This window comes from Halomonas sp. DP8Y7-3 (assembly GCF_019801675.1).
GTDB lineage: Bacteria > Pseudomonadota > Gammaproteobacteria > Pseudomonadales > Halomonadaceae > Halomonas > Halomonas litopenaei_A.
On record NZ_JAHVIO010000019.1, the window covers coordinates 1 to 453,061 of the forward strand.

The following is a 453,061-nucleotide window of genomic DNA, read 5'->3' on the forward strand; positions in this document are numbered from 1 at the left end:
CAGGCAGGGCTGTTCGTGGCCGACGCCCAGGACTTCCTCAAGGATGACGCCCTGCAGGCGGAAGTGTTTGGCTCCACCTCCCTGGTGGTGCAGTGTGCCGACCTCGATGAGGTCAAGGCTCTGGCCGAAGGCCTGGAAGGCCAGCTGACCGCCACCCTGCAGATGGACGATGGCGACGTCGACGCCGCCCGTGGTCTGCTGCCGATCCTCGAGCGCCGCGCTGGCCGAGTGATGGCCAACGGCTGGCCGACCGGTGTCGAGGTATGTCACGCCATGGTTCACGGTGGCCCTTACCCGGCGACCTCGGACTCGCGTACCACCTCCGTGGGCAGCGCTGCCATTCATCGCTTCCTGCGTCCGGTGTGCTACCAGAACCTGCCCGACAGCCTGCTGCCTGATGCGCTGAAAGACGGCAATCCGCTCAAGCTCAGTCGTCTGGTGGATGGCCAGCGCGAGGCCTGAGACTTGCCGCCATTCATCTAGCAGCAAGGTAGATGATTCGGCAATACGTCGTACTGCAAGGACCGGCATATCACGCCGGTCCTTGTTTCTCCCTTATCCCAGGTTGTGCTTTCCCTTTGGCAGGCTCGCCGGCCCCTTTTAGCGAACGCTATCGTCTGAATGACGAACATCAGGCGGCGACATCCGCTATCGATCAAGCTGAAGCTTCCCCCTTACATCCGCCATGTCAGCGGTGCCTTTTCCTGCCCTTTATACCGAATTTCCGCGAAGCATTGACGTTGGAATGATGCGCTCAGGTCATCCTGTCAGCCTTGGTGTCTCTTTGCCTATTGTGCTGAAATTGCGCACTGACATCGTCCGATGCCCCGGCTCCCAAGACTTGAACAAGCGGGCGGCTGTATTGCGTCTGCGTCCGGTCTATCCGGTCAGCTCTTGCACCAGCTCCTTCAACACTTGTGGCCAAGGCTCATTCTTGCGGGTGAGGATGCCGTAGTAACCAAGCGGCTCACCGATGGTCAGCGGCAGCACCGCAAAGCGACCCTGGGAAAAGGCGGTCTTGACCACCGAACTCGGCAACACCGACAGGGTGTCCGATGACGCCACCAGCTGCAGCGACGCCTGGGTTGAGGTGGTTTCGATGACGTTGCGCGGTGACGCGACACCCGCCTCGGCCAGTGCCGCTTCAAACAGGCCGCGCATGGGACTGGCCATGGGATGCAATACCCAGGGCCAACGCACCACCTCGGCAAGCTCTGGCACCCCTTGGCACAGCGGATGCTCCGGACGCGCCACCACCGATACCGGTTCTTCCTTCAGCGGCAGAAAATCGAACAGGTGGCGCTGGGAGGGGTCGGTATATCGGCCAATGACCGCATCCAGCAACTTGTACTCCAGGTCCACCAACAGCCTGTCGCTTGAGTTTTCCATCAACGAGATCGCCAGACGCGGTCGCTGGCGTTTCAAGGCGGCCATGGCGTGGGGCAGCATCACTGGTGCTGCACCGGGTACTGAGCCCAGCGCCAACCGGCCATGCCCGCCCTCGCGCAAGGAAGACAGCTCTTCTACCAGCCGATCGGTATCGTTCAATAGCCTTCTGGCATAGCGCAGCACTGTCTCACCGGCGGCAGTCGGCTCCATCCGCCCTGGTTCACGCTCGAACAGCGGCAGACCGAGAAAGCCCTCGATGTCCTTGAGCATCTTGCTGGCGGCCGGCTGACTGATATTTAGCTGTCTGGCAGCGGCATGCATGTTACGACTTTCGTCCAAAGCAACCAGCAACATCATATGTTTTACCCGCAGCCACGTCTTGACGTGAACGCCGCTATCATGGGCCATTGCGTGCCTCCGGAGGGGTCGGTATTCACGCATGATAACCTGTGGTTATCGGCACGACAAAAACTTCCATTGGCCGGTCTTTTTTCTGTCTGATTAGACTCTCCCTACGCCACTACATATCACGACAGATTTTTCTGACAGGTCTCTCTCTTCATCGTTTTCACAGCGCTTAATGGATGCGATATCGAGCCCTGCCTTTCAACAACATCAATGACAAGGCCGCCAGCATGACCACCATCACCCGCGTGGACGCCCGCGACATTCGTTTCCCCACATCCCGCCAGCTCGATGGCTCCGATGCCATGAACGAGGCCCCGGACTACTCCGCCACCTATGTCATCCTGCACACCGACCAGGAGACCGAAGGCCATGGCCTGAGCTTTACCATCGGCCGCGGTAACGACCTCTGCGTCGCTGCGGTAAAGGCGCTGGCGCCGACCCTGGTCGGGCGTCGGCTGGAAGACATCACCGCGAACATGGGCGCCTTCTGGCGAGAACTGACCAGCGGCGATAGCCAGCTGCGCTGGCTGGGTCCGGAAAAGGGGGTGATGCACCTGGCCAGCGCCGCCCTGGTCAATGCGCTGTGGGACCTGTGGGCCAAGCACGAAGGCAAGCCGATCTGGAAGCTACTGGTCGACATGCAGCCGGAAGAGCTGGTGCGCTGCCTCGACTTCCGCTTCGTCACGGATGCCATCACCCCGGAAGAAGCGATTGCCCTGCTCCGCCGCAATGCCGCCACCAAGGCGGATCGCGAAGCCGAGATGCGCGCCGACGGTTATCCCGGCTACACCACATCCGCTGGCTGGCTGGGCTACTCAGAAGAAAAGATGCGCAGGCTCTGCCGCGAGGCCCTGGCCGAGGGCTGGGAGCACTTCAAGCAGAAGGTCGGTGGGGACATCGAGGAAGATCGTCGCCGGGCCGCCATTCTGCGCGAAGAGATTGGCGAAGAGCGCACGCTGATGATGGACGCCAATCAGATGTGGGATGTGGACGAAACCATCGTCAACATGCGCCGTCTGGCCGAATTCAATCCGCACTGGATCGAAGAGCCGACCAGTCCTGACGATATCCTCGGCCACGCCGAGATCCGTCGACGTCTCGGTGGCGGCGTGTTCGGTCCCTCCCAGGGCAAGCAGCCGGGCGCCATCGGCGTTGCCACCGGCGAACACTGCCACAACCGGGTGATGTTCAAGCAGCTGCTCCAGGCAGGTGCCATCGATTACTGCCAGCTGGACGCCGCACGTCTCGGCGGCCTCAACGAAGTGATCATCGTGGTGCTGCTGGCGGCCAAGTACGGCGTGCCGATCTGCCCCCACGGCGGCGGTGTCGGCCTGTGCGAATACACCCAGCATATTTCGCTGTTCGACTACATTGCGGTCTCTGGCTCCCTCGAAGGTCGCCTGCTCGAATACGTCGACCACCTGCACGAACACTTCATCGATCCGGTGCGCATTCGCCACGGCCGCTACCTGGTACCCGAGGCGCCCGGCTACAGCATCACCATGAAGGCGGAATCCCTCGACGCCCACCAATTCCCCGAAGGCGCGGCCTGGCAAGACGCCTGAATCGCGCCCACCCCGGCCCATCCCACCCTGTCGGATGGGCCAGCATGCCACTCACCACCGCCTCTGAAAGGAGAGCACCATGACAACAACCACAATGCCCCAAGGCCCCTTCGCTCTTAGCCGACTCAAGCTGGCGATCTCAACCCTGACCGTCGCGTCGCTGGCCGCGGGCTTCGCCGCCACCAGCCAGGCGGCGACGGAAATGCCGCCGATTCCCGAGGTCTCCGGTAGCACTGTCGAGGGCGACGGCGACGACTACACCCTCAAGTTCAGCATCGGCACCACCCAGTCCGGTGCGCAGTATCGCGGACTCGAGTACTTCGAAGACATCGTCGAGGCCCGCAGTGACGGCCACATCCAGGTCGAGCTGTTCCACAGCGCCCAGCTGGGTGACGACCTGCAGGCCGTCAGCGCCCTGCAGTCAGGCACGCTGGAAATGACCGCCCCGTCGACCTCTCCCCTGGTCAACATGTTCCCTCAGTTCGCGGTGTTCGACCTGCCGTTCCTGTTCCCGACCCCGGAAGTGGCGGATGAGGTGCTCGACGGCGAGATCGGCGACAGCATGCTCGAGGTGGCCAGCACCAACGGCCTGAAGGCCATCGGCTGGGCCGAGAACGGCTATCGCCAGCTGACCAACAGCCAGACGGCGGTGGACTCGCCTGACGATCTGGACGGCCTCAAGGTCCGCACCATGCAGAATCCGATCCACCTGGATATCTGGAAGACTCTGGGCGCGAACCCCACACCGATGTCCTTCGCCGAGCTGTTTACCGCACTGGAGCAGGGCGTGGTCGACGGCCAGGAGAACCCCTGGATCACGATCCAGTCGTCCAAGTTCAACGAAGTGCAGGGCTACGCGACCGAGTCCAACCACGTCTATACGCCGTTCATCACGTTGGTGTCGGAGCGCTTCTGGAACAAGCTTCCGGAGAGCTACCAGCAGCTGCTGGTCGAAGCCGCTGGCGAGATGGGTGACTACCAGCGCCATGTCAGCCGCACCCTGAACGGGCAGATCAAGCAGGAATTGATCGATGAGGGCATGACCATCACCGAGTTGACGCCGGAACAGGTGGCCACCTTCCAGGACACCCTGGCCCCGGTCTATGACGACTGGCGCGACAAGATTGGCGGCGAGCTGATCGACGATATCCGCGCCGTGTCCCAGTAAGTCGGCACGACACTGGATGCGGACCCACGAACGTCCATGACAGGGCTTGGCGCCACAGCACCGTGCTGTGGCGCCAAGCCCTGCCGCCGCCCGCGGCGGCGGTGCTGTTGTCACCACGGAGGTGACCCATGACCACCCTATCTTCCACGACCACCCCGGGCATTCTGGGATGGCTCATCACGACGCTGCGTGTGGCCGTTGGCCTGCTGGTCCTCGGCGTCGTGTTCTGTGTGACCGCCAACGTGTTCGGTCGCTTCGTGCTCAACACCTCCTACGCCTGGGCGGAGGAGATGTCGCGCGTCATGTTCATCTGGCTGGTGCTGCTCGGTGCCGGTCTCGGCAGCCTCGAGAAAGAGCACGTGGCCGTCACCTACTTCAAGGACCTCGCCCCGGCGGGACTGCGTCGCCTGCTCGGATTTGCCGCAGTCGCGGTGATCTACCTGGTCTGTGCCTGCATCCTGATTGGCTTCAAGGAGCTGATTTCGGGCTACACCAGTTCGACCCCGATGCTCGGCATTCCCAAGACCTGGCTGTACAGCGCCATGCCGGTCATGGCTGGCCTGACCCTGATCGCCAATACCCTCGCCCTGGTGGCCCTGTGCAGGAGATCTGAACCATGATCCTCTGGAGCATCCTGATCGGTCTCGCGATCTGCATCGTCATCGGCATGCCGATTTCGTTTGGTCTTGGGGCCATCAGCCTGTTTATCTTCTTCTATTCGGACTACTCGCTGTCCCCCATCGTCGACCAGGCGGTCAATGGTCTCGACTCGTTCCCGCTGCTCGCCATTCCGCTGTTCATCCTGGTGGGCGAGGTCATGAGTGAAGGCGGCATTGCCACGCGCCTGGTACGTCTGGCCAGCGCCCTGGTGGGCTTCGTGGCAGGCGGGCTTGGGCAGGTCGCGGTCATGACCTCGATGTTCTTCGGCGGCATCAGTGGTTCTGCCGTGGCGGATGCCTCGGCCGTAGGCAGCATGATGATCGAGCCGATGAAGCAGCACCGCTACACCGCTTCCATGGCGACCGCCATCGTAGTGGCGGCGTCGGTGGTCGGTATCATCATTCCTCCATCGATTCCGATGATCCTGTTCGGGGTCGTGACCAATACCTCGATCTCGCAGCTGTTCCTGGCGGGTATCGTGCCAGGCATCTTGATCACCCTGGCACTGGCAGGAACCACCTACGTGCAGTCGCGCAAGAACGGCAAAGGTCAGGCGTTTTCCTTTCCTGAGCTTGCCAGCGCGCTCAAGGACGCGATGTTGGCACTGCTGCTGCCGGTCATCATCGTCGGCGGGATCCTGACCGGCGTCTTCACACCGACCGAGAGCGCGGCTATTGCGCTGGTCTACGCCTTCGCGGTGTCATTCTTTGTCTATCGCAGCCTGACCCTCAAGCGCTTCTTCGAGCTGTGCATTGCCACCGGCCGCCTCACCGGCGTGGTCATGCTGCTGCTGGCCTTTGCCAGCGTGCTGGCGTGGCTGCTGACCGCCAACATGATCCCGCAGCAACTGGTGGTCAGCCTGTCCGCCATCACCGAGAACAAGCTGCTGCTGCTGTTGATCCTCTCCGGTTTCCTGCTGATCGTCGGCTTCTTCATGGATCTGACTCCCGCCATGGTGATCCTGGCCCCCTTGATGACCCCCGTGGTCGTGAAGCTGGGTATCGATCCGGTGTACTTCGGCGTGCTGATGTCCTTCATCCTGGGCATCGGGTTGATCACGCCGCCGGTGGGAACCGTGCTCTACGTCGGCTGTGGCGTTGGCAAGGTGGGCATGGAAAGCCTGGTCAAGAGCCTGCTGCCCTTCTACTTCACCCTGGTGGCGCTGCTGGTGCTCTTCCTGCTCTTCCCTGGACTGGTGCTGTGGTTCAAGTGAGCCAGCGTGAACAACCCAGGGCGCCCGGAAAACCGGCGCCCTGGCCCCCTTTAGCGATGCGACCGAGCGCCTGTCTCGTCAAGACACTGGAGGGCGACGATCCATCGCCCACGAAGCGGAGTTGGCCCATATGAGCCCCCACGATCCTCTTTTGCAATTCCTCGTACAGACCCTCGGCAACAAGGGGGTACTGACCGAGACGAGCGACATGGAGCGCTACCTGGTCGACTGGGCCGGAGCACGCGGTGGCCTGCCATTGGCCGTCGCCCGGCCCGACACACCCCAGCAGGTGGCGGACGTGCTTGGCTACTGCCATCGTCACGATATTCCGGTGGTGCCTCAGGGCGGTGGCAGCGGCCTGGTGGAAGGTGCGCTGCCGGACAGCCATGTGCCTGAGCTGGTGATCAGCCTCGAGCGCCTCAATCGCGTGCGCTCGATCGACCCCCTCAACTTCACTATGAGCGTCGATGCAGGCTGCATTCTGCAGACCGTGAAGGAAGCCGCTGAGGTACAGGATTTGACCTTCCCGCTATCACTGGGCGCCCAGGGCAGCTGCCAGATCGGTGGCAATATCGCGACCAACGCCGGCGGTCTCAACGTATTGCGCTATGGCATGATGCGCCAGCTGGTACTCGGCATCGAGGTGGCACTGCCCGACGGTCGCCTGCTCACCGACATGAAGGCCTTGCACAAGAACAACACCGGCTACGATCTGAAGCAGCTGTTCATCGGCGCCGAAGGGACCCTTGGCATTGTCACCGGAGCGGTGCTCAAGCTCTATCCTCGTCCCCAGGTCACCCGCACGGCCCTGATCGGCTGTCCCAGCGTCGAGGCCGTGCTCGGGCTCTACGCCCAGGCACGCCGCCACTGCTGCGATCTGTTGACGGCGTTCGAACTGATTCCCCGCGCCTGCCTGGAGCTGGCCTTCGAAGCCGATGCAACGTTACCCGACCCGTTGGACGGTGCCCATCCGGTGTATGTGCTGATGGAGGTGGCCGCCAGTGGGCCAGCAGATCTGGATGCGATGATCGAAGCGCTGTTCGAGCGTGGTATGGAAGACGGCCTGCTCGACGATGGCGTGCTGGCCTCCAGCGAGACCCAGGCCGCCCAGCTGTGGCAGCTGCGCGAGGCCATGCTCGAGGGCCAGCAGCGCCGTGGTGAACACCTGCGCACGGATGTTTCCCTGCCCATTTCCCAGCTGCCAGCGTTTCATGCTCAGGCGGAGGCAGCGGTGCTCGAGTCGTCACCGGAGTCCCAGGTCATTGCCTATGGCCACGTCGGCGACGGCAACCTGCACTTCAACATCCTGCCTCCCGGCCACCTGGACGATGACGCCAAGCGCAGCCTGCTGCACGAGCTGGAGGAACAGATCTTCTCCATTGTCGGCGAGTACAACGGCAGCATCAGCGCCGAGCATGGGATCGGCCGCGTCAAGCAGCCTCCCTTCCTCGAGAGCCTGTCCGCCCCGGAACACGACATCATGCGCGGCCTCAAGCGACTTCTCGATCCACGTGGCCTGATGTGCCCTGGACGCATCCTGCCGCGTACCCAGGGTTGAGCCAGGGCTAAGCGATAGGTAAGCGATAGGTAAGCGGTAGGTGAGAAATAGTTCAGACATAGTTAAGAGCTAGTTAAGAGCTAGTTAAGCCAAAAGTGGTCAGGGCCGAGACACGCCCTGCCCCATGTGACGCTCGAGCGGCTGACGCGACATATAGCAACGCGAACTGACAAACGAACCAAAGGATGCCCCTATGAATAGCCTGCCTTCTGCCCACGACGTGCTGCCGCAAGACGCCGAGCGCGCCCTGCTGGTCGGCCGAGTCTGGCGTGATGATCAGCGCGGCCCTGTCGTCGTGACGGTGCGCAATGGTGAGGTGATCGACCTGTCCGCCACTGTCAACGTGATGGCTGACCTGCTGGAGCGAGATGACGCTGCACATATCGTAGCCAACGCCGAGGGCGAGTCCCTGGGGGCTCTGGACCGCCTACTCGACAACGCTGGCTCCTCCAGCGCCCCTTACCTGCTCGCCCCCTGCGACGTCCAGGCCATCAAGGCCTGCGGCGTGACCTTCGCGGTCAGCCTGCTTGAGCGAGTGATCGAAGAGCAGGCCGGCGGCGACGCCGCCCGTGCCGGTGAGCTTCGAGAAGAACTCAAGCGCGTCATCGGCGGCGACCTGTCAAAGATCCGTCCTGGCTCGGACGAGGCCATGGCGCTCAAGGCAGAGCTGCAGTCCCGAGGCGCCTGGTCGCAATACATGGAGGTCGGCATCGGCCCCGATGCCGAGGTCTTTACCAAGGCTCAACCGCTGTCCGCCGTTGGCCACGGTGCTGCCGTCGGCCTGCACCCGTCGTCACACTGGAACAACCCGGAACCGGAAATCGTGCTCGCAGTCGACGCCCGCGGCAACGCCCGCGGCGCTACCCTGGGCAACGACGTCAATCTGCGCGACATCGAGGGACGCAGCGCGCTGTTGCTGGGCAAGGCCAAGGACAACAACGCGTCTTGCGCCATCGGCCCCTTCATCCGCCTGTTTGACGAACACTTCTCCATGGATGACGTGCGCTCGGCGATGGTCAGTCTGCGTATCGAGGGGGACGATGATTTCCTGCTGGAAGACGCCAGCGACATGCGTGAGATCAGTCGCGATCCGCTGGACCTGGTAAGCCAGACCATTGGCGACCACCACCAGTACCCGGATGGCTTCATGCTGTTCCTTGGCACCATGTTCTCGCCCATCCAGGATCGCGATGGTCCCGGCCAGGGCTTTACCCATCATCTGGGTGATCGTGTCACCATCTCGACGCCACGCCTCGGCGCCCTGACCAACGAGGTCCAGCGCTCCGATCGGTTGCCCCCCTGGACCTATGGCATCCGCGCCTGGCTGAAGCATCAGCGCCGCGGCTAGCCCTTGATATGGCGCTTCGGTTGGCTCTTCGGGTCCACAGACAGCGCCTCCCACTCCCTTTTGCCTCGTCTCGCGACGGGGCTTTTTTCGTTATAGCGGTGCCTACACCGCGTCTCCCCAACGGCCGCTAACTCTGAGCTGAACCGCGCGGATACTACAGAAATCTCGCATGCAGTATGCGAGTTCCAGCACCACCCGTAGCTGCCTTTTCGAGCTTGACGTATACCTTCCACGACACCGGGCGCCCGCGGCCGCACTCGCTGCTCCCATGGCGACATGGCGACATGGCGACATGGCGACATAGCGACATAGCGACATAGCGACATAGCGACATAGCCAAGCAGCGCAAGCCGCCTACGCACGCGCTCCTAAAAGAGCAACCGGAAACGCCTGACCAGAAACGACAAACCGGAAACGACCGACCGAAAGTCACTGGCTGGCAATCACTGGCCGGCAATTACTGACCGGCAATTAATGACCGGCAATTACTGACCGGCAATCACTGACAAAGGAACCGGACCGAATCCAAAAGGCCAGCCAAGAGCCTTATGACCGACCGACTACCGTGCACAGCCCACAAGCGAGGCGACATCAGGCCTACAAGGCCGTCCCCTGCGCAAGGGCGATCAAGGAGGAACTACCATGCTCAACCTGCTGCGCTACTCAGCCGCCATGGCTGCAGGCCTGATGGCTACCAGCGCCCTGGCCGACACCTACTTCGAGATCAAGGACGGGGAGTTGACCCGGCCTACCGGCTTCCGCGAGTGGGTGTTCGTGGGGACCCCGCTGACCCCCAATGACATGAACAATGGCAAGGCCCCTTTCCCGGAATTCCATGCCGTCTATCTTGATCCGGAAAGCTGGGAGCATTGGAAGGAGACTGGCGAGTTTCGCGATGGCGCGATCATGGTCAAGGAGCTGATCAGCGTCGGCAGCAAGCAGGCCGCCAGTGGCAACGGCTACTTCATGGGTGAGTACATCGGCCTCGAGGCCACCATCAAGAGCAGCGAGCACTTCCCGGACGAGCCAGGCAACTGGGCCTACTACAGTTTCTCGACGCCGGATCACTCAAGCCTCAAGGAGACTGCGGCCCCCTTTCCCACCGCCGCCTGTAACGCCTGCCATGCGGCAGCGGCGGCAGACGACTTCGTCTTCACCCAGTACTACCCCGTGCTGACAGCGGGCAAGGGTGCTGGTGTAGACGCAGGCGGCGGCACGCAGTCCCAACTGGGCACCACCCCATAGCCTGACTGACAAATTCCACCTTAGCGCCTGACGCTTACCGGTTCCCTGCCCTTCTGGCGGCCACCTACGGCCGCCTCTTTTTTTACGACAACGACCTTTCTTTACTGACGCCTGCTGTTTATTTCTGACGGCGCCGGTCGCCGCGCTTTGCTGCGGCCATGGCCACTGCGCCGAAGAGATCCTTATTCACCCGCCCTCTCACCCCAGTTCTTTGCCCAGCCCTTTCAAGCTCAGCTCTTTCAAACCCAGCCCTTTCACCCTCGACTCAGTCCACCTAAGCCCCTTGAAGTGAAGCCTCGCATGGGTGGTTGCCGCCGTATCGCGATGATCAGGCTCGACCAAAGTCGACCCGTTCAGGCAATTGCAATCTCTCGTCGCTACGCCATACTGCACCTACCATCATGCTAGCATCCTGTCATACCACCAAGACTAACGTCGAACAAAAGGGCTCGCCCTGGCAAATCCCAGCGTCACGGCCACCATAAGCAAGTCGCGATGCCCTGTTAGGTGCTGCATGACGACACCGCCGAGCCATAACTGAGGCATAACTGAGGCATAGCCGAGCCGTGACTGAGGAATGGCCGAGCCGTGACTGAGGAATGGCCGAGCAATGACCGAGCTGCGAGACAGCAGAAGAGCACTGTCACGGGCCGGCGGGAGAAGTGAAGAAAAGGACTGAGGTTGCCTCTGAACTCTCGCCGCGGTTGCGGCGGGTCAGCAGGTCGCTGTCGCCGAGCAACGAGGTCCACAACGATTCACAACAACGATGACCCGGATTACAGGAGTTGCCATGCGCCTGTCAGGAAAGACCGCCTTAATCACCGCCGCAGGTCAGGGCATTGGACGCGCCACCGTCGAACGTTTCTTGGCAGAGGGCGCCGAGGTCCACGCCACCGATATCGACGTGAGCAAGCTGGAGGATCTCGCCGGCACGCCCCGTCTTCACTGCCATCACCTGGACGTGACCCAGCCAAGTGCCATTGACGCCCTCAAGCACTCACTGCCAGGCCTGGATATTCTGTTCAACTGCGCGGGCTACGTGCACAGCGGTAGTCTGCTCGAATGCTCGGAAGACGCCTTCGAGCGCTCCATGGCGATCAACGTTACTGCCATGTACCACACCCTTCGCGCCTTTCTTCCCGGTATGCTGGACGCGGGCGGCGGCAGCATCATCAACATGGCGTCGGTTGCCAGCAGCCTCAAGGGGGTGCCGGGACGCTTCGCCTATGGCACCAGCAAGGCTGCCGTGATCGGCCTGACACGCTCGGTGGCGGCGGACTACGTCACCCATGGTATTCGCTGCAACGCCATTTGCCCGGGGACCGTCGAATCACCTTCCCTGAGCGAACGTATTCGCGCTCAAGCCGACGCGCTGGGCCAGGACGAAGCTCAGGTACGCCAAGCCTTTCTCGATCGTCAGCCCATGGGCAGACTGGGCAAGACGGACGAAATCGCGGCACTGGCCGTCTACCTGGGCTCAGACGAATCGGCTTATACCACCGGCACCTGTCAGATCATCGATGGAGGCTGGCTAGCCTGACGTCAATCGACCATGAGGTCTCGGCGCCTCACTTCGCCGCCCTAACATCGACGCCCTGTCATTGACACCACAACGCACAAGGACCACCCATGAAACTATTGAGATTCGGCAACCCAGGACAAGAAGCGCCAGGCATCCTTGATCAAGCCGGCCGCATTCGCGATCTGTCAGGCGTCCTCGACGATCTTTCCGGCGCAGCACTGGGTCGTGAAAGCCTGGAGAAAATCGCCCGCCTGGATCTTGAGCAACTTCCCCTGGTGCCTGCCGATACTCGTATCGGCCCCTGCGTCGGCAACGTCGGCAAGTTTATCTGTATCGGCCTGAATTACGCCGATCACGCCGCAGAGAGTGGTGCTGAGGTACCGCCGGAACCGGTCATCTTCAACAAGTGGACCAGCGCTATTTGCGGCCCCGATGACGATGTCATGATTCCCCGCGACTCCAGCAAGACGGACTGGGAAGTGGAGCTCGGTGTTGTCATCGGCAAGGCCGGTCGCTATATCGACGAAGCGGAGGCACTCGAGCATGTTGCCGGCTACTGCGTCGTCAATGACGTGTCGGAGCGTGAGTTTCAGCTCGAGCGCAGCGGCACCTGGGACAAGGGCAAGGGCTGCGACACCTTCGGCCCCCTGGGCCCCTGGCTGGTCACCAAGGATGAAGTCGCTGACCCCCAGGATCTCAACCTCTGGCTTGAAGTAGACGGCAAGCGCTATCAGGACGGCAGCACCAAGACCATGGTGTATCAGGTCGCTTTCCTGGTCAGCTATCTGAGTCGTTTCATGAGCCTGCAGCCGGGCGATGTCATCTCCACCGGCACTCCCCCAGGCGTTGGCCTTGGCCAGAACCCACCGGTCTTCCTGCGCCCGGGCCAGACCATGCGCCTCGGTATCGAAGGGCTGGGCGAGCAGACCCAGAAGGTCATCGCGGATCCGCTGGCATGACCACCCCCGCCGCCCACATGGATGTCGCCGTCTGTGTCGAGCCCGGTCACCTGCGACTGGAACAGCGCCCCCTTCCCCGGCCTGACGCCGGGGAAGCGCTGGTGCGCATTCAGCGTATCGGCGTCTGCGGGACCGATATCCATGCCTTCTCCGGTCGTCAGCCCTATTTTTCCTACCCAAGGGTTCTGGGACATGAGCTCGCCGGCACCGTTGAAGCCCTGGCCGATGACGTGCCGGGGGCCTTGCGGGCGCAGTTGCTGGGGCAGCAGGTCTACGTGATTCCCTATCTTCACTGTGGCCAGTGCCGCGCATGCCAGCGCGGCACCACCAACTGCTGCCAGCAGATGCAGGTCGTCGGGGTACATCAGGACGGTGGTATGGCCGAGTGGCTCACGGTCCCCATCGGCCATCTTGTTGCTTGCCAGACACTGACGCTGGATGAGCTGGCGCTGGTGGAATGCCAGGCCATCGGCGCCCACGCGGTGCGCCGCGCCGCCGTCACCGAGCGCGACCTGGTTGCCGTTGTCGGCACCGGACCCATCGGTATCGGCGTGGCCCAGGTCGCTCGTGCCCAGGGCGCGCGGGTGGTGGTACTGGATAGCAATGCCGAGCGACTGGCCTTCTGCCGCGAGGCGCTTGGCTTCCATGACACCCTACTGGTGGGACAGGACGACCCGGCGCAACAGCTTGTACAGCTTAACCAAGGTGCCCTGGCCGACGTCGTGTTCGATGCCACCGGTAATCCCGCTGCCATGGAGGCGGGGTTCGAGCTGGTGGGCCACGGCGGACGCTACGTGCTGGTCAGCCTGGTCAAGGCCGACATCCGTTTTCATGACCCCGACTTCCACGCCAAGGAAGTGACCCTGCTGGCCAGCCGCAATGCCACCGGTGAAGACTTCGCCAGGGTGATTGACCTGCTGGCCACTGGCCAGCTCAAGGTCTCCCCGATGATTACCCACCGCGCCGAGCTATGCGAGCTGCCGGACACCATGGCGCAGTGGTGCGACAGCAGCAACGGGGTGATCAAGGCGATGATCAGCGTGCCCGACAGCACAGCGGATCAGTCCTAGGACACAACACGACAAGACAGGCCAGGCCAGGCCAGGCCAGGACACCTATGAGCCAGCTCAAGGCAGACGCGCTATCGCTCCTCTTTCTGGCGCCTGGCCATACCCAGCTTCTCAACACATAACGACAGTATTGACCGTGACGATGAGGACATCCCTATCATGACCACGCAAGCCAGCCACCGCGCCTCGACCGCGACCATCGCCACCGACCTGCCGCAGGAAAGCCTGCGCGTGCACCCCGACGACAACGTCCGCGTGGCCTTGCGTGATCTTGCTGTGGGGCAGCAAATCGAAGATGAAGCGGGTTCGCTGACCCTGGTGGAGGCGATCCGCCGCAAGCACAAGTTTGCCCTGGTGGACCTCGCCGAGGGCGACATCGTCACCATGTACGGTGTGACCGTGGGAAAAGCCACCCGAGCCATCGCCAAGGGTAGTGCGATTCGTACCGACAACCTTGAACACTTTACCCATTCGGACACGCCCGTCAGCCGTCGTCAGAGCTGGCAGGGACCGGATGTCTCGCGTTTCGACGGCACCACCTTTGATGGCTACCATCGCCCGGATGGCAACGTCGGCACGGCCAATCTGTGGCTTGTCGTGCCCCTGGTATTCTGCGAAAACCGCAACATTGAGGTGCTGCGCCAATGCGTTGCCGACGCCCTTGGTGACGATCCTTTCCGCGACTACAAGCAGCTGGCGCGCACCATGCTGCACGGCGACACGTCCGCCAGTCTCTCGGCTCCGCTGACGTCTCCCTTCCCCAACGTCGACGGGGTGCGCTTCCTCACCCATACCCTGGGCTGTGGCGGCACTGACGACGACGCCCAGGCATTGTGCAATCTGCTCGCCGGGTACATCACCCATCCCAATGTGGCAGGCGCTACCGTGTTGAGCCTGGGCTGCCAGAAGGCTCAGATCGCCATGCTCAGGCAGGCGGTCGCCACCAAGGATCCCAACGGCCTGCGGCCGGTACACTATCTTGAGCAGCAGGCCAGTGACAGCGAAGATGCGCTGATCGAGCGCGCGCTGGGCACTATCTTCGACGGCCTCAAAGAGGCCAACCAGGTGACCCGTCAGCCGGCTCCCCTTTCCAAGCTGCGCATTGGCGTCGAATGCGGCGGGTCCGATGGTTTCTCCGGTCTGTCTGCCAACCCGGTGGTCGGGGGCACCATCGATCGCCTGGTCACCCTCGGGGGTAGCGGGATTCTCAGCGAATTTCCCGAACTGTGTGGCGTGGAGCATGAGCTGCTGGCCCGCTGTGTCGATGATGCCACCGCCGAACGCTTCTCTAGCCTGATGCAGGCCTATCAGCGACACGCCGAAGCCGTCGGCGCGAGCTTTTCCATGAACCCCTCACCGGGCAATATCCGCGATGGCTTGATCACCGATGCGATGAAGTCTGCAGGGGCCGCCAAGAAGGGCGGGGACAGCCCGGTGGTGGAAGTGCTCGACTACACCGAGACGGCCACTCGGACGGGGCTTGCCCTGCTCTGCTCCCCTGGCAATGATGTCGAGTCCACGACCGCCCTGGCGGGCTCCCACGCCAACCTGATCATCTTTACCACCGGACTGGGCACGCCGACCGGCAACCCGGTCGCCCCTACCTTGAAGGTCGCCAGCAACTCGGAGCTGGCACAGCGCATGTCCGATATCATCGATTTCGACACTGGCGCTGTCATCCGCGGGGAGACGTCCATCGACGAGCTGGCCGATGCGCTGCTGGCACTGTGCATCGAGACCGCCTCCGGGCGCTACACCACCCGTGCGGTAGGCCTCGCCCAACATGACTTCATCCCCTGGAAGCGGGGAGTCTCACTGTGACGTTGGCGCCGACAGAGACACCGGCGACATTGCCTCCGGCGACGCTGATGCAGTTCGGCGTGGGACGTTTCCTGCTCGCCCACGTCGACCTGTTCGCCAGTCAGGCCCGCTCAGCCGGTGGTGACGTCGAGATCATCGCCGTACAGACCTCCGATCGCCCTGCCGGTCGCGGCAAGGCCCGCGCCCTCGCCCAGGCAACAAGCTATCCGGTTCAGCTGCGCGGACGACGCCACGGCGAGCTGATCGACACACGGCTCGCTGTCGACAGCATCACCCGCTCGCTGGTGGCCACGGAGGACTGGGCGGAGGTACACCGGACCTTCTGCAACGACGTCACCCATGTGGTTTCCAACACCAGCGAATCGGGTTATCTCGTCGCCACCGGAGACAGCCCGCTGGCGCCATGCCCGGTCAGCTTTCCTGCCAAGCTGACCCAGTTGCTCAAGGCACGCTTCGACGCTGATCGCCCCGGGGTCGCGCTGCTCCCCTGTGAACTGCTGACCGACAATGCCGGCGTGCTCAGAGACGTGGTGCTGGGCCTGGCCCGGGACAGCTATCAGGATGCCGCCTTCGAGCAATGGCTCACCGCTGAGTGCGTCTGGGTGCCTACCTTGGTGGATCGTATCGTGTCCGCCGAGCTTGAGCCGGTGGGCGCCGTGGCTGAGCCTTATGGCCTGTGGGCGATTCAGCAGGTGGACGGGCTGACACTTCCCTTTCGGCATGACGATGTGCTGCTGGTGGAGGACCTGGGCCCCTATGAACGTCGCAAGCTTCATCTGCTGAACCTGGCCCATACGTGGCTGGTGGCGCGAGCGCGGCAGCTGGGGGTGATGGAGCAGCTGCCGCTAGTGCGCCAGGCCATGGAGGATCCGCGACTCGGCGGTGAACTCATTGCGATGCTGAGAGAGGAAGTCGTGCCGGTGCTCGATCATGAGTACCCGGGGATGGCGCTCGACGAGTACGTCGACAGCATCATCGAGCGCTTCTGCAACCCCTGGCTGGACCACCAGCTGGTCGATATTGCCCAGAATCATGAACAGAAGCTGGAGCGAAGACTGGCGCCTGTGCTTGCCATAGCAAGACGCCAAGGCAGAGCGCTGCCTCGCCTCGCTGCAGCCCTTGCGCCACACACGAGAGACACGAGAGCGACCCCGCCATCAGCGCAATAGGCTGACAGCAGATACGATGCAGGCCCAGAGGCTTATGCCCCTGGGCCTGCACGTCTGGCGACCAGCGCTCACCATACCGACCACCAATGCGAGTCAGTCTGCGTCCTGTCGAGAACCCAGCCGTTGCTTCATCTGCATGTAGGTTCCGTAATGGCGGTCTAGATGACGTCGCATCGCTGACTCGGCAGCTTCGGGGTCACGGGCAGCAATCGCCTCCACAATCTCCGTATGCGCCTCCAGTGCCGCCAGATCCTCTCCGGGTTGTTGCAGCGCCTGGGCCCGACGATCGTCCAGCCATTCAGACAGGGCCTGATGGATGGCATCGTAGATGGGGTTGTGACCGATCCGCGCCAGCACCCCATGAAAGTCGTTGTCGGCGCGTTTGACCGCGGCCTCGTCACCAATGACGGAGCGCTGCGTCTCCAGCGCATCCCTCAGGGCCTGAACCTCTTCATCGGTGGCATGCTGAGCCGCCTGGCGAGCCAGCGCCACTTCGAACAAGGCCCGCGCCTCCTGGAAGTACTGCTGCCCCTCGGGCTTGGCCAATAGCTGTCGAGTGACCCCCGACAGGCGCGCCATCACCGCCTCGGCGGTAGGTCGAATCACCCTGGCTCGGGTGCCACTATTAATGGCGATCAGCCCAAGCTGCTGCAGGTAGAACAAGGCCTCCCTCACCGCAGGGCGGCCAACACCGAACTGCTCCATCAACTCACGCTCCGAGGGCAGCTGATCATTCTCCCCCAACCTGCCTTCCAGAATCTCGGCCTCAAGTTGTTCGGCCACCTGCTCGGACAGCGTCTTGCGCTCCACCCGAAATCTGCTCATCGACGCGTCTCTCCCTCAATCACGCCCCCGAGACATGCGGGGCATGGCGCACATGGTACTGCAACAGGGTGGCCCTGTGGGACTTCCCGCGTCAGCCAGGGCCGCGATTCCCTTGTGCTTCGCCGCTTGTCTGCGGCCCATTGACATCGTTGGGCGCGACGAGTGACTTGCTCTTCAGCCCTCGGTGAGGGGCTCAACGCGGTGTTGCTCGGCGATACGGCGATAGGCATCCCGCTGGGCATGATCCAATGGAATCCCCTCGGCACGTCGCTCGCGACGGGTCTGCCACTCTCGGTCTCCTGGCGCCAATACCTTCGCTTCTGCGCTTGACGCCATACCGCGCAAATCCCTGAGGTAGTCACCCATACGCTGCGCAAACTCGCCTTGGCCTGCAAAGGCGTCTGGATGCATCACCAGAAAGAAGTGGCCGACACCTCTCGGTGTGTGCATGTCGGGACCGCCCATGGGCAATAGATGGAAGCCATGGACCATATTGGACAGCGTCGAGCTAAGCACCTCGACCATGCCCGCCAGCCCCGCCCCCTTGAAGCCGAAGCTGCCTCCACCTAATGGCAGCAGCGCTTCCACCCGCTTGGCATCAGTGGTAGTGGTGCCGTCGCCATCCGCGGCAATGTCGGGCGGCAGCGGCCGATCGATGGCGGCATACTGCTGCACCCTGTTCCAGGGCACCGCGCTGGTGGCCATGTCCAACAGATAGGGGTCGTCGTTCTCCACCGGTGCGGCAAAGGCGATGGGGTTGGTGCCGTGGAAGGGGGCCTGACTACCATGCAGCAGAACAAACGGATCGGAATTGCAGAACGCCATGCCGATCAGCCCCTGTTCCGCCGCAGCCAGGGCATAGCATCCCGCCGCACCGAAGTGAGAAGAATGACCGACGGCTACCGCACCCATTCCGGCCTGCCTTGCCATGGCAGCAGCGTGCTCTATCGCCCGGTAACCGGCCAGGTGGCCCAGGCCATTGTCTGCGTCCAGCACTCCTGTGGCGGCGAGGCGCTGTTCAAAGCGCATCTCCGGACTGCCATTGATGCGCCCTCCCTGCAACGCCTGCAGGTAGTGTGGCAGCAGCCGCAGACCGTGACTGTCGGTGCCCATCAGTGACGCCGTGACGAGGGCTCGGCTCACCGCCTGCTGCGACGCGGTATCGGCCCCCGCCGCCGCCAGCGCCTGCTGGATAAAGCGACTCAGGTCCTCGTGGCCCACCCTGCAGGCCAAGTATTGGCTGTGACTCATGTCGAGATCCTTGCGTGTCCTTGCGTGTGGTGAAATCCGTCCGGGATGGCGGGGAGCCCTTCACTCACCCGCCACACCCCGACGCGACGGCGTAACTCAGCGATAGACCAGCGTCGGCAACCATAGAGAGATCGCCGGAATGAAGGTGACAAGCGCCAAAGCCACGACCAGCGGCACCAGGAACGGCAGGGTCCCCCGCATGCATTTCTCGAAGGAGATATTCGATACCCGGGACAGCACGTACAGCACCATCCCCACCGGCGGCGTCAGCAGCCCGATCATCAGGTTAAGCACCATGATGACGCCGAAGTGCACCGGATCGACGCCCGAGGCCACCGCCACCGGCAGCAGTACCGGCACCAGGATGGTGATGGCGGCGATGGTTTCCATGAAACATCCCACAACAATCAGCACCAGGTTGATGATCAGCAAGACCGCGATCGGATTGTCCTGGAACGGGCCGAGCAGCCCCATCACGTGCTGGGTGACCTGGTTGCTGGTCAGTATCCAGGCAAAGATCGAGGCGCCGGCGACGATGAACAGGATCACCGCCGTGGTCTCGATGGTCTCGAAGCTGACCTTCAGCAGCCGTCGCCAGGTCAGGGTCCGGTAGACCAGTCCGCCAAGAATCAAGGCATACACCACCGCGGCGATGGCCGCCTCCGTGGGCGTGAACGCCCCGGTGACAATGCCGCCCACGATGATGACCGGAGTCAGCAGCGACAGCAGCGCCCTGGAAAAGGTCTGGCCCAGCACCGACACCGAAAAGCGCGCGTCACGCTGATAGCCACGACGACGGGACAACCAGGTAATCATCAGCATCAAGGTCAGCCCCATCAGCAGGCCCGGCACCAACCCTGCCGCGAACAGCTGGCCCACGGATACCGACGCCATCACACCATAGATGACCATCGGCAGGCTGGGCGGAATAATCGGGCCGATGGTGGATGACGCAGCGGTGATACCGACCGCGAACTCCTGGTCGTATCCCGCGTCACGCATGGCCTTGATCTCGATGGTACCCAGCCCCCCGGCATCTGCCACGGCGGCGCCGGACATGCCAGAGAACACGATGCTTGCGCCCACGTTGACGTGCCCCAGGCCACCGCGCATCCAGCCCATCAAGGCCTTGGCGAAATCGAAGATGCGTGTGGTGATGCCGCCGTTGTTCATCAGGTTGCCGGCCAGGATAAAGAAGGGAATCGCCAGCAACGGAAAGCTGTCGATACCATTGATCATCCGGTGCACCACGACCACATCGGGCACCCGCCCGGTGAGCAGGACGTACATGAGGCACGAGCCAGCCAGACTGATCGCGATAGGCACGCCACAGACCAGCAGGGTGAACAGCGACGCAAACAAGAACGACAGATGGTAGTCAAACAGCGCCAGCCCAACGCACCCAACAACCGCCATCGCCGCCACGATGGGCGGGATGACGGAGCCGCGTCGAGCGCTGATCATAGCTTCAGTCATGTTGTTATTCCTTGTCAGTCGTCTTCACGGCACATCAGTTCGCTCTCGCCCGTCTTCCAGTGGCGAATCGCCAGCTGAATGGAGCGCACCAGCATCAGCACCACGCCGACGAAGACCACGTAGTAAAGCAGGCTCTTGGGCAGGTCTATCGACACCATCATCGAATTGGTGCGTCCCGCCAGCTGCCAGGTAATCCAGGCCAGCATGCCGAGAAAGGCAATCCGCACCAGGTCGACCAGGGTCCACATGGTGCGGGCGACCGGCTCCGACAGATAGCGATAGAAGAACTCCACTGCGATATGCGAGCCCTTGCGCGCCGCCATGGCGCTGCCAAGAAACCCGACGGCGACCAGCAGGTAGCGAGCGATCTCTTCCGTCCAGGCCAGCGAGTTGCCGAGGACATAGCGGCTGAAGAACTGCACAAAGACATCCAGCGCCAGTAACCAGAACACCACCAAGGTCAGGTAGTCCTCGAGGCCAACGTCACCCTTGCGAATGGCGTCGTCGTCCTCGGGAACGTCAAATGCGACGGTTGTTTGCTGGCTCGGGCCTTGCCCCGAAGATGGGCCGGCATCGGGTGACGGGCGCGCCGCCCCATCAGGTGCATGATGGATGTCAGCACCTTCATCAGAATGTGTCATCGATAGTCTCCTTCGGGGAGGGCGACCGGCGCCCTCCCCGGCCGTCAATTACTGGCCGATGGCCTGGAGACGGTCGTAGGTTTCCTGATCCCAGGTCGCCACGTCACCGTTATGGGCAGGCAATACCGCCTCACGGAAAGGTTCGGTATCGACCTCGTTGACCGTGACGCCCTGCTCTTCGAACCAGGCGATCAAGTCCTGCTCCTGTTGCAGGATATCTGCGGTGATCTTCTCGCCGGCTTGCTGGTAGACATCGCGGAAGATCGCCCGATCCTCCTCGGACAGCCGATTCCACAGCGGGCCGCCAGCGATAGTGATCAGCGAGTCGGTAATGTGGCCGGTCAGGTTGATGTAGTCCTGCACTTCATAGAATGCCTTGGCCTTGATCGTGGGCAGCGGGTTTTCCTGCGCATCCACCACGCCCTGCTGCAGGGCCAGATAGACTTCGGCGAAGGCAATCGGGGTCGGGTTGGCACCGACCGCCTCGGGGAACATCATGTACATCGGTGCGTTGGGCACCCGAATCTTGAGATCCTCCATGTCCGCCGGAGTATTGATGGCCACATTAGAGGTAGTGTGGCGCTTGCCATAGTAGTTCATGGCCAGCGGGACGTTGCCCGTGGCCTCTTCATAGCCCTGGGCGATCTCGGCGAAGAGGTCACTGTCCACATAGGCCTGCCAGTGGTCGACGTCGCGGAACATGTAGGGAGCCCCGGCAATGCCAATCGGACCGTAGGAACGGCCAGCGAATTGATTGCCGGTAAAGATCAGATCGACGGTACCAAGACTTAGCCCCTCATTGATGTCCGCTTCCTTACCCAGAGAAGATGCAGGGTGCACTTCAACGGAATAGCGACCATCGGTTCGCTTCTCGATTTCTTCTCCTGCCCACACCGCCCACTCGTGATAGGGCTCGGACGTTTCGTAGACGTGGGCAAAGGTCAGGGTCTCTGCCTGAGCCGCAGCGGACATACTCAGGCCGACGGCGACCGCCAGGAGGGATCGACGTGCGAGACGGTGTGACGACTGGCGTTGGTTGGAGCGCATCTTGTTATTCTCCCGTGCTCTTGGACGGATGGATGAGGGACCGGTAAACCGCGAGTCAAGCTGCCGCCCTGACAGGACGACTGTATACGTGTCATACCAGTCAGGCTGAATCTAGATGTGCATCACATCCTGTGCAAGCGTGTCAGGGATCAACTTTGGTCGACCAGGCACCGCTAGAGTGCCATCGCTACCGTGCTACCGATACCCGACATGCGCAGCAAGGCAGGCGTCTCACAGGTGCCTCACCCCGATGATTCCCACGACAACCTCACCCACGATTGATCTCGGTCAACCATCTGAGTCAGTTCGGAGAATAGTACGTCGCCGAAGATCCCCCTCAATCACCAATAAAGTGTGCACTCTCACCTTTAACGGGGCATCGAGCATGCCTATTTTCACCCTTATCGTCATCACGACTGATACACTACAGCGGCAAAGTTGATAGAGGTAAGCCAGTTCGACCAATATGTTGCGAGCTCTGTATCACTTGTGACCAAGCGCCCGCATATAAGTAAAACGCAAAGCATTAACCGCTTAACAAAGAACGGGCACACTATCAATATTGCTATGCCGGAAACGTCGCTACCCCCTGGCAACCCAATTCCCCTTAGGAACAAACTGTGACAACCTACCGCAAAGCATCATGAGAAGGACTCTGACGGAGCATTGGCTCTACTCGGTCAACCCCATGGTCCCAGACATCACCTTTTCCAGGAGTATCGGCATTGATCAGAGTTCTCGTCGCTGACGATCATCACCTGGTTCGCACCAGTATCGTTCATCTGCTGAACGCAGAAAAAGACATCAATGTGGTGGGCGAGGCTGCCGATGGTGAAGAAGCCATTGCGCAGACCCGGCGCCTCAACCCGGATGTGGTGGTCATGGACATACGCATGCCAGGCATCGGGGGCTTGGAGGCGACGCGCAAGATCCGGCGCCTGACCTCGGATATCCGCATTCTGGTGCTGACCGCCTTTATCGAAGAGGCCTTTGCCCAGCGCCTGCTGGAAGCCGGTGCCCATGGGTTTATCAGCAAGGGCTCCCAGCATGACGAAATGGTGAAGGCTATCCGCGCGGTATTTGCCGGCCAGCGCTTTGTCAGCCCGGAGATCGCCCAGCGGCTGGTGCTGTCACGCATCGATCACGAAGAAAACCCCTTTGATCAGCTGTCCCAGCGCGAGCTACAAGTGGCCATGATGATTGTCAACGCCCAGCGTGTTGCCGACATTGCGGATCGCATGTTCTTAAGCCCCAAGACGGTCAACACCTACCGCTATCGCATTTTCGAAAAGCTCGGGGTCAACTCCGATGTGGCGTTGACTCACCTGGGCCTGCGACACGGGCTGGTCGAGGGCTTCAAGGAAGACTGACGCCATGGCGGCGCGCCGACCCCTCTCATCTGCCATCAGATGTCGGCGCGCGTACCCTGTGACGGTCTGTCGAACGTCCCTTCTCTTTTTCTTTTCTGTTTCAGCCCCAGCCCCAACCAATGCAGCATGTCGTCCCCACGTTCCCTAGGCCGTCCTTCTTGCTGATAGCGCCCTCCGCTTCCTCAAGACGTTTGCCTGGATTCTTGCCCTCCTGCACCGACAACCTGGTGCGCAGCAATTGACGCAGCGTGCTCATTGCTCTGGTAGCATGGCTCGACGATGCTACGCCAACGGAACACGCCACGCTCGCCTATGACCTTCGACGCTCGACGCTTTCTTGAGACGGTCAGTGAATCGCCCGGTATCTACCGGATGTACGATGACCAGTCCAACACCCTGTACATTGGCAAGGCTCGTCGTCTCAAGCCTCGTCTCGCCAGCTATTTCCGCGGCGCCTTGAATGCCAAGACACAGGCGCTGGTGAGCCGCATCCACGATATACAGGTCACGGTCACCAACAGCGAGACGGAAGCTCTGCTGCTCGAGCAGACCCTGATCAAGCAGCTGCGCCCGCCGTACAACATCCTGCTGCGTGACGACAAGTCGTATCCTTTTGTGTTTGTCAGCGATCGACACCCCTATCCCGCGCTGGAGTACAAGCGCGCCCGTACACGGCACCAGGACGGGCGGTATTTCGGCCCCTATCCGAGCAGCAACGCGGTACGAGACACCTTGTCCTTGATGCAGAAGGTGTTTCGCATCCGCAATTGCGAGGACAGTGTCTTCGCCCACCGCACTCGTCCCTGTCTGCAGTACCAGATCCAGCGCTGCAGTGCTCCCTGTGTCGACTACATCAGCGAAGAGGACTATCGCCGCGATATCGAGCATGCCATTCAGTGCCTGGAGGGACGCAGCGAGGCGGTCAGCAAGGAGCTGACCGAGGAAATGGAAGCCGCCAGTGAGGCACTGAATTTCGAGGAGGCCGCGCGCCTGAGAGACCAGCTTCAAGACCTTCGCCGCCTGCAGCAGCGCCAGGTCGTGGATACTGGCAGCGGCGACGCTGATGCCTTTGCGCTGGCCTCACAGCCCGGCGCGCTGTGCATCTCGGTGCTGTCTATTCGACAGGGACGCCTGCTGGGCGCGCGCCACTACAGTCCCACCAACAACCTGGACCTGGGGGAAGCGCAGCTGCTGGGCGACTTCGTCAGCCAGTACTATCTCGGACAGGCCAGGGAAATCCCTTCTGACGTGCTGACCAGTCACCCGGTACCGGATGCGGAGCTGATCGCCAGCGCGCTCAGCGAAAATGCTGGGCGACGCATTCGCCTGACCGACAAGGTGCGTGGTCATCGCGCCCAGTGGCGGGAGCTGGCCAGGACCAACGCCGAGCAGCAGCTGGCGGGACAGCTGGCGAATCAGACCCAGCTGGCCAAGCGCTTTGAAGACTTGCGCCAGGCACTCGACCTTGAACACACCCCCCAGCGGCTTGAGTGCTTTGACATCAGCCACAGCCACGGCGAAGCGACGGTGGCCTCCTGCGTTGTCTTCGACCAGGACGGACCGCGCAAGAGCGACTATCGCCGATTCAACATCAAGAACATCGCGCCAGGGGATGACTATGCGGCGATGCAGCAGGCGTTGACCCGGCGCTTCAAGCGCCTGGCGGAAGGCGAAGGGGTGCTCCCCGATATTCTGGTAGTGGACGGCGGCAAGGGTCAGCTCAACATGGCACGGGACGTGCTCGCTGACCTCGGCGTTACCCAGGTCCAGCTACTCGGCGTCGCCAAGGGCACTACCCGCAAGGCCGGGCTTGAAACGCTGTACGTCGATACTGTCGATCGCAGCTTAGCGCTGCCCCCCACCTCGCCCGGTCTTCATCTGATCCAGCATATACGCGATGAATCTCATCGCTTCGCCATCGCCGGTCACCGGGCAAAACGCGACAAGGCCAGGCGCACCTCAACCCTGCAGGATATCCCCGGCGTCGGGCCCAAACGCCGCCGCGAGCTCCTGCGCTTCTTCGGTGGACTGCAAGGCATCAAGCAGGCCACCAAGGATGAGCTGGCTCGCGTCCCTGGCATCAGCGCGACCATGGCCGACACAATTCACCGCGCTCTGCATGGATGAGTTGAGGTATCGCGGATAGAATGGACCACCCTGACGGGGCACCGCGCATCCCCGACCCCTATTACAGCACCCTCCAGCAAGGACAGCGGTATCCATGAACATTCCCAACATTCTGACCCTGGCACGCATCGTCTTCATTCCTCTGCTGGTGGTACTTTTCTACCTCCCTTTCGAATCCAGCATGCTGGTCGCTGCGGCGCTCTTCGGACTGGCCTCGGTGACCGACTGGCTGGACGGTTATCTGGCACGCAAGTGGGATCAATCCACGCCCTTCGGCGCCTTCCTCGACCCCGTGGCCGACAAGCTGATGGTGGCGGTGGCGCTGGCCCTGCTGATCGAGCGCTATGACGCAGCCTGGCTGACACTTCCCGCCCTGGTGATCATCGGGCGAGAGATCGTCATCTCGGCCCTGCGTGAATGGATGGCGGAGATGGGCAAGCGAGGCTCAGTTGCCGTTTCATGGATCGGCAAGGTCAAGACCACGCTGCAGATGGTGGCGCTGCTGTTGCTGCTGGCCTTCCCGCCTGGACACCTGATCGCAGAGGCGGGCGTCGCAACCCTCTACGCTGCCGCCATTCTGACCCTGTGGTCGATGATCCAGTACCTGCGGGCCGCTTGGCCCCATCTGGCTCGCTCGCTCTGATAAAAACATCGACTCGAGGAAAAGCGTTTGACAGTCACCGACTTATCCGTATAATACGTCCTCGAGTCAGGCGGGAATAGCTCAGTGGTAGAGCACAACCTTGCCAAGGTTGGGGTCGCGAGTTCGAATCTCGTTTCCCGCTCCATCAACATACGATGGTTGACTCTTGAGGCTGGATGGCAGAGTGGTTATGCAGCGGACTGCAACTCCGTGTACGCCGGTTCGATTCCGACTCCAGCCTCCATCTTTTCTTTTCAGACCCCCCATACTCTGGAAAGTCTGATGGTTGCCCTGCCGCATCAGGTACAACGGCACCCCTCCTCTATTGCCACATGGCTGGCGATCTTGTTGCCCGGATGGCGAAATTGGTAGACGCAAGGGACTTAAAATCCCTCGGTGGCAACACCGTGCCGGTTCGAGCCCGGCTCCGGGCACCAATAGTTTCAATGCCTTACGCTACCTCCTGACGCTACTCAGCTCTCGACGCCCTCCTCTCTGGTCGCAATTTGATCGCGCGAATCCGGCTAATGCCCCGCCCGCAGCATGTGTTAAGCGTCAGAATGAAACGCTACATCACGCTTTATGCGACCTTGCTCAATAAGTGGCCTAGACTACACTTCAGAAGTGCAGGTAGCAGTGCAAGTCGCAGTCGTCCGAGAAGTACGCAGCGCCTCATACCATGAGGCAGCCAAGCAGTGACTTTTATTGGAGAGGCCGTATGAAGCTGAAGCTACTGAGCGCCATGGCGCTATCATCTCTCATGATGGCGGGTGCCGCATTCGCCATGGACTCCGAGATGCTCAACGAAAAGATGGCTGAGATCGAGGAGCGTACCGCGCAAGCAAGTGAGGAGGATCGTGTCGCAGCCCTTGAGCAGCAAGTGGAGGACCTCAAGGAACTTATCCATATGATGGCCGAGGAAGACCATAGCTCTTAAGAGTAGCTCTTGAGGATTGCTCCTAAGGATAGCTCTTGAGGACTGCACGGACATCCATCACGCTACTTAGTTAAAGATCAGGGCCACTACGGGGTAGTGGCCCTAGCCTTATCCGCGCCACTTGTATCCGCCCGATCTGTATCCGCCACATGTCATCAACCCTCGTCTTACTCACCACGCTCACATCTCAGGACGCGAGCTGGCTGCACCCAGCGCCTCACCTTCAGCGTGGGCCCTTCACCTGGGCCCTGCCCTTTAGCCAGGCCTCGACATACACCTGGATCCGGTACTGAATAGCCCCTGAGGCCAGGACGACGTCGCCGTGACGTGTTAGCATCTGCGCCTCTTTACGCCACTTCATAACGGCCGCCGAACCTTGAGCAACCGCTTGCTTCCGCCCGCCCTCCTCCAGACACCAATGACGCTTCCTGCCGTGACCGCACCCCACTGCGCGGAACCAGCCTTGCGCACATTGCCGCTTTCACCCACGCAGGCCAGGAGCTGACCCATGTTACTCGGACGCCTGCGCGACCCCTTTATCAACCACCGACATCGGCGCCTGTTCCATGTACTGCGCGTCACGCTGGCCCTGATGGTGACCTTCACCATTGTCGAGCTGTTGCCGCTGCAACATAGCGGCTGGGCCCTGGTCAGCACCGTTATGGTCATGGGCAATCTGCCCCATGTTGGCGGCGTCATCGACAAGGGCCGTCAGCGCCTGGCAGGTACGCTGATTGGTGCCGCCCTGGGCCTGTTGCTGATCAGCCTGCCCATCCCACCCTGGGCGGTGCAGCTGGGCTCTCTGGCCGGTATCGCTGTCGCCACCTGGTGGGTATTCGGTGCCCGCCAGGCCTACGGCGGCCTGATGTTTGCCATCAGCCTGCTGCTCGTTATCGGCGATGGTACCCAGCAGCTGGATGTCGCCCTGTGGCGAGGCCTCGACGTGCTGGTCGGCACCCTGGTGGGCATCGCCGCCACGCTGGTCTTTCTGCCCCACAAGGCCACGGACCTGCAGCGCTTTCTGCTGGCCGACTGCCTTGATCAGATGGCCCGGCTGTATCACGCCCACACGTCATCCACCGCGGCACCGGGAATCGACACCCGAGAGCTGTTCAAGGCGGCCAGCCAGCTACTGATCAAGCAGCGCGGACTGACAGACGCGGTGCACCGTGAGGGCAGGCTGTCTCGCACGGACGTCGACGGTCTTATTTCCTACCAACGACGCATGCTGTCGACGCTGGAGCTGCTGCTGGAGACTCACTGGAGCACCCGCCAGGGACACGAGCAGATCGATACCATGGAGGGGCTGCGGGCCCAACAGCATGTGCTCGCCAGGGATATCGGCACCCTGGCGTTCGAGATACGCACGGGTCGGCCCATCAAGGCCAACATCACGCCTTTTTCGCTGGAAGCCTTTGCCGCAGAGGCCTCCACCGCGCGCAGTGATGATGGCAGAATGCTGTTTGGTCCCAGCGGCTACCTGTGGCTGAACCGCGAGCTGGCCCGCCTCTCCGGGTCCATCGCTGAGCAGCTTGGCAAACTCGAACGCCTCCCCAGCAAGCGACTGCGACGACGAGCCCCGCGTCACGGCCTGCACCAGGCACCCTCTCTCGACAGCAAGGAAGGAAGATCCCATGACCCACGCCAGTCATGACGTCCTGATCATCGGTGGCGGCGTCGCCGGTCTTGCCATGGCCCTGGAGCTGGCCGATCACCGCAGGGTGACGCTGCTGCGGCCCGGCAACGACGATAGAGGGGCCAGCCGCTGGGCGCAGGGCGGGATCGCGGCGGTATTATCCCCCCAGGATAATGTCGAGGCTCACGTACAGGACACTCTGGTCGCCGGTGACGGACTATGCGACGAGCAAGCCGTGCGCTTCACCGTGGAACAAGGTCCTGACGCCATCGACTGGCTGCTTCAACTCGGGGTGCCCTTCACCCCCGAACCAGATCCTAGCCTGGGGTATCCCTATCACCTCACTCGGGAAGGCGGGCACAATGCCAGACGGATCATTCACGCAGAAGATGCCACCGGTCGCGCGGTCATTGATACCCTGAGGGAGCGCGCCCTCCAGCATCCGTCCATTACCTTGCGTGACGACCTGGTCGCCTATGAGCTGATCAGCAACGATCAGGGTCAGTGCTGCGGAGCCCGCTGCCTCGATCCCCAGCATCAGGTCCGGGAACTCATTGCCCAGGACACGGTACTGGCGACCGGAGGCGCCAGCGGACTCTATCTGCACACCACCAGCCCCTCTCCCGCCAGTGGCGAGGGCATGGCCATGGCCTACGATGCCGGTGCGCAGCTGAGCAACCTGGAATTCCAGCAGTTCCATCCCACCTGCCTGTATGACCCGGAGGGTCCTCCTTTCCTGATCAGCGAGGCGGTACGCGGAGAAGGCGGCCTGCTGCTGAATGCGGATGGCAAACGCTTCATGCCAGACATCGACCCACGGGCCGAGCTGGCCCCACGCGATGTGGTGGCAAGGGCCATTGACGCCGAAATGCAACGCACCAACAGCCCCTGTGTGATGCTGGATATCCGCCATCTGGGGGCGGCGACCATTCGGCACCACTTCCCGACGATCCATGCCCACTGCCTGGGGCGTGGCCTGGATATCACCCAGCAGCCGATCCCCGTCGTCCCTGCCGCCCACTATAGCTGTGGCGGGATCAGCGTTGATCAACACGGCGCGACCAGCGTGACAGGGCTGTATGCGATTGGAGAGGTGACCTGCACCGGTTTGCATGGTGCCAATCGCATGGCCAGCAATTCGCTACTGGAGTGCCTCGTGTACGCCCGCTCGGCGGCTCGTCATCTCGCCACGCTAAGGGAGCCACCACGTCAGCATCCGCCGAGCTCGATCATCGCTGGCACCCGCCAGGCTAAGCCGTCCGACATCGTTGAACTACACCAGGAACTGCGCCGAGTGATGAGCGCCAGGGTGGCCATCGTGCGCTTCGACGAGGGCCTCAAGGAGGCGGCCGCCCGTATCGAGACCCTGGCCTCCCGCTATGCGGAGCTGGCCGACGACGCCTGCCCGACACCCGCCCTGCTGGCCCTCCGTCACGCCCTGACACTGGCACGACTGACCGTCGCCAGCGCCCTGGCACGCCGCGAATCAAGAGGCCTGCACTACAATCCCCAATGCCCGCGCCACGCAGACCCCGCGCCCCAGCCTTCACGCTACGCGAGACACTGACACGGAACGCCAACCGCCCATGGCCGTTGCCGCCGCTGACCGTTGCCGCAGATAGGCGCCCGCATTGACGGTTGGCCCAGCCGCCAGCACAGCAAACCAAAGCCCCTCGACATCCGGGGGGCTCACTTCCGGTCATCATCGAGATAGCGTCGATCGTTGAACGTCGCCACCCAGTGCGGGTGATAGAACATCAGAATGCTGAGCAGCATGCCGCTAATAAAGGCTTCCGACGGCATCAGCAGCGGCAGAAAGCGTAGGTATTCACGGACCTGAAACAGCACCTCGGCATTCACCGCGGCAAACCACGCAACGCCCATGGCCGCGAGCCCCGAGGCCAGCGAAGAAAGCGCGGCACAGCCAAAACCGCCGACAAACAGAAACACCATGGGGTGGGCAGGGAGGCGCCTGTCGACCAAACGCCATATGGCGATGGTCACCAGCATGGGCACCACCCCTGTCACGACAAGATTGAGGCCGATAAGCGGCCAGGCCACCCTGCCGGTCACGCACAGCGACAGGTTGACCAGCAGACAGCTCAACAGCGCCAGCGGTGCCCGAAAAACCAGCGTCAGCAGGGTGGTGAAGAGCAAGTGCAAGCTCAGCCAGTCCACCGCCTGGGCACGCAACTGCCACAGCAAGGCCATCATCACGGTGGCGGCCAGCCATCGGTGCTGCAGCCCGGCACTGGCCACCAGCGCCTGCCAGGGCCGCTGGCGCACTACCAGCAGCAAACACCCTGCTGACAGCGCCCCACCCAGCCACAGCATCCAGCCCGCCACCACTACCTCGGCGAACGACATGACCGCCCCCTCCTCTCGGCGAGCTCGACACGTCGCAGCAGGGGCTCAGGCCTGACGTAGCGCTCAGGCGAAGACGACGGTCTTGTTATCGTGGATCAGTACCCGATCTTCCAGATGCCAGCGTAGCCCCCTCGCCAGCACCGTCTTTTCCACATCTCGGCCGAAGCGAACCAGGTCGGTAGGCGTGTGGCAATGACTGACACGGTGGATGTCCTGCTCGATGATCGGCCCGGCATCCAGCTCCTCTGTCACATAGTGGCAGGTCGCACCAATCAGCTTCACCCCTCGCTGGTAGGCCTGATGGTAAGGCTTGGCGCCGGCAAACGATGGCAGGAAGCTATGGTGGATATTGATCACGCGACCGCTGTAGCGCTGGCACAGGTCCGGCGGAAGAATCTGCATGTAGCGCGCCAGCACGATGCTGTCCGCAGCCGACGCCTCTACCAGACGCTCCACCTCAGCGAATGCCGCCTGCTTGTCACCAGCGACGACCGGCACATGGTGGTAGGGAATGCCATGCCACTCCACCATGCTGCGCATATCGTCGTGATTGCTGATCACCGCCGCAATGTCGCAATCCAGCTCCCCCGCCGTCCAGCGATACAGCAGATCGACCAGGCAGTGGGATTCCTTGGACACCATGAGCACCACTCGGCGCTTCTGACGAGTGTCACGCAGCGCCCAATCCATTTCAAACTCCCTGGCTACCGGGGCAAAGGCGTCACACAGCGCCTCCCTAGACATGCCAATCGAATCCGCCAGAATCTCGTAGCGCATGAAGAAGCGTCCCGACGCCAGGTCGGAATGCTGATTGGCCTCGGTAATGGAACCACCATGCCCAGCAATAAAGTTGGAGACACGGGCGACGATCCCCAGTCGATCAGGACAGGACACCACCAGACGATAGAAATGCGACATAACACTTGTCTCTTGAAGCCAACCCTTGGCGTGCCCTTGGCACCACCTCTCGACGCGCTCGATAGCGCGCCACGAAAACCGGCCATTGTAGCGAAAAGTGAGGTAGCGAACGACTCCTGCTGCGCTGCCAGGGGCGTCCTGCGTTGAGTGAGCCGACCTCCATCCCTTATAGTGGCGTTACCTGTCTTCACTATGCCGAGCCCGATGTCGATCCCTCGAATTCAGATTCGTCCACGCCGCCGCTCCCCCCTGCATTTCCTGCCCCTGGGCGGTTGCGGCGAAATCGGGATGAACCTGAGCCTCTATGGCCACCAGGGACGCTGGGTGGCGGTCGATTGCGGCATGATGATTCGCCAGGACCTGCCGGGCGATCCCATTCAAGTCCCGGACACCACCGTCCTGGAGACCCTCGGCATTCAGCCCAGCGCGCTGCTCATCACCCATGGCCACGAGGACCATATTGGTGCCGTTGCCTGGCTGTGGCCCCGCTGGGGCTGCCCGATCATTGCCACGCCCCTGGCGGCGGCCATGCTGAGGATCAAGTTCGCCGAACGCGGCCTGTCCAGCGATGCCATCGAGGTCATCACCCCGGGAGAGGCCAGGGACATCGCAGGTTTTTCCTGTCGCTTCCTCGCCCTGACACACTCGATTCCAGAAAGCTGCGCGGTGTTCATTCAAGCGGGCAATACGCGCCTGCTGCACACCGGTGACTGGAAGCTCGACCCGCAGCCGGTGCTCGGCGAACCTGTTGATGAAGACGCCTTTCGCGCCCTGGCTCCCCTCGACCTGGTCGTCGCCGACTCCACCAACGCGAACGTGCCGGGGCATTCACGCAGCGAGGGAGACGTCGCCAAGGCCATGGCGGACACCATTGCCGGCTGCAGTGGGCGGGTCGTTGTTTCCTGCTTCGCCAGCAACCTCGCTCGTGTGCTCGCAATAGGCCGCGCAGCACGTCGCTGCGGCAGGCGTGTCAGCCTGCTGGGACGCTCGATGGAGAGGATGGTCGGGCATGCGCGCCAGCTCGGGTATTTTGACGATTTCCCGACGCTGGTCCCGGTCAGCGACCTCGGGTATCTGCCCCCTGAAGAGGTACTGGTGATCGCCACAGGAAGCCAGGGAGAACCCCGCGCCGCCTTGTCGCGACTGGCCCAGGGACGACATCCGCATTTCGAGCTGACAGCGGGCGACAGCGTGATATTTTCGGCCAAGGCCATCCCCGGCAACGAGCACCTGATCGAACGCCTGAAACGAGGCCTTGCCCGCTTCGATGTTCATCTCCTCGACGACGCCAGCCACCCACAGCTACATGCCTCTGGTCATCCCGCCCAGGAAGAACTTGAGCGCCTCTATCAGTGGATACAGCCGGCCAGACTGCTACCGGTGCACGGCGAGGCTCCCCATCAGGCCGCCCACCAGGCATTGGCGGAACGGCTCGGCATTGATGCCCCGCTGGCACCCCAAAATGGTGACCTGATCCGTCTCGATCAGGACGGTTTGACGGTAGAGCAGCGCTTTGCGGTATCCCAATGCATCATCGAGCGAGGCGGCATCGATCGGCGCACCTCGCGCTCTTCCGCGCGTCAGCGCCAGGAAGAGCTGTATCTGGCCATCAGCCTGGTGGCAACTGAACGAGGCTGGGCAAGAATTGGGCGCCTGATGCTGGACACCAGCCATTCACTGGGCGTCGACGAAGATAGCTTCAGCGACTGGCTTGACGATCAGCTCGATGAGCTGACAGCCGACACCCTATCCGCCCTGCGTCATGGCCTTTATCCACGCATTCTCGCGTGGCTTCATGACCATCTCCAGCGTCGACCGAAGTTGGAATTACAGCTGATGGCTACCGATATGGAAGGCATTGCAGGGGATCTCTAGGCCCCAAACGAAAGCGGCCCCGGAAGTATCCGGGGCCGCTTGCACGGAGGGGCATCATCGCTAACACGACACCCTCGGTGCCACACCTCAAGGCAGGGCCAGCAACGCTAGCGGTGAAATACCTGCCTTGGGTGGTGTAGCTTACTTGGCATTCTTGGGCGGACGGCCACGCTTGCGCTTGGGCTGCTCGGACACCAGGTCGTCCAGCGACAATCCCGCCTCAGTGATCTGCTCGCGGATTTCCGCCAGTTTCTGCGCTTTCTGCATCTCTTCTTGCTGGCGCTGGCGCTCTTCATCACGCTTTTGATCGATCACTTCCTCGACCACTTCCGCCAGCTTTTGCAGTTGCTCCATGCTGAGCTGTCGGGCCGCTGCGCGTGCCACATTCTTGTTTCGTGCAATGCGTTCCAATGTTTCGCTGGACATAGCTCACTCCATAGCCTTGGCATAAAACGGCGCGCGCCGTGATTCACTTGAAGAAAAGTATATGCAACCTCTGGCTCTTGGCAAGAAATGCAGCAAATATTTCCTGGTCAATTATCAAAAACCGACGTGCCAATACCCATCATACATCGCCTTCCATTCCCCAGCATACCTGGCCATTCCCTTACATGGCGGAGCCTTCAAAAGCGGGTTACCGTGAGTGAAGAAGCAGCACAACGCAACGCGGGCGCCCATGGCGCCCGCGAAAACTTATTCGGCAAATGGCAGGTAAAGCCCCAAGCCATTAGCCACCTGTCATGTTCATGAAGCGCACGACCTGGACATCCCCGTCAGTCGTGAAATGATGCCTTTCCGGCTTCATGGGCATGGCCTCGACGATAGCTCGCTTGAGCCGCTCGATGTCGCCGGGATAACGTCTCAACACCGCCCTCAGGTCAACCGAGTGCTCGTTGCCTAGACACAGCAACAGGCGTCCCTCGACGGTGACGCGAACCCGATTGCAACTTGCGCAGAAGTTGTGGCTATGGGGAGAAATAAAGCCGATGCGGGTATCACTGTCCTCCATCCGGAAATAGCGTGAAGGACCCGCCGTGGCTTCCGCCGTGGACAACAGCGGATGGCGCTGCTCAATCAGCGCCCTGACCTCATCGCTTGAACAGTATGTCTCTGCGCGTGAGTGATCCGAGACGTCGCCGAGGGGCATTTCCTCGATGAAGCTGATATCCAGCTGCTGGTTCCTGGCAAAGGTCACCAGATCCAGCACCTCATCCTCATTGCGCCCCTTCAGCACGACCGCATTGAGCTTGATCCGCTCGAACCCCGCCTCTCGCGCAGCCTCGATACCATCGAGCACTCGACTCAGGTCACCGGTACGGGTCAGGCGGCGGAAGCGCTGAGGATCCAGCGAATCCAGGCTGACATTCAGGCGTTTCAGACCCGCCTGACGAAGCTCGACAGCATGACGCCGAAGTCCGGCACCATTGGTGGTCATTGCGAAATCCCTGAGCCCTGACAAGGCACCGATACGCGCCACTAGTTCACCGATATTACGCCGCACCAGGGGTTCTCCACCGGTCAGACGTATCTTTTCGACGCCAAGCTCGGTGAAGGCTCGCGCCACCTGGGCGATTTCTTCCAGAGTCAGCACCTGTGCCCGCGGGAGGAACGTCATTTCCTCGCTCATGCAGTAAACACAGCGGAAGTCACAGCGGTCCGTCACCGATAGCCTGACGTAATTCACGCGCCGGCCGAAGCTGTCGACCAAGCCGTCGCTCATGCTGTCCGTCATTGCACACCACCTTCCCATCGACGAGCGTCCGCATGGTCCTGACAGCGCTCGGATACCCAATAATCGCCGCTGGCCGTGTGCTCCTTCTTCCAGAAGGGTGCCCGCGTCTTCAACTGGTCCATCAGGAATTCGCAGGCCTCGTAGGCGGCGCGGCGATGAGCACTGGCTACCACCACCAGAACGATGGGATCACCTGGCGCAAGCCGCCCTACCCGATGGATGATAGACACGTCCTCGAGCGTCCAGCGCCGGCGCGCCTCATCCTCGATCTCGGCCAGCGAGGCCTCGGTCATGCCGGGATAATGCTCCAACGTCAACGCTGTGACGTCGGGGCGTTCATTGAAATCTCTGACCAACCCGGTGAAGCTGACGACAGCCCCCACATCGGAGCGACCTTGCAGCATCGCCTGCTGTACGTCACCTGCGTCAAAGCGCTCTTGCTGCACCCGAATCATCATCAACCTCCAGTGACCGGCGGGAAAAAGGCCACCTCGTCATCGCACGTCAGGCGTGTGCTGTCGCTGGCCATCACCTGATTCACCGCACACAGCACCCGACCTTCTTCCAAACCGGAAAAACGCTGGTCCAGCGTCTTCAAGGCCTTCTTGAGGCCTGCCACATCGGCACTGGGTAAACGGTCCAAGGGGACCGAGGTTTCCCCGATACCCAGGCGTTCTCGCAACTCGGCCAGGCATTTCACCCTGACGCTTTGCTGCTCTGCAGAGGCAAGCCCCAAGGTCAATGCAGGACTGTTCTCCGGACTCGTCACGATGGGAGCGACGGTTTCCTGCGCTATCTCTCGGCGACGATAATCTCCGGATTTGCCACCCTGCTTGGCATCCACATGGATCTGGCCAATCTCCATCTCCTTATCGACCGCCTTGCACATGTCATACAGCGTCAGACAAGCCACGGACACCGCGGTGAGCGCTTCCATCTCGACGCCTGTCTTGCCACTCAGCCGACACGTTGCGGACACCCTGACCATGCTCGCCTCGCGATCGATATCGAAGTCGATACTGACCTTGGACAGGGCCAGTTGATGACACAGCGGAATCAACTCGTGGGTGCGCTTGGCCGCCTGGATACCGGCAATTCTGGCGGTGGCCAGCACATCTCCCTTGGGCAGCTGCCCATCGCTGAGCAAGGCCAAGGTCTCAGGCGCCATACTGATAGCCCCTGTAGCCGTTGCTTCACGTCGGGTAGATGCCTTGTCACCGACGTCCACCATATTGGCTTCGCCGCGGGCATTGAGATGGGAAAGCGTCATGTTCAAGCCTCAGGGGAAACGAAAGAGAGGGAATACGGTCACCATATCATTGATGGCAACCGCTGCCTTGTCGGCAGGAATTTCCACCAGACACTCGGCAGCCACCATGGAGGACAGGATACCGGAACCCTGGCTACCTGTATTGACCACCCGCAAGGTCCCGTCATCGCTCCGTTTGAGCACGCCACGACTGTAATCGGTGCGACCTTCACGACTGCGGAAGTCGCTGTCGGCCACCGCCTGCCACGCAGGCGAGCGCAGCTCACGTCCCTGCAGCTTGCGTACAAGGGGAATAACGAAGACCAGACAGGTCACCATGCAGGCCACCGGATTGCCGGGCAGGCCCATAAATGGCGTCGCGCCGTCCCCCATCACGCCGCATGCCATCGGCCTGCCAGGACGCATGGCGATTCGCCACAGGGTCAGTCGCCCCAGCCGCTCCAGGGCAGCTCGAGTATGGTCGGCCTGCCCCACCGACACGCCCCCGCTGGACACCACAAGATCAGCCAGCTGCCCCGCTTGTGCCAGGGCACCCTCCAGCGCCTGCGGGTCATCAGGTACGATGCCCAGATCCAGCACCTCGGCGCCATGCTCCTGCAACATGCCCATCAAGGTGAAGCGGTTGGCATCATAAATCGCGGCATCAGCGCGAGGCTGTCCAGGGGCGGTCACCTCGTCCCCGGTGGAAAACACCGCCACACGGGGCTGGCGTCGCACCTCAACGAACGCGCAGCCCAACGACGCCAGCAACCCCAACGCCGCTGCCTCCAGCCGCCTGCCGGATTCCAGCGCCACCTCACCCCGACGTAGATCCTCGCCCGCCTGGCGGACGTTCTGCCCTCGCTTGACGCGGTCAGCCTGGAGGATGTCGACCACATCCCCGTGCTGCTGAAGTTGCTCGACCATGATCACCGTGTCGGTGCCAGCCGGCAGCGGCGCTCCGGTGGTGATACTGACGCACTCGCCACTGCCCACCCGCCCGGCAAAAGGCCGGCCGGCCAGGGCGGAACCGACGCGCCGCAGGGAGCCTGCGACGCCTTCCTCGGGCCAGCTCAGAGCGATGCCATCCATCGCCGAATTGGTGTGGCCTGGAACATTGAAGGGCGCCGTCACCGGCTTGGCCAGCACGCGCCCATGAGCCTGGGCCAGCGCCACGGACTCCGTCGCCAGCTGGCCATCCACCAGGGTAAGCAGCGCCTGACGTGCCTCATCGACGCTCAGCATGTGCTCACCCAGGTCAAAGCAAGACAAAGAGGACATCATCAGCGTCCCTCCTGCGTCGCCAGCCAGCCGCTCCAATCAGCAGCCCACCGCAACATCCACTCGACCAGCTGGTCGTGGGCATTCAGATCCAGCGTCTCGACCGCGGTGCTCAGGGGAGTATCACAGGCTACCGCCTGCACCCAGGGATCCTCGGTCGCCAGCAGCGGCTTGCCTAACGCGGCACGGTGCAGTTCCAGCTTGGGCATTGGCCAGTCCTTGAACCCCTCCACCAGCGTCAGGTCCGCCTTCAGTGGCGCCACCATGGCCAGCAGCGTCTGCAGGTCCGCTTCCTCAGCTTCGGGAGTCTCCAGCATCATCGCCACCCTTGCCCGGGAGGCGATCAGCACCGGCTCCGCCCCGGCCATTCGCAAGCGGTGACTGTCCTTGCCAGGCTGATCGACATCGAAACGGTGATGCGCATGCTTGATGACCGATACCCGCAGCCCTTTCGCCTTCAGCATCGGTACGATGCGCTCCAGCAAGGTGGTCTTGCCGGTCCCGCTCCAGGCGGCGATGCCCAATACCGGCTGTTGCGGTTGCCATTGCAGCCGGGACCTCATGAGCCCTCCCCTGGACAAGTGGGCTCAAGACGCTGACGCTCTTCTTCAGTGTTGAGGTTGGCAAAAGCGTCCGCACAGTCGCTCAGATCGACCGTGGCCCAGGCATGTCGCGCGTACCAGCGATCGATCTTGCGCTCTCCCTGCGCCAACGCCTGTGCCAGATCTTCACGCAGATGACCTGCCAGCAGCGCTACCACCGGGTGCAGGCGCTCTCCGTCATGGGCCACCAGGATGTCCATTCCCTCACGCCAGCCCGCCAACATGCGTGGGACCAGGTCATGGGGCAGTAGCGGACTGTCGCAGGGCACGACCATGACCCAGGGGCTGTCCGCAGCCTCAAGCGCACTGTAGATGCCCATCAGCGGCCCCTGAAAGCCCTCGGCAGCGTCCTTGAAGACACCATCGGCAAGCGCCGCATAGTCCTCATGATGACGATTGGCATTGATCAGTACAGAACCCACGTGGGGTCGCAGACAGGCGACCGCATGGGCGGCCAGGGGCTGACCCGCAAAGGACACCAGGCCCTTGTCGATGCCTCCCATGCGACGTCCCTGACCACCCGCCAGGACAACACCACATACCTCGCTTGCCTGAGGTTTCACCACAAGAAGCTCCTATTGCTATGTTCGTCATGCATCACTACATGATGCCTCAGGCCGTAGGTAGTCGCCATGCACGCATAGAGGTAGTCCGAGAGCGCGAGGGTGACCCACCCAGGCCATAGCAGGTATCATGTGTCCATCATTTTGCACGACAGCGACTCACGAATGGCGGACACCAGGATGGACGACGGTTTCGATGTCGGCGCTAGGTTGCGCCAACTACGTCAGGAAAAACAGTTATCTCAGCGCGAACTAGCGAAAAGAGCGGGCGTCACCAACAGTACTATCTCGCTTATCGAGCTGAATAATGTCAGCCCTTCGGTCAGCTCCCTTAAGAAGATACTTGACGCCTTACCGGTCTCCATCAGCGCCTTCTTCGCCGCCGACGAGCCCAATCATCCGAGCCCCTTCTATCGCGCTGCGGAGTTGACCGAGATCGGTGATCGCCACCTTTCATGGCGACTTGTCGCCGCCAGACGCCCCGACCGGCGCATGTCGGTATTGCACGAGCGCTATCCACCTGGTGCCGATACCGGCGAGGAAATGCTGGAGCATGATGGCGAAGAAGGCGGTGTCGTCATCGCCGGGGAGATCGAGATCACCGTCAACGGAGAGACGGGGCTGCTTGGCCCAGGAGATGCCTACTACTTTGACTCCCGCCTGCCCCACCGGTTTCGCAATCTGGGGCAGGAAGAATGCGTGATCGTCAGCGCCAATACCCCGCCCACCTTTTCAGATGGTGGCGAACAGATCCATCACTGAGAGCTTGGCTGTTCAGCCCTTGTCCGATCAGGACCGCAGGGACAATCTCACCGCTCACCGAGTGAGCGTCAAAGCAGTGGACGACGCCGCCAGGCTGCGGCGTCGTCCCGGCACTTCGGCTAGGCTTTGTCCGAAAAGTCGACGAGCGAAGGTTAGACAAGGCAAAAATCGGTGAGAAAGCGCAGTTTACGAGGTGTAAATGAGCATTTTGACCGGACTGGCGTACCAGCCGATTTTTAACGCCGTATCACCAAGCGCAGGCACTTTTCGTACAAGCCCTAGTCCTCTTCCCGAGCGCGCGGCAGTACCAAGTTCAGCGCGATGCCCACCAGGGCGGCAAGGCTGACGCCCTGCAGGGCAAACTGGCCTCCACCAAACTGCATGCCACCGATACCGAAGACCAGAATCAACGACACGACCACCAGGTTGCGCGGCGCCGTCAGCGGCTTGCCCGCGCGCACCAGGGTATTCATCCCGACTACCGCAATGGAACCGAACAGCAGCGTCATGATGCCCCCCATGACCGGCGCAGGTATGGTCTGGAGCACGGCTCCCAGCTTGGCCACGAAGGCCAGCAGGATGGCCACCAACGCCGCCGACACCATGAACATCGGATTGAACGCCCGGGTCAGGGTGACCGCCCCGGTTACCTCGGAGTAGGTGGTATTGGGCGGCCCACCAAACATGGCCGCAGAGATGGTGGCGAGGCCATCGCCCAGCAAGGTGCGATGAAGACCGGGCTTTTCCAGGTAGTTGCGGCGCGTGACCGAACCGATGGCAATCATGTCACCAATGTGCTCGACCGCAGGCGCAATGGCCACAGGGATCATGAACGCGATGGCCAACCAGTTGAAGCTAGGAGCGGTAAAGGATGGCAGCGCCAGCCAAGAGGCTTCGCGCACCGGAGTAAAGTCAACGACTCCCATCAACAGGGCCAGCAGGTAGCCCGTCACGATGCCACCCATGATCGGCACCAGGCGCAGCAGACCACGTCCGAACACTGCCAGAATCAAGGTAACCAGCAAGCTCGACATGGACAGAACCATGGCCTGAGCGTAGCCGATCCCTTCGCTGTTCTCACCGGTCGCCATATTGACCGCTACGGGCGCCAGAGCAAGGCCGATCACCATGATGACGGGCCCTACCACCACCGGCGGCAGCAACCGATGAAGCCAGCCGGTCCCCTTCAGACGCACCGCCTGCGAGATCACCACGTACACCAGGCCCGCCGCGATCAACCCGCCCAGAGTGGCTGACACCCCAAAGTGCGCAATCGAGCCCTGAATTGGCGCGATGAAGGCAAAGGAGGATGCCAGGAACACCGGCACCGTCATCCGCGTGGTGAAGTGAAACACCAGCGTACCGATACCGGCGGTGAACATAGCGACATTGGGATCAAGCCCGGTCAGCAGAGGCACCAGCACCAGGGCACCGAAGGCCACGAACAGCATCTGCGCGCCGACCAGCGCGAGTCTGGGCAATGAATCCGACGCCGTCGCTGAGGGTTCGGGTGGCTGAGTTGACGAAGAATGGGGGTCAGACATGAGGGGGCTCCGTGGTGAACAGGAAGTCTGTTGTGGGGCGAGAAGAGACTCATCGCGCCGACAGCCGATTCCAAACGCGGGCCATGTTACCAATCCCGGCGCCCCTTCAGGGCACAATTTTGCGCCAACCCCAGGTCGCCAACGCAGCAATCACGCAACCCTCCCCCTTTTTGCCAAGCGCTAGTCCCCCCTTTGGCTCCCCCTGATGGCTCCCCTTGATGGCTCACTCAGTGCTGCTGAAACTGCTCTGCAAGACAAAGCCCCCCATCCTGAGGATTGGGGGGCCGGCACACACCGCTATACCGGGATTACTCTCGGGTACCCGCGGACATCCAGTCTTCCATCATCTGGTCATAGGGCACCGTGGTGCCCTGGGGCATTTCATTGTCCAGCTTGGCCTTGGGCGAGCCAGGCTGGCTCAGCCACTGCTCGGGATCCTTGGGCTCATTGAGAATCGGCTCGTAGGTGGCAAACACCTTGGCCCGAGCCAGTCGCGCCATGATGTTATCTAGATCTGCCGCCAGATTATCGAGCGCCTCCTGGGCGGAAATATCGCCATTCACCGCCGGTGCCAAGTTCTGCCACCACAATGGCGCCATGCGCGGATAGTCCGGCACATTGGTTCCCGTTGGCGTCCACTTGGCTTCGTTGGGGCTGCGGTAGAACTCCACCAGCCCACCCAGCTTGGGCGCCATCTCGGTCATCTGCTCGGAGAAGATGTCCGACCGCCGAATCGGCGTCAGCCCCGCCATCAGCTTTTCCAGAGACACCGTCTTTGACACGCTGAATTGAGCGAACAACCAGGCAGCACTGCGACGGTCTTCAGGCGTCGAGTCGAAGAAGGTCCAGGCGCCAACATCCTGATAGCCCACCTTCATTCCTTCTTCCCAGTACGGACCCGTCGGTGATGGGGCCATCCGCCATTTGGGATTGCCCTGGTCATCGGTCACCGCCACGTCCGGGCTGACCATGTCGGCGGTAAAGGCGGTGTACCAGAACATCTGCTGCGCCACATTACCCTGGGCCGGCACGGGGCCCGCCTCACCAAAGGTCATGCCCTGTGCCTCGGGAGGAGCAAAGTCTCTGAGCCACTCGACCATCTTGGTGACGGCAAACACCGAAGCCGGGGAATTGGTGGCCCCGCCTCGGCTGACGCTGGCTCCCACCGGATGACTGTCCTCGTCTACGCGAATACCCCAGTCATCCACCGGGTTGCCGAACGGCACCCCAGGGCTGCCCATTCCGGCCATGGATAGCCAGGAGTCATGGAAACGCCAACCCAGCGAGGGATCTCGACGTCCATAATCCATATGGCCATAGACCTTTTGCCCGTCGATCTCGCCGATGTGCTCGCTGAAGAACTCAGCGATATCCTGGTACGCCGTCCAGTTGGTCGGCACGCCTAGCTCATAGCCGTAGAGATCACGGAACTGCTGTTGAAAGTCCTCTCTCTGGAACCAGTCGTAGCGGAACCAGTAAAGGTTCGCGAACTGCTGGTCCGGTAGCTGGTAAAGGCTGCCATCTGGCCCCGTGGTGTACTGAATCCCGATAAAGTCCTCCAGATCCAGGCTTGGCAGCGTCAGCTCCTTCCACTCGTTGGCCATGGCATCACTGAGATTGATGGTCGATCCGTAGCGAATGTGGGTGCCAATGGAATCGGAGTCATTGATATAGGCATCGTAGATATTGCGACCCGACTGCATCTGGGTCTGCATGTTCTGAACCACATCCCCCTCGCCGATGATGTTGTGGGTCACCTCTATCCCGGTCAGCTCGAGAAAGGCCGGCGTCAGCACGTCCCGCTCCCAGGTATGGGTGGTCAACCCTTCCGCCACCGTGTTGATTGCCATGCCACGAAAGGGCTCCGCGGCCTCGGCAAACCACTCCAGTTCGGCGATCCGCTGCTCCCGCGTCAAGGTGGAGTTTGCGAACACTTCATCGGCCAGCCGCTCGATCACTGCGGCACGATCTTCCTGGGCAATGGCGTCGCCTGCCAATAGCAGCAATCCGGCTACACCTACCCTGCTGAGCTTGCGTCTCACGTTCATGGTCACCTCATTGTTATCATTGATGAAGGCCAGCCTCGCTATCGTCGCCAGCCAATGGGTGCAGGCATCCTGTCGGTTACCCCCAGCGCAACAGCAGCACCATCCACACCACCGATAACGCCAATGCCAGCCACAGACCAAGGCTGGTAAAGCCGATAACGGCGAGGTGGATATACGCCGCCGACAGCATGCCGATAAAGAACCGGTCTCCCCGCGTTGTGCTGATCGGAAGAAAACCGCGGCGCTCGCGGCTGGGCGAGATCAGCTCCCAGGTGGTCATCAGCACCAGCAGCAGTGCGATCACGGAGAAGAACATCGCCGTAGGTAGGGTCCACACCATCCAGTCCATGTCGCGGCTCCTTAGGTGCGCCCCAGAGCAAAGCCCTTGGCGATATGATGACGGACGAAAAACACCACCACGATGCCCGGCACGATGGTCAGCACTCCCGCTGCCGCCAGGGTTCCCCAATCGATACCAGAGGCGGTGGAGGTTCTCGTCATGACAGACACGATGGGCTGGGCCTCCGTGGAGGTGAGGGTACGGGCCAGCAGCAGCTCGACCCAGGAAAACATGAACAGAAAGAACAGGGTCACGCCGATGCCTGAGCGAATCATCGGAATGAAGACCTGGACAAAGAACCGCGGAAAGCTATAGCCATCGATAAAGGCGGTCTCGTCAATTTCCTTGGGCACGCTGGACATGAAGCCCTCGAGAATCCAGACCGCCAACGGTATGTTGAACAGGCAATGGGCCAAGGCCACGGCGATGTGCGTATCGAACAGGCCGACCGTGTAGTAGAGCTGAAAGTAAGGCAGCAGGAAGACGGCAGGCGGCGCCATCATGTTGGTCAAAAGCCAGAAGAACAGGTGCTTGTCACCGATGAACCGATAGCGACTGAAGGCATAGGCGGCGGGCAAGGCCACCGCCATGCTGATGACCATGTTCATCACCACATAGGTCATGGAGTTGACGTAGCCCATGTACCAGCTGGGGTCGGTGAAGATCCGGGTGTAGTTGTCGAAGGTCAGCGCCTGAGGCCACAGGGTCAGCTCTCCCAGGATCTCGTTGTTGGTCTGCAGTGACATGTTGACCAACCAGTAGATGGGTAGCAGTACGAACACCAGATAGGCCAGCATCAACCCACCGCGTCGTATCCTGCGTCCGGCCGAGCGCTGGCGACGCCGACGCCTGGCCGCCTGCCGTGCGGCGTGCTCGTTCACCTGGTCAGGGCTGGATGGCAATGGCCTAGTCATGGCGCGGCCCTCCTTGGCGATCCTTCTGCAGATTCATGATGGCGGTATAGAACACCCAGCACACCAGCAGAATGATCAGGAAGTAGATCAACGAGAACGCCGCCGACGGCCCCACATCGAACTGGGCGGTGGCCATGATGGCGAGGGACTGACTGAGAAAGGTGGTGGCACTGCCCGGCCCACCGCCGGTCAGCACGAAGGGTTCCGCATAGATCATGAAGGAGTGCATGAACCGGAGCAGCACGCCGATCACCAGCACATTGGTCAACTTGGGCAATTGGATGTAGCGGAACACCGCCCAGCGTGACGCCCGGTCAATCCTGGCAGCCTGGTAGTAGGCCTCGGGAATCGCCTGCAGACCGCTGTAACACAGCAAGGCGATCAGCGATGTCCAATGCCACACATCCATCAGCACAATGGTGACCCAGGCATCCATCGGATTCGAGGTGATGTTATAGGGATACCCCAGCTGGCGCAGGCTGAAACCCATCAGACCGATATCCCCGCGGGTGAATATCTGCCAGATGCTGCCGACCACATTCCAGGGAATCAGCAGTGGCAATGTCACCAGCACCAGCACCAGCGACGCCCGCCAGCCCCGCTTGGGCATCAGCAACGCGATACCGACCCCCAGGGGCACTTGAATCACCAGAATGGTCAGCGAGAAGGCAAACTGTCGCCCCAGAGCCGCCTGCAAGGCGGGGTCATTGAGCATTTGCACGAACCATTCGGTTCCGGTGAAAAACCGCGTATTGGCGTCGAACACATCCTGTACGGAGTAATTGACCACGGTCATCAACGGCACAATGGCGGAGAATGCCACCAGCAACAGCATGGGCAGCACCAGCCACCAGGCCCGGTTATTCGGCACCTTGTTCATGACGCCACCTCCACCCGCCGTTCATCCACGTAGAGCCCCAACCAACGCTCGGGAAAGTGCAGGTGAATGCACGACGTCGCTGGGTCGAGGGCATCGTCGACCCGTACCTTGCAGGTCAGACTGCCCAGCACGGCAGTGACAATGCGGTAGGTACCAAGATCCTGAAGGTGAGAGACCGTGGCTGGCATGCCGCCGTCGTCCGCGGACACCACCTCGATGAATTCAGGCCGAATGCCGAGGGTCACGTTGTCGCTGCGGGACATGGCATCGCGCAGGGCGTTCATAAAGCCGGGCGACAGCGGCAGCGGCTGCCCACCCACGAGTGCCCCATCGGCGTCGAGCTGTGGCGTGAAGAAGTTCATGCCGGGACTACCGATAAAGTAGCCGACAAAGGTATGTGCGGGGGCTTCGAAGAGTTCCCGCGGCGTCCCGAATTGCACGATGCTGCCTTGGTACATCACCGCGATCTTGTCGGCAAAGGTGGAGGCCTCCAGCTGATCATGGGTCACGTAGATCATCGTGACCGCAAAGCGCTGATGAATCTCCTTGAGCTTGCGACGCAGCTTCCATTTCAGCTGGGGATCGATCACCGTCAATGGCTCATCAAACAGAATCGCCGCAACATCGTCGCGCACCAGGCCCCGCCCCATCGACACTTTCTGCTTTTCATCGGCCGTCAGATTGCGTGCCTTGCGCGGCAGTTGCGCGGTCAGGTCGAGAATGTCCGCCACCTCCTCGACCCGCTCTCTGACACGCTCCTCGGAAGTGCCGACGTTACGCAGAGGAAAGGCCAGGTTGTCGAACACGGTCATGGTGTCGTAGACCACCGGAAACTGGAACACCTGGGCAATGTTGCGCTCTTCCGGCGGCAGCTCATTGACCTGAACACCATCGAACAGCACCTCGCCCTGGGACGGCACCAGTAGACCGGAGATAATATTCAGCAGCGTCGACTTGCCGCAGCCAGACGGCCCAAGCAGCGCGTAGGCGCCTCCCTGTTCCCAGGTATGCGTCATGCGCTCGATCGCAAAGTCAGCCGGACCGGACGGCTGCTGCAGATAGCTGTGCGCCAGTTGCTCAAGACGTATCTCTGCCATCTAGCGCTCCTCCCGATGGATTGCACTCGCGGGGGCGTGTTCGGCTCTGCGTGACATACTGGCCCCCACCTCAGCAGGCACGGCCACCGTCCTGCCCTGCATGTCGAACACGTACAGTCGATGCACCGGCACATATAGCCGCAGCGGAGCGTCTACCTGAAAGCCGTGCACACCCTCCAGATGGGCCACCAGCGACATGCGAGCGTTGCCCACATGGAGAAACGTCTCGGAGCCGCTGATCTCGGCCAGCTCGACGCAGACATCCAAGGCCAGATCATCGTCGGATTGCGGCGCAATCGCCAGGTGGGCAGGACGTACCCCAAAGTGGTAGCGCCCCTCTTCGAGCCGCGACATGCCGGCGTCAACGGCGAAAGCGGGCTCGCCATCAAAACTGACGTGGCCGTCCCGGATCTCGCCTTCGAGCACATTCATGGGGGGTTCGGAGAACATGTCCGCAGCGGTCAGCGACACCGGCTCACGGTACACCGTCGCGGCAGGCCCATGCTGGACCAGGCGACCTTCATGCAGAATGGCGGTGTCGCCACCCAGCGCGAGTGCCTCTGCGGGCTCCGTGGTGGCATAGACAGCGATGCAGTCCCGTCGGGCGAACAGCTCACGCAGCTCTTCCCGAAACTCTTCCCGCAGCTTGTAGTCCAGATTGACCAGAGGCTCATCGAACAACACCAGCTCAGCGTCCTTGACCAGCGCCCGTGCCATCGCGGTGCGCTGCTGCTGCCCGCCAGACAGCTCCAGCGGCTGACGATCCAGCAGTCCCTCGATATGCAGCAGCTCAGCCACCTCCTGCACCCGGCGCCGAAGTTCTGCCTTGGGAACCCGTGCCAGCTTGAGCGGAGATGCAATGTTGTCGAAGACACTCTGGTGGGGGTAGTTGATGAACTGCTGATAGACCATGGCCACATTGCGTTGGCGCACGCCCTTTCCTGTCACGTCTTCACCGTTGATCAGGATACGTCCTCGGCTGGGTTGATCCAGCCCAGCCATCAAGCGCATCAGGCTCGTCTTTCCCGCCAGGGTTCGCCCCAGCAGAACATTGAACGAGCCTGGCGCCAGCGTCAGACTAACGTCGTCAATGTGGGTCTCGTTTGCCACCCTGCGGGTGACACCGTCGAGGATCAGGGTCATGGGCCGTCTCATTCCACCGAACATCGCCCTCCTTCGAAGGCGTCATCTGTACGGTAGTAGAGATTGTCGAAGGCACCCCGGTGTTTTTAAACGAAACCCCTCAATCACCCCGACACATCACCAACAATCCATCACAACACATTGAAATAAAACGTCTTTCACCAATTCATCAACTTTTGTCTAATGCAGAACACTTCTGCGCAGCATCCTCTCGTGCGCAGGCAATGTTGTTTTAGTGAAAAAAAACGCGCCCAATGTTCGTAAAAGAACATTGGGCGCATGTCTCGACAGCCAGTCTGATCAACTCGCCGGGGCGACGGCCGTGACCGACCGCATCATGACCCCGCAGGCGTGGCTGGTCTCAACGAGTACCAAAGATCTTGTCGCCGGCATCGCCGAGACCGGGAACGATATAGCCGTTCTCGTCCAGGCGCTCATCCACGGATGCGGTATAAATCTCGATATCCGGATACGCCTCCTGCACGCGGCGAATGCCCTCCGGCGCCGCGACCAGCACGATCACACGCATCAGCTGACAGCCGCGTTCACGCAGCATGTCGAGCGTGGCGACCATGGAGCCACCGGTAGCCAGCATCGGGTCGATGACTACCGCCATGCGCTCATCGAGGTCGTTGGTAAACTTCGAGAAATAGGGAACAGGCTCCAGCGTTTCCTCATCACGGTACAGGCCAACGACGCTGACCCGCGCACTGGGAATCAGGTCGGTCACGCCCTCCAGCATGCCCAGACCGGCACGCAGGATCGGGACGATCGTCACCTTCTTGCCCTTGAGCTGCTTGACGGTAATGGTGTTGCCACTCCAGCCGTCGATGGCGTGATCTTCCAGCTCCAGATCCTGAGTCGCCTCGTAGGTGAGCAGTTTGGCCACCTCGCCAGCCAGCTCACGGAAGCTCTTGGTGCTGATACCGGCTTCACGCATCAAACCGAGTTTGTGCTGGACCAGGGGGTGATCGATGGCATGGACGCTCATGACGAGTCCTCTTAGATGACGGAGAGGGTGGGACTAGGACGACCTTCGTCGCATGGACGCGGGCGACAAATTGCGCGCCATTCTACCCGTATCCTGCTCTCAGGTTAACCCGCTGCGAACAATCGCCGCTGAGCCTTGCCACCGACGCCTGCACGGCCCGGTGGCGAGGCAGCCCGCTAGGGGCTAGACGGCAACTGCCAGTCGATCGGCCCACGCCCCTGCTCTTGGAGAAACGCATTCGCCCGCGAGAAGTGGTGGTTACCGAAGAAGCCTCGATGGGCGGACAGCGGCGAGGGGTGCGGCGACTCCAGCACCAGGTGACGCTGGCGATCCACCAGCGCTTTCTTCTGGCGCGCGTGGGAGCCCCACAACAGGAACACGCAGGGCCCTGCTTCGGCGCTCACGGTCTGGATAGCGCGATCGGTAAACGTCTCCCAGCCCTTGCCGCGGTGGGAGCCGGCATTGCCCTCTTCCACCGTCAATGAGGTGTTCAACAGCAGTACGCCCTGCCTCGCCCAGGCCTCGAGATGCCCGTGGGACACAGGCTCCACACCCAGGTCCTGGGCCAGTTCCTTGTAGACATTGACCAGGGAAGGCGGCGGCTTGATGCCGGCACGTACCGAAAAGCACAGGCCGTGGGCCTGACCAGGACCGTGGTAGGGGTCCTGGCCGAGAATGACGACCCTGACGTCTTCGAGCGGGGTCAGTTCAAAGGCGCGAAACCAATCCGACGAATGCGGATAGATCACCTTGCGCGCAGCCTTCTCGTCAGCCAGGAAGGCCTTCAACTGCTGCATGTAAGGCGCGTCGAACTCTGCTCCCAGGTGACGCTGCCACGCTCCCGACAACACCTGCCCCATGGCCATCACCGACGCTGGTCGGCCAGGGGCTCCACATAGGCCACACCCATGTCCCAGGGGAACTGGATCCAGCAGTCCTGAGCCACCTCCGTCAGGTACTGATCCACCAGGGGGCGCCCTTCAGGCTTGGCATAGATCGTCACAAAATGCGCCTTGGGCAGCATCTCGCGGACGGCCTTGGCGGTCTTGCCGGTATCGACCAGGTCGTCGACAAGCAGCCAACCTTCGCCGTCGTGATCGACGCCCTTGAGCACCTCGAGGCCCTCTTGCTCCATGTGGTCGTAGCTCTTGATACAGACCGTATCGATCAAGCGCACATTGAGTTCACGGGCGATCAAGGCGGCCGGAATCAGTCCGCCCCGAGTGATAGCGATGATGCCCTTGGTGTCGCGCTCGATCAGCCGATGACACAGCTCGCGCACATCGCGATGCAGCTGGTCCCAGGAGACGACAAAATGACGGTGATAACGATGGCTACTCATGGATCATTCGTCCTCAGTGAACGAGCAAACGGCAAATACGCTGTGACCTGCATCACGAATCTTCTGCGAACCACCCAGGTCGGGCAGGTCCACGATAGCAGAGGTCTCCACCACCTGGCCGCCACTGCGACTGATCAATTCAGCTGCCGCCAGCATGGTGCCTCCGGTAGCGATCAGATCATCGACGACCAGGATACGATCACCATTGCGGAAGGCATCGGAGTGCAGCTCAACCTCAGCCGTGCCGTACTCGAGCGTATAGGTCTGGCTGATGGTGCGAAACGGCAGTTTGCCCTTCTTGCGCACCGGCACAAAGCTGCAGCCCAGCTCGTAAGCGACGGGCGCGCCGACGATAAAACCGCGAGCGTCGATCGCCGCAATCGCGTCCAGATCCATCTCCTGATAGCGGTGCACAAAGCTATCGATGAGCTTGCGGAAGGCGGCACTATTCTGCAAAAGCGGGGTGATGTCACGAAAATTGACGCCCGGCTGTGGCCAGTCGGGAACGGTGCGAATGACAGACTTGATGTAGTCGCCGTAAATGCTCATGGCGGTTCTCGCTAGAAATCGGGTACGAAGGAAATGACAACATCGGGTAGCCCTGCTGACAAGGCTACCCGTCAGATTGACCGCTGAACGGTCCGTCACGCCACCCGCCGCCATTTGCGTCAAAGCCGGCGGCGGAGAGAGGCGGAGGAGCGCCGGTCAATCGAGGAAAATCATCTTGATGGCAAACAGTACGCCCAGGATGACCACGGCAACATTCAGGTCCTTGAAGCGACCTGACAGGGCCTTGATGGCGACATAGCTGACAAAGCCAAAGGCAATACCCTCGGCAATCGAGAAGGTCAACGGCATGGCCAGAGCGGCGATCAGTACCGGGGCCGCCTCGGTGGCATCATCCCAGTCGGCGTGAGCCAGACTGCCCGCCATCAGGGAGGCCACGTACAGCAGCGCCCCCGCCGTGGCGTAGGCAGGTATGGAGCCCGCCAGCGGCGCAAAGAACAGGCTGAGCAGGAACAGTACGGCCACTACCACGGCCGTCAGGCCAGTCCGCCCGCCGGCAGCGATACCTGCCGTGCTTTCGACGTAGCTGGTAGTGGTCGAGGTGCCCAGCGCCGCACCTGCCATGGAGGCAGTAGAGTCGGCCATCAGCGCGCGCCCCAGACGAGGCAGCTTGCCATCCTTGTCCAGCAGTCCACCGCGATGAGCCACACCGACCAGCGTGCCGGAGGTATCGAACAAGTCAACAAACAGGAAGGCAAAGACCACGCTGATCATCGCCACGTTGAACGCGCCAGCGAGGTCCATCGACATCAAGGTCGGTGCAATGGAAGGCGGCATCGACACCACACCGCTGAATTCATTGTGTCCAAGCAGCATGGCAACCAGCGTCACGCCGAGAATGCCGATCATCACCGCCCCGGTGACCCGCAGGTGAGCAAGCGCGGTGATAACGAAGAAACCGGCAAGGGCGTAAAGCGGCGCAGGTTCGGAAAGGTCACCGACTGACACCAGAGTGGCCGGGTTATCCACGATGATGCCAGCATTTTTCATGGCCACCATGGCAAGAAACAGGCCGATGCCGGCAGCAATCCCGAGCCTCAATGTGATCGGAATGGAATTGATGATCCATTCGCGAATGCGGAAGATACTGAGCAGAAAGAAGGTAACGCCCGACAGGAACACCGCACCCAGTGCCGCCTCCCAGGTATAGCCCATCCCGAGCACGACGCCGTAGGTGAAGAAGGCATTGAGGCCCATACCCGGCGCCAGGGCGATGGGGTAATTGGCCCACAGCCCCATGATCAGACAGCCCACCGCCGCGGCCACACAGGTAGCCACGAAGACCGCCCCGTAGTCCATGCCCGCTTCGGACAGGATGCTTGGGTTGACGAAGATGATGTACGCCATGGTCAGGAAGGTCGTGATCCCGGCGATGACCTCTGTCTTCACGGTAGTACGGTGTTCGCTGAGCTTGAAGAAGCGATCGAGGGGACTCTTGCCCTGGTTCGATTCAGGCTGGGGATTGGACATGCGCTAGGTCCTGCACGTGGAGTCAATGAGGGGGTGTCCAGGACGAGAGTCACCGACCGTGCCCCGCCACCCGGTGGCTAGAGACACCATATAGCAGGCCGCCGGGGGACGCACGACGATACTGCACAATGAAGCCAACGCTTGACCGCGTCTGCCACCGAACAGATCGGTGCCAAAACGCACATCGGGCGCGATGCAACAGCACCTGCGCCCGACGGTGGCGACTCTCGAAAGCGCGCTACTCTACCAGAATCGGGTAGGCTTCGGTATAGATCCAGTCCTTGTCCTTTGCCGGGACATGGCAGCCCAGGCAGTCGGTCTGGTAGTCCGCCGACACATTGGTCGCCGGGTCGTCAGTCATGAACAAGGCCCAGCCCCAGCCGTCCCCCCAACTGCCATTGCTGTCGGCAAAGCGGTTGGTTGCGTCCTTGACCATCACAAACCACTGCTTGATGGTGTCGTTCTCGTAGCTCACACCGGCGCCAGTGGTGTAGTCACCGGTGCTATGGGCGCGCAGCTCCTTCACCAGCACGGCACCGTCGGGGAACACGCCGTTTTCCCGATAGGCAGCAATGCTCTCGGGCTCGGTATAGACGTTGTGGAAGCCGCTCGCATCCCCCTCTGGCACAAACCAGGAGCCCAGGTGGGCCATCTCGGTGCGGAAATTATCGGGCAGGTGAATGGTGCCGTCGTCGTCTACCCAGGGCGATAGATCACTTTCGGCGGTCGCCATCGTGGCAAACCCGCACGCTAGGATGCACGCCCCTGCCGCCAATGCCTTGGCTGTCATTTTCATGGTCGTCCTCACTGATCACGGTCGGTGCAAAATCGGAATGTGGCATCCGATTAAGTTAGCACCGCCTCAAGCGAGGAAGGCCCTCGTCTCCTCTGCTACGGGCGCTACGGCACAGCGAGCAAGACGATCTCCGACGTCCACAGCGAACAAGGCCACCACCCCTGATTCAGGCGCCGCCTTTCGCCGCCAACACTCGCTCAACGGTCTCGACAATCGCCTGGGTCTGGGGGTCCACCTCGATATTGACCCTGTCTCCGGGTCGACGATCCGCCAGCGTCGTGCGGGCCAGCGTTTCCGGAATCAGGTCGACGCAGAACGCACCGCCACGGGTTTCCTGACGCAGTGCACCGATGGTCAGACTGATGCCATCGACACCGATATAGCCCTTGGTGAAGACAAACCTGTCCAGCCCCTCCGGCAACAGAAACCAAAGGCGCCGATTATTGGGCGCCTCGTCCAGCTCCACCAGCTCCGCCTGCGCCATGACATGCCCTGACATGGCGTGCCCGCCGATCTCATCGCCAAAACGCGCCGCACGCTCGATGTTGACGCGGTCGCCAATGGATACCGCGCCTAGATTGGTCACCCTGAGGGTCTCGCGCATCAGGTCGAAACTGACCCGATCGCCGTCCACCGCAGTCACCGTCAGACACACCCCGTTGTGGGCCACCGACGCGCCCAGTGCCAGACCTTCCAGCAAGTGCTCCGGCAGGCGCACGACATGGGTGCGAAACGCCTCAGCTTCGATCATGTCGACCACTTCAGCGGTGCCTTGCACAATCCCGGTAAACATCCTCATCTCCTCGCCAGCGAAAAGGCCTCAGCCTTCGATCGGGCCAGTCTATGGATCTCCGCCCTAAAGTTCCATGCAAGCGACGGCCCCGCCCCACGAAAGGCGATGATCAAGCGCCACCCTTGTGGCCTTCCTGGGTCTTCTGCCGGTATTCCCCGTGGGTGGATAAGTGGGCGGGTGAGTCGGCGGTAGACGAACCTCCATCTTGACGCCCCCATCCACGTCGACAAGTGATTGACAGGACTCAGCAAGCCCCCTATTCTTGCCGGCTACATTTTTAGGCGCCGATTTGTACCCGGATTGCGGGCGCCCGTGCCATGACACTCACAAGGTGTCAGCGCATGAAGTGCAGCTAAAAGGGTGTGTCCAGCGTTGATGGCCACCCGCCAGGGTGGCCTTTTTTTTGGACACCCCTTGCTCTTGCCTGCCCTCTGCCTGACCTGCCCATGGTCCTGCCCGCCCCCGGTCACTCGGTGCCCACCCGGTGGCTGACATGATACGACTGACCAACCTCTCAAAGACCTTCGGCACCGGACCACGCGCGGTCCAGGCGCTGAAAAACGTCAACCTGCATGTGCCTCGCGGACAGATTCACGGCGTCATCGGCCTGTCGGGCGCTGGCAAGTCCACCCTGATTCGTTGCGTCAACCTGCTGGAGCGCCCTACCACGGGCACCGTGGAAGTCGACGGCCAGGAACTGACCGGGCTCGCGGGGCCGGCCCTCAATCAGGCCCGCCATCGCATCGGCATGATCTTCCAGCATTTCAACCTGCTGACGTCGCGCACCGTGTTCGACAACGTGGCGCTGCCGCTTGAGCTGATGGGCGTCAAGGGAGCGGAGATCAAGGAACGTGTCACGCCTCTGCTCGAGCTGGTTGGCCTGGCGGACAAGGCCAAGCAGTATCCCGCCCAGCTGTCCGGCGGCCAGAAGCAGCGCGTCGCGATTGCCCGGGCCCTGGCCAGCCGGCCACAAGTGCTGCTGTGCGATGAAGCCACCTCAGCGCTGGATCCGCAGACCACCGCCTCCATTCTGGAACTGCTTCAGGACATCAACCAGAAGCTCGGACTGACCATCCTGCTGATTACCCATGAGATGGAGGTGGTCAAGACCATCTGCCACCGAGTCGGCCTGATTTCCGGCGGCGAGCTGGTCGAGGAGGCCGATGTGGGTGACTTCTTCACCTCGCCACGCACGGCCCTTGGCCGCCACTTCCTCAATGACTTTCTCGAGCTGGAGCCGCCACGGGAGCTGATCGACCGACTCGAACCCCAGGCGGGCGAGCACACTCACCCGGTGGTACGCCTGGCCTTCTCCGGCGATGCAGTATCAACGCCATTGATCTCGCGCCTGGCCCGGGAGTGTGGAGTCGACGTCAGCATTCTGCAGGCCAAGGTCGAGTCCATCCAGGAACGCACCCTCGGCCTGATGATCGCCGAACTGATGGGAGGCGCCGACGACACTCGCCGCGCCCTCGACTATCTGCAAGCCCATGACCTGACAGTGGAGGTGCTCGGCCATGTCCAGCGCGATGTTTAATCTGATTCTCGAAGCCACTCTGGACACGCTGTACATGGTGGCGGTCTCGGGCATTCTCTCCGCCCTGGTCGGCATCCCGCTGGGCGTCCTGCTGTACGTGACTCGGCCTGGCCAGATCCTGGCACAGCCGGTCCTTCAGTCGGTGCTCGGCATCGTGACCAATATCGGGCGCTCGATCCCCTTTATCATCCTGATGGTGGCCATCATTCCGTTCACTCGCATGCTGGTCGGCTCCTCCATTGGCACCAATGCCGCGGCCGTCCCCCTGACCATCGCGGCTATTCCCTTTATTGCACGTCTGGTGGAGGGAGCACTGAACGAAATCTCTCCCGGCCTGGTGGAAGCCGCGCAGTCCATGGGCGCCACGCCCTGGCAAATCATTTCAAAAGTGCTTCTACCAGAAGCACGTGGCGGCATCTTTACCGCATTGACGGTCACCGCCGTCACCCTGGTCAGTTACTCCGCCATGGCCGGAGCCGTTGGCGGCGGCGGATTAGGCGACCTGGGCATCCGCTATGGCTACAATCGCTTCAATCCAACGATCATGCTGATCACCGTCGCTATTCTGGTCGTCATGGTGCAAGTCTTTCAGAGCCTGGGCGACTATCTGGTGCGCAAGAGCAACCATAAATGACCCTCAGCAACATATAGCGAAAACGAATTAGCAAAACCTTTGTTATTCCATTATCATCGCGGCACACGTCATCACCGCCTATGGGAGACACCGATCATGCGCAAGACATTGCTGGGCGCCCTTGCCCTTTCTACCCTGTCACTGGCCATCAGCCAGGCCAACGCTGACGAGCACAGCATCAAGGTAGGCACCGTAGCGGGCCCGGAGACCGACGTCATGCAGGTCGCCGCCGAGCTGGCAGAAGAGCGTTATGGCCTGGACGTGGAGATCATTGAGTTCACCGACTACGTGACACCCAATGCCGCACTCGCCGACGGCAGCCTGGACGCGAACGCCTACCAGCATGAGCCGTACATGAACGCCATGGTCAATGATCGGGGCTATGACTTCGCCATTGCCGGACGCACCTTCGTGTACCCCATCGGCGCCTATTCCGAGAAGTACACCAGCATCGACGAACTGCCGGAGGGCGCCACCATCGCCCTGCCCAACGACCCGTCGAACGAAGGCCGCTCGCTGATCCTGCTGCACAACGAGGGCCTGATCACCCTCGATGATCCGGAGAACCTTGAGGCCACACCGCTGAACATCGTGGAAAATCCCCACGACTTCGACTTCCGCGAAATCGAAGCGGCCCAGCTCCCCCGCGTACTGCCGGATGTGGACATGGCCTTCATCAATAACACCTTCGCTCAGCCCGCCGGCCTGACCCTGGAGGACGCGCTGGTCAAGGAAGGTCCCGAGTCACCCTACGTCAACATCATTGCCGTGCGTAGCGGCGACGAAGACAGCGAAGCCATTCAGCAGCTGGTCGACGCCTACCAGAGCGACGAAGTCGCTGCCAAGGCCGAGGAACTGTTCAAGGGCTCCGCGGTGCCTGGCTGGAAGTAACCCATACTGGCTCTTCGAGGCCGGCCAATGCTGATCAGCATGGTCGGCCTTTTTCACTTCTGCAGGACGGAATCAAGACCTTCATGTCATCCTATGACCTTCTGGTGCGTCAGCTCAGCGCCCTTCTCGACAGCGATGATTGGCTGACCAACGCCGCTCAGACCAGCGCCTTTATCATGCAGGAAGTCGAAGCGCTGAACTGGGCAGGCTTCTATCTTCACAAGACGCCACAGGTGCTGTCGCTTGGCCCTTTCCAGGGCAAGCCAGCCTGCCACCCCATTCCGTTCAACAAGGGGGTATGCGGTGCGGCGGCCCGAAGCCTTGAGACCCAGCGCGTCGACGACGTGCATGCGGTGGCGGACCACATCGCCTGCGACAGCGCATCCCGCTCCGAGCTGGTCGTCCCGATTCTCGATGCCGCAGGCCAGCTGTGGGGAGTCCTCGACCTGGACAGCCCACAGCAAGGGCGCTTCAGCGCCGACGACCAGGCAGGCATCGAGCGCCTGGTAGAGGTCTTTCGGCAGGCCAGTGGACTGAGTTCTGAGTTCTGAGTTCTAAGTTCGGAGGCCTAAGTCTCACCACATCGCTGCCACCTCAAGGGCAGTGACGCCTCCAGGGCGTTACTGCCCTACTCTGCCGGCCGCTACCCCTTCCGCGTGCTCTCTCGTCACCTACCCCTCGCCAGCCTGCCCCTCGTCACCACGCCTCTCGTCAGCGAGGGCATCCTGGGGCTTTACGAGGGGCCACTGACAGGCAGCGGCGCGCTGAAGACACAATGATCCACCAACGAAAAAGGCCCCGAGCAAATAGTGCTCGGGGCCTTTTTCTGGAATCTGGTAGGACCAGGCGGATTTGAACCGCCGACCTCCACGATGTCAACGTGGCGCTCTAACCAACTGAGCTATGGTCCTGCTGTATAACGCTAACTGCGGCTACTGACTGGTAGGACCAGGCGGATTTGAACCGCCGACCTCCACGATGTCAACGTGGCGCTCTAACCAACTGAGCTATGGTCCTGCAAAGATCAGCCTTGCTATTACTGCATGTGCCACTACTACCTGTACCACTACAACAGGCACCGGCACGAAATGTGGCAGAACTGCATAATGGTAGGACCAGGCGGATTTGAACCGCCGACCTCCACGATGTCAACGTGGCGCTCTAACCAACTGAGCTATGGTCCTACACTGTCCAGAGGAACGAATTACCCTTGAGCAACCTTCCTTTACTGGACCGGTCTGGGCGACACCTTGAAGGGCCTCATCCCCGACAACGGATGCGAATTCTACGGGATCGTCAGAATAATGCAAGCCCTTGAGTTCACCGAATGATTTTTTCTGATGGAGCGTGCTCGGCCATGCGCTTTGCCCTCCCCCAACATGAACCACGAGCACCGGGTGAAGACCATCGCCAACCGCTGTCGAGTTCGTTTACGATCACCAGATATCGCTTAGGGAACGCCTGAGATGAATCAGCAACAGCGTCAGGATGCCATCATCGACCTGGTCAGCCGCCAGGGGTACGCCAGCATCGAGCAGTTGACCGACCACTTTGGCGTGACACCGCAGACGATCCGGCGCGATCTCAATGCACTGGCTGAAACGGGACGCATCAGGCGTGTTCATGGTGGCGCCGGCCTGGAATCCAGCACCGTCAACACCGCCTACGCCACCCGCAAGACGCTTAACCTGGATGCCAAGCGACGGATCGCCGCCAGCGTCGCCCGCCAGGTACCTCATCACGCCTCGCTGTTCATCAACATCGGAACCAGCAACGAACTGATCGCTGAAGCGCTGCTGGAGCATCAGGGACTGGAAGTCATCACCAACAACCTGAACGTGGCGTCCATCCTCCACCACAAGGAAGATTTCAAGGTAATCGTGGCTGGCGGCCAGGTTCGCCCGCGGGATGGGGGAATCATCGGCGAAGCCACCATCGACTTCATCCATCAGTTCAAGGTCGACATCGGCCTCATCGGTATCAGCGGGATAGACGAGGATGGCTCACTGCTGGAGTTCGACTATCAGGAAGTGCGCGTCGCCCAGGCCATTATCCAGAATTCACGTCAGGTATTTCTTGCCGCTGACCACTCGAAATTCCGCCGCAACCCCGTGGTGCGGCAAGGCAACGTCGCACAACTCGATGCGTTGTTCACCGACCGTCAGCCACCAGAGCCCATTGCCCGCCTTCTCAGGACACATGACGTGGCCCTGCACATCGCGTGACTCGCCTGTCTCCGCGGCCTGAGGCGAGCCTCCATGGTCGTTTTGCGCGCATGCATTTGTTCGTTAGCCAACATCTGTCTATGCTTATTTTCGAATCCGAAACCCTCTGAACCGTTACCGCCTCTGGCCAAGCGTACGTTCATCCACCACGCTGAAGTCGTCATTCGCGTTTCAGGAAACCTTGCCCATGCAACGCCCTTACATTCTTGCCTTCGACCAAGGGACCACCAGCTGTCGCGCGATCCTGTTCGACCAGGCGACCCGTATCGTTGGCATCGCCCAGAAAGAGTTCACCCAACACTACCCACAGGCGGGCCGTGTTGAGCACGACGCGATGGAAATCTGGGGCTGCCAGATGGGGGTGGCCCGGGAGGTGCTGGAAACCCAAGGGGTCAAACCCAGTGAGGTCGCGGCTATCGGCATCACCAACCAGCGTGAGACTACCCTGGTCTGGGACCGACACACCGGCAAGCCGATCCATAACGCCATTGTGTGGCAGGACCGGCGCACCGCTCCCTTGTGCGATGCGCTCAAGGACAAGGGGCTTGAACAACATATTCGTGACACCACCGGGCTGGTGGTGGACGCCTACTTCTCCGGCACCAAGATCCGCTGGATACTCGATCAGGTCGACGGTGCCCAGCAGCGAGCAGAAGCCGGCGACCTCCTGTTCGGCACCATGGACAGCTGGCTTTTGTGGAATCTCACCCGTGGCGAACAGCATGTCACCGATGTCTCCAACGCATCACGCACCATGCTGTTCAATATTCACTCCCTGGAATGGGATGCTCGCCTGCTGGAGGCTCTCGATATTCCGCTGGCCATGCTGCCGCAGGTCAGATCATCCAGCGAGGTCTATGGCACCACCGCCAAGGAAATGTTCGGCGGGGCGCAGATCCCCATCGCCGGTATTGCCGGGGATCAGCAAGCGGCGCTGTTCGGTCAGGCCTGCTTCGAAAAAGGCATGGTCAAGAACACCTACGGCACCGGCTGCTTTTTGCTGATGAATACCGGCGATACCCCCGTACCGTCGCCGTCAGGCCTGCTGACCACTGTGGCCTGGAGCCTGGACGGTAAGGTCACCTATGCCCTGGAGGGCTCGATTTTCATCGCCGGCGCCGCCATTCAGTGGCTGCGGGACGAACTCAAGATGATCGACGCGGCAGAAGACTCCGAATACTACGCCAGCAAGGTCGAGGATGCCGACGGCGTCTATGTGGTACCGGCCTTCGCGGGTCTCGGCGCCCCCTACTGGGACATGTACGCCCGAGGCGCCATCTTCGGCCTGACCAGAGGCTCGAGCAAGGAACATATCACTCGCGCCACCCTCGATGCGCTGGCCTACCAGACCCGCGACATCATCGATGCCATGCAGGCCGACTCGGGCATCACCCTGAAGGCACTCAGGGTCGACGGAGGCGCGGTGGCCAATAACGTCATGATGCAGTTCCAGGCGGACATGCTCGCGGTCAACGTGGAGCGTCCCCAGGTCATCGAGAGCACGGCGCTCGGCGCCGCTTATCTGGCCGGCATTGCGGTCGGGCACTGGAGCCTGGAGCAGCTGGCCCACAGTGGCGATATCGAACGCACCTTCTGCCCGGCGATGGCCGAAGAGGAACGCGAGCGGCGCTACAAGGGTTGGAAGAAGGCCGTGCGGCGGACCATGAACTGGGAGCGCGACGACACCTGACACCTCCAGGGAGGCGGACTCATGCAGCTGCGTGATACCCATGTGCAACGACTCAAGACCGAGCACTTCGATGTAGTGATCGTCGGGGGCGGCATCAATGGTGCCGCCAGCGCGGCCGCCCTGGCAGGCAAGGGCGTCAAGGTCGCCCTTATCGACCGGGGCGACTTCTCCGGCGAAACCAGCCAGCATTCCTCCAATCTGGTCTGGGGCGGCATCAAGTACATGGAAAGCTATGACTTTGCCCTGGTCAGAAAACTCTGCAAGAGCCGCAACCATCTGATTCGCAGCTTTCCCTCGACAGTGCAGGAGATTCGCTTTCTGACCACCGTCGACAAGGGCTTCCGGCATCACCCACGCACACTATGGCTCGGCACCTGGCTGTACTGGCTGATGGGCAATGCCTTCACCCGGCTACCGCGCTATCTCAACCCCAAAGGCATCAAGGCCAGGGAGCCGATCGTCGATACCGGCAATGCCGTGGGTGGATTCGAGTACTCTGACGCCTATCTACACGACAATGACGCCCGCTTTGTCTTCAACTTCGTGCGCACCGCCCTGGACTATGGTGCTGCCGCTGCCAATTATGTCGAGTCCAGGGGTGCCAGCCGCCAGGGCGGCCACTGGGTGGTCGATGGCTGGGACCATCAGGCGCAGACCTCACTGCGCATCAATGCCAGCGTGTTGATCAACGCCTCGGGCCCCTGGGTGGATGACCACAACCAACGCAGTGGCCAGGTCACCGAGCACCACCACGCCTACTCAAAGGGCATCCACCTGATCGTGCCGCGGCTGACTGATCACCATCGAGTGCTGGCCTTCTTCGCCGACGATGGCCGGCTATTCTTCGCTATTCCCATGGGCCCCCGTACCTGCATTGGTACCACCGATACTCGAGAGCAACGCCCGGAAGTCGCCGTCACTGACCAGGACGTCAGCTTCGTTCTCGACAACATCAACAAGCGTCTGACGCTGGAGCGTCCACTGACGCGCAGCGACGTCATTGCCAGCCGTTGTGGCGTGCGCCCGCTGGCGGTGAAGGCCAGTGCCGACGGCCAACGGGATTTTCTGCAAATGTCACGCAAGCACGCCATCGACACCTCAGGAGAGGATCGTCATATCAGTATCTTTGGCGGAAAACTCACCGACTGTGTGAACGTCGGCGAAGAAATCGTCGCGGAAGTCGCCGCCCTGGGCGTCACCATCCCTGACCCGGATGCACGCTGGTATGGAGAACCCCACGCGGATGATCGACGGGAGTTCATGCACCAGGCACGCCTGCTCGAACTGGACACGATGACGCCGGCCTCATCCAGCGAGGCACTGAGCACGCGACTGTGGCGCCGCTACGGCCTGAGCGCCTTTGGCATGCTTGATCAGATCCGCAGAGATCGCCGACAAGGGGAACTGCTGATAGCGGGCACCGAGTACCTTCGCTGCGAGCTGGAACATGCCGCCAGCAAGGAGATGATCACCCGGATGGACGATTTCCTGCGCCGTCGCTCGAAGATTGCGCTAGTGGTGGACCACGAAAGCCTGCGCGACGCCCCCGGCCTTGAAGAGGCCGCGCGCATTCTTTTCGGCGACGACGCCGAGCAGCAGCTACAGGAATACTTCCACACCCACCGCCCTGCCCCCCGCAAGCTCGCCTGAGCCCACGATGGCGTCAACTCGCGGTGAGGGCTCAGCCCGAAAGCTGGTGGTCCCGGCCACTGACCCTGCCGCTATCCACGCTGCGCTGTCGAAGCCCTGTCGAAGCCCTAGCGAAAAGACGGCTCTCGTGGCCCTATCGTCCAGCGCTACATCTCGTTAGTCTGATCAACGATCTCCCGTTTACCACCACGTCGAAGGACCGCCGAATGGTTGAGTTGATCGCTGATGTCATACTGGTGTCTGTCGTGACGGTGCTCGCAGCTGCGACCCTGATCGCCAGAATCCCCACCCACTGGTGGTGGCTTAGAGCCTGCGAATTTCCGCGCCTACAGCTAGGACTCGCCGCTCTGCTGTGCGCCCTGGCAAGCCCCCTGGCCAGCCCGCTATTGACGCCTTGGTTGATGATCGTCGCCTTGGTGGTGGCGATCATACAGGCGGGATACGTGCTGCCCTGGACACCGCTCTGGCCGGTACAAGTGAAATCGGCGGAAGACGATGTCGCTGACCGCTGCCTGACGCTGATGGTCGCCAACGTGCTGACACCCAATCGCAACAGTGATGGGCTGCTCAAGCTGGTCAGGGACCACGAGCCGGATATGCTGCTGACGCTAGAATCGGATGACTGGTGGGGCAGCCAACTGGATGAGGGGCTCGCTGACAGCTACCCCCACGCTGTTCGCGTCCCCCTGGACAACCTCTACGGCATGCACCTGTACTCTCGCCGCCCGTTGCACGACACCAAGGTCAAATGGCTGATACAGGATGACATCCCCTCCATCCACTGTGGCGTCGAGCTGCCCAGTGGCGAGCAGATACGCTTCCACGCGCTGCATCCGCGCCCCCCGGCCCCCAGCGAGAGCGAAGAGTCGCTATGGAGAGACGCCGAACTGATGCTGGTGGCCAAGCTGATCCATCAGGACCCCGTTCCGACACTGGTCGCCGGTGACCTTAACGATGTTGCCTGGTCCCGCAGCACGCGACTGTTTTGCCGCGTCAGTGGGATGCTGGACCCCCGCCGCGGGCGCGGGCTGTTCGCCAGTTTCCATGCCAACATACCGCTGCTGCGCTGGCCGCTGGACCATGTCTTCGTCAGCGAGCATTTCACCCTGGCGCATATGGAGCGACTTCCCGCCTTCGGCTCGGACCATTTTCCGATTCTTGCTCGGCTCTGCTACCGACCGGCCAGGGCAGACGAACACGACACCCCCGAAGCGGCACCGGCGGAGTTTCGTGATGCCCGGGATACCGTGGAAGAAGCCAAGGAGCGGGACGAGCCTAGCTGACGTCAGCGACCAACGCGGCGAAGCCCTGACCGTGCAGGGCTTCGCCAAAGGCATCAACGGGTCTCGTCGCCGCCACTCGACAACGCTATTCGGGAATGCCCCCTTGGGTAAGGGCGACCGGATCAAGCAGGCGCTGCAGCTCCTCACGTCCCAGCTCGGTTTCTTCCTCGGCGACGTCAATGATCGGGCGCCCGGCCTGGTACGCCTTCTTGGCAATCGCCGCCGCGGCGTTATAGCCGATCACCGAATTCAATGCCGTCACCAGGATGGGATTGCGCGCCAGCGGCTCGCTCAGGTTGTCTTCGCGCACCTTGAAGCTGGCAATCGCCTTGTCTGCCAGCAGTACCGAGGTTTGGGTCATCAGAGTAATGGCCGTCAGCAGGTTGTTGGCGACCAGCGGAAGCATCACGTTCAACTGGAAGTTTCCGCTCTGCCCGGCCACGGTCACCGCCGCATCAAGCCCAATCACCTGGGCTGCCGCCTGGGCCGCCGACTCGGGAATCACTGGATTGACCTTGCCCGGCATGATCGAACTGCCCGGCTGCAAGGCTTCAAGCTCTATCTCGCCAAGCCCAGCAAGCGGGCCGGAGTTCATCCAGCGCAGATCATTGGCGATCTTCATCACCACACAGGCCAGCCCCTTGAGCTGTCCTGACAGTTCGACGGCAGCATCCTGTGACCCCAGACTGGCAAAGAAGCTGTCGTTGGGACTCAGCGTCAGTCCGGTCAGGCGTGACAACTCTTCCGCCATGCGCTGTGCAAATTCGGGGTGGGCATTGATGCCCGTGCCCACGGCGGTCCCCCCCTGGGCAAGGCGACATAGCCGAATCAGGGCACTGTCGAGGCGTTCGATGGCCTGGCCTACCTGACTGGACCAGCCCCCCAGCTCCTGACTCAGGCGCAGCGGCATGGCGTCCATCAAGTGGGTGCGCCCGGTCTTGACCACACCGTCGAGCTCGTTGGCACGCCGATCAATCGTGTCACGCAAGTGCACCAGTGCCGGGCGCAAGCGGCCCGTGACCTCAAGGGCAGCCGATAGATGCAGCGCCGTCGGGATGACATCGTTGCTCGACTGGCCCATGTTGACGTGATCGTTGGGCCCCACTTGAAGGTCATCACGACTGGCCAGGTGGGCGATGACCTCATTGACGTTCATATTGCTGGAGGTGCCAGAGCCGGTCTGAAACACATCGATCGGAAACTGGTCGTCGTGGCGTCCCTCGATGATCTCATCGGCCGCCTCGATAATGGCCTGCCCTCGCGCATCATCCAGCAGGCCGAGGGCCACATTGACCACGGCGGCGGATCGCTTGATCCGCGCAATGGCATGAATGAAGGCGACGGGCATGGCCTGCCCAGATACGGGAAAGTTATTGACCGCACGCTGGGTCTGGGCGCCGTAGAGAGCACCGGCGGGAACCTCCAGTTCCCCCATGCTGTCGCGTTCGATACGTGTCTGCGTCATGGATCACTCCTGATCGATAGTGGCAAGGGTCACGGTCTTCTCCCCCATCCTTCACCATGGTGGCGCCAAGGCCTGCTTGCAAGCGTCATCTCGCTGTCACTGTGCCCTGTCATCGTTGTGCCCATGCGCTGGCGGCGAAATGCCCGGTCCGATCGGCTTAAAACGCATGCACTGTGCCACTTCACGTTTTCCCGCACCTATCGCCAGACTCAGCCCACACACATGTTGCGATGCACAAAACGCTCTGCTATTGTGCACTGCAACAGAAGACACCCAGGCAGCGACCTACAGGGCAACTCCCACGGTCCGGCCTAGCGTGAGTTCGATAACCCAGGAGGTTCTGATGATGCGCACTTTTGACGCCAAAGCACTGTTCAACAACGAGCAAGTCGAGACTCTGTTCTTCGGTCCGGCTCGCGCCTACGCCAACCTGACTGTCGACTTCGCCGAGAAGCTCGCCAGCGCTCAGCTGGACGCTGCCAAGGCTTACGCCGAGACCGGTCTGGCCCAGGCACGCGCCTTCACTTCCGTCAAGGATGCAGAAGGCCTGCGTTCCTACATGGAAGGCCAGCAGAAGGTCGCCAAGGACCTGACCGAGCGCATGAAAGGCGACGCCGAGAAGGTCGTGGCCCTGCAGCAGGACTTCGTCTCCAAGAGCCAGAAGCTGGCCGAAGACAACGTCAAGGCAGCCACTGACACTGCTACCAAGGCGACCGCCAACGCCAAGTAATTCGGCAACGGCACTCGCCTGAACGACGCCAGTCGTTCATCAGCGGCCCCCGATCTCCATCGGGGGCCGTCTTGTATCTGCTGGATCTGCAGGAAGCGTCAAGGCGCTGTCTACCGACACTGCTACCAAGGCGACCGCCAACGCCAAGTAATTCGGCAACGGCACTCGCCTGAACGACGCCAGTCGTTCGTCAGCGGCCCCCGATCTCCATCGGGGGCCGTCTTGTATCTGCAGGATCTGCAGGAAGCGTCAAGGCGCTGTCTACCGACACTGCTACCAAGGCGACCGCCAACGCCAAGTAATTCGGCAACGGCACTCGCCTGAACGACGCCAGTCGTTCATCAGCGGCCCCCGATCTCCATCGGGGGCCGCTTTGCGTTAAGCTGATGGGGCACAGGGCCTAATGACATGAAAAGGAGACCTCGCCATGAAGGCATTCCCCCTGCTGTCACGCGCAACCCCACTGTGGGCCGTCATGCTGCTGGCCGCCCTGCTGACCGGGTGCCAGGGCATCAGTACGACGGGCACGACTCGCGCCCCAGACGTGATCGAGATCGGCGAGCCGGATGTGACAGTGGAGCAGCCAGGCCCGAGGGATGACCAGCCCACCGCCGACCAGGCTCGGGTCCCGCGTGAGATTCCTTTCCCTGCGGACGTCTACGCCAAGCTTCCCAAGAGCGGCAGTGCGGTGCTGTCGGGTCGCCTCACGCTCAACACCGACGCCGGACCGGTGATCGGTGCCAACGAGACCGTCTCGCTCGCTCCCATCACCAAGTATTCCGCCGAAGCGGCGGCCCAGGCGCTGGCAGGCCGTGCGGTGGAACGCGCAGATCCGCGGGCGCGGGAGTACACCCACACCACGCGCACTGACGGCAATGGCTACTTTCAGCTGCGAGACCTTCCCACTGGCGACTTCTACGCCTCCGGGACGGTGGTGGACCCCGCCACCGGCATGCGCCAGATCGTGATCAAGGAAGTCTCGCTAAGCAACGGCGGGCACAGTGAAGTGCAGTTGAGTCGGTAAGTCGACGGCGGCAACCCGGTTGCCGCCTCTACCAATCCAGAGCGCGCTTGACGAAAGGGATCGTCAGCTTGCGTTGCGCCGATAAAGAGGCGCTATCCAGCACGTCAAGACAGCGAAACAACTCGCCAAGCTCGCGGGGACCACGGTGCAGAATATAGCGCGCGACTTCGCCGGGCATTTCCATGCCCCTCACCCGGGCTCGCAATGTCAGCGCGCTCATGCGGTCCTCGTCGGACAAGGGTCGCAGGTGAAAGGTCATGCCCCAGGTCAGCCGTGACGCAAGATCCGGCAGCTGGACATCAAGCTGCCGGGGGGGCCTGTCCGCCGCAATCACCAGCCGCTTGCCGCTGTCACGCAGGCGATTGAAGGCATGAAATAACGCCTCTTCCCAGCGCTTGCGCCCGACCACTCTGTCCAGATCGTCGATGGCCAGCAGGTCGAGCCGCTCGATATCCTCCAGCATCAATGGAGGAAAGTGCCCGAGTTCTTCCAGGGGCAGATACAGCGTCCTGAAATCCCGGCCCGAAGCCTCATGGCACGCCGCCTGGAGCAAGTGGCTGCGCCCGACCCCCTCGCCGCCCCACAGATACAGAAACGACTCCCCATCGTCCTCGAACTGCTGACGCAGGCATTCGACCACGGGGCTGTTACCGCCCGCGTGATAGTTCTCGAAGGTAGCATCATCACGCAGCCCAAGCCCCAGGGGCAGCTGTGCAGGAGACCGGCTCATCGCACATCCTCGTCGGCATTGGCTGCGCGCTGGCGAGCGCCGTCACGTCCCTGCTGATGGGCATCGTACAACGACGAGTTCTTGTAGGTTTCATGCAGGTAGCGCAGCACGACCATCACCATGGCGGCCACCGGCAAGGCCAGCAGCACCCCGGTGAAGCCAAACAGCTGGCCACCGGCAAGCACCGCGAAGATGACCGCCACAGGATGTAGACCGATCTTGTCGCCCAACAGTTTTGGCTGCAGCAGCGTACTCTCTACCAGCTGCCCGAAACCGAACACCAGCGCCACCCCCAACAGAATCAACCAGTCGCCGAACTGGAAAAATGCCACCACGCCAGCCACCGTGATGCCGACGATGACGCCCAGGTACGGAACGATACTGGCCAGCCCCGACAGCAGGCCGATCAACAGGCCAAAACGCACACCCAGAAGGGTCAGGCCTACCGCGTAGATCACCCCCAGGCACAGCATGACGATCAACTGCCCGCGCAGAAACGCCGCCAGCACCTCGTCACACTCCTTGGCCAAGCGCACGGCGGTGGGCTCCCACTGTCGCGGAAGCAGGCGCCGCACCTTGCCTACCAGCACGTCCCAGTCCAACAGCAGGTAGAAGGTCACCACCGGTATCAAGGCCAGGTTGGCCAGCCACCCGGCCAACACCAAGCCGGAGCGAGACACCTGTGCCAGCACACTGGCGGCCAGGGTGCCGGTTTCTTTCCAATTGGCCAGCAGCGCCTGGCGCAGCTGATCGAAGTCGGTGCTCAGGTCGAGACCGGTCCAGGATTGGAGCTGAGGCAGTACCGTGCTCTGAACCCAGTTCAGGATCGCCGGCAGAGCCTCGGCCAACTGACCAATCTGCCGCCCGAGCAGCGGCACTACCAGCAGCAGGGTCAATCCCACCAGCAGGGTCAGCAGCACAAACACGACCGCCACCGACCACTGCCGCGACAACCCGCGATCTTCCAGGCGATCGGCAATCGGGTCCCCCAGATAGGCCAGCACCATGCTGACAAAGAACGGCGCCAGCACCGGTTCGATACTCACAAAAAACCACAGTACGGCAGCTGCGACGGCGACGACGATCCACCACTGCTTGTTCATTCGCTGTTCCCCAAGAGACCACGTTTCCATGTGATGACGGGCCGGCCATGCATCATGGCTGCGACGGACGGTGCACAGTGCTACAATCCTCGCCCCCAACGTGCCCATTGTCTCACGTTCGCCCGGTGGTGCGCACCACGCCCGCGGGTCGACCGACTCCACAGGATCTGTCATGACCGACTCCTCCTCTTCCAAGAAAGCCTCGCTCAGCTACAAGGATGCCGGCGTAGATATCGACGCTGGCAACGCTCTGGTTGACCGCATCAAGGGTGTGGCCAAACGCACCACTCGCCCCGAGGTGATGGGCGGTCTCGGTGGCTTCGGCGCGCTGTGCCAGCTGCCCACCGGCTACCGCGAGCCTGTTCTTGTGTCCGGCACCGACGGCGTCGGCACCAAGCTGAGACTGGCCATGGACCTCGGTCGCCACGACACCATCGGCATTGACCTGGTCGCCATGTGTGTCAACGACCTGGTGGTGGCGGGAGCAGAACCCCTGCTGTTTCTCGACTATTACGCCACCGGCAAGCTTGACGTCGACATTGCTGCCGACGTGGTGACGGGCATCGGCGCCGGCTGCGAGCAGGCGGGCTGTGCCCTGGTGGGTGGTGAAACCGCAGAGATGCCAGGCATGTATGAAGGCAGCGACTACGACCTGGCCGGCTTCTGCGTGGGCGTCGTGGAGAAGGACGAGATCATCGACGGCTCCAAGGTCGGCGCGGGTGATGTCCTGCTTGGCTTGACCTCCTCTGGCCCGCACTCCAACGGTTACTCACTGATCCGCAAGATTCTGGAAGTCTCTGGAGCCAAGCTCGACACCGACATCGACGGTCAGCCGCTGGGTGATGCCCTGATGGCCCCCACCCGGATCTACGTCAAGCCGCTGCTGGAGCTGCTGCGTCATGACGACTATCAGGTCCATGCGCTGTCGCATATTACCGGCGGTGGCCTGCTCGAGAACTTGCCCCGCGTGCTGCCGGAGCACCTGACGGCCCATGTCGACACCAGCCGCTGGCAGCGCCCCGCCGTGTTTGACTGGCTGCAGCAGCAGGGCAACGTCGACGAACATGAAATGCACCGCGTGTTGAACTGCGGCATTGGCATGGTTCTGGTGGTGCCTGAGGCACAGGCCGACCAGATCAGAGCCCATCTGCAGGCCCAGGGTGAAGGCGTGCACCGTATCGGTGTCATCGCCGAGCGCCAGGGTGATGAGGAGCAGGTACAGCTGGAGCAGTCCGGGTCATGAGTGACGGCGTCAACGATGGAGAGCTGAACGGTTTCACTCCCGAGCAGGCCTCCCTGCCCAGAGTCGTCGTGCTGATTTCCGGCGGCGGCAGCAATCTTCAGGCACTGATCGATGCACAGACCCACGATGAGCTGGGCGGCGAGATCGTCGCAGTCGTCTCCAATGTTGCCGATGCCCATGGTCTCAAGCGGGCTCGGGACGCAGGCATCGACGCCGTCGCGCTGCCCCATCGCGAGTACGAAAGCCGCGATGCCTTTGATGGTGCGCTGATCAAGGTGATCGAGCGGCATGAGCCTGACCTGGTGGTACTGGCAGGCTTCATGCGGATCCTGACGCCGCGCTTTGTGCAGCGCTTCCTGGGCCGGATGCTCAATATCCATCCCTCCCTGCTGCCTGCCTATCAGGGACTGCACACCCATGCCCGCGCGCTGGCCGACGGCGTTGCCGAGCACGGCTGCAGCGTGCACTTCGTGACCGAAGAGCTGGACGGTGGACCGGTGGCTATCCAGGCGGCGGTCAAGGTGCAGGCCGATGATGATGAAGCCAGGCTGAAAGAGCGTGTGCTCAGCCGTGAACACCTGATCTTCCCAATCGCGGTACGCTGGTTCCTGGAGGGACGGCTACGCCTCGAGGGCGACATTGCCACCATCGACGGCCAGCCTCTGCCGCCAGGGGGCATGCGCCTGTCTCATGAGGATGCCGCCGAAGAGCTGGACGAGGATGAGTAACAGCGCCACGCCATAAGCTTGCCGGACGCCAACTCCGTCAGCGCCCACGCTGTCTGGCGCCACGAGCTGCAGTCGAAAAAGCCCGCTGACATGGTCAGCGGGCTTTTTTCGCTACCCAGCGCTGATACCCCCTACCGAGGGCTAGCGCTCTTCAGCCATCAGGTACGCGGCAGGGTGACGCCGCGCTGTCCCATGTACTTGCCGCCACGATCCGCGTAGGAGGTGGCACACACCTCGTCGGACTCGAGGAACAGCATCTGCGCCACGCCTTCGTTGGCGTAGATCTTGGCCGGCAGGTTGGTGGTGTTGGAAAATTCCAGGGTCACGTGGCCTTCCCACTCGGGCTCCAGCGGGGTCACGTTGACGATAATGCCACAGCGGGCGTAGGTCGACTTGCCCAGGCAGATGGTCAACACGCTGCGCGGGATGCGGAAGTACTCAACGGTGCGCGCCAGCGCGAAGGAGTTCGGCGGAATCACGCAGACGTTACCCTTGACGTCGACAAAGCTCTTTTCGTCAAAGGCCTTGGGATCGACCACCGCCGAGTGAATATTGGTAAACACCTTGAATTCATCGGCGCAGCGAACGTCATAGCCGTAGCTCGAGGTCCCATAGGAGATGACCCGCCGTTCGTTGACGTAGCGAACCTGGTCGGCCTCGAAGGGCTCGATCATGCCCTCGTTTTCGGCCATGCGGCGGATCCATTTGTCGGACTTGATGCTCATGGGACTTCCTGCTGGGTGCTCAAAGAGTGGACGCGTTCGGTGGGGCCACATGATAGCGGCCCCCCGATGCCACGTCACGATGCAATAGTCACGCCTGCCCTGTGGGTGCTTGACCCGGGTCAGCGCCACCAGGCTACGTTCGTGTCGCTGGGACTGATGCTCTAGTCGCTGAAGCTGATACTCGGGCCATCATCACCGCCCTGGGCACCAACCTGCTCTGCCACCTGGCGAGCCATCTCACGGAAGGACGTCGCGACCTCGCCTTCAGGCTCTGCCACCACGCTCGGCCGCCCACTGTCCACCTGCTCGCGAATCGTCAGGGAAAGTGGCAGCCGGCCCAGCACTCGGGTGTCGTACTCTGCGGCGATCCGTTCGCCACCGCCTTCACCAAAGACCGGCTCGCTATGGCCACACTGACTGCAGGTATGCAGGCTCATGTTCTCGACAACGCCTAGCACCGGCACCTTGACCTTGCGGAACATCTCGATGCCCTTGCGCGCGTCGAGCAGGGCAATGTCCTGGGGCGTGGTAACGATCACGGCGCCATCGACGGGCACCTTCTGCGCCAGTGTCAGCTGGATGTCGCCGGTGCCCGGGGGCATGTCGATGAACAGGTAATCCAGTTCGTTCCAGCGGGTCTGGTTGAGCATCTGCTGGAAGGCGCCAGCCACCATGGGTCCGCGCCAGACCATCGGCTCGCGCACATCCACCATAAAGGCCATGGACATCGCCTGGAGCCCGTGAGCTTCGAGGGGCAGGAACTGGTTTTCCCCACTCGCCTGTGGCCGCACACCCTCACCGACACCCAGCATCTGGGCCTGGCTCGGTCCATAGATGTCGGCATCGAGAACGCCGACACGATAGCCCTCGGCGGCCATGGCCAGCGCCAGATTGACGGTCACTGTCGACTTGCCTACGCCACCCTTGCCGGATGCCACGGCGACGATATGCTTGACCCCTTCGATCACGTCTCGCTCCTGTTACCAGATGGGTGCGGATAGCCCGCCGGGCCAGTATAGAGGCAGCGACGGGCGAGGTTAAGCCGGATCACGCATGAATGGCGTCCACTACGCAACGAGCGAGCCCGTAGGCTCGCTCGTTGCGGGTACTGCGCTCCATCGTTGTTACTGACGGCTATCCTCGGCGGCGTCATCTCCTGTTACCGCGGAAGCGGCGTCACGCACCTTCTCGGCGGCCTGGCGGGCGACATCCTTGACGGTTTCCACTGCACCGGCAGCGCCTGCGGCGACTTCATCCGTCCACCCGTTGGTGGACGCTTCATCCGTTTCGGAGGTCTGCTCGCTCGCGGCGGTGCTGTCTTCTGCACCCGAGGCCGTGCTCTCTTCAGCGCCCGATGCCGTGCTCTCCTCAGCACCCGAGGCCGTGCCTTCTTCACCAGCACCGGCACCAGCGCTCTGCTGCGAGGACTGCTCCTCGTCGCTGGAGGGCTTGCCCGTGGCTTCAGCCGACGCCACATCCTCGTCGTCCGCCGCGCTTTCATTAGAGCCTTGCTCGCTGGCGGCTGCCGCGCTCTCACCGGACGACTCGGTGTCGCTCTGGCTGGCCGGATCGGCAGCCGAACCGGTGGGTGAGGCGCTGTCGTCGCCATTGACCGAGGCCCCATCAGCGACGGAAGTCGGGCGCTGGCCATCCCCCTGGCCGCTGCGGATGACCTCGACCGACCCAGTGCTACCTCCGTTCTGCGCGGAGGAGCTGGAGTGACCGGCCGCCTCAGCGGTAGCACGATCCAGGTTTTCCAGCTCGATGCGCCAGGTATCCAGCTGTCCATTAAGGCGCGCCAAGCGCTGGCGGCGCTCTTCGGCTCGCGCTTCGAGCTCCTTGACCTTGGCAAACAGTTCGTCGCGACGGGCCACCGCCTCTTCGGCGCGGGCCTCGGCCTGACGTACGCGGGCCTCGGACTGCTCGCGCGCTTCGGCGTTCTCGGCAAGAATCTGTTCGAGGCGGGACTGAGCCTGCTCGGCTTGCTGCTGAGCCTCCTGCTGCTCGGTCTCCAGCCGTGCCACCTGCTGTTCGAGATCGCCCACAGACGTCTGTTTTTCCTCGATGCTGCTGCTCAGGTCGGCAAGCCGCTTTTCGGCGTCATCGATGTCACTGGTCAGCGACTCTGACTCGGCCTTGAGGGTATCTCGCTGTTCGATCAGTGACTGCTGCTCGCTCTGGGCTTCTTCCAGCCGGTTGCGAGCGGCCACCAGATCGGATTCCAATGCGGCTTGGGTGGCTTCCAATTCCTTGAGGTCCGCTTCCACCTGGGCGGCCTGTTCCTCGGCGCTGGCGCGAGCAGAGCGGGCGGCCTGCTCCTGTTCCTTCAGCGTCGCCAGCTGTCCGCGCAACTCCTCAAGCGAGGTCTCCGCTTCCTGCCACTGCGCCACCTGGCTTTCCAGCTCGTCACGCTGAGCGGACAGAGTCTCTTGGCTCTCTTCCAAGCCTGCTACCTGCTCGCGCAGGGTCTGAACGCGAGACTCGCTCGCTTCTAGCTCCTTGGAGAGCGCGGTGCGAGCCTCATTATTGGAGCTGGCACTCAACTGGGCACCGATGGCCCAGATCAAGCTCACACCCGCTACCGCTGCAATGCCCTTCACCCGATGATCCGAGAACAAGCCAGAGCCACCTGAAGAGGCGGGTGCAGGCTGAGTCTCGCTACCACGGCCATGTTGCTCGGTATTATTGTCCTTGTCGGGGTTGATCTCTTCCATTCGGGGTCTCCCTGGGGGTGCAATGATTCGCGTCCGTTATCTCTTATCGCGCCGCGCCACACGCCTGCGCCGTGGCAGCGATCCATTCTTGTGCCGTTACTCTTGCGTCGCACTGTCCTTCGCAATGCCCTTCGCCATATTCTTCAACTGGCCCTTCGCGATGCCCGCCGGAACGCTGGTCCAGCTAGTCACAGCATACTGCCAGTGGGCCACAACGTCAGGGGCAGCCATTGGCGAAAGTAGGCCTTAGCAAGCATTATCAAACACTACTCCTGGGCCTGACTCCTGCGGGCTGTGACCGCCACCGCCTGTCTCGGCTTTGACTGCTGGCCGGCCCTGCGGTTCCCCCTGTTGCGTCCTCTAGCGATGGCTCGCCCAAGCATGGCGACTAGCTATCCGGTCTGGCACGCAGGGCCTTGACCTTGCCGCGTTGCTTCTTGCCCTCGAGCCGACGTCGTTTGGCCGCCTTGCTCGGCTTGGTCGGCCGCCTCGCCTTGGGCACTACCAGACCTTGCTGCAACAGCGACTGCAGGCGTGCCAGTGCCGCCGCTCGATTGGCTTCCTGGGTGCGTTCGGACTGCGCCTTGATGATGACCACGCCGTCCTGGGTGATGCGGTGGTCGTTAAGCGCCAGCAGTCGCTCCTTGACGTCGTCAGGTAGCGTCGAACTGGCGATGTCGAATCTCAGATGGATCGCTGACGCTACCTTGTTGACGTTCTGACCACCGGCGCCCTGGGCACGTATCGCGGTCATCACGATATCGCTGTAGGGGATCGACAGGCGTCGACTCAATTGCATGCTCTGCACCTCCTTCGTCCATGCCGGTGCCGTCGTGGCGGTGGGTTCACCGCGCGTTTGACGCTAATGGTGCGTCCGAGCGTATCATGCCTTATCCCTCAAGGACGATTTGGGCCCATGACCGCACCACGCTGGTATCAACACGCCATGTTCACCCTGCTGCCCCGACTGGCTTTGTTCATGTGGCGGGTCTTGAGCCAATTCCTGCATAACCGGGGGATGCTGCTGGCTGGCGGTGTTGGCTTCAATATCCTGCTGTCGACCATTCCACTGTTTGCCCTGATGGTGGTCGCCATGGCCCAGGTGGTGGACGAAGATCAGCTGATCAATGTCATCACCCTGCAGGCGCGCCACATTGCCCCGACCCACGCCGAGGTCATGCTGGAGTCCGTGCGTGCGCTGCTCGACTCGCGGGATGCGATCGGGATCTACGGTATCCCGGTGCTGCTGCTGTTCAGTTCCTTTGCCTTTCGCATGCTGGAAGACGCGTTGGCACTGATCTTCCGCAAACCCGACGTCAAGGACAGCCGCAGCCTGTGGGTCTCCTTTCTGCTGCCCTATGCGTTCATGCTGGTACTCAGCGCTGCGCTGCTGGCGTTGGCCATGGCAGTCAGCCTGGCCAACACCTTGAACGGTCTCTGGATGGCGATCAATGGCAAGGAACTGCCGCTGGCATCTCTGTCGGACACCGCCCTCAACCTGACCAGCTTTCTCGGGGTCTTCCTGCTCTTCAGCGCCATCTACAAGGTTCTGCCGGTGGTGCGAATATCGCTCAGGCGGGCGCTGGCGGGCGGGTTTGCCGCTGCCTTGATGTGGGAAGGCGTCAGGATCGCGCTGGTCTACTATTTCGCTAACCTGTCGCTGGTCAGTGCCGTTTATGGCCCGCTGGCCACGCTGATCGTGGTCCTCTTGAGCCTGGAGATAGGCGCCGTCATTCTCCTTTTAGGCGCTCAGGTCATCGCCGAACTCGAACACAACTGCCGGCTAGGACTGGCATGGCACCAGGATCCACGCCGGCGTCTGGCCACCGCGTCAGCGGTCAATGCCGATGGGTCTCCTTGCCCTTCAGGCGACGAATCAGCCCCATCAGACCCCGGCCGCTGACCATGCCCAGCAGATAGATCACCACGACCAGCAAGGCCATCGGCATCGCGATCGTCCAGCCAAGCAGATTCACCTGCACCATGTCGATGTTCTGCACCACCACAATGGCCACCAGGGCCAGAATCACCACCTTCACCACCAGCCAAACCTTGTCCATTGCTTGAGCACTCCTTGTGCCAATTTTCACTCAATGACATCGTCGCCACGCCGGCCGGACGCGGCAGACAGCCTCCAGGGGGAACGCGGCCCAAGGCACAGGCGACATACCGGGCCAACCGTGCAAAACATGGGCACGCTGGTCGAAACTGTCAAGTTGCGGCGCCAACACGCCTCATCCCGCCCACGTTAGCCCGCCAAGCTCCCTGCTCCGCGCCGCTCAGAAGGTCGACAGGCCGGTGGCTTCCATCACACGATAGCGCCACGCTGCCAGCCGACCACTGGCGTCCCGCTCGCTCCAGGCGCGGCTTGCCCGGTGATGGGGAGGCGACTCCCAGCGCAGGTCGAACCATTGCCCCAGGGCATCGATCACCGGCAGCTCCCGACCTGTTACCTCGACACTGCTTTCGAGATTAAGGTTATCCAGGTTGCGCCGGGTCAGATTGGCGGAGCCAAGGATGACCGCATCGCGTGCAGACGGATCAGCCGTCGCCTCCTTGCGTAGCAGCACGACCTTGCTGTGACATTGTTCTCCCGACGTCAGACACCAACGCACCTGAACCCCCGAGGCCAGCAGTTCCTCGGCAACGGGCTGGTTGGGCAACCCACCCTTGCTGAAACCGAATGCCTCGCGGTTGGGGTCCAGCAGCACCCTCACCGTGGCGCCCCGTGACGCGGCGCGTTTCAGTCCCGCGATCACCTCACGATGGGCCAGGTAGAAGGCGGCAAGATCGAGCCTGTCGCCTGGGGAAGCCTCTTCGATACGCGCCAGCACGGCGTCACGGATGGCTCCCTCAGTCAGCAGTCTTGCCTCGGCGCCTGACGACTGGCGACGGTCAGCGTTGCCTGGTCCTGTCTCTCGACTATCGGGCAAGACCACCTCAACGCCGGACCATGACGCCACCTCAGCCTCCGAGGCGATCACATCCCCGGCCAATGCACCATCGATACGTAGCGCTACATTGGAATGCAGGCTACTGGCGTCATGGGGATTTGCCGTGGAAATCAGCGTCGACCAGCCTCGGGGCGTATCGACCGTCAGTGTCTTGCGATGGTTGGCACGGAAGTTGAGCAGCGCCAGATAGCTTCGTAGCGTCACCGGCTCGCCGCCAAACGCATTGGGCAACCAGCCTCCTTCACTATCGTTGCCGAGACGATGCAGGCCGAGATGCCAGAGTCCGGACCACAGCGGGTTGGAGGCGCGCAGTCTATCGAGCCGAGTCATGACCAGCTCTACCCCGGCGTCTTCCAGGCGCTGGTAGAGCGCCACCTGCTGCCCCCCGTAAAGGGTATTGAGAGGATCGGTGATCACCACGATACGCGGCGCGGGATCACGCTGTCGTGCCGCTATCAACGCGTCCGTCAGACGTTCGGCGATAGGCCTGAAACGTGCGCTTCTCGCCCCCGCCTGGCCCTCCAGGCGATTGAACAGGAACATGTCCATCACGATCAGGCGGCGGGCCTCGCCGATCATCGACACCGCCTCGTCGAAGATCTGCTGATCCAGCTGCTGTTGTCCCCGCCGGTCGTACCAGGTGCGATCGGCAAGCAACGACACCCGCTCGACCGAGCGCATCGGCCACGCCTTGCCCACGTCGCTGGGCAGCGGCTTGACGCTTTGCCAGATGGCCATGCCTAGCCATGCCAGCAACACCACCAGCAGGCTTCCTTTCAGTGCTTTACCCAGCCATCCCATGGCGCTTCCTTTTCGTTGGTCGAGTGGCGCCGATGATAGCGTAAAACCCCGCGCAACAACGGAAGCGCCCGGCACGAAGCCGGGCGCGGTCCCTGAGTCACACCAGCGGGCGTACCCCGCGGCGGCCTCAACTCATGGCCAGGATCCCACCGCACAGGGCAATGACGGCACCCAGCGCGCGCAGCAGGCGCTGTTCGCGCGCGGCCAGCCAGCCACCCAGCGAGCGTGCCAGCAAGGTAATCGCCAACGTCGAGATCGAGAATCCAATGACATAGCCCACCACAGACGCGGCGGCCGGCATCTCGGCGCCGTGGGCGATGCCGTGCAGCGCCATCACCGCCACCACCAGCACACCGCCTAACGCTGTCGGTAAACGCAGCAGCGCCGCTGTCATCACACCAGCCACCAGCACCGACATGGCGATGCCGCTCTCGACACCCGGAAGCAGCGACGGAGAGACCCAGCCCGCCAGGGCGATACCAGCACCCACCAGCATACCCACCAGCGCCAGCAGCGGCGTCAGTCGACGCATGCTGGCGCCCTGCCCAAGACTCCACAGGCCGATGGCTGCCATGGCCAGCAAGTGGTCAAGCCCAAGCCAGGGATGCATCAAACCGCTGGCAAGACCACCGTGCTCTACCCCATGACCGGGATGTGCAAACACCACCGGCGCGGCCAGGCTCAAACCCAGGGCGGCCACCGCCGGAACAACATGAGACGCAGTGATGCGCTGTGTCATGACAAACTCCTTGCAGACAAAAGACGCCACGCCAGGCGCGGCCTTATTCCCTTGCGGAACGCTCAGGCTTGGACCGCCTCGGTACGACGATCGGGCAGCATGCCCCGCTCGAGTATAAAACTGATAATGGTCTCTAGACCGACCCCGTCGTACAGGTTGGCAAAGACAAATGGTCGATCTCCTCGCATCTTGCGAGAATCACGCTCCATAACGTCCAGAGAAGCATGCACCTGCTCAGCGATGTCGATCTTGTTGATGATCAAGAGATCGGACTTGGTAATCCCGGGACCACCCTTGCGCGGAATCTTGTCCCCCGCCGACACATCGATGACGTACAGCGTGAGGTCAGACAGCTCCGGGCTGAAGGTCGCCGACAGGTTATCGCCTCCGGACTCCACCAGTACCAGCTCGAGCCCCGGATGACGCTGATGGAGATCATCGATGGCCGCCAGATTCATGGAGGCATCCTCACGTATCGCGGTATGCGGACAGCCACCGGTCTCGACCCCGAGAATGCGATCGGGCGACAGCGCCTCATTACGGGTCAGGAAGTCCGCATCTTCCTTGGTGTAGATATCATTGGTCACCACGGCGATATCGTAATGATCTCGTAGCGCTCGGCAGAGCTGCCTGAGCAATGCGGTCTTGCCGGACCCCACTGGACCGCCGACACCGACGCGTAGACATTGGGAGGGAGTCGTAGTGCTGATCATGGCCTTCTCCTGGCGGTCGTGTCTGGCCCACGCTCGGGGCCAGGATGATGGTAAGGGCGACGTTCGGTCATGACGTCGATACCTTGTCTTTCATGTCGTCAAGCCATAGCGCTGGGCAAGGGCTTGCTTAGCTGCGAAACAGGCGCGAGTACTGGGTCTCGTGCAGGCTGCTGGCAAGCGCGACGCCAGGCAATGCCGGACCGAGCTCGTCATCTCGCAGCGCCTCGGCGCGCTCCACCGCGTGGACCAGAGCTGGACGCAGCCGTTCTACTATTCGCTGTGCCGCGGTATGCCCCAGGGGCAGTGCCTTGCAGGCCGCTGCCAGCTGGTTCTCAAGCCAGGCCCAGGCAAACCCCAGCATGGCGCTGTGCGGCAGCACCTGGCGCTGCACCGACAGCGCCGCAAAGGCGGTCACATAGCCTGGCGCAGCAGGCAACGCTGTCTCGGGCAGCAGGCCAAGATTGCCCATCAGGCGTGTCAAGGAAGCCCCCAGCTGGCGATCTTCCTCCAACAGCTCACGGGTCTCGCGGACTGCGGCGAGCCAGCGGTCCCACTCTGCAACGAGGGACGCATCGCCTGCCTGCCAGGCCGTCATCTGGCGCATCAGAACCGGCAGTTCACACATCGCCAGGCCATCCTCCAGCACCCCCTCCAACCAGTCACCCAGGCTGGACTCGTCGGTGACCCAACCCAGCTCAAACGCGCTTTCCAGCCCCTGGGACCAGGCGAAGGCCCCAATCGGCAAGGCTGGGCTGACGAGCTGCAACAGGCCCAGCAGCGCCAAGTCGCCTAGCGCAAGGTCCGGTGAGGAAGCCGTCGCCATTGCGGACATCAGACCGGCTCCCTGGACGGGTCCTGAGACTGGCCGGAAGGCGCCTGCGAGTTCGCATGGGAGTGATCGTGCGAGTGCCCGTGCGAATGCCCATGGGAATGCTGGTGCGAGTGCCCGTGCGAGTGCCCATGGGAATGTCCGCCCATGGTGTAGGCGCCCGGCTCCGGATCGAAGGGGGCCTGGTGTCGCTCGAGGATGGCGCCCAGCCGCTCGGCGAGCTCTTCCAGCACATGATCGGGGGCAATCCGCACGTAGCGGCACTCCTGCCCCTGGAAAACGCCGCACCCGATGCCCAGCGTCACATGCCGGTTTCCCAGGTGATAGCACAGTCGCGCCAGGGCCAGGTCCGATTGCGGTCCAGGCAGAATCCAGGCACTCACTACCGGTTCTGGGGCCGCCACTACCCTCACGCACACGCCATCGTCGCTGGACAGTCCGTCACCATGGCGCAGCACCGGTCCGCGCTCCAGGAACAGCCCAGCTCCGCGCCCGCTATCCAAGGTGACCCTCAGGCGTCCCTTGATACGATCGTCATAGGCCAGGGTCAGCGTGTCTTCGGCTTGGTCCTCCGCCAGCGGGCCAAGACGCTGTGTCAATGACAGCAACGTGCTCATCGATATCTCCTAAAATGTAGTGCGGCCGCGACTTGCGGTTCTCCCTATTTCCACCACCTCACCCCACGGGCAGCCCTAGGGTTTGTGCGAAAAGTCGACGAGCGCAGGCACTTTTCTGACACGCCCTAGAACAGGTGGTAGCGCTGTGCAAGGGGCAGTACGTCCAGCGGCTCGCAGGTCAAAAGCTCGCCATCACAGGTCACCTCATAGGTCTGGGCGTCAACCTTGAGGTCGGGGCAGCGATCATTCAGTTTCATGTCGCGCTTGCGGATGCCGCGCACGTTGCGACATGCCACCAGCCGGCTGGCCAAACCCAGTGACTCCTTGAGTCCTGAGTCCAGCGCTGCCTGGGACACAAAGCTCACCCGCGTCGCCGCAGCCGCTTGCCCCAGCGCACCGAACATCGGCCGATAGTGCACCGGCTGTGGCGTCGGAATCGAAGCGTTGGGGTCCCCCATGGGCGCCATGGCGATCATTCCGCCCTTGAGAACCAGAGCAGGCTTGACCCCGAAGAACGCCGGATCCCAGAGCACCAGATCCGCCAGCTTGCCCACCTCGACCGACCCGATTTCTTCGGCCATACCATGGGTGATCGCCGGATTGATGGTGTATTTGGCGATGTAGCGCCGAGCGCGAAGATTGTCCGCACCGCACGCCTCATCCTCGGGCAGCAACCCGCGCTGGACCTTCATCTTGTGGGCGGTCTGCCAGGTACGGCACACCACCTCGCCCACACGCCCCATGGCCTGGGAGTCAGAGGCGATCATCGAGATCACCCCCATGTCCTGCAGGATGTCTTCGGCGGCGATGGTCTCCCGACGAATACGCGAATCAGCAAAGGCCACGTCTTCGGGAATATTCGGGTCTAGATGGTGGCACACCATCAACATGTCCAGGTGCTCATCGACGGTATTCACCGTGTAGGGCCTGGTGGGATTGGTCGAGGATGGCAGCACGTACTCTTTCGAGCAGGCGGTGATGATATCCGGCGCGTGCCCGCCACCCGCTCCCTCGGTGTGATAGGTGTGGATGCCCCGTTCCTTGAAGGCGGCCAGCGTATCCTCGACAAACCCCGACTCGTTGAGGGTGTCGGTGTGGATCGCGATCTGCACGTCATAGCGCTCGGCAACGCTTAGACAGGTGTCGATGGACGCAGGCGTGGTCCCCCAGTCTTCGTGCAGCTTGAGCCCCATGGCGCCTGCCTCGATCTGAGCTTCAAGCGCCTCGGGCAGGCTGGCGTTGCCCTTGCCCAGTAGGCCGATGTTCATCGGCAGGCTGTCGCAGGCCTTGAGCATGTGATGAATGTGCCAGGCGCCAGGCGTGCAGGTGGTGGCATTGGAGCCGGTTGCAGGCCCGGTGCCGCCTCCCAGCATGGTGGTGATGCCGCTGGCCAGGGCCTCATCCACCAATTGAGGACAAATGAAATGCACGTGGGCATCGATGGCACCCGCCGTAAGGATCTTGCCTTCCCCTGCGATGACCTCTGTCCCCGGCCCGATGACGATGGTGACATCCGGTTGGGTATCCGGATTACCGGCCTTGCCGATGGCAGCGATTCTGCCCGCCTGCAGCCCGACGTCGGCCTTGACGATGCCCCACCAGTCGAGAATCAGCGCGTTGGTGATCACCGTATCCATCACCGCGTCATCGACACGCTGGCTTTGCCCCATGCCATCACGGATCACCTTGCCACCGCCGAACTTGACCTCATCACCGTAGTGGGTCGCATCCTGCTCGACCTCGATCCACAGCTCGGTATCCCCCAGGCGCACCCGGTCGCCCACGGTGGGCCCGTAGATGTCGGCGTAGGCTTGACGACTGATCTTCATGACGGGTCTCCCTGAACATCCGATGCAGTACCCAAAGGCCCCATGACCTCGCCACGAAAGCCATAGATGTGACGAGTGCCAGCAAAGCTGACCAGGGTGACCTCACGGGTCTGGCCCGGCTCGAAACGCACGGCGCTGCCGGCAGCAACATCCAGCCTGAAGCCACGCGCCTTGACGCGGTCAAACAAGAGCGCGGGATTGGTCTCGGCGAAATGGTAGTGCGAGCCGACCTGGATCGGCCGGTCGCCACGGTTGGCCACCTCGATGGTCACCCGCTCGCGCCCTTCACACAGTGCGATCTCGCCGTCCTTGAGTTGGTATTCTCCGGGTATCATGCCTCGCCCTCTGATGGTCCGTTGGCAACGGTCTACTCCCATGTCGCTGCTGCAAGCCGCTGCGGCAGACGACACTGAGCAGGCATCCGTTCAGGTAATCGGATGATGGACGGTCACCAGCTTCGTGCCGTCAGGAAAGGTGGCTTCGACCTGAACTTCGTCGACCATGTCGGCAACGCCCTCCATGACATCGTCACGGCCCAGGATCTGTTTGCCGTAGCTCATCATCTCGGCGACGCTGCGACCCTCACGGGCCCCCTCCATGATCTCGCAGCTGATCAACGCGACCGCCTCGGGATAGTTGAGCTTCAGGCCCTTGGCCCTTCGCCGTTCTGCTACTAACCCCGCGGTAAACAGCAGCAGCTTGTCCTTGTCTCTCGGTGTCAGCTCCATCGTTACTTCCTCAAGGTCAGACGACACGACGCTCGCTAGACGACGGTCGGCGTGGAGTCAGGTGAACCAGATGCGCGGCGGACAGGCCGTGCGCTCCAGCAACATCGGTCTTAGCAGTTTCCAGGCAGCCTCACACAGCGTCCAAGCTTCATGCCGCGAGTGCCCGAGATAGCGCAGCAGCAATACACCGTCACGCAGAGTGACCGCCCATGGCTGTTGCATCATCGAGGGTGAAGACAGATCGACGACATCGTCGGTGCGTCCCCGTCGGCCCGCCAGCTGTTCACGCAGCACCTCCACCGCTGCCGCGCCATCGTCCAAGCCTACGGCCCAAAGGGTGGCCTGAACGCTGCAGCCACGCTGGCCCCAGGCGCCGCTGAAGCGGCGGTGAAGCGGATCAAGCGGCTGACGCTCGATCCACAGCGGCTGGCCATCTCGGGCTAACCTGAAGCTCTGTTCCAGGTAGCCGCTGGCAAACGGCAGGTCACTGGCAGGCCGGCCCAGGGCGAGCACCTCCCAACCCAGGCAGCGCGCGTCCCCGTGCAACTCGATCTCGGTAGATTGGCGCCCACGAGAGCCATCGAAGGCAATGGTTTCCTGAGGCAACCACTCGAGGCTGGCGCCGGGCTCGACCACCAGCCGGGTGCGCTGGGACCAGCTCACCTCGTTGCTGTCCGCCCGATACAGCTTGTTAGCGGCAGGGGTCGTGAGTAGTGCGCTGGCACCCCTTGCCACCCGTGCTTGAATGTCCAGCGCATCACCGCTGACCAGCCCGCCCGGTGGATGCAACAGGTAGACGTGGCAGGTGCCGTCGCGTCCTTCGGGGTAAAAGGGCCGCTGCACCCTCAAGGGGCCACGGTGGTCCACTCGGTGCAATCGAGTCGCTGCACCATCATGGCGAAAGCCCAGTGACAGCCTCGCCTCCCAGCGCCGTCCCGCGTCAAAGCGATGGCCGTGCCGATCGGTCACATCCTGTATTGTCTGCGCGCTCATGGCTCTCCCGGACGATGGTTCGTGGTGACGCCGTCTGGCCACGCCACACAATACTGCCCGATGACGGTGCAATGGTCGTACCACCTCACCTTTAAATCCTGTTTTTTACTTTATTATCAACGATATATAGTGCACCGAAAGTGCGCCACGAAGCCCCCTTAGCTATCTAAGGCACCAACTCGGTGCACCGCCAATCGCATCCAGCATCATTTTGGTGCGCATGTCGCTATTGCTGTGGACCTCGTCGCCAGGACTGTGCAGCGTGGTCACTTGTCTGCCTGAGACCTCCCCCGCCCTTCCTGCCGCCCTTCTTCTATCTCCCCTTCACCGTCCTTCCATCGCCTTCCTGTCACGCCGCTTGCTACTGCCGTTAACCCTGCCTTAACCCCCCGCTTGGCTATGCTGCGCGCCTTTGAGAACCCAGGAGACCCATTCTCATGGTTCGGGCCCCTTTCCCTGGCTTACTGGCGGGCGTCCTGCTGTTGACGCTGGCTGGCTGCTCCATGATCGACGAGCCAACCTCCTACCCTGACAAGACCAACGCCTTGATCGCCCAGGTACCGGACTGGTCGGCAGCTGTCGGCGGTAGCGATGTCGGCTCACTCAACGACCTGATCGCGTCCGATGCGCTCGATCAGCTCGTTGAAAAGGCGCTGCAGGCCAACCCCGGCCTGCAACAGACCCTGTTGACGCTGCGTATCCGCCAGACACAGCTGCGCCAGACCGGTGCTGACCGCCTGCCCGAGGTCGAAGCCGGCTTCAGCGCCAGTGACAGCGAAGACAGTGCCAGCACCTACAGCGGCTCAGTCACGGTCAGTTGGGAAGCCGATCTGTGGCAGAAGATTGCCGATCGCACCGCCGCCGCCGATCAGGACGTCGCACAACAGGCGGCCCTGTATCAGGCCGCCCGGGACACCTTGGCGGCCGACGTGATGACCAGCTGGCTTGCGCTGATCGCGCAGCGTCATGCCATCACCATCCAGCAGCAGCGCCTGTCCACCCTTGAAAGCAACGAGTCCCTGATCCTTGAGCGCTATCGCAGCGGGCTCGGCAACCTCGAGGACCTGGACAGCGCGCGAAGCTCCACGGCCAGTGCCCGTGCCAGCCTGGTGGAGTATCAAGAGAGCCTGGCGCAGCAGCAGCGTGCACTGCAGACCCTGCTGGGCGAGATTCCCGATAGCGGCGAGGCGGTGGCCGACGACTATCCCGCGGTACTGACACCGCTGGCAGAGCTGCCAAGTCAGTCGCTGCGTCGCCGACCTGACCTGATCGCGGCCTACCACGCCGTTCAGGCGGCCGACTATCGCACCCACGCCGCCTACAAGGACCTGCTGCCAAGCATCAGCCTGCAGGCCGCCATCGAGGACGTGGCCGACTCGCCATCCCAGGCGCTGCTGACCGATCCGGTGTGGTCGCTGCTGGGTCAACTGACGGCTCCGCTGTTCCAGGGAGGCGAGCTTCGCGCAGCCGCCGACGAAGCCGAACTGGAGACCGCGCAGGCCTACCAGGCGTACCGCGAGACCCTGCTCGAGGCGGTTGGCGAGGTGGAAGATGCCCTCGGGCTCGAGCGCTCGCTCGCCCTGCAACAGCAGCACATCGCCAATGCCCTGGATCGCCAGCAATCTACCCTGGCCCAGTACCAGTCGAGCTACCGCTCGGGGCTGGTCGACATCCTCGACCTGCTCTCGGTGCAACAGCAGACCTACGACCTCGAGGCGCAACTCGATGACCTCAACTATCAGCGCCTGGCCAATCGTATCGATCTAGGCCTGGCACTCGGACTGGGAGTAAACCCATGACACGTCGCTGGAGAAAAGCGCTGCCCCTGAGTCTGGCCCTCGCGGTACTGGCGGCGGTGGTGGTTCATGTCGTCACGCCAGGTCAGGCACGAGGCCAGCACTCGCCACCCAGGCCTGGTGGCCAGCCGGAAGTCGATTCAGGCCAGGTGCAGGCAGGTCAGCAAGACCACCAGCAGGCCCCCCAGCGCACCGAGGTGACGGTGGTCACTGCAGAGACCGCGGCCCACGCTGCCCACATCAACGCCTACGGAGAAGCCAGTGCGCATTTCGAGCTGACTCTGAGCGCCGAGGTGTCCGGGCGCGTCGACGGCATTGCCGACAACTTCGAGGGAGGTCTTCGTATCGGAAAAGGCGAATTGCTGGCCACCCTGGAGGACAGTGGTTACCAGGAGGCCCTGGCCGTCGCCCAATCGACGCTGGCCACTGCCGAGGTGAGCCTGCTGGAGGAACAACGCCAGGGAGAACAGTCCAGAATCGAGTGGCGCTCGTCGGGGCTCACGGGCGAGCCTGACTCGCCGCTGGTACTTCGCGCCCCCCAGCTCGCCGCCGCGCAGGCGGCGGTCGATGAGGCCAAGGCGTCGCTGGCCGCCGCTCGCCAGGACCTCGACCAGACCCGCATCACCGCCCCCTTCGATGCCCTGATCACCGATCGCCACATCGCCCCGGGCAGTTTCGTGCAGTCTGGCACCGAGATCGCCACCCTGGTCAGCACCGACCGCATCGAGATCACCGTGAGTCTGTCCGCCGCGGAATGGGCGCAACTACCGGACTCGGCCACGCTTGCCGCGGGTGACTGGCCCGTCACGCTGACCGATATCGAGAGCGGAGAGCAATGGACCGGCCAGGTCATCCGGGCGCATCACCACCTGGACGCCACCAGCCGCCAGCGCTCTCTGGTGATCGCGGTTCAGGCCCCGTTCGACCAGACCCCCGCCCTGCTGCCCGGCACTTTCCTCGAGGCGAGCCTCAGCGGACGTACGCTCGATGGGTTGTGGCATCTCCCCGCCACCGCCCTCGGCCAGTCCGGACAGCTCTGGTACGTCACCGACGATGACGCTCTGGCCAGCGTCTCGACCGAGGCCGTCTTCAGCGACGGTGCCACGATATACGTAAGACCGCCCGAGGCGATCGCTGATCAGCCGACCCGGGTGGTCGTGCAACCCCTGAGCAGCTACGTCCAGGGCATGCTGGTGACCACCGTGGAGGCCCGTCAGGATGTCTGACACGAGCCATCGCCAAGGCGTGATCGCCTGGTTTGCCCGCAACCCGGTCGCTGCCAATCTCTTGATGTTGCTGGTGATCGCGCTGGGCGTCAGCGCCCTTGGCACCCTCCAGAAGGAGGCCTTCCCGAGCACAGAACCCGACAGCCTAAGCATCTCGGTCAGCTACGACAGTGGCTCGGCAAGGCAGTCAGAAGAAGGACTCGCGATCAAGATCGAGGATGCGCTGGAAGGGGTCATCGGTATCGATTCGATCGTCAGCACCTCCACCACCAGTGGCACCACCGTGACCGTGGAGAAGACCTCCGACTACGACCTGGATACCCTGCTCAGAGACGTCAAGACCCAGGTGGACGCCATCTCCAACTTTCCGGCCGACGCTGACAATCCGGTCATCAGCAAGGCTGAGCGCGAGGAGCACTCGCTGTGGATTCAGCTCTATGGCGACGCTGACCGCGCCACCCTGCAGCAGTTGGCCGACGACCTCAAGGCAGACCTGCTGGCCCATCAGGACGTCAGTCGTGTCTCGATCAGTGGCTGGCTCGATCCAATGATGGCCATCGAGATCGACGAGGGTCGCCTGGAAGCCTACGGCCTTTCGCTCACCGACGTGGAGGAAGCGGTCAATGCGAGCTCGACCAGCACCTCCAGCGCCGTATTGCACAACGCCGATCTCTACCTGCAGCTCAAGGCGTCGCGCCAGGCCTACCTCAAGGATGAGTTCGCCGCCATTCCACTGATCACCACCACCCAGGGCGATCAGATCCGTCTCGGTGACGTGGCCAGGATCCGCGACACCTTCGACGACACCACCTCCAGCCTGTCGCGCTTTGATGGCGAGGACAGCATCGCGTTACAGATCGTCACCACCGGCACCGATGACATTTCAGACTCGGTCATTGGCGCCCGCGACGTGATTCAGCAGTGGCGTGACGATGGGCTTCTGCCCCAAAACGTGCAGCTGGCCACCTGGTACGATCGCAGCACCTCGATCAACGAACGCCTGGCTCTGCTGATCGACAATGCGCTGTACGGCATTCTGCTGGTGTTTACCCTGCTGGCGCTGTTTCTCAACCTGAGGGTCGCGCTGTGGGTGGCCATGGGCCTCCCCTTTGTGTTCTGCGGTACGCTCTACTTCATGGGCGAGCCCTTGCTTGGGCTTACCCTCAACGAATTCACCACCTTTGGCTTCATCATGGCGCTGGGCATCGTGGTCGATGATGCCGTGGTCGTGGGCGAAAGCGTCTACGCCGAGCGCCGCGCCCATGGTGACACCCTGGACAACACCATTCGTGGCACCCTGCGCGTCGCGGTGCCCACCCTGTTTGGCGTGTTTACCACGGTGGTGGCCTTCTTTGCGCTCTCGCAGATAGAGGGCAGGCTAGGCAAGCTCTACGCCCAATTCGCCGCCGTGGTCGGCCTGTGTCTGGTGCTGTCGATCATCGAGTCGAAGCTGATTCTGCCGGCCCACCTGGCGCACCTGAATACCCGCTCCTCGACTTCCCGTCATCGTCTTGGCCGGCTGTGGGGGCGGCTACAGGACGCCGCCTCTGGCGCGATGGAACGCTTCACCCAGGCCGTCTATCGTCCGCTGGTCAAGCTCGCTCTGGTGCATCGAACCAGCGTCACAGTGCTGTTCACGGCGCTGTTGATCCTGGTCCTGGCCATGCCGTTCAACGGCAGCATTCGCATGAGTTTCTTCCCCGATATTGCAGGCGATACGGCGCGCGCCAACATCACGCTGGAAAACGATGCGAGCTACGGCTTGACCCACCGGGCGCTGGACCGCCTGCAGGACAGTGCCATCGAGGCCGACGCCACGCTGCGCCAGGGCAAAGGCGTCAGCGCCATCGAGCACCTGCAGATCACCTCGAGTGATGACCAGTCAGGGACCGTCACGGTCAAGCTTGCCGATGATTCGCCCTACGACCTTGACCAGTTCGCACGCCAGTGGACGGCCCTTGCCGGGCTCCCGGAAGGCACCCGCACGCTGAGTATTCAGAGCCGGCGCAGTGACTTCTCTGCGCTGCGCGTCGAGCTTCGCGCCAGCGACGATAACCTGCTGAGCGCGGCCGGCGACGAGTTCCTCGCGCGTCTTGAAGCCATTGATGCCGTCAGCGGCCTGGAAGACAACCTCCGCCCGGGCCAACCTCAGCTTCAGCTCGACCTCACCGCCCAGGGGCGCGCGCTTGGCATGACCACCGACGAGCTGGCCGAACAGGTCATGCAGGGCTTCAATGGTCAGGTGGTGCAGCGCTATCAGCGCGGCAACGACGAGATAGAGGTGAAGGTGCGCTTTCCCGAGAGCGAGCGCCAGTCGCTGGTCGACGTGCTGTCGTCGCGGGTACGTGCACCGGATGGTACCGTGCTGCCGCTATCCAGCGTCGCTACAGCGAGTCTCGGCTACACCCGCGACACCATCACCCGGATCGATAACCAGCGGGCCATCTATATTTCCGGCGACGTGGACAAGGAGCTGATCTCGGCCACCGAACTGGTGACCCTGCTCGAGCAGGAGGTCGTCCCGGATATCCGCAGCGCCTACCCCGGCGTCGACATCCACTTCGCTGGCGAGGCCGAGCAGCAGCAGGAAACCCAGTCCTCGATGGTCACGGTCTTTGCCTTCGCCATACTGCTGATCTACATGCTGCTGGCGGTCCCCCTGAAGTCCTACGTTCAGCCTCTGCTGATCATGACCGCGATCCCCTTCGGCGTGGTCGGGGCGCTGCTCGGTCACTGGCTCAATGACCTGTCCCTCGGCATCCTGTCCCTCAATGGCATCATTGCCCTATCCGGCGTGGTGGTAAACGACAGCCTTTTGCTGGTGTCCCGTTTCAACGAGCTGCGAGACGAAGGCCTGGCCATCCCGGACGCCATCGTCGCCTCCGCCACCAGTCGCATGCGTGCCGTCGTGCTGACCTCGGCCACCACCTTTGCCGGGCTCTATCCCCTCCTGGGAGAAACGTCCCATCAGGCCCAGTTTCTGATTCCGGCCGCAGTGTCGCTGGCATACGGTATCCTGTTCGCCACCCTGATCACGCTAATCCTGATACCGGTGCTGCTGAGCCTGCAGACCAGCCTCGAGCAATGGCTCACACGCTGGAGGCGACGCACGCCCGGTGAAGACGAGGCCGAAACCCCATGCTGAACGTGCTGCTGGTGGAAGATGACCTGGATCTGGCCATGACCATCGTGCAATACCTGGAGATCCAGCAGATCCGGTGCGATCACGCCAGCAATGGCCAGCGCGGGCTCACGCTCATCCGCGACAATCGCTATGACGTCATCCTGCTGGATCTCAATCTGCCGCGACTGGATGGCCTGAGCGTCTGCCGCGAGGTTCGCCACGCGGGCGATGACACCAGCATCCTGATGTTGACCGCCCGCGACCGCCTCGACGACAAGGTCGATGGCTTCGAGGCGGGCGCCGATGACTACCTGGTCAAGCCGTTCGAACTGAAGGAGTTGGCGCTGCGCATTCGCGCCCTGGGCCAGCGACGCAGCGGGCAGATCAAGCGGCTGCACTACGCTGGCCTGGTGATGGATCTGGTCTCCCTGACGGTGCTTAGAGACGGTCAGCCGCTGCACCTGTCACCTACCGGCTGGCGACTGCTGGAACCCCTGCTGCGCGCATCGCCCGCGGTCGTCAGCCGCCGCGCTCTGGAGGAGGCGGTGTGGGGCGAGGAACCCCCCGACAGCAATAGCCTCAAGGTACATATGCACCATCTGCGCAAGGCCGTGGATCGAGACTTCGATCCGCCGCTGATACACACGATCCCCGGACGCGGGTTCGCCCTGAGGGAGGCACGGGATGATCCGTCAGATACGCCTTAAGCGACAGCTCGCGGCGATCCTGCTCACCTTGGGTGCGCTGCTGGTGGGAGGCTACTCGCTGCTGGCGGCCCACTACTTCAAGCTGGGGATGGACAGCACCATGGTGGGGGCCATGGAACAGGCGGTGCATCAGCACATTCGCCAGCGGGCCGGAGGCACGGCAGAACCCGACCTGGGCGCCTTCACCGTCACCTCGACCTGGCAGCAACAGCCCAGGCAGATCCGCAGCTTGTTGCCACAGCCGCCGCAGCAGGAGACGCGCCTGGTGACGTCGCGTGAGACGAAGCCGAATGGTCGCCGCGGCAGGCTGGTCTTCGCCATGCGCTTTCCCACCGCCGAGGGGACGCTGTTTGTCAGCCACACTCTGACACGCCAGCAGATGTCGAGCCTGGTTCACCGCACAATCCGTGACAACCTCACGAGCCTTCTGCTTATCAGCCTCAGTACCGCCGTCGCCCTGGCACTGGCGATCTGGCTACTGCTGCGTCAGCTAAGCAAGCCGGTGACGCGCCTGGGCCGGTGGGCGCGTGATCTGGAAAGCGCCAACCTGCAGGACCCTCTGCCGGACTTCCGCTACCCCGAGCTGAACGAACTGGCCTCGCTGGTACGCGACAGCCTGTCCTCCCAGCAAGACAGTCTCGAACGGGAACATCGCTTCCTGCGACACTCAAGCCATGAATTGCGCACGCCGATCAGTGTGATGCGAAGCGGCATCGAACTGATCCGCTCGCTACCGCCGGAGCAGGCGCCTGCGGCCCGATCCGTGCTGGCGTCGATCATCGATCGCCTGGATCGCGCCAGCCTGAACATGAAGCATCTGACGGAAACCCTCCTGTGGCTAAGCCGCGACGAGCCCATCGATCTGCCCACCCGTCCCATCGCACTGGACCGGCTGGTACAGGACATCGTCGAAGAACACCGCTACCTGCTACGCGACAAGGACGTCGCCCTCAGCGTGACCACAAGCCCGGCCACCCTGGAACAGTCCGAGGTGGCGCTACGCATGGTCCTTGGCAATCTCATCCGCAACGCCTTCCAGCACACCTGGGCGGGTGACGTCACCCTGCGTCAGCAGGGTAAGACGATCTTTATCGACAACCTGCAGCGCGCCAACGGGCAGGAAGACGGTAGCGGTGATAGCCAAGATGCCGACAACGATGCCCCCGCAGGCTACCCAGATACTGTCGACGACCTGGGCTTCGGCCTTGGCCTGGAGCTGACAGCTCAGCTCACCGAGCGGCTCGGCTGGCACTATCACAACCGGCCGGTGCCAGGAGGACACTACGTCCAGCTCACCCTGGTCGATGCCGCCGAGCCACACGGCTAAAGGCTCCCGCTTCACTCGAGCCCGAGCAAGGCTGGTGGTGCGAGCTGTCGAGCGCCACTTTCGCCCTAGACGGTCAGGTAGCGCTTCACCACGTCATCACTCAATGCTGCTATGTCGCCCTCCGCTACGCGCCGGCCACGATCAAGGATGGCAAAACGATCTGCAAAACGGCGAGCAAAGGGGAGCTTCTGCTCCACCAGCAGTACGGTCAGCCCATCATCGGCGATCAGACGGCGAATGACCTCGCCAATCTGGGCGACGATGTTCGGCTGGATGCCCTCCCCCGGCTCATCGAGGATCAGTAGTTTAGGCTCGAGTACCAACGCACGCCCGATGGCCAGCTGCTGCTGCTGGCCGCCCGAAAGATCCCCGCCACGACGCTGGCGCATTTCCTTGAGCACGGGAAACAGCTCGTAGATGCGCTCGGGTACCTGGCGCAGGCCGTCCCCGCGCGCTGCCAGACCGGTACGCAGGTTCTCTTCCACCGTCAGCAGTGGAAAAATCTGGCGTCCCTGAGGCACGTAACCGATGCCAAGGCGGGAGCGATCTTCCAGCCGACGGCGCTCCAGAGCCACGCCATCCGCGTATTCCAGCGCGCCTCCACGGATCGGCACTTCGCCCATGATGGCTTTCATCAACGTCGTCTTGCCGACACCATTGCGCCCCAGCACGCAGGTGCAGGCCGCTTTGGGCACCTGCAGATCCAGGTCCCACAGCGTATGGCTTTCGCCATAGAACTGGTTGAGCCCACGAATGTTCAGCATTGGCGGGCCCTCCGCTGTGCCAGCGCAGCGAGCCAGCGCGGATATCGCCGTCTTTTCATGCGGGCTCCCCTGACGCGATCCCATGCGACGACATAGGCACTTCGTACACCGGGATCCAGTGGAAAGCGTTCCAGTCCCATCATGCAGCCTCCTCATCGCCACCCAGATAGACCTCGACCACCCTGGGGTCGCTGGCCACCTTGTCCATGCTGCCTTCCGCCAGCACGGAGCCTTGATGCAGCACCGTGACGGTGCGTGCGATGGACCTGACAAAGCCCATATCGTGCTCAACCACCACCACGGAATGCTTGCCGGCCAGTCCCTTCAAGAGCTCGGCAGTACGCTCCATTTCCTGTTCGGTCATACCGGCAACGGGTTCGTCCACCAGCAGCAACCGCGGGCGCTGCATCAACAACATGCCGATCTCGAGCCACTGCTTCTGACCGTGGGACAGGATGCCTGCCTGGCGACGGCTCAAGGCTGACAGGCCGACGGTTTCCATGACCTCTTCGATACGATTGCGCAGGTCAGCATTCCGTCGAGCGACCAGGGTGGGCCACAGACTCTTGTCGGTGGCCATGGCAAGCTCCAGGTTCTCGAACACACTGAGCGCCTCGAACACCGTGGGTTTCTGGAATTTCCTTCCAATACCCAGGCGTGCGATCTCCGGCTCGTTCTTGGTCAGCAGGTTATGACGACTGCCAAACCAGACGCTGCCCGTATCAGGGCGGGTCTTGCCGGTGATGATGTCCATCATGGTGGTCTTGCCGGCACCGTTGGGGCCGATGATGCAGCGTAGTTCGCCGTCGTCGATGGTCAGGTTGAGATCATTGATGGCCTTGAAGCCATCAAAACTGACGGAGACATCCTCCAGATAGAGGATGGGGCCATGGCGGACATCGACCGGGGACGCCTGCGGCACCAGAAAGTCGAAGACACGATCGCGATCGGCCAGACCATGCAGAAAACTCATGGGGTCGCCTCCTGTTTTACCGCCATGTTGTTAGGTGCATCATCGTGCTGACGGCGACGAGACAATAGCCCGGCGATACCCTGAGGCAGCAGCACGGTGACCAGCACGAACAGCGCCCCCAGGGCAAACAGCCAGGCCTCGGGCATGATCCCGGTGAACACGCTCTTGGCATAGTTCACCGCCAGCGCGCCTATGACCGCGCCATACAGGGTCGCCCGCCCCCCTAGGGCCACCCACACCACGACCTCGATGGAAAACAGCGGGGAGAATTCGCTGGGATTGATGATCCCTACCTGGGGCACATACAGGGCGCCAGCGACCCCGGCCAGCATCGCCGAGACGACGAACACGAACAGCTGGTAGCGCTCTACCCGGTAGCCGAGAAAGCGAGTGCGCGACTCAGCGTCACGTACTGCCACGCAGACGCGGCCAAGCTTGCTCACGACAATGGCTCGGCACAACAGAAACCCTATTGCCAGGGCTACGCCTGAGGCGATAAACAAGCCCAGGCGCGTGCTGTCGGCGGACAAGTCGAAGCCCAGCAGCTCCTTGAAGTCGGTCAGGCCGTTATTGCCGCCAAAGCCCATCTCGTTGCGGAAGAACGCCAGCATCAGCGCAAAGGTCAGCGCCTGGGTGATGATCGACAGGTAAACTCCGGTGACCCGTGAACGAAACGCCAGGAAGCCGAACACCAGCGCCAGCAGGCCCGGCGCCAGCAACACCATCAGAAAGGCAAAACCGGCCATGTCGAAGCCATGCCAGTACCAGGGCAGGCTGTCCCAGTCGAGAAACACCATGAAATCCGGCAGCAACGGATCGCCGTAGACGCCACGGTCGCCGATCTGGCGCATCAGGTACATGCCCATGGCGTAACCGCCCAGGGCGAAGAAAGCACCGTGGCCAAGGCTGAGAATGCCTAGATACCCCCAGACCAGGTCCACAGCGACCGCCAGCAAGGCATAACAGAGATACTTGCCGAGCAAGGTAACGGTATAAGTAGAGACGTGTAACGGATGCTCCGGGGCCAGCAGCAGGTTCGCTGCCACCACCAGCGCCATGGTGGCACCGAGCACCGCCAGGAAGATCAGCGTCGACCGCTCGCCAAAGGGACGAGCCAGCCACAGTCGGGATGATGGCATCGCTCAGCCCTCCGCCGCGCGGCCCTTCTGGGGAAAGAGTCCCCTTGGGCGCTTTTGAATGAACAGAATGATGAACACCAGCACCAGGATCTTGGCCAGCACCGCCCCGGCCCAGGGTTCCAGCACCTGATTGATGACGCCAAGCGAGAGCCCCGCCACCAGGGTGCCCCACAGATTGCCGACGCCGCCGAACACCACCACCATGAAGGAATCGATGATGTAGTTCTGACCCAGGTTGGGACCCACGTTGGTCAGCTGGGACAGCGCCACGCCAGCAAGGCCTGCCACGCCGGAGCCCAACGCAAACGTCAAGATATCGACACGGGTCGCCCGAATCCCCATGGAACGCGCCATGGCACGATTCTGGGTGACAGCTCTCACCTCCAGGCCCAATCGCGTCCTGCGCATGACCAGCATCAGCGCGGCAAAGACCAGCACCGCAAACCCGAGCACGTACAGCCGGTTGAGGGTCAGCGACAGCGCATCGTTGATGACCAGCGAGCCGCTCATCCACTCCGGTGTCACCACGGTACGATTCAGGGGAGAAATCAGCGTACGTACCAGCTGCTGCAAGATCAGGCTGACACCAAAGGTGGCCAGCAGGGTTTCCAGCGGCCGCCCCTTCAGAAACTGGATGACGCCCCGCTCGATGGCCACGCCCACCAGCGCCGCCACCAGGAAGCCCGCCGGAATCGCCAGCAGCAGCGCCAGCCCCGGCTGCCCCGGCAACAGCTGCTGCATCGCCCAGGTGGTATAGGCTCCCAGCATGATCAGTTCGCCGTGAGCCATGTTTATCACACCCATCACGCCGAAGGTGATGGCCAGACCGATCGCCGCCAGCACCAGCACCGAGCCCAGCGACAGGCCGAAGTACAGCGTCTCTGCGGCGCGATTGAGCTTCAGCGACTGCTCAATGTCAGCCAGCGCTGCGGACGCCGCGTCGGCCACCATGGCGTCTTCGCTGCGGCTGGCCTGCATCAATGCCGCCCTGACCTGTCCATTCAGGCTGCCGGCGAGGTCCGCGACAGCGGCGCTGTCGCCCTGCTCCAGTCGGTGGATGGCAATCGCCTGGGTCAGGGCCGCCGCCACCTCCGGGTCACTCTCGTTCTGGGCAAGTTCCGACAGGGACTCCACCACCTCGGTATCGACGTCCCCCAGCAGCGCTTTCGCTGCAATCAGCCGCTGTGCGGGATCATCGACGCGCAGATCCAGCAGGGCCAGGGTGCTGTCCAGGTGGCCACGCAGACGATTGTTGATGGCGACCCGGTCAAGCTCGCGCCGCGACACCTCCCCCGCCTCTTCCATGGTGAGGGCGTCTGCCACCGGCCATTGCCGGCCTCGGTTGGCCAGAATCACGACAATGTCGCCGCTGTCCTTGACCTGGGCCAGCTTGCCCTCGGCGAAACTCTCGAGCCATCCGCGTGCGCGCGTGTCACCACTCGCGGCAATGGCATCGATAGCTGCCTCCTTTTCGCGAAAGTTGGCCTCAGCGAGTGCCTGCAGCAGCTCGCGACCAGCGTCTTCCTCTAGAGTTGCACTGGTGTCCTGCGCTGCGGCGTTGTCCTGTCCAAGAGCACATGGCCCAAGAGCGACCAGGCTGACCAGCAGCAGCGCCTTCAACCAGTATCGCCATGCTGTTGTGTTCATAGCGGAATTCCGTGAGCGCCCTTGTCAGATCGTCAAGGGCATCATGATGGGCGTGGTCCTGGCCGGGACGTCATGGCGCCCCGGCCGTGTTTTTGGTAGCGAATGTCACTCCGTGGCAGCAACGTCGGCGCCGCCGCCGCAGCTACCCTGCACCACGTTGTAGTTGCCGCACTCGAGCGGTGCACGCCAGTCGCTGATCAGATCGCGGGAGCCTTCCAGGTAGTCTGACCAGGCATCCCCAGCGACGGTGGAGGGCGTTTCCCACACGACCGAGAATTGGCCGTTGTCCTGGATTTCACCGATCAGCACGGGCTTGGTGATGTGGTGGTTGGGCATCATGGTGGCGTAACCACCGGTGAGGTTGGGCACCGACACCCCAATAATGGCTTCCTTGACGGCGTCCACCTCGGTGGTACCGGCCTTGCGCACCGCTTCTGTCCACATGTTGAAGCCAATGTAGTGAGCTTCCATGGGGTCGTTGGTCACGGCGTTGTCGTCCCCTGTGTAGTCGTACCAGGCGTCGATAAAGTCGTAGTTGGCGTCTTCGTCGACGCTCATGAAGTAGTTCCAGGCTGCCAGGTGGCCTACCAAGGGAGCCGTATCCAGGCCGGACAGCTCCTGCTCACCTACGGAGAAGGCGACGACTGGAATATCAGCGGCATCAACGCCCTGATTGGCCAGCTCACGATAGAAGGGAACATTGGCGTCGCCGTTGATCGTGGAGACCACGGCGGTTTTCTTGCCCGCTCCGCCAAACTGCTTGATCTCGGAGACGATGTTCTGCCAATCCGAGTGACCGAAAGGGGTGTAGTTGACCATGATGTCCTCGTCGGCCACCCCCTGGGACTTCAGGTAGGCCTCGAGGATCTTGTTGGTGGTGCGCGGATAGACGTAGTCGGTACCCGCCAGCACCCAGCGCTCCACGCCGACATCGTTCATCAGGTAGTCGACGGCCGGAATGGCCTGCTGATTCGGTGCAGCGCCGGTGTAGAAGACGTTCTCGGAGGACTCTTCCCCCTCATACTGAACCGGGTAGAACAGCAGCCCATTAAGCTCTTCCACCACCGGCAACACGGACTTGCGAGAGACCGAGGTCCAGTTGCCGAAGATCACGTCGACCTCATCCTGGGCCAACAGCTCACGCGCTTTCTCGGCAAACAGCGGCCAGTTGGATGCCGGGTCAACCACCACCGGCTCCAGCTCGCGACCCAGCAATCCCCCCGCTTCATTCTGCTGCTCGATCAGCATCAGCATGGTGTCCTTAAGCGTCGACTCGCTGATCGCCATGGTGCCGGACAGGGAATGCAGGATGCCGACCTTGATCGGGTCCTCGTCGGCAACGGCGGGAGCCGCCATCGCCACAGACAGTGCTGACAGCGCAAAGGCAGAAAGCGCCAAGGAACGGCGGGCAGGATTGAGCACAGCAGAGGCCGAAGCTAAGGACATGGGAAATTCTCCAGGGTGACGTTGTCGTTATCGGAGTCGTGGCGACAGGTCGCGGTGCGCGATCGTCGCCTCACTCTGACAAAGCAAGTTCCATGCCACTTATGTTTTCACGGGCCCCGGTGTTATCTCCCGGTTCTCTTCGGACTGGCAAAGGCACCCTCTTGGTGCAGCCACCCTAGCCGACTTGCACCAAAAGCAGACGTTGACGTCTGCCATCCCAAAGCCTTAGTAACGTTCTTCAAGACGTTCCGCGCCATCCCGCTAAGAGCCGCCTTACGACTCACCCCCGAGCAGGCACAGGGTGATGACCTTCCCCGCTTCAATATGGAAGGCCACAGGCCACTCGATATGCTCGTGACAAGGCGCCCTCCCGTGGGCTGGTCCAGCAGATTGCCATGCGCACGACGGACGAAAGACAAGAAGGCCAGGCAGCGCACGATGCAGACAGACCTCCGCAAAGTCCACGTAGCGCTTTAGATCAGGAAAGATGGCCTTGTAGATCGCCTCCTTTGCACTGAAAAGAAGCGTCACCGCCATAGACCTCGATAGCCACCCTGGAAGGTGCAGGAGTTCAGCACCACTCGCGACCACCTCTGCCACGCTATCGGCCTCATCAGCGTCCAGACACTGCTCCACGTCAATGCCCACCCCTGCATATAAATCAGAGGGTGCCACGGCGGATAACGCCAGATCGCTGCAGTGAGAGATGCTGCCAAGCACGCCAGGGGGCCACCGCGGAAGACGGTCAGCCCCCCTGCCCGGCACCCCGCTGTCGATGCCCAACAGACCAAGCGCATAGACCGCGCAGAGTCGCCCGGCCCGGTACTCATCGCGCCGTTTCGCTACAGCGCCCTCCAATTCGGACGGCAACGGCACCCTGGCCAGCGCCTGTCGCACAGGCTCCTTGCTGCGCGCCCACGACATTTGCACCGCCCCACTGCTAGCGAGCCAGAAGCCAGCGATAGCGAGCCCAGGCCGGTGCAGTGCCCTCAGCTGGAAGGGCTGGCCGTAGGCCTGTCGATCGCCCGTGAGCGGAGTGCCAGCCCCGCCGATCGAGATGAAGCTCATTCCCCTTCTCGACCGACGGGGGCTGAACGGCTCAGGCAGTCACATTTGACATACTGCATCACCTTCGCCGATACGCTTACGTCTTCAAGGGGTCGGTCAGGTCGTTGACCAGCACCTCGGCGATCCAGTCAACGGCATCCAGCATCCCCATATGGGTCACTCCCGGGCATGGAATGAGGGCGGGTACCGTACGTGAGAACTCGGCAACGTTATTGTCAAAGACCGAGCTCAGCACCAGATCATCGGGGACACCACCAGGCCGGCCCTCGACGGGCGCCACCTCTTCCAGCGCCTTGAACAGCACGACCTGAGTACTCTTCAGCGGTCGCTCAAGGGCGGAGCGCAGCATGTCACGGTTGACCTCGTACAGCTCCTCCCAGCGGTTCAACAGAAACTCATCCGGCGGGATACCCTTGTTGACCAACTCCTGCTCGAAATCATCGCGCACGTCCTTGGCGTTACCAAGAAAGTCCGCGTCCCCCATGTTGAAGTAGGTGTCCAGCAGGTACAGACGAACCTTGGTGAAGCCTCGCTGCTCCAGCTGCCAGGCCATCTCGGTGGCGATATTGCCGCCCAGTGACCAACCCAGCAGGCGCACCTCCTGATCCACCGCCAGATGCTCCTCCATGACCTTGAGGTAGAGCGCTGCAATATTGATCAAAGAGGCTTCCGGTTGGACCACGGTGTGGTTGTAGTTGTCGATGCCGTAACAGGCGTAGTGTTCGCCCATGGCGTCGACCAACGTCCTGTACACATCACTGTTGCCGTAGCCTGCATGAACCATGAACAGCTTACTACCGCTCTCCCTGCCGCCGCCGAGGAAGCGCATCAGCATGCTGAGCTCCTCGCCTTCCCCGCTGGCGATGAACTCGGCCAGCTGGGACACCGTGGTGTAGCGATAGAACGCCGATACGGACACCGTGTGCCCTGCCTGGGCCCGCATCAGGGAGGTCAACTTGATCAGCTTGATCGAGTCTCCTCCCAACAGGAAGAAGTCATCCTCGACGCCGACCCGCTCATGGCCCAGCACCTCTTGCCACTGCTGGCACAGCTGAGCCTCGAGTGACGTCCTGGGCGCCACGTAGGCTTGGGCGGAGCCCTCCAGGGTCGGTGCAGGAAGCGCCTTGCGGTTGAGCTTGCCGTTGATGGTCAACGGAATCGCGTCAATGAACTGGCAGCTGGCTGGCACCATATAGGACGGCAGCCGCTCCGACAGGCGCTGCTTCAAGGTGGCGACCTCGATCTGCTGTTCCTCCGCGGACACCACATAGGCGGCAAGACTTTGCTGACCGGCGTCGCCATAAGCCACCACTACCGCCTGGCGCACCTCCGGCTGAGCCGTCAATGCCGCTTCGATCTCACCCAGTTCAATACGATTGCCCCTGATTTTCACCTGAGCATCATTACGCCCCAGGTAGAGCAGGCCGCCATCCGGTAGCCAGCGGACCAGGTCACCCGTGCGGTAGAGACGATGGCTACCGGGACAATGTGCATCCGGCTCCGGCGCCAGCGGGTTCTCGAGGAAGCGCTCCTGAGTCAGGCTGTCACGGTTCAGATAGCCCCGTCCTACACCGGCTCCACCAATGTAGAGTTCTCCTGTGGCGCCCACCGGGACAGGCAGCATGCCTTGATCAAGAACATATACCTGGGTATTCAACAGCGGCGTACCGATCTGCTGGGCGGCGTCTCCGGGGTGATAGCGATGGGCCGTCGCACAGACCGCGGCTTCGGTGGGACCATAGGCATTGTAGAGACGCAGATCGTCCCGATAGAAGCGGTCAAGCAGCTCGGTGACAGGCGCCTCACCACCCACTACCAGCGTCTTGAGCGAGCGCCAGTGACTCGGGTCGAGCTGCCCCAGCATGACCGGGGGCAGGATGGCCAGTTCGATTTTCTGCTCTTTGGCCACTCGATCAAGCTCGAGCACATCTCGCCTGACCTCGTGAGAACACACGACACAGCGAAGACCACAGGCAAGGCTGACAAACAGCTCAAACACGCTGGCGTCAAAGATGACGTCGGCGAACAGCAGGCTGGTGGCACACTCTTCCACCCCAAACCGCTGTCGCTGGGCCGCCACCAGATTGACCGCATGACGGTGCTCGATCATCGCCCCTTTCGGCACCCCCGTGGTGCCTGAGGTGTAGATGACATACGCCAGACTGTCCGGCGTTGCGACCGCTGTCGCGTCGTCTTCCGAGCCCAGCCAAGCGGCGTCATCGGTCAGCGTCACCAGCCCGGGCATCTGCGCCATGTCGGACCACCATCCCTGTAGCCTTGAACGGTACTGCTCATGACACAGCACCAAGCCGAGGCCAGCATCCTCCACGATAAAACGGGAACGCTCGTTCGGATGCTCCGGCGACATCGGTACGTAGGCGGCCCCCGCCTTGAGAATCCCGAGGATGGCCACGACCAGGTCGACATCGCGATCCAGGTAGAGGCCAATCAACGTATCCGCGGTGATCGGTCGCTGGAACAGCTCGACGTGCTGCTGACGCAGACCATGCGCGACGCGATTGGCTCTGCTGTTCAGCTGTGCATAGCTGAGCTGGACCGCGTCATCGACAAGGGCAATGGCGTCTGGGGTCCTTGCCACCTGGTCCTCAAACAGACCATGCAGGGTCATGGCGGAGGTCAGCGGCTGATGAGTGCTGTTCCACTGGTCCAGCAGTTGCGCTTTCTCCTCTTTAAGCAACAGCTCAATCTCGGAGTGGCGACCGCCCGTCGCCGCGATATGCACCATCTGCCCCACCACATGGGCCAGACGCTCGAGCAAACGCTGAGCGTTATCTTCACTCAACCAGCTGGCGTCAGACTCCAGCTTGAACGACAGCCGCCCCTGGTCCATGAAGACGATCAGCGACAGCGGGTAGTTGACCTTTTCCTGGGCCCCGCGCACATGACGCTTGGTGTCTCCGCTTTCACCGTCGGCCTTGGCCACCGGGTAATTCTCGAACACCACCAGGCTATGAAACAGCCGCTGCGCCCCAGGCTGCAGCTCGGCCAAGGGAATTCCACAGTGGGTGTTCATCTCCAGGGTCGTGGCCTGAACAGTGGCGAGCACATCACGTACCCTGCCATCGGCGGGCCAGTCGATGACCAGCGGCAGCGTATTGATGAACAGACCCGCGCTCTGCTCGATCCCTTGTACCGCAATATCGCGCCCGGAAAGCGTCATGCCGGTGATGGTCTGGGAGGCTCCGCTGTAGACCTGCAAGAGCTTGTGCCAAGCCGTCTGCACAATGGTGTTCAGGGTGACACCCAGCTCGTGACACAGAGACTGCATGCCGTCTTGCACCCGCTCCTCCAGCACCAGACCTGCCGCTACCGGGCTCCGTATGACTCGAGTATCACGCCACTCGCGACCCTCGAGCAGCCCCTCCAGACTGGTCTCACCTTCCCAGGTCACCTTCTTGGCGGTCCAATAGGAGCGGGTAGCGTCTGCCTGTCGCAGCTGATAGCGCTGGGCCTCGGCGTAGGCATCATCGCGCCCCGGACGTGGATGCTCCCCCCGCTCGATGGCATCGAAGTAGCCATGCAGGCTTTGCCACAACAGGGCGGTCGACCATCCGTCGGTCACCGCATGATGGGTATTGACCAGCACGGTCACTCCGTGAGTACCGCGCTGAATCAGCGTGACGCGGAACAGTCCCGGGCGCGACAGGTCGAAACTCTCCAAACGATCCTGCGCCTGAATCTCCTCAATGGTTCGATCATGCTCCTCAAGCGGTACGTCGCTGATGTCCTTAAGACGGAAGCAGTGTTCATCCAGCGTCAGTGATCTCGCCACCACCTGCAGGATATCGCCCTCCTCCCAGTCAAAGCCGATACGCAGGCTCGGATAGTGCTCCACCAACAGCTCCCATGCGCGGCGATAGTGGTCGATGCGCAAGCCCTCTGAATAGTCGACCAGCAGCTGCACGCGGTAGGCATCGTCCTCGGGATGATTCAAGGCATGGAAGATCATCCCCACCTGCAGGCTGTTGGCGGCATACAGCGCCTCGACATCGTAGCGCTGCTCCAGAGAACTTAGACGAGACAGGGTCAACCCTGTGACATCGAAGTCCGAAGGTGTGCGCACGCCACCAGTGCGCGCCGCATCCATGGCCGTGGCGGCCACCTCTTGAAGGCGCTCCTGCAGACGGTCTCTTACCTCGATGGAAACGCTTTCTCCCAGCTGGGTGGTGACGTCAAAGAACAGCTGATCGTCGAGCACGGCTCCGTTGATGTTGATGATAAAGCGATCGCGGTTGTCCGGAGACATGGCCCGCCCGCAGGGCTCCACCACCAGTCCATAGGTCGCCTGCTGCGGCGCTGAGAACTGGCCAAGATAGTTGAAGCTGATCCGCGGCATCGAGGCTTCCGGCAACCAGCCGGCCTGCTTCAGCGCACCGAAGCCAAGACCGCCGTCGGGAATGCCACGAAGTCCTTCCTTGGTCCTGATGATCACCTCTTCAGTGTCACCCTCGGTATTGACCCGCACCGGATACTGGACCGTGAACCAGCCCAGGGTAGACGACAGATCGATTCGATCGTCCAGGGGCTGACGACCATGGCCTTCCAGCAGCAGGGTCACGTCTGACTGCTTCAGCACATCTGCCAGAGCCAGGGACACGGCACTCACCAGCAGGTCATTGATCTGGGTGTGATAGCCGGCAGGGGCCTGATGCAGCAGTGCATCGGTGTCCTCTCGAGAAAATTCCAGCGTCGCCGAGGCAGGTGCTTGCAATGCCTGCTGCTGGCACCTTTCCTCGAGCCACTGCTCCCCGCCATCCGCGGCCACGACATGCCGCCAGTAACTGGCCTGCTCGGTGTGCTCCTGGGCGTAGCGATGGACCGCCGCCACCCACTGACGATAGCTGGTTGTCTTGGACGGCAGGCTGCCACCTTCCAGCAACTGCACCAGATCCCGTGCCAGAATCCGCCAGGACACTGCATCCACCACCAGATGATGCAGGGCAAAACAGAGGCGCGAGCGGCCATCGTCATAGCCGCTGAGGTGGATCACCTGCCACAGAGGTCCACGCTCGATGTCAAACTGGCTCTGATGCCGCGTCAATTCCTGCTGGAGCCACTCATCGTCACCCTCCGTCACCGACAGCGTGATCACCGGGGCGGGCATCATGTCCGGTGCATAGCACTGCCGATACCCTGACTTCTCACGCACGAACCGGCAGCAGAGCATGTCGTGCTGGTGGCTCAGTGCCATCAGGGCATCTTGCAGCTCGGGCACGGTCACGCGCTCGGGTATGGCCACCATGAAGGCCTGATTCCAATGCCCCGGCTGGGCAAACTCCTGCTCGAAAAACCACGATTGAATCGGCAACAGCGAGAACGTGCCGGCAAGCCGGCCCTGCTCGGCATCAATGTCGGCCCCATCCTGACGCTGGGCCAGGCGGGCCGCCAGCGACGAGATGCGAGGCGCGTCAAAGATGTCCCGACCCTGCAAGGCAATCCCCGCCTGCCTCAGTCTGGCGACCAGCTGAATACTGATGATGGAGTCGCCACCAATCTGGAAGAAGTCGTCCTCGATGCCGACCCTTTCACGCCCCAGTACCCGCGCCCAATGCTCGCAGAGTGTTGCTTCCAGGGTGGTGCGAGGCGCCACATAGGACTGCTGGCGATCCTCTTCCTCGGGTTCGGGAAGCGCCTGACGATCCAACTTGCCATTGATCGTCAGGGGAATCGCATCGATGCAGGTGCAGCTCGCCGGCATCATGTAGGACGGCAGCCGCTCCGCCAGCCGATGACGTAGCTCCGCCATGCTGATGGTTCGCTCTGGCGCCAGGATCACATAGGCCGCCAGACTCTGCTGCCCTGGCTGACCGTGGGCGACGACCACCGCCTGACTGATCTCCGGCTGCGACGTCAATGCGGTCTCGACCTCACCCAGCTCGATGCGGTACCCGCGTATCTTCACCTGGTCATCGTTACGTCCGAGATAGATCAGGCTGCCATCCTGCAGCCACCTCACCATATCGCCCGTGCGATACAGACGTGCCCCTTGCTCACCGTGAGTGCTTGCCCCCGCGAAGGGGTCCGCCACGAAGCGCTCCCGGGTCAACGCATCGCGATGCAGATATCCCCGGCCCACCCCAGCGCCACCGATATACAGCTCTCCAACGGCACCGACGGGTACCGGAGCCATCTGCTCATCAAGCACATGCACCTGCACGTTGGTCAGTGGCTTGCCGATCTTGGCGGAGGGATCCCCAGGCTGATAGCGGTGAGCCGTGGCACAGACGGTGCCCTCGGTAGGTCCGTAGGCGTTGAAAAGCCTCAGGTCCTCGCGATGGAAGCGGTCGAGAAAGTCCCTGACCGGCGCCTCTCCTCCCACCACCAGCGTCTTCAACGAACGCCAACAGGCTGGATCCAACTGCCCGAGCATGACCGGCGGCAGTATGGTCAGCTCGATCTGGTAGCTCTGGGCCAGGTCATTCAGCAAGGCCACATCCCGTCTGGCCTCCTGCGAACACAGCACGCAGCGAAGTCCCGACGCCAGACTGACGAACAGCTCGAACACGCTGGCATCGAAGATAATATCCGCATAGAGCAGGCTGGTAGTGCAATCCAGCACGCCAAAGCGCTCTTGCTGGGCCTCGACCAGGTGGACCGCATGGCGGTGCTCGATCATCACGCCCTTGGGGGTCCCCGTCGTGCCCGAGGTGTAGATCACATAAGCCAGGTGATCTTCCTGGGCCATCGGTGCCACGGGCTCAGACGCCCCCAGCCAGGAGGCATCGGCCGCCATTGTCAGCAATACAGGCTTCGATGCGACTTCCTCCATGCATTCGCTCCAGCGGGTCTGATACTCCTGCTGGCAAAGCAGCACTCCCAGCTTGGCATCGTCGGCCATGAACACGGACCGGTCCCGCGGATGCTCGGGCGACAGGGGGACGTAGGCGCCTCCTGCCTTGAGAATGCCGAGGATCGCCACGATCATGTCGACACGACGGTCCAGGTACAGGCCTACCCGAGTATCGGGTGCCATCGGCTGCCCGGCATGGGCGCTGGCGTACTCGTGGCGCAGCCCGTGAGCGACCTGATTGGCCCGTGCGTCCAGCTCTCGATAGGTCAGCGAGGTGTGCTCATCCACCAGCGCCGTGGCCTCCGGAGTGCGCGCCACCTGGGCCTCGAACAGTCCATGCAGGGTGACACCAGAACGACGGGGAGCGCTGGTCGCGTTCCAGTGCTGGATCAACTCCCGCTCGCCCTTCAGCAGAAGCGACAGGTCTACATGGTGCGCATCCGGGGCCTCCACGACTTGCCCAATGACCCTCACTAGCCGCTGCAGCAACGCCATCGCATCGGCATCACTCAACCAGCGGCTGTCCGAGTCCAGGCGGAAGATCAGTTTCCCGCCCATCTCTCTGGCGACAAGGGCGAGCGGATAGTCCAGTTTTTCCTGGATCGCCCGTACCGAGCGCGTCTGCTCCAGGGCGCCGCCCTCTGCCGGCGCCGGATAGTTCTCGAATACCACCAGGCTATGGAACAGCCGCTGCCCTCCCTCCTGCAGCTCCGCCAGAGACACTTCGGTATAGGTGTTCATATCGACGGTCGCACGCTGCACCGCGTTGAGCACATCGCGCACCGTCGCCTTGGCCTCCCAGTCGATGACGAGGGGCAAGGTATTGATGTAGAGACCGATGCTGTGCTCGATCCCTTCTACGGGCAGATCGCGGCCCGACAGCGTCATCCCGGTAATGGTCTGGGTGGCGCCACTGAACCCTTGCAGCAGCTTGTGCCAGGCCATCTGAACCAGCGTATTGAAGGTCAGACCGGAGGCGTGACACAGGGCCTGCATGCGACGATAAAGGTCCTCATCCACGGTCAAGGCCGACGATAGCGGCTGCTGAACCACCCGCGCCTCACGCCATCCGCGGCCCGCGAGCAATCCGTCGAGCGTTGTGGGGCCCTGCCAGGTATTCCGTTTTTGTTGCCACCAGGCCGCGGAACGTCTGCGATGATTGAGATAATGACGCTGAGCCGCACCATAGGCACGGTCGCGACATACCGTGGGGCAGCGTCCCTGAGTCAGCGCATCGTAGAAGCCATGCAGGCTCTGCCACAGTAGCGAGGTAGACCACCCATCGCTGATGGCGTGGTGAACGGTAATCAGCACCGTGGCGTTGCTTTCTCCTCGACTGAACACGGTGACCCGGAAGAGTCCAGGCAACGACAGGTCAAAACCTTCGTCGCGATCAGCCTGGCACGCTTCCTCGATAATATGCTCCTGATCTTCCGGGCGAACGGACGAAAGGTCTCGAACCCTGAAATGGCGATCCGACAAGGCAATCTGGCGTTCTGCCAATTGCAGAATCTCGTCGCCGTCCCAATCGAAGCCAATCCTGAGACTCTCGTACTGGGCCACCAACAGTTCCCAGGCACGTCGATACTGATCCAGGTTGACACCCGTGGTGTAGTCCACCAGTACCTGAACACGATACGCATCATCTTCGGGATAGTTCAGCGCATGGGAAATCATGCCCTTCTGCAAGCTTGTCGCAACGTAGACCGCCTCCACATCGCGGCGATCCGTCAGGCGCAGCCACCTCTCCATCGAGATGCCTTGAATAGCAAAATCAGATGGCGTGTGCCTACCGCTACCACGGGAGGCTTCCAACGCCAATTGCACGACTTCAGCCAGTCTCGTCAGAAAGGACTCGGCCAGCGTGCAGGCGGTCTCAGCCCCTAGGCAGGTCACTAGATCCACCTGTAGCTCACCCCCGACCACCCGGCTGATGACCTGCACTTGCACAATCGACATCGACTCGCCAGCAGGACCTGGATCCACAATGCCGCTCAACTCGGCGTCGAGCAGGTGCTGAGTGTCTTCCGCCACGTCACCCAGGAAGCAAAAGCTGGCCAGGGGCTGTGCTCCTCCCTGTGATGCAGAGAGTGACGAAGTGTCTGGCAAAGGGGCTGGCGAAGGTCGCGATAAGGGGTCTGGCAAGCCGCCCTGTACCATTGGGACGAGTGCGCGGTTCAGGTGTGCTCGCACCGCCTCCTTCACCCCCATCACCAAGGTATCCAGCTCCCCCTTCGCCAACACGGAAAGCATGTAGGGGAAGGTAAATTGCCCGACCGTAGCGTCAAGGTCGAGCGAGGCGTTGCCGCCATGTCGCCCGCCATGACGGCCAGCATGGCGATAGTCTCCCTCCAGCAACAGCATGACCTCCGGCTGCTCAAGGGTGTCAGCAAGGGCCTGGCTCAGTGCACTGATCAACAGCTCGTCCACGCGGCTATGAAAGCCGGCAGGCGCTTCCTTCAGCAGCACCAGGGTGTCTTCCGTCGACAGTGACCGAGTGACACGCTGCCACTCCTGGCTTGCCCCCGCGACAAGCGCGTCTGCCTCAACAGCATGCCTTTCACCGTCCAACGCAGCAGGTAACGTCTGGCCATCAAGCGTAGAGGCGCTTCCTGACGACTCCACCCACTGGCGAAAACTGCTGGTCTTGGCGGGTAGGGGCTCGCCCGCCAGCAGCCTTTGCAGATCCCGCCGCAGAATCTGCAGGGATGTACGATCTGCCAGCAAGGGATGAACGAACAGCATCAGCGCCCCAGGCTTTCCCGCTCTTGCCGTCAGCGCGGACTGCCACAAGGGGTCCACCGCCACGTCACAAGCCATCCATTGGCGGGCCAAGGCCAGCGCCTGGGTCGTCACGTCATGGTCACACCCGTCGAGGGTCGCTAGCGCAGGCAAAGGGGCGTCGGCGATATAGTGCTGTTGCCATTCACCGTCAACCAGCAAGGGGCGACTACGCAGCATGTCGTGCTGATCTGCAAGCCGCCCCAGGGCGACCTTGATCTCCTGTTCACCGACGCCCTCTGGCGTTTCTACCAACACGAGCTGCCCCGAGTCACGTGCCAGCTTGAAAGCGTCGGTCAGCATACTGGTGGCGGCGCCAGCCTGGTAGGCGCCCGAAGACGCCTCCGCCACCGCCGCTGTGTCATGGTCCTGTGGCAACACGGTTAGCTGCTGCGCGTCCGGCTCCACCTGAGTTGCACTGTCTCCCTGACACCTGCCGGCACCGCTCGAAAGCCAGTGACGTTGGGTCGACGCCAAGGCGAAGGCTCCGGACAGCGTTCCCTGTTCCGCTTCATCGACGCTGATGCGTTGCTGCAGCAGTGCTGCGAGTGACGAGATGCGAGAGGCTTCGAAGAGATCGCGTCCCTGCAGGCGAATTCCCGCCTGCCGCAGACGCCCCACCAGCTGGATGGCAATGATGGAATCACCGCCTATCTGGAAAAAGTCATCCTCGATACCCACCCGCTCCAAGCCAAGTGCACTGGCCCAGTGCTCGCACAGCGACTGCTCCAACGCGGTGCGAGGGGCCACGTACTGATCCTGGCCTATCGCCGTCTGGCTCGGGGCCGGCAACGCTCGCTTGTCCACCTTGCCGTTGATGGTCAGCGGAATCGCGTCGATTCCCTGAATGCTTGTCGGCAGCATGTAGGGAGGAAGTCGCTCGGCCAGTCGCTGCCTCAGGCTCGCCAGCTCGAGGCTCTGGCCGTCTACCATCACCACATAAGCCGCCAACGCGTAATGCGGCGACTCCCCCCAGGCAATAACGGCCGCCTGGTGAACGTCAGGCTGGGCCACCAAGGCAGCTTCGATCTCGCCAAGCTCGATGCGGTAGCCCCGCACCTTGACCTGGGTATCGTTACGTCCGAGGTATAGCAGGTGACCACTAGGCAACCAGCGCACCAGGTCACCGGTACGGTAAAGTCGCGTATGCCCGAGGGCACGCTGGTCATCCGTAGCGAAGGGATTGTCGACGAAGCGCTCCCGGGTCAACTCATCACGGCCAAGATACCCCCGGGCAACACCGGCCCCACCTATGTAGAGCTCACCAATGGCGCCTATCGGCACCTCAGCCATATGCTTGTTCAGTACATGCGCCTGAACATTGACTAACGGCGTGCCAATCATTGTCGCCGGGTCACCGGGACGATAGAGATGAGCCGTGGCGCATACCGCTGCTTCGGTCGGACCATACCCATTGAACAGGCGACGTCCCTCGTTGAAGAAGCGATCCATCAACTTGGCGGTCGGTGCCTCTCCACCTACTACCAATGCCCGCAGCGACGACCAACGCTTAGGATCAAGCTGACCGAGCAATACCGGGGGCAAAGTGGCCAGCTCTATCGCCTGCTGCTCGGCCAATTGACTCAGCAGTGCAGGGTCGTGTCGTGCGGCCTGGGAACAAATGACACTCTTCGAGCCTGCTAGGAGGCCCACAAAAAGCTCCGATACGCTGGCATCGAAAATGGTATCTGCGTACAGGAGGCTGGTAGCACACTCATGGGCATCCAGGATCGCCTGCTGAGCCAGTACCAGGTGGACAGCATGACGATGCTCCACCATTACACCTTTAGGCTGCCCAGTGGTACCCGAGGTGTAGATGACGTAGGCGAGATGGTGATCGCTGGCCACCTTAGGGGGGCGTGTCTCTTCACCTAACCAGGCGGCGTCCGGTGTCATCGTCAACACGATGGGGCTATCGGTCACGCCGCTCAGGCCATCGCGCAGTCGCTCCTGATATTGCGCATGACACAAGATGAACGCAGGAGCGGCATCTGCCGCGATAAAACCCAGGCGCTCGCCAGGGTGCTCTGGCGACAGTGGGAGATAACCGGCGCCTGCCTTCAGCGCACCGAGTATCGCGACCACGAGATCCACGGTGCGATCCAGATAGAGTCCTACCAAGGAATCTGGCGCCAGCGCGCTTCCGCGCTGCTGCTCACTCTGGAGCCGCAGTCCATGCGCCACACGGTTGGAGAGCACATCGAGTTCGGCAAAGCTCAGGGTCACCTGGCCGTCGGTCAACGCTGGCGCCTGTGGCGTCTGACGTACCTGGGCCTCGAACATATCGGTCAGGGTCGTGCCCACGGGCAAGGGAGCCGTAGCCGAGTTCCACTGACGCATTGCGGCGAGATCATCTGCACTGGGAAGACACAGACTGGCGACCGTACGGTCCGCTGCCCGCACGCCTCGCGCCATGAGATCGATCATGGCACTCATCATCTGCTCGGCATCCGACTCACTGAAGTAGTGATCGGAATAGATCAAACGAATCTGCAGGCTCCTGCCACTACCGTAGTCCAGCAGCTTGATCTGCAGTGGAAGGATCACATCCGTGGGATTGAGCTCTTCTGTATAGGACGCCACCTGATCGTCAAAATTGTTGTACATCATGACGATGTCGCAGTGATCCTGAGTGCTGTCCTGCTGCATTCGCCGCACTTCGGCGGCCGGATAGCAGCCGTGTCTGAATGCCTTGAGGGTGTTTCGCCCCGCTCTCGCCACCAGGTCGGAGAACGACGCCTCTCGCATCTCTGTGACTGGACAGTGCACCAAGGCCGCATTCGCCTGCATCCCGATGGTCTGCTCTGCACTCTTGCCGCGACGCCCATGGAGAGCCAGACCAAAGACCAGGCTATCTCCCGCCGTCTGTGTCGCAAAATGACAGCCACAGGCAGCTATCAAGACGCTCAGGGGGCTGGCACCCGTGCTTTCACAATATTCTTTGATCGAGCGGTTCACCGCTTCAGGTAGATCTCGGTTCAGCCACTTTCCTTGCTGCTTGGTAGAGCTTCGGTACCAGGCATTCAGACGCGTCACCTCGTGGGATGACAGAAAGTCACGCCAATACGCCTCGTCCTTGCGATACCTGGAAGAGCTCAAATACTCGCGAGCCGAATAGACTTGTGGCAGATAGGCGGGAGACGCCTTCAACCACTCGACACTGGCGTCATCGAGAAGACATTGATACGCCTTTCTCAATGATTCTCGCAGCACCGCCAGGCCAACACCATCGACAAAAACGTGGTGAGTCATCAAGCACAGAAAGTAGGAATTATCACCCAACCCTAGCAAGCTTAAAGACACAGGACCTGTGGATCTATCCGTAAAGTCTGGCGCCCCATCAATCTGCTGTTTCATCCATTCCCTGGCGGCTGACCGGGGATCTTCTGCCTGAGAAAAGTCCAGGCATTCCAGTGATGTCTTCAGTTCACCAAACGGCAGCACCTGCTGGCCTACGCTCCCGTCAGGAGCGATCTCCAGCACCAGCCGCAGGCAATCGTGCTGCTTGACCAACAGCGTCCAGGCGTCAGCCAGGCGTTCCACTTCGCTCTGAGAACCCAAGCGAACTTCATCGTACCACCCCAGTCGAAACTTCGAACTCTTCGGCTCGATCATCTGGGAGACATAGACGCCTTCCTGGACAGGATGTAGAGGATGGATAGCGGATTCTTTTGATGCATCTGAGAGCAATGAAGCAGACATGATCTTGGGCACTCAATTAACGGACTTATTCCGCCATAGATAACCCAACACCACCCACAAAAACACCCTGAACGACATCCAGAGTCAATCACTGACAAAAAAAGGTACGACAAAGCACAGGCCAGGCTAAAAGTGCATAAATATCGCACGAACATCCCACGCAAAAAAGCCAATATAAACGCAAACAAGAGCCACAACAACCACACAAGAAACAGCGCAAAAAGTCCAAAAAAACGCAGAAATGTATGAAACATCATCTACTGAATGATGAATTTTCTCACACCACAAAAGACATTAACTGCTTCAATAGAATCTGTTATATCGGTTTATCTTTATTAGGTATGACCAAGTCAATATGCACACACATCACTAACATTGATGGGAACAGCAAGAACAACACATAGCTGCCCTGACCTTTCCCCTCATCAGCCGCTCGTTGAAAAGGATCTTAACCGCACCCAGTGCCGAGCCCAGTGCCGAGCCCAGTGCCTTAGAACAGCCGCTCGTCTCGGGAGTGACGAGAGCTACCGACAAAGAAAACCGCCAGACCATTGGTCTGGCGGTTTCGCCGTTGATTCAGCCGAACGCTATACCGAGCCTCCAAATCATCAAGCCCCAATATCACCAAGCCCCTGTATCAAGCCCTATGTGCGCCCCAACTGATCCAGCACCGCTTCGGTGAAGACTCGACATCCCGCCTGTCCGCCAAACTCGCGGGGGCGGTGCAGGCCAGCTTCCAGCACCTTATCAATCGCCAGGCGCAAACGCTCCGCCGCCAGCGACAGTCGCTCATCATGGTGGCCCGAGGCCAACCATTCGAGCATCATGGCCCCGGACAGCAGTGTCGCGATCGGGTTGGCGGCATCCTGCCCGGCAATATCCGGTGCGCTGCCGTGGGCTCCCTGGAACAGGCCATGTCGGTCACCAAGTTCCGCCGATGGCGATACGCCCATACCGCCCACGGTGGCAGCACCAAGATCGGAAATGATATCGCCGAAAAGGTTCTCTGCGACGATGACATCATAGAAGTCGGGACGTTTGACCAGGTGGACCGTCATGGCGTCCACGTAAGCGTAGTCCCGCTCAATGTCATCGAAGTCGACGCTGACCTGGTCACAGACCCGTCGAAAGAAGGCGTAGCTTCTCAAGATATTGGCCTTGTCGCAGACGGTCACGCGGTGCTTTCCATCGCGAGGGGCACCTTGACGTCGGCGCGACAACTCACAGGCGAAGCGCGCTACCCGTTCGGTCCCCTTGCGAGTGATCACCAGACTATCGCTGGCCATCTCGTCTCTGAGCACCACCCCCGCTCCGCGGCTGGCATACAGCCCTTCAGTGTTCTCACGCACGATCACGTAGTCGATGGTGCCGGGCTGGTGATGCCTCAGCGGCGACTCCACCCCAGGCAGCAGCCGAATGGGCCGCACGTTGGCATACAGGTCAAGGCCAAAGCGCAGCTTCAAGTGAAGGTCGTTGCCCACTTCAGTGCCATCGTCATAGGTCACCCCGGGAAGCCCCGCAGCCCCGTGCAGAATGGCATGGCTGTCTCGGCATGCCGCCAGCGTCTCTGCAGGTAACACCTCTCCGGTCTTCTGATAGTGACCTGCACCACCATCCAACCACTCAAACATCAGTACATCAGGGCCCAGCAGGGCGTCCAGCACCCTTACCGTCGCCTCAGTGACCTCTGGGCCAATGCCATCACCGGCAATGGTTGCGATGCGATAGCTCACGTGGCGTCCTCTTATGGTTATTGTGTTCAAGAGAACGATCATAACGCATGATTCGGGCATGCTCGGAGAGCGTCTTTCCAACAACGGGTAGACAGCAGTTCGCACCGACATCGTGTTTGCTTGCCGATCGCTAGGATAATCCACTCAGCAGCACGGCCGTGCCCCCACTTCGGCCTTGTGCCTCAAGCCCCGCGCGAATCCCCGCCCGCTCTTCGTCGCTCTTGTTCTGGCTGGCCTTGTGCTTGCCGCTCAATGACTCCACCACCAACTCTACCCCTACGATGCCTCGCTGCATTTTTTGCAGGTAGTCATGTGGCGCATCGTCGATGCTCCACGGGTCGTCCCTGGGCTGTTCAAAACGATCCACCAGGTCACGCAGGTGTGAGGCGAACCAATCACCATCTTCGGGAAAGCTCAGCTGGCCTTGCGCGTGCACCACCTGATAGTTCCAGGTAGGCACCACACGTCCATGAACCTGCTTATCGGGATACCAGCTCGGGGAGATATAGGCATCCGGGCCCTGAAACACCGCCACCGCGTGCGCCAACCGGCGCTGCCACAGACGATTGCCACGTGCGATGTGCCCTCGCAGTACAGTACCTCCCGACGTCTCCGTGTACAGCAGCGGCAGGTGGTTGATATGCATACCATCGTCGCCATGGGTCACCAGTGTTGCGAAGGGATGGCGCTGCATCACTGCCACCATGGCGGCATGCTCCGTCATGGTAAAGTGCTTGGGTTGGTACATAGTTCGTGTGTCCTTGGTAGGGGTATAGAGGCGTCAGGTGTGGAGTGAATGGTGGCGCGTCAGATCTACGCACCACGCTCGACAACCGCCTTTGTCATGGCGGACAGTGACCGCTTCTGCCGCCCGTGCTGATCAAAGTTGTCAGCTGCCAGCCACTCACGATAGAGCGGCTCCAGCAGGCGCCATTCGTGATCCAGCAGAGAAAACCAGGCGGTGTCGCGATTGCGGCCTGCCACTATCCGGTGCTGGCGAAAGATGCCTTCAAAGGTGAAGCCAAGCCGCTCGGCGGCACGCCGCGAGGGCGCGTTCAACGCATCGCACTTCCATTCAAGGCGGCGATACCCCAGCGCAAAGGCATGAGCGGCCATCAGTATCAGGGCTTCACTGGCCATGCGCGTGCGCGACAGAGCGCGCGAGAAGCTGATATGTCCCAGCTCGATGGTGCCATGCTCAGGTTCCAGATTGAGCCAGGACGCGGTACCCAGCGCCTGGCCTGTGTGATGGTCGACGATGGCCACAAACACGGGGTCCGACTGCTTGGCCCGTTGCTCTGCCCAGCGGTAGCAGCCAGCTGCGTCATGGAAGGGACGCCCGCCCAGGTAGGTCCAGCGCCCGACACCATCGTCTGGATCGCTCGGATCGTTGCCTTTCCAGGCCTCCCACAGCGAGCGCGCGTGACGCTGGCCATCGAGTCGCTCGACCCGGCATTGCTGACCTTGCAACGCCTCGCCAGAGGGGATTGGACAAGGCCCATTCCAGCCCTTCACCTCGGCACCCACTGGTTGACCGAAGGCACTTTTACCTTCCCTGCTACCGTCCATCGGCATAGTTCACTCCTTTCTCTCTTTGCTGCCCGAGGGTAGCTGCCTGAGGGTCGCTGCCCGAGGGTCGCTAGCTATGCCATCAAGCGCCGGACGAGGGGGCCAAGGTCAGGGTGTAGCCAAAGAAGGCATCGTTGCGTTGCCAGCCGAGCGCTTCATAAAGCCGCTGGGCAGTGTGGTTGTGGGTCTGCGTCAGCAGGGTCAATTGGCCAACACCGTGTTCCTCGGCCAATCTGACGGCTGCCTTCATCAACGACCTTCCCACCCCCTTGCCACGCCCTTGCGGGGCCACGAAGAGATCGGCAAGCGTCCAGCGTGGACCTAACCGAACCGATGACAGGGTGGGATACAGTTGGACAAAGCCCGTGAGCCCCCCGTCGGCCTCCCACACCAGAATGCGCGAGTCCGCCAAGGCCAGCCGCGTGGTCAGGAAGTCACGAGCGGCAGCGGGATCACTTGGCTGGTCGTAGAACACGCGATAGCTGTCGAACAACACAGACAAGCGATCAAGATCCGCCGTTGTGGCGGGACGAATCATCGACATGTGACTTCCTCCAGAGGTGACAGACCCTGAGTGTGAGAGCATAGTGGTTCTACTTGAAGCACCAGTTACGAATAAATTGAGGGAACCAGTGAGCCACTCATCGTCCCATGCCTCGTGGGTTATCGAGGCCCTGGCACTGACGTTTGCCACAGATGCGGAGGGTACGCTTTCTCATCGGCTGTATATGGCACTGCGCAACTGGATCGTCCAGGGAGACCTCCCCCAAGGCTGCGCCTTGCCATCGTCGCGCCGACTGGCTTCAACTCTGGGGATGGGACGCAACACCGTTCTGGCCGCGGTGGAGCGGCTCAGCGCCGAGGGTTTTGTGGTGTCTCGACCGGGAGCGGGCCTTTACGTGGCGCGTCTCGACCTGCACGACGCCTGGCCACGAGACGTCGATGTTGCCGCCTCCCTCCCCACCTCAGAACCGACGGCCACCCCCTATTCCAACCGCGGTCAACAGCTGCTGGCCAGCTGCGGTGCCATGGACGGACAGCGCCGGGCCTTTACCCCCGGGATGCCGGCCATCGACCAGTTTCCTCGAGAGCTGTGGCAACGCTTGCTCAAGCGACACCAGCACCGTGCCGATGACGATGTCTTTGGCTACGCCACAGGAGGTGGCCACGGGCCGCTACGGGAGGCGTTGTGCGACTACTTGCGGCTGTCACGCTCGGTGCGCTGCCACCCACATCAGATCCTGATCACCCAGGGCGCTCAGCAAGCGTTCGAGCTAGTGACACGGCTGTTGGCAGACCCAGGCGACCGGGCCTGGGTTGAAGACCCCGGCTACGCGGGGGCAAAGGCGTGCTTCGCCTCATCGGGACTCGAGCTGACGCCCATCCCGGTGGACGATGAGGGCCTAAAGACTGACGCGGCGGACAGCGCCAAACCCCCTCGCCTGATCTATGCAACACCGTCCCATCAGTACCCCAGCGGTGCGACCATGAGCATGGCCCGGCGACTGGCGCTGCTCGAGTGCGCCCGACGCCATGGCGCCTACATCATCGAAGATGACTATGACAGCGAGTTTCGCTACACCACTCCTCCGCTGGCATCACTGCAGGGGCTCGCCGGAGGAGACCCGGTCATCTATGTAGGAACCTTCAGCAAGGTGCTCTACCCAGGTCTGCGGCTTGGCTATCTGGTCCTGCCGGAGCCGCTGTTCGATGACTTTCGACGGGCCAACGCGAGACTGCACCGGGAAGGACAATATGTGGCCCAGGCGGCGCTGGCCGACTTTATCAAGGAGGGGCACTTCTCTCGCCATGTTGCCCGCATGCGGCGCTGCTACCGTGAACGCCAGGCCTGCCTGCGACAGGCCTTGGCCCCCGCCGTGGCGTCAGGCCTGTCACTGTCATCGGGGCAATCGGGCATGCACCTGGTGGCCCATCTCGATTCGGTGGCTCAGGAGCAACAGCTGATACGTCGTGCACATGAGGCAGGCATTACGTTATCCGCACTGTCCGATCACTATCTCTGTGCATCACCCAGGGCGGGGCTGGTACTTGGCTACGCGGGATCTACACCGGTACAGCTAGAGCAGGCCGGGAGCTGGCTGGCAACAGCCTGGCTAGCGCAGCGCGGGGGGTAAGCCAGCAACCACGGGCTCCGCCGCTCCCTAGCCAACAACGAAAAAGGGCACCCCTTAGGGGTGCCCAACAACGTCAATCGACCAATACGCACTACCGGGATGTCTTCTGCCCTTCAATCGCCCGGAGTGGTATGGGCCGTCTTGACCGCCATCCGCTTTCTGAGGATGGGACCCACGATGTACGGCAGGATCAGGCCAATACCGGCGAACAGCCACAGACCGATGGCCAGACCGCTGTCCCACAGGATCGTCCAGTCACCGTCAGAGATATCCATGGCATGACGCAGGTTCTTCTCCATTTCAGGACCCAGCAGCAAGCCCAGGATGACCGGTACCAAAGGTATCTCGAGCTTGCGCAGGACATAGCCACCGACCCCAAAGGCCACCATGAAGTACAGATCGAAGGTGGTGTTGGAAATCGAGTAGATCCCCACGAAGGCCACCATGGTCACGATCGGCAGCAGGTACATCGGCGGCACCGATAGCAGCTTCACGAAGATGCCCACCAGCGGGATGTTCAGCACCAGCAGCAGGAAGTTACCGATCAGCAGCGCGGCGATAACGCCCCAGACGATATCGGCGTTCTGGGTGAACATCAGCGGACCAGGGGTGATGTTCAGGGAAATCAGCAGCGCCAGCAGTACCGCAGTGGTGCCGCTTCCCGGCACACCGAGAGTCAACATCGGCACCAGGGCGCCGCTGGAAGCCCCGTTGTTACCGGCTTCAGGGCCTGCCACACCGCGCGGGTCGCCCTCACCGAAGTAGCCCTTCTTGCCCACCACCTTCTTCTCGAGGGTGTAGCCGATAAAGCTGCCCAACGAGGCACCGGCACCTGGCAGCACGCCAGCGATGAAGCCCAGGATGCCACCGCGAATGCTCGAGGGCATGATGCCCTTGATGTCTGCCCAGCTCAGCTTGAGCTTATTGACCTTGATAAGCTTCTGACCTTTACCGACACGGTCCTCGATAAAGAACAGCAGTTCCGAGATGGCAAACAGGCCAACGATGGCGATGATGAAGTCGACGCCCTCGAACAGCTCCAGGGTGCCGAAGGTGTAGCGCTGAACACCGGTGTTATCGATACCGATCGTCGCAATCATCAGACCGATACAGGCTGCCACGACGGTCTTCATCGGGTTCTTGCCAGTGATGCCGCCCAGGGTCGCAAAGGCCAGCAGGAACAGGGCGAAGTACTCCGCAGGTCCGAAGGTCAGAGCGAAGTCGGCCAGCACCGGTGCCAGCAGGATCAGTCCCACGGTGGCGATCAGGCTGCCCATGAAGGACGCCACCGCAGAAATCGCCAGAGCCTCGGCCGCCTTGCCCTTCTGCGCCATGGGATAGCCATCGAGGCAGGTCATCATGGCCGGTTCGTCACCGGGAATATTCAACAGGATCGATGAAATACGCCCGCCATACATAGCCCCGGCGTATACCGCGGTCAGCATGATCAGGGCCGTTTCCGGCTTCAAGCCAAGGGTGAACGCCAGCGGAATCAGGATCGCCACGCCATTGGCCGGACCAAGTCCAGGCAGGGCCCCGATCAGGGTACCGAGAAAGGCACCCAGCAGAGCAAACATCAGGTTATGAGGCGCGAGAGCGACCCCAAAACCATCGATCAGGTAGCCAAGGGTTTCCATCAGCCCACCTCCAGGAAGGACAGCACGCCCAGAGGCAGGGGCAGGTCCAGCGCAAAATTAAAGATCAGATACACCGCGACACCGGAGATACCACCCACCAGGTATGCCTTGCCGGGACGCGCGCCCATGCGCCAGCACAAGGTACCGACCGCCAGTAACGTCGACAGGATAAAGCCCAACGGCTGCAGCAGGCCGGCGTAAAGTACCAGCACAACCAGTGCGATGATCAGCTCGACACCCGTACGACTCCACGGCCAGGCATTGTCCGGGTCAGGGCGCACCACCATATAAAGGCTGGAAAGACCCAGCACTACCGCCAGCAGGTAGGGAAAGGTCTCGGGGCCGACCGCTTCGGCCCCACCAAACGGCTCGGGAAACTGGGAAGCGCCCCAGCCGTACGCGACGGCCAGGACGATCATCAAGACCCCGAAGATGCGGTCGTTGAACATGCTCATTGCTGAATCAGCCCGATGTCTTTGGAGAGCTGGTTGATGTCGGCGATCTGATCCTTGACGAAGGTTTCAAATTCCGCCGCGCTCATGTGGAAAGGCATCAGGCCGTTGCTTTCCATCACGTCCTTCCACTCCTGGCTCTGGTAAATGGTGTCCATGGCATCGACCCAATACTGCTTGGCGTCGTCGGAGATATCAGCCGGCATGTAGAAGCCACGCCAGTTGGGGCCCACCGCGTCGATGCCCTGCTCCTTGGCGGTCGGGATATCGCTGAACTCCCCCGGCAGCCGCTCATCGGACAGCACCGCCACGACGCGCAGGTCACCGGACTCCATAAAGCCCTGGGCTTCGGTAATGTCACCGGTGAAGGCGTCGACGTGGCCACCGACGACCTGAGTCATGGCTTCGCCACCGTTGTTGTAGGACAGGTACGGAATGCGCGGCAGGCTCTCGACGCCAGCTGCCTGTGCCGCGATCAACACCTTGAGGTGATCCCAGCCACCCTTGGCGCTACCGCCTGCAAACTTGACCGAGCGGGGATCTTCCTTCAGCGCTTCCATGATGGCGTTGAGGTCCTGGTACTCGCTATCAGCACTCACCGCGATAACGCCGTAGTCGGCACCCAGCGCACCGACCCAGTTGACCATGTCAGCGGTCATGCCCGGGAACTGGCCCTGGGCCAGACGCGTCGTCGTCGCGGTCGATGCCGCCACCAGCAGCTGCTCATCCCCTGCGCGCTTGCTCACGGTGTGGGCGTAAGCCACACCGCCGCCAGCGCCCGCCATGTTGACGGTCTGGACGCCACGGGGCACCAGATCCAGCTCCTCCAGCACCGTACCGACGCTGCGGCAGGTGAAGTCCCAGCCACCACCCGGATCCGCCGGCGCCAGACACTCCACCTTGCCCTCTGGCTCAAAGGCGGCAGCAGAACCGGCGGCGCCGGTGATGGCAGCAATGGCAATCCATTTGACTGGCGTGTTCGTGGACATGAGATAGCCCTCTGTTGTTGTCGGGTGAGCGATGTCACCGCTGATGACATCTGGTCACGGTTGACGCCGGGATGACGTCTGAAAAAGGTCCTTGTTGGGAGCTGACGCCTAGCTTACAATTCTGTAAGGCAGAATGCCGTTCCCTTGGGTGGAAAGCTAAGCCCGTGCCGTTCCGCGGTCAACGCGCAAAGGCACAATTCCGACCAAAGTTGAATGCAAGACGCATCGCGTTATTGCCACAAAAGGAATGTCCCAGCCATGGCACAGGATCGCGTTGAAGCCGTCGAAAGAGCCCTATCGGTGCTGAACGTCTTCGATACACCCCAGGAGAGTTTCAGCCTGGCAGAGCTCGCCGAGGCGACGGGCTATTACAAGAGCACCCTGCTGCGACTGCTGGCATCTCTTGAGCGTTTCGACTACACACAACGTGGCAGCGATGGTCGTTGGCGGATCGGCAGTGCGCCGGTGCGACTAGCCCGCAGACATGCCCCCAGCCGTGAGCTCGCTGCTCAGGTACAACCTTGGCTTGACGAGCTATCCCTCGAGCTTGGCGAAACCGCCAGCTTGCTCGAGATGATCGATGGCATCGTCCAATGCCGATTGGCGGCGCGGCCCGACCACAGCCTGCGTCACGATCTATTGCCAGGCCATCAATGGCCTGCGCCATCCCCCGGCGACCCGTGCGCGGAGATGCCAGGGGGAATCATGGTCTGCCGTCCTCTCGAGCTGGCGGACCAGCCAGCCATGTGGCTGGCCGTATCCGGCCCCAACGGGCGAGTGAATGAAGATCAGGCCACACTCAGGCTGGATCAGGCGGTCAAGGCACTGACCGCGGGACATGATCATGACGGGAGACACTGATGACGCTGCTGCTGGTGGAAGACGACAGATTGCTGGCTGAGACATTGGTCGATGCACTGGGCATCGGCGGCCAAGACGTCCACCACCTGGACAACGGTGATACGGCCTACACCCTGCTGAAACGACAGCATGACTACGAATTGATCCTGCTTGACCTCAACCTGCCCGGGCGCGGAGGACTCGACGTACTCGAAGCCCTGAGGGCACATGATACCGTCACGCCTGTGCTGATACTCACGGCTCGCGGGGCCGTCGAAGACCGAGTTCGCGGGCTGGATCTTGGCGCGGACGACTACCTTGCCAAGCCTTTCTCGCTGGAAGAGCTGGAGGCCAGAGTGCGCGCGCTGCTGCGACGCAGAGCGCCATCTGGGCTGATGACCGTGGGAGAACTCGGTTTTGACAGCCTGGCGCAGCGTTTCACCCTGGGCGACGAGGCGCTCGCCCTGCCCCCGCGCGAGCAGCGACTGCTGGGCTGTCTGATGCGCCATGCAGGCCAGCCGGTGGACAAGGCGACCCTGGTCCATGAAGCCTTTGGCGATGAGGAGCTGGGCGACAACGCCGTCGAGGTGTACGTGCATCGTCTACGCAAGCGACTTCACGGCCACCAGGTGACGCTGCGTACCGTGCGAGGACTGGGCTATCTGCTGGAAGCCTCATGAGAGGCGATTCCCTGCACAGCCGACTGCTGACCTGGCTGCTGTTGCCCATGTTGCTGGTGGGTACCGTGGTGCTCTGGCGCGCCTGGCTCGATGCGCGCCAGACGGCAGACCGTGCCTTCGACAGACTGCTGGATGCCGCGACCCTCGCCATCGCCGAGCAAGCCCAGTGGCAGGAAGACCGACTGTGGCTCGACCTGCCACCAGCGGCTCTCGAGATGCTGGCCACTCAACATGATGAGCGGGTGTTCTACCGTCTGGTGGACGCCCGCGGTGATCACGTCACCGGCAACGCTGACCTGCCCGGCATCGATCTCAGCGGTCGTCGTGCCAGCGACATGGGCTACGCCAACATCAGCTGGAATGGTATGCCAATGCGTCTGGGCGTGCGGCGCTCGCGCCTGGAGGATTGGCGCCTGAGAGAACCCTATGAAATCCGGGTCGCCCACACCCTGGAGGGTCGTGACGCACTCAGCCAGGAGCTCTTCCGCCAAAGTCTGGCCTACCTGCTGGCGGTGGCAGTGCTGTCCGTCGCCGCCCTGATCGTTGCCATACGCCTTGCGCTGGAACCGCTGACCAAGCTTCGACGCCAGATCAGAAGCCGAGACCCGCGCACGCTGGCCCCCCTGGAGCTTGCGTTGCCACGGGAGCTGGCCGAGTTGAGGGACACGGTCAACGAACTGCTGGCTCGCATGCGCCGCGTCAAGGCCAATCAGGAGCGGTTCATCGGCGATGCCTCCCACCAACTGCGCACCCCTCTTGCAGGTCTTTCTGCCCGCGCCGAGCTGGCCTTGCGTCAGACTGATCCGCAGGCCTGGCGGACTGCCTTGAGCGCCATGCATGCCACCAGCCAAGGCGCATCGCGACTCGCCATGCAGCTGCTGTCGCTGACCCGCCTGGACAACCCTGAGTACCAGCCCCAACTGACGCCCACAGGACTGGTGCAGGTAGCCCGCGAGGCCGTGATGACCCACTGGCAACGCTGCCAGCGCAGCGGCGTGGACCTGGGCCTTGATGCCCCTGAAGGGGAGGTCACGGTGCTCGCCCTGGACTGGCAGCTAGGCGAGGCGCTGGCCAACCTTATCGACAACGCCTGCCGCTATGGCGCTCGCCACGTCACGATCGTCGTTACCGATACACCCCCCACCCTGTCGGTAGTGGACGACGGCCCCGGCATCCCCAGCGAACGGCGGCTGCTGGCGCTGCGCCCTTTCCATCGCGGCCAGCAATCCGGCGAAGGCTCAGGCCTTGGCCTGGCGATTGTGGACGGTATTGCCAGGACCCATGGAGCCAGGCTAACCCTGACCGATGGCGGCACTGCACCTTCTCCCGGCCTTAGCGTGAGCATGGAATTCCAGGCCACGGTAACGCCGGACGACCCACCGGTGACGACAAGGCATTCGCTATCATGACGCTGTCCCGCTACGCCTCATCCTCCTGGCGCTGGCGCCGTCTGGGCGCCGTGCTGCTGCTTGGCCTTGCGGGGGTCGTCAGTTCGGCGATGGCGCAACAGGACGAGACTCCCCAGCAGCCCCTGCCCCCTCATGAGCAGGCGCATTTTTCAGCAAAGACGGATGAAGGCGTGCCCCTGATCATTCACGCGGCACTCGACATTCCGTACGCCATGCCGCTGCTCGAGGACTTCCACCAGCGTCACCCGCAGTACGACATTACCTACCGCAACTTCTCCACCCTGGACGTGCATCAGCGTTTTCTCGATGCGCCCGCAGAGGCCGACGTGGTGATTTCCTCCGCGATGCCCTGGCAATACCTGCTGGTCAACGCGGGTCACGCGCAAAGCATCGAAACCCCCACGACGCGACGCTGGCCCAGCGACGCCAAATGGCGCCACGAACTCTTCGCCTTCACGTTCGAGCCCATCGTCATGGTTGTCAGTCGGGCCCTTGAAGAGCGCGTTGGCCCAATCAACAGTCATGCCGACCTGCTCAGCCTGCTGGTGGAACAGTCCGACGCCCTGCAAGGGCGAGTCGTTACCTACAGCCCCGTCAGCGCGGGTGCCGGCTATACCTACGCCATTGAGGAGTCACGCCTGTCACCCCGCTATTGGGATCTGGTCGCGGCACTTGGGCGTGCCGACACCCAGCTGGTGGACACCACCAGCAGCATGCTGGATGGCCTGGCCGACGGGCGCTTTGACATCGGCTACAACGTGCTCGGCAGCTACGCCAGAGAAAGCGTCGCCGCTAGCCCGTCGCTGCGCATGGTGATCCCCGACGATTACGCGTTGGTGATCCGGCGACTGGCCTTTGTCCCTCGCCAGGCCCCCCACCCCTCAGCGGCACGGCGTTTCATCGATTACCTGTTGGGCAGCCACGGACAACGCGTGATCGCTGAGGCCAACGAGCTGGGGGCGTTGCACCCGGAGCTCGATGGCCCAGGCACCGCCAATGCATTGCGCCGCGCACAGCCGGAAGGCCTGCGTCCTACGCCGCTCAGCCCCGGCCTGCTGGCCACGCTGGATGACCTCAAGCGTCGAGCCTTGCTAAGCCGCTGGCAGAGAGAATTCCACGACCAGATCGCCGGCAAGCCAGTCCACGGTCGCTAGACTGGCGTCACCAGCACAAACGCAAGAAGGCCCGCCCGTTGAACACATATCCAACAGGCGGGCCTTCTCATTTGACGACTTAGCGACTTCAACGACGTGCCGGCGCTTGTGACCCCTGGGAGATGCTGTGGCGTTGCTGGCCAAAGCGCCCTGTTACCACTCAGGGAAGGTAGGTCAAAAGGACCGGCGCGGTACCGCGTTTCAACATGCCAAGCTGGCGTGCTGCCTGCTTGGAGAGATCTATCACACGTCCCTTGACGAAGGGGCCGCGATCATTGATCTCCACTTCCACACTCTGTCCCGTATCCCGTCGAGTCACCAATACCTTGGTACCAAAAGGCAGGCTTCGATGGGCCGCGGTAAGAGCTTGCTGGTCGAAGGTGTCGCCACTGGCCGTGCGACGTCCCTGGAACCGATCACTGTAGAACGACGCTTGGCCACGCTGGGAGGCGACATCGCCGTCATCCCTGGCCATCGCCGGGTCACTGGTCAGTGACGTTATCGACAGCAGGATAGCGGCCGCCCAGGCGGCCTGGGTCGATCGCGCAAAGCGTCGACGTTTACGCAAATGGGAGAACATCATCTTGACCTCAGCTAGCCCGCGATGCGCGGGGTTCGTTGCCTGGTGCGACATCTCCAGCAAAGGCGCGCGCTCAATCCGAGCGTTCCCGGGGCGACGGATGCTTGCCATGCATCCACCCACTACTCCCCGCTTGCGCATTATCGAACCAGGCTAATTGTTTGTGCAGCGACACAACGCTACCAACAATAATCAAGGTGGGCGGACGAATAATATCCCGATCATTCAATGTCGGCAAATCACCCAGACAGGTCAGATGGACGCGCTGACGTTGGGTAGTGCCCTGCTCTACCAGCGCTACCGGCGTGTCAGACGCCAGTCCTGCTGCCCCAAGCCCATGGCTGATATGCTCAAGACTGCCCAGTCCCATGTAGAACACCAGCGTCTGCCCGGGGCTGGCGAGGGCCCGCCAATCCAGCTCGCAGCCGCCCTCCTTGAGATGCCCGGTGATAAACCGCACCGACTGAGCATGGTCACGATGGGTCAGCGGGATGCCTGCGTAGGCGCTGCATCCGGAGGCCGCCGTGATGCCGGGCACCACTTCCACCGTCACCCCAGCCTCCACCAGCGTTTCAAGCTCCTCACCGCCTCGCCCGAAGATAAAGGGATCGCCCCCCTTCAGCCTGACCACGCGCTTGCCCTCACGGGCCCACTTGACCAGCGCCAGATTGATGTCTTCCTGGGGCAGACTGTGATCCGAGCGCGCTTTGCCGACGTAGTAGCGCTCAGCCGTCTCCGGCACCAGCTCGAGGATCTCCGGACTCACCAGACGATCATGCAAGACGACCTCGGCCTCGCCGATCCGCCGCCATGCTCGCAGCGTCAATAATTCGGGATCGCCGGGCCCAGCCCCTACCAGACTGACGCTGCCTGCCGGGAACGGGCTTCGATTCGGCAAGGGATTGTGACTCATGGGATGCGACTCCAACGTCAGGACATACGGACGGCGACAAGGCGCCATTATGCCATAATGGAATCAATCATCCAGTTCTTATTCCCTTACCCCCTTTAAAACGAAAGACGCCGCGACGACTGACACGTCACGGCGTCTTGTGCTCATGCCGCAAATGGCTGCGACGTGTGAGCGTTGATCTAGTCGCTGGCCTGCATGCTGCGACGCAGTCGCGGGCTCGCCCACTCTCCAGCCAGGGTCAGGACCAGCAGAATCAGTACCAGCCACAGCCAGTGGGCACCGAAGTCCACGGCCACCAGACCTAGCGCATCCACAAAGATCACCAGGATGGCCAGCGGGCTCACGTAACGCACCATGAACAGCCACAGCGCGTAGATGCCGGCCGGCAGATTCAACTCGTCCTTCACCGCCTGACTCTTGAGTACGAAGCCAGCCAGCAGCGCCATGCCAAGACCACCCAGCGGCATCATCAGTCGCGATGTCAGGTAGTCAAGCCAGTCAAAGAAGTGCTTGCCTGCCAGCGTCCAGTCGGCGCCAACGTTGAAAGAGAGCATCGCCAAGGTACTGATCACCCATAGCACAATGCCGGTCCCCCAGGCGGCAGCCTTACGGCTGACCCCCTTGTTATCGGCAAGCCATGACACGGTTGCCTCGACCATGGAGATGGACGATGTCAGGGCGGCCATGGACAGCATGATGAAGAACAGGATGCCGAAGAGCGTGCCGAGTGGCATCGCCTGAAAGGCCAGCGGCAGGCTCATGAAGATCAGCCCCGGACCGCTGTTGGGCTCCATGCCATTGGCGAAGATGACGGGAAAGATCGCCAGGCCAGCCATCAACGCCACCAGCGTGTCGGCAATCGCCACCGTCAGGGTGGTGCGGCCGATGGAGGCGCGACGCGGCAGGTAGCTGCCATAGGTCAGAATGGCACCGGAGGCCAGGGACAGGGTGAAAAAGGCATGGCCCATGGCCGCCAGCATGCCCTCGCTGGACAGACTGGAGGCATTGAAGGCAAACAGGAAATTGACGGCCTGACCGAAACCTCCGGAGAACATGCCGTAAATGATCATGACCAGCAGCATGACCACCATCCCCGGCATCATCCAACCCACGCTTCTTTCGATGCCTTGCTGAACGCCCTTGCCCACAATCACCATCGTGGCGACCGTCACCAACGTACTCCAGGCGCCAAGAGTGAAAGGATTGGCGTTATTGGCACCAAAAATCGCCGCCATATCGTCGACGCTGGACCCGGCCAGGCCACCGGAGACCATCTTCCACAAATAGGCAAAGGACCAGCCCGCGACGACCACGTAAAACGACAGGATCATGAAGCCACAGAGCATCGCCATCCAACCCAGCAACGACCAGCCAGAGCTGCGGCCCGACTCGGTGACAACGCGCCGAATGGCATCGATGGGACTACCTCGACCACGACGACCGAGCGCAATCTCGGTCATCATGATGGGCACGCCGACGCACAAGATGCAGGCCAGGTAGACCAGTACAAAGGCCCCTCCGCCATACTCTCCGGTCATGTAGGGGAACTTCCAGATATTGCCCAGACCGACGGCAGAGCCGGTAGCGGCCAGAACGAAGCCCCAGCGGCCAAGCCACTGAGTACGAGAGGGTTCGTTGGTTGTCATGAATCACCAGAGATCGCTTGCGCACTATTGTTTGCCCACCATGGCGGTGGCGTCCTCCACGTCAGCCTGTGGCCGAATCAGGGTGGAGGCCAGCGCGCCATTGTGACGGATTTTGTCGCGCTTGGGCAGGCCCGTCATCGTCGCGGCTGGCTGCCAACGCAGTCTATCCCGGTTGACGCCACACCAGCCTCGACGATAACGCTCCTGCCTTGTGCTCAATCGGCGTCGAGCACACCTCGGCGGATCTGGTCTTCCTCGATGGATTCAAACAGCGCCTTGAAGTTGCCCTCACCGAAGCCGTCGTTGCCCTTGCGCTGAATGATCTCGAAGAAAATCGGGCCAATCACTGTCTCGGTGAATATCTGCAACAGCACGCCCTGATCAGGCCCGCCATCGATCAACAGGCTCAGTTCGCGCAGGTCCTCTACCTGCTCTTCGTGATTGGGCACGCGCACATCGACCTTTTCGTAGTAAGTATCCGGCGTGGAGAGGAAGCGAATACCGTTGGCCCTGAGGGCTCGCACCGTGGCGTAGATATCGTCTGTCGTCATCGCCAGGTGTTGAATGCCCTCACCCTTGTACTCGCGAATGAACTCGGCGATCTGTGAGTTATCGTCGGCTGATTCATTGATCGGAATGTGCATCTTGCCGCAGGGCGCTGTCATGGCCCGGGAATGCAATCCGGTCTTCTTGCCCTCGATATCGAAGTATCGATTCTCCCGAAAGTTGGCGATCCGGGTATAGAAATCTGCCCACGGATCCATCTGCCCCCGCTCCACATTGTGAGTCAGATGGTCGAGGTAGCGCAGACCGACGCTATTGTCGTTGGCTGAGCGCCCCTCGATGGCGTCGAAGTCAATGTCGTAGATGGTTCTATTGTGCTCATCGGTTCGCTCGTCGACAAAGTAGAGCAGCGAACCTCCGATTCCCTCCACGGCAGGAATACCCACTTCCCCTGGCCCCACCGGGACATCGACGGGACGCGCGCCTTGTTCCACCGCGTAATCCAGCGCCTGTCGAGCATCAGCGACCTTCCATGCCATGGCGCAGGCACCGGGCCCATGCTGCTGGGCGAAGCGCGCCGCATGGCTGTCAGGTTCCGCGTTCAGTACAAAATTGACGCCCTCTTGCTGGAACAGACTGACGCCTTTGCTGCGGTGGCGCCGGGTCTCCGTGAATCCCATCGCCTCGAACAGCTCACGCAAGGCCGCTATTCCTTCCGCGTCGGGAGCACTGTACTCAACGAACTCGAAACCATGGGTGCCGATAGGGTTATGTATGTCGATGGGAGCTACTGCGGTCATGTGTGCCTCCGATAGTGTCATGGTGGTGTCCGTAAGAGCCGAACCCATGCATCTATCCTAGGCGCCCCCTCCTCCGAGCCACATGCCTCCGAGCGGCGGGCTGCCAGCTGTGTGGCTGCCCAGGCTCCCCTGAAGAGCCGCGGGGTGTAGCGCTGGCCTGACAGCCCTCGACCTTGCACAGGCCCTGCGTAACGCTAGCGTGACAGGCCGTCATGAAACGCTGACAGTTGACGACCTGGCACTGGGCTTTGTCCGAAAAGTCGACGAGCGAAGGTGAGACAAGGCAAAAATCGGTGAGAAAGCGCAGTTTACGAGGTGTAAATGAGCATTTTGAGCCGATTTTTAACGCCGTATCACCAAGGGCAGGCACTTTTCGTACAAGCCCTAGGCGGGATGCAGGGTGAGGATCTGCCACGCCACCAACAGCATCACCGCCGCGATAGCGCCATCGACCCATTGCCAGGCGCGTGGACTGGTCAACCGAGGCGCCAGCGCACGGGCCAGTGCTACCAATCCGAAAAACCAGGTGAACGATGCCATGGTCGCCCCCATGTAGAAGCCCAACGGGCTGTCCTGCAGTGAGCCGATGGCTCCCAGCATCACCAGGGTGTCGAGATACACCTGGGGATTCAGCAGCGTCACTGCCAAGGTGGCCACAATCACACTGCCTAACGTGGTGCTGGCGTCCCTGCTGGCTTCCAGCCCTCGCGGATGCATGACGCGCTTGAAGGCCAGCCACGCCTGCCAGACCAGGAACCCTGCACCTCCAATACGCGCCAGCCACATCGCTCCCTCGCTTTGGGCAATCAGTGCGCCGAGCCCGAGAACCCCCAGACCGATCAATAGCGCATCGCACAGGGCGCAGATGCCAGCAACCCACCAGATGTGCTGGCGCCGAAGCCCCTTGGCCAGGACAAAGGCGTTCTGCGCGCCAATCGCGATGATCAAGCCTGCGCCAGTTACCACGCCTTGCAACACTGACAACCACATGCCGAAAACTCCTTTATCAAGGGCAACACCGCTGATCACATCCATCGCCACGTCAAGCAAGGCGGGGCGCGACAAGGCCGGCATGCCGGGCAACGAAAGCCATAACAGGTCCGGGTGCAAGCCACCCAGGTAGACAAGAGTAAGGAGTGCGCTAGAATTAGAGAAACAACTTATCCGACTGCCTCATTAGAAATTCTAATGAGGCAGCGTCACTTCCAGGGCGACCCATGCTCGATTACAAGTTATTGAATGCCCTCGCCGCGGTACTCGAGCATCAGGGTTTTGAACGCGCCGCCCGAGCGCTGGGACTGACACAGTCCGCCGTGTCACAGCGCGTCAAGCTATTGGAAGCACGCCTGGGACAGCCCGTACTGATCCGCGGCACGCTCCCTACCCCCACCGGGCTGGGCCGGCGACTGCTCAACCACGTCCAGCAGGTTCGCCTACTTGAGGCCGAGCTTATCGAGGAGGCCCCCTCACTGACCGTCGGCTATCGACAGCTGCGCATCGCCATCAACGCCGATAGCCTGGCGACCTGGTGGCCCCAGGCGGTGGGCGACTATCTCAAGCATCAGGCCATCACCCTCGATTTGGTCATTGAAGACCAGGACGTGGGGCTTGAGCGCATGCGCAAGGGGGAAGTCGCCGCCTGTCTATGCGCCAGCGACACCCCTGTACAAGGAGCACGCGTCATTTCACTCGGTGCCATGCGCTACCGAGCGCTGGCGAGTCCCGACTTTCTTGCGCGCCATTGTCCTCAAGGCGCTACCGCAGAGGCGTTGCAGCACTGCCCGGCCATCATCTTTGGCCCCAACGATCAGCTTCAGCACCGTTTTCTGGATGCCCAGGGCGTCACCGGGCCCTTCCCTCACCATCGCTGTGCCAGCGTCGAGGGATTCATAGGACTGGCCAAGGCGGGTCTGGGCTTTGGTCTGGTGCCGGACATTCAAGCCCGGCGAGAGCTGGCCGAGGGAACGCTGGTCGACGTGGTCGACGGCTGGTATCTCGATGTGCCGCTGTTCTGGCATTTCTGGCGCCACGGTGGCGATCCACTTGAACGCCTGGGACATCAATTGGCACAGGCTGCAGCCCATCACCTCATTCCTCTTACCTAAGCCTTAGGAAGGACGGAGCACGAGAACGTGCCTAGTGACTACTGCAACAGCACAGCCGACATGGCGCTGGCGAGCCTTTTTAGAGCGCGCGTCATCGGCGCAAGAAGTTCCTGTAACACAATGTATTACATACACATTTGTCACAGGCGCCCGCAGCATCCAGATACTGCATACCTGTAAAAGCAGAAAAACGTCGTTTTTTCTTAGCCCTTAAGGCTGATATACCCCTTTCGGCTAGCCCTTAAGATGGTGAGTTAAGCCCGATACCTCGGGTTGATCACTCTTCCTGCGGCCAAGGACTGCCTGACCATGGATGACTGCGCTAACACTTCCGCGACCAAGACGCATGCCGATGCGCAGCGTCTTGCTTGCCTACAGCGCGTACCCGGCGTGCTCTTCACTCTTCAACGTGACGCCAGGGGTCGTCTGCAGCTTCCTGCCTTGACCGGCGACGACCCGATGACCCGACGGCTCGCTCCCCTGACCACTGCAAATGACGTGCGCCAGCGGCTCGGCGACCTGCTGGGAGAAGCCTACGGGGAATTCATCCGCGCCATCGAGCATTCCGCCCATTGGCTGTCTCCCGTGTCCACTCGGCTGCGCCTGCCCGTGGGCGAACTCAACCCCCACTGGTATTCCCTGGAGGCCCTGCCGGAGCGCTGTGACGACAGCATTCTGTGGCATGGGCTGCTCATCGACATCGAAGATCAGGTCGCGGAAGAGCAGCGCCTGCGCTACCTCTCTGGTACCGATGAGCTGACAGGACTGGCCAATCGTCGCTCGCTAGTCAGCCAACTGGACAAGGCAGCGTCCATGTCCAACCGCCACGGCGTGCCGCTATCCCTGCTGTTCGTCGACCTGGACCATTTCGCCCTGATCAATGACACCTGGGGGCGAGGGCTTGGCGATCGCGTGCTCTGCCAGATCGCCGCGCTGGCCTCCAGCCAGCTGCGCCAGGAGGACTATCTGGCACGCATGGGCAGCGATGAATTCGCCCTGCTGCTGCCCATGACCCCCGCCGGCCGGGGGCGCGAGCTGGCGGAGCGCCTGCGCGAGAACATCTCACGCCATGACTTCGGTATCGGCCGGCACAAGGTAACGGTCAGCGTAGGGGTCAGTGACTATCAGCGAGGAGTCACCGGCGCGCAACTGATGCAGCAGGTGCACGCCAATCTGGTAGAGGCGAAACAGCAGGGGCGAAACCGGGTCATCCAGCGCTGGAGCCCACAGCGTAGCGATTAACCCTCGGCCCTTTCTGTACGCTAGCGAGTGTCACCCAGCGTGTTCCCACGGTGTCACCGCTGTGGGCCGGCTGCCAACCTGTACTTCATCCCCGGCCCACAACACGGTAGCCTGTCACCCTGCGAATACCGCCGCGTCACCCCTCCCTGTCCGCTGGGTGACAAGGCCACATATTAGAGACTACCCATATTGCCTTCTGCCTCTCCCCGCATCGATGACACCTTGGCATCGGTCTTTGGATATCGTGAGTTTCGTCCCGGCCAGCGCGAGACGATCAACGCCCTTATCGCGGGTCGCAGCGCTGCCGCCATTTTCCCTACCGGCTCCGGCAAGTCACTGTGCTATCAGTTACCCGCCCTGCACCTTCCTCATCTGACGCTGGTCGTGTCGCCGCTACTGGCGCTGATGCAAGACCAGCTCGCGTCCTTGCAACAGCGCGGTATCGCTGCCGCCAGCATCGACTCCAGTCAATCGCCAGAGCAAACGCAGCAGGTCATGTCGGCGGCTCGATCGGGCCACCTGCGTGTGCTGATGGTATCGGTCGAGCGTTTGAAGAATGAGCGCTTTCGCCACTTCTTGCAGGACGTACGGGTATCGTTACTGGTCATTGATGAAGCGCACTGCCTGTCGGAATGGGGACACAACTTCAGACCCGACTACCAGAAGCTGCCGCACTACCGTCATGAATTCGGCATCCCTCAGGTGCTGCTGCTGACCGCTACCGCCACGCCCAAGGTGATTGACGACATGCGGGCCGCGTTTTCCATTGCCCGTGAAGACGTGATCACCACGGGCTTTTATCGCGCGAACCTCGACCTCACCATCGCTCCCGTGCCCGCCGATGAACGGCCCCGATATCTTGCCCGCTGGCTGATCGCCCAGCGCGAACAGGCCCATGGGGAACATGGCAGCACCGTCATCTATGTCACGCTACAGCAAAGTGCACAGCGGCTCGCTGCCTATCTCAAGGCCGCCGGCCTGGAAGCGGCGGCCTACCACGCGGGCCTGGACGCAGACACCCGTGCCCAGCTTCAAGCGGCGTTCATGTCAGGCCAGTTACCGATCATCGTTGCCACGATTGCCTTCGGTATGGGCATCGACAAGTCAGACATTCGCTGCGTCGTGCACTTCGACCTGCCCAAATCCATTGAAAACTACAGTCAGGAAATTGGTCGAGCAGGCCGCGACGGTGCCCGCGCCGAGTGCCTGATGCTCGCCGGGCGAGAGAGCCTCCCTGTGCTCGAGAACTTCGTCCATGGCGATGTACCACCCCGGGCAGGCATCCAGGCGGTACTGGATGATCTGGCGGCGGCGCCGGGTGCCTGGGAGCTATCGCTCAATGCATTATCGCGGCAGACGGATATTCGCGAACTGCCGCTGAAGACGCTATTGGTCAAGCTAGAGCTGATGGGCATCATCCGCGCCAGCCACAGCTATTTTGCCGAGTACCGTTTTCGCCTCGAGATTGAGCAGGAAGCGCTTCACGCTCGCTTCCCTGGAGAAAGAGGGGCTTTCCTGTCCGCCATCATCGAGGCGTCCGACAAGGGGCGCAGCTGGTATCGCCTGGACTTTGAACGCCTGTACCAGCTTGGCCAGGCGCGAGGCCTGGATACCTCCCGGGCGAGAGTGCTGAAGGCACTGGACTATCTCGACCAGCAACAGTGGATTCGTCTCGAGAGCAAGCAGATCACTGAGGTGTATAGCGTCCTGTCCGACGTGGACTCCCAGCATCTGGCCAGCGAACTCCATCAGCAGTTCGTTGCCCGTGCCGACATGGAGCTTCAGCGCCTGGAGGCCATGCTGGCGCTGTTCGAATCCACCACCTGCATCAGCGCCGGTCTTGCGGACTGGTTCGGAGATAGCGACGCGCCACGGGCGTGCGGACATTGCTCGGCCTGCCGCGGAGAGCGGGCGAGCCTGAGCGCCGTCTCGACGACGCTGCCTGCCGATGAGCAAACCTTGCATGGCTGGTTGACGGAGCTCAGTGACGCGCTGAGCGCAACGAAACCGCCCAGAAAGCTGGACGCTGACCTGGCCACACGTTTTCTGTGTGGCATCGTCAGTCCTGCGCTAAGCCAGGCAAAGGCGCGTAAACTCGCCGGCTTTGCAAGTCACGAACAGGTTCACTACCCCCAGGTGCGTGCCGCCGTGATCCAGGTCATCGGATCCTGACACGCCCTGCTCAGGTGCCCCCCAGCCCGTAACGCTTCAGCTTGTTGGCAATGGTGGTGTGGGAGACGCCCAGCCGTCGTGCTAACTGCCGGCTGGAGGGATGCAGCGGATACAGCGCGGCCAGCACCCGACGCTCCACGTCGGCCAGAATATCGTCGAGGGTGCCGTCCAGCTCGATGCCGGCCAGATCGCCAGAGGCCGGCCCCTCAGGCAAGCGCAGGTGCTCCGGCTCGATGCGACCGCTTTCACACAGCGATACCGCCTGGAACAGCACGTTTTCCAACTGCCGCACATTGCCCGGCCATTCATAGCCGGCCATTCGCGCGACAGCGGCGCTGGACAGCTCGGGCAACGGGCAGCCAATCTGCCGGGCAGCGCGGTCGACGAAATGCTCTGCCAGTGCCTGAATCCCGTCCAGGCAGTCTCGCAATGGCGGAACGTTCAAGGACAGCACGTTCAGGCGATGGTAGAGATCCTGGCGAAACAGCCCCTGATCGCATAGCGACAGCAGGTCCTGCTGAGTGGCGCACACCACCCGCACATCAAGGTAGGTCTCTTCGTCAGCGCCGACTCGACGGAAGCCGCCGTCCTGCAAGAACCGCAGCAGCTTGGCCTGAAGGCGCGGACTCATCTCTCCCACTTCATCGAGGAAGATGGTACCGCCCGAGGTCAACTCCAGCAGGCCCAACTTGCCCTCTGGCCTGGCGCCATCGAAGGCCCCCGGTGCATAGCCAAACAGCTCCGTCTCGGCCATGGACTCCGGCAGGCCTGCGCAGTTCAAGGCCATGAAGGGTGCCTGCCCACGGGGGCTGGCCAGATGACACGCCCGCGCCAGTAACTCCTTGCCGGTGCCTGTTTCACCGAAGATCAGCAGCGGGGCATCCAGCGGCGCCATTCGCCGAGCCTCATGAATCAGCGACGCAAGCCGGGGACTTGCGGTGAACATTGCCTCGAAACCACGCATTTCCTGGCGCTGTATCTGGTAGATCCGCTCGCCAATGCGATCAGCGCTATGCAGTGTCACCACCGCCCCCGCCAATGACTCGACATCGTCATGATGCTCACGGTGCAGCGGAGCGATATCGGCAAGAAAGGTGGCGTTCTTCAGGCGGACTCTGAGTCCGTTGACCCTGGCATTGTTACGCCGAATCACATCGGGCAAGTCACAGTCCGGCAGATATCGATCCAGGGACAGACCTGGCACTTCATCTACCCGCACCCCCAGCAGCTGACTCGCCGCGCGGTTGGCCGCGACCAGATGCCCCTCCATGTCGATGGACATGACCGGGTCTGTCAGCGATGAAAGCAGCGCCTCGAGCTCCAGCTGGTGACGCTCACTCGGCATCAGGCTGACCTTGCGCACGCCAAAGACGCCAGACACGTCTTCCAGACGAGGCTTCAACGTCACCCATTGCGCGTTAAGCAGCAATGGCACGTGGAGATAGATGGCATTGCCGCGCTCGCCACCCACTTCGCCACGCGCCACGTTGGCGCCGTAGTCAGCAAGAAGGGACACGATGTCACGCAGGATACCGATGCGGTTCTGGCAATGTACTCTCAGGCGCATGCTGACTTAGCGCTCCTTATCGATAGGCAGAAGATCCACGGGCAGAAATTTGCTGTCACGGCGTCCGACCTCCATTGTCACGTTTTCCTTACAGCTTATCGAAGTCATTGCACACGGGACCTGCCTCTTTGGTCGAGCTATGGCCATGGGCTAGTGCCCTTGCGGCCCTGCTGTCACGTTTTTCTTACACTCGCCTCCCCTTCGTCACCAGATCGACCCGGTTTCTCTACCACAACCCCCTCGCACATGGCCTGCACTCGACCGACACTCTGTTGCAGGACAACACCCGCCTTTTCCGCTCACCATTATCTGGAGGCGCCATGAGCGCACCGTCTACGCACTCGCCTCTCGTTGGCTCACTTCACTCTCCTTCGAACCACTCCGCGGATGCGTCCGTCTCTGGCAAAGCGACGGCCTACGAGGCTCACACTCCTGACCACGATGGCAAGATCCACTGGAGCGAGACGGAGCACCGCACCTGGCAGACCTTGATGGAACGTCAACTGGCGCTGATCGAAGGACGTGTTTGCCACCAGTACCTGGAGGGGCTGGAGCGCCTTGCCCTGCCCACCGATCATATCCCGCAGCTCGATGCGATAGATCGGGTGCTGGACGACGCCACGGGATGGCGAACCGCCGCAGTCCCGGCGCTGATCCCCTTCGATACCTTCTTTGAGCTGTTGGCCAACCGGCGCTTCCCCGTCGCGACCTTCATCCGCACCCCGGAAGAGCTGGACTATCTCAAGGAGCCGGATATCTTTCACGAGATCTTTGGCCACTGCCCCATGCTGACCAATCCGGCCTTCGCTGAGTTCACCGCCACCTACGGGCGGTTGGGCCTGGCAGCCGAGCCCAAGGATCGGGTGTATCTGGCCAGGCTCTACTGGATGACGGTCGAATTCGGCCTGGTGGACACGCCAGAGGGCCGACGCATCTATGGGGGAGGCATCATTTCATCGCCACGGGAGACGCTCCACGCGCTTTCCGACGCACCGGTAACGCGTCGCTTCGATGCCCTCGATGCACTGCGTACGCCCTACCGCATCGACATCCTGCAACCGCTTTACTATGTTCTCGACAGTCTTGACGACCTCCAGACACTGGCCCAGCAGGACCTGATGGCGCTGGTGGAACAGGCCAAGGCGCTAGGACTCTTTGCCCCGCTGTTCACGCCCAAGGCGCGGTCACCCCGCGCCTGACGACCGGCAATTTCTGCCCTACCACTAGCATTTGGAGCTATCCCATGAGCGAACACCCATCGTCCCTGTCACAACAATCCTGCGAAGCCTGCCGCTGGGACGCCCCTCATGCCAGCGAGAGCGAGATGGCCAGCTGGCAAAAACAGCTGCCCGAGTGGCAGATCGTCGAGCGCGATGGCATCATGCAACTGGAGCGGAGCTATCGCTTCCGCAACTTCAAGCAGGCCCTGGCGTTCACCAACAGAGTCGGCGAGATCGCTGAAGAGGCTGGTCACCATCCGGCGCTGTTGACCGAGTGGGGCAAGGTCACCGTGACCTGGTGGTCCCACGAAATGAAGGGCCTGCACAAGAACGATTTCATCCTAGCGGCTAGAACCGACGAGGTAGCAAGTTAAATGTTCGAGAAGATTGAGCGGGTTCCCGGGGATGCCATCCTCGGGCTCATCGAGGCCTTCAAGAAGGACACCAATCCCCAGAAGGTCGATCTTGGCGTCGGCGTCTACCGCGATGCAAAGGGCAACACTCCGGTGATGCGTGCGGTCAAGGAGGCCGAGGCCCTGCTGCTCAACAACGAGACCACCAAGACCTACATCGGCTCACACGGTGCTCCCGAGTACGGTGCCGTGGTCTTGCCCATGGTGCTGGGCCAGGACTCACCGGTGCTGGAAGCTGGGCGTGCCAGTGCCACCCAGTCTCCCGGTGGCACCGGCGCTCTGCGCCTGGCGGCCGACTTCGTTGCCAGCCAGCTGCCTGGCAAGGGCATCTGGGTCAGCGATCCCACCTGGCCAAACCACCACGGCATCTTCACCGCCGCCGGTATCGCACTGCACAAGTACCCCTACGTGGATGCCGACAACCGTCTCGACTTCGACGGCATGCTGGCGGCTCTGAAGCAGATTCCCCAGGGCGACGTGGTGGTCCTGCACGCTTGCTGCCACAACCCGACGGGCTTTGACCTGAACCACGAGCAGTGGCAACAGGTGCTTGAGGTGCTGCAGGAGCGTGACCTGCTGCCGCTGGTGGACTTCGCCTATCAAGGTTTCGCTGAAGGCCTGGATGAAGACGCCTACGCCGTGCGACTGTTGGCCGAGAACCTCGACAATGTGCTGATCACCAGCTCCTGCTCGAAGAATTTCGGCATCTACAACGAGCGTACCGGTGCGCTGATCGTGGTCGCGAAGAACAACGAAGAGATGGAAAACGTTCGTTCGCAAATCGCCATTGTCGCCCGCGAGAACTATTCCAACCCGCCCGCCCACGGCGGAGCTATCGTCGCCGAAATTCTGCACTCGGCCGAGCTCGCCGGCGTCTGGCGTGAGGAACTCACGGAAATGCGTGACCGCATCAACACCCTGCGTCGCGACTTCGTCGAAGCACTGAAGCCTTACGGGCTGAGCGAGAAATACGCGCACATTGCCGAGCAGCGTGGCATGTTCTCCTACACCGGTCTGTCACCGGAACAGGTGGATCGCCTGCGCGATGAGTTTGGCATTTATATGGTGCGCTCCGGCCGTGCCAACGTGGCGGGCTTCTCTCAGGAAAACCTGCCTTACCTGGCCAAGGCGGTTGCCGCGGTCAATAGCTGAGACACCACTGACGCCTCGCCACTACCGCTAAGCGGTGAGGCGTCATTGGAGAAAGAGATAACGCCCGGGTCCAGCCCGGGCGTTGTCGTATGCAGGTCAGCGCAGCAATGCCGGTAGCGCCGTTCAGCCCAGGCCATGCTTGGTTGCCCACACCGCCGCTTCCACTCGGGAGCGCAGGTCAAGCTTCTTGAACAGATGCTTGACGTGCACCTTGACGGTGCCCTCGGCGATGTCGAGTTCACGGGCGATCATCTTGTTGGACAGCCCCCGGGCCAGGGTGCGCAGAATGTCTCGCTCTCGCGCGGTGAGGCAGGACATGCCATCGTCGCCCCCCGCCGGCAGCTCGCCCTTGACCACGCTGGCCAGCAAGGACGCCATTTGCGGCCCCAGCACCACCTGCCCCTGCGCGGCCTCGCGAATCAAGCGCAGCACCTCTTCCGGGTCCATGTCCTTGAGCAGGTAGCCGTCGGCACCTTCCTTGAGCGCCCGCACCACATCATCGTCGGCATCGGATACGGTCAGGATCACGATACGACTCTTGACCCGAGCGTCGCGCATCCGCCTCAGCACCTCAATCCCATCGATCGGATGCATGTTGAGGTCCAGCAGGATCAGATTGGGCTGAAGGTCAATCGCCTTGCGCACCGCTTCCGCACCGTCGGAGGCCTCGCCCACCACCACCAGGCTCGGGTCCATGTCCACCAGCTGGCGAACGCCACGCCGAAAGAGAGGGTGATCGTCCACGATCATCAATCGAAGCATGCTCATTGCCAAATCTCCTGAGTGAGTGCGTCCGACCTATGCCGGACGACACGTTCAGCTGACCGCGACAGGTAGCTGTACCAGCAGGCGCGGCAGAAAGCGGACGGTCACCACGGTGCCACATGGCTTGATGCCATTGACCGAGAGCTTTCCACTCAGGCTCCTCGCCCGCTCTTCCATGATGGCCATCCCATGGGAAATGGATGGATCTGATTGGGGACCGATACCGACCCCATCGTCCTTGATCGACAGCTGATAATGACCCGTCTCTTCTGCGGCAAGACTGACCGTACAGTGGCGGGCCCTGGCGTGGCGCGCCACGTTGGACAACGCCTCGCGCACGATCTGCAGTACATGAATTTCTTCGTTGGGCGTCAGCGCAAGCCCGCTCCATTGCCCTTTCAAGGTCAGCTCGAAGTCGCCCCGCTTGGAATACTCCTGCACCGTCTCATCCAGCGCCGCCTCCAGGCCCGCCTCGTGGATGCGCAGACGGAAGGTATTCAGTAGTTCTCGCAGCTGACGATAGGAGGAGTTCAGCCCATGCCTCAGCTCGGCCACCACTTGCGCGACCTGTTCGTGGCGCTGCTGGTCCAGCTGCATCTGCAATCGCGTCACCTGAATCTTCAGGTAGGACAATGATTGCGCCAGGGAATCGTGTAGCTCTCTGGCAATGACGGCGCGCTCATCCATCAGCGCCAGCCTGCGCTGCTCATCGGACTTTTCCGACAATGACAGGGCCGCTGCGATCAGCCCTGCCACGGTCTCGACCAGCTCGATCTTCCACTGTGCCAACATGTGCCCAGGGGGCTGCTGGACCCGCAGTTCGCCGAAGTCGCGCCCTGCCTCGCGCACGCGCACCGCATACTCATTGCCGCTGCCTGGCGATGGAGAAGATGTCATGCGACTGCACGACTCCGATCGCGCTGTCGCAGTCTCGGCTTGATGATGGGCCGCGGGCCGAGGCACAAGGCGAATCATTTCCTTGCCGGCCCCACCGGTAGTGAGCCTCAGCTCGAACGGTCCCTCGTCGGTGACCGCCTCCAATTGACGCAGGACGTCTTCAAGCTCCTCACGGGTCAATGGCGTCACGCCATTCAAACGTCGCGCCGTCAGGTAAAGCATCCGCAGCGCATCATTACTGCGCTTCAACTCATGCGTCTTGGCCGCCACTCGCTTTTCGAGCTGCCCATACATTTCCGAAAGACTGGCATTCATCTTGTTGATCGTACGCGACAAGAGGCCAAGCTCGTCATTCCCACGGTAGGTCGTTCTACCGGAGAAGTCACCCACCATTACACCATTTACCACCCGAATAAGATCTCTAAAAGGCGGCATGACGCCACACACAATTCTGTACACCACCATCACCATAAAAACAACAAGAATGGTCAGCGACACACCCTGAAAAACTTCCAGAAAGACCACCTTAGACTCCGCATATTTTTGCAGACTCCCAACTAGAATATCCACTTTATCGACGAACTCTGCCACCTGGTCATCGAGGCGAAAGGCATTGCCGCCGTCAAAGGCATGGATATTGGGTCGCAGGTTTTCGTGCCAGCATTCGACCACTCTGTCATAGGCATCTCTCAGGGGGTCATCCACATCGCCAGGAATCAGACTGACAATGGCTGGGCTGGCAAGAGTGGCTTCCATCTGTTCCTGCTGCCAACGGCGCCGGGGATGGTCGGCAGGCAGCAATTCACTGGTCGACAGCAATCGGTAGGCCTGCATCCTCAGCGACCCCGCCTGATTGATGGCATCGGCGTAGCCACCCGCGCTCTGGGCGATAACGATCGAGCCCAGCAGGCTGACCAGCGCCAGACAGGCAATCGCGGCCATCGCGACCAGCATGCGCAGCATCAGAGAGCGGCGCAGGTAAAAGGCGCCGTTCATGGCTGCCCCTCGTGTCTTGTCTTCCACCACCCACTTCTATTGACCCAGATCAAGGGAGTTATCACCTAACCAATATCAGAATGTCTCATTTATGTTTCGAGGCAGATAATACGTGACGAATCTCTTAAAAACACCCGCATACCCCCATGGAGGTAAGAGATCAACGACGCTGGATATACCCTCCCATTCTGTTGATCACAATCAAGTGCCTTGCAGATACATTGTAGCAATGTTTAAGGGGACAAACCGGCACCCCTACTGAGGAAAGCATATGCTTCAACATGACTCCGTACCGCGGCGTCAGCAGAATCAAGCGCTAGGTCTGGCCACCCTGGCCTTCACTCTCTGCTTCGCCGTCTGGACTCTCTTCTCGATTCTCGGCATTCAGATCAAGGAAGACTTCGGTCTTTCTGACACTCAACTCGGCCTGTTGATGGCCACACCGGTGCTGACCGGCTCCATTAGCCGTCTATTCCTCGGCGTACTGACTGACCGTTTCGGTGGCCGTTGGGTGTTCGGCCTGCTGATGCTGATCACGGCCACCTGCGTCTATCTGCTGACCTTTGCCAACAGTTACTCGATGCTATTGGTCGGCGCCCTGGGTATCGGCCTTGCGGGCGGTTCCTTCATCGTCGGCGTCGCCTACACCTCCGCCTGGTTCGAGAAGGAACGTCAGGGTACCGCTCTGGGCATCTTTGGTGCCGGTAACGTGGGCGCTGCCGTGACCAATTTTGGCGCCCCTTTTCTGCTCCTGGCACTGGGCTGGAAGAGCACCGCGCTGGTCTATGCCACCGTCATGGCCATCATGGGCGTCGCCTTCATTGTGCTGGCCAAGGAAGACCCCAGCAGTCGATCTCGCAACGCCGTGCGCCAGCCGCTATCCGAGCAATTTGCGCCGCTGGCCGATCTGCGCGTGTGGCGCTTTTCTCTGTATTACTTCTTCGTCTTCGGCGGCTTTGTGGCCCTCGCCCTGTGGCTGCCCCACTACCTGATCGAGGTCTACGGACTCAGCCTGGGAGCGGCGGGTATCGTCGCGGCGCTGTACACTATCCCAGCCTCGCTGTTCCGCATCCTCGGCGGCTGGATGTCGGATCGCTACGGCGCTCGTCGGGTGATGTACTGGACCTTCCTGGCCTCGGTCATCTGCACCTTCCTGCTGAGTTATCCGCCCACCCAATACACCATCGACGGAGTGCGTGGCCCGGTCGAATTCACCTTCGCCATGCCCCTGGTCGGCTTTATCCTGCTGACCATGGTGCTGGGCTTCTTCATGTCCCTGGGCAAGGCCGCCGTGTACAAGCACATCCCGGTCTACTATCCCAAGAGCGTAGGTCTGGTGGGCGGCGCGGTAGGCATGGTCGGCGGACTCGGCGGCTTCTTCCTGCCACTGACCTTCGGCATGCTCAACGATGTCATCGGCATCTGGCAGAGCTGCTTCATGCTGATGTTCGTCGTGGTCGCCGCGGCGCTGCTGTGGATGCATCACGCGATTCGTAAAGCCGAACGCATCGAGGCTCGCGACCGCTGCGAATCCACCGATCTGCCGGAGCTTTCTACCCCCAGCAAATTCGTGCTGCAGGACTGGCGCCCGGAAGACGAGTCTTTCTGGCAGACCACCGGCCGCAAGATTGCCAGTCGCAATCTATGGATCTCGATCCCCTGTCTGCTGCTGGCCTTCAGCATCTGGATGGTGTGGTCCATGGTGGTGGCCAAACTGCCCCAGGTGGGCTTTGACTACAGCCCGAACCAGCTGTTCTGGCTGGCCGCCCTGCCGGGACTGTCCGGCGCTACGCTGCGCATCTTCTACAGCTTTACCGTGCCGATCTTCGGCGGGCGTCGCTTCACCGCTTTCTCCACGGCCTCACTGATTCTGCCGGCACTGTGGATCGGGTTTGCGGTACAGAACCCTGACACCCCCTACCTGGTGATGGCGATCATTGCCCTGCTGTGTGGCTTCGGTGGCGGTAACTTTGCCTCCAGCATGGCCAACATCGCGTTCTTCTATCCCAAGCGCGAAAAAGGCAAGGCACTGGCCATGAACGCCGGTCTTGGCAACCTTGGCGTATCGGTGATGCAGTTCCTGGTTCCCGTGGTGATTTCTACCGGCAGCTTCGTGATGTTTACCGGCGACGGCCAACCGCTGTCAGACAGCGGCATGCTGTGGCTGCAGAACGCCGGCTTCGTGTGGGTGCCGTTCATCGCTATCGCCACCGTTGCCGCCTGGTTCGGCATGAACGACATCGCCAGCGCCAAGTCCTCGTTCAAGGAACAGTCGGTCATCTTCCAGCGCAAGCACAACTGGCTGATGTGCATTCTCTATACCGGCACCTTCGGTAGCTTCATTGGTTTCTCTGCCGGCTTCCCGCTGCTGACGAAGACCCAGTTCCCGGCCATCGATGCCTTGCAGTATGCCTTCCTCGGCCCGTTTGTCGGCGCCCTCAGCCGTGCCTGGACCGGCGGTCTTGCCGATCGCTTCGGCGGCGCCCGGGTCACCTTCTGGACCTTCCTGACCATGATCGCCGGGGTCATCGGCGTGCTGTTCTTCCTGATGAACAAGACCATGCCGATGGCGTTCTACGGTTTCTTCGCCTCGTTCATGCTGCTGTTCTTTGCCACTGGCGTCGGCAATGCCAGTACCTTCCAGATGATTCCGTCGATCTTCCGCAAGGAAGTGCCGCGTCTGATGCCCAACCTGACCAGTGCCGAACAGCTGGTCCACGCCGAGCGCGAATCGGCCGCCACCATTGGCTTCACGTCGGCGATCGCCGCCTACGGCGCCTTCCTGATCCCGAAGTCCTTCGGCACCTCGATTTCGCTGACAGGCGGACCGGAAGCCGCCCTGCTTGGCTTCATCGTCTTCTACCTGCTGTGTACCGCCCTGACCTGGTTCTACTACAGCCGCAAGGGCGCAGAAATCGAACTCAATCTGGACGCCGGGCCTGCCTGCAAGGGCCGCAGCAAGGACCACCCCAAAGAGGCTTCGGACGCATAGCACTGACATTCAGGACTGACGTTCAGTGCTGACGTTGAGAGCTAGCTCTGAGCTTCAAGACTCCACCAGACCGTGACATTCGAGTCCACAAGGACCGCCTAGCATGGCCCCCGCAAGGGGGCCTTTGAGGAGACCCCCCATGAGTCACTTTCTCGATCGGCTGAGATACCTGACCAAGCGTCCTCCCCAGTTCGCCAATGGACATGGCGAAACGAGGGAAGAGACCCGCGACTGGGAAGATGGCTATCGCGCTCGCTGGCAGCACGACAAGATCGTGCGCTCCACCCACGGGGTGAATTGCACCGGCTCATGCAGCTGGAAGATCTACGTCAAGAACGGCCTGGTGACCTGGGAAACCCAGCAGACCGACTACCCCCGCACCCGCGCCGACCTGCCCAATCACGAGCCACGTGGCTGCCCGCGTGGCGCCAGCTACTCCTGGTATCTGTACAGTGCCAACCGCCTCAAGTACCCGCTGATCCGTCAGGAGCTGGTCAGCCTGTGGCGTCGGGCGCTGGACAAGCACGAAGACCCGGTGGAGGCCTGGGCCTCCATCGTCGAAGATCCGGTGCTGGCCAACCAGTACAAGCGTGCCCGTGGCATGGGCGGCTTCGTTCGCGCCGACTGGGACGAGGCCCAGACCCTGATCGCCGCGGCCAACGTCTATACCGCCAAGACCTACGGTCCCGACCGCATCATCGGTTTTTCACCGATTCCCGCCATGTCGATGGTCTCCTACGCCGCCGGGGCCCGCTACCTGTCGCTGATCGGCGGAGCCTGCCTGTCCTTCTATGACTGGTACTGCGACCTGCCGCCGGCCTCCCCCCAGACCTGGGGCGAGCAGACCGACGTGCCGGAGTCCGCTGACTGGTACAACTCTGGCTATATCATCGCCTGGGGCTCCAACGTGCCCCAGACCCGCACGCCGGACGCTCACTTCTTTACCGAGGTGCGCTACAAGGGCACCAAGACCGTGTCCATCACCCCGGACTACGCCGAGGTGTCGAAGCTCACCGACGAGTGGCTGTCAGCCAAGCAAGGCACCGACGCCGCCCTGGCCATGGCCATGGGCCACGTCATCCTCAAGGAGTTCCACCTCGACTCCCCCAGCGCTTACTTCACCGACTACGTCAAGCGCTACACCGACATGCCCTTCCTGGTGGCGCTGGAGCCCCGGGAAGACGGCAGCTACGCGCCCGGCAAGCAGCTGCGTGCCGCCGACTTTGATGCTTCGCTTGGCCAGGACAACAATCCCGAGTGGAAGACCGTCGCCTGGGACGAGAAGCGCGATCAGCTCGTCGTGCCCCGTGGCTCCATCGGCTTCCGCTGGGGGGAAAATGGCGGCGAGGAAAAAGGCAAGTGGAGCCTTGAGTCACTCGACGCCGACGGCCAGGAGGTCGACCTGCGCCTGTCCCTGGCCGATGCCCATGACAGCGTCGCCAAGGTGGCCTTCCCCTACTTCGGCGGTATCGCCCACGAGCACTTCGACCACGTCGAAGGCAACGAGGTGCTGCACCACTGCCTGCCGGCCAAGAAGCTGGCCCTGGCAGACGGCAAGGAAGTGCTGGCCGTCACCGTGTTCGACCTGATGTGCGCCAACTACGGTATCGACCGTGGCCTCGGCGGCGATGGCGAGGATGACGGCGCCACCGCACTGGACCAGCTGCGTCCCTATACCCCGGCGTGGCAGGAAAAGATCACCGGTGTGCCGGCCAGCCAGTGCATTCGCATCGCCCGCGAGTTCGCCAGCAATGCCGACAAGACCCAGGGTCGCTCCATGATCATCGTCGGTGCCGGGATGAACCACTGGTACCACATGGACATGAACTACCGTGGCCTGATCAACATGCTGGTGCTGTGTGGCTGCATCGGTCAGTCCGGCGGTGGCTGGTCCCACTACGTGGGGCAGGAAAAGCTGCGGCCCCAGACCGGCTGGCTGCCGCTGGCCTTTGGCCTGGACTGGCAGCGTCCGCCGCGCCAGATGAACGGCACCTCGTTCTTCTACAACCACTCGAGCCAGTGGCGCTACGAGAAGCTCGAAGTCAAGGAGCTGCTGTCACCGCTGGCCGACCCCAGCAAGTACGACGGCAGCCTGATCGACTTCAACGTGCGCGCCGAGCGCATGGGCTGGCTGCCCTCCGCCCCTCAGCTCGGTATCAACCCGCTGCGACTGGCGGGCCCCGCGCTTGAGGCCGGCATGTCCACCGCCGCCTACACGGTCAACGAGCTGAAGGCGGGACGGCTCAACTTTGCCGCAGAAGACCCGGACAACCCCCAGAACTTCCCGCGCAACATGTTCGTGTGGCGCTCCAACCTGCTGGGCAGCTCCGGCAAGGGCCACGAGTACATGCTCAAGTACCTGCTGGGCACCCGTCACGGCTTGCAGGGCAAGGACCTGGGTGAGTCCGGTGGCGCCATGCCCAAGGAAGTCACGTGGCACAAGGAAGCCCCGGAAGGCAAGGTGGACCTGTTCACCACCCTCGACTTCCGTATGTCCACCACCTGTCTGTACTCCGACGTGGTGCTGCCCACCGCGACCTGGTACGAGAAGGACGACCTCAACACCTCGGACATGCATCCCTTCATCCACCCGCTGACCGCCGCCACCGATCCGGCCTGGGAGGCGCGTAGCGACTGGGATATCTACAAGGGCATCGCCAAGAAGTTCTCCGAGGTCTGCCCCGGCCACCTGGGCGAGGAAACCGACCTGGTCACCCTGCCGCTGCAGCACGACAGCCCAGGCGAGCTGGCCCAGCCCGAGGTGCTCGACTGGAAGCGCGGCGAGTGCGAGCCGGTGCCCGGCAAGACCATGCCGAGCCTGGTCGAGGTCAAGCGCAACTACCCCGAGACCTATGAGCGCTTCACCTCGGTGGGGCCGCTGCTCGAAAGCATCGGTAACGGTGGCAAGGGCATCAGCTGGAATACCGAGAAGGAGGTCGAACTGCTGCGCGGCCTCAATCACGTCAAGCTGGACGGCCCGGCCAAGGGGCAGCCGCGCATCGAGACCGCCATCGACGCCGCCGAGGTGATCCTGTCACTGGCACCAGAGACCAACGGCCAGGTTGCGGTCAAGGCCTGGGACGCGCTTTCGAAAATTACCGGACGGGACCATACCCATCTGGCGATTCCCAAGGAAGAGGAAAAGATCCGCTTCCGAGATGTGGTGGCGCAGCCGCGCAAGATCATCTCCAGCCCAACCTGGTCAGGCCTGGAAGACGAGCACGTGTCCTATAACGCGGGCTACACCAACGTCCACGAGCTGATCCCCTGGCGTACCGTGAGCGGACGTCAGCAGTTCTATCAGGACCACGCCTGGATGCGCGACTTCGGCGAAAGCCTGCTGGTCTATCGTCCGCCCATCGACACCAAGGCCACCAAGGCCATGGCGATGCCGCGTCCCAACGGCAACCCGGAAATCGCGTTGAACTGGATCACCCCGCACCAGAAGTGGGGCATCCACTCCACTTACTCCGACAACCTGTTGATGCTGACCCTGTCCCGGGGCGGCCCCATCGTCTGGCTATCCGAGGATGACGCCCGCGCCATCGGCGTCGAGGACAACGACTGGATCGAGCTGTACAACGCCAACGGCGCCATTGCCGCCCGTGCCGTCGTCAGCCAGCGGGTCAAGAACGGCATGGCGATGATGTACCACGCCCAGGAGCGCATCGTGAACGTGCCCGGCTCCGAAGTCACCGGCACCCGCGGCGGCATCCACAACTCGGTGACTCGGGTATGTCCCAAGCCGACCCATATGATCGGCGGATACGCCCAGCTGGCCTACGGCTTCAACTACTACGGCACCGTCGGCTCCAACCGCGATGAGTTCGTCATGGTGCGCAAGATGAAGCACGTCAACTGGTTGGACGGGGAAGGACAGGACAGCGTTCAGGAGGCAGTGAAATGAAGATCCGTTCACAAGTGGGCATGGTGCTCAACCTCGACAAGTGCATCGGCTGTCACACCTGCTCGGTGACCTGCAAGAACGTGTGGACCAGCCGTGAAGGCGTGGAGTACGCCTGGTTCAACAACGTCGAGACCAAGCCGGGCATCGGCTACCCCAAGGAATGGGAAAACCAGGCCCGCTGGAAAGGCGGTTGGCTACGGCGCGAGGACGGCACCATCGAGCCGCGTATCGGCGGCAAATGGCGGGTGCTGGCGAACATCTTTGCCAACCCGGACCTGCCGGAGATCGACGACTACTACGAGCCGTTCACCTTCGACTACCAGCACCTGCACCAGGCCAAGCGGGGGCGCCACCAGCCGGTGGCCCGTCCGCGCTCGCTGGTCTCCGGCCAGCGCATGGAAAAGATCGAGTGGGGCCCGAACTGGGAAGAAATTCTTGGCACTGAGTTCGCCAAGCGGCGCAAGGACGTCAACTTCGATCAGATCCAGGCGGACATCTACGGTCAGTTCGAAAACACCTTCATGATGTACCTGCCGCGCCTGTGCGAGCACTGCCTGAACCCTGCCTGTGTGGCCAGCTGCCCCAGCGGTGCCATCTACAAGCGCGAGGAGGACGGCATCGTCCTGATTGACCAGGACAAGTGCCGCGGCTGGCGGATGTGCGTGTCCGGCTGTCCGTACAAGAAGATCTACTACAACTGGAAGACCGGCAAGTCCGAGAAGTGCATCTTCTGCTACCCGCGTATCGAGTCCGGCCAGCCGACGGTGTGCTCCGAGACCTGTGTCGGTCGCATTCGCTACCTCGGCGTGCTGCTCTACGACGCCGATCGTATCGAAGACGTCGCCGCCTCCAAGGACGACCGCGACCTCTACCAGCGCCAGTGCGAGATCTTCCTCGATCCCCACGATCCCGAGGTCATCGCCCAGGCCAAGCGTGACGGCATCGACGACAACGTGATCAAGGCCGCCCAGGAGTCCCCTGTCTACAAGCTGGCCATGGACTGGCAGCTGGCCCTGCCGCTGCACCCGGAATACCGCACCCTGCCGATGGTCTGGTATGTGCCGCCGCTCTCTCCCATCCAGTCGGCGGTGGATGCCGGTCACGTGGAGAGCGATGGCGTGCTGCCCAAGGTCGAGTCCCTGCGCATCCCGGTGAAATACCTGGCCAACATGCTGACCGCCGGTGACGAAGCCCCTGTGCTGCGAGCGCTCAAGCGGATGATGGCGATGCGCGAATACATGCGTGGCAAGCACGTGGATGGCGAGGCTCGCCTCGACGTACTGGACGAAGTCGAGCTGAGCGTGGCCCAGGTCGAGGAGATGTATCGCTACCTGGCCATCGCCAACTACGAGGACCGCTTTGTCATCCCGACCAGCCATCGCGAACTGGCCCGCGAGGCCTTCCCGGAGCGTGGCGGCTGCGGCTTCACCTTCGGCAATGGCTGCCAGGGCGGAAGCGACGATGTCAGTCTGTTCGGCGGACGCAAGCAGACCACCACCCTGGTCGACGTTGAGCAGTACGATCCCGCTCATCCGGAGGTCGAGCATGACTGATGCCGCCACTCAAGGGCCACTCGCCCAGGGCCTGCGTGCCCTGGCCCGGCTGCTCGACTATCCCGACCGAGAGCTGATCGCGGCTATCGATGAGGTCAAGGCCGCCATTGCCGCCATGCCACTGCCGGGGGGAGCCCCCCGGCAGGCCTTGCTTGACTGGTGCGATCGCCTGCGTGATGCCCGCCTGCTGGACGTCCAGGCGGCCTATGTCGCCCAGTTCGACCGCGGCCGCGCTACCTCGCTGTTGCTGTTCGAACATGTCCATGGCGAGTCCCGAGACCGCGGCCAGGCCATGGTCGACCTGCTCAGCGAGTACGAGGCGGCGGGCTTTGCCCTGGACAGCCGCGAGCTACCCGACCACCTGCCGCTGCTGCTGGAATTCCTGTCTACCCGCAGTGCCGACGACATCGCCAGCTGGATCGGCGATGTCAGCCATATCCTGGCGCTGCTCACGGCCCGCCTGGAGAGCAAGCAGTGCGATCAGGCGCTCATCACGCGCACGCTGCTTGCGATGATCGGCGCCGAGGATCAGGTGGACACCCACCGCGAGGCGGTCGAACAGGAGTCACCCGACAACACCCCTGCTGCCCTGGACGCCGTGTGGGAAGAAGAAGCCGTGCGCTTCTCGGCCGAATCGGATCAGGACTGTGCACTGACCTCGGCGGAAGGCAGGCGTCTTGCCGAACGTCGTGGCAGCGTCCAGCCCGACACCATTCGCCTTCCCGATGCCATGCCCTCTCGACCCACTGGAGGTCTGTCATGAACTACCTGCATACCCTGCTGTTCGGCCTCTACCCTTACCTGGCGGGCAGCGTCTTTCTCATCGGCAGCCTGCTGCGCTTCGACCACGGTCAGTACACCTGGAAGACCGGTTCCAGCCAGATGCTATCGTCCAAGCGCATGCGCCTGGCCAGCCCGCTGTTCCACGTTGGCATCCTGGTGATCTTCTTCGGCCACCTGGTCGGCCTGCTGACACCACACTGGGTCTACGCGCCCTTCATCAGCGCTGGCACCAAGCAGGTGTTTGCCATCCTGGTGGGGGGCCTTGCCGGTATCGCCTGCCTGATCGGTGGCGCCATGCTGCTTCACCGCCGCTTCACCGATCCCCGGGTCAAGGCATCCTCCAGCGTCATGGACAACCTGATCATCGTGCTGCTGGTGGTCCAGGTCACCCTGGGCCTGTTGACCATCCCTGCCGCCATGCACCACCTGGACGGTGGAGTGATGATCAAGCTGGCTGAGTGGGCCCAGGCCATCGTGTTCTTCCAGGGGGGTGCCGCCTCCCATCTCGAAGGCATTGGCTTCATCTACCACCTGCACATCCTGGTGGGACTGACCATCGTGCTGATCTTCCCGTTCACCCGTCTGGTGCACGCCTGGAGCGCCCCGCTTGGCTATCTGGGCCGCCGCTATCAAATCGTGCGGCGACGCGCCTGAGGACCCTGATGATGAAAACCATTCCCTTGGAAACCTTGCCGGCCACACCTCGCCTGAGCATCCGCGTTGGCGGCGCCGTCATCGATGAGGCAGATATTGCCGGGGAAATGCAGTTTCATCCGTCATCGGATCGCGAGGCCGCCGCCAAGGCGGCGGCCCGCGCCCTGGTCATCCAGGCCCTGCTTCGACAGCGCGCCGAGATTCTGGGGATCGAGACGGGCACCCTGCATGAACCCGACGAGCGCGCCATTGCCGTCATGCTGGAGCAGGAATTGCAGATTCCGGCACCCGATGACGACGCCTGCCTGCGCTACCACGCCGCTCATCCTGAGCGCTTCTGCGAGCCCGCTCGCTACAAGGTCAGGCACATCCTGCTGGCGGCCGCCCCGGATGACGTAGCGGCCAGGGACGCCCAGCTGGCCCAGGCGGAAACCCTGATCAAGACCCTTCGCCAGCGCCCTGAGCGCTTCACCGAACTGGCCCAGCGGCATTCTCAATGCCCGTCCAAGGACCAAGGCGGCAGCCTCGGCTGGGTGGCGCGGGGTCAAACCGTCAGCGAGTTGGATCGCGCCCTGGACACCTTGCCGGAGGGACTGCATGACCGCGCGCTGCCCTCACGCTATGGCTGGCATGTGGTGTGGGTCGATGCCCGCCTCGATCGTCAGCCACTGCCCTACGCCGAGGTGAAGGAAAGCGTTCAGCATGAACTGACCGAGCAGGCCACTCGAGTGGCCCTGCGCCACTACCTGCTGGCCCTGGAAAGCGAGATTGGCGTGGAAGGCTTCACCCTCGCCGACGAGGACGCCGACGGACCGCTGATGCGCTGAACTCGATGCACAGAGTCCGGGCCCAAGCCGTGCGCCAGCGCAACCTCGACAGCATCACCGTGGCTGGCGCCGAGCTCTGCGACTGACACTCACCCGCACCCTTTTCTTGCTACACGGAGGCCTTGCATGTCACATACGTCAACGAGCGCCGTCTTCATCCCTCTGGATGTTGCCCTGCTTACCGTCTCGGATAGTCGGGGCCTGGCGGAGGACGGCAGCGGCGACTTGCTGGCTGAACGTCTTGCCAACCACGGCCATCGCCTTACCGCGCGGGCGCTGGTCCCCGACGACATCTACCGCATCCGCGCCCAGGTCAGCGCCTGGGTCCTGCGCGAAGATGTTCAGGTGGTGCTGGTCAACGGCGGCACCGGCTTTACCGCACGGGACAATACCCCGGAGGCACTGACGGTGCTGTTCGATAAGGTCGTCGAAGGCTACGGCGAGCTGTTCCGCCAGCGCTCGTTCGAGAGTATTGGCACCTCGACGATACAGTCCCGTGCCATCGGCGGCATCATCGACCGTACCCTGGTCTTCGCCATGCCCGGTTCCCCCAAGGCCTGCGCCATGGCCTGGGATGAGATACTGGCGGCCCAGCTCGATGCGCGCACGCGTCCCTGCAACTTTGTGGCCATGGTCGTCAACGACCCGCAGCGCTGCGCCAGCCGCCAGTCCTCGCAGGCGATGGACCACCGTCTGGAGGAGGTCTGATATGAGCGACACCTGCAGCTGCGACACTCCCAGGGAATCGCGCCCACTCATCGACCTGTGGCAGGCCCGGGATCAGGTCATTGCGCTGGCCACCCCGGTGACGGGAACAGAATGCGTGCGCAGCCATCACGCGCGAGGCCGTGTGCTGGCGACGTCCCTGCATGCCCGCATGGACGTACCCAACGTCGATAACAGCGCCATGGACGGTTACGCGCTGCGCCTGGCCGACCTCAAGGACCATGTGGGGCTACCGGTACTGCTGCGAGTGCCCGCTGGAAGCATGCCTGAACCATTGCCCTTCGGCGGCTGCGCTCGGATTTTCACCGGGGCTCCCATTCCCCATGGCGCCGACGTGGTGGTCCCCCAGGAACACGTGCGACTGGACGACAAGGGGCAGATCTACTTTCCCAAGGACCTGCGCCAAGGCCAGCACATTCGCCGTCGCGGCGAAGAGCTACGCGAGGGCGCACTACTGCTGGACGCCGGTGAGCGTCTGGACGCCATTCGCCTGGCCTTGCTGGCCGCGCAGGGCTTGACCGATGTGCCCTGCCGTCCGCGCCTGCGTGTGGCGATCATCAGCACCGGTACCGAGCTGGTCAACCCGGGGCAGGCGCTGTCGCCCGGGCAGATCTATAACTCCAATGCCGAGATGCTGCATGCCCTCGCCCAGGACCAGCATGTCGAACTGGTAGATCTTGGTAACATCGAAGACACCCGTCAGGACCTCGAGAACGCCCTGCGCTATGCCTCCCGCCAGGCAGACCTGATCGTCTGCTCCGGTGGCGTATCCGTGGGTGAGGAAGACCATGTCAGGCCCTGCCTGGAGCAACTTGGCGGCATCAGCCTCAGTGGCGTGGCGATGAAGCCGGGCAAGCCCTTCACCCTGGGCTACATCGGCGAATCCCAGGCTAGCGGCACCCCATTGCTGGGACTGCCCGGCAACCCCACCGCAGCGCTGGTGTCATGGCACCTGCTCGGGCTTCCGCTATTGCAGCGGCTGCAAGGGCGCAACCTGGCGCCCCTCGCCCGCTTTCCCGTCCATGCAGGGTTTACCTTCCGCGCCAATCCAGCACGCCACCAATTACTGAGGGTATATCTCGACCACAGCGATGTGGCCCCGGTGGCACGCATCGCCGGCGCCCAAGGCTCCAATATGCTGAAATGTGCCGCCCACGCCGACGGCTATCTGGTGGTACCACCAGGCCTTCAGGTGGTGCCCGGTCAACGCCTGGACTACCTGCCCCTAAGTCAGTTCGCCCGTTGATGCTGACACCGCAGCGACGCCGCCAACAGAGGGGCCGAGTATGGACCGTGGCCTCTCTCTATCAGCACCCGACAACGTGATAGCGCCTGCGTCGGCGCCTGCACCTATCGGTGTCACAAACCATATTCCCGCTCTACCCGGGAGACTCGGACCTTGTAGCTGGCATACCAGCGCTCGCGCCCCATGGCCTGAGCTTGACGATGATCGAGCTGGGCCTTCCAGGCGCGGATGGACGCCAGGTCGGCCCAGTAGGATACGGTGATGCCGAGGCCATTTTCGCCGTCCTCACGGGCCGATTCGATGCCAAGAAAACCCGGCTGCTGCGCGGCCAGCTCGACCATCTTGTCCGCCATGTCGGCGTAGCCGTGATCGCCGGCAGTGCGTAGGGACGTGAAGATGACCGCGTAGTAGGGAGGCGTGGGGGTAGCGGCAAAAGGGCTCACCGGGGAAGGTCTCCTTGGGCTGTCTGATCGTTCACTCGGGCCATGGAGTAGGCGCTGACGTAGGTCCCGTTTCTGAAGGCAAAATGTCGCGACTCGCCCTCGATGTCAAAGCCGAATCTTTGGTACGGGGCAACCGCTCGCGCATTGTCGACGTAGACCGTGAGCTCGATGCGTGTCACTGCCAGCCAGTTGTCGCATAGATCCAGCATGCTGGCCATCAGCGCGCGGCCCACCCCCTGTCCCTGGACATCATCTCTCACCCCCATGCCGAAGGTCGCCACATGACGTCTTCGCGGAGAACGACACTGCTCGAGCCCCAGGCTACCGACAAGCTCATCGTTGAGGGTCGCCGCAAGGAAGTGGAAGTGATCATCGAACGACGCCAGGCGTTCCTTCCACAGACGGGTGCTGGGAAATGGCAGTTGCAAGGTGTCGGCAAAGACAGGGGCTCGTTCATAGAGGCTCTTGAGGCCTTCAGCATCATCGGGCTCTGCCCGCCTGACGACAACGTCCATATGGCTAACCTCCCTTCAAGCCATGCTCATTGACGTACTCATCGACGCGACGCCATTCATTGCTATCGATGCTCTGCAGATCGACTTCCTCGACGCTGTCCCAGAGCAGACCTGGCGCCACTCTTACGGTGCGCCTCAAGTAACCCCTCGCCCCAATGTCTTTCATCTGCAATTCGATCACGACGTCCGGATTATCGACATGCCGATAGAGGATCGTCTGTGTTTTATAGGGCGTGACGAGCTCGAAAAGACGCAGCGTTGTCGTCGAGTGGATACTCTTTTCGATGCCAAAAAACACACTGACAAGCCCGACAACCAGCACAACAACAACGAGAAACCGTTTCACATGACGTCACCTCGCGGTACTTTAGCTTGCAGAGGTTTACCTCGCAGAGCTTTACCCCATAGCGCTGACCCTCGCACTACTATGACTCACCCAGCCATCACACCATGGCTCATCAGCATCGTGTACCGACGCCATCGTTCGATAGCGTTGGGAAACAGCCTAATAGCTCGATGTACCACTTTGGCTTTATTCGCCCAAAGTCTCTGCGGACGTTGTTTTTCAGCGACTTCTTTGAGTCCAGCACGACAGCACTCCCGTCCCGCCGGTGAAACACCACCCAATGCCAGAATGGCGTGCCTCTCTCCAGGCGCCACTTGATCGCCAGCAGGGCCCTGTCAGGAAGCTCGTCCCAACCACTGAACGCCGCTTCCCCGGCTGCTGCTTCAACACCCAATGCCCTCAGCAGGCGCCGGACATGATCCGTGCCGGACCACAGCGCGGAATCCTCGGCGAAGATCCCCAGCGCGTTCGCCTTAACCTTCGCCTGTTCGTAGCCGATACCGGCAAGGGCGGCGCAGGCGGCGATACCGCATCCGGAGACTTCTTCCTGCACCACGGGCGTCATCTCCCTGAATCTCCCTCATCCGTACCCATCAAGGCCTCCACCGTGCTCAGAGGAACCCATCCCACCTGCCCCAACGCATTCTCGACACGGCCCCATCCCATCAGCTGATCCAGCACGTGCAGGCGCTCACCCACCTGGGTGTTCAATTCCGTGGCGTCATAGTCCCGTGTGGCGATCCCCCTTTGCGGGTCGTCTGTCGCCTACAGATAGGCAAGAGGCGCCCAACCGACCTGGCCGTTCCGGGTGGTGGTTCTCACCCAGCCCGGATACTCCGTATCCTCGTCACCCAGCAGCACCTCATCGCCGCTCTTGAAGGTAATGGGATCCGGGTATTCAGAGATGTGGGCCCGGCTCGCGACCACCTTCATCGTCATCTTCCCTCCTCTTCTTCTCTCTTCTCTCTTCTCTCTTCTCTCTTCTCTCTTCTCTCTTCTCTCTTCTCTCTTCTCTCTTCTCTATTCTCTCTTCTCTCAACCTCAGCTCCTTTCCACCTTTCCTGCTCAGCGCCTCAGCTCCTTTGCCACGGCTGTCTCGAGACGCATGACTGGCGATGATCGGCAGGCGATGATCGCCAAGGGGCCAACGCCCTCAGCTTACCCGCGCTCAGCAGTAAACGCCCCACCGTGCCAGTGCCGAAAACGGCAGCATCGTCACCGTGCTAAAGCAAACACCAGCGCCGAGGACCATCACCCCACCGGTTGCCTCAAAATAACTTTCTACCAAGTTCTTCTTGCTGTTATCGCCGGATTGACCACCCGCCCAAAGGCCCCTTCCACCTAAGTAAACTTGGCTTTTTCAGCATAGACCCACTTCTTTGCCCTGACGACAGCGGGTAACAATCCCTGGCCTTTTTTCCCCCCATAAACGACGACACCCCGGCGGGCGTTGCCCGTCGGGGTGTCGTGGTGTTGGCATTGTGTCTGGTAGCGTGTTACGCCACCAGCCTGCCCTGGCGGTCTATCGGTTGGGTTTTCACCCTATCGCTTTGCCTTGGCTTTCCTCTGCGGGTTGTCGCTTCACGCCGCGTAGCGAGACACGGCCAGCCCGTTGGGGTCGATGGCGGGTGCACGACCGTCGATCAGGTCAGACAACAGCTGAGCGCTGCCGCAACTCATGGTCCAGCCCAGGGTGCCGTGGCCGGTATTGAGCCACAGGTTGTCGTACTTGGTGGCACCGATGATCGGAGTGGAGTCCGGGGTCATGGGACGCAGTCCCGTCCAGAATTCGGCCTTGGCCAGATCACCACCTTCCGGGAACACGTCGCGCACCACCATGGAGATCGTCGCACGACGCTTTTCCGCCAGGCTGAGGTCGTAGGAGGCAAGCTCCGCGGTGCCGCCAACGCGAATACGGTTGTCGAAGCGCGAAATGGCTACCTTGAAGGTCTCATCCATCACCGTGGACTGGGGCGCACCGCCATCATCGAGCACTGGCAAGGTCAGGCTGTAGCCCTTGACCGGATAGATGGGCAGGCGGATGTCCAAGTCCCGCGCCAGGAACGGCGAGTAGCTACCCAACGCCATGACGTAGGCATCTGCGGTCAACTCTCCGGCACTGGTGTGCACTGCCTCGACCTTGCCAGACACGCGAGTCAGCCGCTCAATGGTGGTGTTGAACATAAACTCGACGCCGAGTTTCTCGCGGCAGTAGTCCGCCAGACGATTGGTGAACAGGTGACAATCACCGGTCTGGTCATCGGGCAGGTGAAGACCACCCACGAACTTGCCGGGCACCCGCGCCAGCGCCGGCTCGACGTCAGCGATGCGACTGGCATCCAGCAACTCATGACGCACACCGCACTGCTCGAGTACCTTCATGTCCTTGCCGACGGCCTCGACCTGCTTTTCGCTGCGGAACAGCTGCAGCAGCCCCTTCTGGCGGTCTTCATAACGAAGGCCAGTCTCATCACGCAGGGCATTGATGCAGGCACGGCTGTGTTCGGCGACGCGTACCATGCGCTCCTTGTTGATGGCGTAGCGCTCGGGGTTGCAGTTGCTGAGCATCTGCATCATGAAGCGACCCATGGTCGGGTCCATCTTGGGCTGGATCTTGAGCGGAGCGTGCTCCTGAAACATCCACTTCACGGCCTTCTGTGGAATGCCCGGCGCTGCCCAGGGAGAAGAGAAGCCGAAGGACACCTGGCCCGCATTGCCATAGCTGGTCTCCATGGCAACGGAAGGCTGGCGGTCCACGACCCGGACCTCATGACCCTGACGTGCCAGATAGTAGGCCGTTGTTACACCCACCACACCTGCGCCCAGAACCAATACCTTCATGTCGCCGCTCCTCTATTCTCATTGTTGGTGCCACGCCCGTCAGGGGCGCTGTCATGCCAGCCGTTGATGCAATGAGCCGCAGCTACGGGCTGCGGCTCGACATGACGCGAGTATAGAGGGGCTAAACCAGTGTTTTATTCTTTTTTTGCCCTTATGCACGAGATGGGAGAACGTTTTTTACCCACTAAGTAGAAGCATTAATCGCTTAACGACACAAAAAAAGCAATATCCACTACCCCTTCAAACCGCAGTGCCGCAGCGCTTGGGTCGCGACAGGGTGCGGCGCAACAGCAGGTAAGCGGCAAGGCCCGCCAGCAGGTTACCCAGCGCGGCTCCCATGCCGAGACCGCTGACCCCGCCTATCAGGATCACCCCGAGCCACAGACAGGGTAGATAGCACACAAACAGCCTGGCCGCGGACAGCAGCATCGCCCGCATCGGCCAGCCAAGCGCATTACCGGCGGACACTACCAGCATGCAGACTCCCAAGGCGGCGTAGCTGGGTGGCATGAAATGCATCAAGGTCGCCAGTGATTGGCTGACATCCTCCGTCCCGGCCAGCATGCCGGCCAACCATGGCGCGGCCAACGCCAGGACGATACCAAGGGCCAGCTGCCACCCCACGACTACCTTCAATGCCAGCCGCATCAGACGGTGAACTTGAGACCAGTCCCCCGCCCCATAACAGCGTCCGAGCCAAGGTGGCAGCGACATGGTCAGCGCCAGCACCACCATCAGCGACACGGTTTCCAGGCGGCTGGCCAGGCCCCAGGCCGCCACTGCCGCATCACCCAGCCCCGACACGGTCGAAATCGCGAGCATGGCCGCGAGCGGCGGCATTAGCTGGCTGATCATGGCGGGACAGGCAACACTGGCAAAGGCCTTGCCAGAGCTTCGCCACTCCTCGCCGAGGCCTTTTAACGCGAGCCACTCGCGCCCCTTCAGCTGCCAGGCCAAGACGCCAAGGCCGCTGCCGAAGGCCAGTACCGTTGCCCAGGCAGCGCCGGGCAGCCCCAGCCCCTGCCAGTCACCGATACCAAAGATCAGCACAGGGTCGAGGGCGAGGTTCACCAGGCTGGTCAGGACCATCATGCTGCCAGGCAGGCTGGTATTGCCGTGGGCACGAAACAGGCTATAGCCAAAGTACACCAGGGCGCCTAGCCAGGCCGCGATCAGCTGTGGCGCCCAGTAGGCACGAATCAGCGCTCGCGCATCGCTGTCAGCCCCCAGGGCACTGAAGATCGGGGTCTGCAGGACCCACAGCAGCAGCGCCAACGCCCCGATGGCGAGCGTACCCATCATCAGCGACAGGCTTCCCAGGCGCTGTGCTCTCACCGCCTCGCCCGCCCCCAGCGCGCGCGATATCAGGGCGGCAATGGCGATCCCCATGCCAACCTGGACACCAATCACCAGAAACGACAGGGGAAAGGTATAGGACTGCGCCGCCAGGGGAGCTGTCCCCAGGCGCGCCACAAATGCAGAGTCGACGAGTTGAAAGCCGAGCAGCGATAGCACCCCGATCGCCATCGGCCAGGTCTTGCGCCACAGGGTTGACCCTAAGGCGCTGGAGTCGGAACTTAGGTGCACGGTATCTCCGATTGGTAGGTCTGGCCGCGTATGGTATAGCAACGCCGCAGCGCGCTCACCCTATCCCGCAACCACAGACCCCGGGCCTGGGCCCGGGGTCGTCGTACAGCCTGCGTGACGCCGCGTGTTACTGGCGAATGCCTTCGAACGTCACGTAAAGCTCAAGGCTGCGCATCGCTTCGGGGAACTTGCTCATGTCGATGTCGTAGTCGCCCAGCGCGAGCTCGGTCGAGCCCTCGAAACCTGCGCGGTAGCCACCCCAGGGATCTTCGCCCTCGCCCAGCAAGGTCACCGGCATTTCGATGGTATTGGTCACGCCATGCAGGGTCAGGTCGCCGGTCAACACGCCTTCTCCATCGCCGGTGGACTCAAACCCGGTTGAGGTGAAGGTGGCCGTCGGATACTCGTCGGCGTTGAGGAAGTCGCCGCTCAGGATATGCTTGTCGCGTTCAGCGTGATTGGTCGTCAGGCTGGTCACGTCGACCTCGAGCTGCGCCGAGGCGCTGGCAGTGTCTTCACCATCGTAGCTGAAGGTGCCGTCAAACGACTCGAAGCTGCCGAGAATGTAGGAGTAGCCGAGGTGGCTGATCTTGAACTGGATAAAGGCGTGCTGCCCCTCCGAATCAATGGCGTAATCAGCGGCCTGAGCTTGCGCCAGGGGCAATAGAGAGCCAGCGGCCAGTGCGGCAATAGCGGTCTTCTTGAGCATGTCTTTCTCCTTGTGATGACGTCAGTCGTGCTTGAGTGACGTAACGCGTTCAACGACCTTTCGATTCGGCCGCATGTCGTCCTTGCTGAGACAGCCGAGGATCGAGCATACGCCGCAATGTGTCCTGACGGTCGACATAGTGGTGCTTGAAGGCCGCCAGTGCATGTCCCGCCGACAGAATGATCAGCACCACAGCGCTGTACCAGTGCACCACCCCAGCCCGTGACGCCTGCTCAGGCAAGTCACTGATCACCGCGGGAAGCGTGAACATGCCGAGCACCTCGATGCCCTTGCCATCCGCGGTAGAGATCAAGTACCCGCTGATCAGCACCGCCAACATCAGTACATAAAGCGCCAGATGCCCCCAGGAGGCCGCCCGACGTTCCAGCCGCGACCCGTGGGCGGCAGGCGTCGGCTGTGCCAGGCGCCAGGCTATCCTGCCCAGAATCACCAGCATGACCAGAACGCCGATGCCGCGGTGCCACCAAGGTGCCAGGTGATACCACTCACTGTAGTAGTCGAGTCCCGTCATCCACCAGCCCAGGGCGAACAGCCCGACGATGGCTACCGCACTGCTCCAGTGCAACACAATGGCGAGAAGCCCCCAGCCCCTTGGTGAATTGCGCCACATGACGGCGTCCTCTGATTCATCGATGAAATCGAGCTTAACTCATGTTGAGGCGCCAATCCGTGGAAAAATTCCGAATGATTGGTTCAATAAAACTGAGTCTGTCGTGGGGCTGAGCCCTCACGCTGCGTCGGCGTTATCGCTTGCGCAAAGATCGGACAGCTACACAGAAACGCTGCGAGCACCATCGGCTCTCCCCATGACTGTCAGACCAGGCCCCAGCTCCGACGTTGGAGCCAGAGATGGTAAGGACGGAGTGCCAGTAGGCGCGATGGGGTTCGTCTGGATAGAACGACGCTAGATAGAGTACGGCTGAACAAGGACGGCTGAACAAGGACGGCAGAGCCGTGAACACCGCTCAACGAATAGCATTGGAAAACACGGACGGTGACGCAGACAGGAAGGAAGCATCAGCGGTCCACGAGACGGAAGTGGATCTGCTCTTACGGGGGCCAGGCGACCCCCGCAAGAGCGAAAACGATCAGCGCAGCGCGTCCAGGCCGCGAGCCAGATCAGCCTTGATATCGTCAAGATGTTCGAGCCCGACCGCAATGCGAATCAGATTCTCGGAAATCCCGGCGATGGCTTTCTGCTCATCGGACAGCCGCCCATGCGTGGTGGTGGCCGGGTGAGTGATGGTGGTCTTGGCATCGCCAAGGTTGCCGGTGATCGATAGCATGCGGGTCGCATCGATCACTGACCAAGCCTGCTCGCGGCCCCCTTTCACCTCGACCCCAAGCACCGCGCCAAAGCCCTGCTGCTGCTCACGCGCGACCTCATGCTGGGGATGGCTTTCCAATCCACTGTAGTGCACGCGCTCCACTGCAGGGTGGGCTTCGAGCCACTGTGCCAGTGCCAGAGCAGAAGCTGCGTGGGCCTGCATGCGAAGACTCAAGGTCTCAAGGCCCTTGGTAAAGATCCAGGCGTTGAAGGGGCTAAGGCACGGCCCACAGGTCCTGACCACGCCAAAGACTTCCTCGAGCTCCTTGTCACGGCCCACCACAGCCCCACCAATCGCTCGCCCCTGACCGTCCAGATACTTGGTGGCAGAATGCACCACCAAGTCCGCACCTAGTGCGAGTGGACGCTGCAGCGCAGGGGTCAGGAAGCAGTTATCGATGGCCAGCAATGCATCGTGACGATGGGCCAGGTCTGCCAGTGCACGAATGTCCGCCACCTCGGAGAGAGGGTTTGACGGAGTCTCGGCAAACAGCAGGCGAGTCGCCGGCGTAATGGCCGCTTCCCAGGCAGACAGATCCGACAGCTCGACGTAGCGGGTCTTGATGCCGAACTTGCCCAGATACTTGTCGAACAGGCTGACCGTCGACCCGAACAAGGAGCGTGAGGCCACGATCTCATCGCCTGAGGACAGCAATGCCAGCGCCGTGGAAAGAATGGCTGCCATGCCAGAACTGGTCGCGACACAGCGCTCGCCGCCTTCCATCGCGGCCAGGCGGCGCTCGAAGGTGCGCACCGTAGGGTTGGTGAAGCGCGAGTAGATATTCCCCGGCTCCTCACCACCAAACTTGCGCGCCGCTTCGGCTGCACTGCCGTAGACAAAGCTCGAGGTGGTGAAAATCGGCTCACCATGCTCCTGCTCGTGGGTGCGATCGTGCCCTGAGCGAATCGCCAGGGTGTCGATGTTCCATGTATCCTGCGTCGAATCCTGCATCTTGCTCTCCCTGACTGACGGCCGACGACCCCGACACCGGGCCTGGTCAGGAATCGACCCGGCCCGCTGCGCTGGCTATCAGTCTATATCGTCCTGATTGTGCATGCCGACCAGTGCGTGATCTCCGGCACTTTGTTCCTGCTTGGCACCGTCATTACGCGACGCTTCCAACTCGGCCAGGTACGCCTCGTCGATGTCTCCGGTAATGTACTTGCCATCAAACACCGAGCAGTCGAACTCGTCCAGAGCAGGATTGACTTCACGGCAGGCTGCCTTGAGGTCCTCGAGATCCTGGTAGACGATGCGATCGGCACCGATCAGCTCGCCCACTTCGGCCTCGCTGCGCCCGTGGGCAATCAGCTCGTTGGCCGCCGGCATATCGATGCCGTACACGTTGGGATAACGCACGGGCGGTGCGGCAGAGGCAAAGTAGACCTTGTTGGCCCCGGCGTCGCGGGCCATCTGAATGATCTGCTTGCAGGTGGTCCCGCGGACGATGGAGTCATCGACCAGCAGTACGTTCTTGCCCTTGAACTCGACATCGATGGCATTGAGCTTCTGGCGCACGGACTTCTTGCGCTGGGTCTGCCCCGGCATGATGAAGGTACGACCGATATAGCGGTTCTTCATGAACCCTTCACGGTAGGTCACGCCCAGGTGCTGTGCCATCTCCAGCGCCGAGGTGCGGGAGGTGTCGGGAATCGGAATGACCACGTCGATATCGTGTTCTGGCCATTCGCTCTTGATGCGATCGGCCAGCTTACGGCCCATCTGCAGGCGCGTGCCATAGACGTAGGCACCGTCCAGCAGAGAGTCGGGGCGAGCCAGATACACATGCTCGAAGATACAAGGCGCCAGCACCGGACGGTCCGCACACAGCTGGGTGTGATAGTTGCCGTCCATGTCCACGAAGATGGCCTCGCCCGGCGCCAGGTCACGCTCAAGCTCAAAGCCACCCACGTCCAACGCAACAGACTCGGACGCAATCATGACTTCCTGGCCGTCACCCTGGTCACGGGTACCAAACACCACGGGACGAATACCCTGAGGATCACGGAACGCCACCAGGCCAACGCCGTTGATGACCGCCACCGCGGCATAACCACCGCGGCAACGCCGATGCACGCGACGCACCGCGTCAAAGATATCGCCAGGTTCCAGGTGCGGCCCCTGCTTGCCCAGCTCATGGGCGAACACGTTGAGCAGAACCTCGGAATCGGAGCTGGTGTTGATATGGCGCAGGTCCGACGAGAACAGCTCTTTCTTGAGCTGCTCGGAGTTGGTCAGATTACCGTTGTGAGCCAGCGCCAGCCCGTAAGGAGAGTTGACGTAGAACGGCTGGGACTCGGCCTCGCTGGAAGAACCGGCGGTAGGGTAACGGACATGGCCAATACCCAGATTGCCCTTGAGCCGCGCCATGTGGCGAGTGTGAAACACATCACGAACCAGACCATTGCTCTTGCGCAGCAGGAAACGGCCTTCGTTCCAGGTCATCATGCCCGCCGCGTCCTGACCGCGATGCTGTAGCACCGTCAGAGCGTCGTAGATTGCCTGGTTAACCGCCTGCTTGGCCATCAGGCCGACGATACCGCACATTCAACTTACCTCATTTGCCGTGAAACGCCGGCCGCAAGGCCAGCGCAAGAGTCGTCTGTCACTGCCGAAGTCAGAGCGCCGTAGCGTTTGCTCTGCTCGCATCGTCGATGGCAGGTCCTTCTGCCTCACCGCCCGAAGACGGCGAAGATGGTACCGGGGATTGTCCTTGAGAGTGCCCTTGAGACGGCGTCTGCATGTCTGGCTGCGGAAGCTCGCGCAGAGACTCGGGGAAATCCGGCAAGCGCCCGTCAAAGTCACTCAGCTGCCCCAGCCCCCAGTCACGCAATTGCTCGAAATGGGGGCGCACGCTGGCGTCTTGCCAGGCCTTCAATTGATCCAGCGGAGTAAATCCGATCAGCAGCGTCACCAGGGTCAGCACGGCTGTCGCCTTCACCCCGCCAAACACTGCGCCGGTGAGTCGGTTAAGAAACCCCGCCCCGACCCACTCCACCGCTGCCTGCACCATGCGGATCAGAATACCCCCGACCAGGATGGTAACGATGATGATCAACACGAAGGCGACGATCAGGCGGCCGTCCGGGCTCTCTATCCAATTGCCCAAGAGATCGGCAACGGGCTCGGAAAACATCCGCGCCGCCAACAGGGCCACGATCCAGCTCGCCAGGCCAAGCGCTTCCCTGACCAAGCCACGCACGAAGCCCGCGCCCACTGCCAAGGCCAGTGCCGCCACAAATACCCAGTCCACCCAGGTCGCAAGCATCAGCTATCCACCTTGACCAGCAAGCCCTGAAGGTTCTCACGAGACTTGAGCTCGCCCATGACCCCCTCGGCATCTTCCGAGGCCGCAAAAGGCCCCACGTAGACGGTTGTCAGCGAGTTGCTGCGGGCACGCGAGTAGGCAGGATAACCTTGATCGCGCAGCTTGTTCATCAGTCGATCAGCATTGGCGGACTCACCGAAACTGCCCACCTGAACGGCCCATTCACCGCCCTGCACCGCGGACGTGGCGGCGCGCCCCTCTCGCTGATCCGCCTGGCGCGCCAAGGCAGCGATGGGATCTTCGGCAGGTTCCTGACGCGGCGAGTCGGTAGAGGAAGACGAGGTGGAATCAGAGGACGAAGCGCCCTGGCCTGCCCCATTCTGGCGACCGGCGTCGGCGTTGGTGCCGGCTGTCACTTGCTCTGCGGGCCCCGCGTCAACCTGTGACTGGTTAGACGCATTGCCGCTGTTCTGCTGCTCACCCGATGAGGCCGACTCATTGGCCCCCAGCGTGCTGGGCGGCGTGGGGTCCGCCACGTCACGGCGCTCTACGTCCACTGGAGGGTCAATGGTCAGCACCGGCTCGGGCCGCTGCTGCTCTGACTCTGGCTCATCGAACAACAGGGGAATAAAGATGACACACAAGGCCACCACGATGATGATTCCGCTAACGCGCTCGCGCATTCCGTATTTCATGTCGCTCCCTCGCAGGCATTGCCGGTTCCGGTCTGTCGGTCGCTCTGACGCTCCCCCTGACATTCCCTCTGACGCTCCCACCTCGCCAGTATGGCAGCAACGGTGAAGAAGGAACCGGTGACCAGAACGTCATCCGCTTCGCCGAAGCGCGATTCAAGCCAGTCCGCCCCTGCGTCAGGAGTGTCAGCCTGGTGCATTACGACGCCCCCCAGCTGTTCAATGCGCGCGGCCAGGTCCTGGCTGGGGCGACCTCGCGCCCCCTCGAGAGTCACCGGGACCCAACCATCGACCACCGGCGCCAGCTCAGCCAGGACGCCATCGGCGTCCTTGTCCTCCAGCATACCGATCAGGCACCACAGGCGCCCGCTTGGCTCGTCACCCTCTAAGGCGTGTCGACGGCTGTGGAGACGAGTGGCCAGGTAGGCGGCGGCATGAGGGTTGTGGCCGACATCCAGACACCAGCGACCCTGCCACTGCATGCGCCCCGGTAGCGATACCTGGGCAAACGCGGTGCGGCAGGCCGATGCCTCCAGACTGCCCCGTGCCAGCCACAGCGCCTGGAGCGCACTAGCGGCATTATCCCGCGGCAAGCCCGGGTCGGGCAGACCTCCCACGCGAACCGTCGCGCCGTCCAACGCAGTGCCCTGCCAGGACCAGCTGGCATCGCTGTCCTGCTGGGTGACTGAACCAGAGGGCGACTGGGGAGCCGACAGATACGAGGCGTGCTGGAACGCCTGGCCAAGGGCGAAGACTGTCGCACCAATGCGGGCAGCATGCCCCGCCACGCTGTCGGGTAGAGCGGTACTACCGAGCACAGCGGGCTTGCCGGAACGCATGATCCCAGCCTTCTCGCGGCCAATCACGGTGATATCGTTGCCGAGAAACGCGGCATGGTCCTGGGCCACGGTGGTGACCACGGCCACATCCGGGTCAACCACATTGACGGCATCCAGCCGCCCTCCCAGACCCACCTCAAGAACGGCCAGCTGAGGCTTGGCTTGGGCGATGGTCCACAGCGCCGCCAGGGTTCCCACTTCAAAATAGGTGAGGCTGACCGGCGTTGGCGACAGCCGGGCCTGCTCGACCCGAGCAAACCCCTCCATCAACACCGCATCGCTGGCCTCACGCCCGTCGAGGCGCAGGCGCTCGTTGTACCGCACCAGATGCGGCGAGGTGTACGCCGCCGTCGTCATCCCGTGGGCCCGCCCCAAGGCTTCCAGCATGGCCACAGTGGACCCCTTGCCGTTGGTGCCGGCCACGGTGATCACCGCCTCGGCGATGGGCTCCGCGGTCAGCCCAAGCCTGCCGGCGACCGCGGCAACACGCTCGAGACCGAGGTCGATGCCCACAGGATGGGCAGCTTCCAGCCGAGCCAGCCAAGCGTCCAGAGTGGTGGGAAGGGCGTGCTCGTCCATGAATCAGCGCGGAGCGTCCTGGGGACGGTCAGCGTGGCTGTCCTCCGACGCAGACCCGACATCCTCATCGTCCACTGCACGCAGGGCCTCTGACTGTGGCGCGTCGGCCATGGCCAGGTTGCGCTCGGCTGCCTCGGCGGCATCCACCAGGTCGGGCGCATCCTCGTCCGGCAAGCCTGCCGCCGGTTGATGGGTCAGCTTGCGCAGTACTCCACCAATACGGGCCCGCATGTCATGGCGATGGATAATCATGTCGACGGTGCCGTGCTCGAGCAGAAACTCGCTGCGCTGGAAGCCTTCAGGCAGCTTTTCGCGCACGGTCTGTTCGATAACGCGGGGCCCGGCAAAGCCGATCAGCGCGTTAGGCTCGGCCACGTTCAGGTCGCCCAGCATGGCCAGGGAGGCAGACACGCCACCGAAGACCGGATCGGTCAGCACCGAAATGTAAGGCACACCCGCCTGCTTCAGGCGCTCCAGAGCGGCAGAGGTCTTGGCCATCTGCATCAACGAGAACAGCGCTTCCTGCATGCGCGCACCGCCGGAGGCAGAAAAACATACCAGCGGCTGGCCCTGTTCCAGGGCAATGGTCGCGGCACGCACGAACTTTTCACCCACCACGGCGCCCATGGACCCGCCCATGAAGGTGAACTCGAAGGCCACCGCCACCACCGGGATGCCATCCAACGAACCGCGCATGGCGATCAGGGCGTCATTTTCGCCGGTATCCTTCTGGGCCGCCGCCAGGCGGTCCTTGTACTTCTTGGAGTCACGAAACTTGAGACGATCTACCGGCTCCAGGTCAGCGGCAATCTCTTCGCGACCTTCCTTGTCGAGGAACCAGTCCAGGCGCTTGCGTGCCGTCAGGCGCAGATGATGGTCACACTTCGGGCACACATTGTGATGCTTTTCGAGTTCGGGCAAGTACAGTACCGACTCGCACTTGGGGCACTTGCGCCACAAGCCATCCGGCACGCTCGCCCGACGATCCTTGCGCTGAATGCGGCCCACCGAGGGCACAATCTTGTCTAGCCAGCTCATGTCAGAAGTCTTCCGTTGCAACGGCCGCCGGCCATGGCCGACGACAGGGTCGAATCTCTACCCTGGATGCCTGTCAGGCGTCCAGGGCATGGCGTATCTCTGTCATCACCGCCTTAATCTCGGCGATGGCGTCATGAGGAGCGTCACAGTGTTCAGCAATGCGCGATACCAGGGCGCTGCCGACGATCACACCATCGGCGACCTTGGCCACCTCTGCTGCAGAGGCCCCATCCCGAATGCCGAAGCCGACGCACAGCGGCAGATCGGTCAGCTGCCGCAGGGGCGCCAGATGCGCTGCTACGTCGTCAGCATTGAGTCGCGCCGAACCAGTCACTCCCTTGAGCGACACATAGTAGAGATACCCATGCGCGTGGGCGCATATTGTAGCGGCACGCTCAGGTGAAGTGGTAGGGGCGACGAGAAAGATTGGCGACAAATCCTCAGCTTCCAGCAGCGGGCCAAGCTCGTCTGCCTCTTCCGGAGGCATGTCGACCACCAACACGCCATCGACACCGGCGGCACGTGCCTCCCGTGCGAAGCGCTCGATCCCGAGGCGCTCGATAGGATTGAGATACCCCATCAATACCACCGGCGTCTCCTGGTCACGCTGGCGGAAGGTAGCGACCATCTCCAGCAGGTCCACCAGGCGGGTACCATGCTTCAACGCCCGCTCACAGGCCTTCTGAATCACCGGACCATCGGCCATGGGGTCGCTGAATGGGACGCCGAGCTCAATGACATCGGCACCCGACTCCACCAGTGCGTGCATATAGTCCACGGTCACGCCAGGCACCGGGTCGCCCCCGGTAATATAGGGCACCAGCGCCTTGCGGCCCTGCTCGGCGAGAGAACGAAACCGCTGTTCGATTCGAGACATGGGATCCCCTTGTGCTTCCTTAAAGGTCGATACCGTCGATCTTGGCGACAGTGAGGATATCCTTGTCACCGCGTCCGGACAGGTTGACCACAATATTCTGGTCGGGTGACATGGTCGGCGCCAACACCTTGGCATGGGCCAGGGCGTGGGCCGACTCAAGCGCTGGCATGATGCCTTCCACATGGGTCAGTTCACGAAAGGCCTCGAGCACCGCGTCGTCATTGGCGGCTACATAGTTGACCCTGCCCACGTCCTTCCACAGTGCGTGCTCGGGACCGACACCGGGGTAATCCAGCCCTGCCGAAATCGAATGCGTGTCGCTGACCTGGCCTCCTTCATCGGACATCAGGTAGGTACGATTACCGTGGAGTACGCCGCGAGGTGCGCCGGATGCCAGGGGCGCCGCATGACGGCCGCTGTCCAGGCCATCGCCACCCGCCTCGACGCCGTACATCTGCACGCCATCATCCTCGACGAAGGGATAAAACAGGCCCATCGCATTGGAGCCACCGCCTACACAGGCCACCAGGGCGTCGGGCAGACGGCCAAATTCGTCCAGCGACTGCTGCCTGGCTTCCCGTCCGACCACGGCGTTGAAGTCGCGCACCAGCTGCGGATAAGGGTGAGGGCCTGCCACGGTGCCGATGATGTAGAAGGTATCGTCGACGTTGGTGACCCAGTCTCTCAACGCTTCGTTCATGGCGTCCTTGAGCGTGCGCGTGCCCGACGTCACCGGGATCACGTTGGCCCCCAGCAGACGCATGCGATAAACGTTGAGCTTTTGCCGCTCCGTATCAGCCTCACCCATATAGACATCACAGCGCAGCCCAAGCCGCGCCGCCACGGTAGCGGTCGCCACGCCATGCTGGCCTGCCCCGGTCTCGGCAATCACCCTTGGCTTGCCGCTCTTCTTGGCCAGCAGCGCCTGGCCGATGGTGTTGTTCACCTTATGGGCGCCGGTATGGTTCAAGTCTTCGCGCTTCAACCAGATCTGTGCGCCACCCAGTTGCTGCGACCAGCGACGGGCGTGATACAGCGGCGACGGCCGCCCCACGTAGTGGGCGAGGTCATGATCGAATTCAGCCTGAAAATCAGGGTCGTTCTTGAGGCTCTGATAGGTGCGGTCCAGCTCATCCAGGGCGAAGCTCAAGGTCTCGGATACGAAACGCCCGCCGTAGGCCCCGTAATGGCCCCTGGCATCTGGCCAGCGGGACAGCTCACTGAACTTGCTCATGTCGGACTCCTTCAGAGTTGTCTATTGGGCTCTGCGTCATTGGCATGTAACAACGCCCCCGCACCTTCGGCGACGACTGTTGCCCCAAGCAAGCGCCCGTCTTGAGCGCCCTTCCTAGACGCTTGTCTGGTTCGCGACCCTGTCGCCCAATGCCACCGCATTGACGAAGGCACGCATCCGCCCAGCATCCTTGATCGCGGCAGCACTTTCGATGCCCCCCGACACATCCACCGCATGGGGCCTCACCTGGCGGATCGCCTGGCTGACGTTGTCGTCGGACAAACCGCCCGCGAGGATAACAGCTTTACCCAGCCCTGGTGGAATTCGGCTCCAGTCGAAAGTATCACCGGTACCACCTGGCACACCTGGGCGGTAGGCATCGAGCAGCAGCCCCCGCGCGCTGTCGTAGCAGCGTGCGGCGGCGTGTACATCCAGCCCGTCGCGCATTCTCAGGGCCTTGATATAGGCACGATCATAGCGCTCGCACTCGGCGGCGGACTCATCACCGTGAAATTGCAGCAGGTCCAGCCATGGCAGGGCCCGACTCACCTCTTCCGGGGCGGCATCGACAAACAGCCCCACCCGCGTAATGAACGCCGGCACCCGAGCCGTCAAGCGCGCCAGCTGATCCACGTCGACGGCCCGCTTGCTGCCCGCCCACAGTACGAAACCGATGGCATCAGCACCCAACGCCACGGCGGCGTCGACGTCCTGTTCCCGGGTGAGGCCGCAGAACTTGACCCGAGTACGCTGCATTGGTGCTGTCATGACCTTTCCTCAGACGTCTTGGACGGCGCTCCATCCAGCTCCTCGGCGCGAACGGCTCGGCGTGTCTCGGCAATCGGGCGGCCACGTCGAAACTCGACCATCGGACAGTCCGGCAAGGGACGCTCACCGGTCCACTCACCCAGGAAGGCCAGTAGGTTGGGCCCCAGAGGCTCCGCCGGCAGCTGCCACTGCTCATCATACAGGGTGTCGACAAAGTGCAAGCCGCAGCCGGGGGCGGTGACGTCGCTCTTCTGGCGATCGCGCAACGCCAACAGCCGCTGAATATAATCGGTGCCCTGCTCGCCACGTCCAACGGTGACCAGCGCGCCAACGATGTTACGGACCATGTGATGCAGGAACGCATTGGCCTGCAGGTCGACCACCACCAGCGGGCCATGCCGATGGACTTCTATGAAGTGCAAGTGCCGCCAGGGCGTCTTGGATTGGCAGCCTGCCGCGCGAAAGCTTGAGAAGTCATGCTCGCCCACCAGAGCCTGGGCAGCCACGTGCATGGCGTCCGCATTCAGAGGGTCACGGCACCAGGTGGCATTGGCACGCTCCAGCACCGGCCGACTGGGCTGATTCAAGATCACGTAACGGTAGCGACGGGCCAGGGCCTTGAACCGGGAGTGAAACTCATCCGGCACCTGACGAATCCAGCGGATGGCGATATCGCGAGGAAGGTTGGCGTTACCGCCAAACACCCAGGCCTTTTCCGAACGCTGCACAGGCGGATCAAAGTGGGCGATCTGCCGCGTGGCATGCACGCCAGAATCAGTGCGGCCGCTGCAGTGCAAGGTGATCGGTGCGCCCGCCACCTTGGCCAGCGCCGCCTCTACTGCGCCCTGAACAGAGGGCGCGTGCTTGAGCCGCTGCCAGCCACAGTAATGGGTTCCATCGTACTCAACGCTGAGCGCGAGCCGACCCTCCATGGGAGTACGTTCGTCAAGGTGATGAAAGAAGGACATACGACCTGCAAGCCGAAGAAAGCGGTGGCCACGCAGGAATCTGCGCGAATGAGAGGTGCATTATCCCTTAACCGCTCGGTGACGACCAGCCTTGCCACAGGCAGGCGCTGCGACCAGCGCATCTTGCTCGAGGAGCGTCCGCCTGGTCGACCAACCAGGGCACTCCAGACCGTGACGATGCAGCCGAGAAACGACATCGGGGCACCCTGAGGTGCCCCGATACATTTCACTACCTTATCCACTGCCTTGACGCCAGTCTTAGCGTTCGCGCAGCACCTTGAGCATCCGCTTGAGCGGCTCGGCGGCCCCCCACAGCAGCTGGTCACCCACGCTGAAGGCGCTGAGATACTCGCCGCCCATGTTCAGCTTGCGCAGACGACCCACCGGGATGTTCAACGTGCCGGTTGCCGCGGTCGGCGTCAGCCCGTCGATGGTGGCGTCCTTGTCATTGGGAATGACGCTGACCCACTCGTTGTGCGCGGCAATGCGCTCTTCGATCTCATCCAGCGGTACATCCTGGCGCAGCTTGATGGTGAACGCCTGACTGTGGGAGCGCATGGCACCGATACGGACGCACAGGCCATCGATCGGCACCGGCGCGTCCTGGCGACCGAGAATCTTGTTGGTCTCGACGAAGCCCTTCCACTCCTCGCGGCTCTGACCGTTGTCGAGCTTGGAGTCGATCCACGGCAACAGGCTACCGGCCAGCGGTGCGCCAAAGTTGTCCGTCGGAATCTCGCCGGAGCGCATGGCCGCGGTGACCTTGCGATCGATATCCAGAATCGCGCTGGCGGGATCGGCCAGCTCGCTGGCCACGCTGTCACGCAATCCGCCCATCTGGTTGAGCAGCTCGCGCATGTGCTTGGCACCGGAGCCTGACGCCGCCTGATAGGTCATGGACGTCATCCATTCGATCATATCGGCTTCGAACAGACCGCCAAGGCCCATCAGCATCAAGCTGACGGTGCAGTTACCGCCGACAAAGGTCTTCGCGCCAGCATCAAGCTGAGCGTCAATCACCTTGCGGTTGACCGGATCAAGCACGATGGTGGCATCATCGCTCATGCGCAGGGTGCTGGCAGCGTCAATCCAGTAGCCCTTCCAGCCACCGCCACGCAGGTCCTCATAGACCTTCTTGGTGTAGTCACCGCCCTGACAGGTGATGATCACGTCCAGCGCCTTCAACGCCTCGATATCGAAGGCGTCTTTCAGCGGAGGCACGTCCACACCTACGTCGGGGCCGGCCTGACCAACCTGAGAGGTGGTGAAGAACACCGGCTCGATGCCGTTGAAATCCCCATCTTCCACCATCCGCTGCATGAGCACGGAACCCACCATGCCACGCCAACCGACGAAACCGACTTTCAACATGTGAAGTCCTCTAGAAATCGAGTGAGACAATCATTATACAGAAACCGGCAGCACCTTTCAGATGCTGCCGGTAGGCTTTCCGCTTCACCTTCGCGAGACGCCGATGGCCCCTCGCTTAGCGTTGTTTCCGCTCTCGCTCAGTCCAGTGCGGCGAGCACCGCGTCACCCATCTCGGCGGTGCTGACCTGGCGGGTGCCCGGATAGGCGATATCCGCCGTGCGAAGCCCCTGATCCAGCACCTTGCCCACCGCCGCCTCGATGCGCTCAGCCATGGCTGGCTCATTAAGAGAGTAGCGCAACATCATCGCCACCGACAGAATCGTGGCCAGCGGGTTGGCGATGCCCTTGCCGGCGATATCCGGGGCACTACCGTGACAAGGCTCATACATGCCCTGACCGGATTCATTGAGAGACGCTGAAGGCAGCATGCCGATGGATCCCGTCAGCATGGCGGCGGCGTCCGACAGAATATCGCCGAACATGTTGCCGGTTACCACCACATCAAACTGCTTGGGCGCACGCACCAGCTGCATGGCCGCGTTGTCCACGTACATGTGGGACAGCTCGACATCGGGATACTCTGGTGCCAGACGCTCCATGACCTCACGCCACAGAATAGTGACTTCCAGCACGTTGGCCTTATCCACGCTGCACAGTTTCTTGCCGCGCTTCTGCGCCATCTCGAACGCGACACGGCCGATGCGCTCGATCTCGCTTTCGCTGTACACATAGGTATTGAAACCAACCCGCTCACCGCCACGTTCTTCGACACCACGGGGCTGACCGAAGTAGATCCCGCCCGTCAGTTCACGCACGATCATGATGTCGAGCCCGGACACGACGTCGGGCTTGAGTGTTGAGGCTTCTGCCAGCTGCGGATACAGGATCGCGGGGCGCAGGTTGCCGAACAGGCCCAGCTCCTTGCGCAGGCCCAAGAGCCCCTTCTCCGGGCGCTTGCTGAGGTCCTCGATGGTATCCCACTGAGGGCCTCCCACCGCCCCCAGCAGAATGGCGTCGGCCTGTCGCGCCTTGGACAGCGTCTCGTCAGGCAGCGGCACCCCATGCACATCATAGGCACCACCACCCACCAGCCCCTGCTCGACCTCGACGTCCAGCCCTTTCGCCTTCAGGGCGTCCAGCACGCGAGTGGCCTGGGCGGTAATTTCCGGTCCGATGCCATCACCGGGAAGGACAAGAATCTTGCGGGTCATAACCATGTATTCCTGAGACAGTGCAAACAGTCACCCGGCCTGCTCCAGGCCGGGCGGTAAATCGCCTAGGCCTTGGCGGGCTCGCGGAACAGCCACGGACGAGCGGCCCGATGGCGAGACTCAAAGGCCGCGATGGCGTCTTCATCCTGGAGGGTGATGCCAATGTCATCCAGCCCTTCAAGCAGACAGTGCTTACGGAACGCATCTACCTCGAACTCGAGAATCTCGCCACTGGGTGTCGTCACCCGCTGGTGCTCAAGATCCACATCGAGGCAGTACCCCTCGTTGGCGTGCACTTCAGCAAACAGACGATCCACCTGATCTTCACTCAACGTGATCAACAGGATGCCGTTCTTGAAGGCATTGTTGTAGAAGATATCGGCAAAGCTCGGCGCGATGACAACGCGGAAGCCGAAGTCCTCCAGCGCCCAGGGCGCATGCTCGCGCGAACTCCCGCAACCAAAGTTACGGCGCGCAAGCAACACCTTGGCCCCCTGGTAGCGCGGCTGATTGAGCACGAAGTCCGGATTCAAGGGACGCTGACTGACGTCCTGACCCGGCTGCCCTTCGTCCAGGTAGCGCAGTTCGTCAAACAGGTTGACGCCAAAGCCGGTGCGCTTGATCGACTTGAGAAACTGCTTGGGAATAATCAGGTCGGTGTCGACATTGGCGCGATCCATTGGCGCCACCAGACCTTCGAGGCGTTCGAACTTTTGCATGGCTCAGGCCTCCTGGCGAGCGGTAGTGGAATCAAAGCTGCGCACGTCGACAAAGTGTCCGGCGATCGCAGCGGCGGCGGCCATGGCCGGGCTCACCAGGTGGGTGCGACCGCCATACCCTTGGCGACCTTCGAAGTTACGGTTGGAGGTGGAGGCACAATGCTCTCCCGCACCCAGCTTGTCGGCATTCATCGCCAGGCACATGGAACAGCCGGGCTCGCGCCACTCAAAGCCCGCCTCGATAAATACCTTGTCGAGACCTTCCTGTTCGGCCTGACGCTTCACCAGACCGGAGCCGGGCACGACCATGGCCAGCTGAACGCTGTCCGCTACCTTGCGGCCACGGGCCACCTTGGCCGCTTCGCGCAAGTCCTCGATGCGCGAGTTGGTGCAGGAGCCGATGAACACCTTGTCGAGCCGGATATCGGTAATCTTCTGACGCGGCGCAAGGCCCATGTATTCCAGCGCACGGGTGATGCCGGTGCGTGCGGTGTCGTCTGCCGCCTGAGCGGGATCCGGCACCTCGCCACTGACTCCGGTCACCATTTCCGGGCTGGTACCCCAGCTGACCTGAGGCTCGATACTCTCGGCGGCGATGGTCACTACCTTGTCGAAGGCGGCATCGGCATCAGACACCAGCTGGCGCCAGTCAGCCACCGCTGCCTCCCACTGCTCGGCGGTAGGTGCGAAGGGACGTCCGGCGAGATAGTCGATGGTGGTATCGTCGACGGCAATCAGCCCAACCCGCGCTCCTGCCTCGATGGCCATGTTGCAGACTGTCATGCGCCCTTCCATGGTCAGGCTCTGGATCGCACTACCCGCAAACTCGATCGCATACCCGGTACCGCCAGCGGTGCCGATCTCGCCGATGATGGCAAGCACCACGTCCTTGGCGGTGACGCCCTGACCCAAGGTGCCCTCGACACGCACCTGCATGTTCTTCATCTTCTGCGCCAGCAGACACTGGGTCGCCAGCACGTGCTCGACCTCAGAGGTGCCGATCCCGTGGGCGAGCGCGGCAAAGGCGCCATGGGTGGCCGTGTGAGAGTCACCACACACCACGGTCATGCCGGGCAGGGTTGCACCCTGCTCAGGGCCGACCACGTGCACGATGCCTTGACGCGGATCATTGATGCGGAATTCCTCGATGCCAAACGCATCGCAGTTGTCATCCAGCGTCTGGACCTGGATCAACGACACTGGATCCTTGATCCCGGTATTGCCCTCGGCCCGTTCTTTTACGGTCGTTGGCACGTTGTGATCGGGGGTTGCCAGGTTGGCATCCAGGCGCCAGGGCTGGCGACCGGCGATCCTGAGCCCCTCGAACGCCTGGGGCGAGGTCACCTCGTGGAGCAGCTGCCGATCAATGTAGATCAGCGCCGTGCCGTCGTCGCGCTCTTTCACCAAGTGCTGCTGCCACAACTTGTCGTAAAGCGTCTGGCCTGCCATGCGGAATCTCCTGCCTCAAGTCCTGCCTCGAGCGTTTGCGTCAAGGTCTGTCTAAGCGTTGCGGAGGCTTGCCACGGACCGCCATGTCGGCTGTCTCGGTATCCGTGTGTCATGCCTCTCTGCGTGCTGCCACGGTGTAAGGGTATCGCTGATCTTTTCAGTGCCACTGCCCAGTGGCTTGTGCTGTGACCGGGTCGGGTCATCGCCACCAGGTGCCCTGCCGGGTCATGCTGCCGGGTCATTCTACCGGGTCATTCTGCTGGGCTAGCCGGGCACGTCGCGCTGGCGATAGAACGAGTCTCGCGCCACTCGCCAATAAAATCAATTCATGTTATTTATTCAAACGATTCCTGTATGGAATACATCTTTTTCTGGAGCCCGTCATGGATACGCAAAGTCTGCAGGCGTTCCTGGCGGTGGCGGACAGCGGCAGCTTCTCTCGCGCCGCGGAACAGCTGCATCTGACGCAGCCGGCTGTCAGCAAGCGCATCGCCACCCTGGAAACCCTGACCCGTGCGCGCCTGTTCGACCGTATCGGCAGGCGCGTCAGCCTGACCGAAGCGGGACGCCTGCTATTGCCCAGGGCGCGCCAGATCCTGGTCATGGTCGACGACAGTCGCCGGGCGCTTGGCAATCTAACCGGCGATGTCTCGGGCGCCCTGATTCTAGCGACCAGCCATCACATTGGCCTTCACCGCTTGCCGCCTATTCTGGAGGACTACGTCAGGCGTTTTCCCAAGGTGCGGCTGGACCTGCGCTTTCTGGACTCGGAGCAGGCCTATCAGGGCGTGCTGGACGGCGACATCGAGGTCGCACTGGTCACGCTGTCTGCCGCGCCAGACAGCCAGCTGCATGCTCGCCAACTGTGGACGGACGAGCTGAGCTTTGTCGCGTCTCCTGAACATCCGCTGTCTCGAGAGCACCCGCTGGACCTGGCGTCCCTGGCACGCCACGACGCACTTCTGCCGGGCCCGCTGACCTTCACCCGGCAGCTGATCCTCGAGCGGCTGGCCGCCCATGGCCTGGTGCCTACCGTAGGACAGTCGACCAACTATCTGGAAACGCTGAAAATGATGGCTACCGCTGGGCTAGGCTGGACCCTCTTGCCGGACTCCATGGTCAGGCGCGAGATTGTCGATGGACGGCTCGTTAGACTGATGCCAGACGCCCAGCCTATCCATCGTCCCCTCGGCTACCTGACCCACCGGGACCGGACGCTCTCCAATGCGGCCCGCTCACTGCTGGAGCTGTTCGACACGCATGCAGAAACGCCTGCTGCCGCTGCCGATTGACACCTGGTCGTCGTAAGGTGCCTCGCTTCATGACAGCGCACCTTGCCAACAGACCTAACTCGCCAGCAGACCGAACTCGTCACTCGACCCACTTCGTCACTCGACCCAACAGGACCACCAACGCCAAAGGGACTCAGGCATGCACACCTCATCCGCCGCGAACACGCCTCCGCTGCCCCCCTTGCGCCATCGCCTGGCGGCGCTACTGCTGCTTACCGGCTTGGCCATGCAGGTTGCGAGCATGCTGGCGCCATGGCTGCCGAGCGTGAGCGTCAGCCTCCCGTTCTGGCTCGCCAGCGCCCTGCTATGGCCGGATATCCCTCGGCGAAACCAGTGGCAGGCGGGTGTTCTGGCGCTACTCGGCGTCCTCTTTCTGGCCGTGGCAATGACGCTGTTCGATGCGCGCCCAGCGCTGATGACGTTGCTGGACGGTAACGCCTTCGTGGTGGCCATGTTGACCGGCGTCAGCTTCATCGCGCTGATCGGACGCCCGCCAACGCGCGAGCCCACAAGTCAGCCCGTCACGGGTCGCAGGGGGTTGATCGGGACCTGGCTAGGGGTCCATCTGCTCGGTGGCATCCTCAATCTGTCCACCGTCTTCATGGTCGGTGATCGCCTTGAGCGGCGCGGCCCTTTGTCGGAGCCTCAACTGCTTGGGCTCAACCGTGGATTGTCCAGCGCAGCGCTGTGGTCACCCTTCTTCGCCGCCATGGGTGTCGTGCTGTCCCTGGCGCCGTCACTCCAGTACACCACCCTGCTCAGCGTTGGCCTTCCGCTGGCCTTCGCTGGAGGGCTCTACAGCGTGATTGAACTGTCACGTCGCTTCGACGTGTCGACGGTGCCAGGCTTCTCACTATCCCCTGCTAGCCTGTTAATGCCGGCCGTCATCGCCGCCCTGGTCATGTTGTTCCACTTCGTCGTGACACCGTCACTGACGATCGTCAGCATCATCACCTTTCTTATGCCCCTACTGGCTATCGTGACGAATCTTGCACGGGGACTGAGCGTGGCCCGCGAACGCATGGTCCGGCACTTCCACTACCGACTGCCGGGCATGCGCGGGGAGATCACCCTGTTTCTCTGCGCCGGTCTGTTGACCAAGGGACTGTCGGTACTGGTGGATGCGGCAACGGCGGGCAACTGGACGCTCTTCCCGGAGTTTGGCGCGCTCGCCGCGGCCTCAAGCTACCTGGCCATCGTCATCAGCGCGATCGCTGGCCTGCACCCGATCATTGGCGTGTCGGTACTGGCCTCCATGCTGGAACTGGACGGCCCCCACCAGACCCTATTTGGCTTTGTCGCGCTTGCCTCCTGGGCCGTAGGCACCAGCGTCGGCCCACTGTCGGGCATCAACCTCTCGCTGCAGGGACGCTACGGGGTCAGCGGTTACCGCATGATGCGACACAACTTGCGTTACGCGCTGGTCATGTCACTGCTGGTGCTGGCCGCCATCGCCTGGCTCGGCCACGCTGTGGCGGCCTGAGCCCGGTCCAGGTCGCAAGGGCGCGCATTCACTCAGCGAAGGGGCCGACGCCCCTTCGCCCAAGCATCGTCACCCGACACCCGTACGCCTCAGGCAGCGCGCACGAAATAGCGATGCCCGCATTGGTGGCATGGTTCAATGCGCGTGACGCCGTGCAGCTCGACCGCCGCATCGCAGTGCACGCAGGACATCCGTCCCGGCGCGGCAAGTTCGCCCGCCGTATAGTCGGCACGGGACGCCTCCAGGTCGTCTTCAAGCCTCTCGCGCTCGATGACGCTGCGGTCGGCAATGGACAACAGCGAATCCACCACCTTTCTCGACAGAATCGTCAGGTCAATCCCCAACCAGCTGGCGACCCCCTCTCCCCCGGCGGCCAGGTAGCGGCGCATGTCTCTCAAGTCACGCTCGACCCAGGCTCGCAGCAGCGCCAGCTCATCCTTGGTGTATTCCTCAAGCTCTGCCTCGAACTCGACCGCGTCATCCAGATCCTTCTGCAGGTTGTCCCAGGTCAGGTCCTCGGCGCCTTCCTTGAGGCGCGCAAGCATCCGCTCATAGCCGTCCCTCAGCCGATGCTCTCCTGGATTGGAATGCTGTTCACTCATGACCGTATCCTCCTTGAGATGAACGTTGCTGCCCGGGCTTACCAGGCGCAACACAAGCGGCCCACCATAGCCGGACCCCAGGCAGCTGGGGTATCCTTGCGTGCATCATTGCCGCGCCGGTGGTCGCCGCGCTAACTGTTGATTCTGCACAACCCTGCCACCGGACGATACCCACACCCTGCGCGCCGCCTTGGGCGCGCCTTGATTGCAAGGTACTCGAAGACCGCGATGGACGCCCAGTACAAGCCCCACGAAATCGAACGCGACGCTCAGACATTCTGGAACGACAATCAGTGCTTCAAGGCACTAGAGGACGCGAACCGGGAAAAGTTCTACTGCCTGTCGATGTTCCCCTACCCCAGCGGCAAGCTGCACATGGGGCATGTACGCAACTACACCATCGGCGACGTGGTAACACGCTTCCAGCGCATGCAAGGCAAGAATGTGATGCAGCCGATGGGCTGGGACGCCTTTGGCATGCCCGCCGAAAACGCCGCGATCAAGAACCAGGTCCCCCCCGCCAAGTGGACCTACGAGAACATCGACTATATGCGGGCACAGCTCAAGGCGCTGGGCTTCGCCTACGACTGGGACCGCGAGTTCGCCACCTGCGACAGCGACTACTATCGCTGGGAGCAGTGGTTCTTCACCAAGCTGGTCGAGAAGGGCCTGGTCTACAAGAAGATGTCCACCGTCAACTGGGATCCGGTCGATCAGACGGTCCTGGCCAACGAACAGGTCATCGATGGCTGCGGTTGGCGCTCCGGCGCGCCGGTCGAGCGCAAGGAAATCCCGCTGTGGTTCCTCAAGATCACCGACTACGCGGATGAACTGCTGGCAGACCTCGACAAGGTCGAGTGGCCTGAGCAGGTCAAGACCATGCAGCGCAACTGGATCGGCAAGTCCCGCGGCGTGGAGCTGGCCTTCGATGTGGCTGGCGACGACCCGCTGCGCGTCTACACCACCCGTCCTGACACGCTGATGGGGGTGACCTACGTGGCCGTGGCCGCCGGTCACCCGCTGGCCATCAAGGCAGCCAGCGACAAGCCCGAACTGGCCGCCTTTATCGAAGAGTGTGCCCAGGGGGGAACGTCCGAGGCCGAGCTTGCCACCATGGAAAAGCGTGGCATGGCCACAGGCTACGAGGCGATTCATCCGCTGACCGGCGACCGTGTGCCGGTATACGTGGCCAACTTTGTGCTGATGGAGTACGGCACCGGCGCCGTCATGGCCGTGCCTGGCCACGACCAGCGCGACTGGGAGTTCGCGACCAAGTACCAGCTGCCGATCCGCGCGGTGATTGCCGACGCTGACGGCAACGCCCCCGACCTGTCCGCAGGCGCCTGGGTCGAGCACGGCCCCCTGATCAACTCTGGTGAGTTCGACGGCCTCGACTTCCAGGCCGCCTTCGATGCCATCGCCGCTCGCCTCGAGCAGGAGGGTCGTGGCAACGTCAAGACCAACTACCGCCTGCGCGACTGGGGCGTCGCTCGTCAGCGCTACTGGGGCGCCCCGATTCCGGTCAAGTACGGTCCTGAAGGCCAGACCGTGCCGCTCACCGATGACGAACTGCCGGTCGCCTTGCCGCTGGAAGTCACGGTGGACGCGTCAGGCTCGCCGCTCAAGAAGATGCCCGCCTTCAGCGACCTGGGCGACGGCTGGACCCGGGAAACCGACACCTTCGACACCTTCATGGAGTCGTCCTGGTACTACGCCCGTTTCTGCTGTGCCGACAACACCGAGGCCATGCTGGATGAACGGGCCAATTACTGGCTGCCTGTCGATCTCTACATCGGCGGCATCGAACACGCCATCCTGCACCTGCTGTACGCGCGCTTCTTCCATAAGCTGATGCGCGACTTTGGCCTGGTCGACTCAGACGAGCCGTTCCAGCGCCTGCTGACCCAGGGCATGGTCATCGCAGAAACCTTCTATCGGCCCCAGTCCAACGGTGGCAAGGAATGGTTCAACCCGGCCGACGTCGAGGTCAAGCGCGACGACAAGGGCCGTCCGCTTAGCGCCACCCTGATCAGCGACGGCCAGCCAGTACAGATGGGCGGCATCGAAAAGATGTCCAAATCGAAGAACAATGGTGTCGATCCCCAGGCCATGATCGATCGCTTCGGGGCCGACACGGTGCGCCTGTTCATGATGTTCGCCGCACCACCGGAGCAGTCGCTGGAGTGGTCCGACTCTGGCGTTGAGGGCGCACACCGCTTCCTCAAGCGCCTGTGGCGCCAGGTCTCCGAACACCTGGACGCCGGTGCGCCAGGCACGCTTGACCAGGCCACTCTTGAGGCGCTCGATGACACCCAGCGGGAACTGCGTCGCAAGACCCACGAAACGATCAAGAAGGCCGGTGACGACATTGGTCGTCGCACCACCTTCAACACCGCCATCGCCGCGGTCATGGAGCTGAGCAACGCGCTCGCCAAGTTCAACGACACCTCCCCGGCCGGCCTGGCTGTGGAGCGGGAGGCCATCGAGGCCTGTGTGTTGCTGCTGGCGCCGATCACCCCCCATGCCTGCCACGCCCTGTGGCAGACACTGGGCCACGAAGGCGCCGTCATCGACGCCAGCTGGCCTGAAGTGGACGACAGCGCCCTCGCTCGCGACAGTATCGAGCTGGTGGTACAGGTCAACGGAAAGCTGCGAGCGCGCCTGGAAGTGCCCGCAGACGCCGACAAGGCCCAGGTTGAAGCCCTGGCGCTGGCCAACGACAACGTGCAGCGTCACGTGGATGGGAAGACGTTGCGCAAGGTCATCGTCGTGCCTGGCAAGCTGGTGAATATCGTTGCCAATTGAATGCACTGGCTCCGTCCTGCACGGGGCTCAACGCTAAATGCAGACCGCCGGGGCATCCGCCCCGGCTTCTCCGTATCGCGACAAGGAGTTCACATGCAACGACGCGACTTCCTCGGCCTGGCTCTGGCCTCAGGCGCAGGACTTTTGTTGGCCGGTTGCGGTTTTCACCTCAGGGGCGTCGGCGGCGAGGTGCTGGCTCTCGACAGCCTGGCGCTGGAAGGTGCCGACACAGACTTTGCCAAGCAGTTGGCCTCGCGCCTTGAAAACCTCGGCACTCGCATCGACGCCGATGCCCCGCTGCGCCTCAACCTGGGTGGGGAAGATATCATCACCCGTCAGGTGGGTGTGCTGGATACCGGCTCACAGGACCAGGAGCTTGTCCTGCGGGTGCCATACTCCATCCAGCGAGCCAGCGACGGCGCCTACGTGGCGGACCGCCAGGCGGTGGAAGTGATCCAGGAATTCTCGATCACCGACGACAACCTGCTGTCCCAGGACGAACTGCGCAACGATGCTCTCGAGGATGCCCGCCGCGAGGCCGTGCGTCAGATGATTGATCGCCTGCGCGCCATCCAGGAAATCTGAGTCGTTCATGAAGGTTTTCGCCGACAAGCTGCCTGACGCCCTGGCAAAATCCATTCCCCCGGTGATCATCGTCGCCGGTGATGAACCTCTGCAGCATATGGAGGCCTGTGACCTGGTACGAGCCAAGGCCAAGGACAGCGGCGTCGAGGAACGCGACGTGCTCCACGTGGAAGCCAACTTCGCCTGGGGGCGGCTGATCGAATCTGCTGCCAGCATGTCGCTGTTTGCCTCGCGCAAGCTGATCGAGTTGCGTCTCGGCAGCGCCAAGCCCGGTCAGGAAGGTGGCAAGGCGCTGAAGGAGTACGCGGAGCAGGCCCAGGGCAGTGACAACATACTGCTGGTCAGCTGTGCCAAGCTCGATGCCAGAGAGCAGAAAAGCGCCTGGTTCAAGGCCCTCGACAAGCTGGGTCTGTTTGTACCGGTGTGGCCGGTCGATGCCTCCCGTCTAGGTTTCTGGCTCAGGGACCGCGCCCAGCGACACGGCCTGTCCATGTCGATGGACGCCGCCCGGCTGCTGGGCGAGCGCACCGAAGGTAACTTGCTGGCAGCAGACCAGGAGCTGCAGAAGCTCGCCCTGATCCTGCCCGCCGGCACGCAGGTATCGCCACGGGAGGTGGCTGGAGGGGTCGAAAGCAGCGCCCGCTACGACGTATTCACCCTGGTGGATGCCTGTCTCAAGGCAGAACGTGAACGCGTGCTGCGGATCCTGGCTGGCCTGGCGGCCGAGGGCACTGAACCTCCCATCATCCTGTGGGCCCTGACCCGGGAAATTCGCACGCTCCTCTCCCTGCATCAGCACCTCGATCAGGGCCAGAGCTTCGAACACGCCTGCAAGGCGCAGAAGCCCCCCATCTTTGACCGTCGACGACCCGCCTATCAGGAAGCGATTCGACGATTGCCGCTGAAACGTCTTCACAAGCTGCTGATGTTCGCTCAGCGCCTTGACCTGGCCATCAAGGGCGCCGCGGACCTGCCCCTGGAGCAAGGCATTCAGGACCTTACCCTGACGCTGGCCGGCGGACGTGGCCTGCTGGCCGAAATGCCCTGGGCCTACCGGGTAGCGCAGTAGTCGACTACGAGCGCCTCGACGCTGCCAGACGACTGTCAGATCGTCTGACCTGTCTGCTGGCAGATCTATTGACCGTTCTGTTGCCAGGGCCGTCGATGCTGGCATCGGGCCTGCCCGCTGCATCAATGCTGGTGGTCGCGACGGTGATGGGTACTGACGTCGCCGCTGGGGGCTACAGGTTCAGGCCCAGAAGAGGTAGTGGCCCGCAGCGTGGCACAGAAGGCGTAGACTGAGGCAATTCCCGCTTCCCTCTTGCCCACTGAACAGCGGTCCGCCAGCGTATGAACTCTCCCGCCCCCTCCCTCAAGCGGGCCGTCATCATGCCCCTGACCATCGCCGCCACCCTGGTCCTGGCGATGGCGGCTCTGCTGCTGATCTGGCACCTCGGCGAAAATCGACAGCTGCTGGGGGCCAACCACAATGCCTTGATGGTCGACGTCGCCAGGGCCCAGGAAGAAGCGATCCGACTACGGGCGTTGCTCAACATTCGTGATAGTGACGACGTCAGCTACTTCGAGGAAATGCAAAAGGTGGTGGTCCTGGTTGGCCATCGGCTGCATCGACTCGGTGACTCCATGTCCATGGTCGCCGCCCCCCAGGATGACGACTTCTCCCTCCACGTCTCGAGCTTGAGCGATCAACTCAGTGAGGCCGATGGGCTACAGCAACGTCTGGCCCAGGCGCTGTCTCATCCGCCGGAGCCGCTGACACCAGATACCCTCAAGGCACACACCCTGACGCCGGAAACCCTGATGCTGGCCGAGCGCCTGGAGCTGGCGCTGGAAGATATCTACACCGAGCTGGATAAACGCCTGCACGAGAGTGGCGCCCACCTGATCGAAACCAATCGCGACCTGGCGCTGGCCGTCATTTTACTGGTCTGCATGGTGCTGGCGGTTAGCATGGGACTCCTCATCACCTGCCTGCGGCTGCGACGCTACAGCCACTCGCTGCGCCAGCTGGCCATGACCGACGAACTGACGCAGCTCAGCAATCGCCGCCAGTGGTTGGGTCAGGTGCACCGGCAGCTCGCCATGCGCCAACCACCGGATAGCCCCGTGGCGCTGCTGCTGCTTGACCTCGACCACTTCAAACAGGTCAACGATACCTTCGGACACCCCACGGGGGACAATGTTCTGGCGGCCTTTGGCATCATGCTCAAACGCCTGGCCCGCCGCGGGGACCTGGCGGCGCGTCTTGGTGGCGAGGAATTTGGCCTGCTGCTCGCCAACAGCAATGCCCACAGCGCCGAGGTAGTGGCTGAACGCATTCGCTGCGAGACCGAACGATTTACCCTGCCCGAACCTGCCCACCGCATGCAGCTGACCGTCAGCGTCGGGATTGCGGTGTCTGGCCATCGCGACGACGACTTCGGCACCTTGTATCGACGTGCTGATCAAGCCCTGTACAGCGCCAAACAGGAAGGCAGAAACTGCGTTCGCCTGGGCTAGCGTGCCGCCGCTGTCAGCAACGACGACCACTTTAGCTTGACGGGGGCATGACGGACTCCGCTTTGCCACGCTGAGCACAGACTGGCGTTGCCTGGGCGTGGAATTCATCCCTCCTAGCCACATGAAAAAACTGGTGCATCTTGGTTATACTCCCCCTGTCGCGCGATATCGACGCACAGGAGGTTCGTCGCTATCGGTCGCCATCACAGAACGCTCAACAAGACACCCAGCCCTACAAGGAAGCCGCTATGACCCTTACACTTCGCCGACTGCTGTGTACTGCCCTGATGGTCTGCCTGACCCTTGGCACCGCCAGCGCCAGTGCCGCCACTGCCGTCTCAATGGCCTCCACCAGCGACGTGCTGGCAAGCCAGCAGACACAAGATGCCCGCGAGCGCATCCACAGCGTGCTGGCCCGTGACGATGTCCGCCAGCAGCTGGAGCTGCAGGGCGTCGATCCTGCCGATGTCGAACAGCGTGTCGCCGCCCTGTCCGATCAGGAAGCCCAGCAAATGGCTGACCAGCTTGACCAGATGCCTGCCGGCGCCAGCGTTATCGGTGTGCTGTTTGCGGTTTTCGTGATCTTGCTGGTCACTGACATCCTCGGCCTGACAGACGTCTATCCGTTCACGCGGTAAGCCCATGTCTGTCTCGCACGTGATCATGTCGAGCGCCCGCCTGGCGGGCGCTCTTGCGTTGTTGGCTGTGCTCTCAGGCTGTGCCGCTACACCCGACCTGGATACCAGCCGCACGCAATCGCTGTCGGCCCAGCGACTGCTGGACGACGTTCCCTTTCACCCCCAGCGTGACTACCAGTGTGGACCGGCGACCCTGGCCATGTCGCTCAACCATACTGGCGTCGATGTCAGCGTCGACGATCTGATCCCGGATATCTACGTTCCGGCGCGCAAGGGCAGCTACCAGCCCGAAATGCTGGCCGCAACGCGGCGCCATGGGCGCATCCCCTTTGTGCTGGCACCGCGCCTGGAGTCTCTGCTTGAGGAAGTCGACGCCGGGCGTCCCGTGGTGGTGCTCCAGAACCTGTCACTACCCGCCTTTCCTCTGTGGCACTTCGCCATCGTCAATGGCTACGATCTGAATCAGCAGGTGCTGCGACTACGCACGGGCGTAACGCGCCAGGACAGTACCGAGTTTGGGCGTTTTGACGCCACCTGGCAGCGTTCCGATCGCTGGGCCTTCGTTGCCCTGCCGCCAGGCCAGCTGCCGGTTTCCCTCTCGGCCAGCGAGGCGATCCAGGCCACCTCCGATTTTGAACGGGTGCAGGGCGCTGGCAATGCGTTACCGGCCTGGGAGGCCGTCGTGGAGCGTTTCCCGGACGCGGCCATGGCGCGCTTTGGCCAAGCGAACGCCTATCACGCGCAAGGCCGGTGGGAAGATGCCATCGATGCCTGGAGGGCTGCGACGCAATACGACCCGGAGCTCGCCCCCGCCTGGCTCAACCTGGGTCTCACCCTGGCCTCTCAAGATGAGCCTCAGGAGGCGGTACAGGCGCTGCAGCGGGCGGCAGCATTGCCTGGACCCTGGCAGGCCAGCGCACAGGAGGCACTGATCGAGCTGGAGGGCACACCATGATGCGCTACGACATCGTCATCAAGCGCGTCTACCAGGCCCCGGCCGACAACGACGGCGCGCGGGTATTGGTCGACCGACTCTGGCCTCGAGGATGTCGACGGGAGTCACTGGCGCTGACCGACTGGTATCGAGAGGCCTCCCCCAGCCAGGCTCTGCGCCGGCAGTACCATCAAGGCGAGATCAGCCGTGCGGTGTTCGAGATCCGCTATCGCGGCGAGCTGCGGGACCACCCGCATAAACTGCTGCCGCTGATGCGACTGGCACGCCGCGGACGCCTGACGCTACTGACGGCCACCCGTGAACTCGACGCTTCCTATCTGGCGCAGCTGCGCGAGCGCCTGCTGGAAGCCCTGCAGCAGGAAGACCGGGATGACCTCGAGCTAGCGTCGCCGCCATGCATGGCCCACTTGCTTGGCGACAACGACTAGCCGGCACCCGCTCAGCCCATGCGGGGCGAACCCCGCCTGCAGGCGCATCCCGTAGACCCAAAAAAAGGTGCCTGTTGGCACCTTTTCCGGTCATGGCCGCTGGCGTCAGAAGACTCGGTTCAAACCATTCTGAGCCGCCACCCGGTAGGCCTCGGCCATCGTCGGGTAGTTGAACGTGGTGCTGACGAAGTACTTCAGCGTGTTCGCCTCGCCTTCCTGCTGCATGATGGCCTGGCCAATGTGCACGATCTCCGACGCCTGGTCACCAAAGCAATGAATGCCGTAGATCTCGAGCGTGTCCTGATCGAACAGGATCTTCAACATCCCCACCGTATCTCCGGTGATCTGCGCACGAGCGGTATCCTTGAAAAAGGCGTGTCCCACCTCGTAGGGCACCTTGGCCTCCGTCAGCTCTCGCTCGGAACGGCCAAACGAGCTGATTTCCGGAATGGTATAGATACCGGTAGGCACCTCGGTCACATAGCGGAAATCCCGATCCAGCAGCTCGTCGCAGGCATTCAGCCCCTGGTCGTAAGCCGCGCTGGCCAGACTCGGCCAGCCCACCACGTCGCCCGCTGCATAGATGTGCGGCAGCGCCGTGCGATAGTGTTCATCGACCTGCAACTGTCCACGACCATTCGCGGTGAGGCCGATGTTCTCAAGCCCCAGCTGGTCGGTATTCCCGGTGCGTCCGTTGGCCCACAGGAAGGCGTCCGCGCGCAACCGCTTGCCTGACTTCAGGTGAACGGTGACCCCATGCTCGTCACCCTCGACGCGCTCGTACTCTTCGTTATGACGAATCAACACACCATGCTTGCGCAGATGGTAGGACAGCGCATCACTGATTTCGTCATCCAGAAACGACAGCAGGCTACCGCGGTTATTGATCAGGTCCACCTTGAGCCCAAGGCCGGAAAAGATCGACGCGTACTCACAGCCGATAACACCAGCGCCAAAGATAATCAGCGTGCGCGGCGTATGCTGAAGGCTGAGTATGGTGTCCGAGCAGTAGATCCGCGGGTGTCGAAAATCGATATCCGCCGGGCGGTAAGGACGTGACCCAGTGGCGATGATCACCTTGTCGGCGATCAGTTCTTCTTGGTTGTCTCCCTGCCCGCGCACCGTCAAGGTATGCTCGTCCTTGAAGCGGGCAATGCCGTGATACAGATCGATGCGGTTACGCGCGTAGAAGTTGGTACGCATCGCCACCTGCTGATCGATCGTCACCCGGGAACGTTCGCGGACCTTGGGAAAGGAAAACCAGCGGGGTTCACCGATGTCGCGAAACATCGTATTGGTGTTGAACGACATGATCTGGCGAACCTGATGACGCAGCGCCTTGGACGGGATGGTGCCCCAATGGGTGCAGTTACCGCCCACGCGCGCCTGCTTCTCGATCACTGCCACTCGCTTACCGTGCTTCGCGGCGTTGATCGCGGCGCTTTCGCCGGCGGGGCCTGTACCGATCACCACTACGTCGTAGTTGTGCACTGCCATCGTGTCATCCTTATCCTGGAAAAGTCCCTCGACCGTACAAGGGACAGCATCATCATGCAGACGGCGCCCACAGGGCGCCGTCACGGTCAGGCAAACCAGGGCATGCGTCACGCATACCGGTAGGCGCAGGCTGCTCGCTGCAACGCCTTATCGACGGGTGGCGTCGTAGCCCAGATCAAGCCCGCGGTTCTCATCGGAGCGGCGACGTGCGCTGGCGGCGCGCTTCTTCGACTCCTCTTCACACACGTCGTCCTTACCGCCACAAATCTCGCAGCCATCCTTGAGGCCAAGCTGGTTAAGCCCGCCGCAGGAGCCGGCGATCGGCTTGCGTCCAAGGATGACGCCGATGGCCATGGCGCCGATAATCAGCAACATGGCGCCAAATACGATCAGGTAGGTGGTCATACGAGTGTCCTCTTGATGGAACGACAGGCCTGCCGAAGTGAGTAGCACACAGCTGCGTGAACCTTGCACCGCATCGGTCTGGGGTCAGCCGTCGCATGCTCGGCACACGGGCCTTGCCCCAGCAACACGACCGACCGCCCTGACGCCGTCGAGTCGCACGCCCTGTCGACCAAAGGATTATGCCAGATTTATCCTCTGGGCAGAAACCGTCACGGCGACTACTGCCCTTTGCTTTCTTTCAAGGCACTTTCACGGCGCCTCCAAGACACTTTCCCAGCGTCAGCGGGACCGATAAACGAAAACCTCGCCACGAGGGCGAGGTTTTCGACATGCCATGGCAGGCAAGGCATCAGCCGCCAAAGTCATCCAGCATGATATTCTCGGGCTCGACACCCAAGTCCAGCAGCATCTTGATGACAGAAGCGTTCATCATGGGCGGCCCACACATGTAGTACTCGCAATCCTCAGGCGCCGGATGGTCCTTGAGGTACATGTCGTAGAGCACGTTATGGATGAAGCCGGTCGGCCCCTCCCAGTTGTCCTCGGGCTGGGGATCTGACAATGCCAGATGCCAGTCGAAGTTGTCGTGCTCTTCAGCCAGCTTGTCGTATTCTTCGTTGTAGAACGTTTCACGCCAGGAGCGTGCACCGTACCAGAACGTCATCTTGCGCTTGGTATCAAGACGCTTGAGCTGGTCGAAGATGTGGCTGCGCATCGGTGCCATGCCGGCACCACCGCCGATGAAGACCATCTCGGCGTCAGTGTCCTTGGCGAAGAACTCACCGAACGGCCCCATCACCGTCACCTTGTCACCAGGCTTGAGACTGAACACGTAAGTGGACATCAGGCCGGGCGGGTGACTGGAATTGGGCGGCGGCGTGGCGATCCGGATATTGAACTTGAGAATGCCCTTCTCTTCCGGATAGTTGGCCATTGAGTAGGCGCGAATGACCTCCTCAGTGTTCTTGTGGGAGACGTTGAACAGGCCAAACTTCTCCCAGTCACCACGGTACTCTTCCTCGATATCGAAGTCGGAGAACTTGATATCGTAGGCAGGAGCCACCAGCTGCACATAGCCGCCAGCGCGGAAGGCAACTTCCTCGCCCTCAGGCAGCTTGAGGTTCAGCTCCTTGATGAAGGTGGCGACGTTGGGGTTCTCGATGACCTCGCATTCCCACTTCTTGACGCCGAAGACCTCTTCAGGGACCTGGATCTTCATGTCCTGCTTGACCGGCACCTGGCAGGACAGACGCCAGCCCACCTTCTTCTCACGCAGGGTGAAGTGACTTTCTTCCGTGGGCAGGATGGAACCGCCCCCTTCTTCGACGCGGCACTTGCACTGGGCACAGGAGCCACCGCCGCCGCAGGCGGAAGAAAGGAAGATGCCGTTGGCTGCCAAGGTGTTGAGCAGCTTGCCGCCGGCCTGGGTGGTCAGGGTGTTCTCGGGATCGTCGTTGATCTCGATGGTCACATCGCCCGAGCTCACGAGCTTGGAGCGGGCCGCCAGAATCACCGCCGTCAGACTGATGACGATGACGGTGAACATGACGACGCCGAGCACGATGACTGTTGTATCAACCATGTCGGTTTCCTATTGCTAGCGTTCGGAACCGAGAAGAGTGCTGTGGCACCCTTCCCGTCTCACTCAGAGCTGGATGCCGGAGAAGGACATGAAGCCCAGGGACATCAGACCCACGGTAATGAAGGTGATGCCCAGCCCCTGCAACGAGGCAGGCACGTCACTGTACTTCAGCTTCTCACGAATTCCAGCCAGCGCAGTAATGGCCAGTGCCCAGCCAACACCAGCGCCCAGGCCATAGACCACGGACTCGCCGAAGTTGTAGCTACGCTCGACCATGAACAGGGTGCCACCGAGGATGGCGCAGTTCACGGTGATCAGCGGCAGGAAGACGCCAAGCGCGTTGTAGAGCGAGGGCACGAACTTGTCCAGGAACATCTCGAGGATCTGCACCAGAGCGGCGATAACGCCAATGTAGGACAGCAGACCCAGGAAGGTTAGATCGATGTTCTCGGCACCGGCGATACCGGTCCAGGACAGGGCTCCCTCCGCCAGCAGGTACTTCAGGATCAGATTGTTGACCGGAACAGTGATGGTCAGAACCGCGACCACCGCGATGCCCAGGCCAATGGCAGAGGACACCTTCTTCGATACCGCCATGAAGGTACACATGCCCAGGAAGAACGCCAGGGCCATGTTCTCGACGAAGACCGAGGCAACGAAAAGGCTCAGATAGTGTTCCATCTTACACGGCCTCCTTCGGCTGGGTGTTTTCCTTCATCACGAACTCGTTGTCCTCGACCTGCTCCGGGTTGAGGCTACGCAGCACCCAGATGATCAGACCAATGATGAAGAAGGCAGACGGCGGCAGCAGCAACAGGCCGTTCGGTACGTACCAGCCACCGTTCTGCACGGTCTCGAGGATGGTCACGCCAAACAGGCTGCCGGAACCGAACAGCTCACGGAAGAAGCCGACCGTCATCAGGATGAAGCCGTAACCAAGACCGTTACCCACGCCATCCAGGAACGACAGCGCAGGCGTGTTGGTCATGGCAAAGCCTTCAGCGCGACCCATCACGATGCAGTTGGTGATGATCAGGCCAACAAAGACCGACAGCTGCTTGGACATCTCATAGGCAAACGCCTTGAGGATCTGGTCCACCACGATGACCAGCGACGCAATGATGGTCATCTGCACGATGATACGGATAGAGGACGGAATATGATTCCGAATCAGCGAGACGAACATGCTGGAGAATGCCGTCACGAAGATAACCGCCAGACTCATGACCAGAGATACGCTGAGACTGGAGGTCACCGCCAGCGCCGAGCAGATGCCAAGGATCTGCAGGGCGATGGGGTTGTTCTTGAAGATCGGCGTCAGGATGACGCCCTTGGTTGTCGGTGCGGACATCGTCAGACTCCTTCGCTGTCGTCAGAGGGGCTGGCGCTGGCAGTCGCCTGGCTGTCACCACCTTCGCGGAAGTGCTCCAGGTAGGGGCCAAAGCCTTCTTCGCCCAGCCAGAATTGCACCAGATGCGTCACCCCACGGCTGGTCAGGGAAGCACCGGACAGTGCGTCGACCTCAGTGGAATCGCTGGCGCCCCCCTTCACCAGCTCGATGGCCGGATCCATGGAGTCGCTGGAGGCGTAGATTTCCTTGCCTTCCCACTGCGCTTTCCAGCGCGGGTTGTCGACCTCACCACCCAGTCCGGGTGTCTCGGAGTGGGAATAGAAGGTGATGCCACCGATGGTATTGCCATCGCCCTGCACGGACAGGTAACCACGCATCAGGCCCCACAGGCCCTGACCGCGGATCGGCAGCACGATCTGCTCGGGGTTCTCCTCGTCACCGACCAGGTAGACGGTAGAGTACTTTTCCTGACGACCGATGCCTGCGACGTCACGCTCGCCGGACAGGGTGCGCGACTGTGCAGGATCCTTGGCCGCCTGGAAGCCATCGTAGGTCTCGGGGTCGACCGCGTCGGTATACTCACCGGTTTCCAGGTCGACGACCTTGGCGGTCACGGCCTGGGAGAACTCCTTGCCGACGTCCATCCCGGGCTCGTAAAGGTCCGCCACGGCCAGGATGTTGGACTTGCGGTCCAGCTCCTGGTTGCGTTCCTGACGCGCCTTGAGCCCCACTGCCGCCGTCGACACGATGATCGAACAAACGATACACAGGGAGAAGGCGACCGTAAGGATCTTCTTGATGGAATTGTTGCCTTGTGCCATCAGGTGGTCTCCTCAGCCACAACCGCCGTGCGCTTGACGCGACGCTTGATGTTGGCCTGAACAAAGAAGTGATCGATCAGCGGGGCAAACAGGTTGGCAAACAGAATCGCCAGCATGATGCCTTCCGGGAAGGCCGGGTTGACCACGCGAATCAGGACCGTCATCACACCGATCAGGGCACCGAACAGGAAGCGACCCGGGTTGGTCATGGACGCAGACACAGGGTCAGTGGCCATGAACACCATGCCGAAGGCAAAGCCGCCCACCACCAGATGCCAGTACCAGGGCATCGCAAACATGGCATTGGTGTCGGAGCCGATCAGGTTGAGAATCGAGCTCATCGCCACCATACCCAGGAACACCCCGAGCACGATGCGCCAGGAGGCAATTCGCATGCCCAGCAACACAACGGCACCGATCAGGATCGCCAGGGTCGAGGTCTCACCCACCGAACCAGGGATGAAGCCGAGGAAGGCGTCCCACCAGCTGTACTGATCCTGCAGGGCTGCCATGCCGCTCTGATAGGCCGTGGACAGTGCAGTGGCACCGGTATAGCCGTCTGCCGCGACCCAAACCGAGTCACCAGAGATCTGGGCCGGATAGGCGAAGTAGAGGAAGGCACGACCTGTCAGCGCCGGGTTGAGGAAGTTCTTGCCGGTACCGCCGAAGATTTCCTTGCCGATCACCACACCGAAGGTGATGCCCAGTGCGACCTGCCACAGGGGAATGGTGGCCGGAAGAATCAGGGCGTAGAGCACGGAGGTGACGAAGAAGCCTTCGTTGACCTCATGGCCGCGCTTGATCGCGAACAGCACTTCCCAGAAGCCACCGATTGCAAACGTCACCAGGTAGATGGGCAGGAAGTAGGTCGCACCAAGCACGAAGTTCGACCACAGGCTGCCTGCGTCATGACCACCGGCCAGGGTCAGCAGGATCATTTCACGCCAGCCACCCATGGAGTCGTAGCCCGCGGCGATCGCTTCGTTGGCCTGCCAGCCGGCGTTCCACATGCCGAAGAACATGGCCGGGAAGGTGCAGAACCACACGGTGATCATGATGCGCTTGAGGTCAATACCGTCGCGCACGTGAGCCGTGGTCTTGGTCACGCTGGGGGGAGAATAGAAAATCGTGTCTACCGCCTCGTAGAGCGGATAGAACTTCTCGTATTTGCCGCCCTTGTGGAAGTGCGGCTCGAGATTGTCGAGTGTCTGTCGAATACCCATCATCAGGCCTCTTTCTCGATCATGGTGAGGTTGTCACGCAGGATGGGACCGTACTCGTACTTGCCCGGGCACACGTAGGTGCACAGCGCCAGGTCTTCTTCATCCAGCTCCAGACACCCCAGCTGCATGGCAGTCTCGATGTCACCGACGATCAGCGAACGCAGCAGCTGCGTGGGCATGATGTCCAGCGGCATGATCTTCTCGTAAGCACCTACCGGTACCATCGCGCGCTCGGAGCCGTTGGTAGAGGTAGTAGGTGCATAGTTGCTCAGCCCCTTGAGGCTGGAGAGGTAGATCCCGAGCACCGAGTGACGGTTGCCACCTGGGGACAGCCAGCCCATGAAGGCGCGCTTGTTACCCTCTTCCAGCAGGCTCAGCTGGGTGTGGAAACGGCCCACGTAGCGCAGGCTGCCCTCGGCAGTGAAGCCAGAGAACACACCACCGCTGATCACCCGGGTGTCGTCCGGAGACTTCACTTCATGATCGAGCAGCTCATCCGTGCTGGCGCCCAGGCGCGTGCGTACCAGACGCGGACGCTCTGCACGCGGACCTGCGACGGCCACCACACGACTCATGTCCAGCTTGCCTTCTGCAAACAGCTTGCCGAACGCAATCACGTCCTGATAGCCGATGTGCCAGACGCGACGCTGCAGCGACACCGGGGACAGGAAATGGATATGGGTACCGACCAGGCCAGCCGGGTGGGGACCAGCAAAGCTCTCGTGCTTGACGCCCTTGACCTTGGTGCCAGGAATCTGCGCGTCCGTTGCGGTGCACAGGAACACCTGGCCCTTGGTCAGGCGCGACAGTACCGTCAGGCCATCTTCGAAGGCTTGCGCCTGCTCGTTGATGACCACGGCCGGATCGGCAGCCAGCGGCTGGGTATCCACCGCGGTGACAAAGATATCGGTTGGCTCAGCATCCAGCGCCGGAGTCCGCGAGAACGGGCGAGTTCGCAACGCGGTCCACAGGCCGGATTCCACCAATTGGTCGACCACCGTCTGACGTTCCAACGACGCCAGCGCATCACGCCCATGGGCCGTGAAGGTTTCGGCTTCTTCGCTCTCGTCGACCTTGATCACCACCGACAGCAGCTTGCGTTTCTCACCGCGGTTGATCGCCACCACTTCACCGGCCGCCGGGGAAGTGAAGCGTACACCGTCGATCTTCTTGTCGGTAAACAGGAGTTGGCCCAGCTTGACCTTGTCCCCCTCCTTGACCTCCATAGTCGGCTTCATGCCGATATAGTCGGTGCCCAGGAGCGCCACGTGGCGCACCGGTCGCGCATCCTCGATACGCTGCTCCGGTGCTCCCGTGATGGGGAGATCCAGGCCTTTCTTGACTTCGATCATAGACTCGCCCAGTTGATGGATCGTAGATAATGGACGGAGGTTCGGTGGAAATGAGAGGAATTCTTGTTATTGACCACGCATCACCAGTCACGCCGAGGCGACATCGAACCACCCCGAAAAATCCCCAGCATTATAAAGACAAGCCAGTGAATTGACCACATGATCGAACGTAGCAGAAATGACTGTTTCGGCAGATCAGAGCCCCGACAGAAAGAAAAAACCCCTTGCCAAACAAGGTTGGCAAGGGGGTATTGAGATACCTCAAAACGGGCCGTTCCGCCCGCGCGACGCGGCTTAGGCGTGGCTGCGCGGCAGCTTGCAGAAGGACACGTTGGAAATCTGCTGCAGGATACGAATGACCTGGCAGCTATAGCCAAACTCGTTGTCGTACCACACATAGACCACCGCATGACGGCCCTGGGCGATGGTGGCCTTGGCATCGACGATGCCCGCATGGCGATTGCCGACGAAGTCTGTGGACACGACTTCTGGAGAGTCGACGTAGTCGATCTGCTTCTGGAAAGCGGAATCGATGGACATGCGACGCAAGTAGTCGTTGAGCGACGCGGCATCGGTCTCGCGCTTGAGCGACAGGTTGAGAATCGCCATCGACACATTCGGCGTCGGCACCCGGATGGCGTTGCCGGTCAGCTTGCCACCCAACTCGGGCAGCGCCTTGGCCACTGCCTTGGCGGCACCTGTCTCGGTCAGCACCATGTTCAACGGAGCACTGCGCCCGCGACGGTCACCCTTGTGATAGTTATCAATCAGGTTCTGGTCGTTGGTGTAGGAGTGGACAGTCTCCACGTGACCATGCTCGATGCCGTACTCGTCGTTCATCACCTTCAGCACCGGCACGATGGCATTGGTGGTGCAGGAAGCAGCCGAGATGATGCGATCATCGGCAGTGATGTCGGAGTGGTTGATGCCGTAGACGATGTTCTTGAGGTCACCCTTGCCCGGTGCGGTCAGCAGGGCCTTGGACACCCCCTTGCACTGCAGGTGCTGGCCGAGGCCGGCCTCATCGCGCCAGATGCCGGTGTTGTCCACGACGACCGCATTGTTGATACCGTAAGCAGTGTAGTCGACATCACTCGGTGAGTCAGCGTAGATCACCTGGATGACGTTGCCGTTGGCGGTCAGGGTGCGAGATTCAGCGCAGACACTGATGGTGCCATCGAACGGACCATGGACGCTGTCGCGGCGCAGCAGGCTGGCACGCTTCTCCAGATCCTTGGCGATATCGCCGCGCCCACGCACCACGATGGCCTTGAGCCGCAGCAGGTTGCCGCCGCCGGCCTTCTCGATCAGCACGCGCGCCAGAATGCGACCAATACGACCGAAGCCGTACAGCACCACGTCCTTGGGTTCGCCGTTACCCGCATCCGGGTCGTGGCTGTCGACGATGTCGGCCAGCTGCTCGCGCATAAAGGCCAGGGCGTCACCACCACCCTGCTTCTTGAACGCCACCCCGAGCTTGCCCACGTCAACGTGCGCCGGCCCAAGGTTGAGCTGGGTCATCGCCTGAACCAGCGGGAAGGTGTCCTGAACCGACAGCTCAGTCCCTTCAATCTTCCGCACGAAGCGATGATCCTTGAGAATTCTGATCACGCTACGGTTGAACAGGGAGCGACCGAACATGGTCGTCACCACGTTGTTGCGACGATACAGGCTGCCAATCAGCGGGATCATCTGCTCGGCCACGGCCTGGTTGTCGTGCCACTCCTGGAAGACGATGTCGGGTTGCTGGCTCACGAGAGACCTCTAAGTCTGTTGGGAAACGCGAGTATTATCTGCGCCCCCATGAGGCGGGGCAATGCCTGTATGGTCGCACTCCATGTAGGCTCGTTACAGAAATCCCAGTTTGACTACACGACCAAGATGGGGCTGGTATGATGCCTGCTCGCCCACTGAACGCCAGCGAAACGACAACGTCTATGCCTACCTTTTCGCCGCTTGATCCGCCGTTGCCTCAAGGAGTTCGCGACACCCTGTTCCTGACGACGCCTCCAGGCAGCGCTGCCGCGCTTGCCTTGGCGCGACTGGCCTCTCGGGAGCCGCTACTGGTGGTCACTCAGGACACCGCTGAAGCGCTGAGACTCGAACAGGAGCTGGCCTTCTTCGCTGACGTGCCGGTACTGCCCTTTCCCGATTGGGAAACATTGCCCTACGACAGCTTCTCGCCACACCAGGACATCGTCTCCTCGCGACTGCGAACCCTGAGGCAGCTTCAGGATGGCGTGCACGGCATCGTGCTGGTCCCCATCAATACGCTGATGCAGCGCCTGCCGCCGGTCGACTACATTGCTGGCCGCGTACTGACACTGGAAGTGGGCGCCACTCTGGAGCGAGAGGCGTTTCGAGAAACCTTGTCCCGTGCAGGCTATCGCGCGGTCGAGACCGTCTTCGAGCCTGGCGAGTATGCCCTGCGCGGTGCCTTGATCGACCTCTTCCCCATGGGCGCGGAGCATCCCCTGCGCATCGATCTGTTCGACAATGAGATCGACACGCTGCGCAGCTTTGATCCAGACACCCAGCGCAGCCTCGACAAGGTAGAACGCATCGAGCTTCTACCGGCTCACGAATATTCGCTGTCGCGCTCTGCCATTGCCTGTTTTCGCGAGGGCTTCGAGACGCTTTTCGACGTCGACCCGCGCCAGTGCCCGCTATACGTCGATGCCCTCAAGGGCATTCCGTCGGCGGGACTCGAGCAATATCTGCCGTTGTTCTTCGAGACAACGGCTTCCCTGTTCGACCACCTGCCGGACGGCACCCACGTGGTCATGATGGCTGGCTGCCGCGACGCTGCTCAGCACCACTGGCAGTCCATCAGCAGTCGCTATGAAAACCTCGGCGTGGACCCCACCCGTCCGCTGTTGCCCCCCCATCGGGCCTTTATTCCCGAGGCAGAGCTGTTTGCGCTGATCAAGGCCCACCCACGGATCGAACTGACCGACGCCACCGATCATCCCCATGCCCATCGCTGCCAGGCGCAAGCCGCACCCGACGTCGCCATCAACGCGCGCGCCAAGGAGCCACTGGCCGCACTAAAGAACTTTCTCGAACAGCACTCGCAACAGCGCGTGCTGTTCGTGGCCGAGTCACGCGGTCGCCGAGAAGCCCTGGAAGACACCCTGGCGCCGGTCACCGGCGCGCTGCCGGCAAGCACCGGCTTCCTGGAATTCCTCGATGGCGACATGGCACTCGCTATCGCTGAAGGTCAGCTCGCCAACGGGCTGCTGCTCGAGCAACCGGCGCTGACCGTCATCACCGAGACCGAGCTGTTCGGTGACGTGGTGCGCCAGACCCGGCGTCAGGCCAAGGCGACGGACGACAATGAGCTCGCGGTCCGCCACCTGTCCGAACTCAAGGCAGGCGCGCCAGTGGTCCACCAGGCCCATGGCGTCGGCCGCTATCGTGGACTGGAAACCCTGGAGGCAGGCGGCCAGGCCGCCGAATTTGTCAGCCTCGAATACGCCGACGGCGCCAAGCTCTATGTGCCGGTCGACAGCCTGCATCTGATCTCCCGCTATGCCGGCGCCGACGATGAGCTGGCCCCCCTGCACCGCCTGGGCTCGGAGCAGTGGGACAAGGCCAAGCGCAAGGCCGCCGAGAAGATTCGCGATACCGCGGCAGAACTGCTCGACATCTATGCCCGGAGAGAGGCCCGCGAAGGCTTTGCCTGCGCGCCCCCGGATGACGAGTACGCCCGCTTCGTGGCCAACTTCCCGTTCGAGGAGACGCCGGACCAGCGGGTGACCATTCAGGCGGTGATTCAAGACATGACCGCGCCACGCCCCATGGACCGTGTGGTCTGCGGCGACGTCGGCTTCGGCAAGACAGAGGTGGCCATGCGCGCCGCCTTCCTGGCCGTCCAGTCACAACGACAGGTGGTGGTGCTGGTGCCCACCACGCTACTGGCCCGCCAGCACTACGAGAACTTCCGTGACCGCTTCGCCGATACTGCTGTCGATATCGAGCTACTGTCTCGCTTTACCAGCACTGGCGGCCAGACCGAGACCTTCAAGCGTATCCGAGAGGGCAAGGTCGACATCGTCATCGGCACCCACAAGTTGCTGTCCCGTCAGCTCGATTTTCCTCAGCTCGGTCTTGTCATCATCGATGAGGAACACCGCTTCGGCGTCGCTCAGAAGGAGCGCCTGAAGAGCCTGCGCGCCGAGGTCGATGTTTTGACCATGACCGCCACCCCTATCCCCCGCACCCTGAACATGGCCATGAGCGGCATTCGCGATCTGTCGATCATCGCGACGCCCCCTGCCCGACGACTATCGGTGAAGACCTTCGTCCAGCAACGCGAGGAAGCCGTCATCAAGGAAGCGTTGCTGCGTGAAATCCTGCGCGGTGGCCAGGTCTACTACCTGCACAACGAAGTGAAGACCATCGAGACCGCCGCCGAGAAGGTCCGAGAACTGGTGCCGGAGGCTCGCGTCGCGGTGGCTCACGGCCAGCTGCCGGAACGTTCGTTGGAGCGCGTGATGTCCGACTTCTATCACAAGCGCTTCAACGTCCTGGTGTGCTCGACCATCATCGAAACCGGCATCGACGTGCCCAGCGCCAACACCATCATCATCGAACGCGCCGACAAGTTCGGCCTGGCCCAGCTCCACCAGCTGCGTGGGCGGGTTGGCCGCAGTCACCACCAGGCCTACGCCTACCTGCTGGCCCCTCCCCCACGTTCGATGACACGAGACGCGGTAAAGCGCCTGGAAGCCATTGGCCAGGCCGAGGATCTGGGGGCTGGCTTCACCCTGGCCAGCCACGACATGGAAATCCGTGGCGCGGGCGAGTTGTTGGGTGACGAGCAGAGCGGTCAGATGGAAGCGGTTGGCTACAGCCTCTACATGGAAATGCTGGACCGCGCCGTCAAGGCCATACGCGAGGGCCGCACACCCAACATCGAGTCGCCCCTTCAGGACGGCGTGGAAGTCAGCCTCAACTTGCCTGCGCTGATTCCCGACGACTACCTGCACGACGTGCAGCAACGCCTGGTCATGTACAAGCGCATCGCCAACGCCAGCAATGAGGCGGAACTCAAGGAACTGCGGGTCGAAATGATCGATCGCTTTGGCCTGCTGCCGGGGCCGGTCAAGACACTGCTGCGTCAGACCCACCTGCGACAACGAGCTGAACGACTGGGCATCACTCGCCTGGAAGCCGGCGCCGAGCGCGGCAGGATCCTGTTTGGCGGCCAGACCGCCGTGGACCCCCTGACCCTGGTCGAGCTCATCCAAAGCGACCCCCAGAGGTATCGACTCGAGGGTGCTGACACGCTTCGCTTCAGCGTCGACATGGCTGACGAAGAGGCACGCTTCGAAGCGATCGAAGCCCTGCTCGAACGGCTCAACCGAAAGGCTCAGGCCGCCTGACATTTGCTCTGTAAAGACTGGCGCAAAGACGCATTAGCGGGCAATCTATAGCTATCGACACACTGCCACCTGTGGCCGGGTGATCCCCGGCCCTCACACAACATCGAGACTGTTGCAATGACTTCGATTTCACTTCGCCGACCGTTAGCTCGCGCCGCCACCCTGTGTGGCCTGCTCGGCGTGCTGGCGACTCCTCTGGTGGCGGCGGACGAACTGCCCAGGGGACACTACCTGCTGCCCGAAGACGGGGACCTTATCGGCGAGGTCTACACCGTGGAAGCGGACGAAGACGACACCCTCATCGATATTGGTCACGACCATGGCATTGGCTTCAATGCGATCACTCGCGCCAATCCCGACGTCAGCATCTGGTATCCCGGAGAAGGCACCGAGGTCGTCATTCCCGCCCAGTTCATCCTGCCCGACGCACCGCGCACGGGCATCGTGGTGAACGTCGCCGAGATGCGCCTCTACTACTATCCTCCGGCCAAGGAGGGAGAACCGCGCACGGTCCAGACCTACCCGATCGCCGTCGGGCGCATGGACTGGAAAACGCCGCTGGGCTCTACCACCATCACCGAGATGGTCAAGAATCCTTCCTGGTACCCGCCCGCCTCCATTCGCCGCGAGCACGCTGAAGCCGGCAACCCGCTCCCCGGCGTGGTACCGCCAGGTCCGGAAAACCCCATGGGCACCCGCAAGATGCGCCTGGGTATTCCTGGCTACCTGATCCACGGCACCAACAAGCCTGAAGGCGTGGGCATGCGCGTCACCCACGGCTGCATCCGTATGCTGCCCGATGATGTCGAGAACCTGTTTGACCAGGTCTCCGTCGGTACGCGTGTACGCCTGGTCAACGAGCCTCTCAAGCTTGGCTGGTCTGATGAGCACCTGTATGTGCAGGCGTATCCCTATCTGGACGAGGAAGAAGGCGCGCCCATTGAGGACATGACTGCCGCCATCGAAGAAGTGGAATCCGCCGTCGAGGACAAGGATTACAGGGTCGACTTTGCACGCCTGAGAGCCGCCATGGAGACCCCCAGCGGACTGCCCGTAGCGATGCAGGCGACAGCACCGGAACGCCCGACTCCCCTGCCTGGCAGTCTTTACGACCACATCGAACTGGTCGCTGGAGAACCCCCGCTGCTTAGCCAGGCAAGCCAGGGAGAGTAAAACCTCCGCTCCCTGCATGTCCGTCCAAAGGCGCCCTTGTGGCGCCTTTTTTTCGCTCTCATCAGGCTCGGTCATCTGAGCAAAGTGACCGACAGAGTTGGGTGCCACGCGGCTGCTATTGCATCTATCATGAGATCGAACAGCCGCGGCGACTTGCGCACCTGAGACGCGGATAAGGCCTGGCGTGCAGGGACATCAGAGCCATTTTCGTCAGCGTTCACCTAGGCCAGCGGCGCTTTAGTGAGCGCGTTACACCTGCCCCTTTCAGCCTGCCAGCGGCCCATCGAGCAGCCCCGTTAACGCCACCACATGGCGCCGAGTCGCGCCTACCAGCGCCTGCAGGTATGACGTTGATGCAGGAGGTCCTGCGCCAGCACGCAGGTCCCGAAACGGCCATTGCCATCGTCGATCAAGGTATTTGCCGCTGCTGCATGCCTTCACCATGCAGAGCCGTGACACTGACCCAAAAACGACTGAGGCCCAACCTTTCGGTTGGGCCTCAGCCTATCGCTTCACGACCTGGCGGACGGACAATGTCCGCACCGTTCAGGTCATCCCCCGAGGGGGCAAGGAAACGATTACTTGCGCATGGAGCGCTCGAACATGCGGTTCATCTCTTCACGGTTCTGCTGAGACAGCTGCAGAGCCGCTTGAGCGTCACGCTGTGCCTGGTTGGCAGTGTTCTGAGCCTGAGTGGCGATGCTGCGAGCTTCAGCAGCGTCGGCCTGAGCGGACTCAGCAGTCATGCGAACTTCTTCCAGAGCGCTGGAGGAAGCACAGCCAGCCAGAACGGCCAGAGAAGCGGCGGCGGCGGTCAGCTTCAGGGTAGTCTTCAGAGTCATGGTGTTCTCCTTGAGTCTTCCTTGGTACTGCGATAATGACGTCTACATGCCCCTTGGGGGAATGCATCCATCAGGCTTCCTGCAAAGGCAGGCCTTTCTTGCAGCGACTTGTGCTGCTAAGCACAGGAGTCAAACGCTGTTTTATAATACACAACGGCGCTTGTCCATAGTCTTGAACGTCCCTAGTCCACAGTCTTGAACGTCCCTAGCGCCCCTAAAGACTAGCGGATGACGACGCGAGTGCCAACACCAATCAGGCCAGAGAGTTCTCGAATTTCCTGATTGGTCACGGCGACACATCCGTTGGTCCAGTCAAAGTTGCGGTGAATATCCATATCTCCATCGCCGACACCGTGTATTCCGATATAGCCACCGAGAACCGTCTGCTGCGGAGGGCTGCGATGCCGCCGATAGTAGTCGAAATACTCGTCGTAGTCTTGCTGAGAGTAGAGCCCCGACTCAAGCGCCATTCTCGCATGGGTCGGGGTGGGATAGTCCAGCCCGATGAAGATGTCGAATTTGCTGTCGAAATTGAAGCGATCGACGTGGAATTCCCCACGCGGCGTCGTCTTGTCACCCATCACTCGCTGTGATTTTGCACCGCCCCTACCCACCGATATCGGCGAGTAGCGGGCCAGTTCCACCCCACCACGATAGACCGTGAGACGTGACTCCTGATTGTCGATGAGCACCCACACCTCACTCGAGGAATCGGGCACGATGGCTCGCCTAAGCTGATCCTCGACCATATCGAAGCTGGCAAGGACTGCGGTGGGGAGTAGCAGCCAGGCACCAAGTATCATTTGGATAAAACGACGACGATGACCCCGCTGGAACATGACAAGACTCACTGTGTGTAAAAGAAATGATTGGTGACTGAGTGTAAACCACGCTCTGCGAGGCATCATCAACTATCTGGCAGACACTAGTGCGCCATGGCCAACCAGGACATCCCCTGCCTATTCATCTCAGGCCCGGCGTCTCCCTGTGGCGACACATCGCCTTTACCATTCCTCACTCGTCTGCCTTAGCGTCGCTATCTCTGCCTTTGCCATCGTTAGACAATCTCTCAAATCCTGTCGGAGATCGCGCCGACCGCCGACAGCAATAACGCCAGGAGGCCCCACGGAAGTTCCCTGACTTGCTCCCCCATCACTCTCCAGCGCGTCCAGATATGAGATCAATCGACCTAACCAACTGTCACGATCATTGGCGAGTTCACGCAAACGACGAACTTCCGCTATGTCGGGATAACGATCGCCCACCAGCATCGTATGCCAGTCGTGCTCGACCAGGTGAGCATGCTCGCTGACATCACGCAGCAGCGCATCCAGCGCCAAACCAAATAGCGCCAGCGCGCCCTCCTCGCAGGCGCGCCGGTGGGCGTCTTGGTGCTCATCGTCCCGGACTGGTGTCGCAAGCAGCAACTCCATCTGGTACAGCAACTGGTTGGTACGCGCTCTGGGGGTCACTTGCGCTTGTCCTCGACCTGCCATGAGGAGCCGTCCCAGCTTGCCTTCCATCCGCTGGCCTTGCCGTTATCGCCATCCGTCATCACGAACTGCTCCTTGAGCTTGCGTGAAAAACGGATCTGCGCGGGGCGGCCGTCGGGATCCTGCTCGGGCGCGCTAAGAAGGTAGTGATACTTCTCGGGCAACTCCTCGGCGTGAGGCTTCAGCTCCTTGACCAACGGCGGGCGCGTTTCGCGATTCTTGGGAAACTTGCTCGCCGCGAGGAACAGGCCACTCGCGCCATCGCGTAACACATAATGGTCCTCTACCTTCTGACACGCCAGCTCGGGCATCGGGATGGGATCCATCTTTGGCGGTGCGACTTCCCCGTTGCGCAGCAGCTTGCGGGTATTCTTGCAGCTGTCATTGGTGCAGCCGAAGTACTTGCCGAAGCGCCCCGACTTGAGCTGCATCTCGGAGCCACACTTGTCACACTCGATGACAGGACCATCATAGCCCTTGATCCGGAACTTGCCTTCCTCGATCTTGTAGCCTTCGCAGTCCGGGCTGTTACCGCAGATATGCAGCTTGCGGCCCTCGTCGATCAGGTAGCTGTCCATGGCGGTGGCACACAACGGACAGCGCTCCTTGGCGCGCAGCGCGTCGGTTTCCGCCTCTTCACCCGCGTCGGCCGCTACGGCCTCTTCGCCGGGAAGCAGGTCGATCGTGGTCTTGCAACGCTCCTTCGGCGGCAGGTTATACCCACTGCAGCCAAGGAAGACGCCGGTGGACGCGGTACGGATCTGCATCTTGCGCCCACAGCTGGGACAGTCGATGTCCGTCGGCACAGGCTGGTTGGGACGCATGCCGTCCTCACTTTCCGCCTTCGCCAACTCCTCACGAAACTCCTGATAGAACGCATCCAGCAGCTCGCGCCAGCTGCGCTCGCCCTCGGCAATCTCGTCGAGACTATCCTCCATGCGCGCGGTGAAGGAGTAATCCATCAGGTCAGGGAAGGACTCCTTGAGACGCTCGGTGACAATGTCACCCAGCTTCTCGGCATAGAAGCGCCGATTCTCCAGCTTCACGTAGCCGCGATCCTGAATGGTCGAGATGATCGCCGCGTAGGTCGACGGACGACCGATGCCGCGTTTCTCGAGCTCCTTGACCAGACTCGCCTCGGTGTAGCGTGCCGGCGGCTTGGTAAAGTGCTGCTTCGGGTCGAGGGCGTCCAACGCCATCGGCGTACCCTCACCCAGGTCAGGCAAGGCCTGATCGTCTTCCTTGCGCCCCATGGGCGTCATGACGCGGGTATAGCCGTCAAACTTGAGCACACGCCCCTTGGCCTTGAGCTCGTAACCGTCCACCGCCACGGTCAGCGTCGACGACAAGTACTCGGCTGGGGTCATCTGACAGGCCACAAACTGGCGCCAGATCAGCTCATACAGACGCTCTGCATCACGCTCCATGCCAGCAAGGTCGGCAGACCTGCGAGTCACCTCGGAGGGGCGAATCGCCTCGTGGGCCTCCTGGGCCCCTTCCTTGCTCGAGTAGCGATTCGGCGCCTCGGGCAGGTAACGATCACCATATTCGCTGCCGATGTACTCGCGCACGCTTTCCACCGCGTCTCTGGACAAGTTGGTCGAGTCCGTACGCATATAGGTGATGTAGCCCGCCTCGTAGAGCCGCTGAGCCAGCGTCATGGTCTTCTTCACCGAGAAGCCCAGGCGACCACTGGCAGCCTGCTGCAGGGTCGAGGTGATAAAAGGCGCGTTCGGCTTGGAACGGGTGGGCTTGTCTTCACGGGCCGAGATGGCAAGGGTTGCCTTGCGCAGCGCAGCGATCCGCTTTTCGGTCTCTGCCTCACTGGTGGGGCGAAACGCCTTGCCGTCCTGACGCACCAGCTCGAAGCGAATCGCCTCGCCCTCTGGCGTCACCAGATCAGCATGCACATCCCAGAACTCCTCCGGCACGAAGGCCCGGATCTCGCTCTCACGCTCGCTGATCAGGCGCATGGCGACGGATTGAACGCGCCCTGCCGACAGGCCTCGCGCCACCTTGGCCCACAGCAGCGGGGACAGCATGAAGCCCACCACCCGGTCGAGGAAGCGCCGTGCCTGCTGGGCTTCGACTCGCGGGATATTCAGGCTTCCCGGATCGGTAAACGCCTCCTGGATGGCATTCTTGGTGATCTCGTTGAACACCACTCGACGATAGCGTTGCTCATCCCCTCCGATGGTCTCGCGAAGGTGCCAGGCAATGGCTTCTCCTTCGCGATCAAGGTCGGTCGCGAGATAGACGGTATCGGCTTTCTCAGCCAGCTTCTTGAGCTCGGCAACGACCTTTTCCTTGCCTGGCAGCACCTCATAATTGGCCTGCCAGCCATTGTCAGGATCGATACCCATACGCCGGATGAGCTGCGTATGCGCCTTCTGGCGCTGATACACCGCCTTCTCCTCCGCCGACATCTTGCGTGTCGCGGCCGCCTGGCGAGCCCGCTCCTTAGGATCGGAGGCCGCCTTGCCAGAGCCGCTGGTCGGCAGGTCACGGATGTGGCCCACACTCGACTTCACGATGAAATCGTTGCCGAGATATTTATTGATCGTCTTGGCCTTGGCAGGCGACTCGACGATGACCAGAGACTTGCCCATAGTACTCCACGAAAGTCAGGGCGCCGCGCTCCTTGGCGTACGCCAGTATGTAACATACCCGCCGAAGCTTGACGGGGAAAAATGCGCTTACCCTAACCCAGTGCCGAACATCGCGCCAGTCACATCGACGGTTGCCCCTGGAACAGTGCTGGTCGTGTCACGGATCACGCGGCGCCTTCTGTACGGCGCCCGACTCGCATGGGCAAGAGACTAGCCTTAACCCCGTCGTCCGACAAGCAGCGGCCACATAACGACCTTGCCCCCGCTGGGCGGGGGCAAGGACATAGCGAGAATACGCCACAGGGCCGATCGAACGTGGCGATCAGCGCAGCGCCATAATCACGAGCGCCGCGTCTGTCCCCGCGAGCGACTGGTCGAGCGCCGACGCGAAGCCGCAGGTGTCGCCTCTGCGCCCTCGGGCTTGGCCGCCCCCGCAGGCTCTGACGTCGTTGCAGCAGCTCCAGCGCTGTCGGACTTCGTGCTGTCGGCCTTCGTGCCGGACGCCGAGGTAGTGGCGCCTGAAGCACTGGACGTCTTGGTGTCGCTGGACGCCTCGGAAGCGCTGGATGCCTTCGTCGTGCTCGGCTCCTTGGAAGCGCTGGGCGTCTCGGAAGCACTGGATGCCTTGGTAGCGCTGGGCGTCTTGGAGGCAGTGGATGCCTTGGTAGCGCTGGACGCCTTGGTAGCGCTGGACGCCTTAGTAGCGCTGGGCGTTTTCGAAGCACTGGATGCCTTGGGAGCGCTGGATGCCTTGGGAGCGCTAGTGGCCTTGGACGCGCTGGGCGGCTTGCCACTGCCGCTGGTGTTCCCACCCGCACCGCCATCAGAGGATGACGACCGTGTTGACCTGCGACGGCTGGCCGGCCTCGCCTTGAGGAACAACGACTTGATTCGCTCAAAGCGAGCGGCCGCGTGCTCGCTCAAGTCACCGCTGGCCGCCAGAACGTGCTCCATATGCTCGATATGGCTGTCAATTTCCTTAGCATCAAGGCCCTCAAGCAACGCAGGCACTGCCTCAAGGGCGGCTTCACGATCCTGTTTCAGAATGAAGAACTGATCGCGCATCAAGTGCTTGAAGTCCTGCAGCTGAAGCTCGGGCTCCAGCTCGCTCCTGGAGGCTTGCAGCCGGCGGAAATTACGCCCATCGGTGGCCGGAGCACCGCCAAGGACGAAGATGATCGACCTCATGACCGCTTCATGGGCCCCACCACGGGCGACCTGAGCACGGATTTCGTCGCGACGACGCTGGATGAAACGACGGCGTTCGGGTTCGGCGCCCGGCAGCCTTCGATCCGCGTCCACGGCACCGCGCAAGCCGACCAGAGACTGCAACAGGGGCTGGCCATAGACATCCAGAAATGCCTTCTCGATGGACCGGTCGCGCAGTACTCGCCAGGCATCCAGACTACGGGAGATCAGGCTTGAACCGATGTCTTCGTACACCCGGAAAACGTTGTCGTCGCTGAGCGCACGGCGACGTTCGCGCACCATTTCTGCCAACACCGGCAGTGGCGCCATCAGCGGGTTGCGGTCCGACAGCAGGCGATAGCCCATGCGATTGGGATGCATCCGACGCATCCAATGGGCAGACTCCGGCGTGGAAAGCGCCCGAATCCACGGCTGCAGGAACTGACGGTACAGACCTAGATTGATCTCGGACACTCTGGCCACGGTCGCAAAGCGACGATCATCCTGAGGCTGTGGCTTGACGACCTCGTCCAGGTCGTCCAGGTCACGGGTAGAGAACTCAAGCAGGTAATCGCGCTCGATAAGCTCCGCATCAGGACGGTCACTTGCCTTGGATACCGTGGTCTCATACAGCCCTGGCGGCAAGACGTCGATGTAGTCCATGTTGGCCGTGAACTCGGCGTGCTCCTTGCGCGACACGCTGCCCGAGACAAAGATGCCGAGGTGACCCGTCTTGTCGTGCACGCAGTAGACGATCGTCTGCTCGTTGGCAATGATGTCGTCGACACCGCCATACAGATCACGCACCCACCCCAGCGCCTGGGGTGGCGGCGTAATGTCATCACCCTGGGAGCAGAACACGATCACCGGGGAGCGCACGTTGCGCAGATCAATGCGACGACCGTCTGACGTCACCAGCTGCGCCGTCGACAGCCGATTACCGACGAACAGATTATCGACGATGTACTGGATCTCCTCTCCCCCCAGTACCACGTGTCCGCCCCACCAGCGTTCGAACTGAAGATAGCGTTCGGCTTCGGTATCGACATGGGCATATAGGTGGTATTGCTTGTCCCACCAGGTGTTGGCCGGGTTGAGCCGCTCGAAATTCTGTACCAGCCAGGCACCATCGAACACCCCATCCCCCATGTCCGACAGCATGTGGGTCGCCCAGCTGCCTCCGGTCATGCCGCCGGTATAGCGCATCGGCGCCTTGCCGCGCTCACCGGCCCAGTAGGACAGTGGAGCCCCGGCAATCAGGATCGGCCCAAACACTTCCGGCTCCAGCGCGGCGGCCATCATGATCTGCCAGCCAGCCTGGCAGTTGCCGACCACCATCGGCTTCTCGCTGTCAGGGTGAAGCTCGTTGACATGGCGCAGGAAGGTGACCTCGGCCTCGACCACGTCCTCGACCCGCTGCCCCGGAATCGGGTACGGCATAAAGGCGATGAAGTAGCACGGATGGCCAGCCCGCAGCGCCACACCGATCTCGCTGTCAGGCTTGAAGCCACCGATCCCCGGGCCATGCCCTGCACGGGGGTCGACCACCACGAAGGGACGTGCGAGCTCATCCGTTTCGACGCCTTCCGGGGGATGCACGCGCAGTAACTCGTAGTTGACGGGACGTGGCAGCTCTTCCCCGAGCATGACGATGTCGGTATCGAAACCGAGCACCGAGGGACGGGTCTTTTCGATATGTTCGAGGTACTCGTTGCCGCGCTGCCGCATCACATCCCAATAGAGGATGCTGCGCTCGACGCTATCGCGCCAGTAATCGGCGGCGGCGCGTCCGAAACCAAAGGGATCGAGCAACGGTGCAAAGGGTTCCGCCATCGCGAACAGCGGCGCGGCAGCGCCAGGCATCAACGCATTCATAGGGACTCCTGGGGTTGCGTGACGCGCAGGAGGCGATCCGTGCGCCTGCGCACTTGTTGCACTGCAATATAGCGCATTCCCCCTGGGACTGCGAAGCCCCCGCACCATGCCACGGCACATAAGGTAGGAGTCGGCGCATAAACACGTAAGCTAAAACGCACAATGCCCGGCATTACCGGGCATTGCTTTCATCTAACGCTGTGCATCGAACCGTTACTTGACCTCGATGCCATGGGCCTGCTGGTCGGCGTGATAGGACGACCGCACCAGAGGACCAGACGCCACGTGGGTGAAGCCCATGGCTCGGCCTTGCTCGGCAAACCAGTCAAAGGTCGCCGGCGGAACCCAACGGTCCACTGGCAGGTGATTGCGAGACGGCTGCATGTACTGACCCAGCGTCAGCATATCGACATTGTGGGCTCGCAGGTCCTTCATGACCTCGATCACCTGCTCGTCGGCTTCACCCACCCCGAGCATCAGCCCAGACTTGGTCATGACCTCCGGACGGCGCTCCTTGTAGCCCTTGAGCAGATCCAGAGACCACTGGTAGTCGGCACCAGGGCGCACTTTGCGATACAGGCTGGGCACCGTCTCCAGGTTGTGATTGAAGACGTTGGGCGGCGTGGTTTCGAGGATATCCAGCGCGACCTCCATGCGCCCCCTGAAGTCCGGCACCAGCACTTCGATCTCGATGCTCGGGCTGTCGCGGCGAATCTCGCGAATACAGTCGGCGAAATGCTGGGCACCGCCATCGCGCAGGTCGTCACGGTCAACCGAGGTCACTACCACGTACTTCAGTCGCATCTCGGCGATCGCCTCGGCGAGCTCTCGCGGCTCACGCTCATTCAAGGCATTGGGCCTGCCGTGGGCAACATCACAGAACGGACAACGACGGGTGCAGATGTCGCCCATGATCATGAAGGTGGCGGTGCCCCCGTGGAAGCACTCCCCCAGGTTGGGGCAAGACGCTTCTTCGCAGACCGTATGCAGGCCGTGGCGACGCAGCGTGTCCTTGATGCGGGTGACTTCCTTGGATACCGGCATGCGCACCCGAAGCCAGTCGGGCTTGCGCGGGATCTCCTCGGTGGGAATCACCTTCACCGGAATCCGGGCCACCTTCTCGGCACCACGCAGCTTGACACCTCTTTCGCTGCGAGCACTTTTCTTGGCCTTGGCGGCGGCGGCCGCCGCCTGGATGGCGGAGCTGTCAGTCATGTCTCTATCCTGTGGAAGATCGCCGTGACGACTCCAGGGCGATCAATCAAAATGTTGGCCGTGGAAAGCCTCTGGCTGACCAGAACGCTCAACCAGTTCACGTTGCCCCAGCCGAAGGGCCAAGGCATCCAATAGACGCTGCGCCTCAAGCCTGGCATCCACGTCAGTAGACGTCAGGTCGGCCAGCCGAGTCATCTCTAGCCCCGCATAGCCGCAGGGATTGATGAAGCTGAACGGCGCCAGATCCAGGTCCAGATTGACGGCAATGCCGTGAAAACTCGCGCCACGCCGAATCCTCAACCCCAGGGAGGCAATCTTGCGCTCCCCGACGTAGACACCTGGTGCATCTGGCCGGGCATGAGCCTCAATGTCATGCTGTCCCAGGGCATCGACAACGCTGTCTTCCAACGCGCTTACCAGGTCCCTGACCCCCAGTCGCGCGCGCTTGACGTCGATCAGGGGATACAGCACCAACTGACCCGGTCCATGGTAGGTAATCTGACCACCACGGTCCGTCTCCACCAAGGGGATCTCGCTGGGCATCAGCAGATGCTCTGCCTTGCCGGCCTGCCCCTGAGTGAACACCGGGGGATGCTGGACCACCCAGATCTGGTCGGGCGTCGTGCCGTCCCGCTGATCGGTCAGCTCACGCATTGCTTGCCATACAGGCTGGTAGGGCACTAGCCCAAGATGATAGACCTCGATGGGCTCCATCACACCACCATGTGCACGCGACCGGTCGCCTTGAGCTCCTCGAACAGCGCCTTGAGCTGGGTTTCACCCGTGGCACGCAGGGTCAAGCGCACAGACTGGAAACGTCCGTTGCGGCTATCGATGACCTCGAGGCTGTTCCCGGTAAAACTCGGATCATGCTTGAGCACGATCTGACTCACCGTCGCGGCAAAGTCTTCAGACGCATCACCGACCACCTTGATCGGGTAGTCACAGGGAAACGTGATGGTCACATCTGTCGGATCAGGCCCAGCTTGTGAGCGAAGATCCCGGAAGGTTCGATCGTTCATCCGATGACCCTTTGAGTGGATACCCGACTATTCTACTCAACCTTGGCGACTCGACCAAGCCAGGCGACTCGGCTAAGCCGGGCGACTTAACTAAGCCGGGCGCATCGCACCCGGCTAACCTCCCGTAGGCGGCGGACACTGCCCGCTCACCGATCGGGTCACCTGCTCGATCGCGACAGCTTCAGTCGAACCAGCCACCCACCAGGTCACTGAAGAAACGCTGAACCTTGTCGATCATGCGCTTGAAGAAGCCACCCTCCTCGACCGCCTCCAGGGCCACCAGGTCGCGCTCGCCAACCACTTCGTCGCCCAGTCGCACTTCCATGGTGCCAACCCGCTGCCCCGCAGCAATCGGCGCCACCAGGCCGCTGTCGATGTCCAGGCGCGCAGTCAGCTCTCCATTGCGGTTACGCGGCACGGTCATGTAGACGCCATTGTCGACGCCTACCTTGAGCTCATTGGTCGCACCTTCCCAGACACGCGGGGTATTGAGCACCGCGCCACGATCATAGAGTTTCAGGGTCTCGTAATAGCGGAAACCGTAGCTCAACAGCTTTTGCGTTTCCTGTGCCCTCGCTTCATCGGAGTTGGTACCCATCACCACAGAAATCAGGCGCATGTCATCGCGCTTGCCCGACGACACCAGGCAGTAGCCGGCTTCTTCGGTCCAGCCCGTCTTCAGGCCATCGACGCTCGGATCGCGCCACAGCAGGCGGTTGCGGTTCGGCTGCTCGATACCGTTGTAGGTAAAGTGCTTCTGGCTATAGATCGCGTAGTGTTCCGGGTAGTCCAGAATGATGTGACGGGCCAGACGCATCAGATCACGGGCAGACGAGTAATGGTTTTCGCCGGGCAGACCGGTGGCATTCTCGTAGTGGGTGTTTTCCATGCCCAGCTGGGTGGCATGCTGGTTCATCAGGTCGGCGAATGGCTCCTCACCGCCGGCCAGATACTCGGCCATGGCAACGCTGGCGTCGTTGCCGGAGACAATGACAATCCCGTGCAGCAGCTCTTCCACCGGCACCCGGGTGCCGACCTCGACGAACATCTTGGAGCCGCCGGTGCGCCATGCCTTCTCGCTGATAGGCACCATGTCATCGCCCTGGATATTACCGCGGTCGAGTTCACGTTCGACCAGGTAGGCGGTCATCAGCTTGGTCAGGCTGGCCGGCGGCAGACGCTGATCAGAGTTGTGTTCAGCCAACACGCGACCACTGTTGGCGTCGATCAGAATCCAGGACTTTGCAGCGAGCTGCGGCGGAGCAGGAATCATGACCTGGGGCTCGGGCATGTCCGGCGTGGGAGCGTCAGGCTGCTGGGCACTGGTCAAGGGAGCCACCAGGGCCGCGCACACAAAAGCAACTGGCAAATAGCGGCGAGAAAGAGATGACTTGAAAATCATGGTGAACGTCTCGTTACAACAGTCGGGGAAAGCGGCGTTAAACGTCGCCGCACAATTTTAATCACACATCGATACCCGCGAACTTCACCGTGGCGCCGGTTTAACGGCGCCCACGGCTAGCGCCCATCGACGACAAAGGTCTGCTCAAAGCCGGCCTGACGCAAGCGTTCTCTGATCGGCTCCGCCTGGCCTCGACTGGCCAACGGCCCAACCTGCACCTTGTGCAGGCCACCGTCACTGGCCACCCGCACATCCTGGTTCAAGCGCTGCTCCAGGTCTGACTTGAGGTCTCGAGCGCTGGTCGCAGAACCCAATGCCGCCACCTGAATGTAGACACCCTCGGCTGCACCCGCACTCGCCGGCGCTGGGGCCTCTTGTCGGGCACCACGCTGAGCTACCGCGGGAGCCTGTGCCGCAGAGCGGGACGGCGTCGCAGCTGGCGGTGCTGATGTTTGCTGAGCAGATGTTTGCCGAGCCTGGGCTTGGGACGCAACAGCCCCGGACGACGCCTCAGCACCTCGCCCACCGTTGGCCTGCCACTGACCAGCATCGATGGCACTGACGCGCACTCGACCAGTGCCATTATCGAGGATGTCCAGGCGCGCTGCCGCCGCATAGGACAGGTCGATCTCGCGGTCATCATGAAACGGACCACGGTCATTGACCCGCACGATGACCGAGCGACCGTTATCCAGATTGGTCACGCGAGCAAAGGTCGGCAGCGGCAGTGACTTGTGGGCGGCGGTCATCTTGTACATGTCATAGATTTCGCCGTTTGAGGTGGCATAGCCATGGAACTTCTGGCCGTACCAGGAGGCTGTGCCTTCGCGCTGATACCCGCTCGGGTCGTCCATCACGTGATAGGTCTTGCCCCACACCTCATAGGTCGACCGGTTGCCTGCACGGGAGCGCGGCTCATTGCGCGGTACCGCGTCCGGCACCTGACTGACATCAGGTGGGCTTTGAGGATACGCATCACCACTCATGGCGTAGCGGCCACCACTGGAACTGGGCGCCTCACTCTGGGTGGCCGCCCCGTCCGCACTTGGCGCATTGCCGGGACCACCGCTGGCACACCCGCCCAGGGCGACCAACAGCGACATGGTGGGCAGCAAGCGCGATCGCAGGCTCATGTGGTCGCCTCCAGCTCCAGCGCATTCCACCACTGGCGCTTTCCCAGGTCACGCACCTGGGCGATGGCCTCGGCAAGCTCGGTCACCGCCATGGCGTACAGATGGCTGTGATTGTAGCGGGTGATCACGTAAAAATTGGTATCGGCAAGGCGATAGCGCACGCTGCCATCTTCGCTGTCGAGTGCCAGCGGAATCACCTTGCGATCGCCCGCCAGTGGCTCCTGCGGGCGAATGCCCTGGGCTTCCAGTGCGGAGACCTGCACGTAAGGGCGCTGGGTACGATTGAAATTGATCGCAGCAGGTGTGGTCGCAGGACCCTGTGCTTCCCAGTACACCTCGCCGCCGGGCTGCCAACGGTGCTCGGCAAAGTAGTTGCCAACGCTCCCAATGGCATCGACGGGGTCGGTCCACAGGTTGCGATGCCCATCGCCGTCAAAGTCCACGGCGTAGGCTTGATAGCTGGTAGGAATAAACTGGGGATAGCCCATGGCACCGGCATAGGAGCCTTTCAGGCTGCCAGGATCCACGCCCTGCTCGTAGGCGATATCGAGAAAGGCCTCCAGCTCGCCCTCGAAGAACTCTCCCCGACGCGGATGGTGGAAGGCCAGCGTCGACAAGGAGTCCAGCACTCGGTGGTCGCCAGTAATCCTGCCATAGCGGGTCTCGACGCCAATGATGGCAGCGATGACCTCCGGCGGGACTCCGTAGCGCTGCTCGGCCCGCTCGAAGGCATCAAGATGGGTCTCGATAAAGGCGGCACCCTCGTTGATGCGCTCCTCTCCGAGGAAGATATTGCGATAGCGCTCCCAGGTCATATGATGCTCGGCGGCACCACTCATGGCTTCGAGCACCGACGGCTGGAACTGCGCGCTGGCCATGGTCTGCTCAAGCCATTCCCGGGAGATCCCCTGCCGCTCCAGGCGTCCCATCATGTCGTTGACGTCGGGGGTCGCGAAGTCCTGCGCCGCCGCCGACAGCGACAGCGTCGCAAGCAGGCCGCCCAACACGCTGCCCAGCCAGCCACGGCGTGTCGCACCAACGCCTTCCCTTCCCTGGATCAGGGGTACTGTCATCAATCTTCTCCCTTGGGACACGCCGTGTCGCCTGCCAGCACTATCGCAAATGCGATGGCGAACAGGGTGGCGACGGCTGTCGCACGCCCATGTGCGCTCTCTGGCGGCGATCTGGCATGAACCCGTAAGCCTGTTCATCGACGCTATCGAGGCAGCAGTCGACGGTGTGCATTGACCGCCATGAGAATACCGAAACCGGCCATCAAGGTCACGCTGGACGTCCCTCCGTAACTGACCAGAGGAAGCGGCACGCCGACCACGGGAAGAATCCCGCTGACCATGCCGATGTTCACAAACACATAGATGAAGAACGTCAACATGATGCCACCGCCCAGCAAGCGGCCAAAGGTGTCTTGCGCCGCGCCAGCCAGCCACAGCCCCCGCGCAACAATCAGCAGGTAGAGCACCAGAAAGGCCAGCATGCCTACCAGGCCGAATTCCTCACCCAGCACCGCGACGATAAAGTCCGTATGTCGCTCAGGCAGAAACTCGAGCTGCGACTGGGTCCCCTCTAGCCAGCCCTTGCCCCAGATACCGCCGCTGCCGATGGCCGTGGTCGACTGGATGATGTTCCAACCAGCGCCGAGCGGATCGCTCTCGGGGTCCAGAAAGGTCAATACCCGCTGCCGCTGATAATTGTGCATGTTCATCCACAATAGCGGTAAGGCGGCCCCCGCCAGGGCCACCATGGCACCGATGAACTTCCACGAAAGGCCCGCCAGCAAGATGACAAACACCGCCGCCGAAGCCACCAGCAACGAGGTACCAAGATCGGGCTGACGGGCGATCAGCCCCACCGGCAAGGCGATCAGCAATGCGCAGCCCGCCAGCACCCTCCAGTTCGGGGGCAACTCGTGCCGACTGATCCAGGCAGCGATCATCATCGGCATGGCGATCTTCATCATTTCCGAGGGCTGGAAGCGCACCACGCCAGGAATCACCAGCCAGCGCTGCGCCCCCATACCGATGTCACCGAGAATCTCGACCGCCACCAGCATGACCACACCGGTCATGTAGGCGGGCAGCGCCCAGCGCATCAAGGTCGCCGGAGAAAACTGAGCGAGCACCAGCATCACGGTCCAGGCCACACCGAAGCGAATTGCCTGGGCGGTGACCACCCGCATGTTCTCGCCGCTGGCGCTATACAACACCGCCAGGCCGCTGACCATCAGCAGCAGCAGCATCGCCAGCAGCCACGGATCGATATGCAGCCGCTGCCACAGAGAAATGCGCCTGGCGATGCCGCTGGCGGGGGGGCGTACCGGATGACCACGCAATGATCGCACGAAATCGACGGCCATCAGTCGGCCTCCTCTGGGTCATCTTGCAGCGGATCGCTATCGTCGGATACCGGCTTGCCGGCGTTGTGATCCAGGATCCAGGCATCCGCCATGGCTCTGGCAAGACCGGCGGCGTGGGTCGAGCCACCGCCGGCGTTTTCGACGATCACCGCGATGGCAATCTGGGGGTCTTCCACCGGAGCGAAGGCCATGAACAAGGCATGGTCGCGCAGACGTTCGCGCAGCTCGGCGGCGTTGTACTTCTGGTTCTGGCCCAGCGAGAACACCTGGGCGGTGCCGGACTTGCCGGCCATGCGATACTGAAGCCCTGCCCCCGTGCGCCGGGCGGTGCCCTCGCGACCGGACAGCACCTTCTCCATGCCATTGAAGACCCGTGTCCAATAGGCATCGGGAGCATCGATATCCGCTGGAGTGTCCGGCAAGTCGACCGGCACATCTTCCGCGCCGATGCGCTTGGCCAGGCGCGGGCGTACCCAATGCCCGCGATTGGCCAGTACCGCGGTGGCCGACGCCAGCTGTAGCGGCGTGATCTGCAGGTATCCCTGCCCAATGCCTACCGACAGCGTCTCCCCGGGATACCAGGGCTGATTGAAGCGCGCACGTTTCCAGTCGCGGGACGGCAGCAGGCCATCACCCTGGCCCGCCACATCGGCGGCAACGCGAGTACCGAAGCCGAAAGCGCCCAGGTTGGCGTCGATCCGATCGATGCCGAGCTCGTGTGCCAGGGAATAGAAGTAGGTGTTGTTGGACACCGCCAAGGCACGTTCGAGATTGACCCGACCGTGGCCCCAGCGCAGCCAGTTGCGATAGCGGCGCTCATCATTGGGCAGCTGGTAATAGCCAGGATCGTAGATCACTTCATCTGGCGTGACGGCGCCCTCGATCAACCCGGCCATGGCCATGAACGGCTTGATCGTGGAGCCGGCGGGATAGCTGCCGCGAGTGGCCCGGTCGAACAGCGGCAGATCGATATCGTTCTGCAGGCCACGATAGGAAGCGACATCGATACCGGTCACGAACTGATTGGTATCAAAGCCCGGCACCGATGCCATGGCCAGGATCTCGCCGGTCTGGGGGGCAATCGCGACGATGGCACCGCGGCGGTCATCCAGAAGGTCCACCGCGAGCTGCTGCATGTCCATGTCCAGGGTAAGGGTCAGGTCCTGCCCCGGTTCAGGATCGGTGTGCCCAAGCTCGCGCAACACCCTGCCGCGGGCGTTGGTCTCCACCTTGCGAAGTCCCGCTCGCCCATGCAGCTGGTCCTCGTAGAACCGTTCCACGCCAGTCTTGCCAATGAAGTGCGTCCCGGCGTAGTTGCCCGGGTCAAGAGACTCCAGCTCCTCGGCATTGATTCGCCCGACATAGCCCAGGGCGTGGGACATGATTTCGGCATCGGGATAGAAACGCAGCAACTGCGCCTGGACCTCTACCCCTGGCAAGCGGTGGCGGTTGACCGCCAGTCGCGCAATCTGCGCTTCCGTCAGATCACTCATCAGCAGCGCCGGCTGGTAGGGCCGCTGCCGCTGACGTGAGCGCACCTTGAACGCCTCGACCTCTTCTGCCGGCAGATCCAGCAGGTCGACCAACAGCTCGAGAGTGGCGTCGAGATCGTCCACCCGCTCGCGCACCAGGGTCAGGTTATAGGTGGGACGGTTTTCTGCCAGCAGCTGACCGTTGCGGTCGTAGATCAGGCCCCGCGTGGGCGGCAGGGGCTCGACCCTGACGCGATTTTTCTCGGAACGCGTGCTGTAGACCTCGTGCTGAACGATCTGCAGGTAGCAAAGGCGGCCAACCAGCAGGCCCGACAGCAGTACCACCACGACGCCAGCGAGGCTTGCTCGCATGCGGAAGATGCGTAGCGCTTGCTCGGGATTCTTTAGGGTGTCTCGACGCTTACGCATGCGAGGGGCAATCCTTGTCTGGCTCAGAAGCCGTCACCGATGGTAGGGATGCCCCACCATCAGCGTCCAGGCACGATAGAGTTGCTCGGCCAGTACCAGCCGAACCAGAGGGTGAGGCAGGGTCAAGGGGGACAATGACCAGCGCTGATGAGCCCGCGCCGACAGCGCGGGATCGAGACCATCAGGACCACCTACCAGCAACACGACGTCACGGCCACCGTGGCGCCATTGATCGGCGTGCTCTGCCAGGACTTCCGTCGTCCAGGGCTTGCCCAGCACTTCCAGCGCCACCAGGTGCTCGTCTCCACGCAGGCGCGCGTCGATACGTTCTGCTTCCTGGGTGATCGCGCGTGCCGTATCGGCATTCTTGCCACGATGCCCCGGGGCAATCTCTTCAATCTCGAGGCGAAAGTCCTTGGGGAGACGCTTGCGGTACTCCTCGACGCCATCAGTGACCCAGCCTGGCATGCGTGTACCGACCGCCAGCAGGCGGACCCTCATGCCTTGGCCTCTTCCTCTGGTGCCGGGCTGTCGCTAGGCAAGTCTGACCACAGGCGCTCTAGGTCATACAGTGCGCGGGTGTCAGGCATCATCACATGCACCACCACGCTACCGAGATCCACCAGCACCCAGTCAGCACCGTTGTCGCCTTCCACGCCAAGCGGCTGCACACCCTGCTCCTTGGCGTTGGTAATCACGCTGTTGGCCAGGGCCGCCACATGCCGTGTCGAGGTGCCGCTGGCCACCACCATCCAATCCGTCACGCTGGTCAATCGCGACACGTCGAGCACTTCGACGTCCTTCGCCTTGATATCGTCTAGCGACTCGATTACGAGCGCTTTCAATGCTTCAATCTGCATAGCCCCTCATCACTGGGTATTCATCGACCGTCTATTGTACCCGCTGACGCGCCTTATGGCAGTGCGATTCCAGCGCTTCCACGAATTTCTCACTCAGCGCCGGAAATCGCTGGATTCCGATACAGTCCCCGGGACTCGATACGCTGCACCACCGGCTCGGGCAGGAGGTAACGCACGCTCTCGCCCTGAGCCAGGCGCTCACGCACAAAGGTGGCGGATATGGCCATGCGTGATGGCAGCGACAGCCGCAGCAAACGGCCCTGGGCCTCTTCCATCAGTGCTTGGCAGTCATTGACCTCACGACCGGCTATCAGTTCCTCAAGAGCCGCCGGCAACGCGCCGATATGGTCTGGACGGTCGATCACGACCACATGGGCCAGGTCGAACAGCTGCTCGGGCCGATGCCACTGCGCGAGCTTCAAAAATGCATCATGTCCCAGCGCCATGACGATCCGCGCCTTTTCACCGTAGCGCTGTCGCAATGATGCCAGGGTCAGAGCGCTGTAGGACGGCCCTTCTCGCTCCAGCTCGCACGGGTCCGCCAGCAGACCCGGGGTGTCTCCGATCCCCAACCGCAGCAGCGCCAGGCGCTCCTGAGCCGACACCTGTGGACGGCCCCTCAAGGGCGGCTGCGCCGCCGGAATCATGTGCACGCCGTCCAGGCCGAGCACGTCCCTCAGCTCTACCGCCGTGCGTAGATGACCGTGATGCACCGGGTCGAAGGTCCCCCCCAGCATGCCGATGCGTGCGGGCCCATCGGTGATGGAAAACGACACCTGCTCACTCACTGGCGAATCTGACCATCACCCAGCACCACGTACTTGCGCGTAGTGAGGCCTTCGAGACCGACGGGGCCGCGGGCGTGCAAGCGGTCGGTGGAAATGCCGATCTCGGCACCCAACCCGTACTCGAATCCGTCGGCAAAGCGAGTGGACGCATTGACGATCACTGAGCTTGAGTCAACCTCGGCCAGGAAGCGCCGCGCCAGGGTATAGTTCTCGGTGACGATCGCTTCCGTGTGTCCGGAGCTGTACTGCTCGATATGCGCCATCGCAGCGTCGATGCCATCGACCACCTTGACCGCCAGGATCGGCGCCAGATATTCGGTCGCCCAGTCCTCATCGCTGGCAGGCAACCAGCTGTCCACCACTTCGCGGGCACGCTCGCAGCCGCGCACTTCCACCCCTTTTTCCGCGTAGACACCCGCGAGCCTCGGCAGCAGAACGTCGGCCACTGCCACGTCCACCAGCAGGGTCTCCATCGCGTTACACACACCGTAGCGATGGGTCTTGGCATTCACCGCAATGGCCTCGGCCTTGTCGAGATCCGCATGGGCATCCACGTAGACGTGGCAGATACCATCCAGGTGCTTGATCACCGGCACCCTGGCCTCCCGACTGATGCGCTCGATCAAGGACTTTCCACCGCGGGGTATGATCACATCAACGTAGTCAGGCATGCTGATCAGATGACCCACCGCAGCGCGGTCAGTGGTCGCCACACACTGCACCGCAGCGTCCGGCATGCCCGCTTCGCCGAGCCCCTTGGCGATGCACTGCGCCAACGCAAGGTTGGAGGCGCTGGCCTCGGAACCGCCACGAAGAATGCAGGCGTTGCCCGATTTGAGGCAGAGACTGGCCGCTTCCAGCGTGACGTTGGGACGCGATTCATAGATGATACCGATAACGCCAAGGGGGACGCGCATCTTGCCCACCTGGATACCACTTGGCCTGGCGGACAGATCACTGATCTCGCCGACCGGGTCAGGGAGAGCCGCGACCTGATGCAGCCCTTCGATCATCGCATCGATACGTGCATCGTTCAGCGCCAGGCGGTCGAGCAGCGCGTCATCGAGCCCCTTGTCACGACCACGCGCCATGTCATCACGATTGGCCGCCAGAATCTCTGGTCGCGCCTCATCCAGTGCCTTCGCCATGGCCTTCAGCGCATGATTCTTGGCGGCCGGAGTCACACGGCGCATGGCAGAGGCAGCCTGCCGGGCACGCTGGCCGACGGCATTCATGTAAGCACTGACATCGTCGATGGTGGCGGAGGTGGCGCTGGCAGAGTCGGACACGATGGGAAGTTCTCCTTGACGTGTTCTACCCCCCAAACTGGACACCAGCTAGGGGGCAGGGGAAAGCGTGGGGCGGGTCAGGAACCACTGAAGAGGCCATAGTAAGACAGCATGCGGATCAAGTACAAAGTCGGACTGTTCAAGCTGAATATCTTTGCCGCTGCCGGGCTGCTGGCAGCCTGCGCGCTGCTGTCCGACCAACCTTGGGACGGCATCTTGCTGAGCCTGGCCGCCCTGTGGTTTGCCTTGACCGGCCTGGCCCTGGAGTTCAGCCATCGGCGGCATGCCTACCGCCCCTGGCTCGCGGTCGCCAGCCTTTTGCTGGCGGCCCTGGTCATGCTGCCAGGACATACCAACGCTGCCTGGCTATGGGCCTGGCCGTGCCTGCTCGCACTGCCTCAGCCGCGCTGGATGCAGCTGCTCAATGCTTCCCTCGCCGGCCTCAGCTGGTGGAGCCTGATCGACCGACTCAGTCCTCATCACTGGATCCTGGTAGGACTCCTGCTCACCTGCCTATGCCTATTCGCCATCAGCCGCTCACTGCCTGGTGGGCACTCGCTGCGGCTGGTGCGCAAGCGAGCCCGGCTGGCGCCAGGCCTGGCGCTGTGGTCGGCGGAGCAGCTCGAGCGCGATCTGGTCAAGGAAAATAGCCGTGCCGCCCGTGACGACGTCCACGCCGAGCTGCTGCTGATCCACGTCCAGGGACGGCAGCTATGGCGCATCGCTCAAGAGGTATGCAGCCAGATCAAGTCCTTCGAAAACGCTTACCAGCTGGACCAGAAAACTCTCGGCGTGCTGTTGACCAGCCGCGACGCAGACCAGGCAAGACAGCGCCGCCAGGAGCTGCTGGACGCTATCGACGCACCCACTCACTCACGCGCCGTGCCCCTTACGCGACTGGATAATCTGCCGCGAATCCTGGAGACCCTCGGCCAACAGCGTCCATCCCCTCAGGTGGTGGAGGAAGCGCATGACTGAACACCCGCAGTGGCGACGCTCCTGGCGCCTGCTCGCTGACCTGCTGGCTGCCCTGCTGCTCGCTGCCGTCGCGCTATGGCACTACCTGATTGGTCAATACGAATACATCCTGCTGCCTGCCGTACTGTGCTGCCTGGTCGGCGTCATCGCCTACCTGGATGCCCGGCGCAACTCGCGACTTACTCATTACCTGCTGCTGATATGCGCCTGCCTGATGCTGTATGACCAGGCACTCATCCACTCAACCCTCGACCCGATCTGGACGAGCCTGCCGATTGCCTTGGTCTTGCTGCTGCTGCCACTGGGACCCGCCTTGGTGCTGTCGTGCCTGGCCCTTCCCCTCTGGCTATTCATCCACAGTCAGATGACCCCTGACGTGGCCCAGGTGATCAGCATGCTGACCTTCCTGGCCTGCTGCACCCTGGCTAGCTGGGAGCATCTACGCCAACGGGACCTCGCTCGCGCTACCGACCCGAGCGATGCCGACTGCGACGCCCTCAATCACGCCACCCTGCACGAGCGTCTGACCGGAGAGCTTGAACGCGCCCAGCACCTGGACCAGCGTCTCGCCGTGGTCATTCTGCATCTGCCTCAGCTTGAGGTAGCCAGCGAGCAGCACGGCTCACGTCTACAGCTGTCACAGCTCGATCAGCTCTGTCGTGCGGTCCACCTGCACTGCCGCGACCACGACATCCTGGGCAGGCACTGCGCCGACACCTTCTGGCTGATCCTCCCTAACACCACGGAAAGCGGCGCCTTGCTGGTCACCAAGCGACTCGAACAGGCCTTATCCGAGGTTCGCCTGGCGGACCTGGGTCCGCTGACCCTTCGCTCGCAATTGTGTGCCCTCAAGCCGGAAGAGGACTGGCAGGTCTTCCTGGAGCGCTTGCAGCGACGCACCCAGACCATGACGGCGGACTGACCGGTCAGCCAATGCCCAGCGGCTCGCGACTGTGGCATCATGCCGCCTCGCCGCCAAGCAAAGGAGAGTAAGGGTGGGAAATGCCGGGGACTGGCTGATTCAATGGGCGCCTTCGCCTGGCCTGCTACTGCTATCCGTGTTCGCCATCGCGCTAGTGGAATCACTGGCCCTGGTGGGGGTGGTGGTGCCAGGCGTGGTTCTGATCACCGCAGCAGCGTCGCTTGCAGGCCATCAGGAAATCGCGGTGGGCTGGGTCATGGCGTGCGCGTTTGCCGGCGCGATCGTTGGCGATGGGGTCAGCTATACCATTGGCTACCGCTATCGGGAGCAGGTCACCACCATGTGGCCACTGTCCCACCATCCGGAATGGCTGTCACGGGGCGCCCGCTTCTTCCAGCGCCACGGCCCACTATCGGTACTGCTGGGCAGGTTCGTCGGTCCCGTAAGGCCGATCGTGCCGCTGGTCGCGGGCATACTGCACATGCCACCCGCCACCTTTACCTGGGCCAACGTAGGCTCAGCCGCACTGTGGGCGCCAGCCTACATCCTGCCTGGCTATCTGCTGGGGCGTACCTGGCAACAGTGGCTTGCCCTGCCCCAGGACCTGCATCCCTGGCTCACCGCTCTGGGCATCACGGTTGTCGCGCTCGCCATCATCTTCTCCTTGGTCCGCCACCATGCGTCACCGCCAGGGTTCCTCTTTCGCAGCCTTTCCTGGCTGACCCTGCGCCTGCCGGGTGGCCAGCGCCTGTGGCGCTGGCTCGCCCCGACCCACGAGGACGAGCCACCACTGGCTACCTGGCTATTGCTACTGGGAAGCCTCACCGCGCTGTGCGCCTGGACCCTGGTGGTGCTCCAGGCAGACGGCCCACTGCCCATGGACGAACGCCTCAACGCACTGGTCAGCAGTCTCGACATCCCCCACCTAACCACCCTGTCGACGAGCCTGGCCAAGGCAGGCGACACGCTCGGGGTCATCGTTCTGGCGCTGCCCTGGCTGGGCTGGCTACTGTGGCGTCGCCGCTGGGCGGCGCTGAGTCACATCGCCGCGGGGCTTGCGGGCATCGGCCTGCTCAACACCCTGGGCAAGAGCGTCATTGGCCGACTGCGCCCGGATGCACCGGACTATCTGGCGGACTCCCTGTCCTACCCCAGCGCCCACACCTCCACGGCCGTCGTGCTCTACGGCCTCGCCGCTGCCTTCATTGCCCAGCGACTCCCCCACCATCGGCGCTTCTGGCCCTACTGGGTGGCGATTGCCATCATCGTTCCCATGGCCCTGTCACGTATTGTGCTGGGGGTACACTGGTTAAGCGACCTGATCGGCGGTGCCCTGCTGGGTCTGGTGGTGTGCGCGATGGTGCAGCTGTCATGGCTGAGGCGCGAGCGGCCTGGCTTTGCGGGCTGCCCAGGCGCATATCTGGGGCTGGCGTCCCTTGTGCTGATCAGCGCCCGGATGCTGTGGCTGCCGCCCGTATAGCCAGGAACGTAAGGAGCGAGCTGCCTGAGAAACAGGGCGTCTGTGTCAGCGCTTGCCATTCCCGCTGGCCATTAGCACGTCTATCACCGACGACGGCTACCCCAGCGCCAGCCAGAAGCCGACGCCGATCATCAAGGTCCCGGCAATACGATTGAGCAGCCTGACGCTACCGCCCCGTGCCAGCAGGTGGCGAAGGCTCTTGCCACCACTCGCGTAGAGCAGCAGGCAGCTGAACTCGAGACTCAGAATAATCACCACAAGCCCCGCCAACTGCCCCATCAGCGGACGTGAAGGCTCAAGGAACGGCGGCAATAGCGCGACGAAGAAGGCCCAGCCCTTGGGGTTGGCCACCGCAGTGACAAAGCCCTGCATCGCCAGTTCCCGTCGCGCCGGAGGGGCCGCCGCGTCGATCTCATCGGGGATCGCCATGCGCCCGCGGGAGCGCCACATCAGCACCCCCAGGTAAACCAGGTAAGCGCCGCCCAGCCACTTGAACAGCGCAAACAGCGCCGGCAGCTTGAGCATCAGGGCAGCAACGCCAGCACCGGCCGAGAACGCAACCAGGCCGACGCCGACCAGCTCACCCAGCATCATCCAGAGCGCGCGCCTGACGCCTTGGGTCATGCCCAGCACCATCGCCAGCGTCATGCACATGCCAGGGGTAAGCGAGACCAGGAAAAACGTAGGGATAAAGACAGAAAGTACCGAAAGGCTGGGCATGGGTTTCCTTTCCCATAGAATTCAAAGAACAGGCGGACCTTCAATCGCCGGATGTTGGCTCGCCCCAGCGCGGCATCAAGCGATGATCGATGCCTAGCTGATTCAGGATTCGCGCCACGATAAAGTCCACCAGATCATCGATGCTCTGTGGCTGGTGATAGAACCCGGGAGCCGCTGGCAGCACGACGGCCCCCATGCGCGTCAGGCTCAGCATATGCTCGAGATGAATGGCGGACAGCGGCGTCTCGCGAGGGACCAGCACCAGCTTGCGGCGCTCCTTCAGCGCCACATCGGCGGCACGCTCGATGAGGTTGTTGCTGGCACCACAGGCCACCGCGGACAGCGTACCGGTGGAGCAGGGACAGATCACCATGGCACTACTGGCGCCAGATCCGGAGGCCACCGGCGACATCCAGTCCTCACGCCCGAAACAGCGAATCTGCCCCTTCTGCGCCGCAAAGCGCGAGGTCAACGCCTCCTCCAGCAACGCTGGACGTGGCGGCAGCGATTCCTCGGTCTCGGTGGCGATCACCAGGTGCGCCGCCTTGGAGATCATGACCCACACCTCATGCCCGGCGCTGACCAGCACATCGATCAACCGCAGCCCGTACTGGGCACCCGAGGCACCCGTGATGGCAACGGTGACGGGCGACTTGAAGTCCTCAGCCATGAGCGCGCTCCAACGCATCCAGCAACAGCTGATGAATGCCGCCAAACCCACCGTTCGACATCACAACGATACGATCATAAGGCCGCGCCTCTGCGACCAGTGCCGCGACCAGAGCCTCGATGTCAGTCGCCAGGTGGGCGGTGACCGGTGACGCCTCGACCACACTGTTGAGCGACCAGTCGAGCCCCGCGGGCTGATACCACCAAACCTGGTCGGCCGAGGCTACGCTGGCGGCCAGGCGGTCGCGCAGGGTGCCCAGACGCATGGTATTGGAGCGTGGCTCGATTACCGCCAGCAGCCGTCCGCGCTGGGTGGACGCCTGTAACCCCGACAGGGTGGCTTCTATCGCGGTAGGGTGATGGGCGAAGTCATCAATGACCTGAATATTGGCGATCTCTCCCCGTACTTCCTGGCGCCGCTTGGGGGTTTCGAAACGAGACAGTGCCGCCGCTCCACGAGCAAGATCGACATCGAAGTAGCGGGCGGCGGCCAGCGCTGCCAGCGCATTGTGTGCGTTGTAGCTGCCGGTCAACCCCCAGTCGACCACCGCGTCTACCTCGACACCCTGGGGGTCGCGATGAATGACCCGGAAACGGCTGGCGTCTTCGCGCTCCAGCTCGATTCGCCAAGGCGACGTCGTGGCCTGCCCCATGCGCTCCACCGGCGTCCAGCACCCTGCCGCCAGCACTCTCTCCAGTGCATCGTTGTCGTCGCTGACCAGCAGCAGGCCGCGACCGGGAACGGTACGCACAAGATGGTGAAACTGCCGCTCGATAGCCGCCAGATCAGGAAAGATGTCGGCGTGATCGAACTCCAGGTTGTTGAGCACGGCGACCAATGGGCGGTAATGCACGAACTTAGAGCGTTTGTCGAAAAAGGCGGTGTCGTACTCATCGGCTTCCACCACAAAGGGGGCCGACGCCTCGCCCAACCGGGCGGACACGCCAAAGTTGCGCGGTACACCGCCGATCAGGAACCCAGGCTCGAGCCCTGCGCTGTCGAGCAACCAGGCCAGCAGACTGGCGGTGGTGGTCTTGCCGTGAGTCCCTGCCACGGCCACCACAGGACGTCCCGGCAGAACGTGTTCGGCGAGCCATTGCGCCCCTGACACGTAGGGCAAGCCCTGGTCCAGTACCGCCTCGACTTCAGGATTGCCCCGCGACAAAGCGTTGCCGATGACCACGAGGTCCGGTGCAGGCGTCAGATGATCCCCGCTAAAGCCGTTCTGCAGCGCGATACCTGCTGCTTCCAACTGGGTGCTCATGGGCGGATAGACATTGGCATCCGAGCCGCTGACCTGATGGCCCAGCTCACGGGCCAGCAACGCCAGGCTACCCATGAAGGTGCCACAGATACCGATGATGTGAAGATGCATGTCGCCTCCATCGCTCCGCCTGACTCACCCCGACCCCCGCCCACAAGGCTCAGGGAGCGCCATGGCGACGTTAAGTTGGCGGCAGACTAGCACGCCGTGACCAAGGCCTCCAGAGCCACCCAGACAGCGGGGCGTGTTGCCTGTCACCCACCAATTTACTTTGTGTTGCCCTCGCCCACCCTTGGCAGCGCGTTACCACCGATCTACAGTCGCCCCGATCCGGCAACGCCCTGGCCAGTCACAGCGCCAGGGGGTACACGCCAGGGGTGATCCCTTGCGGGCCAGCCAGATGGACTGGCACCGATGGCACCTATTGCCACAGCAGCACGCACTCAGGGTGCAGGGGACCGGGTGATCGGATAAAATCGCCGACCATGCCGGCAACCCACGCCACAGCGGCTGCACCGCAGGCTGTGCATGTCGCACTCGGAGACGGCGGCCAACCACGGCCCGACAAGGACGCTATACGGCCTCCGCCTGTCCCGGGATCATCCTTCTTTCCGACCCTAGCAACCCAGGAGCCCCACGCCTCATGGCCCAGCACAATGCTTTCTACGCCCAGTCCGGTGGCGTCACCGCGGTCATCAACGCCAGCGCCTGCGGCGTCATCGAGACCTGCCGCCGCCACAGCGACCGTATCGGAAAGGTCTATGCAGGCCATAATGGCATCATCGGCGCCCTGACCGAGGATCTGATCGACGTCAGCCAGGAGTCAGACGACACCATTGCTGCGCTGCGCCACACCCCGGGCGGCGCCTTCGGCTCCTGCCGTTACAAGCTCAAGGACATCGAGAGCCACCGGGCCCAGTACGAGCGTCTGATCGAGGTGTTCAAGGCCCACGACATCCGCTACTTCTTCTACAACGGCGGCGGCGACAGTGCCGATACCTGCCTCAAGGTGTCGCAGCTCTCTGAAAAAATGGGCTATCCGCTGACCGCCATCCACGTTCCCAAGACCGTGGATAACGACCTGCCCATTACCGACAACAGCCCGGGCTTTGGCAGCGTCGCCAAGTACATCGCCACCTCCACCCTGGAAGCCTCCATGGACATCGCCTCCATGTGCGCCACCTCCACCAAGGTGTTCGTACTCGAGGTCATGGGACGCCACGCGGGCTGGATCGCCGGCGCAGGCGGCCTGGCGGGACAAGGGGAAGGCGAGCCGCCACACCTCATCATCTTCCCCGAGATCCCCTTTGACCGTCGCCAGGTCATGGAGCGCGTCGAGTACGCCGTCAAGAACTACGGCTACTGCGTCATTGTTGTCTCCGAGGGGGCACGCTACGAAGACGGCACCTTCCTTGCCGACTCCGGCAACACGGATGCCTTTGGGCATCGCCAACTGGGCGGTGTGGCACCGACACTGGCCGGCATGGTCAAGCAGGACCTGGGCTACAAGTATCACTGGGCCGTGGCAGATTACCTGCAGCGTGCAGCACGCCACCTTGGCGCCAAGACTGACGTCGAGCAGGCCTACGCTGTCGGAGTCAAGGCGGTCGAACTGGCGCTGGACGGCCACAATGCCCAGATGCCCGCCATCAAGCGGGTCAGCGAGAACCCCTACCGCTGGGACATCGAGGCCGCGCCCCTAGCGGACGTAGCCAACCGCGAGAAATTCATGCCCCGCGACTATATTCGCGAGGACGGCTTTGGCATCAGTGAAGCGGGTCGTACCTACCTGGCCCCCCTGATCCAGGGCGAAGACTTCCCGCCTTTCGAGAATGGGCTGCCAAAAATGGCCAAGCTGAAGCTCGCCCGGGTCGACAAGCGCCTGCCAGAGTTCAGCCTTTAAGCCACGCCCCAAGACACACCCGAGGCTCTGCCTCGGGTTTTTTTTGTGCGCACGATTCGGTGCCACCTGAGTCGCTTCTTTGTCTAAGGGCTCCGTCTAGCACCTGGACAATGCCGTTCGTTCTCTCCCCCAGAGAAACGTGACGTTCTGTGGCGTGAGGCCACGGCGTCTGATCGCAGCTTAGCCCTTGCCAGCCTCAACCTAGAATGCCGCGTCTGGGGGGTTGTCAGCGCCAGCAAAACTCCGGTGCCGCAAGCTCTCGATGTCGCGTTTGGGAGGTGCGCCAAACAGGCGACTGTACTCGCGGCTAAACTGCGACGGGCTCTCGTAACCCACCTGAAACGCGGCGGCGGCGGCATCATAAGCGTCGTTCAGCATCAAACGCCTGGCTTCGCTAAGGCGTAGCCACTTCTGATACTGCAAGGGGCTCATCCCCGTCAGCTGACGAAAATATTGGTGCAGACTCGATGTGCTCATCTGCGCTTGGGTCGCGAGCTCAGCGGTGCGCAGCGGCTGTGTGTAATTCGCCTTCAACCAATCAATGGCTCTGGCAATCCGCTGGCTTTGGCTACCAACCGACGCAATCTGCCACAGACGTGGTGCCAGATCGCTTTTAAGCAGACGGTAGTGGATCTCACGCTCGATCAGTGGCGCGAGCACCGCCATGTCAGCGGGCTCGTCGAGTACCCCGAGCAGACGCCTGAAGGGCTCCAACAGCTCAGGGGTGAGCGTGCCGATAGACGTGCCCGCCTCGCTGGCACGAGCACGCGGTGGCGGCAGCCGGATCTGCGAGATCAGCTCCGTCATGACAGACAGATCGAGTTTGAAGGATAGCCCCAGGCACGGCATGTCCGTGCTGGCCTCCAGCACTTGCGATCGAGCGGGGAGATCCAGCGAGTTGATCAAGAAGCGCTTGGTGTCGTAGGCATAGGCCTGCTCGCCGACCAGCATTTGCTTGGCCCCCTGGACGACGATAACAATGCTGGGCTGCACCATACAGGCGCAGGGCTCGGTCAGGGCCTCACGCCTGAACAACGCCAGGCTTTCAAGCTCGGTCGCGCAATCCTCCAACCCTAGCGTACGCCCCCCAATCAAGCCCGCCAGGTCTGCGTGGATAGCGTCAAGCGATCCCATGTCGCGTCGCTCGATGTGAAGTTGAACTGGCATAGAAGGTCTCCCTGCGCCTCTTTCCACGACGATATCTCGCCCACCCTTCCTAGTCGAACCGTGCTCCATGAACTCGGAGTATCAGGCAAGAACCTTGGCCAATCCATCTACCGTCTCGACGGTACTGCTACGCAATATGGCAATCCAGGCGTTGTGGGCACCGGGGCCTTTACCTGTCACTGGCCTTGCCACACACCGACGTTGATATCGCATAGAGAGACCGATGACTGCTCAACACCTGTCTAATGACTCCGTGACAAAGACCAGTACCTGGGGCGCCGTGTTCTCCATGTCGCTATGTGTCGCCATGCTGATCGCCGCCGAATTCATGCCAGTAAGCCTGTTGACGCCTATCGCAGATGGACTGGGTGTCAGCGCGGGAAAGATCGGCCAAGCGATCTCTGTCAGCGGCTTTTTCGCTGTGGCCGCAAGCCTCGTCATTACCACGGCAGCGGGCCGTCTCAATCGCAAGTGGGTGTTGGTGATCATGACCGCGCTGATGCTGGTCTCGCTGATCATGGTGGCCACCGCCTCCAGTCTGGCAGTGCTGATGCTGGCAAGGGCGTTACTTGGCATCTGTATCGGCGGCTTTTGGGCGCTGGCAACCGCGGTCATCATGCGCCTGGTGCCTCCTGAACGCACCGCCGCTGCGCTGGCCGTGATGTACACCGGGCAGGCGTTCGCCGCGGCCTTCGCAGCGCCGGTCGGTAGCTATCTCGGCGGTGTGATTGGCTGGCGTGGCGCCTTCTGGGTGCTGGTACCAATAGTGGCGTTCAACCTGGTCTGGCAGCTCATCGCCCTGCCGTCCTTGCCTGCAGCACAGGGACAGTCCATCCGCGCGCTGATCTCGCTCCTCAGGCGCCCTTACTTTGCCCGCGGTATCGCGGCCGTGATCTTCACCTTTGCGGGTGCGTTCACGATGTTCACCTATCTCCGGCCGTTCCTGGAAACCGTCACCGGCGTCACTGTGACCGAGCTGTCACAACTGTTCCTGGTGCTGGGCTGTGCCGGATTTCTCGGCACCTGGGCGGGCGGCAAGTTCGCCGACGGCCAGGTCATACGTCTACTGCAAGTGCTGCCGGTGGTGATGGGGCTGGCGACGATCGGCCTGCTCGGGTTTGGCCAGCTTGTTGTCGTGGCGGCACTGTTGCTGGCGATCTGGGGCGTCATGAACACCGCGATGTCAATCGGCTGGATGGCCTGGCTCACACAGAACCTAGACGACGCTCCCGAAGCCGCCGGAAGCCTGATCGTCGCAGCCATCCAGACCGCCATCCTGGGGGGCGCCGCCCTCGGCGGCACGCTTCTGGATCATTTCGGTATCGGCGCGACCTTTATTGGCAGCGCCATCTTGTCGGCGATCGCCTTCCTGCTGGTCGGATCTGGCCAACGGCTGCTCAAGACGACATGACAATTGGGTAGTGACATCTGACATCAATCGGTCAAAAGGAGTTCTCATGATGATCAAAGCCTATGGCGCGCCTGCGGGCGACAAACCTCTGGAACCCATGGACATTACCCGGCGGGCGACGGGTGCTCAGGATGTGCAGATCGACATCGCGTACTGCGGCATCTGTCATTCCGATTTGCATCAAGCACGTGCCGAATGGGCGGGCACTCACTTTCCCTGCGTACCGGGTCACGAAATCGTTGGCCGTGTGGCCAGCGTCGGCACTCAGGTGACGAATGTCCAGGTCGGAGACCTTGTGGGCGTCGGTTGCATCGTCGATAGCTGTCAGCACTGTGAGGAATGTGATGTCGGCCAGGAGAACTACTGCGACGCCATGATCGGCACCTACAACTTTCCCACGCCTGATGCTCCAGGCTGGACGCTAGGCGGCTATGCCCAACAGATCGTGGTGAACGAGCGCTATGTCTTGCGCATCCGCCATCCAGAGTCGCAACTTGCTGCCGTGGCGCCACTGCTATGCGCAGGCATCACCACCTATTCGCCGCTGCGCCATTGGAACATCGGACCGGGCCAGAAGGTCGGCGTTGTGGGTATCGGCGGCCTGGGCCACGTGGGTATCAAGCTTGCCCATGCGATGGGTGCCCATGTCGTCGCATTCACCACATCCGACTCCAAGCGCGAAGCGGCAAAGGCCCTGGGCGCTGACGACGTTGTCGTTTCACGCAACGCCAGCGAGATGGCCGAGCACACGGCAAGTCTCGACTTCATCCTGAATACCGTTGCCGCCCCACATGACCTCGATGCCTTCATGGCGCTGCTGAAGCGTGATGGGACCATGACACTGGTAGGCGTACCGGCTGAAGCTCACCCGTCACCACAGGTATTCCACCTCGTGTCGAAGCGCCGAACTCTTGCTGGCTCGATGATCGGCGGCATTCCCGAAACCCAGGAAATGCTCGATTTTTGTGCCAAGCACGACATCGTGGCGGACATCGAACTGATCAGCGCAGACCAAATCAATGCCTCCTATGAGCGCATGCTCAGGGGCGACGTCAAATATCGATTCGTCATCGACAACGGGACCCTCTCGACTGCGTCGTGAGCCGGGCTTGCATAATGGAGAACACCATGCACGAATCCAACCCGAAGACCAAAGACGCCGAGTACGTTGTCACCCGTAGAAGCGTCATCCAAGGCGCCGTACTGGCTGCTGGGTCAGCGGCGCTGCTCGGCTACCCGGCAGCTCCGGCAGCGGCGTCTTCCCGTCCCAACGCAACGTCCGGCACAGATGAAGCCACCGGCCTGTCACTCACGCAGGAATGGGACAAGACGTTTCCCAGGAGTGAAAACGTCGATCACCGCAAGGTCACTTTCAAGAACCGGTACGGGATCACCTTGGCAGCAGACCTGTACCAGCCGAAAAACAAAAGTGGCAGACTCGCAGCGATTTCTGTCAGCGGCCCCTTTGGCGCCGTAAAAGAGCAGTCATCTGGCCTTTACGCGCAAACCATGGCCGAACGCGGTTTTGTCGCGCTGGCATTCGACCCCTCTTTCACAGGAGAAAGCGGTGGTGAACCGCGCAATGTCGCTTCACCGGACATCAACACTGAGGATGTCAGCGCTTCTGTCGATTTTCTTGGCTTGTTACCGAGCGTTGACCGCAACCGCATTGGAGCCATCGGCATTTGTGGCTACAGCGGTATGGCACTGACTGCCGCGACCAGTGACTCACGCATCAAGGCGGTTGCCACCGTTTCCATGTATGACATGTCCCGCAGCATGAGTCGCAGCTATAAAGATAGCTATACGCGGGAGCAGCGCCATCAGGTCATTGATTATCTTAGCCAACAGCGGTGGGTAGATGCGGAAAACGGTAGCTATGGGTTGGGCTATCACGAAGTCCCGTTCGACGAAAACGGGAACATCATCAAAGGCCAGCGCGTATTGCCTGAATCCCTGCCCGAGAATCCAGACTCGGTGCTGGCCGCATTCTTCGATTACTACCGTACTCCGCGAGGCTTCCACCCCAGGGGGATCAACTCGACAACGGCATGGACAGCGACGACCCCCATGTCATTTTTCAGTTTTCCCTTATATGCAAACATCGACATGATGTCCGCACGTCCCATTCTTCTGGTGGCCGGCGAAAACGCTCACTCGCGCTATTACTCTGAAGACGTCAACAGGGTAGCTTCCGAACCGAAGGAATTGGTCATCGTGCCTAACGCAGACCATGTGGACCTTTACGATCAACTCGACAGGATACCTTTCGATACACTGACGTCATTCTTTGGCACACACTTATCATCCACATAAAGCGAGAGTTGGAGCGCACCTGAGGTCCCCGCCCTGCGGACAGTACCGGCTGTGGTGCGGCCATCGGGCGGGTCCAACACCAAGGAGCTATCGTCCACCTTTGTCCATGGCGGGGCATGACTGCACCGTCAGCCTGCCGGCGCCGACAGGCACAGAAAGGGGGTGGGTACAGGCCCCACGACGACAGCTCCCACCCTGATAGCCCCCATCCCGACGCCTGGCTAGGCTCAGCGCAACCACCACGACAGCACCAGCAGTACCAGCAGTACACCGGCAATGCCTTGCCATAGGTTGGCAGGCTCCTGCCAGGCGCGGATGGACCTCGGCGCCTGTTCCTTGGGCTGCTGCCGGCTCGGCCTCACGCTATACAGGAACTCGGACAGCCGACGGAAGCGCAATGATCGCTGCGGATCCAGCGCGCGCTTCAATGCCTCATCCAGCTCCTGACTGACATCCGGACGACGACTGCGCACGCTGCGGTAGCTCAGCTGCTCCAGGTCGGTATGGCTGCGTAACTGGTGGGTCGGGATGTCGTAAGGCAGCTGCCCACTCAGCAGCCAGTACACCGTCGAGGCCAGCGCGTACTGATCGCTGCGCCGCCCCACCTCGTCATCGAGCGCATATTCCGGCGCACTGTGTTCGTTGAGCCCGACCTGTTGCACCAGGCGGCGTGAGCGCCGATGACCATCGACGTCACGCAGATGGCAGGCGCTGAAGTCGGCCAACACCACCTGGCCATGCTCATCGATCAGCACATTATCCGGATGGATCTGCTGATGAATCAGGTCCCGATTGTGCAGCGCCTGGATCGCCTTGCCGAGCTGCAGCGCGATGTCCAGCCGCTGCCCAAGGCTGGCACGAGGAAAGCGCGCCACCCACTGGGACAGGGTCATGCCCTCCACGTGCCGCATCAGGTAATAGAGATGACGACGCTGGCGGGACGGTTCCACCACGCTGACCACGAAAGGCGAATGCACGCGCTCCACCACCCACTGCTGCAGCAAAAAGTGCTCCAGGTAGGCGTTTCGATTCGACAACTCAGGGCTCGGTGCCTTGAGCACACAGATGCGATCGGTCTGCAGGTCACGCACCCGGTACACGCGAGAGTGGGCTGTCCGTGACAGCACCTCCTCGATCAGCAGACCGTCGATCTGATTGCCTGGAGCAAGCTCCGGGGGAATCGGCAGGTCGCCGTACAGACGGCTGGGGGCATCCGGTGACACGTCGGGCAGCTCATCGACCCTGACCAGCTGGAAACAGAACGGATCGCTGCCGTAGCCGCGCTCCCCCGCTCTGGCCCCGGCCGCGGCAGCCAGCCGCTCACAAGCGGCGTCCAGGTCACTGGCGTCTTCGCGTATCAGGCGCACGTAGTCCGACGGCAGCAAGGTGCCCCGCACCCCCTGGGTGGTGAACAGAAAGATATCGCCCTGCTTGAGTGACCACTCGGTGTAGTCGATATCGATACCGACATCCATGCCCAGCGCCCTGGCCGGATAGCGGTAGCCGCCAAGGTCAGTGACGTGGTCCCGCGACAGCTGCTCGAATTCAGCCCCTCGAAGACGAAAGACCAGGGTGTCACCAACATGGAAAAGGTGGGCACTACGCTCCTTGAACACCACGGCAGACAGGGACGACACGTAGCTGCCGCTGTCCATCTGTCGCGTCATGCCGTGACACCAGGCATTCAGGGATCGAATGACGCGCTGGGCCGACGCCTTGACGGTCCAGTGGCTGGGTGTGGCGTAGTAGTCATTGAGAAACCCGCGAACACTGAGGTCCCCGGCCTGTTTGGCCAGCGCATGCCCGGACGCTGAGTCGCTGATCAACGCGCATGCACCCTTGGGCTCCCCCTCTTCCGGCAGGCGCACCGACATCGAGCTACGCTGGCGATGCCGCTCCGGGGCAACAAAGGCCTGTCCATAACTCAGTGCAAGACGTGCAGTGGCCAAGATCACCTCCTGTGGCTCCAGCATTGGCGGTACGACTCCGGCGAACGAGGGACCACCACCATTCTGGGCGGTATGATACACATCATGTGGCGCTTATGTGTGACAACAGGCTTGTCGCCGACGGCCAGACCACTTGCGCCCATTATTGCACCGCGTCAAGATACCGCCCAACGATTGGTAATCCCGCTCCGGGGTTCGTATAATTCGACCGATTTTTTTCCGCCAGTCAGGCGGACATCTGCCCAACGAAGGACACGAGCATGAACTTCGACAACATCCCCGCCGGCAAGGATCTCCCCAACGATCTCTACGTGGCGATCGAGATTCCCGCCAACCACGCGCCGGTGAAGTACGAAATTGATAAGGACATGGGCGCCCTGCTCGTCGATCGCTTCATGGCGACCCCGATGTTCTACCCGGCCAACTACGGCTTCATCCCCCACACCCTGGCCGATGATGGCGACCCCCTCGACGCGCTGGTCGTGACACCGTATCCGGTAGCACCGGGCAGCATCGTGCGTGCGCGTCCCGTCGGCATCCTCAACATGACCGACGAAGCGGGCGAAGACGCCAAGCTGGTCTGCGTGCCGCATCCCAAGCTGTCCAGCCTCTACGACGACGTGCAGGAAGTCACCGACCTGCCTGAGCTGCTGCGTCAGCAGATCGCTCACTTCTTCGAGAACTACAAGGACCTCGAGAAAGGCAAGTGGGTGAAGGTCGAGTCCTGGGAAGGCGTCGAAGCAGCGCGCAAGGCCATCGAGAAGTCCGCCGCCGCCTACGCCAAGGCCTGATTGTTACGTAGTCTGGTTTTTACGTAGAGAACCAAGCGCCTTGATGCAAGAAGCCGCCCCTGAGGCGGCTTCTTGCGTTATGGCAATAACACGACGGTCACGACGCGCCGTCGTCAGGCAGCTCGCCATCATCCTCCGGCGAAGCTGGAGCGGCATCGTCCGCTGAGGCTTCGCCTACCTCGTCAGCTACCTCGTCATCTGCCGCCTCGTCATTCACTGCAGCAGCTTTACCGCTTGCCGCATCCGCCTCCTGAGTGGAAGCCGAGGCTGCTGCTGAACCTCCGCCCTCACTGGCCAGTCCCTCTGTCAGGCTTAGCAGCACGCTGTCCAGACGACTGAGATGGTGGGCCATGCTCAGAGGATAGTTGGCAAAGATGCCGAGGCCGCTACCGCGCAACACCATCGGGCTCCAGAACTGGCGTTGCATGCGCTCCAGCTCGGCCAAGGCCCGCGCATAATCATCGCTCAGCCCCGCGGCGGCGATGCTGTCGGCCTGGTCTCGCTCCAGCGCCACCAATAACTGATACAGCGCCCAAGTCTGGCCACGCGTTTCATGGAAGACATCGTCCACTCGATACCAGGGCACCTCGGCCTCCCGTGGCACCTCAATGCCAAGTTCAGTGAGCCGCTCCGTATCCGCCACGGCCGACGACAGGCGCTCCCGCAATGCCGCCAAGGCCTCCCTTACTGACTCAAGATAGCTAGCGGCACCTACCCCCTGTTCGCCGAACGACGCACCAGCGCCATCATCGAAGCGCGCCAGGTACTCCCGAGCCGCCTGACCCGCCAATGCCAGATGATCCTCCATGGACGGTGCCAGCCAATCATCCGCGTCCTGATAGAGGGCAGCGATCAGCTCGTCTACCGCAGCGCCCGACTGGGTATCGAAGTGTGACAGGCTCGACGCCATGATCCGCGCCTGGGTCAGCACACCGGTCTCCCAGGCCACCATATTGTCCATCCACAGCCCAGGGGGCAGCAGGTCATTACGCACGTAGCCCCCAGGCTTGTCCTGCAGGGTATCGATCAAGGTCGCCAGAGTGGCCACACTGACGGTACCGCGAGCGGCCGGCGCGGCGGAAATACGCTGCTGCTGGGTGGCGGTCTCCACGCCGAACCGGGAAGGCGCAACGCTCCACCATATACTGAGACCCACGGCGACCATGACCAATATGGCCAGGAGGATCACCAACGGTTTCCAGATCCAGCCATAGCGTGGTGTTTCCAGCTCCTGTCGGCGCTGCTCTGCACGCTGTCGTCGACTGCTCATTTTGCTCTCCTTGTCGCCCCTCGAACACCGCTCGCGACTTCCCCGCTGGAGGAAAGTCATCGCCCCAGTGGTAGAATAGCCCCGACCCCAGACATGCATCAGACCATAGCGCGACAGTATCGGGAACCCTGCTGTGCTTCCACGGTCTGAAGCGGAGCGCGTGGCCACGATAAGCCGCGAGGACCACGTATGTGCACCAGCACACATCGCAGGCCAGTTCGCGAGCACCGTCAATGGGCCTGGTAGCAAGACATTATTGCTGGGCCGGGTGAATGAGCAGACCGCGGAGGCTGCCGCTCTCCCGCCGTTGATCATTCGTCACGTGCGCCCGACACCCTCACCGTCAACAAGGATTCGACGTGTTCCTCGCCACACGCCTACTCATCGTGATCTGCTTGTCACTGGTTCCCTGGACCGCGCAAGCACAGTTCTTCTCTTCTTCTTCCGACGAGTTCCTGCCCGTCCACGAGGCATTCAGCGCCACTGCATGGCATGACGGCGAGCGGGTTTATGTCGGCATGGAAAACGCCGACGGCTACTATCTCTACCGCCATCGCTTTGCCCTTGCCCTGCAAGACGGCTCGGGCGAACTGGGCGAGCTGACACTCCCCCCCGGGGAAGCCAAGACCGATGAGTTTCTGGGTGACGTCAATGTCTTCTATGACAGCGTCGTCTTCAGCGCGCCGCTGAACGCTCCCCAACAGGGCCCGCTGCCGCTGTCCCTGACCTTCCAGGGCTGCGCCGATGCGGGGCTGTGCTACCCGCCCGAAACCCTCACCTTGAGCGCCCCGGAGTCCGAACCACCGCCGGCCTTTGCCGACGCCGTAAAGGCCACAGGCACTCCGTCAGCGGACACTCCGTCGGCCAGCGCCTCGGATGCCGACGTCAGCGCCGCAGACGACAACGCCTTTGCCAGTGCCCCGCTCAGCGAGGACGGCCACTTCCGTGCGTTGATGCAGGACGCCAGCCTGCCCCTGATGCTTGGCCTGTTCTTCCTCGCTGGACTGGGCCTGACCTTCACCCCCTGCGTGTTGCCGATGATCCCGATTCTGTCGTCCATCATCGTTGGCCAGAACCCAGGGCGCGGCAGGGCCTTCGTGCTGTCGGCCAGCTATGTCGCAGGCATGGCCTTTACCTATGCCCTGGTCGGCGTCCTGATGGGATTGTTCGGGGCCGGGCTCAACCTCCAGGCGAGACTGCAGTCCGCTCCGGTACTGATCGTCTTTGCCCTTCTGTTCACCCTGTTTGCGCTGGCCATGTTCGGCGTATTTGAGCTGCGTGTCGGCTCTCGCCTGGGCTCGCGCATCGACGCCTGGCAGAGCCGAGCCCAGCAAAGCGGGCCGCTCGGCCTGGCCGCCGCCGGCGCTCTCTCGGTGCTGGTCGTGTCTCCCTGCGTTTCAGCCCCCCTGGCCGGCGCCCTGGTCTTCATTTCCTCCACCGGCGATGCCCTGGTGGGCGGTGCGGCCCTGCTGGCCCTCGGCCTCGGCATGGGTGTTCCTCTGCTGCTGGTCGGTGGCTTCGGCACGTCCCTGCTGCCACGCTCTGGCAACTGGATGAACGGGGTCAAGACCGCCTTCGGCATTCTCTTGCTGGGAGTGGCCATCTGGCTGGTGGAACGCCTGTTGCCGGCGACCGCGTCGTTGCTGTTGTGGGCTTGCCTGGCGACCGGTACAGCACTGACGCTGGGGGCTCTGGACATGCGCTCACCCACGGGCTGGCCGCGGGTGCGACAGGGACTCGGAATCATTCTGCTGGTCTGGGGGATCACCCTGGTAGTCGGTGCTGCTGGCGGCGCAAGCGACCCGCTCAGGCCGCTGCAGGGTCTGACCTCCCCATCCAACGCAGGTAGTGCCGGAGGTACACAAGCGCTGGCCCACGCCGACCAGGTCGTGACCGGGCTCGATCAGCTTGAGGCGGGCCTTGCCCAGGACCAGGGGCCCGTATTCGTCAACGTGACGGCAGAGTGGTGCATTTCCTGCAAGATCATGGAGCGTGACGTCTTTCCCGATCCGCAGGTACAGGCAGCGCTCGACGGCTATCGCTGGATCGATGTGGACGTGACCGAGTCAAATGCCGACAGCCGAGCCCTACTGGACCAGCTGGGCCTGTTCGGCCCTCCCAGCCTGCTGTTCTTCCACAACGGAACAGAAATTCGGCAGGCCAGAATACAGGGCGAGCTTGACGCCGCCTCCCTCGCACAGCACCTCGACGCGGTCACCGAACTGCTGACTGCGACACCCGCAGCGTCGGCATCAGCGACGCCGAAAGACCATGAACGAACACCGTTCGGCCTCGCTGGACAACCCGCGCAATTTTCGGCAAACTCCGCACTACTCTGAATTCTGACACGATAGAGGCGCCATTAAACGGTAACGTGCGGCGATCTCTAACAACTTGCGTCAGGTTTACAGCGCCTGACAGACACTTCACACGATCGAGACAACGTCATGGATATTCGTAAAGTCAAGAAGCTGATTGAACTGCTGGAAGAGTCCAACATCAGCGAAATCGAGATCCAGGAAGGCGAAGAGTCGGTCCGCATCAGCCGTCATCCCCAGGGTGGCAGCTGGCAGCCGGCCCCGGCGGCTCAGCCTTGGCCTGCCGCCGCTCCGGCACCGGCAGCTGCCCCTGCGCCAGCGCCTGCCGAGGCCCCGGCCGCCAGCGCCGACAGCGGCCCCAGCTATCAGGGCCAGGCGGTCGTCTCGCCGATGGTCGGCACCTTCTACCGCTCCCCCGCTCCTGGCGCCAAGCCGTTCATGGAAGTCGGCTCCAGCGTGCGCAAGGGCGACACCATCTGCATCGTCGAAGCGATGAAAATGATGAACCAGATCGAAGCCGACCGTGACGGCGTCGTCGAGGCCATCCTGGTCGAAGACGGTGAGCCGGTTGAATTCGACCAGCCCCTGGTTGTCATCTCCTGAGAAGGCCCTGGCCTTCCCTGACCATTCACTTTCGGCGGACACCACCATGTTGGACAAGGTTCTAATCGCCAACCGCGGCGAGATCGCTCTTCGCATCCTGCGCGCCTGCAAGGAGCTCGGGATCAAGACCGTCGCGGTGCATTCCAAGGCGGACCGCGAGCTGATGCACGTGCGTCTCGCCGATGAGGCGGTGTGCATTGGCCCGGCCTCCTCGGCCCAGTCTTACCTCAACATTCCTTCACTGATCAGCGCGGCCGAAGTCACCGACGCCAGCGCGATCCATCCCGGCTACGGCTTTCTGTCCGAGAACGCCGACTTCGCCGAACAGGTCGAACGCTCCGGTTTTACCTTCATCGGCCCGAAAGCCGAGACCATCCGCCTGATGGGCGACAAGGTCAGCGCCATCAACGCGATGAAGAAAGCCGGCGTGCCCACCGTACCGGGCTCTGATGGCCCGCTGAGCGACGACGAAGGCGAGCTTATCGCGACCGCTCGCCGCATCGGCTACCCGGTGATCATCAAGGCCGCAGCTGGCGGCGGTGGCCGCGGCATGCGCGTCGTCCACACCGAAGCCCACCTGGTCTCCGCCGTGACCGTGACTCGCACCGAAGCGCACGCCGCCTTCGGTGATGGCACGGTCTACATGGAGAAGTTCCTGGAGAAGCCGCGTCACGTGGAAGTCCAGGTACTGGCAGACGGTCAGGGTAACGCCATTCACCTGTACGATCGCGACTGCTCGCTGCAGCGGCGCCATCAGAAGGTCCTGGAAGAAGCCCCCGCCCCGGGCCTCGACCCCGATGCACGGGCCAAGGTACTCGACGCCTGCCGCGAGGCCTGCATCGAGATCGGCTACCGCGGCGCTGGTACCTTCGAATTCCTGTACGAGGACGGCGAGTTCTTCTTTATCGAGATGAACACCCGCGTCCAGGTGGAGCACCCGGTCACCGAGATGGTCACCGGCGTGGACATCGTCCGCGAGCAGCTGCGCATTGCCTCCGGCCTGCCGCTGTCGATCCGTCAGGAAGACGTCGAGCTGAACGGCCACGCCTTCGAGTGCCGGATCAATGCCGAGGATGCACGTACCTTCATGCCATCTCCTGGCAAGGTCACCCTGTACCATCCCCCGGGTGGTCTCGGGGTGCGCATGGATTCGCACCTGTACACGGGCTACACCGTACCGCCGCACTATGATTCCCTGATCGGCAAGCTGATCACCTGGGGTGCCGACCGCGAGACATCGCTGACACGCATGCGCAACGCGCTTGACGAGCTGCTGGTGGAAGGTATCAAGACCAATACCGATCTGCACAAGGATCTGGTGCGCGACGGGTATTTCCAGCAGGGTGGGGTCAACATCCACTACCTGGAAAAGAAACTGGGCCTCTAAGCGAGCGCTGGCCTAGGCCGGCGCACTCCAGGCCTTCCATCGCTTGACGGGCAGCTAGCGCCGCACGTCAAGCGACAGCGGGGCGGCTTCGGCCGCCCCGCTGACGTTTACCTGACATCGAGGAACACCCCAATGCCCTGGCTCCAACTCAAGGCCGAGGTGCCTCCCCAGCACGCCGAGCTGCTCGAGGAGCTGCTGCTCGCAGAAGGTGCGACGGCCATCACCTTGCAGGACGGCGAAGACGACCCGGTGTTCGAGCCCGACAGGGGCACGACCCCGCTGTGGGATCACACCGTCCTGACCGGACTCTACGACGACCTGGATGGCCTCGCCGACATGCTGGAGCGGCTGGCCGGCGCCTGGGCGGAAACGATGCCCGATGAGCCTTGCCCGACGATCACTCACGAACTGATCGATGATCGTGACTGGGAAAGAGAATGGATGGACAGCTTCGAGCCTCTGCGCATGGGGCAGCGCCTGTGGATCGTCCCCAGCTGGCACCAGCCACCCGAGGATGACGCGGTGAACCTGCACCTCGACCCCGGACTGGCCTTCGGCACCGGCACCCACCCCACCACAGCGCTGTGCCTCGAATGGCTCGACGGGCTGGCCGTTGATGGCGCCCTGGACGACGTTGAACTGCTGGATGTGGGCTGCGGTTCAGGCATCCTCGCCATTGCCGCCCTGAAACTCGGTGCCGCCAGTGCCGTGGCCACCGACATCGACCCCCAGGCGCTGACCGCCAGCCGCGACAACGCCGAGCGTAACGCTATCGAGGCCTCACGCCTGACGCTGCGCTACCCGGAACAGATGGGGGGTGAGACCTTTCCGCTGGTACTGGCCAACATCCTGGCTGGCCCGCTGGTTGAACTGGCCCCTACCATCGCAGGCCATGTCGCTCCCGGAGGCCGACTGGCGCTCTCCGGCATCCTTGAGGCCCAGGCCGATGAGGTCATCGACGCTTACCGCGATCAAGGGCTCTACATGGACGATCCTGAGCTGCGCGACGGCTGGGTACGCCTGACCGGTTATCGCCCAGAGACTCGCTGAACATTGATGACCCTGGTCACTCCCAGCGTTTGATCAGGAAAACGCCTCGTTGATGCCTTCACCAAGGCGCCTTCGAGGCGTATGATATGCAGCCCCGGAACGACGGCAACGCCCATGTCAGACCAACGTCCCAGTCACCAGCCACAGGTCAGCCAGCCTTCAGCTCGCCGGACCACGCCCCGTCAGGACACCTGGATAGGCCCGCACAAGCTGGCCAGCCCGGTGATTCTTGCGCCGATGGCGGGCGTGACCGACAGGCCCTTTCGTGCCTTGTGTCGACAGCTGGGAGCAGGCCTGGTCGTGGGCGAGATGGTCACCTCTGACCCCAACCTGTGGCATACCAGAAAGTCACGGCTGCGCATGGATCACCGCGGCGAACCCGGACCACGGGCGGTGCAGATCGCTGGAGGCGACGCCGAGATGCTCGCTACCGCCGCTCGGCTGAATGCCGAGCAGGGTGCCGAAATCATCGACATCAACATGGGATGCCCGGCCAAGAAGGTCTGCAACAAGGCTGCCGGCTCAGCCCTGCTTCGTGACGAAGCGCTGGTGGCCGAGATTCTCGACGCGGTGGTTGCTGCCGTGGACATACCGGTGACCCTGAAGATCCGCACCGGCTGGTGCGAGGACAGCAACAATGCGGTACGCATTGCGACGCTGGCCGAGAACGCGGGGATCCAGGCCTTGGCGGTGCATGGCCGCCATCGTCAGCAGCGCTACCAGGGCGACGCGGAATACGACACCATTGCCGAGGTCGCATCGAGGATTCGCATCCCGGTGTTCGCCAACGGTGATATCACCGACCCGCTAAAGGCACGCCGCGTGCTCGACTATACTGGTGCAGATGCCGTGATGGTTGGCCGCGGGGCCCAGGGCAACCCCTGGATTTTCCGCGAAATCGCTCACTATCTGGCGCATGACGAGCTACTGCCACCGGCGACCGATGATGAGCGCCGGGAGGTGTTGGGAGCGCATCTTAACGCCCTGCACGCCTTCTACGGCGAGCATATGGGCGTGAAAATCGCGCGCAAGCACCTGGGATGGTACCTGTCCAGCGATCAGCGCCTGGAGGACGATAGTCGCCGCGCGCTGAAGGCCACCTTCAATGGCCTGACGTCGGTCCAGGGCCAGCAAGACTTTATCGACGAACTTTTTCGTCACGACCCAGCTACCGCCGCGGAGCGTGTGGCCAGGGCCGTGGCACACCATGGAACCCGTGCCGCATGACCAGCCAGCCACCCATCGACCAGTCGGCATCTGCCTCGCCACTCGACACCTCAGAGCGGTCCATCGACGGCCTCCCGCCGACAGCGGCTCAGGCCGCCGATGAGCGCCCTCTGCGCGAAGCCGTATTTGCCGCCATGGAACGCTATTTTGATCACCTGGATGGGGGAACCGTGACCGACCTGCATGCCATGGTGATGGCGGAGGTCGAGGCTCCCTTGTTGTCTTCGGTACTCAGCTATACCCGCGGCAATCAAACCCGGGCGGCTGAGATGCTGGGGCTCAACCGCGGCACGCTGCGCAAGAAGCTCAAGCAATACGACCTGATCTAGACCGATTCGAGGGAGCCTGACGGCTCCCTTTTCTCGCCCTATCGTTTTTCCTCGCAATAGAGACCTTCCCATGGCCCAGTCCTCTCCCCTCCCCGTTCGCCGCGCCCTGATCAGCGTGTCGGACAAGACCGGCATCGTCGATTTCGCCCGCGCCCTGTCCGATATGGGGGTCGAACTGCTCTCCACCGGCGGCACCTACCGCCTGCTGGCCGACAACGCCATTGCCGTGACGGAAGTCTCGGAGCACACCGGTTTCCCGGAGATCATGGACGGCCGGGTCAAGACGCTGCACCCCAAGATTCACGGTGGCATCCTGGGTCGGCGCGGACAGGACGATGCCGTCATGCAACAGCATGACATCGCCCCTATCGACATGGTGGTCGTCAACCTCTACCCCTTCGCTGCCACGATCGCCCGCCCGGACTGTCGTCTCGAGGATGCCATCGAGAACATCGATATCGGTGGCCCCACCATGGTGCGTTCCTGCGCCAAGAACCATGCCCATACCAGCATCGTGGTCAACGCGGCGGACTATGACCGAGTGATTGCTGAAATGCGCGACAATGCAGGGGCCGTCACCCAGCCCACGCGTTTCGACCTGGCCGTCAAGGCATTCGAGCACACCGCAGGCTACGACGGTGCCATTGCCGACTACCTGGGACGCCTGGTCGAAGGTAGCGATGACGGCTTCCCGCGCACCTACAACCTGCAGCTCACCAAGAAGCAGTCGATGCGCTACGGCGAGAACCCTCACCAGCAGGCGGCCTTCTACGTGGAAGACAACGCCAGCGAGCCGAGCGTCTCCACCGCGGTGACCCTGCAGGGCAAACCGCTGTCGTTCAACAACGTGGCTGACACGGATGCCGCACTCGAGTGCGTGAAGAGCTTTGCTGACACTGCATGCGTCATCGTCAAGCACGCCAACCCCTGTGGCGTGGCCGTAGGCGCCAGCGCGCGCGAAGCCTATGACAAGGCCTTCGCCACCGACCCGACCAGCGCCTTTGGCGGCATCATCGCCTTCAACGTGCCGCTGGATGCAGACACCGCCCGCGCGATCATCGATCGTCAGTTCGTTGAAGTCATCATCGCCCCAGGGGTGAGTGACGACGCCATCGCCATCGTCGCCGAGAAGAAGAACGTGCGACTGCTGGATATCAGCGCTCACTGGCCCGGCGAGCAGCTCGCTGCCCACGACCTCAAGCGCGTCACCGGTGGCCTGCTGGTCCAGGATCGTGACCTTGGCATGGTCGAGCGCGACGATTTGACCGTGGTGTCCGAGCGGGTGCCCAGCGAGCAGGAAATGCGTGACCTGGCCTTCGCCTGGAAGGTGGCCAAGTACGTCAAGTCCAACGCCATCGTCTACGCCAAGGATGGTCAGACCATCGGCGTGGGCGCAGGCCAGATGAGCCGCGTCTACTCCGCTCGTATCGCCGGCATCAAGGCGGCCGACGAAGGACTCTCAGTGCCCGGCTCGGTCATGGCCTCAGACGCCTTCTTCCCGTTCCGGGATGGCATCGATGCCGCCGCCAGTGCCGGCATTACCGCCGTCATTCAGCCTGGCGGCTCGATGCGCGACCAGGAAGTGATTGACGCCGCCAATGAGGCCGGCATCGCCATGGTATTTACCGGCATGCGTCACTTCCGCCACTGAAGGCAGCTACCCGCCACCTCAACGGGTGGCGGGCGCTACGCGGGCACCGGCAACGGTGCCTGCCTGCACCCAATAAAAGGGCCTCGACGCATGCGTCGAGGCCCTTTTAATGAGCGTCAGGAAAGCGGCCGCTATCGCTCACGGCCGCTCAGTTTGATGTCACTCACCGATGTCCATGCACAGGTACTTGGTTTCGAGGAACTCGGCCAGGCCCTGGTGACCGCCTTCGCGCCCCAGACCTGACGCCTTGACGCCGCCAAACGGGGCCGCAGCATTGGAAATCAAGCCGGTGTTGATGCCGACCATGCCGTACTCAAGTGCATCGGCAACCCGCCATACGCGGCCCAAGTCCTTCGAGTAGAAGTAGGCGGCAAGCCCAAATTCGGTATCGTTGGCCAGGGCAACCGCGTCTTCCTCGTCATCGAAGGGAAACACCGCCGCCAATGGACCGAAGGTTTCTTCTCGAGCCACCTTCATTTCGCTGCTGGCGCCACTGACCAGGGTCGGTGTGAAGTAGTTGCCGCCCAAGGGGTGAGGATGCCCGCCAATCCACAGCTCGGCGCCCTTGTCGACCGCATCCTGAACATGCTCATTGACCTTGCTGACGGCATTTTCGTCGATCAGCGGACCAATATTGACGCCGTCCTCGGTCCCGTCGCCAACCTGAAGCTCGCTGTTCATTGCCACCGCGAGCTTCTCGCTGAACGCGTTTACCACGCTCGACTGGACCAGGAAGCGATTGGTACAGACGCAGGTCTGACCGGCATTACGGAATTTGGCCGCCATGGCACCGCTGACAGCGGCGTCCAGATCCGCATCCTCGAACACGATGAACGGCGCGTTGCCGCCCAGCTCCAGCGACACCTTCTGAATATTCTGGGCCGCCTGGGCCATCAGCGTGCGACCGACTTCGGTCGACCCGGTGAAGGTGATCTTGCGCACGACCGGCGACTCGGTCAGCGCAGCGGCGATCTCGCTGGCCGAACCCGGCACCACGTTGAACACGCCACGCGGCACACCCGCACGCTCGGCCAGCAACGCCAGCGCAGTGGCCGACAAGGGGGTCTGACTGGCCGGCTTGACCACGATGGTACAGCCCGCCGCCAAGGCAGCCCCGGCCTTGCGCGTAATCATGGCGGCCGGGAAGTTCCATGGGGTAATCGCGCCACAGACGCCCACCGGCTGCTTGGTCACCACGATGCGCTGGCTGGACTTCACCGCTGGAATCGTCTCGCCGTAGACGCGGCGCCCTTCCTCGGCAAACCAGCGCAGGAAGCTGGCGGCGTAGACGATCTCACCAGCGGCTTCCTTGAGCGGCTTGCCCTGCTCAAGGGTCATGATGGTCGCAAGCTCGTCCTGATGCTCGAGCATCAGCTCGTACCATTTCATCAGGATGTCCGCACGTTCTTGTGCGGTCAGCGACCGCCAGGCCGGCAAGGCGGCCTCGGCCGCTCCGATAGCGGTCTCCGTCTCGGCCCGGCCAAGACGTGGCACTTGCGCGATGACCTCGCCATTGGCCGGATTGACGACCTCGATCTGATCCCCGCTGTCGGCTGCCACCCAACTGCCATCAATGTAGGCGAAGGGGCGATACAGCGGCATTTCCTGTAGGGCTTTCATTTAGCCTCCTGGCGATATGGCGAAAGGAACATCACTTTCATGCTAAGCGCTTCACCGGCGGATCGCCAACCCGTATCACACTGGCATCACGTCGACGTCGCATCCGCGGCGCGGGATGCTGACAGGGTGATCGAAACAGAGTCCGCAAACCGCAGCGCGTGGGGCTTGTCGATCTCGACCTGGGTGGTCAACACCTGCTCGTGACTCATGATCAGGTCGAGCACCTCACGGGTCATGCGCTCAAGCAATTGAAAGCGATTGCCTTCCACCAGGGCGATGACTTCCTTGGTGATCGTGCGGTAGTTCAAGGCCTGTTCAATGTGGTTGAACGCAACGGCCTTGTCCGCACGGTAGCGAATGACGGCGTTGATCACCACATCCTGGCGATTGAGGATCTCCTCCTCCTTGATACCGATGTAGGTGCGCAACCGCAGATTCTTGATGCGAATGGTGGCGAGATCGTGATCTAGATGCTGATCCCCCAGAACGTGCAGAGACATGGCCCCTCCCGTGTTCGAGGCAGGTTGACGACGGCGGCTGGTATCAGCGGCCACTGACCAGCGTCAGAAACTCCTGGCGTGTGCTGGCCTTTTCGCGGAAGGCACCGAGCATCACCGAGGATGTCATACTGGAATTCTGCTTTTCCACACCACGCATCATCATGCACAGATGGCGGGCCTCCACCACCACTGCCACCCCCCTGGCACCGGTCACCTGCTGGACCGCATCCGCAATCTGACGTGTCAGGTTCTCCTGGATCTGCATGCGTCGAGCATACATGTCGACGATCCGGGCAAACTTGGAAAGCCCCAGCACCTTGCCTTGAGGCAGGTAGGCGATGTGGCACTTGCCGATGAAGGGCAGCAAGTGGTGCTCGCACATCGAGTAGAGCTCGATATCCTTGACCAGCACCATCTCATCTGTCTCCGAGGAGAACACGGCCCCATTGACGATCTCTTCCAGCGACTGAGTGTAGCCGCGATTGAGAAACTGCATCGCCTTGGCGGCTCGCTTGGGCGTGTCGACAAGCCCCTCCCGCTCCGGGTCCTCGCCCAGCTCCTCAATGATGTGTCGATAGTGATTGGCGAGTGCTTCAGTCATGATCCAGCCCTTCAGGGGATACGCCCAGGCATGCCGGGAGTTTCGCTCCCAACTATACAAGACCTGTACGTTGAATGTTTAAAATACAACTATTGCCGATTCGTGCCCATAAGTCTACCGCAGCCGGCGCTTCGTCGCAGTTCGCGATGGCCGCTCGCCAAACCTACCGTTCGATATCCACGATGCATGACGTCGGGGAGACGCCAAACGACAGCCCAGGCCTGCGCGACCCGCTAGCGTCGAGGTGCCCGGATGCTCGTCATTGCCGGCGCCGATAACGTGACACAGTGTCGCGTAACGGTCGTGGTGGCTGCCCCGCTGTCAGCGCTGTGCTATCGTCGAACCGCCGTGTGGGGTGGCTGGGACAGGCCAACGTCCAGAGACCACTTCGCTCAGACTCATTCTTCGGAAAGATGCTTTCGTCAGCACGGTTCTTGATCCCATCGCGGCTCGTTAGCGAGCAAGGTTAGGTAGCGAGCGCGGTTCTGGATCAATCACGGTGCGCTTATGAGTACAGTGCCTGCCCTGTACGATCTTCTGCGAGAAACGCCTATGTCCTGCCGCCGCCTGAAGTCCCGGCCTTCATCATTGTCTATTGCCCTTCTGTCATCTCTCGCCTGCGTCGGCATGGCGCTTGCCGCCACCGCCCAGGCCGACAGTCTGGCCCTGCCCGCCCAATCTCGCATCGACGTCACCACGATCGACGGCATCGCACTGGACGGCGCCCAGGACCAGCTTCACGACGTCATGCTGACCCCTGCAAGCGACGCCAGCGGCCGCACCGATCTGCCGCACTATTGTGTTCTGGTGGGGGATGCCAAGCGTGACGGGGATCGCCTGAGAATCACTACACAGGCGCTGACCTGCGTGGAGACCGAGGGGGGAGACAGCCACATCTATTCGGGAGAATTGGTGGCGGGCGCCTATGACACGGACGGCCAGTTCGGGCTCGATGCCTGTGATGACAACGGCTGTGAGCTTGAGGCGAACCACGTCTTCCAGCTGGAACTCACCCACGCCCTCGACATCGAGCAGATGCCCAACCCTTCAGCCGAGCTGAATGCCGAGCGACGCCGCACAGGCCCCCGTACTGAGGCCGACGGCGAAGCCGAAGGCAACAACGAGACCGGCGACTAGACCTCACCTCCGCCACCGTCGTAAAGCGCGGGAGGCTGGCATCACTGCTCCCGCGCCTGCCGACCGAACAACGCCGTCAGCCTCCGGCCAACCAGCGCTCCTTGTCGGACAGCGCCAGGCGCTGCTGCTCCAGCTGGCGGATATGCTCATCCCAGTAGCCGTGATCCGCCACCCAGGGAAACGCTCTGGGAAAGGCAGGGTCTTCCCAACGCCCCACCAGCCAGGCGCTGTGACGCATCACGCGCAGCGTCCTCAGCGGTTCTATCAACGCCAGTTCGCCACGCTCAAACGGCAACACCTGTTCGTACCCTTCGATCACCTCGGACAGCTGCTGCGTCCTCTCCTCGGGAGCCTGGGCAGTAAACAACATCCACAGATCCTGTACCGCCGGCGCCATCAGCGCATCATCGAAGTCGACCAGGGCAAAGTGATCGTCTCGTCCCAGCATGTTGCCGACATGGCAGTCGCCATGGACGCGCAACGCAGCCCCTGCCGCATCATCGAAGCGCGCCAGGGTGGCTACCAGCGTCTTTGCTACCGAGGCATAGCTGTCGCGCTGACGCTGGCTCAACCAGTCGCTGCCAAGAATCGTCTCGCGGGCTTGCTCCGCCATGGTCGATGGCACCAGCTGTGCGCGGTGCATAAAGCGTCCGCGGCGCCCCACCTCGTGGACCCTGCCAATCAATTCTCCGAGCGCGAACAGATGATCAGGATTCTCCAGCTCGGGTGCCTGACCCGGCAGGTGGGGGAACAGTGCCAGCCGCTGCCCGTCGACCTCGTGCAGGCTATTACCCGCATCATCGCACCAGGGCGCGGCGACGTTCACCTGAGCCGCCTCGAGCTCTGCCAGAAAGGCGTGCTCTTCCTGTATCGCCTGCGATGAGAGACGACCGGGGCGGTAGAATTTGGCCACCCAGCGTCCGCCCTCTTCATCTCTGACCAGGTAGACGCGATTCTCGTAGCTGTTCAGCGCGAAGGGCTCACCCGATAGCCAGAACCCCAGGGACTCGATCGCGTCTACGACGCGCTGGGGCGACAGTTCATGGAAGGGGGTCGAGGTACTCATGGAGACTCCAGCGCGCAGGTGGGAAACGACCGCGGCAGCTTAACAGAGCCAGGGTGGCGGCGTCCTGGCCATTACCCAGGCATCGACTCGCTCGGCACCGGCGTCTCGGCACGCACTGGCCAGGCGCGAGAGAGTGGCGCCCGTCGTCATCACGTCGTCGACCAGCACCACATGGCGAGGCATGGGACCCGCCACGTCGAACATGCCCTTCACCTGACGTCGTCTGGCACTCGCCGTCAGGGTGTGCTGAGGCGGGTCATTGCGCCGCCGCTGACCACGGGTCACCGGCACGCCCAAGCGCCTACCAAGCTCGAAAGCCAACCATTCGCTCTGGTCGAAGCCCTGCTCACGCGCCCGCTGCCGATGTCTCGGCACTCCCATCAAGACATCCGGAACCGTCGTTTCGCGTGCCTCCAGGGCCCACAGAAACAGGGCGATCAACTGATGTGCGCTGGGCCGATGGGCCCCAGCCTTGAAGCGCTGGACCAACCGGCGAATCTCGTCACGATAGATCAGTGGCGCTACTACCGTGTCCAGCGCGAGGGGGGTGGTCAAGCAGCGCCCACACAGGCGGGTCCCGGCTGGCCTTGCCTCCAGGGCTGGCGCCAAGGGTTCTGCACAACGCTCGCAGGGCGCCACGTTCCACGCCAGGCAGGCCTGACAGCGTCGGCACAACGGCATCCGGGGTCCGACTCCTGGCTCAACGGCCAGATGCGGCGCCAAGCACCAGGGGCAGCGCTGTGGCAACCACCTGGCCAGCACGTGGTCAACTTCAGCGAGCCTGCAGGTTGACAGGCGGGTCAAACGCCCTATCCTGTCCGTCAACTTACCTATTTTAAAAAAGTTGACCAAAGCGAGACACTCCATGTCGGCCACCGTGACCTCTTCTTCCACCCTAGCCCTGGACAGTACCCCGCGCCACGACTGGTCCTTTGATGAAATCGAGGCCCTCTTCGCACTGCCCTTCAACGACTTGATGTTCAAGGCACAGACGATCCATCGCCAGCACTTCGATGCCAATGCGGTACAGGTGTCCACCCTGCTGTCGATCAAGACCGGCGCTTGCCCGGAAGACTGCAAGTATTGCCCCCAGTCCGGCCACTACAACACCGGTCTGGACAAGGAGAAGCTGCTCGAGATCGAGAAAGTTGTCGCCCAGGCCCGTTCCGCCAAGGACGCTGGCGCCAGCCGCTTCTGCATGGGAGCCGCCTGGCGCAGCCCGCGCCAGCGTGACCTGGACGTCGTGCTCGAAATGGTCAAGCAAGTGAAGGCGCTGGGTCTTGAAACCTGCATGACGCTCGGCATGGTCGATGGGGATCAGGCGCGCCAGCTGGCGGATGCTGGTCTCGACTACTACAACCACAACCTGGATACCTCCCCCGAGTACTACGGCGAGATCATCACTACGCGCAGCTACGCCGACCGCCTCGACACCCTCGGCAATGTGCGCGATGCCGGCATGAAGATCTGTTCCGGCGGGATCCTTGGCATGGGCGAGTCCGCTCGGGACCGCGCAGGCCTGCTGAGGCAGCTGGCCAACCTGTCGCCGCACCCCGAATCGGTGCCCATCAATATGCTGGTCAAGGTGCCCGGCACTCCGCTCGAGAATGTCGAGGACCTCGACCCCATCGAATACCTGCGGGCCATCGCTGTCGCCCGCATCATGATGCCGGCCAGCCATGTCCGCCTGTCCGCCGGGCGCGAGCAGATGGATGAGTCGACCCAGGCCCTGGCATTCATGGCAGGCGCCAACTCGATCTTCTACGGCGACACCCTGCTGACCACCGGCAACCCCCAGGTGGAACGCGACAAGGCGCTGTTTGCCAAGCTCGGCCTGCACCCGGAACAGCGCGAGAGCTGCGCCACCGACGAGCAGCAGGCGGAGGCCCTCAGCCGTGAGGTGAAACGTCAGGCCAGCGTCGCCCAAAGCGAGCAGTACTACGACGCCGCCGTCTAACGACGCTGCCCCAGATGCCTTTCACCTGCCTGCCCCTGCGGCTGATTGCCGATGCCAAGCGGGGGCAATGCAAGGCACAGAGAACACCATGAGCCAGACCTGGAACGATTACCTGAGGCTACGCGCCGACCAACGCCGGCAGGCCCAGCGCTGGCGCCAACGCCAGACACAGCGGCGGGATCTCGCGCTGCTCGATATGGCGGGCAACGACTATCTGGGCCTGCGCACCGACCCACGCCTGGCCGAAGCGGCCAGCGACGGCGCTCGTCGCTACGGCAGCGGCGCGGGAGCCTCGCATCTGGTGACCGGCCATGGTGAGCTGCATGAGGCCCTCGAGGAGGCCCTGGCACGACTCACCGGCCGGCCGCGAGCATTGCTCTTCTCCACCGGCTACATGGCCAACCTTGGGGTCATTCAAGCCCTGTGCGATCCCCATGTTCAGGTGTATCAGGACCGTCTCAACCATGCTTCGCTGATCGACGGGGCACGACTGGCGGGCGCCCGCTCACGCCGTTACCACCACCTCGACCTGGCCGACCTCGACCGGCTGATGACCCGTGCGCCGGAGAAGTCCCTGGCACTGGCCATCAGCGACGGGGTGTTCAGCATGGACGGCGACTGCGCCGACGTCGGGGCGCTGGCCCGACTGTGCCAGCGCCATGGGGCCTGGCTGATGATCGATGATGCCCATGGCGTTGGCGTGCTGGGCGAGCGTGGTGACGGCTGTGTGGGTCAGCGCTACGACAGCCAGCAGGTGCCGATCCTTGTCGGCACTCTGGGCAAGGCGCTCGGCACTGGCGGCGCCTTTGTCGCCGGAGACGATGCCTTGATCGAGCACCTGATTCAGTTCGCCCGGCCCTATGTGTACACCACCGCCATGCCGCCCCCGGTGGCCGCAGCCTCGCTCAAGGCCCTGGAGCTGCTTGACGCGGAACCCGAGCGCAGGCAGCACCTGCATTCGCTGGTGCAGCTGTTCCGGGATGAGGCGTCGCGTTTGGGCCTGCCACTGCTGCCATCGCGCACACCGATCCAACCGATATTGCTGGGAGATGAGTCACGCACCCTGGAGTGGGCGCGGCTGCTGGAAGCCAGTGGCATCAAGGTCGGAGCGATTCGCCCGCCCACCGTGCCCAATGGCCAGTCCAGACTGCGCATCACGTTAACCGCCGGCCACAGCCACGACGACATCCAGCGCCTGCTTGACGCCCTGGCCAGCTGTCAGCGGCTGGTCCCGGCCGACAGCATGGAAGAGGTTGGCGCATGACCCGCCTGGTACTGCTCTCAGGCTGGGCCATCGATGCCCGTGTCTTTGCCCCTCTCGCCCCGCATTGGTCCCAGGGCTGGGATGTGCATGCCATTGACTGGCCGGGCATGGGCACCAAGTCGTCGTCCCCATTGGCTGACCCGGGCTCCATCAGTCAGCTTGCCGAGGCCATGTCTCCTGAGTTGCTGCCCGACCAGGATACCTCGGTGGTGTGGGTGGGCTGGTCGCTGGGAGCTCTTCAGGCTGCCGCCTTGGCACGTGTCATGGGGCCTCCTGATGCGCTCGTGCTGATCGGCATGGGCCCGACCTTCTGCCACCCCGCAGGGGTCAGTCAACAGGCACTCGCCGACTTCAACAGCGCCTTTCACCGTGACCCAGACCGGGCAGTCGAGCACTTCCTACGCTGGCAGCTATCGGCAGAGCCTGAGCCTCGCCCGTCACTGGCGTCGCTCAAGGCACTGCTGAGACCGCAGGCACAGGCCGATCACGCCACTCTCGCACAAGGACTCTCGACGCTGGCCCAGGAGGATATTCACGACGTTTTCCTCAAGCCGCCCTGCCCGACGGCCACCCTGTGCGGACACGACGACCCGCTGATGGCGCCTGCGGTGCGCCATGCCGCGGATGAGCGCATCGCCGCCAGCGGACACTGCCCCATGCTTAGCCAACCGCAGCGGCTGGTCGAGGCGGTGGAGCGACAGGCACAGCGCCTGCTGGCGCACCGCCAGTCAACAGGACACGGCTACCCCCGTCAGACCTCCAGGCCCGAGCGCGACCGACCTACCCCGAGGGAGGCAGCATGGCAACGCTGACACAGGACGCACCACTCGGTGATGAGACCTCCGCCAGCCATTGGCGGCAACGGGTGGATCGGGCCTTTTCACGGGCAGCCCCACGCTATCGGCAGCTTGCCCGCGCGCAGCTCGCCATGGCCCAGTCGTTGCTCGACGATTTGCCGCCACGGCACGCCCAGGCTCGCCAGAATACGGTGAATGATCACGAGCCCGTCCAAAACGTCCTGGATCTGGGCTGCGGCCCAGGGGATCTCACCTGGCAGATGTGCGATCGCTATCCCAACGCCCAGGTAATAGGACTGGACCTGTCACTGGCAATGCTCGCTGAAGCTCGCCGTCATGCTGCCCGTCCGGACGATTCACGCCCCTGCAGCGCCAGTGCATCGTCTCCTGTGTGGTTGAAGGCAGATGCCCAGTCCCTGCCTCTGGCGACGGCCAGCATCGATCTGCTGGTATCCAACCTGGCCATCCAATGGTGTCCTGACCTGGCGCAGGTACTGGCAAACGTGCATCGCGTCCTGCGCCCGGGCGGCCGGGCGGTGATCAACACCTTGCTACCCGGCACCCTGCATGAGGTGGCCAGCGCATGGCAGCGTCCCGGCCATTCCAGCGGCGTGCTGGTGTTTCCCAGCCTGGCTCAGCATCAGCAGTGGGTCGATCAGAGCCCTTGGCAGGATGCCGTCCTGCGACCCCGCGAGGTCACCTTTCACTACCCGGACATTCACGCCGTGATGGCTTCCATCAAGGGCGTCGGCGCCCAGGTGGCGCGGCCTGGCGCTGGCCTGACCCGCCGGGAACTGGCCCAGGCAAAGCAGCGTTACGAGCGCTTGCGCACGCCACAGGGACTTCCCGTGACCTACCACCAGCTGACGTTGGTACTCACCCGCTGAGCTCTCTGGCTCCCCATGACCCTCAGATTTCTGTAAGATGGACCCGTGCCATGACCTGCTATTTCGTGACCGGCACCGACACCGATGCCGGCAAGACCCTCGCCAGTTCCGCGCTTTTGGCGCTCGCCAGACGCCAGGGCCTCAGCACCCTGGGCCTGAAACCGGTGGCGTCTGGCTGCCAAGCTACGGCTGCAGGGTTGAGAAACATCGACGCCTTGACGCTCCAGGCCCAGAGTCGGCCTGAGGTCGACTACGCCACGATCAATCCCTATGCCTTCGAGCCCCCCATTGCCCCTCATCTGGCAGCGCGCTACGCCGACGCCGAGCTGACCTTGGCCAGGCTGGAACGGACCATTGCGCCGTCCCTGGCGCTGGGCCGCGACCTGACGCTGATCGAGGGCGCTGGCGGCTACCGCGTCCCGCTGAATGAGCAGGAAGACCTGGCAGGCCTGGCCCCTCGCCTTAGGCTGCCGGTCATTGTTGTCATTGGCCTCAAGCTGGGCTGTCTCAATCACGCCTTGCTGACCGCAGAAGCGCTGGCCCGTGACGGCGTGGTCTGCGCTGGCTGGATTGGCAACCTCATCGACGCTGACTTTGCGGCAGATGAAACCCTTTACCAGGACAACCTTGCCCATCTGACCGCGCGGCTACCGGGGCCTTGCCTGGGCATCATTCCCCGCCTGGAAGGCAGGGACCACAAGGAGCTGGCGCAGCAGGCCGCCGAGTACCTGACGCTTCCCTCCGGTTAGGCCTTGGCTTTATCGCGTCGCTTGATTCGTTGCCTTTTTGTCTCGCTGCCTTTGTTCTTATTGAATTAGCTCTCATTGCACTAGCTCTCATTGCATTAGTGCTCATTGCCTACGGCATGCTCCCTTCGCCTCAGACATGAGCGGCCTGTCACCAAGGGCCCATCGCCATCCGCCTGGGCCCTGATGGCTGCGGCGTCGCCCAACAGCTGAAAAAGTTGACTTGCCGGTCAAGCAACGTACAATGTGCACCGCTCACCTGCATGCGGATGTGGTGGAATTGGTAGACACGCTAGATTTAGGTTCTAGTGCCTTAGCGCGTGGGAGTTCGAGTCTCCCCATCCGCACCATCTTGATATCCCTCAGCTTTTCCCGATCCCGACCACGTTGTCTCGACGCACTAGATTATCGAACGTGACCGAATCGTGACGTCACTCTTTCAGAACATGTTCGGAAGGTGCTAGGAACGTGCCTCGCCAGGCGCTCCGTGATGACGCCCACTTGTCCTCTTTGATCGCTTTATTGCAGCGATAGCCATCGCGCTCACATGCCTGAGGACATCGCTCGCCTCCCCCCTCTCGTCGCATATCACGCTCTGGCATAGCGGCGCTGTGCTGTGGCCACCGGCGCGTTGACAACTGCCACGAAGCCGCGACGAATCGGACCACCGCTCGTGCTATCTTTAGCGGCGAACGGTACGGGATGTGCGTTCTTCCAAAAGCATTCAAGAAAAAAGGCCCCTGCATGCTGAACTACTTTGCCCTTGGCATTCTCTTTTTTGTCGCCTTGACGCTGTTCTACGGGGTTATCGTCATTCACGACATTCCCTATGGCATCGCCAAGAAGCGCAATCATCCTCATCAGGATGCTATCCACGTAGCGGGCTGGGTCAGCCTCTTCACCCTGCATGTGCTGTGGCCCTTCCTGTGGATCTGGGCCACCCTGTATCGCGATGATCGCGGCTGGGGCTTTCAGCAGATCGAGCAGGAACAGGCCAGGGAACGCAACGAGATCGATCAACTGAGGGCGGAGCTGGAGCAGCTCAGGCAGCGGCTTGATCGGCAGGAATCAGGGCAGGCTACCCCGACGGCCGAGACCGTCAGCTCTACCCAGCAGGGAGGCCAGTCCTGATGGATCTGCTTATCGTCCTGACCTACGCCGCCATCTGCATCGTCATCTTCAAGGTGTTTCGCATCCCACTGAACAAGTGGACAGTGCCCACCGCCTTTCTGGGCGGCGTGATTATCGTCTCGACGCTGGTGCTGTTGATGAACTACAACCACCCCTTCACTCGCCAGGTGCGTCAGGCCTACGCCGTCACGCCGCTGGTGTCGGAAGTACGAGCCCGCGTCACGTCGGTCAACGTATCCCCCAACACCCTGGTCAAGGCCGGCACCCCGCTGTTCACCCTCGATGCACGGCAGTTCGAAGCCAAGGTGGAGCGTCTGACCGCCGAGCTGGAAGACACCTTGCGCAACTCTGACAGCCGCAGCGCAGGCGTGGCTGAGGCGGAAGCCAACTTGCTGGCCGCCCAGGCGGATCGCAACCAGGCCCAGCGCACCCTGGCACGCTACCAGGCGGCCTCATCGGCCTTCAGTCGACAGCAGATCGATGAAGCGGCCCAGGTCGCCGAGACCACCGCCGCCCGGGTATCCCAGGCCCAGGCAGCGCTGGAAAGAGCTCAAGCGGAACAGCGTCCCGATGCCAATGATCAGGACCCACTGGTGATCGCCAAGCGGGCCGAACTGGCCCAGGCCCAGTACGACCTGGAGAACACCATTATCCGAGCCCCGACAGACGGGTATCTTACCCAGCTGGCGGTACGCCCCGGCATGATGGCGGTGCCGCTGCCGCTCAAGCCGATGGGAGTCTTCGTGCACGATGAGCCAGGTCGTTTTACTGGCGCCTTCCGTCAGCAGGCGCTGAACCGCATCCAGCAGGGTGACGAAGCAGAGCTGACCTTCACGGCCTTGCCTGGCCAGGTGTTCAGCGCAGAGGTCATCGAGGTGCTTCCCGCCATCGCCGAGTCTCAGGTCGCGGCAGGAGATCGCCTGCTGGGCGCAGACGCCTTCAAGACAGTGGATGCTCCGGCGCTGGTGACATTGCGGCTGCTGCCGGACCAGGACGTGCCCGACCTGCCGTTGGGCATCAGCGCCCAGGCGGCGGTCTACACCGAGCACTTCCATCACGTGGCCATCATGCGCAAGGTGCTCCTTCGCATGCTCGGTTGGCAGCACTACCTCTATCTGGATCACTGACGCCAAACGACTCAGCCAAGCCCCGGGCGTCCCTACCGACGCCCGGGGCTTTTTGCTGGGCGCTGCGCCGCTGCAGGCCAGACGGCTGAAGCACCAACAATAGCCCTGGGCGCCCGTAAACGCTGACCATCATGATCCAAATCAAGAACTTGGCGGACGCTCTGATCCTACAATTCCTGCATGATCAGTCACCACATGGACCGCGGCGATGTTCACCAAGATTCTGGTACCGGTAGACGGCTCTTGCTACTCCCGTGAAGCGCTGAAGGTGGCCTGCACGCTACTCAATGCCCATCGCAGCGACGATACTTCGCCCGCCGGAAACGCAAGCGCCGGCCAGCTAGTCTTGCTGCACGTGCCAGAAGAGCTCGGTTCGGAACCCGCCTTCGTCTGGGGCGTCTCCGCCATCGCCGCTGGTGCTGCCCTGGATGAGCGAGAGGCCATCGGCAGAGAGATTCTCGACAACGCCGGGCGTGACGCGCTGAGCCTGGGGGTTTCCAAACCGATGATCCTGCTGCGCCACGGCAGCCCAGGCCAGGTCATCCTCGACGTGGCCCGTGAGCACGGCGTCGACGCCATCGTCATGGGGCATCGCGGTATGGGCAAGTTCAAGGCCCTGATCGAAGGCAGCGTGTCACGCAAGGTCAGTCATCACGCCCGCTGCCGAGTGGTGACCGTGCACTGACGCCCGTATGAAACGAACAGACGAGCGGACGAGCAAACGAATAGACGAGCAGAGTGCACGCCATAGCGAAGCGCGTCCCGGCCTCGGCGGCGCCAGTCATGCTAGGCTTTCTCCTACGTGGAACCATGACCCCGCGTGCCATGGTCCGAGGTTGACGAGGGAGCCATTGATGAGACATCTCCGCCTTTATGGCGCTCGGCGCAGTGCGGCCGGTACCACTCCATCTGCGGGCATGCTGCTGGGGGTGCTCGTACTCGCCACTTGCCTGGTCAGCGGCTGCTCCAGCGCGTCCCCCGCGGACGGCCTGACGGAGCGCCGAGGCGACAGACAGTATGACGCTCTCGACAGCCTGCAGTTACCGGAAGACGCGCTCCCCCCGCCAGGTGCCTGCCGCATCTGGTACCTGGATCTGACGCCAGACCGCCAGCCTCCTCCCGGTGACTGCAACGACCTGTATGACCAAGTGCCTCGAGGCGCCCGCCTGATTCGCGGCTAGGCTGACGCCTGCTGATGCCTGTACCGGACCGTTCTATCGCCTGCCCAGACGGGCCTCGGCCTGCTCCAACGATGCCCAGGCTAGCCGCTTGAGCGAGTCCTGCCCCTGGTCCATGGCCTCCAGTAGCGCTCGCTTTTCCTTGAGGTAGATCCGCGCGAAGCCAGGGTCGTGCTCGACAATAGAGCCGGTGTTGTGAATCAGATCTGCATACTTGACGGTCTGTGCATCCCCACCAGCGCGTGCCAACCGTTCCAGCGAGACCCGCTTGCGCGCGGCGCGATTGCCGACCTCTGGCCCCTCAAGGTCACTCAAGGCCACCACAAGTTCCACCACGTCAGCAGGAAACAGCTCACGCAGGGTCATCTCGCTGACCTCGGTATCCTCCAGCACGTCGTGCAGCCACGCCGCGGCCTCTAGCTCCGGCCGACTCGGACAATGTTCGCGCACCAAGGCGGCAACCGCGGCAGGATGCTCGATGTAGGGAGTCTCCAGATACTTGCGGCGTTGGCCAATGGCACAGTGGGCAGCCGTCGCGAAAACACGTGCGTGTTCGATCATGACCTGGCCATCGGTGGGTTCTATGGACATTTTGGACGCCTCCATAAATTAGAACGTTTCAATATATTGAGGACAGCGACCGGTCGGCCCACTATTCTGAGTCCACCCGAACCACAACAAGGAGCCCCCATGAAGCCGGACACGATCGCACTGCATCACGGCTACACGCCCGACAACCAGAATGCCGTGGCGGTGCCCATTCATCAGACCACGTCCTTTTCATTTGATAACGCGCAACACGCCGCGGATCTGTTCGACCTGAAGGTCGAAGGCAATATCTACTCGCGCATCATGAATCCCACCTGCAGCGTGCTGGAGGGGCGGGTAGCGGCACTGGAAGGCGGTATTGCCGGACTCGCGGTGGCCTCAGGGATGGCGGCAATCACCTACGCCATCCAGACCATCGCCGAAACCGGCGACAACATCATCTCGATCAGCGAGCTGTACGGGGGCACCTACAACCTGTTTGCCCACACGCTGCCTCGACAGGGCATCGAGGTCCGCTTTGCCGACAAGGACGACCTGGACACCATCGCCGGCCACATCGATGCCCGAACCAAAGCCATTTTCTGCGAAAGCATCGGCAACCCCTCGGGCAGCGTCGTCGACCTTGGCGCGCTGGCGACTCTGGCCCATGACCATGGCCTACCGCTGATTGTCGATAACACCGTGGCCACCCCCTTCCTGTGTCGCCCGATCGACCACGGCGCCGACATCGTGGTGCATTCGGCGACGAAATACATTGGCGGCCATGGCACCACCGTCGGTGGCGTCATCGTCGACTCCGGACGCTTCCCCTGGGCCTCCCATGCCGAGCGCTTTGCCCTGCTCAACGAAGCGGACCCGTCCTATCACGGTATCAGCTACACCCGTGACGTTGGTGAGGCCGCCTTCATCGCCAGGGCCCGCGTCGTGCCACTGCGCAACATGGGCGCGGCACTCAGCGCCCAGGCTGCCTGGAACCTGCTGCAGGGCCTGGAAACGCTATCGCTTCGAATCGAGCGTATCTGTGATAACACCCAGAAGGTAGCGGAATATCTGGAGCAGCATCCCGCCGTCTCGTGGGTGAAGTACGCAGGACTCGAACACCACAAGGATCACGGGCTCGCGATCCGCTACCTGCAAGGCAAAGCGTCAGGCATTCTTAGCTTCGGTATCAAGGGCGGGCGCGATGCGGGGGCACGCTTCTATGACGCTCTCGGTTTGATCCTTCGACTGGTCAACATAGGCGATGCCAAGACCTGCTCTGCCATCCCGGCCGCCACTACCCACCGCCAGTTGAACGACGAGGAATTGGCCGCCGCCGGTGTCAGCGCCGATATGGTCCGACTGTCCATCGGCATCGAGCACATCGATGACCTGCTGAGCGATCTCGACCAGGCGCTGTCTGCCTCGCAAGCATGAGCGATGCTCCCACGCCCGACGTGGGAGCATGGTTCTAGTCGGAAGCAGGCACGGGCAAACCCACAGGAGTCGGCGAAGGGGGCAGCCATTCCCCCTTCGTCAACGCCTCGGTAGGTCGGTAGAAGCGCAGGGTATAGTTCCATCCAGGCTCAATCGCCAGATAGTTCGGCACGTCGGGATCCCCGCCAAAATGCAGCGTTACCGACCCATCCTCGTTGGCATCCGCCGTGCTGCTGGTCACCGACTGGGCGCCGTCGGCGCCGTCGATCAAGCGGCCCTGGTCGTCATACACCGTCACCGACCAGAACCCGGTGACCGGCACATCGACCGGCAGCATCAGCACCTGAGGGGTATCGCCGTCGTTGTGCAACGGATTGATCGTGACGTAGTACGCCTCTTCAATGGGCTGGCCCAGCCAACCGGCAGCGGTCCCCCACAGATGGCGCACAGGGTCGACGTCACCCTCGGCGCCAAACATGCGGTGACTACCCGACAGGAAGGGTGACAAGCCCAATACCGCTTCACGCACGTCAGCCAGAGCCTGCACATCCCAGTCGGGCAGTGTCATCTCACCCTGTTCGGCCTGGGACCACTCGATGGCGTCCTGCTGGGCGTTGGCCTTGGCGATATCCTCGGGCGAGTCTGCATCGACCTGGGTGCGGACCATCACCAGGGCATAGCGTGACCCCACCGTGTCCTGGTCCAGGGTGATCTCACGCCCCCCATAGACCATCAGTGGAGTGAAATGGTCCTGACTCACGACCTGCAGTGACTGCAGTCGGGTGGGATCCGCCTGGGTCGAGATCGTTACCGGAGAACTCAGGTCGAATAGACCCACACTGTGCAACACATCTCGATTGGGGCGCAGCACGTCCGCGTCTGCAGGCAGTGGCGCGCGATCATGGCGTAGCGTGCCGAAGTAACCGTCATCAGCGTAGCGCTGAAAATGGTGGTCGGTCTGGGCCCTGATATAGGTATCGAGGGTAACGGCATCGCCAGCGCCGGTACCGCCCCCCTCGTCCGCCTGAACGCAAGCTAGCGTCAACATCACCGCCCCCAGGCAGCCACCCCACTGTCTCCACACCATGACGCTCCCCATGCCTGACTCGATCATTACTGTCAGCATAGCGCCGCATTCCACATCCTACGTCAACCCTGGGCCAGGGTATCGGCTGTGATGGGCACAGCTCTCGGGCCTCAACTGCCAGCGATCGTCATCTCATCGATCAACCAGCTGCCGCTGTGAATACTGCCGCGGGTATCGACATCGTCCCCCAGCGCCACCAGACCCTGGAACATGCGTGACAGGTTCCCGGCGATGGTAAACTCTTCGACCGGATACTGGATCCGTCCATTTTCGACCCAGAAACCGGCAGCGCCACGGGAGTAGTCGCCGGTGACGCCGTTGACCCCCTGCCCCATCAGCTCGGTCACCAGCACCCCACGGTCCATCTGCGCCAGCATGTCACCATGGGGCGTGGTGGCACCGACCAGGCGCAGATTGCGCGCACCACCGGCGTTGGCCGTTGTCTGCATGCCGAGGCGCCGCGCGCTGTAGGCGGACAGCATGTAGCTGGCGATGCGGCCATCTTCGATAAAGCGATTGTCACGGGTCTGCACGCCATCACCGTCGAACGGGCTGCTCGCCATGCCGCCCACCAGCATCGGATGCTCACCGAGACCGAACCAGGACGGGAACAACGCCTCACCCAGGCGCCCGCACAGGAACGATGCATCCCGGTAGATCGCGCCTCCAGCAAGGGCCGACATCAAGTGTCCTACCAGGCCACTGGCCAGACTCGGGTCGAACATGACCGGAAAGCGGCCGGTCTGCGGCGTCTGGCCACCAAGACGACGCAGGGTGCGTTCGGCAGCGCTGTCGCCGACCTCGGCAGGATCGCGCAGGGCCCTGGGGTCCCTGGCACTGGTGTAATCGTAGTCGCGCTGCATGCCGGAGGCGTCTTCCGCGATCAGCATGCACGACAATGAGTGACGACTGCCGCGCTGGCTGCCCATGAAGCCGTGGCTGTTGGCGTAGACACGCACCCCCTCACCGCTGGACAGGCTGGCACCGTCAGAGCTGCGAATGCCCTCACGAGCAAGTCCGGCGGCTTCGCAGGCCAGGGCTCGCTGAATGGCCTCGTCCGTTTCCAGCGCCCAGGGATGGTGGACATCGAGATCCGGCAGTTCGGTCGCCATAAGCTGCGCATCGGCCAGGCCCGCAGCGGGATCTTCCCCGGTGTAGCGGGCGATGGCGATAGCCTTCTCGACCACGCTCTTGATCGACGCATCGCTGGCGTCGGTGGAGGAGGCACTGCCCTTGCGTTGACCGAGATAGACGGTCACCGCAATGCCCTGATCACGGGACAGCTCAACCGACTCGACATCGCCTTCACGCACGCTGACACCGATCCCCTGATCGACACTGGCACCTACCTCGCAGGCATCAGCTCCTAGCCGCCGGGCCAGTGCTACAGCGCTCTCGGCGCGCCCTTCCAGCAATCTCTGCTGGGCTGTGGCATCAAACGCCTGTGTCATCTTCTACTCCTTCTGCGGCCCGATCGACCGCTTGAGACTGTCATCCCTTGCCGCTCATGTCGGCTCGGGCTGGTATACTCCTGAGCTTTGGCGGGCGCCGCCTGTTGGCGTTCGCCTCTTCGCTGCCCCAGCTGCCTTCATCAGGGACCCGGTATGACCCAGCAAGACCTCTCCCCCGACGACCGCCCCAGCAAGTCACAACTCAAGCGCGAAATGCACGAGTTGCAGGCTTTGGGCGAACGCTTCATCGCCATGAAACCGGACGAACGTGCACGCTTCCCGCTCTCGGACGACCTGCTGCGCGCCATCGAGGAAACCGATCGCATCCGTGCCCGCGAGGCGAGAAGGCGCCACATGCAGTACGTCGGCAAACTGATGCGCAAGGAAGACCTCGACGCCATTCAGGCCGTCTTCGATGAAATCGAACAGGCCCAGGTGCAGCGCGACCATGCCTTTCTGCGCCTGGAAAAGTGGCGCGACCGGATGATCGAAGAAGGCGACGACGCAGTCGAACCCTTCCTGGCGGACTACCCCCACGCCGACCGTCAGGCACTGCGCCAGCTCATCCGCAATGCCCGCAAGGAGCGCGAGCAGAACAAGCCGCCGACCAACGCCAAACGGCTCTATAAACTGCTGCGCGACACGGCGGGACTCTAGCCCCGCCGGGTGCCATCTTGCCTTGCGGCGGCCATTCGGGTCGGCTTACACAGCACGACCTGAAAACTCAGTCCTGAAAACTTAGAACTGAAAAAACCGCGACCTGAGACATCTATACCTGCACCACCCAAGGCGCTGAACCTCGCGCCCATGGGTAGGTGTCAGGCGGCGCTCACGACTGGGTGCCGCCAACCGTCAGCTCATCCAGCTTCAAGGTGGGCTGACCCACGCCGACAGGAACGCCTTGCCCCTCCTTGCCGCAGACGCCAATGCCGGTGTCCAGCGCCATGTCGTGTCCAATCATCGACACTCGGCCCATGGCTTCGGGCCCGTTACCGATCAGGGTAGCCCCCTTCACCGGCGCGGTAATGCGACCGTCCTCGATCAGATACGCCTCGCTGGCAGAGAACACAAACTTGCCGGACGTGATATCGACCTGACCGCCACCGAAACTCACGGCGTAAAGACCGCGAGAGACGCTCTTGATGATGTCTTCCGGGTCGTCCTGGCCGGCCCGCATGTAGGTGTTGGTCATGCGAGGCATCGGCATGTGCGCGAACGACTCGCGGCGAGCATTGCCAGTCGGTGCCATGCCCATCAGGCGGGCATTCAACTTGTCCTGCATGTAGCCCTTGAGGATGCCGTCCTCGATCAGGGTGGTGCACTGACTCGGCGTTCCTTCATCGTCCACTGACAGCGAACCACGCCGATCGGTCAGCGTACCGTCATCGACCACGGTGACCCCTGGCGCCGCCACCCGTTCACCGATACGGCCGGCGAACGCGGAACTGCCCTTGCGATTGAAGTCACCTTCAAGCCCGTGTCCCACCGCTTCATGCAGCAGAATTCCAGGCCACCCGGCCCCCAGCACGACGGGCATCTGCCCGGCCGGCGCATCCCCGGCTTCCAGGTTGACCAGCGCCTGGCGCACGGCCTCCTTGGCATAGGTTTCGGCGACACCCTCGTCACGCAGGCGCGCCATAGGGTAACGACCACCGCCTCCCGCGCTGCCCCGTTCCCGACGCCCATTACGCGACGCAATCACGCTCACGTTGAAGCGCACCAGCGGACGTACATCGGTCGCCAGGGTGCCGTCACTGGCCGTGACCAGGACCACTTCATAGACGCCGGACAGCGAGGCACTGACCTGGGTAACGCTGGGGTCGGCTGCTCTGGCCACCCGGTCGGCCAGCTTCAGCATCGCGACCTTGTCCTCGGCCGACAGGCCCGACAAGGGGTCGATGCCCGCATAGCGGGGCTCTGCACTGACCACGATGCGGGGCGCCTGGTTGAGGCTGGCGCCGCTTCGCACGATGCCCGAGGCCGTTCGTCCGGTCTCCGCCAGCGCATCCGCGGTAATCTGGTTGGAATAGGCAAAGCCGGTCTTTTCACCGGCCATCGCGCGCACCCCGACACCACCGTCGATGTTGTAGCTGGCTTCCTTGACCTCGCCATCCTCCAGCACCCAGCCTTCGTGCCAGGCGCGCTGGAAATACAGGTCGGCATAGTCGATGCCCGGCCCGAGGGCATGCCGCAGACCGGCATCAAGTCCGCCAAGGTCAAGCCCGCCGGGGGTCAACAGAGTGGCAACCGCCTCTTCGAGGCTCGCAGGATGTGATGTCATTGGGCACTTTCCAGAGTGATCTGGGGCGACGTCCATGGACCTTGCACCAGATAGTGAATTCGCGTCACCCGATCGATGACGTCACCGAACAGCTTGTCGGCCACGAACAGCGCCCCACCGACGATGGGAGCGCCCGCGACCACAGCGGCCAGTGGCAGGTTGTTGCTGACGGGCACCGTGACGCCGAGCATCAGGTCCAGCTGACGCCTGGCGAGGTCGGCGGAGCCGTCCAGCGTGAAGTCGGTCGCCGGTCCGTCGATGCGGATCGGCCCATCGGTTTCCAGCACTCCACCATACAGGGTTGCGTTACCGCTGACACGGTCAAAGGCGGTTCCTGAACCGGTGACGTCGGTGAAGTCCAGGCGCAGTCGACGCAGCAGGTTATCGACATTAAGAAGCCCCACTACCTTGGCCGATGGCGAACTGATGTTGGCGAAGGCACCGTCCAGCATGCTCACCTCCAGGCTACCCCTCGAACGGGCCAGGGCGAACTGCCAGGGCGCGCCGGGCCAGGCCAGTTGACTGTCCACATCCAGACGCTCGGCACGCACCGCGACCTCCTGGCCCAGCGCAGCCAGGGCGGTACCAGGATCCCCCCCGGTCAACGCCAGCCGGGACCTGGTGAGGCTGTGGCTGCTACCAGAGGCTTCCCAGATCAGTGATCCATTGGCACTGACTTCGCCGAGGGTCAAGGCGACAGGGTCTACCGATAGACGATCATCCTGGGTCCGCCACTCGCCGCTGAAAGGGCCCATCCGATTGCCCTTGTACTGGATGGTACGGATGTCGAGCCGCCCGTCAGGCAGATCTCGCACGCGGGCAGGAAACTCGGCGGGTTCCTCGGCCACCTCAAGCTCACCAAACAGTGAACCGGCTTCGGCCCCGGCGACCGCTTGCCCTGAAGACGCCGGAATCAGGTCATCCAAGGTCAGTCGGTCGAGATCCAGCACCAGTGGCTGAAGGGTGCCGGGCCGATAGCGCATCTGGCCACTGAGCAGGCTACCGTCCAGCGAGGCGTTCCAGCGCTGGCCGCCGCCCTGCTCGGGACTGGCATTGATGACCAGGGAACCCAGGCAGCGGTCGCCGTCGCTGAGGCAGTCGCTGCGGGCCTCGACCCTGGCCAGACCCACGCTGCCACTGCCACTGCCGGAACCACCACCCGGCATGCTGCCGGCCAGGGGCTTGAGGGCATCCGCCCAGGCCGTGAGATCCAGCCTTGGAAGATGCGCCAACACCGCCACGCCCCGCTCCCTGGGCCAGGCGGCAGGCGCCGACCGACCGATCCACAGCTGGCCTTGGCCACCACCGGCATCGCGCCACCTGGCGCCGACACTGTTGCCGTACTCGGCACTCAGGCTCATGGCTTCACCCAGGCGTAGATCCAGCGCAAGAGATACACGCTCCGCGGCACGCTTGCCCAGGGGGGCCGGCAGCTCGATCGTCAGGCCCTCCAGTGTACTGTCGAGCTGCAAGCGCTGAGCCTCCAGGTTCAAGCGCCCGCGCCATGGAAAGGCACCGGACAGCAACGCCCCCGAAGGCAGTCCCGCCCAGTCCAGCAGCGCAGGCGCCTCGGCACGCCCCGACAGGGCAACGCTGTCGTTGCTGCCTTCCAGCTCTGCGGTCACGTCACCGCCCAGCACGCGACCATCAAGTCGCCCCGACAGGCCGCCATCGTCGCCCTGCTGCTGCCACGTCAGCGGCCCGCGAACATTCTCGAAGGAAAGCCCGGTGCTCTGGTGGGTGACCGATGACGCTTCGGCATTGGCCTCGACGCTAAGAGACAGTCCGTCAGGGTCGTCCATCGGCATACGCAAGGCCAGCTCACCCTGGACTTGCCCCTCGCCTTGCCAGTCACTGGCGGCGTCGACGCCATCCACCGGCATCTCGCCCAGGAACCGCAGTAGATCGGTCAACGAGGCAGTCAGCGGTCCATCTACGCTCAGCACCTGGTCCTGCAAGCTGACGCGAGCATCATTTGTGACCACTCCCAGGCTTTCAGCATGATCGACGCGGGCTTCCAGGCTATCGTCTTCGACGGACAGATGTCCACGCACCTGCTCCAGCGCTGGCCAGCCATCGGCGTAGGGAACACGCCCATCGACAATGTCGAGCTCAAGCCCAAGTGTGGTGTCCAACCTGTCACCACCCTCGCCATCACTGTCGAGGCTGTCCTGCTCACGCAGGGGCACGTGCAACCTCAGCTGTCCCTGGGGCACCCGCCCCGCCAGGCCGCTGGCAAGCCATTCGGCCAGCTCAGGGTCGACATCGTTTCGCAGCAGCGGCATCGGCAGCCACTCACTGAGCGCGGTATCGCGGGCGTTGACGTCACGCATATCGAGGGACAGGCCGAAGCCTCCGCGCCGGTCTCCGGCAATCGCCAGGCCAAATTCCCCGTCGACCTTGGCACCGCGCCAGCCTACCTGGAGATCTCGCCCACTGACGTAGCTGCGCGGACCATCGTAGGACCACTGCACCTGGCCGGTGGCGTAGTCCAGTGCCATCGGTGCCGAGAACAGGTTAGGGAAGTACATGGACGCTGCACCGGTATCGACAAAGTCGACTTTCCCTCGAGTGCCGTCGGCCTCGACCCACACATCGAGGGGGCCCCCACCTGGCGCATCCTCCCAGGGATCCACCTCGACGCCCTCGGCGCTGACGCGGGCCCGCCACTCGCCTTCGCGCTTGCCAAAACCTAGCCCGGTGACGCGTCCTCTTGGCTGCAACGCCGATACCGCACGCGACAGCCCTTCGGGCAGGCGCACCCTCTCCCGCCACTGGGCCAGCGCCCCAAGCTCGAAGTCACTGGCGTTGGCCCACCAGCCATCCTCTCGACTGGCCACATGCCAGAAACGCGGCAGCGCGCTGCCCTCAGGGGCCTGTTCACCGTCGTTGCCCGTCCACAGCACGTCTTCAGTGTCGCCTTCGAACCAGGCTTCCCAGTCATCGACCCCACGCCGCAGCCACTGCCCTCTCAGCTCGGCCCCCGTCATCACGATGCCGCCATGCTCTGCCGCGGGTGCCTCAGGGGCTACCGACGATGGGCCATGATCATCCTGGTTCAGCGCGATACGCGGCGCCCGTACATCCAGGCGCACATCCGCCAGCCGTCCGTTATCCCAACGGGCCCATACCGTGGCATCACCGCTGGCCTCATCCAGCCTGAGCACGTCTTCGATACCGATCAAGCGTGACAGTCCGGTCAGGCTGTCGAGCTGCATGGTGCCCTGCAGCGCCGCACTGAAATTGCCGGCGTCGCGGGTGCCCGGGGTCAGCGCCATCACCACTTCCATGGCTTCCATGGAGCGATCTTCGATGAAAATCTCGCCTTCGATGTGGGTGCGTGTTTCGTTCCCGGTCATCAACAGCCGGGGCGCATGCAGGGTGGTCACTTCCCGCCGCCCGTGGAGCACCACGCGTAGATCATCGACCCAGGCGCGCTGACGCAGCATCACACCGACCCAGAAGTCCAGGCGCTGCAGGTTGAATTCGCCATCAGGCATGAGTTCGGGGGGAATCCGGGCAGGCTTGGGCCACAACCAGCGACGCTCACGATCCTGGTAAAGATGCAGGGTCACGCCCTGAAAATGCGCCTTGTCGGCGACGGGAATGCCCTGCTGAAGACTGGCCAGGGTATCCAGACGCACCTCACCCTGCTCGACTTCCAGCAGCGGATAGCTGCCCAGGGCGTCGCGCGCTTCCAGGCGCAGGCCATCCAGCGACAGCTCGGGGTCAAGCCCCCGCAGCGCCCCGTTCATTTCGACCAGGTGGGCCTCGGCCTCGAAGCGAGACTCGACCATGTCGATCAGCGTGCTTTCCAGCCGATCCACCTGGCCCAGGGAGAGACGCAGGACCACCGACAGCAGTGCGGCGAGGGCCAGCACCACCGCCACCAGCGTCAGTAACCAGCGAGTCAGCAGGCGAATCGGCCTCATCACATCACATCAGCACGATGTCGTACTGCTCCTGGGAATAGTGAGTCTCGACCTGGAAGCGGATCGTCTTGCCGATGAACTCTTCCAGATCAGCCACTGCCGCCGACTCTTCATCGAGCAGACGATCGACCACGGCTTGGGAGGCCAGCACTGCGTAGGTCTCCGCGTTGTAGGCACGCTCCTCGCGCAGGATCTCCCGGAAGATTTCGTAGCATACGGATTCCGGCGTCTTCAGCGTGCCGCGTCCCTGGCAGGATGGGCAGGGCTCGCACAGCGTCTGCTCAAGACTCTCCCGGGTCCGCTTGCGGGTCAGTTGCACCAGCCCAAGCTCGGTGACGCCGGTACACTTGGTCTTGGCGTGGTCTCGCTCGAGAGACTTCTCGAGCATTCTCAGCACCTGCCGCTGATGTTCGGGGTCCACCATGTCGATGAAATCGATAATGATGATGCCACCCAGATTACGCAGACGCAGCTGCCGGGCGATGGCGGTAGCGGCCTCGAGATTGGTCTTGAAGATCGTCTCTTCCAGATTGCGATGACCCACGTAGCCGCCGGTATTGACGTCGATGGTGGTCATCGCCTCGGTGGGGTCGATCACCAGATAGCCACCGGATTTCAGCTGCACCTTGCGTGCCAGCGCTTTCTGGATTTCGTCTTCCACGCTGTACAGATCGAAGATGGGGCGCTCGCCGGCATAGTGCTCGATCCGCCCGACCGCCGTCGGCATGAACTCTTCAGCGAATTCGACCAGCTTGACGAAGTTCTCGCGGGAATCGATGCGCACCTTCTCGATGTCATCACGCATGACATCGCGCAGGGTTCGCATGAACAGGGGCAGGTCGTCATAGATGACGCTGGGGGCCGGGGCCGTGATCTTGCGCTCGCTGACCTTGCGCCATAGCCGCAGCAGAAAGTGCATGTCCGCCGCCATTTCCTCGAGGGTCACACCCTCTGCAGCGGTGCGCACGATAAAGCCGCCGGTGATGTCGATCTGCTGCTCGGCTTGGGCCGCCTCGACCAGCTCTCGCAGACGTTCTCGCTCGTTCTCGTCCTCGATACGCTGGGACACCCCGTTATGGGGCGAATCTGGCATGTACACCAGGTAGCGGGAGGGTACCGACAGGTGGGTGGTCAGGCGAGCCCCCTTGGAACCGATGGGGTCCTTGGTCACCTGGACGACCAGTGACTGGCCTTCGTGCAGGAGATGCGAAATGGACGGCTGCTCTTCGCCACTGGCGGCGTGATCACCGACGTCGTGGGCGTGAATGAAGGCCGCCCGTGACAGACCAATATCGACGAAGGCGGCCTGCATGCCGGGCAACACTCGAACGACCTTGCCCTGATAGATATTGCCGACAATACCGCGCCGCCTGGCCCGCTCGATGAAGGCTTCCTGGAGCACGCCATTTTCCACCACGGCTACGCGGGTTTCCATCGGCGTCAGGTTGATGAGTACTTCACCACTCATGCGGCTGTCCTTGTCCTTTGATGTCTGGCGCCATTATGACATAGCCACCCACCGTTGCGACGATGCCTGTCTCGGCCATCCTGGCCATACGGATTGATGCAGCATACGCGCTTTCGACCCGCTTGCCATCGCGCAGCGACAGATGACGCCAGATGGGCCGGCCTCAACGCTGCGCCATCCATGTCGACGACGCCTGTCACCCTCCCGTGCAGAGCGATTCACCGCAACGCAGTGCTCTAGGGAAGGGCCCCACACCACAGCGCCATGCCCTGCTGTCGAAGCAAGGCGGCCGTCTCGAACAAGGGCAGTCCCACCACCGCCGAATGGCTGCCGGCAATGCGCTCGACGAACACCGCGGCAAGCCCCTGGATGGCATATCCCCCGGCCTTGTCCTGGGGTTCACCGCTGCGCCAATACGCATGAATCTCGGCGTCTTCGATCATCCGCATGGTGACGTCAGTGACGACCGTGACCTCCAGCAGACCCGCTGGCCCGGTCACTGCCACAGCCGTCATCACCTGATGATCACGCCCGGAGAGCGAGCGCAGCATGGCAAACCCCTCTGCGGCATCCGCTGGCTTGCCAAGAATCTGCCCATCGCGGACCACCGCGGTATCAGATCCCAGCGTGACCCGGTCCTCACTCGCCGCCCCCGGCTGGGCCAGTCCTGCACGCTGACCGACGGTCGCCTTGGTCCGGGCAAGGCGCGCGACATAGTCCACGGCCTGCTCACCCGGATGCGGCGTTTCATCGATGTCCACGGGGCAGACCTCGACCTCGACACCGATACTCGCCAGCAAGTCCCGTCGACGCGGCGAGGCCGACGCCAGAAGCAGCGTGTTCGACAAGGGAAGATCGCTAGCGGAAGGCATGCACAGACTCCTGACCAGGTTACTCGCGGACCGCACGCCGGCCCAGGGCCTTGAACAGCGTGACCAGCCACGGCCACAGGGCGGCCCCGATCAGCGAGGGCATGAGAAACGACAGATGCATCGAAAAAGGCCCGAACAGCGTGCGCAGCCATTGTTCTACCAGCTGCACCAGTCCCAGCAGCACGAAGATCAGTACCGCCTGCTGAACCAGGGAGTACGTGCGAAATCTGGGATAGACCAGCGCGCCAAGAAAGGCCAGCAGCGACAAGGTCAAGGCACTCTGCCCCAGCGGCGCCCCTTCGATCAGGTCGAGCAACAGCCCCAGCGCAAAGCCGTGGAACACGCCCACGCGATCAGGCTGCGTCATGCACCAGTACAGCAGCATCAGTCCCAGCCAGTCAGGTCGCCAAACCTGCCAACCATCGGCCATGGGCATGACCTGGAGACACAGCGACAAGGCCAGTGTCAGCCACACCAGCAACAGACTGGCCCGTGGAGTGGCAGCCATCAGTTGTCCTCCTCGGTGTCGTCCTCGGGTGGCAGCAGTAGCTCGCCAAGACGGCGAGCCGACTCGATGGCAACCGGATCCAGGTCAGGGTGCCAGCGGCCGCGAGACACCTCTAGCGCCGGCTCCGGTGGGAACAGCAGCAGGAAATGCCGCGAGCGCTGAAGCTGTGCCACCGGCGCCGCGCTGACCGTCGCGAACGGCTCGCCGGGATCATGACCCACGTCGCTGACCCTGGCCACCGGGTAGCCTGCGGGAAAACGTCCCGCCAGGCCGGAGCTGACCAGCAGGTCGCCGACCCGAATATCTGCGGTATCCGGTACATGCAGGACCTTCAGGGCATCGTAGTTGCCCGTTCCCTGAATGATGAAGCGCAGACCGTTGCGATTGACCTGGATGGGCAGCGCGTGACTGGCGTCGGTCAGCATCAGGACGCGACTGGAATAGGCGGACAATTCGCTGACCTGCCCGGCGATACCCGACGAGTCCATCACCGGCTGGCCCACATAGACGCCATCGCGACGGCCACGGTCAATCACCATCTGATGGGTGAAGGGGTCTGGATCGAGCGACAGCAGCTCGGCAGTCAGGTAGGGAACTTCATGGTCTCGGGCGGCATCGAGCAGCTCGCGCAGGCGGACGTTTTCCGCGGTCAGGCTGGCCATGCGCTGGACCCGATGGGACAGCGTCAGCAGCTGTTCACGTAGACGCGCGTTCTCCTCGACCAGAGAACGCTGCTCGGACAATGCCAGAGCCCCCCAATTCAGCACATCACTGGGCAGGCTCACGACCCACTGGATAGGGGCAACCAGCGTCGACAGCTGGGCACGCACCGACTCCATGCGGGTGAAATGCGTATCGACAAACATCAGCCCACCCGCGAGCACCGCACACAACAACATGCGATACCCGGGGACGGAGCCATGCGAGAACAGCGGTTTGATAGGCCGACTCCCTGGAGATCCTGGGCCACACCTTGTCAGTCGCTGGAGAGCAGCTCGAAGGTATGCTGATCAATCATTTCCAGGGCCTTGCCGCCGCCACGGGCGACGCAGGTCAGCGGATCGTCCGCGACCACCACAGGCAGGCCGGTCTCTTCGGCGATCAACTTGTCGAGATCGCGCAGCAGTGCACCACCACCGGTCAACACCAGGCCACGCTCGGCGATGTCAGAGGCCAGTTCGGGGGGAGACTGCTCAAGGGCGCTCTTGACCGCTGATACGATCGAGCCGAGCGGCTCCTGCAGCGCATCCAGAATCTCGTGAGAATTCAGCGTAAAGCTGCGCGGAATGCCTTCCGCCAGGTTACGGCCACGCACGTCGATTTCGCGCAGCTCGCCCCCCGGATAGGCACAGCCAATCTCTTCCTTGATGCGCTCGGCGGTCGCCTCACCGATCAGGCTGCCATAGTGGCGACGCACGTAGGAGCTGATCGCCTCGTCGAAGCGATCGCCGCCGATACGAATCGACTCGGAGTAGACCACGCCGTTGAGCGAGATGATGGCGATCTCTGTGGTACCACCACCGATATCGACGACCATCGAACCCTGGGCTTCCTCCACCGGCAGCCCGGCACCGATAGCAGCCGCCATCGGCTCCTCGATCAGGAAGACTTCACGGGCACCAGCCCCCTCGGCGGATTCCTTGATGGCACGGCGCTCGACCTGGGTAGACATGCAGGGAACGCACACCAGGACCCGGGGGCTAGGCGTCAGGAAGGTGCTCTGATGCACCTTGCGGATGAAATACTGGAGCATCTGCTCGGTCACGGTGAAGTCGGCGATGACGCCGTCCTTCATCGGACGAATGGCAGTGATGTTTCCCGGGGTGCGGCCCAGCATGCGCTTGGCATCGGCACCCACCGCCGCCACGCTGCGCATGTTGCCAGACTGTCGGATCGCAACCACGGAGGGTTCATCCAGGACGATCCCGCGATGACGCACGTAGATGAGCGTATTGGCCGTCCCCAGATCGATCGACAGATCGCTGGAAAACACACCTCGTAAACGTTTGAACATGGAAAAGATACCTAGTGCAGACCGGAAACCCTGTGCGGACGCAAACGGTATCACTGACCCCCCCTAGCGGCAAGCGTGTTGCGCGTCTCACTTGACCGGGCAGACCTGCCCGAGCGCCCCGGAATGTGGTACCTTCTGCGGTCATTTCATGGACCCTTCCGTCGAGGAATTGATCATGGCGCTTGAACACGCCGAGGTACTCCGTGCCGCTCACCTGGCCCGGATCGACCTTTCAGAGAATGACGCTGCCCACTACCACGATGATCTCGGCCGGATCCTGGAGATGGTTGACCAGCTCCAGGCAGTCGATACCGAGGGCGTCGCCCCCTTGGCCCATCCCCTCGATGCCACCCAGCGCCTGCGCGCCGACGAGGTCACCGAAACTGACCAACGCGACGACTTTCAACGCTGCGCACCTCAGGTCGAAAACGGCCTCTATCTGGTGCCGCGCGTCGTCGAATGACGCCTCGCCCCTTTTTTCTCGACACTGGATTCACGCACACAGGGAGCCAGGCCCATGCATGACAAGACGCTGACAGAGATCAGCCAGGCACTTGCTGCCGGCACCATCTCCAGCCGCGAGCTGACCCAGGATCTGCTCGGACGTATTGATCGCCACGACAAGACGATCAACAGCTTTATCACCGTGACCGCCGACCAGGCGCTGAGCGCCGCCGACGCCGCAGATCAGGCGCGGGCCAACGGCCAGGCAGGACCGCTGACCGGCGTACCGCTGGCGCTGAAGGATATTTTCTGTACCAAGGACGTGCGCACCAGCTGCGGCTCCAGAATGCTCGACAACTTCGTCGCGCCCTATGACGCCAGCGTGGTCGAGAAGCTCAAGGCCGCGGGCAGCGTGAGCCTTGGCAAGACCAATATGGACGAGTTCGCCATGGGCTCCTCCAACGAGTCGAGCTTCTACGGGGCGGTCAAGAACCCTTGGGATCTGAACGCTGTCCCCGGCGGCTCATCCGGCGGCAGCGCCGCTGCCATCGCCGCCGGCTTTGTGCCTGCAGCGCTGGGCACTGACACCGGCGGATCGATTCGCCAGCCGGCGGCCTTTTGCGGCATCACCGGCCTGAAGCCCACCTACGGCCGTGTGTCGCGCTACGGCATGATCGCCTACGCCTCCAGCCTGGATCAGGGCGGCCCCATGGCCCGCAGCGCCGAGGACTGCGCCCATCTATTGAATGCCATCGCCGGCCATGACGTGCGCGACTCCACCAGTGTGGCTCGCGGCGTCCCCGACTACACCGAGGAACTGACAGCACCGCTGTCCGGCCTCAAGATCGGCCTGCCCCGCGAGTACTTTGGAGACGGCCTGGACAGTGGTGTTCGTCAGGCCATCGACGAGGCCATCAAGGTCTATGAGTCGCTGGGAGCCAGCGTGCGCGAGGTCAGCCTTCCGCACACTCAGTACGCCATTCCGGCCTACTACGTGATCGCGCCGGCAGAGGCCTCGTCCAACCTGTCACGCTACGACGGCGTGCGCTTTGGCCACCGTTGCGACAATCCGCTCGACCTGATCGATCTGTACAAGCGCTCTCGAGCAGAAGGCTTTGGCGAAGAGGTCAAGCGTCGCATCCTTATCGGCACCCACACCCTGTCGGAAGGCTTCTTCGACGCCTATTACAAGAAGGCGCAGCAAGTGCGCCGACTGATCCGTCAGGACTTCCTCGACGCCTTCGAAGAGGTCGACGTGCTGATGGGGCCGGCCGCGCCGACACCCGCCTTTGACCTGGGTGCCCAGAAAGACCCGGTTTCCATGTACCTGCAGGATATCTACACCATCGCGGTGAACCTGGCCGGCATTCCCGGCATCAGCGTTCCGGCAGGCTTCTCCGGCCAGCGTCCGGTTGGCCTGCAGATTCTCGGCACACACTTTGCCGAGACCCGCCTGCTCAATGTGGCACACCAGTTCCAGCAGGCCACCGACTGGCATACCAAGCGTCCCGCGATGACCGAGGAGAACCGCTGATGGAATGGGAAACCGTGATCGGTCTCGAGGTGCACGTACAGCTCGCGACCCGCTCCAAGATCTTCTCCGGCTCGTCCACCGCCTTCGGTGCCGAGCCCAACACCCAGGCCAACGCTGTCGACCTGGGGCTGCCCGGCGTGCTTCCCGTATTGAACGAGCAAGCCGTGGCCATGGCGCTCAAGTTCGGCCTGGGCATTCATGCCGACATTCCCGAAGTGTCGGTGTTTGACCGCAAGAACTACTTCTACGCCGACCTGCCCAAGGGCTACCAGACCAGCCAGATGTACCACCCCATCGTCGGCGCTGGTGAAGTGGAGATCCTGCTGGACGACGGCACCAGCAAGATCATTCGGGTTCACCATGCTCATCTGGAAGAGGATGCCGGCAAGTCGCTGCACGAAGACTTTCACGGCATGACCGGGATCGACCTGAACCGCGCGGGCACGCCCCTTCTGGAAATCGTCTCCGAGCCGGACATGCGCTCGGCCAAGGAGGCCGCGGCCTATCTCAAGGCCATCCATTCCATCGTGACGTATCTGGGAATCTCTGACGGCAACATGGCCGAAGGCTCCATGCGCTGCGACGTCAACGTCTCTGTACGTCCGAAGGGTCAGGAAGCGTTCGGCACCCGTGCCGAGATCAAGAACGTCAACTCGTTCCGCTTCGTCGAGCGCGCCATTGCCTATGAAGTCGAGCGCCAGGTCGAGCTGATCGAGGACGGCGGCAAGGTGGTGCAGGAAACCCGCCTGTACGACCCGGAGGCCGACGAGACACGCAGCATGCGGACCAAGGAAGAAGCCAACGACTACCGCTACTTCCCCTGCCCCGACCTGCTGCCCGTGGTGCTCGACTGCGCCTACGTCGACCACCTGCGCGAGAGCCTGCCCGAGCTGCCTGCGGAGAAGCGCGCGCGCTTCCAGGACCAACTGGGCCTGTCCGCCTACGACGCCGGAGTGCTGTCGGCCAGCCGTGAAATGGCGGAATACTTCGAGCAGGTCAAGGACCTCTGCGGCGACGCCAAGCAGGCGGCCAACTGGGTGCAAGGAGAACTGTCCGGGGCGCTCAACCGCGACGGGCTCGACATTTCCGACAGCCCCGTCAGCGCCGAACAGCTTGGCGGTCTGATCAAGCGCGTCATCGACTCGACCATCAACGGCAAGGCGGCCAAGCAGGTCTTCCAGGCCCTGTGGAATGGGGAAGGTGACAGCGCCGACCAGATCATCGAGACCAAGGGACTCAAGCAGGTCACCGACACCGGGGCGATTGAGGCCATGGTGGATCAGGTCATCAGCGAAAGTCCCGCCCAGGTCGCCCAGTACCGGGATGCAGAGCCTGATAAGCGCGGCAAGATGATCGGCTACTTTGTCGGCCAGGTGATGAAAGCGTCTCGCGGCACCGCCAACCCTCAGCAGGTTAACGGCTTGCTCAAGGAAAAACTCGACGCTCTGTGCTGAAACTGACGCACGCCTTCCCGGGACAGCGAGGGCTGTCCCGGGGCCTCTCGTCCACTAGCGGCCTAGGAAGTCACCATGTCTGACGATGTCGGAGCCCGACTACGGGCCTTGAGAACCCTGCGCGGCATCTCTCAACGGGAATTGGCCAAGCGCTGCGGCGTCACCCATTCCAGCCTGTCGTTGATCGAACAAGGCAAGGTCAGTCCCTCCGTCAGCTCCTTGAAGAAGATCCTGGACGCCATTCCGATGAGCGTCGGCGACTTCTTCACCATGGACCTCGAGAGCAAGAATCAGGTCTTCTACAGTGCCGATGAGCTGACGGATGTAGGTAGTGGCGACGTCATCTTCAAGCTGGTTGGCGCCAATCGTGATAGCCGGGCCCTGTCGTTCATGATCGAGACCTATCCCCCAGGCAGTGATACAGGGCGCGAGATGATTACCCATCAGGGAGAGGAAGCGGGCGTCATCCTCGAGGGCGCCATCGAAATCACCATTGGCGCTGAAACCCGTATGCTCGCTGCCGGCGAAGCGTACTACTTCGACACCAATGTGCCTCATCGCTTCCGCAATCCCGGCAAAGAGGCCTGCCGACTGGTCAGCTGCGCCACCCCTGCCCGCACGTTCTAGCAGCCGTCGCCTCCTCTCGCCCACCCCTCCCTTGATACAACAAGAGGCCACGCCAGGCGTGACCTCTTCCCCTGCCCCTTATCCAGGGCAAGGCGCTTTCACTGGGCGTTACACGCTCATCACAGGCTGGAGACGCGTCATGACTCCACCTGCTCGCAGGACGCAATACTGACACCCTGCGCTTCGAGCCGCCGCAAGGTCTCGTCCAGCGCACGCTCGGCGAGACGCACCAGCTCATCGATCTCGTCACGGCTGATCACCAAGGGGGGTGAGATGACCATGGTGTCACCCACCGAGCGCATCACCAGCCCCGTTTCAAAGCAGATGTCACGGCACAGATTGCCCACGGCCAGGGCCTTGTCAAAGCGCTGCCCGCTGGCCTTGTCAGCGACAATTTCCAGGGCACCGATCAACCCCAGCGAGCGTGCCTCGCCGATCAATGGATGGGCCTCCAGGGCCTTCCAGCGTGACGCCAGGTACGGGCCCAGCTCGTTGCGGACCTTGTCGACGATCCCCTCGGCCTGCATCAGCTCCAGGTTTTTCAGCGCCACAGCGGCGCAGGCGGGATGCCCTGAGTAGGTGAAGCCGTGATAGAACTCGCCCCCCTCCTCGATCAGGGTCTCGGCGACACGGTCACCGACCAGCACGCCGCCAATAGGCAGATAACCTGACGACAGCCCCTTGGCGATCGGCATCAGGTCGGGGGTCAGGTCGTAGTGAACACTGCCGAACCACTCTCCCAGGCGACCAAACCCACAGATCACCTCATCCACCACCAGCAGGATATCGTACCGATCCAGCACCTCCTTGATGGCCGGCCAGTAGCTGTCTGGCGGGATGATGGCGCCACCGGCACCCTGTACCGGCTCGGCGATAAATGCCGCCACCTGATCGGCGCCCAGCTCCTGAATGCGCGCCTCAAGCGCCTCGGCGCAGCGACGACCGAAGCTCTCGGGGTCCTCACAGCTGGCATCAGGCAGGCCCTCGCCATACCAGTAGGGCTGACGAACATGGGTAATCCCCGGTACGCAGGGCCCACCCTGCTCATGCATGGGTGCCATGCCCCCAAGGCTCATCCCCGCCACCGTGGAACCGTGATAGCCGTTCTCGCGACCAATGATCCAGTGCTTTTGCGGACGCCCCTTCAATGCCCAGTAGCGCCGCACCATACGCACGACGGTGTCATTGGCTTCGGAGCCTGAACCGGTGAAGAACACCCGGTTCATGTGCGGCGGGGCGAGACGGCAGAGGGTCGCGGCCAGCTCCACCGCCGGTGGGTGCGAGGTCTTGAAGAAGTTGTTGTAGTACGGCAGCTGAGTCAGCTGCTGGGTGGCGGCGTCGACCAGCTCCTTACGACCGTACCCCAGGTTGACGCACCACAGCCCCGCCATGGCATCCAGTATTCGGTTGCCGTCGGCATCACGTATGTACACGCCTTGGGCATCGACGATGATGCGACTGCCCTCCTCCCCAAGCGCCTTGAAATCGGTAAAGGGATGCAGGTGGTGAGCACTGTCCAGCTGCTTGAGGGTGGTGCTGTCCTTCAGGGTCATGGCCGATTCTCCCAAAACGGCAGAGGATAAACGTTATGTTTTATTCAACATAACCACCATACGCTTTCTTGCCAAGAGATCGATCATCCTTTCGCCCAACACGAAGCTAACCCTTTGTTATATGGTTAATGACCGTAAGAAAATGTCGACATTAGATGTAAATCTTAATTTTTTTGTTTGACGACCCAATCAACATAGACCAATTTTCATTGACACAACTCTCCCCAGACCAACAACCATTCCAATCACTTGCCGGGAGTCCCTATGCATCACCTTACCCCGTTGTTGCGCCAGTGCTTTGGGCGCGCCTGCTGCTGGGCCATGTGCCTGGCCTTTGCCGCCATCCTGTCGTCACCCGCACACGCACAGCCTGACCTTTCCACTGCCGAACTCATCCTTGCAGAGGTCCCGACTCACATCGAGGTCAGTGGTCTGGAACCGGGCGCCTCCTACCGTATCGAGACACGCCACACTCTCCCTTCCGGCAGCGAGAGACTGCTCCCTGAGCGTCAGCTGATTGCCGACGACGCCGGCCAGGCCAGCCTGGAGCTGGTGCTCGGCCAGGAGACATACACCGTCTCGCTCGTGGACGCAGCCAACGTCAGCCTGGCCACTGCTGTGCTTGACCCGATTCCTGCATGGCTATCGCTGCTGCCAGCACTCAGCGCCATTACGCTGGCGCTGGCCTTTCGCCAGGTCATCGTGGCGCTGTTCACTGGCCTGCTGCTGGGCGGCTGGGTGTTGCATGGCATGCATCCAACCGCGCTGCTCAACGCCTTCGGTGACTCGGTGAATGTGCACGTGTTGAACGCCGCCAGCGACAGCGATCACATGTCCATCGTACTGTTCTGCCTGTTGATTGGCGGCATGGTGGGGATCATCTCCCGCAACGGCGGGACCCGCGGCATTGCCGAGCGCATTTCCCGGGTGGTGCGCGGACGTCGCCAAGCCCAAAGCTCCTCCGCACTGCTGGGGCTCGCCATCTTTTTCGACGACTACGCCAATGCTCTGATCGTCGGCAACACCATGCGACATATCACCGATCGGCTATGCGTCTCTCGCGCCAAGCTGGCCTACCTTGTCGACAGCACTGCGGCGCCGGTGTCCGCCATCATGCTGGTCACGACCTGGATCGGGTTTCAGGTGGGCCTGATCAGCGAGGCGATGACGGGTATCGATGGCTGGGATGCCTCGGCCTACTCGGTATTCGTCAACGCCATTCCCTACAACGCCTACCCCATTCTCGCGCTGGTCTTCGTTTTTCTGGTGGCCTGGACCGGCCGCGACTTTGGCCCGATGCTGAAAGCCGAGCGACGCGCCCTGGCATCCCCAGGGGAGCGCCAAGGCCTCAGCAGCCGAGAGGCGATCGTCGAGGAAGCAGACATCGCCACCAAGGAAGGTATCCCCCATCGCGCACTGAACGCCGTTGTGCCCATGCTGGTCCTGGTCGGGGTCACCCTCGGCGGGATTTACACCACCGGACTGGCGTCGCTCGGCGAGGGACCACATCTGCTGCGCGACGTCTTCGGGGAAGGCGACTCGTTCAGCGCCATGATGTGGGGTTCCCTTGCGGCCTGCCTATGCGCCGTCGTGCTGACCCTGGCCCAGGGGCTGATGCGCATGACGGAGACGCTTCATTACTGGTTCGAGGGCGTGAAGTCGATGCTGCTGCCGATCACCATCCTGATGATGGCCTGGGCCTTGGCAGGGGTGAATGACGCGCTGCATACCAGTGACTACCTGGTGTCTGTCCTGGGCGAGAGCCTGTCGCCACAGTGGCTGCCGGCGGTGATCTTCTGTCTTGCCGGTTTCACCGCCTTTGCTACCGGCTCGTCATGGGGTGTCATGGGCATCATGATGCCTCTGGTGGTGCCGCTGGCCTGGGCGGTTCTTGACCACCACGACATGGCCGGTAGTGCGGAAGGCATGCCACTGCTCTACGCGTCCGTGGCGGGCGTGCTGGCCGGAGCAGTGTGGGGCGACCACTGCTCTCCACTGGCCGAAACCACCCTGCTGGCGGCGATGGCCAGCGGCTGTGAGTTGATCGAACACGTCACCACACAGCTGCCCTACGCGCTGCTGGTAGGGCTGGTGGCACTGATTTTCGGTGCCGGCATGACCGGGCTGGGACTCCCCTGGTGGCTGGGGCTCGGGGCAGGCGCGCTTACGCTGACCGCCTGCCTCTACCTGCTGGGCCAACGCGCGACGGTTCCCTCAAGCACACCGACGCTCTCCCTCGGCTGACCGTGCATGCCAGGCGGCTGCCTGGCTGCACTCGACTCGCTACGAACGCTATCCACCAACGACAGCGGCACCGTCCTGAGACGGTGCCGCTGATGGTCTACCTGCGAAAAGACATGGCGATAAAAGACCGGCGAAACCGCCGAGCCGATATGGCTTAGCCTTCTTCGTTCATCATCGCCTGACGTTTTTCGTTGGCTGCCTCGCTACCCTCGAGCATGTCACTGTTGTAGCCGTCCATGGCGCCTTCAGTGCTACCAGGATCAGCGTGCTCGAGCATCTCCTGCCGCTTTTCGGTGGCAGCAGCGCTGCCTTCCAGCATGGTGGCATTATCTTGCTCCATCATGCCTTCGCCCGGCTGAGATTCCGCGTGGCTTTCCTCCAACGCCTGGCGCAATTCCTCTTCTGCCGTAGACTGCTCCCCGGACATTGACGACGATTCAGCCACGGCCAGACCTGCCCCGAACAGCAGCATTGAGCCCGCCAGCATACCCATCGCAGACACACGCTTAAGCACCATCGCTCTCTCCTTGCGAATTCTCAAAAGAATTCTCCCGGGCAGCCCTGGAACTGCAATGGGGAAGGGCCACTTCCCCGGGAGCATGACCACGATGTCAGCTTAATGTAGTTTCTATGCCTGTCGAGGCATCAACATCGACGCCGCCGACCCCAGCACTCACCGTTGTCCTGGCGAAAACCCGCGTCAGCTCGGCGTCACCGCCTCTGATGTAATCCATGTTTTACATCAAAACGAGTCAATAACACCCATCTAACGACGATATTACCGACGACTTGCGCAAGCCTTGGCAAACCCTCGGAAGATGGCGTCGTAAAGCGGATGGGAAGCAGACTCCCACTCAGGGTGCCACTGGACAGCCAGGGTAAAGCCCGGTGCCTGCGCTACAGAAACTGCCTCCACCAGGCCATCAGGGGCCAGGGCTTCCACACGCAAGCCTTCACCCAGGCGGTCGACGCCCTGTTGATGCAGTGAATTGACCTTGGCTACCGGTTCGTCGAACAGCGCCGCCAACTGGCCTCCCGGTTCGATCGTCACGTCGTGCACGGGAGCATACTGCTGCTGCTTGTGTCCCTCGGGCTCCCGGTGATCCAGCATCCCCGGGACACGCTGCACGGCCTGATGCAGGCTGCCACCGAAGGCCACATTGATTTCCTGAAAGCCCCGACAGATCCCCAGCAGCGGCAGTGAGCGCTCCAGCGCCAGGGGAATCCAGCTCATGGCAGCAGCATCCCGTGCCACGTCATCGCGAGTGTTTTCCGGGGCCCGTTGCGCCCCGTAACGCTCGGGCAAGACATTGGTGTAGCTGCCGGTGAGCACAAGACCATCAAGGCGTGCCAGCAAGGCACTCACGTCCTCGTCGCGTTGCTCTTCCCAGACGGGAAGCACGACCGGCTCGAGACCGTAGTCACGCAGCGTTCTCACGTACTTGTCCGTGACCATGTGCGCCGGATGACCTTCGACGTCACGGCGACACGCGATGACTCCTACCAGGGGACGGATATTCATGCTCTCCCTCTTGAACGTTCACTTGTTATGGTTTGCTCAACATACATTGGTCGCATTTTCTTGCCAACCCTGGCTAAATCAAACCACAGACAACAATCTATAAACACCTGTTTATGAAACAAAACAACGCAAACAGTCGGACTTCACTCTGTGCGATGCAGTGATGGCCTCGCGTAAATAATTTGACACCACCGCTTGCCCAGCGAAACACTATGCCGATCACAACGAACCAACAAAGGTGACCGCATGAGCACCCCCGGCGTCGATGAAGCCCGCGACTTTCTCCAGCGCCATCCCGAGATCGACAGCGTGGACCTGCTGATCAGTGACCTCAATGGCGTCCTGCGCGGCAAGCGAATTCCGACGGACAACCTGGAAAAGGCCTTTGTCAGCGGCATTGCGCTACCGGGCTCTGTGTTCGCCCTCGATATCACCGGAAACACTGTGGAAGAGACAGGGCTAGGGCTCGACATCGGGGATCGTGACCAGATCTGTCGTCCCGTTCCTGGCAGCCTGATGGTGGCCCCCTGGCAGCGAGACGGCCGTCATGCCCAGCTGCTCATGAGCATGCGCGACGACGACGATGGTCCTTTCTTTGCCGACCCACGCAATGTCCTGGCGGCCCAAGTTCAGCGCCTGGCGGATCGCGGTTTCAAGGCGGTCGTGGCACTGGAGCTGGAATTCTATCTGGTCGATCGTGCCCGCGATGAACTCGGCATGGCGCAGCCCTGCAAGTCCCCCGCCAGCGGCGAACGAGCCAAGGAGAGCCAGCTCTATTCCATCAGTGAACTCGATGAATACGCCGACTTTCTCGAGGAAGTTCACGCCGCGGCCAAGACACAGCAGCTGCCTCTCGATACGGCACTGAAAGAGTGCGCCCCGGGGCAGTTCGAGATCAACCTGATTCACGGCGATGATGTGCTCAAGGCATGTGACAGCGCCGTGCTGCTCAAGCGCCTGATCAAAGGGGTCGCGCTGCGCCACGGTTTTGAAGCCACCTTCATGGCCAAGCCTTACGGCGGGGAAGCGGGCAATGGCATGCACGTGCACATGAGCCTGGTCGACCAGAATGGCGACAATGTGTTCGCAGACCCCGACGAAAATCCCCATGGCAGCCGCCTGCTGGGCAACGCCATCGCTGGCCTGATGGAGCTGATGCCCGCGTCGATGGCGCTGTTCGCGCCGAACCTCAACTCGTTCCGCCGCTTTCAACCAGGGCTCTACGTGCCCATGACCCCCTGCTGGGGATACGATAACCGCTCGGTGGCCCTGCGCATCCCTTCCGGTGCCAACGCTGCGCGCCGAGTCGAGCATCGTGTCGCGGGGGCCGACGCCAACCCTTACCTGTTGCTGGCCACGCTGCTGGCGTCTGTGCTGCATGGGCTGGCGTCAGACCTCACGCCCCCTGAGGCCACCACCGGCAACGCCTACCGCCAGCTCACGCCCACGCTGACCAATAGCTGGAGCCAGGCGCTGGATCTGCTGGAAGACTCAGCGGTCCTTGCCGAGGCCCTGGGCCGCGACTTTCTCAAGGTCTTCGTGGCCAACCGTCGAGCGGAGCGCGAGCTCGCCATGCAAAGCGTCAGTCGCCTTGAGTATGACTGGTATCTGCGCCACGTCTAAGGACGCCTGACCCTCTCAGCATCACAGATATTCCTGCTACGCAGCGGCCCCATGGGGCCGTCGCGTTGCCCTGTCCCGACGTCAACCCGAACACAACACACCAACACGGGTCCCCTTATGACACGCACAACTCCTAAAAGCCCCAAGCGCCCGTCGTGCCTGCAGGACGTTTTCGTCAACCTGGCCACTCACCAGCCTCATCTGCAGGAGGTGATCGCATGACCACGCCCTCTTCCACCTCCTCGCATCCCTTTGCTCCTGGCAAACCTGCACAGAAAGGCAAGGGCCGAGTCTTCCTTCTGGTCGCAGGATTGGTCGCCCTGGTAGCTGGTCTCACCCTCTACCATGAAGCGGGAACGCCATTTGGCTGGATAAGTCTGGTCCCTTCGCTGATCGTACTGGTCGTGGCCATCGCCACCCACCGCACCCTTGAAGCATTGGCCATCGGCTCCCTGTCAGGCCTCATCCTGATCGAGCCGGCCGATTACATCGGGACCCTGGCCGACATTTCCCTCGACGTCATGATGAACGAGACCATCGCCTGGCTGATTCTGGTCTGCGGTCTGATGGGCGGCTTTATCGCGATGCTGGAAAAGTCCGGCTGCACCCTGAGCTTCAGCCACTTCATGAGCCGCCTGGTCAAGACTCGTCGGCAATCGTTGATCAGTACCGCCGTTCTCGGCCTGCTGATCTTTATCGATGACTACCTCAACGCTCTCGCCACATCTGCTGCCATGAAGCGACTTACCGACCGCTTCGGGGTATCACGCGAAAAGCTGGCGTACATCGTCGACTCCACGGCCGCTCCGATCTGTGTGCTCGTGCCGATTTCCACCTGGGCGGTGTATTTTGCCGAATTGCTGGAGACCAATGGCGCGACCGACGGGCCTGGCATGTGGCTCTATATCCAATCGATCCCGTACATGCTGTATGGCTGGGTGGCCATGGGCCTGGTCTTTCTGGTCGCGATCGGGTTGATGCCCGATCTCGGACCGATGAAGGCCGCTGAGCGTCGCGCCAAGGCCGGACAACCCATCCCCGATGGCGCCCCCGACGAACCGCTCAGTGACGACACCCCTCGCGGCAATCCCTGGCTTGGCCTGTTCAATTTCATTGCCCCCATGGCGGTATTGATCGGCGCCAGTGCCTACTTCGAGATCGACCTGCTCAAGGGCGTCATCGCCGCCACCCTGTTCACTATCGTGCTGTTCCTGGTGCAGCGCTTGTCGACCTTCTCGAGCTTGATGGATTCGATCATGGACGGCTTCCGTACCATGATGCTGCCCCTGGCCATTGTTGCCGTCGGCTTCATGCTCAAGGAAGTCAACGATCAACTGGGCATGACCCAGTTCATGATCGATACGCTGGCTCCTTACATCACCCCCGCACTGCTGCCTGCCATCGTGTTTGCTTCCATGGCCGTCGTGGTCTTTGCCACCGGCTCCTCCTGGGGCGTCTTTGTCATCTCGATCCCGATTGTGGTGCCCATGGCCGCCCATATGGGAGTGTCGATGCCATTGGTGGTCGGCGCCCTGCTGTCCGCCTCGAGCTTCGGCAGCCATGCCTGCTTCTTCTCCGACTCGTCGGTACTGTCCTCCCAGGGCAGCGGAGTACTGCCCATGCAGCACGCCCTGACGCAGCTGCCCTACACCCTGATCGGTGCCAGCGTCACCACCCTCGGCTTTATCGTGCTGGGATATAGCCTGGCGTAGCACGGAAGCTTGGCGTGGCGCTTAAGCCTCGTGCATTGCCGGCAATGCCTATTGGCGAGGTCTGGCAGTCAACAGCACCGCCGCCCCCTGTGGGCGGCGGTGTCAGGTTCTATCTCGCGATATCGGCCGCTCTACAACCACCCCAGGGTCTGCATGGCCTGACTGGCGGGCTCAAGCCCGTAGCGGACACACAAAAATCCGCCGAGACTAAGCGCCAGGGTATAGGGGGCGGCCATCCACACCATCCGTCGGTACGACAAGCGCACCAGCGGCGCCACCGCGGACGTGAGCAGGAAGAGGAATGCGGCCTGCCCGTTGGGCATGGCCACCGAGGGTAGGTTAGTGCCTGTGGCGACGGCGACCGACAGCAGATCAAACTGTTCAGCGCTGATCAGTGCCTGCTGGAACGCGGCCCGAATCTCGCTGATGTAGACCGTGCCAACGAACACGTTATCCGACACCATCGACAGCAGTCCATTGCTGAGATAGACCCATCCCAACTGCTCTCCCCCGGTATGGGCGAGTACCATGTCGATGACCGGCGCAAACAGGTGCTGCTCGACGATCACCGCGACAATGGTAAAGAACACCACCAGCAGGGCAGTGAACGGCAGCGCCTCTTCAAAGGCATGCCCGAGGGCATGCTCCTCGGTAATACCCAACAGCGAGCTTGCCAGTACGATCACGGCCAGCCCGATCAAGCCCACCGACGCCTGATGCTGTGCCAGCGCCACCATCAACCAGGTGAGCACCCCCAGCTGGACCCAGAGTCGAGCGCGTTCACTTACGCCACATCCAGCTCGGTCTTGCCGATCATGTTCGATCAGGATCTGGCGAATCGTGTCTGGGAGCCGCTGACCATAGCCACACAGATGGCGACTCTCCACCAACAGGCAGGTACCCAGCCCAGCCGCCAACACCGGGATGGTCACCGGCGCCAGTCTCAAGAAGAACTCGCCGAAGCCCCAGCCCGCCTGGTCCGCAATGATCAGGTTCTGGGGCTCCCCCACCATGGTCATGACTCCACCCAGGGCGGTACCCATGGAGGCGTGCAGCAGCAGGGAACGCAAGAACCGACGGTACTCCTGCAGCTCAGTGCGACTGATATCGGACAGCCGTGTATCGTCAGCGTGATCGTGACTGTCGTGCTGGCCGCGGGCCGATGCGACGCGATGATAGATGGCATAGAAACCAACGGATACGCTGATGACCACCGCCATGACGGTCAGCGCATCGAGAAACGCCGACAACGCAGCCGTCGTCAGGCAAAAGCACAGCGACAGGACTCGCTTGGATGGAATACCGACCAGAAGCCGGGTGAATAGCTTCAGCAGCAGCGGCTTCATGAAGGTGATACCCGCGACCATGAAGACCAGCAGCAGTAATACATCGAGATTGGCCGAGACCTTATCCATCACGTGGTGCGCATCGGTCATGCCCATGCCGACGGCCTCCAGGGCCAGCAGTCCACCAGGCTGCAGCGGATAGCACTTGAGCGCCATGGTCAGGGTAAAGATGAATTCCGCCAGCAATAGCCAGCCAGCCACGAAGCCACCCAGCAAGAAGAACACGAGCGGGTTGATCACCAAGCAGGCGAGAAGCGAGAGCTTGTACCAGTCAGGGGAAGTCCCCAGGAAATGTCGAAATAGTGCCTGCGGTAAGGTCGTCACCATCTGCCGTCTCCTCGTCACACTCACCAGACAGGAGTATGCAAGTAGGCAGCGGCGAGAACTGCGCGTCTGGATCAAGACTTCAGCCTGAACCAAAGGGGTAGCGACTTGTCAGCGCTTGGCCATCGGGATAGCGTGAGATCAGACCCCGCCAATGAGGAATGGAATGTGAAATGGGCCCGCAGCAGCCGCGACAAGATGCACCACCACGCCGATGACGTTGGCAACCTGCTTGTGGAAGGTTTCCACTACCTGGGGCTGTTCGTGATTGGTGGAATGATCGCCTGGGCCTCGGTGGGGACGTTCATCACCATGATCAGCTCTGGGCACGCCAGCGTAGACGACATTCTGCTGCTGTTCATCTACCTGGAGCTAGGCGCCATGGTCGGCATCTACTTCAAGACCAACCACCTGCCGATTCGCTTTCTGCTCTACGTCGCCATTACTGCCCTGACCCGCTATCTGATAGGGGACATTTCCCACCATCCCAAGCCGGATATCAGTCTGCTTTATCTGTGCGGGGGCATCTTCCTGCTGGCATTGGCAGTGCTGGCCGTGCGCTACGCCTCGTACACCTTCCCGTCGAGTCGCCCCATTGATGCGTTGGGCAAGGAAGTGGACAGCCGCAAGTCGGAGTGAGCCCTCCCCCGTCACGCCGTTGACTGCGAACCTACCCTTTGCACATGAACATCGGCCCATGAATATCGGCCCATAAGCATCAGCCCATGAAAAGAAAAAAGACGCCGGAAGCCACTGACGGGCTCCGGCGTCTTTTGGAGATGCAGGGATCTCATCATCCCTTGGCGGCCATCCTCACGAGCGGTCGGTGGATTGCGTCACCACCTCCCACTGGGGCTGCCCCTGTTCCAGCAACACCCGGTCACCATCCGGCGCGCTCTCCAGGCGAGCAACCTGGCGTACACCGTCATACTCCCAGGCCACGTCATAGCCCAACGTCTTCTCGCTGGTATCGTTGACCGTGTGGCAGCGCTGCTCGGTAGTGGTCACCGTCTGCCCGGACTCGATGTGCCGCTGAACCTCTCGGCCGGCAAAGCCTCCGCCGATGGCGCCGGCCACCGTGGCGATCTTGCGCCCGCTACCGCCACCAATCTGGTTACCGACCAGGCCGCCTACGACGGCACCCGCGGCGCTGCCCAGGATACTGTGAGGGTCACGGGTGGGTGCCTGACGCGACACCTGCACATTTTCGCAGACCTGGCGCGGTGTGCTGACGGTCTCGGTGACCGGCGTCACCGCGGTAATGTTGGCGAATTGAGGCCCCTGGGGCGCCTGCTGGACCTGCCAGGCACCAAAGGCCAAGCCACCGAGACCGAAGACCGCTAGGGTGGAACCGACAATGATCGACTTGCTCATGCTGTTCTCCTTGCTCCTTCACGGGCACTTATCCCCCGTGATGGGCGTCTTGGCGTAGGTTGATGACACCATCCTAGCCATTATCGAACAGCGTTCGAAGCCTTCTCGGTCAACTTGCAAGGTTTTTGTCGTACTGTCGTCCCGACGCGACAAGGGTGACCCCCACTGGCGACGCCGAGACGACAGCCCTAGAGGACGCCGACTATAGTCCCAGCTTGTCCCGGGTCTCGTAGTACCAGGCGCCGATAGCGGACAGTGGCACGCGCAGCATGCGTCCACCGGGAAACGGCAAATGAGGGAGGCCGGCGAAGGCATCAAAGCGCTCGTCGCGACCGGTCATCACCTCACTGATCAGCCGCCCCGCCAGATGGGTGCAGGTAACCCCGTGTCCTGAATAGCCCTGGGCGTAGTAGACATTGTCATTGATGACACCGAACTGCGGCAGTCGATTCAACGTCATCAGAAAGGTCCCGCTCCAGGCGAAGTCCACCTTGGTGGACTTGAGCTGCGGAAAGGTCTTTTCCATCTTCGGGCGAATCACAGCCTCGATGTCGGCGGGATCCTCACCGCCATAGTTGACGCCGCCACCGTAGATCAACCGGTTGTCGCGGGTCAGCCGGAAATAGTCCAGCAGGTAGTTGCAGTCTTCCACCGCCATGTTGTTCGGCAGCAGCGAGCGGGCCAGGTCATCGCTCAACGGCTCGGTGGTGATGATCTGAGTACCGCAGGGCATGGACTTGGCCTCGAGCTCGGGCATGACGCCGCTCATGTAGGCATTGCCCGCCATCACTACCCTGTCAGCGTGGACTCGCCCATGGCGGGTCTTGAGCTGTACCGGCTGACCATGCACCAGAGTTTCCACCGGGCTCTGCTCATAGATCACGCCACCCAGGGACTCAAGCGCCGCCGCTTGCCCCAGCACCAGATTCAAGGGATGCAGGTGACCGCCGGAATGATCGACCAGCGCCCCGCTGTAGCGATCGCTGCCGACTTCACGGCGATAGCTATCGCCTTCCAGCAACTCCAGCTGATGGTGGCCGTAACGCTCCCACAAGGCCTTGTGTTCACGCAGCCCCTTGAGCTGCTTGTCGTTGCAGGCCGCAAACAGGTTGCCCTCACGCAGGTCGCAATCGATGCCGTACTGGGCAATACGCTCACGAATGATGCGATTGCCTTCAAAGGCCATGTCTCCCAATGCCCGAGCCGTATCAGCCCCGTACTTGTCCTCGATGACATCCATGTCACGGCTATAGCTGTTGACGATCTGACCACCATTGCGACCAGAGGCACCATAACCGACACGCGCGGCTTCGAGTACGATGACCTTCAGCCCCTTCTCGGCCAGATGCAGGGCGGCGGAGATACCGGTGAATCCGGCACCTACCACACAGACATCACAACTCACGTCATCTGCCAACGCCGGACGCTGGGGACTCTCATTGGCCGAAGCGGCATACCAGGAGGCCGCGTGATGAACGCTGTTGGCTGATGCCGCCGCAGAGGACGTAGAAGCTGACCTGGCCATAAAAACCTCTCACATGGTTATTTTATTCAACATGTGATCGCATTCTACGCGGTTGAAAGCGCCAAAACCAACCCCAGCGACATCAAATAATCACCACTCTAAGCTTCCATATGCATCGAGCCAGGCAATCGCCTGGCTCGATGTCAACGCCGACACGCCACCATCTACCTACACCCGAAGCAGTAGATGCTCACGCTCCCAGGAGGAGATCACCTGGAAGTACTCTCGGTGCTCGGCACGCTTGACCGCCAGATAGCTGTTGGTGAATCGCTCCCCCAGAATACCCGCCAGGGCCTCACAGCCATGCAGCAGGTCCAGCGCGGGGCCGATGTCGTCGGGCAGCTTGTTACCGCCCGACCAGGCAGACCCGACCATGGGCGGACGCGGTTCTACCTGGCCCAGCATTCCCAGGTAGCCGCAGGCCAGAGAGGCCGCCATCACCAGATAGGGGTTGGCGTCGGCTCCGGCCAACCGGTTCTCGACCCGGGTCGCCTCCGGCCCTGACACAGGGACACGCAGGCCTACCGTGCGGTTATCCATGCCCCACTCGACGTTGATGGGCGCCGAACCAGAGGTCTCGGTGCGCAGCAGACGCCGGTAGGAATTGACGTTGGGCGCCAGCAGCGGCATGGCAGCGGGCAGATAACGCTGCAGTCCGCCGATGAAATGGTGAAACAGGCGGCTGGGCTGACCATCGTCACCGGCAAACAGGTTTCGACCCGTTGCCGGATCTACCAGGCTCTGGTGAATATGCATGGAGCTGCCCGGCTCATTGGCCATCGGCTTGGCCATGAAGGTGCCATACATGCCATGACGCAGCGCCGTCTCACGCAGTACGCGCTTGAACATTACGACCTGATCCGCCAGCACCAGCGGATCACCGTGCTGGAAGTTGACCTCCATCTGCCCGGCGCCTTCCTCATGGATCAGGGTATCCAGATCCAGATCCATCGCCTCGCAGTAGTCGTACATTTCCTCGAACAGAGGATCGAACTCGTTGACCGCATCGATGGAGAAGCTCTGTCGACTGCTCTCCTGTCGACCGGTGCGCCCTACCGGGGGCTCGAGGGGGTAGTCAGAGTCGGTATTGGTCTTGACCAGGAAGAACTCGACCTCCGGGGCCACGACGGGCGTCCAGCCTCGCGCTTGATAGAGCTCCAGCACGCGCTTGAGAACGTAGCGAGGCGCCAGCTCCACCGGCTCACCGGTAAGATAGTGACAGTCGTGAATGATCTGGGCGGTAGGATCGTCAGCCCAGGGGACCAGAAACACCGCATTGGGGTCGGGGACCAGCTCCATGTCCCGCTCGGCGGGATTCCAGAAGCGGATATCCTCGTCGTCCGGGTAGCCGCCGGTCACGGTCTGAATGAAGATCGAGTCCGGCAAGCGCGGCCGACCACCGTTCAGGTACTTGCCCGCGGGCATGATCTTGCCCTTGAGGATGCCGGTGAGATCGGTGACCAGGCACTCGACCTCGGTAATACCATATTGTTTGAACCAGTCGCTAAGCGCTGGGCTTTCCTGGCGGTTACTCATGAGAGTGTTCCGTTGCGTGAGTGTCTCACTCGGTGGCCGAGCCCCGTCCCGGGGCCCGAGGCCGGGCCGACGCCGCGAGGCGCTGAACGCCTCGCGGCAGTGGCATCACCGAGCCTTTACCTCGGACCACAGCTGCTGGAAGGTCTGCAGCTGTTGGCCTGACAGGCTGGGGGTGAAGCGAAGGCGTTCCATATCGTCTTCGGTCGGCTGGGTCGGCGGCTGCGTCAGCACCTCATCGAGGTAAGGCCGCGCGGCCTCGTTGGGGCTTGCGTAATAGTTGTAATTGGACAGCTGAGCGCCAATTTCGGCGTCCAGAATGAAGTCGATGAACTTGTGCGCGAGTTCCGGGTTGGGGGCATCCACGGGAATGACCATGGAGTCCACCCACATCTCGGCACCCTCGTCGGGAATGATGAAGGCAAGGTGCTCGAAGGTTTCCGGGTCTTCATCCTTGAAGTACAGATAGTCGCCGTTGAAGGACATGCCGACGTGGGTAACGCCCCGCGCCAGCTGCTGCAGCGTCGGCGTGCCATCGGTAAAACCAGAGAAGTTATCGCGGTTCTTGGTCTCGATCAGCAGTCTCGCGGCCTGCTTCAAATCATCCAGACTGCTGCACTGGAAGTTGCCTACCAGATAGGCGCAGGCGCTGCCGGTGGCCACCTGGCCGTCCTGGATCATCGAGAACGGATAGTCGCCATTGACCTCCGGGTCAAACAGCAATGACCAGCTCTTCGGCGCCTCAGGGAAGGTCTCGGTGTTATACACGATACCGGTGGTGCCCCACTGATACGCCGCCGAGTACTCAGCACCCGGGTCGAAGCTGGGGTCCTTGAACTGGTCCATCAGGTTATCGAAATTCGGGATCAGTGCACGGTCAAGCTTCTGCACCAGACCCGTCTCGATCATCCGCGGAATGTAATAGTTCGACGGCACCACAATGTCGTACTGGGACGTGCCGCCAGCATTGAGCTTGGCGATCATTTCAGGGTTCGAGTTGAAGTAGTTGGTCACGACCTCGACGTCGTACCTCTCCTCAAACGCCTCGATGATCTCGGGGTCCATGTACTCGGTCCAATTGAACAGGTACAGCTTGCCCTCTTCGGCCTGAGCGGCCCCCGTGAACAGGACGCTGGCCAAGGTGATGCCGGCGGCGATGCGGTTGCGATAGAGCATGGTGTGGGTCTCCCTGGTGCCCTGGGTCATGGAACAGGTATCGGTTATCGGTCCTTCACGCCTTGCGCCGATTGATGGCAAGGCTGGCGACAGCAGCCAGCGCCACGGCAGCGATCATCAAGGTGGCAATGGCGTTGATCTCTGGTGAGACCCCCTTCTTGATGGCCCCCCAGATATAGATCGGCAAGGTGGCGCTTTCCGGTCCCGAGGTGAAGAAGCTGATGACGAAATCATCCACCGACAGGGTAAAGGAAAGGAAGAAGGCAGATATCAACGCCGGTTTGATGGTCGGCAGCATGAAGTGCACCACCCGCTTGATCGGGGTCGCGTACAAGTCCTTGGCCGCCTCGAACAGGGTGGGGTCGAGCCCCACGAAACGGGAGTAGACAATCAGCGCCACAAACGGAATCTGAAAGGTTACGTGAGCGATGATCATCGTCCCGAGTCCGGGCTTGAACCAGCCGGTCAACTCGTGGAGCTTGACGAAAAAGGCCATCTCGGAGATGCCAAAGACGATATCCGGCAACACGATCGGCAGATAGATCAGCACGATCAACCAGCCCAGCTTGCGATGCCGGTGGCGATACATGCCGTACCCGATCAGACAGCCGATCGCCAGGGCGATCAGTGACGATGCCAGCGCCAGCACCAGGGTATTGCCGAAGGCGCTCATGATCTGGTCATTGGCAAACAGCTGGTGATACCAGCGCAGGGAGAAGCCGGTCATGCTGGCGGCGCTATTGGCGGCGTTGAAGGAAAACATCACCACCACAGCCAGCGGCAGGTACAGGAAGACCAGGGTCAACCACCAGAAGCCCGTCAGTCCACGCTTGAGGGTGCGCTTTCTCATATCACCACCTCCTCTCCACCGCCCAGGCGTTTGCCAATACGCCGCATGGCATAAAGCCCAGCAAAGGTTGCCAGCAGCATCAAGATGGCGCCGGCGGCGCCGAGCGGCCAGTTGGAGCCACCCGAGAACTGGTTGGCGACCAGGTTGCCCAGCATCAACGCCTTGCCACCGCCCAGCAGCTCAGGGATCACATACATGCCAAAGGCCGGGATGGCCACCAGTACCACGCCCGCCAGCAGTCCCGGCAATGTCTGCGGAAACACCGCGTGCCAGAAGGCCTTGATGGGCGTGGCGTAGAGATCCTGGGCCGCCTCGACCTGCGCCGTATCCAGTTTTTCAAAGGCGGCGTACAGCGGCAGCACCATAAACGGCAGGAAGTTGTAGACCAGGCCCAGAGTGACGGCGAAGTTCGACGGATACAGGCCCATGTTCGGGGCAATCAGTCCCAACGTTTCGGCGGCAGCCGACAGCGGCGTCCCCGGTGCCAGCAGATTCATCCAGCCAAAGGTGCGGATGACCTGATTGGTCCAGGACGGCACGACCACCAGCAGCAGCATGATCGGGCGCCAGCGAGCTCGACAGGTGGTGATGTAGTAGGCGATCGGATAGGCCACGACGACCACCAACCCTGTCGCCACCACGGTCTGCCACAGCGACCTCAACAGCGTATAGAGGTTGCCCGGGCTCCAGCCCAGAAAGCCGAATCCCGCCAGCTGGCGAAAGGACTCCAGCGACAATGGCATCTCGGGCAGTCCATAGGGCCCGTTGGTCATGAAGGCCACGCCCATCAGATAGGCACTGGGCAGCACCAGAAAAAGGATGATCCATGCAGCACCGGGACTGACGGTAAACAGCAGATGCCTGGTCTCGGTCACCATGGCTCGGCTACGGCCGAGCACAGCAGTATCGTTCATGCTCGGTCCCCCTATGCAGCAACGGTCACAAGATCTTCAGCGGCCACCACCAGGGTCACCTCGTCATCCACCTCGGGCAGCCGGTGTCCACGGTTGTTGATCGTGGCCTGGATCGTGGCCGCGCCGACCGCCAGGCGAAACTCGGCGTGACTGCCCCGATACAGGCGTTCCACCACCCTGCCATGCAGGTGATTGGCGCCCTGCTGCGTTCCCGGCAGCACGTCCAGGGTTTCAGGGCGAATCAACAGCAGCTCATCGCTGCCCGCCGTGCCCGGTTCGAGCACCAGTTCGCCCAGCTCGGTGGTCACCCGATCCCCCTGCCGGCGGCTGATGGGATAGAGGTTGTCATGTCCCATGAAGCGCGCCACAAACGCATTGACGGGCCGTTCGTAGACATCACGTGGAGGCCCCACCTGCTGGATCGTGCCTCCGTTGAGCACGGCGATACGATCGGACATGACCATTGCCTCGTCCTGATCGTGGGTCACGAACACAAAGGTCATGCCCAGCCGCTTCTGGACCCTCAGTAATTCCACCTGCAGCTGGCTGCGCAAGCCCGCATCAAGCGCCGACAGAGGCTCATCCAACAGCAGTACGTCCGGCTCGCACACCAGCGCTCGAGCCAGGGCAATGCGCTGACGCTGGCCGCCCGACAGCTGATCGATACGCCGGTCGATGAGATCCCCCAGCTGGATAAACTGCGCAATACGCGCTACCCGCTCTTCCCGCTGCTGACGATCGACACCGCGCATCTTGAGGCCAAAGGCCAGGTTCTCGCGCACGGAAAGGTGCGGAAACAGGGCATAGGACTGGAACACCGTATTGACGCTGCGCTGGTGGGGCGGCACGTCGGTGACATCACGCTGGCCGATGGTCAGCCGTCCATCATCGGCTTCTTCCAGGCCCGCGAGGATTCGCAGCAGGGTTGTCTTGCCGCAGCCAGACGGCCCCAACAGAGTAAAGAATTCTCCCGCCTGGATAGTGAGATCAACGCCATCAAGGGCCACGGTGCTGTTGCCGAAGCGCTTGTGCAGTCCCTGCATATGGATCGACGAGGCGCTGCGCTCTGGTCCGCCGTCTGCGGGCCGGTCGTGCTCTGAAGGACCATGCTCTGACAGCTCGTGCTGTGACGAACCGTGCGGTTGTGCAACATGCTCAGCCTCGCCGGAGTCCGCGGGCGTAGCGCTGGAATCACCCGCATGCTGGGTCGCACGCTGAGCGGAAGGTATCTCGGTCATAGGGGGGATCCTCGTCATGGTCGGCACATCAGTGAAACGCTGCGGTCGGTAAAGCGTGACCGTGCGTTGCTACAGCCGATCGCGAAGCTTGTAGAAATGTGTGGCGAGCAACAACAGCGGCGTCCTCAAAAGACGACCGCCAGGGAAGCGGCGATGGGGCATGGCAGCAAAGACATCGAAGCGCTCGCTCTGGCCGGCAATCGTTTCCGCCATCAGCTTGCCGGCGAGGCCGGCCATGGCCATGCCATGTCCAGAGTATCCTTGCGCGTAGTAGACGTTGGCCGCTACACGCCCGAAGTCCGGCGCCCGATTGAAGGTGATGGCGACGTCGCCACCCCAACGGTAGTCGATCTGAACATCGTTGAGCACGGGAAACAGACGTCGAATCTTGCCATCAATGCGCGCCTCGAGCCCGCGTGGAGGGCGCCCATCGTAGCTGACCTCGCCGCCATAGATCAGGCGACGGTCCGCCGACAGCCGATAGTAATCCAGCACGAAGTTGGCATCGGACAGCGCATCGTTACGGGGCAGCACCAACGCGGCCTGCTCTTCACTCATGGGCGCGGTGGCAATCATGTAGTTGGCGCAGCGCATGACCCGCCCGCTCAGGCGGGGCAGCAATGCGTCGCCGTAGGCATTGGTCGCGACCACCACGCTGTCGGCGGTGACCTGCCCCTGTGGCGTGAGCACCCGCGCTGGGGTGCCCTGCTCGATCGACGAGACCGGACTGAAACCGTGGAAGACGGCCCCGGCCTGCTGCGCTGCACGGGCGAGACCCAAGGTGTAGTTGAGGGGATGGAGATGGCCCGCTTCCGACTCCCACAGGGCGGCCGGATAGGCGTCGGTCACCACATGCTCCTTGAGTGCGGCACCCTCGCGCCATTCAAGCGCACGGTAATCGTACTTCCGGGCCATGGTGTCCTGGTGCTCGCGCAGCTCGCGAACGTGGCGCGGTTTCACCGCTGCATGCAGGTAACCCCAGGCAAGCTCGCAAGGAATGTCATGCTGCTTAATGAGGTCAGCGGTCAGACGAACCGCCTCGCGACTCATCTCCCAGATATCCCGTGCAGCCGATAGCCCAAGGGCCTGCTCCACGGTACTCATGTCGGTGCCAAGCCCCGGCAGGATTTGCCCACCACTGCGACCAGAGGCGCCGTAGCCGACCTCCTGAGCTTCCAGGACCACCACCTTGTAGCCACGCTCGGCCAGATGAAGTGCTGTCGAGCAGCCGGTAATACCCCCACCGACCACACAGACGTCCGCATGCACCTGGCCTTCTAGTGCCGGTGTCGGCACCAGCTCCACCTTGATGGAGTCGCGGTACCAGGAGGCCGCCGCGGACGAGGAAGAATCTGTCATGGGAGAATCCGTGTTGGTTGCGTAAACGCTTGTTGTTATCGAATCTCACACCTTTTTAGCAAGGTGATGACGACAGTGTGCCATTTTTTCGCCACCAGGCGTCAAGTATCCAATAACACAAACCTACTAACCCTAAGGTCAGTAATTCCTAACGCATGGCCATCCTGATGGCCTTGACGAACATGTCTCCAGCTACGACACCTAGACTTTGCGCTTCTGGCTTCATATCGTCCCGGACGACCAAAAGACATCGTTAACGCGTCGGTCATACTGTTATGCAGCTGGCAGAACTTAGCACCATCAAGGTAAAAAAACTCGACACCTGGTCCAGGCCCAATACGCTCACATCGCCATCATCAACGATGAGCGACGAAGCAGACTAGCAGAAATACGCGAGCACACAACGCACGCCATCATCAGGGCTCTCGCGCTGATTGGGCTTCGTGCCCCAACGCCTCCAGAAAGACTTCCAGCACGCGATGCGGACGCCGATCACGGCGAGTGATGGCGACGAACGGCGTCTCGTAGGCGGCCTGTGCCGGGCAAAGCTCACGCAGCCGCCCCTGGGCCACCCAGATCTGGGCATGGTGGTCTGGCAAGTATCCCAGGTAGGCCCCGGTGAGGATAAGAAAGGCCGCACCCTCGCGGTCGGATGCGGTGGCGCTGGCCTTGAGCCCCTGATGGCGCTCGCGGCCGTCATCCGGGAGAGGATAGGAAGGCACCACTGCGTCCCAGTCGGTGAGTGCGTCCAGTGCCACGTCCTTTGCGTCGAACAAGGGGTGCCCTCGACCGCAGTAGAGCCCGGAACGCTCGCTGTAGAGCGCATGACTGTCGAGGCTGGTGGGAAGATTGACCGCCGGAACCACCCCCACATGCAGGCGGCCATCCAGCACTCCCCTGGCAATCTCTCCCGGGGGATCCATGTGCATATTGATGCGCACATCGGGGCCCTGGGTCTTGAGGCTGGCCAGGGCATGGGTAATGCGCATCTCAGGCGAGCTGACCAGCGTGTCCGTGATGCCGATATTCAGCTCACCACGAAGGCTGTGATGCAGCGCATTCACCTCGGTGCGAAAGGCTTCGAGCCCGGACAGCAGACGTCGAGCCCCTTCCAGAACCTCGCGGCCCTCCTCGGTCAGCGCAAAGCCGCCTCGACCGCGGCGGCAGAGTTTGAGCCCAAGACGCTTTTCCAGATCCCCCATGTGCAGACTGATGGCCGACCGACTGATGCCAAGCTCACTCTCGGCAGCGGAAAAGCCGCCGCACTCGGCCACTGCCTTGAACACCCGAAGCAGGCGGATATCAAAATCCGTGACGGGCCGCTGTCGGCTCACGGCGTCTGCTCTTGCGGCTGAGACTCGGTGGGACGCTGGCGGCACTCAGGACAGTGAGGGTCGCGGCTCAGCCGGTAGTGACGCCACTCACCGGACAGGCCATCAAAGGTAGCGAGTCCCTGGTGCGCCTGCCCCGCTCCCGCCAGCAGCTTGACCGCCTCAAGGGCCTGAAAACAGCCGATCACCCCCACCAGGGGGGAAATCACGCCACTCTCGGCGCAGGACAGTGCCTCATCCTGCTGGTCGTCCTGGGGGTAGAGGCAGGCGTAGCAGGGACTCTGCTCCTGGCGCGGATCGAATACCGCCAGCTGGCCAGAGAACCGAATCGCCGCCCCGGACACCAGCGGGACGCCGGCCGCCACGCTGGCGGCGTTGACCGCATAACGACTGCTGAAACGATCGGTGCAGTCCACGATGACGTCGACCTTGCTGGCCAGGGCAGCGAGGGCGGCGGTATCGAGATGCTGCTCGACGATATGCACCTGACAGCCCTCGTTGAGCGCCGTGGCAGCCTCTGCGGCAGAGCTCGCCTTGTTGCGTCCCAGGTCTGCCTGGCGATGGGCGATCTGGCGCTGCAGATTGGACAGCTCGACACTATCGGCATCGGCGATGGTCAGCTCGCCGACCCCGGCCGCGGCCAGGTACAGCGCCACCGGAGACCCCAGCCCTCCGGCCCCGACGACCAAGGCATGGCTGCCGAGCAGGCGCTCCTGCCCTTCGATATCGACCTGAGGCAGCATGATCTGGCGGCTGTAACGCAGCAGTTGCTGATCATTCATGGCGCGGTCACTTGTCCTCGAATTCTGCGATGTCCGGCACATGCAGGGCGAAGTCTTCCTTCACCTCCTCCATGACCACGTAGCTCTTGGATTCCTTTACTCCGGGCAGCGTCAGGACCACATCGCCCAGCAGCTGGCGATACGCCGACATTTCCGGAATCCGGCACTTGAGAATGTAGTCGAACTGACCGGAGACCAGGTGGCACTCCTGGATCTGCGGCAGCTTTGAGACCGCCCGGCGAAACTCATCGAAGACGGCGGGAGACTGCGTCTCCAGACTGATCTCCACAAAGACCAGCAGGTTGGCCTTGAGCATGCGCGGATTGAGAATGGCCTTGTAGCCGCGGATAACGCCGGAGCGCTCCAGGCGCTTGACCCGCTCCAGGCACGGCGTGGTGGACAGCCCTACCTGAGCGGCAAGGTCCACATACGACACACGGGCATTGTCCTGGAGGCAGCGAAGGATCTTGAGATCAATACGATCAAGGGAACGGTTCTTGGTTTTCATTGTGGTCCTGATGATCTAGCGGCAGGGACAGTGAGCTGGAAAGATCGACCAAAAAAGACCTGACAAAGAGGTATTTCACAACAATCTCTCGCGCCCCGCCGCGCGGTGGCAACGTATTTTTCTGATTATCAGTATCACAGCCCTCTGACGGACTCCACCCCGAGGTTCAACGCAGCGGCCGCTTCAGCGCACCACTATCCCCGTGGAAACCGCCGTCATTGGCGCCTGTCCTGCCGCTGGGTTCAAGCACGGCGGAGAGCTACGGCAACCACTGCCCAAGCGTCACTCGCGAGTGTCCTGCCAGATCCCGAAGACTGCTGGCATTGGCATAGCCCAGTGCGATCAACTGGTCGCGCACCGCCGTCGCCTGGTCGAAGCCGTGCTCCATCATCAACCAGCCTCCAACTGTAAGGTGCTCTCGCGCCTGGTCGGCAATCGTAAAGAGGTCCGCTAATCCTCGGTCGGCGGCCACCAGCGCCGAAGCCGGTTCATAGCGCACGTCTCCCAGGTCCAGATGAGGGTCATCCGGGTCAATATAGGGAGGGTTGGAGGCAATCAGATCAAAGCGCTCGCCCGCGACAGCCGTAAACCAGTCGCTCTGCTGAACGCGGACCTGCAGTCCGTGACGACGCGCATTGCGCCGCGCCAGCGCCACGGCATCCACAGACAGGTCTACCGCGGTGACATGCCAGGCCGGGCGCTCGCTGGCAACCGCCAGGGCGATGGCCCCGGTACCGGTGCCCAGGTCGAGAAAACGGCCGATGTCGGCCTGCGCCTTTTCCAGCGCCGCCGTGACCAGGGTTTCGGTATCGGGACGGGGGATCAGCGTGCTTGGCGCCGTCTCCAGCGTCAGTCCCCAGAACTCTCGCTCGCCGGTCAGGTAGGCCACCGGGGTGCCCTGCGCGCGGGCAGCGACCAGAGCCTCGAAGCGCCCCCTTGCCAGCGGTTCCATGGGGCGGTCGCCCCAGGTGTAGAGCCAGGTGCGATCGACCCCGAGCACCTTCATCGCCAGCACTTCCGCATCCAGCCGCGCAGTGGGACTGCCAGCGGAGGCTAGCCTCGCGCCCGCGCGGCCCAGCAACAGGTCGATGCGCATCAATGCTCCTGCTGCAGCGCTGCCAGCTGTTCCGCCTGATACTCATGGATCAGCGGCTGGATCACCTCATCCAGCCCTTCACCTGACACCACCTCACCGAGCTTGTAGAGCGTCAGGTTGATCCGGTGGTCGGTCACCCGCCCCTGGGGGAAGTTATAGGTGCGGATGCGCTCACTGCGATCCCCCGACCCGACCAGCGAACGGCGGGCATCGGCCTGCTCCTGCCGCTGACTGTCCTGGGCGGATTGCTTGAGCCTGGCGGCCAGCAGTGACATCGCCTTGGCGCGATTCTTGTGCTGACTGCGCTCTTCCTGACATTCCACGACCACGCCGGTGGGCAGGTGGGTGATACGGATGGCAGAGTCGGTGGTGTTGACGTGCTGACCGCCCGCACCGCTGGAACGAAAGGTATCGACGCGAAGATCGGCAGGGTTGATATCGATATCGGAGACCTCGTCCGCCTCCGGCATCACCGCGACGGTGCACGCCGAGGTATGGATACGCCCCTGGGACTCGGTGGCGGGAACTCGCTGAACGCGGTGGGCCCCGGACTCAAACTTGAGCCGTGCATAGACCCCCTCGCCCTTGACCCGCGAAATGATTTCCTTGTAACCGCCCTGCTCACCGTGGCTAGCGCTGACCACTTCGACCTTCCACCCCTGGTTTTCGGCGTAGCGGGAGTACATGCGAAACAGGTCACCGGCAAACAGCGCCGCTTCGTCACCGCCGGTGCCGGCACGCACCTCGAGAAAGACGTTACGTCCATCATCAGGGTCCTTGGGCACCAGCAGCTGCTTCAGCTCGACCTCGAGCGCCTCGAGTCGCTCAAGCCCTTCTTCGCGCTCCAGCTGAGCCAGCTCACGCATATCGGCGTCGGCGTCCTCGGCCATCTGCTCGGCAGTGGCCACATCCTCTTCGATGCTGCGATAGCGCTGCCAGGCCTCGACCAGAGGCTCAAGCTCAGCGTATTCACGAGAGTAGTCACGAAAGCGAGCCTGGTCGCTGATCACATCGGGCTCTGCCAGCAGGGCAGAGAGTTCCTCGAAGCGGTCGACGAAGGCATCGAGGCGCTCACGCAGGGAAGCTTTCATCGGTTATTCCTTGAAATCATGTAAGAGGGAGCAGCACACCCGACAGCCGCTGGCCGTGCTGAGCGCATCAGCCCGGCGAATGGGACTCGCCCAGCAGCAGCTCCACAGCAGCATCCATCAGCTCCTGGCGCTCGTCGGCCGCGGCGCCTCGCAGCGCCAGGGTCGGCTGGTGCAACAGGCGATTGGTCAACTGGTGGGCCAGCCGCCGAACCACGGCCTCAGGGTCTTCCCCCTTGGCCAGCCGCTCCAGGGCCTGAGCCTGGGCCTCGTCGCGCAGCGCCTCGCCCTTGGCACGCACGTCACGAATCACTTCACCGGCGCCACGAACGCGGCGCTCCTTGTGCCAGTGGGTAACGCCATGCTCGATCAGCGATTCTGCCTGATCTGCGGCCACCTGGCGGTGGCGGCGATTTTCCTCGATGACCTCCTGCAGGTCATCGACGGTATAAAGGAAGATATCGGACAGGTCCCCCACCTCGGGCTCAATGTCCCTCGGCACCGCGATGTCCACCATGAACACCGGGCGATGACGGCGACGCTTCAGCGCCCGCTCCACCATCCCCTTGCCCAATATCGGCAGCGGCGCCGCCGTGGAAGAGATCACGATGTCGGCATGTTCCAGCGCCTCAGGAATTTCATCGAGGCTGATAGCGGTGCCACCCAGGGCACCGGCCAGCACGCTGGCGCGCTCGCGGGTGCGATTGGCCACGGTCAACTGCTGCACCCCCGCCTCATGCAGATGGCGGGCCACCAGCTCGATGGTCTCGCCCGCCCCGATCAGCAGCGCTCGGGCGCGACCGAAATCATCGAAAATACGACTGGCCAGACTGACGGCGGCATACGCCACCGACACCGGGTTCTCACCGATGGCCGTCTCGGTACGCACCTGCTTGGCGACGGCAAAGGTATGTTGAAACAGTCGCTCGAGCTCTCCCCCCAGCCCCTTAGCCTCGCGCGCCGCCTGATAGGCGTCCTTGATCTGTCCCAGAATCTGAGGCTCACCCAGCACCATGGAATCGAGTCCTACCGCCACACGCATCAGGTGTCGGGCGGCATCCCCATCCAGATAATGGTAGGCGCAGTGCAACAGCTCTTCTCGGGGTAGAGCGTGAAACCGGCTGAGCCAATCAAGTACATCCGACTCGCCGCGAGCATCGGTGACGCAGTACAGCTCGGTACGGTTACAGGTCGACAGCACCGCCGCTTCGTGCACACCAGGCAGCGCGCGCAGCTCGTTGAGCGCCAGCGTCAGCTGCGAGGGGCCAAAAGCCACCTTTTCGCGCACCTCGATGGCGGCGGTTCGATGATTGATGCCAAGGGCGAGCAGGGTCATGCGTTCGACGTCTTCATCAGCGGGTGTCTGGGGTGGTCCAGTGAACCACTCCTGCAAGGCGCCCTATCCTACCATAGGGTGTGGCGAGCTCGCTCCCTTGTCGCCGCCTTAAGGTATTGACCTTTGCCAAGAGACGCCAAGCCGTTATGCTGGGATTCCTGATGGAAAAGATGATGCCTCAATGCCTTCGAACGCGCGCCAAGGAATGCCAACCCGCACCCTGCTTGCCCTGTCGCTGACAGCGTGGCTTGCCGGCTGCCAGGGCGTCTCCTATAGCCCCAGCGGCAGCGCCTATGACATGGCATCCGACGACCCGATGGCGGGCGCTCCCCCGATCACCCGGGGGCTCGACGCCGAAGGCCTGTCGACCCTGTTGATCGCGGAGATGGCTGGCCAGCGCGGCGACTATCGTCGAGCCACCGAAGGCTATCTGGCCGCCGCCGAACGCTATCGCTCGCCGGCCCTGGTCGAGCGCGCCACCCTGGCGGCACGCTTTACCGACGATACCGCCTTGATCGAGCGCGCAGCGCGCCAGTGGCAGTCGGTCTCGCCAGAAGCCCCAGTGGCGGCTCAGATTCTCGGCAACCTGGCGGGCAGCCGCGGCAACTGGACAGAAGCGCTGCAGCAGCGACTGATCGCCCCCGGGGAAGACGACATTACCCGCTTCGTCGACACCGCCCTGTCCAGCGGCGCCGACCCTCAGGCGCTGGCGGCACAATTGAACGAGGCGTTGACCACCGGTCAGCGCGACGCGCGCCAACGGGACGACCTGCAGCTGGCCTTGGCCCTGACCGATTCCGCCGCGGGCAACCACGACGCGGCACAGCGGCGAATTGCCGCACTCGAGGCCAGCAGTCGTAACAGCACCCAGGGACTGCTGGCGGAATCACGCATCGCTCTGGATGCAGGCCGCTACCAGCAGGCTCGCAGCACCGCGCGCCTCGGCCTTGACCAGTCACCGGAAGATCCTCGCTTCCTTCTTCTTATGGCGCGAGCCGACATCCGTCTGGGCAACCTGACCTCCGCCGAGGGGAACACCGACACGCTGCTGGATACCCGCGGCGATAACCCGCTGCTGCGGGTCGGCCTGGCCCAGCTCTACCTGGAAGAAGGCCATCGCGCGCCGGCCCGGCGTCTGCTGCTGCCGCTGGTCGATGACCCCCAGGCGCCCAGCGCCCTCTATTTATTACTCGGCAGCATCGCCGAGCAGGAAGGCGACGTCGATAACGCCCTGCTGTACTACCGGCGAGTTCCCCCTGGGCCCGACTTCCTGCTGTCCCGTCAGCGGGCGGCCAGCATGCTGATCGAGGCCGATCGACTGCTGGATGCACGCGCGTTCCTGCGGGTCGAACGCCTGCGCCACGATGAGGCCTATACCGGCCTGGTGGTCACCGAAGTCCAGCTGCTCGACCAGCAGGGCATGAATGCCCAGGCCGAGACATTGCTCAACCGCGAACTGACCCGCACACCGGAAGACGGCGACCTGCGCTACTTCCGCGCCATGCGCGCCTGGACCGAGGGAGACATGGACACCTCGGAACAGGATCTACGCACTCTGGTCGAACAGCAGCCGGACAATGCGGTCGCCCTCAATGCCCTTGGCTACACCCTGGCAGATGCAGGCGATCCTGATGACTTCGCCGAGGCAAGGCGACTGATTCAGCGCGCCTACGACCTGTCGCCGGACAATCCGGCGATTCTCGACAGCCTGGGCTGGATCGCCTATCGCGAAGGCAAACCTGAGGTCGCGCTACCCTGGATTGAACAGGCCTGGCGCCAGATTCCGGACCAGGAAGTGGCGGCCCACCTGATTGAGGTGCTGTGGGATCTTGGCGAGCGCGAACGCGCCCGCGACCTGCTCAAGCAGGCGCAGGAACGCTTCGAGGAGCGCCCGCTGATTGTCGACCTGCTGGATCGACGGCCAGAAATTGCCCCCTGACAGTACCAGGCGTCTGCCGGGTAGGTGACCGCCCTCCCCCGCAACGCTCTACCTTTATTCTCATAGTGTGTCTCCCGATGACCCGCAAGGACCCCGCGATGATGCCTTCTCTACGACTTCCCGCTATCGCCCTTAGCCTTTCTTTATTGGCTGGCTGCGCCACCTCCCAGAGCGTGACCGAGCCGCGCACCGAGCGCGAAGCCGGCGACTGGGAAGCGCAGCTGTCCCAGGTGGAAGCCTTTACCGCCTGGAACCTGACCGGCAAGGTGGGACTGCGCACCCCTGAAGACTCCACCAGCGCCAACCTGGACTGGCGCCAGACGCCCTACCACTACCGCCTGCTGGTGACGGGACCGATGGGCGCCGGTCGCAGCACCCTGGAAGGCCGTGACGGCCGCGTCTCGTTGACGACCAGCGAAGGGCGCTTCGAGGCCGACAGCCCGGAAGCCCTGATGGAACAGCGCCTGGGCTGGTCACTGCCGGTGTCCAGTCTGACCGACTGGGTAAGAGGACTGCCCGCCGACAACAGCGACCACCGCATGACAGAAGATGAGCTCGGCTTTCCGGCCACCCTGGAACAGGACGGCTGGGAGATTGACTATCGTGGTTGGGAAGATGTGTCTGGTACCTGGCTGCCGCGCCGACTGGTCATGACCTACGACGACCTGCGCGCCACCCTGGTGGTCAATCAGTGGCAACCGCTCGAAGAATGACGCGCACCTTTGCTTAAGCCATGACGCAAACCATCACCCACGCCATCACCCACGCCATCGCTCGGCCTGTCACCAGGGCAGTCATGTGGGCAGTCATTCCAGCAGTCATTCGAGCAGCCGCGGCTGCTCGACGGCACGACCAGTAAAGGCAACATGGCCATGCCCCAGCCCCCCACCGCCGCCACGCGGCTGACCTTGCCCGCCCCGGCGAAGCTAAACCGCATGCTGCATATCGTCGGCCGTCGAGCCGACGGCTATCACGAGCTGCAGACGCTGTTCCAGTTCCTCGACCATGGCGACGACATTACCATCGAGCTGCGCGAGGATGGCCAGCTGGTGCTGGACAGCGATCTCGACGGTGTTGCTCCCCAGGACAACCTGGTGTGGCGCGCCGCCAGGCACCTGCAACAGACCAGCGGCTGCCACCTCGGCGCTACGCTCTCGGTAACCAAGCGGCTGCCCATGGGGGGTGGCCTGGGCGGCGGGAGCAGCGATGCTGCCAGCGTGCTGGCAGGACTCAACCATCTATGGGGTCTGGGCATCCCTCGCCCGCAGCTGGCTGAGCTTGGGCTCAGCCTCGGTGCCGACGTTCCGGTCTTCGTCAACGCCCACGCCGCCTGGGCCGAGGGCATCGGTGAGCGCCTGATCCCGGTGGACCTCGATACCCCCTGGTTTGTGGTCGTGCACCCCGGTATCAGCGTATCGACCCCCGCGGTCTTCACTGCGCCAGAATTGACACGGAACACCCCCGCCATTACCATGGCGCGCGCACTCAAGGGGGGAGCGTCGAGCTGGCGCAACGATTGCGAAGACACTGTCAGGCAGCGCTATCCTGACGTGGCTCGTGCCTTGGACTGGCTGAACACCCGGGCGCCGTCGATGTTGACGGGTACCGGAGCATGTGTTTTTGCCCGTCTGACGTCGGAAGCCGACGCGGTGGCGCTGCTTGAAGCAATAGAGCAGCAGCAACCGGACTGGCACGCCTTCAAGGCCAAGGGCCTGAATCGATCGCCTCTCCTCGACGCCCTGCCCGATGATTGAGGCAGGACGTTATTGCTGGGGTATCGCCAAGCGGTAAGGCACCGGTTTTTGGTATCGGCATGCGGAGGTTCGAATCCTCCTACCCCAGCCAACTTCCTTCTGAGTCCTGGACTCACTCCCCCAGACTCACACTGAAGACCCAACACAGCAAAGGTGGCTGCGCGTGTCAAAATTGATGGTTTTCGCCGGGAATGCCAACCCCGAACTCGCCCGTAAGGTCGCCGAGAGCCTGGACAGCCGGCTTGGCAATGCCACGGTCGGTCAGTTCAGCGACGGAGAGGTCGCGGTCGAGATCAACGAGAACGTGCGCGGCAAGGATGTCTTTGTCCTGCAGTCCACCTGTGCACCGACCAACGACAACCTGATGGAACTGATCCTGATGGTTGACGCCCTGCGCCGGGCCTCCGCTACCCGTATCACGGCAGTGGTGCCCTACTTCGGCTATGCCCGCCAGGATCGCCGCGTGCGCTCTGCCCGTGTACCGATCTCGGCCAAGATCGTCGCCGACATGATGGTCAAGGCGGGCGTTGACCGGGTGATGACCATGGACCTGCACGCCGATCAGATCCAGGGCTTCTTCGATGTTCCGGTCGACAACGTCTACGGTTCACCGATCCTGCTCGACGACATCGAGCGCCAGAACTACGACGATCTGGTAGTGGTCTCCCCCGACGTTGGCGGCGTTGTCCGCGCACGTGCCATCGCCAAGCAGCTGAACGCTGATCTGGCGATCATCGACAAGCGTCGTCCCCAGGCCAACCAGGCTCAGGTGATGCATATCATCGGTGATATTCAGGACCGCACCTGTGTGGTCGTGGACGACATGATCGACACCGCTGGCACCCTGTGCAAGGCCGGTGAGGCCCTCAAGGATCACGGCGCGCGCCGTGTGGTGGCCTATGCCACCCACCCGATCCTGTCTGGCCCTGCGGTGGACAACATTTCCGAGTCGGTTCTGGACGAGGTCGTGGTGGCAGACACCATCCCGCTGTCCGAAACCGCTCGTCGCAGCGGGCGTATTCGCCAGCTGAGCGTGGCCGGCCTGATCGCGGAAGCGATTCGCCGTGTCAGCAATGAAGAATCCGTCAGCGCGATGTTCCACTGAGCCTGCGAAAGGCCAGCACATTGCGCGGGTAACGCGCCCCGGTCTCCGGGGCACCTGGAACCATCGAGGTCTGGTCGCGGGCTCGGTGGCTTCCTTACTTTTAGCCAAGAGGCAAATCCATGTCTGACTACAAACTTACCGCCAACGTTCGTAACGACCTGGGGAAAGGTGCGAGCCGCCGCCTGCGTCGTGCGAACCAGCAAGTGCCTGCCATCATCTACGGTGGCGAGAAGACGCCGCAGCCCATCGCTGTGGACAAGACCGCCTTCTACAAGGCCTTGGAAGAAGAAGCCTTCTTCTCCTCCGTCATCACCCTTGAGGTAGATGGCAAGGCCCAGCAGGTTGTCGTGCGTGACCTCCAGCGTCACCCGTACAAGCCGCTGGTGACCCACGCTGACTTCCTGCGTGTCGATGCGACTCACGAGATCACCATGCGCGTACCGCTGCACGTGGTCGGTCAGGACGAGTCCAAGGCGCTCAAGGAGCAGGACGGTGAACTGCACCAGCTGGCCAACGACGTTGAAATCAGCTGCCTGCCGAAAGATCTGCCTGACTACCTCGAAGTCGACATCTCCGGCCTGGAGCTGGGCAGCACTCTGCACCTGTCCGACCTGAAGGCGCCGGCTGGCGTCACCATCGTCGAGCTGACTTACGGCGAAGACCATGACCAGGCCATCGTCAACGTGACCAAGGCCAAGGCCATGCAGTCCGACGAAGAAGCTGCCGAGGACGAAGCTGCCGCCGCTGATGCCAGCGCCGACGCTGCCGAGGAAGCGAAGAACGAAGGCGAAGAAGGCGACAAGGAGTAATCCCTGTCCGCTTGATTCAAGGGCCACTGCGGTGGCCCTTTTCGTTTTCATCGATCGCTTTGCCCAGCGTCGCGCCGCCGAGGCCCTGAGCAAAGCGCTTGCCCGCACCGCGGCCGGAGACATGAGCATGACACGGATCAAGGCACTGATTGGCCTGGCCAATCCCGGCGCCCAGTATGAGGCGACCCGCCACAACGCTGGCGCATGGCTGGTAGAGGAAGTGGCCCGCCAGGCGTCTGCCGAGCTACGCCCGGAAAAGAAGTTTCTTGGGCTTTATGCCAAGGCCTTTGTGGAAGGACAAGACCTGCACCTGCTGGTACCGACGACCTACATGAATCGCTCCGGCGCCGCCGTGGCCGCCCTCGCCAATTTCTTCAAGCTGGCCCCTGACGAGATGCTCGTCGCCCATGATGAACTCGACCTGCCCCCTGGCAGCGCCCGCTACAAGCAGGGCGGCGGCCACGGTGGACACAACGGCCTGCGCGACATCATCAGCGCACTGGGCAATGACAAGTCGTTCCATCGTGCGCGCATCGGCATCGGCCATCCGGGCAGCGCCAATCTAGTCACCAACTACGTGCTTGGCCGTCCCGGCAAGAGCGAGCGAGAGGCGATCGACGGCGCGCTGATCGAGTGCCTGGCGACACTGCCTAAGGCCCTGGCGGGCGACTGGGCCAAGGCGATGAATCGCCTGCATAGCCATTCGGCCTGACGACAGACTCCCGCGGCAGCGCTCAGCGGGTCGAGACAGACTGTCACTCTGCCACTCGACGTCATACACTGATGCGCTTTCTGCGATGACTCGACTTCCTTCACCTTCTTTCAGGAATCACCCATGGGATTCAACTGCGGCATCGTTGGCCTGCCCAATGTCGGCAAGTCCACCCTCTTCAACGCCCTGACCAAGTCCGGCATCGACGCCGAGAACTTCCCGTTCTGCACCATCGAGCCCAATGTCGGCATCGTGCCGATGCCGGATCCGCGTCTCGATAAGCTGGCGGAGATCGTCAAGCCGGAGAAGGTCGTACCGACCACCATGGAATTCGTGGATATTGCCGGCCTGGTCGCCGGCGCGTCCAAGGGTGAAGGCCTCGGCAACCAGTTCCTCGCCAATATCCGTGAGACCCAGGCCATCGCCCACGTGGTGCGCTGCTTCGACAACGACAACGTCATCCACGTGGCCAACCAGGTCGATCCGGCGGCGGATATCGAGACCATCAACCTGGAACTGGCCCTGGCCGACCTGGATACCGTGGAAAAGGCCATCCAGCGCCTGGTTCGCGTGGTCAAGGGCGGCGACAAGGACGCCATCGCCACCAAGGCGGTGCTCGACCGCATCCAGCCTCACCTGGCAGAAGGCCAGCCGCTGCGCAGCTTCGATCTCTCTGACGACGAGAAGAAGCAGATCAAGAGCTTTGGTTTCCTGACGCTCAAGCCCACCATGTACATCGCCAACGTCAACGAGGATGGATTCGACAACAATCCTTACCTCGACGTGGTGAAGGGTATTGCCGAGGCGGAAGGCGCGGTAGTGGTGCCTGTGTGCAACCAGCTCGAGGCGGAGATCGCCGAACTCGACGACGAGGAACGTGAGATGTTCCTGGCCGAGATGGGCATGGAAGAGCCCGGCCTCGATCGCGTGATTCGCGCTGGCTACGCGCTGCTGGGTCTGCAGACCTACTTCACGGCGGGTGTGAAGGAAGTGCGTGCCTGGACCGTCAAGGTCGGCGCGACGGCCCCGGAAGGCGCTGGCGTCATTCATACCGACTTTCAAAAAGGCTTCATCCGCGCCGAAGTCGTGGCCTACGAAGACTTTGTCAGCCTCAACGGTGAGCAGGGTGCGAAGGACGCCGGCAAGTGGCGCCTGGAAGGCAAGGACTACGTGCTGAAAGACGGTGACGTGGTGCACTTCCGCTTTAACGTCTGATCCAGGCGCGACACGCTTGGGCCTGAGCTGGGCTGAGCTGAGCGGGGCCTGAGGCCTGCCACCACTCGCTGGTGTCGAAATGCAGGCCCGGCCAGCACGATGACCAGAACGGCACCGAGGTACGCCTCGGTGCCGTTTTTGGTAGCACCAGAGCGAAACAGCAACTAACGAAAATCCCGCGACGTCACGCTCAGCGCCTTCCACCAGGCGCCGATATCCTCCAGGCGGCCAGCGATCACATGCACCACACTCCCCTCTCGCTCCAGGTGGCCGGTCACTCTCAGTATCTGCGCATTGAGTAACGCCTGACGTTGAGCCTTGGCGGTGTCTCGCCACACCACCACATTGATATTGCCGCTATCATCCTCAAGGGTCACAAAGGTGACACCAGAGGCCGTACCGGGCCGCTGCCGCGTGGTCACGAGCCCTGCCACCTGAACCAGGCAGCCGTGATCCACGGTCAACAGCTGCTGGGCGGTCAGACAGCCATCGAGCCCCTGCCGTTGCCCCGCCGTGGACTCACGCAGCAGCGCCATGGGATGGCGCCCAAGACTGAGCCCGAGGTGGCGATAGTCCGCCTCAAGGTCATCTTGCTCAAGGGGCGGCATCAACGCCGTGCTGTCGTCATCGAGCAGCTCGGTGTCCCCCAGGGCCAGGCCTGGCTGAGGCGCCAGCAGATCCCAACGGGCCTGATAGCGGTGTCCCGACAGACCGGCCAGGGCACCCGCAGAGGCCAGCGCCTCCCAGTCCTGTGAGCGGATCGATACACGCCGGCGCACATCGGCAAGACGGGTAAAGGGGGATCGGTCACGCTCCTCCAGAAGCGCCAGCACTGCCTCCCTGCTGAGCCCCTTCACCAGATGCAACCCCAACCGCACCGCTGGCCCTGCGGGATGCACTGGCGCGCCCGCTGCCTCAGGGGGAGCCTCATCATCGACCTCCAGCGCCGACTCCCAGCGGCTTCGCAGCAGGTCTACAGGCCTCACCTGAACCCCATGGCGCTGAGCGTCCTGCAACAGTTGAGACGGCGAATAGAAGCCCATGGGCTGACTATTGAGCAGTCCACAGCAGAAGGCCGCGGGGTGATGGCACTTGAGCCAGGCGGACACATAGACCAGGTGGGCGAAGCTGGCCGCATGGGACTCGGGGAAACCGTACTGACCGAAGCCTTCTATCTGGCGACAGATGGCCGCCGCGAATTCGTCGGTGTAACCACGCTCGCGCAGGCCGGCGGTCAGCTTGTGCTGGTGCTCGGCGATGGTGCCCGCCCGTCGCCAGGCCGCCATGGCGCGCCTGAGCTGGTCAGCCTCGCCACCGCTATAGCCCGCCGCCACCATGGCGAGCTTGATGACCTGCTCCTGGAAGATGGGGACTCCCAGGGTTCGCTCTAGCACCTTTCTGACATCCGCGCTGGGGTACTCGACCTGTTCCAACCCGTCCCGGCGGCGCAGATACGGGTGGACCATGTCGCCCTGGATCGGCCCCGGTCTGACGATGGCAATCTCGATCACCAGATCGTAGTAATTCTGGGGCTTTAGCCTGGGCAACATGTTCATCTGGGCACGACTCTCGACCTGGAAGACACCGATGCTGTCTCCACGGGACAGCATGCGATAGACCTCTGGATCTTCCCGAGGAATCGCCGCGAGCGCCTCGATGGGGGTAATGACCCGGTCACCGCCATGGTCAGATGGCGAGTCGCTGTTTTCCTGCCGGGCCTGTTGCTGGCTGTGTTTTGGTGGCTGGCCCAGTAGGCCAAGGGTCTTGCGTATCGCGGTCAACATGCCCAGCGCCAGCACGTCGACCTTCAGCAAGCCCAGGCTCTCCAGATCGTCCTTGTTCCACTGAATCAGCGTGCGCTCCTGCATGGCGGCATTTTCCACCGGGACCAATTCATGCAGCGGACCCCGAGAAATGACAAACCCACCCACGTGCTGTGAAAGATGGCGTGGAAAGCCCAGCAGTTGCTCGACCAGCTCTACCAGGTGCTGACGAAGGCTGCGCGCGCCATCCTCGCTGCCCGGCTCGGCCGAGGCGGCCCCTCGGGAAGACGACGCCGTCACCGCGGCGGACTGAGCAAGCTCCATGCGCAACCCGGCCAACCACGCCTGTTCGCCGTCACGTCGATCCAGTCGGCTGGCAAGCCAGCTCAGGTAGCTGGGCTGCAGCCCCAGCGCCCTACCCACGTCCTTCAGCGCGCTGCGAGGACGATAGCTGATCACCGTGGCGGCCAGCCCGGCTCGCTCCCGCCCATAGCGACGATAGATGTACTGGATCACTTCCTCACGCCGCTCATGCTCGAAATCGACATCGATATCCGGCGGCTCGTCACGCTCTTCGGAAATGAAGCGCTCGAACAGCAACTGCACCTGGCGTGGATCCACCTCGGTAATGAACAGGCAATAGCACACCACCGAGTTGGCGGCGGATCCCCTGCCCTGACACAGGATGCCCTGTCCGCGGGCAAAGGCCACGATATCCTCGATGGTCAGGAAGAAGGGGGCATACTGCATCCGCTCGATCAGCGACAGCTCGTGCTGAATCTGCGCGGCAATCTCGACAGGCGTTCCATCCGGAAAGCGCTTGGCCTGTCCCTGCTCCACCTTGTGGACCAACCAACTCATGGGGGTATGGCCCTCGGGCACCAGCTCCTCGGGGTATTCATAGCGCAGCTGGCCAAGATCGAACTGGCAGCGCTCGGCAATGCGCACGCTCTCGTCGAGCATGTCACGGCTAAAGCACTCGGCCAGGCGTGGCAGCGAACGCAGACAGCGCTCTGCATTAGGCTCGAGCAGATAGCCCGCCTGCTGCACGCTGGTGCCATGACGCAGCGCCGTCAGCACGTCCTGCAGACGCTTGCGCGCAGCCTGATGCATCAGCACCCCACCGGCAGCGACCAAGGGCAGCCCAAGACGTTTCGCCATGGTGGCGGTGTGGTGATGACGCACCTCTTCACCGGCATCAAAGTGGCGCAGCAGCATGACCCAGCTACGCCCTGGATAATGCTGCTTCAGCCAGGCCATGCGATAGGCGCAGCGATCGTCACTGCCCGCTGGGTCATACAGCAGCAGGCAATCCTCAAGCCCTGAGAGCTCCTCCCAGTCCAACCGATAATGGCCCTTGGGGGCCCTCCGTCGGGCCAGGGTGATCATCCGGCAAAGTTGCGCATAGCCCTGGCGATTCTCGGCCAGCACCACCACCGCCTGATCCTCAAAACGAAATTCCGCGCCGACTAGCAGAGTCATATCCAGATCGCGGGCGGCCTCCCAGGCGCGCACCACGCCGGACACGGAACATTCATCGGTGATAGCCAGCGCGCGATAGCCCAGGCAGGCCGCCTTCTCCACCAGCTCGTGGGGGTGAGAGGCCCCCTTGAGAAAGGTGAAGTTCGTCAGACAATAGAGCTCCGCATAGGCCAGCGGCGGCGCCCCAGAGGCTATATCGGCTGCAGGCGCTATCCGTGGGGCAGCGTGCTCCGATGAGGGCTCGCAGTGTTCAACCGAACCAGCCATGCAACCACCATTGCCCGGTGTGGTCACGGAAGATCCAGCCACAGCGGGCATCGCCAAATCTCACGACGTAGTAATCCCGCCGGGCCGGGGCGGCGTCCCACCAGCCACTGGCCAGGCGCTCGGGCCCGGCAAGCCACTCCAACTGCGACAGCGCTGCCGACGACATGGCCAGCGGGGTGGGCAACAGCCAGGCAGGACGCGGGCCCTGGGGCAACACCTGCGCCGCTGCGCGGGTGCATCGCTCAAGCGTCGAGGCTCGCTCAGGGCGATGATCCTCGCGCCAGCGAGGCTGCATGACACTGTTCTGACCAAGCCGGGTTCGCAGGCGGCTGAACAGGGCGTCGGCAGTTTCTTTGGGGGGCGCCGTATCGAACAGGTCCTGGGCGGGCTGCTCCTGCTGCGTCAGTTCGCTGACCTCTAGTCGCAGACGGCGCACTGGCGCATTGAGCTCACAGCGCTCCAGGCGTAACCGACATAACTCGAGCCAGGCATCGGCAGACTGCTCTCCTCCGGCATGTCCCACCGAGATGTGCTGCTCTGCATCCCGCTGATAGAGCGTCAGCTGCAGCGACAGCGCCTTGGCGCAGCGCACATGCAGAAAGCCCTCCATTTCCATCAGCAGTCGCTTCAAGGGGAACAGCAGCGCAGGCGCCAATTCGATGTCATGGTTCAACTCGAGCTCACGCTCCAGCCGCGGTGGCGGCTCAAAGACGGGCAGCAGGTCAGGCACAGCACCGGTCAGCCGCTTGAGCCATTGGGTCAGATCAGGACCCAGTCGCGAAGCCAGAGATGCCGTAGGCAGAGCCAGCAGATCGCGAACACGCTGGAAGCCTAGCCCTTGCAAACGCGCCAATTGGGCACGCGGCAGCGCCAGCTGGGACAACGACAGCTGCCCCAGCCGCCGATGATGGCCATCAACATCGGCTCCAGGGCTCTGAGTACCATTGCCCCGAAAACCAGAGCCCCGAAAACCAGAGCCCCGAACAGCGCTGTCCTCAACGTCTGGGCGGACGCCCCCCGCACGAGCCAGCAGCACCGCCGCCAAGGGCGTATGCCCCGTGGCGCAGACGAGTTCGAGCTCCAGACCGGCCAGCTCGCTCTCCAGCCTGGACCACAGCGCGGCAAGACCACCGAAGTAATGGAGCATCGAGCCAATTTCCAGCACCACCCCCCGGGCAGGCTCGCCAGCGAGGCTAGGCTCGAAACTGACACGCGCGCTAAAACGTCCCACCCACAGGGCGAGCCCTTCCAGCCGCTGTCGACAGGCGGCCGTGTCCGCCGTGAACAATTGCAGCTCAGGCTCCAGGCTGAGCGCCGTGCTCACGGTCATGCCGGGCCGCACTCCTTGACGCTGGGCCTTGCTGCATACCTGCTGGACACGCTCTCCATTGGCCGATACCAGCGCCTTGGGCTGCGTGTCGCCAAGAGCCACCACGTCAAGCTCAAAGCGAGGACCATGCAGGCACAGCCATAACCCCTTCATGGCGCCCCCCTGTTCACCGGTGACAGGGACGAGGTCGGCAGATCCAACGTGATCGTTTTTGCCGGTATGGCACCCTTGCGCTTGAAGGCCTCCACCTCAAGCCGACCATTCGCGCTGCCTCCCAGGCGCAAACGCCAGGGCGCAGCAGACCCTTGCTGGCCAAGCGATGCAGGGCGCAGCAATACGCCGACCCCGGTGCCCCCCGCCATCGCCAGTTGCAGGCGACGCAACCAGCTGCCCTGGAGGGCGCCAAACCAGCCAAGCACCAGGTCACAACAGCCACTTTTCACCACCTGTTCCATGGCCCACAGACGTTCTTTGGTGGTGCCTGTCTGAATGACATGGATCTTGGTGATACCGATGCCCGCCGCCTGCAGTGCCAGGGCATGAGGTATCCAAGGGGGATCCAGCAAGACAATCCGCTGGCTGCGGGTCATCAGTGGCGCCAGCAGGCGGATTTCACCGATACCGGGATGGTCAAGCAGCCACTCCATCAGGTCTCCACGGGGCCAGCCACCACCCATCACCTCATCCAGTGTCGCGAATCCGCTTGGCACAACCAGAGCATCCGCCTGAGAGGTCTCCCAGTCCCGCGCAGGATCACGGCCCGCGCGCCATAACGTTCCCCGTTGCATTAGTTGAGTGATGTCGACGGGGTGTGCTGCTGTCATGGCGCCCCCTCCTTGAAAGTGATGCGAGTCATGCTGAACAGAATACTGTTATTTTATACAGTATTTAAGGAATGCCAAGCGATGACGGCTTGAGACGTCGCCAAGACGTCAACGCAGTCAGCGTGACATGGGGTCTGTCGTCAGGGCTCAGCACTGCATAGGTTCCGCCGAGAAAGGCGGGACAAGAGGAGTAAGGTGAACACAGACCGTGACGCAGCTCACCGCAGCCTGGAAAAGACTGTGGAATAGTCGTGCGGAACATTTGCCTGCTGCCCGAAGGCGTACGCCAGTGACCACCACTCCCCTTCCCGCTTCCCCCGACCTTGTGATGTCAGCGCTTGAGATCAGGGTGCAGGGCTGCGTTCAGGGCGTCGGGTTTCGTCCTTGGGTATGGCAGCTCGCCACCGCTATTGGCGTGACGGGGAATGTCCGCAATGATGGCCAGGGGGTCGTGATTCGCGCTCAGGGGTCCCCGGCACAGTTGGCGACGCTGCTGACACAGCTCGACAGTGAGCCGCCACCGCTGGCGACCATCACAGGCATCGCATCGTCCGAGTTGCCCCCAGTGGAATCGATCACCGATTTCACCATCATCGACAGTCGGCCCGGACTAACTCGCACCGATATTGCTGCAGATGCCGCTGTCTGCGCCGCGTGCAAAGCCGAGATTCTCGATCCGATGCAGCGCCGCTCGGGCTATGCATTGACCAATTGCACCCACTGCGGCCCGCGACTGTCGATTATCCGGGCCATGCCCTACGACCGTGCCGCCACGACCATGGCGGCCTTTCCGCTTTGCGCCAGCTGCTGCCAGGAGTACCGTTCCCCTGCCGATCGGCGCTTCCACGCACAGCCCATCGCCTGCCCCGACTGCGGTCCACGGGTCTCGCTGCTGCGCCTTGATCGCGACCATGGTGTGCCCGCCACCGACCCGGAGAACCACGCTGCTAACTTTTATGGCAGCCCTGAAAGCAGCCCTGATGCCGATCCGATCATGGCCGCAGCAGAGCTGATCTGCGCGGGTCATATCGTGGCCATCAAGGGACTCGGCGGCTATCAGCTCGCCTGTGATGCCTCTCGAGAGGATGTGGTCGCACGACTGCGCCAATTGAAGCGTCGACCGACGCGGCCCCTGGCGTTGATGATGGCGGATCTCGCGATGGTCTCCCGCTACTGCCACGTCAGCCCGCGGGAGGCCGAGGCGCTAGAGAGCCCGGCGGCGCCGATCGTCCTGCTGGAGCGACGCAAGGCTCCGCCCATGTCGGCCACCGACACGCACATGTCTCCCAAAAGGCCTAGCCAGGCCCCCAACCTGGCTTTAGATATCGCCCCGAATCCGGCTCTAGATATCGCCCCGAACCTGGCTCTAGATATCGCCCCGAACCTGGCTCCCGACATCGCCCCGAACCTGGCTCTAGATATCGCCCCGAACCTGGCTCCAGGTCTGGACCGCCTGGGGGTGATGCTGCCGTCCACGCCTCTGCACCTGTTGCTGTTTCGACATATCGACGTACCGCTGGTACTGACCAGTGGCAATGCCTCGGGCGAGCCGCAGCTGATCGATGATGCTCGTCTGACTGATGCACTGGGGGCCATGGCCAGCCACGCCCTGAGCCATGATCGCGGTATCGTCAGGCGCGTTGATGACAGCCTGGTTCAGGACGCCGCGGGGGCCTTGCGCGTCCTGCGGCGGGCTCGGGGCTTCGCGCCAACGTCGCTGCCATTGCCGCCGGGGTTCGAGGATATTGGCCCTGGCCTCGCCCTTGGCCCACAGCAGAAAGCCACGTTCTGCCTGATCGATCGAGAACGCGCCATTCTGTCGCCTCATCAAGGCGACCTGGACGATCCCGCCACCCTGGATGACTTCGAGCATCATCTGCAGGATTTTCTGAAGCTCTACGATCATCGTCCTGGTTGGCTGGCCTGCGATCGTCATCCGGACTACCACACGAGCCACCTGGCCACAGCGATGGCCGCTCGCGAGGGGCTGACGATAACGCAAGTCGGCCACCACCATGCCCATATTGCCGCCTGCCTGGGCGAACATGGCCGACCCCTGTCTGCACCGACGGTACTGGGTATCGCCCTGGATGGCCTCGGCCTTGGCCTGAATGGTGAGCTATGGGGTGGAGAGTGCCTGCTGGCGGACTACCAGCAGTGTCAGCGCGTGGCAGCATTGAAGGCGGTGCCCATGCCCGGAGGCGCAGCCGCCGCCCGAGAACCCTGGCGCAATCTTGTCGCCCAGTGGTTCGCCGGCCCTGGCATTGACGCCTTGCTAGGAGGCTATCCCCAACTGGATGTGGTCAAGCGGCTTGGCGGCATGCCCTTGCAAGCCCTGGTTGCCATGCTCAAGGCAGGCCTCAACAGCCCCAAGGCGTCATCCTGCGGCAGGCTGTTCGACGCCGTCGCGGCGGCACTCGAGCTGAGCTTCGAGCACCAGCATCACGAAGGCGAAGCCGCCATGGCGCTGGAAACACTGGCTGCCAGGGCACTGGCCCGAATGTCCGTGCACGACCTCGGCACCGCCCCAGGCTATCCCCTCGACATTACCGTTTCAGACACTGGCGTCATGCTGCTGGACCCGGCCCCCCTGTGGCCGGTGCTATTTGATGATCTGGCCAGGGGCTGCGACCCGGCCCTCTGCGCGGCGCGCTTTCATCTGGGCCTGGCCACCGCCTTGGCTCGTGTCGCTTCGACACTCTCGCAAGACCACCCTTTTGACACCGTGGCCCTGAGTGGTGGCTGCTTCCACAACCGTAGCTTGCTTGCGCTGGTCGAGCAGCGCCTTGGTGCGCTGGGCTTCAAGGTGCTGAGTCACCGCCAGGTACCGGCCAATGACGGGGGCATTGCCCTTGGCCAGGCGCTGATTGCCGCAGCACCTGCTCGCCGCCAGCACCCACCACACTCGCCGTTACACCCTTGTCTAGTGCCCGACGGCCATGACGACGACTCACAGGAGAGTACCCATGTGCCTGGGAATCCCGGGGCAGATCATCACGATCGATGATATCGACACCAGTCTGGCCACCGTGGACGTCAGTGGCGTCCGCCGCCAGATCAATATCGCCTGCATCATCGATGATGCCCATCCGCCCGAATCCTGCGTGGGAGACTGGGTGCTGGTACACGTCGGGTTCGCCCTGAACCGGATCGACGCTGCCGCCGCGGAACGTACCCTGGCGATGCTGGACATGCTCGGTGATACCCACGAACTCGATGCCTTGATCGACAGCCAGGAGAAGCGGCAATGAAGTTTATCGATGAATTCCGCGACCACACGCGAGCCCGCCAGACCCTGGAGCACATCACCACGCTGGTCGAGAAGATCTGTCGTGATCGCCCTGCCCCCCTTCGCATCATGGAGGTCTGCGGAGGTCACACCCACGCGATCTTCCACTATGGGCTGGAGGCGATGCTGCCCAAGCAGCTGGAGCTGATCCACGGCCCGGGCTGTCCGGTCTGCGTGCTGCCCATGGGACGCGTAGATGACTGCCTGGCGATCGCTGAACGCCCCGAGGTCATCCTGGCGACCTTTGGTGATGCCATCAGGGTCCCGGGCTCTCGCAAGAGCTTGCTTCAGGCCAAGGCCGAAGGCGCCGACGTGCGCATCGTCTACTCGCCCATGGATGCACTGGATCTCGCTATCCGCCATCCAGAACGGGAAGTGGTGTTCTTCGGCCTGGGCTTCGAGACCACGATCCCCTCCACGGCTCTGACCATCACCCAGGCGCAGCGCCAGCGCATCACCAACTTCTCGGTGTTCTGCAACCACATCACCATCATTCCCACGCTGAAGGCCATTCTCGAGAATCCCGATCATCGCTTGGACGGTTTTCTCGGGCCGGGCCATGTGTCAATGATCATCGGCACCGAGCCCTACCGCTTCATCGCTGAACATTACCGTTGCCCGGTGGTCATCTCCGGCTTCGAGCCCCTGGACATGCTGCAATCTCTGCTGATGGTGGTGCGCCAGCTGCACGACGGCCGCGCCGAGGTCGAAAACCAGTACCAGCGGCTGGTTTCCCGAGACGGTAATCCCGCTGCACTGCAGGCTGTCCACGAAGTGTACGAATCCCGCCAGTCATGCGAGTGGCGGGGCCTGGGGCCCATCGAGGACTCCGGCATGCAGATTAGGCAGGCATACGCCGCCTACGATGCCGAGCGCAAGTTCTCGCTCCCGAACCAGCAGGTGGCCGACCCCGAGGCGCTGCGCTGTGGCGAGGTACTGACCGGCAATCTCAAGCCCTGGCAGTGTGAATTGTTCGGTAGCCAGTGCTCCCCGGAGTCCCCCTGCGGCGCCCTTATGGTCTCGAGTGAAGGCGCCTGCGCCGCTTACTTCCAATATGGCGGCCCCCGCGCAGAGCAGCATGAAGAGGTCTCGCCATGAGCCACAAGCGTACTCTGGCCACCGTCAATGCAGCCACCATCACCCAGGCCCATGGGGGTGGCGGCAAGGCCATGAAGGACCTGATAGATGATGTCTTCATTCGTGCCTTCGGCGCCCCTGAGGATACCCTCGAGGATCAGGCTCGACTGGCGCTGGAACCCCTCTGCCGTGCCGGGGATCGGCTGGCCATGACCAGTGATAGCTTCGTGGTGAAACCTCTGTTCTTTCCGGGTGGGGACATCGGCAGCCTGGCGGTCTGCGGCACCGTCAATGACCTGGCGGTAGGTGGCGCCCTTCCGCGCTATCTGTCCTGCTCGGTGATTCTGGAAGAAGGACTGCCGGTCGAAGACCTGAGACGTATTGCCCGATCCATGAAGGAAGCGGCAGACCGTGCGGGGGTCGCCATCGTGACCGGCGATACCAAGGTGGTGGAGCGTGGCGCCTGTGACGGTATCTTCATCACCACCACCGGTGTGGGGGTGATCCCTGCCGAGCGCCACCTGAGCATCGAGCAGATTCAGGCGACTGACGTGGTCATCGTCAACGGCTGGCTGGGCGACCACGGTGCAGCGATCCTGGCCGCCCGTGGGGATCTCTCGCTGGAGACGGCTCTAGAGAGCGACTGCGCCGCCCTCAATGGCCTGGTGGAAGCACTGCTCGAGGCGGTGCCGAACACACGCTGCCTGCGCGATGCCACCCGCGGTGGGGTCGCCACGGTGCTCAACGAGATGGCCGAGGCCTCGCAACTGTCCATCGAACTTCAGGATGCGTCCTTGCCGCTGCGCCGAGAGGTCAGGGGCATGTGCGAGATCCTGGGCCTGGACCCTCTCTATCTGGCCAACGAAGGCAAGCTGGTGGCCGTGGTACCGGCGGATCGTGCCGATGCCGCCCTGGCCGCGCTCAAGCGCCACCCCCTGGGCCGGGACGCCAGCGTGATCGGCCACGCCTACTCCGGCAAACCCGGGCGGGTTACCCTGCGCACCCTGTTCGGCGGCCAGCGAATCGTTGACATGCTGGTGGGTGAGCAGCTTCCCAGGATTTGTTGAACCGCAAGCGCTTGATGATCTATGCAGCGCGGTCTTAGGTGGCGTCACTGGGCCCCGCCGCGTCGCCACCCTCAATCCCATAGTCGATTCCATAGCGCTTGAGCTTGGCGCGCAGCCCAATGCGCGAAAGCCCAAGCTCCTCGGCGGCACGTGTCTTGTTGCCGGCATGCCGGGTCAACGCATCGAGCAGGCAGCGCGTCTCCAACAGTTCGATCTGCTCCCGCAGGGTCGCCGCGGGAGCTGTCGTCGAGGCAGGATGACTCTGTCGATGGCTATCACGAACGCAGTGTTCTCCTGGGACTGCGCCTAGCCCCCCGTCTGTTTGCTCTGCTCTGATGTCACTTCTAGCGGCACCTCCGGCTCCCCTCCTGACCGGCCCCTTGCTCCTTTCTTCACAACCCCATCCTTCACAGCCCCATCCTTCACGACCCCGCTCTTTACGGCACGGCTCTTCACGATACTCTTCACGGTACGGCTCTTCACTGAACATGCTGGCATGGGGTGGTGCTCGCAGTGCTTCGGGCAGCAGCTCCAGACCAATGGTCGCGCCGGTCGTCATCATCAGCATGCGCGTAATCTGATTTTCCAGCTCGCGCACGTTACCGCTCCAGGGTTGGGCCGATAGACAGTCAAGCACGCCAGGACCAAACCCCGAGACACGCACGCCGTGACGGCTGGCCAGCTGCATCAACAGCGCTTCTGCCAGCGAAGGAATATCCTCAGGCCGTTCACGCAGTGCCGGCAGGGCCACCGTGGCAACGTTCAAACGATGGTACAGGTCTTCCCGAAAGCGGCCCGCCGCCACCTCTGCCGCCAGGTCACGGTGGGTGGCGGCAATCACCCGCACATCCAGCTGACGCACAGTGTTGGTGCCCACCGGACGTATCTCGCCCTCCTGCAGGAAGCGCAGCAATCTCAGCTGAAAGGCGGGCGAGGCGTCCCCAATCTCGTCGAGCAGCAGCGTGCCCTGCTGCGCCCGCTCCAACATACCGATACGGTGGGCACTGGCGCCGGTAAAGGCCCCCTTGCAATGTCCAAACAGCTCGCTTTCCAGCAACTCGTCTGACACCGCGCCGCAATCCAACGCGAGAAAGGGCATCTCGGAGCGCAGGCTGGCTGAATGTATGGCCCTCGCCATCAGCTCCTTGCCGGTGCCACTTTCTCCTGTCACCAATACCGGGACGTCGAAGCCGGCTATCCGAGCAGCCAGATGACAGAGGCCATCAAGGGGCGACCCCGGCAAACGGATGATTCGCTCAAACCCGCGGGACTGTTGCAGCTGCTGTCGATGCGCGGCCAGACGCGCCTGTACAACCGGCTGTGACAGCGCCTGTTCGGCGCGCAGCCGACGTGTTTCTCGCTCCAGCCAGTAGTGCTGCTGAGCATGCTCAACGGCGCGTACCAGCGTCCACGGCAGATGCTGACGAAAGAGACGCTGAAACGCCTCGGGCAGCGCCGCGCCGCTGTCGCCTCCCCTGACCATCGCTGCCGCATGCTCGGTCTCCTCCTCAGACGCCTCATCCAGCACCAGAAGACCACGCACGTCGGGCCAGCGCTGGGTCAGCTCCTGGACCCAGCCCGGCGACAACGGCATCCGGGTATCGACGACCAGCACCCCTACCCATTGCCGCGTCAGCTGCTCCCGGGCCCCCGGCCAATCCGGTGCGACCAGACACTCCGGCGCAGGCGATGACAGCCCGCCGAGCAGAGACTCGTACAGCGACTGGCCCACCACCAGCACACCGGGAAGCGCATCCGCTGCTACCAGGCCCGCCCCCAGCGCCGAGCGCTCCGTCAGGGAAGACACGTCACAGGACCTTGAGGCCTGGCGCCTCGCCTTGCTCCAGCTTCTCGAGGCGTTGGCGTGCCGCCTCCAGCGCGCGCTGCCGCAGCATTTCTCGCCGCTGAGCGATCCACTGAAGCCAGCGATCCATGCCCTCGCCACTGCGGGCCGACAGCCGGATGATCTCGATATCCGGGTTGATCTGGCGGGCGTAGGCTTCACAGGCCTCTATATCGACATCCACATGGGGCGCCAGATCCATCTTGCTCAACAGCATGAGGGAGGCTGCGGCGAACATATGGGGATACTTCAGCGGCTTGTCCTCTCCCTCTGTCAGCGACAGGATGACCACCTTGGCATCTTCACCAAGGTCGAACCCTGAAGGGCACACCAGGTTGCCGACGTTCTCGATGAACAGCAGCCCAAGTTCCGCCGGCATCACCCTGGGAAGCGCTCGCTCGATCATCGATGCATCCAGGTGGCAGCCCTTTCCGGTATTGACCTGAAGCGCCGGGACTCCCGTCTCACGAATACGCTGAGCGTCGTTGGCCGTCTGCTGGTCGCCTTCAATGACCGCCAGTCCATCGGGCCCTAGCCGCCGAATCGTCTCAACCAGCAGCGTGGTCTTGCCGGAGCCTGGACTGGACACCAGGTTCAACGACAGCACGCCTTTCGCTTCCAGCTGCTGGCGTACGCTGTCGGCGATCCGGTTATTGCGCGACAGCACGTCTGTCTCGATCTCGATCAGCCGGCGCTGCGACAACCCCGCCACCTCGACGCCAGCGGGTCCCGAACCACAGTCCAGATGCGCCTCGGCACCGGCGATGACGCTGCCCATGGCATGCCGGGGGCCTTGTTCATCCGCGGGGCCTGCCTGGCTATGGCTAAGGTCATGGCTATGGCTATGATCATGGTGATGGTCATGCCCATGATCGTGGTGATGGTCGTGGTGATGGTCGTGGCTATGAGCATGGCTACGATAGTGACCCTGGTCGTGGCTATGTCCGTGATGATGCGCGTGGTGATCGTGCTTATGGTCATGCGCGTGGTCATGATGGGTGTGGTCGTCCTCACCGGGACGGTTCTGCACGCCTGTCCCGGCGCATCCACATACGGTACACATCAGATTACCTCCAGTTCCTTGATGCGAAGTTCTTCTCCGCCGGTGACTCTCAGGCGCGAGCTGGCGCAGCACGGGCAATGATCGCCCCGCTGCTTGAGCGTCACAGTCTGGTTGCAACCAAAGCACCAGGCGACAGCAGCCACCTCGACGATCTCAAGCCTGGCGCCCTCGCCGAGGGTTCCTCGAGCGCTCAGGTCGAACCCAAACCGCAGCGCGTCGGGCTCGACACACGCCAGGGCGCCGACCTCCAGGCAGACTCGGGTGACCTGGGTGAACGGATCGCTGCGGGCGTGCTCTTCAATCAGCTCCACGATCCCCTGGCACAGGCTCAACTCATGCATGCTGGCCCCCCCGCTCTCCGGCTGCGTTGATGTCTCCTCCCGCTTGCTGCGATGCAGGCCAGGTCATATCCGTCGTCTGCCACACCACCGGCAGACAAGGGTCTGCGCAGCTGAGGGCAATGGCCACACGTTGCCGGGCACCGCTGTCGCCTGAGCCGTAGGCAGAGCTGAGCAGTCGCGCCAGAAATCCCGGCTGGCACCCGCCGTCATCATCGTCGTGGCCATCTACAAGAGGTGTATCGAGCATGGCATCGGTAGGGGTATGGATGCGGTACGCCATGACCCGGCCATCGCGGCAATCGACCTGATGCCACAACCGGCCACGAGCGGCCTCTGCCCAGCCGTCGCCGGGACGGGATCGACCAAACCAGGCACGCGCTGACGACGCTGAGCATGTGCCGCTGCGGGACGTACCATCGCCGCCAGCTGCGTCATCTCTGACACCACGCAAACCCTCGATCAGGCGCGCCACCTCGACGACGCGCGCCAGCATCCGAACATGCAGGCTCCAGCCATGCCGGGCGATGAGTGGCGCCAAGGAAGGATCAGAGGCAACGCGTCGCACAAAGCTGGGGTCATTGACCGCCTCCATGCGTCCAACCTCGGGCGGCCAGTCAGCCGTCTGCCGTAGTACCTGAGCAGGCAGGCTGGTTGAGGCAATCCACCACGCCGAGAGATCGGCGAGCACCCGGTTCGCCCGCTGGGCCAATAGCCGGTGCTCAAACTCCTCAAGGTCAGCCAGCCCCATGCTGGCAAGCCCCTGCAGCTCGTTGCCCGCCGCCGGATGCCCCATGGCCCCAGGCCAGTCGCGCAACATCACCAGCGCGTGCTCTCGCAGCACTTCACACTGGATGTCGGTGTGCTGTGCGGCTGGCACCGCCAGCCCCATGGCAGACGCGGCGGCGGCGATCTGGGCGGCGGCGCAGAGGTTGTACAGACATCCCACCATGGCCAGAGCCTCGGCAGGACGACGGTCCTTTAGCCAGTGATTGGGCAGACGGCCGCGCTGCCGAACGCGAAAGACAGGCGAGTTGGCGCCTTCAGGCCGGTGAGGGTCATGGTCGATGACCAGAGCAGGCATCATCAGGATGCTGCCTTTCCAGACAGGCCGATGGTCACCACGTCACGACGTGAGCGCGGACGCTGCGAAGCACTCGGATGCGGTTGGTGAATATCGGGATCTTGCTGAACCGCTGGTGAGGAGTCGTCCGTGGATGGAGCCTCGTCATCCTGGGCGCTGTGCTGTCTGGCGGCGATATCCGCGTGACGATCCGTCTCAGCGCGATGGGTCGCATCGAACAGGGCATCCATAACCGCATGGGCAACGTCTACCGCATATTCCTGGCTCGTGAACTCGCTCATGTCCGAGAACAGGGCGCAGGCAAAAAAACCGCCCACAGGCTCGCTCAGGTTGTAGATGAATTCATACTCCCCCGAGGGAAAGGCCACTATCCGCTTGTCTCCTGAACGCAGGTCGCTCACTTCATCGGTCGCAGGGATAAGCACCAGATTCATCAGCCAGGGGGCGATCAACACGCCCAACTGCCCCTGGTATTTCGATGTCGTGGACTGCCACTCCCGAAAGCCCACCGACGCGACGCTAAGCCCTGGATGACAGAAGGGCATATCTTTCATGCGCGATGCCTGGGTCTCACGGAAGGCCTCGACCAGCGAACGGACCTGGCTGCTGGCCTGACTGATGACCTGACTATCGGTCCCGTTACTGGCCGGACTATCGGCCACTTTACCGGCCCCGTGACAGGTGCTGGTGGAGCCCTGAGGGAAGGACGCATCGATTGACGTTGCAGACGCAGGTTCTGCCGGACCCAAGGGTGTCACACCCGACACGCTAGTCCCCCGGTGAGCGTCCTCAGGTTGAGCGCGAGCGTCCGCGGACGGCGGCTCACCCAGGCTCGGCTCGATGATGGCTGTGGTGGCGGGCGGGTTATCGTCACTCAGCACCATAAACTGTTGCCTATCGCCATCGCAGCTGGGGCAGCGCCAATCCGCTGGAAGACGAGAAAATGGCGTGCCTGGCGCTATTTGCCTGCTGCTGTCACCCAATGCCGGGTCATAGCAGTACCAGCAAATCTTGCATTCAAGACGGGCGTTATCGTCCAGACGCGCCGGGTCGCCAAGGAAGGACCCTTCAAACTGGGAATGGATCACGCCATGGCCTCCAGCGTCTGTTCAAGCCGGACCACGGAGTCGGCGATGTCCTCAGCCGCCGCGCAGGCCACCTCAGGGATGTCGGACACTTCGATGACGTCGAGAATCAGCGCATCCTGGGAATTGAAATAACGCACCCGCCAGACATGCTCCAGCGCCGTGCTGTCGATACGGCAATTGCCGTAGCCCCGGGACAGGATCGATACCTCGCCCCGGCCCAGCGCCAGCTCAAGATAATGAAGGTCCTCCGGGGTATGGGGCAGTAGCGACAGATTGATGGCATAAGGCTCATCGCCGGGACGGTGAGCGTGACAGCGCTCGACCAGCTCCGTGACGATAAAGGGGCCATTGACGACCCCTGCCGCCGGTTCCGGCGGGCAGAAAATTCGCTTGGGTGGCGTCTTCAGCGCGGCACTGGTCACCCTGCCGATCTCGATTCGCTCGTCAGCCCCGCCACTGCCTACCGTGGTCACTCGCCAAAGCCCGGCGAAGATGGACTCCTGTACATCGCAGGATGGCTCACCCGTCGCACGCACCGAGACCTCTCCTTCCCCGAGTGTATCGGCCACCACCCGACGGTTTTCGTCGTCCAGCGGTGGAAGCTCAACCACCAGATTGCCGCCTTCCGGCGTCCACCGAGACGCGGCCGCGGCCAAGGCCTTCAACGCCGTAAGAGCCGGGCGAATGCGTTCGGGGTCTTCCACTTCAGGCAACGAGGCATGAAAGGTGCGCATGTCCGACGGCATGGGAAGATAGTCGAGTTCGGCACCTTCTTGACTGCCGGGCCCTACCCCACCCAAGGAGGGAGAAAAGTGGTTCAGCGTCATGATCCATTCCTTGTATAGGCCCGCCAATCACCCCGACGACTTATGACTGCCTGGCGATCAACTGGGCGTGCGGCGATGTTCCCTCGACGATAGCGCCGACCTCTTCGAGATAGTCCTGCCAGTCACGAACCCGCGACACCACGCCCTTTAGCTGACCTTGCTCAACGAAAACCAGAGAAGGCACTGGCCAGACCTGGAAGCGCTCTCTTATCATGTCCTCGTCCTGTCGCTGGACAACCGCGGGCATAAACTTGCCGGCAAAGGCACTCACCAGCTCTGGGAGAATGGCAGCCACGTCCTGGGTTTCGAGATTGGTCTCTGGATCGCCACTCAACAGCAGTACGTGCAACCCCTCCTCTGCCATGAATGCCTGCAATTCAGCCCCGGCCAGGCAGGGATAGCCCCGTTCATTGATCAAGCGCCCCAAGGGTCCCGTCATCGCTCTCTCCCAACGACTCTCGCATCTTTTCTCACATCCTTTCTCGCACCTTTTCTCACATCCTTTTTCACACCAATGTCCTCCCACATCCCGACTTTTCCCCGAGCTTTTCCCCGAGCTTTTCCCCGAGCGGCCGCAACGCTCCAGCTTGTCTCAGCCGCTGGTCCTTCCGGCCCTACGGGCGGCCTCGAGGTGCGGCGGTAGCCTGGGGGCTTCTGCCTCCAGGTCCGCGAAGTAGCCTGCTTCCATGGCGCCTCCCTTGGCGACTAGCGCCACGGCGTCCAAGGCGCTGCGTATCAGCTGCGCTTCCTCCGGGTCGAGCACACGCCGAGCTGCACCCAGAAACACCAGCAGCCAATCGCCTATCTCCACGTCACCGATCAGCGCGATATCCACCTGTTCAGCCGCGCTTCCCGCTGCTCGGCAGCACAGGGCGAGCGAACCGGATACGTCCACCACCTGCATCGGGATGCCTACACACATGGCTGCCACCTATCGTGCGGTGAGAGCCTATCGGCGGTTGTGGCCAGCCCCATCCTCATGGCGAACCTCCCTCACTGGGGCAGCCAGTAGTGTCCAGACAGTCAGGCCCTTGAATCGGAGAACGGGACGCAGAGGGCTGATGATGTTGCCGCTCCGCCACGCGCCTGGGGTCGGTCTCGTTGTCGGTATCGGTCAGGGTCTCGGTCTGGCTTGCCTGGACAAGAAATCGCGCGTCGCCAAGGCGACAAGCGTCTCGCGACGACGGGCGCTGTCCTTCGTAGTGATCCAGTGCCAGGGCTGGTGCGGCCAGTCCGCCCAGGTCCGCGATCGCCTCACGGGGACGCAGCGTCACCTTCCAGGCGCCAAGCTCAGCCACGGCCAGCTGGATCACCTCATCGATACGGGCGGCTACCTCGGGGCGCAGCGAGCCGCCGTAGTCATCAATGACCTGCGGCTGCACGCCGATCAGCGTGAGGTGTCGAGGTTGCCAGCCCAGCAACTGAGCCGCCGCCAGCACCTCCTGAAAGCCCGTCTGATGCAGTGACATCTTCTTGGCTCCCATAAAGCTCGGAACCTCATCGTCACGCACGACATGGATCGTCGCGGGAGGAAGCCCGTAGTCGATGGCATCAATGACCAGAAGCTCGCTGCATGCCTGGATGTAGGGCAGCAGATAAAGACCCTGGGTGCCTCCATCCAGCACCGTTACCTGAGGGGGCACATCAAAACGTTGATGGAGGGCTTCAACCGCCCGAACGCCAAATCCCTCATCGGCCCAGAGCACATTGCCGATTCCCAACACCAATATCGACGATGCTTGGCTGTCATTGTTATCCATGGTTAAAGGCATTCGGCTCCCACCTTCAAAGGCGCTAAGTTCCTGTCATATCAGCCGCTGATACCGGTAAACAGCAGACAACATAAAAATGCTCGGTATCGACATATAGGCATGTAAAAACAGTGAATTACTGAGCGAACACTAACGCTTCGCCAAACAAGAATTCAGTGTCGCAGAATAGCTCGGGCTGTAATCAAGAAAAAATGTCTCTATTGATCCAGCACAATTTAAAGGAAAAGGGGTAATCACTCTGTCCATTTTCTTCCATCAACAGGCGACTTCATCGCCGGCACGGCACACATAGGTGAGATGCGTCTCGATAAGGTGTATCAAGATAAGCCAGGAGGTACCCAGTCGCTCGTTAACGAGAGATAAGATTTCACGAGAGATAAGATTTCGCGACAGGGGATATCGAGAAGGAGCTTTCGAGACAGAGGCTTTCGAGACAGGGCTTTCTAAACAGGCTAAGGCGAGATATATCAACGGCCACTTATTTCTGCATATGACGGAAAAGCTGGCTCCTTTTCCTGATATCTAGAGGAGTCATCAACTGACAAGGATCGCTAGCGGGTTGGTAAGTAGCCCGCTAGCGTGTGTATGACAAGGTCTCTTCTTCTAGACCTTCTGGATCTTCCGAATCGTTTGAACTCTCTAAATCTTCGGGACCTCCTGAATCAGTGCATCAGAAGGGTTCATCGTCCTTGAAGGTACGTTCCCCCGAGATCATCGTCGAGACAATGCTCTGTCTCGACATGATGTCTTCGCGTATGGCGACGTATACGTGAATGATGATAAACACCACCATGACCCACATGCCAAGCCGGTGCAGGGTGTGAACATCCAGGCTCTGCCCTACCAGCGGAATGACCCAGCCGAACAAGCTGTCCTGCCAGCTCCCCCTGAGAGCCCCCTCAGCGTACAGCGCCATCCCCGTGACGATCATGAACAATGTTCCCAGGGTGATAAAAAGGAACATTGCCAGCTGCGCCAGGGGATTGTGCCCCACGTACTTGCGCGGACGCTTTTCAAGGAAAAGGTACCAGCGCAGCTCGAACCAGACTTCACGCCACCATTCGCCTCGATGCAGCGGCAGTCTGAACAGCTGCTTGGCATGATGGTTACCCACCAATGACCAGTAGAAGCGGAACAAGAAGCCAATGGTCAGTACGTATCCCGCGGTGAAATGCGCGAAACGGATGTAGCCCATCACGAAGTGATCGCTGGCCTCCCCGGAGACCGTCGGCAGCGGCTTGCCGATGAAATAGCCGGTGACGATCAGCACGAGAATCGCCAGGGCATTGGTCCAGTGCCATAGCCGTAACGGAGCTTCGTACACGTAGACCGAGGTCTGCCTGACGGAGTCAGGTAGCGCGCCGGCCTCAGTACCGGCGCCCCCTTCGCGTGATGCGCCCGGCTGGCCCGACACTTCTGGGTCAACAGAAGCCGCAGACGTCTGCGCAACATCCGGCGTCTTGGATTGCTGAGACATGATTCCTCCCCCGCTATCGCACGGTTACGCGGGACAGCTCTTCTCCGTCCTCGCTCATCACATGGGTGGAGCACGCCAGGCAAGGATCAAAGGAGTGCAGGGTGCGCAGGATTTCCACCGGTTCGTCCGGCCTTTCCATCGGAGTCCCCAGCAACGAGGCCTCGAAGGCTCCGATATTGCCTTCGGCATCCCTCGGGCTGCCGTTCCAGGTGGTGGGCACGATGCACTGATAGTTCTCGATCTTGCCGTCCTTGATGCGAATCCAGTGGCCGTTCATGCCCCTGGGAGCCGCCACGATACCCACCCCACGAGCTTCACTGGGCCAGGAGGCCGGGTCCCACTTCTCGATGTTGGCCGTGGCGAGGTCACCTGCTCGAATATTGGCCACCAGTTCGTGCCAGTCATCGAGCATCATGGAGGCGCAGTAATGCGCCTCAAGCGCCCGCGCCAGGGTGCGCCCTATCGTCGAAGGCAGTGCCTGGCGTGGCGTAAGGCGGGTACCGGCAAGCTGATTGAAGGCCGCCAGGGAGCTGTCGACCTGGTCGATGACGAACTCGTTGCCCTGGGCGTAATTGAGGATATAGCGGGCCAGTGGCCCCACCTCCATGGCGTGCCCGCGCCAGCGCGGCGACTTTATCCAGGAATACTTGGCCGACTCATCCAATTCCCGGATGTGGGTACGGGTGCCTACGGTTGCCTGGCCCAGCTCGTAGTGGTGTTCCGTCTCGCCGTCCCACGGGTGAAGCCCCTTTGACTCGTCGGCGTAGCGATACCATGAATGGGCCACGAACTCCTGGATCTGCTCTGGATCGGTGGGGTCGACCTCGTGCACCTCGTCCCAGTTACCACCGACGATGGCACCGCCCTTCAATTGATCGGTGGACTTGTCGTAGTTGACCTTGGAGTAGTCGCCGTAATCCATCACATTGCTGCCAGCGAGACCGCCGCCATGGAGCCAGTCCTTGTAGAAGCTGGCAATGGCGATCACATCCGGCAGGTAGACGTTCTGGGAGAACGCAAAGGCCTCTTCCATACGAGTCCGAACGAAATTGAGTCGCTCCATATTGAGCGGAGCCCCGGCAGCCAGGTCACCGTCGATATTGATGGCGCAAGGCACCCCACCCACCATGTAGTTGGGATGCGGGTTCTTGCCGCCGAACACCGTATGGACCTTGACGATCTCCTTCTGTAGATCGAGTGCCTCCAGATAGTGGGCGGTGGCCATGAGATCCGCCTCCGGTGACAGCTTGTACGCCGGGTTGTCCCAGTAGCCGTTCTTGAACAGGCCCAGCTGGCCAGACTCGATAAAGGTCTTCAGACGATTCTGCACATCCCGAAAGTAGCCAGGGGATGACAGCGGATGGTTGGGGCCGGTCAGTTGCTGCAGACGAGATGTGGCCCTGGGATCGGCGCGCAGCGCATTGACGGGATTGACCCAGTCGAGCGCATGCAGGTGATAGAAGTGGACCACGTGATCGTGCCACTGCAGCACCTTTGCCATCATTTCCCGAATCAGGTGAGCATTGCGTGGGATGCGTATATCCAGGGCATTTTCCACCGCTCTCACCGATGCCAGCGCATGACATCCTGTGCAGACGCCGCAGATGCGCTCGACAAAGGCCCAGGCATCCCGGGGGTCACGGCCCTTCAAAATGACCTCAAGCCCACGCCACATGGTGCCCGTGGAGACCGCATTGCGAATGATGTTGTTGTCATCCACATTGACCTCGCAGCGCATGTGCCCCTCGATGCGCGTGACGGGATCCACCACGATGCGGCGGCCGCTTCTATCCAGATCGAACCCGTTGGGTGTGCGCGTCTGTGTCATCAGACCTCCTCCTTGCTGACGGATGACTGGCGCTTGACCTGCGCCCGTTTCAATGCGGTGACCGCGGCATGAATGGCGACCGCGCTGCCCACACCGGTCGCCACGGCACCACCGATCTGGTCGGCATTGGCCTCGATACCGAATTGGTGAACGTCCTGCAGGCGGGCGTACCAGGACCCTTTATCCCAAAAGCCATCCTCCGAGCAGCCGATACAGCCATGACCTGCCTGGATGGGAAAACTCACGCCTTCATTCCAGCGCACGGTGGAACAGGCGTTGTAGGTGGTCGGGCCCTTGCAGCCGACCTTATAAAGGCAATAGCCGCGCCTCGCCCCCTCGTCATCGAAGGCCTCGACAAATTGGCCAGCATCGAAGTGCGGACGCCGATAGCATTTGTCATGGATTCGCTGGGAATAGAACATCTTCGGACGCCCAGTACGATCCAGCTCGGGCAGGCGATCGAAGGTCAGCATGTAGGTGATGACGCCGGTCATGACCTCAGCGATGGGGGGACAGCCCGGCACCTTGATGATCGGCTTGTCGGTGATGACCTTATGCACTGGAGTGGCCCGGGTAGGGTTGGGCCTGGCGGCCTGAACACACCCGTGACTGGCGCAGGAGCCCCACGAGATGACAGCCTTGGCATGGGCCGCAGCCTCCCGCAGCTGGTCCACGAACGGGCGGCCTCCCACGATGCAGAACATGCCGTCTTCGTTGAGCGGTGGATTCCCCTCTACCGCCAGGATGTAGTTGCCTTTGTAGCGTTCGATGGTGTCGGCAAGCGCCGCCTCAGCCTGATGCCCTGCTGCGGCCATCAAGGTGTCGTCGTAGTCCAGCGAGATCATGGACAGCACCACGTCCTTCACCAATGGGTGAGCCGACCGGATAAAGGACTCTGAGCAACATGTGCATTCCAGGCCATGGACCCACACCACCGGTGTGCGGGGCTTGGTTTCCATGGCGTGGGCAATCTTGGCCGTATAGGCGGGCCCCAGGCCCAGCGCTGCTGCGGTCAGAGAGCAAAACTTGAGGAACGAGCGACGCGTGACTCCCTGTCGGCGCATCACGTCGTAAAAGGTCTCGATGGGTTCCATCATCAACGACTCCCCTGTCGTGGTCGTCAATCGATCTTCAATCGGCGTTTGGCATCCTGCTGGCGATGACGTATCCATCGCGCGGGATCAGGACAGCTCCATGGCTAGCGCCGACGCTCACGGTCCACAAGAGAAAAGCAATACATATGCCAACGACGTTTTCGTTATATCTTTCAGACAGGTAGCAGTATTTTCACGTTGCCGGCGGTAACCCGGCGACCGGTCGCTGTGCGCCAGGTTCTCGGCCCAGCCGGCACATCAGCACAGGGCGGCAAGCAACTTGCCAGCGCCGCTAATCGGCCACACCGCCGCCTTCCTGCTTGACATTCCAGGTCAGCCAAGTAGAATGCAGCGCCATTGAAAGGCTACGTAGCTCAGTTGGTTAGAGCACATCACTCATAATGATGGGGTCCCCTGTTCGAGTCAGGGCGTAGCCACCAGATACAGAAAAAGCCCGTCGATCCCTGATCGACGGGCTTTTTCGTTGTGACGAGATAGGCCGAGGGACCCTGACCTTTCCCCCAAGCTTCAGGGGCCGACAGGCCTGGAAACAAGGATGACGGCGCGACTGTCTAGGGCGTGCCGTCTCTCTGCATCCTGCAGGGCGCTGATGCGGGATGGCTGATGCCAGCTGTCACATGCCCGCCCAGCGCCCCTATCTCGTTGGGTTCCTCGAGGGTCAGACCAGTGTCGGCTGGTTGAAAAACGCCGTCAGCACGCGAGTCAGATGCTCGACATCCTGGCTGCCTGCGGTCTCGCGAATCGAGTGCATGGCCCACTGCGGAACGCCAACATCCAGCGTAGGCACCCCAAGCTCAGTCGCGGTAATCGGCCCGATGGTGCTGCCGCAGCCCATGTCGGCCCGGGTGATAAAGGTCTGCACCGGCACGTCCGCCTGCTCGCACAGATCACGGAACATGGCGGCCGTGGCACTGTTGGTGGCATAGCGCTGATTGGCATTGGTCTTGATCACTGGCCCGCCATTGAGACTTGGGCCGTGCTGCGCGTCATGCTTGTCCTTGAAGTTCGGATGCAGGGCGTGGGCATTATCACAGGAGATCATGCGCGACGATTGAATCAGGCGAATGTAGCCTTCTTCCGTCCCCTCACCGACCTGCCCATTCACGCGCTTCAGCACGTCCGCCAGGAACGGGCCCTGGGCACCGCAGGCACTGGCACTGCCGACTTCCTCGTGGTCATTGGCCACCAGCACCATGCCCTGGTCGCCATCGGCATCCAGCATGGCCTCAAGCCCCATGAAGCAGGACAGCAGGTTGTCCAGCCGGGCACTGGCGATCAGCTCCTGGCGCAGCCCTACCAGTGACGGCGGCTGCAGGTCGTAGAAGCCCAGTTCGAAGTCCAGCACCTTGGCATCGCCGAGTCCGTGCTGCTGCTCCAGCCATGCCTGCAACAGGCTCTCCAGAGTCGCGTCCTCATCGGCCTGCATGACGACCGGGGCCATCTGGGTCTGGGCATTCATCGCACGCCCGTCGTTGGCTTCACGATCCAGATGAATCGCCAGGCTGGGAATGATCGCAATCGCCTGCTCGACGTTGATCAGCACGCCCTTCACCTGGCCATTCGGCAATCTAACGTGAATGCGGCCTGCCAGGCCCAGATCCCGGTCAAACCAGGGCGACAGCAGCGCGCCGCCATAGACCTGAACGCCCAGCTGCAACCACCCCGCCGAACGCTGGGCAGCATGGGTCTTGAGTCGTAGATTGGGGCTGTCGGTATGTGCACCGACCATACGCAGCGATGACAGAGGTTGCGTGCTGGGCAGGTTCACCGCAATGATGGAGGAGTCATTGCGAGTCACATAGAAGCGGTCGCCGGGAACCAATTCCCAGCTGTCGGTCTCCAACAGATGGCGGTAGCCCGCATCTTCGAGCCGCTGAGCCATGTTCGCAGTGGCATGCCAAGGGCTGGGTGAACGGCGAAGAAAGTCGAGCAACCGACTGAGCCTTTTGGCGCATTCGGTATCATCCTTTGGCAAGCACTCCTGTGACATGGGCGTCCTCTGATGCATGATAGTAATGGTTCAAGGTTTGTCCTTTACTCTGTTAACACGGTAAAGGACAAGGATTGACAGCAAGCTGCTACAATGCGAATCCGGTCCAAGGGACCCGCCGACCGAGTCGGTGTCAGACCGACGAGTGTACACGAATCCTGGAGTGCTTCATTGATGAGCCTGATTGAGTCTGCGGGTCGCGCCCTGGCGCTTTCCCTGCTGATCGCGGCCCCAACGGCGCTGGCCACTCCCACGCCCGGCGACGACCAGCGTCAGGCGGCCATGGAGGTGGCCGAATCGCTGCGTTACGGCCACTACGCGGATGTGAAGCTGGACGACCAATGGTCCAACCGCGCCTTCCAGCGCTACCTCGACGTGTTGGATGGACAACGCGCCTACTTCCTTCAAGACGACGTGGATGACTTCGGTGATCTACGCACCGGCATGGATGAAGCCTTGCTGGATGGCTCCCTGGCCAGGGCCTACGACCTCTACCAGCGCTATCACGAGCGCGCCGAAGCACGCCTTGACTGGATGCTGGACGAGATCGATGACCTCGACATGTCCTTCGATGGGCAGGGTCGACTGGAGCTGGATCGCGAAGACGCCTCCTGGGCCGCCTCTCAGGAGAGCCTGGACGAGCTGTGGCGCAAGCGCCTGGCCAACGCCGCCCTAACGCTGTCGATCAGTGGACAGGACGACGACAAGGTCATCGATACCCTGCGCGAGCGCTACGAGACCCAGAAGCACCGTCTTGAGCAGACCAACTCAGAGGATGTGTTCGGACTGATCATGGCCGCCGCTACCGGCACCGTTGACCCCCACACGGAATACCTGTCGCCGCGCCAGGGTGAATCCTTCGACATTCAGATGCGACTGTCACTGGAAGGCATCGGCGCACTGCTTCAGGCCGACGGCGAATACGTCAAGGTGGCCAGCCTGGTGCCGGGCGGCCCCGCCGAGAAGGATGGCGCACTCAAGCCTGCCGACCGCATCATCGGCGTTGGCCAGGAAGGCGAGGACATCGTCAACGTGGTCGGCATGCGCCTGGATGACGTGGTCGAGCTGATTCGCGGTCCCAAGGGCTCCGAGGTGCGTCTCGAGGTGGTGCCCGGTGAAGCCGTCGACATGACCCGCTCCACCGTGGTCGATATCACCCGCGACACCGTCAAGCTCGAGGATCAGGCGGCTTCCAGCGAAGTCATCGAGGTTCAGCGCGAAGACGGGGTGCACAAGGTCGGCGTCATCGAGGTGCCCGCCTTCTACGTGGACTTCGACGCCTGGCAGGCGGGAGAAGAGAACTACCGCTCCACCACCCGTGACGTCGCCGCCGAGGTCGAGAAGCTCAAGGCCGAAGGCGTCGAGGGCATCGTCCTCGATCTGCGCAACAACGGTGGTGGTGCCCTGCAGGAAGCCAACTCGATGATCGGCCTGTTCATCGATCGCGGCCCTACCGTGCAGGTTCGTGATGCCCGTGGGCGCATCAGCCTGTACGGTGACACCGACAGCGGCACCCTCTACGACGGTCCGCTGGTGGTTCTGGTCAACCGCCTGTCTGCCTCTGCCTCGGAAATCTTCGCAGGAGCCATCCAGGATTACGGCCGTGGCCTGATCGTGGGTTCCAACACCTTCGGCAAGGGCACCGTGCAGACCCTCAATGACCTGAGCTACGGCCAGATCAAGCTGACCCGCGCCAAGTTCTACCGGATCTCTGGGGAGAGTACCCAGAACCGCGGCGTCAAGCCGGACATCATGTACCCCAGCCTGCTCGACCCCGAGATTATCGGTGAGAGCGCGCTGGACAACGCCCTGCCCTGGGACACGGTACGTGACGTTCAGTACCGCAGCTATGGCACACCGCGCCAGTACCTGAAGGAACTGCGCACACGCCACCAGCAGCGGGCCGACGACCACCCCAACTTCCATTACCTGGAGCAGCGGGCCGAACTGGCGAGCCGCCTGCGCGAGCAGCACACCAGCGTCAGCCTCAACCGGGAGCAGCGTCAGCGTGAAGCCGACGCCCAGGACGCCGAGATGCTGTCACTCGAGAACGAGCGCCGTGAAGCCCTCGGCCTCGACATCCTCGAGGAATGGGGCGATGCCCGCGAAAGCGGTGACGATGCCGACCTGGCCGCCGAGGAAGACGCCGAAGAGGAACAGCCCGTCGACCGCGCCGAAGTCGAAGAGTCAGCGGAAATCCTGCTCGACTTCGCCGAACTCGGCCCGAGCTGGCAGTACGCGGTAAAAGGCTAAGTCGCGATACAGCCACTTAGCTGCACGCAGAACGAAAAAGCCGGGGCATCAAGCCCCGGCTTTTTTGGTTTCTGGCCCCCACAACAGCCAGCCCACATCACGACTGCTGCACAGCTAAAGCGGGTTATCTTCCGGAAAAGTCCCGTCGAAGCGCGTCAACTCCAAGGCTATCTACCCTCCCCGACGCGACAGGCAACAGTACCCCTTACTGAACGCACGTGACGTATTCAGCAATGTGACCGGCAGTATTGCGAGCTATCGCTCAAGAAAGGCTTTCTCCATCCTTCCGTCCTGTTCACGTGAGCTCTGATCTCATTTCATCTACCTCACCCTGATACGGCCTGGTGAACGCGCCCCTACGCGGGTCGTCGCAGTGCGCTGCGCCCACCATGAAGCGATATCACACGCCATCTGGCGATTGGGAGTATGCGATTTAGAGCAATCGTCGCCTATCGGAGGAATACACGACGCGTAGCCTTGCCGAAGGCTCGCCATAACACATCCAAAGGGAGCCACGGCGAAAAGGACCCACAGACACCTGGCACGGGGAAGGAAGGCACTTCGCCAGATGGAGGACAGGCCAGCCCGAGGCAACTGATGACGTGTTCCATCACCCGCATAGGAGCATCACCATGAAGCATTCCTCTCCCTTTGACCTGTTCGTCAACGAGTACAACGAAGACATACCCGAGCATCACTTTCCCAGAAGCAGCATCTCGGCCTCAGCGGCAGAGGCCATTGTCAACTCGGAGGCCTGGACCGACGCCCAGCCTGTCATGAACCTTTCCTCCTTCGTCACCACCTTTACCGAACCCGAAGCTCTCAAGGTGCTTGAACAGCACTTTCTGAAGAACTTTATTGACCATGACATGTACCCACAGCTGTTCGCTATAGAGCAGCGAATGGTCCGTTGGCTGCATGACCTGTGGAACGGGCCGAAGGAGGCCACCCCATATGGAGCAGCGACGGTGGGCTCCTCCGAAGCCTGCATGCTGGCAGGACTGGCCCACAAGTGGAACTGGCGCCAGGCCCGCGAGGCCGCTGGCAAGGAGACGTCGCGGCCCAACCTGGTGACCGGTGGCAACGTCCAGATCGTGTGGAAGAAATTCCTGCGCTACTTCGATGTCGAACCAAGAATTGCGCCACTCAAGCCCGGCAATTATCGACTCACAACAGAACACCTTGAGGCACTGGTGGACGAGAATACCATTGCCGTCGTCGCCATCGCTGGCCAGACCTTCACGGGTGAAGATGACGACATCGAAGCGATTCATGACTGGCTGGACGACTACGAGCGACGCACTGGCCACAACGTGCCCATGCATATCGATGGTGCGTCTGGTGGTTTCGTCAATCCCTTCCTCTACCCCGACTACCCATGGGACTTTCGACTGCCACGGGTCAAGTCCATCAATGCATCAGGCCATAAGTTTGGGCTGGTGCCTCCGGGATTGGGTTGGGTGATCTTCCGTGACCGTGAGACCTTCAACGAGGATCTGGTGTTCTACGTCAATTACCTTGGCGGCGAGATGCCCACGGCCACCCTCAACTTTTCCCGCAGCGCTGCCCAAGTCGCCTACCAGTACTACACCTTCATTCGCCTCGGGTACGACGGTTACCGCGAGATCATGCTGCATACCGTCGAGAACGCCAAATACCTGCGCAACTTACTGGTGGAAAGCGGCTACTTTGACATCATGAATCAGACACAGCGAATTCCGGTGGTCGCGCTCACGCTGAAAGACGGCTTCGATACCTTCAATGAGTTTGATATCTCCGCCAAGGTGCGTGAACGTGGATGGGTACTCTCGGCCTACTCCATGCCACCGAATGCAGAAACCGTGACCAGTCTGCGCATCGTGGTGCGCCCCCACCTCAACCGCAACGTCATCAAGGGCTTGGCTAAAGACATCGTCACTGCCTGCGACTGGCTAAAAGCACATGGCGGCACATCAGTCGCCCCGACGTTGCACGATCATACGAAAACAGCCATCAGCAAGTGTTGAGCCCCCACCCAAGGCCGCTGGCCACCGCCAGCGGCACGCCATCCCGCAACAAGGGGGTAAAGAGCTACAGCAGATCGTTGCTCGTCGCTCGTCACGCCTGCTCGACTTCGCCAAGCCAGGCCTGTGCTGGTGGCGGTACGCGGTAGAAGGCTAGGCAGCCACGGAACGATATAGCTGCACGCAGAACGAAAAAGCCGGGGCATCAAGCCACGGCTTTTTTTGGTTCTAGCGGTCTGAAACCAGCCATCGACAACCTAACGGCGAACAGCCCTTCGCTCTCTTCTCTCTCGTCTCTCTCTTCTCTCCCTCCAAAGCAACATCACGACCCAGAGTTCGAGCACGGCAAAGCCAATAAACGCCACCCCGTAGCCCAATCGAACCTGACGCTGCTGCGCCTCGGTCGGAAACAGCTCCAGCGAGCCCTGCAAGAATCCAGCACTGCTCAACAGCATCAGCAATAGCAGCACCACCGCAACACACCAGAGTAGGACTCTCACGTTAATCCCGCCTTGTTTGCCTGCAGCACCTGGCAACGTAGTTGCCAATGGATAAACGACTGCGCATGCTGGTGATGACGTTGAAAAGCAGGTCGACACAAATGCAAATGTTATACGATCAGGCGACTCCCAAAAAGCCACAAACCACAATATAAATAGCGACTTGCCAGAAAGGGTCCGGAATATAAATGTCGACCTATCGGCCAGGCTAGAGAAAGCACTGGAAGCAAAGCTCGCCGAGAGCGAAGCCGAGCAATGGCAGAGTGAAATGGTCCCCAGTTTTCGGACCAGGCGCTAAGCTCTGATCAGACCGACCAGGAGACCCTGATCATGAGCAGAAAACGTCGACATCACAGCGGTGAGTTCAAGGCCAAGGTCACGCTCGCTGCCCCGAAGGGCGATCAGACCACGCCAGAGCTTGCCGCCCGGTTTGGTGTTCACCCCACGCAGGTGAGCCAATGGAAGAGCGAGCTGCAGGAGAAGGCGTCTGGGCATTTTGACGGCAAGGGCGGAAAAGCCGCTCACAAGAACCAGGAGGAGATCGATGCCCTCTGCCAAGAGATCGGTAAGCTCACGGTCGAGCGCGTTTTTTATCACGAGAGCTCGATTGTTGAGCCGGGTGCAGCTCGCGAGGGGGTCGCTTCACAGCAGCGGCGCAGTTTAACTACGTACTTCCGACTGACTTTGTGATTTTATAATTCAAAAACTGCAATTATTATTCTTTAACTCAGAGTTTTGAGTTAAGTCATACAAGTCCATCACACGTTTTCGAATCTGCCTTCAATGTCATTATTAGCACTAAATTTCTCGCTTAGAGTTTGTTAAATAATTACTACCCGACAAAGGCCCTTTATATATATCTTCTAACAAAAAATGGAGAACTTCTTTTAGCTCACGCTTATCAGATGGAAGAACAAGCTTACCTTGGACAACGGTAATAGGAACGTTTGGGAACTGCTGTGCGGCGGTTTGGATGTCAGCAACAGAATAGATATCCAATAGTGCAGTCGATGAAATCGTATGTACCATTTTCCTCACTTGGCTATCTGCTTCAGCAACAAAATTGCCAGCATCTGCTACTTCTAAAGAGGCATGCTGACAAATCGCATTAAGATCTGTATCTGTAGCTTCTTGGTAAAAGTTGACTAAGTTGAATACCATACGAGCATTGTGAAAGCTTTTAAACTTTGTTCTATTGCCAACAATGACAGCCACCAACTTATTGTCTAAAGTAAAAATATCTTCAGTTGCCTTTACGAACGTATTACCTGTTTGCATTTTGATGATCGGGATTTGACTTAAAGAAAGAGCTTGACGACTAGAGAACTTTTGAACCAATACAGTAGTTTCATTGTTTTCTACAAATCCTGTAAACACTGCCTTGATCGGTTCCGAAGCAAAGTTAGATAATTGCAGAGCATGAAATGAGCTAGCATTTTCATTAATTGCGTCCACCATTACTTGAGCTTCGTCTACATCAGTTAAAACCAGCACTTCATTTGCATCAGGCTTCCAGTCACCATTAAATGGCACTTCAATATCCACGTCATGGTTAAAGCTAACTAATTGATGACCAAATAAACTGACAAGTTCATTTTGTAATGGGCCTTGCACTCGAATTCGTTTCACCTGAGTACTGCCATTATCATTTTTTATAAGCGCAAAAAAGTTTTGACTAGCCAATTAATCTTCCCCTATATCAAGAACAATATATTCCGTTAACTGAACAACTACTAGCGGATCGCTAGCACGTCGAAGTTCTTTCTTTGTAATAAGTACATACGTAACACCCTCGGGAGTTCCTACTTTATAAAAGTGCCACTTCATTATGCCTAAAAGTGGATTGAAGTGATAACTATATCCCGTACTAGTAATAAGGGCAAATATAATTAAAATTGGCGCCCATACAACCCAATTCAGTGCATCAAAACTAGCAGTGAAAAGTGGTAAAAGATATAACAACAGAAAGGCCATATTCTCACGATCTGCTGCTTCAACTGAAGAAACTTGAAAAGAGAACGATTCCAAGTTCTTTTTTGCGTATCTCAAAACCCAGATACAAACAAAGACTAAAAACAACGATGCTGCTATAGAAAGCCCTGCAAACTCCTTCTTATCTGCAAACCATGCGATCCAAGCATAACTGAACCCAACGGGTGCTATCGCTGTACATGTGAGCATAATTTTTGCCAACCAACTAAGCATACGATACCCTTGGCTTTTTTAATACACAGTTACTTTAGATCAATTTGTAACGCATGACTACATCCGTACGCTTATAGTGCTAACGCCGCCAACAAGCGCAGTTTTGTAGTGGAGACGAAGCCGCAACGAAAAAGTTGTCGCCGTGATTGGCATAGTTATCTTTAATTCTTAGATAAGAGTAAAGTTTCTATAAATTGCAAAGCGACTTTGTCTCGTTGTCCAAAATATTTGGGAGCTTGTTTAGGAAGCCATGTTTCATTGAAGTGCCTCCGAAAATCCTCATAAAGTTCAATGGGATATAGCTTCGCCGGGACCACTCGACCATCTGGATACTCGTGCTGGTACGTAGGAAAGCTATTGGGTTCAATATCCCGATTATCACGGAGCCACTTACAAAACATTCGTCCCTCCGAAATATCAGGGACCATTTCTTGTGGTAGCGTGTATCCAGCCTGTTCCATAGGAGCAATTAAATTTAGTGTTAATTCATTTAGCATTGAAAAATGAGTATAAGGAACTTTCCCTCTATTTTTCATGTAGCGATCAATATGGATAGGCATTACTGCCTTGGCGCCACCTTGCTGCCATTCAGCAACCCATTGAGATACCTTTACTGCAAATTTTGGGGACAACCATTGGCCTAAATTTATCGCTAAATAAGGATGAACCCAAGTACCTTGTAGCTGGGGAGTGCCGCCGCTGATTATATGAATTAGTTGATTTTCTGGCAGGCCAGTTTGAGCTTCTAGCTCCGCAATGAATGCTTGAGTCGTTTTCAAAACCTTGTAGTCTGAAAACCTTTTCCCAACAGACTGACAAAGTGCAGTTGCACTTATGTAACCATCAGCTGTACGTTGAGGAATTATTTCTCCCTCTTCTACTCTAGGGATTAGAGTTAGCTGATTCATTCTTTACTCCTCGTTTAGCCGGAAAGCTTACGCCGCGCTCTGCGGCAAATTTTTAGTGTAGCGGACAAATTGTACAGCAGCAGCGCTTTGTTATACGTAGCCGTGTTCCAGCAGCTGAATTTCTTTTCTGGTTTCCCTGACAATCACGTCAATCTCACGAGTGCCGCTATAGTCCGGATACCTTGCTAGATTCTTGGCATTGGTGATGTATAGCCCAGCGCCGACTGCGAGTCTCAGAAATCTATTCTTCTCTATTACCGATTTTCAAGTCGGCTTAAACGCCAACCACATGGTCGGGTTCTAAGTGTGAGTGATACCAATACAAAGCCTCGCGGCATCGAAGTAGAAGTAGATCAATGTCTTATGGCTCTCACCGAGATCCGGATCAGTAAAACCCACATCTAGCTCTTCCTCTAACGCTCGCTTTATCTGCAATGCGAACGACACTGTGTCATTTTGATCGCGAGCGCGAGTCATGGCTCTAGAATACTCTCCAGATTGGCGGTAAGCCCGCCTCGGGATATCATGCCTGGAATCTCGTCTATAGCGCCGTTCGGGCGAATCGTAGAGCCACCATGCCCTCCCTGAACATTCGTTAAACTGTAAAAGCCGTACACCCAATGTATAAGTGTGGCTTCGACAGCATACGCTTATTCCTCGGTTTCATAACTACCGATGACGATTGCTAGCTCTTTCTCTCCAGCCACCCGTATCTCACAGATTCTGGCTAGCTTTTCGTTGTCATCAGTTGATGTTCCAGCTTCAGCGCCGTGGGTCCAAGCCCACTGGCCCTTCCCCTTGCCGACGTAAAAGGCAGTTCCGCAACGTGGATCGACGAGCTCGTAAACATAGTAGGGCTTTAGCTGCGGTTCACTCATTCTATGGTCACTATCAGTCAGCTCTCGGAATACATAACGCCCTGCTCATCGGTAAATTAGGAGCGCAGCGAGTAATTTATCCGCGTGCAGCAGCTTGTTATGCTTACGATATATGACCACACTCAATTTCCTCAGGAAGATCGATCGCTACAGCTTCATTCTTGAAGACTAAGTGAGGTGCCCAGTAACCACCGCCTCTGGGTTCGGTCACCATATATCGATGCTGGGCGACAGACATCAGGTGGTCGTCAAATTCCCGCCGAAGATACTTGTACGATTCAATTGAATGTCGTTCGGCTGCCGCTACACCCAGTTCCGGCTCATTGATGTCGTCAAAGTATTCTTGAGGACTAAATAATCCGAAATGTGTTAATCGCTCCTTTTCGGTCCACTCATGGCACACGGAACAAATATCAAAAAGCAATTGGTCGTTCGTCCATGTCGGCTCACCGTGGCGATTATAATTTTGGTCTAATAGGGCCACCGATAGAATCCGATAACCACCGTAAGATTCGCATCGCCGAAAAGCGAGGTCATATACGTCAATAACCTCAAAGTTCCCCTGATCAAGTAGAGCGATTTTATAACGCGGCCCACGCTCTATATATGGTTCGTAATCCGAGAAGTTCTAAAAAAAGATATTGGTAGTTACATCAAACCGCGAGACCTATGACCCGAATTTTCCTGCAAAACCCGCATGCTCTCCCATATCTCCCGCGATGGTAAGACTGAACTCTTGTCCACATTGCTGATAAAAGGCGATCTCTGCCTTTATGCCTGAATAGCTTGCGGGCCCGAGCTTGTTTCGGTACCCCTCACGATAGTCATATACTGCCGTAAAACCCCGCCTTTGGTCGTGAACCGTTGAGAACAATATCCGCCTTATTCGATTGAACACTTCTGCATTCATTGGTTATCTCTGGTCAAGCTGCATAACTTTTTTATTCAGCGGAGCTGATAATTTACATTCCGCACGACTCTGCCTAGGTTGCAGTCTACACCTTTGAGTTAATGCGTATATTCATCACTTGATGACGGCGTTATCTGGAATAAAACGTGCATGGTCATGTTAAAATCGCGCATGCCAAAAATCGCTATTCAGCGATTGCAAAGCAATTGAGTAGCCATAACTTTATAGCGCCTATGCGCAATAAACACGGCCTCTGATTCACCATCTCGAGCATGCCTTTAAATTCTGTGATTTATTCCGTATGCACGATGGAATACCTCACGCAGAGAAACACCAACACCATGTGACCGGGAGAAAAACCCACCTCCCCTTCACCTACGAATCACCCAACAGGCACGCTACCGCCACGGCGGCCACGGGAAATGACCACCCAGTGCGACGAAGGCCGCTGTGCGATCAGGAGAAGGGGGGAAGTCAGTGCGGGTAACCGGGTACGCAGCATCCCGCCAATTAGATGGCGTCGTGCTGCATGTAACGTCAGATTAGCGTTGGCTGGTCATCCCTTGGCCATAGTCGGCTTTCCTATCCCTGCGCATGATCGTTTTATCGTGCTCTAAAGGGCACTTTTATGGCTTGGTGTATGCCAATAAGAGCAGAATAGACAAAATATGCGTGGAATGGGAAAGAATTTTCGCGTTTTTTAGTCTATGTCTTATAAGCTGTTGAAATTCGAAAACTCCTTTCTGGGCGCAGCTTCTTATATAAGAACTGGGGAGAGAGATTCATGCTGATAGGATTGCGCCAACCCGCATGAGCAAGCGATCACTCACTTATGGCTGACGGAGTTATGTCCTATTCATCTTGTCGCCGGATAATCACGATGTGTTGCAGATCAAGCCTAAGATACTTAGCCACCGTTGACGGGAACGGCTTCGCGCGTTTCTGAGACTCCGCTTGCGAGGTAGCCCTGCCGTGAGATGTCTTCGCGCCCACCGCTGCAAGAGGATCCTGCCCCTCCCTTGGACACCAAGACGAGCTGACATCTGTGTGCACGTCGGAATGAGCTCCGAGGCCTTCAGATGGATACCCGTATACAGTTTCGTATCGATGAAGAGACCAAACGCCTAGCCCAGCAGATAGCAGAGAGCCAGGGGCGTACGCTCAGTGGCGCCTGCAGGGAATTGGCGGAACAGCTCGCCGAGCAACAGCGCCAAGCAACGTCACACCACGACTGGTTATCGCTTCAGGTCAAGCGAGTGTTTGACAGGCTAGAAACCGGTGCGGCGACCTTTGTCGATCACGACACTGCGAAATCCCGGATGGAAGAACGAAAGTCACGGATCCGCGCCCGTTACCTTCCCCGCAGTCATCGGTAATGCGGCTCCCGGGCTTGGCTGACGGACTTATCCCCCATAATCACTCGTCCGGCTAGTCAGGCGGCCCTGCCCCCCTCGCTACCCGTTTAGCGTCACTACCCCATCTGCGCTACACCTTGCCACAAGAGCCTTGCTATCTCGACCATGGCTTAGCGGCGCCGCCTGCCTCTCCTACCATACCTTCCTCCCTACTGGTCCCTCACCTACTGGCCGCTCTCGGTATCGACATCGGCGTAGGGCTGGTCCTCCGCCGCGGGATTGGCGTACTTCATCCACGTCTTGCCCAGGTGGTTGCGCAGTTCATTACCCACCTGCTTGGGGTCACGGGCTTCCAGGGCGGCCATGATGGCTTCGTGTTCTTCCATGGCCACCGACCACTTTTCGTTCTTCAGGTTGGAGAGGTAACGCACGCGATAGAGCTGTCGGCTCAGGGTGGCGTGGATCTCGATCAGTGAGTTGTTGCCGGAAAGCGCGACGATGCGGTTGTGGATCGCCTGGTTCAAGCGAAAGTAGTTCTGCCGGTCGCGACGCAGGAAGGCGGCTTTCATCTCGAAGTGCAGGGCCTGCAGCTCGGCGATGTCGTCGTCGGTGGCATTGACGCAGCAGAGCTCGGCGGCGGACTGTTCCAGCACGCTCAGCACGTAGGCCTTTTCCTGCACGTCCTGGGGGCTGACGTCGGCGACCACGGCGCCTCGCCGCGGGGAAATGACGACCAGGCCCTCGGCCGCGAGGATCTTGAAGGCCTCGCGCATGGGGGTACGTGAGACGTCCAGCTCTTCGGCCAGCTTGCGCTCTGGCAACCGTTGCCCGGGCTGAAAATGGTCCATCACGATGTGTTCGCGCAGGTAGTTCGCCACCTTCTCTACCAGCCCTTCCCGTGGGTCCATTGCCGCTTCATCCATCGTCGTCGCCATCATGATCCTGAGGTGGGATAAGAATGGCATACCAAAAAATCTCAATCAAACTTGGCCGCGTTTTGACGCGAACTTTTAATCGTATATTTTTCATGCGGTTATCCCTAAAGATACAGGAATTACTACCAAGGTCTAGGTGCCCAATGTTTGACCTTAAAAATGGTATACCACTAAATTTCACAGCATCCATGAACCACTCGCCCCACCCAGCCCGCCGCTTGAAGCGAGCAAGGCTGCCCCTCAACAGCGGGGCGAAATGGGCCAGCCAGCACGGAGATGCCTCACTACATGAACTACTTACATCACTTTGACACCGCCGCTACCGTCGAAGCCTGCGTGGCAGGTGCCGGCGACTTTGGCCGAGGCATCCTCCGTCAGGCCCAGCAGATGCCGGGTATGAATGCGCGTATCGCGGTCGACATCAACGCCGCAGTGGCAGCAGAAGCCCTTGAAAAGGCGGGAATTCCACTTTCGCGTATCGCGGTATGCCATTCTGCCGAGGAGGCTTCGGCTGCGTGGCAGGCTGGCCACTATCTGGCGACCGGTGACCTGGAGATCGTCAAGCACCTGGATTTCGATATCCTGGTGGAAAGCACTGGTATACCAAATGCAGGTGCGGCTCACGCTGCCAGCGCACTCAAGGCGGGTAAGCATGTCGGTATTGCTACCAAGGAAACTGAATCCGTGGTCGGTCCCTACCTGACCCGCCTGGGCAATCGTCACAATCGCCTGTTCACACCATTGGACGGTGACCAGCCGAGCCTGTTGATTGGACTGGTCAGCTGGGCGCAGACACTCGGATTCGACATCATCGCTGCCGGCAAGAGCAGTGAATACGACTTTGTCTGGGATGAGGACGACCAGGCGATCTGGTGCAACGGCACTCGCTATGACGCGCCGGACATGGCCAACCTGTGGACACTGCCAGAAGGCGATGAACGCAGCGTGGTGCGTGCACGGGGCGAACACCTCAACGCCATTCCGCAGATCTCCGCTCCGGATCTGTGCGAGATGACCAACGTAGCCAACGCCACGGGTCTACTGCCCGATGACCCCGCCTTTCATGCCCTGGTGCTGCGCACTCACGAAGTGCCGACGCTGCTGGACCTGGAGGCCAATGGTGGCGTGCTCGCCGGCAGTGGCCGCCTGGAGGTGTTCAACTGCCTGCGCCGCCCGGACGAGTTGAGCTTTGCCGGTGGCGTGTTTGTCGTCGTTCGCTGTGAAGATGACCACGCCTGGCAGGTGCTGGAAGGCAAGGGTCATATCCTGAGTCGCAGCAAGAAGAGCGCCATGGTCTATCTGCCGCGCCACCTGCTTGGCCTCGAAGCACCGATCTCCCTGCTTGACGCTGTGCTGAAGGGCCTGCCCTCCGGCGGCGGTCAGGCGACCCGCCCGGCAGTGGACCTGGTCGCAAGGGCGACGGCCCCGCTGGAAGGCGGCCAGGCGCTGGAAATGAAGGGCCACCACCGACACATCGCAGGCCTTCAGCCAGAGGTACACCCGGCCTCAGCCCTGGTCGCCAAGACGCCCGTGCCGTTCTACCTGCTTCCAGGCGCCACGCTGAAGCGCGATATCGCTGCAGGACAGCTGATTACCCTGGCCGATGTGACGCTTCCCGAGTCGACTCTGCTGACGCTGCGCCGTGAGCAGGATGCGATGTTCTTCTCGACTGCCGAACACAGTTCGTCGCCGGCCTGACGTCGGGCCGAATCCACTGGCACTCAACGGGCTAAAGCCCACGCCTAACCACAACAATCCTTTCGGAGAACGCCATGCTTAGCCGACATCTCGCCCTTACTGCCAGCGCCCTTGGCCTGACCCTTGCTGCTGCCAGTCCCGTTGTCTTCGCCGCCGATGACGCTGCGGACTTTCCGTCCAAGCCACTTCAATTCCTGGTTGCCGCCGGCGCCGGTGGCGGTACCGACAACTTCGCGCGCACCATCAAGCCGCTGCTCGAAGAGGCCATGGATACCCGCGTCACGGTGATCAACCTGCCGTCCGCATCCGGGGCACTGGCTCACCAGCGCACCGCCAATGGTGACGCCGATGGCCACACTCTGGACTTCGCCTCGTCCACCCTGGTGACCTCGCTGGCGGCCGGTCAGAACCCCACTGGCCTCGACCAGCTGACGCCGGTGGCGCGCATGCAGTCCGACGTGATGACCCTGATCGTCGATCCGGACAAGTACGCCGATTTCGACGCCTTCATGGAGCACGCCAAAGCCAATCCCGGCGAAGTGATCATCGGCGGCACCCACGCAGCAAGCCCGGACCGCATGGCCTTCCTGTCATTCCGTGACGCCACGGGCCTGGACATCAATTTCATCCCTTATGACGAAGAAGGCAGCGTGGCGGCCAACGTCATGGGCGGCAACATCGATGGCCTGTTCGGTGAAATCAGCTCGGTCCTGAGCTACATGGAATCCGGCGAGATGATGCCGATCCTGGTCTTCGCGGAAGAGCGCCTGGGCAACTTCCCGGACATTCCCACCACGGTGGAAAACGGCTGGGACCTGACCGATGGCAACGAGCGCGGCATCTTCGTCCACGCCGACACGCCTGACGCCATCGTCGAAAAACTCGAGACCACCCTGAAGGGCGTCTACGACTCCGAGACGTACCAGGAGTACGAAGAGCGCGTCAACCTGCACTACCGTGAAGGCTGGCTGGGTAGCGACGCCTACCGCGAGAAGCTCGAGCAGAACCTGGAGCTGTACACGCGCCTGCTGGAAAACAACTGATCTGTACACCGGTGTGCGCCGCAACGGATCGTCAGGGCCGTGACGGCCACCCCCATGAGGGCCGGGCTATGCCCGGCTCCCACCCCGGGGCCAGAGACAGCGGTCTGCTCTGCCCCATCGTGAACCGAGCCTCACCATGCATACCAAGTTCACCGTCTTTGCAGTCTTGCTGCTGGTCCTTGCCGGCATCACGCTGGTACCGACCCTGAATTTCCCCAGCTCCGAGGACGTCTCGACCTTCATCGGCCCGCGCTTGTGGCCCTTGTCCTTGCTGCTGCTGTTGATTGTCCTGTCAGCCACTCTGCTGGTGAGCACGCGACTGGCCCAGAAGAAGGAAGCGCAGCAAGGCCTCAGTCGTGAAAGCGACCCAGAGTCAGCGACTGACGTGCCCAACGCCACGGCAGACGATCCACTGGTCGCGCCAACTGAGCTGAACACGCCGGCAGCCTCTTCAACGTCAGGCGTTATCGCGGCCCACCGCCACTGGTGGGTAATGGGGGCTACCGTGGCCTACACGCTGCTGATGCCCGTCACCGGATTCCTGCTGGCCACCGTCATGTTCACCCTGGCCTGCACGCTACTGCTCGGCGCGCGCCACTGGGCCGCCCTGCTGGCCACCGTGGTCATTGCAGCGGTGCTGATACAGGGCGTGTTCTCTACCCTGCTGGGCATACCGTTGCCATGACCCTCAGTCGATACGATCTTTTACCCGTGCTTCCCAGGAGCTGACGATGCTGGAGAGTTTTCTGAGTGGGCTAGGCGTGGTCTTCCAGCCCATGAACCTTCTGATTCTGACCACGGCCGTCTTCATCGGCTTCATCGGTGGCGCCCTGCCAGGCATAAGCGGTGTGATTCTGGTGGTCATCCTGCTGCCGGTCACCTATGGCATGGATCCGACCCAGGCGTTCATGCTGCTGACGGCCATCTACGGCTCTACCGTGTTCTCGGGGCTGATCACCGCCATTCTCTACCGCGCACCCGGCACCCCGGAAGCCGTGATGACGGCCTTCGACGGCTACCCCATGACCCAACAGGGGGAAGCGGGCAAGGCCCTGGGTATCGGCGTGCTCAGTTCTGCCATCGGCGGCCTGGTCGGCACCATCGCGCTGATCATCTTCACCCCCTTGCTGGCCTCGGTGGCGCTGAAGTTCTCATCGCCAGAGTACTTTGCCCTGGCCATTCTTGGCCTGACCGTGGTCGCCTCACTGGGCGGCAGACTGATCCTTGGGCTGATCGGGGCTACCCTCGGTCTGTTGATCGCCACCATCGGCATTGACCCTCTTACCGGCACCAGTCGCTACACCTTCAACAACCTCAACCTGGCGGAAGGGGTTGGCCTGATTCCCGTCATCGTCGGGCTTTTTGCGGTGTCCGAGGTGATGAAGCGTTCACTTTCCCGGGATGCCGAACAGCCGCTGACCAAGGTCAAGATCAAGATCTTCGACGCCCCCATCCTGAAGAAGATCGGGGTGACCCTGTCGCGCTCGTCGATTCTCGGGGTGATCATCGGCATTCTGCCCGGCATCGGCGCCAGCACCGCGGCCATGGTCAGCTACAGCGAGACGGTGCGCTGGTCCAAGCATCCGGAAAAGTTCGGCAAGGGCGCACCGGAAGGCATTGCCGCACCGGAAGCCGCCAACAACGCCGCCGCCATGGGCGCCCTGGTGCCCCTGTTTGCGCTGGGCATTCCGGGCAGTGGCACTACCGCGATCATCCTTGGCGCCTTTATCATGCATGGCCTGCAGCCGGGGCCGATGTTCATGCTGACCTCAAGCGACCTGATCTATGCGGTATTCGCCGGACTGTTCGTGGTGAACTTCATGATCCTGGCGTTCTCCAAGCCGTTCATCAAGCTGTTCACCCGCCTGCTCAACGTCCCCTACTCGGCACTCGGCCCGATCATCCTGATGTGCTGCATCGTCGGTACCTACTCGGTGCGCAATTCGATGTTCGACGTGTGGCTGATGCTGGGTTTCGGCGTCCTCGGCTTTCTTCTCGAGAAGATCAAGTTCCCGCTGGTGTCGATCATTCTCGGCCTGGTCCTCGGCCCCATCGCTGAAAGCGAATTGCGGCGCTCGCTGGCCATGTCCCAGGGGGATCTCAGCATCTTCTTCTCTCGGCCGATCAGCGCCAGCTTGATCGTGATTGCCGTTCTGCTGCTAAGCACCACCATCATCATCGCCCTGCGCAAGCGGGCCAGAACCCGTGCAGCCGCGATGGGCTGAGGGGATAAAGCCGCACACTGGCGAATCTTCAACAACCCCCACGCAGAAACGACATCGCCCTCGCTGCCACAGGCAGCGAGGGCGATATTGTTTCTACTGATGGGCACCGCACCCCGCTGGGCCAAGACACCTCCCGCCCTACCAATCAGGCCCGCCGTCAACCAGGTCCGCTATCAAGGAGCGAACAAGGCAGCGATACAAGGGCGGATCAATAGTCATGCCCTGCATCCACCGCGGCAGGCGCTTCAGGGTGCAGGCGCTGGATATGCACCCGCCGGGCAAGGCGAATGAGCGGGCGTATCATCATCTCGATACTGCCGATCAGAAACAGCCAGGTCCCTATATAGGCAAGCGACTCGTAGAAAAACAGAATACTGCCGATGATAAACCAGGTGCCGATCAAGAGGTCGTTGACGATGCTGAGCACCTCATAGCGCTGGCGAATGATCAGCTCTTCATGACCGATGTGCAGGGTCAGAGTGGGCGTTTTCGACGACTGTTGCGAGGTTGTCATGGGGTCTTCCCTTTCGCAGTGGTTGTCCGGCGCCCTGTCGCGTTTCAGCGCAAGAGGGAGCAACCTGGTATCCAGAATAACCGTATGCAAAACAGGATAGAGGCAGTCAGTTTGGCGGAGCAAGACGAGGTAGCGCCACAGGCCTGCAACGCGAGCAGGACACAACACATAGACGAAAAATGGACGAAACGAGCGCAGCGATCGTTAACGCCAGGTACCGAAAACCGACAAGGGAAAGCCCAGAATTTCAAGGACAATAACGAAAGGCAAGGAAGGAAAAGAAAGGCAGCAAACTCAGGAGTGTCGCTAGATAGCGCAGAATGCACTGGCTCCCCGAACAGGACTCGAACCTGTGACCCAATGATTAACAGTCATTTGCTCTACCAACTGAGCTATCGGGGAACGACAATGTGCAGTGCTAAACAGTGCAGTGCTAAATAGCGCACTGCTAAATGATGCAGCGCTAAATGGCATCAGGTAACGACCTTGAGCCGGGCGACAATTCTTGCAAGGTACAGAGCAGCGTGACATTGCGCCAAGATGGCTCCCCGAACAGGACTCGAACCTGTGACCCAATGATTAACAGTCATTTGCTCTACCAACTGAGCTATCGGGGAATGACCTTGAATTGTCGGTGCAAGAGGCGGGATCAACCTTGGAGGTTGGCTCCCCGAACAGGACTCGAACCTGTGACCCAATGATTAACAGTCATTTGCTCTACCAACTGAGCTATCGGGGAATCGCCTTGAGCACGGGGCGTAGTATACGGATCACGCCGAGATCGTCAAGCCCACCTGAAGGTTTATTGCCGGACAGGTCGACTTAACTCGCTGATCCGCCTCACAACCTTGGATAGCGCCCCAGCCTGACGCCGACAGCATCACGGCGACATCGCTCTGACGACACCGGCTGACACCGGGCACCCTGGAACCGGACATGCTGAAACGACAGCGCCCGCTGACCGAAGTCAGCGGGCGCTGTCTAAATCCTGGTGGCTACGCCCTGACTCGAACAGGGGACCCCATCATTATGAGTGATGTGCTCTAACCAACTGAGCTACGTAGCCTTTTGGCCGTCAGGCAATAACATCGCCGTGTCGACGGGGGTGAATTATGCACACCCCCCAAGGACTTGGCAAGCCTGACCGCCAAATTTTCGGCGACGAAGATCCACAAGGGCTGTCGCCACCAATAAAAGGTGTCAGTCGATACCCAGCGACGCCTTGACGGCTGGCAGCGCGGGCTCGCCGTCGGCGGTATTGACGCCTTCAAGCCATGCCTCCAGAAGTGCCGGATTCGCCTTCAGGTAATCCTGGGCAGCCTCCTCCGGCGCCACGCCATCGTCCATGATGGATCCCATCAACTGGTTCTCCATCTCCAGGGTAAAGCTCAGATTGTCGAGCAGTGCGCCAACGTTCGGGCAGCTCTCGCTGTAGCCGGCACGTGTGTTGGTATAGACCGTGGCGCCCCCCAGGTCGGGACCAAAGTAATCGTCTGCGCCCTCCAGGTAGGCCATATCGAAATTGGTATTCATCGGGTGAGGCTCCCACCCCAGGAAGACCATCCAGGACTCATCCGGGACCCTAGCCCGCAACTCGGCCAGCATGCCTGCTTCACTGGAGTCGACCAGCGACCAGTCGCCGAGACCGAAGGCGTCGTCGTCGATCATCTGCTGGATCAACTCATTGCCGTCGTTCCCGGCCTCGATGCCATGCAGCTCGCTGTCGAACTTGTCGGCGTGCTGGGCGAGATCCGCCACCGAGGTGACGCCTGCGTCGTGCACATACTGAGGCACCGCCAGGGTGTACTTGGCGCCTTCCAGGTTGGCACCCAGGCGGTCGACGTCACCCTGCTCCACGTAAGGGTCGCTGATGGACGCCATGGAAGGCATCCAGTTACCCAGGAACACGTCGAAGTCACCGTTCTTCATACCTGAATAAGCAATCGGCACCGATACCGTATCGATGCGCGTCTCGTAGCCCATGGCCTGCAGAACCTGAGTGGTGAGCGCGGTGGTCGCGGTGATGTCGGTCCAGCCGACTTCAGCGAAACGCACCGGCTGGCAGCTGTCATCGGCGGCCATCGCCTGGGGGGCGGCAAGGCCGGCGATGGCTGCCGCCAGCACGGACAGAGCGGGAATCGTCGGGGTCGTCATCATGCACTCCTTATTCGGATTATCGGTTGCAGTATGGTGGCCTGTTCACAACGGTGCCGTTGAATCGACCAGATTTTGATTGAACGTCCAATCAATAAAAGGCATACTCTCTACATCCTAACCTCGGGGACACCTCGAGGAGCAAGTCACCGTTTCAACTCTCGAGCACCTGAAAGCTCGTGAGGCAGTGGTAGAGAGGTCTGTCATGCCCAAGGTAGGAATGGAGCCAATCCGCAGGCAACAGCTGATACAAGCCACCATGGCCGCCATCCATGAGGTCGGCCTGGCGGATGCCACCGTGATGCGTATCGCACGTCACGCGGGCGTGTCTGCTGGCATCATCAGCCACTATTTTGGCGGCAAGGACGGCCTGCTCGAAGCTACCATGCGGCAGATTCAGCACGACCTGGGCGACGCGGTCGCTGCACGTCGCAAAGCCCTCTCCGACAACAGCCCAAGAGCGCATCTGGAAGCCATCATCGATGGCAACTTTGACTCATCCCAGACCAACGCTCGCGCGGCCGGCACCTGGCTCGCCTTCTGGGCCAACTCGATGCACAAGGCCGACCTGCAGCGCCTGCAGAAGATCAACGATCGCAGGCTTTACGCCAACCTCTGCTACCAGTTCAAACGTCTGATGCCCCGTGACGAGGCACAGCGCGCCGCCAACGGCATGGCCGCCATGATCGACGGCTTGTGGCTTCGCGGCACCCTCTCGCCCGAGGGGCTGGACACCCGCCAGGCGCGTGAATTGGCGCGGGAGTACCTGCATCGTCTACTGGACCAGGCAGCCAGGACGTAGCGCATCCACTTGATCAGGCCGCCTGCCACCATCTGCAGAAAGCCTAGCCTGGATCAAGGGACGTCCCATCACCGTGCGAGGCGTGCGCCCCAACGTCAGGGCACACTCGATGGCGCCGTCCGCGATCACCCCATCACCTTTATTAGCTCGCTCTCACCATAGGAGGATGTCATGGCAACGCTCGACACCCAGAAGCTCTATATCAATGGCCGTCTGACAGACGCCACCTCCAACGAGACGTTCAGCGTCACCAACCCCTACGACGGTAGCCACCTGGCAGACGTCCAGGTGGCCAGCGACGCCGACGTGGATGCCGCCGTGGCTGCCGCCCAGCAAGGCCAGAAGGTCTGGGGCGCCATGTCCGGCATGGAGCGAGGCCGCATTCTCAACCGCGCCGTGGCCCTGCTGCGTGAGCGCAACGATGAGATCGCGGAACTCGAGACCCGTAACACGGGCAAGCCCTTCAGCGAGACCTCCACGGTCGACATCGTCACCGGTGCCGACGTGCTGGAGTACTACGCAGGTCTGGCCGCCGCCATCGAAGGCAGCCAGATTCCGCTGCGCGAAGACAGCTTCGTCTACACCCGTCGCGAGCCGCTTGGCGTGATCGGTTCCATCGGCGCATGGAACTACCCGATCCAGATTGCCTGCTGGAAGTCAGCCCCTGCCCTCGCCGCCGGCAACGCGGTGGTCTTCAAGCCCAGCGAAGTCACCCCGCTGACCACCATGATCCTGGCCGAGGTGTTCACCGAAGCCGGCCTGCCGGATGGCGTCTTCAACGTCGTCCATGGCGAGGCTGAGGTGGGCCAGGCGATTACCGGCCATCCTGACATCGCCAAGGTGTCCTTCACTGGCGAGGTCGGCACCGGCAAGAAGGTCATGTCTGCCTCGGCGGCTTCCAGCCTCAAGGACGTGACCATGGAGCTGGGTGGCAAGTCACCGTTGATCGTATGTCGTGATGCGGACCTGGACCGTGCGGCCGACGCCGCCATGATGGCCAACTTCTACTCCAGCGGCCAGATCTGCACCAACGGCACGCGGGTCTTTGTCGATAACGCCATCAAGGCGGACTTCGAGGCGCGTCTGGCGACTCGTGTAGCGCGCATCAAGGCAGGTGACCCGATGGATCCGGCCGTGAACTTCGGCCCGCTGGTCAGCTTCGAGCATCAGCAGAAGGTCCTGTCCTACATCGCCCTGGGCCAGCAGGAAGGCGCTCGTTTGTTGGCCGGTGGCGAGACCTGGGATCAGGGTGACTGGGCCAAGGGTGCCTGGGCGGCGCCTACGGTGTTCACCGACTGCACCGACGATATGCGCATCGTCCGCGAAGAGATTTTCGGCCCGGTCATGTCCGTGCTCGGCTTTGACAGCGAGGAAGAAGTGCTCCAGCGTGCCAACGCCACCACCTATGGCCTGGCGGCGGGTGTCTTTACCGAAAGCCTCAACCGCGCACACCGCATGATCCACCGCCTTGAAGCCGGCATCTGCTGGATCAACACCTGGGGCGAGTCGCCGGCCGAAATGCCGGTCGGCGGCTACAAGCAATCGGGTGTCGGTCGTGAAAACGGTATCGAGACACTGGCCCACTACACCCAGACCAAGTCGGTCCAGGTCGAGATGGGACCCTTCGAGTCGGTTTTCTAACCTCACCACATCCAGGGTCGGGGCCCCCACCCCGACCCCATGTGACAGGCTTGCGCGGAATCCCCTGCCCTTTCTCTTGATGGCTCGCCCTCCGGGCCATCCGACACCGCGTCGCGCCTGACCCCGACATCTCACTTATTCTCCCGGGAGGCGTTTCATGCCACAGCATCGTGAATACGACTACGTCATCATTGGCGCCGGCTCAGCCGGCAACGTTCTTGCGACTCGCCTGACAGAAGATCCTGACGTCCAGGTGCTGCTGCTTGAAGCAGGCGGCAAGGATCACCGCTTCGACTTTCGCACCCAGATGCCCGCCGCGCTGGCCTATCCGCTGCAGGGCAAGCGCTACAACTGGGCGTTTGAAACGGACCCTGAGCCGCACATGGACAATCGCCGCATGGAGTGCGGTCGCGGCAAGGGCCTGGGCGGCTCCTCGCTGATCAACGGCATGTGCTACATCCGTGGCAATGCCCTGGACTATGACGGCTGGGCCCAGCGTGCCGGGCTGGAAGACTGGCACTATGCCAACTGCCTTCCCTACTTCCGCAAGGCCGAGACCCGTGACATCGGCCCCAACGACTATCATGGTGGCGATGGCCCGGTCAGCGTGACCACGCCGAAGGAAGGCAACAATCCGCTTTATCACGCCTTTATCGAGGCAGGCCAACAGGCGGGCTACCCGGCCACTGAAGACGTCAACGGCTACCAGCAGGAAGGCTTCGGTCCCATGGACCGTTTCGTCACCCCCAATGGCCGTCGCGCCTCCACCGCCAGGGGCTATCTCGATGAAGCCAAGCAGCGTCCCAACCTGACCATCGAAACCCGCGCGACCACCGATGTGATCCTGTTCGAGGGCAAGCGCGCGGTCGGGGTACGCTATCAGCGCAAGGGCCAGGACCAGCAGGTGCGCATCCGTCGCGAAGTGCTGCTGTGTGCCGGCGCCATCGCCTCGCCGCAGATCCTGCAGCGCTCCGGCATCGGACCGGCCGACCTGCTCGAGGAGCTGGGTATCGAGGCCGTTCAGGTCAATGACAACGTCGGTGCCCATCTGCAGGACCATCTGGAGATGTACATCCAGTATGAGTGCAAGAAGCCGATCTCCCTCTACCCGGCGTTGAAGTGGTACAACCAGCCAGCCATCGGCGCAGAATGGATGTTCAAGGGCACCGGCATCGGCGCCAGCAATCAGTTCGAGGCAGCAGGGTTCATTCGTACCAGCCAGGAGGAAGCCTGGCCCAACCTGCAGTACCACTTCCTGCCCATCGCGATCAGCTATAACGGCAAGAGTGCGGTACAGGCCCACGGCTTCCAGGCCCACGTCGGTTCCATGCGCTCGGAGAGCGAGGGCCGCGTGCGCTTGACCTCTTTTGATCCCAAGGCGGCGCCGTCCATCCTGTTCAACTACATGTCCACCGAGAAGGACTGGGAAGAGTTCCGCGACGCCATTCGCCTGACCCGTGAGATCATCGCTCAGCCGGCCATGGACGAATATCGCGGTCGCGAGATCTCTCCGGGACCGGACGTCAACACCGACGAGGAACTCGACGCCTTCGTGCGCCAGCACGCCGAGACCGCCTACCACCCCTGCGGCACCTGCCGGATGGGAGATGGCGACGACTGCGTGGTAGATGGCGCAGGTCGCGTGCACGGGGTGGAACGCCTGCGCGTGGTAGACGCCTCGCTGTTCCCGGTGATTCCCACTGGCAACCTCAATGCGCCGACGATCATGCTGGCAGAGCGAATGGCCGACAAGATTCGTGGCAAGCAGACACTGCCGCCGAGCGACGCACCCTATTACGTGGCCAATGGTGCCCCTGCCCAGGCCACCCCGCAGCGCCGGCTCGAGGACGCCCACCCGACCCAGGGTGAGCGCCGCCTTGCAGCAGGCACCGACGGCTCGACACCTACTGGCTAGCGAAGCCCGCTGCCACACGCAGCATGTCGACGTCATCCCCCTGGCCCTGTGTTCATCACAGGGCTTTTTTGTGCAGCTCAGACACGTTTGATTCGACCATGGTGCAAGACCAGGCGTTTTCAGTGGCTGGTTGCCAGTCGATGGGCTAATCTGCAAGAATTCAAACAGGCGTTTTATTCCAATCACCGGCAACACTCTGCCTCTATCGCCAGCCAAGGAGACTCTCCATGCTCAGCCTGCTCCTGCTCGTCTTCACGGTCGTTGGCCTGATCGCCATCGCCCACCGTGAAGCAGGGTCTGCCCCCGCGACCGCTCTGCCTGCGGTACTGGGTATCGTCGGCCTACTGCTCGATGCCGAAGTCGTCGGTGTGCTGCTGTTGATCAGCGCTGCCGTGATCGCCGTGTGTGGCCTGCCCGCACTGCGCCGCCACTGGCTCTCGCCGCGCCTGTTCGCCATGTTCAAGAAGGTCGCGCCCAAGGTCTCTGACACCGAGCGCACCGCGCTGGAGGCAGGCAGTGTGGCCTGGGATGGGGAGCTGTTCTCCGGCCGCCCCGACTGGCAGCGCCTGCTCGACTTCAAGGACGATGGCCTCAGCGACGAGGAACGTGCCTTCATCGACCATCAGTGCACCGTCGCCGCCGGCATGTGCAACGCCTGGGACATTGCCCGCGAGCGCGCCGACCTGCCCCCGGAGCTGTGGGACTACCTGAAGAAGGAACGCTTCTTCGGCATGATCATTCCCAAGCAGTATGGCGGCCTCGGCTTCTCTGCCAAGGCACAGTCTGCGGTACTGCAGAAGCTGGCCGTCAATGAGACGCTGATGTCCACCGTGGGCGTGCCCAACTCCCTCGGCCCCGGCGAACTGCTGCTCAAGTACGGCACTCAGGAACAGAAAGATCATTACCTGCCGCGCCTGGCCGATGGACGCGAGATCCCCTGTTTCGGCCTGACCGGCCCCCGTGCCGGCTCTGACGCCACGTCGCTGCCGGACGTCGGCATCGTGTGCAAGAAGGAAGTCGACGGCAAGGAGGTGCTGGGCCTGCGCCTGACCTTCAACAAGCGCTGGATCACCCTGGCGCCCATCGCCACCGTGGTTGGCCTGGCCTTCCGCATGTTCGACCCGGACCACCTGCTGGGCGACAAGGAAGATCTGGGTATCACCTGTGCCCTGGTGCCACGAGACACGGACGGCATGGACATCGGTCGCCGCCACCACCCCATCGGTAGCCCCTTCATGAATGGCCCGATCCGCGGCAAGGATGTGTTTGTCCCGCTGGATACCATCATCGGTGGCCCGGACATGGCGGGTGAAGGCTGGCGCATGTTGATCGAATGTCTGTCGGTGGGTCGCTGCATCACCCTGCCCTCCGGCGCCACAGGCACGGGACGCTACGCCATTGGCTGGGCTGGAGGCTTTGCCCGCATTCGCCGCCAGTTCAACGTGCCGGTGGCCGAGATGGAAGGCATCCAGGAGCCCCTGGCACGCCTCACCGCCAAGGCCTACATCGCCCAGGCAGCGGTCTACCAGACCGCCAACACCATCGACCACGGTCATGCACCGGCCGTGCCCTCCACCATCCTCAAGAGCCAGCTGACCGAGTTCCAGCGAGACATTCTCGCCGATGCCATGGACATTCATGGCGGCAAGGCCGTCACCCTGGGCCCGCGCAACTATCTGGGTATTGGCTACAGCGCGAACCCGGTGGCCATCACGGTGGAAGGCGCCAACATCATGACCCGCAACCTGATGGTGTTCGGACAGGGTGCCATCCGCTGCCATCCTTACGTGCTTGAAGAGCTGGCGGCCAAGGATGCTGACGATGCAAAGGCCTTCGATCGCGCCTTCTTCCGCCATGCCGGCCTGATCTTCGGCAACGCGGCGCGCGCCTTCTCCATGGGACTTGGCCTGGGCAAGCCTGCCAACCCCTTCGATGACGTCGCTGGGCCCTACGCCAAGGAGGTCTGCCGTCTTTCCGCTGGCTTCAGCCTGTGCGCGGATGCGGCCATGGCAAGCCTGGGAGCCGAACTCAAGCAGCGAGAAATGCTGTCGGCACGACTCGGTGACGTGCTGTCCAACCTCTACCTGGTCAGCATGGTGATCAAGCAGTGGCATGAGGGCGACAAGGTCGAAGGCGAAGCCGAGCTGATGCACTACGCCTGCCGCTTCCTGCTCAACCGCGCCGAGACCGCCTTTGTCGAGGTATTCGACAACTTGCCGAACAAGGCCCTGGGCAAGACATTGAAGGTGCTGGTCATGCCGCTGGGGCGGCGCTGGGCCCGTCCTCACGACGATCTTGCCCGGGCCATTGCCAGGTCCGTTTCCACGGGCTCGGCGCTGCGCAAGAAGCTGCTTCAGGGCGCCTGGGACAGCAACGACCAGGTGCAGGACAACCCGGTGGCACGCTACAACGCCCTGCTGGAGACCCAGAACCGCGCCGAGGCGCTGTATCGCCAGATCAATCGCGCCTATGCCAAAGGCAAGTTGCCGGTGCAGGCCCTGCATCCGGAAGAGCGTCTGGAAGCCGCACTGGCCGAAGGATTGATCAACGAAGACGACGCCGATTTCATGCGCAAGCGTGAGGCCGAGGTGCTGGATATGCTCAGCGTGGATGACTTTGCCTTCGATGCCTTTGTCACCGACAAGGACAAGGTCAACCAGCACAACGCGACCGCCTGAGTCATCGGCACTGCATCACCACAACGCCCGGCACTCGCCGGGCGTTGTCGTTGTGAAGAGCATATTCCCTGTGGCCCCTACTTCAGCGGCCATACCAGCATGATGAGTGGTATCGCGACCAGCATCACCACCAGCGTCAGCGGCAAGCCAAGACGCCAGTAGTCGCTGAAGTGGTATCCCGCCGGGCCCATTACCAGGGTATTCGACTGGTGACCGATGGGAGTGAGGAAGGCGCAGGAGGCGCTGATCGCCACGATCATCAGGAAGGGGTCGAGTGACAGCCCGAATCCGTTGGCCAGGCTGGCAGCAATCGGCGCCATCAGCAGCGCCGCTGCGGCATTGTTGATGACGTTGGAGAGCAAGGTACTGACCATGAACAACCCTGCCAGCACCAGCAAGGGTGGCCATTGGCTGCCCCACCCCAACAGCGTGTCCGCAATCAACTGAGCGCCACCGCTGGTTTCCAGCGACTGCCCCACCGGTATCATCGCTCCCAGCAGTACGATCACCGGACCATCGATGGCCCGGTAGCCCTCTCGCAGGGGCAGTACCCCGACCACCAGGGTCACCAGGGCGGCCAGGGACAGCGCCACCGCCGCCGGCAGCAGATCAAACAGCATGGCCATGATGGCCGCCACGAAGATGCCGATGGACAGGGCCAGCTGACGCGGCTGCCCCAGCGTCAGCCGACGATCCGCCAAGGGCAGGCAGCCCAGTACCGTCAGGCTCTCACCCAGTCCCTCCGGATCGCCCTGCAGCAACAGCACATCACCGGGGCGGAAGCGGATATCCCTGAGCCGCTGCTGCAGCCTTCCACCATCCCTGGCCACCGCCACCAGGTGTAGCCCGTATTGATGGTGCAAGCGCAGCTCCGCCGCGGTGCGACCGCTGATCGCGGCGTCATTGCGCACAATGGCCTCGATCAGGTGAAGGTCCTCGTCCTCGGAGCGCTCCTTGCGGCTGTCCTCTTCTGCCTCGTCTTGCTGTGCCGAGTTGCCCGAGTGAGCTCCCCTCTGCGTCCCTTCCTCGTCACTACCGACATCATCCCGCGCCCGGTCCAGGGTCTGGCGGCGCTCGATGGCTTCCTCGTCCTGGCTGAGCAGATGTCGCGTGCGCTGCGCCAGAGAAGCTGTCTCAAGGTTGTCGTCGTCGCGCTCTGGCAGGTCGTCGCCTTCGGCGCGCTCTGGCAGGTCGTCGCCCTCTGGGGTAGGCACATCGCTCGGCGCCAGACCAACGCGCAATCCGGCCTGATCCTCAAGCGCCTTCAGTTCGTCGGGGCCCGCCTCGAGCAGCAGGATATCGTCTTGTCGCAGTACCCCATAAAAGGAATGGCCGGCATAGCGCCGTCCATCACGTACCAGCGCCAGCACCGGCACGTTGTCGTCCAGCTTGCGCCTGAGCTTGTGCAACGACCAGCCCAGCGCCTTGGCATCCGCCCCGACCCGCACTTCGACCAGGTAGTGAGCGGTATCGAACATGGCATCCCGGCTGGCCTGGCCAGTGCGCCGTGGCACCAGACGCCATCCCAGCAGGACAATGAAGGCTACTCCGGCCAGGGCCACGGCTCCGCCCACGGGCAAGAAGTCGAACATGGCGAAACGCTCACCCGAGAGCGAGGCGCGATAGCTGGAGATGATGATGTTGGGCGGCGTGCCGATCAGCGTGGTCAGGCCGCCCAGCAGTGACCCGAACGCCAGGGGCATCAGCAAGATGGACGGAGAGGTATCGTGTTCCCGGGAGAGTCTCAGCGCTACCGGCAACAGCAGCGCCAGCGCACCGACATTGTTCATGAAGCCGGACAACAGCGTGACCAGCCCGGTCAACGCCAGCAACTGCAGGATCAGGCGATCTCCAACCTTGAGTACCTGGGCGGAGATCACGTCGACCACGCCTGCGTGCTCGAAGCCCCTGGAAAGCACCAGCACCGCCACTACGGTAATCACCGCCGGGTGGCCGAAGCCGGTAAAGGCGTCGTCAGCCGGAACCAGCCCCAACACCACTGACGCCAGGAGTGATGCCAGAGCCACCAGGTCGAAGCGCCAGCGCCCCCATACAAAGGCCGCCAGCGTCAGCCCAAGCACCATAAACACCAGAAGACTGTCATCCATGTCGGCCTCCTCCATGGTCAGAGCACTACGAAACACTGCATCAGTGTCCAGCGAAACGCTGATTGAGAGTAGCCTACATCAGTGGATTACGTAGCAGGTTCCTCAAAAGGCAGGGGCTGTTGGCCTCGACGCACCTCGAACACATTCAGCGTCATCGCCACCAGCGCGTAGTACCCCAGCACTCCTACCAGCTCCACTACGGCCTCTTCGCCAAACGCCTCCACCGCCTCACGGTAGGTGGACTCATCCACTCGGCGGGTGTCATAGAGCTGGTAGGCCAAGCGGTGCACCAGCGCCTCCTGGGGATCCTCGAAGGGCGGCTGCCGGCCCTCGCGCAGTGCCTCTACAACTGCTGGGGAGAGACCGGCCTCCAGCGCGATGGGGGCATGAATCTGCCACTCGGCCTGGGACTTCCACCACGCAGCGGTTGCCAGGATGGCAAGCTCCGTCAAGCGCAGTGGCAGGCGTGTCCCATAGCGGCAGAAGGCCCCAAGACGCTGGGCGTTGTCGGCCAGCTCCGGGCTATGCACCCAGGCGAGAAACGGGCCGTCCAGGTTGCCGCGCGGTCCGCTGAGGATGTCGGACAGCACGCGCCGTTGCTCATCGGTCATGCTGGCATCGGTGAGCTCCGGCAGGCGGGATCGGATGGACATCTTGGTTTCCTCAAATGGAGTCTTGGGTACAGTGGGTGAGCACCACAGCGCGCAGCCGACGCCTAGGCACCACCGGCAAGGCATTCGACCAGCGCTGTGTCGATGGCGGCCTCAAGCTTGTCGACGATCTCATCCAGGTGCCTGTCTTCGACAATATAGGGAGGGGCCAGCAGTACATGGTCACCGCGCCGACCGTCGAGGGTGCCCCCCGCCGGGTAGCACATCAACCCCTGGGACATCGCAGCCGACTTGATCCGTGCATTCAGTCGACGCTCTGCCGGGAACGGTGCCTGGGTCTCACGGTCAGCGACCAGTTCCAGGCCAAGGAACAGGCCACGGCCACGCACATCACCCACCTGGGGATGATCGCCAAAGCGCTCCAGCAGACGGCGCTGCAAGCCTTCGCCCTGGTGACGCACCCGTTCAAGCAGTCCACGGTCCTCGATACTGCGCTGGACAGCAAGCGCCCCGGCACATGCCGTGGCGTGGCCAATGTAGGTATGCCCATGCTGAAAGAAGCCTGATCCCTCGGCAATGGCGTCGCGAATTCGCTGGCTTGCCAGCGTCGCACCAATCGGCTGGTAGCCACCTCCCAATCCCTTGGCAATGGTGACGATATCCGGGCTGATCCCCTCCTGCTCGCAGGCAAACAGCGAGCCTGTGCGCCCCATGCCACACATCACCTCATCCAGAATCAACAGGATGCCGTGACGATCACAGATCTCGCGGACTCGCTGGAAGTAGCCAGGCACGGCGGTCACCGCGCCGAGCGTGGCCCCGACGACAGGCTCTGCCACGAACGCCATGACACGCTCGGCGCCGAGCTGAGCGATGGTCTGCTCGAGCTCTTGTGCCAGGCGCTCGCCATAGGCGATGTCGCTCTCTCCCGCCTGTTTGCCGCGGTAGGCATAGCAGGGGCTGACATGTGTCGTCTCGCTGAGCAGCGGTTCGAACGGTTGGCGACGCCAGGCATTACCCCCGGTGGCCAGGGCTCCCAAGGTGTTGCCGTGGTAGCTCTGTCGACGAGCGATGACCTGGGTACGCTCCGGCTGGCCGATCTCGAGGAAGTACTGACGCGCCATCTTCAATGCTGCCTCTACCGCCTCGGAACCGCCGGAGACAAAGTACACGCTGGCGATACCCTCAGGGGCTCGCTCTACCAGAAAATCGGCCAGCGCTTCCATCGGTTCTGAGGTGAAAAAGCTGGAATGAGCGTAGGCCATCCTGGAGACCTGTTCAGCGATGGCCTGCTGCACCTGGGTATCGCTGTGGCCCAGGCAGGACACTGCCGCCCCGCCGCTGGCATCCAGATAACGCTTGCCACTGGCATCAATGAGGTAGGGACCATCCCCGGCCACCGCGGTGGGGTAGGTAGAAGTGAGATGGCGATGAAAGACGCGGCTCATGCTGGCTCCCGGGGTGGTTGGCCCATGGCAGGTAGAAGGTACGGCGGATCACGTGCGTCGAGGCGGCCAGGGCATCTGACCGAGACATCTGCTGGTGAGCACGAGCTCAGGATCAGGCGCTGGTCGAGTGGCTGGGCGGCATCGACATCATCACCGCCAACAACAAATGCAAATATTAAATGCTTTTCAGATTGTTTCAATGCATTATTTGCAAAAGCTCGCCTTCTCTACGCGTCTTCTGAGATAGCTGGCAAGATAAGCAGCTGTTTTCACATGGCCTCTATCGCCGAATGTTTCAGACAAGGAGCCAAGATGCCGTCCTCTCCCCCTGCTAACGCGCCGGTGCCTCGCCATCTTGCTGACCTTCAACGTCTCGCCGAGAGCATCCGTGAGGGGCATTCCTCGCTGCGTCTTGGGCGGCGCTCACTGGCCGTATTGACGGCACTGATCGAGAGCCCTCAGTCCACTGCGGTGGCATCGATCAGCGAACTGGCGCAGCGCCTCGACGTGAATCCATCCACGCTGACACGTCTTGCCCAGCGACTGGGGTTCGACGGGTTCGGCGAGCTGCAAGGGGTCTTTCGTCGCGAGGTGGCCGACGGCGGGGAGCATTTCTACAGCGACCTCGCTGCGAAGCTGTCGACGGACCAGGACGAGGGCAAGGGCGTGGCGCGACTGGCACGTCTGGGCCGCCAGGAAAGCGCGAACTTTGCCGCGCTGTTGCACCAGCTGGAAGCGGGCACCTATGACGCTGTCGTCGAGCTGCTGGCCACAGGACCCAGGGTGAGAATCCACGGCCAGCGCCAGTTTGCTTCGCTTGCGCAGTTCATGGCCTATGGATTGGGCATGCTACGTGCCGACGCAGCCGAGCTCGATGCGGGGCGACAGGGAGTGGCCGATGCCCTTGCTCAACTGGACGCGGGTGACGTGCTGGTCGTGGTCAGTTGCTTTCCCTACACCACCAGCGTGCTGGAAACCGCGAAGGTAGCGGCAAAGGCAGGTATCCGGATCATTGCGCTGACAGACAGCGAATCGTCACCGCTGTCACGGGTCGCAGAACACCGCTTCCTGGTACCCAACGACAGCCTGTTCTTTTCCAACGCCATGGGCGCCTTCTTCCTGTTGGCGCAAGGGCTACTGACTGAGGTGGCAGACCGACTCGGCCATGAAGGACTGGCCGCGCTGAGACGACGAGAAAAGATGATCCGAGAGTTGGGGGCATCACTATAGTGCTGGACCAGCGAGCCCGCCACGCGGACTCGCTGCCTGCGCCCGACGATCGCCGTCAAGCGCGAGGGACTCTCAGGGCAGCAGCACCGTCGAGCCGGTTGTCTTGCGTGAGGCCAGCGCGTCCTGGGCCTTGCCCGCCTCTGCCAGCGAGAAACGCTGGGCCACATCAATCTTCACCTGGCCGCTCTCGATCATATCGAACAGCTCATCCGCCATGTCCTGCAGCCGCTCAGGCGTATCCGCGTAGCCATTGAGGCTGGGACGCGTCACATACAGCGCGCCCTTCTGGTTGAGGATGCCAATATTGACGCCTTCCACCGGCCCCGAGGCGTTGCCGAAGCTGACCATCAAGCCTCGCGGTTTCAGACAGTCGAGCGACGTCTCCCAAGTGTCCTTGCCAACGCTGTCATAGACCACGTCGACCATGGCACCGCCCGTCAACTCACGCACACGCTCCACCACGTCTTCCTTGGTGTAGTCGATGGTGGCCCAGGCGCCGTTACGCTTGGCAAGCTCAGCCTTCTCGTCGGAGCTGACCGTACCGATGAGCTTGACCCCAAGCGCCTTCGCCCATTGGCAGGCAATGGAACCCACGCCACCGGCGGCGGCATGGAACAGAATGGTCTCACCGCCCTGCAGCGGATAGGTCTGGCGCAGCAGGTACTGCACGGTCAGGCCCTTCAGCATGGCCCCGGCGGCGGTCTCGCAGCTGATGCCTTCGGGCAAGGCCACGACCTTGTCGGCCGGTAGGGTATGCAACTCGGCGTAGGCGCCCAGAGGCCCCTGGGCATAGGCCACGCGATCCCCGACCTGCAAATGCTCGACGCCTTCACCCACGGCATCGATCACGCCTGCCCCTTCGGTGCCAAGCCCAGAGGGTAGCGATGGCGCCGGGTAGAGTCCGGTACGAAAATAGATATCGATGAAGTTGAGGCCGACCGCCTCGTTGGCAACGCGCACTTCACCCGGTCCGGGGGCCGACGTGGGCGTATCCACCAGTTCCAGTACGTCTGAACCACCGGTACGAGCGAACTGAATCCGCTTGGCCATGGAAAAGATTCCTTACACTGCTAACGGGATGTACGCCCAGTCAAGCGCTATGCGCGAGTGGGGTCAAGCCCAATGTCTTCCATCTTCCTCTGCCGGGCGGCATTTGAGGGTACACCCCACACCAGGTTGTGTGGGCAAAGCGAAGCGCCGCTCTCACTTCGCCTTGACAAGACAACAGATGTTATCGACACTCATCAAACTGTATACATTATCGACATTATAATGCATACATGAATAACGCGCTGCACAGAGGCAGAACCACCGCGATGGATCGCCGTTCATGGACCTTAACCTCATGCGACGACCGCCAGGCCCTGTTCAGTCCACTGAGAAAGGCGCACTGACGTCTCCCACTGACGAGATTGCTAACATGAAGAAGAGCCTGATTTCTGCTGCTGCCCTGCTGTCCTGCTCTGCCGCGCTAATGACGGTCGCGGGTGGGGCCTGGGCTGACGACGCCGCCCAGTCGGAGGTGGCCGAGGAGTGCCAGCTGACGATCGACAGTACCGACCAGATGCAGTACGACAAGAGCGAGATGAGCGTACCGGCGAGTTGCGAGACCGTCAGCCTGACGCTGACGCACTCCGGAACCATGGCCAAGAATGTCATGGGCCACAACTGGGTGCTGGCACCTAGCGATGCCTATCAGGAGATTGCCTCCGCGGGGATGCAGGCGGGGCTCGACAACAACTACCTGCCTGACGATGACCGCATTGTGGCTGCCACCGATGTCATCGGCGGCGGAGAGTCCACGCAAATCACCTTCAGCACCGAAGGGCTGGACGACAAGGACCTGACCTTCTTCTGCTCCTTCCCCGGCCACTCTTCGATCATGAAGGGCAGCTTCAGCCTGAGCGAAGGCTAAGCCCGCGCGCCTGCGACATAACGTCGACAGCGGCCTGCCTCCGGCTCCAGGGCCACCCTGGAGCCTCTGCCGGCGCGACCCGGGCTTCCTCCGTTCATGGTGCCAGTGAGCGGATCAACAACCACCTTGCCCGGTGAGCGCCGACCCGCCCGTCAGAGGGTGCAGGACATGATTCCCGCTACAGCGTTCGCTTTAGGGTGAACCGACAAGTTGGCTACAGGGTCTGCGGAAAGCTCTCAAGCCCCCGCACAAAGCGATTCTTGTAGTCTTCGAACAAGGCCTTGTCCTGCTTGAAGTTCGCCACCACAGAAGCGTCGTCCACACTCAAGGTCCGCGGCAGATTATCCAGACTGGTCGCCGGATGCTTCGGTCCCAGTCCGATCTGCAGTCCACCCGGGCCCTGCAACCAACGCTGGATCCCCGCAGCGGTAAATTCCGCCTTCTGTGCGTCGCTGACCACATCCACCCGCAGCGGTGCGCGTAGCGCAAGCTCGGCAACCAGGCGCAGCGCCGGATTCAGGGTTTTCTTCTTGGGCGCATCGCCCTTGTCTCCCGCGGTATCTGCGTCCGGGTCCAGCGAGGTCAGCTGTGCCACGTTCATGCTGGTGCCCGCTTCATCACTGACCAGCAAGGCCAGCGCAACGGGGCGCGATTGATCGTCGACCAGCGCGATCAGCCGGGCCGCTTCCTGCTTGAACAAGACCCCGATCACGCCAGCGAAGGTCACCAGCGGTGCGATGCCCGCCTGGTGCCCGTAGGCTTCTGCGCACAGGCGAGCCAGGCAGGCCTCTCGTTGCTGGGGCTGGTTGATTTTGACGACCTTCATCACTGACCTCTGATTGCTGATACCTTGGGCGCCACAACCGTGCAAGACTGGACGGCTGGAGCCTACATCGAAAGCCGCGAGACTAGCATATTCTTGACGCTCTCGCTGGAGTCCTGACCGCGTTCGAGGATCATGGCCAGTGGCTTCCTCAATCGGTCATCTTTATATGTCACGATGACCAGGCATCAAGCCGACGACGCCGGATGGCAACGCCGTCAGCGGATCATCGGCCCATTGCGTGGCGCTGCCTTTTGCGATGGTCTTGCCGCCACGCCAGACAAGGAGAGCCCATGACTCACCGAAGCTTGCCGCCTCTGGCGCTGCCCCGCCAGATGGCCCACCGTGGACTATCGGCCCACGCCCCGGAGAACACCTTGAGTGCCGTGCAGCTGGCATGGGAGGCCGGTATTACCTGGGTGGAGCTCGACGTGCAGTTGCTCGGCGACGGAACCCCGGTGATCTGGCATGACCCGGGAATGCGTCGCTGCTCGAACGGTCGCGGCAAGCTGGCCAAGCTGAGACTGGAGCAGGCACAGGAGTACGATGTAGGCGCCTGGTACGCAGAGCGCTTTCGCGGGGAACGCATGGCGACACTCGACGACATGCTCAATCTGCTGGATCGCCGTGACATGGCGGTCAACCTGGAGCTCAAGATCACTCGTGGCCGCGACCCCGAAGCGCTGGCCGAATCGGTGATTCCCCGGTTGATGGAAGCCCTGCCCTACGACAGGCGCCTGGTTTCGTCCTTCAGCCCGGCCGCGCTGGATCATGCCCGCAGCATCGCTTCAGCAGAACACCTGGCACTGGGCGTGCTTACCGACAAGGTGGGCAAGGGGTGGCGCCAAGACGTCGAGGCGATAACGGCCTACAGCCTTCACTGCGACTGGAAGAAATTGAAGGAACCCCGCGCCCGAGAGGTGGTAGAAAGCGGCACCGCGCTCCTTTGCTACACCGCCAATGACCCCCTGGCCTTCCAGCGCTACTGGGACTGGGGGGTGACCAGCGTCATCTCCGATGATCCCGGCCGTTTTCTGAGTCCTCCTGTCGCCACCTGAACCGGCGGAAGCGTCGCCTGAGACTCATGAAAGCAAGACGCGAGATCACGACAAGAGAGCACGACTCAACCAAGCGCTTGCTTGGCAAACCTGGGGCATGCTCGCTATGGTAGGACCAGCCTTCCACCAGCGAGCGCCTCGACATGCTCAACAGCGATGCCCCCGTTAGCCCCCAGACCTTCCGCCGCCAACGTATGACGATCCCCTTGCACCAGGGTCTCGATACACTCGCCTCCTCAGCCGAGTCAGCGGGTCTTGAGGTAGCACGTTGGCATCCCGGCGGTGACACCACTGGGGTGCCACTCGTGCTGATGCACGACTCACTGGGCAGTATCGCGCTGTGGCGGGACTTTCCCGAAAGGCTATGCCGGAAGACCGGTCGCGAGGTCATCGCCTACGACCGCCTGGGCTTCGGCCAGTCCAGCGCACATCCTGGGCAGTTGCCCCACAGCTTCGTCACCGACGAAGCGCATCAAGGCTTCGCCGCGGTACACCGAGCACTGGGGTTGGAGGGCTTCATCCTTGTCGGGCACAGCGTGGGCGGAGCCATGGCGGCGGCGATAGCGGCTCGCTACCGTGACTGCCATGGGCTGATCACCATGGCCGCACAAGCCTTTGTGGAACCGCGCACTCTTACCGGCATTGGCGAGGCCCGCGATGCCTTCGCTCGGCCCGGCCAGATGGAACGACTCGAAAAGTACCATGGCGCCAAGGCCCGCTGGGTGCTGGACGCCTGGGTCGACACCTGGCTGGATCCCGATTTCCGAGGTTGGACGCTGGATGACCGCTTGGCCCAGATCACCTGTCCGGTGCTGGTTCTGCACGGTGATCAAGATGAGTATGGCTCCGAAGCCCAGCCCCGCCGCTACGCCGAACTGCCAGCCGGTCCCTGCCAGATGCAGATTCTGGAGGAATGCGGCCATGTACCCCACCGTGAGCAACCCGACCGGGTGCTGGAGATCATCACATCCTTTGCAAACGAATCACGCTGATATCCGGGCATCGAGCGATAACGGCAGCATCCTTGTCCTGAACCGTACCGGAGTGCCTTCCCCGTATCGCCGAGGCATCGCCGGCAAGTCGCTTGATCGACAGCTGTCTTTTAACCCCGTTCGATAACGCCTTCCATCTACCGCTGATCCAGTGTTCTCCGTCTGTTTAGGATAGGGTCTCCAACAACGAGAACCTGTCACCATGATGATTGTCCTTGAGATCGCCATCACCCTGATGATTGCGATCCCCCTCCTTATCTATCTCTTCAATGTCATTCGAAATGTCATTCAGAAGCGCCGACGCAAGGCCAAGCTGGAGTGGGACGAGCAGGCTTTGAATGTCGATAGCGTCGCAGAACTGAGCTCCGACAGCAGTCCGACAAGCCACGCTCATCATTCACAGCCCCATCCTACATCGCAGACTCACACCAGCCGCCACGAAGGCTCTGATACTGCCGTTGACACCGCTATCCGCCGGGACGCAGGGGCTTCCTTCTTCGCCAACTGGTTTGGCGGTGATGGCGGAGGCAGCAGCGGTGACAGCTGCGGAGGTGGCGGCGGTGACAGTGGCGGAGGTGGCGGTGATAGCGGCGGTGGTGGCTGCGATTAATTCGCCGGGCCCCGCATTACTGCAGCAGTCGCATCAGGGCATCCATGTCCAGGTGCTGTTCGATGGCATCCGCCAGGCGATCGAGCTGCTGTTCCCGGTGGGCATTGAGGTCAACATGCCGCTGGGCCTGCGGGTCAAGTCCGAGCCTGGCGAGCAGCGCCTCGCAGGCATCGGGCCCATCGAACAGTCCGTGCAGATAGGTGCCCATGACCTGGCCATCCTCGCTGACGGCGCCCTCGTCACGGCCTTCCAGCCGCAGCAGGGGCCGGGACAATGCCGGACCTCGACTCACTCCCTGATGAATCTCGTAGCCGTGGATACTGCGGTGCCCACCGGCGTGTTCAATCCGACCGCTGACCTGTTTCAACTGCTTGCGAGGTAGCATGGTCGTGGTCATGGCAAGCCAGCCGAGTCCTGCGACACCGCCCGGCTCGCCCTCGACTCCGTCGGGGTCGTCGATCCACTCCCCCAGCATCTGAAAGCCTCCGCAGATGCCGAGCACTCGACCACCGTAACGAAGATGCCGGCGAATTCGCGCCTCCCAGCCCTGGCGGCGCAGCCAAGCCAGGTCGGCGCGGGTGTTCTTGCTGCCCGGCAACAGGATGACATCGGCCGGAGGCGGTGGTTGGTCCGGACCCACCAGGCTCAGCTTGATGCCTGGGTGTAGCCGCAGCGGATCCAGGTCCGTGTGATTGCTGATGCGTGGCAGCGCAGGCACCACCACCCTGAGCGCTTCCCCCTCGTGTTCATCGAGTGCCTGTTCCAGGGACAGACTGTCCTCGGCGTCCAGCCACAGCCCCTGAAGATAGGGCAAAACGCCCAGCACCGGCCGTGCTTCACGCTGGGACAGCCAGTCGAGCCCCGGCTCCAGCAGCCCGATATCACCGCGAAAGCGATTGATCACAAACCCCTTGATACGCGCATTCTCAGTATCGCTGACCAGCGCCAGGGTGCCACAGAGCTGAGCGAACACGCCGCCGCGATCGATATCCCCCACCAACAGGACGGGGCAGTCCACGGCTTCAGCGAAGCCCATGTTGGCGATATCTCCCTCGCGCAGATTGATCTCCGCAGGACTGCCCGCCCCCTCGGCAATAATCACATCGAAGCGCTCGGCCAGGCGACGGTGGCAGTCCAGTACGGTCTGGCGCGCAGTGCTCTTGTACGCGTGGTAGTCCAGGGCCGCCATGCTGCCGTGTACCTGGCCGGCCAGGATTACCTGAGCGCCCTTGTCGCTCTCAGGCTTCAGCAGTACCGGATTCATGTCCGAGTGGGCGGCCACTCCGGCGGCCTGGGCTTGCAGTGCCGTCGAGCGACCGATTTCTCCGCCATCCACGGTCACGGCGCTGTTCAACGCCATGTTCTGAGGCTTGAAGGGAGCCACCTTGACGCCACGACGGGCCAGCGCGCGACATAGCCCCGCCACCACTGTGGTCTTGCCGGCATCCGACGTGGTGCCCTGAATCATCAACGTTGCCATTACACCCTTCCCTCTCCGTTCCCGCGCACTTTCCCACGCACTCTTCCACAACACCCAGGAACTGCGGTTCGGCCACCCTACAATTCGATGCCCTTCTGCGCCTTGATGCCCTGCTCCTTGAATGCGTGCTTGACGACCTTCATCTCGGTCACGGTATCGGCCAGTTCAATCAGTGGCTGCGGTGCATGTCTGCCCGTGACCACCACATGCTGCATGGGTGGCCTTGCCTGCAGGTCATCGAGTACCCGGTCAAGATCGAGGTATCCGTGGCGCAGCGCGATATTCAGCTCGTCGAGCAGCACCAGCGCGATATCAGGGTCCGCCAGCAATTCCCTGGCCTTGTCCCAGGCGGCTTCGGCAGCGGCCACGTCACGGCGTCGGTCCTGGGTATCCCAGGTATAGCCCTCTCCCATGACGTGAAAGGTGACGCCAGGCTGGCGACGATAGAAGGCCTCTTCGCCGGTAGAGAAGGCGCCCTTGATGAATTGCACCACCGCCACCTTCATGCCGTGGCCCAGGGCCCGACCCAGCATGCCGAAGCCGGAGGAACTCTTGCCCTTGCCAGGCCCGGTCAACACCAGCAGCACGCCCTGCTCCTTGTCGGCACGGGCGATGCGCTCGTTCATGATGCGCTGCTTGGCTTCCATGCGCCGGGCATGGCGCTCGGGATCAACGTGTCGTGATGGAGGTGTCGTCAGACTCATGGGGCCTTCCCTGTGTCGGTTTCAAGGAGCATGGGGCAGAGGCAACGCGAGGCACGAAGACACAGGCGCCGTCGACTTCAACAACGCTGAGTGGCTGCTGGTACAGCCGCTCCAGGGCGGCTGGCACCAGCATGGCGTCACTTGGCCCCCAGCAGGCACTGCCATCGGAATAGAGCAGCAACAGGTGATCACACCAGCGTGCTGCCAGGTTAAGATCATGCAAGCACATCACCACCGCGGCGCCATGGCTTGCCTGCTCGTGCAGCAGTGACATGGTGCCGACCTGATGATGCAGGTCGAGGTGGTTGGTGGGCTCATCCACCAACCAGATATCCGGGTCCTGAGTCAGCACTGTCGCCAGACTGACCCGCTGGCGCTCCCCCCCGGACAGGGACGACAACAGTCGCCCCCCCAAGTGAGCGATGTCCAGGCGCTCCAGCGCCAGCCAGGCGCGTTGGATATCGTCTTCGGACTCGTTGTGCCAGGCGCGCAGGAAGGGATGTCGCCCCATCAAGGCGGTCTCCAGCACCGTGGCGGGAAATTCGTCGTGGCGTTCCTGAAAGACGACGCCCAGGCGCTGGGCCAAGGAGCGGCGGCGCCAACGAGGGAGCGCCTTGTCGGCCAGCGTCACGCTGCCACTCCTCGGCGATTTGAGCCCTGCCAGTGTATGCAGCAGGGTACTCTTGCCGGCCCCGTTGGGCCCGAGGATGCCCCAGCGGCTGCCGGGTTCGAACACCATCGACATGGGCTGGCCGCCCGAGCGCCCCGGCACATCGATGACCAGGTCGGAACAGGCCAGGCCTTTGCCGACATCGCTGTCCGCAGACCTCCCTGCCTCATGTCGCGGAGCTGACCTGTGGGCCTGTGCAGATGAGTTCGAGGTGGTCATCAGCGCTCCTCAGCCGCGGCTTCGATGCAGCAGATACAGAAAACTCGGGACCCCGACCAGCGCAGTGATCACCCCGACCGGCAGTTGCTGAGGGGCGATCAGGATGCGCGCCAGGGTATCTGCCAGCGTCAGCAAGGCGCCACCGGCCAGCAACGAGGCCGGCAGTATCAGCCGCTGGTCGGCGCCTAAGCGCAGCCTCAACATATGGGGCACCATCAAGCCGACAAAGCCCACCGCACCGGCCGTGGTCACCGCCGTGGCGGTGGCCAGGCTCGCGCCCAGATACAGTCCCCATTCCAGAGGACGCACGGCAACGCCTAGCGCCAACGCCTGCTGGCCACCACGCGCCAGTACGTTCAGGGTCCTGCCCAGCGGTACCAGCACGGCTCCGGCCAGCGCGCCCACCACCAGTACCGGCCAGGGACTGCGCGCGTAGGCCATGTCTCCCATCAGCCAATACAGCATGCCGGGTAGTTCCTCTACTGGGCTGACCGCCAGCAGGAAGGTGATAATGGCGCCCCAGCCGGACGCCATCACCACCCCCGTCAACAGCAGCCTTGCCGGCGACCAGCTGCCGCTGCCGTGGGCCAGGCCAAACACCAGCAGAATCGATATCAGGGCACCGCCAAAGGCGGATAGCGACACCAGGGCAGCGCCAAGACCGGCCAGCATGGCGCCAAGGGCAGCCACTGACGCGCCTCCCGACAGACCCAGCACATAGGGGTCTGCCAGCGGATTTCTCAACAGCACCTGCATCAAGGCACCCGCCAGCGCCAGCAGCGCGCCAGTCCCGAAGGCCGCCAGGGCACGCGGCAGGCGCAGTTCCCACACCAGCGTGTGGTGCAGAGGGCTACCGTGTCCGAGCAGGGTCTGCCACAACTCCAGCGGCGACAGCGCGACACTGCCCACCGATACGGCCAGCAGCAAAGCCAGCACACCCACCAGCAGCAAAGCCCACAGCGGTCGCCGTCGGGAGGTGCGGGAGCTGAGCGTTCTAGCGCCGTTCACGTGCTGTCTCCAGGTGGTCGCACAGCCTGCGTGTTCCCTCGACCAGCCGCGGCGTGGCCCGCTGCACCAGGTCCGGATTGATGAAGAACAGATTGTCTTGAGCCACCGCGGTCATCTGTGGCCAGGCTCGCCAGGCATCCAGCCAGGTGGAATCGGCCTTGCCCATGCCTCCGGTAATGATGACCTCCGGGTCCGCCGCCAACACCGCCTCCCGTGAAAGGCGAGGCACCAATGGCGCCTCGCTGGCAAACAGATTGACGCCGCCGCAGAGTGCCAGCGCGCGACTGATCCAGTGTTCGCCGTTGACGGTCATCAGCGGTTTCTCCCATACCTGATAGAAGACCTCGACCGGCGGCGAGTCACTATAGCGCGCGCTGAGCGACGCCACCGAGTCGCGCAGCTTGCGGGCCGCGGCATCTCCGGTGTCCTGGGTACCGGCCAGGCGGCCGAAGCGCTCCAGCGTCGAGGCGATGTGCTCGAAGTCCGAGGCGTCCGAGCGGAACACCGGCAGACCGAATGCCTCCAGGCGATCCACCTGCTGGCCGGGATTACCCCCGGCCCAGGCCACCACCAGGTCCGGCTCCAGCGCCAGCAGGGCCTCCAGATCAAGGCGGTCGTAGCTGCCTACCTGAGGCAGCTCGCGGGCCGCTTCCGGATAGTCGCTGAAGCTGACGACACCCACCACCCGCTCTCCCGCTCCCGCGGCGAACAGAAGCTCCGTCACACTGGGCGACAGCGCGACGATGCGCTGGGCAGGCGACGCCAGGCATAGCTTCCGCTCGGTGTCATCAACCACGCAGATGTCGCCGTCCCCGTCGGGAGAGGAGGACGCCATGGCGGCACTGGTCAGCGCCGACAGCACCAGGCCAGCGCTGGCCGAGACAAGCGCGCGGCGGATGATCACAGGTTGAAGCCAACGCTCAGGTAGGCGGCACGTCCGGGGGTTTCGTAGTCCCAGAGTGTGCCATTGCTCGCGGTCACGTACTCGCGATCTAAGACGTTCTCGAGCGTCAGGTTGGCTTTCCAATCCGGCGCAAAGGCCCAGCCCGCGCGCAGGTCCAGGGTACCGTAGCCGGCCAGGCGTTCATCGTTGTCGACGTCATTGTAGCGGTGGTCCTGGGCGACGAAGGAGGCCCCCAGATTCCAGTCACCCAGCTGGCGATCGGCGTCCAGGCGCAGGGTCTGGCTGGCGCGCCTTCTCAATTGCTTGCCCGTGTCGCGGTCTTCCGGGTCGGTATAGGCGACGCTGGCGGCCAGGGTCCACTGGTCGAGCTCGAGCCCGGTGGCAAGCTCGACCCCACGAATTCGAGCCTCATCCACGTTGACCAGACCGTCGTCCCCCGATGCGATCAGATCATCGACGTTGGTCTGGTAGAGCGCCAGATCCCAGAACATTCGCTGGTACTGGCCGCGCAGACCAAGCTCCCAGGTTTCGGACTCTTCGGCGTCAAGGTCGCTATTGCTGTAATTGAAGAACTCTGGAAGGTACAGGTCGTTGAAGGTCGGGGCACGGAAGGCGGTGCCATAGCTGGCACGCAGGGTGTGCTGGTCGTCGAGGGCGTAGCCCAGCGCCAGGTGGCCGGTGACCTCATCGCCGAACGCCTCATTGTCATCGTGACGCAGGCCCGCCTGCAGCGAGAATGGCTCAAAGTCCATCAATGCCTGGGCAAACACCGCCATATTGTCGCGACTGGTCTCTTGGTACTCGGTGGTGCCATCGACCCTATCTTCCTGATACTCGGCGCCGGCGATCAACTCATGGGCGCCCAGCAGCAAGGTATTGTCCCAACGCGCGGTACGCGTCTCGGTATCGATTACCGAAGTGCCATAGGATTCAGAATGTGACTCCAGCTCATCGCGGGCCTCGCTCAGGGTAAGGCGCGACGACCAGATATCGGTCACCGGCACCTCGGCGTAGACCCCCGCTACCTGCTGAACGTAGTCCGAATCGCCGCCTTCGTATTCGTTGTTGCCGCTGGCCCGCAGGCCAAGAAACCCGAGGCGTGTGCCGCTATCGAAGGTGTGGGACAGACTGACCAGGCCCGAGGTGTTGTCATAGCCCTTGTCGTCGCCACCGTCTCGGATCTCGGTGCCGTCGCTGTCCAGGCGGGTGGCGCTGAACTGGTAGGAGGTGCCGCCCTCGCGGCCCGACAGACTGGCCGAGGCTCGCTGGGTATTGAAGGAGCCGGTACCGATCTGGACGCTGGGCGTCGGCCCCTGTTCATCGGGCTTGTCGGTGAACAGCTGTACCACCCCGCCCACCGCGTCGGCGCCGTAGAGCGCACCGCGGGGCCCACGTACCACCTCGATGCGCTCGAACATGCGCGGCTCCAGGTACTGCCAGGCAGGTGCTCCAGTGGTGGCGGAGCGCAGGCGGATACCGTCGATCATCATCACAGTAGCGGAGCTGTCGGTTCCGCGAATAAAGACGCTGGCCTGCTTGCCAAAGCCACCGCTGGTGGACACGTCAACACCGGGCACGCCACGCAGGGCGTCGGGAATGCTGACCGGATCGCGGCGCCTTAGCGTCTCTTCGTCGATGACACTGACCGAGGACAGCGATTGACTGGCCGTGCGCGGCGTCAGCGTCGCAGAAACGACCACAGGATCAAGCTCGGCTGTGACAGCTTCAGCAGACGCAGATTCGGCAGAAACAGCGGGGAACTCAGACGCTGTGGAGACGGTAGACGTGGACGATTGCGCGTTGGCCTGCCCCACCAGCAACCAGGGGGCGGCGGCAAGTCCAGCGACCATCACGGCATGGCGAGCGGTCAAACGTTGACGACACTGGACTGACGGAACAGCAGAAGAGCAAGAAGACGACATCGGTGTATCCCTTGGTGCCGCGCGTCCCCGCACGGCATGAACCCTTGAAGGCCGAGGAGCGGGAGGGAAACCGGACGTGGCGCTGGCACGCCTGTCGTCGAATCATCGCCGGTCGCTGACGACGATGACCCGGCAGCTCGTCAAGGCATGAGGTCAGCCGAGACGCGCCAGCAACAAGAGATGCCGTGCACCGGGACCCCACCGCCCCTTGGCATGGCTCTTCAGGCCGGTCTCCGGGCTTACGAGCAGAACCCTTGTGGCTCTGGCGCGCTTGCCTTCCCGTGGCCTGTCTAGAGGCAGCACAGTGGCATGATGAAGCACGCTTGACTCGATCACCGTTGCGGGGGCAGCGCCGGGTTCACACCGACTTCCCGTTTCACCCCACGTGTCTATTGACGTTCGTGACCCGCGCGCCTTGCGAAGTATGAAGGCTGACGCCGGGGCCGTCCTGCACGTTGGTTGGGGCACCTGAGAGTGGACGTAAGCTAGCAACCCGGGTGACGGGCGTCAACGACACAGATCAGGCGGCATGCCCCCAGCATCAAGGAAGGGCACCGGACAGCGGCATCATCAGACCATGGCGCACCAACGTGACCGAATCAGCCTGGTGGCAGGCATCCTGGCCAAGCCAGCCCATCAGGTCACGCAGCCGACGCTGTTCGGGGTCGACGGGCACGATGCCACGCCCGACCTCCTGCACGATCGCGATACGCGGACCAGGCCCCGAGCGCAGCCGCGTGAAGGCGTCGCGCCACTGGCCTTGCAACTCCTGATCGGAAGCCCTGGGCAACGCCCAGGTCAGCCAGTCCAACCAGTCGCAGACGACCAGCGACTCCGCTGAACCCAGCGCGTCGACGCTGCCGCTCAACCACTCATGCGCCTTACACCAGCGGGCGCCAGGGTACTGCTCTGCTACTCGCTGGTGCTTGCCACTGTGGGCACCGCCGAGGAAGACGTGCATGTGATCTCCCCTGCCTGTCGGGTCAGTGTCCAGCGTCGCCCGGCCGCCTGGCCAACGACGCCCTGCCAGAACGGGACGCCCTCGAACTCACGTCTGAGTTCACGGATTACGCCGCCATGGGTGACCACCAGCACTCGCCGGTGCCCCGCCTCGACGGCGGCATCAAAGATCGCATCAAGCGCCAGCGCCAGTCGCTCGCGCAGATCCTGGGCGGATTCGCCCCCCGGCGGGGCCAGCTCGCCGGCGCTGTCGATCCAGTCGCGGTACACCGGGTCATCCTTGAGCTCTTCCCACTGGCGGCCTTCGAATTCGCCAAAGTCATTCTCCCGCAGGCGCAGATCCAACCGTGGAGCGGGCCAGACTCGCCCCTCGGCAATATGGGCGAGCGTCTGACAGCAGCGCGTCAGGTCGCTGGCCACCACCGCGTCAAAGACCTCATCGGCGAGTTCATCCCGCAGGCGGTCCATATCGCCAAGCGCGTCGGGCATCAGCAGCGGAATATCCCGCTGACCTTGATACCGCTTGTCGAGATTCCATTGCGTCAGCCCGTGGCGCACCACCACCAGCTCGAGACAACTATCAGAAGCCATACTTCTCCTCCTTCGATGGCGCTGCCCAGCATATCGCCGTTGATACCGCGAAAGGCCTGGATCATCCCGCGACCAAAGCACCAGGTAAAGGCTCCCATGGCCAGCGCCATGCCCAGCAGCCCGAACAACGGAGCCACCAGCACCAAGGCCAGGCAGGGCAGCAAGGCAAGCGCGAGGTCGCCCCAGTAGAGCCCCTGTTGCCACTGATAGGCCAGCCCCCGGGGCCGGGCAGCGGGTACGCTGATCAGAAGCGCTACCGCCGCCCCCCGGGACAGGGCGGGCAGTACCACCAGCGCCCACAGTGGTGCCTCCAGCGCCAGCCAGCACCACAGCAGTGCTGCCTTCCATGCCAGCAGAAACACCAGTGCCAGGATGCCGAAACTGCCCACCTGGGGATCCTTCATGATCTCCCAGCGACGTTCCAGCGAGGTGTTGCTGCCAAGAGCGTCGGCCAGGTCCATGACACCATCCAGATGCAGCCCGCCGGTCGCGCCGACCCACAGGGTCAGCAGCAACAGCGCTCTCAGCGGGTCCGGCAAGGCACTGGAGGCAGCCGCCAGCGACGCCATTAGCCCGCCTATGGCGAGCCCCACCAGCGGGTAGCAACGTGCCGCCCAGCGCCGATTGGCGTCATTCCAGTCGATCGCGATCGGCAGCGGTATCCGGGTCAAAAACTGGATCGCCAGCCCCAGACCCGCCAGCATCGGCGCACAGCGTGTTGTCATGTCTTTCACCAGATTCTCCTGCCGCATCTTCCTTGCACGCTGTCCTGTTAGAGGTACGGGCCAAGCCATCAGGGAGCCACTGTCGCATCACTGGTCTTGGCCACTACCAGCCACTACCGGCCACTACCGGCCACTACCGGCCACTACCGGCCACTCAATCATCTGCCCTGCCACCACTTCGATCACCCGGTCGGCCCGACGTGCCAACAGCCGATGTAGCCGCTGCAGTTCTCGCACATACCAGCGCACCAGCGCATCCTGGGCAGGTAGCTCCTCATTGAGGTCGTTGGACACCACGACCAGGTGGATATCGCGCTGACGCGCATCGGCCAGTACGGCCGCCAGCTCCGCCTGAGCAAGCCGTGCTGCCTGGCGCCTTGAGCCGGGATCGATGCCGTCGGCAAACAGGCGTTGGCTTGTCCATAGGGTCAGGCAATCCAGCAGGACGCTATCGCCAGGAGCCACGGTACGCCAGGGATCGAGCAGCTGCAGCGGTGCTTCCAGGGTGCGCCAGCGGCCATCACGGCGGGCCCGGTGACGGGCCACTCGAGCCGCCATTTCGCGGTCACTGGAGCGAGCCGTCGCCAGATACCAGAGTTGGCTACTGGGCCTGTCAGCATGCAACGCAAGAGCCGCCTGTTCAGCGACACGACTCTTGCCGGAGCGAACGCCTCCCGCGATAAAGACGATCATGCGCCGCTGCCCCAGCGCTCTGCCTCTGGCGAATCGCGCCACTCTTCCAGCCGCCGTATCAGCAGCTGATTGCCCTGTCGTTGCTGCAATGCCACACGCACCCAGGCACCGTCGAGGCCAGCGAAGGTGTGGGTGTGACGAACCAAGACGCCATCACGCGCCAGGTGTCTGACGAGGCCTTCACCTTTTGCTCGGGATGGCGCCCCTGGCGGGCGAAACAGGACAAAGTTGGCTTGGGTCGGCAGGGCGACCAGGCCAAGCCTGCCCAGCGCCAGTGGCAGATAGGCACGCTCGGCCATGACCCAGTCCCGCGTCCTGCTGGCAAAGTCGGTATCCGCCAGAAGGGTCGGTACCAGGGCACTGGCCAGTCCATTGACGCTCCACGCTGGCTGATAACGCTGCAGCCGCCGACAGCAGCTCGCCGACGCCACCAGGTAGCCAAGGCGCAGGCCAGCCAGGGCGTAAAATTTGGTCAATGAGCGCAGCAACACCAGCGGCAGCCCCTGGTCCACCAGCGCCGTCAATGACATTCCAGGGTCGGCAAAGTCGACAAAGGCTTCGTCCACCACCACCAGAGCCCCACGGCGTCTTGCCGCCTCTAGCAATGTCACAACGTCCTCGCGGGCCATGCAGGCACCGGTGGGATTATTGGGCCGACAGAGGAATATCAGATCGACCTTGTCGGCGGAGGCGTCCAGGAGAGACGTCAACCGTTCGATATCCAGCGTCTCACCCTCGGGATGCAGCTCATATCGCTCGACGGCGACGCCATTGAGCGCGCAAGCTCGCGCATACTCTCCAAAGGTGGGTTCGACGATCAGCGCGCGCCCACCTCGGTACGCACTGGTGACAAGGTGGATGGCTTCGGCGCCACCGTTAGTCAACAGCAGTCGATCAGCGCCAACACCCAGCTCCGCTGCCAAGGCCGCATAGGCCGCAGGGTGGCCAGGATCAGGATAGTGCCGGGCGCTCTCCAGACTGTCCTTCAGCCAATCGGCCAGCCAATCGGGAGGCCCCAGGGGGTTGAGACTGGCACTGAGGTCGAGCCGCGGTTCGGTCCCCGCAAGGCCGAGCCGCTGCAGTAACACCAGGCCCTGCCCGCCATGTTCGGGCCAGTCCGCCTTCGTCCCTCGCTGATTCACGCCACACTCCCCAGAGCCAGTATCGCCAACGACATCACTATCAGGCTGCCCAGAGTGCCGGCGTAAAGACAGTGAATCGCCGCCGCGATGTGTGCAGGCCTCAGTGGCTGCAACGGTGTGCCGAGCACGGCGCGCCGGCTGACCTGCTCGCCATACCGATTGATACCTCCCAGCTGCACCCCCAGCAGGTTTGCCACCATGGCTTCAGGCCAGCCCGCATTGGGACTGGGGTGAGACGGTGCCTGGCGGCGGGTCGCACCAAGCGCGCCCTGTACATTGCCATGCACCTGATAGTCGCCGCGCAGAGGTGCTGGCACTATCCACACGACTACCCACATGAACAGCCACATGACCAGCCACATGGCCAGCGCCGTCAGCCGTGCCGGCACCAGGTTGACCAGGTCATCGAGTCGCGCCGCTGCCCAGCCAAACGCCAGGTAGCGCTCACTGCGGTGGCCGACCATGGAATCCAGGGTATTGATCGCCTTGTAAGCCAGCGCCAGCGGCGCTCCGCCTACCAGCGCCCAGAACAGGGGGGCGGTGATACCGTCGACGGTGTTCTCGGCCACGCTCTCCACGCAGGCGCGGGTCACACCGGTCTCATCGAGCTCGCGAGTATCGCGCCCCACGATCGCCGACACCGCCCGGCGTGCGCTCGCCAGGTCGCCGGCCATCAGAGGAACCGCCACCTGCCGCGCTGCCAGCACCAATCCTCGGCAGGCCAGGCACGTCCATATCAACAGCAGTTCCAGCGCCAGGCCCCACCAGGGGCTGACGGAGGCTGCCAGGCCAAGGGCGAACGCCGATGCGGCCCACACCAGCCCCACCACAATCAGCACCAGCGCTATGCCATTGAGGCGACGCCCTATCTGGCGGCCACGATTGAGGACGCTCTCCAGCTTGGCAATCAAGCGTCCCATCCCCACCACCGGGTGTGGCAGCCAGCGAGGATCACCCAGCCACAGGTCCAGGATCAGCGCCAGCACCACCACGATGAGCCCAACACTGCTGAAGGGGGCCAGGCCCAGTGGCTCAAACCAGGACAAGCCCTCCGGCGCCTTATCGGCAAGGACCGCCTGCCACTCGCTTGCTGCATTCATCGAGGCCCATCGACTCCCTTCGCTGCCATCGACACTCATTGGCCCGCATCGACGCCGGCATCATCGAAGGTCGCCATTTCTGCGAGCATGTCGCAGGCGCTTTGCAGCAGCGGATAGGCCAAGGCAGCCCCACTGCCCTCGCCCAGTCTGAGGCCGAGCGCCAGCAGTGGCTCCCCGCCGAGGGCGGCCAGGGCCTCGCCATGCCCCGCTTCATCGCTGCGATGACCAAACACCAGGTAGTCGCGCACACCGGGGGCCAGGCGCGTCGCGGCGAGCGCCGCCACCGTGGCGATAAAACCATCTACCAGCACCGGGGTGCGACTGGCCGCAGCGGACACGCAGGCTCCCGCCATGGCCACAATCTCAAGCCCACCGAACCGCGCTAGGGTATCCAGTGCCGTGCGCCCGGTTCCGCGGGCCAGCGCCCTGCCGATGACCTCACGCTTATGGCGTAGACGTTGATCATCGATACCCGTGCCGCGTCCGGTCACGGCATCCACCGAGAGCCCGGTAAAGGCGGCCAGCAAGGCGCTGCTCGCGGTGGTATTGGCGATCCCCATTTCACCCAAGATCAAGCACCCGGCACCCTGATCGGTGGCACGCTGCGCGGCGCGGACACCGACGTTCAGGGCAGCCAGCACCTCATCCTGGCTCATGGCATCTTCCCTGGCGATATTGCCGGTGCCGCTTCTGACTCGATCAACGACAACGCCTGCCACTCCCGCGCAGGATGTGGACACACCTACATCGACCACTTCCAGGCGAGCCTTGAGGCGTCTGGCGAATACATTGATGGCGGCCCCACCCTGGGCAAAGTTGGCCACCATCTGCGCGGTGACGGAGGCAGGGAATGCCGACACGCCCTCCGCCGCTACCCCGTGATCGGCAGCGAAGACAATGACGGCAGGAGGGTCGACACGCGGCAATGCCTGCCCGGTCATTGCCGCCAGGTCCGCCACAAGGTGTTCCAACTTGCCCAGGCTACCCGGCGGCTTGGTCAGACGGTCAAGACGAGCGCAGGCGCGCTGCCGTGCCAGAGGATCCAGGGGGAGAATGCTGTCAAGCAGCTCGGTGAGAGTCGGGGGCGGGTTCAGCTCGGGCACGTCAGATCATCCGGTGGGCTGGAGCGCTGCATACAGCGGCGTTTCAAGTGGTCCGCTCGCCGGACGACAGCGGCGGAGTCGAAAGGGCGAGCTTAGCAGATCGCCTCAACGGCTTCTGCATCACCTGAGTGGCGTGTACAACGCCCTGAGTCGACCTCCCTCCTGTGCTCCGCCCAGCCAGCCCCTCTTGAGGGAGCGCATCCCTTCGACGCTGCCACCAGACTCCAGCTGCAGGCCTCGGGAATCCTTGGAAGCGCACGTTCAAACGGCCAGCTGACCACCGAACGGCTGCTGACGGCAGTAACGCCATCTGGAAGACATGCGAACCCACGGCGATCACGCACGAGCGGATGCTGGCGCCTGCGGAATGCCGCTCTGCCCGGCATAAATGTCTCATAACATTGATAATGATCAGGGAGTTGCCGAAATGTCATATCGACACAGGATATTCAGCAACTATGCTGATCTGCAGTCGCCTTACGCACTGAAGCATGCCTTGCGCATGCTTCAGTGCGTCGCGTTTAGGGAAAGCGCGCCCCCTCTCCCATGACACACAAGGACCTTACTCTCTCGCTTCAAGACGCCAGACCTGGCAAGGCGTCGCAAGACCCGGAGATACCGTAGCACCAGCGCGGTAACCAAGCCGTTTTCACATCATGCACTGAAACACGCTAACGAAAAGGAGTGATCATGAGATTGCATTCGTCGGTATCCAGTACGCCCTGGAAGGGCATCGTGGTGGCATCGCTGGCAGCTGTCAGCCTTGCCGCAAGCATCCAGCCTGCCGCGGCTACCGAAGAGGACAATTCGTCGGACAAGCCAAACATCCTGGTGATCATGGGTGACGATATCGGCTGGTTCAACACCAGTGCCTATAACAGCGGCATGATGGGATATACCACCCCGAACATCGACAGCATTGCCGAGGAAGGTATCCGCTTTACCGATGCTTACGGACAGCAAAGCTGTACCGCCGGTCGCTCTGCCTTTATCACCGGCCAGTCACCCAAGCGAACCGGTCTCCTCAAGATTGGCATGCCAGGGGACCCCCTCGGCCTGCAGCCGGAAGACCCCACCATCGCCGAAATCCTCAAGCCGATGGGATACGCCACCGGCCAGTTCGGCAAGAACCACCTGGGTGACCGCGACGAGTACCTGCCGACCAATCACGGCTTCGACGAATTCTTCGGCAACCTCTACCACCTGAATGCGGAAGAAGAACCGGAAAACCCCGACTACCCGGGTGACCCAGAATTCCGTGAGCAGTTCGGCCCACGTGGCGTCATTCGCTCCACCGCCGATGGCCAGATCGAGGATACCGGCCCGCTGACCAAGCAGCGTATGGAAACCATCGATGAGGAATTCCTGGCCGCGACAGAGGACTTCATCGAGCGCCAGGAAGCCTCGGATACGCCCTGGTTCGTGTGGTACAACACCACCCGCATGCACATCTTCACCCACCTGAAGGATGAGAGCGAAGGCCGCACCGGACTGGGTGTCTACGCCGACGGTATGGTCGAACATGACGCTCTCGTGGGTCGCCTGCTCGACAAGCTCGAAGAGCTGGGCGCTGATGACAACACCATCATCGTCTACACCACCGACAATGGTGCCGAGAAGTTTACCTGGCCGGATGGCGGGACCACGCCCTTCCGCGGCGAAAAGGCGACCACCTGGGAAGGGGGTATTCGCGTTCCATTCATGATGAGCTGGCCGGGCCATATCGCACCGGGACAGGTCTCCAACGAGATCTTGTCACTGGAGGACATGTTCCCGACGCTGATCGCCGCCGCGGGTGAGCCCGACATCAAGCAGAAGCTGCTCGACGGCTACAGCGCCGGTGACAAGGACTTCAACGTCCACCTCGATGGCTACAACCTGCTGCCTAACCTTACCGGTGCCGAAGATGCCGGCGAATGGCCGCGCAACACCTTCTTCGCCTTCGTCGATGACGGTTCGCTGGGTGCCGTGCGCTTCGATCGCTTCAAGGCCCACTTCAGCATCCAGGAGCATGAGGGGATGGACGCATGGCGGCGTCCGCAGACCCAGCTCAAGGCCCCGCTCTTGATCGACCTGCAGGCGGACCCCTTCGAGGCGGCCCCGCTGGATTCTTCCTACTATGACGACTGGCAGCTGCGTCGCATGTACGCCTTTGGTCCCGTAGGCAAGATCGTGGCGGACTTCATGGCCACCTTTGAAGAATACCCCCAGCGCCAGGAAGCCGGCTCCTTTACGCCGAAGCAGTAACGCTTCCCTGGTAAGCCAACAAGAGGCCGCCCTTGGGCGGCCTCTTGCGGTTGTGTTCCCTTCCATCGCGAGCGCCAAAACACTGGATATAAAAACAGTTATCTACTAACCTATGACCATCGAAAACGGCCGAGGATCAGACCCGATGGATCCGATCAAGGGACGCGGTGCCACCTTCTCACCGGCCAACCGCTTTGCCCCGACCCGCAGCGAAGCGGAGCATGACGGCTGGTGGCAGGAGGCGATGCCCGAGCGCATCGCTACGGTAACGGCAACAGAATCTGCCAAGAGCGCCCTGTCGTGGAATCGCTCACCCGATCTGCCCTTTGACCGCTCCATCAATCCTTACCGAGGCTGTGAGCATGGCTGCATCTACTGCTATGCGCGGCCAAGTCATGCCTATTGGGACATGTCCCCCGGGATCGATTTCGAAACACGCCTGATCGCCCGAACTGGATTGGTGGAGCGGCTTCGTGAAGAGCTGTGCAAACCACAGTACGTCTGCCGCCCCATCAACCTGTCCGGCAATACCGATGCCTATCAACCCATCGAAGCCGAGTACCGCTCTACACGGGCGTTACTTGAGCTGCTGCTGGAATGCCGACACCCGGTCACCTTGATCACCAAGAGCACGCTAATCCTGCGCGACAAGGAGGTGTTACAGGCCTTGGCGAGACGGCGGCTGGTCAAGGTCATGATCAGCCTCACCAGCCTGGATGACGATATCAAACGGCGCTTGGAGCCCAGGGCTGCCTCGCCCAAGGCAAGGCTGAAAACCTTGCACGAACTGGCCGCTCTCGGCATCCCCACCGGCGCCCTGATATCGCCGGTCATTCCCGGATTGACCGACCATGAGCTTGAAACCTTGCTGAGCGCTGCGAAAGACGCGGGGGCCAGCAGTGCAGGTTGGATGCTGCTGCGTCTACCCCATGAAGTCGCCCCACTGTTTGCAGAATGGCTCGAGCACCATTACCCACAACGTGCAGCAAAGGTCATGAGCCTGATTCGCCAGTGTCGCAACGGACAGGACTACGACAGCCGTTTTGGTCACCGCATGCGCGGCCAAGGGGTCTTCGCCGACCTGCTCGATCAGCGCTACCGTAAGGCCTGCCGTCGCCTTGGCCTGCCACAGCGCGATGAAACGACGCTGGACACCTCCAGCTTCAGGCCTCCCCAGCGGCAGGGGTCACTGTTCTGACTGTCGTACCTTCTGCGATGTCACCCTTGCTGGCGGCGTTCGCGGCCCATCTCGCCTGACCTCACTTAAGAACCGCTTCTAGCTGAAGAACCGCTTCTAGCTGCACAAACGCCTCGTGCTGCAGAACCACTTCGTCTGACGCTTCGTCCTATGCTGGTTCCATCATCGATGCGCCACTGGCCTGGCCGGTCACTGCGGGACTGCCTACTCTGACAACACCCTGGCATAACGAAAGACCAAATAACGATAAGGAGCCCCCATGCGCCGGCGCACCAAGGGCCTGCACGCCCTGTACCGAGAAGACCCCATCCAAGCCGACCGACTTCTTTGGGGCCGTGAAGCGGACCCTGTCAGTCGACGAGGTTTCTTGCGAAGGTCCAGCCTGCTGGCCATGAGCGCTGCACTAGGCGCCAGCATCCCCTTCGCCAGGCACATGCCGAGCGGGCTGATTCCCGCCGCCCTGGCCCAGAGCGAAGAGGCCTTCGAGATCGAAGGCAAGGAGGGGCTGATCGTTCTCAACGACAGACCGATCAACGCCGAGACACCGGCCCACCTGCTTGACGACGACATCACCCCGGCCCGCTACATGTTCGTGCGCAACAACGGCCTGCCCCCGGAACGAGCCGAGATCGATCCCGCCACCTGGACGCTGGACATTACCGGCGAGTCATGCCTAAACCCCACTACTTTCACCATTGCCGAGTTGCAAGAGCGTTTCTCCGCGCACACCTACCAACTACAGGTCGAGTGCGGTGGCAATGGTCGCAGCGAGTTCGTCCCTGCGGCCAGCGGCAATCAGTGGACCACTGGTGCGGTGGCCTGCCCGACCTTTACCGGCGTCCGTCTGCGTGACGTATTGGAAGCCTGCGGCGTGGCCGGGGACGCCGTCTATATCGGCTACTACGGCGCCGACCGCCATGCCAGCGGGGCCGCCGACAAGGAGGCGATCTCTCGCGGAGTGCCGATGGAAAAAGCCCTGGAGGACGAGTCGCTGATCGCCTGGGCCATGAACGGCGAGGATATTCCCTACCAGAATGGCTACCCGCTGCGTCTGGTGTGCGGTGGCTGGCCGGGCTCGGTATCGGGCAAGTGGCTCAAGCAGATCGTCGTGCGCAATCAGAAGCACGATGGGGCCAAGATGGCGCCACCTTCCTACAGCATACCGGCCAACCCAGTGGCCCCGGGCACCGAGGTGGCCAAGGAGGACTTTGTCACCATCCAGTCGATGCCGGTGAAGTCACTGATCACCTATCCCCGCTCTGGCATCGAACATGCACAGGGCCAGCCGCTGGAGGTGCGCGGCCACGCTTGGGCCGGTGACCTGTCCGTCTCGGAGGTCTACACCTCGATTGACTTCGGCGCCACCTGGCACAAGGCCAGCTTGAGAGACGCGCCCAACCGCCTGGCCTGGCAGCGCTTTAGCACCCAGGTTGCGTTCCCCGAACCCGGCTACTACGAGGTCTGGGCCAGGGCCGTTGACCAGCACGGCGCGTCGCAGCCCATGGTGGTCCCTGGATGGAATCCCAAGGGCTATCTCAACAACGCCTGCCATCGCATCGCGGTTCACGTCGGCTGAGGGAGGGAACAGGCATGGGGTTACGTATCACGTTAGCGAGCAGGGAGGCCAGACCACTGCTGGTCAGCCTGCTGGTCAGCCTGCTGGTCGGCCCGGTACTGTTTAGCCCGTTGGGCCTGGCTCCGGCAGCCGCCCAGGACGATGGACCGGCGACGTCGGCGGTGGCTTCTGCCGATGAGGGACCTGGTATCGATCCTGACAGCGGCTTCGTGATGGGCGAAGGCTGGCAAACGGTCAAGGGCAACTGCACCGTCTGTCACTCGGCCGCCCTGGTGACCCAGAATCGCGGCTCACGCGACCACTGGGCCTACCTGATTGACTGGATGCAGGAGACCCAGGGCCTTTGGCAATTCAACCCGGAAATGGAAGACACCATTCTCGACTACCTGTCGACCTACTATGGACCGAGGACAGATGCCAGACGCCAGAACCTGCCCAGGCACCTGATGCCACCAACAGCGCAGGCCAGCGAACCCGATTCAAAAGACTGACGCATCCGTCCGGCCAGCACAGGTGAGTAAGCATAGGTTGGTTTATACAATCCGGTCAGCACAGGCACGCTAGCCGTCCGTTAGCGCAGATCTGTCAGTACGGTTCCACTGGCGCGGATCTGCGCTTCAAGCTTCGGCTCGCGACAGGGCTCTTCCAGCGCTTCGCTTTGCCATTGTTGCATCGCAGGTAGCGCACGCAGGCGCTCAAGATAGTCTCGTGCCTGACCCTCCATGGGAAGATCGTAGGTCTGCTGCCTGAAGGCTATCGGAGCGAAGAAGGCATCCACGGCAGAAAACGCCCCGCCGCCGAGATAGGGACCGCCAAAGCGCGCCAAGCCATCCTCAAACAGCTCATTGAGACGTTCGAGATCTCGCAACACTTCGGGGCTCAGCTGATGGAGCCTGACGCGCAAGGCACAGTGCATTGGGCACTGCTCGCGCAGTGCGAGAAACCCTGAGTGCATCTCGGCGCAGGCACTTCTGGCCCAGGCCCGAGCCCCGGGGTCAGCGGGCCAGACGCCAGGATGGCGCTCAGCCAGATACTCGACAATGGATAAAGAGTCCCACACGACCTGATGGCCATCATGCAGACAAGGGACCCTGCCGCTGGGTGAGAAGCGGCGAAAGGCGTCAAAGCTGTCGCCCTGCTCATCAAACGGATGAAAGGCCAGCTCGAAGGGAATCTCGAGCTGGCGCAAGGTCAGCCAGGCCCGCAGTGACCAGGATGACATCTGACGATTGGCAATATGCAGCACGTACATGGCACCTCTCCTTGGCTCTTACCATCCACCGCGTCATTGACTGGGGGCGATCCTGGCAAGGCGGCAGAGGAACCTCAAGCAGCGAGGGAAATCTCGTACCCGGTGTACTTGCGCAGGTTGATCACTCCGCTATCGAACATCAGGTACTGCCCCTTGATGCCCATCAAGGTACCTTCCACCACCGGATGTTTATCCAAGTTATGCGACGTCACCTTGGTGGGATGTTCCAGTACAGGGTAGGCAAAATGCCGAACGCTATCATCCAGCACCCGGATGGCATCAGCACTGAAACGCTCACGCAGGCTCGATAGCCCGCTCGATAGCCGCTCCAGCAAAAGATCACGCTCGGCCACCAGGTCCAGCTCCTCGACCTGGCCCTTGAGCATGGCTCGCCAGTTGGTGCGATCAGAGACTTCCTCCTTGAACAGCACTTCGACGAAGCCCGACTGCTGGCGCGTATCGACCTCGAGAATGGGCAGTGCCTGAATGGCACCCTGGTCCAGCCAGCGAGTAGGTACCTGAGTACCGCGGGTGATACCGACCTTGAGCCCGGAAGCATTGGACAGGTACACCACATGGGGCTGAAAACAGAAGCGTTCACCCCACTGTGGGTCACGACAGGTCCCCGCGAAGAAGTGACACAGCTCAGGCTTCATGATGCAGCTGTCACACTGGGCGAGGCGCTTGAAGCAGGGATAGCAGTGCCCCTGGCCAAAACTCTTCTTGGTGGCTCGCCCACAGTGGGTGCAGGCGATGGCGCCACTCCACTCGAGGCGCAGGGTGTGGCCCAGGTAGTCGTTGAGCGGCAGACGGTTCTCGCCGGCCTTGAGGGTGTAGCGCGCGGGGGAGTCGGGTTCGACCCCCATCTTGGACAGACAACCGTGGGCAAGCACTTCAGTCACGACTGGCATCCCGGGCAAGCCCCGCCATCTCCGCGGATACCCCCGCACCACTGGCAGCCGCACCGCAGGTACGCTGCTCGAGATAGCCAATACGGCTGTCCTCGGGCACGTTATTTTCATGCTCGTAGCGCATCACGGCTTCCATGCAAAGCTCGGTCTGCTCGGGGGTCAGCATCCGCCCGTCTGGCCACTTGCGCAGCGATACCGCCTGTTTCAGGCTCTGATAGATCGCCGGCGTCATTTGGGAAATCATTCGCTCGAAGGTCATGTCGCTCATGGGATCGCTCTAGTGTCGGCGTGATGTGCGTGAATGATACCAGCCCAGCAGCAGCCCCACGAGCAATCCGCCCAGGTGAGCCTCGTTGGCCACATTGCCAAAGCCGACGAAACCCGCCAGATCGGTCATGGTGAAGATCATCCAGCCCAGCATGAACACCACCAGCATCTGGGGCACGAAGAAGCCGCTGCTGGGAGCCCGCCGAGACATCAACCAGACATACCCCAGCAGGCCAAAGTCGACGCCGGACATGCCACCAAACAGCACCGTGCCGGTGGCATACTGGGCTAGGTTGCCCGCCAGCCCCGCCAGCACGACGATGAACAGCATTCTTCCTGGCCCATTCAGGCGCTCTACCTGGCGTCCGAAGTACCACAACCACATCATGTTGAAGACCAGGTGCATCCAGCCAAAATGCAGGAAGATCGGCGACAAGGGCCGCCACACCTGCCCCGATGCCAGGGCGTCAGGAATGGTACCGACAGCAAGGGCGCCCTGACTGATGCCCAGCGGCACGATCGCCAACCAGGCAAGCACCATGTCTCCCCACACGGCGATCGCTGCAAATACCACAACGCACAGCGCCAGCGTCGCGAGCGTCACCGGATGCTGACGCAACAGCAACGCCCAATCTACCTGGCCACGCGACCTCGAGGCTGTCGGCGGAGGCATCGCCTCACCCTGTTGCCAGCGCCTGACCAGCTCGGCCGTGGCATCACGTTGCTTGAGATCGGCCAGCCACAGGGTTTGTCCCTCTTCGTCTTGCGTGATGCGATGGCTGATGCGCTGCGCCCACAGCGCCTGACGCAGTTCGCGGGTGTCGATCTCATGTGGTATCAGCAAGACCCGATACATGGCGTCTCCATGGAGTGGCGATAAACGCGCTGCACGTCATGCCTGTGTACGGGTTTCCCCATACAAATGCTGCGCATACAAAAAGTCCGGCGGAGGGGGCCGCCGGACAAGAGCAAGGGATCATTCAAGGGAACACCTATTCAGACGTCCACTTGCCCAAAGGGTTCAACTCGTCGGCAAAATTTAATGTAACGCTTTGTATCAGTCGAAAGTAATCTCCCTCGGCAGGGGTCGCTGACTGACATCTCGAGGCACTGGCACCCACACAAAATGGTTGGCATCGAGTCGCGACTCGAAGCTGTAGCGATAGGCGACCAGGCGTCCGTACTTCACCGCACTGTAGTCCAGGCAGGCCACGTTGGGGGCTGGCAGCGCCGGTATTCCTTCGCACCAGTAGTGGCCAATGAACAGCGGTGGCTCATCGGGCCCATAGTAGCTGAGGGAGGCACGCTCGGCATCGCTGAGTGGACGACTCTCGAGATCGCCGGGCAGGTTGTCCGGCTGAAACACCACATCCCCCCAGGTGACGGGGCTGTTTGCCCAGAAATGGGTGCGAAAACTGCGTCGAGTAAAGCCGTCTCCAGAATGAATCGCAATGCCCTCAGGCAATGGAATGGAACCGCCACGCGTCAGGCGCTCAAGGATACGCGACTCGAGGGTGCCATGCTGGGAGGCGCGAAGCAGAAATTCCTGATCCACACGCCCGTCAGGCCGTAGCTGCTGAAAGGCCTGGACCAGAGCCGTATCCCAGCAGGCATGCACGACACGAATGCCATCCATCTCCAGATACAGCGGAATCTCTCGGAACCAGGCAAGAGCATCGTCCCACTCCTGGGGATGATCGCGATATTGCTCAAGCGTCTCCCGAATGATGCGGTTATGACGAGGCGTATGCGGACGCAGCCATTCACGGCCATGGCCTGGCGGCGCCTTCTGGGTGTAGGTCAAGGCGCTGATTTCGTGATTGCCAAGCACAATGTAGGCTTCGCCCTCCTCCACCATGCGTCGCGCAATGGTGACCGCCAGGCGAATACGCGGTCCGCGATCGATAAGATCGCCAAGGAAGATGACCTTGCGATGGGGGTGGCGATAGACGCCATTGCGCAGGTGATAGCCAAGACGCTCGAGCAGCGTTGCCAGGGTCGCCCCGCAGCCGTGCACATCGCCGATCAGATCGTAACCGTCCAGTCGACTCACCTCAGTCTCCCAACCTGTTGCTCCAGCCCAGCTTACTGCGCAGGACGTCGTAAAAATTGTGCCCGAGGGGGTGTACGAGCTGAACGTTCTGAGGCTTGCGGCGAATCACCAGGACATCGTCGGGCTTGGCGACGGCACGGGTCTGCCCATCGCAGCTGATGTGCGGGTAGGTCTGGTTGGTCTCACCGATATGACAGCGGATCTCGCAATCGGCATCGATGACGATGGGGCGACTCGACAGGGTATGGGGAAACATGGGGACCAGGGTCACCACGTCGAGCTTGGGATGCATGATCGGGCCGCCACCGGACATCGCATAGGCGGTAGATCCAGTGGGTGTCGCGACAATCAGACCGTCGCTACGCTGGCTGTAAACGAACTGACCATCAATGAACAGTTCGAACTCGATCATGCGCACCGCCTTGCCCGGGTGCAGCACGATCTCGTTCAGCGCATCGCCGCTGCCGACCAACGCATCACCACGATACAGCTCGGCGTCCAGCAAAAAGCGCTGCTCGACCTCGTAATGGCCCGCCAGCACCTCCCCTACCCGGGCTTCCAGCTCGTCTGGCGAGATATCGGTCAGAAAGCCCAGCCTGCCTCGATTGACCCCTAGCACCAAGGTTCCGCTGCGACACAGGGTGCGCGCGGCTCCCAGCAAACTGCCATCGCCACCGACGACAATCACCAGGTCGCACAGCTCGCCAAGCATGCGTCTACTGGCCTCGGCATGGCCTCTTTCCAACAGCGCTGACGCCGTGCGATCTTCAATGATGACGTGGTACCCGCCATCATCCAGAAACCGAATCAGGCGTTTCAGGGTCTCGACCACCTTGGCGCTGCCCAGGCGCCCGATCAGCCCGATGTTCTTGAACGATTGCATCCACGCATCCTTCCCTTGACGACCGCTCATTATGGCGAGGGGGACGCGGCGGGGCAAACGAGGCCTGACGCTTACACCAACGCTTGGCCTCGACGCCGCTGCCACCAACCATTCAGCCACAGCGAGGCGGCGATGATCGCGCCACCCAACAGCAAGCGCGGCAGGTCAGCGTCGCGATTCCAGATCACCAGGTTCACGATCAGGCCCGCGGGGATCAGCATGTTGTTCATGATGGCCAAGGCTCCGGCGTCCACCCTGACGGCGCCCAGGTTCCACAGGAAAAAGCCGAGCCCTGAGGCAACCAGCCCCAGCCACAGCAATACGCCCCATTGGGTCAAGGTCGTGGGCAGGCTGCTGCTGTCGCCCAACAGGGCAAAGGCAGGCAGCGCCACACAGGCAGCACCAAGGTAGAACCAGGCGAACACGCTGTGACGCGGCAGTTCCTCCGGAAGCGCCGCGGACAGCCGCCGGTAACCGACCTGGCCCAGCGCAAAACAGAGGTTCGCCCCCTGGACGACAAGAAAGCCCAACCAGAAGTCCTCGTTGACGCCGTGGTAGCGAATGACCGCCGCCCCCAACACCGCCAAGCCCGCCGTGACCAGGTGAAAAGGGGTGAATCGGGAAAACGCCAGGTCGTCCAGAACAGCGATGTAAAGCGGAGTGAAGATGGTGAACAGCAGGACTTCAGGTACCGACAGCAGCAAGAACGATTGATAGAAGAAGATGTACATCACGCCCAATTGGACGGCACCCAGCGCCATCAGGATCAGGCGCTGCTGACCTGCCAGCAGGCGTGGCTTGAGCAGGGGCAGAAAGACCAGTGCCGCCAGGCTGACGCGCAGCATCACGGCAAAATAGCTGTCTACCTGGCCGGCGAGATAGACACCGATCAGCGAAAACGAAAATGCCCAAAGGACAGTGACCACGACCAGATAGCCCACCGTAAACTCCTTCCGCCTAAAAAGTTTACGGGAGTATACGCGATACCCAGCAAGCGCTGAACAGATCCGACGAACGCGATGAAGTCCACAACACCTCCAGCGCAGCGCCGCAGCGCCCACGCTGTCAGTTTAGAACGTCATCGCCTGTCGCCTTAGCCTCAGCGGGTGTGGCGGTGAGCTGGCATCAGTGATTGATGCGCTTCAGCCACCAGGCGCCATACAACACGCCGGGCAACCAACCCAGCAAGGTCAGCAGAAAGGCAATGGAGACGCGGCGCGCCCCACCCTCAGTGACAGCGACGGCCAGTGGAGGGACCAACAGCACCAGCAGCATCAGCGCGAGCCTGGCTGCCGGAGACGCCATCAAGGCCGATGCCACTTGGGACTCACTATTGGTCGCCTTACCCGAGGCCTTGCTGTCCGTATCACTTACCCCATGCTGGTTGGCCTCTGCGGTGGGTGTGTTCGAGGCCGCGTCATCTGTGGCTGGCTCACTCGACGTCTTTTCCTCGGCCCCCCCGTCTTGCTTTATCGGGGGAAGGTATTGCTCCACCCCCGACGCCTGTGACGATGGCTTGTCGGCTTCGGTCGGTGACGCCTGACGATGGGCATCAACGTCGATCTTCTGTTCCAGCCGATCCGCGCCCTCAGCCAGCACCTCGTGATAGCGCTCCCAGTCCTCCCAGTCATGGGGCGTGCCCGCCTTGGGACGGTGGTCGTTGGACTCACGAGCACGATCCCAGGCCTTTTCTTCCAGGGTGTTGGGGCGCTCTCGATCTCGTTCGCCATCAAGCCCTTTACGGGCTAGATATTCACGCGCATCCACGGATCCGTTTCCTCCTCATTCTGTCATGGTCATCGGCACGGGAGCCCAATGATCGACGCGGCAAGGCGCCTGTGTCGCCGCCCTTTGTCACGCCAGCACCCTCAACCTCATCGAGGGCCGTCACGGGTCTGATCGTGCAAGTGTGCCAATGCAGGCTTCGATGTAACAGTGACGCCTGATCTATGGGGCAATGAGTACCTCCTGTCCTACCTTTTTGATAGAGGCTGTGCCTATGGGTTCCCTTACCCCAGGCTGCCATCGCTCAAGGAGACATATCATGCAGGAAAGACAGGTCGATATCGCAATTATCGGTGCAGGAAGCGCCGGACTCGGCGCCTGGCACGCAGCCCGCCAGCACACCGACAAGCTGGTGCTGATCGAGTCGGGGGCATTCGGCACGACATGTGCGCGGGTGGGATGCATGCCGTCGAAACTGCTGATATCGGCAGCCGATGTGGCGCACCAAGCCAACGACGCCGAAGGCTTCGGTATCAAGGTCAGCGGTGTCAGCGTCGATGGCCGGGCAGTGATGGAACGCTTGAGACGTGAGCGCGACCGCTTCGTAGGCAGCGTGATGTCGTCAATGTCCCGCATCGAGGACGAAGATCGCATCCTGGGAGCGGCCCGCTTTGAAGATGCCACCACGCTGGTGGTGGGCGAGCACACGCGCATCAAGGCCAAGCGTATTGTCATTGCCACCGGCTCTCGCCCTTCCTGGCCCGATTTCCTCAATGGTGCAGGTGATCGACTGATCATCAATGACGACCTGTTCGAGTGGCAGGATCTACCGGAGTCGGTGGTGGTCTTTGGTCCCGGCGTCATCGGGCTTGAACTGGGCCAGGCGCTTCGTCATCTGGGCGTCAGGGTGCGCATGTTCGGCGTGGGTGGGGCGATTGGTCCGCTGGGTGACCCTGAGCTCAAGCAGGTAGCCGACAGAACCTTCAATGACGACTTCCCGCTGGATCCGGATGCCACGGTCAAACGCGTAGCGCGTGAGGGAGACCAGGTGGTGGTGACCTTCCACTGCCGCGACAGCGACACCGAAAAGAGCGAACGTTTCGACTACCTGCTGGCCGCCACGGGACGCAGACCGAATGTGGATCGCCTGGACCTTCACAAGACGGGGCTCGAGCTTAACGAGCGCGGTGTACCGCTGTTTGACCGGCTTACCATGCAGTGTCGCTTTGATGACGGCCAAGCGGCTCCGATCTTTATCGCCGGCGATGCCAATCAGGACCTGCCCTTGCTGCACGAGGCCTCCGATGAAGGACGTATCGCTGGAGACAATGCTGGTCGCTACCCGGAGATCCGAGCCGGACGGCGACGCACACCGTTGGCAGTTGTCTTTACCGATCCACAGATGGCAAGCGCGGGGATGGGCTACGCTGAACTGAAGCGTCGGGATGAACACCTGAGCAACGTGGCCATCGGAGAGGTCTCCTTTGAGGATCAGGGACGCTCCACGGTGATGCGTCAGAACCGGGGCAAGCTGCGGCTCTACGCTGAACACGGCACAGGAATTCTCCTCGGCGCGGAAATGTTCGGCCCTCGGGCGGAACACCTGGGCCACCTGCTGGCCTGGTCCATCGACCAACGACTGACCGTTGACCGTCTGCTGGAAATGCCTTTCTACCATCCGGTGGTGGAGGAAGGCCTGAGAACTGCGCTGAGGGATCTGAATGTCAGCCTGCGCAGAGGTCCAGCCATCACCGAGCGCTGTCTGGAATGCGGCCCCGGGGCTTGACGGTCAAGCACACAGGAGAGCGGCTATGCCACACAAGGCACCTCCATCTATCGTCCGCGACATCATGTCGAAGGACTGCTACCGCGTCAGCGGCCAGACGTCCATCTCTACCCTCGCGGAAGGACTGGCGCTGCATCGATTGCCAGGTGCACCGGTCGTGGATAGCGGCGATCACCTTGTCGGCTTCATTTCGGAGCAGGACGTACTCGGCAAGGTGATAGAAAGCCTGTATCTGGACCATGAAGCCCCACTGGTCAGTGAACTGATGCGCAACGAAGTCCTTTCAGTGTCACCCACCAAGAGCATCGTCGACCTGGCCCAGGAAATGCTCGGTGCTAAGCCCAAGGTCTACCCGGTGACCGAACAGGGCCGGCTCGTCGGCATCGTGACACGTCGCGACGTGCTTAACGCGGTGCTATCGATGCGTCGTCATCAACGTAGCGCCTGACGCACTTGCTGACTGTCCTCTTCCCCTGCTGGGTCGCCCCTGTGGGGGGAGAGGGTTTCAGTCCCCCATCGCAGCCCCACGAAAGATGGCGTGCTGCTTGCTCGGCCCTTCGTTTCTCGCCCTTCCTTTCTCCCCCCAGACCTTCTCGCCCCGCCCTTGGCGCCAAACCAGCCCACGATGCCTTGAGCAACGTCTTATGGCAGGACTCATGCCGGTCTATTATCCTGTCGTCCGGCTGTGCGCAAAAGGCTGCTTGCCCCTCGTCTCCCGCCATTCGCGCCAGGCCCTTGGCTATAAGCCCTGGGACATAAGCCCTTGGCCAGCCAACCTTGGTCTCTGTCGACCTACCGTCGGCGCACGCCCATGGCTCAGCTGGCGCAAAAAAAACGCCCCATGGAAGCCATGGGGCGCAACGATCGATTTAGCAAACCAGATCAACACTGCTAACGACTGCCATCGCGCATGCTGTCTGTACCACATATGACAGTCGTCACCAGAAAAGTTCTCCTTTCACCAGAATTTTTTTTTCCTGCTTTCTGGCAAAACCAGCACAGAAACGCACGAACGGACCTCACCCTCCCCTCCCACTGCGTACCCAGACCATGGTAGATGGCGACATCAACGCCGCTATAAAGGGCTTACCCGCCGACGCTCCTGGGGGGTGATCTCCACCGCTGCGACGGGCGGTTACCCATCGTTCGTATCGCGAGGCGCCAACACCAGCGCAGGTGGGCACTAACACAGGTGGGTATCAACGCAGGCGGGCAGAGACGCCCCCTGCGCCGTTTTGTTGCCAGCATTCAGAGCGGCGGCGGAACACAGCTCAGCGTCCACGTTGACGACACGGCACAAAGACGGCTATGTTCCATTTATCGAACGTTCTATTTATCGAACGCTCTACTCTTCGAGCGCCTAAGCGACGAACGCTTCGTTGAGCGAACACGGTAACGTCACAGTGATTCATCCATCGAGCGATCGCCTAATGGAACGCGCCCATGATTGACGACCACCTCCGCCTGGACCCCATGCCGGAAGCCTCTATCGACGCTGAGGCCCTGGGTCGCCACCTTCAGCAGTTGCGGGAAACCCGAGGCTGGTCCTTGTCACGTCTCGCTAACGACGCAGGGATTGCTAAATCGAATCTGTGTCGTCTGGAGCAGGGAAACGGCAATCCCACGCTGGATACCCTCTGGCGACTGGCGGCACAGTTGGAGGTGCCTTTCGGCACGCTGATCAAGCCCGTCACTGCTGTACTCGACGACCAGGGCGTGCAGATCCAATTGATCGACCAGGGACACGACCGCCCCAGCGTCGATGTCTACTGGATGCACCTGGACGCTCAGGTAGAACGCTGGAGTCTCGGTCACCCCAAAGGCGTTAGAGAGACCATCACCGTGATCTCGGGCAGCCTCTGCACCGGCGCAGAGGAGCTGACAAGGACGCTAGCACCCGGCGACAGCCACAGCTTTGCTGCAGACGGCCCTCACCTGTACGCCACCGAGGATCAAGCCTCTTCGGCAATCGTCACCATCGTCTACCCAACAAGGACTGTACCGACATGACGACCACCTCTCCCCCGTTGACCGCGAGCGCCTGGCTGGTCGGGGTACGCGAAGCCATTCCGCTGCTGGGTGGTTACATTCCCATCGCTATCTCCTTTGGGCTGGTGGCCGTACAGGCCGGGTTCACTACATGGGAAGCTGTCGCCATCTCGACGCTGATCTACGCCGGAGCGTCCCAGTTTGTCTTTGTCGGCATGGCAGCAGCAGGAGCTCCGCTGTGGCTGGTGGTCGGGATGACGCTGCTGATCAACCTGCGTCATGTGGTCTACGCACCCAATCTGGCGGCTCACATGTCTTCCAGCCGATGGTGGCCTGCGCTGATGCATGGCCTGACCGATCAGGTCTTTGCATTGGCATTGACACGCTTGCCACAGCTGGCCAGCGAGCAGCGGCTGGGCTGGTACAGCGGTGCGGCGCTGCTCGCCTGGTTCGCCTGGATTGCCGGAACTGCCGCTGGCGCGATAGGAGGAGAGTGGGTCGTCCAGCGCTGGCCATTGCTCGGCGAGGTAATGCCGTTCGCCTTGCCGGCTCTGTTTCTGGTTCTGGTAGCGCCCCGCATGAGCAACTTTCGCTGGGCCTGCGCCACCGTTGTTACCGTGCTTGCCGGTCTTGCCCTCGCCCTTGGCGGGATTGCCAATGCGGGTATCCCTTTGGCCGCCTTGACTGGCGCGCTGTGCTTCTACACCGTCAAGCATGCCCCCACCCGGAGACGCTGCGCATGAGCATGGAACTCTGGCTGGCAGTCGCCGCCACCACCGTCGGTACCCTGCTGATGCGCATGCTGCCGCTCATCTGGATGCGCAAACGTCTGTCGCGTTCAAGCGCTGAAGCGGGCGTCGATACGTTGCCACAGTGGCTGTCTGTACTGGGGCCTCTGATGATCGCTGCCGTGCTGGGTGTGTCGCTTGCACCGAGCCAGAACACCCTGGCTGGTTGGACCGCTACCCTGCTGGGAGTCCTGGCGACCTTGATCACCTGGCGTCGGACTCGATCCCTTGGCTGGCCAGTCGCCATGGGCGTCGCGACCTATGGCGCAACGTTACTGTTGTCGGGGCTATAACGCGGTCGGCCAAGCAGTGCACTGCCTGGACGACAACCCTGCCTCTTCTTTCTCGTCAAAACTAATTCTTAAGTATGAATAACTTCATTTATCTAATACTTTAGCAGCACAGCCAAAGCGTGAGTCACAACATCGCCACCGATGACGTTTGCAACGTTTACGCGTGATTTTTGCCTGATATGCCCTAAATAACTGACATATCGGAAGAAAAGTCCTTCAGGCCTGCGCCCTGCCGCCGATACCTCGGAAGCATCCCCTTTTCGCTTCCGAGGCTTTCCCATGGTTCTGGCAAGAAGAACAAGCGCGCTGCGATATGCGCTCAACAGCCACACCGCCTGCATCACCTTTCTCCCGAACGGCACCATCCTCGACGCCAGCGCCCACTTTCTCAGCACGGTTGGCTATCGGCTCGAGCAGGTCAAAGGGCAGCATCACCGCATGTTATGTCCTGACAGTGTGGTGTCATCGCCTTCCTATCAGGCGTTCTGGCAAGCACTGGCCAACGGCAAGCCTGCCAGCGGTACCTTCGAGCGCATCGATGCCGACGGTAATACGCTCTGGCTAGAGGCAAGCTACCTGCCCATCAAGAACCGCCGGGGTAAGGTGAAGCGCATTCTCAAGATCGCCAGCAACGTCACTCGGCAACGGCTTTCAGCGGCCGGCCAAAGTGCCATTCTCGACGCCCTGGATGGCTCCATGGCGATGATCGAATTCACTCCCGATGGCTATATCACCAACGCCAACACCAACTTCCTGTCGGCAATGGGTTACACGCTCGAGGAGATTCAGGGCCAGCATCACCGCATGTTCTGTGACGACGCCTTTTACCTTGAGTACCCACACTTCTGGCAGGAGCTAAGCAGCAACCACTACAAACAGGGAAGGTTCCAGCGGTTCACTGCCACGGGGCAGCCCATCTGGCTGGAGGCCACCTACAACCCTGTGACCGATGCAGCAGGCAGGGTATGTCGCATCATCAAATTCGCCACCGATATTACCCGAGCGGTGGCAACCGAGGATGCTGCGAAAGCTGCTGCACAAGCGGCTCGCGTCACGGCAGAGCAGACCGAGTCGATTGCCGCAGGAGGGCTTGAGCAGCTCCAGCAAGCGGTAGCCGCTGCCCGGCAGGCCAGCGCGGATATCAAGGCAACCCAGGCCATCGTGATCGCTTTAGAGGAGCAGACGCGAGCGATCAACGCCATTACGGCATCCATTTCCTCCATCGCACATCAAACCAACCTGTTGGCCCTTAACGCAGCCGTGGAAGCCGCAAGAGCAGGCGAGCACGGCAAGGGGTTTGCCGTGGTCGCCCAGGAAGTTCGCTCACTCTCCCAGGGGTCTACCCAGGCGGCATCGAGAATCGCCGACGTACTTCACGAAAACAACGAGCGGATACGCCTCGCCAGCAAGAAGATGACCGAGATCGTCAGCGTCAGTGAATCGAGTCAAGCGAGCGTCAGCGACGCCCAGCAGGTCATTGAAGAGATCATGGAGGGTGCTCGTCGCACTTCCACTGCGGTAAGCGCGCTCTAACCATCATAGAACCTGGCGAAGCGGAATTGAGCCCTTTGCCAGGTATTCTGTCAGCCATCCCGTCAGTAAAAGGGACCCTCAGGGGCCACATCCTGCATGCTGGAACAGGACCGCATATCGGCAACATCGGCGGCAAGATCGACGACAAAGGCGACTCTCGCGTCAGCCATATAGCGACCAGGCGGTCGCGGTGATGATAGGCCGGAGCCGGCATGCCCCGTCTTTTTCTTGCAGGCTTAAGCAACTGAGATTACTATCGAAACCGCCTTGCGGGTGTAGCTCAATGGTAGAGCAGAAGCTTCCCAAGCTTAAGACGAGGGTTCGATTCCCTTCACCCGCTCCAGCGCCCTCGTCCTCCCGGTCCTCTCGCACCACCTCTTACCTTGTTTAACCAACACCTCGCTATTGGCAAAAAGCAGCGCTTCGTTTGCACGACTCCGCAGTGTCTACCGAACGCCTTTCCGGCATTATTGAGTCATCAATGTACCGTCGCCCAGGCAGCTGTGATGTCGCCAATCTTCCTGGCATGCATCATCTCTCCCTGCACCACCTCGCAACGAATGGCAGTTCCTTGAACCAAATAATAGTGAAGGCCCCATCATTCCTACCGTACCGATGCCTGCCACTCGACTAGCATATTCAAGAAATGTGCTGGCCGCCCCCTTCCGTTATATGCTTGTTCTCCCAAAATCCGTCTCTTAATATTCAATAACACCAATGTTTGACAACACCTTTTCTCGGCAACGTTGAATGACGACCTATCGGAAGGGGAAAGATATGAGTGATCAAAACATAAAAGACGCCAGATCACATCTTCGTGAACGCGTACAGGCTCTCGTGCTTGATGCGATGCATCGCCATGGCTGGAGTCAGGCAGAGCTGGCTCGCAAGGCAAATATGCCAAGAAATTGCATCAGCCTTTATGCCAGAGGAAAGTCTATACCCAGTAGTGAGTATGCAACACGTCTGGCAAAGGTTCTTGCAGTAACACCGGGCGAACTCACCGGCATTACACAGGCTGATGAAAAAGCGCCGCACGCCGAGTGGATTGATATACGAAACACAGAGAATGGCTATTACTTGCTATCCTTTCAGAAAGAGCTGACCGCCTCACAGCTGACTCAGTTTCTGGAGCTGATCGACAAGATTGATCAGAGAAAAGGGGCGACATGACACATGTAGCCCCTGGCGCGTTATCGTGTAACGACTATAAGGGATAGTACTCCCATGGAAGCTGAAAATGCGGCCCATCCTTGAGACTCTTCCAGTCCCCTCCCCACTCAACGGGTACGCCCAGCCGCGAGGAAGAGGCTTTCATTGCGTCAGCAATCGCCCGATAGTCGGGCCACTCCCAAGAGGCGCGGCCATCCTTGAGTGCAACAAGATCTACAGCATGCCCGGTAAGATGCCGGCTATTGAGCGTCTTCGTCACCCCCAATGCCAATAATGATCGCTGTCTCTCCAGCGTTCGAACGCCTTCATTCACAAAGAAATCGATCTGACTTAGCGTAATGCAGCGGTACACCAACGCTTGCAGGTCAGGATGAACACCGGCAAGGTTATCGACACTCCGCTTCCCAAGCGAAAAACCGGAAGGCCTGTCGTGCTGCCCAGCGTTGTAGTCACTACTTCCTTTGGTATTTCTGCTATTTCTCTCTAATGTCGTCATCATGACACCACCTGCTATCACCGTATCACTTACATACAAAAAACTCATTCAAGATCACTTTTTAGCATTACCGTACCACTCGAACATTATCACCTCATCAATCACTGCGCTGTGTGCCGTCGGCTTCAAACATGTAACCAGGAAGTCCTCGATCACACGACACCAGTACGTTAGCCCTAGATTGGCTGTCGACGGTTATCATGGCTAACCATGCAAACTACTTGACGACCATACGCTCGATCAGATGAATCGCCCACCGGCCGATAAAGGATGGACCGACTCTTCCTAACATCACCGCCACAGCGATTTCTGTCCAATTCTTGAGATAGAAGTAATCACTTAATCCTATACTTACGACCACTAACAGGATCCCACCGCAGACTTCCGTTGCAACAAGAGGCACATTTAACTTGGCAATGTCTCTTTTGCGAAAGCTATCCAACCATCTGACGATGGAACCAAGCGCTACCGCGCCGCTGGTATAAAGCAGCATCACCGCATCATGAGTTCCATCCATTTTTGATATTCCTGAGGTTCGTCCAACCTAGATGCCGCAGACGTGCAGCGGGCAGCCATCACCTGTCAGGTGGCGACTGCCCCTCCGTCTAGTCAATGAACATCCTCTACGACCGCCAGTTTCCTGACCCTTCCCGACATATCCTTGATCTCGATGGATCCTGTGATAGCCGCCGAGGTAGTTGGCGAAAAGCGCCCGAACCTGACATGCCCTGCTCCCGATGATAGGAGCGCGATATCCTGGTCTGGATAGGCATCATCTGTGCTCGTTGCCCTGATACCCACCCAGCGCTTATCAGCCCCCGTAGAAAACGCCTCAAGCTGATTGACTGCCTGCCCTTTTCCAGCACCATTTATTAGCTTAAGCACTGGCCCTGCTTCGACTGAGAATAGAATATTACGGGAAGACAACGACCACCCGTTTACCTCTGAGCGTGTCAGCGAGACATCCCCGGGCCCCTGCTCCAGAGCATTTCCCTGGACAGCTGAGTCCACAACGCCTTCCGTTACCACGTTGGTAATGACATTATCTCTAGACGCCATCGTGTCCACCGATATACCCGATCGAACACACACGACGTTCGACAGGACATTACATTCCCCGCCCTGCAGCTGAATGCCGCGATTTTGGTCGAGATCAGGCCGAAAGTCATCGCCAAGGCTACTCAACACCACCACATCAGATAGAGTACTGTAACTTGTCGTCATTAACAGTGCACAATACTCCTTCATTGCCTTGCCATTGGTGCTGTTAGCCCTGCTACCATCACACCTCCGCTGAAGAAAAAAGCAGTTAGAGATATTATTGTATTTGCTCATATGGTGTAGACCTGCTTGAGAGGCCTCCATCCAAATGCCATACTGCTCACAGGAATAATGCCCACCACGTATACTAAAATTATTCGATGGCGTTATCAGGTCATGGAAGTGAATTCCCACATTAGCTGCAACCACTACTCCGTCGACCCAATTATCTCCTTCACTCTGTCCGGATATTGAAAACCCAGTCTTCATCCGATAGACATCGACTTTAGAGAATACTACTCCTGTACTACTGCAGACATCTACGCCAATAGTGTTGGTATCATAGTTGTCAATACTGGAGCGCTCTTTACCATATATAAAGACAGAACTAAGAATAGACTTGTCGGCATTCTCCATCCGTATTGCCGTCTTCCATTCGTAATTATTCACACCCACTGAAGACGTATCAAACCCATGAAACTTCAGGTTTTGGAGGAAGAAGGCTGGGGGTTTCGGACCAGATTGGTCATGTGACACTAGCGTTAAGCCAGTATGAATGCCTCTCGACTTGGCAAGAAACCCTAGCTCCGAGATAACAGCAGTATCCCTTCCCGTATCTGTCGTTGTGCCTAGGGTAATCCCACCCTGCAAGAAAACGAGTTCGGTTGAACGTGACCCATCTCCTTTAAGAGAGACCACCTTGTTGATCAGCAGCGGCGCACTGACAAGGTAAACGCCACTGGGAAAGTACACCGTTTGCCCGATGCCCGCGGCCTCAATGGCCGCTGCAATGGCGGGACCATCATCGGTCACACCGTCAGCCACGGCTCCGTAGTCCTTCACATTGATGTACTCGTGAAATCTCTCGGCCAAGGTCCTTGGCACGCCGCCGGCAGGTGTCGTGACAGATACGCTACCGATATCTCCTACCTCGACAGTCCCGGCGTGAACCGCCCGCGCCGACGCTGGCGCCCTGACGGTATCACGAACAATAATCGGAGATCCTTCAGACAACAGTTTATCAATATGGTGTGTAGCCATTTCCGTACGCTCCCGACATTCTCGCTAGCGCGAATGTCGTTTTCTCGCCGGTGCCAGGCGAGTTATTGCCAGGCCAGTTCAACCAGCACCACACCTTTCCATTGCCCGTTAGCTTCATTGGCCATGGTCAACGTCAAACTGGCAAGGTCGTGCTTCAGAGATATGCCCTCCAATGCTCAATAACACTCTTCCCAACCGACAGTGGCATACCGACTTCTTCACGATGATGATGTCGCATTGATAACGCGACACTATGAAATGTATTATGTGAAATACACACTGTAAACCTCACCACCACTAACAGGGTAGCTACATCTATCCTTTACTTACCCAGGTGGCAGCACACCAGTTAGCAAACAATCCATAAGTGCGATACCAAGACGCAGATATACAAGCCTCTGAAAGGCAAAGGGTATATTCATTCCACCTTGGCCATCATGATGACGTAAAGCCCTGAAGGTAAAGCACGCTTTACTTTTCAATGAGATAACACTCACCTACCACTGGGATCGGCCAGGAGACCACTACGTCAAGGCGATAAGTTGCTGAAAGCCCATGCATTTAAAGTGATTTGTTGACGGGGTGTGTTACATAGGAATTCGAACCATCGAGCATCAGAGCGATGTATGACGCGCAAGATGGTAGGCTGACTAGCCCACGTTGATAGCGCCACGTTACCTCACTTGGTCACCGCTTTTAGACTCCTTCCACCAAACGATATGTGCAGCTTGATGCGAACTTGTATGCGACTGCAATGCTAACCCACAGCGCAGCGGGCCAGCGACAAGCTTGCTCCCTCCCCCTACCTCTGGCCCGCTCTCACCGACAAGAATAGGGATTCATGACACTCTCACGCCCAGCCAATAGCTGTATTATACAAAATACAATTTCCACATATTTCCACGTAAGCACCTCACCGATACTTCAACAATGGAGCGAATTTTACTGACATGGCGGCGAAGGTCTTCAGGACATTTGTCAGCCTATGGCCCTTTAGAAGAACTTGTGTGCACCAAGGGCTAGCGGCGGCGAATGCTGCCATGGAGGTTTGACGGACTTAGCTAGTACTTTCGAGACACTAGCCAGTGTGTCACTCCCAACGCAAGCACGACGGCAGCGGTTGCCAACACATACTGGGGAGTGACCGCATCGAAATCCATGACAATCACCTTTCTTGCAATTGCCATTAACGCTGTCGCAATAACAAGCTGAATGGGAAGAACATCAGTACCCAGATAGAGGCGAATATTAATAAATATTTCTATCGCGATAAGCACTACCATAAAAGCGCCAAAAAGCCGAAAGATATCTCCGACCTCCAGCAGCAGTATCGGAGGCGACGATAGCTGTTGGTAGAGTACATAGACAACATCAATAATGCCCCAGAGGATGACAAACACCATTAGCACAGCGAGGATCTTGACACCGAAGCGAATGATACGATGCAGCGCACTGATGAGGGGGTCCTCATGCTCCTTAGGCAGCTCATCATGAATCAATTGTTGGCGCTTATCCGAAACATCCTTCTGGGAGGTATCGCCTGGCGTCGTGGTCATAGTTCACCTCTGAACCGCATTGCGGGGCTTGGGGAAACGGTGCCGATGATAGTGCCGATAGCGCTGGCGCTGGCGATGTCGGTGGCCGTTTATCGTGGCGGTAGCGCGGCGCACGTATGATCAATAGGAACGTAGTCTGTTTGGCCTGGGCCTACCGTCAGAGGTATCAACGTGACTGCCTGAGACGTTTCCCCATACCCGCCACTGGCAAGAGGTTTGCTGTATGCCGCCTCAACGGGAGCGCTGGGTGAAACGCTCTTCCAGCACCAATCCGAGCCATATCCCCAATATCATGAACAGGAGGGCGACGACCGCGCCGGGTGAACCGGCCGGGAGTGCGATCAGTAGCTGCAGGTCATTTCCTCCTAACGCCAGCGCAGCGCCGACCCCCATCCCCACCCCGGCGACAAGGTGTTTCATCCAGCGCGCCACCATGAAGGGCTCAGGCTCCTTGCGTCCACGACGCGGCGCTGCAGCCATCATTCCCGCCACGATCAACACGCTGATCAACACTCGCGAGACGCTTGGCCAGTCGATGGGCATGTGTTCCATCAATGGCCTCTGGGCAACATCGCGAATCAGTTGACTTGGTGACCAGTGGGGTTCGAGCGCGCCGAGTACGCCACCAATAGCGCCAAACACCACCACGCCAGCATAGATACGGCGATGACCAGGAGAAAGGCGCCAGATCGCAAGCAGTGATAGCGCGACGACCCCCATCACCGCCCACCAGGCAGGCGCGAAGGTCATGTTCAGAGTGGTATAGGAGATGTCGGGGGATAGCCAATACAACAGCCACCATCCCAGGACCCAGCCGGCAATAGTGGCCAGCATATGCCACTGGCCTCTGGCCAGCGCCGACAGGGTCGAAATCGAGCAGCCATGATTGACCGCTGCTGCCAGGCCGAACAAGCCTCCTCCCAGGACGAAGGGCCAACCGGCGGCATGCCGCATCAACACGTCACCCAGGGGAAAATGCACCAACCATGGACTGATCATCCAGAACCAGGCGCCACAGCCCAGAATGGTCAGTAGCAGTCCAGGGCGCCACATGCGCAGGCCTTGTACCGCTCGGACCATACATAGCCCGGTTCGCTGGGCCAGCCAACCGAGCAGGACTGCCAGTACCAGCGTTACCCCTAAGACCATCAGCACCCCTCGTTGTCTCGGTATCCCCACCACGGATGCGACAGAGGCAACCTTGAGTCATCCATCGGGCAGGCCGTCTCCCGTGATGCCGCCGCTCTGAGCCAACGCATGTGCCCTGCGTAGGATCATTCATTCATCATGTAACAATATGCAATCCACGATGGGTGTACCACAGTCCTCCAGCGCGTAGGCGCGTCACGGGACATTCACGCCAAGATATGAGAGGCTGTCCCAGCGTCGCTCGCTTCCACCACTCTTGCGCAGCTCCACCATGACCTTGTCCTTGTTTCTCCTCGTTTTTGCCGTCTGCTTGGTTATCTTTCTGGCGGTGCTTGCGGTGCTGATGTTATCGGGTACACCGCGATATCGGACGGAACCCCGCCACTTGCTGGACCTGTTCGACCGTGCGCTAGACAGCACAGTCAGCGAAGATGAGTGGAACGCGGTCATCCTCTATCCGATTCGCCACGACGAGTATCTGGAAGGCATCCGACGGCGGGCCCGCCACCTGGTAGAAGAGCACGGTCGGTTTGGGCGCGTCAGTCGAGGCAAGTCGCTGCTGGACCCTGCTGGGCATGAGGACCTGCGGGCATTGCGGGACCACCTGGCCGCTCACACACGTCTGCAGGAACGCCGCCAGCAGCCGTAAGCCAGGATCGTAGCGAAAGTCGGGTGTGCGATGAGAATTGTGCACCGATGAGTTATGATAGCCCCTTCATGAGCCTAGGCGGGAGGCATGGGATGAGCAGCGCCATCAGGCGAATTCCCCTGGACACCGCGACGCAACACCATTCTCACGACTACCACCAGATCGTTATCGCCCTGGCCGGTCGTGCTGACTTCGATATCGAGGGCCTTGGCGGCACCATAGAGCCCTTCTGTGGCTGCATCGTTCCTGCCAACCACCTGCACTACTACGCTGGCACTGGCAACAACCGCCAACTGATCGTCGACCTCCCCCATGACGCCCTCGCCTTGACCGGCCATCATCACGAGCTATCGCGCCTATTCGACGCTCCGCGCTTCTTTACGCTGGACGCACCGCTGAGACGCTACTTGGATTTCCTGGTGGCAGAGCTTGACCATCTGGCCGAAGAAGGCCCGGTGCCAGCGCTCCACCAGGAGCGCCTCGCCACGACCTTTCTCGGCTCTCTTCATGCGCGCTTAGCGGCTGACTGCGGAACCAATGCCCAGCACCGACGCATCGACCTGCGCGCCCTCGACCGCTACATCGATGATCACCTGGCGAGGCGCTTCAAGGTCGCTGATCTGGCGGCCTTCGCCTGTCTCAGCGAAACCCACTTCACCGAGCGTTTCCGCGCCCAGACAGGGTTATCTCCCTGGCAATATGTCATGCGCCGACGCCTTCAGGCCTCACAGCGGCTGTTGCTGCGAAGCCGCCTGCCTCTTTCCGAGATTGCAGCCCTCACGGGTTTTGCCCATCAAAGCGCCCTGTCACGTGCCTACCGCAAGCACTTTGGTCACCCGCCCAGTCAAGCACGACGCCACCTGAGCGGCGCTGCCGCGTTGAATCACGCTCACCTCTCTGCCAACACGGCTCAGCCTGCCAAAACTGCACAACAAGGCTAGGGTTAAGACACAAGGACCGGGGATTTAGCAAATCCTTCGGTGGATATGGCAAGCATGAAAGATGTCTGCCACCTAGGCTTGCCACCATGCCCAAGTTTCGCGACTCGGATCGCGATTCGCTCTTCCCGCCCCCTGGCGGTTCACTCTTTGGGGACTGACATGCTCAACGCCAACAACATGCTCGACAACGCCACCTGGCAGCAGGATCTGGACACCCTCTTTACCCGTATCAGCGACCATTACGTGGTCGCGGAAGACGCTTATGTGGGTGAACTGATCGCGCTGATCGATGGCAAGGACGAGCACATCGAGCGCGTCGCACAGAAGACAGCGTCACTCGTCCGCGAGGTCCGCGAGATGGACACCGCGGTAGATACCATCGACGAGCTGCTGCAGCAGTACAGCCTGGACACCCATGAAGGCCTCATGCTGATGTGTCTGGCTGAAGCCATGCTGCGCATCCCCGACAAGGAAACGGCGGACGCGCTGATCGAAGATCGTCTGGGTCCCGCGGACTGGAAAGCGCACCTTGGCAAGAGCGAGTCGTGGATGGTCAACGCCTCTACCTGGGGGCTTCTGATGACCGGGCGCGTGGTCAGCCTGGACAAGCCCAAGGATGGCAAGCCCAGCGGCTTTATCAACAAGATGGTCAATCGCATGGGTGAGCCGGTGATTCGCCGGGCCATGGTTGAGGCGATGAAGGTCATGGGCAAGCAGTTTGTCCTCGGCCGCGACATCGACGAAGCGCTCAAGCGCTCCAAGCCGCTGTTCGACAAGGGCTACACCTATTCCTATGACATGCTGGGTGAGGCCGCTCGTACTCGCCGTGATGCCGGCCGCTACTACGAAGACTACGCCACCGCCATCCGTCAGGTCGGCAAGACCAGCCGTCAGCTGGGTGACAAGACCCCAGCACCGTCTGTGTCCATCAAGCTTTCGGCGCTGCACCCCCGCTACGAATTCGGCCGTCGCGAGCAAGTGCTGAACGAGCTCGTCGGCACCGTCAAGGAACTCGCGGCACTTGCCCGCGAGAACGACGTCGCCGTTACCATCGATGCCGAGGAAGTCGACCGCCTGGAGCTCTCCCTGGAGGTCTTCCGCGCCGTCTACGAAAGCGACGTTTGCAAGGGCTGGGGCCATTTCGGACTGGTCGTACAGGCATACTCCAAGCGCGCCTTGCCGGTCCTTCACTACCTCAACCGTCTGGCCGATTTCCAGGGCGACGAAATCCCCCTGCGTCTGGTCAAGGGCGCCTACTGGGATACTGAAATCAAGGAATCCCAGCAGCTGGGAGTCGACGGCTACCCGGTCTATACGCGCAAGGCCTCCACTGACGTGGCCTATCTCGCCTGCGCCCGCTTCCTGCTGTCGGACGCCACCAAGGGCCGCATCTTTCCCCAGTTCGCGACCCACAATGCCCACACCATCTCCACCATTCTGGAGCAGGCCAACCACACGCGCAGACCGTTTGAATTCCAGCGCCTGCATGGCATGGGTGAAGCGCTATACGATGCCGCACTTCAGCGCGCGCCCGAAGGCACCTACTGCCGCATCTATGCGCCGGTAGGGGCACACAAGGACCTGCTGCCCTACCTGGTCCGCCGGCTGCTGGAAAACGGTGCCAACTCATCCTTCGTGCACCAGCTCGTCGACCCGAAGGTGCCGGTAGAGTCCCTCTGCGTACACCCCATCGAGACCCTGCGTCAGTACAAGACCATCGCCAACCCGCAGATCCCTCTGCCGCGTGACATCTACGGTGCCCATCGCCCCAACTCCAAGGGCGTCAACCTGACCATCAACAGTCAGTACCAGCCGCTGATGGAGGCCATGTCCGCGCACATGGACACCACCTACAAGGCCCAGCCCCTGCTGGCCTTCGACATTGCCGAGGACGCCGCACAGACGCATCAGGTCACCAGCCCCTATGACCGCAGCAAGACCGTCGGCAGCGTGCAGTGGACCACCCGCGAACAAGCGGAGAAAGCCATTGATGCTGCCTGGGCAGCCTTCCCCGACTGGGAAGCCACCCCCGTCAAGCAGCGCGCCGATATCCTGCGTCGCTTCGCCGACCTGATGGAAGAGCACCTGGCGGAACTGATGGCGCTATGTTCTCGCGAAGGGGGCAAGCTGCTGACCGATGGCGTGGATGAAATCCGCGAGGCCGTCGACTTCTGTCGTTACTACGCCGTTCGCGCCGAAGAGCTGTTTGCCGAGCCTACTGATCTGCCCGGCCCAACCGGCGAGTCCAACCGCCTGCACATGGGTGGCAAGGGGGTATTCGCCGCCATCAGCCCCTGGAACTTCCCTGTCGCCATCTTCTGTGGGCAGCTGGTGGCTACCGCCGTTGCGGGCAATACGGTACTGGCCAAGCCAGCGGAGCAGACGTCGATCGTGGCCCATCGCGTGGTCGAGCTGCTCTATCAGGCCGGCATGCCCCGCCACGTCGTCCAGCTATTGCCGGGTGATGGACCTACCGTGGGTAGCGTGCTGACCAGTGATCCTCGCATCACCGGGGTAGTGTTCACCGGTGGAACAGACACAGCACAGATCATTAATCGTGCCCTGGCCGAGCGTGAGAACGCTGCACTGCCTACCCTGGTGGCAGAGACCGGGGGAATGAATGCCATGATCGTGGACTCTACCGCCCTGCCAGAGCAGGTCGTTGCGGACGTGATTCACTCTGCCTTCCAGAGTGCCGGTCAGCGCTGCTCGGCACTGCGCGTTCTCTACCTGCAGGACGATGTTGCCGACCGCGTGCTGGAAATCCTTGATGGCGCCATGGCAGAGCTGCACGTCGGCGACCCCCGTGACCTGGGTACTGACGTAGGCCCGGTGATCGACGAGGATGCGTCTCGTAACCTTCAGGCACACATCGACAAGCTCAAGGGCGAGGGACGCCTGATCAGTGAGACGCCGCTGAAGCCTGAGCACACCCGCAATGGGACCTTTATCGCCCCCGCCGCCTTCAACATCGACAGCATCGATGCCCTGGAGCGCGAGCAGTTCGGGCCGGTATTGCACGTAGTGCGCTGGAAGTCCAAGGACCTCGACAAGGTCATTGCCTCCATCAATGGCCGTGGCTACGGGCTGACCTTTGGTGTTCACAGCCGCAACGAATCCTTTGCCGCTGAAATAGCGCGGAAAATGCGAGTTGGTAACGTCTACATCAATCGCAATATCATTGGCGCAGTCGTAGGCGTTCAGCCCTTCGGCGGGCAAGGTCTGTCCGGCACAGGCCCCAAGGCCGGTGGGCCGCACTACCTGCTGCGCTTCGCGACCGAAAAGACGGTAACGAACAACACTGCAGCGCTGGGAGGCAATGCGTCGCTGCTGGCACTGGGAGACGAATGACCGGTCGGCCACGGCCGCTGGCATCGGTGGTCTTCTCCGTTACCCCGGGGAAGGCCACCACACCGCAGGGACGCGAACGACCACCGCGCCCACTGAAGGGGTCATCGGTCTTGCTATAGAGACGGTGACGAGAGAACGCCATTCACCCACGACAAAAACCACAAGGAACGCACCCCATGGTCGAAAATAACGCCACGATTGGCATTACGTTCGCGCTCTACCTGATACTGATGCTGGTCATCGGCATCATCGCCTACAAGCGCACCACCAACCTGTCAGACTACATTCTTGGCGGCCGCTCCCTGGGTCCCTGGACATCGGCCATCTCGGCGGGTGCCTCGGACATGTCGGGCTGGCTGTTGCTGGGTCTTCCCGGCGCCGCTTACGTCAGCGGATTGTCTGCAGCCTGGATTGCCGTCGGCCTGCTGATCGGCACCTGGCTGAATTGGCTCATCGTCGCACGCCGCATGCGCATCTATACCTTCAAGGCCAGTGATGCGCTGACCCTGCCGGACTTCTTCGCCAAACGCTTCCGCGAGAAGGCGCCTCTGCTGCGGGTCATCTCGGCAGTGTTCATCCTGCTGTTCTTCCTGTTCTATACCAGTTCTGGTCTGGTGGCAGGCGGCAAGCTGTTCGAGACCGTATTTGGTTTCGACTACACCATCGCGGTCACCGTCGGCACCCTCGCGATCATCTCCTACACCTTCTTTGGTGGCTTCCTGGCGGTATCCTGGACGGACCTTATCCAGGGCCTGATGATGGCCGCCGCGCTGCTGATCGTTCCGGTCATCGCCTTGACTGAGCTGGGCGGGCTCGGTGCCAGCGGCCAGCAGATCCTGGCAGAGAACCCCGACATGCTGAGCTGGTTCGTCGATGCCTCCACCGGCGAAACTCTCAGTGCCATCGGCATCATCAGCTCCTTGGCCTGGGGCCTTGGCTACTTCGGTCAGCCCCACATTCTGGCGCGCTTTGCCGCCATTCGCTCCGAAGCGGACATTCCCACTGCACGCCGCATCGCCGTCACCTGGTCAGGACTGTGCCTGGTCTGCGCCATGGCCGTGGGCCTGCTGGGCCTGGTCTACATGACCCGTGACCTGGGTGACGGTGAGACCATCTTCATGGTGATGGTCAACGCCATCTTCCACCCTCTGGTCGCAGGCGTTCTGCTGGCAGCCATTCTGGCGGCGGTGATGTCCACCGCGGACTCGCAGCTGCTGGTGTCCTCATCTGCCCTGACCGACGACTTCTACAAGGCGCTGTTCCGCCCCGATGCCAGCCAGTCAGAGCTGGTCTGGGTGGGACGCCTGGCTGTCGTGGGTATCGCCATCGTCGCCTACCTGCTGGCCATGAACCCTGACTCCACCGTGCTGGGTCTGGTGTCTTATGCCTGGGCAGGTTTCGGTGCCGCCTTCGGTCCTGCCCTGATCATGTCGCTGTACTGGCGCCGCATGAACCAGTGGGGCGCCCTGGCCGGCATCGTGGTCGGCGGCGTCACCGTCGTGGCCTGGGCTGAACTGTCAGGTGGCCTGTTTGATCTGTATGAAATCGTACCGGGCGTGATCTTTGCCTACATCGCCATCGTGGTGGTGAGTCTTGCCACTCAGGAACCTAGCCGCGAGATCACCGAAGAGTTCGATACACTGGAAGATGCATAAGCGCTGAATGACAGCCGTGACGCAGAAGGCCGCCCAGATGGGCGGCCTTCTGCATATGGGACGGCCTTCTCATATGGGGCGGTATTTGGCCTGTCACTGGTCACTGCTCACAGGTCACTGCGCCTCAGCCGTTGCATCACTCGGTTGCCGTTATATCACGCCAATGGAGCGGGCCAACAACAAGGTGACGAAGATCGCCAGGGCCAAGGGGTACCAGGGCGCGGCGCTCGCTCTTCGCAGCCACATGAGCATGCGAGACGCGCCGACAGTGGGCGCTGTGACCAACGGGTAGCACAATGGCAGTGCCAGGCCGACGCCGACTACCCAAAGCCCTAGCCCCACCATCAACACACGAGCAGGCAGTGTCAGACCACTGATCAGCCAGGGCTCCAGCAGCAGCCACACCGCCAGCAAGGCAGAGGCGCCCAGCGCCAAGGCTGCCATCCCCCAAGGCAAGTTGGAGACGCCCAGCCACCGGCTTCGGTTACGTCTGATCACAATGCCGCCCCCGCCATTGGTAGATGATTACCTCACAGTGAAGACGATTTCCGTCCGTTCAGCGAGGTTTCGCGTGGACCACCCGTTGCCGTTGCCCAGGTATCCCCTGCTCGCCTGAGGCGTCATCCAGGGCAATTGACCGCCCCGTGTTGGCTTTCTCACTGCTGTCCCCTGGCCTTCTAGTCCCTGGCCTTCTGGCACCTGGCCTTCTGACCTCTAGCGTTTGCCCCTCGGGCCGTCGCTCCTGCGCCGTGGACTCAGCTTTTGTCTCGTGGCACTCCGCTGTTTGGCCCGTCACACACCCCAAATGTGCAAAAAAGTTGTACAGATTTGACTCACTGACACGGCGCCAGCTCGTTAGTTCCATAGTTTTTCGCTAGTTACCCCTATCGAACCGATTATTTATTTCTACAAGACATTTAGAAACACTGTTCGTAAACTGTGCCCTGTACAACATAGCTTCACTTTTCGAAGCCATAGGATCATCAAGGAGGTCCACCATGAAAATGACACGACTGATGGGAACCGCTGCTCTTCTCGCCACCACTGCTTTTGCTGCGCAGTCCGCCATGGCCTACCAGGCTGGTGACTTCTATGTGCGCGGTGGTTTTGAGAAGGCCGATCCCACTTCAGACAATGGTGACATCGCTGGTCAGGACATTGATGTCTCCGAAGAGAACGGATTTGCCTATGGTGCAGGCTACCTGTTCCACGACAAGTTCGGCGTCGAGCTGAACGGCTCCGAAGCCATGGAGCATGATATCGCTGTCGGCGGCGGCAACATTGGCAGCGTGGACCGCACCCCGGTCAACCTGATGCTCAACTACTACCCGCTGGGTGGCGTCGAAAACGCCCGCGTCCACCCCTACGTTGGCGTGGGCATGAACTACACCCACTTCTCGGACGAGAGCTTCAACGCCGAATTGGATAGCTCCTATGGCGCGGCCGCACAGGTTGGTCTTGACCTGAGCGTCACTGACAACCTGCTGGTGGGCACCTACGCACGCTACGCTGACGTCGACTCCGATATCGAAGTGAATGGCAGCGACGTCGGCGAAGCCGAAATCGATCCGATGACCATCGGTGCAGGCGTCACCTACCGCTTCTAACCAGAAATAATTGAAAGACAGCGTCTGATTTCCATAGATCGCTGACACCACGGCGCCTGGCTTTCCAGGCGCCGTTTTCGTTGGCCAATCCATTGGCATGAACCGAAAGAGGTATTGAGGCAGGTCAATAACTGCATTCTCACTACAGCATAGACTGGCTCACATCGGGTCCGCCCATTCGCCAGTACGCAAGGAGAACTGCATGCGCCATCCCCTGGTCACTACCGCACTGATTGCCACCCTTGGCTCCGCTGCCCTCGTCAGCACACAAGCGCTTGCCGACTATGGCAAGGGCGACTTCTATACCCGCGTCGGTGTGGCCAAGGTCAAGCCTGACTCCGACAACGGTTCCTTGATGGGCGGCACCATGGATACCGATGTCCATGACGACAACGGTTTTGCCTTCACCCTCGGCTACCGCTTCCACGACAAGTTTGGCGTCGAACTGCTGGCCGCCGAGCCCTTCGAACACGACGTGGACCTGAACGTGGGTGGCACCGATATTGGCGCAAGCGTCGAGCATCTGCCGCCGACCCTGACCGTGCAATACTATCCCTTCGGTGGCACCGCTTCCCGTGTCCAGCCCTATGCTGGCATCGGCGTCAACTACACCCACTTCTCTGATGAAGACATCGACCTCCAGGGTGCTGACCTGGACCTGGAAGAGTCCTGGGGCTGGGCTGGCCAGGCGGGCCTGGACCTGCTGATCGACGATCACTGGGCGGCCAACATGGCGGTGTGGTACCTGGACATCGACAGCGACGTCGACCTCAATGGCGAGGATATCGGCGAGATCGAGGTGGACCCCTACGTGATCATGGCCGGCATCAGCTACCGCTTCTGATCCAGAGCACGTCCGCATACATGCAGCGCCCGCTCCTGCCAGGCAGGCGCGGGCGCTGTGCTGTCAATGCCAGTGGCTGAGCCTGAGTGAGGCTCGAGCGAGGCAGCGGCTCTAGCGGGGATGGTGGCGAGAAAGTCCCAACCTCCCCAGGGTGGCATCATCGAGGTGCTCGACGGCCTCCACCGCTGCCAGCGCCTGGTGGTAGCCTTCGCTCAGGAAGTCACGACCGGCCAGCAGGTGCTCGAGGTACTCGCGGGCGGGCTTGAGCCCCTCCCCCTGGCGCTCGGCGCTGGCGATATACACCCAGGCATCGATCACCCCCTCGGCAGTCTGCAGTGGCAAGCGCTGGCGCGTGTATTCCTGGGGATAGCCTTCGAAGGGATCCATGGACGCGATCTGCTCAGGCACCATCAGCTCGAACAGAGCCCCTTCTACGCGCTCGCCAGCGGCGGGCACCACATTGGCGTGGGCGATTCCCGGTACTTTCGAGGCCTTGTTGAAACGCAGGGCGTATCCCTCAAGGGTCGCAGGCAACACGCGTCGCGTGTCTCCGATACGGGCCTCGACCCGTGCCAGGTTCATGTTACTGCCGTAGGCAAAGTACCAGGGCACGTTTCGCTCCTCATCATCTACGCATGAGTGTTCATGACAGCGTCGGCTGACCTACTGGACACTCTCTAGACCACTACCTAAAACGCTATCTAGAACACTATCTAGAACAGTATCCGCATCACGGTGCGCACCGGCGATACGCGCTCTGCCGAGGCTGGTGCGGTCTCAGTTGTCGGTGATCAAACGGTCAATGTCTTCCACCACCTTGCGCAGCAACACGCGATCCTGAGCGCTGGCCCCTTCCTGAATCAGATAGGCATCTACCGCAGGAGCGACATCACAGCTGGCGGGCAGCGCTGCCTGTTGATCTACCAGCACCTCAAGGCGTGCAATGAACACAAAGCGCAGCCATTGGGGCAGTGACATGGTGTCGATACAAAACGGCTGCTGACTGTTGAATGCCGCCGGCTCAGGCTTGTCCATGCGCCACATGTTGGCGGCTTTCATGGTGGCCTGAAGCTCCCTCAGGGCTGCGGCAAGATCATCATGTACAGTGGGTTCGGTCGGCATGCAGCCTCCCTGTCGTTAAAAATGAATAAGGTTGGGGCTCTGAAGCCAATGGACCGGCCCGCCCTAGCCGGGCGAGAGTGCGTCATCCGCAGGCAGCACCTTGCGTAGAAAATCGCGGGTCCGCGGATCCTGGGGCGATGTAAACAGCACCGAGGGTGGCCCCTGCTCGATAATGCGCCCACCTTCCATGAACACCACACGATCGGCCACGTCCCTCGCGAATGCCATCTCGTGGGTCACCACCAGCATGGTCTGTCGCTCCCGGGCCAGCTGCTTCATCAGTGCGAGCACTTCATCTACCCATTCAGGGTCCAGTGACGAGGTCGGTTCATCGAACAGAATGACCTCTGCCTGGGCGGCCATGGCACGGCCAATACCCACGCGCTGCTGCTGCCCTCCAGAAAGCGATGCCGGATAGGCATCCGCCTTGTCCGCCATGCCGATGCGCTCGAGAATCTCGCGGGCACGGGCGTGGGCCTTGGCCTTGGGCCAGCGGTTGACGACAATCAAGCCCTCCGCGATGTTCTCCAGGGCAGTCTTGTTGGCGAACAGCGCGTAGTTCTGAAAGACGAAGGCAGTCCTGCGTCGAACTTCCAGGATGGAGGACTTGCTGGCAGATGCCAGGTCCAGGCTCAGCGAGCCCAGGGTAAGGCGTCCGCCATCAGGCCGCTCAAGAAAGTTGAGGCATCGCAGCAAGGTCGACTTGCCGGTACCGGACGGCCCGATGACCACGATAATCTCGCCCTGCTCGATGTTCAGGTCGATGCCATCAAGCACTCGCGTATCACCGAAGCGCTTGCTTAGCTGTTCTATCTTAATCATCGCCGATAGGCCTCATTGAGTCGGTATTCGAGACGTCGCTGCAGCCACGCCAGCGCCTCCACGATGGCCCAATAAATCAGCGCGACGGTGATAAAGGCTTCGAAGTAGAGAAAACTGCCCGCCGCCTCTTTCTGGGTGGCTCCCATCAGCTCGGTAACGCCGAGGGTAAACGCCAGCGAGGTCGCCTTGATCATGTCGATGAAATAGTTCATCAACGTCGGCACGGCGATGCGAGTTGCCTGGGGCAACACGATCCGACGCATCAGCTGTCCATTGGTCATGCCTATCGACAGCGCGGCTTCGGTCTGGCTGCGGTCGACGCCGACAATGGCGGCACGTATGGACTCTGCCATATACGCGGAAAAATGCAGGGTCAGCCCCATGATGGTCGCGGTAATGCCATCAATAGCGGTCAGAAAGGACAGCGCTTGGGGCAGCCCGTAATAGAACAGGAAAAGCTGCACCAGCAGCGGCGTACCTCGAAAGAACGAGATAAACCACAGCGTCAATCCATTGAGCACCGGTATCTTGAGGACCCGAACCACCGCCAGCAGACTGGCAAGGGCCAGGGCCAGCACCATTCCAGCCAATGCCATGCCTAGCGTCAGCGGCAGATAGCTCAACAGAATGGGCACCAGCCCAAGCATGTAATCGAGATCGAGGAGCTTCATGTGCTGGCCACCCTCACTCAGGGCGTGGTGATGTCGGCATCAAACCAGCGCTGTGAGATCTCGCCGAGGGTGCCATTGTCACGCAGGGTCTCGAGCGCCTGATCCACCTGATCCCGCAGTGCCTCGTCTTCCTGGCGGAAGGGAAGCGCATTGCGAATCTCGGAAAACGGCTTGCCGGCGAGGGCCAACGGCAGCGGTTTCTCCTTGATCACCTGGGTCGCACTGACGCGGTCCATGACAAAGGCATCAACACGCCCGAGCGCGGTGTCCTGCTCGATATTGCTTTCGTAGGTGCGAATGTCCACCTCGTCAGCGAAAGGGAGCTCACGCAACAGCTGCTCGTAATTGGACCCCAGGTTGACGGCGACCGTCTTGCCTGCCAGGTCCTCGACACCGGTCACCTCGTCATTACCTTCCCGGGTAACCACCTGGGCGCCATCGTAGACATAGGGCGACGTGAACAGATACTTCTGTTCGCGCTCCTCAGTGATGGTGATCTGGTTGGCGATGGTGTCGATACGGCCCGACTCCAGCATGCCAAAGAGGCCTGAGAAATTGGCAGTGACAAACTCAACCTCAACGCCCATTTCGTCGGCCACCGCCTCCATGACGTCGACCTCGAATCCCTTCAGGGTGTCCTGTTCGACAAAGGTGAAGGGGAAATAACCACCCGACATGCCCACCTTGAGCGGATCAGCGTAGGCATTGCTGGCGAGACCGAGAGCACCAGCGATAGCGAGAGATGCGGCCAGTTGGCGAACCATGGACGACTCCTTCAAGACAGTAATGGACAGCAAAGGGAGAGACAGTTGGAGGCAACCTGAACAATTTCAACCAACGGCCCACCCTCGCCTCAGCATAATTTGGAATAAACGACCCCCATTATATTCCATTTAGATAGCAGACGCAGTGGAAAAGCTGCCTAGCAGCCATAGCTCGCGGCTATGACCAGGAGACAACAGCCCTCCTGGCAACGCCTATCGCCTGGTCGGTCCTGCCCACAGCATGGATCTGGGACATCACAGCGGCGGAGCTAAACGTGAAGAGACACCTGATGGGGCCTCGGGCAGCAGTGGTTAGGCGGCAAGAGCAGCCCCATCGCTATCACGATCAACAGCGACAGCAACAGGCATGACACCCACAGGGACCAGCGACGCTTTCATGCACAGAAGCCCTGCATGTCCCTGTGGATAACCGCTGAACAGACTGGCACAGCGCGCTACTGGCGGCCTTTAGCGGCACCTGGTCAAAAAATCGCCAGCGAATCGTGCCACCATGTATTCCATAGCGGTAAATTTAGCGATCAGACGGCTGACAGACCTGCCGCTGCACGATAGAGTGCACGCTGATCTTCCGGAGCGACCATGCAAGCGATCCACTCTCTTCACGACTTCTTCCGCCTCACCGGTGCCGACGTGCATCTTTACCATATGGGGCGTCGCGTACATCCTTGCTCACTGGACACCCTGGCTGACTTCGAGGCCGGCGATGTGCCCTGGCCAGAACCCTGGCAAGGCAAGGCCAGGCTGGCCATGGTCTTCCGCCTTGGCGCCATGCAGGACCCACTGATCTGGTTTCTGGCCCTTCCGCTGGATGAGCAAGGCTTGTTGGATGCGGCTCAACGGGATGCTTTTCTGGAGCGCCTGCTATCGACCCTGGGGCGAAGCGCCGAGCAGCTAGAGGCATCGGCCGAGGACGAGATTGACAACCTGATGAAGGACAATCCGCTGGCCTTCACGCCGTCACTGGCTTTCCAGGCAGTCTTGCACGCCCGCGCCAGCGCCGAGCTCGAGCGCCCCGCCAGCGAACACCTCGAGCCCGTCGAGGCCTTCTTCGCCGGACAGGCCGGCCATGATTGGCAGGCACTGGGACTGCAAGGCCTTGCCGACTACGTGGTGCGACTGTCCACCGACACCGAGCGTCAACTGCGCCATGCAATCCCGCAGCTGCACAGCGAAGTACTGACATCGCTATGCTACTGTCTGGAACATGTCGCCATTGATGAGGCCGTGGCAGACAGCCTGCGGCAACGGGGCGAGCAAGCTGCCCGTGACGGCGATATCGAGACCTACTGCGCCTGCATCAGGGCCGTCGGTGGAGGTTCCCGTCGCGTTGCTGCCGACTGGTTCGATCAACTACTGGCCGACCGCCATGCCTGCGGTCCCGATGCGCTGGCGGCCATGGCCGCGCGCGGATGGCAACATCTAGAGGACGCCGAACGCCTGCCCCGCTTTCTCGAGCGACTGGCAGCCAACGAGGAAGCTGACTTTATGGCACTCGCCAGGGACCTGGCACAGATCCCGCGGCTACGCCTGCCGGTGCTGATGACCCTGCGCCAGGCACCTGAGGGCTCAGCGACTGCCAGCCGCCTGGCAATCGTCAAGGGACGCCAGGGTCATTGAGCTGCCCACTGGTGTGTTCGGGTTACCCCTACAAGGAGACGATATGAAGGACCTGCCCTTTCAGGCACAAGCGGTTGTCGGTCGTCGCGAGATGGTGATCCTGCCGGACCTGCACCTGCATCTGTGTGCCAAGGTGGATACCGGCGCACGCACATCAGCCTTGCATGCCGAGGACATCGAGTCCTTCGAGGAAGACGATATTCTGTGGGTCAGCTTCGTCAGTCGCGCGGGCGGGCCTGATAGCCCGGCGCATCAATACCGCATGCACTTGCATGACAGGCGCAAGGTCACCAGCTCCAATGGTCACGCTGAGTGGCGCTACTTCGTGCGCACACGCATGCAGATGGGGGACCTGGAGTTTCCCGTCGAGCTGTCGCTGACCGACAGGCGCAATATGCGCCACCCCATGCTTCTGGGACGCCGTGCCCTTCGCCGCCTGCTGGTGGCACCGGGTGCCACTTTCCTTCACGGCGAACCCTGACGGTTCCACCGCCCCAGCTCTGGAGACTCGCACATGCACATCGCACTGCTGTCCCGCAATCGCAATCTCTACTCCACCCGTCGTCTGGTGGAAGCCGCCGAACAGCGCGGCCACACAGCACGCGTCGTGGATACCCTGCGCTGCTACATGAGCATCGCCTCGCACCACCCCTCCATTCATTACAAGGGGGAAGAGCTGGAGCCCTTCGACGCCGTCATCCCCCGGATCGGCTCGTCGGTCACCTTTTATGGATGTGCGGTCCTGCGACAGTTCGAGATGATGAACGTCACCGTTCTCAACGACAGCGTCGGGATCACTCGCTCACGCGACAAGCTACGCTCGTTGCAGCTGTTGTCCCGCAAGGGGATCGGCCTGCCGGTGACTGGCTTTGCCCACTCGCCGGACGACATTCCCGACCTGATCACCATGGTCAAGGGCGCTCCACTGGTCATCAAGCTGCTGGAAGGAACCCAGGGAATTGGTGTGGTCCTGGCGGAGACCAACCAGGCCGCTGAATCGGTGATTCAGGCCTTCATGGGAATGAAGGCCAATATCATGGTGCAGGAGTACATCAAGGAAGCCAGGGGCGCCGACATCCGCTGCTTTGTGATCGGCGACAAAGTGGTGGCGGCCATGAAGCGTCAGGCCGCCGAAGGTGAGTTCCGTTCCAACCTGCACCGTGGCGGCAGTGCCAGCGTCATCCGCATCACACCGGAAGAGCGTTCCACCGCGATCCGTGCTGCCAAGTCCATGGGCCTGCGCGTCGCTGGGGTAGATCTGCTGCGGTCCAACCACGGTCCCGTGGTCATGGAGGTGAACTCCTCTCCGGGCCTGCAAGGCATCGAGACGGCAACCGGCAAGGACATCGCCGGCCTGGTCATTGAACACCTCGAGAAGAGCGCCACCGCACGACCGAGGACACGGGCACCCGCCAAACCGAAAGGCTGAGGACGTCACGCCGATGACGACCTGAACGCCGCGCACCACAAGGGCGACCGCATCAGCGGTCGCCCTTGTGTTATCCGCTTCCCAGATCCTCGGTAGCCGAAAGCATGATCGCCTTGATCACGCGAGGACGCCCAGGCTACCTATTTCGCCCGACTTCGCCGTCCTTAAAGGCGACATTTCCGCAAATAGTCGACGCTATATCTTACAAAGATAGACGAAGGTCGCAGTCAATTGCGCAGCGCGGCAAGAATCATAAATATTTGACAGATTAGGGGTGGCAAAACTCGTGTCAGAGCCCCACAATTTGCGTCACCGGAGGAGGTGACGCGCATGTTTCTCGATAATCGCCAGGTGGCGATGGACAGCCTGCTGGAAGCCCTGGCAGACAGCATTGACTATTTCCAGGACAACCTCGAGCGCCTGCGGCCGTCGCTGCGCGACGCGCTGGAGCCCCATTTCGAGACGCGTAAGAAGACCATGCGCGAGCTACAGAGCCTGGCCCGCGAACACCTGGATCTTCTGCCTCGCGATGCCGACGTGGAACGCGACGACTACATGTGGTTATGGAGTCGCCTCAAGAGCTTTGTCGGCAACGATTCTCAGGTCCTGATCAACGAACTGCTGGAGCAGGAGCGCGTGCTCATGCAGTCCCTGTCGACGCTGTTCACCCATCCCCTGCCGGCCCCCATCGAGCCGGTGCTGGACAGCATCTGGAAAGGTTGTCGCGCACTGATTCGCGAGCTCTACGACCTGCAGAAGTCGACAACCCCACGCCGTCAGACTGGACGCAAGCCCAACCGCGCAGGCTCTCGTCCGGGCAAGCGCTGATCGCTCAGCGCTTGTCCCCCATGGCGGATGTCCGGTCGTGCACCAGCGCGTATCTTAGCGCCCAGCTGGCGCTGACTCCTCGGCCTGGTCGACGGGGTCGACATGAGCGTCAGCGTAGGAACTGGCAGGAGACGTTCGTTGAGCATCGACGCCAGACGTGTCTGCCGGCTCGCTGAGCAGTTCCGGCACCTCCTCGTCTGATATCCCGACCTCCAGCGCATCCTCGATGATGTCGTGGAGATCTCGAGCATCGGGTGACGCTTCCGGGGGAACGATACTCAGCGGCTCCAGGGGGCCCAGAAAACGAGGCTCCCGATCCCACAGGTAGAGGTCACCCAAGGTTGCCACCCGAGCCACCCACTCCCTGAGAATGAGCCACCAGGTATTTTCTCTCTCCGGTGCGGGACACCCCGCCACCTCAAGCCCCAGCGCATCGCCGATAAACAGCGCTCGCGGCAGGTGCCAGTCCTGGGTAATCAGCAGCGCGCGCTTGACCTCGAACACGTCACGCGCTCGGGCCAGCGTGTCGAAGGTGCTGAATCCGGCGTAATCCAGCGTCATGTCCACCTCACGGACACCCCGTTCCTTGAGGTCTCGCCACATCGTCACCGGCTCATTGTAATAGCGCGTCGAGTTGTCACCCGATACCAGCAAGTGCCGCAAGACCCCGTCATTCATCAACCGGGCCGCTGCAATCATCCGCCCCTCGAAATGAGGATTTCGCGCTCCGCTACGGGTCCAGTGGGACGTGCCGAAGACAATGCCGACTTGATGGGGTCGACACTCTGCCAGGCTGGGGGCGATCCGCTGGCGGGTGGACATGACCATCCAGGCGTTGGCCGCCACGAAGGCCAGCGCCAGCAGCAGTGCCAGGCTGCCAAGCACCAGCAATAGACGACGAAAGATGCTCAGCAGCGAATCGCGCATGGCAGTTCCAAGTAACAGCGGGAGCCCGGATCCGATCCAGCGCTGGGGCGAAGATCAGAACATGCCAAGTTCGAGCTTGGCTTCGTCGGTCATCATCTCACGACTCCAGGGGGGATCGAACACAATCTCGGTATGCACTTTCGAGATCTGAGGCGCCCCCAGAATCTTGTTGCGCGCATCCGCAGCAATCACGTCACCCATGCCACAGCCGGGCGCGGTCAGCGTCATGCGAATGGTCACGATTCGCTCACCGCTGATCAGCCGCTCTATGCGGCAACCATAGACCAACCCAAGATCCACAATATTGACCGGGATTTCAGGGTCGAAGCAGGTACGCAGCTGCTCCCACACGAAGGCCTCGATGGCGTCATCATCCGCCGCGGGATCCAGGGTCGGTCGCGGCAATGACTCGAGCCCTACCGCATCGAGGTTGGCGCCTTCAATGAGATACAGACGCCCTTCATAGGCGACACTGACCGTGCTGCCCTTGGCCTGCATCACCGAGACAACGCTGTCTTCGCTGAGCACCACTGTCTTGCCGAAAGGGATCGAGATGACGTCCACGTCTCGCTGCAGCGGCAGCTGCTGCCCCTTGCTCAATTGAGCAATCTGATCGTACTCGCTCATGCACATCCTTAGCTGGCGATGCCAGTCACTCCGGTCGATGGACCTGGGCCGCGCGACGCACCCAGGTCCATGACCCTGTCAACGCAACATGCTGATGACGCGATCCAGGCTCTCGACCAGCACATCGATCTCTTCGGGGGTGTTGTAGGCAGCGAAGGAGGCGCGACAGGTCGCATCGACACCAAACTGCGCCAGCAACGGCTGCGCACAATGGTGCCCGGTGCGAATGGCGACACCCAACTGATCGATCAGCAGGCCGATATCCTGGCTATGCACACCGTCCACCACAAAGGACAGCACTCCGGCCTTGTCAGGGGCCGTCCCCAGGATGCGCAGACCGTCAATGGCCCCCACACTGAGGGTGGCATGCTCCAGCAAGCGCTGCTCCCAGGCACCAATGTGCTCAAGACCAATGCCGTTGACCCACTCGATCGCCTTGCCAAGGGCAATGACCTCGGCAATCGCGGGAGTCCCCGCTTCGAACTTGTGGGGTATCGCTGCAAAGGTGGTCGGGGCGTCGAAGGATACGGTAGCGATCATCTCACCACCGCCCTGCCAGGGTGGCATGGTTTCAAGCAACGACTCACGGCCATAGAGCACACCCGCACCGGTTGGCCCGTACACCTTATGCCCGGAAAACGCGTAGAAGTCAGCGTCGATCGCCTGAACGTCGATGGGCTGGTGCGGTGCCGCCTGAGCGCCATCCACCAGAATCAAGGCACCGTGGTCATGGGCCACGCGCGCCATGTCGGCGACGGGGTTGACCGTCCCCAACGCGTTGGACACGTGATTGACCGCCACTAGTCGCGTGCGCTCACCGATCAGGTCCTGATACGCCTGCTGGTCGAGCACACCACGCTCATCGACCGGAATCACCTTGATGGTGAAACCTTTTTCGGCAGACAGCAGCTGCCAGGGCACGATGTTGGAGTGGTGCTCGAGCTGGGACACCAGCACTTCATCACCAGGTCCCAGGTTCGCCCGACCCCAGCTCTGGGCAACCAGGTTGATCGCCTCGGTCGTGCCGCGAGTGAACACCACCTGACGCGTGCTGGGCGCATTGATGAAGGCGCGGACCGTTTCTCGGCTGCCTTCATAGGCGGCAGTCGCCTCGTCCGCCAGGGTGTGCAAGCCCCGATGGATATTGGCGTTGATCTGGCGATAGTAGTGATCAAAGGTCTCGATCACCTGCCGCGGCGTCTGGCTGGTCGCCGCATTGTCCAGATACACCAGTGGCTTGCCGTGAACCTCCCGATCAAGGATCGGGAAGTCACTGCGGACACGGGCCACATCGAGCAACAGATCGCTGAAGTGGGTCATGCTCAGTCCTCGTTGAGGGCGACGGCAGCCTCGACCAGACCAGCCAGATGGAAGCGCTCGGGCAGCTTGCCGGCGACGGTCAGCTCGACCCGCTCCGCCACGGCATCCAGGTCGACCTGATCCATGACTTCACCGGCGAAGGCCAGGGTCAGCAGGCCTCGCGCGGTCGCCTGGTCCAAACCACGGGTACGCAGGGCGAACACGGCCTCTTCATCCAACTGGCCGGTCGTCGCGCCGTGGGAGCACTTGACGTCATCCGCGTAGATTTCCAGCTCAGGCTTGGTGTCGATCTGGGCGCGATCGGACAGCAGCAGGTTGGCGTTGCTCTGATCCGCCTCGATCTTCTGGCTGTCGCGCTTGACGATCACCTTGCCGTTGAACACGCCATGCGCACGGTCGTCGAGGATGCCCTTGTAGTTCTCGTGGGAGAAGGTGTGGGGTGCGTTATGGTTGGCCAGCGTGTGGTTGTCCACATGCTGACGATTCTGACCATAGAACAGCCCATTGAAGGTGACTTCCGCACCCTGGCCATTGAGGTCACTGATCAGGTCGTTGCGCACCAGACCACCACCCAGCGTCAGGTTGAAGGAGGTGAACTGGGCATCGCGACACTGCTCGACGTGGATGCTGGCCACGTGCAGGTCCTGCTCCGGCGACTCCACCAACTTGTAATGGGTCAGGTGGGCGCCACGATCCAGCATCACTTCTTCCACCAGGTTGGTGAAGTTGGCAGCGCCCTCTTCACCCACGTGATGCTCGATCACGGTGGCCTGGCTGCGACTGGCCGCTTCGATGAGGATGCGCGGATGGCTCATCACCGCCGTCTGGTTGGCCCGGGACAGGAACTGCAGCACGATGGGTTTTTCCACCACCGTACCCGGCGCCAGACGCACCAGCGCACCTTCCTCGAAGAACGCGGTATTCAGCGCAGAAAAGGCCGAGAACTCCACGCCTGTCAGCCGCCCTAAGGGACCGCCGACAGCTTCATGATTCTCCTCGAGCGCCTGGGACAGCGGCTGCACCTGAACACCGCCGGGCAGTTCGGTCAGGTCCGACAAGGCACTGGAAAAGACACCATCAACGAAGGTCAGTCGATGAGCATCCATTGGCAGCGTCAGCGCCGCTGCGCTGGCAGGCGAAAACTCCGCATCCTCTGCCAGCTGGAAATCACCGCGACTGATGGCACGAACGTCGGTGTACTTCCACTCTTCGACGCGGCGATCGGGAAACCCCATCGCTTCGAAGCGGGCAGCGCCCGCCTGGCGCCGCGCGGCGATCCAGGTCGGCTCACCGCTGCGACGTGCGCTGCGCTCGCTCAGACGATCCAGAAAGCGCTGGACCTCACTTGCTCCCTGGCTTGCTGTCTGGTTCATGCAGCAGACTCCTCTACGACCCAGTCGTAGCCACGGCTTTCGAGTTCACGCGCCAGGTCGGCATTACCGCTCTTGACGATACGACCATCGACCAGCACGTGCACATGATCCGGCACGATGTAGTCCAGCAGGCGCTGGTAGTGGGTCACCAGCAGGATGCCGCGATCTTCGCTGCGCAGCGAGTTGACGCCTTCGGCCACCACCTTCATCGCATCGATATCGAGACCGGAGTCGATTTCATCCAGCATCGCCAGCTTCGGCTGCAATACCAGCATCTGCAGGATCTCGTTACGCTTCTTCTCGCCACCGGAGAAGCCTTCATTTACCGCGCGCTGCAGGAAGCTGTTGTCCATCTTCATGAAGGACACCTTCTCCTTGATCAGCTTCATGAACTCGGGCGCGGGAATCTCGCCTTCTCCACGGGCTTCACGCTGAGCATTCAGCGCTGCCTTGAGCAGGTAGATGTTCTTGACTCCCGGAATCTCCACCGGGTACTGAAAACCGAGCAGCAGGCCCGCCTGAGCACGCTCCTCAATCTCCATCTCGAGCACATCGCGGCCTTCTAAGGTGATCGTTCCGGCGGTCACCTCATAGCCGTCCTTGCCTGCAATCACCGCAGACAGGGTGGACTTGCCTGCGCCGTTGGGGCCCATGATGGCGTGCACTTCACCGGGCTGGATGGACAGAGTCAGACCCTTGAGGATTTCAGAGCCCTCGACGGTGACGTGGAGATCCTTGACTTCGAGCATGTTGACACCTTTGCAGTGCCCGCCGCTCCAGGCGACGGGGTGTAACTAACAGGGTTGGCGGAGGGCGCGGGCGATCAGCCCACCGCACCTTCCAGAGTCACGTTGAGCAGTGCTTCTGCCTCGACGGCGAATTCCATCGGCAGCTCCTGGAACACATCCTTGCAGAAGCCGTTGACGATCATGTTGACCGCGTCTTCTTCGGAGATGCCGCGGCTCTGGCAGTAGAACAGCTGGTCTTCACCAATCTTGGAGGTCGTGGCCTCGTGTTCCACGGTCGCCGTGGAGTTACCGATTTCCTGGTAGGGGAAGGTATGGGCGCCACAGGTGTCGCCGATCAGCAGCGAGTCACACTGCGTGAAGTTACGCGCACCCTTGGCCCGCGGCCCCACCTTAACCAGACCGCGGTAGGACTGGTTGGAGCGGCCGGCAGAGATACCCTTGGAGACGATGGTGGACTTGCTGCCCTCGCCCAGGTGAATCATCTTGGTACCGGTATCGGCCTGCTGGCGACCGTTGGTCACCGCCACGGAATAGAACTCGCCGATGGAGTCCTTGCCGCGCAGCACGCAGGACGGATACTTCCAGGTAATGGCCGAGCCAGTTTCCACCTGGGTCCAGCTGATGTGCGAGCGATCACCGCGGCAATCACCGCGCTTGGTGACGAAGTTGTAGATGCCGCCCTTGCCATCTTCGTCGCCCGGGTACCAGTTCTGCACGGTGGAGTACTTGATGCTGGCGTCTTCCAGAGCCACCAGCTCGACCACTGCGGCGTGCAGCTGATTCTCGTCGCGCATCGGCGCCGTGCAGCCTTCCAGGTAGGACACCTGCGCCTTCTTCTCGCACACGATCAGGGTGCGCTCGAACTGGCCGGTGTTGGCGGCGTTGATACGGAAGTAGGTGGACAGCTCCATCGGACAGGTCACGCCCTCCGGCACGAACACGAAGGAACCGTCGGTGAACACTGCCGAGTTCAGCGCCGCGAAGTAGTTGTCGCTGGTGGGCACGACGGTACCCAGATACTGCTTTACCAGCTCTGGATAGTCGCGAATCGCCTCGGAGATGGAACAGAAGATCACGCCCGCTTCGGCCAGCTTGTCCTTGAACGTGGTGGTCACGGACACGGAGTCAAAGACGGCATCGACCGCCACCCCAGCCAGTGCGGCACGCTCATGCAGCGGGATACCCAGCTTCTCGTAGGTCTCGAGCAGCTTGGGGTCGACTTCATCGAGGCTCTGGGGCTTGTCTTCTTCACGCTTCGGGGCACTGAAGTAGGAAATCGCCTGATAGTCGATCGGCGGATAGTCCAGATGTGCCCAGGACGGGGGCGTCATCTTCAACCACTGACGATAGGCATCCAGCCGCCATTCCAGCATCCATGCCGGCTCACCCTTCTTGTTGGAGATGAACGCAATGGTATCTTCGTCGAGTCCCGGCGGGATCGTGTCGCTCTCGATGTCGGTCACGAATCCTTCTTTATATTCGCGACGGACGAGCTGTTCCATTTCCTGACTTGCCATGATGTGTCCCCTCCCGGACGGTTCGGTCGGCGGGCGTCACCCGCCCAGGGTAATGAAGTCGATGAGACGCTGGTCAGGCTTCCGCCGCCAGGCTAACGCTTTGAATCGGCAGGCGAACCGGCATTTTCAGCGGAGAGCTGTCTGCCAGATGCGCCAAGGTGATACTGTCCAGAAGCTCGCGTATGGCCAGCGACACCCGCTGCCAGTTGTCGGCTACGCCGCAGGTGGATGCCAGATCGCAGTCGCCCTCGGCATGGCTGCATTCGGTGACGGCGACGGGCCCTTCGATGGCAGAAATGATGTCGCTCACCGTGATCTCGGAGGCGGCACGAGCCAGTTGGTAGCCTCCCTGGGCCCCTCTGCGCGACACCAGCAGCCCCGCTTTCACCAGCATCTTCAGCGTCTTGCTCACCGTAGGGTGAGGCAGCTGCACCGCGTCGGCGAGCTCTCCCGCGGCGTGCGGCTCGCGCGGATGGCGCGCAATCTGCGCCATTACCACTGCCGCATAGTCTGTCATGCGAGACAGCTTCAGCATTCGCCTCTCCTCGGGGAGCTCCCCTCTTCGTCGGTGCAGAGTTCAGCCCCTGCTTCGATTGGGGACCATTTTAGTCCTGTATAAACCCGATGTGAAGAGCCGAGCCGCCCTATACCACGCTATTGACCCGATAGCCGCCAGGATCTCGGCATGATCGACGCAGATGAATACAAAAACACAATCATTCTCATTCACTAAAACAATGACGCTTAGCCATCTTGTACGACCTGTGCCGCAAGACATGCATCAGATCCATCAATTCCCTTCATTGCATATCGTCATTCATGATCAAACCAAATAGATAGAGCATTCTGCTAAGCTTGTGCCCAATCAACGGCCAGTGAACGAAGGCCCTCGCCCTGAGCGGGCGAGTTGACTGCCCGTGGGCTGAAAGCACGCCGCCCTCTTACAGCGCGACGTGACCGACGCTGCGCGGCTCAACAGGAGCAACTGCCTTGGAATTGATTCAATACGCGATAGCGAACGCGGACTTGCTGCTATCCAGAACGCTTGAGCATATCTCTTTGGTGGGTGTGGCCGTAGGCATCGCCACCCTGACCGGCGTTCCTATTGGCATCGCGATCACGCGCAACGAGAGGGTCGCACAAGCGGTGCTCTATGCTGCGTCCATCATTGTCACCATCCCCTCCATTGCGCTCTTTGGCATCATGATTCCGGTGCTGTCGCTGATCGGTCAGGGGATCGGCTATCTGCCGGCCGTGATCGCCGTACTGCTCTATTCCCAGCTTCCGATCATTCGCAACACCTACACCGCCATCAATAACGTCGACCCGGCCCTGCGCGAGGCTGCCCGCGGCATCGGCATGAGCCACCGTCAGCGTCTGCGAATGGTCGAGATACCGCTGGCGGTGCCGGTGATCATGGCGGGAGTTCGCACCGCCGTCGTCCTTAACATCGGCGTCATGGCGATTGCTGCCTATATCGGTGCAGGAGGGCTTGGCACCTTTATCAGTCGCGGTATCTCCCAGTCCGACCCGCGCCAGCTGATCATTGGCTCCATTGCGGTCAGCCTGCTGGCCATCATCGTCGACTATGGCCTGCTGGCGATCCAGAAGCGCTTTACGCCCAAGGGTATGGAAGGCGCCGCCAGCGCTGCCTGATGTCCCCCACTACCTGGTTCCCCAATAAAAAGAGCGGGCACCGTCATCCAACCAGCATGTTGAATGACCCATCGCCCGCGTCTGCCGACTAGCCACAAGGACTTTCTGATGATTCGTCTGGAAAATCTGACCAAGGTCTTCGATACGCCCAAGGGCGCCGTCGTCGCCGCTGACCACATCAACATGGAGGTTCCCACCGGCGAAATCTGCATCCTCCTGGGTCCGTCCGGGTGCGGCAAGACCACCACCCTGAAGATGATCAACCGGATCGTGAAACCCTCCTCCGGAAGGGTCTTCATCAACGGTGACGATACCACCGACATGAACACCCAGGACCTGCGCCGCAACATCGGCTACGTGATCCAGCAGATCGGTCTGTTTCCCAACATGACCATCGAAGAGAACATCGCGGTGGTACCCAAGCTTCTGGGTTGGGACAAGAGCCGCTACAAGGAGCGTGCGCGGGAGCTGATGCACATGATCGCGCTGGAGCCGGATGCCTTCCTCAAGCGCTTTCCTTCTGAACTGTCTGGCGGCCAGCAGCAGCGAATCGGCGTTGCCCGTGCGCTGGCAGCAGATCCCCCGGTCATGCTGATGGACGAACCCTTCGGCGCCATCGATCCGATCAATCGTGCGGTGATTCAGGATGAGTTCCTTAAAATGCAGCAGGAACTCAACAAGACCATCATGTTCGTCAGCCACGATATCGACGAAGCCATCAAGATGGGCGATCGCGTCGCCGTCTTCCGCGAGGGCAAGCTGGTGCAGTACTCCACCCCGGATGACCTGCTGGCCGCGCCCAAGAATGCCTTCGTCGAATCCTTCCTGGGGGAAGACCGCGCGCTGAAACGACTCAATCTGGTCAAGGTGTCCGAGGTGGTCAGCGACGAGATCGGCACGGTGAAGCCGGAAGATACGCTGTCCACAGCGCTGGAGCGCATCGATGACTTCGGCTACCAGAACTCCATTCTGATGATCAACGACAAGCGCCAGCCGGTCGGCTTGATCAGCCGCTCCCTGGCCAGAACCACCAAGGGCTATTGCCGCGATCACTTCCAGAACGTGCCTGCCACGGTCAGCCTGGATGATGACCTGCGCAAGGTGGCTTCACTGATGTTTGCCCAGGACATTACCTGGTTGCCCTGCGTCGATGAAGAAGGACGCGTGTGTGGCCAGATCACCCAACGGGCCATGACCCACCACCTGGGCGCACGCTTTCGCACCAAGCAGCGCGAAACAGTAACCGCAGAGCCAAAGGAGTGAGTGGATGCTGATTCGTAGCCTGACCAGCGCCGGCATCATTCTCGGCCTGATCCTTGTCTTCCTGCTCGGCGTCTGGGCCCAGTCCAGCGGCGCCATCGATGACTTTCTGTGGTACTTGCCGGACGTCCAGTACCTGGCAGCCCAGCACCTGTGGTTGACGTTCCTGTCGGGGGGCCTCGCGATTCTGGTCGCCATTCCGCTGGGCATCTGGCTATCACGCCCGAGCATGAGTCGTGCCGCCGAGTCATTGATGCAGGTCCTCAACGTCGGCACGACCATTCCCACCCTGGCGGTGCTGGCGCTGTCCATGAGCTTTCTTGGCATTGGTACCGTGCCCGCGGTGTTTGGCCTGTTCGTGGCCACCCTGCTGCCGATCACGCGCAACACCTATGCCGGACTCAAGGGCGTTTCCCCGGCCCTGAAGGAAGCCGCTGCCGGTATTGGCATGTCGCCGGTCCAGCGCCTGTTCAAGGTCGAGTTGCCCAATGCCCTGTACGTGATCTTTGCGGGTATCAGAACCGCCCTGACGATCAACGTTGGCACCGTGCCCCTGGCCTTTCTGATCGGTGCAGGCGGCCTGGGCGAGCTGATCTTCACCGGCATCGATCTGTACGATCCGATCATGATGCTGTCTGGCGCCATTCCCACGGCCATGCTGGCCATCGTGGTGGATGCCTTGATAGCGGGGATCGCCTTCGTGATCGTGCCACGCGGCGTCAATCCGGCGCGCGCTTGATGCAGCGTCGTCCCTTGTCCCCCATTGACTCCCCTCACAAGACCTCAACTGGAGCATGCAGCATGAAGACATTGATGACCGCACTGACTGGCCTGGCCCTCGTCTCCACGAGTGCCGCCGTGAGCGCCAACGACGTGGTGGTTGGCGGCAAGAACTTTACCGAGCAACAGCTGCTGGCCAGCATGACCACCCAGTACCTGGACGGACTGGGCTATGACGTCGACAAGCGCGCAGGCATGGGCTCAGCCGTGCTGCGCCAGGCGCAGGAAAACGGCCAGGTGGACCTTTACTGGGAATACACCGGCACCTCGCTGATCAACTACAACGACGTGACCGAATCTCTCAGCGCTGAGGAAACCTATCAGCGCGTCAAGTCGCTGGACGCCGAGAAGGGGCTGGTGTGGCTGGAGCCCTCCGCCGCCAACAATACCTATGCCCTGGCCATGCGCGCAGACAGCGTGGAAGAAACGGGTATCACCAGCCTGTCCGAGCTGGCCAATGCGGTCAACGACGGTCAGGAACTGAGCTTTGCCATGAACGCCGAGTTCTATGCCCGCGAAGACGGTTGGCGGCCGCTGCAGCAAGCCTACGATTTTCGCGTCGCTCGTAACGCCGTGAAACGCATGGACTCCGGCCTGGTCTACCAGGCACTGCGTGACGCCCAGGTCGACGTTGGCCTGGTCTTCGCCACCGATGGCCGCATCCCCGCCTTTGACTTCCAGGTGCTGGAAGACGACCAGGGCTTCTTCCCTGCCTACGCGTTGACCCCGGTCGTGCGTCAGCAAACCCTCGACGCCAACCCTGAGCTGGCCGACCAGATGAACGCGCTTTCAGCGCTGCTGGACGACGACACCATGGCCAGCCTCAACGCCCGAGTGGACGTCGAGCGCGAGACCATCGAGGACGTCGCCGAATCCTTCCTCGAGGACAACGACCTGCTGTGACCCTTCAAGGCCCCGTTCGGGGGCCTTGTTCCTACCTCACCAGCGTGCAGTGAGCGCTCTCCCCCTGCGGCTCCCCCAGTTCGACAAAGGACCTCCCCATGAGCACTTCCCGGGACGTCATCCACTGGATCCTCACGTCTCCTCTGGACCACCTAGATGACGCTCAGTGCCGCCATGCCAAGCGCTGCCTGCTGGACCTTCTCGGCGTCGCCGCCGGCGCCACCGACACGGCCCTGGCCGAACACGCCCGCCGCTATGTCAGGGTGCAGCACGCAGGTGATCGCCCCTTGCTGTTCTCCTCGTCGACGGCGTCGGCCACCGGCGTCGCCTTGCACGGCGCCTGGCTGATCGATGCACTCGACGCCCACGACGGCCAAGTGCTGACCAAGGGCCACGCCGGCGTCGCCATCCTGCCGGGATTGCTGGCGCTGCCCGAGATCGAGCAGGTCAACGGCAGGGCCTTTCTCGGCCTGCTCGCGATGGGCTACGAGATCGCCACCCGGGCCGGCATCGCGCTGCACGCCTCGAGTCCGGACTATCACACCTCGGGGGCCTGGAACGCGCTGGGCGTGGCAGCGGTGACGGCGCGCCTCAAGGGCCTCGCCCCGGCCCAGCTGGAACACGCCCTCGGCATCGCCGAATTCTATGGTCCGCGTAGCCAGATGATGCGCTGCATCGATCACCCGACCATGCTCAAGGATGGCTCCGGCTGGGGCGCCCAGGCAGGCGTCGCGGCCACCCTGCTGGCCGAGGACGGCTTCACCGGCGCCCCGGCGGTGACCCTGTGTGCCGAGCAGCACGCCGCGGTATGGGGCGATCTGGGACGACGCGACTACCTGTCGGAGCAGTACTTCAAGGCCTATCCGGTGTGCCGCTGGGCCCAGCCGGCGGTGGAGGCGGTACTCGCCATACCCGCCGCCGAACGCCAAGTGGACAATATCGAACGCATCGAGATCACCACCTTCCACGAGGCCAGGCGCCTGCACACCATCGCCCCGAACACCACCGAACAGGCCCAGTACAGCCTGCCCTGGTCGGTGGCCTGCGCCCTCGATCGCGGCACCATCGACGTCGCCGCCATCAGTCGGGATCTCGGCGACGATGCTCTGGTGGCGCTGTCACGGCGGGTGACGATCACCGAATGCGATGACTACAACGCACGCTTCCCGGCCGAGCGCTGGGCCAGCGTCACGCTGTATCTACGCGATGGTCGCCTTATCCAGAGCCCTGCCATGGAAGCCCGCGGCAACCCCCACAATCCGCTGAGCGATGACGAGATCTCTGCCAAGTTTCAGGCCCTGGCGGAGCCGGTGCTGGGCCATCGCGCCAACAAGATCGAGCATGTGATAGGTGATCTGGAGCAGCGTCCCGTAGGTGACCTGCTGGCCCTGCTGTCGCCACCCCCCACAGGAGATGCCATATGACCCACACGCTAGCTGGCGTGGTAGTGATCACCGGAGGTTCCCGCGGTATCGGCCGTGCCACCGCCCTGGCCTGCGCCCGTGCCGGTGCGCGGGTCGCCTTCAGCTATCGCAGCGATGACGCCGCCGCCCGGGACACCCTGGAAGCCTGTCAGGCACTGACCGGTGAAGACGGCGCCATGGCCGTCAAGGCCGACGTGGTCGACGAGGCTCAGGTGATGGCACTGTTCACCAGTACGCGACAACGCCTGGGCCCGATCACCGGGGTGGTCAACAACGCCGGTATCGTGGCGCCCTCCATGCCACTGGCGGATATGGCAGTGGAGCGCCTGCGTCAGGTGGTCGACACCAATGTGCTGGGCGCCCTGCTGGTCGCCCGGGAAGCCGCGCGCGCGCTGGTCGACCAGGGTGCCCTGGTCAACGTCAGTTCCATGGCCTCGCGCCTGGGTTCGCCCAACGAGTACGTCGACTACGCCGCCAGCAAGGGCGCACTGGATACACTGACCATCGGCTTGAGCAAGGAACTGGGCCCCCGTGGCATTCGCGTCAATGCCGTGCGCCCCGGCTTGATCGAGACCGATATCCATGCCCGGGCAGGCCGACCGGAGCGGCTGGCCGAACTCGGGCCCGGCTGTCCGCTGGGGCGTGCCGGTCGACCGGAAGAGGTCGCCGAGGCCATCATCTGGCTGCTGTCCGACGCGGCCTCCTATGTGACGGGGACCTTTATTGATCCCGCCGGAGGACGCTAGGGCTTGTCTGAAAAGTGCCTGCGCTCGTCGGGACTTGACCCAGGTCGCCTCGCCGTCTGTCGTGTTGACGTATAGAAGATGGTGCTGTCAGGCACTTTTTGCCCCGGGCGGTCCGGGGCCTCACACGGAGCCTCCTCCATGGACACTCGCTTCTATCTTCTTATCGTCGCAGTCCTCGTCGGGCTGGGCGTCATCCACTGGATCGGCTTTCGCCTGCTCAAGCGCAAGCTGCAACCGCCCCAGCAAAGCGATCTCCCCCGCGACGCCACGCCCGGGCTTTCCAGAGACAACAGCGATAGTCGTGACAAACGTTGATCCGCCGAGCGAATTACGGCACCTTGTGGCGCCCTGCCCCCACCCTCAGGAATCCCAGCCATGCAGCATCAGGCCAAGCAGCACCAGGAACAGCTACAGGTCGCCTGCGCCCAGATCAACACGCGCCTCGGTGACGTCGAGGCCAATCTCGCCCATCACCTCGACGTGATCCACGACGCCCGCCGTCGTGGCGTGGAATTGCTGGTCTTTCCCGAACTCTCATTGACCGGTTACGGCCTGGGCCCAAGGGTGCTGGAGGTGGCCATGCCATCGGAGGACCCATGGCTGATCCAGCTGGCCAAGGCGGCCGCCGGCATGCAGGTCATCGTCGGCTTCGTCGAGGAAGCCAGCCCCGGTGAGATCTACAATGCCCTGGCCATTTTACAGGACGGTCGAGTGGCCGCCGTGCATCGCAAGCTCAACCTGCCCACCTATGGCGGTCTTGAGGAAGGCAAGTGGTTCAGCCACGGCAGCCGCCTGACGGAAGTTCTGGTTCGTCCGGGATGGAGCACCACCTCGATGATCTGCGCCGACCTGTGGAACCCAGCGCTGGTTCATGCTGCCCTGCTGGCACGGCCTGCCGTCCTCTGCGCGCCGATCAACTCCGCATCCGGCATCGTCTCCGAGGACTTCTCCAATGAAGACAACTGGGTGCTGAATGTGCGTTTCTACGCCATGACCTACGGCACACCGGTATTGATGGCCAATCGATACGGAGCAGAGGGTGACAGTCACTTCTGGGGAGGGTCGCGGATTCTCGGGCCCCGCGGCGACACCTTGGCCGAGGCGGAGGATCGCGAAATGCTGATTCACGCCGAACTGTCGCGCACCGCCATCGCCCGTGCGCGCTTCGAGCTGCCCACCCTGCGAGATGCGGACAGCCCCTTGATACGTGAGTTGATGGCAGGCTATCGCTAGCAAAACACGGGGTCAGGCTGCCGCGAAAACGCGCGCCAGAAATGCTAGAATCGCCTTTCACTTTCTGAACATCGGCGCGCCCCTCTACATGAACACAGCTTCTCGCCCTCGCCTGTCCACTCCCCCTCTGAGCATGCTCGTCATGGGCGTTTCGGGCTCAGGCAAATCCCACATCGGGCGTTTGCTGGCCGAGCGGACGGGAGCCAAGTTCATCGACGGCGATGACTACCACAGCCGCGACAACATCGCCAAGATGTCCCGGGGCGAACCACTGAACGACGAAGATCGCCAGGGCTGGCTCGACACCCTGGCCGGCCTGTATCGCGAACATCGTCAGACCGGCCAGCCCCTGGTGATCGGCTGCTCGGCCCTGAAGCGACAGTACCGAGACCTGCTGCGCGCCGGCGCCGCGGACCTGAAGATCCTGTACCTTCACGGCAGTCAGGAACTGCTGCTATCGCGCCTCAACAGCCGCGGGCAGCACTTCTTTGCTGGTGAGCATATGCTGCGAAACCAGCTGGCCACGCTGGAGATGCCCGGTGATGACGAAGCGATTCGTTGCGACATCGAGAGCACCCCTGACGCCATCATCGACCGCTTTATCTCGGAACTGGCGACATCGCCGGATGCAGCGCGCTGAAAAGGATGACCAGCGGTGTGGAAAACGCTGACTTCTCCTACCCTTTCCTGCATGAGCATACTTTCTCGCCAATGCAGCAGTAATGAACGCCTTACACTCTGTCACTTAGTCGTCATGTTTCGTCTCATCCCTACGCTGATCGTCAGCCATGTCGTTAACCGTCAGCTTTGTCACCGACCGTCAGCTTTGTCACCGACCGTCAGCTTTGTCACCGACAAGGGGGGTATGAGGCGTTTTTCCCGTTGATATGTCCAACACTACCTCGGCTCTCGCAGTCGATCGTCGAACAAGGAGAATCCCATGTCCGATCCGATGGTAGGCAAGACGTTTGAGTTCAGCTGTGACGGCAAGACCTGGGGCGTGGTCTTCGAAAACGCTACGCGCATGCGTCATCGCCTGCATGGCTCGCCCACCACATCGCAGCCAAGCGACACCAGCTGCGCCTATCTCGCAACACCCGTGGATGATCACCGAATCTTTGTCTATGGCTTGGAGGACAAAGGTCTGGCACTACGTTACGTCCTCGACTTCAATAGCATGACCTTTATTGGCCACGGAGCCTTCGCCGACCCACGCGCCGACTACCGCGGCGAGTTCCGTCCGTCCTGAAGGGCTGCCAGCTTCTGCCTCTCGTTGGTGCCGTTGGAGCTATGCCGCCCAATGGCCGGCTAAGCGACAGAGTTGTCCGTCTACAGCGGTCCCTCAAAGACTATCCGTCAGTCGCCATCCACTAGAAGCAAAAAGACCGGCTCCATGGGAGCCGGTCTTTTCCTGACGATAGTCATCCGCCAAGGCAATTCGTCAGGGCAGGTCGTCAGAGCAGTTTATCAGGGCAATCGCACCGGGGGAGCTGACGAGCACCACTCCCCCCGCGTTACGTCAGCCGATGACGCTCCGCCAGTGCGATCAATCCCGCCAGGGTCGCGCTGTCGCTGTCTACCTCATCCACCGCGATAGCGTGGCGTTCCAGCGCCTGGCGATACAGCGGGTTGAGCCCCGAGGACCCCACCAGCACGACACCGGCCTGCTGCTCGATCAGATGCTCGCGCTGGGCAAGCACCTCAGCACCAATCAACACCCCGGAGAGAAAACTGCCCACCTGAGAAGCCTGCAGGCCCGCGTACAGGTGGCGGCTGCGGCCTTCGAACAGCGCGTGCATCAGCCCAGCGGGATGTTCCGCTGCTGCCAACCCTTGGGCAAAGCCGTCAGCATCGAAGGCATCGCCGCTGTTGTCGGCCGTTCTCGACGGCTCTCCCGGCAGCGTGTGGAAGCGCACGGCGTGATAGAGCTCGCCGGTCATCATGGTCGAAAAATCCACCAAGCGATCGCCTTCCAGTCTGGCCCACTTGCTGTGGGTGCCTGGCAGGCAGCATACACCGCTACTGAGTCCTTTCAGGGCGAAGGCACCAAACGCCTGAATTTCCTCGCCCCGCATCACATCCACGTGATCGTCTCGCACCACCTTGAGACCGGGCACGATCCAGGCGTTGTCGAGCCCCGGCGCGGGCACCACATTGTCGGCCAGATCCAGCGCCGAACGGGGGACCTCCAGCTGCGGTGCTTCGCTCCAGCCCCGCGCCGATCCGACCATACCGGACAGATACACCGGCACCTTGCCGCCCTCACGCCAGGCACCCACCTGGGCTTCACAGTAATGGGGGAATTCGGCTGTCGTCAGCGAGCGCAGCCCCGCATCGGAACGTACGCTCTCCAGACACTCTCCGCTCTGCCGATCGACCAGAAAGGCACGGAAGTTACTGGTTCCCCAATCAATCGCAATCAGGCGCTCGCTCATGCCCCGGCTCCTGCACTGGCGCTACCGGCCAGGCTCTGCCATTCGTCCACCAGCTCACGGGCGATCTTGCCGACCTCGTCTGCGCTGCGGCCTGGCTTGTACAGATTGCTGCCGAAACCAAACCCGGCCACGCCCACCGCATGCCACTCCGCCATGTTGGAACGCTCGATACCACCGACGGCCAGCACCGGCAGGTGCTTGGGCAGAATGGCGCTGATGTCCTTCAAGTACCCCGTCCCAAGACGTGCGGCGGGGAACAGCTTGAGCGCAACGGCACCGGCGCGCGCGGCAGCCAGCGCTTCCGTCGGCGTCATGCAGCCGATCATCGGGGCAAGACCCCGCTCAGCACCCAGCGTGACCAGCGAAGGATCGGTGTTCGGCGTGATCATCAGTGGTGCGCCAAGTGACGCCAGCTTGGCCGTATCGTCCGCTTCCAGCACGGTACCGGCGCCGATCAGCACGTTCTCGGGGCTACAGGCAACGGCACGCTCGATGCTGTCCCAGGGCTGCGGTGAATTCAGTGGAATCTCGATCAGACGAAAGCCAGCTTCCACTAGAGCACCACAGACCGGCTCGATCTCATCGGGCGTAATACCACGCAGGATGGCCACCAGCGGCATCTCCTTCATGGCAGCATCAAGCACAGCGCGCTGGGCATCATTCATGTCAGCAGTCCTCATCGAGTCGACAACGGAGAAATAACGGTTTCACATGATACGACGAAGGGCGGCCAAGGCCGCCCTCTCAGGTCAATCAATCGACCAGCCACATGGCCATCTCGGGCCACATCAGCAGCGCGGCCAGCACACACAATTGCAGTGCGATGAACGGCAGCAGTGACACAAAGATGTCTTTCAGGCTGATCTCCGGCGGCGC

The 453,061-nt window shown here is 61.8% G+C and carries 392 protein-coding genes, 14 tRNA genes, 1 pseudogene and 1 riboswitch; of the genes and pseudogenes, 171 read left to right on the forward strand and 236 right to left on the reverse strand.

Translation table 11 applies throughout. The features are described 5' to 3' along the window. Positions 1-462: pseudogene (locus KUV86_RS17635) on the forward strand (aldehyde dehydrogenase (NADP(+))); the annotation flags it as partial. A 417-nt stretch (positions 463-879) separates the two neighbouring features. Here KUV86_RS17635 and KUV86_RS17640 read toward each other — a convergent pair. Beyond that, complete coding sequence (locus KUV86_RS17640; RefSeq protein WP_222485963.1) at positions 880-1,797, reverse strand: LysR family transcriptional regulator; 918 nt, start codon at positions 1,795-1,797, stop codon at positions 880-882. Between the two features lie 227 nt (positions 1,798-2,024). Here KUV86_RS17640 and KUV86_RS17645 point away from each other — a divergent pair, with 227 nt between their 5' ends. The 12 genes from KUV86_RS17645 to KUV86_RS17700 all read left to right on the forward strand — a co-directional run bounded on the left by KUV86_RS17645 (position 2,025) and on the right by KUV86_RS17700 (position 17,095). Then, on the forward strand, positions 2,025-3,362 hold the full coding sequence (locus KUV86_RS17645) for an L-fuconate dehydratase (protein WP_222485965.1): 1,338 nt from the start codon (positions 2,025-2,027) through the stop codon (positions 3,360-3,362). Positions 3,363-3,441: 79 nt separating this feature from the next. Then, a complete protein-coding gene (locus KUV86_RS17650) occupies positions 3,442-4,530 on the forward strand; it encodes a TRAP transporter substrate-binding protein (protein WP_224907602.1) in 1,089 nt (362 codons plus the stop codon). A 128-nt stretch (positions 4,531-4,658) separates the two neighbouring features. Next, positions 4,659-5,150, forward strand: coding sequence for a TRAP transporter small permease (locus KUV86_RS17655; protein ID WP_206944527.1), 492 nt, complete (start codon positions 4,659-4,661; stop codon positions 5,148-5,150). Beyond that, entirely contained in the window at positions 5,147-6,403 is a 1,257-nt protein-coding gene (locus KUV86_RS17660; protein WP_206944529.1) for a TRAP transporter large permease, read from the forward strand. Before KUV86_RS17655 ends, KUV86_RS17660 begins: the two co-directional genes overlap by 4 nt. A 130-nt stretch (positions 6,404-6,533) precedes the next feature. Continuing rightward, entirely contained in the window at positions 6,534-7,961 is a 1,428-nt protein-coding gene (locus KUV86_RS17665) for an FAD-binding oxidoreductase (RefSeq protein ID WP_222485967.1), read from the forward strand. Positions 7,962-8,154: 193 nt separating this feature from the next. Then, positions 8,155-9,309: a fumarylacetoacetate hydrolase family protein gene (locus tag KUV86_RS17670; RefSeq protein WP_222485969.1), complete on the forward strand. Its 1,155-nt coding sequence runs from the start codon at positions 8,155-8,157 to the stop codon at positions 9,307-9,309. Between the two features lie 642 nt (positions 9,310-9,951). Continuing rightward, the gene (locus KUV86_RS17675) at positions 9,952-10,554 is read left to right on the forward strand and encodes a cytochrome P460 family protein (RefSeq protein WP_206944536.1); all 603 of its coding nucleotides are present in this window, start codon (positions 9,952-9,954) and stop codon (positions 10,552-10,554) included. A 790-nt stretch (positions 10,555-11,344) separates the two neighbouring features. After that, the gene (locus tag KUV86_RS17680; protein ID WP_222163263.1) at positions 11,345-12,094 is read left to right on the forward strand and encodes an SDR family oxidoreductase; all 750 of its coding nucleotides are present in this window, start codon (positions 11,345-11,347) and stop codon (positions 12,092-12,094) included. Positions 12,095-12,183: 89 nt separating this feature from the next. Continuing rightward, positions 12,184-13,035, forward strand: coding sequence for a fumarylacetoacetate hydrolase family protein (locus KUV86_RS17685; protein WP_222485971.1), 852 nt, complete (start codon positions 12,184-12,186; stop codon positions 13,033-13,035). Beyond that, on the forward strand, positions 13,032-14,105 hold the full coding sequence (locus tag KUV86_RS17690) for a zinc-binding alcohol dehydrogenase family protein (RefSeq protein WP_224907601.1): 1,074 nt from the start codon (positions 13,032-13,034) through the stop codon (positions 14,103-14,105). Before KUV86_RS17685 ends, KUV86_RS17690 begins: the two co-directional genes overlap by 4 nt. 159 nt (positions 14,106-14,264) lie before the next feature. Further along, entirely contained in the window at positions 14,265-15,926 is a 1,662-nt protein-coding gene (locus KUV86_RS17695) for a UxaA family hydrolase (protein WP_222485973.1), read from the forward strand. Continuing rightward, the gene (locus KUV86_RS17700; protein WP_224907600.1) at positions 15,923-17,095 is read left to right on the forward strand and encodes a mannitol dehydrogenase; all 1,173 of its coding nucleotides are present in this window, start codon (positions 15,923-15,925) and stop codon (positions 17,093-17,095) included. The genes KUV86_RS17695 and KUV86_RS17700 overlap by 4 nt, the downstream gene beginning before the upstream one ends. A 93-nt stretch (positions 17,096-17,188) precedes the next feature. Here the strand turns inward: KUV86_RS17700 and nanR are convergent, their stop codons facing one another. The 5 genes from nanR to KUV86_RS17725 all read right to left on the reverse strand — a co-directional run bounded on the left by nanR (position 17,189) and on the right by KUV86_RS17725 (position 22,335). Further along, on the reverse strand, positions 17,189-17,920 hold the full coding sequence (gene nanR, locus KUV86_RS17705) for a transcriptional regulator NanR (protein ID WP_206944544.1): 732 nt from the start codon (positions 17,918-17,920) through the stop codon (positions 17,189-17,191). Positions 17,921-18,094: 174 nt separating this feature from the next. Further along, on the reverse strand, positions 18,095-19,171 hold the full coding sequence (locus KUV86_RS17710) for an Ldh family oxidoreductase (RefSeq protein ID WP_222485975.1): 1,077 nt from the start codon (positions 19,169-19,171) through the stop codon (positions 18,095-18,097). Positions 19,172-19,267: 96 nt separating this feature from the next. Then, entirely contained in the window at positions 19,268-20,647 is a 1,380-nt protein-coding gene (locus KUV86_RS17715) for a TRAP transporter large permease (protein ID WP_224852079.1), read from the reverse strand. Between the two features lie 14 nt (positions 20,648-20,661). After that, the gene (locus tag KUV86_RS17720; protein WP_206944549.1) at positions 20,662-21,288 is read right to left on the reverse strand and encodes a TRAP transporter small permease; all 627 of its coding nucleotides are present in this window, start codon (positions 21,286-21,288) and stop codon (positions 20,662-20,664) included. A gap of 48 nt (positions 21,289-21,336) precedes the next feature. After that, positions 21,337-22,335 carry a sialic acid TRAP transporter substrate-binding protein SiaP gene (locus tag KUV86_RS17725; RefSeq protein ID WP_222485977.1) on the reverse strand — a complete coding sequence of 333 codons (999 nt, stop codon included), beginning with the start codon at positions 22,333-22,335 and terminating at the stop codon, positions 21,337-21,339. Positions 22,336-23,060: 725 nt separating this feature from the next. On the opposite strand from KUV86_RS17725, the gene KUV86_RS17730 reads away from it, so the two are divergent. From KUV86_RS17730 to nadB, 9 genes are all read left to right on the forward strand, one after another. After that, positions 23,061-23,705, forward strand: a complete 645-nt coding sequence (locus tag KUV86_RS17730) for a response regulator (protein WP_045994188.1) — start codon at positions 23,061-23,063, stop codon at positions 23,703-23,705. A 312-nt stretch (positions 23,706-24,017) separates the two neighbouring features. Then, positions 24,018-25,832: an excinuclease ABC subunit UvrC gene (uvrC, locus tag KUV86_RS17735; protein ID WP_222486259.1), complete on the forward strand. Its 1,815-nt coding sequence runs from the start codon at positions 24,018-24,020 to the stop codon at positions 25,830-25,832. Between the two features lie 94 nt (positions 25,833-25,926). Next, entirely contained in the window at positions 25,927-26,475 is a 549-nt protein-coding gene (pgsA, locus tag KUV86_RS17740) for a CDP-diacylglycerol--glycerol-3-phosphate 3-phosphatidyltransferase (RefSeq protein WP_206944553.1), read from the forward strand. Between the two features lie 70 nt (positions 26,476-26,545). Continuing rightward, positions 26,546-26,620, forward strand: a tRNA-Gly gene (locus tag KUV86_RS17745). A gap of 25 nt (positions 26,621-26,645) precedes the next feature. Beyond that, positions 26,646-26,719 (forward strand) — tRNA-Cys (locus KUV86_RS17750). Positions 26,720-26,825: 106 nt separating this feature from the next. Further along, a tRNA-Leu gene (locus tag KUV86_RS17755) sits at positions 26,826-26,912 on the forward strand. 281 nt (positions 26,913-27,193) lie between these two features. Then, the gene (locus KUV86_RS17760) at positions 27,194-27,412 is read left to right on the forward strand and encodes a hypothetical protein (RefSeq protein WP_206944555.1); all 219 of its coding nucleotides are present in this window, start codon (positions 27,194-27,196) and stop codon (positions 27,410-27,412) included. Between the two features lie 508 nt (positions 27,413-27,920). Beyond that, positions 27,921-29,066 (forward strand): FUSC family protein, encoded by a 1,146-nt coding sequence (locus KUV86_RS17765; RefSeq protein WP_206944557.1) that lies wholly within the window; start codon positions 27,921-27,923, stop codon positions 29,064-29,066. Then, the gene (nadB, locus tag KUV86_RS17770; RefSeq protein WP_222485979.1) at positions 29,047-30,615 is read left to right on the forward strand and encodes an L-aspartate oxidase; all 1,569 of its coding nucleotides are present in this window, start codon (positions 29,047-29,049) and stop codon (positions 30,613-30,615) included. Before KUV86_RS17765 ends, nadB begins: the two co-directional genes overlap by 20 nt. 122 nt (positions 30,616-30,737) lie before the next feature. On the opposite strand, the gene KUV86_RS17775 is transcribed toward nadB, so the two are convergent. Together KUV86_RS17775 and purU are read right to left on the reverse strand one after the other, a co-directional pair. Then, positions 30,738-31,415 (reverse strand): energy-coupling factor ABC transporter permease, encoded by a 678-nt coding sequence (locus tag KUV86_RS17775; protein ID WP_222485981.1) that lies wholly within the window; start codon positions 31,413-31,415, stop codon positions 30,738-30,740. A 63-nt stretch (positions 31,416-31,478) separates the two neighbouring features. Then, complete coding sequence (gene purU / locus KUV86_RS17780; RefSeq protein WP_206944563.1) at positions 31,479-32,333, reverse strand: formyltetrahydrofolate deformylase; 855 nt, start codon at positions 32,331-32,333, stop codon at positions 31,479-31,481. Between the two features lie 288 nt (positions 32,334-32,621). Here purU and KUV86_RS17785 point away from each other — a divergent pair, with 288 nt between their 5' ends. Further along, the gene (locus KUV86_RS17785) at positions 32,622-34,208 is read left to right on the forward strand and encodes a ribonuclease J (protein ID WP_222486310.1); all 1,587 of its coding nucleotides are present in this window, start codon (positions 32,622-32,624) and stop codon (positions 34,206-34,208) included. Positions 34,209-34,349: 141 nt separating this feature from the next. Here the strand turns inward: KUV86_RS17785 and KUV86_RS17790 are convergent, their stop codons facing one another. The 7 genes from KUV86_RS17790 to mobA form a co-directional block, all read right to left on the reverse strand. Then, positions 34,350-34,634 carry a hypothetical protein gene (locus tag KUV86_RS17790; protein ID WP_206944564.1) on the reverse strand — a complete coding sequence of 95 codons (285 nt, stop codon included), beginning with the start codon at positions 34,632-34,634 and terminating at the stop codon, positions 34,350-34,352. A gap of 301 nt (positions 34,635-34,935) precedes the next feature. Beyond that, complete coding sequence (moaA, locus tag KUV86_RS17795) at positions 34,936-35,928, reverse strand: GTP 3',8-cyclase MoaA (protein ID WP_222239245.1); 993 nt, start codon at positions 35,926-35,928, stop codon at positions 34,936-34,938. Between the two features lie 8 nt (positions 35,929-35,936). Next, a complete protein-coding gene (gene moaE / locus KUV86_RS17800) occupies positions 35,937-36,395 on the reverse strand; it encodes a molybdopterin synthase catalytic subunit MoaE (protein ID WP_206944763.1) in 459 nt (152 codons plus the stop codon). A 2-nt stretch (positions 36,396-36,397) separates the two neighbouring features. Further along, positions 36,398-37,210 carry a cyclic pyranopterin monophosphate synthase MoaC gene (gene moaC, locus KUV86_RS17805; protein ID WP_222163327.1) on the reverse strand — a complete coding sequence of 271 codons (813 nt, stop codon included), beginning with the start codon at positions 37,208-37,210 and terminating at the stop codon, positions 36,398-36,400. Positions 37,211-37,219: 9 nt separating this feature from the next. After that, entirely contained in the window at positions 37,220-38,473 is a 1,254-nt protein-coding gene (gene glp / locus KUV86_RS17810) for a gephyrin-like molybdotransferase Glp (protein WP_224907537.1), read from the reverse strand. Continuing rightward, complete coding sequence (mobB, locus tag KUV86_RS17815) at positions 38,473-39,033, reverse strand: molybdopterin-guanine dinucleotide biosynthesis protein B (RefSeq protein WP_222485983.1); 561 nt, start codon at positions 39,031-39,033, stop codon at positions 38,473-38,475. The genes glp (KUV86_RS17810) and mobB overlap by 1 nt, the downstream gene beginning before the upstream one ends. Continuing rightward, on the reverse strand, positions 39,030-39,638 hold the full coding sequence (mobA, locus tag KUV86_RS17820) for a molybdenum cofactor guanylyltransferase MobA (protein WP_222485985.1): 609 nt from the start codon (positions 39,636-39,638) through the stop codon (positions 39,030-39,032). The genes mobB and mobA overlap by 4 nt, the downstream gene beginning before the upstream one ends. A gap of 177 nt (positions 39,639-39,815) precedes the next feature. On the opposite strand from mobA, the gene KUV86_RS17825 reads away from it, so the two are divergent. After that, on the forward strand, positions 39,816-40,397 hold the full coding sequence (locus tag KUV86_RS17825; protein WP_206944764.1) for a cupin domain-containing protein: 582 nt from the start codon (positions 39,816-39,818) through the stop codon (positions 40,395-40,397). Between the two features lie 278 nt (positions 40,398-40,675). On the opposite strand, the gene KUV86_RS17830 is transcribed toward KUV86_RS17825, so the two are convergent. From KUV86_RS17830 to KUV86_RS17895, 14 genes are all read right to left on the reverse strand, one after another. After that, positions 40,676-41,941: a uracil-xanthine permease family protein gene (locus tag KUV86_RS17830; RefSeq protein ID WP_222485987.1), complete on the reverse strand. Its 1,266-nt coding sequence runs from the start codon at positions 41,939-41,941 to the stop codon at positions 40,676-40,678. Positions 41,942-42,249: 308 nt separating this feature from the next. Then, entirely contained in the window at positions 42,250-43,989 is a 1,740-nt protein-coding gene (locus KUV86_RS17835; protein WP_222485989.1) for an ABC transporter substrate-binding protein, read from the reverse strand. 76 nt (positions 43,990-44,065) lie between these two features. Continuing rightward, positions 44,066-44,338 carry a DUF2160 domain-containing protein gene (locus tag KUV86_RS17840; protein WP_206944573.1) on the reverse strand — a complete coding sequence of 91 codons (273 nt, stop codon included), beginning with the start codon at positions 44,336-44,338 and terminating at the stop codon, positions 44,066-44,068. Positions 44,339-44,349: 11 nt separating this feature from the next. Continuing rightward, on the reverse strand, positions 44,350-45,126 hold the full coding sequence (locus KUV86_RS17845; protein WP_409996351.1) for a carbohydrate ABC transporter permease: 777 nt from the start codon (positions 45,124-45,126) through the stop codon (positions 44,350-44,352). Positions 45,127-45,235: 109 nt separating this feature from the next. Continuing rightward, positions 45,236-46,123 carry a carbohydrate ABC transporter permease gene (locus tag KUV86_RS17850; RefSeq protein ID WP_222485993.1) on the reverse strand — a complete coding sequence of 296 codons (888 nt, stop codon included), beginning with the start codon at positions 46,121-46,123 and terminating at the stop codon, positions 45,236-45,238. Next, positions 46,120-47,220, reverse strand: coding sequence for an ABC transporter ATP-binding protein (locus KUV86_RS17855; RefSeq protein WP_222485995.1), 1,101 nt, complete (start codon positions 47,218-47,220; stop codon positions 46,120-46,122). Before KUV86_RS17855 ends, KUV86_RS17850 begins: the two co-directional genes overlap by 4 nt. Beyond that, positions 47,221-48,363 (reverse strand): ABC transporter ATP-binding protein, encoded by a 1,143-nt coding sequence (locus tag KUV86_RS17860; RefSeq protein WP_222485997.1) that lies wholly within the window; start codon positions 48,361-48,363, stop codon positions 47,221-47,223. A 361-nt stretch (positions 48,364-48,724) separates the two neighbouring features. Then, complete coding sequence (gene upp / locus KUV86_RS17865; protein WP_206944580.1) at positions 48,725-49,354, reverse strand: uracil phosphoribosyltransferase; 630 nt, start codon at positions 49,352-49,354, stop codon at positions 48,725-48,727. Positions 49,355-49,530: 176 nt separating this feature from the next. Further along, positions 49,531-50,214, reverse strand: coding sequence for a uracil-DNA glycosylase (gene ung / locus KUV86_RS17870; RefSeq protein WP_222485999.1), 684 nt, complete (start codon positions 50,212-50,214; stop codon positions 49,531-49,533). 5 nt (positions 50,215-50,219) lie between these two features. Further along, entirely contained in the window at positions 50,220-50,696 is a 477-nt protein-coding gene (gpt, locus tag KUV86_RS17875) for a xanthine phosphoribosyltransferase (RefSeq protein WP_206944584.1), read from the reverse strand. A 3-nt stretch (positions 50,697-50,699) separates the two neighbouring features. Beyond that, the gene (locus tag KUV86_RS17880; protein ID WP_206944586.1) at positions 50,700-51,245 is read right to left on the reverse strand and encodes an adenine phosphoribosyltransferase; all 546 of its coding nucleotides are present in this window, start codon (positions 51,243-51,245) and stop codon (positions 50,700-50,702) included. Between the two features lie 156 nt (positions 51,246-51,401). Next, positions 51,402-52,733: an NCS2 family permease gene (locus KUV86_RS17885; RefSeq protein WP_206944588.1), complete on the reverse strand. Its 1,332-nt coding sequence runs from the start codon at positions 52,731-52,733 to the stop codon at positions 51,402-51,404. A 238-nt stretch (positions 52,734-52,971) separates the two neighbouring features. Next, positions 52,972-53,466 carry a cytochrome P460 family protein gene (locus tag KUV86_RS17890; protein ID WP_261389663.1) on the reverse strand — a complete coding sequence of 165 codons (495 nt, stop codon included), beginning with the start codon at positions 53,464-53,466 and terminating at the stop codon, positions 52,972-52,974. Between the two features lie 229 nt (positions 53,467-53,695). Beyond that, positions 53,696-54,322 carry a riboflavin synthase subunit alpha gene (locus tag KUV86_RS17895; protein ID WP_222163335.1) on the reverse strand — a complete coding sequence of 209 codons (627 nt, stop codon included), beginning with the start codon at positions 54,320-54,322 and terminating at the stop codon, positions 53,696-53,698. 493 nt (positions 54,323-54,815) lie between these two features. Between KUV86_RS17895 and KUV86_RS17900 the strand changes: the two genes are divergently transcribed. The 4 genes from KUV86_RS17900 (at position 54,816) to KUV86_RS17915 (ending at position 57,935) form a co-directional block, all read left to right on the forward strand. Beyond that, complete coding sequence (locus tag KUV86_RS17900; RefSeq protein ID WP_222163336.1) at positions 54,816-55,859, forward strand: methionine ABC transporter ATP-binding protein; 1,044 nt, start codon at positions 54,816-54,818, stop codon at positions 55,857-55,859. Continuing rightward, a complete protein-coding gene (locus KUV86_RS17905; protein WP_206944596.1) occupies positions 55,840-56,493 on the forward strand; it encodes a methionine ABC transporter permease in 654 nt (217 codons plus the stop codon). Before KUV86_RS17900 ends, KUV86_RS17905 begins: the two co-directional genes overlap by 20 nt. 96 nt (positions 56,494-56,589) lie before the next feature. Next, a complete protein-coding gene (locus tag KUV86_RS17910; protein ID WP_206944598.1) occupies positions 56,590-57,384 on the forward strand; it encodes a MetQ/NlpA family ABC transporter substrate-binding protein in 795 nt (264 codons plus the stop codon). A gap of 83 nt (positions 57,385-57,467) precedes the next feature. Continuing rightward, positions 57,468-57,935 carry a GAF domain-containing protein gene (locus tag KUV86_RS17915; RefSeq protein WP_222486003.1) on the forward strand — a complete coding sequence of 156 codons (468 nt, stop codon included), beginning with the start codon at positions 57,468-57,470 and terminating at the stop codon, positions 57,933-57,935. 283 nt (positions 57,936-58,218) lie between these two features. Here KUV86_RS17915 and KUV86_RS17920 read toward each other — a convergent pair. The 3 genes from KUV86_RS17920 to KUV86_RS17930 all read right to left on the reverse strand — a co-directional run bounded on the left by KUV86_RS17920 (position 58,219) and on the right by KUV86_RS17930 (position 58,568). Beyond that, positions 58,219-58,295, reverse strand: a tRNA-Val gene (locus tag KUV86_RS17920). 29 nt (positions 58,296-58,324) lie between these two features. Continuing rightward, positions 58,325-58,401 (reverse strand) — tRNA-Val (locus KUV86_RS17925). A 90-nt stretch (positions 58,402-58,491) separates the two neighbouring features. Continuing rightward, positions 58,492-58,568 (reverse strand) — tRNA-Val (locus KUV86_RS17930). A gap of 282 nt (positions 58,569-58,850) precedes the next feature. On the opposite strand from KUV86_RS17930, the gene KUV86_RS17935 reads away from it, so the two are divergent. From KUV86_RS17935 to KUV86_RS17950, 4 genes are all read left to right on the forward strand, one after another. Further along, positions 58,851-59,609, forward strand: a complete 759-nt coding sequence (locus KUV86_RS17935) for a DeoR/GlpR family transcriptional regulator (RefSeq protein WP_206944602.1) — start codon at positions 58,851-58,853, stop codon at positions 59,607-59,609. A 187-nt stretch (positions 59,610-59,796) separates the two neighbouring features. Next, the gene (glpK, locus tag KUV86_RS17940; protein WP_206944604.1) at positions 59,797-61,299 is read left to right on the forward strand and encodes a glycerol kinase GlpK; all 1,503 of its coding nucleotides are present in this window, start codon (positions 59,797-59,799) and stop codon (positions 61,297-61,299) included. A 21-nt stretch (positions 61,300-61,320) separates the two neighbouring features. Further along, on the forward strand, positions 61,321-62,949 hold the full coding sequence (locus KUV86_RS17945; protein ID WP_222486005.1) for a glycerol-3-phosphate dehydrogenase/oxidase: 1,629 nt from the start codon (positions 61,321-61,323) through the stop codon (positions 62,947-62,949). 206 nt (positions 62,950-63,155) lie between these two features. Further along, complete coding sequence (locus KUV86_RS17950) at positions 63,156-64,232, forward strand: endonuclease/exonuclease/phosphatase family protein (protein WP_206944608.1); 1,077 nt, start codon at positions 63,156-63,158, stop codon at positions 64,230-64,232. An 85-nt stretch (positions 64,233-64,317) separates the two neighbouring features. Here KUV86_RS17950 and KUV86_RS17955 read toward each other — a convergent pair whose 3' ends face one another. After that, entirely contained in the window at positions 64,318-65,697 is a 1,380-nt protein-coding gene (locus tag KUV86_RS17955) for a class II fumarate hydratase (protein ID WP_206944609.1), read from the reverse strand. Positions 65,698-66,043: 346 nt separating this feature from the next. Between KUV86_RS17955 and KUV86_RS17960 the strand changes: the two genes are divergently transcribed. Then, positions 66,044-66,427: a phasin family protein gene (locus tag KUV86_RS17960; RefSeq protein ID WP_206944765.1), complete on the forward strand. Its 384-nt coding sequence runs from the start codon at positions 66,044-66,046 to the stop codon at positions 66,425-66,427. A 427-nt stretch (positions 66,428-66,854) separates the two neighbouring features. Continuing rightward, positions 66,855-67,451: a carboxypeptidase-like regulatory domain-containing protein gene (locus KUV86_RS17965; protein ID WP_261397707.1), complete on the forward strand. Its 597-nt coding sequence runs from the start codon at positions 66,855-66,857 to the stop codon at positions 67,449-67,451. Positions 67,452-67,479: 28 nt separating this feature from the next. Here the strand turns inward: KUV86_RS17965 and hda are convergent, their stop codons facing one another. After that, entirely contained in the window at positions 67,480-68,181 is a 702-nt protein-coding gene (hda, locus tag KUV86_RS17970) for a DnaA regulatory inactivator Hda (RefSeq protein ID WP_206944611.1), read from the reverse strand. After that, positions 68,178-69,284 carry an AI-2E family transporter gene (locus KUV86_RS17975; protein ID WP_222486007.1) on the reverse strand — a complete coding sequence of 369 codons (1,107 nt, stop codon included), beginning with the start codon at positions 69,282-69,284 and terminating at the stop codon, positions 68,178-68,180. The genes hda and KUV86_RS17975 overlap by 4 nt, the downstream gene beginning before the upstream one ends. Positions 69,285-69,456: 172 nt before the next feature. Between KUV86_RS17975 and purM the strand changes: the two genes are divergently transcribed. Together purM and purN are read left to right on the forward strand one after the other, a co-directional pair. Beyond that, complete coding sequence (gene purM, locus KUV86_RS17980; RefSeq protein ID WP_222163344.1) at positions 69,457-70,527, forward strand: phosphoribosylformylglycinamidine cyclo-ligase; 1,071 nt, start codon at positions 69,457-69,459, stop codon at positions 70,525-70,527. Beyond that, the gene (gene purN, locus KUV86_RS17985; RefSeq protein ID WP_222239210.1) at positions 70,524-71,255 is read left to right on the forward strand and encodes a phosphoribosylglycinamide formyltransferase; all 732 of its coding nucleotides are present in this window, start codon (positions 70,524-70,526) and stop codon (positions 71,253-71,255) included. Before purM ends, purN begins: the two co-directional genes overlap by 4 nt. 158 nt (positions 71,256-71,413) lie before the next feature. Here the strand turns inward: purN and dcd are convergent, their stop codons facing one another. The 4 genes from dcd to arfB all read right to left on the reverse strand — a co-directional run bounded on the left by dcd (position 71,414) and on the right by arfB (position 75,493). After that, entirely contained in the window at positions 71,414-71,980 is a 567-nt protein-coding gene (gene dcd, locus KUV86_RS17990) for a dCTP deaminase (RefSeq protein ID WP_222486009.1), read from the reverse strand. 161 nt (positions 71,981-72,141) lie between these two features. Continuing rightward, positions 72,142-72,945, reverse strand: a complete 804-nt coding sequence (gene apbC / locus KUV86_RS17995; protein ID WP_206944767.1) for an iron-sulfur cluster carrier protein ApbC — start codon at positions 72,943-72,945, stop codon at positions 72,142-72,144. A 159-nt stretch (positions 72,946-73,104) separates the two neighbouring features. After that, positions 73,105-74,694, reverse strand: coding sequence for a hypothetical protein (locus tag KUV86_RS18000; protein WP_222486011.1), 1,590 nt, complete (start codon positions 74,692-74,694; stop codon positions 73,105-73,107). 388 nt (positions 74,695-75,082) lie between these two features. After that, positions 75,083-75,493 (reverse strand): alternative ribosome rescue aminoacyl-tRNA hydrolase ArfB, encoded by a 411-nt coding sequence (gene arfB, locus KUV86_RS18005; protein ID WP_222163347.1) that lies wholly within the window; start codon positions 75,491-75,493, stop codon positions 75,083-75,085. 117 nt (positions 75,494-75,610) lie between these two features. Here arfB and KUV86_RS18010 point away from each other — a divergent pair, with 117 nt between their 5' ends. Next, entirely contained in the window at positions 75,611-76,597 is a 987-nt protein-coding gene (locus KUV86_RS18010; protein ID WP_206944625.1) for a YihY/virulence factor BrkB family protein, read from the forward strand. On the opposite strand, the gene KUV86_RS18015 is transcribed toward KUV86_RS18010, so the two are convergent. The 10 genes from KUV86_RS18015 to KUV86_RS18060 form a co-directional block, all read right to left on the reverse strand. Further along, complete coding sequence (locus KUV86_RS18015) at positions 76,533-76,754, reverse strand: LapA family protein (protein WP_206944627.1); 222 nt, start codon at positions 76,752-76,754, stop codon at positions 76,533-76,535. The two genes, KUV86_RS18010 and KUV86_RS18015, sit on opposite strands and share 65 nt — an antisense overlap. Before the next feature lie 219 nt (positions 76,755-76,973). Continuing rightward, positions 76,974-78,449, reverse strand: a complete 1,476-nt coding sequence (locus KUV86_RS18020) for a phospholipase D-like domain-containing protein (protein WP_222486013.1) — start codon at positions 78,447-78,449, stop codon at positions 76,974-76,976. A gap of 127 nt (positions 78,450-78,576) precedes the next feature. Further along, complete coding sequence (locus KUV86_RS18025) at positions 78,577-79,188, reverse strand: HupE/UreJ family protein (RefSeq protein ID WP_206944631.1); 612 nt, start codon at positions 79,186-79,188, stop codon at positions 78,577-78,579. Between the two features lie 62 nt (positions 79,189-79,250). After that, positions 79,251-79,901 (reverse strand): urease accessory protein UreG, encoded by a 651-nt coding sequence (gene ureG / locus KUV86_RS18030; protein ID WP_206944634.1) that lies wholly within the window; start codon positions 79,899-79,901, stop codon positions 79,251-79,253. 127 nt (positions 79,902-80,028) lie between these two features. Further along, positions 80,029-80,724, reverse strand: a complete 696-nt coding sequence (locus KUV86_RS18035) for an urease accessory UreF family protein (protein WP_222486282.1) — start codon at positions 80,722-80,724, stop codon at positions 80,029-80,031. A gap of 8 nt (positions 80,725-80,732) precedes the next feature. Continuing rightward, the gene (gene ureE, locus KUV86_RS18040; RefSeq protein ID WP_222486316.1) at positions 80,733-81,338 is read right to left on the reverse strand and encodes an urease accessory protein UreE; all 606 of its coding nucleotides are present in this window, start codon (positions 81,336-81,338) and stop codon (positions 80,733-80,735) included. Positions 81,339-81,472: 134 nt separating this feature from the next. Next, the gene (gene ureC / locus KUV86_RS18045; protein WP_206944636.1) at positions 81,473-83,176 is read right to left on the reverse strand and encodes an urease subunit alpha; all 1,704 of its coding nucleotides are present in this window, start codon (positions 83,174-83,176) and stop codon (positions 81,473-81,475) included. After that, positions 83,173-83,511: an urease subunit beta gene (locus tag KUV86_RS18050; protein WP_206944645.1), complete on the reverse strand. Its 339-nt coding sequence runs from the start codon at positions 83,509-83,511 to the stop codon at positions 83,173-83,175. The genes ureC and KUV86_RS18050 overlap by 4 nt, the downstream gene beginning before the upstream one ends. 90 nt (positions 83,512-83,601) lie before the next feature. Beyond that, entirely contained in the window at positions 83,602-83,904 is a 303-nt protein-coding gene (gene ureA, locus KUV86_RS18055; protein WP_206944647.1) for an urease subunit gamma, read from the reverse strand. Positions 83,905-83,961: 57 nt separating this feature from the next. Continuing rightward, on the reverse strand, positions 83,962-84,897 hold the full coding sequence (locus tag KUV86_RS18060) for an urease accessory protein UreD (protein WP_206944649.1): 936 nt from the start codon (positions 84,895-84,897) through the stop codon (positions 83,962-83,964). A 437-nt stretch (positions 84,898-85,334) separates the two neighbouring features. Here KUV86_RS18060 and KUV86_RS18065 point away from each other — a divergent pair, with 437 nt between their 5' ends. Genes KUV86_RS18065 through KUV86_RS18085 form a run of 5 tightly spaced genes read left to right on the forward strand, consistent with a single transcriptional unit; the run spans position 85,335 to position 93,077 of the window. Next, positions 85,335-86,696: a TolC family protein gene (locus tag KUV86_RS18065; RefSeq protein ID WP_222486015.1), complete on the forward strand. Its 1,362-nt coding sequence runs from the start codon at positions 85,335-85,337 to the stop codon at positions 86,694-86,696. After that, positions 86,693-87,919, forward strand: coding sequence for an efflux RND transporter periplasmic adaptor subunit (locus tag KUV86_RS18070; protein WP_222486017.1), 1,227 nt, complete (start codon positions 86,693-86,695; stop codon positions 87,917-87,919). Before KUV86_RS18065 ends, KUV86_RS18070 begins: the two co-directional genes overlap by 4 nt. Next, complete coding sequence (locus tag KUV86_RS18075) at positions 87,912-91,064, forward strand: efflux RND transporter permease subunit (RefSeq protein ID WP_222486019.1); 3,153 nt, start codon at positions 87,912-87,914, stop codon at positions 91,062-91,064. The genes KUV86_RS18070 and KUV86_RS18075 overlap by 8 nt, the downstream gene beginning before the upstream one ends. Continuing rightward, positions 91,058-91,750, forward strand: coding sequence for a response regulator transcription factor (locus KUV86_RS18080; protein ID WP_222486021.1), 693 nt, complete (start codon positions 91,058-91,060; stop codon positions 91,748-91,750). Before KUV86_RS18075 ends, KUV86_RS18080 begins: the two co-directional genes overlap by 7 nt. Further along, positions 91,728-93,077: a sensor histidine kinase gene (locus KUV86_RS18085; protein WP_222486023.1), complete on the forward strand. Its 1,350-nt coding sequence runs from the start codon at positions 91,728-91,730 to the stop codon at positions 93,075-93,077. The genes KUV86_RS18080 and KUV86_RS18085 overlap by 23 nt, the downstream gene beginning before the upstream one ends. A gap of 65 nt (positions 93,078-93,142) precedes the next feature. Here the strand turns inward: KUV86_RS18085 and urtE are convergent, their stop codons facing one another. From urtE to KUV86_RS18140, 11 genes are all read right to left on the reverse strand, one after another. Beyond that, on the reverse strand, positions 93,143-93,841 hold the full coding sequence (urtE, locus tag KUV86_RS18090; RefSeq protein WP_206944661.1) for an urea ABC transporter ATP-binding subunit UrtE: 699 nt from the start codon (positions 93,839-93,841) through the stop codon (positions 93,143-93,145). Between the two features lie 139 nt (positions 93,842-93,980). After that, positions 93,981-94,814 carry an urea ABC transporter ATP-binding protein UrtD gene (gene urtD / locus KUV86_RS18095; protein WP_206944663.1) on the reverse strand — a complete coding sequence of 278 codons (834 nt, stop codon included), beginning with the start codon at positions 94,812-94,814 and terminating at the stop codon, positions 93,981-93,983. Next, the gene (urtC, locus tag KUV86_RS18100) at positions 94,811-95,953 is read right to left on the reverse strand and encodes an urea ABC transporter permease subunit UrtC (RefSeq protein ID WP_222486025.1); all 1,143 of its coding nucleotides are present in this window, start codon (positions 95,951-95,953) and stop codon (positions 94,811-94,813) included. Before urtC ends, urtD begins: the two co-directional genes overlap by 4 nt. A 3-nt stretch (positions 95,954-95,956) precedes the next feature. Continuing rightward, complete coding sequence (urtB, locus tag KUV86_RS18105) at positions 95,957-97,600, reverse strand: urea ABC transporter permease subunit UrtB (RefSeq protein WP_222486027.1); 1,644 nt, start codon at positions 97,598-97,600, stop codon at positions 95,957-95,959. A gap of 105 nt (positions 97,601-97,705) precedes the next feature. Continuing rightward, positions 97,706-98,956 carry an urea ABC transporter substrate-binding protein gene (gene urtA / locus KUV86_RS18110; RefSeq protein WP_224852092.1) on the reverse strand — a complete coding sequence of 417 codons (1,251 nt, stop codon included), beginning with the start codon at positions 98,954-98,956 and terminating at the stop codon, positions 97,706-97,708. Between the two features lie 363 nt (positions 98,957-99,319). Beyond that, complete coding sequence (locus KUV86_RS18115; RefSeq protein WP_222486030.1) at positions 99,320-100,114, reverse strand: 4'-phosphopantetheinyl transferase; 795 nt, start codon at positions 100,112-100,114, stop codon at positions 99,320-99,322. Positions 100,115-100,190: 76 nt separating this feature from the next. Beyond that, on the reverse strand, positions 100,191-113,408 hold the full coding sequence (locus tag KUV86_RS18120) for a non-ribosomal peptide synthetase (protein WP_222486032.1): 13,218 nt from the start codon (positions 113,406-113,408) through the stop codon (positions 100,191-100,193). Positions 113,409-114,052: 644 nt separating this feature from the next. After that, positions 114,053-115,141: an isocitrate/isopropylmalate dehydrogenase family protein gene (locus KUV86_RS18125; RefSeq protein WP_222486034.1), complete on the reverse strand. Its 1,089-nt coding sequence runs from the start codon at positions 115,139-115,141 to the stop codon at positions 114,053-114,055. A gap of 130 nt (positions 115,142-115,271) precedes the next feature. Further along, on the reverse strand, positions 115,272-115,889 hold the full coding sequence (locus KUV86_RS18130; RefSeq protein WP_206944677.1) for an FMN-binding negative transcriptional regulator: 618 nt from the start codon (positions 115,887-115,889) through the stop codon (positions 115,272-115,274). 65 nt (positions 115,890-115,954) lie between these two features. Continuing rightward, positions 115,955-116,716, reverse strand: coding sequence for a GNAT family N-acetyltransferase (locus tag KUV86_RS18135; RefSeq protein ID WP_224907521.1), 762 nt, complete (start codon positions 116,714-116,716; stop codon positions 115,955-115,957). Between the two features lie 76 nt (positions 116,717-116,792). After that, on the reverse strand, positions 116,793-117,254 hold the full coding sequence (locus KUV86_RS18140) for a GNAT family N-acetyltransferase (RefSeq protein ID WP_206944679.1): 462 nt from the start codon (positions 117,252-117,254) through the stop codon (positions 116,793-116,795). A gap of 88 nt (positions 117,255-117,342) precedes the next feature. Here KUV86_RS18140 and KUV86_RS18145 point away from each other — a divergent pair, with 88 nt between their 5' ends. Beyond that, entirely contained in the window at positions 117,343-118,845 is a 1,503-nt protein-coding gene (locus tag KUV86_RS18145; protein WP_222486036.1) for a PLP-dependent aminotransferase family protein, read from the forward strand. A 113-nt stretch (positions 118,846-118,958) separates the two neighbouring features. On the opposite strand, the gene KUV86_RS18150 is transcribed toward KUV86_RS18145, so the two are convergent. Genes KUV86_RS18150 through KUV86_RS18160 form a run of 3 tightly spaced genes read right to left on the reverse strand, consistent with a single transcriptional unit; the run spans position 118,959 to position 121,923 of the window. Then, positions 118,959-120,482 (reverse strand): tripartite tricarboxylate transporter permease, encoded by a 1,524-nt coding sequence (locus KUV86_RS18150; RefSeq protein ID WP_206944684.1) that lies wholly within the window; start codon positions 120,480-120,482, stop codon positions 118,959-118,961. After that, positions 120,482-120,937 (reverse strand): tripartite tricarboxylate transporter TctB family protein, encoded by a 456-nt coding sequence (locus KUV86_RS18155; protein WP_206944686.1) that lies wholly within the window; start codon positions 120,935-120,937, stop codon positions 120,482-120,484. The genes KUV86_RS18150 and KUV86_RS18155 overlap by 1 nt, the downstream gene beginning before the upstream one ends. Continuing rightward, complete coding sequence (locus KUV86_RS18160) at positions 120,934-121,923, reverse strand: Bug family tripartite tricarboxylate transporter substrate binding protein (RefSeq protein WP_222486038.1); 990 nt, start codon at positions 121,921-121,923, stop codon at positions 120,934-120,936. Before KUV86_RS18160 ends, KUV86_RS18155 begins: the two co-directional genes overlap by 4 nt. A gap of 258 nt (positions 121,924-122,181) precedes the next feature. Between KUV86_RS18160 and KUV86_RS18165 the strand changes: the two genes are divergently transcribed. Genes KUV86_RS18165 through KUV86_RS18180 form a run of 4 tightly spaced genes read left to right on the forward strand, consistent with a single transcriptional unit; the run spans position 122,182 to position 126,006 of the window. Further along, entirely contained in the window at positions 122,182-122,784 is a 603-nt protein-coding gene (locus KUV86_RS18165) for a helix-turn-helix domain-containing protein (protein WP_222239189.1), read from the forward strand. Next, positions 122,784-123,443: a response regulator transcription factor gene (locus tag KUV86_RS18170; protein ID WP_222239188.1), complete on the forward strand. Its 660-nt coding sequence runs from the start codon at positions 122,784-122,786 to the stop codon at positions 123,441-123,443. The genes KUV86_RS18165 and KUV86_RS18170 overlap by 1 nt, the downstream gene beginning before the upstream one ends. Next, on the forward strand, positions 123,440-124,852 hold the full coding sequence (locus tag KUV86_RS18175; RefSeq protein ID WP_222486040.1) for a sensor histidine kinase: 1,413 nt from the start codon (positions 123,440-123,442) through the stop codon (positions 124,850-124,852). The genes KUV86_RS18170 and KUV86_RS18175 overlap by 4 nt, the downstream gene beginning before the upstream one ends. After that, entirely contained in the window at positions 124,849-126,006 is a 1,158-nt protein-coding gene (locus KUV86_RS18180; protein WP_261397710.1) for an ABC transporter substrate-binding protein, read from the forward strand. Before KUV86_RS18175 ends, KUV86_RS18180 begins: the two co-directional genes overlap by 4 nt. 160 nt (positions 126,007-126,166) lie before the next feature. Here KUV86_RS18180 and KUV86_RS18185 read toward each other — a convergent pair whose 3' ends face one another. The 5 genes from KUV86_RS18185 to KUV86_RS18205 form a co-directional block, all read right to left on the reverse strand. Beyond that, positions 126,167-126,481, reverse strand: coding sequence for a septal ring lytic transglycosylase RlpA family protein (locus KUV86_RS18185; RefSeq protein WP_224852091.1), 315 nt, complete (start codon positions 126,479-126,481; stop codon positions 126,167-126,169). 178 nt (positions 126,482-126,659) lie between these two features. Continuing rightward, on the reverse strand, positions 126,660-127,499 hold the full coding sequence (cobA, locus tag KUV86_RS18190; protein ID WP_206944694.1) for a uroporphyrinogen-III C-methyltransferase: 840 nt from the start codon (positions 127,497-127,499) through the stop codon (positions 126,660-126,662). Positions 127,500-127,678: 179 nt separating this feature from the next. Then, positions 127,679-129,145 carry a sodium-dependent transporter gene (locus KUV86_RS18195; RefSeq protein ID WP_222486042.1) on the reverse strand — a complete coding sequence of 489 codons (1,467 nt, stop codon included), beginning with the start codon at positions 129,143-129,145 and terminating at the stop codon, positions 127,679-127,681. Between the two features lie 215 nt (positions 129,146-129,360). Further along, complete coding sequence (gene hppD, locus KUV86_RS18200) at positions 129,361-130,449, reverse strand: 4-hydroxyphenylpyruvate dioxygenase (RefSeq protein WP_222486044.1); 1,089 nt, start codon at positions 130,447-130,449, stop codon at positions 129,361-129,363. Between the two features lie 384 nt (positions 130,450-130,833). Then, a complete protein-coding gene (locus KUV86_RS18205) occupies positions 130,834-131,439 on the reverse strand; it encodes a LysE/ArgO family amino acid transporter (protein WP_222486046.1) in 606 nt (201 codons plus the stop codon). Positions 131,440-131,666: 227 nt separating this feature from the next. On the opposite strand from KUV86_RS18205, the gene KUV86_RS18210 reads away from it, so the two are divergent. From KUV86_RS18210 to KUV86_RS18220, 3 genes are all read left to right on the forward strand, one after another. Next, complete coding sequence (locus KUV86_RS18210; RefSeq protein WP_222486048.1) at positions 131,667-132,554, forward strand: LysR family transcriptional regulator ArgP; 888 nt, start codon at positions 131,667-131,669, stop codon at positions 132,552-132,554. Positions 132,555-132,863: 309 nt separating this feature from the next. Beyond that, positions 132,864-133,796: a GGDEF domain-containing protein gene (locus KUV86_RS18215; RefSeq protein ID WP_222486050.1), complete on the forward strand. Its 933-nt coding sequence runs from the start codon at positions 132,864-132,866 to the stop codon at positions 133,794-133,796. A 189-nt stretch (positions 133,797-133,985) separates the two neighbouring features. After that, positions 133,986-135,968 (forward strand): ATP-dependent DNA helicase RecQ, encoded by a 1,983-nt coding sequence (locus KUV86_RS18220; protein ID WP_222486052.1) that lies wholly within the window; start codon positions 133,986-133,988, stop codon positions 135,966-135,968. 10 nt (positions 135,969-135,978) lie between these two features. Here the strand turns inward: KUV86_RS18220 and KUV86_RS18225 are convergent, their stop codons facing one another. Next, positions 135,979-137,535 carry a sigma-54-dependent transcriptional regulator gene (locus KUV86_RS18225; RefSeq protein ID WP_222486054.1) on the reverse strand — a complete coding sequence of 519 codons (1,557 nt, stop codon included), beginning with the start codon at positions 137,533-137,535 and terminating at the stop codon, positions 135,979-135,981. Positions 137,536-137,855: 320 nt separating this feature from the next. Between KUV86_RS18225 and phhA the strand changes: the two genes are divergently transcribed. Genes phhA through KUV86_RS18240 form a run of 3 tightly spaced genes read left to right on the forward strand, consistent with a single transcriptional unit; the run spans position 137,856 to position 140,320 of the window. Further along, positions 137,856-138,734, forward strand: a complete 879-nt coding sequence (phhA, locus tag KUV86_RS18230; protein ID WP_206944706.1) for a phenylalanine 4-monooxygenase — start codon at positions 137,856-137,858, stop codon at positions 138,732-138,734. 44 nt (positions 138,735-138,778) lie between these two features. Continuing rightward, positions 138,779-139,129: a 4a-hydroxytetrahydrobiopterin dehydratase gene (locus KUV86_RS18235; protein ID WP_206944708.1), complete on the forward strand. Its 351-nt coding sequence runs from the start codon at positions 138,779-138,781 to the stop codon at positions 139,127-139,129. Beyond that, positions 139,130-140,320, forward strand: coding sequence for an aromatic amino acid transaminase (locus tag KUV86_RS18240; protein WP_222163385.1), 1,191 nt, complete (start codon positions 139,130-139,132; stop codon positions 140,318-140,320). A gap of 123 nt (positions 140,321-140,443) precedes the next feature. Here the strand turns inward: KUV86_RS18240 and narL are convergent, their stop codons facing one another. Further along, positions 140,444-141,088: a two-component system response regulator NarL gene (gene narL, locus KUV86_RS18245; RefSeq protein ID WP_206944726.1), complete on the reverse strand. Its 645-nt coding sequence runs from the start codon at positions 141,086-141,088 to the stop codon at positions 140,444-140,446. Positions 141,089-141,136: 48 nt separating this feature from the next. After that, entirely contained in the window at positions 141,137-142,978 is a 1,842-nt protein-coding gene (locus KUV86_RS18250; protein WP_222239177.1) for a histidine kinase, read from the reverse strand. A 271-nt stretch (positions 142,979-143,249) separates the two neighbouring features. Between KUV86_RS18250 and KUV86_RS18255 the strand changes: the two genes are divergently transcribed. From KUV86_RS18255 to glp (KUV86_RS18290), 8 genes are all read left to right on the forward strand, one after another. Then, positions 143,250-145,970 (forward strand): nitrate/nitrite transporter, encoded by a 2,721-nt coding sequence (locus KUV86_RS18255; protein ID WP_222486056.1) that lies wholly within the window; start codon positions 143,250-143,252, stop codon positions 145,968-145,970. A gap of 139 nt (positions 145,971-146,109) precedes the next feature. Then, positions 146,110-149,877, forward strand: a complete 3,768-nt coding sequence (locus tag KUV86_RS18260; RefSeq protein WP_222486058.1) for a nitrate reductase subunit alpha — start codon at positions 146,110-146,112, stop codon at positions 149,875-149,877. Next, positions 149,874-151,430: a nitrate reductase subunit beta gene (gene narH / locus KUV86_RS18265; RefSeq protein ID WP_206944733.1), complete on the forward strand. Its 1,557-nt coding sequence runs from the start codon at positions 149,874-149,876 to the stop codon at positions 151,428-151,430. The genes KUV86_RS18260 and narH overlap by 4 nt, the downstream gene beginning before the upstream one ends. After that, entirely contained in the window at positions 151,423-152,193 is a 771-nt protein-coding gene (gene narJ / locus KUV86_RS18270; RefSeq protein ID WP_222486060.1) for a nitrate reductase molybdenum cofactor assembly chaperone, read from the forward strand. The genes narH and narJ overlap by 8 nt, the downstream gene beginning before the upstream one ends. Further along, positions 152,190-152,867: a respiratory nitrate reductase subunit gamma gene (narI, locus tag KUV86_RS18275; RefSeq protein ID WP_222486062.1), complete on the forward strand. Its 678-nt coding sequence runs from the start codon at positions 152,190-152,192 to the stop codon at positions 152,865-152,867. The genes narJ and narI overlap by 4 nt, the downstream gene beginning before the upstream one ends. A gap of 11 nt (positions 152,868-152,878) precedes the next feature. Next, on the forward strand, positions 152,879-153,694 hold the full coding sequence (locus KUV86_RS18280) for a peptidylprolyl isomerase (RefSeq protein WP_206944739.1): 816 nt from the start codon (positions 152,879-152,881) through the stop codon (positions 153,692-153,694). Between the two features lie 126 nt (positions 153,695-153,820). Next, positions 153,821-154,402, forward strand: coding sequence for a molybdenum cofactor biosynthesis protein B (gene moaB, locus KUV86_RS18285; RefSeq protein ID WP_222486064.1), 582 nt, complete (start codon positions 153,821-153,823; stop codon positions 154,400-154,402). A 1-nt stretch (position 154,403) separates the two neighbouring features. Further along, positions 154,404-155,666 carry a gephyrin-like molybdotransferase Glp gene (glp, locus tag KUV86_RS18290; protein WP_222486066.1) on the forward strand — a complete coding sequence of 421 codons (1,263 nt, stop codon included), beginning with the start codon at positions 154,404-154,406 and terminating at the stop codon, positions 155,664-155,666. A gap of 113 nt (positions 155,667-155,779) precedes the next feature. On the opposite strand, the gene KUV86_RS18295 is transcribed toward glp (KUV86_RS18290), so the two are convergent. The 25 genes from KUV86_RS18295 to leuC form a co-directional block, all read right to left on the reverse strand. After that, a complete protein-coding gene (locus KUV86_RS18295; protein ID WP_206944746.1) occupies positions 155,780-156,109 on the reverse strand; it encodes an antibiotic biosynthesis monooxygenase family protein in 330 nt (109 codons plus the stop codon). Beyond that, a complete protein-coding gene (locus tag KUV86_RS18300) occupies positions 156,106-156,624 on the reverse strand; it encodes a GNAT family N-acetyltransferase (RefSeq protein ID WP_222486067.1) in 519 nt (172 codons plus the stop codon). The genes KUV86_RS18295 and KUV86_RS18300 overlap by 4 nt, the downstream gene beginning before the upstream one ends. 4 nt (positions 156,625-156,628) lie before the next feature. Then, a complete protein-coding gene (locus tag KUV86_RS18305; RefSeq protein ID WP_222486069.1) occupies positions 156,629-156,970 on the reverse strand; it encodes a hypothetical protein in 342 nt (113 codons plus the stop codon). 112 nt (positions 156,971-157,082) lie between these two features. Next, entirely contained in the window at positions 157,083-157,535 is a 453-nt protein-coding gene (locus KUV86_RS18310; protein WP_222486071.1) for a hypothetical protein, read from the reverse strand. Then, positions 157,532-157,681, reverse strand: a complete 150-nt coding sequence (locus KUV86_RS20165; protein WP_222486073.1) for a hypothetical protein — start codon at positions 157,679-157,681, stop codon at positions 157,532-157,534. The genes KUV86_RS18310 and KUV86_RS20165 overlap by 4 nt, the downstream gene beginning before the upstream one ends. A gap of 54 nt (positions 157,682-157,735) precedes the next feature. Then, the gene (locus tag KUV86_RS18320; RefSeq protein ID WP_222486074.1) at positions 157,736-157,909 is read right to left on the reverse strand and encodes an SH3 domain-containing protein; all 174 of its coding nucleotides are present in this window, start codon (positions 157,907-157,909) and stop codon (positions 157,736-157,738) included. Then, complete coding sequence (locus KUV86_RS18325) at positions 157,869-158,009, reverse strand: hypothetical protein (RefSeq protein WP_222486075.1); 141 nt, start codon at positions 158,007-158,009, stop codon at positions 157,869-157,871. The genes KUV86_RS18320 and KUV86_RS18325 overlap by 41 nt, the downstream gene beginning before the upstream one ends. Before the next feature lie 542 nt (positions 158,010-158,551). Beyond that, entirely contained in the window at positions 158,552-159,811 is a 1,260-nt protein-coding gene (locus tag KUV86_RS18330; RefSeq protein WP_222486077.1) for a D-amino acid dehydrogenase, read from the reverse strand. A 240-nt stretch (positions 159,812-160,051) separates the two neighbouring features. Continuing rightward, complete coding sequence (locus KUV86_RS18335; protein ID WP_222163696.1) at positions 160,052-161,338, reverse strand: MATE family efflux transporter; 1,287 nt, start codon at positions 161,336-161,338, stop codon at positions 160,052-160,054. Positions 161,339-161,525: 187 nt separating this feature from the next. Continuing rightward, positions 161,526-162,107, reverse strand: coding sequence for a YceI family protein (locus KUV86_RS18340; protein WP_222239159.1), 582 nt, complete (start codon positions 162,105-162,107; stop codon positions 161,526-161,528). Positions 162,108-162,156: 49 nt separating this feature from the next. Next, positions 162,157-162,738: a cytochrome b gene (locus KUV86_RS18345; protein ID WP_222486078.1), complete on the reverse strand. Its 582-nt coding sequence runs from the start codon at positions 162,736-162,738 to the stop codon at positions 162,157-162,159. 478 nt (positions 162,739-163,216) lie between these two features. Continuing rightward, positions 163,217-164,407 (reverse strand): O-succinylhomoserine sulfhydrylase, encoded by a 1,191-nt coding sequence (locus tag KUV86_RS18350; RefSeq protein WP_206943211.1) that lies wholly within the window; start codon positions 164,405-164,407, stop codon positions 163,217-163,219. 78 nt (positions 164,408-164,485) lie between these two features. Continuing rightward, on the reverse strand, positions 164,486-166,003 hold the full coding sequence (gene purF / locus KUV86_RS18355) for an amidophosphoribosyltransferase (protein ID WP_206943213.1): 1,518 nt from the start codon (positions 166,001-166,003) through the stop codon (positions 164,486-164,488). A 70-nt stretch (positions 166,004-166,073) separates the two neighbouring features. Further along, the gene (locus tag KUV86_RS18360; RefSeq protein ID WP_206943215.1) at positions 166,074-166,724 is read right to left on the reverse strand and encodes a CvpA family protein; all 651 of its coding nucleotides are present in this window, start codon (positions 166,722-166,724) and stop codon (positions 166,074-166,076) included. Next, positions 166,724-167,419 (reverse strand): SPOR domain-containing protein, encoded by a 696-nt coding sequence (locus tag KUV86_RS18365; protein ID WP_222486080.1) that lies wholly within the window; start codon positions 167,417-167,419, stop codon positions 166,724-166,726. The genes KUV86_RS18360 and KUV86_RS18365 overlap by 1 nt, the downstream gene beginning before the upstream one ends. Then, positions 167,416-168,834, reverse strand: coding sequence for a bifunctional folylpolyglutamate synthase/dihydrofolate synthase (locus tag KUV86_RS18370; RefSeq protein WP_206943219.1), 1,419 nt, complete (start codon positions 168,832-168,834; stop codon positions 167,416-167,418). Before KUV86_RS18370 ends, KUV86_RS18365 begins: the two co-directional genes overlap by 4 nt. Before the next feature lie 3 nt (positions 168,835-168,837). After that, on the reverse strand, positions 168,838-169,872 hold the full coding sequence (accD, locus tag KUV86_RS18375) for an acetyl-CoA carboxylase, carboxyltransferase subunit beta (RefSeq protein WP_206943221.1): 1,035 nt from the start codon (positions 169,870-169,872) through the stop codon (positions 168,838-168,840). 73 nt (positions 169,873-169,945) lie between these two features. After that, a complete protein-coding gene (trpA, locus tag KUV86_RS18380) occupies positions 169,946-170,749 on the reverse strand; it encodes a tryptophan synthase subunit alpha (protein ID WP_206943223.1) in 804 nt (267 codons plus the stop codon). 19 nt (positions 170,750-170,768) lie between these two features. Next, positions 170,769-171,983 (reverse strand): tryptophan synthase subunit beta, encoded by a 1,215-nt coding sequence (gene trpB, locus KUV86_RS18385; protein WP_206943225.1) that lies wholly within the window; start codon positions 171,981-171,983, stop codon positions 170,769-170,771. Positions 171,984-172,097: 114 nt separating this feature from the next. Continuing rightward, on the reverse strand, positions 172,098-172,751 hold the full coding sequence (locus tag KUV86_RS18390) for a phosphoribosylanthranilate isomerase (protein WP_222486082.1): 654 nt from the start codon (positions 172,749-172,751) through the stop codon (positions 172,098-172,100). Beyond that, positions 172,748-173,719, reverse strand: coding sequence for a tRNA pseudouridine(38-40) synthase TruA (truA, locus tag KUV86_RS18395; RefSeq protein ID WP_206943229.1), 972 nt, complete (start codon positions 173,717-173,719; stop codon positions 172,748-172,750). The genes KUV86_RS18390 and truA overlap by 4 nt, the downstream gene beginning before the upstream one ends. A gap of 258 nt (positions 173,720-173,977) precedes the next feature. Next, positions 173,978-175,090: an aspartate-semialdehyde dehydrogenase gene (gene asd, locus KUV86_RS18400; protein ID WP_222238620.1), complete on the reverse strand. Its 1,113-nt coding sequence runs from the start codon at positions 175,088-175,090 to the stop codon at positions 173,978-173,980. A gap of 137 nt (positions 175,091-175,227) precedes the next feature. Beyond that, a complete protein-coding gene (leuB, locus tag KUV86_RS18405; protein WP_206943232.1) occupies positions 175,228-176,301 on the reverse strand; it encodes a 3-isopropylmalate dehydrogenase in 1,074 nt (357 codons plus the stop codon). A gap of 65 nt (positions 176,302-176,366) precedes the next feature. Then, entirely contained in the window at positions 176,367-177,020 is a 654-nt protein-coding gene (gene leuD, locus KUV86_RS18410; protein ID WP_222163427.1) for a 3-isopropylmalate dehydratase small subunit, read from the reverse strand. Positions 177,021-177,023: 3 nt separating this feature from the next. Then, complete coding sequence (gene leuC / locus KUV86_RS18415; protein ID WP_206943236.1) at positions 177,024-178,469, reverse strand: 3-isopropylmalate dehydratase large subunit; 1,446 nt, start codon at positions 178,467-178,469, stop codon at positions 177,024-177,026. A gap of 383 nt (positions 178,470-178,852) precedes the next feature. Between leuC and KUV86_RS18420 the strand changes: the two genes are divergently transcribed. Continuing rightward, positions 178,853-179,761 carry a LysR family transcriptional regulator gene (locus KUV86_RS18420; protein WP_206943238.1) on the forward strand — a complete coding sequence of 303 codons (909 nt, stop codon included), beginning with the start codon at positions 178,853-178,855 and terminating at the stop codon, positions 179,759-179,761. 139 nt (positions 179,762-179,900) lie between these two features. After that, the gene (locus tag KUV86_RS18425; RefSeq protein ID WP_222163428.1) at positions 179,901-181,244 is read left to right on the forward strand and encodes a hypothetical protein; all 1,344 of its coding nucleotides are present in this window, start codon (positions 179,901-179,903) and stop codon (positions 181,242-181,244) included. A gap of 89 nt (positions 181,245-181,333) precedes the next feature. Here KUV86_RS18425 and KUV86_RS18430 read toward each other — a convergent pair whose 3' ends face one another. Beyond that, positions 181,334-181,846, reverse strand: coding sequence for a zinc ribbon-containing protein (locus tag KUV86_RS18430; protein WP_206943242.1), 513 nt, complete (start codon positions 181,844-181,846; stop codon positions 181,334-181,336). Between the two features lie 228 nt (positions 181,847-182,074). On the opposite strand from KUV86_RS18430, the gene leuS reads away from it, so the two are divergent. The 7 genes from leuS (at position 182,075) to KUV86_RS18465 (ending at position 189,777) form a co-directional block, all read left to right on the forward strand. Then, on the forward strand, positions 182,075-184,651 hold the full coding sequence (gene leuS / locus KUV86_RS18435; RefSeq protein ID WP_222486084.1) for a leucine--tRNA ligase: 2,577 nt from the start codon (positions 182,075-182,077) through the stop codon (positions 184,649-184,651). A gap of 93 nt (positions 184,652-184,744) precedes the next feature. After that, positions 184,745-185,236 (forward strand): LPS assembly lipoprotein LptE, encoded by a 492-nt coding sequence (gene lptE / locus KUV86_RS18440; protein WP_222163430.1) that lies wholly within the window; start codon positions 184,745-184,747, stop codon positions 185,234-185,236. Between the two features lie 7 nt (positions 185,237-185,243). Further along, entirely contained in the window at positions 185,244-186,305 is a 1,062-nt protein-coding gene (gene holA, locus KUV86_RS18445) for a DNA polymerase III subunit delta (protein WP_222238624.1), read from the forward strand. 281 nt (positions 186,306-186,586) lie between these two features. Continuing rightward, positions 186,587-187,756: a GGDEF domain-containing protein gene (locus KUV86_RS18450; protein WP_222486086.1), complete on the forward strand. Its 1,170-nt coding sequence runs from the start codon at positions 186,587-186,589 to the stop codon at positions 187,754-187,756. Between the two features lie 248 nt (positions 187,757-188,004). After that, on the forward strand, positions 188,005-188,394 hold the full coding sequence (locus KUV86_RS18455) for a PA2779 family protein (RefSeq protein ID WP_206943250.1): 390 nt from the start codon (positions 188,005-188,007) through the stop codon (positions 188,392-188,394). Between the two features lie 4 nt (positions 188,395-188,398). Continuing rightward, positions 188,399-189,349 (forward strand): PA2778 family cysteine peptidase, encoded by a 951-nt coding sequence (locus tag KUV86_RS18460; protein WP_222486088.1) that lies wholly within the window; start codon positions 188,399-188,401, stop codon positions 189,347-189,349. Continuing rightward, positions 189,346-189,777, forward strand: coding sequence for a DUF488 domain-containing protein (locus KUV86_RS18465; protein ID WP_315901004.1), 432 nt, complete (start codon positions 189,346-189,348; stop codon positions 189,775-189,777). Before KUV86_RS18460 ends, KUV86_RS18465 begins: the two co-directional genes overlap by 4 nt. Positions 189,778-189,882: 105 nt before the next feature. On the opposite strand, the gene sthA is transcribed toward KUV86_RS18465, so the two are convergent. The 9 genes from sthA to KUV86_RS18510 all read right to left on the reverse strand — a co-directional run bounded on the left by sthA (position 189,883) and on the right by KUV86_RS18510 (position 199,763). Further along, positions 189,883-191,274 carry a Si-specific NAD(P)(+) transhydrogenase gene (sthA, locus tag KUV86_RS18470; RefSeq protein WP_206943252.1) on the reverse strand — a complete coding sequence of 464 codons (1,392 nt, stop codon included), beginning with the start codon at positions 191,272-191,274 and terminating at the stop codon, positions 189,883-189,885. A gap of 147 nt (positions 191,275-191,421) precedes the next feature. Further along, complete coding sequence (gene nqrM, locus KUV86_RS18475) at positions 191,422-191,679, reverse strand: (Na+)-NQR maturation NqrM (protein WP_206943253.1); 258 nt, start codon at positions 191,677-191,679, stop codon at positions 191,422-191,424. 349 nt (positions 191,680-192,028) lie between these two features. Next, positions 192,029-193,261 carry an NADH:ubiquinone reductase (Na(+)-transporting) subunit F gene (gene nqrF, locus KUV86_RS18480; protein ID WP_222163435.1) on the reverse strand — a complete coding sequence of 411 codons (1,233 nt, stop codon included), beginning with the start codon at positions 193,259-193,261 and terminating at the stop codon, positions 192,029-192,031. A gap of 63 nt (positions 193,262-193,324) precedes the next feature. Continuing rightward, a complete protein-coding gene (gene nqrE, locus KUV86_RS18485; RefSeq protein ID WP_206943255.1) occupies positions 193,325-193,942 on the reverse strand; it encodes an NADH:ubiquinone reductase (Na(+)-transporting) subunit E in 618 nt (205 codons plus the stop codon). Position 193,943: 1 nt separating this feature from the next. Then, positions 193,944-194,612, reverse strand: coding sequence for an NADH:ubiquinone reductase (Na(+)-transporting) subunit D (locus tag KUV86_RS18490; RefSeq protein WP_206943256.1), 669 nt, complete (start codon positions 194,610-194,612; stop codon positions 193,944-193,946). Positions 194,613-194,614: 2 nt separating this feature from the next. After that, positions 194,615-195,433, reverse strand: coding sequence for a Na(+)-translocating NADH-quinone reductase subunit C (locus tag KUV86_RS18495; RefSeq protein ID WP_206943257.1), 819 nt, complete (start codon positions 195,431-195,433; stop codon positions 194,615-194,617). Beyond that, on the reverse strand, positions 195,433-196,659 hold the full coding sequence (locus KUV86_RS18500) for an NADH:ubiquinone reductase (Na(+)-transporting) subunit B (RefSeq protein ID WP_206943258.1): 1,227 nt from the start codon (positions 196,657-196,659) through the stop codon (positions 195,433-195,435). Before KUV86_RS18500 ends, KUV86_RS18495 begins: the two co-directional genes overlap by 1 nt. Further along, entirely contained in the window at positions 196,659-198,008 is a 1,350-nt protein-coding gene (locus tag KUV86_RS18505; protein WP_222486090.1) for a Na(+)-translocating NADH-quinone reductase subunit A, read from the reverse strand. Before KUV86_RS18505 ends, KUV86_RS18500 begins: the two co-directional genes overlap by 1 nt. Before the next feature lie 294 nt (positions 198,009-198,302). Next, positions 198,303-199,763 (reverse strand): glyceraldehyde-3-phosphate dehydrogenase, encoded by a 1,461-nt coding sequence (locus KUV86_RS18510; protein WP_206943261.1) that lies wholly within the window; start codon positions 199,761-199,763, stop codon positions 198,303-198,305. A 182-nt stretch (positions 199,764-199,945) separates the two neighbouring features. Here KUV86_RS18510 and mfd point away from each other — a divergent pair, with 182 nt between their 5' ends. Together mfd and KUV86_RS18520 are read left to right on the forward strand one after the other, a co-directional pair. Next, complete coding sequence (mfd, locus tag KUV86_RS18515) at positions 199,946-203,395, forward strand: transcription-repair coupling factor (protein WP_206943262.1); 3,450 nt, start codon at positions 199,946-199,948, stop codon at positions 203,393-203,395. A 117-nt stretch (positions 203,396-203,512) separates the two neighbouring features. Further along, positions 203,513-204,568: a L,D-transpeptidase family protein gene (locus KUV86_RS18520; protein ID WP_222486092.1), complete on the forward strand. Its 1,056-nt coding sequence runs from the start codon at positions 203,513-203,515 to the stop codon at positions 204,566-204,568. Positions 204,569-205,146: 578 nt separating this feature from the next. On the opposite strand, the gene KUV86_RS18525 is transcribed toward KUV86_RS18520, so the two are convergent. The 17 genes from KUV86_RS18525 to KUV86_RS18605 all read right to left on the reverse strand — a co-directional run bounded on the left by KUV86_RS18525 (position 205,147) and on the right by KUV86_RS18605 (position 224,505). Next, positions 205,147-205,410: an Lpp/OprI family alanine-zipper lipoprotein gene (locus KUV86_RS18525; RefSeq protein ID WP_045992670.1), complete on the reverse strand. Its 264-nt coding sequence runs from the start codon at positions 205,408-205,410 to the stop codon at positions 205,147-205,149. Between the two features lie 221 nt (positions 205,411-205,631). Next, the gene (locus tag KUV86_RS18530) at positions 205,632-206,129 is read right to left on the reverse strand and encodes a L,D-transpeptidase (RefSeq protein WP_315857896.1); all 498 of its coding nucleotides are present in this window, start codon (positions 206,127-206,129) and stop codon (positions 205,632-205,634) included. Positions 206,130-206,414: 285 nt separating this feature from the next. Further along, a complete protein-coding gene (locus tag KUV86_RS18535) occupies positions 206,415-206,933 on the reverse strand; it encodes a DUF6586 family protein (protein ID WP_261397711.1) in 519 nt (172 codons plus the stop codon). Continuing rightward, entirely contained in the window at positions 206,879-209,512 is a 2,634-nt protein-coding gene (gene topA / locus KUV86_RS18540; RefSeq protein ID WP_222486094.1) for a type I DNA topoisomerase, read from the reverse strand. The genes KUV86_RS18535 and topA overlap by 55 nt, the downstream gene beginning before the upstream one ends. A 339-nt stretch (positions 209,513-209,851) precedes the next feature. Further along, positions 209,852-212,575, reverse strand: coding sequence for a DUF3141 domain-containing protein (locus KUV86_RS18545; RefSeq protein WP_222486096.1), 2,724 nt, complete (start codon positions 212,573-212,575; stop codon positions 209,852-209,854). 213 nt (positions 212,576-212,788) lie between these two features. Beyond that, complete coding sequence (lipA, locus tag KUV86_RS18550) at positions 212,789-213,790, reverse strand: lipoyl synthase (RefSeq protein WP_206943267.1); 1,002 nt, start codon at positions 213,788-213,790, stop codon at positions 212,789-212,791. 42 nt (positions 213,791-213,832) lie between these two features. Next, positions 213,833-214,504 (reverse strand): lipoyl(octanoyl) transferase LipB, encoded by a 672-nt coding sequence (gene lipB, locus KUV86_RS18555; protein WP_222486098.1) that lies wholly within the window; start codon positions 214,502-214,504, stop codon positions 213,833-213,835. Next, positions 214,504-214,812, reverse strand: coding sequence for a YbeD family protein (locus KUV86_RS18560; protein WP_206943269.1), 309 nt, complete (start codon positions 214,810-214,812; stop codon positions 214,504-214,506). Before KUV86_RS18560 ends, lipB begins: the two co-directional genes overlap by 1 nt. A gap of 181 nt (positions 214,813-214,993) precedes the next feature. Further along, positions 214,994-216,103 carry a D-alanyl-D-alanine carboxypeptidase family protein gene (locus KUV86_RS18565; RefSeq protein WP_261397722.1) on the reverse strand — a complete coding sequence of 370 codons (1,110 nt, stop codon included), beginning with the start codon at positions 216,101-216,103 and terminating at the stop codon, positions 214,994-214,996. 227 nt (positions 216,104-216,330) lie between these two features. Beyond that, positions 216,331-217,347, reverse strand: coding sequence for a septal ring lytic transglycosylase RlpA family protein (locus KUV86_RS18570; protein ID WP_222486100.1), 1,017 nt, complete (start codon positions 217,345-217,347; stop codon positions 216,331-216,333). Continuing rightward, positions 217,344-218,420 (reverse strand): lytic murein transglycosylase B, encoded by a 1,077-nt coding sequence (gene mltB / locus KUV86_RS18575; RefSeq protein WP_222163455.1) that lies wholly within the window; start codon positions 218,418-218,420, stop codon positions 217,344-217,346. The genes KUV86_RS18570 and mltB overlap by 4 nt, the downstream gene beginning before the upstream one ends. A gap of 143 nt (positions 218,421-218,563) precedes the next feature. Next, a complete protein-coding gene (gene rodA / locus KUV86_RS18580) occupies positions 218,564-219,721 on the reverse strand; it encodes a rod shape-determining protein RodA (RefSeq protein ID WP_206943277.1) in 1,158 nt (385 codons plus the stop codon). After that, complete coding sequence (gene mrdA / locus KUV86_RS18585) at positions 219,721-221,622, reverse strand: penicillin-binding protein 2 (RefSeq protein WP_206943279.1); 1,902 nt, start codon at positions 221,620-221,622, stop codon at positions 219,721-219,723. The genes rodA and mrdA overlap by 1 nt, the downstream gene beginning before the upstream one ends. Before the next feature lie 33 nt (positions 221,623-221,655). Continuing rightward, complete coding sequence (rlmH, locus tag KUV86_RS18590) at positions 221,656-222,123, reverse strand: 23S rRNA (pseudouridine(1915)-N(3))-methyltransferase RlmH (RefSeq protein WP_222163457.1); 468 nt, start codon at positions 222,121-222,123, stop codon at positions 221,656-221,658. After that, positions 222,120-222,482 (reverse strand): ribosome silencing factor, encoded by a 363-nt coding sequence (rsfS, locus tag KUV86_RS18595; protein WP_206943283.1) that lies wholly within the window; start codon positions 222,480-222,482, stop codon positions 222,120-222,122. Before rsfS ends, rlmH begins: the two co-directional genes overlap by 4 nt. 89 nt (positions 222,483-222,571) lie before the next feature. Further along, positions 222,572-223,219: a nicotinate-nucleotide adenylyltransferase gene (gene nadD, locus KUV86_RS18600; RefSeq protein WP_222486324.1), complete on the reverse strand. Its 648-nt coding sequence runs from the start codon at positions 223,217-223,219 to the stop codon at positions 222,572-222,574. A 47-nt stretch (positions 223,220-223,266) separates the two neighbouring features. Next, positions 223,267-224,505, reverse strand: a complete 1,239-nt coding sequence (locus tag KUV86_RS18605; protein ID WP_222486326.1) for a glutamate-5-semialdehyde dehydrogenase — start codon at positions 224,503-224,505, stop codon at positions 223,267-223,269. Between the two features lie 165 nt (positions 224,506-224,670). On the opposite strand from KUV86_RS18605, the gene KUV86_RS18610 reads away from it, so the two are divergent. The 3 genes from KUV86_RS18610 (at position 224,671) to KUV86_RS18620 (ending at position 227,939) form a co-directional block, all read left to right on the forward strand. Next, positions 224,671-225,537, forward strand: a complete 867-nt coding sequence (locus tag KUV86_RS18610; protein WP_222486102.1) for a hypothetical protein — start codon at positions 224,671-224,673, stop codon at positions 225,535-225,537. Continuing rightward, positions 225,530-226,459: a GGDEF domain-containing protein gene (locus tag KUV86_RS18615; RefSeq protein ID WP_222163465.1), complete on the forward strand. Its 930-nt coding sequence runs from the start codon at positions 225,530-225,532 to the stop codon at positions 226,457-226,459. The genes KUV86_RS18610 and KUV86_RS18615 overlap by 8 nt, the downstream gene beginning before the upstream one ends. Before the next feature lie 73 nt (positions 226,460-226,532). Continuing rightward, positions 226,533-227,939 (forward strand): bifunctional DedA family/phosphatase PAP2 family protein, encoded by a 1,407-nt coding sequence (locus KUV86_RS18620; RefSeq protein WP_222486104.1) that lies wholly within the window; start codon positions 226,533-226,535, stop codon positions 227,937-227,939. A gap of 96 nt (positions 227,940-228,035) precedes the next feature. On the opposite strand, the gene KUV86_RS18625 is transcribed toward KUV86_RS18620, so the two are convergent. From KUV86_RS18625 to mpl, 3 genes are read right to left on the reverse strand one after another with little or no spacing between them, the layout of a single operon-like run. Beyond that, positions 228,036-228,659, reverse strand: a complete 624-nt coding sequence (locus KUV86_RS18625) for a LysE family translocator (protein ID WP_206943293.1) — start codon at positions 228,657-228,659, stop codon at positions 228,036-228,038. Between the two features lie 40 nt (positions 228,660-228,699). Beyond that, entirely contained in the window at positions 228,700-229,329 is a 630-nt protein-coding gene (locus KUV86_RS18630; RefSeq protein ID WP_222486106.1) for a flavin prenyltransferase UbiX, read from the reverse strand. Beyond that, a complete protein-coding gene (mpl, locus tag KUV86_RS18635) occupies positions 229,322-230,704 on the reverse strand; it encodes a UDP-N-acetylmuramate:L-alanyl-gamma-D-glutamyl-meso-diaminopimelate ligase (protein ID WP_222486108.1) in 1,383 nt (460 codons plus the stop codon). The genes KUV86_RS18630 and mpl overlap by 8 nt, the downstream gene beginning before the upstream one ends. Before the next feature lie 532 nt (positions 230,705-231,236). Here mpl and KUV86_RS18640 point away from each other — a divergent pair. Continuing rightward, entirely contained in the window at positions 231,237-232,496 is a 1,260-nt protein-coding gene (locus tag KUV86_RS18640) for a 6-phosphofructokinase (protein ID WP_222486110.1), read from the forward strand. 201 nt (positions 232,497-232,697) lie between these two features. Here the strand turns inward: KUV86_RS18640 and KUV86_RS18645 are convergent, their stop codons facing one another. Continuing rightward, positions 232,698-233,663: an AraC family transcriptional regulator gene (locus KUV86_RS18645; RefSeq protein WP_261397712.1), complete on the reverse strand. Its 966-nt coding sequence runs from the start codon at positions 233,661-233,663 to the stop codon at positions 232,698-232,700. Between the two features lie 223 nt (positions 233,664-233,886). Here KUV86_RS18645 and KUV86_RS18650 point away from each other — a divergent pair, with 223 nt between their 5' ends. Genes KUV86_RS18650 through KUV86_RS18660 form a run of 3 tightly spaced genes read left to right on the forward strand, consistent with a single transcriptional unit; the run spans position 233,887 to position 237,390 of the window. Further along, on the forward strand, positions 233,887-235,074 hold the full coding sequence (locus KUV86_RS18650; protein WP_222486112.1) for an MFS transporter: 1,188 nt from the start codon (positions 233,887-233,889) through the stop codon (positions 235,072-235,074). A 10-nt stretch (positions 235,075-235,084) separates the two neighbouring features. Beyond that, positions 235,085-236,176, forward strand: coding sequence for an NAD(P)-dependent alcohol dehydrogenase (locus KUV86_RS18655; RefSeq protein ID WP_409996349.1), 1,092 nt, complete (start codon positions 235,085-235,087; stop codon positions 236,174-236,176). A gap of 26 nt (positions 236,177-236,202) precedes the next feature. After that, entirely contained in the window at positions 236,203-237,390 is a 1,188-nt protein-coding gene (locus KUV86_RS18660) for an alpha/beta hydrolase (protein ID WP_206943302.1), read from the forward strand. A gap of 227 nt (positions 237,391-237,617) precedes the next feature. Here KUV86_RS18660 and KUV86_RS18665 read toward each other — a convergent pair whose 3' ends face one another. After that, positions 237,618-239,339, reverse strand: coding sequence for a bifunctional protein-serine/threonine kinase/phosphatase (locus tag KUV86_RS18665; protein ID WP_222486113.1), 1,722 nt, complete (start codon positions 239,337-239,339; stop codon positions 237,618-237,620). Positions 239,340-239,599: 260 nt separating this feature from the next. Between KUV86_RS18665 and ppa the strand changes: the two genes are divergently transcribed. Beyond that, entirely contained in the window at positions 239,600-240,130 is a 531-nt protein-coding gene (gene ppa, locus KUV86_RS18670; RefSeq protein ID WP_206943306.1) for an inorganic diphosphatase, read from the forward strand. Positions 240,131-240,227: 97 nt separating this feature from the next. Here the strand turns inward: ppa and KUV86_RS18675 are convergent, their stop codons facing one another. After that, positions 240,228-241,400, reverse strand: coding sequence for a DUF2333 family protein (locus KUV86_RS18675; RefSeq protein WP_222486116.1), 1,173 nt, complete (start codon positions 241,398-241,400; stop codon positions 240,228-240,230). A 359-nt stretch (positions 241,401-241,759) separates the two neighbouring features. Between KUV86_RS18675 and dsbD the strand changes: the two genes are divergently transcribed. From dsbD to purH, 7 genes are all read left to right on the forward strand, one after another. Further along, positions 241,760-243,739: a protein-disulfide reductase DsbD gene (gene dsbD, locus KUV86_RS18680; RefSeq protein WP_206943309.1), complete on the forward strand. Its 1,980-nt coding sequence runs from the start codon at positions 241,760-241,762 to the stop codon at positions 243,737-243,739. A 108-nt stretch (positions 243,740-243,847) separates the two neighbouring features. After that, positions 243,848-244,321: an acetyl-CoA carboxylase biotin carboxyl carrier protein gene (accB, locus tag KUV86_RS18685; RefSeq protein ID WP_206943310.1), complete on the forward strand. Its 474-nt coding sequence runs from the start codon at positions 243,848-243,850 to the stop codon at positions 244,319-244,321. A 46-nt stretch (positions 244,322-244,367) separates the two neighbouring features. Then, a complete protein-coding gene (accC, locus tag KUV86_RS18690; RefSeq protein WP_206943311.1) occupies positions 244,368-245,708 on the forward strand; it encodes an acetyl-CoA carboxylase biotin carboxylase subunit in 1,341 nt (446 codons plus the stop codon). Between the two features lie 132 nt (positions 245,709-245,840). Continuing rightward, a complete protein-coding gene (gene prmA, locus KUV86_RS18695; RefSeq protein ID WP_206943312.1) occupies positions 245,841-246,758 on the forward strand; it encodes a 50S ribosomal protein L11 methyltransferase in 918 nt (305 codons plus the stop codon). Positions 246,759-246,872: 114 nt separating this feature from the next. Next, a complete protein-coding gene (gene dusB, locus KUV86_RS18700) occupies positions 246,873-247,985 on the forward strand; it encodes a tRNA dihydrouridine synthase DusB (protein ID WP_206943313.1) in 1,113 nt (370 codons plus the stop codon). Next, positions 247,982-248,314 carry a DNA-binding transcriptional regulator Fis gene (gene fis, locus KUV86_RS18705; protein WP_206943314.1) on the forward strand — a complete coding sequence of 111 codons (333 nt, stop codon included), beginning with the start codon at positions 247,982-247,984 and terminating at the stop codon, positions 248,312-248,314. Before dusB ends, fis begins: the two co-directional genes overlap by 4 nt. 70 nt (positions 248,315-248,384) lie before the next feature. Then, positions 248,385-249,965 (forward strand): bifunctional phosphoribosylaminoimidazolecarboxamide formyltransferase/IMP cyclohydrolase, encoded by a 1,581-nt coding sequence (gene purH / locus KUV86_RS18710; protein WP_222238645.1) that lies wholly within the window; start codon positions 248,385-248,387, stop codon positions 249,963-249,965. A gap of 159 nt (positions 249,966-250,124) precedes the next feature. On the opposite strand, the gene KUV86_RS18715 is transcribed toward purH, so the two are convergent. The 3 genes from KUV86_RS18715 to folE form a co-directional block, all read right to left on the reverse strand. Next, positions 250,125-251,585, reverse strand: coding sequence for an NAD-dependent succinate-semialdehyde dehydrogenase (locus KUV86_RS18715; RefSeq protein ID WP_206943317.1), 1,461 nt, complete (start codon positions 251,583-251,585; stop codon positions 250,125-250,127). 86 nt (positions 251,586-251,671) lie between these two features. Continuing rightward, positions 251,672-252,085 carry a dihydroneopterin triphosphate 2'-epimerase gene (folX, locus tag KUV86_RS18720; protein WP_222486118.1) on the reverse strand — a complete coding sequence of 138 codons (414 nt, stop codon included), beginning with the start codon at positions 252,083-252,085 and terminating at the stop codon, positions 251,672-251,674. Positions 252,086-252,128: 43 nt separating this feature from the next. Further along, complete coding sequence (gene folE / locus KUV86_RS18725; RefSeq protein WP_206943322.1) at positions 252,129-252,686, reverse strand: GTP cyclohydrolase I FolE; 558 nt, start codon at positions 252,684-252,686, stop codon at positions 252,129-252,131. Positions 252,687-253,274: 588 nt separating this feature from the next. Between folE and KUV86_RS18730 the strand changes: the two genes are divergently transcribed. After that, entirely contained in the window at positions 253,275-253,823 is a 549-nt protein-coding gene (locus KUV86_RS18730; protein WP_206943324.1) for a hypothetical protein, read from the forward strand. A 76-nt stretch (positions 253,824-253,899) separates the two neighbouring features. On the opposite strand, the gene KUV86_RS18735 is transcribed toward KUV86_RS18730, so the two are convergent. Both KUV86_RS18735 and KUV86_RS18740 read right to left on the reverse strand, forming a co-directional pair. Then, positions 253,900-254,889: a serine/threonine protein kinase gene (locus KUV86_RS18735; RefSeq protein ID WP_206943326.1), complete on the reverse strand. Its 990-nt coding sequence runs from the start codon at positions 254,887-254,889 to the stop codon at positions 253,900-253,902. Positions 254,890-254,928: 39 nt separating this feature from the next. Continuing rightward, positions 254,929-255,570: a ComF family protein gene (locus tag KUV86_RS18740; protein ID WP_206943328.1), complete on the reverse strand. Its 642-nt coding sequence runs from the start codon at positions 255,568-255,570 to the stop codon at positions 254,929-254,931. A 184-nt stretch (positions 255,571-255,754) separates the two neighbouring features. On the opposite strand from KUV86_RS18740, the gene bioB reads away from it, so the two are divergent. The 10 genes from bioB to KUV86_RS18790 all read left to right on the forward strand — a co-directional run bounded on the left by bioB (position 255,755) and on the right by KUV86_RS18790 (position 263,979). Then, a complete protein-coding gene (bioB, locus tag KUV86_RS18745; protein WP_222238650.1) occupies positions 255,755-256,846 on the forward strand; it encodes a biotin synthase BioB in 1,092 nt (363 codons plus the stop codon). 88 nt (positions 256,847-256,934) lie between these two features. After that, positions 256,935-258,110: an 8-amino-7-oxononanoate synthase gene (gene bioF, locus KUV86_RS18750; protein WP_222486119.1), complete on the forward strand. Its 1,176-nt coding sequence runs from the start codon at positions 256,935-256,937 to the stop codon at positions 258,108-258,110. After that, positions 258,107-258,922: an alpha/beta fold hydrolase gene (locus tag KUV86_RS18755; protein WP_222486121.1), complete on the forward strand. Its 816-nt coding sequence runs from the start codon at positions 258,107-258,109 to the stop codon at positions 258,920-258,922. The genes bioF and KUV86_RS18755 overlap by 4 nt, the downstream gene beginning before the upstream one ends. Continuing rightward, entirely contained in the window at positions 258,910-259,794 is an 885-nt protein-coding gene (locus KUV86_RS18760) for a methyltransferase domain-containing protein (protein ID WP_222486122.1), read from the forward strand. Before KUV86_RS18755 ends, KUV86_RS18760 begins: the two co-directional genes overlap by 13 nt. Positions 259,795-259,844: 50 nt before the next feature. After that, entirely contained in the window at positions 259,845-260,543 is a 699-nt protein-coding gene (bioD, locus tag KUV86_RS18765) for a dethiobiotin synthase (RefSeq protein WP_222486124.1), read from the forward strand. A 262-nt stretch (positions 260,544-260,805) separates the two neighbouring features. After that, positions 260,806-260,890: transfer RNA gene (locus KUV86_RS18770), tRNA-Leu, on the forward strand. A 394-nt stretch (positions 260,891-261,284) separates the two neighbouring features. Next, the gene (locus tag KUV86_RS20110; RefSeq protein ID WP_206943339.1) at positions 261,285-261,671 is read left to right on the forward strand and encodes a DUF3302 domain-containing protein; all 387 of its coding nucleotides are present in this window, start codon (positions 261,285-261,287) and stop codon (positions 261,669-261,671) included. Further along, positions 261,671-262,798, forward strand: coding sequence for an HlyD family secretion protein (locus KUV86_RS18780; RefSeq protein ID WP_222486126.1), 1,128 nt, complete (start codon positions 261,671-261,673; stop codon positions 262,796-262,798). Before KUV86_RS20110 ends, KUV86_RS18780 begins: the two co-directional genes overlap by 1 nt. A gap of 208 nt (positions 262,799-263,006) precedes the next feature. Further along, positions 263,007-263,483 (forward strand): universal stress protein, encoded by a 477-nt coding sequence (locus tag KUV86_RS18785; RefSeq protein WP_222486128.1) that lies wholly within the window; start codon positions 263,007-263,009, stop codon positions 263,481-263,483. A 169-nt stretch (positions 263,484-263,652) separates the two neighbouring features. Next, positions 263,653-263,979 (forward strand): hypothetical protein, encoded by a 327-nt coding sequence (locus KUV86_RS18790; RefSeq protein ID WP_222486130.1) that lies wholly within the window; start codon positions 263,653-263,655, stop codon positions 263,977-263,979. Positions 263,980-264,012: 33 nt separating this feature from the next. On the opposite strand, the gene KUV86_RS18795 is transcribed toward KUV86_RS18790, so the two are convergent. Further along, on the reverse strand, positions 264,013-264,567 hold the full coding sequence (locus tag KUV86_RS18795; RefSeq protein ID WP_261397713.1) for an HD domain-containing protein: 555 nt from the start codon (positions 264,565-264,567) through the stop codon (positions 264,013-264,015). Between the two features lie 99 nt (positions 264,568-264,666). Here KUV86_RS18795 and KUV86_RS18800 point away from each other — a divergent pair, with 99 nt between their 5' ends. After that, complete coding sequence (locus tag KUV86_RS18800) at positions 264,667-265,941, forward strand: O-acetylhomoserine aminocarboxypropyltransferase/cysteine synthase family protein (protein WP_222486132.1); 1,275 nt, start codon at positions 264,667-264,669, stop codon at positions 265,939-265,941. A 34-nt stretch (positions 265,942-265,975) separates the two neighbouring features. On the opposite strand, the gene KUV86_RS18805 is transcribed toward KUV86_RS18800, so the two are convergent. Next, positions 265,976-267,067, reverse strand: coding sequence for a DUF1214 domain-containing protein (locus tag KUV86_RS18805; protein ID WP_222486134.1), 1,092 nt, complete (start codon positions 267,065-267,067; stop codon positions 265,976-265,978). Between the two features lie 71 nt (positions 267,068-267,138). Then, a complete protein-coding gene (gene pmbA, locus KUV86_RS18810; RefSeq protein WP_206943347.1) occupies positions 267,139-268,479 on the reverse strand; it encodes a metalloprotease PmbA in 1,341 nt (446 codons plus the stop codon). Between the two features lie 153 nt (positions 268,480-268,632). On the opposite strand from pmbA, the gene yjgA reads away from it, so the two are divergent. Continuing rightward, positions 268,633-269,136 (forward strand): ribosome biogenesis factor YjgA, encoded by a 504-nt coding sequence (gene yjgA / locus KUV86_RS18815; protein WP_206943348.1) that lies wholly within the window; start codon positions 268,633-268,635, stop codon positions 269,134-269,136. A 172-nt stretch (positions 269,137-269,308) separates the two neighbouring features. On the opposite strand, the gene tldD is transcribed toward yjgA, so the two are convergent. The 7 genes from tldD to KUV86_RS18850 form a co-directional block, all read right to left on the reverse strand. Next, entirely contained in the window at positions 269,309-270,760 is a 1,452-nt protein-coding gene (gene tldD / locus KUV86_RS18820) for a metalloprotease TldD (protein ID WP_222486136.1), read from the reverse strand. Further along, positions 270,757-274,692 carry a YhdP family protein gene (locus KUV86_RS18825; protein WP_222486138.1) on the reverse strand — a complete coding sequence of 1,312 codons (3,936 nt, stop codon included), beginning with the start codon at positions 274,690-274,692 and terminating at the stop codon, positions 270,757-270,759. Before KUV86_RS18825 ends, tldD begins: the two co-directional genes overlap by 4 nt. A gap of 4 nt (positions 274,693-274,696) precedes the next feature. Next, positions 274,697-276,160: a ribonuclease G gene (gene rng, locus KUV86_RS18830; protein ID WP_222486140.1), complete on the reverse strand. Its 1,464-nt coding sequence runs from the start codon at positions 276,158-276,160 to the stop codon at positions 274,697-274,699. A gap of 236 nt (positions 276,161-276,396) precedes the next feature. Then, on the reverse strand, positions 276,397-277,032 hold the full coding sequence (locus KUV86_RS18835) for a Maf family protein (protein ID WP_206943352.1): 636 nt from the start codon (positions 277,030-277,032) through the stop codon (positions 276,397-276,399). Between the two features lie 19 nt (positions 277,033-277,051). Beyond that, positions 277,052-277,540, reverse strand: a complete 489-nt coding sequence (gene mreD, locus KUV86_RS18840; protein ID WP_206943353.1) for a rod shape-determining protein MreD — start codon at positions 277,538-277,540, stop codon at positions 277,052-277,054. Further along, entirely contained in the window at positions 277,540-278,439 is a 900-nt protein-coding gene (gene mreC / locus KUV86_RS18845) for a rod shape-determining protein MreC (RefSeq protein ID WP_206943355.1), read from the reverse strand. Before mreC ends, mreD begins: the two co-directional genes overlap by 1 nt. Positions 278,440-278,516: 77 nt before the next feature. After that, on the reverse strand, positions 278,517-279,554 hold the full coding sequence (locus KUV86_RS18850; RefSeq protein ID WP_206943356.1) for a rod shape-determining protein: 1,038 nt from the start codon (positions 279,552-279,554) through the stop codon (positions 278,517-278,519). 175 nt (positions 279,555-279,729) lie between these two features. Here KUV86_RS18850 and gatC point away from each other — a divergent pair, with 175 nt between their 5' ends. The 4 genes from gatC (at position 279,730) to KUV86_RS18870 (ending at position 283,613) form a co-directional block, all read left to right on the forward strand. After that, positions 279,730-280,017 (forward strand): Asp-tRNA(Asn)/Glu-tRNA(Gln) amidotransferase subunit GatC, encoded by a 288-nt coding sequence (gatC, locus tag KUV86_RS18855; protein ID WP_206943358.1) that lies wholly within the window; start codon positions 279,730-279,732, stop codon positions 280,015-280,017. Positions 280,018-280,071: 54 nt separating this feature from the next. Beyond that, positions 280,072-281,532: an Asp-tRNA(Asn)/Glu-tRNA(Gln) amidotransferase subunit GatA gene (gene gatA / locus KUV86_RS18860; protein ID WP_206943360.1), complete on the forward strand. Its 1,461-nt coding sequence runs from the start codon at positions 280,072-280,074 to the stop codon at positions 281,530-281,532. Then, a complete protein-coding gene (gene gatB, locus KUV86_RS18865) occupies positions 281,532-282,986 on the forward strand; it encodes an Asp-tRNA(Asn)/Glu-tRNA(Gln) amidotransferase subunit GatB (protein ID WP_222238661.1) in 1,455 nt (484 codons plus the stop codon). The genes gatA and gatB overlap by 1 nt, the downstream gene beginning before the upstream one ends. Before the next feature lie 75 nt (positions 282,987-283,061). Next, the gene (locus tag KUV86_RS18870) at positions 283,062-283,613 is read left to right on the forward strand and encodes a cupin domain-containing protein (RefSeq protein WP_206943364.1); all 552 of its coding nucleotides are present in this window, start codon (positions 283,062-283,064) and stop codon (positions 283,611-283,613) included. A gap of 137 nt (positions 283,614-283,750) precedes the next feature. On the opposite strand, the gene KUV86_RS18875 is transcribed toward KUV86_RS18870, so the two are convergent. Next, positions 283,751-285,166: an aspartate aminotransferase family protein gene (locus KUV86_RS18875; RefSeq protein WP_222486142.1), complete on the reverse strand. Its 1,416-nt coding sequence runs from the start codon at positions 285,164-285,166 to the stop codon at positions 283,751-283,753. 264 nt (positions 285,167-285,430) lie between these two features. Between KUV86_RS18875 and KUV86_RS18880 the strand changes: the two genes are divergently transcribed. After that, entirely contained in the window at positions 285,431-287,410 is a 1,980-nt protein-coding gene (locus KUV86_RS18880; protein WP_222486144.1) for a Na+/H+ antiporter NhaC family protein, read from the forward strand. Positions 287,411-287,564: 154 nt separating this feature from the next. Here KUV86_RS18880 and KUV86_RS18885 read toward each other — a convergent pair whose 3' ends face one another. Together KUV86_RS18885 and KUV86_RS18890 are read right to left on the reverse strand one after the other, a co-directional pair. Further along, positions 287,565-287,927 carry a hypothetical protein gene (locus KUV86_RS18885; protein WP_206943369.1) on the reverse strand — a complete coding sequence of 121 codons (363 nt, stop codon included), beginning with the start codon at positions 287,925-287,927 and terminating at the stop codon, positions 287,565-287,567. 261 nt (positions 287,928-288,188) lie between these two features. After that, positions 288,189-288,932 carry a gamma-glutamyl-gamma-aminobutyrate hydrolase family protein gene (locus tag KUV86_RS18890; protein ID WP_222163524.1) on the reverse strand — a complete coding sequence of 248 codons (744 nt, stop codon included), beginning with the start codon at positions 288,930-288,932 and terminating at the stop codon, positions 288,189-288,191. 246 nt (positions 288,933-289,178) lie between these two features. On the opposite strand from KUV86_RS18890, the gene KUV86_RS18895 reads away from it, so the two are divergent. Together KUV86_RS18895 and KUV86_RS18900 are read left to right on the forward strand one after the other, a co-directional pair. Next, positions 289,179-290,555, forward strand: a complete 1,377-nt coding sequence (locus tag KUV86_RS18895; protein WP_222163530.1) for a glutamine synthetase family protein — start codon at positions 289,179-289,181, stop codon at positions 290,553-290,555. A gap of 218 nt (positions 290,556-290,773) precedes the next feature. Continuing rightward, on the forward strand, positions 290,774-292,267 hold the full coding sequence (locus tag KUV86_RS18900) for a Na+/H+ antiporter NhaC family protein (protein ID WP_206943372.1): 1,494 nt from the start codon (positions 290,774-290,776) through the stop codon (positions 292,265-292,267). 131 nt (positions 292,268-292,398) lie between these two features. Here the strand turns inward: KUV86_RS18900 and nhaB are convergent, their stop codons facing one another. After that, positions 292,399-293,940 carry a sodium/proton antiporter NhaB gene (nhaB, locus tag KUV86_RS18905; protein WP_222486146.1) on the reverse strand — a complete coding sequence of 514 codons (1,542 nt, stop codon included), beginning with the start codon at positions 293,938-293,940 and terminating at the stop codon, positions 292,399-292,401. 165 nt (positions 293,941-294,105) lie between these two features. On the opposite strand from nhaB, the gene KUV86_RS18910 reads away from it, so the two are divergent. Then, positions 294,106-294,576 (forward strand): phosphate-starvation-inducible protein PsiE, encoded by a 471-nt coding sequence (locus KUV86_RS18910; RefSeq protein ID WP_222486148.1) that lies wholly within the window; start codon positions 294,106-294,108, stop codon positions 294,574-294,576. A 174-nt stretch (positions 294,577-294,750) separates the two neighbouring features. On the opposite strand, the gene KUV86_RS18915 is transcribed toward KUV86_RS18910, so the two are convergent. From KUV86_RS18915 to hemA, 14 genes are all read right to left on the reverse strand, one after another. Then, positions 294,751-295,311 carry a glycine zipper 2TM domain-containing protein gene (locus KUV86_RS18915; protein ID WP_206943382.1) on the reverse strand — a complete coding sequence of 187 codons (561 nt, stop codon included), beginning with the start codon at positions 295,309-295,311 and terminating at the stop codon, positions 294,751-294,753. A 202-nt stretch (positions 295,312-295,513) separates the two neighbouring features. Beyond that, positions 295,514-296,836, reverse strand: coding sequence for an NAD(P)/FAD-dependent oxidoreductase (locus KUV86_RS18920; RefSeq protein WP_222486150.1), 1,323 nt, complete (start codon positions 296,834-296,836; stop codon positions 295,514-295,516). Positions 296,837-297,004: 168 nt separating this feature from the next. Further along, positions 297,005-298,372 (reverse strand): glutamine synthetase family protein, encoded by a 1,368-nt coding sequence (locus tag KUV86_RS18925; RefSeq protein ID WP_206943384.1) that lies wholly within the window; start codon positions 298,370-298,372, stop codon positions 297,005-297,007. Between the two features lie 105 nt (positions 298,373-298,477). Then, positions 298,478-299,545 carry a PotD/PotF family extracellular solute-binding protein gene (locus KUV86_RS18930; RefSeq protein WP_206943385.1) on the reverse strand — a complete coding sequence of 356 codons (1,068 nt, stop codon included), beginning with the start codon at positions 299,543-299,545 and terminating at the stop codon, positions 298,478-298,480. Positions 299,546-299,600: 55 nt separating this feature from the next. Beyond that, positions 299,601-300,395: an ABC transporter permease gene (locus KUV86_RS18935; protein ID WP_206943386.1), complete on the reverse strand. Its 795-nt coding sequence runs from the start codon at positions 300,393-300,395 to the stop codon at positions 299,601-299,603. Then, positions 300,392-301,309: an ABC transporter permease gene (locus KUV86_RS18940; protein ID WP_206943388.1), complete on the reverse strand. Its 918-nt coding sequence runs from the start codon at positions 301,307-301,309 to the stop codon at positions 300,392-300,394. Before KUV86_RS18940 ends, KUV86_RS18935 begins: the two co-directional genes overlap by 4 nt. An 11-nt stretch (positions 301,310-301,320) precedes the next feature. Continuing rightward, complete coding sequence (locus KUV86_RS18945) at positions 301,321-302,547, reverse strand: ABC transporter ATP-binding protein (protein ID WP_222238678.1); 1,227 nt, start codon at positions 302,545-302,547, stop codon at positions 301,321-301,323. 69 nt (positions 302,548-302,616) lie between these two features. Then, positions 302,617-303,906 carry an NAD(P)/FAD-dependent oxidoreductase gene (locus tag KUV86_RS18950; RefSeq protein WP_222486152.1) on the reverse strand — a complete coding sequence of 430 codons (1,290 nt, stop codon included), beginning with the start codon at positions 303,904-303,906 and terminating at the stop codon, positions 302,617-302,619. A 416-nt stretch (positions 303,907-304,322) separates the two neighbouring features. Further along, positions 304,323-305,240, reverse strand: coding sequence for a LysR family transcriptional regulator (locus KUV86_RS18955; protein ID WP_315901005.1), 918 nt, complete (start codon positions 305,238-305,240; stop codon positions 304,323-304,325). Further along, complete coding sequence (locus tag KUV86_RS18960) at positions 305,237-306,019, reverse strand: HesA/MoeB/ThiF family protein (RefSeq protein ID WP_206943395.1); 783 nt, start codon at positions 306,017-306,019, stop codon at positions 305,237-305,239. Before KUV86_RS18960 ends, KUV86_RS18955 begins: the two co-directional genes overlap by 4 nt. A gap of 7 nt (positions 306,020-306,026) precedes the next feature. Then, on the reverse strand, positions 306,027-306,527 hold the full coding sequence (locus KUV86_RS18965) for an Lrp/AsnC ligand binding domain-containing protein (protein ID WP_206943397.1): 501 nt from the start codon (positions 306,525-306,527) through the stop codon (positions 306,027-306,029). Positions 306,528-306,786: 259 nt separating this feature from the next. Continuing rightward, the gene (prmC, locus tag KUV86_RS18970) at positions 306,787-307,623 is read right to left on the reverse strand and encodes a peptide chain release factor N(5)-glutamine methyltransferase (protein WP_222486154.1); all 837 of its coding nucleotides are present in this window, start codon (positions 307,621-307,623) and stop codon (positions 306,787-306,789) included. Then, on the reverse strand, positions 307,623-308,714 hold the full coding sequence (prfA, locus tag KUV86_RS18975; RefSeq protein ID WP_206943402.1) for a peptide chain release factor 1: 1,092 nt from the start codon (positions 308,712-308,714) through the stop codon (positions 307,623-307,625). The genes prmC and prfA overlap by 1 nt, the downstream gene beginning before the upstream one ends. Positions 308,715-308,781: 67 nt before the next feature. Continuing rightward, complete coding sequence (gene hemA / locus KUV86_RS18980; protein ID WP_222486334.1) at positions 308,782-310,047, reverse strand: glutamyl-tRNA reductase; 1,266 nt, start codon at positions 310,045-310,047, stop codon at positions 308,782-308,784. A 205-nt stretch (positions 310,048-310,252) separates the two neighbouring features. Between hemA and KUV86_RS18985 the strand changes: the two genes are divergently transcribed. The 8 genes from KUV86_RS18985 (at position 310,253) to ychF (ending at position 317,581) form a co-directional block, all read left to right on the forward strand. Further along, positions 310,253-311,986, forward strand: coding sequence for a tetratricopeptide repeat protein (locus tag KUV86_RS18985; protein WP_261397714.1), 1,734 nt, complete (start codon positions 310,253-310,255; stop codon positions 311,984-311,986). Between the two features lie 98 nt (positions 311,987-312,084). Next, the gene (lolB, locus tag KUV86_RS18990) at positions 312,085-312,699 is read left to right on the forward strand and encodes a lipoprotein insertase outer membrane protein LolB (RefSeq protein WP_224852063.1); all 615 of its coding nucleotides are present in this window, start codon (positions 312,085-312,087) and stop codon (positions 312,697-312,699) included. Positions 312,700-312,858: 159 nt separating this feature from the next. Continuing rightward, a complete protein-coding gene (gene ispE, locus KUV86_RS18995; RefSeq protein ID WP_222486156.1) occupies positions 312,859-313,740 on the forward strand; it encodes a 4-(cytidine 5'-diphospho)-2-C-methyl-D-erythritol kinase in 882 nt (293 codons plus the stop codon). 16 nt (positions 313,741-313,756) lie between these two features. Next, positions 313,757-313,831, forward strand: a tRNA-Gln gene (locus KUV86_RS19000). A 72-nt stretch (positions 313,832-313,903) separates the two neighbouring features. Further along, positions 313,904-314,845 carry a ribose-phosphate pyrophosphokinase gene (locus KUV86_RS19005; RefSeq protein ID WP_206943411.1) on the forward strand — a complete coding sequence of 314 codons (942 nt, stop codon included), beginning with the start codon at positions 313,904-313,906 and terminating at the stop codon, positions 314,843-314,845. 119 nt (positions 314,846-314,964) lie between these two features. Next, positions 314,965-315,654 (forward strand): 50S ribosomal protein L25/general stress protein Ctc, encoded by a 690-nt coding sequence (locus tag KUV86_RS19010; RefSeq protein ID WP_222163545.1) that lies wholly within the window; start codon positions 314,965-314,967, stop codon positions 315,652-315,654. Positions 315,655-315,781: 127 nt separating this feature from the next. Continuing rightward, on the forward strand, positions 315,782-316,366 hold the full coding sequence (pth, locus tag KUV86_RS19015; protein WP_222486338.1) for an aminoacyl-tRNA hydrolase: 585 nt from the start codon (positions 315,782-315,784) through the stop codon (positions 316,364-316,366). A 123-nt stretch (positions 316,367-316,489) separates the two neighbouring features. Continuing rightward, a complete protein-coding gene (ychF, locus tag KUV86_RS19020; RefSeq protein ID WP_206943415.1) occupies positions 316,490-317,581 on the forward strand; it encodes a redox-regulated ATPase YchF in 1,092 nt (363 codons plus the stop codon). A 164-nt stretch (positions 317,582-317,745) separates the two neighbouring features. On the opposite strand, the gene KUV86_RS19025 is transcribed toward ychF, so the two are convergent. The 3 genes from KUV86_RS19025 to imuA are packed head-to-tail and all read right to left on the reverse strand — an operon-like array spanning position 317,746 to position 323,247. Continuing rightward, the gene (locus KUV86_RS19025; RefSeq protein WP_222486158.1) at positions 317,746-321,093 is read right to left on the reverse strand and encodes an error-prone DNA polymerase; all 3,348 of its coding nucleotides are present in this window, start codon (positions 321,091-321,093) and stop codon (positions 317,746-317,748) included. Next, positions 321,077-322,576 carry a Y-family DNA polymerase gene (locus tag KUV86_RS19030; RefSeq protein WP_222486160.1) on the reverse strand — a complete coding sequence of 500 codons (1,500 nt, stop codon included), beginning with the start codon at positions 322,574-322,576 and terminating at the stop codon, positions 321,077-321,079. The genes KUV86_RS19025 and KUV86_RS19030 overlap by 17 nt, the downstream gene beginning before the upstream one ends. After that, a complete protein-coding gene (gene imuA, locus KUV86_RS19035; protein ID WP_222238686.1) occupies positions 322,573-323,247 on the reverse strand; it encodes a translesion DNA synthesis-associated protein ImuA in 675 nt (224 codons plus the stop codon). The genes KUV86_RS19030 and imuA overlap by 4 nt, the downstream gene beginning before the upstream one ends. A 289-nt stretch (positions 323,248-323,536) precedes the next feature. Here imuA and KUV86_RS19040 point away from each other — a divergent pair, with 289 nt between their 5' ends. Genes KUV86_RS19040 through hypE form a run of 4 tightly spaced genes read left to right on the forward strand, consistent with a single transcriptional unit; the run spans position 323,537 to position 328,680 of the window. Continuing rightward, positions 323,537-326,254: a carbamoyltransferase HypF gene (locus KUV86_RS19040; RefSeq protein WP_222486162.1), complete on the forward strand. Its 2,718-nt coding sequence runs from the start codon at positions 323,537-323,539 to the stop codon at positions 326,252-326,254. Beyond that, on the forward strand, positions 326,214-326,498 hold the full coding sequence (locus KUV86_RS19045; RefSeq protein WP_222486164.1) for a HypC/HybG/HupF family hydrogenase formation chaperone: 285 nt from the start codon (positions 326,214-326,216) through the stop codon (positions 326,496-326,498). Before KUV86_RS19040 ends, KUV86_RS19045 begins: the two co-directional genes overlap by 41 nt. Beyond that, on the forward strand, positions 326,495-327,634 hold the full coding sequence (hypD, locus tag KUV86_RS19050) for a hydrogenase formation protein HypD (protein ID WP_222163555.1): 1,140 nt from the start codon (positions 326,495-326,497) through the stop codon (positions 327,632-327,634). Before KUV86_RS19045 ends, hypD begins: the two co-directional genes overlap by 4 nt. Next, the gene (hypE, locus tag KUV86_RS19055; protein ID WP_222486166.1) at positions 327,631-328,680 is read left to right on the forward strand and encodes a hydrogenase expression/formation protein HypE; all 1,050 of its coding nucleotides are present in this window, start codon (positions 327,631-327,633) and stop codon (positions 328,678-328,680) included. The genes hypD and hypE overlap by 4 nt, the downstream gene beginning before the upstream one ends. A 34-nt stretch (positions 328,681-328,714) precedes the next feature. Here the strand turns inward: hypE and KUV86_RS19060 are convergent, their stop codons facing one another. From KUV86_RS19060 to KUV86_RS19115, 12 genes are all read right to left on the reverse strand, one after another. Continuing rightward, on the reverse strand, positions 328,715-330,487 hold the full coding sequence (locus KUV86_RS19060; protein ID WP_222486168.1) for a sigma-54 dependent transcriptional regulator: 1,773 nt from the start codon (positions 330,485-330,487) through the stop codon (positions 328,715-328,717). A 1-nt stretch (position 330,488) separates the two neighbouring features. Continuing rightward, on the reverse strand, positions 330,489-331,586 hold the full coding sequence (gene hypB / locus KUV86_RS19065; protein WP_222486170.1) for a hydrogenase nickel incorporation protein HypB: 1,098 nt from the start codon (positions 331,584-331,586) through the stop codon (positions 330,489-330,491). Next, positions 331,586-331,927, reverse strand: a complete 342-nt coding sequence (gene hypA, locus KUV86_RS19070) for a hydrogenase maturation nickel metallochaperone HypA (protein WP_222486172.1) — start codon at positions 331,925-331,927, stop codon at positions 331,586-331,588. Before hypA ends, hypB begins: the two co-directional genes overlap by 1 nt. Then, positions 331,920-333,011 carry a hypothetical protein gene (locus KUV86_RS19075; RefSeq protein WP_222486174.1) on the reverse strand — a complete coding sequence of 364 codons (1,092 nt, stop codon included), beginning with the start codon at positions 333,009-333,011 and terminating at the stop codon, positions 331,920-331,922. The genes hypA and KUV86_RS19075 overlap by 8 nt, the downstream gene beginning before the upstream one ends. Beyond that, positions 333,011-334,096, reverse strand: coding sequence for a [NiFe]-hydrogenase assembly chaperone HybE (locus KUV86_RS19080; RefSeq protein WP_222486190.1), 1,086 nt, complete (start codon positions 334,094-334,096; stop codon positions 333,011-333,013). The genes KUV86_RS19075 and KUV86_RS19080 overlap by 1 nt, the downstream gene beginning before the upstream one ends. Further along, positions 334,093-334,923, reverse strand: coding sequence for a hydrogenase expression/formation protein (locus KUV86_RS19085; RefSeq protein ID WP_222486192.1), 831 nt, complete (start codon positions 334,921-334,923; stop codon positions 334,093-334,095). The genes KUV86_RS19080 and KUV86_RS19085 overlap by 4 nt, the downstream gene beginning before the upstream one ends. Before the next feature lie 40 nt (positions 334,924-334,963). After that, positions 334,964-335,362 carry a hypothetical protein gene (locus KUV86_RS19090; protein ID WP_222486194.1) on the reverse strand — a complete coding sequence of 133 codons (399 nt, stop codon included), beginning with the start codon at positions 335,360-335,362 and terminating at the stop codon, positions 334,964-334,966. A gap of 153 nt (positions 335,363-335,515) precedes the next feature. Next, positions 335,516-335,845 carry a HypC/HybG/HupF family hydrogenase formation chaperone gene (locus KUV86_RS19095; protein ID WP_222486197.1) on the reverse strand — a complete coding sequence of 110 codons (330 nt, stop codon included), beginning with the start codon at positions 335,843-335,845 and terminating at the stop codon, positions 335,516-335,518. 55 nt (positions 335,846-335,900) lie between these two features. Continuing rightward, entirely contained in the window at positions 335,901-336,695 is a 795-nt protein-coding gene (locus tag KUV86_RS19100; protein ID WP_261397715.1) for a HyaD/HybD family hydrogenase maturation endopeptidase, read from the reverse strand. A 670-nt stretch (positions 336,696-337,365) separates the two neighbouring features. Next, complete coding sequence (gene cybH / locus KUV86_RS19105) at positions 337,366-338,172, reverse strand: Ni/Fe-hydrogenase, b-type cytochrome subunit (protein ID WP_222486199.1); 807 nt, start codon at positions 338,170-338,172, stop codon at positions 337,366-337,368. A gap of 13 nt (positions 338,173-338,185) precedes the next feature. Beyond that, a complete protein-coding gene (locus KUV86_RS19110; RefSeq protein ID WP_222486201.1) occupies positions 338,186-340,000 on the reverse strand; it encodes a nickel-dependent hydrogenase large subunit in 1,815 nt (604 codons plus the stop codon). Next, positions 340,000-341,097 carry a hydrogenase small subunit gene (locus KUV86_RS19115; RefSeq protein WP_277987396.1) on the reverse strand — a complete coding sequence of 366 codons (1,098 nt, stop codon included), beginning with the start codon at positions 341,095-341,097 and terminating at the stop codon, positions 340,000-340,002. The genes KUV86_RS19110 and KUV86_RS19115 overlap by 1 nt, the downstream gene beginning before the upstream one ends. Positions 341,098-341,457: 360 nt before the next feature. On the opposite strand from KUV86_RS19115, the gene KUV86_RS19120 reads away from it, so the two are divergent. Continuing rightward, positions 341,458-341,534 (forward strand) — tRNA-Met (locus tag KUV86_RS19120). A gap of 239 nt (positions 341,535-341,773) precedes the next feature. Here the strand turns inward: KUV86_RS19120 and KUV86_RS19125 are convergent. After that, positions 341,774-343,105 (reverse strand): M18 family aminopeptidase, encoded by a 1,332-nt coding sequence (locus tag KUV86_RS19125; RefSeq protein WP_222163583.1) that lies wholly within the window; start codon positions 343,103-343,105, stop codon positions 341,774-341,776. A 174-nt stretch (positions 343,106-343,279) separates the two neighbouring features. Here KUV86_RS19125 and KUV86_RS19130 point away from each other — a divergent pair, with 174 nt between their 5' ends. The 4 genes from KUV86_RS19130 (at position 343,280) to KUV86_RS19145 (ending at position 348,551) form a co-directional block, all read left to right on the forward strand. Next, entirely contained in the window at positions 343,280-345,358 is a 2,079-nt protein-coding gene (locus KUV86_RS19130) for a carboxy terminal-processing peptidase (protein WP_206943446.1), read from the forward strand. A 632-nt stretch (positions 345,359-345,990) separates the two neighbouring features. After that, positions 345,991-347,364 (forward strand): glutamate decarboxylase, encoded by a 1,374-nt coding sequence (locus tag KUV86_RS19135; RefSeq protein WP_222486202.1) that lies wholly within the window; start codon positions 345,991-345,993, stop codon positions 347,362-347,364. 609 nt (positions 347,365-347,973) lie between these two features. Then, complete coding sequence (locus KUV86_RS20170) at positions 347,974-348,159, forward strand: type II toxin-antitoxin system CcdA family antitoxin (protein ID WP_409996352.1); 186 nt, start codon at positions 347,974-347,976, stop codon at positions 348,157-348,159. 32 nt (positions 348,160-348,191) lie between these two features. After that, a complete protein-coding gene (locus KUV86_RS19145; RefSeq protein ID WP_222486206.1) occupies positions 348,192-348,551 on the forward strand; it encodes a transposase in 360 nt (119 codons plus the stop codon). A 108-nt stretch (positions 348,552-348,659) separates the two neighbouring features. Here the strand turns inward: KUV86_RS19145 and KUV86_RS19150 are convergent, their stop codons facing one another. From KUV86_RS19150 to KUV86_RS19170, 5 genes are all read right to left on the reverse strand, one after another. Then, positions 348,660-349,544, reverse strand: coding sequence for a Kiwa anti-phage protein KwaB-like domain-containing protein (locus tag KUV86_RS19150; RefSeq protein WP_222486208.1), 885 nt, complete (start codon positions 349,542-349,544; stop codon positions 348,660-348,662). After that, a complete protein-coding gene (locus KUV86_RS19155; protein WP_222486210.1) occupies positions 349,545-350,066 on the reverse strand; it encodes a hypothetical protein in 522 nt (173 codons plus the stop codon). It lies immediately after the preceding gene. Positions 350,067-350,227: 161 nt separating this feature from the next. Then, positions 350,228-350,974, reverse strand: coding sequence for a KilA-N domain-containing protein (locus KUV86_RS19160; protein WP_222486212.1), 747 nt, complete (start codon positions 350,972-350,974; stop codon positions 350,228-350,230). Between the two features lie 650 nt (positions 350,975-351,624). After that, the gene (locus KUV86_RS19165; RefSeq protein WP_222486214.1) at positions 351,625-351,852 is read right to left on the reverse strand and encodes a GIY-YIG nuclease family protein; all 228 of its coding nucleotides are present in this window, start codon (positions 351,850-351,852) and stop codon (positions 351,625-351,627) included. 103 nt (positions 351,853-351,955) lie between these two features. Beyond that, positions 351,956-352,336 carry a hypothetical protein gene (locus KUV86_RS19170; RefSeq protein ID WP_222486216.1) on the reverse strand — a complete coding sequence of 127 codons (381 nt, stop codon included), beginning with the start codon at positions 352,334-352,336 and terminating at the stop codon, positions 351,956-351,958. 1,505 nt (positions 352,337-353,841) lie between these two features. Here KUV86_RS19170 and KUV86_RS19175 point away from each other — a divergent pair. Continuing rightward, positions 353,842-354,138 (forward strand): type II toxin-antitoxin system RelB/DinJ family antitoxin, encoded by a 297-nt coding sequence (locus KUV86_RS19175; protein WP_222486218.1) that lies wholly within the window; start codon positions 353,842-353,844, stop codon positions 354,136-354,138. Between the two features lie 203 nt (positions 354,139-354,341). Here KUV86_RS19175 and KUV86_RS19180 read toward each other — a convergent pair whose 3' ends face one another. Beyond that, positions 354,342-355,052 (reverse strand): GntR family transcriptional regulator, encoded by a 711-nt coding sequence (locus tag KUV86_RS19180; protein WP_261397716.1) that lies wholly within the window; start codon positions 355,050-355,052, stop codon positions 354,342-354,344. Between the two features lie 288 nt (positions 355,053-355,340). Here KUV86_RS19180 and KUV86_RS19185 point away from each other — a divergent pair, with 288 nt between their 5' ends. From KUV86_RS19185 to KUV86_RS19200, 4 genes are all read left to right on the forward strand, one after another. Next, positions 355,341-356,750, forward strand: coding sequence for a flagellar biosynthesis protein FlgA (locus tag KUV86_RS19185; RefSeq protein ID WP_222486220.1), 1,410 nt, complete (start codon positions 355,341-355,343; stop codon positions 356,748-356,750). A 74-nt stretch (positions 356,751-356,824) separates the two neighbouring features. Beyond that, positions 356,825-357,793, forward strand: a complete 969-nt coding sequence (locus KUV86_RS19190; protein ID WP_222486222.1) for a Bug family tripartite tricarboxylate transporter substrate binding protein — start codon at positions 356,825-356,827, stop codon at positions 357,791-357,793. 136 nt (positions 357,794-357,929) lie between these two features. Then, positions 357,930-358,478, forward strand: a complete 549-nt coding sequence (locus KUV86_RS19195; protein WP_206943468.1) for a tripartite tricarboxylate transporter TctB family protein — start codon at positions 357,930-357,932, stop codon at positions 358,476-358,478. A gap of 46 nt (positions 358,479-358,524) precedes the next feature. After that, the gene (locus tag KUV86_RS19200; RefSeq protein ID WP_222486224.1) at positions 358,525-360,018 is read left to right on the forward strand and encodes a tripartite tricarboxylate transporter permease; all 1,494 of its coding nucleotides are present in this window, start codon (positions 358,525-358,527) and stop codon (positions 360,016-360,018) included. A 208-nt stretch (positions 360,019-360,226) separates the two neighbouring features. Here the strand turns inward: KUV86_RS19200 and KUV86_RS19205 are convergent, their stop codons facing one another. The 6 genes from KUV86_RS19205 to KUV86_RS19230 all read right to left on the reverse strand — a co-directional run bounded on the left by KUV86_RS19205 (position 360,227) and on the right by KUV86_RS19230 (position 362,614). Then, complete coding sequence (locus KUV86_RS19205) at positions 360,227-360,532, reverse strand: YrhK family protein (protein WP_222238711.1); 306 nt, start codon at positions 360,530-360,532, stop codon at positions 360,227-360,229. Between the two features lie 326 nt (positions 360,533-360,858). Next, a tRNA-Asn gene (locus KUV86_RS19210) sits at positions 360,859-360,934 on the reverse strand. A gap of 139 nt (positions 360,935-361,073) precedes the next feature. Next, positions 361,074-361,149: transfer RNA gene (locus tag KUV86_RS19215), tRNA-Asn, on the reverse strand. A gap of 46 nt (positions 361,150-361,195) precedes the next feature. Further along, positions 361,196-361,271: transfer RNA gene (locus KUV86_RS19220), tRNA-Asn, on the reverse strand. A 250-nt stretch (positions 361,272-361,521) separates the two neighbouring features. Continuing rightward, positions 361,522-361,598 (reverse strand) — tRNA-Met (locus KUV86_RS19225). Between the two features lie 134 nt (positions 361,599-361,732). After that, positions 361,733-362,614, reverse strand: a complete 882-nt coding sequence (locus KUV86_RS19230) for a choline ABC transporter substrate-binding protein (protein WP_261396652.1) — start codon at positions 362,612-362,614, stop codon at positions 361,733-361,735. 277 nt (positions 362,615-362,891) lie between these two features. Here KUV86_RS19230 and betI point away from each other — a divergent pair, with 277 nt between their 5' ends. The 4 genes from betI to KUV86_RS19250 all read left to right on the forward strand — a co-directional run bounded on the left by betI (position 362,892) and on the right by KUV86_RS19250 (position 369,722). Continuing rightward, entirely contained in the window at positions 362,892-363,488 is a 597-nt protein-coding gene (gene betI / locus KUV86_RS19235) for a transcriptional regulator BetI (protein WP_206943477.1), read from the forward strand. 171 nt (positions 363,489-363,659) lie between these two features. Then, positions 363,660-365,129, forward strand: coding sequence for a betaine-aldehyde dehydrogenase (gene betB, locus KUV86_RS19240; RefSeq protein WP_222486228.1), 1,470 nt, complete (start codon positions 363,660-363,662; stop codon positions 365,127-365,129). A gap of 157 nt (positions 365,130-365,286) precedes the next feature. Continuing rightward, positions 365,287-367,044, forward strand: coding sequence for a choline dehydrogenase (gene betA, locus KUV86_RS19245; RefSeq protein ID WP_261397717.1), 1,758 nt, complete (start codon positions 365,287-365,289; stop codon positions 367,042-367,044). 227 nt (positions 367,045-367,271) lie between these two features. Continuing rightward, positions 367,272-369,722, forward strand: coding sequence for an acyl-CoA dehydrogenase (locus KUV86_RS19250; RefSeq protein ID WP_222486230.1), 2,451 nt, complete (start codon positions 367,272-367,274; stop codon positions 369,720-369,722). A gap of 77 nt (positions 369,723-369,799) precedes the next feature. Here KUV86_RS19250 and KUV86_RS19255 read toward each other — a convergent pair whose 3' ends face one another. The 3 genes from KUV86_RS19255 to KUV86_RS19265 all read right to left on the reverse strand — a co-directional run bounded on the left by KUV86_RS19255 (position 369,800) and on the right by KUV86_RS19265 (position 373,889). Then, the gene (locus tag KUV86_RS19255; RefSeq protein WP_222486232.1) at positions 369,800-371,830 is read right to left on the reverse strand and encodes an SLC13 family permease; all 2,031 of its coding nucleotides are present in this window, start codon (positions 371,828-371,830) and stop codon (positions 369,800-369,802) included. Positions 371,831-371,916: 86 nt separating this feature from the next. After that, positions 371,917-372,483 (reverse strand): carboxymuconolactone decarboxylase family protein, encoded by a 567-nt coding sequence (locus KUV86_RS19260; protein WP_206943485.1) that lies wholly within the window; start codon positions 372,481-372,483, stop codon positions 371,917-371,919. A gap of 62 nt (positions 372,484-372,545) precedes the next feature. Then, positions 372,546-373,889: an aspartate aminotransferase family protein gene (locus tag KUV86_RS19265; protein ID WP_222163632.1), complete on the reverse strand. Its 1,344-nt coding sequence runs from the start codon at positions 373,887-373,889 to the stop codon at positions 372,546-372,548. 312 nt (positions 373,890-374,201) lie between these two features. Here KUV86_RS19265 and KUV86_RS19270 point away from each other — a divergent pair, with 312 nt between their 5' ends. Further along, on the forward strand, positions 374,202-375,119 hold the full coding sequence (locus tag KUV86_RS19270) for a MurR/RpiR family transcriptional regulator (RefSeq protein WP_222163634.1): 918 nt from the start codon (positions 374,202-374,204) through the stop codon (positions 375,117-375,119). Positions 375,120-375,191: 72 nt separating this feature from the next. On the opposite strand, the gene KUV86_RS19275 is transcribed toward KUV86_RS19270, so the two are convergent. Beyond that, the gene (locus tag KUV86_RS19275; protein ID WP_206943491.1) at positions 375,192-376,169 is read right to left on the reverse strand and encodes an NADPH:quinone reductase; all 978 of its coding nucleotides are present in this window, start codon (positions 376,167-376,169) and stop codon (positions 375,192-375,194) included. Between the two features lie 370 nt (positions 376,170-376,539). On the opposite strand from KUV86_RS19275, the gene azu reads away from it, so the two are divergent. After that, positions 376,540-377,034, forward strand: a complete 495-nt coding sequence (gene azu, locus KUV86_RS19280) for an azurin (protein ID WP_224907462.1) — start codon at positions 376,540-376,542, stop codon at positions 377,032-377,034. 214 nt (positions 377,035-377,248) lie between these two features. On the opposite strand, the gene KUV86_RS19285 is transcribed toward azu, so the two are convergent. Then, a complete protein-coding gene (locus tag KUV86_RS19285; RefSeq protein WP_222486234.1) occupies positions 377,249-377,860 on the reverse strand; it encodes a hypothetical protein in 612 nt (203 codons plus the stop codon). A gap of 290 nt (positions 377,861-378,150) precedes the next feature. On the opposite strand from KUV86_RS19285, the gene KUV86_RS19290 reads away from it, so the two are divergent. From KUV86_RS19290 to KUV86_RS19300, 3 genes are all read left to right on the forward strand, one after another. After that, the gene (locus tag KUV86_RS19290; RefSeq protein WP_206943493.1) at positions 378,151-378,915 is read left to right on the forward strand and encodes a glycerophosphodiester phosphodiesterase family protein; all 765 of its coding nucleotides are present in this window, start codon (positions 378,151-378,153) and stop codon (positions 378,913-378,915) included. A gap of 143 nt (positions 378,916-379,058) precedes the next feature. After that, positions 379,059-379,907 (forward strand): alpha/beta fold hydrolase, encoded by an 849-nt coding sequence (locus KUV86_RS19295; protein WP_261397718.1) that lies wholly within the window; start codon positions 379,059-379,061, stop codon positions 379,905-379,907. 202 nt (positions 379,908-380,109) lie between these two features. Continuing rightward, positions 380,110-380,517 (forward strand): hypothetical protein, encoded by a 408-nt coding sequence (locus KUV86_RS19300; RefSeq protein ID WP_222486236.1) that lies wholly within the window; start codon positions 380,110-380,112, stop codon positions 380,515-380,517. A gap of 16 nt (positions 380,518-380,533) precedes the next feature. Here KUV86_RS19300 and KUV86_RS19305 read toward each other — a convergent pair whose 3' ends face one another. The 13 genes from KUV86_RS19305 to cobT all read right to left on the reverse strand — a co-directional run bounded on the left by KUV86_RS19305 (position 380,534) and on the right by cobT (position 393,738). Next, the gene (locus KUV86_RS19305; RefSeq protein WP_222486238.1) at positions 380,534-381,997 is read right to left on the reverse strand and encodes a cobyric acid synthase; all 1,464 of its coding nucleotides are present in this window, start codon (positions 381,995-381,997) and stop codon (positions 380,534-380,536) included. A gap of 77 nt (positions 381,998-382,074) precedes the next feature. Beyond that, entirely contained in the window at positions 382,075-382,701 is a 627-nt protein-coding gene (cobO, locus tag KUV86_RS19310) for a cob(I)yrinic acid a,c-diamide adenosyltransferase (protein WP_222486240.1), read from the reverse strand. Beyond that, on the reverse strand, positions 382,667-383,590 hold the full coding sequence (locus tag KUV86_RS19315; protein ID WP_222486242.1) for an ABC transporter ATP-binding protein: 924 nt from the start codon (positions 383,588-383,590) through the stop codon (positions 382,667-382,669). The genes cobO and KUV86_RS19315 overlap by 35 nt, the downstream gene beginning before the upstream one ends. A 9-nt stretch (positions 383,591-383,599) precedes the next feature. Beyond that, positions 383,600-384,598 (reverse strand): FecCD family ABC transporter permease, encoded by a 999-nt coding sequence (locus KUV86_RS19320; protein ID WP_222486244.1) that lies wholly within the window; start codon positions 384,596-384,598, stop codon positions 383,600-383,602. Next, a complete protein-coding gene (locus KUV86_RS19325; protein ID WP_315901006.1) occupies positions 384,585-385,502 on the reverse strand; it encodes a cobalamin-binding protein in 918 nt (305 codons plus the stop codon). The genes KUV86_RS19320 and KUV86_RS19325 overlap by 14 nt, the downstream gene beginning before the upstream one ends. Further along, entirely contained in the window at positions 385,499-387,424 is a 1,926-nt protein-coding gene (locus KUV86_RS19330; protein WP_261397719.1) for a TonB-dependent receptor domain-containing protein, read from the reverse strand. Before KUV86_RS19330 ends, KUV86_RS19325 begins: the two co-directional genes overlap by 4 nt. A gap of 206 nt (positions 387,425-387,630) precedes the next feature. Beyond that, positions 387,631-387,849, reverse strand: a riboswitch (cobalamin riboswitch). A 116-nt stretch (positions 387,850-387,965) separates the two neighbouring features. Continuing rightward, entirely contained in the window at positions 387,966-388,385 is a 420-nt protein-coding gene (locus KUV86_RS19335) for a bifunctional adenosylcobinamide kinase/adenosylcobinamide-phosphate guanylyltransferase (RefSeq protein ID WP_222486246.1), read from the reverse strand. Further along, a complete protein-coding gene (locus tag KUV86_RS19340) occupies positions 388,337-388,975 on the reverse strand; it encodes a histidine phosphatase family protein (protein WP_222486248.1) in 639 nt (212 codons plus the stop codon). Before KUV86_RS19340 ends, KUV86_RS19335 begins: the two co-directional genes overlap by 49 nt. Further along, on the reverse strand, positions 388,927-389,700 hold the full coding sequence (locus tag KUV86_RS19345) for an adenosylcobinamide-GDP ribazoletransferase (protein ID WP_261397730.1): 774 nt from the start codon (positions 389,698-389,700) through the stop codon (positions 388,927-388,929). The genes KUV86_RS19340 and KUV86_RS19345 overlap by 49 nt, the downstream gene beginning before the upstream one ends. Positions 389,701-389,823: 123 nt before the next feature. Then, positions 389,824-390,393 (reverse strand): bifunctional adenosylcobinamide kinase/adenosylcobinamide-phosphate guanylyltransferase, encoded by a 570-nt coding sequence (locus tag KUV86_RS19350; protein WP_222486250.1) that lies wholly within the window; start codon positions 390,391-390,393, stop codon positions 389,824-389,826. Beyond that, positions 390,390-391,535 carry a threonine-phosphate decarboxylase CobD gene (gene cobD, locus KUV86_RS19355; RefSeq protein ID WP_222486252.1) on the reverse strand — a complete coding sequence of 382 codons (1,146 nt, stop codon included), beginning with the start codon at positions 391,533-391,535 and terminating at the stop codon, positions 390,390-390,392. Before cobD ends, KUV86_RS19350 begins: the two co-directional genes overlap by 4 nt. Continuing rightward, a complete protein-coding gene (gene cbiB / locus KUV86_RS19360; RefSeq protein ID WP_222486254.1) occupies positions 391,532-392,635 on the reverse strand; it encodes an adenosylcobinamide-phosphate synthase CbiB in 1,104 nt (367 codons plus the stop codon). The genes cobD and cbiB overlap by 4 nt, the downstream gene beginning before the upstream one ends. A 35-nt stretch (positions 392,636-392,670) precedes the next feature. Then, positions 392,671-393,738 carry a nicotinate-nucleotide--dimethylbenzimidazole phosphoribosyltransferase gene (gene cobT / locus KUV86_RS19365; protein ID WP_409996350.1) on the reverse strand — a complete coding sequence of 356 codons (1,068 nt, stop codon included), beginning with the start codon at positions 393,736-393,738 and terminating at the stop codon, positions 392,671-392,673. 690 nt (positions 393,739-394,428) lie between these two features. Here cobT and KUV86_RS19370 point away from each other — a divergent pair. The 4 genes from KUV86_RS19370 (at position 394,429) to KUV86_RS19385 (ending at position 399,250) form a co-directional block, all read left to right on the forward strand. Beyond that, positions 394,429-395,985 (forward strand): arylsulfatase, encoded by a 1,557-nt coding sequence (locus KUV86_RS19370; RefSeq protein ID WP_222486257.1) that lies wholly within the window; start codon positions 394,429-394,431, stop codon positions 395,983-395,985. Between the two features lie 145 nt (positions 395,986-396,130). Then, positions 396,131-397,183, forward strand: a complete 1,053-nt coding sequence (locus KUV86_RS19375; protein ID WP_222486258.1) for a PA0069 family radical SAM protein — start codon at positions 396,131-396,133, stop codon at positions 397,181-397,183. A 259-nt stretch (positions 397,184-397,442) separates the two neighbouring features. Next, the gene (locus KUV86_RS19380) at positions 397,443-398,759 is read left to right on the forward strand and encodes a sulfite oxidase (protein WP_222486260.1); all 1,317 of its coding nucleotides are present in this window, start codon (positions 397,443-397,445) and stop codon (positions 398,757-398,759) included. Between the two features lie 14 nt (positions 398,760-398,773). After that, a complete protein-coding gene (locus KUV86_RS19385; protein ID WP_222486262.1) occupies positions 398,774-399,250 on the forward strand; it encodes a hypothetical protein in 477 nt (158 codons plus the stop codon). Between the two features lie 80 nt (positions 399,251-399,330). On the opposite strand, the gene KUV86_RS19390 is transcribed toward KUV86_RS19385, so the two are convergent. The 8 genes from KUV86_RS19390 to KUV86_RS19425 form a co-directional block, all read right to left on the reverse strand. Continuing rightward, on the reverse strand, positions 399,331-400,011 hold the full coding sequence (locus KUV86_RS19390) for a glutathione S-transferase family protein (protein WP_222486264.1): 681 nt from the start codon (positions 400,009-400,011) through the stop codon (positions 399,331-399,333). Positions 400,012-400,085: 74 nt separating this feature from the next. Continuing rightward, on the reverse strand, positions 400,086-400,922 hold the full coding sequence (locus KUV86_RS19395) for a DUF2797 domain-containing protein (RefSeq protein WP_374107044.1): 837 nt from the start codon (positions 400,920-400,922) through the stop codon (positions 400,086-400,088). Next, the gene (locus KUV86_RS19400; RefSeq protein WP_206943524.1) at positions 400,906-401,190 is read right to left on the reverse strand and encodes a YeaC family protein; all 285 of its coding nucleotides are present in this window, start codon (positions 401,188-401,190) and stop codon (positions 400,906-400,908) included. Before KUV86_RS19400 ends, KUV86_RS19395 begins: the two co-directional genes overlap by 17 nt. Before the next feature lie 9 nt (positions 401,191-401,199). Beyond that, a complete protein-coding gene (locus KUV86_RS19405) occupies positions 401,200-402,045 on the reverse strand; it encodes a rhomboid family intramembrane serine protease (protein ID WP_222486267.1) in 846 nt (281 codons plus the stop codon). A gap of 201 nt (positions 402,046-402,246) precedes the next feature. Continuing rightward, complete coding sequence (locus tag KUV86_RS19410; protein ID WP_222163716.1) at positions 402,247-403,233, reverse strand: metallophosphoesterase; 987 nt, start codon at positions 403,231-403,233, stop codon at positions 402,247-402,249. A 10-nt stretch (positions 403,234-403,243) separates the two neighbouring features. Continuing rightward, on the reverse strand, positions 403,244-404,125 hold the full coding sequence (locus KUV86_RS19415; protein ID WP_206943535.1) for an NAD(+) kinase: 882 nt from the start codon (positions 404,123-404,125) through the stop codon (positions 403,244-403,246). A 71-nt stretch (positions 404,126-404,196) separates the two neighbouring features. Then, positions 404,197-405,066, reverse strand: a complete 870-nt coding sequence (locus KUV86_RS19420) for a DMT family transporter (RefSeq protein WP_222486269.1) — start codon at positions 405,064-405,066, stop codon at positions 404,197-404,199. Between the two features lie 184 nt (positions 405,067-405,250). Next, on the reverse strand, positions 405,251-405,892 hold the full coding sequence (locus tag KUV86_RS19425) for a YqaE/Pmp3 family membrane protein (RefSeq protein WP_206943540.1): 642 nt from the start codon (positions 405,890-405,892) through the stop codon (positions 405,251-405,253). Positions 405,893-406,169: 277 nt separating this feature from the next. Here KUV86_RS19425 and KUV86_RS19430 point away from each other — a divergent pair, with 277 nt between their 5' ends. The 8 genes from KUV86_RS19430 to KUV86_RS19465 all read left to right on the forward strand — a co-directional run bounded on the left by KUV86_RS19430 (position 406,170) and on the right by KUV86_RS19465 (position 413,412). Beyond that, positions 406,170-407,636, forward strand: coding sequence for a dihydrolipoyl dehydrogenase (locus tag KUV86_RS19430; RefSeq protein WP_222486271.1), 1,467 nt, complete (start codon positions 406,170-406,172; stop codon positions 407,634-407,636). Positions 407,637-407,661: 25 nt separating this feature from the next. After that, positions 407,662-408,084, forward strand: a complete 423-nt coding sequence (locus tag KUV86_RS19435; protein ID WP_206943543.1) for a CBS domain-containing protein — start codon at positions 407,662-407,664, stop codon at positions 408,082-408,084. Positions 408,085-409,079: 995 nt separating this feature from the next. Continuing rightward, the gene (locus tag KUV86_RS19440; RefSeq protein ID WP_224907450.1) at positions 409,080-409,646 is read left to right on the forward strand and encodes a helix-turn-helix domain-containing protein; all 567 of its coding nucleotides are present in this window, start codon (positions 409,080-409,082) and stop codon (positions 409,644-409,646) included. Then, complete coding sequence (locus tag KUV86_RS19445; protein WP_222163657.1) at positions 409,643-410,368, forward strand: AzlC family ABC transporter permease; 726 nt, start codon at positions 409,643-409,645, stop codon at positions 410,366-410,368. Before KUV86_RS19440 ends, KUV86_RS19445 begins: the two co-directional genes overlap by 4 nt. Beyond that, the gene (locus tag KUV86_RS19450) at positions 410,365-410,706 is read left to right on the forward strand and encodes an AzlD domain-containing protein (RefSeq protein ID WP_222163658.1); all 342 of its coding nucleotides are present in this window, start codon (positions 410,365-410,367) and stop codon (positions 410,704-410,706) included. The genes KUV86_RS19445 and KUV86_RS19450 overlap by 4 nt, the downstream gene beginning before the upstream one ends. A 279-nt stretch (positions 410,707-410,985) precedes the next feature. Continuing rightward, positions 410,986-412,239 (forward strand): PAS domain-containing methyl-accepting chemotaxis protein, encoded by a 1,254-nt coding sequence (locus KUV86_RS20115; protein ID WP_222486273.1) that lies wholly within the window; start codon positions 410,986-410,988, stop codon positions 412,237-412,239. A 269-nt stretch (positions 412,240-412,508) separates the two neighbouring features. Further along, positions 412,509-412,582 (forward strand) — tRNA-Gly (locus KUV86_RS19460). A 434-nt stretch (positions 412,583-413,016) separates the two neighbouring features. Further along, the gene (locus tag KUV86_RS19465; protein WP_206943547.1) at positions 413,017-413,412 is read left to right on the forward strand and encodes a helix-turn-helix domain-containing protein; all 396 of its coding nucleotides are present in this window, start codon (positions 413,017-413,019) and stop codon (positions 413,410-413,412) included. A gap of 34 nt (positions 413,413-413,446) precedes the next feature. On the opposite strand, the gene KUV86_RS19470 is transcribed toward KUV86_RS19465, so the two are convergent. From KUV86_RS19470 to KUV86_RS19490, 5 genes are all read right to left on the reverse strand, one after another. Further along, on the reverse strand, positions 413,447-413,911 hold the full coding sequence (locus tag KUV86_RS19470; RefSeq protein WP_261397720.1) for a M15 family metallopeptidase: 465 nt from the start codon (positions 413,909-413,911) through the stop codon (positions 413,447-413,449). Between the two features lie 214 nt (positions 413,912-414,125). Next, a complete protein-coding gene (locus tag KUV86_RS19475; protein ID WP_222486275.1) occupies positions 414,126-414,425 on the reverse strand; it encodes a hypothetical protein in 300 nt (99 codons plus the stop codon). Positions 414,426-414,517: 92 nt separating this feature from the next. Next, positions 414,518-416,209: a glycoside hydrolase family 55 protein gene (locus KUV86_RS19480; protein ID WP_222486277.1), complete on the reverse strand. Its 1,692-nt coding sequence runs from the start codon at positions 416,207-416,209 to the stop codon at positions 414,518-414,520. Positions 416,210-417,270: 1,061 nt separating this feature from the next. Continuing rightward, positions 417,271-417,765, reverse strand: a complete 495-nt coding sequence (locus tag KUV86_RS19485) for a phosphate-starvation-inducible PsiE family protein (protein ID WP_222486279.1) — start codon at positions 417,763-417,765, stop codon at positions 417,271-417,273. A 231-nt stretch (positions 417,766-417,996) separates the two neighbouring features. After that, positions 417,997-418,914, reverse strand: coding sequence for a YeeE/YedE thiosulfate transporter family protein (locus KUV86_RS19490; RefSeq protein ID WP_222486281.1), 918 nt, complete (start codon positions 418,912-418,914; stop codon positions 417,997-417,999). 277 nt (positions 418,915-419,191) lie between these two features. Here KUV86_RS19490 and KUV86_RS19495 point away from each other — a divergent pair, with 277 nt between their 5' ends. The 4 genes from KUV86_RS19495 (at position 419,192) to putP (ending at position 425,510) form a co-directional block, all read left to right on the forward strand. Continuing rightward, positions 419,192-419,563, forward strand: coding sequence for a hypothetical protein (locus tag KUV86_RS19495; protein WP_206943644.1), 372 nt, complete (start codon positions 419,192-419,194; stop codon positions 419,561-419,563). Between the two features lie 92 nt (positions 419,564-419,655). Further along, a complete protein-coding gene (locus KUV86_RS19500) occupies positions 419,656-420,504 on the forward strand; it encodes an AraC family transcriptional regulator (protein ID WP_206943552.1) in 849 nt (282 codons plus the stop codon). Positions 420,505-420,663: 159 nt separating this feature from the next. After that, entirely contained in the window at positions 420,664-423,855 is a 3,192-nt protein-coding gene (gene putA, locus KUV86_RS19505) for a bifunctional proline dehydrogenase/L-glutamate gamma-semialdehyde dehydrogenase PutA (protein ID WP_222486283.1), read from the forward strand. A gap of 176 nt (positions 423,856-424,031) precedes the next feature. Beyond that, positions 424,032-425,510 (forward strand): sodium/proline symporter PutP, encoded by a 1,479-nt coding sequence (gene putP / locus KUV86_RS19510; protein ID WP_206943556.1) that lies wholly within the window; start codon positions 424,032-424,034, stop codon positions 425,508-425,510. Positions 425,511-425,660: 150 nt separating this feature from the next. Here putP and KUV86_RS19515 read toward each other — a convergent pair whose 3' ends face one another. Continuing rightward, positions 425,661-426,008 (reverse strand): hypothetical protein, encoded by a 348-nt coding sequence (locus KUV86_RS19515; protein WP_222486285.1) that lies wholly within the window; start codon positions 426,006-426,008, stop codon positions 425,661-425,663. Positions 426,009-426,508: 500 nt separating this feature from the next. Here KUV86_RS19515 and KUV86_RS19520 point away from each other — a divergent pair, with 500 nt between their 5' ends. Continuing rightward, positions 426,509-427,117: an OmpW/AlkL family protein gene (locus KUV86_RS19520; RefSeq protein ID WP_206943560.1), complete on the forward strand. Its 609-nt coding sequence runs from the start codon at positions 426,509-426,511 to the stop codon at positions 427,115-427,117. A gap of 202 nt (positions 427,118-427,319) precedes the next feature. Then, the gene (locus KUV86_RS19525) at positions 427,320-427,961 is read left to right on the forward strand and encodes an OmpW/AlkL family protein (RefSeq protein ID WP_222486287.1); all 642 of its coding nucleotides are present in this window, start codon (positions 427,320-427,322) and stop codon (positions 427,959-427,961) included. 111 nt (positions 427,962-428,072) lie between these two features. Here the strand turns inward: KUV86_RS19525 and KUV86_RS19530 are convergent, their stop codons facing one another. From KUV86_RS19530 to KUV86_RS19550, 5 genes are all read right to left on the reverse strand, one after another. Continuing rightward, positions 428,073-428,573, reverse strand: a complete 501-nt coding sequence (locus KUV86_RS19530; RefSeq protein ID WP_222486289.1) for a gamma-glutamylcyclotransferase family protein — start codon at positions 428,571-428,573, stop codon at positions 428,073-428,075. Positions 428,574-428,738: 165 nt separating this feature from the next. Next, positions 428,739-429,083, reverse strand: a complete 345-nt coding sequence (locus KUV86_RS19535; RefSeq protein ID WP_206943564.1) for a YqcC family protein — start codon at positions 429,081-429,083, stop codon at positions 428,739-428,741. A gap of 63 nt (positions 429,084-429,146) precedes the next feature. Next, complete coding sequence (locus KUV86_RS19540) at positions 429,147-429,905, reverse strand: amino acid ABC transporter ATP-binding protein (RefSeq protein WP_222163669.1); 759 nt, start codon at positions 429,903-429,905, stop codon at positions 429,147-429,149. Then, positions 429,902-430,576 (reverse strand): amino acid ABC transporter permease, encoded by a 675-nt coding sequence (locus KUV86_RS19545; RefSeq protein ID WP_206943566.1) that lies wholly within the window; start codon positions 430,574-430,576, stop codon positions 429,902-429,904. Before KUV86_RS19545 ends, KUV86_RS19540 begins: the two co-directional genes overlap by 4 nt. Positions 430,577-430,593: 17 nt before the next feature. Then, positions 430,594-431,340: an amino acid ABC transporter substrate-binding protein gene (locus KUV86_RS19550; RefSeq protein ID WP_206943567.1), complete on the reverse strand. Its 747-nt coding sequence runs from the start codon at positions 431,338-431,340 to the stop codon at positions 430,594-430,596. 600 nt (positions 431,341-431,940) lie between these two features. Here KUV86_RS19550 and KUV86_RS19555 point away from each other — a divergent pair. The 4 genes from KUV86_RS19555 (at position 431,941) to KUV86_RS19570 (ending at position 435,235) form a co-directional block, all read left to right on the forward strand. Then, positions 431,941-432,978: a DUF3549 family protein gene (locus tag KUV86_RS19555; protein ID WP_222486291.1), complete on the forward strand. Its 1,038-nt coding sequence runs from the start codon at positions 431,941-431,943 to the stop codon at positions 432,976-432,978. 43 nt (positions 432,979-433,021) lie between these two features. After that, complete coding sequence (locus tag KUV86_RS19560; RefSeq protein WP_206943569.1) at positions 433,022-433,459, forward strand: ATP-dependent zinc protease; 438 nt, start codon at positions 433,022-433,024, stop codon at positions 433,457-433,459. 33 nt (positions 433,460-433,492) lie between these two features. Next, positions 433,493-434,407 carry a 30S ribosomal protein S6--L-glutamate ligase gene (gene rimK / locus KUV86_RS19565; protein ID WP_206943570.1) on the forward strand — a complete coding sequence of 305 codons (915 nt, stop codon included), beginning with the start codon at positions 433,493-433,495 and terminating at the stop codon, positions 434,405-434,407. Positions 434,408-434,737: 330 nt separating this feature from the next. Beyond that, the gene (locus KUV86_RS19570; protein WP_206943572.1) at positions 434,738-435,235 is read left to right on the forward strand and encodes a hypothetical protein; all 498 of its coding nucleotides are present in this window, start codon (positions 434,738-434,740) and stop codon (positions 435,233-435,235) included. Positions 435,236-435,289: 54 nt separating this feature from the next. On the opposite strand, the gene KUV86_RS19575 is transcribed toward KUV86_RS19570, so the two are convergent. From KUV86_RS19575 to KUV86_RS19605, 7 genes are all read right to left on the reverse strand, one after another. Then, positions 435,290-436,162 carry a vancomycin high temperature exclusion protein gene (locus KUV86_RS19575; protein WP_222486293.1) on the reverse strand — a complete coding sequence of 291 codons (873 nt, stop codon included), beginning with the start codon at positions 436,160-436,162 and terminating at the stop codon, positions 435,290-435,292. Between the two features lie 54 nt (positions 436,163-436,216). Further along, a complete protein-coding gene (sufT, locus tag KUV86_RS19580; protein WP_222486296.1) occupies positions 436,217-436,789 on the reverse strand; it encodes a putative Fe-S cluster assembly protein SufT in 573 nt (190 codons plus the stop codon). 78 nt (positions 436,790-436,867) lie between these two features. After that, the gene (locus KUV86_RS19585; protein WP_206943578.1) at positions 436,868-438,109 is read right to left on the reverse strand and encodes a cysteine desulfurase; all 1,242 of its coding nucleotides are present in this window, start codon (positions 438,107-438,109) and stop codon (positions 436,868-436,870) included. A gap of 2 nt (positions 438,110-438,111) precedes the next feature. Then, entirely contained in the window at positions 438,112-439,482 is a 1,371-nt protein-coding gene (gene sufD, locus KUV86_RS19590; protein ID WP_222486298.1) for a Fe-S cluster assembly protein SufD, read from the reverse strand. Then, a complete protein-coding gene (gene sufC, locus KUV86_RS19595) occupies positions 439,479-440,231 on the reverse strand; it encodes a Fe-S cluster assembly ATPase SufC (RefSeq protein WP_222486299.1) in 753 nt (250 codons plus the stop codon). The genes sufD and sufC overlap by 4 nt, the downstream gene beginning before the upstream one ends. Positions 440,232-440,305: 74 nt before the next feature. Further along, the gene (sufB, locus tag KUV86_RS19600; RefSeq protein WP_206943584.1) at positions 440,306-441,748 is read right to left on the reverse strand and encodes a Fe-S cluster assembly protein SufB; all 1,443 of its coding nucleotides are present in this window, start codon (positions 441,746-441,748) and stop codon (positions 440,306-440,308) included. A gap of 73 nt (positions 441,749-441,821) precedes the next feature. Then, complete coding sequence (locus KUV86_RS19605) at positions 441,822-442,283, reverse strand: SUF system Fe-S cluster assembly regulator (protein WP_206943587.1); 462 nt, start codon at positions 442,281-442,283, stop codon at positions 441,822-441,824. Positions 442,284-442,738: 455 nt separating this feature from the next. Between KUV86_RS19605 and KUV86_RS19610 the strand changes: the two genes are divergently transcribed. The 10 genes from KUV86_RS19610 (at position 442,739) to KUV86_RS19655 (ending at position 450,999) form a co-directional block, all read left to right on the forward strand. Next, complete coding sequence (locus tag KUV86_RS19610) at positions 442,739-443,404, forward strand: ABC transporter permease (protein WP_206943589.1); 666 nt, start codon at positions 442,739-442,741, stop codon at positions 443,402-443,404. 108 nt (positions 443,405-443,512) lie between these two features. Next, positions 443,513-444,667: an ABC transporter ATP-binding protein gene (locus KUV86_RS19615; RefSeq protein ID WP_206943591.1), complete on the forward strand. Its 1,155-nt coding sequence runs from the start codon at positions 443,513-443,515 to the stop codon at positions 444,665-444,667. 4 nt (positions 444,668-444,671) lie between these two features. Beyond that, positions 444,672-445,403, forward strand: a complete 732-nt coding sequence (locus tag KUV86_RS19620; RefSeq protein WP_206943593.1) for an ABC transporter permease — start codon at positions 444,672-444,674, stop codon at positions 445,401-445,403. Between the two features lie 62 nt (positions 445,404-445,465). Continuing rightward, a complete protein-coding gene (locus KUV86_RS19625) occupies positions 445,466-446,347 on the forward strand; it encodes a glycine betaine ABC transporter substrate-binding protein (protein ID WP_206943595.1) in 882 nt (293 codons plus the stop codon). A gap of 98 nt (positions 446,348-446,445) precedes the next feature. Further along, on the forward strand, positions 446,446-447,771 hold the full coding sequence (locus KUV86_RS19630) for an MmgE/PrpD family protein (RefSeq protein ID WP_222486300.1): 1,326 nt from the start codon (positions 446,446-446,448) through the stop codon (positions 447,769-447,771). Next, complete coding sequence (locus tag KUV86_RS19635) at positions 447,768-448,517, forward strand: SDR family oxidoreductase (protein ID WP_206943599.1); 750 nt, start codon at positions 447,768-447,770, stop codon at positions 448,515-448,517. The genes KUV86_RS19630 and KUV86_RS19635 overlap by 4 nt, the downstream gene beginning before the upstream one ends. Positions 448,518-448,655: 138 nt before the next feature. Beyond that, on the forward strand, positions 448,656-448,832 hold the full coding sequence (locus KUV86_RS19640) for a hypothetical protein (RefSeq protein ID WP_222486302.1): 177 nt from the start codon (positions 448,656-448,658) through the stop codon (positions 448,830-448,832). 60 nt (positions 448,833-448,892) lie between these two features. Next, on the forward strand, positions 448,893-449,750 hold the full coding sequence (locus tag KUV86_RS19645; protein WP_222486304.1) for a nitrilase-related carbon-nitrogen hydrolase: 858 nt from the start codon (positions 448,893-448,895) through the stop codon (positions 449,748-449,750). Between the two features lie 88 nt (positions 449,751-449,838). After that, positions 449,839-450,390: a gluconokinase gene (locus KUV86_RS19650; protein ID WP_206943604.1), complete on the forward strand. Its 552-nt coding sequence runs from the start codon at positions 449,839-449,841 to the stop codon at positions 450,388-450,390. Between the two features lie 300 nt (positions 450,391-450,690). Then, a complete protein-coding gene (locus tag KUV86_RS19655) occupies positions 450,691-450,999 on the forward strand; it encodes a hypothetical protein (protein ID WP_206943606.1) in 309 nt (102 codons plus the stop codon). Positions 451,000-451,264: 265 nt separating this feature from the next. Here the strand turns inward: KUV86_RS19655 and KUV86_RS19660 are convergent, their stop codons facing one another. Beyond that, positions 451,265-452,185 (reverse strand): 2-dehydro-3-deoxygalactonokinase, encoded by a 921-nt coding sequence (locus KUV86_RS19660; protein ID WP_222238756.1) that lies wholly within the window; start codon positions 452,183-452,185, stop codon positions 451,265-451,267. Beyond that, the gene (locus tag KUV86_RS19665; RefSeq protein WP_206943610.1) at positions 452,182-452,850 is read right to left on the reverse strand and encodes a 2-dehydro-3-deoxy-6-phosphogalactonate aldolase; all 669 of its coding nucleotides are present in this window, start codon (positions 452,848-452,850) and stop codon (positions 452,182-452,184) included. The genes KUV86_RS19660 and KUV86_RS19665 overlap by 4 nt, the downstream gene beginning before the upstream one ends. Between the last annotated feature and the right edge of the window lie 211 nt (positions 452,851-453,061).

Coding starts and splice junctions, on each gene's coding strand:
- KUV86_RS18560 (WP_206943269.1), bottom strand. CDS start 214,812: ATGAACGATCGAACCTTCCGGGATCTTCGCTCACAAGCTGGGCCTGAT.
- gpt (WP_206944584.1), bottom strand. CDS start 50,696: ATGAGTAGCCATCGTTATCACCGTCATTTTGTCGTCTCCTGGGACCAG.
- KUV86_RS18000 (WP_222486011.1), bottom strand. CDS start 74,694: ATGGAAGAGATCAACCCCGACAAGGACAATAATACCGAGCAACATGGC.
- KUV86_RS18035 (WP_222486282.1), bottom strand. CDS start 80,724: ATGGCGACGGCTTCCTCACCGGACCTTGCGCTAGGCGACTTGGCGCTG.
- KUV86_RS19415 (WP_206943535.1), bottom strand. CDS start 404,125: ATGCAATCGTTCAAGAACATCGGGCTGATCGGGCGCCTGGGCAGCGCC.
- lipB (WP_222486098.1), bottom strand. CDS start 214,504: ATGGAGCCCATCGAGGTCTATCATCTTGGGCTAGTGCCCTACCAGCCT.
- KUV86_RS17965 (WP_261397707.1), top strand. CDS start 66,855: ATGAAGGCATTCCCCCTGCTGTCACGCGCAACCCCACTGTGGGCCGTC.
- ung (WP_222485999.1), bottom strand. CDS start 50,214: ATGGGGCAGGTGTTGTCGGGAGCGTGGCAGCGTCACCTGGGAGCAGAG.
- fis (WP_206943314.1), top strand. CDS start 247,982: ATGACCAGCCAGCCACCCATCGACCAGTCGGCATCTGCCTCGCCACTC.
- KUV86_RS19585 (WP_206943578.1), bottom strand. CDS start 438,109: ATGACCCACTTCAGCGATCTGTTGCTCGATGTGGCCCGTGTCCGCAGT.
- KUV86_RS17900 (WP_222163336.1), top strand. CDS start 54,816: ATGATACGACTGACCAACCTCTCAAAGACCTTCGGCACCGGACCACGC.
- KUV86_RS18425 (WP_222163428.1), top strand. CDS start 179,901: ATGCACACCTCATCCGCCGCGAACACGCCTCCGCTGCCCCCCTTGCGC.
- cybH (WP_222486199.1), bottom strand. CDS start 338,172: ATGTCTCAGCAATCCAAGACGCCGGATGTTGCGCAGACGTCTGCGGCT.
- KUV86_RS19250 (WP_222486230.1), top strand. CDS start 367,272: ATGCTCAGCCTGCTCCTGCTCGTCTTCACGGTCGTTGGCCTGATCGCC.
- KUV86_RS19540 (WP_222163669.1), bottom strand. CDS start 429,905: ATGATTAAGATAGAACAGCTAAGCAAGCGCTTCGGTGATACGCGAGTG.
- KUV86_RS19430 (WP_222486271.1), top strand. CDS start 406,170: ATGCAGGAAAGACAGGTCGATATCGCAATTATCGGTGCAGGAAGCGCC.
- KUV86_RS19445 (WP_222163657.1), top strand. CDS start 409,643: ATGACGACCACCTCTCCCCCGTTGACCGCGAGCGCCTGGCTGGTCGGG.
- hppD (WP_222486044.1), bottom strand. CDS start 130,449: ATGACCGCAGTAGCTCCCATCGACATACATAACCCTATCGGCACCCAT.
- KUV86_RS17785 (WP_222486310.1), top strand. CDS start 32,622: ATGAACCTGAGCCTCTATGGCCACCAGGGACGCTGGGTGGCGGTCGAT.
- KUV86_RS17895 (WP_222163335.1), bottom strand. CDS start 54,322: ATGTTTACCGGGATTGTGCAAGGCACCGCTGAAGTGGTCGACATGATC.
- KUV86_RS18020 (WP_222486013.1), bottom strand. CDS start 78,449: ATGGGATGGCTGGGTAAAGCACTGAAAGGAAGCCTGCTGGTGGTGTTG.
- hypA (WP_222486172.1), bottom strand. CDS start 331,927: ATGCATGAGTTGAGCCTGTGCCAGGGGATCGTGGAGCTGATTGAAGAG.
- KUV86_RS18780 (WP_222486126.1), top strand. CDS start 261,671: ATGGATCTGCTTATCGTCCTGACCTACGCCGCCATCTGCATCGTCATC.
- KUV86_RS18605 (WP_222486326.1), bottom strand. CDS start 224,505: ATGAATGCCGTCGGCCAGCGTGCCCGGCAGGCTGCCTCTGCCATGCGC.
- KUV86_RS17845 (WP_409996351.1), bottom strand. CDS start 45,126: ATGCTGGCCTATCTGGTGTTCGTACTGCTACCCATCTACTGGTTGGTC.
- KUV86_RS18065 (WP_222486015.1), top strand. CDS start 85,335: ATGGTTCGGGCCCCTTTCCCTGGCTTACTGGCGGGCGTCCTGCTGTTG.
- KUV86_RS19025 (WP_222486158.1), bottom strand. CDS start 321,093: ATGGCTGGTTCGGTTGAACACTGCGAGCCCTCATCGGAGCACGCTGCC.
- KUV86_RS19635 (WP_206943599.1), top strand. CDS start 447,768: ATGACCCACACGCTAGCTGGCGTGGTAGTGATCACCGGAGGTTCCCGC.
- KUV86_RS17860 (WP_222485997.1), bottom strand. CDS start 48,363: ATGACCCTGATCCTCGACGGTGTCACCCGCAGGGTGGCAAACGAGACC.
- KUV86_RS18495 (WP_206943257.1), bottom strand. CDS start 195,433: ATGGCACAAGGCAACAATTCCATCAAGAAGATCCTTACGGTCGCCTTC.
- KUV86_RS19375 (WP_222486258.1), top strand. CDS start 396,131: ATGGATCCGATCAAGGGACGCGGTGCCACCTTCTCACCGGCCAACCGC.
- KUV86_RS19255 (WP_222486232.1), bottom strand. CDS start 371,830: ATGGATGACAGTCTTCTGGTGTTTATGGTGCTTGGGCTGACGCTGGCG.
- KUV86_RS19350 (WP_222486250.1), bottom strand. CDS start 390,393: ATGATCGTCTTTATCGCGGGAGGCGTTCGCTCCGGCAAGAGTCGTGTC.
- KUV86_RS17960 (WP_206944765.1), top strand. CDS start 66,044: ATGCGCACTTTTGACGCCAAAGCACTGTTCAACAACGAGCAAGTCGAG.
- bioB (WP_222238650.1), top strand. CDS start 255,755: ATGTCGGCCACCGTGACCTCTTCTTCCACCCTAGCCCTGGACAGTACC.
- KUV86_RS18170 (WP_222239188.1), top strand. CDS start 122,784: ATGACGCTGCTGCTGGTGGAAGACGACAGATTGCTGGCTGAGACATTG.
- KUV86_RS19145 (WP_222486206.1), top strand. CDS start 348,192: ATGAGCAGAAAACGTCGACATCACAGCGGTGAGTTCAAGGCCAAGGTC.
- KUV86_RS19435 (WP_206943543.1), top strand. CDS start 407,662: ATGCCACACAAGGCACCTCCATCTATCGTCCGCGACATCATGTCGAAG.
- KUV86_RS18740 (WP_206943328.1), bottom strand. CDS start 255,570: ATGCCGTTGTGCCGACGCTGTCAGGCCTGCCTGGCGTGGAACGTGGCG.
- KUV86_RS19190 (WP_222486222.1), top strand. CDS start 356,825: ATGCTTAGCCGACATCTCGCCCTTACTGCCAGCGCCCTTGGCCTGACC.
- KUV86_RS18070 (WP_222486017.1), top strand. CDS start 86,693: ATGACACGTCGCTGGAGAAAAGCGCTGCCCCTGAGTCTGGCCCTCGCG.
- KUV86_RS19085 (WP_222486192.1), bottom strand. CDS start 334,923: ATGACGCTGAACCACTTTTCTCCCTCCTTGGGTGGGGTAGGGCCCGGC.
- folX (WP_222486118.1), bottom strand. CDS start 252,085: ATGTCTCTGCACGTTCTGGGGGATCAGCATCTAGATCACGATCTCGCC.
- sufD (WP_222486298.1), bottom strand. CDS start 439,482: ATGAACCAGACAGCAAGCCAGGGAGCAAGTGAGGTCCAGCGCTTTCTG.
- KUV86_RS17650 (WP_224907602.1), top strand. CDS start 3,442: ATGACAACAACCACAATGCCCCAAGGCCCCTTCGCTCTTAGCCGACTC.
- upp (WP_206944580.1), bottom strand. CDS start 49,354: ATGAGCGTCCATGCCATCGATCACCCCCTGGTCCAGCACAAACTCGGT.
- KUV86_RS18630 (WP_222486106.1), bottom strand. CDS start 229,329: ATGGCTGAGGACTTCAAGTCGCCCGTCACCGTTGCCATCACGGGTGCC.
- accD (WP_206943221.1), bottom strand. CDS start 169,872: ATGAGCTGGCTAGACAAGATTGTGCCCTCGGTGGGCCGCATTCAGCGC.
- lolB (WP_224852063.1), top strand. CDS start 312,085: ATGATGCCTTCTCTACGACTTCCCGCTATCGCCCTTAGCCTTTCTTTA.
- KUV86_RS17720 (WP_206944549.1), bottom strand. CDS start 21,288: ATGACACATTCTGATGAAGGTGCTGACATCCATCATGCACCTGATGGG.
- truA (WP_206943229.1), bottom strand. CDS start 173,719: ATGTCCTTCTTTCATCACCTTGACGAACGTACTCCCATGGAGGGTCGG.
- lptE (WP_222163430.1), top strand. CDS start 184,745: ATGCAACGACGCGACTTCCTCGGCCTGGCTCTGGCCTCAGGCGCAGGA.
- leuB (WP_206943232.1), bottom strand. CDS start 176,301: ATGACCCGCAAGATTCTTGTCCTTCCCGGTGATGGCATCGGACCGGAA.
- KUV86_RS18085 (WP_222486023.1), top strand. CDS start 91,728: ATGATCCGTCAGATACGCCTTAAGCGACAGCTCGCGGCGATCCTGCTC.
- moaC (WP_222163327.1), bottom strand. CDS start 37,210: ATGACGCTTTCCCATCTCAATGCCCGCGGCGAAGCCAATATGGTGGAC.
- KUV86_RS17955 (WP_206944609.1), bottom strand. CDS start 65,697: ATGACGCAGACACGTATCGAACGCGACAGCATGGGGGAACTGGAGGTT.
- KUV86_RS19330 (WP_261397719.1), bottom strand. CDS start 387,424: ATGTCGTCTTCTTGCTCTTCTGCTGTTCCGTCAGTCCAGTGTCGTCAA.
- KUV86_RS18940 (WP_206943388.1), bottom strand. CDS start 301,309: ATGAACGATACTGCTGTGCTCGGCCGTAGCCGAGCCATGGTGACCGAG.
- topA (WP_222486094.1), bottom strand. CDS start 209,512: ATGGGCAAGTCTCTGGTCATCGTCGAGTCGCCTGCCAAGGCCAAGACG.
- sufT (WP_222486296.1), bottom strand. CDS start 436,789: ATGAGCGAGTACGATCAGATTGCTCAATTGAGCAAGGGGCAGCAGCTG.
- KUV86_RS18945 (WP_222238678.1), bottom strand. CDS start 302,547: ATGACCGAGATACCTTCCGCTCAGCGTGCGACCCAGCATGCGGGTGAT.
- glpK (WP_206944604.1), top strand. CDS start 59,797: ATGCAACGCCCTTACATTCTTGCCTTCGACCAAGGGACCACCAGCTGT.
- KUV86_RS18195 (WP_222486042.1), bottom strand. CDS start 129,145: ATGACAACCAACGAACCCTCTCGTACTCAGTGGCTTGGCCGCTGGGGC.
- holA (WP_222238624.1), top strand. CDS start 185,244: ATGAAGGTTTTCGCCGACAAGCTGCCTGACGCCCTGGCAAAATCCATT.
- mreC (WP_206943355.1), bottom strand. CDS start 278,439: ATGTTGTTGTGTGCGGTGCTCGCGGGTGGGCTGATGTTTGTCGATACG.
- KUV86_RS19135 (WP_222486202.1), top strand. CDS start 345,991: ATGAAGCATTCCTCTCCCTTTGACCTGTTCGTCAACGAGTACAACGAA.
- KUV86_RS18890 (WP_222163524.1), bottom strand. CDS start 288,932: ATGAATATCCGTCCCCTGGTAGGAGTCATCGCGTGTCGCCGTGACGTC.
- KUV86_RS19625 (WP_206943595.1), top strand. CDS start 445,466: ATGAAGACATTGATGACCGCACTGACTGGCCTGGCCCTCGTCTCCACG.
- KUV86_RS19175 (WP_222486218.1), top strand. CDS start 353,842: ATGGATACCCGTATACAGTTTCGTATCGATGAAGAGACCAAACGCCTA.
- KUV86_RS17665 (WP_222485967.1), top strand. CDS start 6,534: ATGAGCCCCCACGATCCTCTTTTGCAATTCCTCGTACAGACCCTCGGC.
- KUV86_RS18370 (WP_206943219.1), bottom strand. CDS start 168,834: ATGGACGAGCACGCCCTTCCCACCACTCTGGACGCTTGGCTGGCTCGG.
- dcd (WP_222486009.1), bottom strand. CDS start 71,980: ATGAGCATCAAGTCCGACAAATGGATCCGCCGCATGGCCGAAAACGAG.
- KUV86_RS20115 (WP_222486273.1), top strand. CDS start 410,986: ATGGTTCTGGCAAGAAGAACAAGCGCGCTGCGATATGCGCTCAACAGC.
- KUV86_RS18215 (WP_222486050.1), top strand. CDS start 132,864: ATGGATGACTGCGCTAACACTTCCGCGACCAAGACGCATGCCGATGCG.
- pmbA (WP_206943347.1), bottom strand. CDS start 268,479: ATGACACAGGCGTTTGATGCCACAGCCCAGCAGAGATTGCTGGAAGGG.
- KUV86_RS19560 (WP_206943569.1), top strand. CDS start 433,022: ATGAAGGACCTGCCCTTTCAGGCACAAGCGGTTGTCGGTCGTCGCGAG.
- KUV86_RS19295 (WP_261397718.1), top strand. CDS start 379,059: ATGCTCAACAGCGATGCCCCCGTTAGCCCCCAGACCTTCCGCCGCCAA.
- KUV86_RS18240 (WP_222163385.1), top strand. CDS start 139,130: ATGTTCGAGAAGATTGAGCGGGTTCCCGGGGATGCCATCCTCGGGCTC.
- KUV86_RS17670 (WP_222485969.1), top strand. CDS start 8,155: ATGAATAGCCTGCCTTCTGCCCACGACGTGCTGCCGCAAGACGCCGAG.
- KUV86_RS19265 (WP_222163632.1), bottom strand. CDS start 373,889: ATGAGCCGCGTCTTTCATCGCCATCTCACTTCTACCTACCCCACCGCG.
- KUV86_RS17715 (WP_224852079.1), bottom strand. CDS start 20,647: ATGACTGAAGCTATGATCAGCGCTCGACGCGGCTCCGTCATCCCGCCC.
- KUV86_RS18345 (WP_222486078.1), bottom strand. CDS start 162,738: ATGTGGCGCAATTCACCAAGGGGCTGGGGGCTTCTCGCCATTGTGTTG.
- KUV86_RS18950 (WP_222486152.1), bottom strand. CDS start 303,906: ATGACAGATTCTTCCTCGTCCGCGGCGGCCTCCTGGTACCGCGACTCC.
- folE (WP_206943322.1), bottom strand. CDS start 252,686: ATGACTGAAGCACTCGCCAATCACTATCGACACATCATTGAGGAGCTG.
- KUV86_RS19090 (WP_222486194.1), bottom strand. CDS start 335,362: ATGACGGGACCCTTGGGGCGCTTGATCAATGAACGGGGCTATCCCTGC.
- KUV86_RS18150 (WP_206944684.1), bottom strand. CDS start 120,482: ATGGAAACCCTTGGCTACCTGATCGATGGTTTTGGGGTCGCTCTCGCG.
- ispE (WP_222486156.1), top strand. CDS start 312,859: ATGCCCCAGCCCCCCACCGCCGCCACGCGGCTGACCTTGCCCGCCCCG.
- KUV86_RS18925 (WP_206943384.1), bottom strand. CDS start 298,372: ATGAGTAACCGCCAGGAAAGCCCAGCGCTTAGCGACTGGTTCAAACAA.
- KUV86_RS19550 (WP_206943567.1), bottom strand. CDS start 431,340: ATGGTTCGCCAACTGGCCGCATCTCTCGCTATCGCTGGTGCTCTCGGT.
- KUV86_RS19645 (WP_222486304.1), top strand. CDS start 448,893: ATGCAGCATCAGGCCAAGCAGCACCAGGAACAGCTACAGGTCGCCTGC.
- ureC (WP_206944636.1), bottom strand. CDS start 83,176: ATGAAGATCAGTCGTCAAGCCTACGCCGACATCTACGGGCCCACCGTG.
- KUV86_RS17915 (WP_222486003.1), top strand. CDS start 57,468: ATGTCATCCTATGACCTTCTGGTGCGTCAGCTCAGCGCCCTTCTCGAC.
- KUV86_RS19010 (WP_222163545.1), top strand. CDS start 314,965: ATGTCTGACTACAAACTTACCGCCAACGTTCGTAACGACCTGGGGAAA.
- trpA (WP_206943223.1), bottom strand. CDS start 170,749: ATGTCTCGAATCGAACAGCGGTTTCGTTCTCTCGCCGAGCAGGGCCGC.
- KUV86_RS19165 (WP_222486214.1), bottom strand. CDS start 351,852: ATGAGTGAACCGCAGCTAAAGCCCTACTATGTTTACGAGCTCGTCGAT.
- rng (WP_222486140.1), bottom strand. CDS start 276,160: ATGAGTGGTGAAGTACTCATCAACCTGACGCCGATGGAAACCCGCGTA.
- KUV86_RS17840 (WP_206944573.1), bottom strand. CDS start 44,338: ATGGACTGGATGGTGTGGACCCTACCTACGGCGATGTTCTTCTCCGTG.
- nadD (WP_222486324.1), bottom strand. CDS start 223,219: ATGCTGGGGGGGACCTTCGACCCGGTGCATCACGGTCATCTACGCACG.
- KUV86_RS19300 (WP_222486236.1), top strand. CDS start 380,110: ATGATGATTGTCCTTGAGATCGCCATCACCCTGATGATTGCGATCCCC.
- KUV86_RS18360 (WP_206943215.1), bottom strand. CDS start 166,724: ATGCTTGCGACCTGGGTGGACTGGGTATTTGTGGCGGCACTGGCCTTG.
- trpB (WP_206943225.1), bottom strand. CDS start 171,983: ATGAGCAAGTTCAGTGAGCTGTCCCGCTGGCCAGATGCCAGGGGCCAT.
- KUV86_RS19400 (WP_206943524.1), bottom strand. CDS start 401,190: ATGAGCGACATGACCTTCGAGCGAATGATTTCCCAAATGACGCCGGCG.
- KUV86_RS17655 (WP_206944527.1), top strand. CDS start 4,659: ATGACCACCCTATCTTCCACGACCACCCCGGGCATTCTGGGATGGCTC.
- phhA (WP_206944706.1), top strand. CDS start 137,856: ATGAGCGCACCGTCTACGCACTCGCCTCTCGTTGGCTCACTTCACTCT.
- KUV86_RS18525 (WP_045992670.1), bottom strand. CDS start 205,410: ATGACTCTGAAGACTACCCTGAAGCTGACCGCCGCCGCCGCTTCTCTG.
- ppa (WP_206943306.1), top strand. CDS start 239,600: ATGAACTTCGACAACATCCCCGCCGGCAAGGATCTCCCCAACGATCTC.
- KUV86_RS18450 (WP_222486086.1), top strand. CDS start 186,587: ATGAACTCTCCCGCCCCCTCCCTCAAGCGGGCCGTCATCATGCCCCTG.
- KUV86_RS18500 (WP_206943258.1), bottom strand. CDS start 196,659: ATGATGGGTATTCGACAGACACTCGACAATCTCGAGCCGCACTTCCAC.
- glp (WP_222486066.1), top strand. CDS start 154,404: ATGAGCGACACCTGCAGCTGCGACACTCCCAGGGAATCGCGCCCACTC.
- ychF (WP_206943415.1), top strand. CDS start 316,490: ATGGGATTCAACTGCGGCATCGTTGGCCTGCCCAATGTCGGCAAGTCC.
- accC (WP_206943311.1), top strand. CDS start 244,368: ATGTTGGACAAGGTTCTAATCGCCAACCGCGGCGAGATCGCTCTTCGC.
- purM (WP_222163344.1), top strand. CDS start 69,457: ATGACCGACTCCTCCTCTTCCAAGAAAGCCTCGCTCAGCTACAAGGAT.
- KUV86_RS19385 (WP_222486262.1), top strand. CDS start 398,774: ATGGGGTTACGTATCACGTTAGCGAGCAGGGAGGCCAGACCACTGCTG.
- KUV86_RS18805 (WP_222486134.1), bottom strand. CDS start 267,067: ATGCTGACAGTAATGATCGAGTCAGGCATGGGGAGCGTCATGGTGTGG.
- putA (WP_222486283.1), top strand. CDS start 420,664: ATGCTCAACGCCAACAACATGCTCGACAACGCCACCTGGCAGCAGGAT.
- narI (WP_222486062.1), top strand. CDS start 152,190: ATGAACTACCTGCATACCCTGCTGTTCGGCCTCTACCCTTACCTGGCG.
- KUV86_RS18115 (WP_222486030.1), bottom strand. CDS start 100,114: ATGAGCTTCATCTCGATCGGCGGGGCTGGCACTCCGCTCACGGGCGAT.
- moaA (WP_222239245.1), bottom strand. CDS start 35,928: ATGAGCGACGGCTTGGTCGACAGCTTCGGCCGGCGCGTGAATTACGTC.
- hypE (WP_222486166.1), top strand. CDS start 327,631: ATGAGCCACAAGCGTACTCTGGCCACCGTCAATGCAGCCACCATCACC.
- rimK (WP_206943570.1), top strand. CDS start 433,493: ATGCACATCGCACTGCTGTCCCGCAATCGCAATCTCTACTCCACCCGT.
- moaB (WP_222486064.1), top strand. CDS start 153,821: ATGTCACATACGTCAACGAGCGCCGTCTTCATCCCTCTGGATGTTGCC.
- KUV86_RS17690 (WP_224907601.1), top strand. CDS start 13,032: ATGACCACCCCCGCCGCCCACATGGATGTCGCCGTCTGTGTCGAGCCC.
- KUV86_RS17760 (WP_206944555.1), top strand. CDS start 27,194: ATGAAGCTGAAGCTACTGAGCGCCATGGCGCTATCATCTCTCATGATG.
- KUV86_RS18675 (WP_222486116.1), bottom strand. CDS start 241,400: ATGAGCAGTCGACGACAGCGTGCAGAGCAGCGCCGACAGGAGCTGGAA.
- KUV86_RS18900 (WP_206943372.1), top strand. CDS start 290,774: ATGACCACGCCCTCTTCCACCTCCTCGCATCCCTTTGCTCCTGGCAAA.
- KUV86_RS18880 (WP_222486144.1), top strand. CDS start 285,431: ATGCATCACCTTACCCCGTTGTTGCGCCAGTGCTTTGGGCGCGCCTGC.
- KUV86_RS19650 (WP_206943604.1), top strand. CDS start 449,839: ATGAACACAGCTTCTCGCCCTCGCCTGTCCACTCCCCCTCTGAGCATG.
- KUV86_RS19525 (WP_222486287.1), top strand. CDS start 427,320: ATGCGCCATCCCCTGGTCACTACCGCACTGATTGCCACCCTTGGCTCC.
- KUV86_RS18060 (WP_206944649.1), bottom strand. CDS start 84,897: ATGAGCGCGCAGACAATACAGGATGTGACCGATCGGCACGGCCATCGC.
- nanR (WP_206944544.1), bottom strand. CDS start 17,920: ATGAGCAGATTTCGGGTGGAGCGCAAGACGCTGTCCGAGCAGGTGGCC.
- hypD (WP_222163555.1), top strand. CDS start 326,495: ATGAAGTTTATCGATGAATTCCGCGACCACACGCGAGCCCGCCAGACC.
- KUV86_RS18850 (WP_206943356.1), bottom strand. CDS start 279,554: ATGTTCAAACGTTTACGAGGTGTGTTTTCCAGCGATCTGTCGATCGAT.
- KUV86_RS18340 (WP_222239159.1), bottom strand. CDS start 162,107: ATGCTCAAGAAGACCGCTATTGCCGCACTGGCCGCTGGCTCTCTATTG.
- KUV86_RS17765 (WP_206944557.1), top strand. CDS start 27,921: ATGTTACTCGGACGCCTGCGCGACCCCTTTATCAACCACCGACATCGG.
- KUV86_RS17880 (WP_206944586.1), bottom strand. CDS start 51,245: ATGAGCATTTACGGCGACTACATCAAGTCTGTCATTCGCACCGTTCCC.
- KUV86_RS19545 (WP_206943566.1), bottom strand. CDS start 430,576: ATGAAGCTCCTCGATCTCGATTACATGCTTGGGCTGGTGCCCATTCTG.
- KUV86_RS18645 (WP_261397712.1), bottom strand. CDS start 233,663: ATGCCAGTTCAACTTCACATCGAGCGACGCGACATGGGATCGCTTGAC.
- prmC (WP_222486154.1), bottom strand. CDS start 307,623: ATGCGCATCGACCTGTTGCTGGGCCGCGCGGGCGCGAGGCTAGCCTCC.
- KUV86_RS19630 (WP_222486300.1), top strand. CDS start 446,446: ATGAGCACTTCCCGGGACGTCATCCACTGGATCCTCACGTCTCCTCTG.
- KUV86_RS19345 (WP_261397730.1), bottom strand. CDS start 389,700: ATGACAACACGCTGTGCGCCGATGCTGGCGGGTCTGGGGCTGGCGATC.
- KUV86_RS18140 (WP_206944679.1), bottom strand. CDS start 117,254: ATGTCGATGATTCGTCCCGCCACAACGGCGGATCTTGATCGCTTGTCT.
- KUV86_RS19380 (WP_222486260.1), top strand. CDS start 397,443: ATGCGCCGGCGCACCAAGGGCCTGCACGCCCTGTACCGAGAAGACCCC.
- narJ (WP_222486060.1), top strand. CDS start 151,423: ATGACTGATGCCGCCACTCAAGGGCCACTCGCCCAGGGCCTGCGTGCC.
- moaE (WP_206944763.1), bottom strand. CDS start 36,395: ATGATTCGGGTGCAGCAAGAGCGCTTTGACGCAGGTGACGTACAGCAG.
- pth (WP_222486338.1), top strand. CDS start 315,782: ATGACACGGATCAAGGCACTGATTGGCCTGGCCAATCCCGGCGCCCAG.
- urtE (WP_206944661.1), bottom strand. CDS start 93,841: ATGCTGAACATTCGTGGGCTCAACCAGTTCTATGGCGAAAGCCATACG.
- KUV86_RS17910 (WP_206944598.1), top strand. CDS start 56,590: ATGCGCAAGACATTGCTGGGCGCCCTTGCCCTTTCTACCCTGTCACTG.
- KUV86_RS19110 (WP_222486201.1), bottom strand. CDS start 340,000: ATGACACAGACGCGCACACCCAACGGGTTCGATCTGGATAGAAGCGGC.
- KUV86_RS18365 (WP_222486080.1), bottom strand. CDS start 167,419: ATGAAATACGGAATGCGCGAGCGCGTTAGCGGAATCATCATCGTGGTG.
- KUV86_RS18025 (WP_206944631.1), bottom strand. CDS start 79,188: ATGACACAGCGCATCACTGCGTCTCATGTTGTTCCGGCGGTGGCCGCC.
- urtD (WP_206944663.1), bottom strand. CDS start 94,814: ATGAGTTTTCTGCATGGTCTGGCCGATCGCGATCGTGTCTTCGACTTT.
- KUV86_RS18825 (WP_222486138.1), bottom strand. CDS start 274,692: ATGAGGCCGATTCGCCTGCTGACTCGCTGGTTACTGACGCTGGTGGCG.
- KUV86_RS19470 (WP_261397720.1), bottom strand. CDS start 413,911: ATGATGACGACATTAGAGAGAAATAGCAGAAATACCAAAGGAAGTAGT.
- KUV86_RS17890 (WP_261389663.1), bottom strand. CDS start 53,466: ATGGCGACCGCCGAAAGTGATCTATCGCCCTGGGTAGACGACGACGGC.
- KUV86_RS18130 (WP_206944677.1), bottom strand. CDS start 115,889: ATGTACCAACCCAAGCACTTTACCATGACGGAGCATGCCGCCATGGTG.
- KUV86_RS19290 (WP_206943493.1), top strand. CDS start 378,151: ATGACTCACCGAAGCTTGCCGCCTCTGGCGCTGCCCCGCCAGATGGCC.
- KUV86_RS18080 (WP_222486021.1), top strand. CDS start 91,058: ATGCTGAACGTGCTGCTGGTGGAAGATGACCTGGATCTGGCCATGACC.
- KUV86_RS18960 (WP_206943395.1), bottom strand. CDS start 306,019: ATGAATGATCAGCAACTGCTGCGTTACAGCCGCCAGATCATGCTGCCT.
- KUV86_RS18915 (WP_206943382.1), bottom strand. CDS start 295,311: ATGAGCAAGTCGATCATTGTCGGTTCCACCCTAGCGGTCTTCGGTCTC.
- hemA (WP_222486334.1), bottom strand. CDS start 310,047: ATGACCCTGCTCGCCCTTGGCATCAATCATCGAACCGCCGCCATCGAG.
- KUV86_RS19270 (WP_222163634.1), top strand. CDS start 374,202: ATGCCGTCCTCTCCCCCTGCTAACGCGCCGGTGCCTCGCCATCTTGCT.
- KUV86_RS19450 (WP_222163658.1), top strand. CDS start 410,365: ATGAGCATGGAACTCTGGCTGGCAGTCGCCGCCACCACCGTCGGTACC.
- KUV86_RS19260 (WP_206943485.1), bottom strand. CDS start 372,483: ATGTCCATCCGATCCCGCCTGCCGGAGCTCACCGATGCCAGCATGACC.
- KUV86_RS19200 (WP_222486224.1), top strand. CDS start 358,525: ATGCTGGAGAGTTTTCTGAGTGGGCTAGGCGTGGTCTTCCAGCCCATG.
- KUV86_RS17905 (WP_206944596.1), top strand. CDS start 55,840: ATGTCCAGCGCGATGTTTAATCTGATTCTCGAAGCCACTCTGGACACG.
- gatC (WP_206943358.1), top strand. CDS start 279,730: ATGGCGCTTGAACACGCCGAGGTACTCCGTGCCGCTCACCTGGCCCGG.
- KUV86_RS18205 (WP_222486046.1), bottom strand. CDS start 131,439: ATGTGGTTGTCAGTGTTGCAAGGCGTGGTAACTGGCGCAGGCTTGATC.
- KUV86_RS18135 (WP_224907521.1), bottom strand. CDS start 116,716: ATGCCGATGGACGGTAGCAGGGAAGGTAAAAGTGCCTTCGGTCAACCA.
- KUV86_RS18280 (WP_206944739.1), top strand. CDS start 152,879: ATGAAAACCATTCCCTTGGAAACCTTGCCGGCCACACCTCGCCTGAGC.
- nqrM (WP_206943253.1), bottom strand. CDS start 191,679: ATGACCACCTACCTGATCGTATTTGGCGCCATGTTGCTGATTATCGGC.
- sufB (WP_206943584.1), bottom strand. CDS start 441,748: ATGGCAAGTCAGGAAATGGAACAGCTCGTCCGTCGCGAATATAAAGAA.
- mreD (WP_206943353.1), bottom strand. CDS start 277,540: ATGGCTGCCACTCCACGGGCCAGTCTGTTGCTGGTGTGGCTGACACTG.
- KUV86_RS18715 (WP_206943317.1), bottom strand. CDS start 251,585: ATGAAAGCCCTACAGGAAATGCCGCTGTATCGCCCCTTCGCCTACATT.
- KUV86_RS17685 (WP_222485971.1), top strand. CDS start 12,184: ATGAAACTATTGAGATTCGGCAACCCAGGACAAGAAGCGCCAGGCATC.
- KUV86_RS19230 (WP_261396652.1), bottom strand. CDS start 362,614: ATGGCCGCCGATGACAGCTGCCAGCCGGTGCGTTTCGCTGAAGTCGGC.
- KUV86_RS17855 (WP_222485995.1), bottom strand. CDS start 47,220: ATGGCAGAGATACGTCTTGAGCAACTGGCGCACAGCTATCTGCAGCAG.
- KUV86_RS18350 (WP_206943211.1), bottom strand. CDS start 164,407: ATGCAGGATTCGACGCAGGATACATGGAACATCGACACCCTGGCGATT.
- KUV86_RS18180 (WP_261397710.1), top strand. CDS start 124,849: ATGACGCTGTCCCGCTACGCCTCATCCTCCTGGCGCTGGCGCCGTCTG.
- prmA (WP_206943312.1), top strand. CDS start 245,841: ATGCCCTGGCTCCAACTCAAGGCCGAGGTGCCTCCCCAGCACGCCGAG.
- KUV86_RS19030 (WP_222486160.1), bottom strand. CDS start 322,576: ATGAAGGGGTTATGGCTGTGCCTGCATGGTCCTCGCTTTGAGCTTGAC.
- KUV86_RS19185 (WP_222486220.1), top strand. CDS start 355,341: ATGAACTACTTACATCACTTTGACACCGCCGCTACCGTCGAAGCCTGC.
- urtC (WP_222486025.1), bottom strand. CDS start 95,953: ATGCCATCATCCCGACTGTGGCTGGCTCGTCCCTTTGGCGAGCGGTCG.
- ureA (WP_206944647.1), bottom strand. CDS start 83,904: ATGGAGCTGACACCGAGAGACAAGGACAAGCTGCTGCTGTTTACCGCG.
- betA (WP_261397717.1), top strand. CDS start 365,287: ATGCCACAGCATCGTGAATACGACTACGTCATCATTGGCGCCGGCTCA.
- yjgA (WP_206943348.1), top strand. CDS start 268,633: ATGACCCAGCAAGACCTCTCCCCCGACGACCGCCCCAGCAAGTCACAA.
- KUV86_RS17675 (WP_206944536.1), top strand. CDS start 9,952: ATGCTCAACCTGCTGCGCTACTCAGCCGCCATGGCTGCAGGCCTGATG.
- KUV86_RS18430 (WP_206943242.1), bottom strand. CDS start 181,846: ATGAGTGAACAGCATTCCAATCCAGGAGAGCATCGGCTGAGGGACGGC.
- KUV86_RS18895 (WP_222163530.1), top strand. CDS start 289,179: ATGAGCACCCCCGGCGTCGATGAAGCCCGCGACTTTCTCCAGCGCCAT.
- bioD (WP_222486124.1), top strand. CDS start 259,845: ATGACCTGCTATTTCGTGACCGGCACCGACACCGATGCCGGCAAGACC.
- KUV86_RS18935 (WP_206943386.1), bottom strand. CDS start 300,395: ATGAGAAAGCGCACCCTCAAGCGTGGACTGACGGGCTTCTGGTGGTTG.
- KUV86_RS17825 (WP_206944764.1), top strand. CDS start 39,816: ATGGACGACGGTTTCGATGTCGGCGCTAGGTTGCGCCAACTACGTCAG.
- nqrE (WP_206943255.1), bottom strand. CDS start 193,942: ATGGAACACTATCTGAGCCTTTTCGTTGCCTCGGTCTTCGTCGAGAAC.
- rsfS (WP_206943283.1), bottom strand. CDS start 222,482: ATGCAGATTGAAGCATTGAAAGCGCTCGTAATCGAGTCGCTAGACGAT.
- KUV86_RS18335 (WP_222163696.1), bottom strand. CDS start 161,338: ATGGCGATCGGGGTGCTATCGCTGCTCGGCTTTCAACTCGTCGACTCT.
- purH (WP_222238645.1), top strand. CDS start 248,385: ATGGCCCAGTCCTCTCCCCTCCCCGTTCGCCGCGCCCTGATCAGCGTG.
- purU (WP_206944563.1), bottom strand. CDS start 32,333: ATGTCGCATTTCTATCGTCTGGTGGTGTCCTGTCCTGATCGACTGGGG.
- KUV86_RS18300 (WP_222486067.1), bottom strand. CDS start 156,624: ATGGACGTTGTCGTCAGGCGGGCAGAGCCCGATGATGCTGAAGGCCTC.
- KUV86_RS19520 (WP_206943560.1), top strand. CDS start 426,509: ATGAAAATGACACGACTGATGGGAACCGCTGCTCTTCTCGCCACCACT.
- KUV86_RS17885 (WP_206944588.1), bottom strand. CDS start 52,733: ATGTCCAATCCCCAGCCTGAATCGAACCAGGGCAAGAGTCCCCTCGAT.
- KUV86_RS18185 (WP_224852091.1), bottom strand. CDS start 126,481: ATGGCCAGGGATGACGGCGATGTCGCCTCCCAGCGTGGCCAAGCGTCG.
- KUV86_RS18930 (WP_206943385.1), bottom strand. CDS start 299,545: ATGCTCTATCGCAACCGCATCGCCGCCGGCATCACCTTGGCCAGCGTC.
- KUV86_RS19370 (WP_222486257.1), top strand. CDS start 394,429: ATGAGATTGCATTCGTCGGTATCCAGTACGCCCTGGAAGGGCATCGTG.
- KUV86_RS18760 (WP_222486122.1), top strand. CDS start 258,910: ATGGCAACGCTGACACAGGACGCACCACTCGGTGATGAGACCTCCGCC.
- KUV86_RS17935 (WP_206944602.1), top strand. CDS start 58,851: ATGAATCAGCAACAGCGTCAGGATGCCATCATCGACCTGGTCAGCCGC.
- urtA (WP_224852092.1), bottom strand. CDS start 98,956: ATGGCGGCTCCCGCCGTTGCCGACGAGGACCCGATCAAGGTCGGCATC.
- KUV86_RS19405 (WP_222486267.1), bottom strand. CDS start 402,045: ATGTATCGGGTCTTGCTGATACCACATGAGATCGACACCCGCGAACTG.
- KUV86_RS18455 (WP_206943250.1), top strand. CDS start 188,005: ATGACCCTTACACTTCGCCGACTGCTGTGTACTGCCCTGATGGTCTGC.
- KUV86_RS19315 (WP_222486242.1), bottom strand. CDS start 383,590: ATGACCACCTCGAACTCATCTGCACAGGCCCACAGGTCAGCTCCGCGA.
- gatA (WP_206943360.1), top strand. CDS start 280,072: ATGCATGACAAGACGCTGACAGAGATCAGCCAGGCACTTGCTGCCGGC.
- KUV86_RS19155 (WP_222486210.1), bottom strand. CDS start 350,066: ATGCTTAGTTGGTTGGCAAAAATTATGCTCACATGTACAGCGATAGCA.
- tldD (WP_222486136.1), bottom strand. CDS start 270,760: ATGACATCACATCCTGCGAGCCTCGAAGAGGCGGTTGCCACTCTGTTG.
- glp (WP_224907537.1), bottom strand. CDS start 38,473: ATGATGTCCTCTTTGTCTTGCTTTGACCTGGGTGAGCACATGCTGAGC.
- KUV86_RS18465 (WP_315901004.1), top strand. CDS start 189,346: ATGATGCGCTACGACATCGTCATCAAGCGCGTCTACCAGGCCCCGGCC.
- leuD (WP_222163427.1), bottom strand. CDS start 177,020: ATGCAAAAGTTCGAACGCCTCGAAGGTCTGGTGGCGCCAATGGATCGC.
- arfB (WP_222163347.1), bottom strand. CDS start 75,493: ATGCAATTGAGTCGACGCCTGTCGATCCCCTACAGCGATATCGTGATG.
- KUV86_RS19095 (WP_222486197.1), bottom strand. CDS start 335,845: ATGTGTGTAGGCATCCCGATGCAGGTGGTGGACGTATCCGGTTCGCTC.
- KUV86_RS19475 (WP_222486275.1), bottom strand. CDS start 414,425: ATGGATGGAACTCATGATGCGGTGATGCTGCTTTATACCAGCGGCGCG.
- KUV86_RS17950 (WP_206944608.1), top strand. CDS start 63,156: ATGGTTGAGTTGATCGCTGATGTCATACTGGTGTCTGTCGTGACGGTG.
- KUV86_RS18790 (WP_222486130.1), top strand. CDS start 263,653: ATGAGACATCTCCGCCTTTATGGCGCTCGGCGCAGTGCGGCCGGTACC.
- KUV86_RS18225 (WP_222486054.1), bottom strand. CDS start 137,535: ATGCGCCTGAGAGTACATTGCCAGAACCGCATCGGTATCCTGCGTGAC.
- KUV86_RS19100 (WP_261397715.1), bottom strand. CDS start 336,695: ATGCCTTTAACCATGGATAACAATGACAGCCAAGCATCGTCGATATTG.
- KUV86_RS17680 (WP_222163263.1), top strand. CDS start 11,345: ATGCGCCTGTCAGGAAAGACCGCCTTAATCACCGCCGCAGGTCAGGGC.
- KUV86_RS18610 (WP_222486102.1), top strand. CDS start 224,671: ATGCGGATCAAGTACAAAGTCGGACTGTTCAAGCTGAATATCTTTGCC.
- KUV86_RS19205 (WP_222238711.1), bottom strand. CDS start 360,532: ATGACAACCTCGCAACAGTCGTCGAAAACGCCCACTCTGACCCTGCAC.
- cbiB (WP_222486254.1), bottom strand. CDS start 392,635: ATGAATGCAGCAAGCGAGTGGCAGGCGGTCCTTGCCGATAAGGCGCCG.
- KUV86_RS17835 (WP_222485989.1), bottom strand. CDS start 43,989: ATGAACGTGAGACGCAAGCTCAGCAGGGTAGGTGTAGCCGGATTGCTG.
- KUV86_RS18175 (WP_222486040.1), top strand. CDS start 123,440: ATGAGAGGCGATTCCCTGCACAGCCGACTGCTGACCTGGCTGCTGTTG.
- KUV86_RS19535 (WP_206943564.1), bottom strand. CDS start 429,083: ATGCCGACCGAACCCACTGTACATGATGATCTTGCCGCAGCCCTGAGG.
- ureG (WP_206944634.1), bottom strand. CDS start 79,901: ATGATCAGCACTACGACTCCCTCCCAATGTCTACGCGTCGGTGTCGGC.
- KUV86_RS19335 (WP_222486246.1), bottom strand. CDS start 388,385: ATGCACGTCTTCCTCGGCGGTGCCCACAGTGGCAAGCACCAGCGAGTA.
- mobB (WP_222485983.1), bottom strand. CDS start 39,033: ATGAGGTCCCGGCTGCAATGGCAACCGCAACAGCCGGTATTGGGCATC.
- KUV86_RS18460 (WP_222486088.1), top strand. CDS start 188,399: ATGTCTGTCTCGCACGTGATCATGTCGAGCGCCCGCCTGGCGGGCGCT.
- KUV86_RS18050 (WP_206944645.1), bottom strand. CDS start 83,511: ATGATACCCGGAGAATACCAACTCAAGGACGGCGAGATCGCACTGTGT.
- KUV86_RS18660 (WP_206943302.1), top strand. CDS start 236,203: ATGCACGAATCCAACCCGAAGACCAAAGACGCCGAGTACGTTGTCACC.
- KUV86_RS17695 (WP_222485973.1), top strand. CDS start 14,265: ATGACCACGCAAGCCAGCCACCGCGCCTCGACCGCGACCATCGCCACC.
- bioF (WP_222486119.1), top strand. CDS start 256,935: ATGAGCCAGACCTGGAACGATTACCTGAGGCTACGCGCCGACCAACGC.
- KUV86_RS18795 (WP_261397713.1), bottom strand. CDS start 264,567: ATGTCCATAGAACCCACCGATGGCCAGGTCATGATCGAACACGCACGT.
- imuA (WP_222238686.1), bottom strand. CDS start 323,247: ATGACAGCAGCACACCCCGTCGACATCACTCAACTAATGCAACGGGGA.
- KUV86_RS18965 (WP_206943397.1), bottom strand. CDS start 306,527: ATGAAAACCAAGAACCGTTCCCTTGATCGTATTGATCTCAAGATCCTT.
- rodA (WP_206943277.1), bottom strand. CDS start 219,721: ATGGCCGTCGATTTCGTGCGATCATTGCGTGGTCATCCGGTACGCCCC.
- KUV86_RS17975 (WP_222486007.1), bottom strand. CDS start 69,284: ATGAACAAGCAGTGGTGGATCGTCGTCGCCGTCGCAGCTGCCGTACTG.
- asd (WP_222238620.1), bottom strand. CDS start 175,090: ATGTTGAAAGTCGGTTTCGTCGGTTGGCGTGGCATGGTGGGTTCCGTG.
- KUV86_RS19285 (WP_222486234.1), bottom strand. CDS start 377,860: ATGAAGGTCGTCAAAATCAACCAGCCCCAGCAACGAGAGGCCTGCCTG.
- nhaB (WP_222486146.1), bottom strand. CDS start 293,940: ATGGTGACGACCTTACCGCAGGCACTATTTCGACATTTCCTGGGGACT.
- KUV86_RS18570 (WP_222486100.1), bottom strand. CDS start 217,347: ATGAGCCTGCGATCGCGCTTGCTGCCCACCATGTCGCTGTTGGTCGCC.
- KUV86_RS19390 (WP_222486264.1), bottom strand. CDS start 400,011: ATGTACGTGCTGCATATTGCCAATCGTCAGATGTCATCCTGGTCACTG.
- gatB (WP_222238661.1), top strand. CDS start 281,532: ATGGAATGGGAAACCGTGATCGGTCTCGAGGTGCACGTACAGCTCGCG.
- KUV86_RS17710 (WP_222485975.1), bottom strand. CDS start 19,171: ATGAGTCACAGCCAATACTTGGCCTGCAGGGTGGGCCACGAGGACCTG.
- KUV86_RS18640 (WP_222486110.1), top strand. CDS start 231,237: ATGGCCCAGCACAATGCTTTCTACGCCCAGTCCGGTGGCGTCACCGCG.
- KUV86_RS18235 (WP_206944708.1), top strand. CDS start 138,779: ATGAGCGAACACCCATCGTCCCTGTCACAACAATCCTGCGAAGCCTGC.
- KUV86_RS18120 (WP_222486032.1), bottom strand. CDS start 113,408: ATGTCTGCTTCATTGCTCTCAGATGCATCAAAAGAATCCGCTATCCAT.
- sufC (WP_222486299.1), bottom strand. CDS start 440,231: ATGCTCGAAGTCAAGGATCTCCACGTCACCGTCGAGGGCTCTGAAATC.
- KUV86_RS17725 (WP_222485977.1), bottom strand. CDS start 22,335: ATGCGCTCCAACCAACGCCAGTCGTCACACCGTCTCGCACGTCGATCC.
- KUV86_RS19490 (WP_222486281.1), bottom strand. CDS start 418,914: ATGGTCTTAGGGGTAACGCTGGTACTGGCAGTCCTGCTCGGTTGGCTG.
- mpl (WP_222486108.1), bottom strand. CDS start 230,704: ATGCATCTTCACATCATCGGTATCTGTGGCACCTTCATGGGTAGCCTG.
- KUV86_RS17645 (WP_222485965.1), top strand. CDS start 2,025: ATGACCACCATCACCCGCGTGGACGCCCGCGACATTCGTTTCCCCACA.
- KUV86_RS19130 (WP_206943446.1), top strand. CDS start 343,280: ATGAGCCTGATTGAGTCTGCGGGTCGCGCCCTGGCGCTTTCCCTGCTG.
- KUV86_RS18755 (WP_222486121.1), top strand. CDS start 258,107: ATGACCCGCCTGGTACTGCTCTCAGGCTGGGCCATCGATGCCCGTGTC.
- KUV86_RS17640 (WP_222485963.1), bottom strand. CDS start 1,797: ATGGCCCATGATAGCGGCGTTCACGTCAAGACGTGGCTGCGGGTAAAA.
- KUV86_RS18075 (WP_222486019.1), top strand. CDS start 87,912: ATGTCTGACACGAGCCATCGCCAAGGCGTGATCGCCTGGTTTGCCCGC.
- KUV86_RS19195 (WP_206943468.1), top strand. CDS start 357,930: ATGCATACCAAGTTCACCGTCTTTGCAGTCTTGCTGCTGGTCCTTGCC.
- KUV86_RS18505 (WP_222486090.1), bottom strand. CDS start 198,008: ATGATCGAAGTCAAGAAAGGCCTGGATCTCCCCATCACGGGAGCACCG.
- KUV86_RS18490 (WP_206943256.1), bottom strand. CDS start 194,612: ATGTCCGCACCGACAACCAAGGGCGTCATCCTGACGCCGATCTTCAAG.
- cobO (WP_222486240.1), bottom strand. CDS start 382,701: ATGAGTCTGACGACACCTCCATCACGACACGTTGATCCCGAGCGCCAT.
- KUV86_RS19605 (WP_206943587.1), bottom strand. CDS start 442,283: ATGCTGAAGCTGTCTCGCATGACAGACTATGCGGCAGTGGTAATGGCG.
- KUV86_RS18420 (WP_206943238.1), top strand. CDS start 178,853: ATGGATACGCAAAGTCTGCAGGCGTTCCTGGCGGTGGCGGACAGCGGC.
- KUV86_RS19575 (WP_222486293.1), bottom strand. CDS start 436,162: ATGCGCGATTCGCTGCTGAGCATCTTTCGTCGTCTATTGCTGGTGCTT.
- KUV86_RS17850 (WP_222485993.1), bottom strand. CDS start 46,123: ATGAACAAGGTGCCGAATAACCGGGCCTGGTGGCTGGTGCTGCCCATG.
- urtB (WP_222486027.1), bottom strand. CDS start 97,600: ATGAACACAACAGCATGGCGATACTGGTTGAAGGCGCTGCTGCTGGTC.
- KUV86_RS18520 (WP_222486092.1), top strand. CDS start 203,513: ATGACTTCGATTTCACTTCGCCGACCGTTAGCTCGCGCCGCCACCCTG.
- KUV86_RS19440 (WP_224907450.1), top strand. CDS start 409,080: ATGATTGACGACCACCTCCGCCTGGACCCCATGCCGGAAGCCTCTATC.
- cobA (WP_206944694.1), bottom strand. CDS start 127,499: ATGAGTCACAATCCCTTGCCGAATCGAAGCCCGTTCCCGGCAGGCAGC.
- KUV86_RS18250 (WP_222239177.1), bottom strand. CDS start 142,978: ATGAACGGCGCCTTTTACCTGCGCCGCTCTCTGATGCTGCGCATGCTG.
- KUV86_RS18155 (WP_206944686.1), bottom strand. CDS start 120,937: ATGAGCATGTTCAACGACCGCATCTTCGGGGTCTTGATGATCGTCCTG.
- KUV86_RS19660 (WP_222238756.1), bottom strand. CDS start 452,185: ATGAGCGAGCGCCTGATTGCGATTGATTGGGGAACCAGTAACTTCCGT.
- KUV86_RS17790 (WP_206944564.1), bottom strand. CDS start 34,634: ATGTCCAGCGAAACATTGGAACGCATTGCACGAAACAAGAATGTGGCA.
- KUV86_RS19045 (WP_222486164.1), top strand. CDS start 326,214: ATGTGCCTGGGAATCCCGGGGCAGATCATCACGATCGATGATATCGAC.
- KUV86_RS18535 (WP_261397711.1), bottom strand. CDS start 206,933: ATGGAAGGCAAGCTGGGACGGCTCCTCATGGCAGGTCGAGGACAAGCG.
- KUV86_RS18735 (WP_206943326.1), bottom strand. CDS start 254,889: ATGAGTACCTCGACCCCCTTCCATGAACTGTCGCCCCAGCGCGTCGTA.
- KUV86_RS19275 (WP_206943491.1), bottom strand. CDS start 376,169: ATGGCCAAGCGGATTCAGTTCGCTCGTACCGGTGGTTCAGACGTACTG.
- nqrF (WP_222163435.1), bottom strand. CDS start 193,261: ATGGTTGATACAACAGTCATCGTGCTCGGCGTCGTCATGTTCACCGTC.
- KUV86_RS18885 (WP_206943369.1), bottom strand. CDS start 287,927: ATGGTGCTTAAGCGTGTGTCTGCGATGGGTATGCTGGCGGGCTCAATG.
- rlmH (WP_222163457.1), bottom strand. CDS start 222,123: ATGAGGGTCCGCCTGCTGGCGGTCGGTACACGCATGCCAGGCTGGGTC.
- azu (WP_224907462.1), top strand. CDS start 376,540: ATGAAGAAGAGCCTGATTTCTGCTGCTGCCCTGCTGTCCTGCTCTGCC.
- KUV86_RS18985 (WP_261397714.1), top strand. CDS start 310,253: ATGCCAACCCGCACCCTGCTTGCCCTGTCGCTGACAGCGTGGCTTGCC.
- KUV86_RS18330 (WP_222486077.1), bottom strand. CDS start 159,811: ATGAAGGTATTGGTTCTGGGCGCAGGTGTGGTGGGTGTAACAACGGCC.
- KUV86_RS18870 (WP_206943364.1), top strand. CDS start 283,062: ATGTCTGACGATGTCGGAGCCCGACTACGGGCCTTGAGAACCCTGCGC.
- KUV86_RS18010 (WP_206944625.1), top strand. CDS start 75,611: ATGACCGCACCACGCTGGTATCAACACGCCATGTTCACCCTGCTGCCC.
- putP (WP_206943556.1), top strand. CDS start 424,032: ATGGTCGAAAATAACGCCACGATTGGCATTACGTTCGCGCTCTACCTG.
- purF (WP_206943213.1), bottom strand. CDS start 166,003: ATGTGCGGTATCGTCGGCCTGATGGCCAAGCAGGCGGTTAACCAGGCA.
- KUV86_RS18800 (WP_222486132.1), top strand. CDS start 264,667: ATGAAGCCGGACACGATCGCACTGCATCACGGCTACACGCCCGACAAC.
- KUV86_RS18565 (WP_261397722.1), bottom strand. CDS start 216,103: ATGCCCGAGCCCCAGGTCATGATTCCTGCTCCGCCGCAGCTCGCTGCA.
- narL (WP_206944726.1), bottom strand. CDS start 141,088: ATGAGCATGCTTCGATTGATGATCGTGGACGATCACCCTCTCTTTCGG.
- KUV86_RS19485 (WP_222486279.1), bottom strand. CDS start 417,765: ATGACCACGACGCCAGGCGATACCTCCCAGAAGGATGTTTCGGATAAG.
- KUV86_RS19125 (WP_222163583.1), bottom strand. CDS start 343,105: ATGTCACAGGAGTGCTTGCCAAAGGATGATACCGAATGCGCCAAAAGG.
- KUV86_RS19115 (WP_277987396.1), bottom strand. CDS start 341,097: ATGATGGAACCCATCGAGACCTTTTACGACGTGATGCGCCGACAGGGA.
- narH (WP_206944733.1), top strand. CDS start 149,874: ATGAAGATCCGTTCACAAGTGGGCATGGTGCTCAACCTCGACAAGTGC.
- purN (WP_222239210.1), top strand. CDS start 70,524: ATGAGTGACGGCGTCAACGATGGAGAGCTGAACGGTTTCACTCCCGAG.
- KUV86_RS19655 (WP_206943606.1), top strand. CDS start 450,691: ATGTCCGATCCGATGGTAGGCAAGACGTTTGAGTTCAGCTGTGACGGC.
- KUV86_RS18255 (WP_222486056.1), top strand. CDS start 143,250: ATGCTTCAACATGACTCCGTACCGCGGCGTCAGCAGAATCAAGCGCTA.
- KUV86_RS19075 (WP_222486174.1), bottom strand. CDS start 333,011: ATGATGCCTGCTCTGGTCATCGACCATGACCCTCACCGGCCTGAAGGC.
- dusB (WP_206943313.1), top strand. CDS start 246,873: ATGTCAGACCAACGTCCCAGTCACCAGCCACAGGTCAGCCAGCCTTCA.
- KUV86_RS18615 (WP_222163465.1), top strand. CDS start 225,530: ATGACTGAACACCCGCAGTGGCGACGCTCCTGGCGCCTGCTCGCTGAC.
- lipA (WP_206943267.1), bottom strand. CDS start 213,790: ATGACTGACAGCTCCGCCATCCAGGCGGCGGCCGCCGCCGCCAAGGCC.
- prfA (WP_206943402.1), bottom strand. CDS start 308,714: ATGAAAGCTTCCCTGCGTGAGCGCCTCGATGCCTTCGTCGACCGCTTC.
- KUV86_RS17830 (WP_222485987.1), bottom strand. CDS start 41,941: ATGTCTGACCCCCATTCTTCGTCAACTCAGCCACCCGAACCCTCAGCG.
- hda (WP_206944611.1), bottom strand. CDS start 68,181: ATGAGCCGGTCTCCTGCACAGCTGCCCCTGGGGCTTGGGCTGCGTGAT.
- KUV86_RS17660 (WP_206944529.1), top strand. CDS start 5,147: ATGATCCTCTGGAGCATCCTGATCGGTCTCGCGATCTGCATCGTCATC.
- KUV86_RS19465 (WP_206943547.1), top strand. CDS start 413,017: ATGAGTGATCAAAACATAAAAGACGCCAGATCACATCTTCGTGAACGC.
- KUV86_RS18015 (WP_206944627.1), bottom strand. CDS start 76,754: ATGGACAAGGTTTGGCTGGTGGTGAAGGTGGTGATTCTGGCCCTGGTG.
- leuC (WP_206943236.1), bottom strand. CDS start 178,469: ATGGCAGGCCAGACGCTTTACGACAAGTTGTGGCAGCAGCACTTGGTG.
- KUV86_RS19570 (WP_206943572.1), top strand. CDS start 434,738: ATGTTTCTCGATAATCGCCAGGTGGCGATGGACAGCCTGCTGGAAGCC.
- KUV86_RS18875 (WP_222486142.1), bottom strand. CDS start 285,166: ATGACCCTGAAGGACAGCACCACCCTCAAGCAGCTGGACAGTGCTCAC.
- KUV86_RS18625 (WP_206943293.1), bottom strand. CDS start 228,659: ATGCCCAGCCTTTCGGTACTTTCTGTCTTTATCCCTACGTTTTTCCTG.
- KUV86_RS17945 (WP_222486005.1), top strand. CDS start 61,321: ATGCAGCTGCGTGATACCCATGTGCAACGACTCAAGACCGAGCACTTC.
- KUV86_RS19340 (WP_222486248.1), bottom strand. CDS start 388,975: ATGGCTTCTGATAGTTGTCTCGAGCTGGTGGTGGTGCGCCACGGGCTG.
- KUV86_RS19160 (WP_222486212.1), bottom strand. CDS start 350,974: ATGAATCAGCTAACTCTAATCCCTAGAGTAGAAGAGGGAGAAATAATT.
- KUV86_RS18920 (WP_222486150.1), bottom strand. CDS start 296,836: ATGGCCAGGTCAGCTTCTACGTCCTCTGCGGCGGCATCAGCCAACAGC.
- KUV86_RS18160 (WP_222486038.1), bottom strand. CDS start 121,923: ATGTCCACGAACACGCCAGTCAAATGGATTGCCATTGCTGCCATCACC.
- pgsA (WP_206944553.1), top strand. CDS start 25,927: ATGAACATTCCCAACATTCTGACCCTGGCACGCATCGTCTTCATTCCT.
- KUV86_RS19395 (WP_374107044.1), bottom strand. CDS start 400,922: ATGCCAGTCGTGACTGAAGTGCTTGCCCACGGTTGTCTGTCCAAGATG.
- KUV86_RS18320 (WP_222486074.1), bottom strand. CDS start 157,909: ATGACGATGAAGGTGGTCGCGAGCCGGGCCCACATCTCTGAATACCCG.
- KUV86_RS18260 (WP_222486058.1), top strand. CDS start 146,110: ATGAGTCACTTTCTCGATCGGCTGAGATACCTGACCAAGCGTCCTCCC.
- KUV86_RS18390 (WP_222486082.1), bottom strand. CDS start 172,751: ATGACAGCACCAATGCAGCGTACTCGGGTCAAGTTCTGCGGCCTCACC.
- KUV86_RS18165 (WP_222239189.1), top strand. CDS start 122,182: ATGGCACAGGATCGCGTTGAAGCCGTCGAAAGAGCCCTATCGGTGCTG.
- betB (WP_222486228.1), top strand. CDS start 363,660: ATGGCAACGCTCGACACCCAGAAGCTCTATATCAATGGCCGTCTGACA.
- nadB (WP_222485979.1), top strand. CDS start 29,047: ATGACCCACGCCAGTCATGACGTCCTGATCATCGGTGGCGGCGTCGCC.
- KUV86_RS19665 (WP_206943610.1), bottom strand. CDS start 452,850: ATGAATGATGCCCAGCGCGCTGTGCTTGATGCTGCCATGAAGGAGATG.
- KUV86_RS18835 (WP_206943352.1), bottom strand. CDS start 277,032: ATGCCTTCCGCTAGCGATCTTCCCTTGTCGAACACGCTGCTTCTGGCG.
- KUV86_RS19305 (WP_222486238.1), bottom strand. CDS start 381,997: ATGGCAACGTTGATGATTCAGGGCACCACGTCGGATGCCGGCAAGACC.
- mltB (WP_222163455.1), bottom strand. CDS start 218,420: ATGACAGTACCCCTGATCCAGGGAAGGGAAGGCGTTGGTGCGACACGC.
- KUV86_RS19500 (WP_206943552.1), top strand. CDS start 419,656: ATGAGCAGCGCCATCAGGCGAATTCCCCTGGACACCGCGACGCAACAC.
- leuS (WP_222486084.1), top strand. CDS start 182,075: ATGGACGCCCAGTACAAGCCCCACGAAATCGAACGCGACGCTCAGACA.
- hypB (WP_222486170.1), bottom strand. CDS start 331,586: ATGTGTACCGTATGTGGATGCGCCGGGACAGGCGTGCAGAACCGTCCC.
- mfd (WP_206943262.1), top strand. CDS start 199,946: ATGCCTACCTTTTCGCCGCTTGATCCGCCGTTGCCTCAAGGAGTTCGC.
- KUV86_RS20110 (WP_206943339.1), top strand. CDS start 261,285: ATGCTGAACTACTTTGCCCTTGGCATTCTCTTTTTTGTCGCCTTGACG.
- KUV86_RS19180 (WP_261397716.1), bottom strand. CDS start 355,052: ATGGCGACGACGATGGATGAAGCGGCAATGGACCCACGGGAAGGGCTG.
- KUV86_RS18785 (WP_222486128.1), top strand. CDS start 263,007: ATGTTCACCAAGATTCTGGTACCGGTAGACGGCTCTTGCTACTCCCGT.
- KUV86_RS19480 (WP_222486277.1), bottom strand. CDS start 416,209: ATGGCTACACACCATATTGATAAACTGTTGTCTGAAGGATCTCCGATT.
- mrdA (WP_206943279.1), bottom strand. CDS start 221,622: ATGCGTAAGCGTCGAGACACCCTAAAGAATCCCGAGCAAGCGCTACGC.
- uvrC (WP_222486259.1), top strand. CDS start 24,018: ATGACCTTCGACGCTCGACGCTTTCTTGAGACGGTCAGTGAATCGCCC.
- accB (WP_206943310.1), top strand. CDS start 243,848: ATGGATATTCGTAAAGTCAAGAAGCTGATTGAACTGCTGGAAGAGTCC.
- betI (WP_206943477.1), top strand. CDS start 362,892: ATGCCCAAGGTAGGAATGGAGCCAATCCGCAGGCAACAGCTGATACAA.
- KUV86_RS18650 (WP_222486112.1), top strand. CDS start 233,887: ATGACTGCTCAACACCTGTCTAATGACTCCGTGACAAAGACCAGTACC.
- KUV86_RS17775 (WP_222485981.1), bottom strand. CDS start 31,415: ATGTCGTTCGCCGAGGTAGTGGTGGCGGGCTGGATGCTGTGGCTGGGT.
- sthA (WP_206943252.1), bottom strand. CDS start 191,274: ATGGCAGTGCACAACTACGACGTAGTGGTGATCGGTACAGGCCCCGCC.
- KUV86_RS18210 (WP_222486048.1), top strand. CDS start 131,667: ATGCTCGATTACAAGTTATTGAATGCCCTCGCCGCGGTACTCGAGCAT.
- KUV86_RS18545 (WP_222486096.1), bottom strand. CDS start 212,575: ATGAATGCGTTGATGCCTGGCGCTGCCGCGCCGCTGTTCGCGATGGCG.
- KUV86_RS19620 (WP_206943593.1), top strand. CDS start 444,672: ATGCTGATTCGTAGCCTGACCAGCGCCGGCATCATTCTCGGCCTGATC.
- KUV86_RS19615 (WP_206943591.1), top strand. CDS start 443,513: ATGATTCGTCTGGAAAATCTGACCAAGGTCTTCGATACGCCCAAGGGC.
- KUV86_RS19555 (WP_222486291.1), top strand. CDS start 431,941: ATGCAAGCGATCCACTCTCTTCACGACTTCTTCCGCCTCACCGGTGCC.
- KUV86_RS19640 (WP_222486302.1), top strand. CDS start 448,656: ATGGACACTCGCTTCTATCTTCTTATCGTCGCAGTCCTCGTCGGGCTG.
- KUV86_RS18310 (WP_222486071.1), bottom strand. CDS start 157,535: ATGACGCCCGTGGTGCAGGAAGAAGTCTCCGGATGCGGTATCGCCGCC.